General features: G+C 71.9%; 391 protein-coding genes, 9 tRNA genes and 2 pseudogenes (2 of these 402 running past the window's edge). 182 read left to right on the top strand and 220 right to left on the bottom strand.

Going from position 1 to position 458,031, the window contains the following annotated elements; all coding sequences use genetic code 11:
• From ACF06X_RS03075 to ACF06X_RS03060, 4 genes are all read left to right on the top strand, one after another.
• Positions 1–118, top strand: the 3' end of a protein-coding gene (locus tag ACF06X_RS03075) for an HNH endonuclease family protein (RefSeq protein WP_392285413.1). The gene continues 551 nt to the left of window position 1, outside the view; only the last 118 of its 669 coding nucleotides appear in the window; its start codon lies off the left edge, out of view; the stop codon is at positions 116–118.
• A gap of 90 nt (positions 119–208) precedes the next feature.
• On the top strand, positions 209–1,903 hold the full coding sequence (locus ACF06X_RS03070; protein ID WP_392285412.1) for an alkaline phosphatase D family protein: 1,695 nt from the start codon (positions 209–211) through the stop codon (positions 1,901–1,903).
• A gap of 158 nt (positions 1,904–2,061) precedes the next feature.
• The gene (locus ACF06X_RS03065) at positions 2,062–2,535 is read left to right on the top strand and encodes a DoxX family protein (protein WP_392285953.1); all 474 of its coding nucleotides are present in this window, start codon (positions 2,062–2,064) and stop codon (positions 2,533–2,535) included.
• 118 nt (positions 2,536–2,653) lie between these two features.
• Entirely contained in the window at positions 2,654–3,277 is a 624-nt protein-coding gene (locus ACF06X_RS03060) for a DedA family protein (protein WP_392285952.1), read from the top strand.
• Here ACF06X_RS03060 and ACF06X_RS03055 read toward each other — a convergent pair.
• Positions 3,246–3,527, bottom strand: a complete 282-nt coding sequence (locus ACF06X_RS03055; RefSeq protein WP_392285411.1) for a DUF2277 domain-containing protein — start codon at positions 3,525–3,527, stop codon at positions 3,246–3,248. The two genes, ACF06X_RS03060 and ACF06X_RS03055, sit on opposite strands and share 32 nt — an antisense overlap.
• A gap of 31 nt (positions 3,528–3,558) precedes the next feature.
• On the bottom strand, positions 3,559–3,783 hold the full coding sequence (locus tag ACF06X_RS03050) for a hypothetical protein (protein ID WP_392285410.1): 225 nt from the start codon (positions 3,781–3,783) through the stop codon (positions 3,559–3,561).
• A 188-nt stretch (positions 3,784–3,971) separates the two neighbouring features.
• Between ACF06X_RS03050 and ACF06X_RS03045 the strand changes: the two genes are divergently transcribed.
• Together ACF06X_RS03045 and ACF06X_RS03040 are read left to right on the top strand one after the other, a co-directional pair.
• Positions 3,972–4,730, top strand: a complete 759-nt coding sequence (locus ACF06X_RS03045; RefSeq protein ID WP_392285409.1) for a GntR family transcriptional regulator — start codon at positions 3,972–3,974, stop codon at positions 4,728–4,730.
• Between the two features lie 109 nt (positions 4,731–4,839).
• Entirely contained in the window at positions 4,840–5,349 is a 510-nt protein-coding gene (locus ACF06X_RS03040) for a hypothetical protein (RefSeq protein WP_392285408.1), read from the top strand.
• Positions 5,350–5,806: 457 nt separating this feature from the next.
• On the opposite strand, the gene ACF06X_RS03035 is transcribed toward ACF06X_RS03040, so the two are convergent.
• Positions 5,807–6,871 (bottom strand): HNH endonuclease, encoded by a 1,065-nt coding sequence (locus ACF06X_RS03035; protein WP_392285407.1) that lies wholly within the window; start codon positions 6,869–6,871, stop codon positions 5,807–5,809.
• Between the two features lie 507 nt (positions 6,872–7,378).
• On the opposite strand from ACF06X_RS03035, the pseudogene ACF06X_RS03030 reads away from it, so the two are divergent.
• From ACF06X_RS03030 to ACF06X_RS03020, 3 genes and pseudogenes are all read left to right on the top strand, one after another.
• Positions 7,379–7,566: pseudogene (locus tag ACF06X_RS03030) on the top strand (oxidoreductase); the annotation flags it as partial.
• A gap of 931 nt (positions 7,567–8,497) precedes the next feature.
• A complete protein-coding gene (locus ACF06X_RS03025) occupies positions 8,498–8,743 on the top strand; it encodes a hypothetical protein (RefSeq protein ID WP_392285406.1) in 246 nt (81 codons plus the stop codon).
• Positions 8,744–8,988: 245 nt separating this feature from the next.
• Positions 8,989–9,282, top strand: a pseudogene (locus ACF06X_RS03020) (tyrosine-type recombinase/integrase); the annotation flags it as partial.
• Between the two features lie 72 nt (positions 9,283–9,354).
• On the opposite strand, the gene ACF06X_RS03015 reads toward ACF06X_RS03020, so the two are convergent.
• Positions 9,355–9,429 (bottom strand) — tRNA-Val (locus tag ACF06X_RS03015).
• A gap of 156 nt (positions 9,430–9,585) precedes the next feature.
• Between ACF06X_RS03015 and ACF06X_RS03010 the strand changes: the two genes are divergently transcribed.
• From ACF06X_RS03010 to ACF06X_RS03000, 3 genes are all read left to right on the top strand, one after another.
• Positions 9,586–10,362: a DUF4097 family beta strand repeat-containing protein gene (locus tag ACF06X_RS03010; protein ID WP_392285405.1), complete on the top strand. Its 777-nt coding sequence runs from the start codon at positions 9,586–9,588 to the stop codon at positions 10,360–10,362.
• A 109-nt stretch (positions 10,363–10,471) separates the two neighbouring features.
• Positions 10,472–11,797 (top strand): hypothetical protein, encoded by a 1,326-nt coding sequence (locus tag ACF06X_RS03005; RefSeq protein WP_392285404.1) that lies wholly within the window; start codon positions 10,472–10,474, stop codon positions 11,795–11,797.
• 10 nt (positions 11,798–11,807) lie between these two features.
• Entirely contained in the window at positions 11,808–12,041 is a 234-nt protein-coding gene (locus ACF06X_RS03000) for a zinc ribbon domain-containing protein (protein ID WP_392285403.1), read from the top strand.
• A 36-nt stretch (positions 12,042–12,077) separates the two neighbouring features.
• Here ACF06X_RS03000 and ACF06X_RS02995 read toward each other — a convergent pair whose 3' ends face one another.
• The 3 genes from ACF06X_RS02995 to ACF06X_RS02985 are packed head-to-tail and all read right to left on the bottom strand — an operon-like array spanning position 12,078 to position 16,860.
• Positions 12,078–13,028 (bottom strand): HAD family hydrolase, encoded by a 951-nt coding sequence (locus tag ACF06X_RS02995; protein WP_392285951.1) that lies wholly within the window; start codon positions 13,026–13,028, stop codon positions 12,078–12,080.
• A 14-nt stretch (positions 13,029–13,042) separates the two neighbouring features.
• Positions 13,043–15,604 carry a phosphoribosyltransferase gene (locus tag ACF06X_RS02990; protein WP_392285402.1) on the bottom strand — a complete coding sequence of 854 codons (2,562 nt, stop codon included), beginning with the start codon at positions 15,602–15,604 and terminating at the stop codon, positions 13,043–13,045.
• Between the two features lie 23 nt (positions 15,605–15,627).
• Positions 15,628–16,860, bottom strand: a complete 1,233-nt coding sequence (locus tag ACF06X_RS02985) for an HpcH/HpaI aldolase/citrate lyase family protein (RefSeq protein WP_392285401.1) — start codon at positions 16,858–16,860, stop codon at positions 15,628–15,630.
• A gap of 213 nt (positions 16,861–17,073) precedes the next feature.
• Between ACF06X_RS02985 and ACF06X_RS02980 the strand changes: the two genes are divergently transcribed.
• The gene (locus tag ACF06X_RS02980; RefSeq protein ID WP_392285400.1) at positions 17,074–17,913 is read left to right on the top strand and encodes a TerD family protein; all 840 of its coding nucleotides are present in this window, start codon (positions 17,074–17,076) and stop codon (positions 17,911–17,913) included.
• Between the two features lie 69 nt (positions 17,914–17,982).
• On the opposite strand, the gene ACF06X_RS02975 is transcribed toward ACF06X_RS02980, so the two are convergent.
• The 6 genes from ACF06X_RS02975 to ACF06X_RS02950 all read right to left on the bottom strand — a co-directional run bounded on the left by ACF06X_RS02975 (position 17,983) and on the right by ACF06X_RS02950 (position 22,493).
• Entirely contained in the window at positions 17,983–18,720 is a 738-nt protein-coding gene (locus ACF06X_RS02975; RefSeq protein ID WP_392285399.1) for a Tellurium resistance, read from the bottom strand.
• A gap of 120 nt (positions 18,721–18,840) precedes the next feature.
• Positions 18,841–19,983 carry a DUF475 domain-containing protein gene (locus ACF06X_RS02970; RefSeq protein ID WP_392285398.1) on the bottom strand — a complete coding sequence of 381 codons (1,143 nt, stop codon included), beginning with the start codon at positions 19,981–19,983 and terminating at the stop codon, positions 18,841–18,843.
• Between the two features lie 29 nt (positions 19,984–20,012).
• Positions 20,013–20,588, bottom strand: coding sequence for a TerD family protein (locus ACF06X_RS02965; protein ID WP_392285397.1), 576 nt, complete (start codon positions 20,586–20,588; stop codon positions 20,013–20,015).
• A 163-nt stretch (positions 20,589–20,751) separates the two neighbouring features.
• Entirely contained in the window at positions 20,752–21,327 is a 576-nt protein-coding gene (locus ACF06X_RS02960; protein WP_158986948.1) for a TerD family protein, read from the bottom strand.
• A gap of 126 nt (positions 21,328–21,453) precedes the next feature.
• A complete protein-coding gene (locus ACF06X_RS02955; protein ID WP_392285396.1) occupies positions 21,454–21,912 on the bottom strand; it encodes a peroxiredoxin in 459 nt (152 codons plus the stop codon).
• Positions 21,913–22,070: 158 nt separating this feature from the next.
• Positions 22,071–22,493, bottom strand: a complete 423-nt coding sequence (locus tag ACF06X_RS02950; RefSeq protein ID WP_392285395.1) for a DUF3052 domain-containing protein — start codon at positions 22,491–22,493, stop codon at positions 22,071–22,073.
• A gap of 410 nt (positions 22,494–22,903) precedes the next feature.
• Here ACF06X_RS02950 and aceE point away from each other — a divergent pair, with 410 nt between their 5' ends.
• Together aceE and ACF06X_RS02940 are read left to right on the top strand one after the other, a co-directional pair.
• Complete coding sequence (gene aceE / locus ACF06X_RS02945) at positions 22,904–25,636, top strand: pyruvate dehydrogenase (acetyl-transferring), homodimeric type (RefSeq protein ID WP_392285394.1); 2,733 nt, start codon at positions 22,904–22,906, stop codon at positions 25,634–25,636.
• A gap of 80 nt (positions 25,637–25,716) precedes the next feature.
• Complete coding sequence (locus ACF06X_RS02940; protein WP_392285393.1) at positions 25,717–26,490, top strand: potassium channel family protein; 774 nt, start codon at positions 25,717–25,719, stop codon at positions 26,488–26,490.
• Here the strand turns inward: ACF06X_RS02940 and ACF06X_RS02935 are convergent.
• Together ACF06X_RS02935 and ACF06X_RS02930 are read right to left on the bottom strand one after the other, a co-directional pair.
• Entirely contained in the window at positions 26,471–26,866 is a 396-nt protein-coding gene (locus ACF06X_RS02935; protein ID WP_392285392.1) for a peptidase inhibitor family I36 protein, read from the bottom strand. The two genes, ACF06X_RS02940 and ACF06X_RS02935, sit on opposite strands and share 20 nt — an antisense overlap.
• A 186-nt stretch (positions 26,867–27,052) precedes the next feature.
• A complete protein-coding gene (locus ACF06X_RS02930; RefSeq protein WP_392285950.1) occupies positions 27,053–28,657 on the bottom strand; it encodes an MFS transporter in 1,605 nt (534 codons plus the stop codon).
• A gap of 154 nt (positions 28,658–28,811) precedes the next feature.
• Between ACF06X_RS02930 and ACF06X_RS02925 the strand changes: the two genes are divergently transcribed.
• The 7 genes from ACF06X_RS02925 (at position 28,812) to ACF06X_RS02895 (ending at position 36,783) form a co-directional block, all read left to right on the top strand.
• Complete coding sequence (locus ACF06X_RS02925; RefSeq protein ID WP_392285391.1) at positions 28,812–29,441, top strand: TetR/AcrR family transcriptional regulator; 630 nt, start codon at positions 28,812–28,814, stop codon at positions 29,439–29,441.
• A 140-nt stretch (positions 29,442–29,581) separates the two neighbouring features.
• Positions 29,582–30,793 (top strand): alpha/beta hydrolase, encoded by a 1,212-nt coding sequence (locus tag ACF06X_RS02920; protein WP_392285390.1) that lies wholly within the window; start codon positions 29,582–29,584, stop codon positions 30,791–30,793.
• 74 nt (positions 30,794–30,867) lie between these two features.
• On the top strand, positions 30,868–31,719 hold the full coding sequence (locus tag ACF06X_RS02915) for a DUF4429 domain-containing protein (RefSeq protein ID WP_392285389.1): 852 nt from the start codon (positions 30,868–30,870) through the stop codon (positions 31,717–31,719).
• Positions 31,720–31,819: 100 nt separating this feature from the next.
• Entirely contained in the window at positions 31,820–33,154 is a 1,335-nt protein-coding gene (locus tag ACF06X_RS02910; protein WP_392285388.1) for a sensor histidine kinase, read from the top strand.
• Entirely contained in the window at positions 33,151–33,837 is a 687-nt protein-coding gene (locus ACF06X_RS02905; protein ID WP_392285387.1) for a response regulator, read from the top strand. The genes ACF06X_RS02910 and ACF06X_RS02905 overlap by 4 nt, the downstream gene beginning before the upstream one ends.
• Before the next feature lie 763 nt (positions 33,838–34,600).
• Positions 34,601–35,581, top strand: a complete 981-nt coding sequence (locus ACF06X_RS02900; RefSeq protein ID WP_392285386.1) for an alpha/beta hydrolase — start codon at positions 34,601–34,603, stop codon at positions 35,579–35,581.
• Positions 35,578–36,783, top strand: a complete 1,206-nt coding sequence (locus ACF06X_RS02895; protein ID WP_392285385.1) for an acyltransferase — start codon at positions 35,578–35,580, stop codon at positions 36,781–36,783. The genes ACF06X_RS02900 and ACF06X_RS02895 overlap by 4 nt, the downstream gene beginning before the upstream one ends.
• A gap of 44 nt (positions 36,784–36,827) precedes the next feature.
• Here the strand turns inward: ACF06X_RS02895 and ACF06X_RS02890 are convergent, their stop codons facing one another.
• Both ACF06X_RS02890 and ACF06X_RS02885 read right to left on the bottom strand, forming a co-directional pair.
• Positions 36,828–37,841 carry an aldo/keto reductase gene (locus tag ACF06X_RS02890; RefSeq protein ID WP_392285384.1) on the bottom strand — a complete coding sequence of 338 codons (1,014 nt, stop codon included), beginning with the start codon at positions 37,839–37,841 and terminating at the stop codon, positions 36,828–36,830.
• A complete protein-coding gene (locus ACF06X_RS02885; RefSeq protein WP_392285383.1) occupies positions 37,838–38,248 on the bottom strand; it encodes a MerR family transcriptional regulator in 411 nt (136 codons plus the stop codon). The genes ACF06X_RS02890 and ACF06X_RS02885 overlap by 4 nt, the downstream gene beginning before the upstream one ends.
• 52 nt (positions 38,249–38,300) lie before the next feature.
• Here ACF06X_RS02885 and ACF06X_RS02880 point away from each other — a divergent pair, with 52 nt between their 5' ends.
• A complete protein-coding gene (locus tag ACF06X_RS02880) occupies positions 38,301–39,134 on the top strand; it encodes a serine hydrolase domain-containing protein (protein WP_392285382.1) in 834 nt (277 codons plus the stop codon).
• A gap of 14 nt (positions 39,135–39,148) precedes the next feature.
• Here the strand turns inward: ACF06X_RS02880 and ACF06X_RS02875 are convergent, their stop codons facing one another.
• The 5 genes from ACF06X_RS02875 to ACF06X_RS02855 all read right to left on the bottom strand — a co-directional run bounded on the left by ACF06X_RS02875 (position 39,149) and on the right by ACF06X_RS02855 (position 44,858).
• Positions 39,149–39,763: a hypothetical protein gene (locus tag ACF06X_RS02875; protein ID WP_392285381.1), complete on the bottom strand. Its 615-nt coding sequence runs from the start codon at positions 39,761–39,763 to the stop codon at positions 39,149–39,151.
• Positions 39,760–41,280, bottom strand: coding sequence for an ATP-binding protein (locus ACF06X_RS02870; RefSeq protein ID WP_392285380.1), 1,521 nt, complete (start codon positions 41,278–41,280; stop codon positions 39,760–39,762). The genes ACF06X_RS02875 and ACF06X_RS02870 overlap by 4 nt, the downstream gene beginning before the upstream one ends.
• Positions 41,277–41,960 carry a response regulator gene (locus ACF06X_RS02865; RefSeq protein WP_392285379.1) on the bottom strand — a complete coding sequence of 228 codons (684 nt, stop codon included), beginning with the start codon at positions 41,958–41,960 and terminating at the stop codon, positions 41,277–41,279. The genes ACF06X_RS02870 and ACF06X_RS02865 overlap by 4 nt, the downstream gene beginning before the upstream one ends.
• A 79-nt stretch (positions 41,961–42,039) precedes the next feature.
• A complete protein-coding gene (murJ, locus tag ACF06X_RS02860; RefSeq protein WP_392285378.1) occupies positions 42,040–43,689 on the bottom strand; it encodes a murein biosynthesis integral membrane protein MurJ in 1,650 nt (549 codons plus the stop codon).
• Complete coding sequence (locus ACF06X_RS02855) at positions 43,686–44,858, bottom strand: lipid II:glycine glycyltransferase FemX (protein ID WP_392285377.1); 1,173 nt, start codon at positions 44,856–44,858, stop codon at positions 43,686–43,688. Before ACF06X_RS02855 ends, murJ begins: the two co-directional genes overlap by 4 nt.
• Positions 44,859–45,074: 216 nt before the next feature.
• Between ACF06X_RS02855 and ACF06X_RS02850 the strand changes: the two genes are divergently transcribed.
• The gene (locus tag ACF06X_RS02850; protein ID WP_392285376.1) at positions 45,075–46,247 is read left to right on the top strand and encodes an Ig-like domain-containing protein; all 1,173 of its coding nucleotides are present in this window, start codon (positions 45,075–45,077) and stop codon (positions 46,245–46,247) included.
• A gap of 27 nt (positions 46,248–46,274) precedes the next feature.
• Here ACF06X_RS02850 and ACF06X_RS02845 read toward each other — a convergent pair whose 3' ends face one another.
• Positions 46,275–46,934, bottom strand: a complete 660-nt coding sequence (locus tag ACF06X_RS02845) for a pirin family protein (RefSeq protein WP_392285949.1) — start codon at positions 46,932–46,934, stop codon at positions 46,275–46,277.
• A 95-nt stretch (positions 46,935–47,029) separates the two neighbouring features.
• Between ACF06X_RS02845 and fasR the strand changes: the two genes are divergently transcribed.
• The 5 genes from fasR to fabF all read left to right on the top strand — a co-directional run bounded on the left by fasR (position 47,030) and on the right by fabF (position 51,915).
• Entirely contained in the window at positions 47,030–48,211 is a 1,182-nt protein-coding gene (gene fasR / locus ACF06X_RS02840) for a fatty acid biosynthesis transcriptional regulator FasR (RefSeq protein WP_392285375.1), read from the top strand.
• An 89-nt stretch (positions 48,212–48,300) separates the two neighbouring features.
• Positions 48,301–49,221, top strand: coding sequence for an ACP S-malonyltransferase (locus tag ACF06X_RS02835; RefSeq protein ID WP_392285374.1), 921 nt, complete (start codon positions 48,301–48,303; stop codon positions 49,219–49,221).
• 14 nt (positions 49,222–49,235) lie between these two features.
• Positions 49,236–50,267: a ketoacyl-ACP synthase III gene (locus ACF06X_RS02830; protein WP_392285373.1), complete on the top strand. Its 1,032-nt coding sequence runs from the start codon at positions 49,236–49,238 to the stop codon at positions 50,265–50,267.
• 57 nt (positions 50,268–50,324) lie between these two features.
• Positions 50,325–50,573 (top strand): acyl carrier protein, encoded by a 249-nt coding sequence (locus ACF06X_RS02825; protein WP_392285372.1) that lies wholly within the window; start codon positions 50,325–50,327, stop codon positions 50,571–50,573.
• A 79-nt stretch (positions 50,574–50,652) separates the two neighbouring features.
• Positions 50,653–51,915, top strand: a complete 1,263-nt coding sequence (gene fabF, locus ACF06X_RS02820; RefSeq protein ID WP_392285371.1) for a beta-ketoacyl-ACP synthase II — start codon at positions 50,653–50,655, stop codon at positions 51,913–51,915.
• 68 nt (positions 51,916–51,983) lie between these two features.
• Here the strand turns inward: fabF and ACF06X_RS02815 are convergent, their stop codons facing one another.
• The gene (locus ACF06X_RS02815; RefSeq protein ID WP_392285370.1) at positions 51,984–52,478 is read right to left on the bottom strand and encodes a DUF3145 domain-containing protein; all 495 of its coding nucleotides are present in this window, start codon (positions 52,476–52,478) and stop codon (positions 51,984–51,986) included.
• A 271-nt stretch (positions 52,479–52,749) separates the two neighbouring features.
• Between ACF06X_RS02815 and ACF06X_RS02810 the strand changes: the two genes are divergently transcribed.
• Entirely contained in the window at positions 52,750–53,649 is a 900-nt protein-coding gene (locus ACF06X_RS02810) for an SGNH/GDSL hydrolase family protein (RefSeq protein WP_392285369.1), read from the top strand.
• Between the two features lie 11 nt (positions 53,650–53,660).
• Positions 53,661–54,590, top strand: coding sequence for an aldose epimerase family protein (locus tag ACF06X_RS02805; RefSeq protein WP_392285368.1), 930 nt, complete (start codon positions 53,661–53,663; stop codon positions 54,588–54,590).
• Between the two features lie 86 nt (positions 54,591–54,676).
• On the opposite strand, the gene ACF06X_RS02800 is transcribed toward ACF06X_RS02805, so the two are convergent.
• A complete protein-coding gene (locus ACF06X_RS02800) occupies positions 54,677–57,202 on the bottom strand; it encodes a beta-glucosidase (RefSeq protein ID WP_392285367.1) in 2,526 nt (841 codons plus the stop codon).
• 114 nt (positions 57,203–57,316) lie between these two features.
• Between ACF06X_RS02800 and ACF06X_RS02795 the strand changes: the two genes are divergently transcribed.
• The 3 genes from ACF06X_RS02795 (at position 57,317) to ACF06X_RS02785 (ending at position 60,029) form a co-directional block, all read left to right on the top strand.
• Positions 57,317–57,907 carry a TetR/AcrR family transcriptional regulator gene (locus tag ACF06X_RS02795; RefSeq protein ID WP_392285366.1) on the top strand — a complete coding sequence of 197 codons (591 nt, stop codon included), beginning with the start codon at positions 57,317–57,319 and terminating at the stop codon, positions 57,905–57,907.
• A gap of 63 nt (positions 57,908–57,970) precedes the next feature.
• Positions 57,971–59,272, top strand: a complete 1,302-nt coding sequence (locus ACF06X_RS02790; RefSeq protein ID WP_392285365.1) for a pyroglutamyl peptidase — start codon at positions 57,971–57,973, stop codon at positions 59,270–59,272.
• A gap of 40 nt (positions 59,273–59,312) precedes the next feature.
• On the top strand, positions 59,313–60,029 hold the full coding sequence (locus tag ACF06X_RS02785; protein WP_392285364.1) for a carbon-nitrogen hydrolase family protein: 717 nt from the start codon (positions 59,313–59,315) through the stop codon (positions 60,027–60,029).
• A gap of 81 nt (positions 60,030–60,110) precedes the next feature.
• Here the strand turns inward: ACF06X_RS02785 and ACF06X_RS02780 are convergent, their stop codons facing one another.
• Both ACF06X_RS02780 and ACF06X_RS02775 read right to left on the bottom strand, forming a co-directional pair.
• Positions 60,111–60,941, bottom strand: a complete 831-nt coding sequence (locus tag ACF06X_RS02780) for a pectate lyase (RefSeq protein WP_392285363.1) — start codon at positions 60,939–60,941, stop codon at positions 60,111–60,113.
• Positions 60,942–61,029: 88 nt separating this feature from the next.
• On the bottom strand, positions 61,030–61,872 hold the full coding sequence (locus ACF06X_RS02775; protein ID WP_392285362.1) for an EI24 domain-containing protein: 843 nt from the start codon (positions 61,870–61,872) through the stop codon (positions 61,030–61,032).
• A gap of 110 nt (positions 61,873–61,982) precedes the next feature.
• Between ACF06X_RS02775 and ACF06X_RS02770 the strand changes: the two genes are divergently transcribed.
• Positions 61,983–64,532 carry a M14 family zinc carboxypeptidase gene (locus tag ACF06X_RS02770; RefSeq protein ID WP_392285361.1) on the top strand — a complete coding sequence of 850 codons (2,550 nt, stop codon included), beginning with the start codon at positions 61,983–61,985 and terminating at the stop codon, positions 64,530–64,532.
• 70 nt (positions 64,533–64,602) lie between these two features.
• Here ACF06X_RS02770 and ACF06X_RS02765 read toward each other — a convergent pair whose 3' ends face one another.
• Positions 64,603–65,025: an organic hydroperoxide resistance protein gene (locus ACF06X_RS02765; protein ID WP_392285360.1), complete on the bottom strand. Its 423-nt coding sequence runs from the start codon at positions 65,023–65,025 to the stop codon at positions 64,603–64,605.
• A gap of 62 nt (positions 65,026–65,087) precedes the next feature.
• Entirely contained in the window at positions 65,088–66,107 is a 1,020-nt protein-coding gene (locus ACF06X_RS02760; protein WP_392285359.1) for an NADP-dependent oxidoreductase, read from the bottom strand.
• A gap of 92 nt (positions 66,108–66,199) precedes the next feature.
• Here ACF06X_RS02760 and ACF06X_RS02755 point away from each other — a divergent pair, with 92 nt between their 5' ends.
• A complete protein-coding gene (locus ACF06X_RS02755) occupies positions 66,200–66,634 on the top strand; it encodes a MarR family winged helix-turn-helix transcriptional regulator (RefSeq protein WP_392285358.1) in 435 nt (144 codons plus the stop codon).
• Between the two features lie 52 nt (positions 66,635–66,686).
• Here ACF06X_RS02755 and ACF06X_RS02750 read toward each other — a convergent pair whose 3' ends face one another.
• The gene (locus tag ACF06X_RS02750) at positions 66,687–67,508 is read right to left on the bottom strand and encodes a hypothetical protein (RefSeq protein WP_392285357.1); all 822 of its coding nucleotides are present in this window, start codon (positions 67,506–67,508) and stop codon (positions 66,687–66,689) included.
• A gap of 122 nt (positions 67,509–67,630) precedes the next feature.
• Between ACF06X_RS02750 and ACF06X_RS02745 the strand changes: the two genes are divergently transcribed.
• The 6 genes from ACF06X_RS02745 (at position 67,631) to ACF06X_RS02720 (ending at position 75,509) form a co-directional block, all read left to right on the top strand.
• Positions 67,631–68,233, top strand: a complete 603-nt coding sequence (locus ACF06X_RS02745) for a hypothetical protein (protein WP_392285356.1) — start codon at positions 67,631–67,633, stop codon at positions 68,231–68,233.
• A 266-nt stretch (positions 68,234–68,499) separates the two neighbouring features.
• Positions 68,500–69,594 (top strand): rod shape-determining protein, encoded by a 1,095-nt coding sequence (locus tag ACF06X_RS02740; protein WP_392285355.1) that lies wholly within the window; start codon positions 68,500–68,502, stop codon positions 69,592–69,594.
• A 36-nt stretch (positions 69,595–69,630) separates the two neighbouring features.
• Complete coding sequence (locus ACF06X_RS02735; RefSeq protein ID WP_392285354.1) at positions 69,631–71,211, top strand: GAF domain-containing protein; 1,581 nt, start codon at positions 69,631–69,633, stop codon at positions 71,209–71,211.
• A gap of 113 nt (positions 71,212–71,324) precedes the next feature.
• Entirely contained in the window at positions 71,325–72,536 is a 1,212-nt protein-coding gene (locus tag ACF06X_RS02730; RefSeq protein WP_392285353.1) for a nitrate/nitrite transporter, read from the top strand.
• Between the two features lie 107 nt (positions 72,537–72,643).
• Positions 72,644–74,131, top strand: coding sequence for an acyl-CoA synthetase (locus ACF06X_RS02725; protein WP_392285352.1), 1,488 nt, complete (start codon positions 72,644–72,646; stop codon positions 74,129–74,131).
• Positions 74,124–75,509: a carboxyl transferase domain-containing protein gene (locus ACF06X_RS02720; RefSeq protein ID WP_392285351.1), complete on the top strand. Its 1,386-nt coding sequence runs from the start codon at positions 74,124–74,126 to the stop codon at positions 75,507–75,509. The genes ACF06X_RS02725 and ACF06X_RS02720 overlap by 8 nt, the downstream gene beginning before the upstream one ends.
• A 37-nt stretch (positions 75,510–75,546) precedes the next feature.
• Here ACF06X_RS02720 and ACF06X_RS02715 read toward each other — a convergent pair whose 3' ends face one another.
• The 3 genes from ACF06X_RS02715 to ACF06X_RS02705 form a co-directional block, all read right to left on the bottom strand.
• The gene (locus ACF06X_RS02715) at positions 75,547–76,806 is read right to left on the bottom strand and encodes an MFS transporter (protein ID WP_392285350.1); all 1,260 of its coding nucleotides are present in this window, start codon (positions 76,804–76,806) and stop codon (positions 75,547–75,549) included.
• Positions 76,803–77,249 (bottom strand): GNAT family N-acetyltransferase, encoded by a 447-nt coding sequence (locus ACF06X_RS02710; RefSeq protein WP_392285349.1) that lies wholly within the window; start codon positions 77,247–77,249, stop codon positions 76,803–76,805. The genes ACF06X_RS02715 and ACF06X_RS02710 overlap by 4 nt, the downstream gene beginning before the upstream one ends.
• Positions 77,250–77,320: 71 nt before the next feature.
• Positions 77,321–80,662, bottom strand: coding sequence for a BTAD domain-containing putative transcriptional regulator (locus tag ACF06X_RS02705; protein ID WP_392285348.1), 3,342 nt, complete (start codon positions 80,660–80,662; stop codon positions 77,321–77,323).
• Between the two features lie 152 nt (positions 80,663–80,814).
• Here ACF06X_RS02705 and ACF06X_RS02700 point away from each other — a divergent pair, with 152 nt between their 5' ends.
• The 3 genes from ACF06X_RS02700 to ACF06X_RS02690 all read left to right on the top strand — a co-directional run bounded on the left by ACF06X_RS02700 (position 80,815) and on the right by ACF06X_RS02690 (position 83,763).
• Complete coding sequence (locus ACF06X_RS02700; protein WP_392285347.1) at positions 80,815–81,585, top strand: SDR family oxidoreductase; 771 nt, start codon at positions 80,815–80,817, stop codon at positions 81,583–81,585.
• A 12-nt stretch (positions 81,586–81,597) separates the two neighbouring features.
• The gene (locus ACF06X_RS02695) at positions 81,598–82,203 is read left to right on the top strand and encodes an NAD(P)H oxidoreductase (protein ID WP_392285346.1); all 606 of its coding nucleotides are present in this window, start codon (positions 81,598–81,600) and stop codon (positions 82,201–82,203) included.
• Between the two features lie 159 nt (positions 82,204–82,362).
• Positions 82,363–83,763: an MFS transporter gene (locus tag ACF06X_RS02690; protein ID WP_392285948.1), complete on the top strand. Its 1,401-nt coding sequence runs from the start codon at positions 82,363–82,365 to the stop codon at positions 83,761–83,763.
• An 18-nt stretch (positions 83,764–83,781) separates the two neighbouring features.
• Here ACF06X_RS02690 and ACF06X_RS02685 read toward each other — a convergent pair whose 3' ends face one another.
• Positions 83,782–84,264 (bottom strand): MarR family winged helix-turn-helix transcriptional regulator, encoded by a 483-nt coding sequence (locus ACF06X_RS02685; protein ID WP_392285345.1) that lies wholly within the window; start codon positions 84,262–84,264, stop codon positions 83,782–83,784.
• A gap of 104 nt (positions 84,265–84,368) precedes the next feature.
• Here ACF06X_RS02685 and ACF06X_RS02680 point away from each other — a divergent pair, with 104 nt between their 5' ends.
• Complete coding sequence (locus ACF06X_RS02680) at positions 84,369–84,785, top strand: organic hydroperoxide resistance protein (protein WP_392285344.1); 417 nt, start codon at positions 84,369–84,371, stop codon at positions 84,783–84,785.
• Between the two features lie 126 nt (positions 84,786–84,911).
• Here ACF06X_RS02680 and ACF06X_RS02675 read toward each other — a convergent pair.
• The 3 genes from ACF06X_RS02675 to ACF06X_RS02665 all read right to left on the bottom strand — a co-directional run bounded on the left by ACF06X_RS02675 (position 84,912) and on the right by ACF06X_RS02665 (position 85,301).
• Positions 84,912–84,985 (bottom strand) — tRNA-Ile (locus tag ACF06X_RS02675).
• A gap of 165 nt (positions 84,986–85,150) precedes the next feature.
• Positions 85,151–85,223, bottom strand: a tRNA-Asn gene (locus ACF06X_RS02670).
• Positions 85,224–85,228: 5 nt separating this feature from the next.
• A tRNA-Asn gene (locus ACF06X_RS02665) sits at positions 85,229–85,301 on the bottom strand.
• A gap of 170 nt (positions 85,302–85,471) precedes the next feature.
• On the opposite strand from ACF06X_RS02665, the gene ACF06X_RS02660 reads away from it, so the two are divergent.
• The 4 genes from ACF06X_RS02660 (at position 85,472) to ACF06X_RS02645 (ending at position 91,078) form a co-directional block, all read left to right on the top strand.
• Complete coding sequence (locus ACF06X_RS02660) at positions 85,472–85,774, top strand: YtxH domain-containing protein (RefSeq protein ID WP_392285343.1); 303 nt, start codon at positions 85,472–85,474, stop codon at positions 85,772–85,774.
• A gap of 148 nt (positions 85,775–85,922) precedes the next feature.
• Positions 85,923–87,362: an FGGY family carbohydrate kinase gene (locus tag ACF06X_RS02655; protein ID WP_392285342.1), complete on the top strand. Its 1,440-nt coding sequence runs from the start codon at positions 85,923–85,925 to the stop codon at positions 87,360–87,362.
• A gap of 54 nt (positions 87,363–87,416) precedes the next feature.
• Complete coding sequence (locus ACF06X_RS02650; protein WP_392285341.1) at positions 87,417–89,150, top strand: ABC transporter ATP-binding protein; 1,734 nt, start codon at positions 87,417–87,419, stop codon at positions 89,148–89,150.
• On the top strand, positions 89,150–91,078 hold the full coding sequence (locus ACF06X_RS02645; protein WP_392285340.1) for an ABC transporter ATP-binding protein: 1,929 nt from the start codon (positions 89,150–89,152) through the stop codon (positions 91,076–91,078). The genes ACF06X_RS02650 and ACF06X_RS02645 overlap by 1 nt, the downstream gene beginning before the upstream one ends.
• On the opposite strand, the gene ACF06X_RS02640 is transcribed toward ACF06X_RS02645, so the two are convergent.
• The 6 genes from ACF06X_RS02640 to ACF06X_RS02615 all read right to left on the bottom strand — a co-directional run bounded on the left by ACF06X_RS02640 (position 91,075) and on the right by ACF06X_RS02615 (position 98,812).
• The gene (locus tag ACF06X_RS02640; RefSeq protein WP_392285947.1) at positions 91,075–92,235 is read right to left on the bottom strand and encodes an RNA polymerase sigma factor; all 1,161 of its coding nucleotides are present in this window, start codon (positions 92,233–92,235) and stop codon (positions 91,075–91,077) included. The two genes, ACF06X_RS02645 and ACF06X_RS02640, sit on opposite strands and share 4 nt — an antisense overlap.
• Before the next feature lie 109 nt (positions 92,236–92,344).
• Positions 92,345–94,240 carry a DNA primase gene (gene dnaG, locus ACF06X_RS02635; protein WP_392285339.1) on the bottom strand — a complete coding sequence of 632 codons (1,896 nt, stop codon included), beginning with the start codon at positions 94,238–94,240 and terminating at the stop codon, positions 92,345–92,347.
• A gap of 29 nt (positions 94,241–94,269) precedes the next feature.
• Positions 94,270–95,529, bottom strand: a complete 1,260-nt coding sequence (locus tag ACF06X_RS02630; protein WP_392285338.1) for an NAD(P)/FAD-dependent oxidoreductase — start codon at positions 95,527–95,529, stop codon at positions 94,270–94,272.
• A 151-nt stretch (positions 95,530–95,680) separates the two neighbouring features.
• Positions 95,681–96,976, bottom strand: coding sequence for a deoxyguanosinetriphosphate triphosphohydrolase (locus ACF06X_RS02625; RefSeq protein WP_392285337.1), 1,296 nt, complete (start codon positions 96,974–96,976; stop codon positions 95,681–95,683).
• A 37-nt stretch (positions 96,977–97,013) separates the two neighbouring features.
• Positions 97,014–97,808 (bottom strand): sirohydrochlorin chelatase, encoded by a 795-nt coding sequence (locus ACF06X_RS02620; protein ID WP_392285946.1) that lies wholly within the window; start codon positions 97,806–97,808, stop codon positions 97,014–97,016.
• 281 nt (positions 97,809–98,089) lie between these two features.
• Positions 98,090–98,812, bottom strand: coding sequence for a hypothetical protein (locus ACF06X_RS02615; protein WP_392285336.1), 723 nt, complete (start codon positions 98,810–98,812; stop codon positions 98,090–98,092).
• 78 nt (positions 98,813–98,890) lie between these two features.
• On the opposite strand from ACF06X_RS02615, the gene ACF06X_RS02610 reads away from it, so the two are divergent.
• From ACF06X_RS02610 to ACF06X_RS02600, 3 genes are all read left to right on the top strand, one after another.
• Entirely contained in the window at positions 98,891–99,607 is a 717-nt protein-coding gene (locus tag ACF06X_RS02610) for an aquaporin (RefSeq protein WP_392285335.1), read from the top strand.
• A gap of 31 nt (positions 99,608–99,638) precedes the next feature.
• Positions 99,639–100,367 (top strand): vancomycin high temperature exclusion protein, encoded by a 729-nt coding sequence (locus tag ACF06X_RS02605; RefSeq protein ID WP_392285334.1) that lies wholly within the window; start codon positions 99,639–99,641, stop codon positions 100,365–100,367.
• Between the two features lie 132 nt (positions 100,368–100,499).
• On the top strand, positions 100,500–102,602 hold the full coding sequence (locus ACF06X_RS02600; RefSeq protein WP_392285333.1) for a molybdopterin oxidoreductase family protein: 2,103 nt from the start codon (positions 100,500–100,502) through the stop codon (positions 102,600–102,602).
• Here the strand turns inward: ACF06X_RS02600 and ACF06X_RS02595 are convergent.
• From ACF06X_RS02595 to ACF06X_RS02575, 5 genes are read right to left on the bottom strand one after another with little or no spacing between them, the layout of a single operon-like run.
• A complete protein-coding gene (locus ACF06X_RS02595; RefSeq protein WP_392285332.1) occupies positions 102,553–102,993 on the bottom strand; it encodes a gamma-glutamylcyclotransferase family protein in 441 nt (146 codons plus the stop codon). The two genes, ACF06X_RS02600 and ACF06X_RS02595, sit on opposite strands and share 50 nt — an antisense overlap.
• Complete coding sequence (cutA, locus tag ACF06X_RS02590; RefSeq protein ID WP_392285331.1) at positions 102,990–103,322, bottom strand: divalent-cation tolerance protein CutA; 333 nt, start codon at positions 103,320–103,322, stop codon at positions 102,990–102,992. Before cutA ends, ACF06X_RS02595 begins: the two co-directional genes overlap by 4 nt.
• 14 nt (positions 103,323–103,336) lie before the next feature.
• On the bottom strand, positions 103,337–105,298 hold the full coding sequence (locus ACF06X_RS02585) for an ABC transporter ATP-binding protein (protein WP_392285330.1): 1,962 nt from the start codon (positions 105,296–105,298) through the stop codon (positions 103,337–103,339).
• Entirely contained in the window at positions 105,295–107,034 is a 1,740-nt protein-coding gene (locus ACF06X_RS02580; protein WP_392285329.1) for an ABC transporter ATP-binding protein, read from the bottom strand. The genes ACF06X_RS02585 and ACF06X_RS02580 overlap by 4 nt, the downstream gene beginning before the upstream one ends.
• A 12-nt stretch (positions 107,035–107,046) precedes the next feature.
• A complete protein-coding gene (locus ACF06X_RS02575; RefSeq protein WP_392285328.1) occupies positions 107,047–107,703 on the bottom strand; it encodes an NADPH-dependent FMN reductase in 657 nt (218 codons plus the stop codon).
• Positions 107,704–107,770: 67 nt separating this feature from the next.
• Here ACF06X_RS02575 and ACF06X_RS02570 point away from each other — a divergent pair, with 67 nt between their 5' ends.
• The 5 genes from ACF06X_RS02570 to ACF06X_RS02550 all read left to right on the top strand — a co-directional run bounded on the left by ACF06X_RS02570 (position 107,771) and on the right by ACF06X_RS02550 (position 112,308).
• Entirely contained in the window at positions 107,771–108,586 is an 816-nt protein-coding gene (locus ACF06X_RS02570) for an aminotransferase class IV (protein ID WP_392285327.1), read from the top strand.
• A 126-nt stretch (positions 108,587–108,712) separates the two neighbouring features.
• Entirely contained in the window at positions 108,713–110,419 is a 1,707-nt protein-coding gene (locus tag ACF06X_RS02565; RefSeq protein ID WP_392285326.1) for a right-handed parallel beta-helix repeat-containing protein, read from the top strand.
• A complete protein-coding gene (locus ACF06X_RS02560) occupies positions 110,416–110,835 on the top strand; it encodes a hypothetical protein (RefSeq protein WP_392285325.1) in 420 nt (139 codons plus the stop codon). The genes ACF06X_RS02565 and ACF06X_RS02560 overlap by 4 nt, the downstream gene beginning before the upstream one ends.
• A 267-nt stretch (positions 110,836–111,102) precedes the next feature.
• Positions 111,103–111,609 carry a hypothetical protein gene (locus ACF06X_RS02555; RefSeq protein WP_392285324.1) on the top strand — a complete coding sequence of 169 codons (507 nt, stop codon included), beginning with the start codon at positions 111,103–111,105 and terminating at the stop codon, positions 111,607–111,609.
• A gap of 81 nt (positions 111,610–111,690) precedes the next feature.
• Positions 111,691–112,308: a class F sortase gene (locus ACF06X_RS02550; protein ID WP_392285323.1), complete on the top strand. Its 618-nt coding sequence runs from the start codon at positions 111,691–111,693 to the stop codon at positions 112,306–112,308.
• 13 nt (positions 112,309–112,321) lie between these two features.
• On the opposite strand, the gene ACF06X_RS02545 is transcribed toward ACF06X_RS02550, so the two are convergent.
• Complete coding sequence (locus tag ACF06X_RS02545) at positions 112,322–113,104, bottom strand: sulfite exporter TauE/SafE family protein (RefSeq protein WP_392285322.1); 783 nt, start codon at positions 113,102–113,104, stop codon at positions 112,322–112,324.
• Between the two features lie 244 nt (positions 113,105–113,348).
• Between ACF06X_RS02545 and ACF06X_RS02540 the strand changes: the two genes are divergently transcribed.
• The 6 genes from ACF06X_RS02540 (at position 113,349) to ACF06X_RS02515 (ending at position 120,587) form a co-directional block, all read left to right on the top strand.
• Entirely contained in the window at positions 113,349–114,572 is a 1,224-nt protein-coding gene (locus ACF06X_RS02540; RefSeq protein ID WP_392285321.1) for an NAD(P)/FAD-dependent oxidoreductase, read from the top strand.
• A 1-nt stretch (position 114,573) separates the two neighbouring features.
• Positions 114,574–117,114 carry a nitrite reductase large subunit NirB gene (nirB, locus tag ACF06X_RS02535; RefSeq protein WP_392285320.1) on the top strand — a complete coding sequence of 847 codons (2,541 nt, stop codon included), beginning with the start codon at positions 114,574–114,576 and terminating at the stop codon, positions 117,112–117,114.
• 4 nt (positions 117,115–117,118) lie between these two features.
• A complete protein-coding gene (gene nirD, locus ACF06X_RS02530) occupies positions 117,119–117,445 on the top strand; it encodes a nitrite reductase small subunit NirD (protein WP_392285319.1) in 327 nt (108 codons plus the stop codon).
• A 55-nt stretch (positions 117,446–117,500) separates the two neighbouring features.
• Positions 117,501–118,085 (top strand): TetR/AcrR family transcriptional regulator, encoded by a 585-nt coding sequence (locus ACF06X_RS02525; RefSeq protein ID WP_392285318.1) that lies wholly within the window; start codon positions 117,501–117,503, stop codon positions 118,083–118,085.
• 437 nt (positions 118,086–118,522) lie between these two features.
• Positions 118,523–119,794, top strand: coding sequence for an MFS transporter (locus ACF06X_RS02520; RefSeq protein ID WP_392285317.1), 1,272 nt, complete (start codon positions 118,523–118,525; stop codon positions 119,792–119,794).
• Between the two features lie 31 nt (positions 119,795–119,825).
• Positions 119,826–120,587, top strand: a complete 762-nt coding sequence (locus tag ACF06X_RS02515; protein WP_392285316.1) for an SDR family NAD(P)-dependent oxidoreductase — start codon at positions 119,826–119,828, stop codon at positions 120,585–120,587.
• A gap of 15 nt (positions 120,588–120,602) precedes the next feature.
• On the opposite strand, the gene ACF06X_RS02510 is transcribed toward ACF06X_RS02515, so the two are convergent.
• Positions 120,603–121,013 (bottom strand): VOC family protein, encoded by a 411-nt coding sequence (locus ACF06X_RS02510; RefSeq protein ID WP_392285315.1) that lies wholly within the window; start codon positions 121,011–121,013, stop codon positions 120,603–120,605.
• 140 nt (positions 121,014–121,153) lie between these two features.
• Between ACF06X_RS02510 and ACF06X_RS02505 the strand changes: the two genes are divergently transcribed.
• Positions 121,154–121,723, top strand: coding sequence for a hypothetical protein (locus tag ACF06X_RS02505; protein WP_392285314.1), 570 nt, complete (start codon positions 121,154–121,156; stop codon positions 121,721–121,723).
• 196 nt (positions 121,724–121,919) lie between these two features.
• Positions 121,920–123,080, top strand: coding sequence for a PhoX family protein (locus tag ACF06X_RS02500; RefSeq protein ID WP_392285313.1), 1,161 nt, complete (start codon positions 121,920–121,922; stop codon positions 123,078–123,080).
• On the opposite strand, the gene ACF06X_RS02495 is transcribed toward ACF06X_RS02500, so the two are convergent.
• The 3 genes from ACF06X_RS02495 to dusB all read right to left on the bottom strand — a co-directional run bounded on the left by ACF06X_RS02495 (position 123,050) and on the right by dusB (position 128,971).
• Entirely contained in the window at positions 123,050–124,099 is a 1,050-nt protein-coding gene (locus tag ACF06X_RS02495; protein ID WP_392285312.1) for an ArsR/SmtB family transcription factor, read from the bottom strand. The two genes, ACF06X_RS02500 and ACF06X_RS02495, sit on opposite strands and share 31 nt — an antisense overlap.
• 574 nt (positions 124,100–124,673) lie before the next feature.
• Entirely contained in the window at positions 124,674–127,385 is a 2,712-nt protein-coding gene (ppdK, locus tag ACF06X_RS02490; RefSeq protein ID WP_392285311.1) for a pyruvate, phosphate dikinase, read from the bottom strand.
• Between the two features lie 449 nt (positions 127,386–127,834).
• Entirely contained in the window at positions 127,835–128,971 is a 1,137-nt protein-coding gene (gene dusB, locus ACF06X_RS02485) for a tRNA dihydrouridine synthase DusB (protein WP_392285310.1), read from the bottom strand.
• 52 nt (positions 128,972–129,023) lie between these two features.
• Here dusB and ACF06X_RS02480 point away from each other — a divergent pair, with 52 nt between their 5' ends.
• A complete protein-coding gene (locus ACF06X_RS02480; RefSeq protein ID WP_392285309.1) occupies positions 129,024–130,451 on the top strand; it encodes an MFS transporter in 1,428 nt (475 codons plus the stop codon).
• 140 nt (positions 130,452–130,591) lie between these two features.
• Here ACF06X_RS02480 and ACF06X_RS02475 read toward each other — a convergent pair whose 3' ends face one another.
• A complete protein-coding gene (locus ACF06X_RS02475) occupies positions 130,592–130,828 on the bottom strand; it encodes a DUF6243 family protein (protein ID WP_392285308.1) in 237 nt (78 codons plus the stop codon).
• Positions 130,829–131,081: 253 nt separating this feature from the next.
• On the opposite strand from ACF06X_RS02475, the gene ACF06X_RS02470 reads away from it, so the two are divergent.
• Together ACF06X_RS02470 and ACF06X_RS02465 are read left to right on the top strand one after the other, a co-directional pair.
• Complete coding sequence (locus ACF06X_RS02470) at positions 131,082–132,107, top strand: aldo/keto reductase (RefSeq protein WP_392285307.1); 1,026 nt, start codon at positions 131,082–131,084, stop codon at positions 132,105–132,107.
• A 60-nt stretch (positions 132,108–132,167) separates the two neighbouring features.
• On the top strand, positions 132,168–132,752 hold the full coding sequence (locus ACF06X_RS02465) for a TetR family transcriptional regulator (RefSeq protein ID WP_392285306.1): 585 nt from the start codon (positions 132,168–132,170) through the stop codon (positions 132,750–132,752).
• A gap of 88 nt (positions 132,753–132,840) precedes the next feature.
• Here the strand turns inward: ACF06X_RS02465 and ACF06X_RS02460 are convergent, their stop codons facing one another.
• Positions 132,841–134,223: a glycine--tRNA ligase gene (locus ACF06X_RS02460; protein ID WP_392285305.1), complete on the bottom strand. Its 1,383-nt coding sequence runs from the start codon at positions 134,221–134,223 to the stop codon at positions 132,841–132,843.
• Between the two features lie 164 nt (positions 134,224–134,387).
• Between ACF06X_RS02460 and ACF06X_RS02455 the strand changes: the two genes are divergently transcribed.
• From ACF06X_RS02455 to ACF06X_RS02440, 4 genes are read left to right on the top strand one after another with little or no spacing between them, the layout of a single operon-like run.
• The gene (locus ACF06X_RS02455; protein WP_392285304.1) at positions 134,388–135,443 is read left to right on the top strand and encodes a metal ABC transporter substrate-binding protein; all 1,056 of its coding nucleotides are present in this window, start codon (positions 134,388–134,390) and stop codon (positions 135,441–135,443) included.
• Between the two features lie 23 nt (positions 135,444–135,466).
• Positions 135,467–136,228, top strand: a complete 762-nt coding sequence (locus tag ACF06X_RS02450) for a metal ABC transporter ATP-binding protein (protein WP_392285303.1) — start codon at positions 135,467–135,469, stop codon at positions 136,226–136,228.
• A gap of 16 nt (positions 136,229–136,244) precedes the next feature.
• Positions 136,245–137,135 (top strand): metal ABC transporter permease, encoded by an 891-nt coding sequence (locus ACF06X_RS02445; RefSeq protein ID WP_392285302.1) that lies wholly within the window; start codon positions 136,245–136,247, stop codon positions 137,133–137,135.
• 44 nt (positions 137,136–137,179) lie between these two features.
• Positions 137,180–137,590: a Fur family transcriptional regulator gene (locus tag ACF06X_RS02440; RefSeq protein WP_392285301.1), complete on the top strand. Its 411-nt coding sequence runs from the start codon at positions 137,180–137,182 to the stop codon at positions 137,588–137,590.
• A 77-nt stretch (positions 137,591–137,667) separates the two neighbouring features.
• Here ACF06X_RS02440 and ACF06X_RS02435 read toward each other — a convergent pair whose 3' ends face one another.
• From ACF06X_RS02435 to ACF06X_RS02415, 5 genes are all read right to left on the bottom strand, one after another.
• Entirely contained in the window at positions 137,668–138,195 is a 528-nt protein-coding gene (locus ACF06X_RS02435; protein WP_392285300.1) for a YcxB family protein, read from the bottom strand.
• A gap of 20 nt (positions 138,196–138,215) precedes the next feature.
• Positions 138,216–139,040, bottom strand: a complete 825-nt coding sequence (locus ACF06X_RS02430) for an isoprenyl transferase (protein ID WP_392285945.1) — start codon at positions 139,038–139,040, stop codon at positions 138,216–138,218.
• A 19-nt stretch (positions 139,041–139,059) separates the two neighbouring features.
• Positions 139,060–139,809, bottom strand: a complete 750-nt coding sequence (recO, locus tag ACF06X_RS02425; protein ID WP_392285299.1) for a DNA repair protein RecO — start codon at positions 139,807–139,809, stop codon at positions 139,060–139,062.
• Positions 139,810–139,906: 97 nt separating this feature from the next.
• Entirely contained in the window at positions 139,907–140,125 is a 219-nt protein-coding gene (locus tag ACF06X_RS02420) for a hypothetical protein (RefSeq protein WP_392285298.1), read from the bottom strand.
• 339 nt (positions 140,126–140,464) lie between these two features.
• Positions 140,465–141,025 carry a DUF3592 domain-containing protein gene (locus ACF06X_RS02415; RefSeq protein ID WP_392285297.1) on the bottom strand — a complete coding sequence of 187 codons (561 nt, stop codon included), beginning with the start codon at positions 141,023–141,025 and terminating at the stop codon, positions 140,465–140,467.
• On the opposite strand from ACF06X_RS02415, the gene ACF06X_RS02410 reads away from it, so the two are divergent.
• From ACF06X_RS02410 to ACF06X_RS02390, 5 genes are all read left to right on the top strand, one after another.
• Positions 141,006–141,851 carry a hypothetical protein gene (locus ACF06X_RS02410; protein WP_392285296.1) on the top strand — a complete coding sequence of 282 codons (846 nt, stop codon included), beginning with the start codon at positions 141,006–141,008 and terminating at the stop codon, positions 141,849–141,851. The two genes, ACF06X_RS02415 and ACF06X_RS02410, sit on opposite strands and share 20 nt — an antisense overlap.
• A gap of 11 nt (positions 141,852–141,862) precedes the next feature.
• A complete protein-coding gene (locus tag ACF06X_RS02405; RefSeq protein WP_392285295.1) occupies positions 141,863–142,690 on the top strand; it encodes a DUF3592 domain-containing protein in 828 nt (275 codons plus the stop codon).
• 143 nt (positions 142,691–142,833) lie between these two features.
• Positions 142,834–144,210 carry an FAD-dependent oxidoreductase gene (locus tag ACF06X_RS02400; protein WP_392285294.1) on the top strand — a complete coding sequence of 459 codons (1,377 nt, stop codon included), beginning with the start codon at positions 142,834–142,836 and terminating at the stop codon, positions 144,208–144,210.
• 127 nt (positions 144,211–144,337) lie between these two features.
• Positions 144,338–146,107, top strand: coding sequence for a LuxR C-terminal-related transcriptional regulator (locus ACF06X_RS02395; RefSeq protein ID WP_392285293.1), 1,770 nt, complete (start codon positions 144,338–144,340; stop codon positions 146,105–146,107).
• A gap of 116 nt (positions 146,108–146,223) precedes the next feature.
• Positions 146,224–147,606, top strand: coding sequence for an FAD-binding oxidoreductase (locus ACF06X_RS02390; protein ID WP_392285292.1), 1,383 nt, complete (start codon positions 146,224–146,226; stop codon positions 147,604–147,606).
• A 63-nt stretch (positions 147,607–147,669) separates the two neighbouring features.
• Here ACF06X_RS02390 and ACF06X_RS02385 read toward each other — a convergent pair whose 3' ends face one another.
• Positions 147,670–148,329, bottom strand: a complete 660-nt coding sequence (locus ACF06X_RS02385; protein WP_392285291.1) for a TerB family tellurite resistance protein — start codon at positions 148,327–148,329, stop codon at positions 147,670–147,672.
• A 357-nt stretch (positions 148,330–148,686) separates the two neighbouring features.
• Positions 148,687–150,444: a 2-isopropylmalate synthase gene (leuA, locus tag ACF06X_RS02380; RefSeq protein ID WP_392285290.1), complete on the bottom strand. Its 1,758-nt coding sequence runs from the start codon at positions 150,442–150,444 to the stop codon at positions 148,687–148,689.
• A gap of 293 nt (positions 150,445–150,737) precedes the next feature.
• On the opposite strand from leuA, the gene ACF06X_RS02375 reads away from it, so the two are divergent.
• From ACF06X_RS02375 to ACF06X_RS02365, 3 genes are read left to right on the top strand one after another with little or no spacing between them, the layout of a single operon-like run.
• Positions 150,738–151,808: a M4 family metallopeptidase gene (locus tag ACF06X_RS02375; protein ID WP_392285289.1), complete on the top strand. Its 1,071-nt coding sequence runs from the start codon at positions 150,738–150,740 to the stop codon at positions 151,806–151,808.
• Between the two features lie 12 nt (positions 151,809–151,820).
• Positions 151,821–152,084 carry a protealysin inhibitor emfourin gene (locus tag ACF06X_RS02370; protein WP_392285288.1) on the top strand — a complete coding sequence of 88 codons (264 nt, stop codon included), beginning with the start codon at positions 151,821–151,823 and terminating at the stop codon, positions 152,082–152,084.
• Positions 152,085–152,124: 40 nt separating this feature from the next.
• Positions 152,125–154,044, top strand: a complete 1,920-nt coding sequence (locus ACF06X_RS02365; protein WP_392285287.1) for an exo-alpha-sialidase — start codon at positions 152,125–152,127, stop codon at positions 154,042–154,044.
• Between the two features lie 47 nt (positions 154,045–154,091).
• On the opposite strand, the gene era is transcribed toward ACF06X_RS02365, so the two are convergent.
• The 5 genes from era to ACF06X_RS02340 form a co-directional block, all read right to left on the bottom strand.
• Positions 154,092–155,033, bottom strand: a complete 942-nt coding sequence (era, locus tag ACF06X_RS02360; RefSeq protein WP_392285286.1) for a GTPase Era — start codon at positions 155,031–155,033, stop codon at positions 154,092–154,094.
• 30 nt (positions 155,034–155,063) lie between these two features.
• Complete coding sequence (locus ACF06X_RS02355; RefSeq protein ID WP_392285285.1) at positions 155,064–155,216, bottom strand: hypothetical protein; 153 nt, start codon at positions 155,214–155,216, stop codon at positions 155,064–155,066.
• Between the two features lie 180 nt (positions 155,217–155,396).
• Positions 155,397–155,759, bottom strand: coding sequence for a cytidine deaminase (locus ACF06X_RS02350; protein ID WP_392285284.1), 363 nt, complete (start codon positions 155,757–155,759; stop codon positions 155,397–155,399).
• Positions 155,760–155,786: 27 nt separating this feature from the next.
• Positions 155,787–156,509, bottom strand: coding sequence for a hypothetical protein (locus ACF06X_RS02345; protein WP_392285283.1), 723 nt, complete (start codon positions 156,507–156,509; stop codon positions 155,787–155,789).
• 120 nt (positions 156,510–156,629) lie between these two features.
• On the bottom strand, positions 156,630–157,517 hold the full coding sequence (locus tag ACF06X_RS02340) for a helix-turn-helix transcriptional regulator (RefSeq protein ID WP_392285282.1): 888 nt from the start codon (positions 157,515–157,517) through the stop codon (positions 156,630–156,632).
• A gap of 91 nt (positions 157,518–157,608) precedes the next feature.
• Between ACF06X_RS02340 and ACF06X_RS02335 the strand changes: the two genes are divergently transcribed.
• Entirely contained in the window at positions 157,609–159,018 is a 1,410-nt protein-coding gene (locus ACF06X_RS02335) for an MFS transporter (RefSeq protein ID WP_392285281.1), read from the top strand.
• 53 nt (positions 159,019–159,071) lie between these two features.
• Here the strand turns inward: ACF06X_RS02335 and ACF06X_RS02330 are convergent, their stop codons facing one another.
• The 5 genes from ACF06X_RS02330 to ACF06X_RS02310 all read right to left on the bottom strand — a co-directional run bounded on the left by ACF06X_RS02330 (position 159,072) and on the right by ACF06X_RS02310 (position 163,585).
• The gene (locus ACF06X_RS02330) at positions 159,072–159,425 is read right to left on the bottom strand and encodes an MmcQ/YjbR family DNA-binding protein (protein ID WP_392285280.1); all 354 of its coding nucleotides are present in this window, start codon (positions 159,423–159,425) and stop codon (positions 159,072–159,074) included.
• A complete protein-coding gene (locus ACF06X_RS02325; protein WP_392285279.1) occupies positions 159,422–160,708 on the bottom strand; it encodes a hemolysin family protein in 1,287 nt (428 codons plus the stop codon). Before ACF06X_RS02325 ends, ACF06X_RS02330 begins: the two co-directional genes overlap by 4 nt.
• Before the next feature lie 34 nt (positions 160,709–160,742).
• Positions 160,743–161,246 carry an rRNA maturation RNase YbeY gene (ybeY, locus tag ACF06X_RS02320; protein WP_392285278.1) on the bottom strand — a complete coding sequence of 168 codons (504 nt, stop codon included), beginning with the start codon at positions 161,244–161,246 and terminating at the stop codon, positions 160,743–160,745.
• Between the two features lie 12 nt (positions 161,247–161,258).
• Positions 161,259–162,281, bottom strand: coding sequence for a PhoH family protein (locus ACF06X_RS02315; RefSeq protein ID WP_392285277.1), 1,023 nt, complete (start codon positions 162,279–162,281; stop codon positions 161,259–161,261).
• A 191-nt stretch (positions 162,282–162,472) separates the two neighbouring features.
• Entirely contained in the window at positions 162,473–163,585 is a 1,113-nt protein-coding gene (locus ACF06X_RS02310) for a PfkB family carbohydrate kinase (RefSeq protein WP_392285276.1), read from the bottom strand.
• A gap of 263 nt (positions 163,586–163,848) precedes the next feature.
• Between ACF06X_RS02310 and ACF06X_RS02305 the strand changes: the two genes are divergently transcribed.
• Positions 163,849–165,186, top strand: a complete 1,338-nt coding sequence (locus ACF06X_RS02305; RefSeq protein ID WP_392285275.1) for an MFS transporter — start codon at positions 163,849–163,851, stop codon at positions 165,184–165,186.
• 27 nt (positions 165,187–165,213) lie between these two features.
• Here the strand turns inward: ACF06X_RS02305 and ACF06X_RS02300 are convergent, their stop codons facing one another.
• The 10 genes from ACF06X_RS02300 to hrcA form a co-directional block, all read right to left on the bottom strand.
• Positions 165,214–166,218 carry an adenosine deaminase gene (locus ACF06X_RS02300; protein WP_392285274.1) on the bottom strand — a complete coding sequence of 335 codons (1,005 nt, stop codon included), beginning with the start codon at positions 166,216–166,218 and terminating at the stop codon, positions 165,214–165,216.
• Between the two features lie 11 nt (positions 166,219–166,229).
• A complete protein-coding gene (locus ACF06X_RS02295) occupies positions 166,230–167,132 on the bottom strand; it encodes a ribonuclease Z (protein ID WP_392285273.1) in 903 nt (300 codons plus the stop codon).
• 47 nt (positions 167,133–167,179) lie between these two features.
• Positions 167,180–167,539 carry a histidine triad nucleotide-binding protein gene (locus ACF06X_RS02290; RefSeq protein WP_158987180.1) on the bottom strand — a complete coding sequence of 120 codons (360 nt, stop codon included), beginning with the start codon at positions 167,537–167,539 and terminating at the stop codon, positions 167,180–167,182.
• Positions 167,540–167,581: 42 nt separating this feature from the next.
• Positions 167,582–168,691: a tetratricopeptide repeat protein gene (locus tag ACF06X_RS02285; RefSeq protein WP_392285272.1), complete on the bottom strand. Its 1,110-nt coding sequence runs from the start codon at positions 168,689–168,691 to the stop codon at positions 167,582–167,584.
• Positions 168,691–169,755 (bottom strand): tetratricopeptide repeat protein, encoded by a 1,065-nt coding sequence (locus ACF06X_RS02280; RefSeq protein ID WP_392285271.1) that lies wholly within the window; start codon positions 169,753–169,755, stop codon positions 168,691–168,693. Before ACF06X_RS02280 ends, ACF06X_RS02285 begins: the two co-directional genes overlap by 1 nt.
• Positions 169,752–171,041, bottom strand: coding sequence for an ATP-binding protein (locus ACF06X_RS02275; RefSeq protein WP_392285270.1), 1,290 nt, complete (start codon positions 171,039–171,041; stop codon positions 169,752–169,754). The genes ACF06X_RS02280 and ACF06X_RS02275 overlap by 4 nt, the downstream gene beginning before the upstream one ends.
• 59 nt (positions 171,042–171,100) lie before the next feature.
• Positions 171,101–171,844, bottom strand: a complete 744-nt coding sequence (locus tag ACF06X_RS02270; RefSeq protein WP_392285269.1) for a 16S rRNA (uracil(1498)-N(3))-methyltransferase — start codon at positions 171,842–171,844, stop codon at positions 171,101–171,103.
• Entirely contained in the window at positions 171,841–172,917 is a 1,077-nt protein-coding gene (locus ACF06X_RS02265; RefSeq protein WP_392285268.1) for a nitronate monooxygenase, read from the bottom strand. Before ACF06X_RS02265 ends, ACF06X_RS02270 begins: the two co-directional genes overlap by 4 nt.
• A gap of 135 nt (positions 172,918–173,052) precedes the next feature.
• Complete coding sequence (dnaJ, locus tag ACF06X_RS02260; RefSeq protein ID WP_392285267.1) at positions 173,053–174,192, bottom strand: molecular chaperone DnaJ; 1,140 nt, start codon at positions 174,190–174,192, stop codon at positions 173,053–173,055.
• Positions 174,193–175,212, bottom strand: coding sequence for a heat-inducible transcriptional repressor HrcA (gene hrcA, locus ACF06X_RS02255; RefSeq protein ID WP_158987194.1), 1,020 nt, complete (start codon positions 175,210–175,212; stop codon positions 174,193–174,195).
• 163 nt (positions 175,213–175,375) lie between these two features.
• Between hrcA and ACF06X_RS02250 the strand changes: the two genes are divergently transcribed.
• Together ACF06X_RS02250 and ACF06X_RS02245 are read left to right on the top strand one after the other, a co-directional pair.
• Positions 175,376–176,113: an MBL fold metallo-hydrolase gene (locus ACF06X_RS02250; protein ID WP_392285266.1), complete on the top strand. Its 738-nt coding sequence runs from the start codon at positions 175,376–175,378 to the stop codon at positions 176,111–176,113.
• 10 nt (positions 176,114–176,123) lie between these two features.
• Positions 176,124–176,927, top strand: coding sequence for a DUF3097 domain-containing protein (locus ACF06X_RS02245; protein ID WP_392285265.1), 804 nt, complete (start codon positions 176,124–176,126; stop codon positions 176,925–176,927).
• A 389-nt stretch (positions 176,928–177,316) separates the two neighbouring features.
• Here ACF06X_RS02245 and hemW read toward each other — a convergent pair whose 3' ends face one another.
• The 3 genes from hemW to lepA form a co-directional block, all read right to left on the bottom strand.
• Positions 177,317–178,549, bottom strand: coding sequence for a radical SAM family heme chaperone HemW (hemW, locus tag ACF06X_RS02240; RefSeq protein ID WP_392285264.1), 1,233 nt, complete (start codon positions 178,547–178,549; stop codon positions 177,317–177,319).
• A 163-nt stretch (positions 178,550–178,712) separates the two neighbouring features.
• On the bottom strand, positions 178,713–180,587 hold the full coding sequence (locus ACF06X_RS02235; protein WP_392285263.1) for an AMP-dependent synthetase/ligase: 1,875 nt from the start codon (positions 180,585–180,587) through the stop codon (positions 178,713–178,715).
• Positions 180,588–180,802: 215 nt separating this feature from the next.
• Positions 180,803–182,674: a translation elongation factor 4 gene (gene lepA, locus ACF06X_RS02230; protein WP_392285262.1), complete on the bottom strand. Its 1,872-nt coding sequence runs from the start codon at positions 182,672–182,674 to the stop codon at positions 180,803–180,805.
• Positions 182,675–182,891: 217 nt separating this feature from the next.
• Between lepA and rpsT the strand changes: the two genes are divergently transcribed.
• Positions 182,892–183,158, top strand: coding sequence for a 30S ribosomal protein S20 (rpsT, locus tag ACF06X_RS02225; protein ID WP_392285261.1), 267 nt, complete (start codon positions 182,892–182,894; stop codon positions 183,156–183,158).
• A 198-nt stretch (positions 183,159–183,356) separates the two neighbouring features.
• Here the strand turns inward: rpsT and holA are convergent, their stop codons facing one another.
• Positions 183,357–184,343 (bottom strand): DNA polymerase III subunit delta, encoded by a 987-nt coding sequence (holA, locus tag ACF06X_RS02220; RefSeq protein WP_392285944.1) that lies wholly within the window; start codon positions 184,341–184,343, stop codon positions 183,357–183,359.
• A gap of 54 nt (positions 184,344–184,397) precedes the next feature.
• Between holA and ACF06X_RS02215 the strand changes: the two genes are divergently transcribed.
• Positions 184,398–184,643 carry a hypothetical protein gene (locus tag ACF06X_RS02215; RefSeq protein ID WP_392285943.1) on the top strand — a complete coding sequence of 82 codons (246 nt, stop codon included), beginning with the start codon at positions 184,398–184,400 and terminating at the stop codon, positions 184,641–184,643.
• Between the two features lie 50 nt (positions 184,644–184,693).
• Here the strand turns inward: ACF06X_RS02215 and ACF06X_RS02210 are convergent, their stop codons facing one another.
• From ACF06X_RS02210 to leuS, 5 genes are all read right to left on the bottom strand, one after another.
• Positions 184,694–187,240 carry a ComEC/Rec2 family competence protein gene (locus ACF06X_RS02210; RefSeq protein ID WP_392285260.1) on the bottom strand — a complete coding sequence of 849 codons (2,547 nt, stop codon included), beginning with the start codon at positions 187,238–187,240 and terminating at the stop codon, positions 184,694–184,696.
• Positions 187,237–188,286 (bottom strand): helix-hairpin-helix domain-containing protein, encoded by a 1,050-nt coding sequence (locus ACF06X_RS02205; protein WP_392285259.1) that lies wholly within the window; start codon positions 188,284–188,286, stop codon positions 187,237–187,239. Before ACF06X_RS02205 ends, ACF06X_RS02210 begins: the two co-directional genes overlap by 4 nt.
• A 135-nt stretch (positions 188,287–188,421) precedes the next feature.
• Positions 188,422–189,267: a DegV family protein gene (locus tag ACF06X_RS02200; RefSeq protein ID WP_392285258.1), complete on the bottom strand. Its 846-nt coding sequence runs from the start codon at positions 189,265–189,267 to the stop codon at positions 188,422–188,424.
• Positions 189,268–189,447: 180 nt separating this feature from the next.
• Positions 189,448–190,173, bottom strand: coding sequence for a hypothetical protein (locus ACF06X_RS02195; protein ID WP_392285257.1), 726 nt, complete (start codon positions 190,171–190,173; stop codon positions 189,448–189,450).
• Positions 190,174–190,310: 137 nt separating this feature from the next.
• The gene (leuS, locus tag ACF06X_RS02190; protein WP_392285256.1) at positions 190,311–193,175 is read right to left on the bottom strand and encodes a leucine--tRNA ligase; all 2,865 of its coding nucleotides are present in this window, start codon (positions 193,173–193,175) and stop codon (positions 190,311–190,313) included.
• A 479-nt stretch (positions 193,176–193,654) separates the two neighbouring features.
• Here leuS and ACF06X_RS02185 point away from each other — a divergent pair, with 479 nt between their 5' ends.
• Both ACF06X_RS02185 and ACF06X_RS02180 read left to right on the top strand, forming a co-directional pair.
• Entirely contained in the window at positions 193,655–194,806 is a 1,152-nt protein-coding gene (locus ACF06X_RS02185) for a hypothetical protein (RefSeq protein WP_392285255.1), read from the top strand.
• Positions 194,803–196,380, top strand: coding sequence for an NADH-ubiquinone oxidoreductase-F iron-sulfur binding region domain-containing protein (locus ACF06X_RS02180; RefSeq protein ID WP_392285254.1), 1,578 nt, complete (start codon positions 194,803–194,805; stop codon positions 196,378–196,380). Before ACF06X_RS02185 ends, ACF06X_RS02180 begins: the two co-directional genes overlap by 4 nt.
• An 87-nt stretch (positions 196,381–196,467) precedes the next feature.
• Here ACF06X_RS02180 and ACF06X_RS02175 read toward each other — a convergent pair.
• Positions 196,468–196,540, bottom strand: a tRNA-Ala gene (locus ACF06X_RS02175).
• A 119-nt stretch (positions 196,541–196,659) separates the two neighbouring features.
• Between ACF06X_RS02175 and ACF06X_RS02170 the strand changes: the two genes are divergently transcribed.
• Entirely contained in the window at positions 196,660–197,895 is a 1,236-nt protein-coding gene (locus tag ACF06X_RS02170) for a glycosyltransferase 87 family protein (RefSeq protein ID WP_392285253.1), read from the top strand.
• Here ACF06X_RS02170 and ACF06X_RS02165 read toward each other — a convergent pair.
• From ACF06X_RS02165 to ACF06X_RS02130, 8 genes are all read right to left on the bottom strand, one after another.
• Positions 197,874–198,107 (bottom strand): hypothetical protein, encoded by a 234-nt coding sequence (locus ACF06X_RS02165; protein ID WP_137989347.1) that lies wholly within the window; start codon positions 198,105–198,107, stop codon positions 197,874–197,876. The genes ACF06X_RS02170 and ACF06X_RS02165 overlap by 22 nt on opposite strands.
• Before the next feature lie 3 nt (positions 198,108–198,110).
• Positions 198,111–198,314 carry a hypothetical protein gene (locus tag ACF06X_RS02160; RefSeq protein ID WP_392285252.1) on the bottom strand — a complete coding sequence of 68 codons (204 nt, stop codon included), beginning with the start codon at positions 198,312–198,314 and terminating at the stop codon, positions 198,111–198,113.
• A gap of 153 nt (positions 198,315–198,467) precedes the next feature.
• Positions 198,468–198,540: transfer RNA gene (locus ACF06X_RS02155), tRNA-Ala, on the bottom strand.
• An 85-nt stretch (positions 198,541–198,625) separates the two neighbouring features.
• The gene (locus tag ACF06X_RS02150; protein ID WP_392285942.1) at positions 198,626–199,279 is read right to left on the bottom strand and encodes a histidine phosphatase family protein; all 654 of its coding nucleotides are present in this window, start codon (positions 199,277–199,279) and stop codon (positions 198,626–198,628) included.
• Positions 199,276–199,713 carry a ribosome silencing factor gene (gene rsfS / locus ACF06X_RS02145; RefSeq protein WP_392285251.1) on the bottom strand — a complete coding sequence of 146 codons (438 nt, stop codon included), beginning with the start codon at positions 199,711–199,713 and terminating at the stop codon, positions 199,276–199,278. Before rsfS ends, ACF06X_RS02150 begins: the two co-directional genes overlap by 4 nt.
• Positions 199,714–199,793: 80 nt before the next feature.
• Positions 199,794–201,503 carry an LCP family protein gene (locus tag ACF06X_RS02140; protein WP_392285250.1) on the bottom strand — a complete coding sequence of 570 codons (1,710 nt, stop codon included), beginning with the start codon at positions 201,501–201,503 and terminating at the stop codon, positions 199,794–199,796.
• A 19-nt stretch (positions 201,504–201,522) separates the two neighbouring features.
• Positions 201,523–202,143, bottom strand: coding sequence for a nicotinate-nucleotide adenylyltransferase (gene nadD / locus ACF06X_RS02135; protein ID WP_392285249.1), 621 nt, complete (start codon positions 202,141–202,143; stop codon positions 201,523–201,525).
• A gap of 52 nt (positions 202,144–202,195) precedes the next feature.
• Positions 202,196–202,357 (bottom strand): hypothetical protein, encoded by a 162-nt coding sequence (locus ACF06X_RS02130; protein WP_392285248.1) that lies wholly within the window; start codon positions 202,355–202,357, stop codon positions 202,196–202,198.
• Between the two features lie 222 nt (positions 202,358–202,579).
• Here ACF06X_RS02130 and ACF06X_RS02125 point away from each other — a divergent pair, with 222 nt between their 5' ends.
• Positions 202,580–203,737, top strand: coding sequence for a M48 family metallopeptidase (locus tag ACF06X_RS02125; protein WP_392285247.1), 1,158 nt, complete (start codon positions 202,580–202,582; stop codon positions 203,735–203,737).
• On the opposite strand, the gene ACF06X_RS02120 is transcribed toward ACF06X_RS02125, so the two are convergent.
• The 6 genes from ACF06X_RS02120 to ACF06X_RS02095 all read right to left on the bottom strand — a co-directional run bounded on the left by ACF06X_RS02120 (position 203,722) and on the right by ACF06X_RS02095 (position 209,460).
• On the bottom strand, positions 203,722–204,807 hold the full coding sequence (locus ACF06X_RS02120) for a hypothetical protein (RefSeq protein ID WP_392285246.1): 1,086 nt from the start codon (positions 204,805–204,807) through the stop codon (positions 203,722–203,724). The genes ACF06X_RS02125 and ACF06X_RS02120 overlap by 16 nt on opposite strands.
• Before the next feature lie 96 nt (positions 204,808–204,903).
• The gene (locus ACF06X_RS02115) at positions 204,904–205,509 is read right to left on the bottom strand and encodes a hypothetical protein (RefSeq protein WP_392285245.1); all 606 of its coding nucleotides are present in this window, start codon (positions 205,507–205,509) and stop codon (positions 204,904–204,906) included.
• A gap of 125 nt (positions 205,510–205,634) precedes the next feature.
• Positions 205,635–206,918 carry a glutamate-5-semialdehyde dehydrogenase gene (locus tag ACF06X_RS02110; protein WP_392285244.1) on the bottom strand — a complete coding sequence of 428 codons (1,284 nt, stop codon included), beginning with the start codon at positions 206,916–206,918 and terminating at the stop codon, positions 205,635–205,637.
• Between the two features lie 158 nt (positions 206,919–207,076).
• On the bottom strand, positions 207,077–207,550 hold the full coding sequence (locus ACF06X_RS02105; RefSeq protein ID WP_392285243.1) for a hypothetical protein: 474 nt from the start codon (positions 207,548–207,550) through the stop codon (positions 207,077–207,079).
• Positions 207,551–207,789: 239 nt separating this feature from the next.
• Positions 207,790–208,917: a glutamate 5-kinase gene (gene proB, locus ACF06X_RS02100; protein ID WP_392285242.1), complete on the bottom strand. Its 1,128-nt coding sequence runs from the start codon at positions 208,915–208,917 to the stop codon at positions 207,790–207,792.
• Between the two features lie 60 nt (positions 208,918–208,977).
• Positions 208,978–209,460, bottom strand: a complete 483-nt coding sequence (locus ACF06X_RS02095) for a GtrA family protein (protein ID WP_392285241.1) — start codon at positions 209,458–209,460, stop codon at positions 208,978–208,980.
• 362 nt (positions 209,461–209,822) lie between these two features.
• Between ACF06X_RS02095 and ACF06X_RS02090 the strand changes: the two genes are divergently transcribed.
• The gene (locus tag ACF06X_RS02090) at positions 209,823–212,675 is read left to right on the top strand and encodes a CDP-glycerol glycerophosphotransferase family protein (protein ID WP_392285240.1); all 2,853 of its coding nucleotides are present in this window, start codon (positions 209,823–209,825) and stop codon (positions 212,673–212,675) included.
• On the top strand, positions 212,675–213,877 hold the full coding sequence (locus ACF06X_RS02085) for a glycosyltransferase family 4 protein (RefSeq protein ID WP_392285239.1): 1,203 nt from the start codon (positions 212,675–212,677) through the stop codon (positions 213,875–213,877). Before ACF06X_RS02090 ends, ACF06X_RS02085 begins: the two co-directional genes overlap by 1 nt.
• Before the next feature lie 104 nt (positions 213,878–213,981).
• Here ACF06X_RS02085 and galE read toward each other — a convergent pair whose 3' ends face one another.
• From galE to ACF06X_RS01990, 19 genes are all read right to left on the bottom strand, one after another.
• Positions 213,982–214,968 carry a UDP-glucose 4-epimerase GalE gene (gene galE, locus ACF06X_RS02080; RefSeq protein ID WP_392285238.1) on the bottom strand — a complete coding sequence of 329 codons (987 nt, stop codon included), beginning with the start codon at positions 214,966–214,968 and terminating at the stop codon, positions 213,982–213,984.
• A gap of 8 nt (positions 214,969–214,976) precedes the next feature.
• On the bottom strand, positions 214,977–216,671 hold the full coding sequence (locus tag ACF06X_RS02075) for a glycosyltransferase family 2 protein (protein WP_392285237.1): 1,695 nt from the start codon (positions 216,669–216,671) through the stop codon (positions 214,977–214,979).
• Positions 216,672–216,812: 141 nt separating this feature from the next.
• On the bottom strand, positions 216,813–218,252 hold the full coding sequence (gene obgE / locus ACF06X_RS02070; RefSeq protein WP_392285236.1) for a GTPase ObgE: 1,440 nt from the start codon (positions 218,250–218,252) through the stop codon (positions 216,813–216,815).
• 111 nt (positions 218,253–218,363) lie between these two features.
• Positions 218,364–218,618, bottom strand: a complete 255-nt coding sequence (gene rpmA / locus ACF06X_RS02065) for a 50S ribosomal protein L27 (protein ID WP_030961848.1) — start codon at positions 218,616–218,618, stop codon at positions 218,364–218,366.
• Between the two features lie 14 nt (positions 218,619–218,632).
• Entirely contained in the window at positions 218,633–218,953 is a 321-nt protein-coding gene (rplU, locus tag ACF06X_RS02060) for a 50S ribosomal protein L21 (RefSeq protein ID WP_114036861.1), read from the bottom strand.
• A 255-nt stretch (positions 218,954–219,208) separates the two neighbouring features.
• Positions 219,209–223,045, bottom strand: coding sequence for a ribonuclease E/G (locus ACF06X_RS02055; RefSeq protein ID WP_392285235.1), 3,837 nt, complete (start codon positions 223,043–223,045; stop codon positions 219,209–219,211).
• A gap of 234 nt (positions 223,046–223,279) precedes the next feature.
• Positions 223,280–224,083, bottom strand: coding sequence for a TIGR03936 family radical SAM-associated protein (locus ACF06X_RS02050; protein ID WP_392285234.1), 804 nt, complete (start codon positions 224,081–224,083; stop codon positions 223,280–223,282).
• Positions 224,084–224,206: 123 nt separating this feature from the next.
• Complete coding sequence (locus tag ACF06X_RS02045; protein WP_392285941.1) at positions 224,207–225,280, bottom strand: hypothetical protein; 1,074 nt, start codon at positions 225,278–225,280, stop codon at positions 224,207–224,209.
• 118 nt (positions 225,281–225,398) lie between these two features.
• On the bottom strand, positions 225,399–227,327 hold the full coding sequence (locus tag ACF06X_RS02040; RefSeq protein ID WP_392285233.1) for a TIGR03960 family B12-binding radical SAM protein: 1,929 nt from the start codon (positions 227,325–227,327) through the stop codon (positions 225,399–225,401).
• 51 nt (positions 227,328–227,378) lie between these two features.
• On the bottom strand, positions 227,379–228,911 hold the full coding sequence (locus tag ACF06X_RS02035) for a CHAD domain-containing protein (protein ID WP_392285232.1): 1,533 nt from the start codon (positions 228,909–228,911) through the stop codon (positions 227,379–227,381).
• 40 nt (positions 228,912–228,951) lie between these two features.
• Positions 228,952–230,151 carry a rod shape-determining protein RodA gene (gene rodA / locus ACF06X_RS02030; RefSeq protein ID WP_392285231.1) on the bottom strand — a complete coding sequence of 400 codons (1,200 nt, stop codon included), beginning with the start codon at positions 230,149–230,151 and terminating at the stop codon, positions 228,952–228,954.
• Between the two features lie 4 nt (positions 230,152–230,155).
• A complete protein-coding gene (gene mrdA / locus ACF06X_RS02025) occupies positions 230,156–232,348 on the bottom strand; it encodes a penicillin-binding protein 2 (RefSeq protein WP_392285230.1) in 2,193 nt (730 codons plus the stop codon).
• A 19-nt stretch (positions 232,349–232,367) separates the two neighbouring features.
• Positions 232,368–233,030: a rod shape-determining protein MreD gene (gene mreD, locus ACF06X_RS02020; RefSeq protein WP_392285229.1), complete on the bottom strand. Its 663-nt coding sequence runs from the start codon at positions 233,028–233,030 to the stop codon at positions 232,368–232,370.
• A 3-nt stretch (positions 233,031–233,033) separates the two neighbouring features.
• Positions 233,034–234,086, bottom strand: a complete 1,053-nt coding sequence (gene mreC / locus ACF06X_RS02015; RefSeq protein WP_392285228.1) for a rod shape-determining protein MreC — start codon at positions 234,084–234,086, stop codon at positions 233,034–233,036.
• A gap of 130 nt (positions 234,087–234,216) precedes the next feature.
• Positions 234,217–235,236 (bottom strand): rod shape-determining protein, encoded by a 1,020-nt coding sequence (locus ACF06X_RS02010; RefSeq protein WP_093876113.1) that lies wholly within the window; start codon positions 235,234–235,236, stop codon positions 234,217–234,219.
• Between the two features lie 283 nt (positions 235,237–235,519).
• Entirely contained in the window at positions 235,520–235,933 is a 414-nt protein-coding gene (ndk, locus tag ACF06X_RS02005) for a nucleoside-diphosphate kinase (protein WP_392285227.1), read from the bottom strand.
• A 197-nt stretch (positions 235,934–236,130) separates the two neighbouring features.
• Entirely contained in the window at positions 236,131–236,493 is a 363-nt protein-coding gene (locus tag ACF06X_RS02000; protein ID WP_392285226.1) for a DUF4233 domain-containing protein, read from the bottom strand.
• 4 nt (positions 236,494–236,497) lie between these two features.
• On the bottom strand, positions 236,498–237,997 hold the full coding sequence (locus ACF06X_RS01995) for a bifunctional folylpolyglutamate synthase/dihydrofolate synthase (RefSeq protein ID WP_392285225.1): 1,500 nt from the start codon (positions 237,995–237,997) through the stop codon (positions 236,498–236,500).
• 192 nt (positions 237,998–238,189) lie between these two features.
• The gene (locus tag ACF06X_RS01990; RefSeq protein ID WP_392285224.1) at positions 238,190–240,811 is read right to left on the bottom strand and encodes a valine--tRNA ligase; all 2,622 of its coding nucleotides are present in this window, start codon (positions 240,809–240,811) and stop codon (positions 238,190–238,192) included.
• A gap of 139 nt (positions 240,812–240,950) precedes the next feature.
• On the opposite strand from ACF06X_RS01990, the gene ACF06X_RS01985 reads away from it, so the two are divergent.
• On the top strand, positions 240,951–241,916 hold the full coding sequence (locus ACF06X_RS01985) for a hypothetical protein (RefSeq protein WP_392285223.1): 966 nt from the start codon (positions 240,951–240,953) through the stop codon (positions 241,914–241,916).
• An 83-nt stretch (positions 241,917–241,999) separates the two neighbouring features.
• On the opposite strand, the gene clpX is transcribed toward ACF06X_RS01985, so the two are convergent.
• From clpX to ACF06X_RS01960, 5 genes are all read right to left on the bottom strand, one after another.
• Positions 242,000–243,283, bottom strand: a complete 1,284-nt coding sequence (gene clpX / locus ACF06X_RS01980; protein ID WP_158987286.1) for an ATP-dependent Clp protease ATP-binding subunit ClpX — start codon at positions 243,281–243,283, stop codon at positions 242,000–242,002.
• Between the two features lie 176 nt (positions 243,284–243,459).
• Positions 243,460–244,146 (bottom strand): ATP-dependent Clp protease proteolytic subunit, encoded by a 687-nt coding sequence (locus tag ACF06X_RS01975; RefSeq protein WP_392285222.1) that lies wholly within the window; start codon positions 244,144–244,146, stop codon positions 243,460–243,462.
• A gap of 50 nt (positions 244,147–244,196) precedes the next feature.
• A complete protein-coding gene (locus ACF06X_RS01970; RefSeq protein WP_392285940.1) occupies positions 244,197–244,802 on the bottom strand; it encodes an ATP-dependent Clp protease proteolytic subunit in 606 nt (201 codons plus the stop codon).
• Between the two features lie 285 nt (positions 244,803–245,087).
• Positions 245,088–246,473: a trigger factor gene (gene tig / locus ACF06X_RS01965; RefSeq protein ID WP_392285221.1), complete on the bottom strand. Its 1,386-nt coding sequence runs from the start codon at positions 246,471–246,473 to the stop codon at positions 245,088–245,090.
• Between the two features lie 165 nt (positions 246,474–246,638).
• Positions 246,639–246,715: transfer RNA gene (locus tag ACF06X_RS01960), tRNA-Pro, on the bottom strand.
• Positions 246,716–246,847: 132 nt separating this feature from the next.
• On the opposite strand from ACF06X_RS01960, the gene ACF06X_RS01955 reads away from it, so the two are divergent.
• A tRNA-Gly gene (locus ACF06X_RS01955) sits at positions 246,848–246,921 on the top strand.
• 65 nt (positions 246,922–246,986) lie between these two features.
• Here the strand turns inward: ACF06X_RS01955 and ACF06X_RS01950 are convergent.
• From ACF06X_RS01950 to ACF06X_RS01930, 5 genes are read right to left on the bottom strand one after another with little or no spacing between them, the layout of a single operon-like run.
• Positions 246,987–247,994, bottom strand: coding sequence for a tyrosine-type recombinase/integrase (locus tag ACF06X_RS01950; protein ID WP_392285220.1), 1,008 nt, complete (start codon positions 247,992–247,994; stop codon positions 246,987–246,989).
• Positions 247,995–248,001: 7 nt separating this feature from the next.
• Entirely contained in the window at positions 248,002–248,133 is a 132-nt protein-coding gene (locus ACF06X_RS01945; RefSeq protein WP_392285219.1) for a hypothetical protein, read from the bottom strand.
• Positions 248,133–248,333 (bottom strand): excisionase family DNA-binding protein, encoded by a 201-nt coding sequence (locus ACF06X_RS01940; RefSeq protein WP_392285218.1) that lies wholly within the window; start codon positions 248,331–248,333, stop codon positions 248,133–248,135. Before ACF06X_RS01940 ends, ACF06X_RS01945 begins: the two co-directional genes overlap by 1 nt.
• A gap of 2 nt (positions 248,334–248,335) precedes the next feature.
• Positions 248,336–249,757, bottom strand: coding sequence for a replication initiator protein RepSA (gene repSA / locus ACF06X_RS01935; protein ID WP_392285217.1), 1,422 nt, complete (start codon positions 249,755–249,757; stop codon positions 248,336–248,338).
• The gene (locus ACF06X_RS01930) at positions 249,754–249,960 is read right to left on the bottom strand and encodes a hypothetical protein (protein ID WP_392285216.1); all 207 of its coding nucleotides are present in this window, start codon (positions 249,958–249,960) and stop codon (positions 249,754–249,756) included. The genes repSA and ACF06X_RS01930 overlap by 4 nt, the downstream gene beginning before the upstream one ends.
• Positions 249,961–250,340: 380 nt before the next feature.
• Here ACF06X_RS01930 and ACF06X_RS01925 point away from each other — a divergent pair, with 380 nt between their 5' ends.
• Positions 250,341–251,114: a GntR family transcriptional regulator gene (locus ACF06X_RS01925; protein ID WP_392285215.1), complete on the top strand. Its 774-nt coding sequence runs from the start codon at positions 250,341–250,343 to the stop codon at positions 251,112–251,114.
• 13 nt (positions 251,115–251,127) lie between these two features.
• Positions 251,128–251,640, top strand: coding sequence for a GNAT family N-acetyltransferase (locus ACF06X_RS01920; RefSeq protein WP_392285214.1), 513 nt, complete (start codon positions 251,128–251,130; stop codon positions 251,638–251,640).
• Positions 251,641–252,035: 395 nt separating this feature from the next.
• On the opposite strand, the gene ACF06X_RS01915 is transcribed toward ACF06X_RS01920, so the two are convergent.
• Positions 252,036–252,431, bottom strand: a complete 396-nt coding sequence (locus tag ACF06X_RS01915; RefSeq protein WP_392285213.1) for a DUF6188 family protein — start codon at positions 252,429–252,431, stop codon at positions 252,036–252,038.
• Between the two features lie 299 nt (positions 252,432–252,730).
• On the bottom strand, positions 252,731–252,925 hold the full coding sequence (locus ACF06X_RS01910; RefSeq protein ID WP_361848085.1) for a hypothetical protein: 195 nt from the start codon (positions 252,923–252,925) through the stop codon (positions 252,731–252,733).
• A gap of 341 nt (positions 252,926–253,266) precedes the next feature.
• Here ACF06X_RS01910 and ACF06X_RS01905 point away from each other — a divergent pair, with 341 nt between their 5' ends.
• Positions 253,267–254,391 carry an acyltransferase family protein gene (locus ACF06X_RS01905; RefSeq protein WP_392285212.1) on the top strand — a complete coding sequence of 375 codons (1,125 nt, stop codon included), beginning with the start codon at positions 253,267–253,269 and terminating at the stop codon, positions 254,389–254,391.
• A 63-nt stretch (positions 254,392–254,454) separates the two neighbouring features.
• Here the strand turns inward: ACF06X_RS01905 and ACF06X_RS01900 are convergent, their stop codons facing one another.
• Positions 254,455–255,600: a PP2C family protein-serine/threonine phosphatase gene (locus ACF06X_RS01900; protein WP_392285211.1), complete on the bottom strand. Its 1,146-nt coding sequence runs from the start codon at positions 255,598–255,600 to the stop codon at positions 254,455–254,457.
• Positions 255,601–255,707: 107 nt separating this feature from the next.
• On the opposite strand from ACF06X_RS01900, the gene ACF06X_RS01895 reads away from it, so the two are divergent.
• The gene (locus tag ACF06X_RS01895; protein ID WP_392285210.1) at positions 255,708–256,937 is read left to right on the top strand and encodes a GNAT family N-acetyltransferase; all 1,230 of its coding nucleotides are present in this window, start codon (positions 255,708–255,710) and stop codon (positions 256,935–256,937) included.
• A 251-nt stretch (positions 256,938–257,188) separates the two neighbouring features.
• On the opposite strand, the gene ACF06X_RS01890 is transcribed toward ACF06X_RS01895, so the two are convergent.
• Positions 257,189–258,013: an Fpg/Nei family DNA glycosylase gene (locus tag ACF06X_RS01890; protein ID WP_392285209.1), complete on the bottom strand. Its 825-nt coding sequence runs from the start codon at positions 258,011–258,013 to the stop codon at positions 257,189–257,191.
• Positions 258,013–258,507, bottom strand: coding sequence for a ribose-5-phosphate isomerase (locus ACF06X_RS01885; protein WP_383178414.1), 495 nt, complete (start codon positions 258,505–258,507; stop codon positions 258,013–258,015). The genes ACF06X_RS01890 and ACF06X_RS01885 overlap by 1 nt, the downstream gene beginning before the upstream one ends.
• A gap of 184 nt (positions 258,508–258,691) precedes the next feature.
• Between ACF06X_RS01885 and ACF06X_RS01880 the strand changes: the two genes are divergently transcribed.
• Positions 258,692–260,146 carry an amino acid permease gene (locus ACF06X_RS01880; protein WP_392285208.1) on the top strand — a complete coding sequence of 485 codons (1,455 nt, stop codon included), beginning with the start codon at positions 258,692–258,694 and terminating at the stop codon, positions 260,144–260,146.
• A 33-nt stretch (positions 260,147–260,179) separates the two neighbouring features.
• Here the strand turns inward: ACF06X_RS01880 and ACF06X_RS01875 are convergent, their stop codons facing one another.
• Positions 260,180–260,773, bottom strand: coding sequence for a biotin transporter BioY (locus tag ACF06X_RS01875; RefSeq protein WP_392285207.1), 594 nt, complete (start codon positions 260,771–260,773; stop codon positions 260,180–260,182).
• A 266-nt stretch (positions 260,774–261,039) separates the two neighbouring features.
• On the opposite strand from ACF06X_RS01875, the gene ACF06X_RS01870 reads away from it, so the two are divergent.
• The 3 genes from ACF06X_RS01870 to ACF06X_RS01860 all read left to right on the top strand — a co-directional run bounded on the left by ACF06X_RS01870 (position 261,040) and on the right by ACF06X_RS01860 (position 264,778).
• Positions 261,040–262,434, top strand: coding sequence for an amino acid permease (locus ACF06X_RS01870; protein ID WP_392285206.1), 1,395 nt, complete (start codon positions 261,040–261,042; stop codon positions 262,432–262,434).
• A 115-nt stretch (positions 262,435–262,549) separates the two neighbouring features.
• Positions 262,550–263,971 (top strand): amino acid permease, encoded by a 1,422-nt coding sequence (locus ACF06X_RS01865; RefSeq protein WP_392285205.1) that lies wholly within the window; start codon positions 262,550–262,552, stop codon positions 263,969–263,971.
• 162 nt (positions 263,972–264,133) lie between these two features.
• Positions 264,134–264,778 carry a superoxide dismutase gene (locus ACF06X_RS01860; protein ID WP_392285204.1) on the top strand — a complete coding sequence of 215 codons (645 nt, stop codon included), beginning with the start codon at positions 264,134–264,136 and terminating at the stop codon, positions 264,776–264,778.
• 140 nt (positions 264,779–264,918) lie between these two features.
• Here the strand turns inward: ACF06X_RS01860 and ACF06X_RS01855 are convergent, their stop codons facing one another.
• On the bottom strand, positions 264,919–265,554 hold the full coding sequence (locus ACF06X_RS01855; protein WP_392285203.1) for a DsbA family protein: 636 nt from the start codon (positions 265,552–265,554) through the stop codon (positions 264,919–264,921).
• A gap of 136 nt (positions 265,555–265,690) precedes the next feature.
• Between ACF06X_RS01855 and pepN (ACF06X_RS01850) the strand changes: the two genes are divergently transcribed.
• A complete protein-coding gene (gene pepN / locus ACF06X_RS01850; RefSeq protein ID WP_392285202.1) occupies positions 265,691–268,255 on the top strand; it encodes an aminopeptidase N in 2,565 nt (854 codons plus the stop codon).
• 198 nt (positions 268,256–268,453) lie between these two features.
• Complete coding sequence (locus tag ACF06X_RS01845; protein WP_392285201.1) at positions 268,454–269,308, top strand: hypothetical protein; 855 nt, start codon at positions 268,454–268,456, stop codon at positions 269,306–269,308.
• Between the two features lie 8 nt (positions 269,309–269,316).
• Here ACF06X_RS01845 and ACF06X_RS01840 read toward each other — a convergent pair whose 3' ends face one another.
• From ACF06X_RS01840 to ACF06X_RS01820, 5 genes are all read right to left on the bottom strand, one after another.
• On the bottom strand, positions 269,317–270,558 hold the full coding sequence (locus ACF06X_RS01840; RefSeq protein WP_392285200.1) for a serine hydrolase domain-containing protein: 1,242 nt from the start codon (positions 270,556–270,558) through the stop codon (positions 269,317–269,319).
• A gap of 92 nt (positions 270,559–270,650) precedes the next feature.
• Entirely contained in the window at positions 270,651–271,118 is a 468-nt protein-coding gene (locus ACF06X_RS01835; RefSeq protein ID WP_392285199.1) for an NUDIX hydrolase, read from the bottom strand.
• Positions 271,119–271,139: 21 nt separating this feature from the next.
• Positions 271,140–271,616: an HPP family protein gene (locus tag ACF06X_RS01830; RefSeq protein ID WP_392285198.1), complete on the bottom strand. Its 477-nt coding sequence runs from the start codon at positions 271,614–271,616 to the stop codon at positions 271,140–271,142.
• Positions 271,613–272,500: a pyridoxamine 5'-phosphate oxidase family protein gene (locus ACF06X_RS01825; RefSeq protein WP_392285197.1), complete on the bottom strand. Its 888-nt coding sequence runs from the start codon at positions 272,498–272,500 to the stop codon at positions 271,613–271,615. The genes ACF06X_RS01830 and ACF06X_RS01825 overlap by 4 nt, the downstream gene beginning before the upstream one ends.
• A 133-nt stretch (positions 272,501–272,633) precedes the next feature.
• Positions 272,634–273,089, bottom strand: coding sequence for a VOC family protein (locus ACF06X_RS01820; protein ID WP_392285196.1), 456 nt, complete (start codon positions 273,087–273,089; stop codon positions 272,634–272,636).
• A gap of 132 nt (positions 273,090–273,221) precedes the next feature.
• Here ACF06X_RS01820 and ACF06X_RS01815 point away from each other — a divergent pair, with 132 nt between their 5' ends.
• The 4 genes from ACF06X_RS01815 (at position 273,222) to pepN (ACF06X_RS01800) (ending at position 281,253) form a co-directional block, all read left to right on the top strand.
• Positions 273,222–273,764, top strand: coding sequence for a CGNR zinc finger domain-containing protein (locus ACF06X_RS01815; RefSeq protein WP_392285195.1), 543 nt, complete (start codon positions 273,222–273,224; stop codon positions 273,762–273,764).
• A 198-nt stretch (positions 273,765–273,962) separates the two neighbouring features.
• Positions 273,963–277,283 (top strand): S8 family serine peptidase, encoded by a 3,321-nt coding sequence (locus ACF06X_RS01810; RefSeq protein ID WP_392285194.1) that lies wholly within the window; start codon positions 273,963–273,965, stop codon positions 277,281–277,283.
• 213 nt (positions 277,284–277,496) lie between these two features.
• Positions 277,497–278,513: an aspartate-semialdehyde dehydrogenase gene (locus ACF06X_RS01805; protein WP_392285193.1), complete on the top strand. Its 1,017-nt coding sequence runs from the start codon at positions 277,497–277,499 to the stop codon at positions 278,511–278,513.
• A 163-nt stretch (positions 278,514–278,676) separates the two neighbouring features.
• On the top strand, positions 278,677–281,253 hold the full coding sequence (gene pepN, locus ACF06X_RS01800) for an aminopeptidase N (RefSeq protein WP_392285192.1): 2,577 nt from the start codon (positions 278,677–278,679) through the stop codon (positions 281,251–281,253).
• A gap of 189 nt (positions 281,254–281,442) precedes the next feature.
• Here pepN (ACF06X_RS01800) and alc read toward each other — a convergent pair whose 3' ends face one another.
• The 4 genes from alc to ACF06X_RS01780 all read right to left on the bottom strand — a co-directional run bounded on the left by alc (position 281,443) and on the right by ACF06X_RS01780 (position 285,529).
• Entirely contained in the window at positions 281,443–282,582 is a 1,140-nt protein-coding gene (gene alc / locus ACF06X_RS01795; protein WP_392285191.1) for an allantoicase, read from the bottom strand.
• Between the two features lie 68 nt (positions 282,583–282,650).
• Positions 282,651–283,562, bottom strand: a complete 912-nt coding sequence (locus ACF06X_RS01790; RefSeq protein ID WP_392285190.1) for a LysR family transcriptional regulator — start codon at positions 283,560–283,562, stop codon at positions 282,651–282,653.
• A gap of 22 nt (positions 283,563–283,584) precedes the next feature.
• The gene (locus ACF06X_RS01785; protein WP_392285189.1) at positions 283,585–284,526 is read right to left on the bottom strand and encodes a DMT family transporter; all 942 of its coding nucleotides are present in this window, start codon (positions 284,524–284,526) and stop codon (positions 283,585–283,587) included.
• Positions 284,527–284,551: 25 nt separating this feature from the next.
• A complete protein-coding gene (locus tag ACF06X_RS01780; protein WP_392285188.1) occupies positions 284,552–285,529 on the bottom strand; it encodes an EamA family transporter in 978 nt (325 codons plus the stop codon).
• 213 nt (positions 285,530–285,742) lie between these two features.
• Here ACF06X_RS01780 and ACF06X_RS01775 point away from each other — a divergent pair, with 213 nt between their 5' ends.
• Positions 285,743–286,252 carry a MarR family winged helix-turn-helix transcriptional regulator gene (locus ACF06X_RS01775; protein ID WP_392285187.1) on the top strand — a complete coding sequence of 170 codons (510 nt, stop codon included), beginning with the start codon at positions 285,743–285,745 and terminating at the stop codon, positions 286,250–286,252.
• Between the two features lie 122 nt (positions 286,253–286,374).
• Here ACF06X_RS01775 and ACF06X_RS01770 read toward each other — a convergent pair whose 3' ends face one another.
• Genes ACF06X_RS01770 through ACF06X_RS01760 form a run of 3 tightly spaced genes read right to left on the bottom strand, consistent with a single transcriptional unit; the run spans position 286,375 to position 288,956 of the window.
• Positions 286,375–286,605: a hypothetical protein gene (locus ACF06X_RS01770; RefSeq protein WP_392285186.1), complete on the bottom strand. Its 231-nt coding sequence runs from the start codon at positions 286,603–286,605 to the stop codon at positions 286,375–286,377.
• Positions 286,606–286,625: 20 nt separating this feature from the next.
• Positions 286,626–288,713 carry a 4-alpha-glucanotransferase gene (malQ, locus tag ACF06X_RS01765; RefSeq protein ID WP_392285185.1) on the bottom strand — a complete coding sequence of 696 codons (2,088 nt, stop codon included), beginning with the start codon at positions 288,711–288,713 and terminating at the stop codon, positions 286,626–286,628.
• 48 nt (positions 288,714–288,761) lie between these two features.
• Complete coding sequence (locus ACF06X_RS01760; RefSeq protein ID WP_392285184.1) at positions 288,762–288,956, bottom strand: hypothetical protein; 195 nt, start codon at positions 288,954–288,956, stop codon at positions 288,762–288,764.
• Between the two features lie 229 nt (positions 288,957–289,185).
• Between ACF06X_RS01760 and ACF06X_RS01755 the strand changes: the two genes are divergently transcribed.
• Positions 289,186–292,251 (top strand): beta-N-acetylglucosaminidase domain-containing protein, encoded by a 3,066-nt coding sequence (locus tag ACF06X_RS01755; protein WP_392285183.1) that lies wholly within the window; start codon positions 289,186–289,188, stop codon positions 292,249–292,251.
• Between the two features lie 371 nt (positions 292,252–292,622).
• Here the strand turns inward: ACF06X_RS01755 and ACF06X_RS01750 are convergent, their stop codons facing one another.
• Positions 292,623–293,186 carry an HNH endonuclease gene (locus tag ACF06X_RS01750; RefSeq protein WP_392285182.1) on the bottom strand — a complete coding sequence of 188 codons (564 nt, stop codon included), beginning with the start codon at positions 293,184–293,186 and terminating at the stop codon, positions 292,623–292,625.
• A 265-nt stretch (positions 293,187–293,451) separates the two neighbouring features.
• Between ACF06X_RS01750 and ACF06X_RS01745 the strand changes: the two genes are divergently transcribed.
• The 14 genes from ACF06X_RS01745 to ACF06X_RS01680 all read left to right on the top strand — a co-directional run bounded on the left by ACF06X_RS01745 (position 293,452) and on the right by ACF06X_RS01680 (position 312,517).
• Positions 293,452–294,519 carry a mechanosensitive ion channel family protein gene (locus ACF06X_RS01745; protein ID WP_392285181.1) on the top strand — a complete coding sequence of 356 codons (1,068 nt, stop codon included), beginning with the start codon at positions 293,452–293,454 and terminating at the stop codon, positions 294,517–294,519.
• 203 nt (positions 294,520–294,722) lie between these two features.
• Positions 294,723–295,949, top strand: a complete 1,227-nt coding sequence (locus tag ACF06X_RS01740; protein ID WP_392285180.1) for an ROK family protein — start codon at positions 294,723–294,725, stop codon at positions 295,947–295,949.
• A 66-nt stretch (positions 295,950–296,015) separates the two neighbouring features.
• Positions 296,016–297,359 carry an ABC transporter substrate-binding protein gene (locus ACF06X_RS01735; RefSeq protein WP_392285179.1) on the top strand — a complete coding sequence of 448 codons (1,344 nt, stop codon included), beginning with the start codon at positions 296,016–296,018 and terminating at the stop codon, positions 297,357–297,359.
• Positions 297,360–297,364: 5 nt separating this feature from the next.
• Positions 297,365–298,306: a carbohydrate ABC transporter permease gene (locus ACF06X_RS01730; RefSeq protein WP_392285178.1), complete on the top strand. Its 942-nt coding sequence runs from the start codon at positions 297,365–297,367 to the stop codon at positions 298,304–298,306.
• Positions 298,307–298,309: 3 nt separating this feature from the next.
• Entirely contained in the window at positions 298,310–299,221 is a 912-nt protein-coding gene (locus tag ACF06X_RS01725) for a carbohydrate ABC transporter permease (RefSeq protein ID WP_392285177.1), read from the top strand.
• Positions 299,222–299,230: 9 nt separating this feature from the next.
• Positions 299,231–300,496: a 6-phospho-beta-glucosidase gene (locus tag ACF06X_RS01720; protein WP_392285176.1), complete on the top strand. Its 1,266-nt coding sequence runs from the start codon at positions 299,231–299,233 to the stop codon at positions 300,494–300,496.
• Positions 300,493–301,464, top strand: a complete 972-nt coding sequence (locus tag ACF06X_RS01715) for an N-acetylglucosamine kinase (protein ID WP_392285939.1) — start codon at positions 300,493–300,495, stop codon at positions 301,462–301,464. Before ACF06X_RS01720 ends, ACF06X_RS01715 begins: the two co-directional genes overlap by 4 nt.
• Before the next feature lie 249 nt (positions 301,465–301,713).
• Positions 301,714–303,132, top strand: coding sequence for a hypothetical protein (locus ACF06X_RS01710; RefSeq protein WP_392285175.1), 1,419 nt, complete (start codon positions 301,714–301,716; stop codon positions 303,130–303,132).
• 152 nt (positions 303,133–303,284) lie between these two features.
• On the top strand, positions 303,285–304,241 hold the full coding sequence (locus ACF06X_RS01705; protein WP_392285938.1) for a glutamate ABC transporter substrate-binding protein: 957 nt from the start codon (positions 303,285–303,287) through the stop codon (positions 304,239–304,241).
• Positions 304,242–304,256: 15 nt separating this feature from the next.
• Positions 304,257–305,555 (top strand): hypothetical protein, encoded by a 1,299-nt coding sequence (locus tag ACF06X_RS01700; RefSeq protein WP_392285174.1) that lies wholly within the window; start codon positions 304,257–304,259, stop codon positions 305,553–305,555.
• 59 nt (positions 305,556–305,614) lie between these two features.
• Complete coding sequence (locus ACF06X_RS01695) at positions 305,615–308,251, top strand: tetratricopeptide repeat protein (RefSeq protein WP_392285937.1); 2,637 nt, start codon at positions 305,615–305,617, stop codon at positions 308,249–308,251.
• A gap of 2 nt (positions 308,252–308,253) precedes the next feature.
• Entirely contained in the window at positions 308,254–309,780 is a 1,527-nt protein-coding gene (locus ACF06X_RS01690) for a protein phosphatase 2C domain-containing protein (protein WP_392285173.1), read from the top strand.
• 104 nt (positions 309,781–309,884) lie between these two features.
• Positions 309,885–311,246, top strand: a complete 1,362-nt coding sequence (locus ACF06X_RS01685) for a VWA domain-containing protein (RefSeq protein ID WP_392285172.1) — start codon at positions 309,885–309,887, stop codon at positions 311,244–311,246.
• Between the two features lie 44 nt (positions 311,247–311,290).
• Positions 311,291–312,517 carry an FHA domain-containing protein gene (locus ACF06X_RS01680; protein WP_392285171.1) on the top strand — a complete coding sequence of 409 codons (1,227 nt, stop codon included), beginning with the start codon at positions 311,291–311,293 and terminating at the stop codon, positions 312,515–312,517.
• 26 nt (positions 312,518–312,543) lie between these two features.
• On the opposite strand, the gene ACF06X_RS01675 is transcribed toward ACF06X_RS01680, so the two are convergent.
• Positions 312,544–313,518: a methyltransferase domain-containing protein gene (locus tag ACF06X_RS01675; RefSeq protein ID WP_392285170.1), complete on the bottom strand. Its 975-nt coding sequence runs from the start codon at positions 313,516–313,518 to the stop codon at positions 312,544–312,546.
• A 146-nt stretch (positions 313,519–313,664) separates the two neighbouring features.
• On the opposite strand from ACF06X_RS01675, the gene ACF06X_RS01670 reads away from it, so the two are divergent.
• From ACF06X_RS01670 to ACF06X_RS01650, 5 genes are all read left to right on the top strand, one after another.
• Positions 313,665–314,069 carry a globin gene (locus tag ACF06X_RS01670; RefSeq protein ID WP_392285169.1) on the top strand — a complete coding sequence of 135 codons (405 nt, stop codon included), beginning with the start codon at positions 313,665–313,667 and terminating at the stop codon, positions 314,067–314,069.
• Between the two features lie 193 nt (positions 314,070–314,262).
• Positions 314,263–317,742: an FtsX-like permease family protein gene (locus ACF06X_RS01665; protein WP_392285168.1), complete on the top strand. Its 3,480-nt coding sequence runs from the start codon at positions 314,263–314,265 to the stop codon at positions 317,740–317,742.
• Between the two features lie 146 nt (positions 317,743–317,888).
• On the top strand, positions 317,889–320,678 hold the full coding sequence (locus tag ACF06X_RS01660) for an ABC transporter permease (protein ID WP_392285167.1): 2,790 nt from the start codon (positions 317,889–317,891) through the stop codon (positions 320,676–320,678).
• A complete protein-coding gene (locus ACF06X_RS01655) occupies positions 320,675–321,682 on the top strand; it encodes an ABC transporter ATP-binding protein (protein WP_392285166.1) in 1,008 nt (335 codons plus the stop codon). Before ACF06X_RS01660 ends, ACF06X_RS01655 begins: the two co-directional genes overlap by 4 nt.
• A gap of 61 nt (positions 321,683–321,743) precedes the next feature.
• Positions 321,744–322,403 (top strand): hypothetical protein, encoded by a 660-nt coding sequence (locus ACF06X_RS01650; RefSeq protein ID WP_392285165.1) that lies wholly within the window; start codon positions 321,744–321,746, stop codon positions 322,401–322,403.
• Here the strand turns inward: ACF06X_RS01650 and ACF06X_RS01645 are convergent.
• The 7 genes from ACF06X_RS01645 to ACF06X_RS01615 form a co-directional block, all read right to left on the bottom strand.
• The gene (locus tag ACF06X_RS01645) at positions 322,381–323,043 is read right to left on the bottom strand and encodes a hypothetical protein (RefSeq protein ID WP_392285164.1); all 663 of its coding nucleotides are present in this window, start codon (positions 323,041–323,043) and stop codon (positions 322,381–322,383) included. The two genes, ACF06X_RS01650 and ACF06X_RS01645, sit on opposite strands and share 23 nt — an antisense overlap.
• Positions 323,040–323,462, bottom strand: a complete 423-nt coding sequence (locus ACF06X_RS01640; RefSeq protein WP_392285163.1) for an acyl-CoA thioesterase — start codon at positions 323,460–323,462, stop codon at positions 323,040–323,042. Before ACF06X_RS01640 ends, ACF06X_RS01645 begins: the two co-directional genes overlap by 4 nt.
• A gap of 2 nt (positions 323,463–323,464) precedes the next feature.
• The gene (gene ettA, locus ACF06X_RS01635) at positions 323,465–325,129 is read right to left on the bottom strand and encodes an energy-dependent translational throttle protein EttA (RefSeq protein WP_392285162.1); all 1,665 of its coding nucleotides are present in this window, start codon (positions 325,127–325,129) and stop codon (positions 323,465–323,467) included.
• Between the two features lie 181 nt (positions 325,130–325,310).
• The gene (locus tag ACF06X_RS01630; RefSeq protein ID WP_392285161.1) at positions 325,311–326,732 is read right to left on the bottom strand and encodes a Cys-Gln thioester bond-forming surface protein; all 1,422 of its coding nucleotides are present in this window, start codon (positions 326,730–326,732) and stop codon (positions 325,311–325,313) included.
• A gap of 285 nt (positions 326,733–327,017) precedes the next feature.
• Positions 327,018–327,569 (bottom strand): single-stranded DNA-binding protein, encoded by a 552-nt coding sequence (locus ACF06X_RS01625; RefSeq protein WP_392285160.1) that lies wholly within the window; start codon positions 327,567–327,569, stop codon positions 327,018–327,020.
• A gap of 172 nt (positions 327,570–327,741) precedes the next feature.
• On the bottom strand, positions 327,742–329,409 hold the full coding sequence (locus ACF06X_RS01620; protein ID WP_392285936.1) for a GTPase: 1,668 nt from the start codon (positions 329,407–329,409) through the stop codon (positions 327,742–327,744).
• 204 nt (positions 329,410–329,613) lie between these two features.
• The gene (locus ACF06X_RS01615) at positions 329,614–331,272 is read right to left on the bottom strand and encodes a dynamin family protein (RefSeq protein ID WP_392285159.1); all 1,659 of its coding nucleotides are present in this window, start codon (positions 331,270–331,272) and stop codon (positions 329,614–329,616) included.
• 303 nt (positions 331,273–331,575) lie between these two features.
• On the opposite strand from ACF06X_RS01615, the gene ACF06X_RS01610 reads away from it, so the two are divergent.
• Positions 331,576–331,648, top strand: a tRNA-Arg gene (locus ACF06X_RS01610).
• Positions 331,649–331,728: 80 nt separating this feature from the next.
• Here ACF06X_RS01610 and ACF06X_RS01605 read toward each other — a convergent pair.
• Positions 331,729–332,964, bottom strand: coding sequence for a pyridoxal phosphate-dependent aminotransferase (locus tag ACF06X_RS01605; RefSeq protein WP_392285158.1), 1,236 nt, complete (start codon positions 332,962–332,964; stop codon positions 331,729–331,731).
• A gap of 265 nt (positions 332,965–333,229) precedes the next feature.
• On the opposite strand from ACF06X_RS01605, the gene ACF06X_RS01600 reads away from it, so the two are divergent.
• Positions 333,230–333,541 (top strand): ArsR/SmtB family transcription factor, encoded by a 312-nt coding sequence (locus ACF06X_RS01600; protein WP_392285157.1) that lies wholly within the window; start codon positions 333,230–333,232, stop codon positions 333,539–333,541.
• 137 nt (positions 333,542–333,678) lie between these two features.
• Here the strand turns inward: ACF06X_RS01600 and ACF06X_RS01595 are convergent, their stop codons facing one another.
• Entirely contained in the window at positions 333,679–334,779 is a 1,101-nt protein-coding gene (locus ACF06X_RS01595) for a permease (RefSeq protein ID WP_392285156.1), read from the bottom strand.
• A 95-nt stretch (positions 334,780–334,874) separates the two neighbouring features.
• Between ACF06X_RS01595 and ACF06X_RS01590 the strand changes: the two genes are divergently transcribed.
• From ACF06X_RS01590 to ACF06X_RS01580, 3 genes are all read left to right on the top strand, one after another.
• Positions 334,875–335,222, top strand: a complete 348-nt coding sequence (locus ACF06X_RS01590) for a metalloregulator ArsR/SmtB family transcription factor (protein ID WP_392285155.1) — start codon at positions 334,875–334,877, stop codon at positions 335,220–335,222.
• A gap of 337 nt (positions 335,223–335,559) precedes the next feature.
• Entirely contained in the window at positions 335,560–335,817 is a 258-nt protein-coding gene (locus tag ACF06X_RS01585; RefSeq protein ID WP_392285154.1) for a hypothetical protein, read from the top strand.
• Positions 335,818–336,022: 205 nt separating this feature from the next.
• A complete protein-coding gene (locus ACF06X_RS01580; RefSeq protein WP_392285153.1) occupies positions 336,023–337,393 on the top strand; it encodes a GNAT family N-acetyltransferase in 1,371 nt (456 codons plus the stop codon).
• 107 nt (positions 337,394–337,500) lie between these two features.
• Here the strand turns inward: ACF06X_RS01580 and ACF06X_RS01575 are convergent, their stop codons facing one another.
• A complete protein-coding gene (locus tag ACF06X_RS01575) occupies positions 337,501–338,490 on the bottom strand; it encodes a LuxR C-terminal-related transcriptional regulator (protein ID WP_392285152.1) in 990 nt (329 codons plus the stop codon).
• Positions 338,491–338,909: 419 nt separating this feature from the next.
• On the opposite strand from ACF06X_RS01575, the gene aroA reads away from it, so the two are divergent.
• Genes aroA through ACF06X_RS01555 form a run of 4 tightly spaced genes read left to right on the top strand, consistent with a single transcriptional unit; the run spans position 338,910 to position 342,866 of the window.
• Positions 338,910–340,220 carry a 3-phosphoshikimate 1-carboxyvinyltransferase gene (gene aroA / locus ACF06X_RS01570; RefSeq protein ID WP_392285151.1) on the top strand — a complete coding sequence of 437 codons (1,311 nt, stop codon included), beginning with the start codon at positions 338,910–338,912 and terminating at the stop codon, positions 340,218–340,220.
• Positions 340,217–341,791 (top strand): 2,3-bisphosphoglycerate-independent phosphoglycerate mutase, encoded by a 1,575-nt coding sequence (gpmI, locus tag ACF06X_RS01565; protein ID WP_392285150.1) that lies wholly within the window; start codon positions 340,217–340,219, stop codon positions 341,789–341,791. Before aroA ends, gpmI begins: the two co-directional genes overlap by 4 nt.
• Positions 341,788–342,138, top strand: coding sequence for a hypothetical protein (locus ACF06X_RS01560; protein WP_392285149.1), 351 nt, complete (start codon positions 341,788–341,790; stop codon positions 342,136–342,138). Before gpmI ends, ACF06X_RS01560 begins: the two co-directional genes overlap by 4 nt.
• Positions 342,135–342,866: a hypothetical protein gene (locus ACF06X_RS01555; RefSeq protein WP_392285148.1), complete on the top strand. Its 732-nt coding sequence runs from the start codon at positions 342,135–342,137 to the stop codon at positions 342,864–342,866. Before ACF06X_RS01560 ends, ACF06X_RS01555 begins: the two co-directional genes overlap by 4 nt.
• Before the next feature lie 78 nt (positions 342,867–342,944).
• On the opposite strand, the gene ACF06X_RS01550 is transcribed toward ACF06X_RS01555, so the two are convergent.
• The 9 genes from ACF06X_RS01550 to ACF06X_RS01510 all read right to left on the bottom strand — a co-directional run bounded on the left by ACF06X_RS01550 (position 342,945) and on the right by ACF06X_RS01510 (position 351,258).
• Positions 342,945–343,541, bottom strand: coding sequence for a hypothetical protein (locus ACF06X_RS01550; protein ID WP_392285147.1), 597 nt, complete (start codon positions 343,539–343,541; stop codon positions 342,945–342,947).
• Between the two features lie 737 nt (positions 343,542–344,278).
• Positions 344,279–344,911, bottom strand: coding sequence for a DUF305 domain-containing protein (locus ACF06X_RS01545; protein WP_392285146.1), 633 nt, complete (start codon positions 344,909–344,911; stop codon positions 344,279–344,281).
• Positions 344,912–345,033: 122 nt separating this feature from the next.
• Positions 345,034–345,522, bottom strand: a complete 489-nt coding sequence (locus ACF06X_RS01540; RefSeq protein ID WP_392285145.1) for a DUF6153 family protein — start codon at positions 345,520–345,522, stop codon at positions 345,034–345,036.
• A gap of 103 nt (positions 345,523–345,625) precedes the next feature.
• Positions 345,626–346,315, bottom strand: a complete 690-nt coding sequence (locus ACF06X_RS01535; RefSeq protein ID WP_392285144.1) for an ATP-binding cassette domain-containing protein — start codon at positions 346,313–346,315, stop codon at positions 345,626–345,628.
• Positions 346,303–348,030, bottom strand: a complete 1,728-nt coding sequence (gene pstC, locus ACF06X_RS01530; RefSeq protein ID WP_392285143.1) for a phosphate ABC transporter permease subunit PstC — start codon at positions 348,028–348,030, stop codon at positions 346,303–346,305. The genes ACF06X_RS01535 and pstC overlap by 13 nt, the downstream gene beginning before the upstream one ends.
• Positions 348,031–348,137: 107 nt before the next feature.
• The gene (locus tag ACF06X_RS01525; protein WP_392285142.1) at positions 348,138–349,049 is read right to left on the bottom strand and encodes a phosphate ABC transporter substrate-binding protein; all 912 of its coding nucleotides are present in this window, start codon (positions 349,047–349,049) and stop codon (positions 348,138–348,140) included.
• Between the two features lie 254 nt (positions 349,050–349,303).
• Positions 349,304–349,681, bottom strand: coding sequence for an ArsR/SmtB family transcription factor (locus ACF06X_RS01520; RefSeq protein ID WP_392285141.1), 378 nt, complete (start codon positions 349,679–349,681; stop codon positions 349,304–349,306).
• A 132-nt stretch (positions 349,682–349,813) separates the two neighbouring features.
• The gene (gene trxB / locus ACF06X_RS01515) at positions 349,814–350,776 is read right to left on the bottom strand and encodes a thioredoxin-disulfide reductase (protein ID WP_392285935.1); all 963 of its coding nucleotides are present in this window, start codon (positions 350,774–350,776) and stop codon (positions 349,814–349,816) included.
• Positions 350,777–350,844: 68 nt separating this feature from the next.
• Positions 350,845–351,258: an arsenate reductase ArsC gene (locus tag ACF06X_RS01510; protein WP_392285140.1), complete on the bottom strand. Its 414-nt coding sequence runs from the start codon at positions 351,256–351,258 to the stop codon at positions 350,845–350,847.
• Between the two features lie 96 nt (positions 351,259–351,354).
• Between ACF06X_RS01510 and ACF06X_RS01505 the strand changes: the two genes are divergently transcribed.
• The 6 genes from ACF06X_RS01505 (at position 351,355) to ACF06X_RS01480 (ending at position 360,412) form a co-directional block, all read left to right on the top strand.
• Complete coding sequence (locus tag ACF06X_RS01505; RefSeq protein ID WP_392285139.1) at positions 351,355–351,663, top strand: ArsR/SmtB family transcription factor; 309 nt, start codon at positions 351,355–351,357, stop codon at positions 351,661–351,663.
• Positions 351,660–352,745 carry an ACR3 family arsenite efflux transporter gene (gene arsB / locus ACF06X_RS01500; protein WP_392285138.1) on the top strand — a complete coding sequence of 362 codons (1,086 nt, stop codon included), beginning with the start codon at positions 351,660–351,662 and terminating at the stop codon, positions 352,743–352,745. The genes ACF06X_RS01505 and arsB overlap by 4 nt, the downstream gene beginning before the upstream one ends.
• Positions 352,742–353,803, top strand: coding sequence for an ArsO family NAD(P)H-dependent flavin-containing monooxygenase (locus ACF06X_RS01495; protein WP_392285137.1), 1,062 nt, complete (start codon positions 352,742–352,744; stop codon positions 353,801–353,803). The genes arsB and ACF06X_RS01495 overlap by 4 nt, the downstream gene beginning before the upstream one ends.
• Positions 353,804–353,951: 148 nt before the next feature.
• Entirely contained in the window at positions 353,952–356,528 is a 2,577-nt protein-coding gene (locus ACF06X_RS01490; protein ID WP_392285136.1) for a molybdopterin-dependent oxidoreductase, read from the top strand.
• A gap of 117 nt (positions 356,529–356,645) precedes the next feature.
• A complete protein-coding gene (locus tag ACF06X_RS01485) occupies positions 356,646–357,131 on the top strand; it encodes a hypothetical protein (RefSeq protein WP_392285135.1) in 486 nt (161 codons plus the stop codon).
• A gap of 116 nt (positions 357,132–357,247) precedes the next feature.
• Entirely contained in the window at positions 357,248–360,412 is a 3,165-nt protein-coding gene (locus tag ACF06X_RS01480) for an NACHT domain-containing protein (protein WP_392285134.1), read from the top strand.
• A 34-nt stretch (positions 360,413–360,446) separates the two neighbouring features.
• Here the strand turns inward: ACF06X_RS01480 and crcB are convergent, their stop codons facing one another.
• Genes crcB through ACF06X_RS01460 form a run of 4 tightly spaced genes read right to left on the bottom strand, consistent with a single transcriptional unit; the run spans position 360,447 to position 362,317 of the window.
• On the bottom strand, positions 360,447–360,800 hold the full coding sequence (gene crcB / locus ACF06X_RS01475) for a fluoride efflux transporter CrcB (protein WP_392285133.1): 354 nt from the start codon (positions 360,798–360,800) through the stop codon (positions 360,447–360,449).
• Positions 360,797–361,144, bottom strand: a complete 348-nt coding sequence (locus ACF06X_RS01470) for a DUF190 domain-containing protein (RefSeq protein ID WP_392285132.1) — start codon at positions 361,142–361,144, stop codon at positions 360,797–360,799. Before ACF06X_RS01470 ends, crcB begins: the two co-directional genes overlap by 4 nt.
• Entirely contained in the window at positions 361,141–361,551 is a 411-nt protein-coding gene (locus ACF06X_RS01465) for a CrcB family protein (RefSeq protein WP_392285131.1), read from the bottom strand. Before ACF06X_RS01465 ends, ACF06X_RS01470 begins: the two co-directional genes overlap by 4 nt.
• Positions 361,552–361,600: 49 nt before the next feature.
• A complete protein-coding gene (locus ACF06X_RS01460) occupies positions 361,601–362,317 on the bottom strand; it encodes a DsbA family protein (RefSeq protein WP_392285130.1) in 717 nt (238 codons plus the stop codon).
• 153 nt (positions 362,318–362,470) lie between these two features.
• Between ACF06X_RS01460 and ACF06X_RS01455 the strand changes: the two genes are divergently transcribed.
• Positions 362,471–363,607 carry an LLM class flavin-dependent oxidoreductase gene (locus ACF06X_RS01455; RefSeq protein ID WP_392285129.1) on the top strand — a complete coding sequence of 379 codons (1,137 nt, stop codon included), beginning with the start codon at positions 362,471–362,473 and terminating at the stop codon, positions 363,605–363,607.
• Between the two features lie 506 nt (positions 363,608–364,113).
• Complete coding sequence (locus tag ACF06X_RS01450; protein ID WP_392285128.1) at positions 364,114–365,256, top strand: IS701 family transposase; 1,143 nt, start codon at positions 364,114–364,116, stop codon at positions 365,254–365,256.
• Between the two features lie 73 nt (positions 365,257–365,329).
• Here the strand turns inward: ACF06X_RS01450 and ACF06X_RS01445 are convergent, their stop codons facing one another.
• On the bottom strand, positions 365,330–367,285 hold the full coding sequence (locus ACF06X_RS01445; protein ID WP_392285127.1) for a helix-turn-helix domain-containing protein: 1,956 nt from the start codon (positions 367,283–367,285) through the stop codon (positions 365,330–365,332).
• 292 nt (positions 367,286–367,577) lie between these two features.
• The gene (locus tag ACF06X_RS01440; protein WP_392285126.1) at positions 367,578–368,582 is read right to left on the bottom strand and encodes an NADPH:quinone reductase; all 1,005 of its coding nucleotides are present in this window, start codon (positions 368,580–368,582) and stop codon (positions 367,578–367,580) included.
• Positions 368,583–368,879: 297 nt separating this feature from the next.
• Between ACF06X_RS01440 and ACF06X_RS01435 the strand changes: the two genes are divergently transcribed.
• The 7 genes from ACF06X_RS01435 to ACF06X_RS01405 all read left to right on the top strand — a co-directional run bounded on the left by ACF06X_RS01435 (position 368,880) and on the right by ACF06X_RS01405 (position 380,407).
• Complete coding sequence (locus tag ACF06X_RS01435) at positions 368,880–370,469, top strand: class I adenylate-forming enzyme family protein (protein WP_392285125.1); 1,590 nt, start codon at positions 368,880–368,882, stop codon at positions 370,467–370,469.
• A gap of 119 nt (positions 370,470–370,588) precedes the next feature.
• On the top strand, positions 370,589–372,616 hold the full coding sequence (locus ACF06X_RS01430) for an FAD/NAD(P)-binding protein (protein ID WP_392285934.1): 2,028 nt from the start codon (positions 370,589–370,591) through the stop codon (positions 372,614–372,616).
• Complete coding sequence (locus ACF06X_RS01425) at positions 372,613–374,217, top strand: lyase family protein (protein ID WP_392285124.1); 1,605 nt, start codon at positions 372,613–372,615, stop codon at positions 374,215–374,217. Before ACF06X_RS01430 ends, ACF06X_RS01425 begins: the two co-directional genes overlap by 4 nt.
• Before the next feature lie 116 nt (positions 374,218–374,333).
• Complete coding sequence (locus ACF06X_RS01420) at positions 374,334–375,695, top strand: nitrate/nitrite transporter (RefSeq protein ID WP_392285933.1); 1,362 nt, start codon at positions 374,334–374,336, stop codon at positions 375,693–375,695.
• Between the two features lie 16 nt (positions 375,696–375,711).
• Positions 375,712–377,874 (top strand): molybdopterin oxidoreductase family protein, encoded by a 2,163-nt coding sequence (locus ACF06X_RS01415; protein ID WP_392285932.1) that lies wholly within the window; start codon positions 375,712–375,714, stop codon positions 377,872–377,874.
• Complete coding sequence (locus tag ACF06X_RS01410; protein ID WP_392285123.1) at positions 377,871–379,286, top strand: FAD-dependent oxidoreductase; 1,416 nt, start codon at positions 377,871–377,873, stop codon at positions 379,284–379,286. Before ACF06X_RS01415 ends, ACF06X_RS01410 begins: the two co-directional genes overlap by 4 nt.
• Positions 379,283–380,407: an NAD(P)/FAD-dependent oxidoreductase gene (locus tag ACF06X_RS01405; RefSeq protein ID WP_392285122.1), complete on the top strand. Its 1,125-nt coding sequence runs from the start codon at positions 379,283–379,285 to the stop codon at positions 380,405–380,407. The genes ACF06X_RS01410 and ACF06X_RS01405 overlap by 4 nt, the downstream gene beginning before the upstream one ends.
• 86 nt (positions 380,408–380,493) lie before the next feature.
• Here the strand turns inward: ACF06X_RS01405 and ACF06X_RS01400 are convergent, their stop codons facing one another.
• The 6 genes from ACF06X_RS01400 to ACF06X_RS01375 all read right to left on the bottom strand — a co-directional run bounded on the left by ACF06X_RS01400 (position 380,494) and on the right by ACF06X_RS01375 (position 387,857).
• Positions 380,494–382,413, bottom strand: a complete 1,920-nt coding sequence (locus ACF06X_RS01400) for an anthranilate synthase family protein (protein WP_392285931.1) — start codon at positions 382,411–382,413, stop codon at positions 380,494–380,496.
• Between the two features lie 167 nt (positions 382,414–382,580).
• Positions 382,581–383,204: an isochorismatase family protein gene (locus ACF06X_RS01395; protein ID WP_392285121.1), complete on the bottom strand. Its 624-nt coding sequence runs from the start codon at positions 383,202–383,204 to the stop codon at positions 382,581–382,583.
• Positions 383,205–383,256: 52 nt separating this feature from the next.
• Entirely contained in the window at positions 383,257–384,027 is a 771-nt protein-coding gene (locus tag ACF06X_RS01390; protein WP_392285120.1) for a 2,3-dihydro-2,3-dihydroxybenzoate dehydrogenase, read from the bottom strand.
• A gap of 42 nt (positions 384,028–384,069) precedes the next feature.
• Complete coding sequence (locus ACF06X_RS01385) at positions 384,070–385,242, bottom strand: 3-deoxy-7-phosphoheptulonate synthase (protein WP_392285119.1); 1,173 nt, start codon at positions 385,240–385,242, stop codon at positions 384,070–384,072.
• A gap of 372 nt (positions 385,243–385,614) precedes the next feature.
• Positions 385,615–387,054, bottom strand: a complete 1,440-nt coding sequence (locus ACF06X_RS01380; RefSeq protein WP_392285118.1) for a multicopper oxidase family protein — start codon at positions 387,052–387,054, stop codon at positions 385,615–385,617.
• A 260-nt stretch (positions 387,055–387,314) separates the two neighbouring features.
• A complete protein-coding gene (locus ACF06X_RS01375; protein WP_392285117.1) occupies positions 387,315–387,857 on the bottom strand; it encodes an SRPBCC family protein in 543 nt (180 codons plus the stop codon).
• 260 nt (positions 387,858–388,117) lie between these two features.
• On the opposite strand from ACF06X_RS01375, the gene ACF06X_RS01370 reads away from it, so the two are divergent.
• The 5 genes from ACF06X_RS01370 to wrbA all read left to right on the top strand — a co-directional run bounded on the left by ACF06X_RS01370 (position 388,118) and on the right by wrbA (position 394,443).
• Positions 388,118–389,851 carry a carboxylesterase/lipase family protein gene (locus ACF06X_RS01370; protein ID WP_392285116.1) on the top strand — a complete coding sequence of 578 codons (1,734 nt, stop codon included), beginning with the start codon at positions 388,118–388,120 and terminating at the stop codon, positions 389,849–389,851.
• Between the two features lie 44 nt (positions 389,852–389,895).
• Positions 389,896–391,752, top strand: coding sequence for an asparagine synthase (glutamine-hydrolyzing) (asnB, locus tag ACF06X_RS01365; protein WP_392285115.1), 1,857 nt, complete (start codon positions 389,896–389,898; stop codon positions 391,750–391,752).
• Positions 391,753–391,927: 175 nt separating this feature from the next.
• Positions 391,928–392,797, top strand: coding sequence for an MIP/aquaporin family protein (locus ACF06X_RS01360; RefSeq protein WP_392285114.1), 870 nt, complete (start codon positions 391,928–391,930; stop codon positions 392,795–392,797).
• 49 nt (positions 392,798–392,846) lie between these two features.
• Positions 392,847–393,707: an arylamine N-acetyltransferase gene (locus ACF06X_RS01355; protein WP_392285113.1), complete on the top strand. Its 861-nt coding sequence runs from the start codon at positions 392,847–392,849 to the stop codon at positions 393,705–393,707.
• A gap of 118 nt (positions 393,708–393,825) precedes the next feature.
• Positions 393,826–394,443, top strand: a complete 618-nt coding sequence (gene wrbA / locus ACF06X_RS01350; protein WP_392285112.1) for an NAD(P)H:quinone oxidoreductase — start codon at positions 393,826–393,828, stop codon at positions 394,441–394,443.
• A 93-nt stretch (positions 394,444–394,536) separates the two neighbouring features.
• Here wrbA and ACF06X_RS01345 read toward each other — a convergent pair whose 3' ends face one another.
• The 4 genes from ACF06X_RS01345 to ACF06X_RS01330 all read right to left on the bottom strand — a co-directional run bounded on the left by ACF06X_RS01345 (position 394,537) and on the right by ACF06X_RS01330 (position 398,149).
• Positions 394,537–395,400, bottom strand: coding sequence for a BTAD domain-containing putative transcriptional regulator (locus tag ACF06X_RS01345; RefSeq protein ID WP_392285111.1), 864 nt, complete (start codon positions 395,398–395,400; stop codon positions 394,537–394,539).
• Between the two features lie 332 nt (positions 395,401–395,732).
• A complete protein-coding gene (locus ACF06X_RS01340) occupies positions 395,733–396,383 on the bottom strand; it encodes a ScbR family autoregulator-binding transcription factor (protein WP_392285110.1) in 651 nt (216 codons plus the stop codon).
• 158 nt (positions 396,384–396,541) lie between these two features.
• A complete protein-coding gene (locus ACF06X_RS01335) occupies positions 396,542–397,312 on the bottom strand; it encodes a glucose 1-dehydrogenase (RefSeq protein ID WP_392285109.1) in 771 nt (256 codons plus the stop codon).
• 141 nt (positions 397,313–397,453) lie between these two features.
• The gene (locus ACF06X_RS01330; RefSeq protein ID WP_392285108.1) at positions 397,454–398,149 is read right to left on the bottom strand and encodes an HAD family phosphatase; all 696 of its coding nucleotides are present in this window, start codon (positions 398,147–398,149) and stop codon (positions 397,454–397,456) included.
• A 365-nt stretch (positions 398,150–398,514) separates the two neighbouring features.
• Between ACF06X_RS01330 and ACF06X_RS01325 the strand changes: the two genes are divergently transcribed.
• Entirely contained in the window at positions 398,515–399,474 is a 960-nt protein-coding gene (locus tag ACF06X_RS01325; protein WP_392285107.1) for a ScbA/BarX family gamma-butyrolactone biosynthesis protein, read from the top strand.
• Positions 399,475–399,504: 30 nt separating this feature from the next.
• On the opposite strand, the gene ACF06X_RS01320 is transcribed toward ACF06X_RS01325, so the two are convergent.
• Positions 399,505–399,972 (bottom strand): DUF1772 domain-containing protein, encoded by a 468-nt coding sequence (locus ACF06X_RS01320; protein ID WP_392285106.1) that lies wholly within the window; start codon positions 399,970–399,972, stop codon positions 399,505–399,507.
• 191 nt (positions 399,973–400,163) lie between these two features.
• Between ACF06X_RS01320 and ACF06X_RS01315 the strand changes: the two genes are divergently transcribed.
• Positions 400,164–400,877 (top strand): DNA-binding response regulator, encoded by a 714-nt coding sequence (locus tag ACF06X_RS01315; protein ID WP_392285105.1) that lies wholly within the window; start codon positions 400,164–400,166, stop codon positions 400,875–400,877.
• 133 nt (positions 400,878–401,010) lie between these two features.
• On the opposite strand, the gene ACF06X_RS01310 is transcribed toward ACF06X_RS01315, so the two are convergent.
• Positions 401,011–401,877: an ABC transporter permease gene (locus ACF06X_RS01310; RefSeq protein ID WP_392285104.1), complete on the bottom strand. Its 867-nt coding sequence runs from the start codon at positions 401,875–401,877 to the stop codon at positions 401,011–401,013.
• Positions 401,874–404,552 (bottom strand): alpha/beta fold hydrolase, encoded by a 2,679-nt coding sequence (locus tag ACF06X_RS01305; RefSeq protein ID WP_392285103.1) that lies wholly within the window; start codon positions 404,550–404,552, stop codon positions 401,874–401,876. The genes ACF06X_RS01310 and ACF06X_RS01305 overlap by 4 nt, the downstream gene beginning before the upstream one ends.
• 133 nt (positions 404,553–404,685) lie before the next feature.
• Between ACF06X_RS01305 and ACF06X_RS01300 the strand changes: the two genes are divergently transcribed.
• Positions 404,686–405,111 (top strand): GNAT family N-acetyltransferase, encoded by a 426-nt coding sequence (locus ACF06X_RS01300; RefSeq protein WP_392285102.1) that lies wholly within the window; start codon positions 404,686–404,688, stop codon positions 405,109–405,111.
• 111 nt (positions 405,112–405,222) lie between these two features.
• Entirely contained in the window at positions 405,223–406,401 is a 1,179-nt protein-coding gene (locus tag ACF06X_RS01295; protein ID WP_392285101.1) for a S8 family peptidase, read from the top strand.
• A gap of 5 nt (positions 406,402–406,406) precedes the next feature.
• Here the strand turns inward: ACF06X_RS01295 and ACF06X_RS01290 are convergent, their stop codons facing one another.
• Both ACF06X_RS01290 and ACF06X_RS01285 read right to left on the bottom strand, forming a co-directional pair.
• Positions 406,407–407,042, bottom strand: coding sequence for a DUF4291 domain-containing protein (locus ACF06X_RS01290; protein ID WP_392285930.1), 636 nt, complete (start codon positions 407,040–407,042; stop codon positions 406,407–406,409).
• Positions 406,940–408,205, bottom strand: a complete 1,266-nt coding sequence (locus tag ACF06X_RS01285) for an MFS transporter (protein ID WP_392285100.1) — start codon at positions 408,203–408,205, stop codon at positions 406,940–406,942. Before ACF06X_RS01285 ends, ACF06X_RS01290 begins: the two co-directional genes overlap by 103 nt.
• 63 nt (positions 408,206–408,268) lie before the next feature.
• Between ACF06X_RS01285 and ACF06X_RS01280 the strand changes: the two genes are divergently transcribed.
• Positions 408,269–408,661, top strand: a complete 393-nt coding sequence (locus ACF06X_RS01280; protein WP_392285099.1) for a MerR family transcriptional regulator — start codon at positions 408,269–408,271, stop codon at positions 408,659–408,661.
• Positions 408,662–408,778: 117 nt separating this feature from the next.
• Here ACF06X_RS01280 and mmsA read toward each other — a convergent pair whose 3' ends face one another.
• From mmsA to iolC, 5 genes are all read right to left on the bottom strand, one after another.
• On the bottom strand, positions 408,779–410,281 hold the full coding sequence (mmsA, locus tag ACF06X_RS01275) for a CoA-acylating methylmalonate-semialdehyde dehydrogenase (protein WP_392285098.1): 1,503 nt from the start codon (positions 410,279–410,281) through the stop codon (positions 408,779–408,781).
• A 22-nt stretch (positions 410,282–410,303) separates the two neighbouring features.
• On the bottom strand, positions 410,304–412,178 hold the full coding sequence (gene iolD, locus ACF06X_RS01270; protein WP_392285097.1) for a 3D-(3,5/4)-trihydroxycyclohexane-1,2-dione acylhydrolase (decyclizing): 1,875 nt from the start codon (positions 412,176–412,178) through the stop codon (positions 410,304–410,306).
• Positions 412,175–412,987, bottom strand: coding sequence for a 5-deoxy-glucuronate isomerase (iolB, locus tag ACF06X_RS01265; protein ID WP_392285096.1), 813 nt, complete (start codon positions 412,985–412,987; stop codon positions 412,175–412,177). The genes iolD and iolB overlap by 4 nt, the downstream gene beginning before the upstream one ends.
• Positions 412,988–413,007: 20 nt before the next feature.
• Complete coding sequence (locus tag ACF06X_RS01260) at positions 413,008–413,898, bottom strand: deoxyribose-phosphate aldolase (RefSeq protein WP_392285929.1); 891 nt, start codon at positions 413,896–413,898, stop codon at positions 413,008–413,010.
• Between the two features lie 299 nt (positions 413,899–414,197).
• Positions 414,198–415,187, bottom strand: a complete 990-nt coding sequence (gene iolC / locus ACF06X_RS01255) for a 5-dehydro-2-deoxygluconokinase (RefSeq protein WP_392285095.1) — start codon at positions 415,185–415,187, stop codon at positions 414,198–414,200.
• Positions 415,188–415,323: 136 nt separating this feature from the next.
• Between iolC and ACF06X_RS01250 the strand changes: the two genes are divergently transcribed.
• Together ACF06X_RS01250 and ACF06X_RS01245 are read left to right on the top strand one after the other, a co-directional pair.
• Positions 415,324–416,232, top strand: coding sequence for a sugar phosphate isomerase/epimerase family protein (locus ACF06X_RS01250; protein WP_392285094.1), 909 nt, complete (start codon positions 415,324–415,326; stop codon positions 416,230–416,232).
• 241 nt (positions 416,233–416,473) lie between these two features.
• Positions 416,474–416,671, top strand: a complete 198-nt coding sequence (locus ACF06X_RS01245) for a MarR family transcriptional regulator (protein ID WP_351658649.1) — start codon at positions 416,474–416,476, stop codon at positions 416,669–416,671.
• Between the two features lie 111 nt (positions 416,672–416,782).
• Here the strand turns inward: ACF06X_RS01245 and ACF06X_RS01240 are convergent, their stop codons facing one another.
• Both ACF06X_RS01240 and ACF06X_RS01235 read right to left on the bottom strand, forming a co-directional pair.
• Positions 416,783–417,838: a zinc-dependent alcohol dehydrogenase family protein gene (locus ACF06X_RS01240; RefSeq protein ID WP_392285093.1), complete on the bottom strand. Its 1,056-nt coding sequence runs from the start codon at positions 417,836–417,838 to the stop codon at positions 416,783–416,785.
• A 72-nt stretch (positions 417,839–417,910) separates the two neighbouring features.
• Positions 417,911–419,155 (bottom strand): cation:proton antiporter, encoded by a 1,245-nt coding sequence (locus ACF06X_RS01235; protein WP_392285092.1) that lies wholly within the window; start codon positions 419,153–419,155, stop codon positions 417,911–417,913.
• Positions 419,156–419,295: 140 nt separating this feature from the next.
• Between ACF06X_RS01235 and ACF06X_RS01230 the strand changes: the two genes are divergently transcribed.
• Both ACF06X_RS01230 and ACF06X_RS01225 read left to right on the top strand, forming a co-directional pair.
• Positions 419,296–419,607: a heavy-metal-associated domain-containing protein gene (locus ACF06X_RS01230; protein ID WP_392285091.1), complete on the top strand. Its 312-nt coding sequence runs from the start codon at positions 419,296–419,298 to the stop codon at positions 419,605–419,607.
• Between the two features lie 78 nt (positions 419,608–419,685).
• Positions 419,686–422,073, top strand: coding sequence for a heavy metal translocating P-type ATPase (locus ACF06X_RS01225; protein WP_392285090.1), 2,388 nt, complete (start codon positions 419,686–419,688; stop codon positions 422,071–422,073).
• 409 nt (positions 422,074–422,482) lie between these two features.
• Here ACF06X_RS01225 and ACF06X_RS01220 read toward each other — a convergent pair whose 3' ends face one another.
• Both ACF06X_RS01220 and ACF06X_RS01215 read right to left on the bottom strand, forming a co-directional pair.
• The gene (locus tag ACF06X_RS01220) at positions 422,483–423,772 is read right to left on the bottom strand and encodes a citrate synthase (RefSeq protein ID WP_392285089.1); all 1,290 of its coding nucleotides are present in this window, start codon (positions 423,770–423,772) and stop codon (positions 422,483–422,485) included.
• Positions 423,773–423,951: 179 nt separating this feature from the next.
• Positions 423,952–426,180: an ATP-dependent RecD-like DNA helicase gene (locus ACF06X_RS01215; RefSeq protein ID WP_392285088.1), complete on the bottom strand. Its 2,229-nt coding sequence runs from the start codon at positions 426,178–426,180 to the stop codon at positions 423,952–423,954.
• 123 nt (positions 426,181–426,303) lie between these two features.
• Here ACF06X_RS01215 and ACF06X_RS01210 point away from each other — a divergent pair, with 123 nt between their 5' ends.
• A complete protein-coding gene (locus ACF06X_RS01210) occupies positions 426,304–426,768 on the top strand; it encodes a DUF937 domain-containing protein (protein WP_392285087.1) in 465 nt (154 codons plus the stop codon).
• Between the two features lie 137 nt (positions 426,769–426,905).
• Here the strand turns inward: ACF06X_RS01210 and ACF06X_RS01205 are convergent, their stop codons facing one another.
• The 3 genes from ACF06X_RS01205 to ACF06X_RS01195 are packed head-to-tail and all read right to left on the bottom strand — an operon-like array spanning position 426,906 to position 430,011.
• Complete coding sequence (locus ACF06X_RS01205; RefSeq protein ID WP_392285086.1) at positions 426,906–427,712, bottom strand: sugar phosphate isomerase/epimerase family protein; 807 nt, start codon at positions 427,710–427,712, stop codon at positions 426,906–426,908.
• Positions 427,709–428,863, bottom strand: coding sequence for a dihydrodipicolinate synthase family protein (locus ACF06X_RS01200; protein WP_392285085.1), 1,155 nt, complete (start codon positions 428,861–428,863; stop codon positions 427,709–427,711). Before ACF06X_RS01200 ends, ACF06X_RS01205 begins: the two co-directional genes overlap by 4 nt.
• On the bottom strand, positions 428,860–430,011 hold the full coding sequence (locus ACF06X_RS01195) for a Gfo/Idh/MocA family protein (protein WP_392285084.1): 1,152 nt from the start codon (positions 430,009–430,011) through the stop codon (positions 428,860–428,862). Before ACF06X_RS01195 ends, ACF06X_RS01200 begins: the two co-directional genes overlap by 4 nt.
• 128 nt (positions 430,012–430,139) lie before the next feature.
• On the opposite strand from ACF06X_RS01195, the gene ACF06X_RS01190 reads away from it, so the two are divergent.
• The gene (locus tag ACF06X_RS01190) at positions 430,140–431,195 is read left to right on the top strand and encodes a LacI family DNA-binding transcriptional regulator (protein WP_392285083.1); all 1,056 of its coding nucleotides are present in this window, start codon (positions 430,140–430,142) and stop codon (positions 431,193–431,195) included.
• A gap of 148 nt (positions 431,196–431,343) precedes the next feature.
• Here ACF06X_RS01190 and ACF06X_RS01185 read toward each other — a convergent pair whose 3' ends face one another.
• Complete coding sequence (locus ACF06X_RS01185; protein WP_392285082.1) at positions 431,344–432,300, bottom strand: EamA family transporter; 957 nt, start codon at positions 432,298–432,300, stop codon at positions 431,344–431,346.
• A 119-nt stretch (positions 432,301–432,419) separates the two neighbouring features.
• Here ACF06X_RS01185 and ACF06X_RS01180 point away from each other — a divergent pair, with 119 nt between their 5' ends.
• Both ACF06X_RS01180 and ACF06X_RS01175 read left to right on the top strand, forming a co-directional pair.
• Positions 432,420–433,331, top strand: a complete 912-nt coding sequence (locus ACF06X_RS01180) for a LysR substrate-binding domain-containing protein (RefSeq protein WP_392285081.1) — start codon at positions 432,420–432,422, stop codon at positions 433,329–433,331.
• Positions 433,332–433,492: 161 nt separating this feature from the next.
• Entirely contained in the window at positions 433,493–435,328 is a 1,836-nt protein-coding gene (locus ACF06X_RS01175) for a glycoside hydrolase family 3 protein (RefSeq protein WP_392285080.1), read from the top strand.
• Between the two features lie 47 nt (positions 435,329–435,375).
• Here the strand turns inward: ACF06X_RS01175 and ACF06X_RS01170 are convergent, their stop codons facing one another.
• From ACF06X_RS01170 to speB, 5 genes are all read right to left on the bottom strand, one after another.
• Positions 435,376–436,842: an aminopeptidase gene (locus ACF06X_RS01170; protein WP_392285079.1), complete on the bottom strand. Its 1,467-nt coding sequence runs from the start codon at positions 436,840–436,842 to the stop codon at positions 435,376–435,378.
• Between the two features lie 98 nt (positions 436,843–436,940).
• Positions 436,941–437,351, bottom strand: a complete 411-nt coding sequence (locus tag ACF06X_RS01165) for a hypothetical protein (RefSeq protein ID WP_392285078.1) — start codon at positions 437,349–437,351, stop codon at positions 436,941–436,943.
• Between the two features lie 76 nt (positions 437,352–437,427).
• Entirely contained in the window at positions 437,428–441,270 is a 3,843-nt protein-coding gene (locus ACF06X_RS01160; RefSeq protein ID WP_392285077.1) for an ABC transporter ATP-binding protein, read from the bottom strand.
• 98 nt (positions 441,271–441,368) lie between these two features.
• The gene (locus ACF06X_RS01155; RefSeq protein WP_392285076.1) at positions 441,369–443,051 is read right to left on the bottom strand and encodes a thiamine pyrophosphate-binding protein; all 1,683 of its coding nucleotides are present in this window, start codon (positions 443,049–443,051) and stop codon (positions 441,369–441,371) included.
• Positions 443,052–443,515: 464 nt separating this feature from the next.
• Positions 443,516–444,511 carry an agmatinase gene (gene speB / locus ACF06X_RS01150; RefSeq protein WP_392285075.1) on the bottom strand — a complete coding sequence of 332 codons (996 nt, stop codon included), beginning with the start codon at positions 444,509–444,511 and terminating at the stop codon, positions 443,516–443,518.
• Positions 444,512–444,730: 219 nt separating this feature from the next.
• On the opposite strand from speB, the gene ACF06X_RS01145 reads away from it, so the two are divergent.
• On the top strand, positions 444,731–446,188 hold the full coding sequence (locus tag ACF06X_RS01145) for a PucR family transcriptional regulator ligand-binding domain-containing protein (protein WP_392285074.1): 1,458 nt from the start codon (positions 444,731–444,733) through the stop codon (positions 446,186–446,188).
• A gap of 25 nt (positions 446,189–446,213) precedes the next feature.
• Here the strand turns inward: ACF06X_RS01145 and ACF06X_RS01140 are convergent, their stop codons facing one another.
• The gene (locus ACF06X_RS01140; protein WP_392285073.1) at positions 446,214–446,519 is read right to left on the bottom strand and encodes a hypothetical protein; all 306 of its coding nucleotides are present in this window, start codon (positions 446,517–446,519) and stop codon (positions 446,214–446,216) included.
• Positions 446,516–446,713, bottom strand: a complete 198-nt coding sequence (locus tag ACF06X_RS01135; RefSeq protein ID WP_392285072.1) for a hypothetical protein — start codon at positions 446,711–446,713, stop codon at positions 446,516–446,518. The genes ACF06X_RS01140 and ACF06X_RS01135 overlap by 4 nt, the downstream gene beginning before the upstream one ends.
• Positions 446,714–446,838: 125 nt before the next feature.
• Between ACF06X_RS01135 and ACF06X_RS01130 the strand changes: the two genes are divergently transcribed.
• The 3 genes from ACF06X_RS01130 (at position 446,839) to ACF06X_RS01120 (ending at position 448,388) form a co-directional block, all read left to right on the top strand.
• Positions 446,839–447,633 carry a helix-turn-helix domain-containing protein gene (locus ACF06X_RS01130; RefSeq protein ID WP_392285071.1) on the top strand — a complete coding sequence of 265 codons (795 nt, stop codon included), beginning with the start codon at positions 446,839–446,841 and terminating at the stop codon, positions 447,631–447,633.
• Positions 447,626–447,838 carry a DUF397 domain-containing protein gene (locus tag ACF06X_RS01125; protein ID WP_392285070.1) on the top strand — a complete coding sequence of 71 codons (213 nt, stop codon included), beginning with the start codon at positions 447,626–447,628 and terminating at the stop codon, positions 447,836–447,838. Before ACF06X_RS01130 ends, ACF06X_RS01125 begins: the two co-directional genes overlap by 8 nt.
• Positions 447,839–447,914: 76 nt before the next feature.
• Positions 447,915–448,388, top strand: coding sequence for a hypothetical protein (locus ACF06X_RS01120; RefSeq protein WP_392285069.1), 474 nt, complete (start codon positions 447,915–447,917; stop codon positions 448,386–448,388).
• Between the two features lie 12 nt (positions 448,389–448,400).
• Here the strand turns inward: ACF06X_RS01120 and ACF06X_RS01115 are convergent, their stop codons facing one another.
• Positions 448,401–449,009 carry a hypothetical protein gene (locus tag ACF06X_RS01115; protein WP_392285068.1) on the bottom strand — a complete coding sequence of 203 codons (609 nt, stop codon included), beginning with the start codon at positions 449,007–449,009 and terminating at the stop codon, positions 448,401–448,403.
• Between the two features lie 165 nt (positions 449,010–449,174).
• On the opposite strand from ACF06X_RS01115, the gene ACF06X_RS01110 reads away from it, so the two are divergent.
• From ACF06X_RS01110 to tesB, 3 genes are all read left to right on the top strand, one after another.
• Positions 449,175–450,365 (top strand): helix-turn-helix domain-containing protein, encoded by a 1,191-nt coding sequence (locus tag ACF06X_RS01110; RefSeq protein WP_392285067.1) that lies wholly within the window; start codon positions 449,175–449,177, stop codon positions 450,363–450,365.
• Between the two features lie 166 nt (positions 450,366–450,531).
• Positions 450,532–451,689 (top strand): acyl-CoA dehydrogenase family protein, encoded by a 1,158-nt coding sequence (locus ACF06X_RS01105; RefSeq protein ID WP_392285066.1) that lies wholly within the window; start codon positions 450,532–450,534, stop codon positions 451,687–451,689.
• A 5-nt stretch (positions 451,690–451,694) separates the two neighbouring features.
• The gene (tesB, locus tag ACF06X_RS01100; RefSeq protein WP_392285065.1) at positions 451,695–452,558 is read left to right on the top strand and encodes an acyl-CoA thioesterase II; all 864 of its coding nucleotides are present in this window, start codon (positions 451,695–451,697) and stop codon (positions 452,556–452,558) included.
• A gap of 3 nt (positions 452,559–452,561) precedes the next feature.
• Here tesB and ACF06X_RS01095 read toward each other — a convergent pair whose 3' ends face one another.
• From ACF06X_RS01095 to ACF06X_RS01085, 3 genes are all read right to left on the bottom strand, one after another.
• Entirely contained in the window at positions 452,562–453,338 is a 777-nt protein-coding gene (locus tag ACF06X_RS01095) for a phosphatase (RefSeq protein ID WP_392285064.1), read from the bottom strand.
• Positions 453,339–453,443: 105 nt separating this feature from the next.
• Positions 453,444–453,662, bottom strand: coding sequence for a hypothetical protein (locus tag ACF06X_RS01090; protein ID WP_392285063.1), 219 nt, complete (start codon positions 453,660–453,662; stop codon positions 453,444–453,446).
• 94 nt (positions 453,663–453,756) lie between these two features.
• Positions 453,757–454,368: a TetR/AcrR family transcriptional regulator gene (locus ACF06X_RS01085; RefSeq protein ID WP_392285062.1), complete on the bottom strand. Its 612-nt coding sequence runs from the start codon at positions 454,366–454,368 to the stop codon at positions 453,757–453,759.
• An 86-nt stretch (positions 454,369–454,454) separates the two neighbouring features.
• Between ACF06X_RS01085 and ACF06X_RS01080 the strand changes: the two genes are divergently transcribed.
• The 3 genes in view from ACF06X_RS01080 to ACF06X_RS01070 are tightly spaced (at most 8 nt apart) and all read left to right on the top strand, a layout consistent with a single transcriptional unit that may run on beyond the window.
• Complete coding sequence (locus ACF06X_RS01080; protein WP_392285061.1) at positions 454,455–456,062, top strand: carboxyl transferase domain-containing protein; 1,608 nt, start codon at positions 454,455–454,457, stop codon at positions 456,060–456,062.
• 7 nt (positions 456,063–456,069) lie between these two features.
• Complete coding sequence (locus tag ACF06X_RS01075; RefSeq protein ID WP_392285060.1) at positions 456,070–458,013, top strand: acetyl/propionyl/methylcrotonyl-CoA carboxylase subunit alpha; 1,944 nt, start codon at positions 456,070–456,072, stop codon at positions 458,011–458,013.
• A gap of 8 nt (positions 458,014–458,021) precedes the next feature.
• Positions 458,022–458,031 carry the 5' end (the start) of a hydroxymethylglutaryl-CoA lyase gene (locus tag ACF06X_RS01070; protein ID WP_392285928.1) on the top strand. It continues 917 nt past the right edge of the window, so the window shows 10 of its 927 coding nt (coding positions 1–10); it begins with the start codon at positions 458,022–458,024; its stop codon lies beyond the right edge, outside the window.

Here is a 458,031-nt window from a genome sequence, read left to right as displayed (position 1 = left end):
GCGCACCGCGTACCGCTGCACGTACGCCCGGGCGTGGGTGCACGTGAAGTACTACTGGGGCCTGAGCGTCGACTCCGCCGAGAAGAGCGCGCTCCAGTCGGTCCTGAACGCCTGCTGACACCGGCGTACGACACCGGAACCCCTCCTCGCTCCCTCCCGTGCGGACCTCGTACCGTACGGCGGGTCGGGACGACGGAGGGGGAGCGCGATGGCGGCCGGACTCAGACTGGGACCACTGCTGCGGTACGTCGACGGGGTGCGCGGCGACACCGCGACGGTGTGGGTCGAGGCCGACCGCCCGTGCACCGCTGAAGTGCGGTGCGAGAACGGCGCCGGCGGCCGGACCCGTACGTTCCAGGTCGCCGGTCACCACTACGCGCTGATCCCGGTGACGGGTCTGACCCCCGGCACGTCGACCCCGTACGAGATACGGCTCGACGGCCGGGCGGTCTGGCCGCCGCCGGACTCCCGCTTCCCGCCCAGCGCCATCCGCACCCCGGCGCCGAACAGCGTCATCACGCTCGCCTTCGGCTCCTGCCGCTGGGCGGCGAAGCCGGCGACCGGCCGGGACCCGGTCGGCCCCGACGCGCTCGACACCCTGGCGACGCACCTGGCCGCCCGCGCGGAGCGCGAACGCCCGGACGTCCTGCTGCTGTTGGGCGACCAGGTGTACGCGGACGAGACCACGACCGCCACCCGGCGCTGGCTCGCCGCCCGCCGGGATCCACGCGACCCGCCGGGTGCGGAGGTCGGGGACTACGAGGAGTACACCCGGCTGTACGACGAGTCCTGGCAGGACCCGGAGGTCCGCTGGCTGCTCTCCACCGTGCCCAGCTGCATGATCTTCGACGACCACGACGTCATCGACGACTGGAACACCAGCGCCGCCTGGCTGGCGCGGATGCGCGCCACGCACTGGTGGAGCGAGCGGGTGCTGAGCGGACTGATGTCGTACTGGGTGTACCAGCACCTCGGCAATCTCTCCCCCGCGGAGCTGGCGGCCGACCCGTTGTACGCGAAGGTGTGCGCCGCGCCCGACGGTACGGAGGCGCTGCGCCGGTTCGTGGCGGAGGCGGACGCCGACCCAACCTCTGTGCGCTGGAGTTACCGCAGGGACTTCGGCCGGACCCGGCTGCTGATGGTCGACACCCGGGCGGCGCGCGTGCTGCGGGAGGACGGGCGGGCGATGCTGGACGACGCCGAGGCGGCCTGGGTGCGCGCGCAGGCGCTGGCGGACGGCCCGGGCGCGTACGACCATCTTCTCGTGGGCAGTTCGCTCCCCTGGCTGCTGCCGCCGTTGATCCACGACGCGGAGCGCTGGAACGCGTCGCTGTGCCGGGGTGAGCGGGGCGGCCCGGACGGGCGCTGGGCACGGTTCGCGGAGGATCTGCGGCAGCGGGCGGATCTGGAGCACTGGGCGGCGTTCCCGTCGTCGTTCGACGCCCTGACCCGGCTGCTCGCGGAGGCGGGCAGCGGCCCGCAGGCGCCGGCGACGGTGTGCGTCCTGTCCGGGGACGTACACCACGCGTACGTGGCCGAACCGGAGTGGCCCGCGCCCGGCGAGGGCGGCGCCCTGGACCCCGGCGTCGCCCCCGAGGCGCGCGTCGTCCAACTGACCTGTTCCCCGCTCCACAACGCGGTCCCGGCGTCGATACGGCTCGGCTTCCGCTTCGGCTGGAGCCGGGCGGGCCGCGCGCTGGGCCGGGCCCTTGCCCGCCACGGCCGGGTGGGCCGGTCGTCGGTCGCCTGGCGCAGGACGGGCGGGCCGTGGTTCGGAAACCAGCTGATGACGCTGACTTTCGACAGCCGCCGGGCGCGCCTGAGGCTCTATCAGGCGCGCGCGGGCGGGCGGTTGGTGACGGTCGACGAGCGGGCGCTCGACGGTGGCGGCGCCGGCTCGTGACGCTCGCCACAGAGCCGCAGAGAACCGAATGTTGAACTTGTTGAACTTGCAAGTATTGATGAGGGGCGCCTAACCTGACGGCCTCATCGGTTCAGTCCCCCATGTTCCGTTTCCCCCGGGAGCGGACACGCCCGAAGGGTCCCGTCCCCATGAACAACCTGGCGAACCGCCTCACCCAGGCCCAGCCGTACGCACTCGGCCTGTTCCGCATCGTGGTCGGCCTGCTCTTCGCCTGCCACGGCGCCGCCTCGCTCTTCGGCGTCCTCGGCGGCGCGATGGGCGGCGGCACCGTGCCCGCCGGTACCTGGCCGGGCTGGTACGCGGCCGTGATCCAGCTCGTCGCGGGCGCCCTGGTGCTGGCCGGCCTGGGGACCCGTACCGCCGCCTTCATAGCCTCGGGCTCGATGGCGTACGCGTACTTCAAGGTCCACCAGCCCGAGGCGCTCTTCCCGCTGCAGAACAACGGAGAGGGCGCGGCGCTCTTCTGCTGGGCGTTCCTGCTGCTCGTCTTCACCGGCCCGGGCGCACTGGCGCTCGACCGCCTGTTCGGCGCGCGCGGCGCGGAGACGGGCGAGCGCAAGGGTGAGCGCGCGGACCGGCGCGAGGACCAGCACGCGGCGGTCGCGGCGTAAGACCGATCGGCGGCCGATCAGCCAGGGGGCCGGACCCGCGAGAGCGGCTTTCCGGCCCCTCCCCGCTCCCCCACCCCGCCCCCGCGTACGCTCTAGCGCTGTGAACGTGCTCGACAGCATGGGGTCACTGAGGTCACTGACCGCGGGCCCGTGGATCTACGCGGCGGTGGCGACGTCGGTACTTCTCGACGTCTTCCTGCCGGTGCTGCCGAGCGGGGTCCTGGTGATCACGGCCGCGACCGCGGCGGCGACCGCCACGGCGGCCTCCCCTGACGTGCCCTCCGTCCTCCCCCTCCTGCTGTGCGCGGCCACAGCCTCCGTCCTCGGCGACTTCGTGGCGTACCGCCTGGCCTGGCGCGGCGGGGCCCGGCTGGACCGGGCGATCGCCCGCTCGCGCCGCCTCACGCTGGCGCAGGAACGTCTCGGCGCGGCGCTGGCGCGCGGCGGTGGCCTCCTCGTGGTGATCGCGCGCTTCGCGCCCGCGGGCCGGTCGGTGGTCTCGCTCGGCGCGGGCGCGGCCCGGCGCCGGATCGCGGAGTTCCTGCCGTGGTCGGCGCTGGCGGGCGTGGCGTGGGCGAGCTACAGCGTGGCGCTGGGCTGGTTCGGCGGGCTGTGGCTCGGGGCGACCTGGTTCGGCGCGGGGGTGTCGATCCTCGCGCTCTTCCTGGCGGGCGCCCTGGCGGCCTACGTCCTGCGGCGCCCGGCCACCGCTACGGCTGTGGCTGCGGCTCCGGCCTCCTGACGTGCGGCGGCGCCGGGTCCGCGACCCGCGCGCGGTGGCCGCCTCCGCGTACTTCGAGGCCGTCCAGGAGCCGTGCGGTCGCGGCCGCTATCTCGTCCACGGCCCGGTCGAACACCTCGCGGTTGTGCGCGGCGGGGTGATGGAAGCCGGAGACCTTGCGGACGTACTGCAGGGCGGCGGCGCGGATGTCGTCCTCGGTGGCCTCTTCGGGCAGGACGGGCGGTCGGAGGGTCTTGATGCTGCGGCACATGCTCCCAGTGTGACGCGCACCACTGACAACGTCAGGTCCCCAGGCTCCGCCTGCTCCGCGCGTTGATCTCGGCGGCCCGCGCCCGCAGCTCCCTCAGGGGCGTGGCCGGCTGTACGTTCCCGGGCTCGGCCTCCCACGCGTGACCGCCGTCGACCGACCGGATGAGGCACCGGCCGGCGACGCTGTCCACGAAGAAGCCGACCCGCCCGGTGGCGGTGTCGCGTACGAGGTCACCGACCTCGGGCAGTGGCTGCACGAATCCCTCCGTCCCGGAATCCCGGTTCGAGACACACCCAGACAAGCCGGGAGACCCCTCCCTGTCAACGTATCTCTAGAGATGTCCCCCGATGGACGGATCGACCGCACACGTCGGCGCACACACGTGCACCACCTCGAAGAAGTGCGCCGTAGGGTGTCCCGCAAAACGAAGGGAGTGGTCCCCCCATGACTGACCAGGACAGCGGTCGTCGGCCCAAGTACCAGCGCATCGCCGACGAGTTGAGAACCGCCATCCAGTCAGGCGCCTTCGCCCCCGGCGACCGGCTCCCCGGCGAGAACGATCTCATGACGACCTACGACGTGGCCCGGATGACGGCCCGCCACGCCCTGTCCGTCCTGCGCAACGAGGGCCTGGCCGAGGCCCGTAAGGGCGCCGGTGTCTTCGTCCGCTCGTTCCGCCCGCTGCGCCGTCGCGGCATCCCGAGGCTCGCGCAGGGCCACTGGGGGACGGGCCGCTCCGTGTGGTCGGCGGACATCGAGGACCGGGCGCTCGTGGTGGACCAGATCGAGGTGGGCGAGGCGGCGGCGAGCGCCCGGGTCGCCGAGGCGCTGGGGCTGCCGCCGGACTCCCCCGTCTGCGTCCGCAGCCGCCGTTTCGTCCTGGACGACAAGCCGGTCCTGCTCTCCCTCTCGTACCTTCCCGCCGCCCTCGCCCAAGGCACACCGATCGCGACACCGGACACGGGCCCGGGCGGCACCTACGCCCGCCTGACCGAACTCGGCCACGAGCCCGTCCGCTTCCGCGAGGAGATCCGCTGCCGCATGCCGACAGCGGCCGAATCGACCCGCCTGTCCCTCGAATTCGGCACCCCGGTCATCCTGATCACCCGCACGGCCTTCACGACCGACGGCGTCGCCGTGGAACTCAACGAGATGACCCTGGACTCCGCCGCCTACGTCCTGGAATACGACTTCGACGCGTGACGGCGAAGCCTCCATCCATCGGGTGAAATCGCCCCGAAGCGGAACGGGATCCCGCATTCGGATGCTCGGATGGGCACCAGGTTTCGCCGTCCCGGGGAAGGGCTCATGCATGACCTTGCAGGAATCGGAAACGAACGATTCCCCGGAGACGGTGGATCTGGGCGAGGCGCGCTTCGTACGGGATCCGTTCGACGCCTACCGGCAGTTGCGTGAGCGGGGCACCATGGCGCGCGGAGTCGTCCCGGGCGTCGATCCTACGTGGGTGGCGACGGGCTACGACGACGTGCGGATGGTGATGAGCGACGCTCGGTTCGTCATCGACGCGGCCACCGTTCCCAGAACGCCGGTGGCGCACCGCACGGAGCAGACCTGGCAGGCCCGGGGCATGTTCTCCGGGTACGAGAAGTACCTGCGGGCAGGACTGTTCGACAGCGACGGGCGGGACCACCGCAGGCTCGGGGGCTGGTGTCCCGGGCGTTCTCCGCGCGCCGGATCGCCCAGCTGCGGCCAAGAATCGAAGCGATCGCCGAGAAACTGCTCGACCGCCTGCCCGGCCGCCTCCAGAACGGCTCCCTCGATCTGGCCGAGCATTTCGCGCGCCCCCTGCCGACCACCGTGATCTGCGAACTGATCGCCGTCCCCGAGGGGGGGCGCGACCGCTGGCGACAGCGCAGCACGGTACTGGCGGCGACAGGATGACCACCGTCGAAATGGTCGCGATGATCGTCAACCTGGTCGTCGCGGGCCATGTCACCACCGTCAACCTGATCGCCAACGGCACGGCCGCCCTGCTGACCCACCCCCGCCCAACTGTCGCGGCTGCGGGCCGAGCCGGACCTGATGCCGGACACGGTCGACGAACTGATGCGCTGGTGCGGCCCGGTGGTACGCGCCCTCTCCCGGTACGCCACCGAGGACGTCGAGGTCGGCGACACCCCCGTGAGCAAAGGCGACGCGGTGCTCCCCATTGAGTTCGCTCGGAGGCGGCTGAGCACCGCAGCGGGCCCGGTTGCGGCTGCCGTCCACAGTCATCCGGGACTGCCGCTGTGCGCCGACGTTGATGTCAGCAGTGGATGTCAGATCTGGGGGTTCGGCATCTGCTCGTCAGCAGCCCTGCGAGGTCGTGCCAGGGCTTCCGCTGCTCGCCTGTCAGCTGCGTGCTTTCGCTCTATGGAGGCCCGCAACTCCCCAGGAGTCGGCCATGGCGCGGCCCGGTGGATCATGCGGTGACAGTTGGCGCATATGAGGGCGAGATCGCTGAGCTTGGTCCGGCCCTCGCCCGCTTCGTGCAGCGGCACGACATGATGGCACTCGATGTACCCAGCACCTCGGTCGCCGTAGACCTGCTCGAAGTCGAACCCACACGCTTCGCAGGCCAGCCGCCCGCCGCGCTGGAGCACGGAAGCGATTTTCTTCTTGCGCAGGCTCTTGTTCCGCTCCCGAGCCTGGTGCCGGCGCAAAAGGAGCCGGCCCTCGGGGGCGCTGTAGTCATCCTCTTCCTCGACCTCTGAGGACAGGTCCTGGAATTCGCCGGTGGTGAGGCCGCGTCGGATGCGCTGGGCTACCGCCGCCATCTCAGCTGGCCGGGCAAGGAAGTCCTTCATGACTTCGAAGTCGAGCGCGTTGCCATTCGTGGGCTTCCCTGGGTAGTCCGGGTGCCGGCACGTGATGTCAACCGTTTTGCGAGCTACGCCGTTGGGGTTCCGGAACAGCTCGTTTCGCTGCTCTACAGGATGGATCGGCATGGCCTGTAGCAGTGCGGACAGCTCAATCACGCGCGGGTCGTCGAACTCCAGTCGCTTCCAACCATTGGCCATCGCCAGGTCGCAGGCCAGGATGATCTCGTCTCGCGTCCAGTCGGGGCTCCGAGTCGCACGGATCAAGAACCCCTGCTGGGCGAGCCACCTCGCAGCGTGCGATCTACCTCCACTCAACTCATCCGGCCTCAGAGCCCGGCCTTGACCGAACTTGTGGGCCACGCCAGCGATGGCCTTCGAGTCGTATGTCCGGTCCTCATGAATGAGGAGGTACCCGGTCGCTGGCTTGTACCCGTACTTGGACAGGAACCGGTCACGCCCTAACTCGTCGTACTCCGCTATGGCTTTGAGGACGTCCTGTGGGCTGATCGCACCTTTGCGCATGGCGGAAGAGTAAGGGTCGCCACTGACAGCCCGTTAGATGCCCTCCCTCCTCAGCCCATCATCCTCCCCAGCCCCCATCCCGTCTGCCGTCGACCCACACGTCGGTGGAGCGGACACGGGTCCTGACGTCCAGGTGGAGCGTGCCACTGTACGAACGACCTGGACGCCAGGACTCGCGTCTGCTCGGCTCTGCCTGGGTCGACGGCAGACGGGATGGGAGCCCCCACGGCCACCACGACTCAAAGCCCGCAGACGCCCGCGGCCCCTCTCCATCCCGGAGCCTGAGCGCCCCCGCCGGAGGCATCTCTCCGACCCGCGCGTAGAACAGCAGCCCTGACCACGAGGGGCTTCCTCGTCCATCAGCCCGAGCCGTCAGGCCGCGGGCGACCGGGCCGCGCCGGGCGAAGACAGAGGCGCGGGCCGAGCCGTAGGGCCGCGCGCTGCCGCGCCGTGCGCGGCGGTGCGTGCCTTGATGAAGTAGAGAAACCTTCACCGCACCTTCTCTGCGGTACGGCGACACCGCTCACCGCCGCCGACGTCGCTCCGCGGGTCGTGATGGAGCTCCTCGAACACAGTCCGATCGCCGTGACGATGAACGTCTACACCCACTCGTCCACGACACGCAGCGCGAAGCCGTGAGCCACACGGACCGGCTACTCAAGAGGCGTCCCGGTGTGATCGGCCGTCCCCGTTGACGGCAGAGGTAGATGTCAAAGGCCCCCCGCCGAGATCGACGAGGGGCCTCCGCACTGGTGGGCGCGGACGGCTTCGAACCGCCGACGTCTGCTTTGTAAGCCTGGCGCCCGCAGCTGAACCGTCCTCGCTGGTCACCAGCCATCTCGGCACTGGGCCTGTCAACGCAGCATCTACACCGTTGCGAACCTCGGTTGACCGTGGCTGACCACTTGATCTGGCACGGATCTGGCGCGGTCGCCTTCTGATCGGTAGCTCTAACCGAGTCAGGCGCCTGCGGTCATACGGGTCACCATGGGACCCATGGCGGACCATATCGGCCGTGGTCGGTTGCGGTGGTTGCTGTACTTCGCTGCTGTACAGCTCACGGCCCGGTGGGTCGGCTCATCGCGTTGGCGGTCTATCCGCGAAGAGCCACCACTAACGTCGCGTCAGCTGGGGATGTCACCTGCCATCCGCCGCTCCCGGAGATAGCGAACCGCGTGCGCAGCGGCATCGATCAGCATGAAGAGCAGAACGGCGGCGTAGAGAATTCGCCGCCAGCCTGGTCCATCCGAGAAAGCGGCTTCTCCCCCGCACCATAGGGCTACGAACAGCCACCCTGCGCGGGCTCGCCAGCTGCGCCGCCGCTTCTCGACCACCGACAGGCCACCTCTCCTGGAGCATCTGGAATCCTGGGACTGCCACCCATCCGACCATGCCTAGCCGGGCGCCTTGCCCTGGGGCCTTAGTTTCGAAGACGCCGTATGCGGATGGCGGCTGAGCTGCACCGTCACTGACCCGCGCGGCAGTGGTGCCGTGACTGTCACTCGCCGTGGTTTCCCCCTTGCCCCCGACTGATCGGGCACGCAAGGGGCACACGACCTGGCATCAGGCTGGGGTGGGGGCGTGCGGCCGACGGGTAGGAGGCAGACTGCTGCTATGTGGGTACCAATGGCAGTGACGGTACTGCTCGTCGTGCTCGCGTCGGCCTCTGCGATTGCGCAAGCTCGCAAGGGCCGGTGGTGGACCGCCGTCGCGGTCTTTCTGCCTTCCCTCGGTGTGGTGGCGCTGCTTGGTGGCTTGGAATGGGAGAGCACGGCGCTCTTCTGGCTGGCGGCCCTGTTCGTGGTGGCTGGCTTCGGCGCGGAGGGCATGGCCCACTGGAGGTCTCGAACGCCCGGGGAGCAAGTGGGCTAGCGAGCGGAGGGCGACGCATCGAGGTCGGTGGAGCGGCTTTGGGCGGGAGCTGCCATGGGGCGAGAGATCGGGGGCCCGTAAGCTTCTCGCGACTCGGGCAGTCTCTGGACCTGCCCGCTAAAGCCCGATGTGGGCCCCCGATCTTCGAGCTCGCCCCATGGTGGCTGCCTAAAGCCGTGGAGCCGACCGGGCCCAGCCACCCCGGGCTACCGTCCACTGCATCAGGTGTGCTCGCTCTAGCCGCGCGGCCGGCGGAGCCGGGGCACGGAGCGGGGCGCAGACAGGATCGCAGGCCCGGGCGACGGGCCGCGCGCGGAGCGAGCCGCCTTGATGAAGTAGAGAAACCTTCACCGCACCTTTCCTGCGGTACGGCGACACTGCTCACCGCCGCCGGCGTCCCGCCCCGTGTCGTGATGGAGATCCTCGGGCACAGCCAGATCGCCGTGACGATGAACGTCTACACCCACGTCGTCCAGGACACCCAGCGCGAGGCTGTGAGCCACATAGACCGGCTGCTCAGGAGCCGTCCTCGGGCGTGACCAACCGTCCCCGTTGATGTCCGAAGTAGATGTCAAAGGCCCCCAGCCATGATCGACTGGGGGCCTTTGTGCTGGTGGGCGCGGACGGTTTCGAACCGCCGACATCTGCTTTGTAAGAGCAGCGCTCTACCCCTGAGCTACGCACCCGTGGAATGAGGCAACAGCGTACATGGCCCATGGGTGTGTCCCGCAAACCGGTGGTTCCGGGGGTTAGCCCCACCCCCGGGGCGGTGGGTCGCCGGATCGTGGGTGGGGGGAGGGGGGTCGTAGCTTGGGGGGAATGTCAGCGGTTCGCCTGGGGGAATGATCGTCATGGGTAGTCGTCGTCGCATGCGCGCGCTCCTCGCCTTCGGCGGGGCCGTCGTCGTCGCGCTCGGGGTCGGTGGGTGTGGGGGTGCGGACGTCGAGGGGGCGCCTGTGGAGGAGAAGGCCTTCGCCTTCTCCGGGGACGTGCTCACGATCGACGCCCACGACTCCGAGCTGGAGATCGTGCCCGCCGACATCCAGGACGTGCGGGTCGCCCGGCAGGTCGACGGGTGGGTGTTCATGGGGGAGGGGCCCGACGCCGTCTGGGGGCTGGAGGGTGGGCGGCTCACGTTGCGGGTGGAGTGCGACGCCGTGGCGAGCGACTGCGACTCCGTGCATCGGATCCAGGTGCCCCGCGGGGTCGCCGTCACCGTGGAGGACGACAACGGGAAGGTGACGGCCGACGGCTTCGACACCGCCCTGACGATACGGTCCGACAACGGCGCCGTCGTCGTCCGTAACGCCTCCGGCCCCCTCGATCTGACCAGCGAGAACGGCGAGGTCGTCGTGGCGGGCGGCACCACGTCCGGCCAGGTCGTCGCGCGTGCCGACAACGGGGCCGTACGGCTCTCGCTGAGCGCCGTGCCGCGCCGGGTGGAGGCCGTCAGCGACAACGGGGAGATCGACATCGCCCTGCCCAGAGCCTCGTACGACATCGACGGACGCAGCGACAACGGCGAGGTCCGCATCGACGTGCCGACCCTGAAGGGCAGCGCCCATGTCGTGACCGCGCGGAGCGACAACGGGGAAGTCGTCGTCCGCAACGCGAACTAAAGGGCCGGTGTGTTCGTCTCTACCTGGTGGGAGAATGAACCGACCGGGCAGCGCGGCGATCACAGCACGGGAGAGGGACGTGGCGGCGACTCACGCAGGAGGCACGTCCATGCTGCGGCTCGCGCTCGCGCTTCCGCTCCTCGGCCTCGCTCTCGCCCCCGCCGCCTTCGCCGGCGGCGGTACGCGACGCTGGTTCGGCGGCCGTGGGGAGAGTCAGCGGGCCGAGGCCCAGGCCGCGAAGGACGACGCCGCCGCCGCGTTCTACGAACTCGACACCGCGCAGCGCGATCTGCGCCTCTCCATCGAGACGATCACGGCCGTCGACGACTCGCCCGGTGCCCGCCGCGCCATCGACGGTTTCGCGGCCCTCGGACGGCGGATCGACGAGGTCAGCCACGCCTACATCACCGCCGTCGACGCGCACGATCTCGACCGGGACGAGCTGGACGGGGCCACGGCCGGCCGGGCCCGGGCCGAGCTGACACGCGCCAAGGACGAGCTCGTACGGGTCAAGGGGGAGCTGGACCGGTTCACCGAGGGGCTCGGGCCGCTGCTCGACAAGGCCGAGACACAGCTCGCCCGGCTCGGCCCCGCCGCCGAGCGTGCGCGACAGGCGCTCCGGAACGCGAGCACCGCTCTCGACACGGTGCGCGGGTCCGGTCTGAGAGCGGATGATCTCGCCGCGCGTCTCGCCGCCCTCGGGCCCGAGCTCACCAAGCTCAACGAAGGCGCCGGCCGCCACGGCGTCACCGAGACCCTGCAGCGCGCCGACCGGATCCTGCGCGACGCCGAGGCCGTCCGCGTCGAGGCCGAGCGGCTGCCCGAGCGCGCCGCCGAGATCGACAAGCGGCTGGTCACCCTCCGTACCCGCGCCGAGGCGCTCACCACCCGGGCCGGGGCGGTCCAGCCCGTCCTCTCCGAACTCCGGCGTCGCTTCTCCGCCGCCTGCTGGCAGGACCTTCAGCACGTTCCCGAGCAGGCCGCCGACAGCGTCCACCAGGCCGAGGAGAGGCTCCGTGAGGCCGCCAAGGCACGCGCCGAGCAGCGCTGGCCGGACGCCACCAGCCTCCTCACCACCGCGCGCGCCCTGCTCAACGCCACCGACGAGGCCGTCTCCGCCGCCGGCGACCGGCTCCGCCGTCTCGACGCCGTCGCCAAGGACCCGCGCCACGAGACCGACCGCGCGCGGTTCGCCATCCGCGACGCCCAGCGCCTCGCCATGGCCGGCCGCACCACCCCCGACCCGCGTCACGCCCGTCCCCTCGACGACGCGGTCGTACGGCTCGACCGGGCGATCGCCGCGCTCGACAGCGAGCGCCACCCCGACTACTGGCACTTCCTCGTCGAGCTGGAGGCCATCCGCGCCACCGCCGCCCACGTCGTCGAGGAGATCAGGGAAGAGCGGGGCGGGGGCAAGGCCCGCGCCGCCCGCTAGCCTGGTGGGCATGCCTCGCTACGAATACCGCTGCCGGACCTGCGGCGACACGTTCGAACTCAACCGTCCCATGGCCGAGTCGTCCGCCCCGGCCGCCTGCCCCGAGGGGCACGACGACACCGTCAAGCTGCTCTCGGCCGTCGCCGTCGGCGGTACGGCGGCCCCCACCGCCGCCCCGCGAGGCGGCGGCGGAGGCGGTGGAGGCGGTGGGGGTGGCTGCTGCGGGGGTGGCTGCTGCGGCTGAACCGAACCCGAGCCTGAGCCCGAGCGGTGCTCGGGCTCAGGCCGGGTCCGGGGACGGCACCGGGGCCGGGGCCGCATCCAGAACCGGGGCCGCGGCCTGTGCCGGGGCCGCATCCAGAACCGGGGCCGCGGCCTGCGCCGGGGCCGCATCCAGAACCGGGGCCGCGGCCTGTGGCGGTACCGACGCGCGATGCTCCCGTACCGAAACCAGGAAACGGCGCAGGATCTCCTCCCCCGCCGCCACACCACGCTCGGCCAGCACGTCCAGGTGCGGGGCCGTCCACTCCGTGTCGGCCAGTTCGCCGTGGCCCGGCCGCCAGGCGCGGTCGGCGGCGAGGAGGAGGTCCGCGTCGAGGAGCGAGTCCCCGGCCGCCAGCGTCAGGCCGGCGCCGCAACGCCGGGCGACCTCGCGCATCGCCGCGCTCTTCGTGAGCGGCTTCGGCACGGCGTACACCTTCCGGCCCTGAAGCGAGACCGTCCAGCCCCGGTCCTCCGCCCACTCGCCGAACCGCTTGAGCCACTCCTCCGGCAGCCGCTCGCGCTCGACGACCAGGTACGCGAAGAGGTCCTCGGCCACCCGGTGCTTGCGCACCCAGGACAGGTCGGTGGTGGCGGTGAAGTAGGCACGGATCTCCGCGAGCGGCGCGCACTCGTCGGCGAGCCGGCGGACCACGCTCTCGTGCCAGTCCTGGTCGCTGACGCCGTCGACGAGCAGGTGCCCGCCGTTGGCGCAGATGGCGTACTGCGGTTCCCGGCCCGGGAGTTGGACGCGCTGGTACTGCTTGCGGGTACGGGTCGTGGTCGGCACGAAGACGGCCTCGGCGGCCAGCTCCTCCAGGAGCGCGGCCGCGTCCTCCGTCAGGTAGGAGAGCGGTTTGCTCTCGTGCACCTCGACGCTGAGCAGCCGGGGCGCCTGCGCGTCGGGCATGCCGAGCGCGAGGGCGGCGGAGGAGTAGATGAGCGTACGGTCGAGGTCGCTCGCGACCATCACGGTGGTGGTGCTCACTGGGAGATCACCGCCTTCCCGTCGGCGCCCGTGGCGCCGCGTGTGTACTGCGGGTGGATCAGGCCGACGCAGGTGTACGGGAGTTCGTCGACCTCCTCGACGGGCACCCCGCGCTGTTCGGCGAGGAGGCGTACGTGGGCGAGGTCGGCGCCCGCGCCCCGCTGGGCGAGGATCTTCCAGGGTACGCGCCGCAGCAGGACCCGGGTCGTCTCGCCGACGCCCGGCTTGACCAGGTTGACGTCGTGGATGCCGTACTCCTCGCTGATCCGCTCGACGGCCGCCCAGCCCTCCCAGGTGGGGGTGCGGTCGGTGGCGAGGAGCTCCTTGACCTCGGTGTCGACGGCCGTCCCGACCTCGTCGAAGCGGGCGGCGACGGCGTCGAGGAAGGCGCCCGACACGTCCGAACCGGCCAGCTCGCGGTAGAACTTGCCGCCGTGGAAGTCGTCGGGTCCGACGAGGTCGGCCCGCAGGACCGTACGCGATATCAGGCCGGACACCGTGGAGTTGAGGCAGGCGGACGGGATGAGGAAATCCTCGCGGGTGCCGTAGGTGCGCACGCACGAGCCGGGGTCGGCGAGGACCGCGATCTCCGGGTCGAAGCCGGTGATGCCCTCCTTCGCCTCGAACTCCGTGAGCGCGTCGGCGAGTTCGCGGGTGATGGCGCCCTTGCCGGTCCAGCCGTCGACGAAGACGACGTCGGCCGGGTCGTGGTGTGCCGCGAGCCAGCGCAGCGCGTTGGCGTCGATGCCGCGGCCGCGCACGATGGAGACGGCGTAGTGGGGCAGGTCGAGTCCGTGGCGGGCCTGCGCCCAGCGGCGCATCAGGACGCCGACGGGCGTGCCGGCCCGGGCGAGGGAGACGAGCACGGGCGTGCCGCTCCCCCGGCCCGACTTCTCGGCGAGGACGGTCTCGGTGACGACGCCGACGGCGCGGGCGATCCGGGCGGCGGAGGTCTCCAGGGCCGCGTGGAAGAGCTCCTGGTACCGGTCGCTGGGCTGGTACTCGACCGGCAGCGACTCCGCGTAGTGGGCGCCGCCGCTCTGGATGGCCTCCTCGCGCTCCTCGGTCGGGGCCTCCAGCTCGACGTCCGAGAGGTCCTGGAGCAACCAGCCGACCTCGTCGGGCGCGTACGAGGAGAAGGCGGGGCCGCGGAGGGGCTCGGGCAGCATGGAGCTCCTTTCGGGAGCTTCGGTGGCGGGAGCGGGGAGGTGGCTGGTGGGAGTGGCACTCGGGACGGAGTCCAGGGCCGGAGTCCGCCCGGAGCCCAGGGCCCGGCTCGGGGTGGAGTCCGGGACCGAGCCGGGTATGTAGCTCGGGACGACGGCCAGGACCACGTGCGGGACGTGTGCCGCGAGCTGGGCCAGCAGGCCGTCGGGGGCGTGCAGTGCGGGGGTGTCGGCGGCCGAGTCGACGACGGCGACGACCGCGTCGAAGCCGGCCCCGGCGACGTTGTAGGCGTACCGCTCCCCGGGCCCGTCGGCGGGCGTGTCGTGCGCGGGGAAGACGATCCTGGTGCGTATGGCGTAGCCGGGGTCGTCGACGGCGAGGACGGGCGAGCGGGTGGTGGTGGAGTACGAGACGTCCAGGCCGGCCAGCTCCAGCTCGGTGCCGAGCCGCAGCGGCGCGTACATCAGCTCCTCGAAGCCGAGGACGAGGACGCGCGGCCCCGCGGGGCGCAGCGCCTCGGCGAGCCGCGCCGCCATGTCCGGCAGGGCGGCCTCCAGGCGGGCACGGTGCTCGGGCGTGAAGCCGTGGCGCCCGCCGTCCGGAACGCCCTCGGGCCAGTCCAGGGCGACGCGTACGGGCTCACCGAGCGGCGCCCGGGGCGCGGGCACGGCGGGCCCGGCGGGGGCCGCCGCCGCCTCGTAGCGGGCCACCAGCTCCTGGCCCTTGCGCAGGACGCCGTCCGGGAGGGCGACCGTGCCGGCCGCCAGGGTCAGCAGGTCGACCCGGGCGCCGATCTCGGCCGCGAAGGCGGTGAGCCGGTCACGGTCGTCGGGGGTGCGCATGTCGACCAGGGCGACGATGACGTACCGGCTGCGCGGGTACCGCTCGTGCAGGTCGCGGATGGTGTTGAGGACGGTGTTCCCGGTGGAGAACTCGTCGTCGACCAGGACCAGCGGCCCCTCACCGGCCAGCAGCTTCGGGTCCTCCGGGAGCAGCAGGTGCGAGGTGGCGTGCGAGTGCGACTCCTCGAAGCCGCCGGCGGGGGCGACGCCCGCCACGGGCCGGCGCGTGGAGTGCAGGTAGGGCGCGAGGCCCACGCCGTCCGCGACGCTGTGGCCGAGGCCGGTCGCCGTCTCCGCGTACCCGAGGACGACGGCACGGGCGGCCTCCTCGTCGCCGAGCAGCCGCCGTACCCGTACACCCAGGTCGTACCCCGCGCCGCGGACCACCGACGGGCGCTGCGGCACGTGCTTGCCCAGCACGTTGGAGACCAGCAGATGCGCCCGCCTCGGATTGCGGCGCAGTGCGAGGCCCAGCAGGCCCGGAAGCCGCTCGTCGCCGTTCAGTTCGACGCCGAGCCGCTCAGCGACCCACGTTCCCGACCACACCACGTTCCGATTCACCTTCCGTCAGCTCAGCCGGCCAGTCCGGCGGTGAGCAGGTCCACGAAACCGACGTCCTCCTTGGCGACGCCGAAGACCTCCGCACGCAGCAGGGTCCGTTCGGCCCACGCGCGGTGCGGCTTCACTTCGTTCATCTTGTTCGTGTACGTGGAGCGCAGCACGCCGCCGCCGCCCCGTTCCGGACGCAGGATGTCCTGGGCGTCGCTGTACTCCTCGTGGCTGACCACGGAGAGGGCGTGCACCGGCACCACATGGGTGGGGTGGATGCAGGTCTTGCCGAGGAGGCCATTGGCCCGGTCGAGTTCGATCTCGCGCAGCAGCCCGTCGAGGTCGTGCTCGATGAGTGCGGTACGCAGGTCCTCCGCGCGGCCCTCCAGGAAGGGGCTGCGGCGCAGCTGTGGCTTGAACATGCGCTCGCCGAGCCGGAAGTACTCCCAGACCGGTCCGGTGATGGTGAACCCGGTGCCGTCGGAGCGGCCGAGGACGTTGACGACGTCCGCGATGACATGGGCGACGAGCTGGACGTCGTAGGCCGTCATGTCGGGCGAGCGGCGCAGTCCGTAGGCGGAGCAGAAGTCGGTGACGCCGAGTCGCAGGGCGAGGACCCGGTCGCGGTACTTGTCCACGGTCGTGGCGATGCCGGCGAGGGTCTCGGCGCGGGTCTCCAGGTGGAGCAGCTCGGGCGACTCGAGGACGGGCATGGCGAAGAGCCGCCGCCCGCAGGTCTTCTCGGCGGCGGTGAGCGCCTCCAGGAAGGCGTGTCCGCGCCGCTCGGTGAACTTCGGCAGGACGAAGCCGGAGAGGAGGTGGACGGTGTCGCCGAGGCGCGCGACCAGATCGGTGATCTGGTGGGGCTCCCGGACCCGGATGAAGAGCAGGGGTACGTCCAGGGGCGCGTCCCGGGGCACGTCCAGGGGCGCATCCGCACCGGCCTCCGCGCCCACGCCCACGTCCCCGCCCGTGCCCGCCGCCAGGGCGGCGAACTGGCGGACGAGGTTGGCCTCGGCGGCCTCCACGTCGGCGTCGGCGATGGAATCCTCCAGGCAGAGCACCATGGAGACGACCCCGCGTGCGGCCTGTTTGCGCACGTCGTCGGCGAGCCTCGGCCGGGTGGCCGGGCTGTAGAGCGTGGCCCCGAGGGCCACGGCGAGCGTGCTCGCCGGGGAGTCGGACGTGAACTCGGCCGGCTCCTGGTGGAACAGCCCGGCCCGCGAAGCGGACGGGATGTGCCCGAAATGACGCATGTAACTCCCCCGACTGCCTCTGTGGGCTCTGACGACACGTGGCCGGTAATAGTACGTAGGTGCGGGTGTCCTTAGTTCCCTGGTCGCATGAAATCCAGGTAACTCGTCCGTATCTGTCTCATGCCTCGCGGATCGCCCTCCCGGGGGCCTTCCGCGCCGCCACGCGGATCGGTACGGCCCCCGCGTTGTCCAGGCGTCCGCGGGGAAGGCAGGATGACGGTCATGACGCACGCGATGCTGAAGGGCTCCAACGTCCCTCTCGACACCGCGGCCGTACGGGCCGTGCTCCGCTGGACCCCGGGCCCCGGGGTCCCCGACGTGGACGCCTCCGCGCTGCTGCTCGGCGTCGACGGGCGCGTGCGCTCCGACGAGGACTTCGTCTTCTACAACCAGCCGCGCCATCCTTCGGGGCTGGTGCGGCGGCTGCCGAAGAAGCGGGTGGCGGAGGGTCTCACCGACACGGTCGAGGCCGATCTGGGCGGGCTCGACCCGTCGGTCGACCAGGTGGTGATCGCGGCCTCCTCGGACGGCGACACCTTCCGGTCCGTCTCCGACCTGCGGATTCTGCTGTACGACGCGACGGCGCCGGACCGGGAACCGCTGGCGCTCTTCGACGTCACGGCGGAGACCGGCGAGGAGACGGCGATCATCTGCGGCGAGCTGTACCGGCGCGGGGACACCTGGAAGTTCCGCGCGGTCGGCCAGGGCTATCCGACCGGGCTCGTCGGTCTCGCCACCGACTTCGGCATCTCGGTGGACGAGGGCACGGAGGAGGACACAGAGGCGGGCGCGGACGCGAGCGCGAGCGCGAGCCCTGAGGAGCGCCGTGCCCCGGAGCCGGATCCGGACGCGACGGTCGTCCACCACACGCCCGTGGGCGTACCGCCGCAGCCGACCGCTCCCCCGGCGCCCGTACCGGCCTACGGCTATCCGCAGCCGGCCGTGTCCGCGCAGCCGGCGTACGGCTATCCGCAGCCGGCCGCGGCCGCCGCGCCCGCGCCGGACCCGAACTTCCGGATGCCGCCGATGGGCCCGCAGTTCGTCCGTCCCTAACGACTCCCGCGACGCCGCCCGCGACGGGGCCCGCGCCGGCGCCCGTAACGGCGCCTCCGTGGCCACGCCTCAGGCCTTCGTCTTGTAGCCGCGCCCCCATTGCAGGCCCCAGCCGTAGAGCCGGTCCAGTTCCGCCTGGAAGCCGTACACGAACTTCACCTCCCGGCGGACGACGAGCTCGTCCTTGACGTTCTCGACGGTCAGCACCGCGCAGGAGCGGGCCTGTGGGGCGCGCTCGTCCAGCTCGATCTCGATCCTGGGCCCGTTGCTCGGGTAGAGCGTCACCTTGGCGTGGGTGCGGTCGAAGGCCGGCGTCTGGTCGTAGATGTAGACGAAGAACAGCAGGCGCTTGATCGCGTCGCGGTGGTCGAGATTGACGAAGATCGTCTCACCGGACGATCCGCCGAACCGGTCGTCGCCGCTCAGATTCACGTACGGCGGCGAGTTCAGGGATCCGAAGAAGCCGCCGAGCGGCTGGATCACGCCCTTGCTGCCGTCCGCCAGCTCGTACATGCAGCCGAGGTCGAGGTCGACGTTGACCACGCCCTGGGTGTGCGCCTGGACGACCTCGGGCTTGAAGAGCTTCGAGGGGTGGCGCAGCAGACTCCCGCTCTGCCGGGAGCGGCCCTCGATGTCCGAGGTCCGCATCCGCCAGGAGAGGTTGACCCGAAGATTGCCGGTGGCCGCGCCCTGTTTGGTGAGCGAGACCGACGGGCGCCGGCGGGTCAGTTCGATCGAATTGCTCGCGGCGCTGCCCGAGTCGAACTGCGCCGTCCTGCCAGGAAAGAGGCCGTCCCAGAAGGCCATGCGTCCCCACCCCCCACTCGACATCACGACTTACGCGACGACATACGCGACGGCATACGCCGCGGGGCGGCCGGGTGCACCGGCCGCCCCGCAGTGAAGCGTTCCTCATTGCCGGGGCTGTCACACCCCGGACGACACCTCGTTCTTGTCCGAGGCGTCAGCTTTTCCCTCGGCCGCCGCGAGAGCCTTGTTGCGGCGCACGGAGGACAGGAAGGACGCGGCGATCAGGAGCACCCCGACGCCGCCGGTGATGAGCTCGCTGATCTCGTGCTGGATGGTGATGAGCAGGATGACGGCGAGCGCGCCGATCGCGTAGTGCGCGCCGTGCTCCAGGTAGACGTACTCGTCAAGGGTGCCCTGGCGGACCAGGTAGACCGTGAGCGAACGGACGTACATCGCGCCGATGCCGAGGCCGAGCGCCATCCAGAAGATGTGGTTGGTGATGGCGAAGGCGCCGATGACTCCGTCGAAGGAGAACGAGGCGTCGAGGACTTCCAGGTACAGGAAGAGGAAGAACGCCGCCTTGCCGGCGAGGCCGACCGCGGAGACCTCCTTGCCCTGCTTCCTGGCCTTCTCCTCCTCCTCGTGCTCGCGCTCCTCCTCTTCCTCCAGCTTGTTCTCGAAGTAGCCGGAGAGGCCGCCGACGACCAGGTAGGTGATCAGACCGGCGACACCGGAGAGCAGCACGGTGGCCGACTTGTCGGCGTAGCCGGTGCTGGTGTGCGCATGGGTGGCGAAGGTCATCGCGGTGAGGAGCAGGACGATCAGGGCGATGCAGACCGACAGCATGTCGACCTTGCCGAGCTTGGCCAGCGGGCGCTCCAGCCAGCGGAGCCACTTGATCTCCCGCTCCTCGAAGATGAAGTCGAGGAAGATCATCAGCAGGAACATACCGCCGAAGGCGGCGATCGCCGCGTGCGCGTCGGTGACCAGGGCCTCGTACCGCTGAGGCTGGTCCATGGCGAGCTGGACGGCCTCGATGGGACCGACCTTCGCGCTGATGGCGACGATGACGACGGGGAAGACCAGCCGCATGCCGAAGACCGCGATGAGAATGCCGATCGTGAGGAAGATCTTCTGCCAGAAGGCATTCATCTTCTTCAGGATGCCGGCGTTGACCACCGCGTTGTCGAAGGACAGGGAGATCTCGAGGATCGACAGGATCAGTACGACCCCGAACGCCTCCCACCCCCACTGCCAAGCGGCGAAAGCGAGGCCGGCCGCCGTGACGGCGAACGACCACCCGAAGGTTTTCAGAACCACTGTCTACCCCATCGTTTTATGTACCGGCTTTACGAAACGTTGACCCCGAAGTCTAGGGCGATGCCCCGAAGGCCGGACGCGTACCCCTGTCCTACGGCCCGGAACTTCCATTCACCGCCGTAGCGGTAGAGCTCGCCGAAGATCATCGCGGTCTCGGTGGAGGCGTCCTCGGAGAGGTCGTAGCGGGCGAGCTCCTGGCCGTCCGCCTGGTTCACCACGCGGATGAACGCGTTGCTGACCTGGCCGAAAGTCTGTCCTCGGTTGTCGGCCTCGTGGATCGAGACCGGGAAGACGATCTTGTCGCAGTGGGCGGGGACCTGGGTGAGGTCCACGATGAGCGACTCGTCGTCGCCGTCACCCTCGCCGGTGAGGTTGTCGCCGGTGTGCTCGACGGAGCCCTCGGGGCTGGTGAGGTTGTTGTAGAAGACGAAGAACTCGTCCCCGAGCACCCGTCCCGACTGGCACAGCAGGGCGCTGGCGTCGAGGTCGAAGGGCGCTCCCGTGGTGGAGCGCGCGTCCCAGCCGAGGCCGACCAGCACCTTGGTGAGATTGGGTGCGGCCTTGGAGAGGGAGACATTGCCTCCCTTGGCGAGCGTGACGCCCATGATGTGGTTCCTCCCCGGTGAGTACCGCTGATGCTGCTGGTGCTGCTTGTGCTGCTGCTGGTGCTCGTGGTGCTGCTGTGGTGCCGCTGATGAGGCACGTCCGGCGCCGCACGGAGAGTGCGGCGCCGGACGGGTCGGTGTCGTGCGGTGTGGTGCGGACGACTCAGACGTTGACGCCGAAGTCGGCCGCGATGCCGCGCAGGCCCGAGGCGTACCCCTGGCCGACCGCGCGGAACTTCCACTCGTCGCCGTTGCGGTACAGCTCGCCGAAGACCATGGCGGTCTCGGTCGAGGCGTCCTCGGAGAGGTCGTAACGGGCGATCTCGGCTCCGCCGGCCTGGTTCACGACGCGGATGAACGCGTTGCGGACCTGGCCGAAGGACTGCTGGCGGTTCTCGGCGTCGTAGATCGACACCGGGAAGACGATCTTGGCGACATCGGCGGGCACCGTGGCCAGGCTGACCTTGACCTGCTCGTCGTCACCCTCGCCCTCGCCGGTGAGGTTGTCACCGGTGTGCTCGACCGAGCCGTCGGCGCTCTTCAGGTTGTTGAAGAACACGAAGTCCTGGTCGTTGCGGACCTTGCCCTCCGCGCTGACCAGAATGGCGCTGGCGTCGAGGTCGAAGTCCGTCCCGGTGGTGGTGCGGACGTCCCAGCCCAGACCGACGGTGACGGCGGTCAGGCCAGGGGCCTCCTTGGTCAGCGAGACGTTGCCGCCCTTGCTGAGGCTGACTCCCACGAGTCCCTCCATGTGGTTTCCAGGGGCAGCGCCCCCGTCGTGCGTTGGCATCGGATCAACGACTGGATCCTAGTGACGGGTTCCCGGCCAGGACAGACGATTCACCCCGATGTCCGGAGGGCGTGTCTAGAGGGTGTCGAGCGCCTTGAGGTAGTCGTCGAGGTCGCGGGCGTCCGGCAGGGCGTTGACGACGCTCCAGCGGACCACGCCCTCCTTGTCGATGATGAAGGTGCCGCGGACCGCGCAGCCCTTCTCCTCGTCGAAGACGCCGTAGGCGCGCGAGGCCTCGCCGTGCTTCCAGAAGTCGGAGAGCAGCGGGTACTCCAGGCCCTCCTGCTCGGCGAAGACGCGCAGGGTGTGGATGGAGTCGTTGGAGACGGCGAGGAGCTGGGTGTCGTCGTTGACGAACTTCGGCAGGTTGTCGCGCAGCTCGCACAGCTCGCCGGTGCAGACGCCGGTGAACGCGAAGGGGTAGAAGAGCAGCACGACGTTCTTCTCCCCCCGGTAGTCGGAGAGCTTCACGGTGCGGCCGTGGTTGTCCTTGAGCTCGAACTCCGGGGCCTTGGTGCCGACCTCGATCGCCATGCGTACGCGTCCCTTCCGCTGGACCTTGTGGCCTGGGTGACCCGGTCGACCGCCATTGGGCCGAACAGGTGAAGGGCCAGCTTAGGACGCGGCCGCGGGGGCCCACGCACAGAGCCCCCGCCGACCGAGGTCGGCGGGGGCTCCTGCTGCTTGGGGGATCAGCGCTTGGGGGCGACGAGCCGGGTACCCGACCAGTCCTTTGCCACGCTGATGCTCTTGGTCTGGGAGAAGCCGGCGGTCTGCGCGGCATCGCTGATGTCGCTCGGCTCGACGTAGCCGTCCCGGCCCGTCTTGGGCGTCAGCAACCAAAGGTTTCCGCCGTTGTCCAGCAGGCCGATGGCATCGACCAGGGAGTCCGTCAGGTCCCCGTCCTCGTCGCGGAACCAGAGCACCACGGCGTCGGCGACGTCGTCGTATTCCTCGTCCACGAGATCCGACCCGATGATGGACTCGATGCCTTCGCGGAGATCGAAGTCGACGTCGTCGTCGTAACCGATCTCCTGGACCACCTGTCCGGGCTCGAACCCCAGCCTCGCTGCCGGGTTGGTCCGCTCCTCCGCGTGGTCCGCGGTCGCGCTCACGGCTTGCCTCCTGATCATGTAATGGAAAATGCTTCGGCCACGCGCGTACGCGCGGCGCTGGCCGTAGTCCACACGTGCTGGGCGGATCGCGCAAGTACCGGGCCGTCGAGACCGCCGAAACGGTGACGTTTGGGGCCGTCTCGCCGCAACTTCCGAGCCGCATCCACTCCGCTCCGTGAGGACGGGCACACGCTTCGTACCGCTTTGTGGTCTTCCGCGGTTTCAGTCTGCCGAACGTGCGGACGGAACGCATGTGCGGGTTGAGCGTAAGGTTGCGATTTGACCCAACCGGGCACCCCGTGGGGGTTACCCCTCGGTAGAGATGACGTTTGACACCGACGGGGTACACGATGGACGTCCCGGCCTCCTGTGGGCTCCATCGAAGCTCCACCGAACAGCGAAGGAACAGCGTGGCTTCCGGATCCGATCGCAACCCGATCATCATTGGCGGCCTTCCCAGCCAGGTCCCGGACTTCGATCCGGAGGAGACCCAGGAATGGCTCGACTCCCTCGACGCCGCCGTCGACGAGCGAGGCCGTGAGCGGGCCCGCTATCTCATGCTCCGCCTGATCGAGCGGGCCCGCGAGAAGCGCGTGGCCGTGCCCGAGATGCGCAGCACGGACTACGTCAACACCATCGCGACCAAGGACGAGCCGTTCTTCCCCGGCAACGAGGAGATCGAGCGCAAGGTCCTGAACGCGACCCGCTGGAACGCCGCCGTGATGGTCTCGCGCGCGCAGCGCCCCGGTATCGGGGTCGGCGGCCACATCGCCACCTTCGCCTCCTCCGCCTCGCTGTACGACGTCGGCTTCAACCATTTCTTCCGGGGCAAGGACGAGGGCGACGGCGGCGACCAGATCTTCTTCCAGGGCCACGCCTCCCCCGGCATCTACGCCCGCGCCTACCTGCTGGACCGGCTGAACGAGACGCAGCTCGACGCCTTCCGCCAGGAGAAGTCGAAGTACCCGAACGGACTGTCGTCGTACCCCCATCCGCGGCTGATGCCGGACTTCTGGGAGTTCCCGACCGTCTCGATGGGTCTCGGCCCGCTCGGCGCGATCTACCAGGCCCGGATGAACCGCTACATGGAGGCGCGCGGAATCGCCGACACCTCCAAGTCCCACGTCTGGGCGTTCCTCGGCGACGGCGAGATGGACGAGCCGGAGTCGCTCGGCCAGCTGTCCATCGCCGCCCGCGAGGGCCTGGACAACCTGACCTTCGTGGTCAACTGCAACCTGCAGCGGCTCGACGGTCCGGTGCGCGGCAACGGCAAGATCATCCAGGAGCTGGAGTCGCAGTTCCGGGGCGCCGGCTGGAACGTCATCAAGCTGGTCTGGGACCGCTCCTGGGACCCGCTGCTCGCGCAGGACCGCGACGGCATCCTGGTCAACAAGCTGAACACGACGCCGGACGGGCAGTTCCAGACGTACGCGACGGAGAGCGGCGCCTACATCCGCGAGCACTTCTTCGGCGACGACCACCGGCTGCGCGCGATGGTCGAGAACATGACCGACGAGCAGATCCTCCACCTGGGCCGCGGCGGTCACGACCACAAGAAGGTCTACGCGGCCTTCGCGGCGGCCAAGGCCCACAAGGGCCAGCCGACCGTGGTGCTCGCGCAGACGGTCAAGGGCTGGACCCTCGGCCCGAACTTCGAGGGCCGCAACGCGACCCACCAGATGAAGAAGCTGACGGTCGACGACCTGAAGCGCTTCCGCGACCGGCTGCACATCCCGATCACGGACAAGCAGCTGGACGAGGGCTACCCGCCGTACTACCACCCGGGTCGCGACTCGGAGGAGATCCAGTACATGCACGATCGCCGCAAGGCGCTGGGCGGGTACGTGCCGACCCGTGTCGTGCGGGCGAAGCCGCTGGTCCTCCCGGAGGAGAAGACCTACGCGGCGGCCAAGAAGGGTTCGGGCCAGCAGTCGATCGCCACGACGATGGCGTTCGTCCGCATCCTCAAGGACCTCATGCGGGACAAGGAGATCGGCAAGCGCTTCGTGCTGATCGCCCCCGACGAGTACCGCACCTTCGGCATGGACGCGTTCTTCCCGAGCGCCAAGATCTACAACCCGCTGGGCCAGCAGTACGAAGCCGTGGACCGCGAGCTGCTGCTCGCGTACAAGGAGTCCCCGACCGGCCAGATGCTGCACGACGGCATCTCGGAGGCGGGCTGCACCGCCTCGCTGATCGCCGCCGGTTCGGCGTACGCGACGCACGGCGAGCCGCTCATCCCGGTCTACGTCTTCTACTCGATGTTCGGTTTCCAGCGGACCGGCGACCAGTTCTGGCAGATGGCCGACCAGCTCGCGCGCGGCTTCGTGCTCGGCGCCACCGCCGGCCGTACGACGCTGACCGGTGAGGGCCTCCAGCACGCGGACGGCCACTCGCAGCTGCTCGCCTCGACGAACCCCGGCTGTGTCGCCTACGACCCGGCCTTCGGCTTCGAGATCGCGCACATCGTCCAGGACGGCCTGAGGCGGATGTACGGCCCCGACGCCGAGGACGTCTTCTACTACCTGACCGTCTACAACGAGCCGATCCAGCACCCGGCGGAGCCCGCGGACGTGGACGTCGAGGGCATCCTCAAGGGCATCTACCGCTTCAAGTCCGGTGAGGCGGGCGCCATCCCGGCGCAGATCATGGCGTCGGGCGTCGCGGTGCCGTGGGCGGTCGAGGCGCAGCGGATCCTCGCCGAGGAGTGGAACGTCCGCGCCGACGTCTGGTCGGCGACGTCCTGGAACGAGCTGCGCCGTGAGGCCGTCGAGGTCGACCGGCACAATCTGCTCCACCCGGACGAGGAGCAGCGCGTCCCGTACGTGACGCGGAAACTCTCCGCCGGGGAGGGCCCGTTCGTGGCGGTCTCCGACTGGATGCGCTCGGTTCCGGACCAGATCTCCCGCTGGGTGCCGGGCGCCTACACCTCGCTGGGCGCGGACGGCTTCGGCTTCGCGGACACCCGTGGTGCGGCCCGCCGTTACTTCCACATCGACGCCCAGTCGATCGTCCTGGCCGTCCTCACCGAGCTGGCTCGTGACGGCAAGGTCGACCGGTCGGCCCTGAAGCAGGCCGTGGACCGCTACCAGCTGCTCGACGTGACGGCGGCGGACCCGGGCGCCGCGGGCGGCGACGCGTAACACCGTCCGGCATTCGTGCTGGTGAGGGGCGGTGGGACCGGTGGTCCCGCCGCCCTTCGGCGTTGCCTACGATGCCTGTCATGAAGGAACGCACCCCGCAGCTGCGCTGGGAAGCGCGCACCCAGACACCGCTGCTGGGGCTCGCCGTCCTCTTTGGCCTCGCCTACGCCGTGCCGATCGTCGCGCCCGACGCGGACCCCTGGGTGCACCGGCTGTGCACCCATGTCGAGTGGCTGGTGTGGGGCGCGTTCGCCCTCGACTACGCCGTACGGCTGGTCCTCGCGCCCGCCAGATGGCTCTTCGTGCGCAGCCATCCGCTGGACCTGCTGGCGGTGCTGCTGCCGCTGGTCCAGCCGCTGCGGCTGCTCCGGCTCGTCTCCACCCTCCTTCTCGTGGGCCGGCGGGCCCGGATGGCCCCGCAGATCACGCTCACCACCTATGTGGCGGGCGCGGTGGTCGGGCTGATGATGTTCGGCTCGCTCGCCGTGCTGCACGTGGAACGGAACGCGCCGGACGGGAACATCAAGACGCTCGGTGACGCCGTGTGGTGGTCGTTCACCACGATGACGACCGTGGGGTACGGCGACCACGCCCCGACCACGGGACTCGGCCGCGTCCTCGCGGTAGGGCTGATGCTCTCGGGGATCGCGCTGCTCGGTGTGGTCACCGCCAACATCGCCGCCTGGTTCATCTCCCGCTTCGACCGGGACGACGCGGTGGAGCGCCGGCAGACGGAGCTCCTCGAAGCGCTGACGCGCGAGGTGAAGGAGCTCCGCGCGGAGGTGGCTCGGCTCTCACCGCCCGCCGCGGCCGTGCCCGAGCAGGGCGGCTCCGCTACCTCTCCCAGATCTTGAAGGCTCTGACCTGATACGGCGTCTGGGGCGTCCAGGTCCCCCGGCCCGGGTAGGTCTCGAACTCCCCGGTCTCCGCGCACTCGGCCGACTGGTAGGCGGTCACCGGCCGCCCGGTCCGGTTGGCGAGCGCCTGGGCCGCGACACCGGCCGGGAGCCTGACGCAGCTCTCGACGTCCGTGTCGGCCAGTTCGTACCGCTGCGCCTTGCCCTTGAAGTCGGACTTGGGCCAGAGGCAGAGCTGCCCGGGCGCGCAGGCACCGAGCGTGGGCGCCGGGGCCGCGGCGCCGGCGGTCGCCGGCAGGGCGGTGAGCGCGGTGGTGAGCAGGGTGAGCAGGGTGGCCGCCAGGGCGGCCGGGAGAACGGTCTTCGTACGCATGTCGGTGAACCCCCGTTTTTCGTCACTCTCTGTAATCAGAACTCTGGAGGAGCGACGACCCGGTTGGGAAGAGGTCACGAGCCGGTTCACCCGGATAGGTGACAGCCCCGCCGGACGGGTCCGGCGGGGCTGTCGGCAACGCCTGTTGACGCATTGACGCTTGACGCGTCAGATGTGGGCGCCGCGTCAGATGTGGGCGCCGCCCGCGCCCGCCTCCGCGTTCTCGCCGCGCTTGGTGAGCACGGCGACCCCGGCCGCGACGGCCGCGACGACACCGGCGACGGTGAAGGCGAGGCCCATGCCGTCCAGGAAGGTGTCGTGGATGACCCCGCCGATCCGGTCGAGCATGTCCGGCGTCATGCCGGGCGCCTTGGCCAGCTCCTGCGGGACCATGCCGAACTCGGCGGCCTGCTCCAGGCCCGGAGCGGGCTCGCCCGGGACTCCGGCGGCCTTCCAGTTCGCCGCGAAGTCGCCGGAGACCTTGGCGGACATGACCGCGCCGAGCACGGCCGTACCGAGCGCGCCGCCGACCTGCATCGCGGCCTGCTGCAGACCGCCCGCGACGCCGGAGAGCTCCAGCGGGGCGTTGCCCACGATGACCTCGGTGGCGCCGACCATGACCGGGGCGAGACCCAGGCCGAGGAGGCCGAACCAGAGGGACATGGCGAAGGTGCCGGTCCCCTCGGAGAGGGTGATCATGCCGAACATCGCGGCCGCGGTGCACAGCATGCCGCCGACGAGCGGGATGCGCGGGCCGAACCTGGTGATGAGCGCGCCGGCCAGCGGCGAGGAGACGATCATCATCGCGGTCAGCGGCAGCAGGTGCAGTCCGGCGTCGATCGGGCCGAGGCCCTGGACGCCCTGGAGGTAGAAGGTCACGAAGAACAGGCCGCCCATGAAGGCGAAGGCCATGAGGACCATCAGGACCACACCGGCCGAGAGCGGCACGGAGCGGAACATGGCCATCGGGATGAGCGGCTCCTTGACCTTGGTCTCCCAGAAGGCGAAGAGCCCGAACAGCAGCGTCGCGCCGAGCAGGCAGCCCCACGTGTTGCCGCTCGCCCAGCCCCAGTCCGCGCCCGCCTGGATGATCCCCCAGATGAGCGATCCCATCGCGCCGGAGAGCAGCAGGATGCCGAGCACGTCGAAGGAGCGCGGGGCGTTCTCGGCGCGGTGGTCCCTGAGGATCACCAGGCCGAAGACGAGCGCGACGACACCGACCGGCACGTTGATGAAGAAGACGGACTGCCAGCTGACGTGCTCGACGAGGAAGCCGCCGAGGATCGGGCCGCCGGCCGTCGAGGCGCCGATGACCATGCCCCAGATGCCGATGGCCATGTTCAGCTTCTCGGCGGGGAAGGTCGCGCGCAGCAGGCCGAGCGCGGCCGGCATCAGCAAGGCGCCGAAGAGGCCCTGCAGGACGCGGAAGCCGATCACGTAGGCGATCGAGTCGGACAGGCCGATCGCGCCGGACGCGGCGGCGAAGCCGGCGATGCCTATGAGGAAGGTCTGACGGTGGCCGAAGCGGTCACCGAGCTTGCCGGCCGTGATGAGGGCGACCGCGAGGGCCAGGAGATAACCGTTGGTGATCCACTGCAGCTGATCGAGGGTCGCGCCGAGGTCGTGCTGGATCGCCGGGTTGGCGATGGCGACGATCGTGCCGTCGAGCGCGACCATCATCACGCCGACAGCCACGGCGAACAGAGTCAACCAGGGGTGGCCGCGCAGTCCCTTCGCCGGGGCCGGCGTGGGATTCTGGGCACCCCCGTGACCCTGCGGGGCCTTTTCCATGGTGGTCTGACTAGTCATGCGAAAGAGGCTAATGTCAGCGACTGACAATTGACAAAGCGTTTCACTCGCCGGTAACTGTCACGTAGCTCACAGGTACCCTGAAGGCCACCGAACGTGAGAAGCCGTGAGAAAGAGGCGGAAAGAGGGCCATGCGGTGACGGTTTCCGGACTGCGGGAACGGAAGAAACAGCGCACCCGCGACGCGCTGCTGCGGGTGGCTCTCGAGCTCTTCACGACGCAGGGGTACGAGCGGACGACCGTCGACGAGATCGCCGACGCGGTCGAGGTCTCCCAGCGCACCTTCTTCCGGTACTTCTCCTCCAAGGAGGAGACCGCCTTCGCCGTCCAGCAGATGGTGGAGGAGCGCTTCGTCCGCGCGCTGGCCGAGCGCCCCGCCGAGGAGGGCCCGCTCGACGCGATGCGCAACGCCGTTCTCGCCTCCTGGGACACCATCGGCGAGGCGATCATGGAGGTCGTGCCCGTCGAGCTGTACCTGCGGACCTTCCAGATGATCGAGTCGACGCCGGCGCTGCTCGCCGTCCATCTGCGCCGCTCGACCGAGATGGAGGAGGCCATCGCCCGGCTGATCGCCGAGCGCGAGGGCCTGGATGTGGACGAGGACCCGCGCCCCCGGATCGCGGTGGCGGCGTTCAGCGGGGTGATGCGGGTGACCGGCCAGCTCTGGGGCCGGGGCACCGACCCGACGCTGGAGGCCATCCGCGAACTGACCGAGCGCTACCTGGACCACCTGCGGCCGGCCCTCGAACCGGACTGGCGGAACTGACGACTCCGTCAGCCCGCATGCGCCTGTCGGCGCGAGGCGTACGCCCGCGCGTACGGAGCGTCACCGCGCTCCGCCATCCGGCGTGATCCACCTCACTCGGCCGCGCGGAGGCCCGCCCCCGTCTCCTAGGGTGGCGCGCAGTGACTTCCTTCGACTCCTCCCCCACCCTCTCCGCCTGGCGCATACTGCTCGCGCTGGCCGTGGCCTTCGTCCTCCTCGCCACCACCGGATGGACCACGATCCGGGATCACCGCGGGCCGGAGGAGCCCCGAGCGGTCGCGCTCACCTCCTGGGCCCACGGCAGGATCGGCGGCCGGGCGCTGCCGGACCCGGCCTCCCCCGCCCGTACGATCGCCGCGTTCTTCGCCTCCATCGGGCCGAAACGGGGCGCCTTCCTCGCCGACGCGCACCCCTTCGTCGTGGGCAATCTCGACGGCGCCCCGGTCACCCTGCGCTACCGCGCCAACCGGCTGTCCCTCGCTCGCGCCCTCGCCGCCGAGCGGGGCAGGGTCGAGGACCCCCGGCTGAGCGCCACCGGCCGGCACGAGGCCCTGCGCCGGGTGCACCGCTTCACGTCGCTGATGCGGGCCGGCCGGCAGATCCTCGCCTTCGACCCCAGCGGTCCGGGGCGAACCGCCGAGGTGCTCGGCGATCTGGACCGGGCCCGGCGGGTCTCGGTGATCGTGCCCGGCGTCGACACCAACCTGCTCACCTTCCAGAAGACCCACCGCAAGTACTCCGCCCCCGCCGGAATGGCCGAATCGCTCTACGCCGCCGAGCGCCGGGCCGCACCCGGCTCCCCCACCGCCGTCATCGCCTGGGCCGACTACACCGCCCCCGTGGGCGTCGGCATCGACGCCGCCATGGGACGCCTCGCCTCCGCCGGCGCGGTACGGCTCGTCGGCATGACCGCCGCACTGCCGGGCACCTCGCGCGTCAGCCTCTTCTGCCACAGCTACGGCTCGGTGCTGTGCGGGGTCGCCGCGCCCCGCCTGCCCGCCCGGGTGACGGACGTGGCCGTGGCCGGAAGCCCCGGCATGCGGGTGGAGAGCGCGGCCGAACTGTCGACCCGGGCCCGGGTGTGGGCGATGCGGGACGCCGACGACTGGATCCAGGACGTGCCGAACCTGGCGGTCGGCGGGGTCGGGCACGGGGCGGACCCGGTGACGCCGGAGTTCGGGGCGCGGCTCCTCTCGGCGGCCGGAGCCACCGGCCACACCGGCTATTTCGAGCCGGGCACCGACAGCCTCCACAACTTCGCCGCGATAGGCATTGGTTCGTACCACAGCCTCACCTGCGCGAGCGCCGACAGCGCTTGCCGCAGGGGAATCTCCGGCGCGGAAGGCCTCTGACGCGCGTAGAGCCCCGCATCCCGGACCACCACGCAGGGGCGACGCGCGGGCGCTCGCCACATACGATGAGGCACATGGGTGATGTGCTGGCCGGAATTCATGCCACCTGGGAGTTCGAGAGCGACGCCGTCGTCATCCGCTTCGAACGGGGGATCCGCACACCGAAGCTCTTCCAGACGCTGCGCGAACGGCGCGTCCCGCACGAGGCGTTGGCGTCGGTGACGCTCACGCCGGGCAAGCGGGGCACCGTCGTGCTGCACGCGGTGCCGAGACCGGGCGCCGATCCCCTGATGGAGGCGGCCGCGGGGCAGCTGAAAGAAGGGTGCGACCCGTACCGGCTGGTGCTTCCGGCCGAGCGGGAGACGCTGGCGGAGTACTACGGGGACGAACTGCGGCCGCTGCTCACGGCGGGCCCGGAACCGGCGGACGCCTTCCTGGTGGCCGCGCCGGAAGGGCCGCAGTCCTTCAAGGCGTACGACGGGAAGGCGAGCTTCGACGGGAGGTCGGAGGTCACCTTCCACTGGTCCTGGTCGGGTGCGTCCTCGGAGAAGTGGAAGGCGGGCGACCAGACCTTCTCGGTACGGGAGCTCAGCGGGGTCGAGTGGCGCTCGCCGGACGTCTTCGACGGGTACCTGCGGCTGCTGCCCCGGTCCGGCGAGCCGCGGTCGGCCCAGGTGGACCGCGACCCGGCGGCCGTCGTCTTCGGTCTCGGCTACGGCCCGGTCCACCAGTCCCTGCCGTTCGCCGCTTCCGTCCTCGCGGCGATCCGCGGGGCGGCCCGGACGGCGGGGGCCCTGGAGACGGAACGGCGTGATCCGGTGGGCGTGGCGGAGCGGATCCGGTACCTGGGGGAGCTGCACCGGGCGGGTCTGGTGACGGACGAGGAGTTCACGGTGAAGAAGGCGGAGCTGCTCGCGGAGCTGTGAGGGGGCGGGGGCGCGCCGGTGTCATACCTCGGTATCGGTCGGCGTCCGGCTCTCCGGTATGACGCCCTCCGGCGGGGAGGCTGCCTAACCTGAGCAGGCCATGACTACCGACACCCCCGCCCCCGCCCCCGGCCCCGGCCCCGAAGCCCCTTCCCGCGTCGCGCGCGTCCTCGCCCCCGCGCGGGACCTGGCCCAGGCCTTCGGGGTCGCCCTCGCGACGCCGACGCGGCCGGGTGCCCCCCTGCTCGCCCATGCGCGCAAGCGGTGGCTGCGGCTGCTGCCGTACGGCGTCGCCCTCGCCTTCGTCGCCTCGCTGCTGCCCGTCACCATCACGGTGCTCGTCCACGACTACCAGGTCAACGGCGCCCTCGCCGGTGCCCTCGCCACCGCCCAGACCGCGCCGCTGCTGCTCGCCGTGACCCGCCCCCTCCAGGCGTGGTGGATCATCGGGACCGCCGATGTCGTCGGTGCGCTGGTCATGCTCGCTTCCGACGGCCTCGACGGCCTCGACGGGCGTTCCTGGCCGTGGACGCCGATGGTCGTGGTCGGCTACCTCGCCCTGATGCTCGCGCTGGGGCTGCGCGAGTCGCGCCGGGCGCTGCTCGGCGTGTGGCTGGTGACCGGCGCCGCCGGATTCGCGTTCGAGCTGGTCTCGCGGAAGCACAGCGACAGCGTGCACATCCTGCTCTTCGTCCTCAGCGGGGTCGTCCTGCTCATCACGGCCACGCTCCGCGAGCGCGGCGACGCCGAGCGCCGGACCGCCGAGGAGCGGGCGCGCGCGACGCTCCTGGAGGAACGGGCGCGGATCGCGCGCGAGCTGCACGACGTGGTGGCCCACCACATGTCCGTGATCACCGTGCAGGCCGACTCGGCGCCGTACCGGATTCCCGGGCTCCCGGAGGCGGCCCGGGAGGAGTTCACCTCGATCGCCGCGAGCGCGCGGGAGTCCCTCGCCGAGATGCGGCGGCTGCTGGTGGTGCTGCGCAGCGAGGACGCGGAGGGCGAACGGGCCCCGCAGCCCGGCCTGGACCGGGTGCAGCAGCTGATCGAGGCGACGGTACGGGCGGGGGTGCCGGCCGAGCTGTCGTTCTCGGCCGACCTGGCCGCCCGGCTCGGGGACGTACCGCAGGCGGTGGACCTGTCGGCGTACCGGATCGTGCAGGAGGCGCTGGCGAACGTGGTGCGGCACGCGCCGGGCGCGGAGACCCGGGTGTCGGTGACCTCGGACGACGACTGGCTGACGGTGCTCGTCGTCAACGGGCCCGTGCCGGCGCGGACTTCGCCCCTGGAAGGGGGTACGGGGACCGGGCACGGGCTTGTCGGCATGCGGGAACGCGTACGGTTGACCGGCGGCACGCTGGACACCGGTCCGCTGCCGGACGGCGGCTTCCGGGTGGCCGCGCGCCTCCCGCTGACCTCGAAGGGCACCCTGTGACCATCCGCGTGATCATCGTCGACGACCAGGCCATGGTACGGGCGGGTTTCGCCGCGCTGCTGTCGGCGCAGGCCGACATCGACGTGGTGGGCGAGGCGCCGGACGGGAAGCGGGGCGTGGAGGTGGCCCGGGCGAACCATCCGGACGTGGTCCTCATGGACGTACGGATGCCGGAGATGGACGGGCTGGCGGCGGCGCGGGAGATCCTGTCGCCGCCGGCGGGTGTCGTCCACCGTCCGAAGGTGCTGATGCTGACCACCTTCGACGTGGACGACTACGTGTACGAGGCGCTGCGCGCGGGCGCGTCGGGCTTCCTGCTGAAGGACGCGCCGCCGGCGGACCTGATCGCGGCGGTACGGGTGGTCGCGGCCGGCGAGGCGCTGCTGGCGCCGTCGGTGACGCGCCGTCTGATCGCCGACTTCGCGGCGTCGCGGCCGGCGCCGCGGGCGGACCGGGCGGCGCTGCGGCTGGGCGGTCTGACGCCGCGCGAGACGGAGGTCCTGGAGCTGATCGCGCGGGGGTTGTCGAACCAGGAGATCGCGGATCGGCTGGTGCTGGCGGAGCAGACGGTGAAGACGCATATCGGGCGGGTGCTGGCCAAGTTGGATCTGCGGGACAGGGCGCAGGCGGTGATCTTCGCGTACGAGTCGGGGCTGGTGGCGCCGGGGGACGGGCGCCACTGAGGGGGACCGCTGCGCGGGCGTTTCCCCCACCCCGCCCCTCCCCGAAACTCTGACGAGACCGGGGGCTCCGCCCCCGTACCCCCGCCCCCGGCGGCTCCGCGCCGGGCCGCGAGGCGGGAGCCCTCGCCCCCGACACCCCGAGGCGGGGCCCGACCTCGACGCCCCGGGCGACGGCCGGTCCCGGCCCCGACGCCCCCCGGGGGCGAGGGGCGGGCTTCCCCCAAAACTCCGCCACCCCCCGGGGGGCGGGCTTGCCCCAACTGCGCCGCCCCCGGGCGATGACGGGTCTCCGGCCCCGACGCCCCGGACGACGGGCGTTCCCCCTGCTCGGACGCGTCCCCGGGTGAGGGGCGGGTTTTCCCCCAACTCCGCCGCCCCCGGGTGATGGCGGGTCTCCGGCCCCGACGCCCCCGGCGACGGGCGGACTTCCCCAGCTCCGACGCGTCCCCAGGGCGGGGGGCCACGGCCATCGCCCCCGAGCGACGGGCGGGCTCCCCCGGCTCCGACGCGTCCCCGGGGCGGGGCTGGGGCTTCGCCTGGCCCCGACGCCCCCCAGGGGAAAGCCGGTGAGGCCTTCTCCGGCCCCGGCGTCCCGCTCCGGGGGAAAGCCCCACCCTCTCCCGGGGGTCCCTCCCCCCTCCCGGCCCTACTGCGGTATGAGGCCGGAGTTGGCTCCCCGGTGTGACGTGTCGGCAGGCGTCTTCTTTCTACCTTCCTCTCGCCAGGACGAGAGACACCGAGAGGGAAGAGGGAGGGCCGCCATATGCGCCGCTACGCAAGGACGTTGGTCGCCGCCGCGCTCGCCACCACCGTGGTCGCGGGGACGGCGGGGTGGGCGTCCGGGAGGGCTCAGCAGGCTGTGAGTGGGGCGCCGGTCGGGGTCGAGGGGTGGCGGGCGGAGGGGTTGCCCGAGCCGGAGGGTATGAGCGCCGACGAAGTGGCCGCGTTCTTCGGGGGCTTGAGCCCCGCCCGGCAGCGGGAGCTCGTGCGCGAACACCCCTCCGTCGTCGGCAACCTGGACGGCGCGCCCCTTCACCTCCGGTTCGAGGCCAACGCCAAGGCCGCGGGGCCGCGGTACGCCGGGCAGCGGGTGCTCGCGTACGATCCGCGCGGCCGGGGGCAGATCGCCCTCGTCCGGGGGGACCTGGCGCGGGCCCGGCACATCGCCGTCGTCGTGCCAGGGTCCGACATCGACGCCGGCAACAGCAAGCCGCTCACGGACATGGCGGACGCCCTGCGCCGCGCGGCCGGCGACTCCACCGCCGTCATCGCCTGGGCCGGCTACACCACCCCCGTCGGCGTCGGGCTCGACGCCGCCACCGGCGACCTCGCCGAGGTCGGGGCCGAGCGGCTGACCCGGCTGACCGACGGCCTCGCGGCCGTCGGCGCCCCCGCCCCCTCCCTCTTCTGCCACAGCTACGGCTCCGTCGTCTGCGGCCTCGCCGCGCACGCCCTCCAGGCGAAGGACCTCGTCGTCTTCGGCTCCCCCGGCATGCGCGCCGGGAACGTCGCCGAGCTGAACACCTCCGCCCGGGTCTGGGCCGCCAAGGATCCCTCCGACTGGATCGACCGGATCCCGAACGTCGAGTTCGCGGGGCTCGGGCACGGCGAGGACCCCACCGGGCCCGGCTTCGGGGCCCGCCGCGTGCCGGCCGGCGACGCCCGTGGCCACGACGGCTACTTCGGTGCCGGCACCCAGTCCCTCCGTACCTTCGCCGCCATCGCCCGCGGTGACGTCCGATGAGCACGATGACGAAGGTCGTCGCGACGATCGAGGCGCGCACGCCCGCCCACCGCGACCGCGCCGTCGACGGGCTGCGCGCCCTCGCCCTGCTCGCCGTGCCGACCGGGCACTGGCTCCTCGGCGGGTTCACGCTCTCCTCCGACGGGGCCCTCCACAACGCCAGCCCGCTCTCGGCCTTCGCCGGGCTCGCCCCGGTCAGCTGGATCCTGCAGATGCTGGGGATCTTCTTCCTGGTCGGCGGTTACGCCTCCGTCCTGTCGTACCGGAGGCGGAGGGGCTCCACCGGCGCGTGGCTCAAGGGGAGGCTCGCCCGGCTCGGCCGGCCGGTGCTCGGGGTCACCGCCGTGTGGGCCGCGCTGCTGCCCCTGCTCCACTACGGCTTCGGCGTGCCGGGCGACACCCTGCGGACGGCGTCCACCCTCGTCGTCCAGCCGCTCTGGTTCGTCGGCGTCTATACGGTCGTGACCGCCCTGACCCCGCTCTGCGTCCGCGCCGCCCGCCGGGCCGGCGCGTGGGCGGCCGCCCCGCTGCTCGGTTCGGTCGCCGTCGTCGACTTCCTGCGCTACGGACCGTACGCCGAGGCCATGCCCTCCTGGCTGGGCGTCCTCACCATCCTGCCCGGCTGGCTCTTCGCCTATCAGCTCGGTGTCTCCTGGGGCGAGGGCCGGGTCACCAGGCGGCACGCCTGGGCTCTGCTGCTCGGCGGCGCGGCCCTCTTCGCCGCCCTGCTGCTCTTCTTCGGCTACCCCACGTCGATGGTCGGCGTGCCCGGCGAGGCGCGCACCAACTCCCACCCGCCGTCGCTCCTCGTGCTGGCCCTCGCCGCCGCCCAGAGCGGTCTGGCGATCCTGCTGCGCGACCGGCTGGGCCGGCTGCTGAAGCGGCCCGCGCTGTGGGCGCCGGTCGTGGTCGTCAACCTGTCCGCGATGACGATCCTGTGCTGGCACCAGACGGCGATGCTCGCCGCCGCCATCCCGGCGTCGTACGCGGGTGAGGTCCCGGGGCTCGTCGGGGCGCCGGACACGGTGGGCTGGATTCTCGCCCGGCTCGCCTGGATGCCGCTCTTCGCCGGGCTGCTGGTGCTGATCGGGCGGTACGCGCGCGGTTTCGAGTCCCCGTGGGCGCGCACCGGCCCGGCCCCACGGGCGGCGGCGGGGCTGCTCGCGGCGGGCTTCGCGGTCTTCGCGCTCGGCCTGGCGTGAGCGGCCCGCGCCCCTCGGTGCCCGCCGCCGACGGACCTCTCCCCTCAGCCCTCCCGGGCCGCCGAGGTGAAGGTCATGTCCGGGTAGCGGTCGCCCGCCACCTCCGCGGCGATCGGCTCCAGCTCCGCCAGTTCCGCGTCGGTCAGGGTGATCCGGGTGGCCGCCGCGTTCTCCTCCAGGCGGCTCCGCTTCCGGGTGCCGGGGATGGGGACGACGGTCAGGCCGTGCACGGAGGACCGCTGCTGCACCCAGGCGAGGGCGATCTGCGCCGCCGTCGCCCCGTGGGCGGCCGCGATCTTGTGGACGGGGGCGAGGAGGGCCGCGTTCCGCTCCGCGTTCTCGCCGCTGAAGCGCGGTTGAAACCGGCGGAAGTCGCTGCCCGAGAGGTCCTTCGAGGCGTCCGCGAACGCACCGGTGAGGAAGCCCCGGCCCAGCGGCGAGTACGGCACGAACGTCACGCCGAGCTCGGCCGCGGCGGCGACCGCGCTGCGCTCCACGTCGCGGGAGAAGAGCGACCACTCCGACTGCAGGGCCGCGATCGGGTGGACGGCGTGCGCCTCGCGCAGCTCGGCGCCGGTCACCTCGCTCAGGCCGAGCTGCTTGACCTTGCCCTCCCGTACGAGTTCGGCCATCGCGCCGACGGACTCGGCGAGCGGGACCGCCGGGTCGCGCCGGTGCATGTAGTAGAGGTCGATGGTGTCGACGCCGAGGCGGCGCAGGCTGGCCTCGGCCGCCTTCCGGATGTACGCGGGGTCGTTGCGGATGCCCCGGTGGTGCGGGTCGTCGGGCCGCCGTTCGATGGCGAACTTGGTGGCCAGGGTGATCTCGTCGCGGTGGGCGGCGACGAACGGGGCGAGGAACTCCTCGTTGGCGCCCTGGCCGTAGGTGTCGGCCGTGTCGATCAGCGTGACGCCGGCCTCCAGGGCCGCGTCGAGGGTGTCGCGGGCGGCCGCCTCGTCCGTGTCGCCGTAGAACTCGCTGATGCCCATGGCGCCGAAGCCCTGGACGCCGATCTCCGGACCGTCCGTGCCCAGACGTACCGTCGCGATCCTGCTCATCGGGTCGTACCTCCGCATTGCTCTCCGTAGTGGCTGATCTTGATGTCGAGCACCGCGAGGGTGTCCTGGAGCTCGGCGATCCTGGACAGCACGTCCCGCCGGGTGGTCTCCAGGAGTTCGCGGCGCTCGGCCGACGTGTGCTCGCCCTCCCGCACCAGCTCCGCGTACCGCACCATCGCGGCCACCGGCATCCCGGTCAGCCGGAGCTTGCCGACGAAGGCCAGCCAGTGCAGGTCGCGTTCGCTGAAGCGGCGCTGCCCGGTGTGCGACCGGTCCACGTGCGGCATCAGCCCGATCCGCTCGTACCAGCGCAGGGTGTGCGCCGAGAGGCCGGTCAGTGCGGCCACCTCGCTGATCGTGTAACGGTCCTTCCCCTCGGGGCGGGTCGTGCTTTCGATCACGCTCATGACCCCCACGCTAGAACCTTCGAGTGCACTCGAAGCAAGTAGGCTCGGCTGCATGCAGAGCCTGGCGATGATCGAGAACTGGCCCGTCCCCACCGCGGCCGCCGCCGTCGTGCGCGCGGACGGCACCCTGGCCGGGTCCCACGGCCCCACCGGGCAGCGGTTCCCGCTCGCCTCGGTCACCAAGCCGCTGGCGGCGTACGCCGTCCTCGTCGCGTACGAGGAGGGGGCGATCGACCTCGACGAGCCCGCCGGGCCGGAGGGCGCGACCGTCCGCCACCTGCTGGCCCACACCTCGGGCCTCGCCTTCGACGAGCCGCGGGTGACGGCCGCGCCCGGCACCCGCCGGATCTACTCCAACACCGGGTTCGAGGTGCTCGGCGACCATGTCGCCAAGGCGACGGACATCCCCTTCGCCGACTATCTGCGCCAGGCGGTCCTGGAGCCGCTGGGGATGGTGTCGACGACGCTTGAGGGCTCGCCCGCCAAGGACGCCGTCTCGACCGTCGACGACCTGGCGCGGTTCGCGGCGGAGGTGCAGGCGCCCCGGCTGCTCGACGCGCGCACGGTGCTCGACGCGATGACGGTGGCGTACCCCGGTCTGACCGGCATCCTGCCGGGCTACGGACATCAGCGGCCCAACGACTGGGGGCTCGGCTTCGAGATCCGGGACGGTAAGTCGCCGCACTGGACGGGGGGCTCGTCCTCGCCTCGGACGTTCGGGCACTTCGGGCAGTCCGGCACCTTCCTGTGGATCGACCCGGACGCCCGCGCCGCGTGCGTGGCGCTGACCGACCGGCCCTTCGGGGCCTGGGCGGTGGAGGCGTGGCCGCCGTTCACGGACGCGGTCCTCGCGGAGCTGCGGGCGGCGGGCTCCGGCACCCTCTGAAGGCGCCTGGCCCGCTACTCGCAGCGGGCCGCCGGGAGTTCGCCGTCGGGGCCGCCCAGGACGACCTCCGGTGGGGCGGTGGGGTTCTCGGCGTACGCGATCGTGCAGACGAGCTGCTGAACGGCGAGCGGATCCAGGTTGCGGACGGGCATCGAGGTCGTGATCCAGGTCTTGCCGCCCTTGGTGGCCTGCTTGAGGATCGTGACCGGGGACCGTCCGGTGTCGGGCAGCCGGGAGCCGAGACCGGCGTCCCGTTCGGCGTCGGTCGGCCCGATGGTCAGGACGACGAGCGCCTTGCCGGCCCCCGTACGGGCCTCTCCCAGGGCCGCCTCGGAGCCCGAGCCGCCGGGGTTCTCCGTTTCGATAGGTGTCCCCTGCCTCACCGTGCCGCTGCTGGGGCCGGTGTCCCAGTGCACCAGCGGGTCGCCCATCGACCGGGCGACCGGCCGCACCCTCCCGTCGCTGTCGACGAGGAAGAGCAGCATCCGCTGCCCGCCCGGCGGGATGACGGTGACGGTCGCACCGCCGCCGGCCTCGACCACGTCGGTCTGCTGGATGCCGCAGCCGGTGGCGGCGAGGAGCAGCGCTGCCGGGACGAGAGCCCCGCGCATCCGTCTCATGCGTCTCATGCCTCCTCCTCCCGTCCCGCCGTCACCGGCATCTCGACGACGAACACGGCGCCGCCCGAGGGGCCGTTCGTGGCGCGGACCGTGCCGCCGTGCAGCCGTACGTTCTCCAGGGTGATCGCGAGTCCGAGTCCGCTGCCGGCCGAGCGGGTACGGGCCTGATCGGCCTTGTAGAAGCGGTCGAAGACGTGCGGCAGCACGTCGGGGTCGATGCCCGGGCCCCGGTCGGCGACCTCGGTGACGAGCCAGGTTCTCGCGTCGTGCGCGCGGAACTCGGTGGAGAGCCGGACGGTGACCGGCGGGCGGCCGTGGCGCAGGGCGTTGCCGACGAGGTTGGCGATCACCACGTCGAAACGGCGCGGATCGAGCCGGGCGCGGATGCCGTGGGGCAGGTCGGTGACGATCTGCGCCGGGTCCGTCCACCGCCGGCTCAGCAGCGTTCGGCGGATGGTCTCGGCCACGTCCACCTCGTCGGTGTGGAGTTCGGCGGCGCGCGCGTCGAACCGGGATATCTCCATCAGGTCCTCGACGAGGACGGCGAGTTTGCCGGTCTCGGAGCTGATCAGCCGGACGGCCGCGGCGGTGTCGGGGTCGAGTCCGGCCGCGTCCTCGTCGAGGACCTCGGTGACGGCGAGCATGCCCGCGAGCGGGGTGCGCAGTTCGTGGGAGACGTCGGAGGCGAAACGGCGGGCGCGGGCCTCGGCCTGGCGCAGCTCGACGACGGAGCGTTCGAGCTCGGCGGCTGACTCGTTGAAGGTCTGGGCCAGCTCGGCGAGTTCGTCGCCGCCCTTCACCGGGATCCGGGTGTCGAGCCTGCCCTCGCCCATGCTGCGGGCGGCCCGCCGCAGGTCCCGTACGGGGCGCAGCACGCTGCGGGCGGCGAGCAGGGCGGGGATCAGCGCCACGGCGAGGGCGGGCAGGACGCCGTCGCGGGCGGCGGTGACCATGGCCCGGGTGTTGGCCTCCTCCACGTCCAGTTCCATCACGGCGTAGAGGACGAGGCCGGTGGGGCGGGTCCCGCCGCTCTCCTCGCCCGGTGTGAAGACGATCGGGAGGGCGACGGTGAGCCACGGCTTGCCGGCGCTGACGACCCGCTGGAAGGTGCCGTGCGGTGCGCTGAGGGCGGTCCGGCGCAGGGCGGGGGTGACCACGGTGGAGGTGGGGCTGGTGGTGGAGGAGACGCGGAGGGTGCCGTACTCGGCGAAGACCCGCCAGGGGCGCGGCTTTCCCTGGCGGGCGATCTGACGGACCGCGTCCTGGAGCACCTCGCGGTCGACGGGCAGCCCGACCTGGACGTTCTGGACCTGTTCCCGGAAGTGGGAGACGGCGATGTCCTGGGTCTGTTCGAGGATGGCGTTGCGAGCGGCCCGGTAGGTGAGCGCGGCGGTGGTGCCGCAGCCGGCGGCGGCGACGAGGAGGAAGGCGAGGACGAGGCGGGTGCGGAGCCCGAAGGCGCGGGGGCGGCGGCCTCGGGCCCGGGCCCGGGCACTGCGGGGCTCCTCGCTCGCGAAGGCTTTCACAGCGGTCCGAAGCGGTAGCCGAAGCCGCGCAGTGTCTGTATGTAGCGGGGTTCGCCCGGGGTGTCCTCGATCTTGTTCCGCAGGCGGCTGACGCAGGCGTCGACCAGCCGGGCGTCGCCGTGGAAGCTGTGCTCCCAGACGTGTTCGAGGAGCTGCTGGCGGCTGAAGACCTGCTCGGGGGCGGCCGTGAGGTGCAGGAGCAGTTTCAGCTCGGACGGCGCGAGGGCCAGGCGCTCGCCGTTCTTGGAGACGGCGAGTCCGGCCCGGTCGATGGCCAGTTCCCCGTGGAACTCGACCGCCGGCCGGCCGCCGCCGGGCTCCTCGATGCGGCGCAGCACGGCGCGGATGCGGGCCTCGATGACCTCGGTGCGGGCGGGTTTGACGATGTAGTCGTCGGCGCCGGCTTCCAGGCCGATGACGACGTCGAAGTCGTCGCCGCGGGCGGTGAGCATGATGATCGGCAGCTGGCTGGTCTCGCGGACCCGGCGGCAGACCTGGACGCCGTTCATGCCCGGCAGCATCAGGTCGAGGAGGAGCAGCTCGGGGCGGAACTCGTCGAGCGCGGCGAGGCCGGCCTCCCCGGTCGCGGCGGTCCGCACCTCGTGCCCGCGGCGCCGGAGCCCTAGCTCGACGCCTTCGCGGACGGAGGGGTCGTCTTCGATGAGGAGCACGCGTGGCATCTGTGGAGTATCCCAAGGTCGGAAGGGGACGGGACGGGCGGGACCGCGGGGTCCCGAGGGGGCCCGCACGGCAGCCGGGTCAGCCACCTCGTCGTATGAGGCGGCGGGCGCGGGCCGAGCCGGCCCCGAGCAGCGCCTGGACCTCCGTGAGGCGCAGCGGGCGGGCCAGGAGGGCGAAGACGGCGACGATCGCGAGCGCGCCCGCCAGGCCGGACGCGACCGGGCCCGCCGGGGTGGTCAGGTCCGCGGTGAGGAGCCCGAAGCCGGCGGCGGGTACGGCGGCGGTGAGGAGGCGTACGAGCGCGTCGGCGGCCCCGCCCGTACCGTCGGCGCAGGCGGCCCCGCCCGTACCTTCGGCGTTCTTCAGCCGTCGTCCCAGGACGTACGCCGTCAGGCCCCAGCCCGCCCACAGGGCCAGCGAGTAGCCCGCGGCCATGCCCGCGACCGCCCACTCGGGCGGCAGCAGCCGGTGGGCGAGGACGGCGCCCAGTGCGTTGAGGCCCGCGATGACCAGGTTCAGGAGGAAGGGGGTGCGGGTGTCGCGGAGCGCGTAGAAGGCGCGGGTGCAGACGTACTGGCCGGAGAGGGCGACGAGGCCGGGGGCGAGGGCCATCAGGATCCAGGCCATGGAGCGGACGGCGGAGCCGTCGGTGCGCCCGTACTGGTAGACCGTGCCGATCACCGGCACCGCGAGGGCGAAGAGGGCGCAGGCGGCCGGGACGACCGCCGCCGCGCTGGTGCGCTGGGCGTAGGCCACGTCGCGGCGCACCCCCGCGAGGTCGCCCTCGGCGGCCGCGCCGCTCATGCGGGGAAGCAGGGCGGTGACGAGGGCGACGGTGATGATGCCGTGCGGGACGGTCCACAGCTGGTAGGCGTTGTTGTACGCGCTGAGCCCGGCGCCCTCGGCGAGCTGGCCGGCCGCCGTCGCGACCTTGGTGGTCACCCAGTACGCCGCCTGGTTGGTGAGGACGAGGAGGACCAGCCAGCCCGCCGCGCGCAGGGGGGCGGTGAGGCCGCTGCCGCGCCAGTCGAAGCGGGGGCGCCAGCGGAAGCGGGCAGCCCTCAGGGAGGGCAGGAGGGCGAGGGCCTGGAGAGCGATGCCCGCGGTGGTGCCCCAACCGAGGAGCGCGGTCTCGCCGGGGGTGAGTTCGCCGCCGTCGGAGACGGCCAGGAAGAGGGCGAAGACGGCGACCACGACGACGTTGTTGAGGACCGGCGTCCACATCATCGCCCCGAACCTGCCCCGCGCGTTGAGAACCTGGCCGAGCAGGGTGAAGAGCCCGAGGAAGAGGATCTGCGGCAGGCAGGAGCGGGCGAAGGCGACGGTCATCGTGCGCTGCGAGCCGGTGTAGTCGGTGTACGCGTCGACGATCGCGGGCGCCGCGAGGACGGCGGCGGCGGTCAGGACGGTGAGGGCGAGCAGGCAGACGGTGAGGAGGCGGTCGGTGTAGGCCCGGCCTCCGTCCTCGTGTTCCCTGGCCGCCTTCACGAGCTCGGGCACGAAGACGGCGTTGAGCGCGCCGCCGAGCAGCAGCATGTAGACGATCGTGGGGACGGAGTTGCCGAGCGCGTACCCGTCGGCGACGAAACCCGTGCCGATGGCCGCCGCGACGATCGCGGAGCGTACGAAGCCGGTGGCGCGCGAGACCAGCGAGCCGGCGGCCATCAGCGCGCCGCTGCGCAGCACGGAGGCGGCCTTGGCGGGGGGCTCGGCGAGCGTCGCCGTCACCGGCGGGCCAGATACGCCTGGAAGGCGCGGTACAGCGCGTGGTTGGTCGTGCCCTGCAACGGAATCTCCCACTCCCCCAGTGTCTCGACGACCTGACCGCCGGTGCCGAGCTTCCAGCGCAGCAGCCCGTGGGCGCGGTCGTCCGGATCGAGGGTGGAGGGTACCCCGCGCAGGTCGTAGACGTCGGCCCCGAGTGCGTGCGCGTCGAGCATCATGCGCCACTGCAGGGCGTTGGAGGGGCGGACCTCGCGGCGGTGGTCGGCGGAGGCGCCGGTCTGGTACCAGACCCGCCGACCGACCGTGATCATGGTGTGGGCGGCGAGGATCTCGCCCTCGTGGCGGGCCAGGTAGAGCTTCATCCGGCCGGGGTGCTCGGCGTTGAGGACGGCGTACTGACGCTCGTAGTACGCGAGGGAGCGGCCGAGCCGGAAGCCGTCGCGCTCCTCGGTGACGCGCAGGAGCCGGTGGAACGCGGGCAGGTCGGCCGCCGAGCCGACGGTGATCTCGACGCCGGACTTGCGGGCCTTGCGGACGTTGCGGCGCCACTCCTGGTTGAGGCCGGTCCACAGGTCTTCGGAGCTGCGGCCGGTGAGGGGGATTTGGTAGACGAAGCGGGGCTGGGCGTCGGCGCCGTCCTCCGACTCACCGCCGCAGCGGCGCCAGCCGCGGGCTCTGAGCCGTTCGGCGACGGCGGTGCCGAGCGGGTCGACCTCGCTCGCCAGGACGTCGGCGAGGCGTCGGCCGGGGCCGGTGCTCGCCTTGAGGGTGGCGGCGCTCCAGCGGCGGAACGCGGGGCCGGGCCCGATGCGTACGGCGAAGGCGCCGGAGGCCCGCAGGTGCTTCAGGAGGGGGTCGAGCCAGCCGTCGAGGCGGGGGGCGGCCCAGTCGGCGACCGGTCCCTCGGGGAGGTAGGCGAAGCACTTGCGGGTGCCGGGGAAGGGGCGGAGCAGGACGAGGGCGACGCCGGTGAGCTCGCCGGACTCCGGGCCCCATCCGACGAGTTGGTGGTGCCATCCGTCCTTCACCCGGGCCCAGGCGGGGAGTTGGAGGAAGCTGGGCCCGTCCGGTCCGGTGGAGCGGGCGGCGAGGAAGGCGCGGTACGCCTCGGGGGTGACGGGTCCCAGCCGTAGCGCGGGGGCGGGTGCGGCCGTCACGAGCAGCGCTGACACAACGGAAGCCTCCTGGTTCCGCCCCGTTCGGTGGTGGGGCGCACAGCAGGCTCACAGCCGGTCGTGACCGGTCCGAGCGGGGAATGTGACCGGACCATGACCGTTTCTCCGCAGCCGTTGTCACAGAGCCGCCGGACCGGGTGCGAGGCCTCGGCGGCGGCCTAGAGTCCGGGACATCCCACCTTTTCTTCCTCTCCTGCTGCGGAGGTCTGTTCCGTGCTGCGCACCCGCATACCCCTGTTCCTGCTGACGGCCGTCTCGGCCCTGGCGCTCACCGCCTGCTCGGCCGGAACGGTGACCGAGGCCCCGCCCCGCTCGGCCGCCCCCGCCGAGGACCGCCCGGCGAAGGTGACCGTGGCCCCGCCGGCGGCCGGCCGGCCGGTGACCGTGACGGCGACGGACGGCACCCTCGCGGTGGTGAAGGTGGCCGACGCGGACGGCGGTGTGCTCGCGGGCCGTACCGCTGTCGGCGGGGCCTCGTGGGTCTCCGACCGCAAGGCCGCGCCGGGCACCTCGTACACGGTGGAGATCACCGCGCGCTCCGCCGGCGGGCGGGAGACGACCTCCCGGTCGAGCTTCTCGATCCCCGAGGCGGACCGGGTCAACAAGCTGACACTGGCGCCCGGCAAGAACACGACCGTGGGCATCGCCCAGCCGTTGTCGATCGTCTTCGACCGGCCGGTCACCCACAAGGCCGACGTGGAGCGGCAGTTGAAGGTCACCACCTCCAACGGCACCGAGGGCTCGTGGGGCTGGCTGAAGGACTGGTCGGGCAGGGACCGGGTGGACTGGCGGCCCCGCGCGTACTGGAAGCCGGGCACGAAGGTGACCCTCGACGCCACGCTCGACGGGACGGACTCGGGCGGCGGCTGGTTCACGCGCGACTACCGCAGCGGGTTCACCGTCGACGCCACGGCCCGGGTGGTCAAGGTCGACCTGGACCGCAAGCGGCTCACCGTCGAGCGGGACGGCCGCGCGGTGCGCACGATCCTCGTCTCCGGCGGCACCCCGGGCGGCGACAAGCGGTCGTGGCGCGGGACGGCGGTCCTGATGGCGAAGGAGGGCACGATCAACATGAACTCGGAGACGGTCGGCCTCGGCGACGCCTACGACAAGATGGTCGACCACTCGATGCGGCTCACGTGGTCGGGGATGTACGCGCACGCGGCGCCGTGGAACGCGCGGTACTTCGGCCGGGCGAACATGAGCTCCGGCTGCATCGGCATGAGCGCCGCGGACGCCGCCTCCTTCTACGCCTCGGTCCGGCCCGGCGACCCCTTCGAGATCACCGGCGCCGACACCAAGGGCACGGTGGCCCCGGGCAACGGCTACGGGGCGTGGAACGTCAGCTGGGAGCAGTGGCGCGCGAAGAGCGCGCTGGCGCGCTGAGGCACGCGCCCTTCGGTGGGGCGGCGGTCAGGCCGGCGCCCGCATCTCCCAGAGGAGGACCTCGGCGTCGGACGTGGCCAGGAGCGCGAGGTCCCTGGTGGCGGTGAGGCGGGCCGCGTCGCCGGGGGCGAGCTCCTCGCCGGCCAGCCGGACCGTGCCCCGCACCACGTGCGCGTACACGAAGTCGGCGTCCGGGACGGCGGTGCGCTCGCCGGGCTCCAGGCGCCGCACGTGCAGCATCGCCGCCGCCTCCGGGAGGGCGTACGGAGTGGAGTCGGCGATGCCGCGGACGATCTCGTACGAGGGCTCGCCGCCCGCCTCCAGGGGCGCGAGCCACATCTGGACGAAGACCAGCGGCACGTCGCCGTCGTTGCGCTCCTCGTGCCGTACGCCCGCCGCGGAGCTGAGCCGCTGGACGTCCCCGGGGCGGACGACGGTGGTGTGACCGGCCGTGTCGCGGTGGGTCAGCTCGCCCTCGACGACCCAGGTGACGATCTCGGTGTGGCTGTGCGGGTGCTCGGCGAACCCGGCGCCGGGAGCGAGCCGCTCCTCGTTGCAGGCGAGGACGGCGCCGAAGCGGAGGTTGCCCGGGTCGTAGTGGCGCCCGAAGGAGAACGCGTGCCGGGTCTCGATCCCGGCGTCGGGGTCGCCCCCCGGGTAGCGTTCCCCGGCCCGCTGAATGCTCATCACGGGCTCACCGTAACCGCCGGGGGCGTTGTCCCGGACCGGGGAAACGGCCCCGACCCCGCACTCGGCGGTCCCGATAAGGCAGTCTTGTCCCCGTGCCAGAACCCACGAACGCCGCTCATCCGCACTCCGCCACCCTGAAGCGCCTCGAACAGTCCTCCGGGCGGCTCGCCGCCAACGCCATTGCCCGCATGGACGAGACGCTGCCGTGGTACCGGGCGATGCCGCCCGAGAACCGGTCGTGGATCGGGCTGGTCGCGCAGGCGGGTATCGCGGCGTTCACCGAGTGGTTCCGGCACCCCGAGACGCCGCAGGCGATCTCCACCGACGTCTTCGGCACGGCCCCCCGCGAGCTGACCCGCGCCATCACGCTGCGTCAGACCGTGGAGATGGTCCGCACCACCATCGAGGTGATGGAGACCGCGATCGAGGAGGTCGCGGCGCCCGGGGACGAGTCCATCCTGCGCGAGGCCCTTCTCGTCTACGCCCGCGAGATCGCCTTCGCGACCGCCCAGGTCTACGCCCAGGCCGCGGAGGCCCGTGGTGCCTGGGACGCCCGCCTGGAGTCCCTCGTGGTGAACGCGGTCCTCTCCGGCGAGGCGGACGAGGGCGCCGTCTCCCGCGCCGCGGCCCTCGGCTGGAACTCCCCCGAGCACGTCTGCGTCGTCCTCGGCACCGCCCCCGACGGGGACAGCGAACTGACCGTCGAGGCGATCCGGCGGGCCGCCCGGCACGCCAAGCTCCAGGTCCTCACCGGCGTCCTCGGCGACCGGCTCGTCGTCATCGCCGGCGGCAGCGACAACCCGCTGCAGGTGGCCAAGGCCCTGATCGGGCCGTACGCCGCCGGGCCGGTGGTCGCGGGACCGATCGTCCCCGATCTGCTCGCGGCGACACGGTCCGCCCAGGCCGCGGCGGCGGGCCTCAAGGCGTGTTCGGCCTGGCAGGACGCCCCCCGGCCGGTTCTGGCGGACGATCTGCTGCCGGAGCGCGCCATCGCGTCCGACCCTTCGGCCCGCGAGCAGCTGGTGGAGGAGATCTACAGACCGCTGGAGGAAGCGGGGTCGGCGCTCCTCGAAACGCTGAGTGTCTATCTGGAGCAGGCGAGCAGCCTGGAGGGGGCCGCGCGGATGCTGTTCGTCCACCCGAACACCGTGCGCTACCGGCTTCGACGTGTGACCGACGTCACCGGCTGGTCACCCTCCGATGTCCGTTCCGCGTTCACGCTGCGGATCGCTCTCATCCTCGGACGCTTGGCCGACGGAGATCAGCAGTCCTAGACTTTTGTCGAACACCGACAATTCCCCCGACGGTTCTTCGTCCTTGTCCCCACGGGCGCTCGGAGCCGTCCCCAAGAGAGAGTGTGAGGGTGCTCGTACTCGTCGCTCCCGGCCAAGGCGCTCAGACGCCCGGCTTCCTGACTCCCTGGCTCGAACTTCCCGGCGCCGCCGACCGTGTGGCCGCCTGGTCCGAGGCCATCGGGCTCGACCTCGCCCACTACGGCACGAAGGCCGACGCGGACGAGATCCGCGACACCGCCGTGGCCCAGCCGCTGCTCGTGGCCGCCGGACTGCTGTCCGCCGCCGCGCTCGGCGAGGTGGCCCCCGGCGCCGTCGCGGGCCACAGCGTCGGTGAGATCACCGCCGCCGCGTTCGCCGGCGTCCTCGACGACACCGCCGCGCTGCGTCTCGTACGGACGCGTGGTCTGGCGATGGCCGAGGCCGCCGCCGTCACCGAGACCGGCATGTCCGCGCTGCTCGGCGGCGACCCCGAGGTGACCGTCCCGCACCTCGAGAAGCTCGGCCTGACCCCGGCCAACGTGAACGGCGCCGGCCAGATCGTGGCCGCCGGCACCCTCGAGCAGCTGGCCGCCCTGGAGGCGGACAAGCCCGAGGGCGTACGCCGGGTCGTCGCGCTCAAGGTGGCCGGCGCGTTCCACACGCACCACATGGCTCCCGCGGTGGCGAAGCTGGAGGCGGCGGCGAAGGAGCTGACCGTCGCCGACGCCACCGTGCGCTACGTGTCGAACAAGGACGGCCAGGTCGTCACCGAGGGCGCGGAGATCATCGCGCGTCTCGTCGGCCAGGTCGCCAACCCGGTCCGCTGGGACCTGTGCATGGAGACCTTCCAGGCGCTGGGCGCGACCGCGCTGATCGAGGTGTGCCCCGGCGGCACCCTGACCGGTCTCGCGAAGCGCGCTCTGCCGGGTGTCCGCACGGTCGCCCTGAAGACCCCCGACGACCTCGACGCGGCCCGCACGCTGATCGCCGACGTTTCAGCAGCCCGATAGGAGCCGAGAGAAGCATGTCGAAGATCAAGCCCAGCAAGGGCGCCCCGTACGCACGGATCATGGGTGTCGGCGGCTACCGCCCCACCCGTGTCGTGCCGAACGAGGTGATCCTCGAGAAGATCGACTCGTCCGACGAGTGGATCCGCTCGCGCTCCGGTATCGCCACCCGTCACTGGGCCTCGCCCGAGGAGACCGTGACCGCGATGTCGGTCGAGGCCTCGGGCAAGGCCCTCGCGGACGCGGGGATCGCCCCGGAGCAGATCGGCGCCGTGATCGTCTCCACGGTCTCGCACTTCAAGCAGACCCCGGCCGTCGCCACCGAGATCGCCGACAAGATCGGTGCCGGCAAGCCGGCCGCGTTCGACATCTCCGCCGGCTGCGCGGGCTTCGGCTACGGCCTGACGCTCGCCAAGGGCATGATCGTCGAGGGTTCGGCCGAGTACGTGCTCGTCATCGGGGTCGAGCGGCTGAGCGACCTGACGGACCTGGAGGACCGCGCGACGGCCTTCCTGTTCGGCGACGGCGCCGGCGCGGTCGTCGTCGGCCCCTCCGACGAGCCGCACATCGGCCCCTCGGTCTGGGGTTCGGAGGGCGACAAGTCCGAGACGATCAAGCAGACCGTCCCGTGGAACGAGTTCCATGTGGGCGATGTCTCGAAGCTGCCCCTCAACGAGCAGGGCGAGATCAAGTTTCCCGCCATCACGCAGGAGGGTCAGGCGGTCTTCCGCTGGGCCGTCTTCGAGATGGCGAAGGTCGCCCAGCAGGCGCTGGACGCCGCCGGCATCTCGGCGGACGACCTGGACGTCTTCATTCCGCACCAGGCGAACATGCGGATCATCGACTCGATGGTGAAGACTCTGAAGCTGCCGGAACACGTCACGGTCGCCCGTGACGTCGAGACCACCGGCAACACCTCGGCCGCCTCGATCCCGCTCGCGATGGAGCGGCTCCTGGCGACCGGGAAGGCGAAGAGCGGCGACACCGCGCTCGTCATCGGCTTCGGGGCGGGTCTCGTCTACGCCGCGACGGTCGTTACTCTCCCCTAGGCACACCGGATCTTCCGGAAGCCCTTTTACCAAAGCAATCGCAGAAGGAGCGCCAACATGGCCTTCACCCAGGAAGAGATCGTCAAGGGTCTCGCCGAGATCGTCAACGAGATCGCCGGCATTCCGGTCGAGGACGTCCAGCTGGACAAGTCCTTCACCGACGACCTGGACGTCGACTCGCTGTCCATGGTCGAGGTCGTCGTGGCCGCCGAGGAGCGCTTCGAGGTCAAGATCCCGGACGAGGACGTCAAGAACCTCAAGACGGTCGGCGACGCGACCGACTACATCCTGAAGCACCAGGACTGATCCGGTCCTTGGCTGTTCGGTCTGCCACCCGGCGGTGGCGCCGTAATTCGACCATCACACACGTGGAGAAAGAATTCCTGTGAACTCGACCAATCGCACCGTGGTCGTCACCGGTATCGGCGCAACCACACCGCTGGGTGGCGACTCCGCATCGACCTGGGAAGGTCTGATCGCGGGACGCTCCGGCGTCAAGCCCCTCGAGGGAGAACGATTCGCCGACCTGCCCGTCCAGATCGCCGCGCCCGCCGCGGTGGACCCGGGCGAGGTACTGCCCCGGCCGCTCGCCCGCAAGCTGGACCGCTCGGCGCAGTTCGCGCTGATCGCGGCCCGCGAGGCGTGGGCGGACGCGGGCTACGAGGCCCCGGCCGGTGAGGACGCGAAGATCGCGCCGGAGCGGCTCGGCGCCGTCATCGCCTCCGGCATCGGCGGCGTAACGACTCTGCTCGACCAGTACGACGTGCTGAAGGAGAAGGGCGTCCGCCGCGTCTCCCCGCACACCGTTCCGATGCTGATGCCGAACAGTCCCTCCGCCAACGTGGGTCTTGAGGTGAACGCCCAGGCCGGCGTGCACACCCCGGTCTCCGCGTGCGCGTCGGGCGCCGAGGCGATCGGTTACGCGGTCGAGATGATCCGTACCGGCCGGGCCGACGTGGTCGTGGCCGGTGGCACGGAGGCGGCGATCCACCCGCTGCCGATCGCGGCCTTCGCCAACATGATGGCGATGTCCAAGAACAACGACGAGCCGACGAAGGCCTCGCGGCCGTACGACACGGGCCGTGACGGCTTCGTGCTCGGTGAGGGCGCGGGTGTCGTGATCCTCGAGTCCGAGGAGCACGCGAAGGCGCGCGGCGCGCGGGTCTACTGCGAGGTGCTCGGCCAGGGCCTGTCGGCCGACAGCCACCACATCGCGCAGCCCGAGCCGACCGGGCGGGGCATCGCGACGGCGCTGCAGAACCTGCTCGACTCGACGGACCTCAAGCCGTCGGAGGTCGTCCACCTCAACGCGCACGCCACGTCGACGCCGCAGGGCGACGTCGCCGAGATCAAGGCGCTGCGCAAGGTCCTGGGCGACGACCTGGACCATGTCGCGGTCTCCGCGACGAAGTCGATGACGGGTCACCTGCTGGGTGGCGCGGGCGGCATCGAGACCGTGGCGACGGTCCTGGCGCTGCACCACCGTCTTGCCCCGCCGACGATCAACGTCGACGAGCTGGACCCGGAGGTCGACGCGAACATCGTCCGCGACGAGCCCCGCGAGCTCCCGGAGGGCACGATCGCCGCGATCAACAACTCGTTCGGCTTCGGCGGCCACAACGTGGTGCTGGCCTTCCGCACGATCTGACCCGCCGTCACCCGTAAGGCCCACCCCCCGAGGGGGGTGGGCCTTCGGCGCGTGTGCGTGAGGGAGGGTCAGACGACCTGGTGGAGCCAGCGGACGGGGGCGCCCTCGCCCGCGTACCGGAAGGGCTCCAGTTCGTCGTCCCAGGGCTTTCCGAGGAGCTTGGCGATCTCGCCCTCCAGGTCCGTCTCGCCGCGCACGGAGCGGGCCAGCGCGGCCCGCAGCCGGTCCTCGGGGATCAGGATGTCGCCGTGCATGCCGGTGACGGCGTGGAAGATGCCCAGCTCGGGGGTGGCGCTGTAGCGCTCGCCCTCGGCCGTCGGGCAGGGTTCCGCGGTGACCTCGAAACGGAGCATCTGCCATCCGCGCAGCGCCGAGGCGAGCTTGGAGGCGGTGCCGGTCTCCCCCTGCCAGGAGAACTCGGCTCTCCAGGTGCCGGGCGACGCCGGCTGGCGAATCCAGTCGAGCTGGACTCTCACACCGAGGACACCCGCGACCGCCCATTCGACGTGCGGGCACAGCGCGCGCGGCGCGGAATGAACGTACAGAACTCCACGTGTCGTCACCGGGACCTCCAGTGTGGGACGAGGTTCGCCTTTCCCAGCGGCCTCAGTAAACAGCATCGGGAGAAAAACTTCGCAAACCCCCGAAAAGGGGACAGCATGTGACGTGATGTAATTTACCGGAGCCGGTTGGCAAAGGTGCCTCTGGTTCGACGGGGGAAAAGCTACCGTGCCGCACCGCCCTTGGGGTGACGTACGGTCGGTCCGGGGGCGGGTGGACACCAAGCTTTCACTCGCCAGGACGCCGAACGGATGCCGGAGGAGGGCTCGGAGAATGCGCGGCCGACACCGTTTCCGTACCGCCGTCGCCGCCGTCGCGGCGGCCGCGGCGCTCGGCGTGGGCGCGCTCTCCGGCTGTGCCGCGCCGACGTCGCCGGAGGCCGTCGCGCCGACCGTCCGGGCCACGCCGCGCCCCGAGCCGCTCTGGGACCGCTCCCCCGCCTCCGTGGCCGCCGTCGGCGACTCCATCACCCGCGCCTTCGACGCCTGTGAGGTCCTGGCGGACTGCCCGGAGGCCTCCTGGGCGACCGGTACCGACGCCGGCGTCAACAGTCTCGCGCTGCGGCTCCTCGGCCCGGAGCGCGTGACGCGGCAGAGCTGGAACCTGGCGCGGACCGGCGCGCGGATGGCCGACCTGCCGGGGCAGATGGAGCGGGCCGCCGCGGTGAAGCCGGAGCTGGTCACGGTCATGATGGGCGCGAACGACGCCTGCCGGGCCAGTACGGCGCTGATGACCCCGGTCGAGGAGTTCCGCGCCTCCTTCGCGGCGGCCATGGCCCGGCTGCGGGCGACGGCGCCCAAGGCGCAGGTGTACGTGTCGAGCGTGCCGGACCTGCACCGGCTGTGGTCGCAGGGGCGGACGAGCCCGAGGGGCCTGGAGGTCTGGAAGCTGGGGATCTGCCCGTCCATGCTGGCCGACGCGCAGGACCTGGGCGTGGCGGCCGAGCGGCGCCGGACGCTGGTGCGGGACCGGGTGGTGGCGTACAACGCGGCCCTGAAGGAGGTCTGCGCGAAGGACGCGCGCTGCCGGTACGACGGCGGGGCGGTGTTCGGGTTCCGGTTCGACGGCGGGCAGCTCAGCCCGTGGGACTGGTTCCACCCGGGCAGGGACGGGCAGGCGCGGCTCGCGGAGATCGCGCACCGGCAGGTGACGGCGCCCGAGCCGCCCGCGTAGGGTTCCGGATCATGAGGATCACGGGTGAGCCCTTCGGTTCGGTCGACGGTACGGACGTACGGCGCTGGACGCTCGAACGGGGCGCGGTGCGGGTGCGGCTGTTGACGTACGGCGGGATCGTGCAGTCGGTCGCGACGCCGGACCGGGACGGCGTGCCGGGTGAGACGGTCCTCGGCTTCCCGGACCTGGTCGGCTATCTGAAGCGCCCGGAGCCGTACTTCGGCGCCCTGGTGGGGCGTTACGCGAACCGGATCGCGGGCGGCGTCTTCACCCTCGACGGCCGGACGCACCGGCTCGCCACCAACGGCGGCCCGCACAGCCTGCACGGCGGTGAGCGGGGCTTCGACAAGCGGGTGTGGGACGCCGAGGAGGTCGAGGGCGGGGTCCGGATGTCCCGGGTGAGCCCGGACGGCGAGGAGGGCTTCCCCGGCCGGCTGGAGGTCTCGGCCACGTACACCCTCGACGAGGACGGCGCGCTGCGGATCGCCTACCGGGCGGTCACGGACGCCCCGACGGTGGTGGCGCTGACGAACCACGCGTACTGGGACCTGGGCGGCGAGCACGAACTGCGCGTCACCGCCGGGTACTTCACCCCGAAGGACGGGACGGGGATCCCGACCGGCGCGATCGCCCCGGTGGGGGGCACCCGGCTCGACTTCCGTACGCTCCGGCCCGTCGGGGTCGGGATCGACGACAACTTCGTGCTCGACGCCGGCGCGCCGGACGCCGCCGAGCTGTACTCGCCGGTGACCGGGCGGGTGGTGACGGTGGAGACGAGCGAGCCGGGGCTCCAGGTGTACGCGGACGCGATGTTCTCCGGGATCGCGCTGGAGACCCAGCACTTCCCGGACTCGCCGAACCGGCCGGAGTTCCCCTCCACGGTGCTGCGTCCGGGCGAGCGGTACGCCTCGGAGACGGTCTACCGCTTCGGGACGCGCTGAGCCGGGACGACCTGGACGGCCGCCCGGAAGGGCTGGAGCCCCGGGGCGGGTGTCAGGTTCCGTCCCGGGGCCGCTCATGGGCGGGGTCAGACCTCCAGGACCGCCGTCAGGCGGGTGTCGTCGAGCGCGTGCGCGGCCCTGACCTCGTACGCGCCGGGGACGAAGGACCAGCCGTTCCGCTCCTCGTCCCAGATCTCGAAGGCGCGGCGGGGCAGCGGGATCTCGGCCTCGACGCTCTCGCCGGCCCCCGCCTCGACGCTCGCGAAGCCGGCCAGCCAGCGGGCCGGCCGCTCGACCGGGTCCGACGCCGGCGCCAGGTAGATCTGGACGACCTCACGGCCGGTGCGGGTGCCGGTGTTGGTGAGCCGGACGGTGGCCCGCTCGGGGGTCGCCTCCAGGGAGTCGTACGACCAGGTGGTGTAGCCGAGGCCGTGACCGAAGGCGTACGCGGGAACGGCGCCGGCCTTGTCCCAGGCGCGGTAGCCGATGAACACGCCCTCGTCGTAGTGGAGTTCGCCGTCGGTCGGGGTGACGTCGGTGACGGGCGCGTCGGCGAGGGCGACGGGCCAGGTGGTGGGCAGCCGGCCGCCCGGCTCCTCGGCGCCGGTCAGTACGTCGGCGAGCGCGGCGCCGCCCTCCTGGCCGGGGAACCAGCTGAGGAGGATCGCGGCGACGTCCTCGCGCCAGTCCATCTCGACCGGGGAGCCGGCGTTGACGACGACGACGGTGTTCGGGTTGGCGGCGGCCACGGCCCGTACCAGCTCGTCCTGGCGGCCTGGGAGCGCGAGGTCCTTGCGGTCGAAGCCCTCGGACTCGACGCGCTCGGTGGTGGCGACGACCACGACGGCGGTGTCGGCGGCGCGGGCCGCCTCGACGGCTTCGGCGATCAGTTCGTCCGGGTCACGGCGCGGACCGAGGTGGACGAAGGAGAACATGACGGCCGGCAGCGGGGTCGCGAACTCCTTGTCCAGCGGGTGGAGGAGGGACACCTCGACGGTCTCCCCCGCGGTGAGGGCGACCTTGGCGCGCTCGACGGGGGCGCCGAAGAACGCTTCGAAGGGGTCGGTCTCCGGGCCCATCGTCTGCACACCGTCGTAGACGGTCTCCCCGGCGACGGTGAGGGTGAAGGCGCCGAGGCCGCGGGTGCCGAAGGAGTGCTCGCCGCTCTCGCGCGGGGTGAACGTGCCGACGACCTCGACGGAGGCGAGGGCCTCGTGGGTGACGCCGGCCGGGAGGTCGTCGCCGATCCACTGGACCTGGCCGCCCGGCAGGTTGCCCTCGCCGAGCACGGCGCCCTCGGCGTCGCGGCAGACGGCGCGAAGGGTGAATCCCTGGCCGGCGGGGGCCAGTTCGTCGCTGGGGTCGGCGCCGACGGAGAAGGTCAGGGCGCCGTCGGGGAGGGCGGCGGTGAGGCCGTCGAGCGGAGAGACGGTGTGGGCCGGGAAGACCTGGGCGGAGCCGCCGCCGAGGACGCGGGCGTCGCGGGCGGCCGCGCCGATCAGGGCGACGGTCCGTCCGGCGGGGATCGGGAGGGCCGGGCTGCCGCCGCGTACCCCCTCGTTGCGGACGAGGACGAAGCCGCGGCGGGCGATCTCGCGGGCGAGGGCGTCGCCGTCGAGCGGGGCGGGGGGCTCGGTGACGGCCGGCGGGGCGCCGTCGAGGGCGCCGACGCGGGCGGCGAGCCGCAGCACGTTCCGTACCGCCGTGTCGACGGCCGTCTCCTCGACCTCGCCGGCGCGGACGGCGGCGGCGAGCGCCTCGCCGTAGACGGTGTGCGGGCCGGGCATGGCGACGTCGAGGCCGCCCTCGATGTCGCCGGTGGTGGAGCGGGCGGCCATCCAGTCCGAGACGTTGAAGCCGTCGAAGCCCCACTCGCCGCGCAGGACGTCGTTGACGAGCCGGCGGTGCTCGGTCATGGTCACGCCGTTGACCTGGTTGTAGGCGGTCATGATGCCCCAGGGGTGGGCGTTCTTGACGATGGCCTCGAAGGGGGCGAGGTAGAGCTCGCGCAGCGGGCGCGCGGCGATCTTGTTGTCGACGGTGAAGCGGTCGGTCTCGGCGTCGTTGGCGACGAAGTGCTTGACGGTCGTGCCGACGCCGCCGTCCTGGACGCCTTGGACATAGCCGGTGCCGATGACGCCGGTGAGGTACGGGTCCTCGCTGTAGGCCTCGAAGTGGCGGCCGCCGAGCGGCGTCCGGTGCAGGTTGACCGTGGGCGCGAGGAGGACGTGGACGCCCTTGCGGCGGGCCTCCTGGGCCAGGAGCCGGCCGGCGCGGCGGGCGAGGGCGGGGTCCCATGCGGCGGCGAGCGCGGTCGGCGACGGCAGGGCGACCGAGGGGTCGTCGGCGGTCCAGCGGACGCCCCGGACACCGATCGGGCCGTCGGACATGACCAGGGACTTCAGCCCGATCTCGGGCAGGGCCGGGAGCGACCACATGTCCTGGCCCGCGAGCAGCCGGGCCTTGGTGTCCAGGTCGAGCTTGGCGAGCGCCGCTTCGACGGCCTGTTCCCGGACGGTCTCCGCGCCGGCGTCCGCGCCGGTGTCCGCGCCGGTGTCCGCGCTGGTCTCTGCCACGGCCGTACCTCCTCGTTGACGTGCTGGTCGGGCCATGGTGCCCCGCTTACCTGTAGAGCGGTAGGTTACGTTATTCGTTCGTTACCGACTCATGCCGTACGGTCCTGTCCCGCAGGACTTTCGGGCACGACGGGAAAGGGGGCCACGGCGATGGCGCGGGCCAGGAGCGAGGAGCGGCGCGCGGACATCCTGCGCGCGGCCCTCGAAGTGATCGCCGAGCGCGGCTACCGCGGCGCGTCGCTCGGCGCCGTCGCGGAACGGGTCGGCCTGACACAGCAGGGCCTGCTGCACTACTTCCCGACGAAGGAGGCGCTGCTCGTCGCGGTCCTGGAGGAGCGCGACCGTTGGGACACGAGCGGGGGCCGCGGCCGGGAGGGCTGGCGCCTCGACCTGATCGACTCCCTCGTCGAGTACAACGCGATGCGGCCGGGGATCGTGCAGACCTTCTCGGCGCTCCTCGGCGAGAGCGTGACCGACGGCCACCCGGCGCGGGAGTTCTTCACCGAGCGGTACGCCCAGGTCCGCGCGGAGATGGCGAAGGTGCTGCGCCTGGAGTTCGGCGAGCGCCTGCCGGGCGGACTGACCCCGGAGCGGGCGGCGCCGCTGCTGACGGCGGTGATGGACGGACTGCAGTACCAGTGGCTCCTGGACCCGGAGGCGGTCGACATGCCGGCGGCGTTCCGGGACTTCGTCGCGCTGCTCACGGGCAGGGTGACGACGGAGGACCGCGGCGACAAGTGAGGGCGCCGTAGCGGGAGTCGCGGGTGGGGCGGGATACTCCCCGCACCCGACGGAAGGACCCTCGTGTCACGGATACGCCCCGCTTCACTGGGACTTGCCCTGGCCGCCACCGCCGCCCTCACCCTCGGCTCGCCTCCAGCCTCGGCCTCGTCCTCGTCCTCGGAGACCCGCGTGGGGACTCTCGCCGGCGTGGAGGAGGCGCGACTCGACCGGGCCGCGCCCCAGGAGATCCTGCGGCGCGGTGGATTCGACGCGGTGGCACCGGAGTTCGCCCGCGCGCTGCGGGCCACCGGCTCCTACCCGGAGGCCGAGCACGCCGTCGCGCGGCTGGGTGCCCGGCTCTGGCAACGGGCGGTCGACCGGGCGCAGGGCCGAGGCCCGGAGCGGGGCGACCTGAGCCGGGACGACGACCGGCCGCTGTACTGGGCGCGGCTCGCCATGACCCGTGAACTACGCCTCTGGCAGCCTCGGTTCGCGCTCGACGACGCCGCCAGGGCCCGGCTGCTCGACCGCCTGGAGCGCTCCTCGCGGGGCCAGGACTCGATCCGCCTCCCGGCAGGCAAGGGCGACAGGGGTAGCCACGGCGTCGAGGGCGGCAAGGGTTTCAAGCGGGTCCTCGTCACCGGCTTCGATCCGTTCACGCTCGACCGGGACGTACGGATCAGCAACCCGTCCGGCGCCGCCGCGCTGGCCCTCGACGGCACCTGGATCCGTACGGCCGACGGCGGCCTCGCCCGCGTCGAGGCGGCCGTCTTCCCCGTCCGCTGGCAGGACTTCGCCGACGGAACGGTCGAGCGGACGCTGCGCGACCAGCTGCCGAAGGCCGACCTCTTCACGACGGTCAGCCAGGGGCGGGTCGGCCGCTTCGACATCGAGCGCCACAACGGAGCCTGGCGGGGCGGCTTCCCCGACAACGAGAACGTCTCGCGTACGGAGACGGTGCCCGTCTCCGACCCGGCGACGCAGCCCCAGTGGACGGCGACCACCCTCCCGTACACCGCGATCGTGGCGGCCGGCACCGGTCCCTTCCCGGTGTACGACAACACGGCGGTGACCGAGGTCCCGGCCGGCGCGGCGACGCCCGTCACCCGGCCGGACGGGCCGACGCCCGGCTCGACGGCCCGCGCGGGCGGCGGCGGGAACTACCTCTCCAACGAGATCGCCTACCGCGCCACGCTGCTGCGCGACCGGCTCGGTCTGACGGGCCTGCCCGGCGGCCATGTCCACACGCCTGTGCTGCGGTTCGGCGCCGGGAACACGGATCCGGCGACGGGCACGGTCACCGATCCCGAGTTCGTCCGCAACCGGCTGGACATCATCGCGCAGGTGCGGTCGATCATCGAGGTGGCCGCCATCTCCTCCTGAAAGTGTTCCCCCGGCGCCGGGCGGTGGAGATGATGGCCGCATGATCGTCGCAGCGGCACAGTTCACTCCGGCTCCGGGGGACATCGACGCCAACGTCCGCACCATGGCGGACCTGATCCGGTCCGCGGGGGACGGGGGCGCGCGGCTCGTCGTCTTCCCCGAACTGTCCCTCACCGGGTACGAACCGACACGCGTCCAGGCCGATCCGGGCCTCCGCCTCACCGAGGACGACGCCCGGCTCGGGCCGCTCCGCGAGGCCTGCCGCGCGGTCTCGGCGGCCGCCGTCGTCAACGGGCCCGTGCTCACCGCCGCCGGCCGGCCCGGGATCACCTCGCTGGTCATCGGCCCGGACGGCACGCTCCTCGCCCGCTACGACAAGGCCAACCTGCACGGGATCGAGAACGACGTCTTCGCACCCGGCACGGCGGACGGCCGCTTCGAGCTGGACGGGGTGCGGTTCGCCCTGGCCACCTGTTACGACAACCGCTTCCCGGAGCTCGCGGAGCGGGCCGCCGCCGAGGGCTGCGCGGTCTATCTGGCGAGTTCGGTGCTCGATGTCGCCAACGACTCGTTCGAGAAGGTCTATCCGGTACGCGCCCGGGACAACGCGCTGTACGTGGTCCTCGCCAACGCCCTCGGGAGCAACGAGGCGGGCGTGTGCGAGGGGCACAGCGGCGCCTGGGGCCCGGACGGGGAGCGGATCGCCGACGCGGGGACGACGGACCCGGGCTTCGCCCTCGTCGACGTCGGACACTAGGGGGTGTCCGGCGGATCAGGGCCGGACACCCCCTAGGCCGGGGGCCCCGCCGGCCGCCGCCGGCGGGGACCCGAGGCACCGTCAGTCGTACGAGACGTCGGAGGCCGTGTAACGGCAGGTCACGCCGTCGGGGCCGGAGCCGGTCTGGGTGGGCTCCTTGCCCGTGTTGTTGCCGGTGAAGCGGACGCACGGCTTGATCTTCTTGTTGGCGTCGCCGTGGATGCGGATCCCCCGCAGTGCCGCGGTGTCGCCGTAGTTGGTGTTGACGCCGACGAGCGATCCGCCCGGCGCCGTCACGTCCACGTCGTTGACGATGATCGTGCGCTTGTACTGCTTCTTGCAGTTGCCGCAGGAGCGGACCAGCTTGCCGAACTCCGACACCTGGAACTTGGTCACGACCAGCTTGCCCGCGCCGTTGAACTGGAAGACCTTGTCCGAGGCCTTCCGCGCGCCGCCGCCGTACACCGAGTAGACCGCGGACGACGAGGTGCCCTTGAAGGTGGCGGCGTCCTCGCCGACGTCCTCCCACCAGACGTTCTGCAGGGTGCAGCTGCCCAGGCAGTGGATGCCGTCGGCGGCCGGCGAGCCGATGATCACGTTCTTGAGGACCGCGCCGTCCTTGAGGACGAAGAGCGGGTCCTGGTTCTCGTCCTGGCCGCCGGAGCCCAGCTCGCCGGTGCCGTAGAACCGCTTCATTCCGCCGTCGTAGGGGCCCGAGACCTCGATGGACGCGGGGACCGGCTTGCCGCCCTTCGCCTCGGGCCAGGCCGTCGCCGCGCCGGCCGGGGAGAGCAGGCCGCCGGCGACGAGGGCGGTGCCCGTGACGCCGAGGGCGGCCAGGCCACCGATCAGCGCCCGGCGACGGCCGACCCGTCGGCGGTGCCGTACGCGCTGTTCAGCTCGTGGAGTCATACCCGTCTTCCTTCTGTGGGGGAGATCTTGCGACTCCTGGTCGCCACCGGAAGGGGAAGGGTTGCCGCCGGACGGGAAAATCTTTCTCTCAGGCGCCTTGCTTGGCCCAGTTCACGCCGCCCTGCCCTGCGCCGCCCTGCCCTGCACCGCCCTGGCCTTCGCCGTCGCCGCCTTCGCCGTCCCGGTCTCCGCCCGCCTCGCCCGTCAGTTCTCGGGCCATCAGCGTGGCGCCCGCGACCGCGCCCGGCATGAGGAACACCGCGACGAACGGCACCAGGAACGACAGGGCCAACGGCACCCCGAAGCCGAGGGTCAGCATCCGCCGGCCGCGCAGCAGACGGAGGCGCTCCTTCAGTTCGACGCCTCGGCGCTGGAGGGCGACGGACGTCAGCTCCTGGGCGAGGAAGAAGCCGGAGACGCAGAAGCCGAGCACCGGCACGACCGTCTGGCCGATCACCGGGATGAAGCCGCAGGCGAAGAGCAGGACGCCGTAGAGCGCGACCCGGAGGAGGACCCGGAGGCTGTCGCGCGCCGAGATCCACAGCTCCCGCCAGAGCGGCAGACCCGACTCGGGGACGTCGCCGCCCTCCGTACGGTCGACCTGCTCGGAGAGCGACTCGTAGAACGGCTGGCCGACCAGGAGGGTCACCGCGGTGAAGGTGACGACCGCGAGGAAGAGCCCGAAGACGAAGACGAGGGCGGTGAAGAAGCCCCGGAGGATGCCCTGCCAGGGGGAGGTCCAGTCGTCGGCGAACGGGGTCGCCCAGGCGGTCAGGTCGTCGGCGCCGTAGCCGAGGCCGATGAGCGCCCCGACGTAGAGGACGAGGGTGACGAGGCCGGGCAGCAGCCCGAAGCCGAACCACCGGCTGTGCCGGCCCACCCACTTCTGACCCCGTACCAGATAACCGAAACCAGCCCCGAAATCGCGCATGAGGATCACCCTAACCGGGCGTCGCGCGAGGCCCTCTTGTTGTTCCCGGGTTGAGACGGTAGACCCCTCCGTACTGATCACGGCCGATCACCTACGGAGGTTGCGTACGTATGGCGAAACCCGGTCCCGTCCTCCTCACCGCCGCCTGCACCGCCCTCGGTGCCCTTCTGCTCACCTCCCTGCCCGCGAGCGCCGCTCCCCCGCCGGGGCCGCGCGATCCCCATCCCGTACGGGAAGGGGCCGGACGGGACGACACGGCGGCGCCGCGCGAGGCCGCCCCGGGCGCGGCCGGCGCGCGGGGCGGCCTCGTCACGACCGAGGCGGGTCCCCGGGGCGACGGCGGCTACCCGCGCCGTACGACGCTTGCCGTCCCGCCCGCCGACCCCGCCGACAAGTCGATCAAGCTCGGCCTCGCTCCGTACCACGCGCTCGCCCCGCGGCTCAACGCCCTGCAGAAGTTGGGCGACCGGGTGAGTGTCGAGGTGGCCGGGCGGTCGGCCGGCGGGCACGAGCTGTATCTGGTCACGGTCACCGCGCCGGAGAGCGCGCGGGAGGCCCGTGAGCAGGAGCGGATGCGGGAGCGGATCGAGAACGCGCCCGCCGCGGCCGCCAAGGACGCGCGGATCAAGGCCGCGTACAAGACGCCCGTCTTCATCAACAACAACATCCACGGCAACGAGTGGGAGGGCACGGACGCGGCCCTGGAGCTCATCGAGGAGCTGGCGACCGCCACCGACCGCAAGACGGCGGGGCTGCTCGCGACGACGCGGGTCTATCTCAACGTGACCGCCAACCCGGACGGCCGAATCGCCGGCACCCGCGCCAACGGCGACGGCTTCGACCTCAACCGGGACTTCATCACCGCCTCGCAGCCCGAGGCCCGGGCGATCCGGCGGATCGCCATCGACAAGCAGCCGGCGGTGATGCTGGACCTGCACGGGTACGTCAACGGAACGCTGATCGAGCCGACGACCCCGCCGCACGGCGAGAACTACGAGTACGACCTCTTCCTCAAGAACTCCTACGCCAACGCGCTCGGCATGGAGAAGGCGGTCAACGGCCTCGGCTACACGGAGGCGAAGGACGGCGTGCGGCCGGTGGTCATCCCCTTCCGCGACGAGGAGGAGGGCTGGGACGACTGGCCGCCGATCTTCACCCCGCAGTACATGCCGTTCCAGGGCGCGGTGGCCGCTCACACCATCGAGTTCCCGATGACCGTGAACAACCGGGCCTACGACACGCTGCCGGAGGCCGAGCTGCGCCGCCGGGCCGCGATCAACGTCGACATCGCGGGCGCGGCGATGCGGGCGACGCTCGACCACACCCTCGCCCACCGCGCGTCGCTGATCGCCGACCAGATAGAAACGTTTCGGCGGGGCGCTGCCGGCGAGGCGCAGCGGCCGGTGTCCGAGGAGACCGTGCCGGGGGTGCCGGGGATCGGTCCGGAGGACGTCTACACGACGACGTTTCCGCGGGGGTACGTCATTCCGGCGGGCCGCTCGCAGAGGTCGGCGGTGGCGGCGGCCCGGCTCGTGGACCATCTGGTCGCCAATGACGTACGGGTCGGGCGGGCGCGCGACGGCTCGTACGTGGTCGATCTGCGGCAGCCGAAGCGCGGGATGGCGAACGTGATCCTGGCGGAGGGCCGGGACATCAGCGCGGACGTGTCGACGATGTACGACATCTCGGGGTGGAGCCTCGGGCTGCTGTGGGGCGCGACGGTGAAGAAGGTGACCGCCGGCCCGCTGCCCGTCGCGGTGCGCACGGTCCATGCCGCCGCGCCGACCGGTTGGGTGGCCCCGCACGGGGACCTGCTGCTGCGGCTGGACGATCCGAAGGAGCTGGCGGCGGTCAACGCGCTGCTCGCCCAGGGGGTGAAGGTGCGGCGGACGGCCGACGGGGCGGCGCTCGTGCCCGGGTCCGCCCGGGCAGCGGCGCGGGTCCTCGCGGACCGGTTCGGCGTGGTGTTCCGGGCCGCGAAGGAGCGGGGGGCGGAGGCCCAGGGCACGGTGCCGCTGGGGCGGACGCGGGTGGTGGCCTCGGCGACGGCGGGAGAGGTGTTCGCGCTGCGCGAGATGGGCTTCGAGGTGGTTCCGGTGTCGACGGAGATCCTGAACGCGGGCTTCGACTGGTCGGACGCCGATGTGCTGTTCGTCTCGCGCGGCCTGGACCATGGGCGGCTCACCCCGGCCGCGCGGGAGGCGCTGCGGACCAGTGGCGCGGGTGTGGTCGGTGTCGGCGCGGTGGGCGCCGCGTTCAACGCGGCGGCGGGGCTGCTGCCGGTGACGGCCGTGGAGGGCAACGGGGACGCGAACGGGGTGGTCGCGGTCCGCAACGCGGGCGGCGCCCTCACCGGCGGCGCCCCGGCGCACACCTTCGTCTACTCCCCGCTGTGGTTCACGGACCTCGGGGCCGGGGTGCGGGTCGAGCAGGCGTACGGGACGGGCGCTCCGCTCGTCTCAGGGCACTGGCGGGCCACCGGGCCGGACGGCCGGGGCGGTCCGGCGGACGCGGCGGGCGAGGCGTCGGTGATCAGCGGTACGGCGGCCGGGGGCGCTCCGGTGGTCCTCTTCGGTACGGAGCCGCTCTTCCGTGACCACCCGAAGGGCGTGTTCGCGCAGGTCGGACGGGCTCTGCTGGCGGGGCAGCGGGCTCGGTAGCGGTCGCGGGCAGACAGAAGGCCGCACCCCGGTCGGTCGGGGTGCGGCCTTTGCCTAGCTTACGCGCAACTCAGACGGCGAGCTCGACCGTGATGTTGCCGCGGGTCGCCTTGGAGTACGGGCAGACCTGGTGGGCCTTCTCGATCAGGCTCTTGGCGGTCTCGACGTCCACGTTCGGGATGGTCGCCGAGATCCTGACGATGATGCCGAAGCCGTCGTCGTTCTTGCCTATGCCGACCTCGGCGGTGACCGTCGAGCCGGTGATGTCGGCCTTCTCGTTGCGGGCCACGACGCCCAGCGCGCCCTGGAAGCAGGCGCTGTAGCCGGCGGCGAAGAGCTGCTCGGGGTTGGTGCCGGCGCCGGAGCCGCCCATGGCCTTGGGCGGGTTGACGACGACATCGAGCTGACCGTCGTCGGTGGCGACACGGCCGTCCCGGCCGTTCTCGGCGGTGGCGACGGCGGTGTAGAGGACGTCGGACTGCTGAATGGACATCTGGTCTTCCTTCTGCTGGTTCGCCGCGACTCGCGCCCACGATCGCGACGGCTGAGGGAAGACTAGCCGGTCACCGAAACGATCATCTTTCCGGTGTTCTCCCCGCGGAGCAGGCCGAGGAAGGCCTCCACGCCGTTCTCTATGCCCTCGACGAAGGTCTCGCCGTACTTCAGCTCGCCCGAGCGCAGCCAGCCGCCGACCTCCTCGACGAAGCGCGGCTGCAGGTCGTAGTGGTCGCCGACGAGGACGCCCTGGAGGCGCAGCCGCTTGCCGATGATCATGGCCATGTTGCGCGGGCCGGGGACCGGCTCGGTGTCGTTGTACTGCGCGATCATGCCGCAGATGGTGGCGCGGCCGTGCACGTTGAGCGAGGAGATCGCGGCTTCGAGGTGGTCGCCGCCGACGTTGTCGAAGTAGACGTCGATGCCGTCGGGGGCGGCCTCGCGCAGCTGGTCGCGGACGGGACCGTTCTTGTAGTTGAAGGCGGCGTCGAAGCCGTACTCCTCGACGAGGAGCTTGACCTTGTCGTCGGAGCCGGCGGAGCCGATGACCCGGGAGGCGCCCTTGAGCTTCGCCATCTGGCCGACCTGGCTGCCCACCGCGCCGGCCGCGCCGGAGACGAAGACGGCGTCGCCCTCCTTGAAGGAGGCGACCTCGAACAGGCCGGCGTAGGCGGTCAGGCCCGTCATGCCGAGCACACCGAGGTAGGTGGAGAGGGGGGCCAGGTCGGGGTCGACCTTGGTGGCGTGCTGGGCCGGGACGTCGGCGTACTCGCGCCAGCCGAGGCCGTGCAGGACGTGGTCGCCGACGGCGAAGCCCTCCGCGTTCGACGCGACGACCTCACCGACGGCGCCGCCGTCCATGGGGTGGTCGAGCTTGAACGGGGGGATGTACGACTTCACGTCGTTCATCCGGCCGCGCATGTACGGATCCACGGAGAAGTGGAGGTTGCGCACCAGGATGCGGCCTTCGGCCGGCTCGGTGACGGCGGTCTCGCGGAGGGCGAAGTCCGCGGGGGTGGGCCAGCCGTGGGGGCGGGCGACGAGGTGCCATTCACGGCTGGACGCGGGAAGTACGGACATCTGCACAGCCTCCTGGAAAATTACTTCACTACCTGAAACAACCATGCCCCTGGATATTTCATGTTGTCAAGTATCTGGGTACGATGAACCCCATGGCCACCTCACGCACAGACCCCCTGACCCTCGAAGTCGTCGAGCTGATCGGCACGGTCGTGGCGCGGTACCACGAGGAGTACGAGCAGGCGGCCGCCCAGCACTCACTGACCGGCGCGCAGGCGCGGATCCTCGGCCTGCTCTGTCTGGAGCCGGTCCCGATGCGCAAGATCGCCCAGAAGCTCAAGTGCGAGCCGTCGAACGTCACGGGGATCGTCGACCGGCTCGAATCCCGCGGCCTCGTGGAGCGGCGCCCCGACCCGGCCGACCGGCGCGTCAAGCTGGCCGCCGCCACGCCGGAGGGACGGGACACCGCCCGCCGGCTGCGCGACTCGCTGGACTTCGCGCGGGAGCCGCTGGGTCAGCTCACGGAGGTCGAGCGCACCCTGCTGAGGGACCTGCTGAAGCGGATGCTGGGCGAGGACGTGCTGTAGAAGGCCGCGCGTGCTGTAGAGGACGCGCCCGGCGACCGCCGAGGGCGCGCGGCTACCAGCACCAGAAGAGGACGCAGGTGCTCTTGGTGGGCTCCGGGCTCTTCGTCGGCGGGGGCGGCGTCGCCGATCCGTCGCCGGGTGGCCCCGTCGGCGTGGTGCCCGGCTGCGAGGGGGTTTCGCTCGGCGTCGGACCGGTCTCCGAGGCCGAGGCCGAGGCCGACGGCGAGCCGGACGGCGTCGCCTCGCCCGAGGGTCCCGGCGCGCCGTCACCCGAGCCCTCGGAGTCACCGCCGTCCGATCCGCCCGATCCCGATCCACCCGAGCCGGACCCCGACCCGCCCGAGCCCGAGCCCGAGCCGTCGGAGTCCGCCCCCGCCACGCCGCGCGAGACGGTCGGACGCACCGAGGCCGGCCTGTCGACCGGGCTCGGCCCGTCCGACGGCGCCGAGGTCTCCGAGGGCACGGGCGGCAGCGAGGTCTCGACGACCTCCTCCTCCTGTACGGCGGTGGCGGCGCCGCCCTCGTCCGGGGGCGCCAGGGCCAGCTTCGCCATGCTCAGCGTTCCCGCCGCAAGGACCAGCCCGAGGGTGCCGACCAGCACGTTGCGGCCCCGGCGGCTGCGCCCACGCCGGCCCTTGCGCGACGCCGCCCGCCCGGACGCGGCGGGCCCCACGGCACCACGGCGCGCGGCACGACGGCCTCCCGGTGCGGTGCGCGGGGGCTCGACCAGGTCCAGTTCGTAGACGTGCTCGGCCGCCGCCCCGTACTCGGTCGTCTGGGGGGTTTCGTACCGCAGCTCCTCCACGGGGGTTCCGCACCCCGCACAGGCGAGGGCGCCGTTGAGATGCCGTCGGCACTGATGGCAGTAGTCCATGGCGCCCGCAGGCTACGTGTCCCCCGGACAACAGAGGTAGCCATGAAGGTGAGGATCCTGTGAGGAATCCCCAGGTCCACGGCGCGCCGTCGCGATTCTCCCGCTTCGGGCAGGATGGGCCCATGACCTCAGACGCGCCGACTGAGCCGACCGGGCCGACCGGGCCGACCGCGCCGTTCGGGCCGCGTGAGTTCCAGCTCGTGCTGCTGCGCCGGATGGCCGACCACCAGCCGGGCCTGGTCGAGGACGCCGTACGGGAGCTCGGCGCCACCCGGTCCGAGATGCGCGAGGCCAATCGGCGCTGGCAGGCGTGGGCGCATGCCCGCCGGGGCCCGGGCGAGCTGCGGCGGTACCGCTCGGTCCTCGGTGCGCCCGTGGCCCGCCGCACCGTGGCGGAGTTCGACTCCGAGATCCTCCAGTGGGACCTGCCGCTCTGGCCCGAGCTGCGCTGGGAGGTCATGATCGGCCCGCTCGGCCGCCGTACCCCGCCGAGCGTGTGGGGCGTCGGCCTCGTGCGTGCCCCCGGTCACCCCGCCCCCGAGCTGCGCACCGAGGCCGACCTGCGGCCCTGGAGCTGCACCCTCGCCGAGGTCGGCAACGCCTTCCCGCCGGCCCGCGTCCGCGACGGCAGCGCGCCCACCCGGCTGCGCCTCGACTTCACGCTGCCCGACGGGACACCGCGCGCCGCCGAGTTCACCTGGGGCCTGCTCCAGCGTCTCCTCTGACCTGACGTCCGACGTAGCGCCTGATCCGGCGTCGGCCGGTCCGCGCCCCCCGGGCGGCGCATCCCAGCGCGCGCCGCGCCCCGCGGAAACGCACGATGCGAACAGGTGCCCCGAGCACGCCGAGTACTCCCGTACCCCGATCACCCGATGACGGGGTACCCGAGCGCCCGCGTGCCCGAGGCCCCGCACACCCGCACACCCACGCACCCGTACGCCCGCACCACCTCGCTCCGTGCCAGCACCGCACGTACTCCGGAGGAACTGCCGTGACCGTCAGTCTTGAGCAGCTGCGCCGTTGCCATGTCGCCGTCGACCTGGGGGCCGCGCGGACCCGGGTCTTCGTCAAAGGCGCCGGACTCGTCGTCGACGAGCCCAGTGTCGCCGCCGTGAACACCCGTACCGGCGCGCTGATCGCCGTCGGCGCCCTCGCCGAGAAGATGACGGGCCGGACCCCCGACTACATCCGCGTCGTCCGACCGGTCTCCGGCGGCACCGTCGTCGACATCGAGATGGCGCAGCGGATGCTCCGTCACCTGCTCGGCGAGAAACTCCGCCGTCAGTTGCGCCGCAAGCCGCGGCTGCGCGCCGCCGCCTGCACCCCGCACGACAGCGACCCGCTCGCCCAGCGCGCCGCCGTCGAGACGCTCGTCGGGCTCGGCGCCCGGCGGGTCGAGCTGGTCGACACGCTGATCGCGGCGGCCGTGGGCTGCGGACTCCCGGTCGAACAGCCGACCGCGACCATGATCATGGTGTGCGGGGCGGCGACCACCCAGGTCGCGGTGCTCTCGCTGGGCTCGATCGTGACCGCCGAGCGCATCCCGGTCGGCGGCAACGCGATCGACCACGCCGTCATCCAGCACCTGCGCCACGAGCACGAGCTGATGCTGCCGAGCCAGTCCGTGCGCCCGCTGCAACTCGCCCTCCACGGCAACGGCCTGACCCTGGAGGGTCCGTCCTCCACGGAGATCCACGGCCGGGACGTGGCCACGGGCCTGGCCCGCTCGGTGACCGTCGACACCGCCGCCGTACGGAACGCGATCCACACCCCGCTGACGGCCGTGCTCGACGGGATCGGCAAGATCCTGCGCGAGTGCCCGCCCGACCTGGTGGCCGACCTCGCCGAGCGCGGCGTCATGATGGTCGGCGGCAGCGCGCTGCTGCCGGGGCTCGACCAGATGCTGCGCGAGGCCACCGGGATGCCCGTGCACATCGCCGAACGGCCGGACGTGTGCGCCATTCTCGGCCTCGGCGCGATGCTGGAGGGCAAGATCCAGCCGATGGTCCTCAACCCGCTGTCCGAATCCGAATCGGCGCGGTCCGAACCGGCGCGGTCCGAACCGGCGCGGTCCGAATCGGCATGAGTGCGGCACTGTTCCGTTCTGTACGAGAATGAGGTCATGTCGCTCTCCGACCGAGGCGTGACCGCTCCCCGGCTCCCGATGCTGCTGGAAGCGGTCCTGAGCGTCGGGAGCGAGCTCGAACTGCGGGCCACCCTCCAGCACATCGTGGACTCCGCGACCGAACTGACCGGTGCGCGCTACGGAGCGCTCGGGGTCGTCGACCCCGAGCGCCACCGGATCACCGAGCTCTTCACGGCCGGGATGACCGACGCCGAACGGCGGCGGATCCCCCGGCTGCCCGACGGGCGCACCGGGCTCATCGGCCTCCTGATCCAGGACCCGCGGCCGCTCCGGCTCGACGACCTGACGGCCGATCCGCGCTCCGGCGGCGTCCCCGAGGGCCACCCGCCGATGCGCTCCTTCCTCGGCGTCCCGATCCGCGTCCACACCGAGGTGTTCGGCAACCTCTACCTGACCGAGAAGCGCGGCGGACCCTTCACCGAGGCGGATCTGGCGCTGCTGCGGATCCTCGCCTCGCAGGCGGGGATCGCGATCGGCAACGCCCGGCTCTACGAGACCGCCCGCCAGCGCGAGCGCTGGATCGAGGGCGCGGCGGCGGTGACGACGGCCCTGCTCGCCGGAGAGCCGGCGGCGGACGCCCTGATGACGGTCGCCGAGCAGGCCCGGCTGCTCGCGGACGCCTCGGCCGGGGTCGTCCTGCAGCCCACCCCCGAGGGCGGCATGGAGATCGTCGCCGCCTCGACGGTGGACGACCCGGGCGACCTGGTCGGCACGTCGATCGCGCCGGGATCCCCCGTACTCACCCAACTTCTCGGCGGGGAGCCGGTCTTCGTGGAGGACTCGGCGACGGATCCGCGGATGACCACGCACGTACGGTCGCGGTTCGGCCCCTCGATGATGCTGCCGCTGCAGAGCGGCGGCCGCCTCATCGGCACGCTCGCCCTCCCCCGGCGGCGCGGCGGCCGCCCGTACACGGCGGTGGACCGGCTGCTCGCCTCGCAGTTCGCCTCCCAGGCGGCGCTGGCGCTGGTCCTCGCCGACGCGCAGCACGACCGGGAGCGGCTTGCGGTGTACGAGGACCGCGACCGGATCGCGCGCGACCTGCACGATCTCGTCGTGCAGCGGCTCTTCGCCACGGAGATGATGCTGGAGTCGACCCGGCGGAGAGCGGCAGCGGAGTCGCTGGATCCGGCCCAGCCGTCCGAGCCGTCCGAGCCGTCCGAGCCGTCCGAGCCTTCGGACGAGAGCGCGCTCCTGGCGCGGGCGGTGGACGAACTCGACTCCACCATCCAGGAGGTACGGACGACCATCTTCGCCCTCCAGCAGCCGCCCGCCGACGCGCCGGCCTCCTTTCGGGGGCGGGTGCTGCGGGAGACCGGCGGGGCCGCGGCCCTGCTCGGCTTCCAGCCCTCGGTCCACTTCTCCGGCGCCGTGGACACCCTGACCGAGGCCGCAGACGCCGAGCGGCTCCTCGCCGCCCTGCGCGGCGCGCTGGCGGCCGCCCACCGCCGGGCGGGCGTCACGGCCATCACGGTCGAGGTGTCGGCCGGCCAAGAGGGGCTCCGGCTGCGCGTGACGGACGACGCCGACCCGCCGACGACGGTCACCTGGCCGTAGGTCGTGCGTCACGCGCGGGAGGCCGCGCAGCACCTGTCGCAGCGAGCGGGAGGCCCCGCCCGTACGGCCCATTCCCGCGCGCCCCGCGGTCGGGTGCGATCTTGACTGGTGAGGTGGACACCGTCACGAAGCCCTCCCCCGCCGTCACACGGCCCTCCACCACGGCCTACCGGAACCTGGTCGTGGCGACCGTCGGGTTCACGCTCACCTTCTGGGCGTGGGCGCTGATCGCGCCACTCGCCGGCTGGTACGGGGACCGGCTGGCGCTCAGCTCCTTCCAGCAGTCGCTGCTCGTCGCCGTCCCGGTCCTGGTGGGCTCGGTGGGCCGGATCCCGGTCGGCGCGCTCACCGACCGCTACGGCGCGAAGCTGATGTTCCCGCTCGTCTCGGCGCTCACGATCGTGCCCGTGCTGCTGCTGGTCCCGGCGAAGAACTCGTACGTCGCCATGCTGGCCGTCGGCTTCCTCCTCGGCCTCGGCGGCACGACCTTCGCCATCGGCATCCCGCTGGTCAACTCCTGGTTCCCGCCCGCGAAGCGGGGCCTCGCGCTCGGCGTCTTCGGCATGGGCATGGGCGGGGTGGCGCTCTCCGGGTACTTCACCCCCCGCATCGCCGCGCACGGCGAGAACCTGCCGTTCTTCGTCGTGGCGATCACGCTCGCCGCCTACGCCGTTCTCGCCTTCCTCCTCATCAGCGACCGCCCCGACCGGCCGGTCCCCACGGCCTCGCTCGCCTCCCGCCTCGGCGGCGCCGGCCGGCTCCGGGTCACCTGGGAGCTGTCGGCGCTGTACGCGATCGGCTTCGGCGGCATCGTCGCGTTCGGCGTCTACCTGCCGACGTACCTGAAGACCTGGTACGCGCTCGACCCGACCGACGCTGGGACGAAGGCCGCCGGATTCGCCCTGGTCACGGTCGTCTTCCGGCCCATCGGCGGCTGGCTCTCCGACCGGGTCCACCCCGCCGTGATCACCGCCGCCGCGCTCGGCCTCGTCGCCCTGCTCGCCATCGTCCAGGCCTTCGACCCGCCGATGAACCCGGGCGGCACCGTCGCCCTGCTGTGCATGGCCGCCGGGCTCGGCACGGCCAGCGGCTCCGTCTTCGCGCTGGTCTCCCAGGTCACCCCGCAGCGACAGGTCGGCAGTGTCACCGGCATCGTCGGTGCGATGGGCGGGCTCGGCGGGTTCGTGCCGCCGCTGGTGATGGGCGCGATCTACAGCGCCAAGGACTCGTACTCGATCGGCTTCATGCTCCTGTCCGACCTGGCGCTCGCGGGCTGTGTGTACGCGTACGGGCGGATGCGGACGATCCGTCCCCAGGAGAGCTGAGGGAGGGCCGGGCGTGGCGTGAGAAAGGTCGCAGCACCGGGCGGGCGGCGCGCGAGGAGAATGCCCCTCGGCAGTATCGGCAGGAGTCGACGCGAGGAGGACGACCGTTGAGCACGCTCTTCCCGGCCCTGGTGGCCGGATCGGACCGCCCCGCACTGCGCTTCGGCGCCGATGCGCTGACGTACGGCGAACTGGCCTCGACCGCAGGGAACTTGGCCGCCCGGATCGAGGGCACGGGCGCGGGCCGGGTGGCGGTCTGGGCGACGCCGACCGCGCGGACGGCGGTCGCCGTGGTGGCGGCGCTGCTCGCCGGGGTGCCGGCCGTACCGCTCAACCCCCGTACCGGTGAGCGGGAGTTGGCGCACATCCTCACCGACAGCACGCCCGGCGTGGTGCTCGCGGGCCCGGACGACGAACTGCCCGCGGGGCTCACCGCCCTGCCCCGTATCGCGGTGGACGTGACCGCGCGGGGTGCGGCGGTGGACGGGGGCGCGCGGGGCACGGCGGCGGGCGGGAGCGCCGGAGCGGAGTCCCCGGGGCTGATCGTCTACACCTCCGGCACCACGGGGCCGCCCAAGGGCGTCGTCCTCTCGCGCCGGGCGATCGCCGCCTCGCTCGACGCCCTGGCGGACGCCTGGGCGTGGACGGCGGACGACGTCCTCGTCCACGCGCTGCCGCTCTTCCACGTCCACGGCCTGGTCCTGGGCGTCCTCGGCCCGCTGCGGCGGGGCGGCTCGGTGCGGCACCTCGGTGCGTTCTCGGTGGCGGGGGTGGCCCGGGAGCTGGGCGCGGGCGGCGGGACGATGCTGTTCGGCGTACCGACGATGTACCACCGGCTCGCCGACGCGCTGGCCGAGGACCCGGCGCTGGTGGCGGCGCTGGCCGGGGCGCGGCTCCTGGTCTCCGGCTCGGCGGCGCTGCCCGTCCACGACCACGAGCGGATCACGGCGGCGACGGGCCGGACGGTGATCGAGCGGTACGGCATGACGGAGACGCTCATGAACACGTCCGTCCGCGTCGGCTCCCCGCCCCGGCCCGGGTCCGTGGGACCGCCGCTGCCGGGCGTCGAGCTGCGCCTGGTGGACGAGGACGGGAGGCGGGTCGAGGCGTACGACGGGGAGAGCGTCGGCGAGATCCAGGTCAGGGGCCCGAACCTCTTCTCCGGGTATCTGAACCGGCCGGACGCGACGGCGGCGGCCTTCGACGGGGACTGGTTCCGGACCGGGGACATGGCTGTCCGGGAGGCGGACGGCGGTGTCCGGATCGTGGGCCGCAAGGCGACCGACCTCATCAAGAGCGGCGGCTACAAGATCGGCGCGGGCGAGATAGAGAACGCACTGCTCGACCACCCGGGGATACGGGAGGCGGCGGTGACGGGCGAGCCGGATCCGGATCTCGGGGAGCGGATCGTGGCCTGGGTGGTCCCGGCGGACGCGGCGGACCCGCCGGCGGCGGAGGAGCTGGCGGACCATGTCGCGAACCTCCTCGCCCCGCACAAGCGGCCGCGGGTGGTCCACTACCTGGCGGCGCTCCCCCGCAACGACATGGGAAAGCTGCTGAAGAAGGCGCTTCCGGGGGCGGCCCTCCATGGCTGAGCGGCTCACGGCGCGCGAGGTGATCGCGCTGGTGACGAACGACTTCACCCCCTTGCCGGTCCCGGGCGGCGGGGGCACCCACGCTCCGGAGGACATCGCCAGGGACCCCGACGGGCCGATCCGGTGGGCCGGTTATGGGGCCTCGCGGGCCAGGGCCGCCGAGGCGACCGGCGAGGAGGAGTCCGTGCTGCACGGCACGGCGACCATCGGGGGGCGCGCCGTCGCCCTGGTCGCCTTCGAGTTCGGCTTTCTGGGCGGCTCGCTCGGGCGGGCGGCCGGGGACCGGCTCGTCGCCGCGTACGGCGCGGCCCAGGAGCGGCGGATTCCGCTGGTGTCGCTGGTCGCGACCGGCGGCAGCCGGATGCAGGAGGGCATGGTCGCCCTGACCCAGCTCCAGCGCGTCGCGGCCGCGACGGTACGGCTCCGGGAATCCGGGGTCCCCCATGTCGCGGTGCTCCGCGACCCCTCCACGGGCGGCGGCTGGGCCACGGTCGGCGCCGGCGCGGACGTCGTGCTCGCCCTCCCCTCCGCGCAGGTCGCCTTCGCCGGCTCGCGGGTCCGCCCGCCGGACGCCGATCCGGCGGCGTACACGGCCGAGGACCAGTGGAAGCACGGCCACGTGGACGCGCTCGTCCGCCCGGAGGAGCTGCGCGCGGCGCTGTCGCGGTGGCTGCGCCTGCTGTCGGGCGGGAGGACCTCCACGGCACCGGCCTCCGCGTCCCCGCCGCCACCCCCGCCCCACGCTCTCGTCGACGTCGGGCCGCCCGGGACCGGATGGGCCGCCGTCAGCCGGGCCCGGGATCCGCGACGGCCGCGCTCCGGGGCCTATCTGGACGCGTACTTCGAGGAGCGGGCGGCCGTGCGCGGAGACCGGGCCGGCGGGGTGGACCCCGGGGTGGAGTGCGGGTTCGGGCTCCACGCCGGGCGAGTCATCGCGTACGCCGCACAGGACGGTTCCGCGACCCGGCCCGCCGGGTTCCGTACCGCGGCCCGGCTCGTACGGCTCGCGGACCGGCTCGGGATTCCCGTCCTGACCCTGATCGACACCCCCGGCGCCGCCAACGACGCCGAGGCGGAACGGTCCGGCGCCGGCCCGGCCATCGCGGACGCGTTCGCCGCCATCGCGGGGGCCCGCGTCCCGGTGACCTCGCTCCTGATCGGCGAGGGCGGCTCCGGCGGCGCGCTCGCCCTCGCCGCGCCCGGCAACACCTGGGCGGCGCCCGACGGTTACTTCTCCGTCATCGCGCCCGAGCTCGCCGCGGCGATCCTCAAGAGGCCGCCCGAGCAGGCCCCGGCCACCGCCGACCAGCTGCGGCTGCGCCCTCAGGACCTGGTCGAACTGGGTGTCGTCCGCGGGATCGTGACCCCCACGGCGTGAAGGGGTGGAGCAAGCAGGGGCTGGGACGGGGCCGGGCTCAGGCCGTCGGGTCGAGCGCGTCGTACCGGCGGAATCCCCGCCCGTACAGGGCGAGCAGGCCGATGGCGAGAACGCAGGCGATACCGCCGCCGGTGATCGCGACGGCCGGGGAGGTGAGGTCGGCGACCGATCCGGCGAGGAAGTCCCCGAGGCGCGGTCCGCCGGCGACGACCACGATGAAGACGCCCTGCAGCCGGCCGCGCATCTCGTCCGGGGCGGCGACCTGCATCAACGTGTTGCGGAAGATCATGGAGACGGTGTCGGAGTAGCCCGCGAGGGCGAGCAGCAGCAGCCCGAGCCAGAGCTCGCGGGTGAGCCCGAAGACCGCGATCGCGGTGCCCCAGCAGGCGACGGCGAGGAGGATCGCCTGCCCGTGGTGGCGGATACGCCCCTGCCAGCCGGAGAGCACCCCGCCGAGGAACGCACCGACCGCCGGGGCGGCGGCGAGCAGGCCGGCCGTGCGGGCGTCGCCGTCGTACCAGACCACGGCGACGACCGGGAACAGCGCGCGGGGGTGGGCGAGGATCATCGCGCAGAAGTCCGAGAAGAACGTCATACGGAGGTTGGGGCGGGTGGCGAGGAAGCGCAGCCCGTCGAGGACGGAGGCGCGCTTGGCGCCGGTCCGGTCGGGGAGCATCGAGGGCAGCCGCCACATGGCGTAGAGCGCGGCGAAGAAGGCGACGGCGTCGACGAGGTACGCGGTCTGGTAGCCGCCGATGCCGACGATGAGACCGCCGAGGCTGGGGCCGACGAGCATGCCGAAGGTCATCGTCATGGAGTTGAGCGCGTTCGCGGCCCGTAGCTGCTCCGGCGGCAGCAGCCGCGGGATCATCGAGCTGCGGGCGGGCGAGTTGAGCGCGGCGCAGACGGACTGCAGGGCCACGATCGCGTAGAGGAACCAGACGCGGTGGAAGCCGGCGAACGCGGCCGTGGCGAGCGCGGCGGACAGCACGGCGGACCCGGTGGCGCTGGCGAGCCCGAGCTTGCGGCGGTCGACGGTGTCGGCGACGGCGCCGCCGTACAGGCCGAAGACGATCAGCGGGACGAGCGAGAAGAGTCCGACGAGCCCGACGGAGAACGGCGAGCGGGTGATGTCGTACACCTGGAGCGAGATCGCGAGCGCGGTCATGCCCTGGCCGACCCACGAGACGGTGTTGCCGAACCAGAGACGGCGGTAGTGCGGGGAGGTCCTGAGCGGGGTGAGGTCCGCGAAGACCCGGCGGCTCTCCTGCCGGCTCCCCTCCTGAGTGGCGGTCACGAGACGTCGTACCGCAGTTCGGGGCGCTCCCAGTGGATCGACCCGGTGGGCGGGACGGTGCCGGTGCGGCGGGCGCCGGTGCGCAGGTAGAAGTCCTCGGCGGGCGGGTGGGCGACGACCCGCACGGAGCCGAGCCCGGCGGCGTGGGCCTGGCCCGCCATGTGTTCGATCAGCATCCGGCCGATGCCGAGTCCCTGCGCGTCGTCGGCGACGAAGGCGAGGTCGAGCTCGGCCTCGTCGAGGAGGAGGGCGTAGAACCCGAGGACGCGCTGCCGCTCGTCGACGGCGACGAAGACGGGGTGATGCTCGATGTACGTGCCTCCCACGACGTAGCCGTCGACCATGGCGGCGTAGTCGCCCCGATAGGCGGCCGATTTCCGGACGAGCCGGGTGAGCCGCTTGGAGTCGTCGGCGGTGGCACGCCGGATGGTGAGGGTGGACATGGGGCGAGTATAGGGACGCCAGGCATCCCGGCTCCTTACATTTCCGCTACGGCCGCCTCGGCCACGACCACCTACCCCGCGGCCGCCTCCGCCTCCGCCACGGCCGGCTCTCCTACGGCCGCCTCCGCCGCGGCCGCCTCGGCCACCACCGCTTCCGGCGTTGAAGCGGCGCCCTCGGTGAAGGCCGCCTCGAAGCCCTCCTCACCCAGCGCTTTTCGGGCCGACGCACTCGCTCGGTCCACGTCTCCCTGTTCGGCCGGAGGCAGCGGTGCCCCGGTCGAAGACCTGAGCCGGGCCGCCGCGCCCAGCAGGCGGGCCGCCGTATGCGCCCGGCCGGCCAGGGCGTGCGCGCCCGCCAGCCCCTCGAGGGCGAGGGCGATCGCCCGGGGGTCGCCGGTCGTCAGGGCCGTCGCGTACCCCTCCCCGTGCAGCGCCACCGCGGCCTCCGCGTCCCCGCGCAGCTCCGCCACGAAGCCGAGCTCCGCGAGGACCAGGGCGTTCGCACCGTCCAGTCCCACATTCCGGTGCCACTCCAGGACCTCCCGCATGTGCCCTTCCGCCTCGTCCAGGAGCCCCTCCTTCCGGGCGCCGAGGCCGAGGCCGAGGACCGCGTTGACCTCGCCCGCGCGGAAGCCGAGCCGGGCCGCCTCCTCGCGGGAGGCCTGGTGGTACGCCCGGGACCGCTCCAGGTCTCCCATGAGCAGCGCCGTCCGGCCGAGGCCGGACAGGAGGTCGGCCGCCTGCGTCGAGAGCCCGAACTCCCGCGCCGTCTCCAGCCCCTCCCGTTTCAGCGCCACCGCCCGCGCGTAGTCCCCGTGGATCTCGGCGACCGAGGCCAGCGGGTGCACGGACCACAGCCGCCCGCACGCGTCACCGGCACGCGCGAACAGCTCCGCTCCCGCCGCGCCGTCCGCCTCCGCGCCCGCCAGATCGCCCTTGAGGAGCCGCTGCACTGAGCGGTCGCACAGGGCCGCCGCCTCTCCCCACCGGTCGCCCAGCGCGCGGAACCCGTCGAGCGCGACGGCGATCAGCGCCTCGCCCTCCGACACGTCGCCGGTGCCGCACAGCGCGTGGGCGAGGAACCAGTGCGCCCAGGTCCTCCCGGCGGTGTCGTCCGGCGCGTACGCCTCCAGTGCCTCCTGGATCCGTCGCTTCCGGTCGGCCCCGTCGCCCGTCATCACGGCGATCCCGACGCTCCAGGCCCCGACTCGCGCCCGCCGCGCACCCTCGGCACCGGCACCGGCACCGGCGCAGGGGACGGCGAGCGCCGCCTCGACCGAGCGTCGCGCCTCGCCGAGCCGCCCGCGCAGGATCCAGTACCAGGCGAGCGCGTCGACGAGCCGGAGCGCGTACTCCCCCTCACCCGCCTCCAGCGCGCCGTCCAGGGCCCGCCGCAGATTGGCGTTCTCCCTGTCGAGCCGGTCCAGCCACTCACGCTGCCGTGCGCCTCGCAGCTCCGGTTCCGCCGACTCGGCGAGGCGCGTGTAGTACGCGAGGTGACGCGCCCGTACCGCCTCCGTCTCCGTATCCCCCGCCTCCCGCATCCGCTCCGCGCAGTACGCGGCGACGGATTCGAGCAGCCGGTATCGGGGACCGTCCGGGGTGTCCGTCACGGCCACGAGGGAGCGGTCCACGAGCCGTACGAGCAGGTCCAGCACGTCTTCGACGGCCACCTCTTCGAGGGCCACGTCTCCGACCGCTACGCCGTCACCCGCGCAGACCTCTTCGGCGGCCTCCAGGCCACACCCCTCGGCGTGGGCTGCGAGCCGGCGCAGGACGGTCCGCTCGGGTCCGGAGAGCAGCTCCCAGCTCCAGTCGATCACCGCCCGGAGGGTCTGCTGACGGGCGGGTGCGCCGCGCTGTCCCGCGGTGAGCAGCCGGAACCGGTCGTCGAGCCGTTCGAGCAGCCGGTGCACGCCGAGCGCTCGGACGCGGGTGGCGGCGAGTTCGAGGGCGAGCGGGATGCCGTCGAGCCGGCGGCAGATGCCCTCCACGGCCCCGGTGGTGGTCTCGTCGAGGACGAATCCGGGCGCGGTGGCGACCGCCCGGGCGGTGAAGAGCCGGACGGCGCCGTCGGAGGCGAGGGGTGGTACGGCCCAGAGGGTCTCCCCCGCGAGGGCCAGCGGCTCCTGGCTGGTGGTCAGGACGACGAGCCCGGGTGCGGTGCGCAGCAGGAGTTCGGTGAGGGCGGCCGCCTCGTCGATCACGTGCTCGCAGTTGTCGAGGACGAGGAGCAGCCGCTTGTCGCGCAGGACGTCGGCGAGGCGCTCGGCGGCGCCGAGGCGCCGTTCCCCCTCGGGCAGGACGCCCCAGAAGCCGTCGTCCCGGAGCCTCGTGGCCGCGGCGACGACCTCGGCCAGGTCGCCGCGGACGCCGGCGAGCTCGACGAACCACTCCCCGTCGGGGAAGGTCCCGCGCAACTGCCCCGCGGCCTCCACGGCGAGCCGCGTCTTGCCGACGCCGCCGGGCCCGGTGAGGGTGACGAGCCGCCGCGTACCGAGCAGCGCCCGCACCTCGCCGACCGCCTCCTCCCGCCCGACGATCCCGCTGAGCGGTACGGGCAGATTTCCGCGTACGTCACCGAGGACGCCGTCGCGCGCCGGCGCACCCCCGCCGACCGCACGGCCCTCACCCGATCCGGCGCTCAAGGTCGTACCCCGTCCCGCCAGTTCCTCGTCCTGGCGCAGGATCGCGCGTTGCAGGGCGGCGAGTTCGGGGCTGGGGTCCAGGCCGAGGTCTTCCGCGAGGCGGGTGCGCAGGTCTTCGTAACCGGCCAGGGCCTCGCTCTGGCGGCCCGAGCGGTAGAGCGCACGGAGCTGGACGGAGCGGAGGCGTTCACGCAGGGGGTACCGCTCCACCAACTCGGCCAGTTCGCCCACAAGTCGGGCGTGCTCGCCCGCCGCGAGGCGCGCCTCGGCGAGCTCCTCCTGGACGACGAGCCGCTCCTCCTCGAGGCGGTTCGCCGCGGCCCGGGTGAACGTCTCCTCGGCGAAGTCGGCGAACGCCGGCCCGCGCCACAGCTCCAGCGCCTCGGTCAGCAGCCCGGCCCGGACGCGCGGATCGGCCACGGCTCTGGCGCGCTCGGCGAGTGCGGTGAACCGCCGGGCGTCCAGGGCCCCTTCGGGTACGTCGAGCAGATAGCCGGGAGCCCGGGAGACGACGAGGTCGCGACCGCCGGGCTCGGCGTCCTCCAGTGCGCGGCGGAGCTGGGAGACCTTCGCCCGCAGGGCCCGCAGGGGGCTGCCGGGCGGCTCCTCGCCCCACAGGTCGTCGATGAGCCGGTGCGCGGCGACGGGCCGTCCGGCGTCGACGAGCAGCGAGGCGAGCAGGGCGCGGACCTTGAGCTCCGGGACCCGGACCTCCCGGCCGTCGTCGGTCCGTACGGCCGTCTCCCCCAGCACCCCGAATCGCATGCGGCCACCGTAACCCGGACCTCCAACTCCGCCTGCCGACACCCGAACCGGACCCGAACCCGACCCGAACCCGACCCGAGCCGGACCCGAACACCCACCCCCCAGAGTCGTCTCTGCCAGCAGGAAACGGACCGAGAAACAGGAGCAGGAACATGAGCAGCACCCGCACCCGCACCCACAACCTCACCGGCAAGACGGCCCTCGTCACCGGCGCGAGCCGCGGCATCGGCAGGGCGATCGCTCTCCGCCTCGCCGCCGACGGCGCCCGTGTCGCCGTCCACTACGCCACCAACGAGACGGCCGCGAAGGAGACGGTCGCCACGATCGAGGCGGCCGGCGGCGCCGCCTTCGCGATCCGGACCGAGCTGGGCGTCCCGGGCGACGCCGAAGCCCTGTGGCAGGCCTTCGACGCGCACGCCGACGGCGTCGACATCCTGGTCAACAACGCCGGAGTCGCGGGGCCCGGCACCATCCACGAGGTCGAGGAGGCCGACTACGACCGGGTCTTCGCGGTCAACGCCAAGGCCCCCTTCTTCATCGTCCAGCACGGCCTGCGGCGGCTGCGCGACGGAGGGCGGATCATCAACGTCTCCTCCGGCGTCACCAAGGTCGCCTTCCCCGGCATGACCTCGTACGCCGCCTCCAAGGGCGCGATCGAGGTACTGACCCTCACCCTCGCCCAGACCCTCGGCTCCCGGGGCATCACGGTCAACGCGGTGTCCCCCGGCACGATCGAGACCGACATCCACCCGTGGATGGCCGACCCCGCCGCCAAGGCGCACGCGGCCGGGTTCTCCGTCTTCGACCGGGTCGGGCAGCCGGCCGACGTCGCCGATGCCGTCGGATTCCTCGCCTCTCCGGACTCCCGCTGGGTGACCGGCCAGAACATCGACGTCAGCGGCGGCTCCGGCCTCGGTCTGTGAGGGAAGCGCACGATGACCGCACCGACCACGAAGCACACCCTCCTGGTCGTGGCCCACCCCCGCCGCGACTCCCTCACCGCCCAGGTCGCCGACCACCTCCACGGCCTGCTCAAGGAGGCGGGCGCCACCGTCGACGTACTGGATCTGTACACCGAGGAGTTCGACCCCCGGCTCACGCCGGCCGACGAGCCGGACTGGGAGGACCGCGAGAAGCGGTACTCCCCCGAGGTCCACGCCCACATGGAGCGGATCGCCGCGGCCGACGAGATCCTCCTCGTCTTCCCGGTGTGGTGGTACGCGCCACCGGCCGTCCTCAAGGGGTGGATCGACCGGGTCTGGAACTACGGCTTCGCCTACGGCCGCAGCCGCCCGCGCCTGGCCGGCAAGCGGATGCGCTGGATCGGCCTGGCGGGCGGCCCACGGCGGGCATTCGAGGAGTCCGGCCTCGCGGCGGCCATGGACCTCCAACTGCGGACCGGTATCTCCGAGTTCTGCGGCATCGAGGACGCGTCCGTCCTCCTTGTCCACGACACCGAGCTCTCGGGTGTCCCCCACGAGCTGCGCCCGGCGCGGGTGCGGCAGGTGCTCGCGGCGTCCGAGGAGGCGCTCCACTCATGACCACGCCCACGACCAAGACCACGACCACGACCTGACATCCGTACCCCCGCCCCTTCCTCTGCCCCTTCCCTCACCCCTTCCGCCGCCCCCGCGCCACCCGCGAGGGCGGGCGCCCGCCAGTGGCTCGGCCTGGCCGTGCTGCTGCTCCCCGTCACCCTGATGACGGCCGACCTCGGCGTGCTGTGGCTCGCCACCCCCTCCCTCGCCGCCGATCTGCGGCCCAGCAGCGCCCAGTTGCTCTGGATCACCGACATCTACGGCTTCCTCACCGCCTCCACCCTCGTCATCATGGGCACGCTCGGGGACCGCCTCGGTCGCCGCCGGCTCCTGATGGCGGGCTCGGCCGGCTTCCTGCTGGCCTCGCTGCTCGCCGCGTACGCCCCGAACGCCGGGACGCTGATCACGGCCCGCGCCCTGCTGGGGGTGGCCGGGGCGGCCGTGCTTCCCTCGACGCTCGCGTTGATCAGCCACATGTTCACGGACGCCCGTCAACGGGCCACGGCGATCGCGATGTGGGTGACCGCGCTCTCGGTCGGTCTGGCGATCGGGCCGATCGTCGGCGGGGTGCTGCTGGCCGCGTGGTGGTGGGGGTCGGTGTTCCTGATCGGCCTGCCCGTGATGCTGATCGCGCTCGTCACGGCACCGGTGCTGCTCCCGGAGTACCGGGATCCGCGCCCGGGCCGGCTGGACCTCATGAGCGTCGCTCTCTTCCTGCTGGCCGTGCTGCCGTTGGTGTACGGGGTGAAGTCGCTGGCCGCGCACGGCCCGACGGCGGAGGCGGCCGCCGCCTTCGTCCTGGGATCGGTGTTCACCGCGCTCTTCGTCCGCCGCCAGAACGCCCTGACGACGCCGCTGCTCGACCTCCGGCTCTTCCGGAACCGGACGTTCACGGGGGCGCTGCTCACTCTGTTGCTGGGAATGGCCGCGCTCAACGGGGTGGAGTACCTGATTCCGCAGTATCTGCAGGCGGTGGCGGGGCAGTCCCCGCTGGAGGCGGGGGTGTGGCTGCTGCCAGGGGCTGCCGGGCTGATCGCCGGCTCGCAGCTGACGCCGGCCCTGGCCCGCCGCGTGCGCCCGGCGTACGTCCTGGTCGGGGGTCTGCTGGTCTCCCTGACGGGTTACGCGGCGATCGCCCTGGCGTCCGGGGTGGTGGTGGCCTCGCTGGCCCTCGCGGTGATCATGTTCGGAGCGGCGCCGATCAGCGTCCTCGGCACGGCCATGGCGGTCGGCGCGGCCCCGCCGGAGAAGGCCGGCGCCGCGGCGGCGACCGGGCAGACCGCCTACGACCTGGGCCTGGCGCTGGGGATCGCGGTGACCGGAAGCGCGGCCGTGGCCGTCTACCGCTCGGGCATTCCGGCGGACGCCCCGGCGGCGGCCCGCGACAGCCTGGGCGCGGCGAGCGCGGTGGCCGACGAGAACCTGCTGGCCCTCGCCCGGGACTCCTTCACGACGGCGCTGCAGTCGGCATCGGCGCTGAGCGCGGTGTTCGCCCTGGTGACGGCGGCGCTGGTGCTGACGCTGCTGCGCGCCGTCCCCCGCATCGGGTCGGACAGTCCTTAGACGCAGCTGGTCAGGTCGTCAGCCGCAGCTGGTCAGGTCGTCCGGGTCGACGGTGTCGAGCCGGGCGGCCAGCTGGTTGAGCTGGGCGCGCAGGTGGCGGATCTCCTCCAGCGACATCCCGGTCGCGGCGGCGATCCGCCGGGGCACACCGAGCGCCTTCTCGCGCAGCGCGGCGCCGGCCTCGGTGACGCGCGCGGTGACGGACCGCTCGTCCTCGGCGCTGCGCCGCCGCTCGACGTATCCGGCCGCCTCCAGCCGCTTGAGCAGGGGCGACAGGGTTCCGGAGTCGAGGCGCAGGTGCTCGCCGATCCGCTTGACCGGGAGCTCGCCGTGCTCCCAGAGCACGAGCAGGACCAGGTATTGGGGATAGGTGAGCCCGAGCTCCTTGAGCGCGCCGCGGTAGACGCCGTTGAAGGCGCGGGTGGCGGCGTGCAGCGAGAAGCAGATCTGGTGGTCGAGCCGGAGGAAGTCCTCGTCCCGGGTCGTGTCGAGCGTCTCCATGGCCACCAGGTTACGCGAGGGCCATTCAGTTGTGCACAACTGAATTGTGCGATATCAATGTGGGAGCACTCCGCCGCATCGACCGAGGACAGGAAGAGCCACCCATGAACGCGATCTACACCGCCGTCGCCACCGCCAACGGCCGCGAGGGCCGCGCCGTCAGCTCCGACGGCCACATCGACCTCCCGCTCGCCCACCCCCAGGCCCTCGGCGGCAACGGCCAGGGCACCAACCCGGAGCAGCTCTTCGCCGCCGGCTACGCGGCCTGCTTCGCCAGCGCGATGGGCGTGGTGGCGCGCCAGGAGAAGATCGACGTCAAGGACGCCTCGATCACCGCCGAGGTGAGCATCGGCAAGGACGAGAAGGACGGCGGCTTCGGCCTCGCGGTCGTCATGCGCGCCGAGTTCCCCGACCACCTCCAGGGCGCCCCCGGCCGCGACCTCCTGGAGAAGACCCACGCCTTCTGCCCGTACTCCAAGGCCACCCGCGGCAACATCCAGGTCGAGCTCGCCATCGAGTAACCCGGGAAATCAGCCGTCCAGGCGACGGCGCGAAAATGCCCCCGGCGTGTCGTACGTGTCGTACGTCATGCCGGGGGCATTGTGGTCGCCACAGAGGTGGAAACGTTCCTGCGGTACGACCCCGAGTGGGGCGGGTGGGACTCGAACCCACGGCCGACGGATTATGAGTCCGCTGCTCTAACCGGCTGAGCTACCGCCCCTCACGGCGTGGCGCGTACATGTGTGCGCGCCGTCTGCCGCAGCATAGCCGCTCATACGATCTCCTGCTCCGGATGGTCGGCAACGCTCGACCATGTAGACCGCGCAGCGTGGCGCATGGTTCCCGGGCACAAGAAAAAGGACCCCGAAGGGTCCTCTTCCTCTCGCTCCCCCGGCTGGACTCGAACCAGCAACCCTCCGGTTAACAGCCGAATGCTCTGCCAATTGAGCTACAGGGGATCGCGCTCCCCCGACTGGACTCGAACCAGTAACCTGCCGGTTAACAGCCGGCTGCTCTGCCAATTGAGCTACAGGGGATTGCTGCGTTTGCACCGAACGTAGCCACCTCGGGTGTTCCGAGCGGGCGCTCGTTCGCTGCGACACATACATTAGCGCAAGCAGGGGGGTGCTCCGCCAATCGGTATGCCGTGGGCGCTCGTGGGCACCAGTGAGACATCAGGGAAGCTCCAGGGAAGGGTGGTGCCGCCGTGCGGTACAAGCTGACGTTCGTCGTGGGACTGGCCCTCGGTTACGTCATCGGCACACGGGCCGGACGCGAGCGCTACGAGCAGATGAAGAAGTCGGCGCGGGAACTCTCGCAGAACCCCGCCGTGCGCAACGCCGCCGAGTCGGCGGCGCAGACCGGGCGGCAGGTCGCCGGCAAGGCGCTGCACGCCGTGAGCGACAAGGTGGGTGACAGGCTGCCCGCCTCGGTCACCGACCGGATCCATGCCCTGCGCCACCACAACGGCCAGGTCACCGAGGACGACTGGGGCGTGAGCAACACCTGACCTCCCGCCCCGAGTCCCCGGGCCGCCGGCCACCGACCGGCTACGGGCCGGTGGCCGCGCGCCGGGGAGGGCCGACGCGCGTTCGAAAACGCGTCCCTTACCCCGCGCTCGCTCCCCCCACTCCCCCGCGTGCGGCAGAATCTTCCCCATGGGGATAGTCGCCGGTTTGGACAGCTCTGCCGATTTCACACGCATCGTCGTCTGCGACGCGGACACGGGCGCCGTACTGCGGCAGGGTTACGCCCCGCATCCCGGTGAGCCGAAGGCCACCGACGTCGACCCGCAGGCCTGGCTGCTCTCCCTCGGGGAGGCCGCCGGCGGGGGGCTGCTCGAGGGGGTGCAGGCCATCGGGGTCTCCGCTCAGCAGCACGGGCTCGTACCGCTCGACGCGCAGGGCACTCTCGTGCGCCCCGCGATGGTCGGGAACGACAAGCGGGCGCAGGTCGCCGCGGCGGATCTGATCGAGGCGTTCGGCGGGCGGCAGGCCTGGGCCGAGGCCGTCGGGTCCGTGCCGCAGGCCGGGCAGCCCGTCGCCAAGCTCCGCTGGCTCGCCCGCTCCGAGCCGGAGAACGCCCAGCGCGTCGCCATGCTCCTGCAGCCGCACGACTGGCTGGTCTGGCAGCTCCTCGGCCGCCCGGTGCGGCGCACCACCGACCGCGGCGCCGCGTCCGCGACCGGCTACTGGTCCGCGGGTGCGGGCGCCTACCGTCCCGACCTCGTCGAGCTGGCGCTCGGCCACCAGGCCGTGCTCCCCGAGGTCATCGGCCCCGCCGACGCCGCCGGGACCACCCCCGAGGGCCTGCTGATCTCCGCCGGTACGGGCGAGACGATGGCCGCCGCACTCGGCCTCGGCCTCGCGCCCGGCGACGCGGTCGTCTCCCTCGGCGCCTCCGGCTCCGTGATGGCCGTCCACCACGAGGCGCTCGCCGACCCCCGGGGTCTGATCACCTCCTTCGCCGACGCGACCGGCATGCACCTGCCCGTCGTGCACACCTCCAACGCCGTACGGGCGCTGCGCGGCACCGCCGAGATGCTCGGCGCGGAGAGCCTGGAGGAGCTGTCGGCGCTCGCCCTGAAGTCGACGCCCGGCGCCTCCGGTCTCGTCCTCCTGCCCTATCTGGAGGGCGAGCGCACCCCGCCGCTGCCGCACACCGCCGGCACCCTCAGCGGTCTGCGCCGCGAGTCGATGAAGCCCGAGCACCTCGCGCGGGCCGCCTTCGAGGGCATGCTCTGCGCGCTCACCGACGCCATGGACGTCCTGCGCGGGCGGGGCGTCGAGGTGCGGCGGATCTTCCTCCTCGGCGCGGCGGCCGGGCTGCCCGCCGTCCAGGCCATCGCGCCGACCGTCTTCGGCGCGCAGGTCGTCGTCCCCCAGCCGGCGGACTACGCGGCCGTCGGCGCCGCCCGGCAGGCCGCCTGGGCGCTCGGCGTGGCCCGGGGCACGCTGTCGCCGGCGGCTCCCCCGGCCTGGCAGGGCGCCGCGGCCCAGGTGTTCGAGCCCGGCGAGGAGCTGGCCGTGGGTCAGGCGGTGCGGCAGCAGTACGTCGCCACGCGGGAGCAGATCCACCCGGGCGCCTTCACCTCGTGAACACGCGCCAAAACGAGTCGTAACCTCGCAGGGGTGCGGGCGATAGTAGAGCCCGTGCTCATAAGACTCCTCCGAACCCACCTGGGACCGTACAAGAAGCCCATCGCCCTGCTGGTGCTGCTGCAGTTCCTGCAGACCTGCGCCTCCCTCTACCTGCCCACCCTGAACGCCGACATCATCGACAACGGTGTCGTGGACGGGGACACGGGTTACATCCTGCGGTTCGGTGCCCTGATGATCGCGGTCTCCGTGCTCCAGGTCGTCTGCAACATCGGCGCCGTCTACTACGGCGCGCGGACCGCGTCCGCCCTCGGGCGGGACGTCCGCGCCGCCGTCTTCGCGCGGGTGCAGTCCTTCTCGGCGCGTGAGGTCGGGCAGTTCGGCGCCCCGTCGCTGATCACCCGCACCACCAACGACGTCCAGCAGGTCCAGATGCTGGTCCTGATGGCGTTCACGCTGATGGTGTCCGCGCCCATCATGTGTGTCGGCGGCATCGTCATGGCCCTCGGGCAGGACGTGCCGCTGTCCGGAGTGCTGCTCGCCGTGGTGCCGGTGCTCGGCGTCTCGGTCTCGCTGATCGTGAAGAAGATGCGGCCGCTGTTCCGGACCATGCAGGAGCGGCTCGACACGGTCAACCGGGTGCTGCGCGAGCAGATCACCGGCAACCGGGTGATCCGGGCCTTCGTGAAGGACGCCTACGAACGCGAGCGGTTCAAGGTCGCGAACACCGAGCTGACCGACGTCTCGATGGCGACCGGCCGGCTGATGGCGCTGATGTTCCCGACCGTGATGACGGTCGTGAACATCTCCAGCATCGCGGTGGTCTGGTTCGGTGCGCACCGGATCGACGCCGGCGGGATGGAGATCGGCGCGCTCACCGCGTTCCTCGCCTATCTGATGCAGATCGTGATGGCGGTGATGATGGCCACCTTCATGTTCATGATGGTGCCGCGGGCCGAGGTGTGCGCCGAGCGCATCGAGGAGGTCCTGTCCACCGAGAGCAGTGTCGTGCCGCCGGCCGAGCCGGTGCGTGAGCTGCGGCGGCGTGGGCATCTGGAGGTCCGGAGCGCCGACTTCCGCTACCCGGGCGCCGAGGAGTCGGTGCTGCGGGAGATCGAGCTGGTCGCACGGCCCGGTGAGACCACGGCGATCATCGGCTCGACGGGCAGCGGCAAATCCACCCTGCTCGGTCTCGTCCCGCGGCTGTTCGACGTGACCGGCGGCGAGGTCCTCGTCGACGGGGTGGACGTACGGAGGCTCGACCCCGAGCTGATGGCCCGTACGGTCGGACTCGTTCCGCAGAAGCCGTACCTCTTCTCCGGCACGGTGGCGAGCAATCTGCGGTACGGAAAGCCCGACGCGACCGACGACGAGCTGTGGCACGCCCTGGAGGTCGCCCAGGCCGCCGACTTCGTGAAGAAGCTGGAGCACGGTCTGGACGCGCCGATCGCGCAGGGCGGCACCAACGTCTCGGGCGGGCAGCGCCAGCGGCTCGCCATCGCGCGGACGCTGGTGCAGCGGCCGGAGATCTATCTCTTCGACGACTCGTTCTCGGCGCTCGACTACCGGACGGACGCGTTGCTGAGAGAGGCGCTCAAGGAGGAGACGGCCGACGCGACCGTCGTGATCGTCGCCCAGCGGGTGTCGACCATCCGGGACGCCGACCGGATCGTGGTCCTCGACGAGGGCCGGGTCGTGGGGACCGGCCGCCACCACGAGCTGATGGCGGGCAATGAGACGTACCGGGAGATCGTGCTCTCCCAGCTGACCGAGGCGGAGGCAGCCTGATGGCCGGTCCTGGCGGACGAATGATGGCCGGCGGCGGCCCCGACCAGCGCTCCATGGACTTCAAGGGCTCGGGCAAACGGCTGCTGAAACAGCTGGCGCCCGAGCGGGGCGCGCTGTGGCTGATGCTGGTCGCCGGTGTGCTGAGCGTCGCGGGCGCGGTGGTCGGGCCGAAGATCCTCGGCAAGGCGACGGACCTGGTCTTCGCGGGTGTCGTCGGGCGGCAGATGGCCGAGGGCACGACGAAGGCGCAGACGATCGAGAGGCTGCGGCGCGAGGGCGAGGGCGGGATGGCGGACATGCTGTCCGGCGTCGACTTCACCCCCGGCCGTGGCATCGACTTCACGGCGGTCGGCGAGGTACTGCTGTGGGTGCTGATCATCTATGTGGCGGCCGGGCTCCTCATGCTGGTCTCCACCCGGATGTCGATCAAGGTGATCAACCGGACGGTCTACCGGATGCGCGAGGACGTCCAGGCGAAGCTGTCGCGGCTGCCGCTGTCGTACTTCGACAAGGCCAAGCGCGGTGAGGTCCTCAGCCGGGCGACCAACGACATCGACAACATCTCGCAGACCCTGCAGCAGTCGATGGGTCAGCTCATCAACTCGCTGCTCACCATCGTGGGCGTGCTGGCGATGATGTTCTGGATCTCGCCGCTGCTCGCGCTGGTGGCGCTGGTGACCGTGCCGGTGTCGGTGGTCGTGGCGACGAAGGTCGGCAAGCGGTCGCAGCCGCACTTCGTGCAGCAGTGGAGGTCCACGGGCAAGCTCAACGCCCATGTGGAGGAGATGTACACCGGCCACGCGCTGGTGAAGGTCTTCGGGCGGCAGGAGGAGTCGGCCGCCGACTTCCGCGAGCAGAACGACGCGCTGTATGAGGCGGGGTTCAGGGCCCAGTTCAACAGCGGGGTCATGCAGCCGGTGATGTTCTTCATCTCGAACATCAACTATGTGCTGGTCGCCGTGGTCGGCGGGCTGCGGGTGGCCTCGGGGACGCTGTCGATCGGCGACGTGCAGGCGTTCATCCAGTACTCCCGGCAGTTCTCGATGCCGCTGACGCAGGTCGCGTCGATGGCGAACCTGGTGCAGTCGGGCGTCGCCTCGGCCGAGCGGATCTTCGAGCTGCTCGACGCTGAGGAGCAGGAGCCGGACGCTCCGGAGAGCGAGCGGCCCTCGGAGTCGCTGGGGAAGGTGGCCCTGGAGGAGGTGGCGTTTCGGTACGAGGCGGAGAAGCCGCTGATCGAGGATCTGTCGCTGACGGTGGAGCCCGGCCAGACGGTCGCGATCGTCGGGCCGACCGGCGCCGGAAAGACGACCCTGGTCAACCTCCTCATGCGGTTCTACGAAGTCACCGGCGGCCGGATCTCCCTCGACGGCGTCGACGTCGCCAAGATGTCACGCGAGGACCTGCGCTCCGGGATCGGCATGGTCCTCCAGGACACCTGGCTCTTCGGCGGAACCATCGCCGAGAACATCGCCTACGGAGCGAGCGGAGAAGTCACCCGCGAGCAGATCGAGGAAGCCGCCAAGGCCGCCCACGCCGACCGGTTCATCCGCACCCTGCCCGACGGCTACGACACCGTCCTCGACGACGAAGGCTCCGGCGTCAGCGCCGGCGAGAAACAGCTCATCACCATCGCCCGCGCCTTCCTCTCCGACCCCGTCATCCTCGTCCTCGACGAAGCCACCAGCTCCGTCGACACCCGCACCGAAGTCCTCATCCAGAAAGCCATGGCCCGCCTCTCCCACGGCCGCACCTCCTTCGTCATCGCCCACCGCCTCTCCACCATCCGCGACGCCGACGTCATCCTCGTCATGGAGAACGGCCGAATCGTCGAACAGGGGACGCACGAGGAGCTGTTGGCGGCCGAGGGTGCGTATGCGCGGCTGTACGAGGCCCAGTTCGCGCAGGCGGTGGCCGAGGTCGACTAGTCGAGGTAGCCGCGCAGCTGGTCCGCGTAGGCGTGGTCCCGCAGCTTGTTGAGGGTCTTGGACTCGATCTGGCGGATGCGTTCGCGTGTCACGCCGAAGAGGCGTCCTATCTCCTCCAGGGTGCGGGGCCTGCCGTCGTCGAGGCCGTAGCGGAGCTGGACCACCTTGCGTTCGCGCTCGCCGAGGGTGGAGAGGACGGCCTCCAGGTGCTCGCGCAGCAGCAGGAACGCCGCCGACTCCATGGGGCTCGCGGCGTCGCCGTCCTCGATGAGGTCGCCGAGGGCGACCTCGTCCTCCTCGCCCACGGGGGCGTGCAGGGAGACCGGTTCCTGGGCGAGGCGCAGCACCTCGCTGACCCGTTCGGGCACCAGGTCGAGCTGGGCGGCGACCTCTTCGGGGGTGGGTTCGTAGCCGCGTTCCTGGAGCATCCGGCGCTGGACCCGGACGACCCGGTTGATCAGTTCGACGACATGGACCGGCACGCGGATGGTCCGGGCCTGGTCGGCGAGGGCCCGGGACATCGCCTGGCGGATCCACCAGGTCGCGTACGTCGAGAACTTGTAGCCGCGCGCGTAGTCGAACTTCTCCACGGCCCTGATCAGGCCCAGGTTGCCCTCCTGGACGAGGTCGAGCATGGTCAGGCCGCGCCCGACGTACCGCTTCGCGACGGAGACGACCAGGCGCAGATTGGCCTCGATGAGGCGGCGCTTGGCCATGCGGCCCATGACGACGATCCGGTCGAGGTCGACCGCCAGCTGGGAGTCCAGGTCGGTGGCGGAGGCGAGTCGTTCCTCGGCGAAGAGCCCGGCCTCGACCCGGCGGGCCAGCTCCACCTCCTCGGCGGCGGTGAGCAGCGGGATGCGGCCTATCTCCCGCAGGTACTGGCGGAAGAGGTCGGAGGAGGGGCCGCCGCTCCCGGGATCGGAGCGTCGCGGGACGGGCTCCGGTTCCGGCTCCTCGTCGACGAACTCGCCCGCCGGCACGGGCTCGACCGGCTCGGCCTCCGGCTCGGGCTCGGCCGGCTCCGGGCTCCCGGCGGCCGCTCCCGGTTCGCCGGGAGGTCGCGCCTCCGACTGGTGGGGGGCCGGGCGCTGCCCGGGCACGACGTCCGTCGGGGACAGGGTCTGGGACTGCACGGGGGCGACCTCCAGGGTGATCGCTGCCGGTGCTCCGGGGGCTCAGGCACCGCTCCCCAGTGTGGGGTACGACACATCACCGCCACGAGGGGCGTGCGGTGACTTTTTGAGTTCGGCGGGTCACCGAACGTCAGAGCGCCGCGGCCCCGTTGTTCCGGAGCGACTGGCCGTACTGCGTGAGCACCCACAGCTCGTTCTGCACGGCGGCGACCCGCTCGGGGTCTCCGTTGCCGCCGAGGCGGGCGAGGGTGCCCTGGACGTCGCGGATGCGGCGGTCGACGGCGCGCAGGCGGACCGTGACGAGCTGGTCGCCGGCGTAGGCCTCGTCGACCGTCTTGGCGAAGATCGTCTCCACGGCGAGCTCGGTGACGAGCGCGCGCACGGTGTCGTTGGGCGCGGCCTCGCGGACCGCGTCGAGGTAGTCGGGGGGCGCGCCGGTCGCGCCGCCCGCGTCCTGGATGCACTGGCGGACGGCGGCGTAGGGCGGGGCGGTGAACTCGTCGATGCCGTACGCGTCGAAGGCCGGGGAGACCAGTTCGGGCCGCTGGAGGGCGAGCTTGAGCAGCTCTCGCTCGGTGCGGTGGGCGGGGCTGCGCAGGTTGAGCGCGGGGCCGGCGGGGCCGGCGGGCGCCTGGGCGGGCGCGGCCGTCTGCCGGTTCGGGCCGGGGGCGGGCGCGGGGCCGCGGCCGCCGCGGTCGCGGGACCAGCGGGCGATCTGGGCGACGCGCCTGACGACGAACTGGGTGTCGAGGATGCCGAGCATGCCCGCGAGCTGGACGGCGACCTCGTGCTGCGAGGCGACGTTCTTGATCCGGGCGACGATCGGGGCGGCCTCGTCGAGGGCGGCGGCCCGGCCGGCCGGGGTCTCCAGGTCGTAGCGCTTCACGATCTGGCGCAGCGCGAACTCGAAGAGCGGGGTGCGCGGTTCGACCAGCTCGGCGACGGCCTGGTCGCCCTTGGCGAGCCTCAGCTCGCAGGGGTCCATGCCGTCGGGGGCGATGGCGATGTACGTCTCGGCGGCGAACTTCTGGTCGTCCTCGAAGGCGCGCAGGGCGGCCTTCTGGCCGGCGGAGTCGCCGTCGAAGGTGAAGATCACGCGGGCCGAGCCGTTGTCCATCAGGAGCCTGCGGAGGATCTTGATGTGGTCGCCGCCGAAGGCGGTGCCGCAGGTGGCGATGGCGGTGGTGACGCCGGCGAGGTGGCAGGCCATGACGTCGGTGTAGCCCTCGACGACGACGGCGCGGCTGACCTTGGCGATGTCCTTCTTCGCCAGGTCGATGCCGTACAGCACCTGGGACTTCTTGTAAATCGGCGTCTCGGGCGTGTTGAGGTACTTGGGTCCGTTGTCGTCGTCGCGGAGCTTGCGCGCGCCGAAGCCGACGACCTCGCCGCCGACGTCCCGGATCGGCCACATGAGCCGGCCGCGGAAGCGGTCGATGGGGCCGCGGCGGCCGTCCTGGGAGAGGCCGGAGAGGATCAGCTCCTTGTCGGAGAAGCCCTTGCCGCGCAGGAAGCGGGTGAGGTGGTCCCAGCCGGCCGGGGAGTAGCCGACGCCGAAGTGCTCGGCGGCGGCCTGGTCGAAGCCGCGCTCGGCGAGGAACTTCCGGCCGATCTCGGCCTCGGGGCTGCCGAGTTGTTCGATGTAGTACCGGGCGGCGGCCTGGTGGGCCTCGACCAGGCGGATCCGCTCGCCGCGCTGGTGGCCGGGGTTGTAGCCGCCCTCTTCGTACCGCAGGGTGATGCCCGCCTTGGCGGCGAGGCGCTCGACCGTCTCCGAGAAGGAGAGGTGGTCGATCTTCATCACGAAGGCGATGGTGTCCCCGCCCTCCTGGCAGCCGAAGCAGTGGAAGAGGCCCTTGCTGGGGCTGACCTGGAAGGAGGGGGACTTCTCGTCGTGGAAGGGGCACAGGCCCTTCAGGTTGCCGCCGCCGGCGTTGCGGAGCTGGAGGTACTCGGACACGACGGCGTCGATCGGGACCGCGTCCCGTACCGCCTTCACGTCGTCATCGTTGATCCTGCCTGCCACGCGTGAAGTCTACGGCGGCGGCGGGGTGGTCAGATCAGGTTCTCCAGGGGTACGGAGGGGTCCGCGAGGGCCTCCGGGTCCACCTGGGCACCGGATCGGATGAGCCGCTGGATGGGGTCTGTGACGTCCCACACATTCACGTTCATCCCGGCGAGGACCCTGCGGTCCTTCAGCCAGAAGGCGATGAACTCGCGCTTGCCGACGTCGCCGCGGGCCACCACCTGGTCGTACGAGCCGGGGGGCGCCCAGCCGGAGTACTCCATGCCCAGGTCGTACTGGTCGGAGAAGAAGTACGGGACGCGGTCGTAGGACACCGGCTGGCCGAGCATGGCGCGGGCGGCGGCCGGGCCGCCGTTGAGGGCGTTGGCCCAGTGCTCGACGCGGAGCCGGGTGTGCAGGAGCGGGTGGTGGGCGGCGGCGACGTCGCCGGCCGCGAAGATGTCCGGGTCCGAGGTGCGCAGCGACTCGTCGACGGCGACGCCGCCGCCGTGGGCGCGGTCGACCAGGGCGAGGCCCGCGGCCTCGGCGAGGGCGGTGCGCGGGGCGGCGCCGACGGCGGCGAGGACGGCGTGGGCGGGGTGCTCCTCGCCGTCGTCGGTGCGGACGGCGAGGACCATGCCGTCCTGGCCGATGATCTCGGTGAGCCGGACGCCGAAGTGGAAGCGGACGCCGTGCTCCGCGTGCAGGTCGGCGAAGAGCTGGCCGAGCTCGGGACCGAGGACGTGGTGGAGCGGGGTGGGCTCGGACTCGACGACGGTGACCTCGGCGCCGTAGCCGCGGGCCGCGGCGGCGACCTCCAGGCCGATCCAGCCGCCGCCGGCGATCACCAGGTGGCCGTTGTCGCGGCCGAGGGAGGCCAGGACCTGGCGCAGCCGGTCGGCGTGGGCGAGGCGCCGCAGGTGGTGGACGCCGGCGAGGCCGGTGCCGGGGATGTCGAGGCGTCGCGGCTCGGAACCGGTGGCGAGGAGGAGCCGGTCGTACCGGATGGTGGTGCCGTCGCCGAGGCGTACGGTGCGGGCCTCGCGCTCGACGGCGGTGACGGGCTGCCCGAGGTGGAGCTCGATGTCGTTCTGCGCGTACCAGGCGGGCTCGTGGACGAAGACGCTGTCGCGCTCCTCCTTGCCCGTGAGGTAGCCCTTGGACAGGGGTGGGCGTTCGTAGGGGTGGTCGCGCTCGTCACCGATGAGGATCACTCGGCCGTTGAACCCCTCGGCACGGAGCGTCTCCGCCGCCTTGGCCCCGGCCAGGCCCCCGCCGACGATGACGAAGGTCTGATCTGCGTCGACCACTTGATGCCTCCTCGTTGCGACCGCTTCTACGCTACGCCTCCGGGCGTTCGGCGAGCCGTACCGCCCCGGGCCCTCAGCCGAGCGTCCCGCACGGAGCGTGATGGCGGAAGGGGGCGACCGCGGGCCGGTGGTGTCTCGGGCCGGTGGTGTCTTACGGGCGGCGGGAGCACAGGCGGGTGTGGAGGGTGCGGGCGGAGGCGTCGGTGAGGGAGGCGATCTGGTCGATGATCACCCGCTTGCGGGACCGGTCGTCGCCGGCCGCGTCGAAGAGGGCGCGGAACTGCGGGTCGAGGCCCTCGGGGGCGCGGGCGGTGAGCGCCTCGGCGAGCTCCGCGAGAACGATGCGCTGGTCGGCGCGGAGGGCCTCCTGTTCGGCGCGCTGCATGACGTACCGGTCGGCGACGGCCTTGAGGACGGCGCATTCGTTGCGGGTCTCGCGGGGGACGACCAGTTCGGCGCCGTAGCGGGTGAGGCGGCCCGATCCGTACGCCTGGCGGGTGGCGCCCTCGGCGGCGAGGCAGAAGCGGCCGATCAGCTGGCTGGTGGCGTCCTTGAGCCGGGCCTGGGCGACGGCCGATCCGTCGTAGCCGTGCGGCCACCACTCCTGGTCGACGAGGCGGTCGAGTGCGTCGGCCAGCTCCTGCGGGTCGGTGTCCCGCGGTACGTACCGGCCGATGGCGACCGTCCAGATGTCGGCGCGCTCGGGCTCGGAGAAGAGCATGTTCGGGTCGATGTGTCCGGCGTGCAGGCCGTCCTCGAAGTCGTGCACGGAGTACGCCACGTCGTCGGACCAGTCCATGACCTGGGCCTCGAAGCACTTGCGGTGGGCGGGGGCGCCCTGGCGGACCCAGTCGAAGACGGGGAGGTCGTCCTCGTACACGCCGAACTTGGGCGAGTCGGGGTCCTCGGGGTGGCCGCCGCGCGGCCAGGGGTATTTGGTGGCGGCGTCGAGGGCGGCGCGGGTGAGGTTGAGGCCGACGCTGACGGGTTCGCCGGTGCCGGGGTCGGAGATGAAGCGCTTGGGTTCGATCCGGGCGAGCAGGCGCAGCGACTGGGCGTTGCCCTCGAAGCCGCCGCAGTCCTTGGCGAAGTCGTTGAGCGCCTGTTCGCCGTTGTGCCCGAAGGGCGGGTGGCCCATGTCGTGGGCGAGGCAGGCGGCCTCGACGAGGTCGGGGTCGCAGCCGAGCGCGGCGCCCAGTTCGCGGCCGACCTGGGCGCACTCCAGGGAGTGGGTGAGGCGGGTGCGGGGGCTGGCGTCCCAGGCGTAGCTGCGGGTTCCGGGGGTGACGACCTGGGTCTTCCCGGCGAGTCTGCGCAGGGCGCTGGAGTGCAGCACGCGCGCGCGATCGCGCTGGAAGGCGGTCCGTCCGGGCCGCTTGTCGGGCTCGGTGGCCCAGCGCTCGGTGGCGGTCTCGTCGTAGCCGGGGGTGTCCGTGATGCCTTCCATGCACCGAAGGTAACCGGCGGGACCGACAGGTACGCCTTCAGGCGGTGGCGAGTTCGCGGGGGTGGGCGGTGTGTGGGGTGGTGCGGGCGCGGTCGTAGCGGTGGAGGATCAGGCGGGCCAGGGCGGGGTGGGGGCCGAGGGGGGCCGCGGCGATCCAGGGGGCGTGGGCGGCGGTGCGGGTGGCGAAGAGGCCGGGGGCGGTGAAGCAGGAGGCGACGGCGATCCGGTGCCGGCCGCGGGCGGTGAGGGCGCGCAGGGCCTCGGGGACGGTGGGCGTGGCGGCGGAGGCGTACGCGGCGACGACGGGGACCCCGCCGAGCCGTTCGCCGAGGAGCGCGGCGGTGCGGCGGATGTCGGCGGTGGACTCGGGGTCGCGGGAGCCGGCGGCGGCGAGGACGACGGCGGCCGAGCGGGACGCGCTGTCGGCGGGGGTCCAGCCGGCCTCGGCGAGCCGGTCGGCCAGGGCCTCGACGAGCAGCGGGTGCGGGCCGAGGGGGGCGGCGATCCGGGTACGGAGGGCGGGCGCGGCAGCGGCGGCGGCAGCGGGCAGGTCGTGCTTGACGTGGTAGCCGCGGCCGAAGAGGAGGGGGACGAGCACGGCGTCCCGGCCGCCCTCCTCGGCGAGGCCGGCGAGGGTGTGGTCGAGGAGCGGGGCGTTGAGTTCGATGTGCGCGAGCCGGACGTCGAGGCCGGGCCGGAGCTCGCGGACCCGGTCGAGGAGGAGGGCGAGGGTGGCCCGCGCCCGGGGGTCGCGGCTGCCGTGGCCGACGGCTATGAGGGTGGGCGGACGCGTGGAGGGGCTCATGGGCGGGTCCATGGGCAGGAGGTTCATGGGCAGAAGGTTCATGGGCGGACGCGTGCACGGGCTCATGGGCGTGCTCAGGGTCGTCGGGCTCACGGGCGTGCTCATGGGCGGCCTGCGCGTTCTGTCGCGGTGGAGGAGAGTCAGCTGGGTGCCGAGCTGCGCCGTGATCCGGCCGAGCAGCTCGGCGGTGCTGTCGAACGTGCTGTCCGGCTCCGTCATGGACCGATCCTGACGGCCGCTCGTTGCCTCCCCGTTGCGCGGGGGTCACGAGTTTTTTCCGCGGGCTCACCGCCCCTCCCGGCCGGCTGTCAGGCGCCCGTGTCCAGCCAGACCCGCAGCGGCCCGATCTCAGCGAAGCCGGCGGCCCGGGCGGGGAGCAGGTCGTCGCCGGACTCGTAGCCGACGACGGGGCGGGTCGGGCCCACCAGGCTCAGGCAGCCGGCCCACGACTCCGCCGGGTCGGTGCCCTCGGCCGCGAAGAGGTTGGAGACACCGGTCACCGGGCCGCTGTGGCTCAGTACGGCTCCTGCGACGATCCGGCCGTCGTCTCCCCGCCCCGCGACGATCGTCGTGGTCGGATCCGCGAGCAGCTCGGCGCGGAACAGCGCGGCCTCGTCCGCGTCGCCGCCGCTCCAGGCGGTCGCCCAGGCCGCGAGCTCCGCCGCTGTGCGGACGGCCCGCCACCGCGTGTCCCGCGGCGGCCGTACGGGAGGTCCGGCCGGCCGGTGGATCCAGTGGGCCTCGAACAGGAGCTGGAAGCCCTCGGCCGCCAGGTCCAGGCGGGCGAAGCTGTCCTTGACCGAGGCTCCGGGGGCGCCCCGGTCGATTCCTCCGATGCCGTCGACGCCGTCGACGCCGTCGAGCACGTCCCGTACCGACGCGTCCTCGGTGAGCGTCACCGCGTCCGGGTAGTACAGCGGGGTTCGGACGGGGTTGGTCCAGGCGCGGGGGCCGAAGGTGCCGGGCCGGCCGTGGGCGCGGCACATGGCCTCGCACCAGTGGGCGTTGTCGAGGACGGCTTCGGTGATCATTCGCGGATCGTACGGGCGCGGCTGCTTCCCCCACCCCTCATTTTCAAACCTTCCGCACACCGGAATATATTTTCCACCATGAGAATGTCCCCGTCTCTCTCCCGGCGCCTCGTCGCCGAACTCTTCGGTACCGCCGCCCTGCTCACCGTCGTCGTCGGATCCGGCATCCAAGCAGCCGACCTCAGCCAGGACGTCGGCGTACGCCTGCTGGCCAACTCCCTCGCCTCGGCCATCGGACTCGGTCTGCTCATCGTCCTTTTCGGCCCCCTCTCCGGAGGCCATCTCAATCCGGTCGTCACCCTCGCCGACTGGTGGTCCCGAAGGGGCCGGGAAGGGGCTCCGGGGGTCCGCGAGGTCGCCCTCTACCTCGCCGCGCAGCTGGCCGGCGCCGTCGCCGGCGCCCTGCTCGCCGAGGCCATGTTCGGGCGGACGCCGGGCACCTGGTCGACCCAGATGCGCTCGGACACCCATCTCCTGCTCGGCGAGACCGTGGCCACCGCCGGGCTCGTCCTGCTCATCCAGGGCCTGCGGCACATCGGCCGCGCCTCGGCCACACCCGTCGCCGTGGCCGGATACATCGCGGCGGCGATCTGGTTCACCTCCTCGGGTTCCTTCGCCAACCCGGCGGCCACCGTGGGCCGCGCCTTCTCCGACTCCTTCACCGGGATCGCCCCGGGCTCCCTGCCCGGTTTCATCGCGGCGCAGCTGCTCGGCGCGCTGCTCGGCGTCGGCCTCGCCGCGCTTCTGTACGGTGCGGGCGAACCGGCCGGGCCCGTTCTGCGTCGAACGAGGTGACGGGGCAGGCAAGATCCACGGAGGTTCGTCCATGCGGCGCGTACGGGTTCACACGCGGGTTCGCATACCCGCCCGGCTGAAACGGGCGGGGCGGCCCCCGCTGCTCCCCCGCACCACCCGCGCCCGCCGCCGGACCGTCCAGGCCCTCATGCTCGGCGCCGTCCTCGCGCTCGCGCCGGCCACCTGGATGCACGCCGTCGCCGACAGCCGGCTGCGCACCACCGCCGACGTCCCCGCCCAGGACGTCGCCGTCGTCTTCGGCGCCGGCCTGTGGAACGGCCGCCCCACGCCGTACCTCGCGCACCGCCTCGACACCGCCGCCGAGCTCTACCGCTCCGGCAAGGTCAAGGTCGTCCTCGTCACCGGGGACAACAGCCGGATCGAGTACGACGAGCCCGACGCCATGCGCGGCTATCTGGCCGAGCGCGGGGTGCCGGACGGCCGGATCGTCAGCGACTACGCGGGCTTCGACACCTGGGACTCCTGCGTCCGCGCGAAGAAGATCTTCGGCGTCGACCGGGCCGTCCTCGTCACGCAGGACTTCCACATCAAGCGCGCGGTGGCGCTGTGCGGGGCGGCCGGGATCGAGTCGTACGGCGTCGGGGTCGTCGAACCCCACGACGCCACCTTCTACTACGGCGGTACGAGGGAGCTGTTCGCCGCGGGCAAGGCGGCCCTGGACGCGGCCCTGCGGCCCGATCCGCACTTCCTCGGCGAGCGCGAGAAGGGTGTGACGGAGGCGCTCGCCTCGGCGCGGTAGGGCGGCCGGCGCGGGCGCCGCCCCCGCGGCCCGGGGCCTCACCCGGCCGAGGCGGCTCGGCGGAGCACGATGCACCGTTTTCGTAATCGGGGGCGACCCCGCCCGTAACACGCGCGTCGCACGCTCTCGTACATGTCCGATGCTGTCGCCACCCCCACGCACTGCCCCTACTGCGCCCTCCAGTGCGGTATGTCGCTGAGCCCCGCGGCGGGCTCCGTCGAGGTGGTGGAACGCACCGACTTCCCCGTCAACCGGGGCGCGCTGTGCGGCAAGGGCCGCACCGCCCCCGCCGTGCTCTCCTCCCGGGTGAGGCTGACCGGGCCCCTGGTCCGTTGCCCTGACACAGGCGCCCTGAAGCCCGCCACCTGGGAGGAGGCTCTCGCCGCCGTCGCCGACGGGCTGCGCCGCACCCGCGCCGACCACGGACCCGATGCCGTGGGAGTCTTCGGCGGCGGCGGTCTCACCAACGAGAAGGCGTACACGCTGGGCAAGTTCGCCCGGCTCGTCCTCGCCACCTCGCAGATCGACTACAACGGCCGCTTCTGCATGTCCTCGGCGGCGGCCGGGCACACCAGGGCCTTCGGGCTCGACCGGGGACTCCCCTTCCCCCTGGAGGACATCCCGCGCACCGGCTGCGTGATCCTGGTCGGCTCCAACCTGGCCGAGACCATGCCGCCCGCGCTGCGCTACCTCACCGAGCTGAAGGAGAACGGCGGAAAGCTGATCGTCGTCGATCCGCGCCGCACCCGGACCGCCGAGCACGCCGATCTCCATCTCGCGCCCCGCCCCGGCACCGACCTCGCGCTCGCCCTCGGCCTGCTCCATCTGGTCGTCGCCGAGGGCCGGGTGGACGAGGAGTTCGTCCGCGAGCGTACGGAGGGGTGGGAGGCGGCCCGGGCCGGGGCGATGTCCCACTGGCCGGAGCTGGTCGAGCGGATCACCGGCGTGCCCGTGCCCCTGCTCAGGGACGCCATGCGGATGTTCTGCGACGCGGAGAGCGGGATGGTGCTCACCGCGCGCGGCCCCGAGCAGCAGTCGAAGGGGACCGACACCGTCGGCGCCTGGATCAACCTCTGCCTGGCGACGGGCCGGGCCGGACGGCCGTTCTCCGGTTACGGCTGCCTCACCGGGCAGGGCAACGGCCAGGGCGGCCGCGAACACGGCCAGAAGGCCGACCAGCTCCCCGGCTACCGCAAGCTCGACGACCCCGCCGCCCGCGCGCACGTCGCCAAAGTGTGGGGCGTGGCCCCCGAGTCGCTGCCGGGACCGGGGCGGAGCGCGTACGAACTCCTCGACGCCCTCGGCGGAGAGGTGAAGTCCCTGCTCCTGATGGGCTCCAACCCCGTCGTTTCGGCGCCGCGCGCCGCCCACATCGAGGAGCGGCTGCGCTCCCTGGACTTCCTGGCCGTCGCGGACGTGGTCCTCTCGGAGACCGCCGAACTGGCCGATGTGGTGCTGCCCGTCACCCAGTGGGCGGAGGAGACCGGGACCACGACCAATCTGGAGGGGCGCGTCCTGCTGCGGCAGCGGGCGATCACCCCGCCGGACGGGGTCCGCAGCGACCTGGAGGTGCTGCACGCGCTGGCCGGGCTGCTCGGCTGGGAGAAGGGCTTCCCCACCGACCCGGAGGAGGTCTTCGACGAGCTGCGCCGCGCCTCCGCCGGCGGCCCGGCGGACTACTCCGGCATCAGCTACCGGCGCATCCGGGAGGAGGACGGCGTCTTCTGGCCGTGCCCCGAACCCCCCGAGGGCGAAGCGCCGCACCCGGGCACGCCCCGGCTGTTCCTCGACCGCTTCGCCACCTCCGACGGGCGGGCGCGGTTCGTGCCCGTCCTGCACCGGCCCGCCGCCGAGGAGACGGACGCCGACTACCCGATCGTGCTGACGACCGGGCGCGTGGTCGCGCAGTACCAGTCCGGCGCCCAGACCCGACGGGTCGACGAGCTGAACGCTGCCGCGCCCGGCCCCTTCGTGGAGCTCCACCCGCGGCTCGCCTCCCGCCTCGGGGTGGCCGACGGGGAGCGCGTCGCGGTGGTCTCGCGACGCGGCCGGTCGGTGGCGCCCGCCCGGGTCACCACGGCCATCCGGCCGGACACGGTCTTCATGCCGTTCCACTGGCCGGGCGAGGGACGGGCGAACACGCTCACCAACCCCGCCCTCGACCCCGTGTCCCGCATGCCGGAGTTCAAGGTGTGCGCGGTGCGCCTGGAGACTGTGGAACAGCCTCCCGCCTGAGCCAGTCGCCGCCGGTGATCGGCGTACCGAGGGGAGTGCCGGGAGCGGCGAAGTAGACCCACGCCGGGACGCGGGCCCCGTCGGCGACCCGTACCACCTCGCGCTCGGCCCGCTCGTACAGGTTGAGCGGATGGCCGGGCCCGAAGTACTCCTCCAGCGCGTCCAGTACGGAGAGCAGTTCGCCGTACGCGCCGGGCGCGGGGGTCAGGAGATCGCCCACGATCTCGCCCTCGTGCTCGTCCGGAACGGCGTACGGGTAGCCGGGCCCTTCGTACAGCAGCGCGCCCGGGAGCCGGGCGGGCTCTTCCCGGGTGGTGCGGCCGAGGAGGAAGCGGTCGTGGTTGTACGCGCCGGGGCGGAGCGTTCCGTAGACGAAGAACGGCCGCATCATGGGACGGCCGTCTCGGTCTCGATCCACTCCAGGTAGGCGGCCGAGGCCCGGACGATCGTGGTGGCGACGATCTCCGGGGTCTCGTAGTCGTGGACGGCCAGCAGATGGGCTTCCAGGGCGTCGTAGCGGGTCTGCGTCGTCTTGAAGACGATCTGCCACTCCTCGCTGGTCTCGATCGCCCGCTGCCAGTGGTAGACCGAGGTGATCGGTCCCACGATCTGCGCGCAGGCGGCGAGGCGGGCCTCGACCGCCCCGCGCGCGAGCGCCTCGGCCTTCTCGGCGCTGTCGACGGTGGTGAGGACGGTGAGTGCGGTGGGTGCGACGGTCACGTCTCCCACCGTACTCACGCCTGCGCGAACTGGGCCTCGTACAGCCGGGCGTAGGCGCTGTCCGCCGCGAGCAGTTCGTCGTGGGTGCCTTGTTCGACGATTCGGCCGTTCTCCATGACGAGGATGACGTCGGCGTCGCGGATGGTGGAGAGGCGGTGGGCGATGACGAAGGAGGTGCGGCCGTGGGAGAGGCGGGCCATGGCTTTCTGGATGAGGACTTCGGTGCGGGTGTCGACGGAGCTGGTGGCTTCGTCGAGGACGAGGATGACGGGGTCGGAGAGGAAGGCGCGGGCGATGGTGATGAGCTGTTTCTCGCCGGCGCTGACGCCGGAGCCTTCGTCGTCGAGGACGGTGTCGTAGCCGTCGGGCAGGGTGCGGATGAACCGGTCGGCGTGGGCGGCCTTGGCGGCTTCCTCGATCTGCTCGCGGGTGACTTCTCCGCCGGCTCCGTAGGCGATGTTCTCGGCGATGGTTCCGCCGAAGAGCCAGGTGTCCTGGAGGACCATGCCGATTCCGGAGCGCAGGTCCTCGCGTGACATCTTGGCGACGTCGACGCCGTCGAGGGAGATCCGGCCGCCGGTGACTTCGTAGAACCGCATGAGGAGGTTGACCAGGGTCGTCTTTCCGGCGCCGGTCGGTCCGACGATCGCGACCGTCTGTCCGGGCTCCACCGTCAGCGACAGATCCTCGATCAACGGCTTCTCCGCCTCGTACCGGAACGCCACCTTCTCGAAGGACACGCGGCCGGTGCCGTGCTCCGCCGGGCGCCGGGGCTCGGCGGGCGCCGGTGACTCCTCCTCGGCGTCGAGGAGGTCGAAGACCCGCTCGGCGGAGGCGACCCCGGACTGCAGCAGGTTGGCCATGGCCGCGACCTGGGTGATCGGGCCGTTGAACTCGTACGAGTACTGGATGAACGCCTGCACGTCGCCGATCGACAGCGTGCCCGAGGCCACCCGCAGCCCGCCGACGACCGCGATCAGGACGTAGTTGACGTTGCCGACGAGGGTGAGGGCCGGCTGGATGAAGCCGGACATGAACTGGGCGCGGAAGCTCGCCGCGTACAGCTCCTCGCCCAGCTCGTCGAAGCGCGCCACCGCCTCCCCGCGGCGCCCGAAGGCGACGACCTCGGCATGGCCGCTGATCATCTCCTCGACGTGGCTGTTCAGCCGGCCGGTGACGGCCCACTGCCGCACGAACTGCGGCTGGGCCCGCTTGCCGATCCGGGCCGCGACGAGCACCGACACCGGCACGGTCGCGAGCGCGACCAGGGCCAGCAGCGGCGACACCCAGAACATCATCACCAGCACGCCCACGAGCGTGAGCAGCGCTCTGACCATCTGGCTGAAGGCCTGTTGGAGGGTCTGGGTGATGTTGTCGATGTCGTTGGTGGTGCGGCTGAGGATCTCGCCGCGCGGCTGCCTGTCGGTGTACGACAGGGGAAGCCGCGCCAGCTTGTGCTGGGCCTCGCGGCGCAGCCGGTGGCCGGTCCGCTGGACGACGGTCGTCGCGAGCCGCTGCTGCAGCCAGTTGAGCGCGGCGGAGCCGACGACCAGTGCGAGCGCGAGGGTCAGGGCCCGGCCGACCGCCGCGAAGTCGACACCGGCCGGGCTCGCGGCGCCGGTGATGACGAGGTCGGTGGCGCGGCCGAGGACGAGGGGGCTGAGGACGGCGAGCGAGACGCCTGCGGCCGCGGCGGCGAGGACGCCGATGAGCCGGGGGCGCTCGGGGGCCAGGGTGCGCAGCAGGCGCAGGCCGGAGGAGCGGAAGTTCAGGGAGCGTTCGAGGGAGGGCGTGGCGAGGCCGGGGCCGCGCTGGGGGGCGGCGGGGCCACGGCGCTCGGGCGCGGTGCGGGTGCCGGTCCCGGTGCCGGTGGGCGGGGGCGGGGAGCTCGCGGGCGCCTTCGCCGTGGTCGTCGTGGCCGTCGTGGCCGTCGTGGCCGTCGTGGTCGTCGTCGTGGCTGTCGTGGTCGTGCTCATGCGGCTTCCTCCTCGGTGAGCTGGGAGAGGACGATCTCCCGGTAGGTGGCGTTGTCCCGCATGAGTTCCTCGTGCGTTCCGCTGCCGACGGCCCGGCCCTGGTCGAGGACGACGATCCGGTCCGCGTCGCGGATGGTGGAGACGCGCTGAGCGACGATCACGACGGCCGCGTCGGCCGTCTCCTCCTTCAGCGCCGCTCTCAGGACCGCGTCCGTCCGGTAGTCGAGGGCGGAGAAGGAGTCGTCGAAGAGGTAGACCCGGGGGCGGGCGACGAGGACCCGCGCGATGGCGAGGCGCTGGCGCTGTCCGCCGGAGAGGTTGCCGCCGCCCTGCGCGACCGGCGCGTCCAGACCCTCCGGGAGCTTCCGTACGAAGTCGGCGGCCTGGGCGACCTCAAGGGCGTGCCACAGCTCGTCGTCGGTCGCGTCGGGCTTTCCGTACCGCAGATTGCTCGCCACCGTGCCGGAGAAGAGGTACGGCTTCTGCGGAACGAGTCCGACGGTACGGGCGAGCAGCGCCGGGTCCATGGCGCGGACGTCGACACCGCCCACGAGCACCTCGCCGCCGGTGGCGTCGAAGAGCCTGGGGACGAGACCGAGCAGGGTGGTCTTGCCGCTGCCGGTGGAGCCGATGACGGCCGTGGTGCGGCCGGGGCGGGCGCTGAGGCTCACCGCGCGCAGGACCGGTTCCTCGGCGCCGGGGTAGCTGAAGTCGGCGCCCCGGATGTCGAGCCGTCCCGCCTCGGCCGCGCGCAGCCGGCGGACCGGGGCGGTGGGCGGGGCGACGGTGGGCTCGGTGTCGAGGATTTCCCGGATGCGTTCGGCGCCGACCTCGGCCCGCGGCATGTGCATCATCAGGAAGAGAACCATCATCACCGACATCATGATCTGCAGCAGGTAGCCGAGGAACGCGATCAGCGAACCGGCCTGGAGGGCGCCGGACTCGATCCGGTGGGCGCCGAACCAGATGATGCCGACGGTCGCCAGCTCCCAGACGACCAGCACGATCGGGAACATCACGGCCTGGAGCCGGCCGACCCGCAGGCCGACCGTGCGCAGTTCGTCGTTGGCGGCGGCGAACCGCCGCTGCTCGTGGCGGTCGCGGACGAAGGCGCGGACGACCCGGACGCCGGTGATCTGCTCCCGCATCACCCGGTTGACCCGGTCGACGCGCTCCTGCATGCCGCGGAAGAGCGGGCGCATGCGCAGAACGACCGCGCCGACGGCCCCGGCCATCAGCGGGACGAAGAGCGTCAGGAGCAGGGCGAGGGGAACGTCCTGGTCGAGGGCCATGACGATGCCGCCCACGCACATGAGGGGCGCGGCGACGAGCATCGTCAGGATCAGGACGGCGAACGTCTGGACCTGCTGGACGTCGTTGGTGGTGCGGGTGATCAGGGAGGCGGTGCCGAAGCGGCTCATCTCGCGGGCGGAGAAGTCCTGGACGCGGCGGAAGACGGCGGAGCGCAGGTCACGGGCGACGCCCATGGCGATCTTGGCGCCGAAGTAGACGGCGGCCGCGGCCGCCGCGGCCTGGAGGAGGGTGACGGCGATCATCAGACCGCCGCCGGTCAGCACGAGGGCGGTGTCGCCGCGCAGAACGCCGTTGTCGATGACGTCGGCGTTGAGGGTGGGCAGGGCGAGGGAGGCGAGGGACTGGACGAGCTGGAGGGCGACGACAAGGGCCAGGGTCCGCCGGTAGGGCCGCAGCCGTCCGGCGACGAGTCCGAGGAGCATGGTCCGCTCCCCTCAAGCCGCGTACGGGCGGGTGGACTTGGCGTCGCGGAGGGTCCGTGCCCACCAGGCGATCTGGTCGAGCATCGTCTTGGCGGCGGCGTCGGGGCCGGTGGGGTCCTTGTGCCGTCCGTTCTCGTCGAAGTGGCCGTGCGCGTTGTGGAAGGAGACGGTGTCGCGGACGGTGACGGCGTGCATCTCGGCGTAGACCTGGCGCAGTTGCTCGACGGCGCGCAGTCCGCCGGACATCCCCCCGTACGAGACGAAGCCGACGGGCTTGGCCTGCCACTCGGTGTAGTGCCAGTCGATGAGGGACTTGAGGGCGGCGGGGAAGGAGTGGTTGTACTCGGGGGTGAGGACAACGAAGGCGTCGGCGGCGGCGAGGACCGGGGTGACCTTGGCGAGTTCGGCGCGGACGGCGGCGGAGGGCCGGTACGAGAGGGAGGTGGGGAGGTCGATCTCGGCGAGGTCGACCACGTCGACGGTGAAGTCGTCGCGCTCGGCGGTCCGGCCGAGGAACCAGTCGGCGATGACGGGGCCGAAGCGGCCTTCGCGGTTGCTGGCGACGACGACGGCGAGCTTGAGCGGCGTGGAGGCCGTGGAGGCCGTGGAGGCCGTGGAGTCTGGGGAGTTCGCGGAAGCCGTGGAGTTCATGGAGTTCGTGGTGTCCATGCCGGAGATCGTTCTACCTCAACCATGGTTGAGGTCAAGCGCCGATCTTCCGGCTTACGGTGAAGGCATGACGACACCTCCCGCGTACATCGAGATCGACGGCTCCCCGGCGGCCGACCCGGCCCTGCTGGAGAGCCTCATGACCGGCTACGGACACTTCACCGCCGCCCAGGTCCGCGACGGCCGGGTGCAGGGCCTCGGCCTGCACCTCGCCCGCCTCGACCGCGCCAATCGGGAGCTGTTCGGCGAAGGCCTCGACGGGGAGCACGTCCGGGCCCTGCTGCGGGGCGCCCTGGAGTCGGCGGGCCGACGGGACGCGGCGGCGCGGGTGTACGTCTACCCGGACGTCACGGGCGGCGCCGGGACGAGCGGGACGGCCCGGTCGACCCGGCCGATCCGGTCGACCCGGATCGCGGTGACCCTGCGGGAGCCGTACACGCACGTCCCGGTCCCGCAGCGGCTGAAGTCCGTGCCCTACTGGCGGCCCGCCGCCCACATCAAGCACCTGGGCGGCTTCGGTCAGACCTACTTCGGGGAGGCGGTCCGGCGCGAGGGCTTCGACGAGGCTCTGCTGACCTCCCCCGACGGCGAGATCGCCGAGGGCGCCGTCACGAACATCGCCTTCTGGGACGGCACTTCGCTGATCTGGCCGTCGGCCCCCTGTCTGCACGGCGTCACGATGGCCCTCCTCGAGTCCCGCCTGGAGTCGACGCGACGCCGGGTCACGCTGGCGGACCTGCCGGGGTTCCGGGCGGCCTTCGTGGCGAACTCCCGGGGGACCTCGCCGGTGGCCGGGATCGACAGGGTGGCGTTCGATGTGGACGAGAAGCTGATGGACCGGGTGTACGCGGCGCGGGACTCGGCGCCCTGGGAAGCGCTCTAGCCCCTGAGAACGAACGGACGAACGGCACGAACGGCCGAACGGCCGGCAACTCGCCGGGCGGGCGCCGCCGTTCGGCCGCTCCGGTAGCATCGGCGGCTCCTGACGAGCGGCATGGGGGTGCCCGGAATGGTCGCGAAGTACGTCGTCTCTCCGCACGGCGGCCGTCGCGCCCACCCCGACATCTCGTCCGCCCTCCGCGCCGCCGCCGCACGGGGCCGGGCCGCGCTGATCGAGATCGCGCCCGGCCGTTACGAGGAGACGCTCACCGTCCGGGGCGAGGTCCAGCTGGTGGCGGCCCAAGGCCCCGGCTCCGTGGTGGTGGGCCGGCCGCGCGGTGCCGTACTGGACGCCTTGGGGTCCGTCCGCGTCCACGGCCTCGTGCTGACCGGCCGCGACGCCGACGTCGTCGGCTGCCACGCCGGGACGCTCACGCTCGAACACACGGAGATCCGGGCACCGGGCGCGGTCGCCGTGCACGCGCGGCCGAACACCTCCGTCACCCTGCGGGACAGCGTGGTCCTGCACGGCCGGACGCTCTTCTCCGGCTCCGCCGGACTCGTCGAGCGGTGCCGGTTCACCGACGCCGCCGACAACGCGATCGCCGCGATCGAGGGCGCCCACGTCTCGGTCCAGGACAGCCGGATCGAGGGCAGCCGGATCCACGGTGTGCGCGTCAGCGACGCCCGCGCCGAGGTCACCGGCTGCGAGCTGACCGGCACCGGCAGCGCGGCCGTCATGGCGGACGCCCGGGCGGAGCTGACGGTGACCGGCTGCGTGATCACCGCCGTGCAGGCGGAGGGGATCATGTTCATCGAGCAGTCCCGGGGCTCGGTGACCGACACGCGCGTCACCGACGCGCGCCACGGGATCGGCGCGGCGACCGGCGCCGACCCGGTGGTGCGCGGCTGCGTCCTCACCGACTGCCACGACACCGGCATCAACGTCCAGACCTCTGCCAGGGGCCGGTTCGAGGACTGCCGGGTCGTCGGCGCGGGCAACGTCTCGGTCTTCTCCACCAAGGGCGGCGCACCGGAGGTCCACGGCGTCCACGTCTCCGGAGGCAACGTGGGGATCGCCGTCACGGACGGCGCCAGGGGCCGCTTCACCGGGATCGGGATCGAGGGCCTGACGGGCACCGCGCTGCGGGTCTACGACGAGTCCCGGGCCGTGTTCGAGCGCGTCCGGGTGGACCGCTGCCCGGCGGGCCTGGAGGTGCGGGGCAACGGAGGCACCACGGCCGAGCTCACCGGCGTGGAGTTCCAGGACTTCGACCTGACCGCGGTGACCGTCGTCGGCCAGGCGCGGGTCACGCTCAAGGACGTGACGGCACGGCGCGGGGTGGTGGGCTTCGGCGTCGGCGAGGAAGCCCAGCTGCTCGTGCGCGACAGCCACGTCACGGCGGTGAGCAGCGGTGGGGCCCTCGCCTTCGGCAGCGCGCGGCTCGTCGCGCGCAACCTCACCGTGACGGGCTCGGGCGCGTTGGGTCTGTACGGCAGGGACTCCGCCTACGTGGATGTGGCGGACAGCGAGTTCGCCGAGTGCGCGTCCGCGGGCGCCGGCTTCGACGACACGTGCGGCGGCCGCCTGGTGGACTGCGTCGTGAGCGGTACGGAGGGGGTGGCCGTCCGGGACAACGGGCTCGTCGACCTGGTCTCGCTGCGCACATCCCTGCCGGTCGTCCGGCAGAACACGAAACGGACCGAACTGCCACCGACGATCATCAACATCTTCAACGGCCCGGTCTTCAACGAGTCGGTCCACCATGTGCAACTGGCGTGGAACAACGACAACGTCGTCCAGCAGCAGTCCGAAGGGGACGGTTCACCCACATGAACGAGAACGAGAACGATCCGCGGAACGTGAACAACTACGACGGCCCGGTGTTCAACGCCGGTGTCTCCCATTCCCAGTTCGCCTGGAACAACGAGACGGTCACCCAGAACCAGCAGATCAACAGCTCGGTCGCACCGGGCTACGAGGCGCTCGCCGAGCGGGTCGCCGAGCTGCTGCGTCAGTTGCCGGAGGCCGGCCTCGCCGACCGGGACCGCGAGGACGCCGAGGCCGCGGCGGCGGAGGTCCTGGCGACGATCAGCCGGCCGGATCCCCCGGAGGAGGGCAGGCTCCGCCGCGCGCTCGCCATGCTCAGGGGAGCGCTGGCCCCGGTCGCGACGGGCGTGGCGGCCGGTACGACGGTGGGGGCGCAGGAGTGGGCCCTGCGGGCGATCGAGGGCCTGACGGGCGCGGTGTGACGGGCATGGTGTGACGGGCGTGGGGCGACGGGCACCCCAGGGGCCGGGCCGCCGCCGGGCGGGCGGCGCGCCGGGCTTCACCCGTTCGGCACGGAATGCCCGCCACTCCCAGGCAACCCCGCCTGACCTGCGTAAACAGGGATGACGCAAGGCGACACACCGCACCGTACGGCGTAATTCTGACCCTCCATCAGCAGGCGCCGGGCGCGCTCCGGCCATTACCTCGGTCCTAGGAAGACCGCTCGCGCGCCGCCTCGGAGGATCCCCATGCGCACCACTGCCCGCCTGCTCACCGGTACCGCGCTGGCGGTCGTCTCGATCGGCGCCTTCGGCGCGTCGGCGGCCCACGCCGGGAACTCCGAGGCGCTGGAGGTCTATCCGTCCACCGCGACGCCGGGCACCACCGTCACCGTCAACACACTGGCCTGCGGTTCGCGCGGCCACGGCGTCGGCGACGCCCAGTCCCTCGGCGCGGGCGAGTTCCGGCTGAACCCGAGCACGCACAAGGAGGTCGTGGTCGGCCAGTTCACCGTCCCGCAGCACGCCAGGCCCGGCACCTACGGCATCAGCGTCGCCTGCGACAACGGCAAGACCGCTCGTGGCGACCTGGTCGTCAAGCACAAGGGCCCGAGCGGCCATGTCCAGACCGGTGTCGGGGGCAGCGTCGGCCCCGACACCGCCCAGGTCACGGCGGGCGCGGCGGTGCTGGCCGCGGCTGCCGTCGGCGGTACCTGGCTCCTGCGTCGCCGGGCGAGCGGCGCGCAGGGCCGCTGAGGGGTACCGCACGTCCTGCCCCCGCCGCGCGCCCGCACAAGGCCCGGCGGGGGCAGGGCCATGAGCATGAGAAGGAGGACCGTGAGCAGCAGAGGCAAGGGCTGGGGCATAGCCGCCGCCGCGTGCGTCGGCCTCTGGCTCGTCCAGAACGGCTCGGAGAACGTGACGCCGCCGGTTCCGTCCGCCGCGCAGGCCTTCGCCGCCGGGCCGAACGCGCACACCGAGGCCGCGGCCGACCCGCTGCCGCCCTCGGCCCCGGTCCGGCTGCGCATCCCCGCGATCGACGTCGACACGCCGATGATGCGGCTCGGCCTCGGCCGGAACGACGCGCTCGACGTGCCGCCGCCGGGCAACCGCAACATCGCGGGCTGGTACAAGGACGGCACGACGCCCGGCGCCAAGGGCACCGCCATCGTCGCCGGCCATGTGGACAACGCCCAGGGCCCCGCCGTCTTCTACGCGCTCGGCGCGCTCAAGAAGGGCCACCGGATCGAGGTGGACCGCCAGGACGGCCGTACCGCCGTGTTCACCGTCGACGCCGTCGAGGTCTACGACAACGAGCGGTTCCCCGACGAGAAGGTGTACGGAGAGGCGGACCGGGCCGAGCTGCGGGTGATCACCTGCGGCGGCGGGTTCTCCGAGAAGACCGGCTACCGGGGCAACGTCGTCGCCTTCGGCCACCTCATCGGCGTGCGCTGACCGAGGCGGCCGGTCAGCTCCACTGGTCGAAGGCGAGCTTGGCGACCAGCGAGAAGACCACGAACAGCAGCACCCCGCGGACGAACTCGGCGCCCCTGCTCAGCGCCATCCGCGCCCCGATCATCCCGCCGGCCAGGTTGAACACCGCCATGACCACCGCCAGCTGCCAGAGCACGCTGCCCTGGTAGGCGAACATCGCGAGCGCGCCCGCGTTGGTGCAGACGTTGACGATCTTGGCGGTGGCGGAGGCCGTCACCAGGTCGAGGTGGAGTACGGCGGTCAGGGCGAGGACCAGGAAGGTCCCGGTGCCCGGCCCGAAGAGACCGTCGTAGAAGCCGATCCCCCCGCCGACCAGCACGATCGCGGCGACGACACGGGCCCGGGTCGCCGGGGCACGGTCCGCCTCCGCCCGGGTGCCGAAGGAGGGGCGCAGCATGACGAACGCGGCCACGCCGAGCAGCACGACCATGATCACGGGCCGCAGGACGTCGCTGCTGATCCCGGCGGCGAAGAAGGCACCGCCCATGGATCCGGCGAGGGCCGCGAGCCCGATCCGTACCGCCGTCTTCACGTGCACGGGCGCCTTGCGCACATAGGTGACGGCGGCGCCGGACGTCCCGACGATCGCGACGGCCTTGTTGGTGCCGAGGATCTGGGCGGCCGGCACCTGCGGGAGGCCGAGCAGCAGCGCGGGCAGCAGGAGCAGCCCTCCCCCGCCGACCACGGCGTCGATCCAGCCCGCGACGAGCGCGGCGGCGCAGAGCAGGAGGATCGTGGTCAGGGATATGTCGGGCATGATCGCGAGCCTAGGGAGGCGACGCTTGCGGCGTCCATCGATCCCCGGAGTCTTGAGCTACGTCTGAGCTTCCCGTCCGAGCGCGACGTCTGGCGTGACGTCTGAGCTCGGGGTGGCGGCGGTATACGCGGTATACGAGGACCGCGGGCCTCACAGTGCCTGCGAGCCGGATCTGAGGTCAGCGTTCCGTACGGGAAACAGACGGGATGCCGTCGGGTAACACCCGCAGCGCACTCTTCGAGACATGAGTACACGGATCGTGGTGGTCGGAGGCGGGACGGCGGGCGTCCGGCTCGCCCAGCGCCTGCCCGTCACCCTCCTCGGCGAAGAGCCGCACGCACCGTACAACAGGGTGCTGCTCGCGGACGTCCTCGCCGGGCGGTACGCGCCCGAGGTGATCGCGCTGCCGGCTCCCCAGGAGCCGGTGCGGCGCGGTGTGCGGGCGGTGCGCATCGACCGCGCCGCCCGGATCGTGGAGTGCGAGGACGGCACGGCGGTCGGCTACGACCGTCTGGTTCTGGCGACCGGCTCCAACCCGGTGCTGCCGCCGCTGCGCGGACTGCGCGGTTCGCGGCTGCCGGCCGGCGTCCACCCGTTCCGTACCCTCGACGACTGCCTGGAGCTGCGGGCGCTGGTCCGGCCCGGGGTCCGCGCGGTCGTCATCGGCGGCGGGCTGCTCGGGGTCTCCGCGGCCCGCGCGCTGGCCGAACTCGGCGCCGAGGTGGTGCTGACCCAGCAGGGCGAGCGCCTCATGGAGCGGCAGCTCGACGCACAGGCCTCGGCGCTGCTCCGTGAGCACGTGGAGTCCCTCGGCGTCGAGGTCCACACCGAGTGCCGGGTCAGCGGGCTGCGCCAGGAGGACGGGGTGGTGACGGCCGTCGAGCTGGCGGACGGTTTCGTGCTCGACGCCCAGGTCGTGGTCCTGGCCTGCGGGGTCCGGCCGCGCGTCGGCCTCGCCCGGGACGCCGGTCTCGACGTCCGCAAGGGGATCGTCGTCGACGACGAGCTGCGGACCTCCGATCCGTACATCCACGCCATCGGCGACTGCGCCGAGCACGACGGCCAGGTGTACGGGCTCGCGGGGCCGGCCCTGGAACAGGCCGACGCCCTGGCGACGGTCCTGACCGGCGCCGCCTCGGCGTACGCCCCGAAAACCGACGCCGCGGCCGACGACAGGGCCTACACCGGGACCCGGGCGCTCACGCGGCTCACTCTCGGTGGGCCCGTCTCGCTCGATCTCGCCTCCTTCGGCGACGCGACCGCCCAGCCGGGCGACGACGTCGTCCAGCTGACCGACGCCACCCGCCGCGCCTACCGCAAGGTCGTCGTCCGCGGCGACCGGCTGGTCGGCGGCGTGCTGCTCGGCGATCTCGCCGCGGTCGGGGCGCTCGCCCGGGCCTGGGAGGGCGACGAGGCCCTCCCGCACGCTCCCCTGCTTCACCTGCTCACCCATGACGGAGGCTCCTGAGATGTCGACCACGCCCACGCACACCCCCACCGTCGTCCTGGTCGGCCACGGAATGGTCGGCCAGCGCTTCCTGGAGGCGCTCGCGGACCGCGGCGTCACCGAGCGGGCGCGCGTCGTGGTGCTCTGCGAGGAGCCCCGCCCCGCCTACGACCGTGTCCAGCTGACCTCCTACTTCTCCGGCCGCACCCCCGACGACCTGTCGATGGTCGAGGACGGCTTCATGGCGAAGCACGGCATCGAGCTGTACGTCGGTGACCCGGCCGAGACGATCGACCGCGAGGCCCGCACGGTCACCGCCCGCTCCGGGCAGGTCTTCCCGTACGACACGCTGGTCCTGGCCACCGGCTCGTACCCCTTCGTGCCGCCGGTCCCCGGCAAGGACGCCCGCGGCTGTTTCGTCTACCGGACCATCGAGGACCTGCTGGCGATCGAGGAGTACGCGAAGACCGCGACGACCGGCGCGGTCGTCGGCGGCGGTCTGCTGGGCCTGGAGGCGGCCGGCGCGCTCAAGGGCCTCGGCCTGCGGACGCACGTCGTGGAGTTCGCGCCGCGGCTGATGCCCGTGCAGGTCGACGAGGGCGGTGGCGCGGCGCTGCTGCGCACGATCGAGCAGATGGGGCTGAGCGTCCACACCGGTACGGGCACGCAGGAGGTCCTCACCGAGGACGGCGCGGTGACCGGCATGCGCCTCTCGGACGGCTCCGAACTCCCCGTCGACATGGTGGTGTTCTCCGCCGGTGTACGGCCCCGGGACCAGCTGGCGCGCGACTGCGGTCTGACCGTCGGCGAGCGCGGCGGCATCGCGGTCGACGAGCAGTGCCGTACCTCCGACCCCGCCGTCTACGCCATCGGCGAGTGCGCGCTGGCCTCGGACGGCCGGGTGTACGGCCTGGTGGCGCCCGGCTACGAGATGGCGCAGACGGCGGCGGCGACGATCGCCGACGAGGCCGTGGACGGCTTCACCGGTGCCGACATGTCGACCAAGCTGAAGCTGCTCGGCGTAGACGTGGCCTCCTTCGGCGACGCACACGGCACGGCCGAGGGCTGCCTCGACGTCGTCTACTCGGACTCCCGCTCCGGTGTCTACAAGAAGCTCGTGGTCGACCGCGACGGCGTGCTGCTCGGCGGTGTGCTGGTCGGCGACGCCGACTCGTACGGCATGCTGCGGCCGCTCACCGGCTCCGTGCCGCCGGTCTCCCCCGAGCAGCTGGTGCTGCCGGCGGGCGCGGGCGCGCCGGTCGCGCTGGGCCCGTCCTCGCTGCCCGACGACGCGGTGATCTGCTCCTGCCACAACGTCACCAAGCACGCGATCAGCCAGTGCGCGACGCTGCCCGAGGTGAAGAAGTGCACCAAGGCGGGTACGGGCTGCGGCAGCTGCCTGAAGGTGATCGGCCAGCTGCTGCCGGCGGCCACCGACAAAGGGCTCTGCGGCTGCTTCTCGTACACCCGCAGCGAGCTCTACGAGATCACCCGCACTCTGCGGCTGACCTCCTTCGCCGAGCTGATCGACTCGCACGGGCGGCCGGAGGCGCGCGGCGGCGACGGCTGCGAGGTGTGCAAGCCGACGGTCGGCTCGATCCTGGCCAGCCTCGCGCCGACGATCGGAGTGGGCGGGTACATCCTGGACGGCGAGCAGGCCGCGCTGCAGGACACCAACGACCACCATCTCGCCAACCTCCAGCGCAACGGCTCGTACTCGGTCGTCCCGCGCATCCCGGGCGGTGAGATCACCCCGGAGAAGCTGATCGTGATCGGCGAGGTGGCCCGCGACTTCGGGCTCTACACCAAGATCACCGGTGGCCAGCGGATCGACATGTTCGGCGCCCGGGTCGAGCAGCTGCCGGCGATCTGGACGCGGCTCGTCGACGCGGGCTTCGAGTCGGGGCACGCGTACGGGAAGTCGCTGCGCACCGTGAAGTCCTGCGTGGGACAGACCTGGTGCCGCTACGGCGTCCAGGACTCGGTGAAGATGGCGATCCAGCTGGAGCTGCGCTACCGGGGCCTGCGCTCCCCGCACAAGCTCAAGTCGGCCGTCTCCGGCTGCGCGCGGGAGTGCGCGGAGGCGCAGTCGAAGGACTTCGGCGTCATCGCGACGGCCAGCGGCTGGAACCTGTACGTCGGCGGCAACGGCGGCGCGACCCCGCGCCACGCCGACCTGCTGGCCCAGGACCTGTCGGACGCCGAACTGGTGCGGCTGATCGACCGGTTCCTGATGTTCTACATCCGTACGGCCGACCGCCTGGAGCGCACCTCGACCTGGCTGGAGCGCCTGGAGGGCGGCCTTGAGCACCTCAAGGACGTGGTCGTGCACGACTCGCTGGGGCTCTGCGACGAGCTGGAGGCGCTGATGGCGGCGCACGTCGACGACTACCAGGACGAGTGGGCGCAGACCTTGGACGACCCCGACCGACTGCGCCGTTTCGTGTCGTTCGTGAACGCGCCGGACGCGCCGGACCCGTCGGTGAAGTTCGTGCCCGAGCGCGACCAGATCAAGCCGGACCTGACGGTCCTCACCATCGGAACCCGCCTGGAAAGGGTCTGAAGCCATGAAACTCGAACTGTCTCCGTCGCCCGACGCCTGGATGACGATCTGCGAGGAGTCCCGGCTGTCACCGGGCCGGGGCGTGGCGGCGCTGCTGCCGGACGGCCGGCAGGCGGCGCTGTTCAAGGACCGGTCGGGGCGCGCGTACGCGATCGAGAACCGGGATCCCTTCACCGGGGCGCAGGTGCTGTCCCGGGGTCTGCTCGGCTCGGCGGGCGGGCGGCCGTTCGTGGCCTCGCCGCTACTGAAGCAGCGCTTCGACCTGGAGACGGGCAAGTGCCTGGACGACGAGGAGGTCTCGGTGGCGGTGTTCCCGGTACGGACCGTGTGAGCAGTGTGAGCGAATGTTCTTGACCGTACGTTCCAGATAGCCATAAGGTCGGGGCGTGGCCAGGACCAAGGAATTCGATCCGGACGCCGCACTGCAGGCAGCGCTCGAGCTGTTCTGGAGGCGCGGCTACGAGGCGACGACGATGTCGGACCTCGTCGAGCACCTCGGGATCGGCCGCGCCAGCATCTACGCCACCTTCGGCAACAAGCACGAGCTGTACATGAAGGCGATGGACCGCTACAGCGGTGCGAACGGCCCCGTCCTGACCGCGGAACTCTCCGAACCGGACAGCGCCTTGGCGGCCGTACGGGCCGTGGTGCGCCGGTTCGCCGCCGAGGCGGCGTCGGACGAAGTCCGGCTGGCCGGGTGTTTCATCACGAACACGGCGGCCGAGCTGGGCCCGCACGACGACGCGGTCGCGCGGCGGGTGGACCTGAGCTGGGAGCAGGTCGAGACCCTGCTCCACTCGGCCCTCGCGCGGGCGCGCGCCCAGGGGGAGCTGCCGGCGGACCGCGATCCGCGGGCGCTGGCACGGATGCTGCTCGTGCTGCTGCAGGGGATCCGCGTGGTCGGCAAGGCGTCGAGCGACCCGACCAGGGTCCGCGACGCGGCGGAGCAGGCACTGACCCTGCTGGACTGAGAGCTGGACCGAGGGGTCGCGGCTGAAAGCAAGGGGCGCCATGCGGCGCCCTTTCTTTCGGCCCGCATATTGGAACGTACGGTCAAGAATGGGGGGCGACGATGTCGAGCAGACGACGCGGTACGTACGCGGGACCGGATGCCCGACCCGGGAACGGACCCGAGGCCCGGAGCGGGTCCGGAACGGGGCCGGGGGGCGGGCCTGATGACGGGCTCGGGCCCGGGCCCGGGACCGGGCCGGGAGGCGGGCCTGGTGACGGGCCCCGGCGCGGGCTCGGGACCGGGCCCGGGCCGGGGCTCGGACCCGGGCGGGGGACCGAGGCCGGCCCGGGGGGTGGGCCCTCCCTCGGCGCCGACGGCGCCGGAGGGCCGGGACGCCCGGGGTCCCTTCCCGCGGCCGCCGCCCGCCAGGGCTTCGCGCTGCTGGGGACCGTACAGATGACGCTCATCTTCACGCTCGCCTCGCTCGCCGTCCCCCTCCCCCGCATCGGCGCCGAGTTCGGCCTCGGCCGGGCGGACGTCATCCTGCTCAGCGCCGCCTACGGGCTGACCTTCGCCGGGCTGCTCCTCTTCGGCGGTCGGCTCGCCGACCGCTACGGCGGGCGCCGGACGCTCACCGCCGGTCTCCTGCTCTTCGGTGCCGCCTCCGTCCTCGCGCCGTTCGCCGGCGGGTACGAGACGCTGCTCGCCGCCCGCTTCGCACAGGGCTTCGGCGCGGCGCTCGTCGCGCCCGCCGCCATGGCGGTGCTGCGCGCCGTCTTCCCCGAACCGGCCGCCTACGGCAGGGCGATGGCGACCTGGGGCGGCCTCTCCGTCCTCGGCGCGACCGCGGGGAACCTGCTCTCCGGCGTCATCTCCGCCCTGCTCTCCTGGCGTTGGACCTTCGCCGTCCCGACGGCCGTCGCCGTCGTCGCCCTCCTGCTCGCGCCGCGCCTGCTCCCCGCCACCCCGCCGAGGCCCGGCCGCCGGCTCGACGTGCCCGGCGCGCTGCTCGCCACCGCCGGTGTCACACTGGCCAGTTACGGTCTCGTCCTCACCGACGCCCACCCGTGGGGCTCCGCCCCGGTCCTCGTACCGCTGCTGGCCGGGCTCGGTCTCCTCGCCGCCTTCGTGGCCGTCGAACAGCGCACCGGGGACCCGCTGCTGCCGCCGGACTTCCTGCGCGAGCGCCGCCGGAGCACCGGCCTCGCCGCGGTCGCGCTGACCGCCGCCGGGACGGCCACCGTCTTCGTCCTGCTCTCGCTCGCCCTCCAGCAGGAGCGCGGCTACTCGGCCCTGCTCACCTCGGCCGCCTTCGTCCCGTTCGCCGTCTCGCTGCTGACGGCCGGGCGCGCGGCGGGACCGCTGATCGGGCGGTACGGCGCCGGGCGCGTCACCGCGGCCGGACTCGCCACGGGCGCCGCCGGACTGGCCCTCCTCGCGGTGACCGGTCTCGACCCTTCCGTACCGTACGCCGCCGGTCTGCTGCCCGGCCTGCTCCTGCTGCCGGCCGGCGCCGCCGTCTCCTTCGCGGGGGCCGCGGTCCTGGCCACCGACGGCGTACCGCCGCACCGCTCGGGGCTCGCGGGCGGCGTCCTCAACACGGCGATGGAGCTGGGACCCACGGTCCTCTTCGCCGCCCTCCTCACGCTCGGCGGCGACGCCTCGTCGCTGGCCGCGACGGCCGTCGGCTTCGCCGCCCTGGCCGTGCTCACCACCCGCGTCAAGTAACCGAACCGTCTCTCAAGGAAGTTGGCACCTCATGTCCGCACGCTTCACGCACAAGACCGTCCTCGTCACCGGCGCCGGAAGCGGTCTCGGCCGGGCCATCGCGCTCGCCTTCGCCGCCGAGGGCGGGCGGGTGGTCGTCTCGGGCCGCGGCGCCGCCGCCCTCGACGAGACGGTGTCCCTGATCGAGGCCGCCGGCGGCACCGCCGCCGCCGTGGTCGCCGATGTGTCCCGCGCGGAGGACACCCGGCGGCTCGTCCGGCGCGCGGTCGAGCTCTTCGGCGGCCTCGACGTCGCCGTGAACAACGCCGGGGTGTTCCGTGGCGGCCACGCGGCGGCCGACTTCCCGCTGGAGGACTGGCAGACGCTCCTGGACATCAACGTCACGGGCGTCCTGCACTCCCTGCAGGCCGAGATCGCCCACATGCGGGCGCACGGCGGCGGCGCGATCGTCAACATCTCGTCCAACCTCGGGCCGCACGTCCGCATCCCCGGCGTCTTCGGCTACCAGGTCTCCAAGGCCGCCGTCTCCGCGATCACCCGGGCCGCCGCGCGGGACCACATCGCCGACGGCGTCCGGATCAACGCGGTCAGCCCCGGCGCCTCGGACTCGACGATGTCGCTGCTGCCCGGCGAGACCGAGGCCGAGCGGGAGGTGCGGATGAAGGAGCAGTCGCCGCTCGGCCGGATCTCGGCGGCCGCCGAGATCGCGGCGGCCGTGCTCTACCTCGCCTCGGACGACGCCGCCTCGGCCGTCGGTACGGACCTGGTGATCGACGGCGGCGTCTCGGCCTGACCGGTCATCGGGGGCTCAGCCCTGGACGGCGGAGGGGTCCATCCACATGACCTCCCAGTGGTGGCCGTCCGGGTCCGTGAAGGAGCGGCCGTACATGGTGCCGTAGTCCAGGGGCTCCTTCGCCGCCGAACCACCGGCGGCGAGGGCCCCGTCCGCCAGCTCGTCGACCTTCTCGCGGCTCTCGGCGCTCAGCGCGATCAGCACCTCGGTCGTCTTCGTCGCGTCGGCGATCTCCTTGCCCGGCTTGGTGAACTCCTTGAACTTCGCCTCGGTCAGCAGCATCGCGAAGATCGTGTCGCTGATGACCAGACACGCGGCGGTGTCGTCGGAGAACTGCGGGTTGAAGGAGTAGCCGAGCTTGCTCCAGAAGGTCTTCGAGGTCTCGAGGTCCTTCACGGGCAGGTTCACGAAGATCATCTGGGTCATGGTGGTCTCTCTCTTCCATCTCGTGCGTACCAGCCGTACCAGCGGTACCAGCCGTATCGGCGCTTACGAGAGTTAAGACGGGAGGCGGCCCGGAAACTCATCGCCGCGCCGGAACCTTTTTTCGAAGCTAGCGTCGAACCATGAGCTCCGCAGGCAAGAGGATCATCGAGAAGCTCTCGGACGAGGCGCTCGCCGACGCGACCGGCAAGGGCTGGGCCGACTGGTTCGCCCTGCTCGACGCGTGGGGTGCGACGGACCGCGGCCACACCGAGATCGCCCGGCACCTGGTCGAGGCCGAGGGCGTCAGCGGCTGGCACGCCCAGTCGATCACCGTCGGCTACGAGCAGGAGCGCGGCATGCGCCAGGTCGGCCAGTCCTCCGCCGGGGACTGGCAGGTGAGCGCGAGCAAGACGGTGAACGCCCCGGCCGACCGCTGCACGGCCGCCTTCACCGACGAGGAGCTGCGCCGCCGCTGGCTCCCGGAGGGAGAGCTGGAGGTACGCGCCCACCGGCCGGGGAAGTCGCTGACGGCGGACTGGGACGGCGGGACGAGCCGGATCGCGGTCTATCTGACACCGAAGGACGCGGGCAGGACCCAGGTCGGCCTCGGCCACACCAGACTCCCGGACGCGGACGCGGTCGCGGCGTACAAGGAGTTCTGGCGCGAGCGGCTCACCGCCCTCAAGACGCTGCTGGAGGCCGACGGCTGAAGGTCCCCGCGCGATCGAACCCCAGGGGCGGATCGACCCCCGGTGACAGGTCGAACCCCAGTGACATTCGGAACGACGCTTCCCCTTCATCGGCTGTTGCTGCACAGTCAACTCCGTACTTCTAGGTTCCGGAAGCGCGCGACCCCGCCGCCGACCGGTGCGGCGGGGCGGTCACCACCCCCCTCTGGAGTGAGACGTGGAGCGACGCAGTTTCCTGCGCGGAGCTGTCATCGGTACGTCGGCCGCCGCCTTCGGCGGCACCCTGATGCGCGGGGCCGCCTACGCGGCGCCCGCCCAGCCCGGCGCCGGCCCCTACGGGGCCCTCGGCGCGGCCGACGCCAACGGCATCCTGCTGCCGAGCGGATTCAGCAGCCGGGTCATCGCCCGGTCCGGCCAGAAGGTCGGCAGCACCTCGTACACCTGGCACAACGCCCCCGACGGCGGCGCCTGCTTCGCCGACGGCACCGGTTGGATCTACGTCTCCAACTCGGAGATCAACCCCGGCGGCGGCGCGAGCGCGGTGAAGTTCAGCTCGACGGGCGCCATCACCGGCGCGTACCGCATCCTCTCCAACACCCGCACCAACTGCGCGGGCGGCAAGACCCCGTGGAACACCTGGCTCTCCTGCGAGGAGGTCAGCCTCGGTTACGTCTACGAGACCGACCCGTACGGCGTGAACGCGGCCGTCCGCCGTGACGCCATGGGCAAGTTCAAGCACGAGGCCGCCGCCGCCGACCCCGTCCGCAAGGTGATCTACCTGACCGAGGACGAGTCCAACGGCTGCCTCTACCGGTTCATCCCCACCACCTGGGGCAACCTCTCCTCCGGCACGCTCCAGGTCCTGAAGGCCGGCACCGCCACCTCCGGCTCCTTCACCTGGGCCACCGTGCCGGACCCGGACGGCTCCCCGACGTACACCCGCGACCAGGTCTCGGGCGCCAAGCGGTTCAGCGGCGGCGAGGGCTGCCACTACGCCAACGACACCGTCTGGTTCACCACCAAGGGCGACAACCGCCTCTGGCAGCTCAACCTCCTCGACAACACCTACGAACTGGCCTACGACGACTCGCTCGTGACGAGCGGCACCGCCCCGCTGACGGGTGTCGACAACGTCACCGGCTCGTCCTCCGGCGACCTGTTCGTCGCCGAGGACGGCGGCAACATGGAGATCTGCGTCATCACGCCGGACGACGTCGTCGCGCCGTTCCTGCGGATCACCGGCCAGTCCAGCTCGGAGATCTGCGGACCGGCCTTCTCCCCCGACGGCCGCCGGCTGTACTTCTCCAGCCAGCGGGGCACGACCGGCAGCTCCTCGGGCGGCATCACCTACGAGGTGACGGGTCCGTTCCGCGCGTAGAGACGCTCCCTCGGGGCCCGCGCGGGCCCCGCGACCCCCGCGACCCCTTGGGCGCCGCCGAGCAGGGCGGCGCCCAAGGGCGTCAGTGTGTGCAGGACCGCGTTGCCGTGCCGCAGCGTGGCGACGAGTCCCGCCTCGCGCAGGACCCCCGCGTGCTGGCTGGCCGAGGCGAGCGACACCCCGGCCCTGCGGGCCAGTTCGCTGGTGGTGCCGCCGTCGCCGATGGCGTGCAGGACCGCCGAGCGGGTGTTGCCGACCAGCTTGGCGAGCGAGGACCCGCCCGGCTCGTGGACGGTCGGCGCCTCGCAGTGGGTGGTCGGGTAGACGAGGACCGGCGGCAGCGTGGGGTCGCGCAGGACGACCGGGGCGCCCCGGCAGAAGTACGAGGGCTGGAGCAGCAGCCCCCTGCCGTCCAGGTGGAGGTCGCGGTCGACGGGATAGTCGGCCTCCAGGACGGGGGCGCGCCAGCGCAGCATCGGCGGCAGGGAGGCGAGGAGTTCGTCCGCACCGCCGTCGAGCAGCGCCCGGCCGCGCAGCGCCCGCTCGGCCTCGACCCTGGCCCGGATGTGGGGCCAGTACGGCTCGATCGCGGCCCGGTGGTAGCTGCGCAGGGCGCCGAGGAGCCGGCTGAACGGTTCTGCACCGCCCTCGGCGAGCGCGCGCAGCGAGTGGGGCACGGTCCGGCCGCCGGGCCGGGCGGCGCCCAGCAGGGCCAGTTCCCTGCGGAGCCGGGCCAGCGGGGTCGCGCGGACCGCCTCAAGGCCGTCGTCGAGGCCCTGGAGCCCCTCGGCGGGGGTCAGGAAGTCCGGGAAATAGCCGCGGCTGGGGACCAGGGCGGCCAGCAGCCGGGTCTCACCGTTGAGCCGTGTGCGGGCTTCGGAGCGCCATTCTCCGTAGACGACCGACCCGCGCCGGTCCCTTAAGCGGTGAAAACTGAGAATCGTTTCCCACAGAACGTCCGGCCGGGCGGCCATCCGAACCCCGGCCAAGTCGTTTGCGGTGAAATGAATCCGCAGCATTGAACTCCCCACCTGTGCACTCGCAACCACCCCCCGCAATGAGTATGCACATCATCACAGCACGTTACCAGGGTGTTTCAGCCACACTTGAAAAGCATCGCGGGGAACCGGGCGGAACCGAAAAGCTGTGCGTGTCGGGCAGGAAACCTTCAGGACCGAGGTGACGTGGCGAAGACCGTGGGGGGCTTCGCGCGTCCGGCGGCGGTCGGCGAGGGTTGCGGCTCACTTGCCCGGCATGGGTAATGGGCGCGGTCACCGGGTGGGGATCCGGGGGCCGCGCCCGTCCCGTTCTTTGCTGGATGAATCGTGGAAAGTTCAATGCGGAAAGTTCAACGGCCAATAATTCGAGCGCCGGCCCGGCTGCCGTGATTGAACATGAACTCACATTTGAGCAACATCATGGGGCGGACGAAATACGACGGGGCGGACACCTCCGCACAAGGTGTCCGCCCCGTCTCTCTTGAGCCCGGATCCGCCGCCCGTCGGTGAGGGTTGGGCTGACCGACGGCGGATCCGGTGGTCTTTGCTACTGAACGCTGGTTCAGCGGCGCTCACCAGCGCCCCGAACTCCGGTTCAGCGGCTGTCGCTGCCGCTCGACTCGGCGGCCGCGCGGCCCGCCTCCAGGCGCGCCACCGGGATCCGGAACGGCGAGCAGGAGACGTAGTCGAGACCGACCTCGTGGAAGAAGTGCACCGACTCCGGGTCGCCGCCGTGCTCGCCGCAGACGCCGAGCTTGATGTCCGGGCGGGTGGCCCGGCCGGCCTCGACGGCGCTGCGGACCAGCGCGCCGACGCCGTCCTTGTCGATGGTCTCGAACGGCGAGACCCCGAAGATGCCCTTCTCCAGGTACGCGGTGAAGAAGGAGGCCTCCACGTCGTCCCGCGAGAAGCCCCACACCGTCTGGGTGAGGTCGTTGGTGCCGAAGGAGAAGAACTCGGCGGCCTCGGCGATCTGACCGGCGGTCACGGCGGCGCGCGGAAGCTCGATCATGGTGCCGAGCGCGAGCTTCAGCTCCACGCCGGTCTTCGCCTGGACCTCGGCGATGACCTGCTCGGCCTCGTCGCGGACGAGCTCCAGCTCCTGGACGGTGCCGACGAGCGGGATCATGATCTCGGCGCGCGGGTCGCCCTTGGCATCGATGCGCTGGGCGGCGGCCTCGGCGATCGCGCGGACCTGCATGGTGAACAGGCCGGGGATGACCAGGCCGAGACGCACACCGCGCAGACCCAGCATCGGGTTCTGCTCGTGCAGCCGGTGCACGGCCTGGAGCAGCCGCAGCTCGTTCTCGTGCGGCTCCTTGCGGGCCTCGGCGAGGGCGACGCGTACCGAAAGCTCGGTGATGTCGGGCAGGAACTCGTGCAGCGGCGGGTCGAGGAGCCGGACCGTGACGGGCAGGCCGTCCATGGCCTCGAAGAGCTCGACGAAGTCCTTCCGCTGCAGCGGGAGCAGGGCCGCCAGGGCCTCGTCGCGCTCCTCGTCGGTGTCGGCGAGGATCAGCTTCTCGACCATCTCGCGGCGCTCCCCGAGGAACATGTGCTCGGTGCGGCACAGGCCGATGCCCTGGGCGCCGAAGCGGCGGGCGCGCAGCGCGTCCTCGGCGTTGTCGGCGTTGGCGCGGACCCGCAGCCGGCGGACGCGGTCCGCGTAGGCCATGATCCGGTGGACGGCGCCGACCAGCTCGTCGGCGTCGTCGGCGCCGGCGTGCATCCGGCCCTCGAAGTACTCGACGACCGGGGACGGTACGACGGGTACCTCACCGAGGTACACCTTGCCGGTGGAGCCGTCGATGGAGACGACGTCGCCCTCCTCGACGACCTGGCCCGAGGCGGTGGTCATCCGGCGGCGCTTGGTGTCGACCTCGAGCTCCTCGGCGCCGCAGACACAGGTCTTGCCCATGCCGCGGGCGACGACGGCGGCGTGCGAGGTCTTGCCGCCGCGCGAGGTCAGGATGCCCTCGGAGGCGATCATGCCGTCCAGGTCGTCCGGGTTGGTCTCGCGGCGGATCAGGATGACCTTCTCGCCGGAGCGCGACCACTTGACGGCCGTGTAGGAGTCGAAGACGGCCTTGCCGACGGCCGCGCCCGGGGAGGCAGCGATGCCGCGCCCGATCTGCTCGACCTTGGCGCCCTCGTCGAACTTGGGGAACATCAGCTGGGCGAGCTGGGCGCCGTTGACGCGCTGGAGCGCCTCGGCCTCGTCGATCAGGCCCTGGTCCACGAGCTGGGTGGCGATGCGGAAGGCGGCACCGGCGGTGCGCTTGCCGACGCGGGTCTGCAGCATCCACAGCTGGCCGCGCTCGATGGTGAACTCGATGTCGCAGAGGTCCTTGTAGTGGACCTCCAGCGTCTCCATGATCTGCATCAGCTGGTCGTACGACGCCTTGTCGATCGACTCCAGCTCGGCGAGCGGCACGGTGTTGCGGATACCCGCCACGACGTCCTCGCCCTGCGCGTTCTGGAGGTAGTCGCCGTAGACGCCCTGGTGGCCGGAGGCGGGGTCGCGGGTGAAGGCGACGCCGGTGCCGGAGTCCGGGCCGAGGTTGCCGAAGACCATGGAGCAGACGTTGACCGCGGTGCCCAGGTCGTGCGGGATGCGCTCCTGGCGGCGGTAGAGCTTGGCGCGGTCGGTGTTCCAGGAGTTGAAGACCGCTTCGATGGCCAGATCCATCTGCTCGCGCGGGTCCTGCGGGAAGTCGCGGCCGGCCTGGGCCTTCACGATCTTCTTGAAGCCCTTGACGAGCTTCTTGAGGTCGGCGGCGTCGAGGTCGGTGTCGACGGTGACCTTCTTAGCGGCCTTGGCCTCTTCGAGGGCCTCCTCGAAGAGCTCGCCGTCGACGCCGAGGACGGTCTTGCCGAACATCTGGATGAGGCGGCGGTACGAGTCCCAGGCGAAGCGCTCGTCACCGGCCTGGGCGGCGAGACCGGCCACGGACTCGTCGGAGAGGCCGATGTTCAGCACCGTGTCCATCATGCCGGGCATGGAGAACTTGGCACCGGAGCGGACCGAGACGAGGAGCGGGTTGTCGGCCTGGCCGAGCTTCTTGCCCATCTTCTGCTCGAGCGCGTCGAGGTGCGCGGAGACCTCGTCGCGGAGCTCGACCGGCTCGGAGCCGCTCTCGAGGTAGACCTTGCACGCCTCGGTGGTGATCGTGAACCCGGGAGGAACCGGCAGGCCGAGGTTGGTCATCTCGGCCAGGTTCGCGCCCTTGCCACCGAGCAGGTCCTTCAGGTCCCTGTTGCCCTCGGTGAAGTCGTACACGAACTTCTGATCTTTGTTTTCCGACACGGGTCTCGACTCCTCGAGGCTCGGTGGCTGCCCTGACGGCGAGGAACATACCCAGATCGAAGGCTTCTGGGGAGGTACGCCTACCCGTCATCCGGGCTTAACCACCCGTCCGCCAGCAGATCGAAAGTAACTGACCAGTAGCTTCCGCTTTCAGGCCCCGAAGACGGCTTGACTCAAAGCTGGGGTTTAACGCTCACATGAGCACTCGGCGCGGCATCTGCGTTCAACTCTTGAACGCAAGAAGGGTGGCACCCAGTGCCACCCTTCCAGGAGTCCAACGCCTCGCAATATGCTCATCTGAGCGCCACCCTCATCAAGGGTGGCGAGGATCACGCCACAGAAACGGCTGGATTCCCACGATCCGGACCTGATCATCCATGGTCGCTCCAGCTGCGATCCCTCGTGGTCAGCCGTGGTCCGTCGTGGTCGGCAGCGTGGCCGGCGCCAGGTCAGCCGCCGGAAGTGTCCAGCTCCGCGTCCTCGCTGATGCCCGCGCAGTCGTACGGGTCCTTGAGCCAGCCGTCGGGCAGGACGACCCGGTTGTTGCCCGACGTACGGCCCCGCGGGCCGTCCGCGCCCACCGGCCACGGCTGGTCCAGGTCCAGCTCGCTCAATTGAGCGCTCAGCTCGCCCAGGGAGGAGGTGATCGCGAGCTTCTTCCGCATCTCGGAGCCGACCGAGAAGCCCTTCAGATACCAGGCGACGTGCTTGCGGAAGTCGATGACACCCCGGGACTCGTCGCCGAGCCACTCACCGAGCAGTCGCGCGTGCCGCACCATCGCGTCCGCGACCTCGCGCAGCGCCGGCTGGGCGTAGGCGCCCGTGCCCTCGAAGGCCGCCACCAGGTCGCCGAAGAGCCACGGCCGGCCCAGGCAGCCGCGCCCGACGACCACACCGTCGCAGCCCGTCTCCCGCATCATCCGCAGCGCGTCGTCCGCCGACCAGATGTCCCCGTTGCCCAGCACCGGGATCTCCGATACGTGCTCCTTGAGGCGCGCGATGGCGTCCCAGTCGGCCGTACCGCCGTAGTGCTGCGCGGCCGTCCGCCCGTGCAGGGCGATGGCCGTGACGCCTTCCTCGACGGCGATCCGCCCCGCGTCCAGGAACGTGATGTGATCGTCGTCGATGCCCTTGCGCATCTTCATGGTCACCGGCAGGTCGCCCGCGTTCGTCACGGCCTCGTGCAGGATCGCCCGCAGCAGCGGCCGCTTGTACGGGAGGGCCGAGCCGCCGCCCTTGCGCGTCACCTTGGGCACCGGGCAGCCGAAGTTCAGGTCGATGTGGTCCGCGAGGTCCTCGTCGACGATCATCCGCACGGCCTTGCCGACCGTCACCGGATCGACCCCGTACAGCTGGATCGACCGGGGCCGCTCGCTCTCGTCGAAGCGGATGAGCTGCATGGTCTTCTCATTGCGCTCGACCAGCGCCCTCGTCGTGATCATCTCGCTCACGAACAGACCCTTGCCGCCGCTGTACTCGCGGCAGAGGGTGCGGAAGGGGGCGTTGGTGATGCCGGCCATCGGCGCGAGCACCACGGGCGGCTGCACGATGTGCGGCCCGATGGCGAGAGGGGAGAACGCGGTCATTGCTCCATTGTCGCGCACGGCGAAGGTCATTAGTTAGCCGTACTATCCGCGTATGCCCGAGCTCACACACCGGCGGCGGCTTCTGATCCTCGGGATCTGCTGCATGAGCCTGCTGATCGTCAGCCTGGACAACACGGCGCTCAACGTGGCGCTGCCGTCGATGCAGCGCGAGCTGCGCGGGGGCGTCACCGGCATGCAGTGGACCATCGACGCGTACACCCTGGTCCTCGCCTCGCTGCTGATGCTCGCGGGCTCCACCGCCGACCGGATCGGCCGCCGGAAGGTCTTCCTGACCGGCCTCGTCGTCTTCGCCCTCGGTTCGCTGCTCTGCTCCCTCGCTCCCAGTCAGGAGGCCCTGATCGGCTTCCGGGCGGTCCAGGCGGTGGGCGGCTCGATGCTGAACCCGGTCGCCATGTCGATCATCACCAACACCTTCACCGCGCCGGCCGCCCGCGCCCGCGCGATCGGCGTATGGGGCGGTGTCGTCGGGGTCTCCATGGCTGCGGGTCCGGTGGTGGGCGGGGTGCTGGTGGAGTCGGTCGGATGGCGGGCGATCTTCTGGGTGAACCTTCCGGTGGCACTCGCCGCGCTCCTGCTGACCCTCCGCTACGTCCCCGAGTCCCGCGCTCCCCGCGCCCGGCGCCTCGATCCGGTGGGGCAGCTGCTCGTCATGGCGCTCCTCGGCTCGCTCACGTACGCGATCATCGAGTCCAGCCCGCTCTTCGCCGGGATCGCGGCGGCGGCGCTCACCGGACTGCTCCTGTACGAGCCGAGGCGCCGCGAGCCCCTGATCGACCTGCGCTTCTTCCGGAGCGCTCCGTTCAGCGGCGCGACCCTCGTCGCGATCTGCGCGTTCTCCGCGCTCGGCGGCTTCCTCTTCCTGAACACGCTGTACCTCCAGGACGTCCGCGGACTCTCCGCGCTGCAGGCGGGGCTCCACATGCTCCCGATGGCGGCGATGACGCTCGTCTTCGCCCCGCTCTCCGGACGGCTCGTGGGGGCGCGCGGGCCGCGTCCGTCGCTGCTGATCGCGGGGACGGCCATGGCGGCGGGCGCGCTGCTCTTCGCGGCCTTCGAGGCGGAGACGAGCACTCCGCTGCTCTTCACCGGGTACGTGGTGTTCGGCCTCGGCTTCGGCATGGTGAACGCGCCGATCACCGACACCGCCGTGGCCGGCATGCCCCGCGCCCAGGCGGGCGTGGCGGCGGCCATCGCCTCCACCAGCCGGCAGATCGGCCAGACGCTCGGCGTCGCGGTGGTGGGGGCCGTCCTTGCGGCGGGGGTGAGCTCGGTCTCCCACATCGACGGCTTCGTGGAGGCGAGCAGGCCGGGGTACTGGATCATCACCGGCTGCGGCCTCTGCGTCCTGCTGGTCGGGGCCCTGACGAGCGGCGCGTGGGCACGCGGCACGGCGGAGCGGACGGCGCGACGGCTGGAGGCGGAGGGCGTCACGCCGGCGGGGAGCAGCGTGGCTTCCTAGGGGCGGGGGCGGCGCGGGGGCGGGGGGCGCGGGCGCGGGTTCCTGGAGGACCGGCTCCCGGACGAGCGGCTCCTGTCCAGCGACGCGAAAGGCCCGGGTCACGGACGTGACCCGGGCCCGGCGCACATGTGCCGCGGTGGCTACTCCTGGCCGCCCGCGGGGACCTCGGCGGCGTCGGCGGTCCGGTCGGTCTCGGCGCCTTCGGCGCTCTCCGTGCCGGCCGCGCGCTCGCGCATCTTCCTCAGCAGCTCCTGCTTCTGGTCGAGGCCGGCCTTACGGTCGGCGTTGCTGCTCTGAACGGCGCCCTGCTGGTCGGCGCGGGACAGCTTCTTGCGCTGTCCGCCGACGCCGAGAAGGTTGTTGCGGCCCTTGGCCATGGGGTTCTCCCATCAGTGAGAAATGCGGTGGTCAGTCGGCTGGCGCTGCGCGGGCGGCGAACCCGCGGCGCTCTCACTCGTAGATCTGGAAGAACGAAGACATGGGGCAGACGCTACCTCGCTCCGGACCCTCCTTCACACCATTTTGGGCGCCCCCCCGAACGAGTGAATGACAAAGATTGAGATCTGTCAGCCGTCATGCCATGGTTGTCATGTGTCACCGACCTTTCCGCGTCCTTCCGAGGAGACAGCCATGACCTCCGTCCCCACCCGCTCCCTCGGCGCCACCGGCCCGCTGGTCTCCGCCCTCGGCCTCGGCTGCATGGGCATGTCCGCGCTGTACGGCGAGAGCGACCGCGCCGAGTCGGTCGCGACCATTCACGCGGCGCTCGACGCCGGCGTCACGCTCCTCGACACCGGTGACTTCTACGGAATGGGGCACAACGAACTGCTGATCAACGAGGCGCTGCGCACGGCCCCCGCCGCCGCCCGTGAGCAGGCCCTGACCAGCGTGAAGTTCGGCGCCCTGCGCACGGTCGAGGGCGGCTTCACCGGCTATGACGGACGGCCGGCCGCGGTGAAGAACTTCGCGGCGTACTCCCTCCAGCGCCTCGGCGCGGACCACATCGACATCTACCGGATCGCCCGGGTCGACCCCGACGTGCCGATCGAGGAGACCGTCGGCGCGATCGCCGAGCTCGTGGAGGCCGGACACGTCCGCCACATCGGCCTCTCCGAGGTGGGGGCGGACACCCTGCGCCGGGCGGCGGCGGTCGCTCCGATCGCCGACCTGCAGATCGAGTACTCCCTCATATCCCGGGGCATCGAGGAGAAGATCCTGCCGGCCGCCCGCGAGCTGGGCATCGGCGTCACGGCGTACGGAGTGCTGTCCCGCGGCCTGATCAGCGGCCACTTCACCCGGGACCGCGAGCTCGCGCCGGGCGACTTCCGGGGGATGAGCCCGCGCTTCCAGGGCGACAACCTCCACCGGAACCTGGACCTGGTGGACCGGCTGCGGGCCGTCGCCGACGCCAAGGGCGCGTCGGTCGCGCAGATCGCCATCGCCTGGGTGCTCGGCCAAGGCTCCCGGCACGGCGTGGACATCGTCCCGCTGGTCGGCGCCCGGCGCCGGGACCGGCTCACCGAGGCGCTCGGCGCCCTGGACGTGACGCTGGACGCGGCCGACCTCGCCGCGATCGAGCAGGCCGTTCCGGTGGGCGCGGCGGCCGGCGAGCGGTACCCGGCGGCGCAGATGGCCCACCTGGACAGCGAGCACTGACCCGCCCGCCCACCGCCCATCCGTCGCTACCGCCGTGCGGCTGACAGGTACTGTCATCCCATGCCCCCCGAGACCCTGACCGCAGAGCGCATCCTCGAAGCCACCGAAGAGGTGCTGCGACGCTACGGTCCGGCGAAGGCGACGGTCGTGGACGTGGCCCGGGTGCTCGGCGTCAGCCACGGCAGCGTCTACCGCCACTTCCGTACGAAAGCGGCGCTGCGCGAGGCGGTCACCCACCGGTGGCTGACCCGCGCCGAGGTCGCCCTCGCCGAGCTGGTCGCGACGTCGGACCGGCCTGCGGCGGAGCGGCTGCACGCCTGGTTCGCCGGCCTCTTCGAGGCCAAGCGGCACAAGGCGGGCGACGACCCCGAGCTCTTCGCCACGTACGGCGTGTTGATCGACGAGAGCAGCGGCGTGGTGGAGCAGCACATCGACGTGCTGATCGGTCAGGTCCGCGCGATCGTCGAAGAGGGCGTCCGAGGCGGCGAGTTCACCGCCCCCGATCCAGGCGTCACGGCCCGTGCCCTCTTCGACGCGACCTGCCGCTTCCACGACCCGGCCTACGCGCCCGAGTGGCGACTGCCCACGATCCAGGCGGAGTTCGACGCGGTGATGGACCTCCTGCTCCGCGGCCTGCGCGCGTAGGCCCACGCAGCCCCGCAGCCCACGACGACGCGAAAGCCCCCGGCTCCTCCACGGGGCCGGGGGCTTTCGCGTACGAGCGGTCGGACCGTCAGCAGCCGAGCAGGCGGCTGCCCAGGTAGCCCTGGATCTGGTCGAGGGAGACGCGCTCCTGCTTCATGGTGTCGCGCTCGCGCACGGTCACCGCGTTGTCGTCCAGGGTGTCGAAGTCGACGGTGACGCAGAACGGCGTACCGATCTCGTCCTGGCGGCGGTAGCGGCGGCCGATGGCGCCGGCGTCGTCGAACTCGATGTTCCAGTTCTGCCGCAGGTCGGCCGCGAGGCCCTTGGCCTTCGGCGACAGCTGCGGGTTGCGGGAGAGCGGCAGGACGGCGACCTTGACCGGCGCGATGCGCGGGTCGAGGCGCATGACGGTGCGCTTCTCCATGACGCCCTTGGCGTTGGGGGCCTCGTCCTCGTTGTACGCGTCGAGGAGGAAGGCCAGCATCGTGCGGCCGACACCGGCGGCCGGCTCGATGACGTAGGGGGTCCAGCGCTCCTGCGTCTCCTGGTCGAAGTAGTGCAGCTCGTTGCCGGAGGCCTTGGAGTGCGCCTTCAGGTCGTAGTCGGTGCGGTTGGCGACACCCTCGAGCTCGCCCCACTCGCTGCCGCCGAACTGGAAGCGGTACTCGATGTCGGCGGTGCGCTTGGAGTAGTGGGAGAGCTTCTCCTGCGGGTGCTCGAACCAGCGCATGTTCTCCTCACGCATGCCCAGGCCGGTGTACCAGTTCCAGCGCTGCTCCATCCAGTACTCGTGCCACTTCTCGTCCTCGCCCGGCTTGACGAAGAACTCCATCTCCATCTGCTCGAACTCGCGGGTGCGGAAGATGAAGTTGCCCGGAGTGATCTCGTTCCGGAAGGACTTGCCCATCTGCGCGATGCCGAACGGCGGCTTCTTGCGCGAGGTCTGCAGGACCTGGCCGAAGTTGGTGAAGATGCCCTGCGCGGTCTCGGGACGCAGGTAGGCGACGGAGCCGGAGTCCTGGGTCGGGCCGAGGTGGGTGGAGAGCAGACCCGAGAACTGCTTGGGCTCGGTGAAGGTGCCCTTGTTGCCACAGTTGGGGCAGTTGAGGTCGGTGAGGCCGTTCTCGGGGAGACGGCCGTGCTTCTCCTCGTACGCCTCCTCCAGGTGGTCCGCGCGGTAGCGCTTGTGGCAGGAGGTGCACTCGGTCAGCGGGTCGGTGAAGGTCGCGACGTGACCGGAGGCCTCCCAGACCTCGGTGGCCAGGATCACCGACGAGTCGATACCGACGACGTCCTCGCGCGAGGTGACCATGTAACGCCACCACTGACGCTTGATGTTCTCCTTGAGTTCGACACCCAGCGGTCCGTAGTCCCAGGCGGCCTTCTGGCCGCCGTAGATCTCACTGCACGGGTAGACGAAGCCACGGCGCTTGCTCAGGCTGACGATGGTGTCGATCTTGTCGGCGGCCACGGTGCTCTCTTCATTACGACGACGAAGTGCGAATGCTTCAGATTACCGGCGCGCGCACCCCCCGTATCAAATCGGTCCGGCCTCGCGCGGGGCCGGACCGACGTGGCCGGTACCACAAGTAGGACAATTGACAATCGTTTCCAGTTTTGTTGAAAATGAGTGTCATGAACGTACGCCGTCTGATACCCACCGCCGCCATCGCCGGAGCCGTCTCCCTCGGGCTCGTCACCCTGTCCGCCTGCTCCGGGACCTCGGGCGCCGCGGACAACGAGGCCGCGGGCAAGGAGAGCGGCGGCAAGCTGGCCGTGGTGGCGTCGTTCTACCCCATGCAGTACCTGGCCGAGCAGATAGGCGGCGAGCACGTCGCCGTCAGCACGCTCACCAAGCCGGGCGTCGAGCCGCACGACCTGGAGCTGAAGCCGCGGCAGATCGGCGAGCTCGGCGAGGCCGACTACATCCTCTACCTCAAGGGCATCCAGCCCGCCGTCGACGAGGCGATCAAGCAGGCCGGCGTCAAGAACACGGTCGACGCCGCCACCCTCACGAAGCTCGAGGAGCACGGCACCGGCGCCGGCCACGACCACGCGGGCGAGACCGCCGAGGAGCACGCCGCCCACGAGGGCGAAGCTCACGCCGACGAACACGCCGGCGAGCACGCGAACGAACCCGCCGGCGAGCACGGCCACGAGTCCGAGGCCGGTGCCGACCCGCACATCTGGCTCGACCCGGTGAAGTACGCCGAGGTCGCCAAGGGTGTCGGCGCCTCGCTGGAGAAGGCCGACCCGGCCCACGCCGCCGACTACAAGAAGAACACCGCCGCCCTGGTGAAGAAGCTCGGCGACCTGGACACCGCCTTCAAGACCGGCCTGAAGAACACCACCACCAAGACCTTCATCACCACCCACTCCGCCTTCGGCTACCTCGCCGAGCGCTACGGCCTGGACCAGGAGGGCATCTCCGGCATGGACCCCGAGTCCGAGCCGAGCCCCGCCCGGATCAAGGAACTCCAGGACATCGCGAAGAAGGACAAGGTCTCCACCGTCTTCTTCGAGACCCTCGCCAGCGACAAGACCGCGAAGACCCTCGCCACGGACACCGGCCTCAAGACCGACGTCCTGGACCCCCTGGAGGGAATCACGGACCGCAGCAAGGGCGATGACTACATCGAGGTCATGCGGTCCAACCTCGCCGCGCTGCAGAAGGCCCTCGGCGCGAAGTGAAGCGAGCACAGCAGGAGGCACCCGTGAGCGCGCCCGTCATATCCGTCCGCGGAGCCACAGCGGCGCTGGGCTCGCGGCCCGTCCTGCGCGGGGTCGACCTCACCGTGAACCGCGGTGAGGTCGTCGCCCTGCTCGGCGCCAACGGCTCCGGCAAGTCGACCGCCGTCCGCGCCGTCATCGGCCAGGTCCCGCTCACCGACGGCACCATCGAGCTGTTCGGCACGGAGCAGAAGCGGTTCCGCGACTGGGCCCGGGTCGGTTACGTACCGCAGCGCACCACCGCCGCCAGCGGCGTCCCCGCCACCATCCGCGAGGTCGTCTCCTCCGGCCGGCTCTCCCGCCGGAAGCTCGGATTCCTCACCAAGGCCGACAAGGCCGCCGTCGGGCGGGCGATCGAGCTGGTCGGCCTCACCGACCGCGCCAAGGACTCGGTGAGCGCCCTCTCCGGCGGCCAGCACCAGCGCGTCCTGATCGCCCGCGCGCTCGCCGCCGAGCCCGAGCTGCTGATCATGGACGAGCCGATGGCCGGCGTCGACCTCGCCAGCCAGGAGATCCTCGCCGACACCCTGCGCGAGCAGGTCGCCGGCGGTACGAGCGTCCTGCTGGTCCTGCACGAGCTGGGCCCCCTGGAGCCGCTGATCGACCGGGCCGTGGTGCTCCGCGACGGCTGCGTCGTCCACGACGGCCCGCCGCCGAAGGCCGTCGGCCAGCATGCCCTGCCCGGCCATGACCACGTACATCCGCACGCGGCCGACGAGCCGCTCCGCACGGGACTGCTGACCTGAGGAAGCTGATCTGATCATGGAATTCCTCGAACCCGCCTTCATGCAGCGGTCGCTCCTCGCGGCCGTCCTCGTCGGCATCACCGCCCCCGCCGTCGGCATCTACCTCGTCCAGCGCCGCCAGGCCCTGATGGGCGACGGCATCGGCCATGTCGCCATGACCGGTGTCGGCCTCGGCTTCCTGCTGAACTCCAGCCCGGTGTGGATGGCCACCCTGGTCGCCGTCGCCGGCGCCGTCCTCATGGAGCTGATCCGGGCCTACGGCAAGACGCGCGGCGACATCGCGCTCGCACTGCTCTTCTACGGAGGCATGGCGGGCGGCGTCATGCTGATGAGCATCGCCGACGGCTCCAACGCGAACCTGCTGTCCTACCTCTTCGGTTCGCTGTCGACCGTCTCCGACGCGGACGTCACCGCCATCGCCGTGCTCGCCACCTTCGTGGTCCTCGTCACGGTCGGCCTGCGCCGCCAGCTGTTCGCGGTCAGCCAGGACGAGGAGTTCGCCCGCGTCACCGGCCTCCCGGTCCGCGCCCTGAACCTGCTCATCGCCGTCACGGCCGCCGTGACCGTCACGGTCGCCATGCGCGTCGTCGGCCTGCTCCTCGTCAGCGCGCTGATGGTGGTGCCCGTGGCCGCCGCCCAGCAGCTCTCCAAGTCGTTCCGTACGACGTTCGTGCTCGCGGTCGTGATCGGCGTCGGTGTGACGCTGTCCGGCACGATCACGACGTACTACCAGGACGTGCCGCCCGGCGCGACGATCGTGCTCCTCGCCATCGGCGTCTTCATCGCCCTGACCCTCCTCGCCACACCGCTGGCGAGACGCCGGGCCAGGGCCGCGGAGGCCGCGTCGGCGGAGTGCGACATGGCCGTTCCCGGCACCCGTCGGCCCACGGACGACGTCACGGTCTAGCGGCCTGGCAGAATGGCGGGGCAACGAGACTCAAGGAGGCCCCTGTGGCGACGGCAGGACCCCCCGTACGCGGCCGATCGACCAAGCAGCGGGCCGCTGTGTCCGCCGCACTGAACGAGGTGGACGAGTTCCGCAGCGCCCAGGAGCTGCACGACATGCTCAAGCACCGCGGCGACTCGGTCGGCCTCACCACGGTCTACCGCACGCTCCAGTCCCTCGCGGACGCGGGCGAGGTCGACGCGCTGCGCACCAGCGACGGCGAGACCGTCTACCGCCGCTGTTCGACGGGCGATCACCACCACCACCTGGTCTGCCGTGTCTGCGGCAAGGCGGTCGAGGTGGAGGGCCCGGCGGTGGAGCAGTGGGCGGAGACCATCGCGGCGGAGCACGGATTCGTGAACGTCGCGCACACGGTCGAGATCTTCGGCACCTGCGCGGAGTGCGCCACCCGCTAGTCCATACGGAAGTCGATACGGAAGGGCCCGCACCGTTCTCGGTGCGGGCCCTTTCCTGTCTGCGTAACGTACGACCGTCAGAGCCGCGTGGTGTGCCGGTCCAGGATCCCCCGCAGCCGGTCGACGTCGGCCGGGGCGGCCAGGCCGTGCTTCGGCAGGTAGGCGAAGCCGGCGCCGCCCGTCTTCTTGGCGGTCAGCAGCACGAAGAGCCGGGGCGTCTCCACGTACCGGGGCAGCATCGGCCACCGGATCATCATCTCGGTGTCCCGGGAGGTCCAGCGGCCCCCGTCGGCGTCGACGACGGCTCGGGCCTCTCCCTGGGAGCGGACCAGCAGGAAGACGCTGCGGGCGGTCGCCCAGGGCGTCAGCTCGGCGGCGGCCACGGCCACGAGGCCGAGGAAGGCCATCACCACCGCCGTCCCCGGCTCCGGCGTCGGAGGCAGCAGGGCCAGGCCGGCGACCGCGAGGGCCAGGAAGCAGGCGCCGCGCGCCGTCCACCGCAGCAGGCGCCACCAGAGAGTGGCGCGCAGGCTCACCCGTACCGCCTCGTGCACGTCGTCGAACACCGGCGCGTAGACCAGCTCGAGCCGCTCGCGCGTCTCCATCGATTCCCCCCCGATCCCGGTCATGCCTTGTCGAGGACGGCCATGTCGGCCGGGTCCACGCCCCCGAAGCGGCGGTCGCGGGAGGCGTACTCGACGCAGGCGCGCCACAGGTCGCGACGGTCGAAGTCGGGCCACAGCACGTCCTGGAAGACCATCTCGGCGTAGCTGCTCTGCCAGATCAGGTAGTTCGAGGTGCGCTGTTCGCCGCTGGGGCGCAGGAAGAGGTCGACGTCCGGCATGTCCGGGTAGTACAGGTACTTCTGGAAGGTCTTCTCGTTGACCTTCGACGGGTCCAGCTTCCCCGCCGCCACGTCCTCCGCGAGCTTTTTGGCGGCGTCGGCGACCTCGGCCCGGCCGCCGTAGTTCACGCAGAAGTAGAGCGTCATGGCGTCGTTGTCGACGGTCTGCTCCTGGGCGACCTGGAGCTCCTGGACGACCGACTTCCACATCTTGGGCATGCGGCCGACCCAGCGGATCCGGATGCCCAGCTCGTTCATCTCGTCGCGCCGGCGCCGGATCACGTCCCGGTTGAAGTTCATGAGGAAGCGCACCTCCTCGGGCGACCGCTTCCAGTTCTCGGTGGAGAAGGCGTAGAGGGAGAGGTTCTTGACGCCCATCTCCAGGCAGCCCTTGAGCACGTCGAGGACGACGCCCTCGCCGACCTTGTGGCCCTCGGTGCGCGGCAGGCCGCGCTCCTTGGCCCAGCGGCCGTTGCCGTCCATCACGCAGGCCACGTGGTTCGGCACCAGCTCGGCCGGGAGTTTCGGCGGGCGGGCGCCGGAGGGGTGCGGCTCGGGAAGCTTGTACTCCCGGCGCTGCCGCCCCAGGATTCCGCGTCGTGCGATGGCCATGGCGATGGATCTCCTAGCTCTTCTCTACGTACCGCAGGGAGCGCAGGCCGCGCTCCAGGTGCCAGTGCAGATAGGCGGACACCAGCCCGCTGCCCTCCCTGACGTGACGCGGCTCGCACGCGTCCGCCGTCGCCCAGTCGCCGGTCAGCAGCGCGCTGAGCAGGCCGATGGCCTCCGGAGAGGGTACGACGCTCCCCGGCACCCGGCAGTCGCCGCATATGACTCCGCCGGCCGCGACGGAGAAGAACCGGTTGGGCCCGTGGATGCCGCACTTCGCGCAGTCCTCGAAGCTGGGCGCGTACCCGTTCACGGCGAGGGAGCGCAGGAGGAAGGCGTCCAGGATGAGATGGGGGGCGTGCTCGGCGTTGGCGAGGGTGCGCAGGCCTCCGACGAGGAGCAGATACTGCTGTACGGCCGGCTCGCCCTCGTTGTCCGTGAACCGCTCCGCCGTCTCCAGCATCGCCGTCCCGGCGGTGTACCGGGCGTAGTCCGTGACGATCCCGCTCCCGTACGCCGCGATGGTCTCGCTCTGGGTGCAGAGCGGCAGCCCGCGCCCGACGAGATCGCTGCCCCGGGCGAAGAACTGCACGTCGACATGGGAGAAGGGTTCGAGCCTGGCCCCGAACTTCGACTTCGTCCGCCGCACGCCGCGCGCCACGGCGCGTACGCGCCCGTGACCGCGGGTGAGCAGCGTGATGATGCGGTCCGCTTCACCCAGCTTCTGGGTGCGCAGCACGATGCCGTCGTCGCGGAACAGACTCATGGCCCCATTCTCCCGTACGCCGGGGCCTCCCCGGTCCGGGACCGGCGTCCCCCTTCGTCCGTCCGCCCCCGGCCCCGCCGGACCGGACCGCCGCCCTTCAGGGCACCTCGCCCCGGCTCCGGGCGTTCGCGTGGGCCGTCGCCGCACTCACCCGCTCGGAGACCGTCGCCGCCCGGACGCCCTCCGGCTCGCAGTCCCACTCCCGCCCGCCGCCGAGCGGCCTGAGCTGGAGGTACGGGCCCTCGTGCCCCATGACGGTCCCGACCCGTCCGGTACGGATCTCGACGACGTACGACCCGATGGGCAGCTTCGTCATTCCCTGCCACCTTCCCCCGATACGACGGCGACGACGGCGGTCGGCCGGCGCGCCGTTTCCACGGTGCAGCGTCCCCATTCGACGAGCGGCCGGCACGGTTGCCTTCACCGGTCGCTCTTGTTGTTCCTTCACCAACTCATCCCTCTCCGAATCCATTTCCCGTTTACCGCCTCCAGGGTGGTACGGGATCCGTAGACTCGGCAGATGCGCAGGCCCTACAACTGGGTTGTAGATTTGGGGAGTTAACCGCCGAGCGGGTGTTCGTTTCCGGCGGATGTATCGGTCGGTTCGAACAGGGAATCCGAAATCCGCAGCGCTGAATGTGGCGCAGCGCGGGGGTCAGGAGGGGCTGACGATCAGCCCCACCGTCGCCATCACGCCCGCCACGAAGGACAGCAGCGCAAGCCGCTTCGCACCCCGCACGGAGCCCTGGCGGAACCTGCGCTCCTTGCGGACCGTCGCCTTCGTTCCCATGTGCACGCGCTTGGTGTTCCGCGGGTCGTAGACCAGCGGGTACAGGTCGCCGACCACGTGCGCGGGACCCATCGACACGCCCGTCTGGTGCCGGGCGTTCTGGCCGTCCGGAGTCTCGAACTCGTAAATCACGCGCCCGGTGCCCTGCGTGTTGATCGGCGTCAGGCTCACCAGGCGCGCCTGGACCTCGATACCGGATTCGTTCAGCTCCGTCATCTTCTTCAGTTCGTCCCGCTCGCCGGCGATCAGCATCAGGCCGAAGATGAAGACCGGCACGGACGCGATGATGAAACAAACGAGCACTGCAGTCACCAAGTTCACAGGCGGACCGTACGGCACCACAGGACCCGACCGGAACCCCCACTCCCCTTTCACCAGCGGGACTTCGCACCCTACGATCACGCGCATGTCGATCACTTCGCCCATACCCGTCCTCCGGGGCGACAAGGGCACCGAACTCCGCCGCGACGGCGATGAGCTGTCGTTGCGTCGCCCGGACGACGTGGTGCGTATCCCGCTCGCGGCGATCGCGCGCGTCCGCGCCGAAAGGCGTGACCTCGCCGTCGAGTTGACCGCCCCGGCGGGGGCCGAGCCGACCGTGTACCGGATCAAGGACGTGAGCGCGGCCGCCGCCACCGTCTTCGCCGACGCCGTGAACGCCGCACTGCCGGAACGCGCGGAAGGGGAGGAGACGGTGGACGGTTCCACGCTCGTCGTCACCCGGAGTCTGACGTCCGGCGACGAGGACGAAGGCGAGGAGGAGGAAGCGCGAGGGTGGGCCACCGGCGCCGTGCGGACGGCCTACGCCGTGGCCGTCGTGGTCGCGGCCCTCGCCGTGGTCGTCGGGGTGCTCGACAAGAACTGGGGCCGCGGAATCGCGACGCTGCTGCTCGGGGAGCTCGGTGTGGGAGCCACGTTCCTCGCCTGCACGGGTCTGGGGTCGGTGTGGGAGGAGTGGTACCTGCCCCGCTACGGCATCACCGTGGACGGGCAGCAGGTCTACCGGAACGGCACGACCACCAACGCGTACATGGACACGAACGGCGTGACCCGTTACGTCTCCGGCTCTTCCAAGGACGGGACCGTACCCCGGGTCGCCTACCACCCACGGAAGCCGCAGATCGCGGTCGTCTGCAACGGGAGGAGCGGTATGGGAGTGGGGGGCCTGATCGTGTTCCTGTTCTTCGCCGGCATCGCGGCACTCATCGACTACGGGACGGTGCTCCTCGCACTCCCCGCGTTCGGCGGGTGACGGGCATGTCGATGACTTCCCCAATCCCCCTCCTCCGCGGCAACGGGGACACCGAGCTCCGCGCCGAGGACGACGAGCTGTTCCTGACCGACCCGGACCGGGAACTGCGCATCCCCTTCGCGGCGATCGCACGGGTCCGGGCCGAGAGGCGGGCCGTCGCCGTCGAGCTGACGGCCCCGGCCGGCGTCGAGCCGACCGTGTACCAGGTCAAGGACGTGAGCGGGGCCGCCGCCACCGTGTTCGCCGACGCCGTGAACGGCGCGCTGCCCGCACGCTCCGCCGGGGAGGAGGCGGTCGACGGCTCCACGCTCGTCACCATCCGCAGCCTGAAGACTCCCGAAGCGGACGACGAGGACGACGAGGACACGGTGTTGATCCTCTTCAAGCGGGCGGCGATCGCCGCCGGTCTCGTACTCGTCGCCCTCTCCGTGACCGTCGGGGTCGTCGGAGGGGAGGTGGGCCGCGCCCTCGGGACGCTGGCCCTCGGCGCCCTCGCCACGGCGGTCGCCTTCTTCGCCTTCGCGGCGATGTGGCTGGCGTGGGACAACTGGTACCTGCCCCGCTACGGCATCACGGTCAACGCGAAATGGGTCTCCCTCGACGGCAGGAACACGCACGCGTACACGGACATCAACGGCAGGACCCGCGCCATCTATGCCAAGCGCACCGGCGAGACCGTCCGTGTCTCCTATCACCCCCGGAACCCCAAGCGCTCGACCGTCCACCAAGGGTGGTCCGACGCGTTCTGGGCCGTGTTCTTCGGCCTGGGCGCCGTCGCCATCGCCGCCGCCCTCGGCTACGGAACGGTGCTCCTCGTGCTCCCCGCCTTCGGCGGCTAGGTCCCGCTTCTCTTTGGGATCCCATAAGCCCGCCTTATGAGGTCATAGACCGGGGGCGGGTACCGGCCCGCGCAAGACGTTATTTAGGGTGACCTAAGTGACGACAGTCATCGTCGTCACGTCGCTTGCGAAGGGAACCTGACATGCCCCGCCCTCTCCGGGTCGCGATCGTCGGCGCCGGCCCCGCCGGAATCTATGCCGCTGACGCGCTGCTGAAGTCCGAGGCCGCCGCCGAGCCGGGCGTGTCGATCGACCTCTTCGAGCGGATGCCGGCCCCCTTCGGTCTCATCCGTTACGGCGTCGCTCCCGACCACCCCCGCATCAAGGGCATCATCACCGCCCTCCACCAGGTGCTCGACAAGCCGCAGGTCCGCCTCTTCGGCAACGTCGAGTACGGCACCGACGTCCACCTCGACGACCTGCGCGCCTTCTACGACGCCGTCGTCTTCTCGACCGGCGCCATGGCCGACCGCGAGCTCCGCATCCCCGGCGTCGAGCTCGACGGGTCCTACGGCGCCGCCGACTTCGCCTCCTGGTACGACGGTCACCCCGACGTGCCGCGCACCTGGCCGCTGCACGCCGAGAAGGTCGCCGTCCTCGGTGTCGGCAACGTGGCCCTCGACATCGCGCGGATCCTCGCCAAGACCGCGGAGGAGCTGCTGCCGACCGAGATCCCGCCGAACGTCTACGACGGCCTCAAGGCGAACAAGGCCCTGGAGATCCACGTCTTCGGCCGTCGCGGCCCGGCGCAGGCCAAGTTCAGCCCCATGGAGCTGCGCGAGCTGGACCACTCGCCGAACATCGAGGTCATCGTCAACCCCGAGGACATCGACTACGACGAGGGTTCGATCGCCGAGCGGCGCAAGAACAAGCAGACCGACATGGTCGCCAAGACCCTGGAGAACTGGGCGATCCGCGACGTCGGCGACCGCCCGCACAAGCTCTTCCTGCACTTCTTCGAGTCGCCGGCCGAGATCCTCGGCGAGGACGGCAAGGTCGTCGGCCTGCGCACCGAGCGCACCGAGCTCGACGGCACCGGCAACGTCAAGGGCACCGGCCGGACCACCGACTGGGACGTCCAGGCCGTCTACCGGGCCGTCGGCTACCTCTCCGACGAGCTGCCCAAGCTGCCCTGGGACACCGCCTCCGGCACCGTCCCGGACGCCGGCGGCCGCGTGATCGAGGAGAGCGGCGAGCACCTGGCGTCCACGTACGTCACCGGCTGGATCCGGCGCGGCCCGGTCGGCCTCATCGGCCACACCAAGGGCGACGCCAACGAGACCGTCGCCAACCTCCTCGACGACTTCGCCCACGGGCGGCTGCTCACGCCGGAGACCCCGGAGGCCGAGGCGGTCGTCTCCTTCCTGGAGGAGAAGGGCGTCACGTACACGACGTGGGAGGGCTGGTACGCCCTGGACGCCGCCGAGAAGGCGCTGGGCGAGCCGCAGGGCCGCGAGCGCGTGAAGATCGTCGAGCGGGACGACATGCTGAAGGCCAGCAACGCCGTCACCCCGAAGTAGTACCCGGCAGCACCCGCCGGGCCCAGGCCCGGCTCGTACGCCACGATGACGGGAGTACGGGCGCGGTGAGGCGGCCGCTCCTATCCTGGAAGAGCCTGCGAAGGGCCCGGAAGGGAAGTGAGCGGCCATGGCCGTTCCCGTCGATCAGGCGGCCGGCACCGTCCCGACCGCTTCCACCGCCTCCGTAGTAGAGCGGGCGCGGGAGGCGGCGGCCAGGGAGTCGTGGGCCGAGGCGTACGTCCTGCTGTACGAGGCCGACCGGCACCCCTCCGCCGCCCTGGCCCCGGACGACCTGGACCTCCTCGCCGACGCCTCCTGGTGGGCGGGGCACGTGGACGAATCGGTGGCCGCCCGGCTGCGGGCGCACGCCGGGTACGTGGCGGCGGACGATCACCGGGGGGCGGGGCACGCGGCGTGGTGGCTGCACTTCGAGTACCGCTGCCTGGGCCGGCCGGCGGCCGCGGCGGGCTGGCTGCGGCGGGCCCGCCACCACCTGGAGCAGGCACCGCCGGACTGCCCCGAGCAGTGCTACCTCGCCTGGACGGACGCCGAGGAGGCCCAGGAGCACCGCGACCCGGGCGCGGCGCTCGCGGCGGCGCGGCGCATGGACGACCTCGCGGGCCGCTCGGGCAGCCCCGACCTGATCGCCCTGAGCCGCCAGGCCCACGCGGCCGTCCTGCTGGCGAACGGCCGCAGGAGAGAGGGGTTTTCGCTCCTCGACGACGCGATGTGCTCGGTCATGGCGGGCGAGTTGAGCGGCATGTTCACCGGCTGGCTGTACTGCCTGGCCCTCACCCAGTGCATGGAGGCGGCGGACTTCGGCCGCGCGGTGGAATGGACCCACGCGGCGATGACCTGGTGCGAACCCCCGTGGCCCCCGACGCCCCCGACGCCCCGGACCCTCGCCGGCCCGGACGACGCCCGTCGCCCGGACGGGCGGCCTGTGCCGCTGACCGACAATCCGTTCCGGGGGCTGTGCCGGATCCACCACGTCGAGGTGCTCGACCTGCTCGGGGCGTGGACGCTCGCCGAGGCCGAGGCCGGGCGGGTCTGCGCGGAGGTCATGGTCGACAGCCTGGAGGCCGCCGCCGAGGCGCACTACGCGGCCGGGGAGATCCGGCGGCGCCAGGGTCGGCTCGACGAGGCCGCCGTCTCGTACGCGCACGCCCACGAGCTGGGCCGGATCCCCCAGCCGGGGCTCGCGCTGCTCAGGCTCGCCCAGGGCAAGGCCGACGCCGCCGTGACCGGCCTGAGGCTCGCGCTGGCCTGCCAGAGCGACCCGCGCCACGACCTCATCGGCCGGGCCCGGCTCCTCGCCGCGCAGATGGAGGTGGCGCTCGCCGTCGGCGACGTCGACGGCGCGGCCACCGCCGTGGCCGGGCTGGCGGCGCTCGCCCCGGACACCCCGCTCCTCGGCGCGATGGCCGACAGCGCCCGTGGCGCCCTCGCGCTCGCCCGGCGGGAGCCGGCGCAGCGTTCGCTGCGCCGGGCCCTGGGGGCCTGGCTGGAGCTGCGCATCCCGTACGAAGCCGCACAGGTACGGATGCTGCTGGCCGCCGCCGACCGGGCGGCGGGTGACGAGGAGGCCGCCCGGCTGGAGCTCGCGGCGGCCCGGGCGACGTTCGAACGCCTCGGCGCCGCCCCGGACGCGCGCCGCGCGGCGGCCCTGCTGGCGGGGCGGCCGGGGCCGCGCGGGGCGCTGCCCGGCGGTCTCACGAGCCGGGAGGCCGAGGTGCTGCGGCTGGTCGCGGCGGGCAGCACCAACAAGGACATCGCCCGGACCCTGGTGATCAGCGAACACACGGTCGCCCGGCACCTGAACAACATCTTCGCCAAGCTGCACGTCACCTCCCGCGCCGCCGCCACGGCCTACGCCTACGCCCACGACCTGACCTAGGGGGAGGCCCCGCGCCGGACCGGCCCGCATGGGCTGATCCGCCCATCTCCGCCCCGCCCCCCACATGGGTGGTTCGGGCGATGCCCGCGCCCCGCCGCCACGCCTACAACGGGTCCATGAACACCACCGCTCTCCCCACCGAACTCTCCCTCGACCTCCTGCGCGGCGCCGTCCGTGGTGAGGTCGTCGTCCCCGGCGACCCCGCCTACGAGGAGGCCCGACGGGTCTACAACGCCCTCCACGACCGCCGTCCGGCCGTCGTCGTGCGGGCCGCGGACGCCGGGGACGTGATCGCCGGCGTCCTCTTCGCCCGGGACAACGAACTGCCGCTCGCCGTCCGCGGCGGCAGCCACGCCGTCGCCGGGTACGGCACGGTCGACGACGGCCTCGTCGTCGACCTGTCCCGGATGCGCGGGGTCCGGGTGGACCCCGCGGCCCGTACCGCCCGCGCCGAGGGCGGCTGCACCTGGGGCGACTTCAACCACGCCACCCACGCCTTCGGCCTCGCCACCACCGGCGGGGTCATCTCCACGACCGGCGTCGGCGGCCTGACCCTCGGCGGCGGTATGGGCCACCTCTCCCGCCGCTACGGCCTGAGCTGCGACAACCTCCTCTCGGCCGATGTCGTCACCGCCGAGGGCACCCTCGTCACCTGCGACGCCGAGCGGCACCCCGACCTCTTCTGGGCGCTGCGCGGCGGCGGTGGCAACTTCGGTGTCGTCACGTCGTTCGAGTTCCGGCTGCACCCGGTCTCGGACGTCCTCGGCGGGATCATGATCTTCCCGCTCGACGGGGAGGTGCCACGCCGCTGGCGCGAACTGAACGCCGAGGCGCCGGAGGAGCTGAACACCCTCCTCGTGACGATGCTCGGACCGCAGCTGCCGTTCCTGCCGGAGCGCTGGCAGGGCCGTCCCGTCTGCGGGGTCGCGGTCTGCTTCACCGGCCCCGCCGAGGAGGACGAGAAGGTCCGCGCCCGCCTCGCCGCGCTCGGGCCGGTCATCGGCGAGGCCGTCGACCGGATGCCGTACCCGGTGATCAACACCCTCTTCGACGAGGACCTGCCGCCGGGCCTGTACCACTACTGGAAGGGGAACTTCAGCCGTGAACTGACGGACGGCGCCATCGACGTCCACATGGCTTTCGGCGAGACGATCCCCTCGATGCAGTCCGACACCGCGATCTTCCCGATCGACGGGGCCTGCCACCGGGTCGGGGCCGAGGACACCGCGTTCGCCTACCGCGACGCCGCCTTCTCCACCGCCTTCGGCGCCAGCTACACCGACCCCGCCGACACGGAGCGGAACATCGCCTGGACCCGGGCGTACGACCACGCGCTGCGTCCGCACACCCAGGAAGCCGGCTACATCAACTTCATGGACACCGACGACCAGGACCGGGTACGGGCCAACTACCGGCAGAACTACGACCGGTTGCGCGCGGTCAAGCGCCGCTACGACCCCGACAACCTCTTCCGCCTCAACCACAACATCGCGCCGTAGGAGACGCCGTCGAGGACCGCGCGGAGGGCTCCCGTACCTCTCAGATCAGACGTACCCCTCGGATCAGAGCAGCGTCCGCGCGGAGGCGAGCAGCCGGGCGGTGTCGTCGGCGCACAGCGCCAGCGCGTTGCCCACGGTGCACAGCACCTCCCGCTCCGCCGGGCTGTACGCCCCGTCCGCGAGGGCGATCCGCGCTCCCTGGAGCAGGATCGACTCCCGCCCGGAGGGGGACAGGTGCGGAGTGAGGGGCTCCAGCGCCTCGTGGAGCTCGATGGCGAGAGCGGCGCCCCCGCTGCCCACCTCCGGCAGGAAGCGGCCGGTGTCGGCCGCGAGCGCCTCGACGAGGTCGGTCAGCTGGACGCCGGTGCACTCGTCGAACCCGGCGGCGCGGACCGCCGAGACCGCGGTGTCCACCGCCGTACGGGAGGAGGTGCCGCCGGCCGCGAGGACGGCCAGGGCGACGGTGTGGACGGCGTCGCGGAGCATCGCGGAGAAGCGGCTCGTCGTCGGATGGTCGAGGACCTCGGTGCCGAAGCGCGTGTGGCAGGCGGCGCATTCGACGATCGGCCCGGCCTGGCCTCGGGGCAGCACCGGCACCCCCAGGACGGCGAACCGCCGACGGCCCGTACGGCGCCGGTAGTTGCGGTCCCCGCCGCACTCCTCGCAGAAGAACTCGCCGTCCCCGACGGTGTTCCAAGAAGTACGAATGCCGCAGACGCCCATTTTTCGACTACGTGACTCTCGGGCAGACCGCACGCCGCACCTCCCTTGACGACCCGGCAGCGTTGCCGATGTGGGCGTGATGTTAACCACATCTGTGATGTGGCGTCAGCACCTTGTCGCCAGATCGACGACGACTTGGCCGAGACACGCCTCAGGCCCGGTACGCCTCCGGGAGGCGTACCGAGCCCGAAAGACGCGGTCAGCGCGCCGGGAGGGGCCGGTCCCGCGGCCGCGAGGGGGGTACGAGACCCGTCCGCGGCCGACCAGAACCGTCGCGGCGGCGAGGTCACCCTCAGGGGTGGCGGTGCCCCGCGCCCCGGACGGGACGCGGGGCACCGCCAGGCCCACCGCCGGTGGTCAGCGCGAGGCGCGGTTGACGGCGGAGATGACCGCCTTCAGCGAGGCGCGGGTGGTGTTGGCGTCGATGCCGACGCCCCACAGGACCTTGCCGTCGATGGCGCACTCGATGTACGAGGCGGCCTGCGCGGAGGCGCCCTCGCTCATCGTGTGCTCCTGGTAGTCCAGCAGGCGGGCGTCCACGCCGATCGTCTGCAGGGCGGCGAAGAAGGCCGAGATCGGACCGTTGCCGGATCCGGTCAGCACGGTGTCGACGCCGTCCACGACCGCCTCGACGGTCAGGGTGTCGGTGCCGTCCGTGTCGGACGTCGTCTGGCCCGAGCGCAGCTGGACGCGGCCCCAGGCGTTGTCCGGGTTCGGCAGGTACTCGTCCTGGAAGACCGACCAGATCGCGGCCGGGGTGACCTCGCCGCCCTCGGTGTCCGTCTTCTGCTGGATGATCTTCGAGAACTCGATCTGCATCCGGCGCGGCAGGTCCAGCTTGTGGTCGTTCTTCAGGACGTACGCGATACCGCCCTTGCCGGACTGCGAGTTGACCCGGATGACGGCCTCGTAGGAGCGGCCGACGTCCTTCGGGTCGATGGGCAGGTACGGCACGGCCCACTCGATCTCGTCGACGGTCTTGCCGGCGGCGGCCGCGTCGGCCTCCATCGCGTCGAAGCCCTTCTTGATGGCGTCCTGGTGGGAGCCGGAGAAGGCGGTGTAGACCAGGTCGCCCGCGTAGGGGTGGCGCGGGTGGACCTCCATCTGGTTGCAGTACTCGGAGGTGCGGCGGATCTCGTCGATCTGCGAGAAGTCGATCTGCGGGTCCACGCCCTGCGAGAACAGGTTCATGCCCAGCGTCACCAGGTCGACGTTTCCGGTTCGCTCGCCCTGGCCGAACAGACATCCCTCGATACGGTCGGCGCCGGCCATGATGGCCAGCTCGGCCGCCGCGACCGCCGTGCCGCGGTCGTTGTGCGGGTGGACGGACAGGCAGATGTACGGGCGGCGGGTCAGGTTCCGGGACATCCACTCGAACCGGTCCGCGTGGGTGGACGGCGTCGAACGCTCCACGGTGGCGGGCAGGTTCAGGATGATCTCGCGGCCCTCTTCGGGCTGCCAGACGTCACAGACCGCCTCGCAGACCTCCAGGGCGAAGTCCAGCTCGGTGTCGGTGAAGATCTCCGGGCTGTACTGGTAGCCGAAGATCGTCTCGTCGCCCAGCAGCTTGTCCGCGTACTCCATGACCAGGCGGGTGCCGTCGACGGCGATCTGCTTGATCTGCTCCTTCGAGCCGCGGAAGACGACCCGGCGGAAGGTGGGCGCGGTGGCGTTGTAGAGGTGGACGGTGGCGCGCTTGGCGCCGACCAGGGACTCCACGGTCCGCTCGATCAGGTCCTCGCGGGCCTGGGTCAGTACGGAGATGGTGACGTCGTCCGGGATCGCGCCCTCTTCGATGATGGAGCGCACGAAGGCGAAGTCGGTCTCGCCGGAGGAGGGGAAGCCGACCTCGATCTCCTTGTAGCCCATGCGCACCAGCAGGTCGAACATCTCGCGCTTGCGGGCGGGGGACATCGGGTCGATCAGGGCCTGGTTGCCGTCGCGCAGGTCGGTCGACAGCCAGCGCGGAGCCTTGGTGATGCGCTGCTCGGGCCAGGTGCGATCGGGGATGTGCACGGCCTCGTACCGGCCGTACTTGTGGATCGGCATCCCGGACGGCTTCTGCATGTGGGTGGCGTTGGTGATGGGCGTGGGGCGACCAACAGGCTGGGACATTGCGTAGGGCTCCTCGGGTCCAGCGGGAGGGACGGCCGACTGTCGAACGCAACACCAGGTCCCGCGGGGAGGGGGTCGGCCTACGACTACAGGCCCTCGCCGCGGCAGCTAAGGAGAAGCAGCCCGAAACGCATGATGTGCCGCAGCCTAGCTCAGGTCGGCGGAGGCCGGACGTCCTGTTTCAGTATGCGGGACGGTCGGGGTGACAATCGGAAAAGGTGACGAATCACTCCATTTCGCGGATCATCGTCGCACGTAGTGACAGTGACGTGACGGGCTGCCACATTGCTGGCATGACCTCCTCCGCGGATCGCCGCTCCCCCGCCCCCGTCTTCTGCACGATCGTGCCGCCGCACCTGCTGGAGCGGCTGGCCCGGTCCGGGAACCCGGCGATCGCCGAGACCGCCCGCCGCACCCTGGTCGCCGACGCCGCCCAGCGGACCGCGCGCCGCCTCGCCGCGCCCACCGTCGCCCCCGCGCCGGCCCCGGACGAGGCCGCCAAGCCCCGGCGCACGGTGTACGACGCCGAGCACGGCACCGCCCTGCCGGGCGTCGCGGTGCGGGAAGAGGGCGCGGAGCCGACGGGGGACGCGACCGTCAACCGCGCGTACGCCGGACTCGGCGCCACCTTCGACCTCTTCCTGAAGGCCTACGGCCGGAACTCGATGGACGGCGCCGGGATGAAGCTGCTCGCGACCGTCCACTACGACCGGAACTACGCGAACGCCTTCTGGAACGGCGAGCAGATGGTGTTCGGCGACGGCGACGACGAGATCTTCCTCGACTTCACCGTGCCGGTGGACGTGATCGGCCACGAGCTGACCCACGGCTTCACGCAGTTCACCGCCAATCTGGAGTACTACAGCCAGTCCGGGGCGCTCAACGAGTCGGTCTCGGACGTCTTCGGCTCGCTGGTGAAGCAGTACACGCTCGGACAGAGCGCCGCCGACGCCGACTGGCTGATCGGCGAGGGTCTGCTCCACGAGAACGTCCAGGGCGTGGCGCTGCGCTCGATGAAGGCGCCGGGCACGGCGTACGACGACGACGTCCTGGGCAAGGACCCGCAGCCGGGGCACATGGACGACTACGTCCGTACCAGCAGCGACAACGGCGGGGTGCACATCAACTCCGGCATTCCCAATCACGCCTTCTACCTGGCGGCGACCGAGCTGGGCGGCAACGCCTGGGAGCGGGCCGGCCAGATCTGGTACGACGTGATGACCGGCGGCACGCTGATGCCCGAGACCCGGTTCACCGAGTTCGCGCGGGCGACGGCGAAGGCGGCGAAGGCGCGGTACGGAGACGGGGCGGAGATCCAGGCAGTGCTGAAGGCCTGGACGGCCGTGGGCGTACCGACGGACTGATAGACAGAGCGCATGCGTATTCGAGTGCGGCGTACCGGCGGCTTCGCGGGCATCGAGCGGACGGCCGAGGTGGACACCTCGGCCGTGCCGGACGCGGTGGAGTGGCACACCCTGGCCGCCGCGGTCCTCAGAGACGGTGGGGACGACGGCCCGGGGGTGCCGGACGGGTTCTCGTACGAGATCACGATCGACGGCGACACGGTCCGCTGCGGGGATCCCCACCTGACGCAGGTGCAGCGGGCCCTGATCCGGAAGGCCCTGAAGGAGGGGGCGTAAGCGGATCTGGATTTCCGACAGTTGTGCGAACATCCAGGTCATGATTCATGATCACTCTCGCTCCAGACCGCGCGTGTGGCTCGGCGTGTGGGCGCTGGCCCTTCTGGCCGCCGTCGCGCTCGTTCCCTCGGCCGCGCCACCCGCGTCGGCGTCGATGGCGGCGGCCTCGACCCCGGCAAACGTCACGACCCCCTTCGCCGTGGGCACCGAGGGCTACACCTGTTTCCGCATCCCCTCACTCGTCACCACGAAGTCCGGTGCGCTGCTCGCGTTCGCCGAAGGCCGCGTCAGCGGCTGCGCGGACGGCGGCCACAACGACATCGTCATGAAGAAGTCCCTCGACGGCGGTCAGAACTGGGGGCCGCTGGTCAAGGTCGTCGGCGCGAACGACGAGCTCTCCAACGGCAACGCCGTGCCGGTCGTGGACGCTGTGACCGGCCGCGTCTCCCTCATGTACGCCGCGGGCACGCCCGAGACGCCCGATGCCGAACGCGGCCCGCGCACCGTGCACGTCGTCAACAGCATGGACGAGGGAAAGACCTGGACGGGAGGCGCGGCGATCCCGGGGCTCAGGAAGGATCACTGGCGGTGGGTCGCGCCGGGACCCGGCCACGGCATCCAGCTCAGCCGGGGGGAGCACCACGGCCGGCTCGTCATCACCGGGGACCACGACGGCTCCAAGGCCGACAATCTCTTCGGCGCCCAGCTGTACTACAGCGACGACGGCGGACTGACCTGGCACATGGGCGCCGTCTACGAGACGACCGGCCCGGTGACCGGGCAGCGCATACCGCAGTACCCGCGGGAGCCCGCCGTCGTCGAGCGGACCGACGGCTCGCTCTACGTCAACGCGCGCAACTCGGCCGCGTGCGGATACAACGAGCGCCGTCTGGCGGCCACGTCGACGGACGGCGGCCAGACCTTCACGGCCGACGGCTTCAAGCCGGTGGCCGGTCTCGACACACCCCCGGTCTACGGTTCGCTGCTGCGCCTGACCGCCACCGACATGGGGGACGCGTCCGACCGGATCCTGTTCTCCGCCCCCGCGCGCTCCGGCGGCTCGGCCCTGGACCGTCAGGACCTCACCATCCGCTCCATGAGCAAGGAGCTCGACGGCACCTGGTCGGCCACCGGCATGCTGGCCGTGCCCGGCATGGCGGGCTACTCCGACATGAGCCTGATGGCGCCGAAGAAGGTCGGCATGGTCTACGAGACGGCCACCCACACCTCGCACGGCAATGTCCGGTTCACCTCCTTCACGGAGGAGCAGCTGGTCGCGGGGGCGACCGTCCCTCGGGGGCTTCGCACCGCTGACGGGGCCGGCACCTACCGGGACGACCCCCTGATCGACGGCAGCCCTGTCCCCACCACGCGTTACACCGGCAAGGCGCTCGCCTTCGACGGCGTCGACGACCACGTCCGGACGACGAGCTGCTCGTCGGATCTGGCCATCGGCGCCTCCGACTTCACCGTCACCGCGTGGTTCCGCTACAGCGCGACCAGCGGCAGCCACCCGATCCTGTGGGCGTACGACCAGGGGGCGGAGAAGCCACAGTTCTGGCTGCGCGCGGAGCCCGGCTCGAACCGGATCCGGGCGCTCGTGGACACCGGCTCCGCGGTCGCGGGCGCGGCCCAGGTGCAGACGTCCGGCGCCTACAACGACGGCGTGTGGCACCTCGCCGTCCTCACCCGGGCCGGCAACGAGCTGAGGCTCTCGGTGGACGGCGTCACCACGACGTCGCCCACCGCGGCGGGAGGTCACATCGACGCCGGCGGCTTCCCCACGCTCCACATCGGCGCGAGGTCCGACGGTCTCGAACACTTCCGGGGCGACCTCGACGAAGTCCGGTTCTTCGCGAAGGCCCTGACCGCCGAGGAGGCGGTGAACGCGGGCAACAGCGCGCCGGACGTGGCGCCCGAGGCCGAGCGCCTCCGGCTCGGCTTCACCTCCCTCTGGTGACGAGAAGCCGAACCGGCTAGAAACCGAGCCGGCGGGAAGTGAGCCGGCTAGAAGCCGAGCTTCCGCAGCTGCTTGGGATCCCGCTGCCAGTCCTTCGCGACCTTCACGTGCAGGTCGAGGAAGACCGGGGTCCCGAGCAGCGCCTCGATGTGCTTGCGCGACTTCATCCCGACCTCCTTCAGACGGCTGCCCTTCGGGCCGATGATGATGCCCTTCTGGGAGGGGCGCTCGATGTAGACGTTCGCGTGGATGTCGAGCAGCGGCTTGTCCGCCGGGCGGTTCTCGCGGGGGATCATCTCCTCGACCACCACGGCGATCGAGTGCGGCAGCTCGTCCCGTACGCCTTCCAGCGCCGCCTCGCGGATCAGCTCGGCGACCATGACCAGCTCCGGCTCGTCGGTGAGATCGCCCTCCGGGTAGAGCGGCGGGGACTCCGGCAGGAGCGGGATCAGCAGATCGGCGACGAGCTGGACCTGCTGGCCTGCGACGGCCGAGACCGGGACGATCTCCTGCCACTCGAAGCCCAGCTCCTTGCCGAGCTGGTCGATGGCGATGAGCTGCTCGGCGAGGGTCTTCGAGTCGACCAGGTCCGTCTTGGTGACGATCGCGACCTTCGGGGTCTTCTTGATCCCGGCCAGCTCCTTGGCGATGAAGCGGTCGCCGGGGCCGAGCTTCTGGTCGGCGGGCAGGCAGAAGCCGATGACGTCGACCTCGGCCCACGTCGTGCGCACGATGTCGTTGAGACGCTCGCCGAGGAGGGTGCGCGGCTTGTGGAGGCCCGGCGTGTCCACGAGGATCAGCTGGGCGTCCGGGCGGTGCACGATGCCGCGGACGGTGTGCCGGGTGGTCTGGGGCCGGTTGGAGGTGATCGCCACCTTCTGGCCGACCAGAGCGTTCGTGAGGGTGGACTTGCCCGCGTTGGGGCGGCCGACGAAGCAGGCGAAGCCGGCCCGGTGGACGGCTTCGGAATCTTGGTTACGAGCGCTCATGGGGGCCATTCTCCCCGATGCCGGGCCGCCTCACGTACCCAGTGCCCGCCGACGCCGTACCCGGAGGCCCACGAGAGCCACCACTCCCCCGGTCAGCACCACCGCGGCGGCGAGCCAGGGCAGCGCGAGGAAGGACACCCGCCCGGACTCCCGTACGTCCTTCGCCGTCGCCGTGAGGGTCACGCCACCCCAGTCGAACTGCGGCGATCCGGTCCACCGCTCGGTGAGCCGGATCTTCTGGCGGGGCAGCAGCTCGGAGGGACCGTCGCCAGGTCGCGGGCGAGCAGCTTCACAAGCGCGCAAAGAGGGCCCGGCGGGATGCCGGGCCCTCTTCGGGCGTTCGGTGGACCTGGGGGAACGGCCCTAGCCGGCGGTGACCGCCGCGCGGAGCTGTCCGTCGGGCCCGGCGAGCAGGACCGGGGTCTCGGGCCCGCCGAGATCCCGTACCGCCGCGCGGTCCGCGTCCGAAGCGGCGTCGGCGGTCGAGACGACGGCCGCGGCCTCCAGCGACTGGGCGCCGCTGGCCACGGCCATCGCGACGGCGGTCTGGAGCGCGCTCAGCTTGAGCGACTCCAGCTCCACGGTCCCGGCCACGTAGGTCCGGCCGGTCTCGTCACGTACCGCCGCGCCCTCGGGCACACCGTTGCGGGCGCGGGCGCTGCGCGCCAGCGTGATGATCTTGAGGTCCTCGGCGCCGAGGTCGCCGTGGTCGGGCTTGAGTGTCATGCCCCGAGCATAGGTCGGGGCGCGGGATCAGCTCTGCGCGCCCTTGACGAACTTGTCGGCGGCGAGCTTGGCGAGGGCGTCGAAGTCCTTGTGGCCGGAGGCGTTCGGCGGCACGTGGGAGACACGGAGCACGCCCGTGCCCTGCCGGGCGACGAGGAGGTTCGACTCGACGGTCATGGCCATGTCGGCGATCTTCATCTTCAGCCGGAACGCGCGCGACTCCTCCCCGGCCTCCGGGCCGGTGATCTTCTCGGCCGTGACGGTCATCTTCATGCCCTGGAGTTCGGCGGCGAACCCCTTGCAGGTGTCCACGGAGGTGCTCAGCGCCTTGAAGAAGTCCGTGGCACCGGCGGCCGGGAAGGTGAAGACCTGGCTGTCGATCCCGGTCGTGTCGCTGGTGCGCTCGAAGCTGCCGGACGGGCCCATCGTCGCCCCGGTGATGGTGTCGGCCATGAAGCCGGCGAGCGGCTGGCACTCCGGCTTGTCGGCCTTCGCCTGGATCTGGTCCGGGTCGGCCGAGCCCTTCTTCCAGCCGGTGGGCAGGTCCTTGAGGGTCAGGGTCGCGGCCGTCATCTGCTCGGCCGTCAGCGGGGCGGCGGCGGCCGGTGCGGCGGAGGTGGAGTCGGCGGCCGGCTTGTCGGCCGCCTTCTTCGTGTCGTCCTTGGCGTCGCCGCCACCGCACGCGGCGGTCAGGGAGAGGGCGGAGACGGCGAGGGCCGCGGCCAGGCCGTGGCGTATGCGAGCGCGCATGGTGATGGGTCCTTGAGTGGTGCGAGGGTGAGCGGAACTGCCGTACGCCATCGCGGTGTACGGACGCCGTGGAGGATATACGGCGCCTGTGACAATCCTGTGCGCCCCGGACGGCCTTGCTCAGCCCGCCAGGGGGAACATCGCCCCGCGCCGTCCCTCCGGGGAAACCAGCCATTCCAGCTTCGCCGCCGTGTCCGCCACGGGCAGCGGGGTGTGCATGACGATCGTCAGGTCCGGGCGTGCGGGCACCCGCAACTGCGTGGACTCCACGTGCAGGACGCCGACGAGCGGGTGCTCGATCTCCTTGCGGATCTGGCCGCCCGGCGAGATGTCCCGCCGCTCCCACAGCTCGGCGAACTCCTCGCTCGCCGCCTTCACCTCCTCCACCACCGCGCGGAAGCCCTCGTCGTCGGGGCACTCCGAGCAGGCGGCGCGGAACTGCGCGACGACCTGCGGCGCGAGCCGCTTCCAGTCGGTCGACCGGGAGCGGTAGATCGGGTCGGTGAAGAACGAGACGAGGCAGTTCTGCGAGATCTCGGGCCGCATGCCGAGGACGACGGACGCCGACTCGTTGTACATGATCGTGTTCCAGTACACGTCCATGATGTGGGCGGGGAACGGCATCCACGCGTCGATCAGCCGCCGCAGGCCCGCGCACATGCCCCGCGCCGCCGGATCGACCTCGGGCGCGGGCGGGTTGAGTCCGGCGAGGACGTACAGGTGGCGGCGCTCGATCGCGCTCAGCCGCAGCACGCGCGCCACCGAGTCCAGCACCTGCGGGGAGACCGTGATGTCGCGGCCCTGCTCCAGCCACTGGTACCAGGAGACGCCCACGCCCGCGAGGACGGCGACCTCCTCACGGCGCAGACCGGGCGTACGCCGGCGGGCGCCGCCGTCGGGAAGGCCGGCCTCGACGGGGGTCACCCGGGCCCGACGACTCATCAGGAACTCGCGCAGTTCGGCGAGTCGGTGCCTCTTGGCGGCGTCGCTCTCGACCGCAGTGGCCACGTGCTTCCTCCCCCTGAGCAGCCTGGTGGTGCGACCAACAGGATAAGTTCCCGCTCCCCACGGATGTTCCCGCGAGCCGAGGGTGGTCGCCATGGCAACCGACACCTACACCGACACCCCGACCACGACTCCTGTGGGAGCCCCCACCCCGTCGCTCACCGGCCGGGCCCGGCTCATCCTCTTCGTGCTGTGCGCGGCCCAGTTCATGGTGGCGCTCGACTTCTCCGTCCTGAACGTCGCCCTGCCGGTCCTCGGCGCCGACCTCGGTCTCGGACAGTCTGCGCTGCAGTGGGCCGTGACGGCCTTCGCGCTGCCCTCCGGCGGGTTCCTGCTGCTCTTCGGGCGTACCGGCGACCTCTACGGGCGCAAGAAGCTGTTCCTGGCGGGTCTCGCCCTCTTCGGCGCGGCCTCGCTCCTCGCCACCTTCGCCTGGGACCCGGCGTCGTTCCTGATCGCACGGGCCCTCCAGGGTCTGGGGGCGGCGGCGATCGTGCCGACCGGCATGTCCCTGCTGACCACCACCTTCCCCGAGGGCCCGCAGCGGGACCGCGCGCTCGGCGTCTCCGGCACCGTGCTGTCCCTGGGCTTCACGATCGGGATGGTGCTCGGCGGCGTCATGACGGACATCCTGGGCTGGCGCTCGACGATGGGGCTGCTCGCCCTGTTCACGCTGATCCTGCTGCCCCTGGCACCGGGTCTGCTGCCCGAATCGCGCACGCCCGAGCGGCCGCGGCTCGACCTGCCCGGAGCGGTCACCGTCACCGGCGCCCTGCTCGCCCTGATCTACTCCCTGTCGACCGCTGCCGAGCACGGCTTCGGCGGCGCGGACGTGCGGGTGACCCTCGTCCTGGGCGTGCTGCTCCTGGCGGCGTTCGTGGTCGTCGAGTCCCGGCACGACGCCCCGCTGGTCAGCCTGCCGATGCTGCGCCGCAGGACGGTCGCCTTCGGCAACCTCGGCGGTCTGGTGACCTTCTCGATGATGTCGACGGTCATTTTCGTCCTGACGCTCTACCTCCAGGAGACGCTGGGGCTCTCGGCGTTCGCGACCGGTCTCGTCTTCGGCGTGCAGGGGCTGCTCTCGATCCTGGTCGGTTCGGTGGCGGCGAAGGTGATCGGCCGGATCGGCGCGGGCCGCACGCTGGTGTTCTCGCTGCTGGGCCAGGGCCTCTTCGTGGCGCTGCTGCTCGGCATCGGCTCGGACTCGGGGGCGCTCCTCGCGACCGTCGGCGTCTCGCTGGCGAGCATGTGCCACCTCGGCGCGATCATCTCGTACGGGCTCATCGTCACCTCCGGTGTCCCGAACGAGGAGCAGGGGCTCGCGACCGGTCTCGTGACGACGACCCAGCAGGTCGGCATCACCGTCGGCATCCCGCTGCTCGGCGTCCTGGCGACCACGGGCGGCGATCTCTACGACGGTGTCCGCACGGTCCTCGCCGTGAACGCGGCCATCGTGGTGGCCACGGGCCTGCTCGTGGCGCTGGGCCTGCGGAAGCGAGCCTGAGCCGAGCGGGCCTGAGGCGAGCAGGCCTGAGCCGCGCCGCGCAGCCGTGTGGACTACGAGCGGTCCAGGCGGAGCCGTACCGCCTTCGGGAGGCCGGCGACCACCAGGTCGTAGGAGTCCTCGATGAGCTCCCGGACCATCCGGTCCGGGAGCCCGCCGACCGTCACGGTGTTCCAGTGGCGCTTGTTCATGTGGTAGCCGGGGGCGACGGCCGGGTACTCCTCGCGGAGCCGTTCCGCCTCCTCCGGTTCGCACTTGAGGTTGATCCTCAGCGGCTCGGCGTCCAGCGCCGAGAGCGCGAACATCTTCCCGGCGACCTTGAAGACCGAGGCCTCCGGGCCGAACGGGAACTCCTCCGTCGCGTCGTTGAGGTCCAGGCAGAACGCGCGCAGCTGGTCGGGGGTCATTCCGGCTTCCCCTCCGGCTCCACGAGCACCGTGACGATCTTGTTCCGCCGGCCCGCCGGGGACTCGGCGGTCAGCCGCAGCGAACGCCCGTCCGGCAGCTCCACGACCGCCTTCGCGCCGGCGATCGGCACCCGGCCGAGCGCCTTGGCGAGCAGCCCGCCGACCGTCTCCACGTCCTCGTCGTCGTACTCGTCGGGGCCGAAGCCGTACAGCTCGCCGAGGTCTCCGATGTCGAGGCGGGCGGTGACGCGGTAGCGGCCGTCGCCCAGCTCCTGGACCGGCGGGATCTCGCGGTCGTACTCGTCGGTGATCTCGCCGACGATCTCCTCCAGGATGTCCTCGATGGTGACGATCCCGGCCGTGCCGCCGTACTCGTCGATGACGACGGCGACGTGGTTGCGCTCCTGCTGCATCTCCCGCAGCAGGTCGCCCGCGTTCTTGGTGTCCGGCACGAAGGCGGCCGGCCGCATCGCCGTCGACACCAGGTCCGCCTCCGCGTCGCGGTTGATGTGCGTCTTGCGGACCAGGTCCTTCAGATAGACGATGCCGACGATGTCGTCCTCGTTCTCGCCGGTGACCGGGATCCGCGAGAAGCCGGAGCGCAGTGCCAGGGTGAGCGCCTGCCGGATCGTCTTGTACCGCTCGATGCAGACCAGGTCGGTGCGGGGCACCATCACCTCGCGTACGAGCGTGTCGCCGAGCTCGAAGACGGAGTGCACCATCCGGCGCTCGTCGTCCTCGATCAGCTGCTCCTGCTCGGCGAGGTCGACCATGGCCCGCAGCTCGGCCTCGGAGGCGAAGGGGCCCTTGCGGAAGCCCTTGCCGGGGGTGAGCGCGTTGCCGATGAGGATGAGCAGCTGCGGGACGGGCCCCATGATCCGGGCCAGCGGCAGCAGGACGTACGCGGCGGCGGTGGCCGTGTTGAGCGGGTGCTGGCGGCCGATGGTGCGCGGCGAGACGCCCACGGCGACGTAGCTGACGAGCACCATCACGCCGATGGCGACGAGCAGCGCCTCCCAGGTCGCGGAGAACTCCTCCAGGCACACATAGGTGACGAGGACCCCGGCCGCCATCTCGCAGGCGACGCGGACGAGGAGTGCCACGTTGAGGTAGCGGGTGGGGTCGGAGGCGACCAGGGCGAGCTTGTCGGCGCCGCGCCGCCCGGCCCGCAGGGCCTCGGCGGCGCGGAAGCTGGTGACGCGGGCGACGCCGGCCTCGGCGCAGGCGGCGAGCCAGGCGACGACGATCAGGGCGACCGCGCCGAAGATCAGCGATGCGTTCATCGGGTTCGTCGGGTCCGTCGTGTTCGTCGGGGGCTCAGGAGACGGTGGGCGCCGGGGAGGGGCCGGTCAGGCCCTTCTCCGCGCGCCAGCCGTCGACGATGGCGGCCTGGAGGCCGAACATCTCCACCTTCTCGTCCGGCTCCTCGTGGTCGTAGCCGAGCAGGTGCAGCACTCCGTGGACGGTGAGGAGCTGGAGCTCCTCGTCCATGGAGTGCTGCGTCGGCGCGTCCTTGCCCTGCTGGGCGGCGACCTCGGGGCAGAGCACGATGTCGCCGAGGAGCCCCTGCGGGGGCTCCGCCGTCTCGTCGTCCTTCGACGGCGGACGCAGCTCGTCCATCGGGAAGGACATGACGTCCGTGGGGCCCGGAAGGTCCATCCACTGCATGTGGAGCTGCTCCATCGCCTCCGCGTCGACGACGATCACGGAGAGCTCGGAGAGCGGGTGGATGCGCATCCGCGCGAGGGCGTAGCGGGCGATGTCGAGGATCGCCTGCTCGTCGACCTCGGTTCCGGACTCGTTGTTGACGTCGATCGACATGGTGCTCTGTTACTACTTCCCGTTGCGGCTGTCGTACTGCTCGTACGCGTCGACGATACGGCCGACGAGCTTGTGCCGTACGACGTCGTGGGACGTGAGGCGCGAGAAGTGCACGTCGTCGACGCCTTCCAGGATGTCCTGGACCTGGCGAAGACCGCTCTTCGTGCCGCCGGGAAGGTCGACCTGGGTGATGTCGCCGGTGATGACGATCTTCGAGTCGAAGCCGAGCCTCGTCAGGAACATCTTCATCTGCTCCGGGCTGGTGTTCTGCGCCTCGTCGAGGATGATGAACGCGTCGTTGAGCGTCCGGCCTCGCATGTACGCCAGCGGCGCGACCTCGATCGTGCCCGAGGCCATGAGCTTCGGGATCGAGTCGGGGTCGAGCATGTCGTGCAGCGCGTCGTAGAGCGGCCGCAGGTAGGGGTCGATCTTCTCGTAGAGCGTGCCGGGCAGGAAGCCGAGCCGCTCGCCCGCCTCGACGGCCGGCCGGGTCAGGATGATCCGCGTGACCTGCTTGGACTGCAGGGCCTGGACCGCCTTGGCCATGGCCAGGTACGTCTTGCCGGTGCCGGCGGGGCCGATGCCGAAGACGACGGTGTGCTTGTCGATCGCGTCGACGTACCGCTTCTGGTTGAGGGTCTTGGGGCGGATGGTGCGGCCGCGGCTGGAGAGGATGTTCTGGGTGAGCACCTCGGCCGGGGTCTCCTGGCCTGCCTCCGCCGTGCCCGTCTCGCTCGCTCTGAGCATGACGATCGAGCGTTCCACTGCGTCCTCCGTCATCGGCTGTCCGGTGCGGAGCACCAGCATCATCTCGTCGAACAGGCGCTGGATCAGCGCGACTTCCGCGGCGTCCCCCACCGCGCTGACCTGATTGCCCCGGACATGGATGTCGGTCTTCGGGAACGCGTTCTCGATCACGCGCAGAAGGGCGTCACCAGAGCCGAGAACGGTCACCATCGGGTGCTTCGCGGGGACGGTGAAGTGGGCGCGGGTCTCGCCCGGTGCGCCATTGGGGGCTGTGGGTGTCTGAGTCATGGGCCGGCACTGTGGCCTGCACATACCTCCCGTTGCAGGGTTCTCGCTGCTCGACAACCTCTCGGACACCAAGCCTACGACTTGTCACTGACAAGGCCGAAGCCTTTTACCGCGCGAGGTCCGGGCCGCTTGCCGTGTGAGTGCCGCGCGAGGTCCGGGCCGGGGGCTCGGCCGGGGGCTCGGGCGCGTGCTCAGGCCGAGCGGCGGAAGCCGATGGTGGGGACCGCCCGGCGCAGGGGCCACGGGCGCGTGGCGGCGGGCAGCAGCGCCTCCAGGAAGGCGTAGCGGGCGCGCAGGGCCTCCGGGTCCTGGCAGGCGTGCCCCTGGACGTGCTGCCACCAGGCGGCGACCTCGCCCCAGCCGGGGGCGGAGAGCGAGCCGCCGAACTCCTGGACCGACAGCGCGGCGGTCAGGCCGGCGAAGGCGAGCCGGTCGGCGAGCGGCCAGTCGGCGAGCGTTCCGGTGACGAAGCCGGCGACGAAGACGTCACCGGCGCCGGTGGGGTCGAGCGCGGAGACCTGGATGGCCGGGACCTCGGCGGTCTCGCCGGTGGCGCCGTCGACCGCGTAGGCGCCCTCCGCACCGAGGGTGACCACGGCGTAACGGACCCGGTCGGCGAGCGCGTGGGCGGCGGCCTTCGGGCTGTCGGTACGGGTGTAGCGCATGGCCTCCTGGGCGTTGGGCAGGAACGCCTCGCAGTGCTCCAGGTCGGTGAGGCCGCCCAGGTCCCAGCCGCCGGTCTCGTCCCAGCCGACGTCGGCGAAGACCTTGGCGCCGCCCCGGGCGGCCTGCGCGACCCACTCCTCGGCGCGGCCGGGCACCAGCGAGGCCACGGCGGCGCGCGCGTGCGGCGGGTAGGCGGGCAGGGCGCCGTCCAGCGGCGGGGCCTCGTGGCCGTGCGAGACCATCGTGCGCTCGTCCTCGTACGCCATGGAGACGGTGACCGGGGAGTGCCAGCCGGGGACGGTGCGGGAGAGCGAGAGGTCGATGCCCTCGCCCTGCTCCAGGGCGTCCCAGCAGTACTCGCCGTAGTGGTCGTCGCCGAAGGCGGCGGCGAGCGAGGTGCGCAGGCCCAGGCGGGCGAGGGCGGTGGCCATGTTGGCGACGCCGCCGGGGCTGGAGCCCATGCCCCTGGCCCAGGACTCGGTGCCCCGGACGGGGGCGCTGTCGAGGCCGGTGAAGATGATGTCGAGGAAGACCGTGCCGGTGAGGAAGACGTCGCACTCGGGGTCGGTGGGCTCGCGCAGGCGCACCAACGGGTCGACCCCGGCGTCGTGTTGCTGCTCTCCCCTTGCTGTGGTCACGGAGGCCTCCCCGAACGTGGTGCGGATCAGCCCAGTGTGCCCGATGAGGGTGGCGTGACGGGGGTGACGCAGCGAAGAGAGCGGCGCCCCCTACCCACCCCATCAACCTCCAAACCACCTTGTGACTCAGATCACAAGAGGAATGGAGCGATTCCACCCTCTCCGGGCTTCTCCGGGCCGCCGGTCGCTTGATACACATGGTGCCGCGATCCCGTGCAACACCGGGCGCTCCACCCCCTTTTCCTCTGTTCCCTGGAACGCCCATGTCGTCGCGCCCGCGTGCTCTGGGGCCCCTTGTCGCCCTGTTCACGGCCGGTTATCTCGCCCCGTACCTGCTCCCGACCGTCGTCGGCCGGCTCTCGGGCGGACTCGGACTCACCCCCGCCCAGGCCGGCCTGGTCGGCTCGGTCCTCCTGCTCGCCTCCGCGTCGGCCGGCTTCGCGCTGGCCGCGCGCGTGGAACGGCTCGGCCCGCGGCGGGCGGCGAGGGTCGGTCTGCTCGCGATGGGCGTCGGATACGGCTCGGCGGCGCTCACCGCGAGCGTCCCGCTGGTGGTCGGCGGCGCGGTCGTCGGCGGTCTCGGCTCCGGTACGGCGCTCGCGGTGGCCGCGGCGGGGATCGCGGCGCAGCCCGATCCGCACCGGGCCTCGACGCTCGGTCTGCTCTCGGTCTCGGCGACGGCGGGCGCGCTCTATCTGACGCTCCCCCACCTCGGCGGCGGCCACGCGCTGCCCTTCGCGTCGATCGCGCTGACGGCAGCGCTGGTGTGGCCGCTGACGGCCGGCCTCCCGGGGCCGGCCGGCGACCGGACGCCTGCCCGGGCCGCGGCTCGCGGCGGGCTCGGCGGCCCGCTCCCGCACCGGCGTTCCGGCGCGGTGCTCGCCGCCGCGATCCTGCTCTGGTCCCTGGCGCAGAACGCCCTGTGGGGCGTCAGCGGCCGGATCGGCGTCACGCAGGCGGGCCTCGGCGAGGTCACCGTCGGCGCGGTCTTCGCGGTGGCGCTCGGCGCGGGTCTCGCGGGGGTCCTGGGCGCCGGTGTGCTCGGTTCGCGGCTGGGCCGCGCGGTGCCGGTCGGGGCGGGCACGGTGGTCATCGCCCTCTGCGTCCTGGTCAGTTCGGGCGCCGAGAGCCTGGCGGCCTTCGCGACCGGTGAGATCCTGTGGAACGTCTTCTACCCGGTCGTCCTGTCCTACCTGCTGGGCCTGGCCGCCTCCCTGGACCCGCGCGGCCGCTGGGCGGTGCTGGTCGGCTCGGCGTCCTCGCTGGGCGTGGCCTGCGGCCCGGTCACCGGCAGCGTGCTGTCCGCGCAGGCCGGCTACCCGGGCATGGGCCTGATCCTGTGCGCCCTGCTCCTGCTGGTCGCGGCCCCGATGACGGCGGTCGCCCTGCACACCTCGGGCCGCCCCCTGGTCCCGGGCTCCGTCCGCCGCCGCGGCGGCGCCCCGGCGGCGGTCCTCGCGGGCACGACGACCGCGGCCACCGGCCTGGTCCCGCAGATGGGCGCCCCGGAACAGCAGGTCACCCCCGTCCGCGTCCCCACCCGCCGCCGCCCCACGGCCCAGCGCTCCTACCGCCTGGCCCGCCCCGGCGACCGGGGGTAGGTGCCGAGGGCGCCACGCCGCCCGCGGCTACTCCGCGTCGAAGTCGTACGCCTCGACCTCGGCCAGGTACCGCGCCCGCCGTTCCTCGTCGTCGTCGAGGAAGGACGCCTCGAAGGAGTTGCGGGCCAGGGTCCGCATCTGCTCGCGGTCGAGGCCCAGCGCGTTGCGTACCGCGTCGAAGGTGTCGCCCACGTAGCCGCCGAAGTAGGCCGGGTCGTCGGAGTTGACGGTCGCCATCAGGCCCGCCGCCAGCATCGAGGCCAGCGGGTGGTCCTCCAGGACGTCGATCGCCCGGAGCCGTACGTTCGACAGCGGGCAGAGCGTCAGCGGCACCCGCTCCCGTACCAGCCGCTCCACCAGCTCCGGGTCCTCCACACAGCGCAGGCCGTGGTCGATCCGCTCCACGCCGAGGACGTCGAGGGCCTCCCGGATGTAGGCCGGCGGGCCTTCCTCGCCCGCGTGGGCGACCTTGCGCAGGCCGAGCGCCTCCGCCGCCGCGTACACCTCGCGGAACTTCGACGGCGGATGGCCCACCTCCGCCGAGTCCAGGCCGACGCCCGTGATCCGGTGCAGATACGGCTTCGCCGCCTCCAGGGTCGCCATCGCCGACTCGGCCGGCTCGTCGCGCAGGAAGCACATGATCAGCCGGGTGGAGACGCCGTGCCGCTCCTCGGCCCCGTCCAGCGCACGGGCCAGACCCTCGATCACCGTGCCGATCGGCACCCCGCGCGCCGTGTGGGCCTGCGGGTCGAAGAAGATCTCGGCGTGCCGTACCCCCTGGGCCGCGGCCCGTGCCAGATACGCGTCGGCCAGCTCGGTGAAGTCGTCCGCCGTGTGCAGGACGGCCATCAGCCCGTAGTAGAGGTCCAGGAAGGACTGCAGATCGCTGAAGAGGTACGCCTCGCGCAGCTCCTCGGTGTCCGCGTACGGCAGGGTGACGCCGTTGCGGGCGGCCAGCGCGAACGCCAGCTCGGGTTCGAGGGTGCCCTCGATGTGCAGGTGGAGTTCGGCCTTGGGGAGGGGGAGGGACATGGGTGTTTCGTCTATCTCTTGGGGAGGGGGACCCTCATCAGATCCTGGGCGATGCTCAGTTCGCCGTCGAACCCGGCCGCCCGTGCCTGGCGTTCGAACTCGGCGGGATCGCTGTACCGCTGCGAGAAGTGGGTGAGGACGAGATGCCGTACGCCCGCGTCCCGCGCGACCGTGGCGGCCTGACCGGCCGTCAGATGGCCGTGGTCGGTGGCGAGCCGGACGTCCTCGTCGAGGAAGGTCGACTCGATGACGAGCATGTCGGCGCCCTCGGCGAGCACCCGCACCCCGTCGCAGAGCCGGGTGTCCATGACGAAGGCGAAGCGCTGCCCGCGCCGGACCTCGCTGACCTCGTCCAGGGTCACGCCGTTCAGCACGCCCTCGCGCTGGATGCGGCCCACGTCCGGTCCCTTGATGCCGTGCGCGGCGAGCCGCTCGGGAAGTATGCGGCGCCCGTCGGGCTCGGTGAGGCGGTAGCCGTACGACTCGACGGGGTGGGAGAGCCGGTACGCGTCGAGGGTGTACGTGTCGGTGACGGCGAGGGGGCCGTCGGCGGCGACCGGGGTCTCGATGAGCTTCACCGTCTCGCGGTAGGCGGTCGCGTACCGCAGCCGCTCGAAGAAGCGCTGCCCGCTCGCCGGGTAGTGGGCGGTGACCGGGTGCGGCACCTGGTCGAGGTTGATCCGCTGGATCACGCCCGCGAGCCCGAGGGAGTGGTCGCCGTGGAAGTGCGTGACGCAGATCCGGTCGAGGTCATGGGCGGCGACCCCGGCCCGCAGCATCTGGCGCTGGGTGCCCTCGCCGGGGTCGAAGAGGATGCCCTGCCCGTCCCAGCGCAGCAGATAGCCGTTGTGGTTGCGGTGCCGGGTCGGCACCTGGCTCGCGGTGCCGAGGACGACCAGTTCACGTACGGACAAGGCAGGCCTTCACTTCAATGGGTTGTTCGACGGGGTACGTCGACGGGCTATCCGGGCGGCCAGTTGAGGCCGCGGCCGCCGAGGACGTGCGCGTGGGCGTGGAAGACGGTCTGGCCGGCCCCGGTCCCGGTGTTGAAGACGATCCGGAAGCCGCTGTCGACGACCTTCTCCTGTGCGGCGATCTCGCCCGCCTCGCGCAGCACGTCGGCGGCCACGGTGGGCGCGGCGGCGGCGAGCGAGGCCGCGTCCGGGTAGTGCAGGCGCGGGATGACGAGGACGTGTGTGGGTGCCTGCGGGTTGATGTCCCGGAAGGCGACGGTGGTCTCCGTCTCGCGCACGATCGTCGCCGGAACCTCCCCGTCCGCGATCTTGCAGAACAGGCAGTCGCTCTGCGGCTCTCCGGCCATGGTCCGGGCCTCCTCGCCTCTGTCGATCAGTACGCACGCATGCTATCGGCCGCGCTCGGAAGCGGGCGCGCGGCGCCTGAGGGCCGCGCGGCTCGCCCAGTAGGTGATCACCACACCCCAGAACAGCGGATAGACGAGCGCGCCGATGACGGAGGCGTCCACCGTCCACAGCGCCATCGCGACCACCGAGTGCAGACCGAGCAGCCCGACCGCGACACCCATCGCGATCACCGGCCGGCAGCCCCGCGCGACCAGGAGCAGGGGGCGGCGCAGCCGGGGCGGCACGCGCCGGGTCAGCCACAGCGCCCAGGCGCCCCAGCCGCCGAGGACCACCGCGACGCCGATCAGGTACGGGACGAGGGCGTCGCCGCCGCTCGCTCCGGTGCGCAGCGGCGCCGAGCCGAGGGAGGCGCCCATGAAACCGAGCAGGGCCACCCAGCGGGCGCCCGCGACGGTCCCCCAGGCCATGGTCTCCAGGTTGTAGCGGGCCTGCCGGTCGTTCGTGTCGAGGGCGGCGGACTCGACGAAGCCGGCGGCGGCCTTCGTCCACGCCCCGCGCCGGAACCAGCGGCGCCGCAGTCGCAGCAGGGAGAGGTTGTTGTGCGCCTCGCTGCTCTGCGGGTCGAGGCGCAGCGCCGTCTCGTAGGCCTGCTCGGCGACTCGGTGGTCGCCGGCGCGGTGGGCGGTGAGCCCCACCAGGAAGTGCGCGTCGCTCTCGCCGGGGGCGAGAGCGACGGCGCGGCGGGCCGCTTCGTACGCCTCGCGCTGCCGCTCCTTGCGGCTGGAGCGGTCGAGGACGGTGCCGAGGGCGTAGTGGCTGCCCCAGTAGTTCGGGGCGAGCTCGACGGAGTACCGGGCGGACAGCTCCGCCTCCTCGTACTCCTTCAGCGCGAGCAGGATGTGGGTGCGCATCAGCCAGCCGGGGAGGGAGTCCGGTTCGGCGAGCAGGGCCATTTCGATGGAGTCGAAGGCCTCCTGCTCCCGGCCCAGGCGGTGCTGGCAGCGGGCCAGGAGCACCAGGGCGGTGGCGTCGAGCGGGTCGGTCGCCAGGTGCTGGGCGGCGAGGGCGGCGGCCTGTTCGTACCGTCCGACGTCGAAGAGGGCGTCGGCCCGCTCCAGGGTGGGGCCTGTGGGGTCTCCTGGGCGGCTCATCAGACCTTGTCCCGGTCGTGCGTGATGCTGAGCAGGTTCGGGACGAGTCCCAGCCAGAACAGGACCTGGGGAAGGGTGCGGTCGGTCCACGGCACGACGACGATCAGCAGCGCGCAGAGCGTGGCGAGGGTGGCCTGGCCGAGGACCACCCGGGGCCAGAACAGCCGCCGCACGAGGGCGCGTACGGTCAGCCGGGCACCGGTGCGCATCCGCAGATAGCGGCGCCAGGCGCCGAAGCCCCACACCGCCGCCATCAGGCACAGGGCCCAGAGCCGGGTGCCGAGGTGGATCGGGAGCTCTTTCGGGTCCTCGCCGTCGGTCGGGAAGAGGTCGGCGGTGACGGCGGCCATGGCGAGGCAGAGCAGCGCGAGCCACCGGGTGCCGCGCAGCATCCGGTAGACGGCCTTGTCGAGGTCGTTGCGCAGGGACGGCGAATCGGGGGCGGCGGCGAGGCCGCCCGCGTACAGGTCGGCGGCCCGGGCGGCGGACGTGCCGGGCTTGCGGGCCTCCCGCCCGGTGACCTCGGCGACGGCGAGCTTGTCGGTCGGGTCGATGCGCAGGAGCTGCTGGACGGACTCCCGTACCAGGTCGAAGCGCTCGTTGAACGCGGCGACCTTGTACATGGTGTGCCACGTGTCGACCACGTCGGGACCGAGTCGTACCGCCTCCATGGCCTCCTGGAGCGCCTCCTCCTTCGTGCCTGTGAAGATCAGCATCTCGGCGCGCTGGGTGCGCGGCCCCCAGCGGTGCGGCGCGAGGCGGATCGCCTCGCGCTGGGCGTGGTCGGCCTCCGGCAGCCGCCGCAGCCTGCGCAGAGCGAATCCGCGCATGAAGAACCCGTCGGCGAGCTCGGGTTCGAGCTTCAGTGCTTCGTCGGCGGCGTCGAGCGCCTCCTCGTACCGCTTGAGACCGCAGAGGCACCGGGCGCGCGTGGCCCACGCCTGGTGGTCGTCGGGTGCCTCGGCGAGCCGCCGGTCGACCAGGGCCAGGCCCTCCTCGTACCGCTCCATGCCGTACAGCGCTTCGGCCTGTTCGACCCGCGAGTGCACGGGGGTTCCGCTCACAGCTTGCGCTTCTTCTTCAGATAGGCGACCAGGTCGTCGTACATCCCGCCGTCGTTGGCGAACATCGCCACGTTGCGGGCGGAGGCGAACCAGGACTCGCTGGAGGGCTTGATCTGCTTCGCCGCGCCCAGCAGGTCCTTCATGTTGATCATGCGTACGGTGCCGGTGCGGGCGGACTCCAGGAGCGCCGACTCGGCGGCGGTCTCGCAGAGATGGGCGAGGTCGGCGCCGGAGAAGTCCTCGGTGACCTTCACGAGCTTGCCCAGGTCGACGGATTCGATGGGGCGCTCGCGCAGGTGGTAGCGGAGGATCGCCTCGCGGGCCGGGGCGTCGGGCGGCAGCACGAGCAGGGTGCGGTCGAGCCGGCCGGGGCGGCGCAGCGCGAGGTCGACGTCCCAGGGGACGTTGGTGGCGGCGAGCACGAAGACGCCTTCGTTCTCTGCGCCGTTGATGCCGTCGAGCTCGGTGAGGAGCTGGTTGACGACGTTGCGCAGACCGCTGTGGTGGGTACGGGAGCGCTTGGCGCCGAGCGCGTCCAGCTCGTCGAGGAAGACGACGCAGGGGGCCTGCCGGCGGGCGGTCTCGAAGATGTCGTGGACGTTCTTCTCCGAGGTGCCGATGTACATGTCGAGGACGTCGGAGAGCGAGATCGACATGAAGCTCGCGCCGAGCTCGCCCGCGACGGCGCGGGCGATGAAGGTCTTGCCGCAGCCGGGCGGGCCGTAGAGGAGCAGGCCGCCGCGGAGCGACTTGCCGTACAGCTTGCGCAGTTCGGGGTTGCGCATGGGGGCGAGGAACGCGGCCTCCAGGCGCTCCTTGACCTCCTGCATGCCGCCGACGTCGGCGAGGCGTACGGAGCCGGGGGCGTCGACGTCCCAGGCGGACGCGTCCCCGGGGTCGCCGCTCCCGTCGGCGGTGAGCGGTTCCTCGGTCCCGCCCTCGACGAACCGGGGCCCGACGAGGTCCCCGACCTCCTGCTCGGCGGCGGCCCAGTCGAAGCGGGGGGTGCCGGGGGTCTCCGGGGCGGGGGCCTCCGGGGGCTCGGGGGCGGGCGCCTCGGGGGTCTCCTTCGGTGCCGCGGGGGCGCCCATCGCGCGGGCCATCAGGGCGCGGGCGGCGGCGTCGCCCGGCGCGTGCTGGAGCGCGACGGCCGCCTCGGTGACGGCCTCGTCGCCGAGGCCCTCGGCGAGGAGCAGTTCGGCGAAGTGCAGCCGCAGGGGCACGTCTTCGGGCGCGGCGGCGACCGCGGCGCGCAGACTACGGATCAGGGGAGACTCGTCGGACATACGAGCAGCCTAGGGAGACCCCTCGGTGGCCGGCCCACCGGGTTGCCGTGGGACAGCCCCTAGGACCAGCGGCCCGTGCGGCCGAGGAGGAGGGCGGTCGCCGCCGTGCCCGCCGTGGAGGTGCGGAGCACGCTGTGGCCCAGGCGGTACGGCTTCGCGCCCGCGGCCTCGAAGGCCGCCAACTCCTCCGGCGACACTCCCCCCTCGGGTCCGACGACCAGCACGATCTCGCCCGCCGTCGGAAGCGCGGCGTCCGCGAGCGCGCCGCTGGGGTGGGCGCGGTCCTCGTGCAGGACGGCCGCGAAGTCGGCGCCGGTGAGGAGCGCGGCCACCTGCTTGGTGGTCATCGCGTCGGCGACCTCGGGGAAACGGGTGCGGCGGGACTGCTTGCCCGCCTCGCGCGCCGTCGCCCGCCACTTGGCGAGCGCCTTGAGGCCACGGTCGCCCTTCCACTGGGTGATGCAGCGGGACGCGGCCCACGGCACGATCGCGTCGACGCCGGTCTCCGTCATGATCTCGACGGCGAGTTCGCCCCGGTCGCCCTTGGGCAGCGCCTGGACGACGGTGATACGGGGTGTGGGCTCAGGGTCCTCGTGGACCGCCGTGACGTCGACGGTCAGCTGGTCCTTGCCCTCGGCCGCGCTCACCACGCACTCCGCCCAGGCGCCCCGCCCGTCGGTCAGGACGAGCTCCTCCCCGGCGCGCAGCCGCTTCACGGAGACGGCGTGGCGGCCCTCGGGACCGTCGAGGAGGAAGCCGCCGGGGCCGGGGACGGCGTCGACGACGAAGACGGGTGCGGTCATGTGGTGCTCCTGTGGGCCTGCGCGGAGAGGGCGGTGCCGAGTTCGGCGGCCAGCACCTCGACCAGTTGCCCCGCCGGGAGTTCGCGGGCCAGCCGGTGGCCCTGCCCGGCCCACAGGGCCATGCCCTGCGCGTCGCCCGCGGTGGCGGCGGCCTTGCGCAGCGGGGTGGTGAGGTGGTGGATCTCGGGATAGGCGGCGGGGGCGTACGGCCCGTGCTCGCGCATGAAGCGGTTGACGAGACCCCGGGCCGGCCGGCCGGAGAAGGCCCGGGTGAGTTCGGTGCGTACGAAGAGCGGGTTGGTCATCGCCTGCTTGTGCAGGGGGTGCGCGCCCGACTCGGGGCAGACGAGGAAGGCGGTGCCGAGCTGGGCCGCGTCGGCACCGGCGGCCAGGACGGCGGCGATCTGCGCGCCGCGCATGAGCCCGCCGGTCGCGACGATCGGCAGCTGGACGGCCTCGCGGACCTGGGTGACGAGGGTCAGGAGCCCGGTCCCGGCGAGGGCGGCGTCCGGGTCGTCGCGGTGGGTGCCCTGGTGTCCGCCGGCCTCGACGCCCTGCACGCAGACGGCGTCGGCCCCGGCCCACTGGGCGGCCTGGGCCTCCTCGACGGAGGTGACGGTGACGATCGTGTACGTACCGGCGCGGCCGAACGCGTGGAAGGTGTCGCGGCCGGGGCAGCCGAAGGTGAAGGAGACGACGGGGACGGGGTCCTCCAGGAGGATCGCCAGCTTGGCGTCGTACGCGTCGTCGCGTCCGCTGTCCGGGTCGCCGAGCGCCGTCTCGTACCAGGTGGCCTCACCGGCGAGCTGGTGCCGGTAGACCTCGACGGCGGCGGGGTCGGCGGGCTGTCCGCTCTGCGGCATGAAGAGGTTGACGCCGAAGGGCTGCCCGGTGAGCCCGCGCACCTGCTTGATCTCCTGGTACAGACCTCCGGCGGTCTTGTACCCGCCGGCCAGGAACCCGAGCCCGCCGGCCTCGCACACGGCTCCGACGAGTTCCGGACACGACGCGCCGCCCGCCATGGGGGCCTGCACGATCGGATACCGGGAGAGATCGTTCAGCGCGGTGGACATGCAGGCATCGTGCCATGCCCCCGCCGCGCGGCCGAATCCACGCTTCCGCCTCCGGCAGGGGGTACGCGAAAGGGGCCGCGAGCCGCACCCGCGCGACTCGCGGCCCCTTCCTGAGGCCGTACGTCCCCATGGGACCTAGCGGCCGTTGAACGCGTCCTTCAGCCGCGAGAACAGGCCCTGCTGGCCGGGCTGGAACTGGCCGGTCGGCCGCTCCTCGCCGCGCAGCTTCGCCAGCTCGCGGATCAGCCGCTCCTGCTCCGGGTCCAGCTTCGACGGGGTCATGACCTCGACGTGCACGATCAGGTCGCCCCGCCCGCCGCCGCGCAGGTGCGTGACTCCGCGCCCGTGCAGCGGGATCGACTGGCCGGACTGCGTGCCCGGACGGATGTCGACCTCCTCCATGCCGTCGAGCGTCTGCAGCGGCACCTTCGTGCCGAGCGCGCCCGCTGTCATCGGGATGGTGACCGTGCAGTGCAGATCGTCGCCGCGCCGCTGGAAGACCTCGTGCGGCACCTCGTGGATCTCGACGTACAGGTCGCCGGCCGGGCCGCCACCGGGGCCGACCTCGCCCTCGCCGGCGAGCTGGATGCGGGTGCCGTTGTCGACGCCGGCCGGGATCTTGACCGTGAGCGTGCGACGCGAGCGGACCCGGCCGTCGCCCGCGCACTCCGGGCACGGGGTCGGGACGACGGTCCCGAAGCCCTGGCACTGGGGGCAGGGGCGGGAGGTCATGACCTGGCCGAGGAAGGACCGCGTCACCTGCGAGACCTCACCGCGGCCGCGGCACATGTCACAGGTCTGCGCGGAGGTGCCGGGCGCGGCGCCCTCGCCAGAACAGGTCGTACAGACGACCGCCGTGTCGACCTGGATGTCCTTCGTCGTGCCGAAGGCGGCCTCGTCGAGGGTGATCTCCAGCCGGATCATGGCGTCCTGGCCCCGGCGGGTGCGCGAGCGCGGCCCGCGCTGGGACGCCGTACCGAAGAAGGCGTCCATGATGTCCGAGAAGTTCCCGAAGCCGCCCTGGCCGAAGCCGCCGGCTCCGCCACCACCGCCGGACGCGGACAGCGGGTCGCCACCGAGGTCGTAGACCTGCTTCTTCTGCGGGTCCGACAACACCTCGTAGGCGGCGTTGATCTCCTTGAACCGCTCCTGCGTCTTCGGATCGGGATTGACATCCGGGTGCAGCTCGCGGGCGAGCCGCCGGAATGCCTTCTTGATCTCGTCCTGGGACGCGTCGCGGCGCACGCCGAGTACGGCGTAGTAGTCCGTGGCCACTTACGACTCCGCCAGGATCTGTCCGACGTAACGTGCCACTGCGCGTACCGCTCCCATCGTTCCGGGGTAGTCCATGCGGGTCGGTCCGACCACGCCGAGTTTGGCGACTGCCTCGTCGCCCGAACCGTAGCCGACCGCGACGACGGACGTGGAGGTGAGCCCTTCGTGGGCGTTCTCGTGCCCGATCCGTACGGTCATGCCCGAGTCCTTGGCCTCGCCGAGCAGCTTGAGGAGCACGACCTGCTCCTCCAGTGCTTCCAGCACCGGCCTGATCGTGAGGGGGAAGTCGTGGCCGAAGCGGGTGAGATTGGCGGTACCGCCGATCATCAGCCGCTCCTCGTGCTCCTCCACCAGCGTTTCGAGCAGGGTCGCGAGCACCGTCGACACCGTGCCGCGGTCCTCCGTCTCCTCGAAGGACTCCGGCAGATCCTGCACCAACTGCGGCACGTCCGCGAAACGGCGGCCGACGACCCGGCTGTTGAGCCGGGCCCGCAGGTCCGCCAGCGAGGCCTCACCGAACGGCGCCGGGCAGTCGATCATCCGCTGCTCGACGCGGCCGGTGTCCGTGATCAGCACAAGCATCAGCCGGGCCGGGGCCAGCGAGAGCAGCTCCACGTGCCGGACCGTCGAGCGGGTCAGCGACGGGTACTGGACGACGGCGACCTGCCGGGTCAGTTGCGCGAGCAGCCGGACCGTACGCCCGACGACGTCGTCGAGGTCGACCGCGCCGTCGAGGAAGTTGTGGATCGCGCGCCGCTCGGGCGTCGACAGCGGCTTGACGCCGGCGAGCTTGTCGACGAAGAGGCGGTAGCCCTTGTCCGTCGGGATGCGTCCGGCGCTGGTGTGGGGCTGGGCGATGTAGCCCTCGTCCTCCAGGACGGCCATGTCGTTGCGCACGGTGGCGGGCGAGACGCCGAGCCGGTGGCGCTCGGTGAGCGCCTTGGAGCCGACGGGCTCCTCCGTCCCGACATAGTCCTGGACGATGGCGCGCAGCACCTCGAGCCTGCGTTCGCTGAGCATGCCGCACACCTCCAGCTGTCGTTCCGGATGCTCCATGTTTGGCACTCGCCCTGTCCGAGTGCCAGGAATCCCCCGGCCAGTGTACGGCGGCGGGCATCGCTCCTGGCAAGGAGGCCACATCGCGGTCACGTCACATCCGCGCCAGAGCGGCTAGCGTCGCTTTATGAGTGTCGGTTGGGAAGAGTTCGGCTGGGAGCCGCTCGCGGACGGCGTGGGGCGGCGGCGGCTGCCCGGATGGGACGCCACGGTGGGCCTGGTGCTCGGCGAGAAGGCGGTGCTGCTGTACGACACCGGCTCCACGCTCCGTGAGGGCGCGGAGCTGCGGTCGCAGGTCGAGGCGCTGACCGGCGGCCGGGGAGTGACGCACATCGCACTGAGTCATCCGCATTTCGACCATGTGCTGGGCACGGCGGCCTTCGCGGGGGCGGAGGTGTACGGAGCGGTGGGCGTGGACGACGTCATGCGCCAGAGGGGCGGGGAACGGCTGCGCTCGTCCGCGGTACGGCACGGTGTCGACCCGGCGGAGGCGGGAGAGGCGGTCGAGGCGCTGGTGACACCGCGGCACATGGTGTCGGGCGAGTGGACGCTGGACCTGGGCGGGCGGATGGTGCTCCTGGCGAACGTCGGCCCGGGCCACACGGCCCACGACCTGGTGCTGTGCGTGCCGGGCTCGGCGCCGGGCTCCCGGGAGGTCGTCTTCTGCGGCGACCTGGTCGAGGAGTCGGGCGAACCGCAGGCCGGTTCGGACGCGATCCCCTCGCGCTGGCCGGCGGCGATCGACCGGCTGCTGGCTCTCGGCGGTGAGGACGCGGTGTACGTGCCGGGGCACGGGGCGGTGGTGGACGCCACGTTCGTGCGGAGACAGCGCGATGAGCTGGCACGGCGCTTCGGAGTGTCATAACGTCGCGCGAATGCGCAGCTACAACCCGGACCTGACGCCCCCTTGGAAGCGCTCCGCGCCCGTGCCGGAGGTGCCGGCCGAGGCCGACCTCGTCGTCGAGGAGGTCTCGACGGGCTTCTGCGGGGCGGTGATCCGCTGCGAGGCGGGCACCGTGACCCTGGAGGACCGCTTCGGCAAGCACCGGGTCTTCCCGATGGAGCCGCGCGGCTTCCTCCTGGAGGGCCGCGTCGTGACCCTGGTCCGGCCCTCGACGGGGGCACCGGCCCGCCCCACCCGTACGGCCTCCGGTTCGATCGCGGTCCCGGGGGCGCGGGCGCGGGTGGCGCGGGCGGGCCGGATCTACGTGGAGGGCCGCCACGACGCGGAGCTCGTCGAGCGGGTCTGGGGCGACGACCTGCGGATCGAGGGCGTCGTGGTCGAGTACCTGGGCGGCATCGACGACCTCCCGGCGATCGTCGCCGACTTCGCCCCGGCACCGGACGCCCGCCTGGGCGTCCTGGTGGACCACTGGGTGGACGGCTCGAAGGAGTCTCGAATCGCGTCCCGGGTCTCGTCCCCGGACGTCCTGATCGTGGGCCACCCGTACATCGACGTGTGGGAGGCGGTGAAGCCGTCGTCGGTGGGCATCCCGGAGTGGCCGGTGATCCCTCGGGGCCAGGACTGGAAGACGGGCGTCTGCCAGGCCCTGGGCTGGCCCCCCGACCCACCGGCGGCCTGGCAGCACATCCTCTCCAGGGTCCACTCCTACAAGGACCTCCGCCCCGAACTCCTCGCCCGCGTAGAAGAACTGATCGACTTCGTGACGTCCCCGTAGCCCCCGTGCCCCCTACGGAGGTCTCCCCCCACCCCACCCCTTCCCGAAACCCTGCCGGGGGCTGGGGGGCGGAGACGTGTGGGGGGATGCCCCCACACCCCCCGGGGGGCGGCAGCTCCGCGCCGCCGGGATCCCACCCGTTGTGGGCACTGTTCCCCCGGGCCGGAACGGTGCCGCGGCCAACCCGGGCCGGGCCGCGCCTCAGGTGCCGCCCTCGCCGTCGGCGAGGAGGGTCGACCTGTGCCAACTCCTCCCGCTGCGCGACCCCACCCGTTGTGGGCAACTGTTCCGCTGGGGCGGAACGGGTGGGCACAACCCACGGGAGCGGCGCCTTTTCAGGCCCCTCGCACGAGGGCGGTGCCGTTTCAGCCCCCGCACCGGAGCGGGGTCTAGTCCACCAGGTCCCGCACCACCGCGTCGGCGAGCAGCCGACCCCGCAGGGTCAGGACCGCGCGCCCCGACTCGTACGCGACCCGCTCCAGGAGCCCGTCCTCCAGCGCCTTGCGGGAGGCGGCCAGCCCGGCCGGCCGCAGGAGCCCGAGCTCGACGCCCTCCCGCAGCCGCAGCTCCAGCAGCACCCGCTCGACCCGCCGGTCCTCCTCCGACAGCACCTCGCGCCCCGCCCCCGGCGACCGCCCCTCCCCCAGGGCCGCCGCGTACGCCCCCGGGTGCTTCACGTTCCACCACCGCACGCCGCCCACGTGGCTGTGCGCGCCCGGGCCGGCGCCCCACCAGTCGGCCCCGCGCCAGTACAGCTCGTTGTGGAGGCAGCGCCCGGCCTCCGTCGTGGCCCAGTTCGACACCTCGTACCACTCGAAGCCGGCCTCCGCGAAGACCGAGTCCGCTATCAGATACCGGTCCGCGTGGACGTCGTCGTCCGTCATGGGGACCTCGCCCCGGCGTATCCGCCGCGCCAGCTGCGTCCCCTCCTCCACGATCAGCGCGTACGCGCTGACGTGGTCAGGGCCCGCGCCGATGGCCGCGTCGAGCGACGCCCGCCAGTCGTCGTCGGACTCCCCCGGCGTGCCGTAGATCAGGTCCAGGTTCACGTGGTCGAAGCCCGCCGCCCGCGCCTCCGCGACGCACGCCTCGGGCCGGCCGGGCGTGTGCGTGCGGTCCAGGACCTTCAGGACGTGCTGCCGGGCGCTCTGCATCCCGAAGGAGATCCGGTTGAACCCGCCCTCCCGCAGCTCCGCCAGATACGCCGGGTCGACCGACTCCGGATTCGCCTCCGTCGTCACCTCCGCGTCGTCCGCGAGCCCGAACTCGTCCCGGATCGCCCCCAGCATCCGTACGAGGTCCTTGGCGGCGAGCAGCGTCGGGGTGCCGCCGCCCACGAAGACGGTCCGGACCGGTCTCGGGTCGTCGCCGAGGACCTTCCGGGCGAGCCGGATCTCCTCGGTGACCTGTCCCGCGTAGTTGTCCCGGGAGGCGAGCACGCCGCCGGCACCGCGCAGCTCGCTCGCGGTGTAGGTGTTGAAGTCGCAGTAGCCGCAGCGCGTCGCGCAGTACGGCACGTGCAGATAGAACCCGAGGGGCCGCTCGGCCGCCCCTTCCAGGGCGTGCGCGGGCAGCGCCCCGGTCTCGGGCATGGGCTCACCATCGGGCAGTACGGAAGGCATGAGCCCATTGTCCCGTACTGCCCGAGGTGAACGGCCGGCCTGTGGACAACCCGGCGAACCCGGCACCGGAGCCCCTGTGGACAACCCGGACCCGGCACCGGACCCGGCACCGGACCCGGCACCCGACCCGGCGCCTGACCCGCCCGGCGGCGGCCCGAGGCGGCTACGCCTCCCGCGCCCCCTCGTACATCTCCTCGATCAGGTGCTTGTACGTCCGCTCCACGACGGGCCGCTTCATCTTCAGCGACGGCGTCAGCTCGCCGTGCTCGACATCGAGGTCGCGCGGGAGCAGCCGGAACTTCTTGATCGTCTGCCAGCGCTGGAGGCCCTCGTTGAGGCGGTCGACGTAGCCCTGGACCATCTCCTGGGTCTGCGGGGCGGCGACGACCTCCGCGTACGACTTGCCCGCGAGGTCGTGCTCGGCGGCCCAGCCGAGGATGGCGGGCTCGTCGAGGGCGATGAGCGCGGTGCAGTAGTTCCGGTCGGCGCCGAGGACCACGATGTTGGAGACGAAGGGGCAGACGGCCTTGAAGCGGCCCTCCACCTCCGTCGGCGCGATGTACTTGCCGCCCGAGGTCTTGAACAGGTCCTTCTTGCGGTCGGTGATCCGCAGGTAGCCGTCGGCCGAGAGCTCACCGATGTCGCCGGTGTGGAACCAGCCGTCCGGCTCCAGGACCTCGGCGGTCTTCTCCGGCAGCCCGTGGTAGCCCTCCATGACGCCGGGGCCGCGGAGCAGGATCTCGCCGTCGTCCGCGATCCGGACCTCGCAGCCGGGCAGCGGCTTGCCGACCGTTCCGGTGCGGTAGGCCTCCCCCGGGTTGACGAAGGAGGCCGCGCTGGTCTCCGTCAGGCCGTAGCCCTCCAGGATGTGGATGCCCGCGCCGGAGAAGAAGAAGCCGATCTCGGGCGCCAGGGCGACGGAGCCGGAGACGGCGGCGCGCAGCCGCCCGCCGAACGCCTCACGGAGCTTCTTGTAGACCAGCGCGTCGGCGACCTTGTGCTTCATGGTGAGGCCGAAGGGCGCGGAGGCGGTGCCGGTGCGACGGAAGTTGTCCTGGGTGACCTTGGCGTACTCGCGGGCGACGCCGGCCGCCCACTGGAAGATCTTGTACTTCGCGGGGCCGCCCTCGCGGGCCTTGGCGGCGACTCCGTTGTAGACCTTCTCGAAGATGCGCGGGACGGCCGCCATGTAGGTGGGCTGGACGACCGGCAGGTTCACGATGATCTTGTCGATGCGGCCGTCGACGGCGGTGACGTGCCCGACCTCGATCTGCCCGGAGGTCAGCACCTTGCCGAAGACGTGCGCGAGCGGCAGCCACAGGTACTGCACGTCGTCCTTGGTCACCAGGCCGGTGGCGGCGATGGCCTTGGCCATGTACGACCAGTTGTCGTGCGGGAGGCGGACGCCCTTGGGGCGGCCGGTGGTGCCGGAGGTGTAGATGAGGGTGGCGAGCTGGGTGGGGGTGATCGCCGCGACGCGTTCCTTGACGGCCTCGGGGTGCTTCTCCAGGTACGCCTTTCCGCGCGCCTCCAGGTCCGCGAGGCTGATCACCCATTCGTCGGTCTCCACCCCGGTGGGGTCGATGACGACGACGTGGTGGAGGCCCGGCAGGTCGCCGCGGCGTTCGCGGGCCTTGGCGACCTGGCCCGCGTCCTCCGCGATCAGGACCTTGGACTCGGAGTCGGAGAGGATGAACGCCGACTCCTCGGCGTTGGTCTGCGGGTAGACCGTGGTGGTCGCGGCGCCCGCGCACATGACGCCGAGGTCGGCGAGGATCCACTCCACGCGGGTGGAGGAGGCCAAGGCGACCCGCTCCTCGGGCTGGACGCCGAGGTCGACCAGGCCGGCCGCGATGGCGTAGACCCGGTCGGCGGCCTGTGCCCAGCTGAGCGACCTCCACTCGTCCGGGCCCTGGCCGGAAGCGGCCGGGACGGGGTAGCGATAGGCCTCCGCGTCGGGAGTCCGCGCCACGCGCTCAAGGAAGAGGGTCGCCACCGAGGGCGGCCGGTTCTCGATCAGGGTCTGTGTGTCGCTCACGACGTCCTCCGGGCGGCGGCGTTGCCTGCTGGTGGTGCGATCTGGCGGTGCGTTTCTAACCGGCGAGTAACCTTCGAGCCGGGATCAGAGTAGATGGCCGAAGACCGACGCGTAAGGCCCTGTGGTGCGACGCTTCATACCCGGTTCATAACGAACGGGCCCGCGCACTCTCCGTGCGCGGGCCCGTTCGGTGTATCTGTCAGCTAAATGGCCGATTACTTCTTGCTCTTGCCGCCGGCCGAGTCGTCGCTCGACAGCACGGCGATGAAGGCCTCCTGGGGGACCTCCACGGAGCCGACCATCTTCATCCGCTTCTTGCCTTCCTTCTGCTTCTCCAGCAGCTTCCGCTTACGGGAGATGTCACCGCCGTAGCACTTGGCGAGGACGTCCTTGCGGATGGCGCGGATGGTCTCGCGGGCGATGACCCGGGAGCCGATCGCGGCCTGGATCGGCACCTCGAAGGCCTGCCGCGGGATCAGCTCGCGCAGCTTGGCGACGAGCCGCACACCGTAGGCGTACGCCGCGTCCTTGTGGGTGACGGCGGAGAACGCGTCGACCTTGTCGCCGTGCAGCAGGATGTCGACCTTGACCAGGCTGGAGGCCTGCTCGCCGGTGGGCTCGTAGTCGAGGGAGGCGTAACCCCGCGTCTTCGACTTCAGCTGGTCGAAGAAGTCGAAGACGATCTCGGCCAGCGGGAGGGTGTAGCGGATCTCGACCCGGTCCTCGGAGAGGTAGTCCATGCCGAGGAGGGTGCCGCGACGGGTCTGGCAGAGCTCCATGATCGCGCCGATGAACTCGCTGGGGGCGAGGATCGTGGCGCGCACGACGGGCTCGTACACGTCGCTGATCTTGCCCTCGGGGAACTCGCTCGGGTTGGTGACCGTGTGCTCGCTGCCGTCCTCCATGACCACGCGGTAGACCACGTTGGGGGCGGTGGCGATCAGGTCGAGACCGAACTCGCGCTCCAGGCGCTCCCGGATCACGTCCAGGTGGAGCAGGCCGAGGAAGCCGACGCGGAAGCCGAAGCCGAGGGCGGCGGAGGTCTCCGGCTCGTAGACCAGCGCGGCGTCGTTCAGCTGCAGCTTGTCGAGGGCCTCGCGGAGATCCGGGTACTCCGAGCCGTCCAGCGGGTAGAGGCCGGAGAACACCATCGGCTTGGGGTCCTTGTACCCGCCGAGGGCCTCCGTGGCGCCCTTGTGCAGGGAGGTGATCGTGTCACCGACCTTGGACTGACGGACGTCCTTCACGCCGGTGATGATGTAGCCGACCTCGCCGACGCCGATCCCGTCCGCCGGCGTCATCTCGGGGGACGAGACGCCGATCTCGAGGAGCTCGTGGGTGGCGCCGGTCGACATCATCTTGATGCGCTCGCGCTTGTTGAGCTGTCCGTCGACGACTCGTACGTACGTGACGACACCGCGGTACGAGTCGTAGACCGAGTCGAAGATCATCGCGCGGGCGGGGGCGTCGGCGACACCGACGGGGGCTGGCACCCGCTCCACGACGCGGTCGAGCAGCGCCTCGACACCGAGACCCGTCTTGGCGGAGACCTTGAGCACGTCCTCCGGCTGGCAGCCGATGAGGTTGGCGAGCTCCTCGGAGAACTTCTCCGGCTGGGCGGCCGGCAGGTCGATCTTGTTCAGTACGGGAACGATGGTGAGGTCGTTCTCCATCGCCAGGTACAGGTTCGCGAGGGTCTGCGCCTCGATGCCCTGGGCCGCGTCGACGAGGAGGATCGTGCCCTCACAGGCCGCCAGGGACCGCGAGACCTCGTACGTGAAGTCGACGTGCCCGGGGGTGTCGATCATGTTCAGGATGTGGGTCCTGCCCTGACCCGCGCCCTCGGTGGGCGCCCAGGGAAGACGGACCGCCTGGGACTTGATGGTGATGCCGCGCTCGCGCTCGATGTCCATGCGGTCGAGGTACTGGGCGCGCATCTGCCGTTGGTCGACGACACCGGTCAGCTGGAGCATCCGGTCGGCGAGGGTCGACTTGCCGTGGTCGATGTGCGCGATGATGCAGAAATTGCGGATCAGCGCCGGGTCGGTACGGCTCGGCTCGGGCACGTGGGTAGGAGTCGCGGGCACGCAGGGTCTCGTCTCGGGGCGATGTCGGATCGATACGTAGGCTCCATGGTCCCACGACTGCGGTGCTGCGCTCGGTTTGGGCGGCCCGGAGGGTGCCTGATACCGTGGACAGCTGTGTCTCGTGTGCCCTCTCAGCTTCGGGACACATCTGATAGATCACCGATTGCCCTCCACGCCCCCTCGGTGTGGTGGGACCCCCAGAAAAGGGCTCTTTTTCGTGGCGAACATCAAGTCCCAGATCAAGCGGAACAAGACGAACGAGAAGGCGCGCCTGCGCAACAAGGCCGTCAAGTCCTCGCTCAAGACCGCGATCCGCAAGGCCCGCGAGGCCGTCGCCGCGGGTGACGTCGAGAAGGCCGTCGTGGCTTCTCGCGCCGCCTCCCGCGCGCTCGACAAGGCTGTCTCGAAGGGTGTCATCCACAAGAACGCCGCCGCCAACAAGAAGTCGGCGCTGGCCACCAAGGTTGCCTCCCTGCAGGGCTGAGCTCTGATGTGACGCCGGACGGGACCCAGCGGGCCCTCTCTCCCGCTCCCAACCGGCACCCCGGACTCGCACGCGATACGCGTTCGCCACGCGTGTGCGAGCCCACCAAGCTTCACGCCGAAGGCCCCGCCACTCTCCTTCCCCAGGAGAGGGCGGGGCCTTCGCGCGTGCTCACGACCGCCTCGGCGGGCGGGCGTCCTACCGGCGCAGGCGGGCGGCTCGTGCCACCGCGACGACTGCCTTCTCCAGGGCGTACTCGGGGTCGTCGCCGCCGCCCTTGACGCCCGCGTCCGCCTCGGCCACCGCGCGCAGCGCCAGGGAGACGCCGTCCGGCGTCCAGCCGCGCATCTGCTGCCGGACCCGGTCGATCTTCCACGGCGGCATCCCCAGCTCGCGCGCCAGATCCGCGGGCCTGCCGCCGCGCGCCGACGACAGCTTGCCGATCGCGCGGACGCCCTGCGCCAGCGCGCTGGTGATCAGGACCGGCGGGACTCCCGTCGACAGCGACCAGCGCAGCGCCTCCAGGGCCTCCGCCGCCCGCCCCTCCACCGCGCGGTCCGCGACGTTGAAGGACGACGCCTCCGCACGGCCCGTGTAGTACCGCCCGACGATCGCCTCGTCGATCGTCCCCTCCACGTCGGCCGTCAGCTGCGAGACCGCCGAGGCCAGCTCCCGCAGGTCGCTGCCGATCGAGTCGACGAGCGCCTGGCAGGCCTCGGGCGTGGCCGACCGGCCGAGGGCCCGGAACTCCTGCCGTACGAACGTCAGGCGCTCCGCCGGCTTCGTCGTCTTCGGGCAGGCCACCTCCCGCGCCCCCGCCTTGCGTGCCGCGTCGAGCAGCCCCTTGCCCTTGGCGCCGCCCGCGTGGAGCAGCACGAGCGTGATCTCCTCGATCGGCGAGGCGAGGTACGCCTTGACGTCCTTGATCGTGTCCGCGGACAGGTCCTGCGCGTTCCGCACGACCAGGACCTTGCGCTCGGCGAAGAGCGACGGACTCGTCAGCTCGGCGAGCGTCCCGGGCTGGAGCTGCTCGGGGTTGAGGTCACGTACGTCCGTGTCGGCGTCGGCGGCCCGGGCGGCCGCCACCACCTCCTGGACGGCGCGGTCGAGGAGCAGGTCCTCCTGGCCCACGGCGAGCGTGACGGGGGCGAGGAGGTCGTCGGGCGAAGTCTTTCTGGTGGCCATCGCGTCCCAGCATCCCACGGGCCACCGACACTCCCGCCCGTACCGGAGAATGGCCTGGTGAGCGAACGACACGTACTCGTACTGCCGGACCGCGACGCCGCCGAGGAGGTCGCCGAGGAGCTGCCCGCCCGCTTCGGCGTCGCCGAGGAGCCGCAGCTCGTCAGGGACGCCCTGGCGGGTGAGGACGACGCGGAGGACGCCCAGTGGCTGGTCGTCGTGGAGGACCCGGACGGCCGGCTGGACTCGGCGGCGCTCGACGCGCTCGCCGCGGAGTACGAGGGCTGGCTGGAAGCACCGTAAGAGCTCCATGCCGCCCGTAAGAGCTCCATGCCGCTCCCGCCGGGCAGCGGTCAGCCACCTCCTCTTGGTACGGCCAGCAGATCCCGGCCCGACCCCGTCACCGCGATCGCACCGTCCCGGTCCGTCCGGAGCACCCGCGCTCCCCCGGCCCGCAGGACCTCGACGGTCCGGGGCGACGGGTGTCCGTACGGGTTGTCCCGTCCGGTCGACACCAGCGCCAGCCGGGGCCGGACCGCCCGTATCAGTCCGGGGTCCTGGTGCGCCGAACCGTGGTGGGCCACCTTGAGCACATCCACCGGCGCCAGCCCCGGGTACGCCCGCAACAGCCCTTGCTGGGACGGCGGTTCGAGGTCCCCCAGCAGGAGCAGGCTCACGCCTCCCCTCGTCCGTACGAGCAGGGTGACGCTCGCGTCGTTCGGCTCCGACTCCTCGGGCGCCACCGCCCCCGGGGCCGCCCGTGGCCAGAGCACCCGCCACTCCAGCGGGCCGAGGCGCCGCTGTTCGCCAGGTCCGGCCCGTACGACGGGGACGCCCGCCGCCGCGGCCGTCCGCCGCACGAACGCCGCCTGTCCTGGCGGCTCTTCGAGCCCCGTCGTCTGGATGGCCCCGACCGACCGCCCGCGCAGGACCCCGGGCAGTCCGGCGACGTGGTCCGCGTGGAAGTGGGTGAGCACCAGCAGCGGGACCCGACGGATCCCGAGGTCGCGCAGGCACGTGTCCACCAGCGCCGGATCGGGCCCTGCGTCCACGACCACGGCGGTGTCCCCGCCCGCCGCGAGCACGGTCGCGTCCCCCTGCCCCACCTGGCACATCGCGTACGTCCACCCCGGCGGCGGCCACCCGGTGACCCACCGGATCAGCGGGGGCGGCCGCACCACCGCGAGCAGCAGCAGGACGACGCAGCCGAGAGCGGCTTTTCGCCGGTAGGGCAGCTTCCAGGCCGCCAACGCCACGAGCCCGAAGAGGCCTGCCAGCAGCAGTCCTCCCCACCAGCCGCCCGGCCAGGCCACCTCCGCGCCCGGCAGCGCCGCACCGGTGCGCGCCACGCCGGCGATCCAGCCGGCGGGCCACCCCGCCACCTCCGCGACCGCCTCGGCGGCGGGCAGCCAGACCGGCGCGAGCGCGAGCGCGGCGAACCCGAGGATCGTCGCCGGGGCGACGGCCGCCTCGGCGAGGAGGTTGCAGGGGATCGCGACCAGGCTCACCCGGGCGGCGAAGACCGCCACCACGGGCGCGCACACCGCCTGCGCCGCGAGGGCCGCGGCCAGCGCCTCGGCGATCCTGCCCGGCACCCGTCGCCGCCGCATGGCCTCGCTCCAGCGCGGCGCGATCGTGAGCAGCGCCCCGGTGGCCAGGACCGAGAGCAGGAAGCCGTAACTCCGCGCCAGCCAGGGGTCGTAGAGCACCAGCGTCAGCACCGCCGCGGCGAGCGCGGGGATCAGCGAGCGGCGCCGGCCGGTGCCGATGGCGAGCAGAGCGACCAGGCCGCAGGCCGCCGCCCGCAGCACACTCGGATCCGGTCGGCAGACGATGACGAAGGCGAGCGTCAGCCCGCCCCCGACGAGAGCGGTGGACCGCAACGGAATCCCGAGGCGGGGAGCGAGCCCGCCACGCTCCGCCCGCATCGCGGCGCCGGGCCGGCCGACGAGAAGCAGCAGGACGACGGTGAGGTTCGAACCCGACACCGCCAGAAGGTGGGTGAGATCCGTGGCCTCGAAGGCGTCGCTCAGCTCCGGCTCGATCCGGGAGGTGTCCCCCACGACCAGTCCGGGCAGCAGCGCCCGGGCGTCCGGCTCGAGCCCCTCGGTCGCCCGCCGCAGCCCGGCCCGGAGGTCCCCCGCCGTGCGCTGCACCGCGCTCGGCGGCCCGGTGATCCGTGGCGGCCCCGCCCCGTCGACCCGCAGTACCGCCGCGACCCGGTCCCCCTCTCGCAGTGGGGGCGACAGCCGCGCCTCCACCCGCAGTCGGGTCGACGGCAGCAATCTCAGCCACTCCCGTCGGCTCTCCCCCGCCGGAACGATCAGCAGGACCGGCGTTCTCGTCCTGTGCACCGACCCGTCGGACGCCTCCACCCTGGTCGTCTCGCCCTGCAGAACCACGGCGACCGGGGCCGACCTGTTGCCCTGGACCCGGGGCCGGGTGAGCCGCGGATCCGAGGTGACCGTCACCTCGGCACCCACCCGGGCGTACTCGTTCGCCAGGCCCGGCACCGGCCCGCGGGCGAGGTCCGCCGCGTGCAGTCCGCCGGACGCGGCACCGGCCGCGGCGCAGAGCAGCACCGCCGCTCCCGCGGTGGCCCCGAGCCTCCGCCCGGCCCCCCGGTCACCGGCGGGCCGTCCCAGCCCCTCCGGAGCCCCACCCCGCGTATGTCCGCGCGACCGGGACCAGCGCATCGCGGGCAGGACCAGCAGCGCGGCCGCCCCGGCCGAGCAGGCGAGCACTCCGGCGACCGTCCACCACCCGGTGGCTCCCACGGCGAGGGCCGCCGCTCCCCAGGCCGCCAACGCCGGTGGCACCAGCCGCAGATCGGTCGGTCCCTCCTCGTACCGGTCGAGGGGAGCGCCGTACCTGTCGAGGGAAGCGCCGTCCCGGTTCATGGCCGCACCAGGGGCGCGAGGTCCGCGAACCGTCGTTCTCCGATGCCGTTGACCTCGCGCAGCTCGGCGACGGTCCGGAACCCGCCGTGCTCCGTGCGGTGGTCGACGATGTGCTGGGCGAGCACCGGTCCGACGCCCGGAAGGGTGTCGAGCTGCTCGACGGTCGCCGCGTTGAGGCTCAGTGGAGCCGCCCTCCCACCGCCCGCGGACCCGACGCCACCGCCTCCGCCCGCGCCCGCGCCCAGACCGGGTGCGGTCGACAGGGGCAGCCCGACCACCACCTGTTCCCCGTCCATCAGAACGCGGGCCCGATTGAGGCCGGTCACGTCCGTGCCCGGCCGGACACCGCCCGCGGCCCGCAGGGCGTCCGCGACCCTCGAACCGGCCGGTAGGGTCAGCACCCCCGGCCGTCGCACCTTGCCGCTCACATCCACCACGACTTCCGGTGGCGCCCCGGCCGTCGGCTCCGTCGCTCCACCGAAGCCCCCGGGCGGTGCGGAGGACACCGGGGACGCGGGCGAGGTGGGGCCGATCTCCGGCGGCGCCGCGCGCACGATCTCGGGCGCTCTGACCACCTCCGGCCGCCCGGTCCAGAAATACCGACCGGCGAAGCCGGCGGCCACGACCAGGACAACGGCCAGCGCCGCCAGTGTCCTCGGTTCCAGACCGCACCTCGACTGCGCCCATACCGGAAGCCGATCGCGCACCGCGAGCCTCAGCCGTTCCCACCGCCCGGGGGCGGCGCTCTGAGCCCGGTGCCCGTCCGATGCCGCGACATCCGGTTCGCTCCATTCCACCGGCGGTCCGGGCGAGGCCGGGGCCTCGGCCTCGCGAGGTGGAAACAACGCGTCTGCTCGGCGCCGCGCCGAGGTCCCGGCCGTGACGGACGCGTGCCTCACCCGCGCCCGCCGCCGGGCCCGCGCCGGAGGCGATCCGCGCCCGCCCGAGCGGGTGCGGCCGTCCGATCCGGGCGCCCGGCCGGGGCCGCTGGTCGCCGGGGCCGTCGTCGTTGCGATACGTCCTGCTACATGTGTGCGAAGAGCCATGGACAGGACGGTAGGCACATCCGGCGGAACGTGCTGAAGCGCGTCAAATTCTGTGGAACAACCGCAAGTTGTGGAAAACCACGTCACCCGTGAGGGGGATGGACGAGCAGAGATCGACCTTCCGGACTTCGCCCCTCAGCGGGGCGAGACGACGACGGCCAGAAGGCCTGGGCCCGTGTGCGCTCCGATCACCGCTCCGACCTCACTGACCCGCAGTTCCCCGATGCCCGGGAGGCGATCACGGAGCCGGTCGGCCAGCACGGCCGCCCGTTCGGGCGCGGAGAGGTGGTGCACTGCCACGTCCACCGTGCCGGAGCCGGCCCGCTCCACCGCGATCTCCTCGAGGCGGGCGATCGCCTTCGACGCCGTCCGTACCTTCTCGCGCAGTTCGATCCGCCCTCCGTCCAGTTCGAGGAGTGGCTTCACCGCGAGCGCGGAGCCGAGCAGCGCCTGCGCGGCTCCGATACGGCCTCCCCTGCGGAGATAGTCCAGCGTGTCGACGTAGAAGAAGGCGGAGGTCCCGGCGGCCCGCTTCTCGGCCGCGGCGACCGCTTCGTCGATGGAGCCGCCGGCGTCCACGACCTCGGCCGCCGTCAGTGCGCAGAAGCCCAGCGCCATCCCCACCATCCGGGTGTCGACCACCCGGACGGGCACGGGTGCGTCCTTGGCCGCCAGGACGGCGGCGTCGTACGTACCGGAGAACTCGGCGGAGAGATGGAGGGAGATGACGCCCCGCGCTCCTGCCTCGGCGGCCGCGCGGTACGTCGCCGCGAAGACCTCGGGACTCGGTCGCGAGGTGGTCACCGGCCGTCGCTTCTGGAGCGCCTGGGCGAGTGTGCGGGCGGAGACCTCGGTCCCCTCCTCAAGGGCCCTGTCGCCGATGACGACGGTCAGCGGGACCGCGGTGATGCCGTGCCGCTCCATCGTCTGGGGCGGCAGGTAGGCCGTGGAATCGGTGACGATCGCGACATGCCGGGACATGAGCGGGAGGTTACCCGTCGCGGCCACCCCGCGGCAGCCCGGCCCCCTCACGAGCGACCGCGTCACCCGCACGCCACCGCGCCGGGACCGCCCCGCCACCCGGGCGCCACCGCGGCGCGACCGCCCCGACGCCCGCCCGCCGCCACGGCGGTCGCAGCGCCATCCGCCGTCGTGACGGTCTCAGTTGGTGGTCTCCGGCCGCGCGGACTTCTCCCACGGGTAGGCCGTCAGGCGCGGGTCGCGTGCCGTGATCGCCGGCGGCTGCTGCTCCTCGGCCGACGCCTGCTTCCGGTCCGGCGCCGGCGCCGCCCCGTCCGACTCGGGCCACGAGAAGTCGTCCGACGCGGGGTTCTGCTCAGGCGCCGACCAGTGACGCAGCGCGCCCGCCTCCAGGTCGATCTGGGCGCTCAGCGAGGAGAGGTCGTCCTCCGCGAACTTCCGCGCCCGGTCCCTGGCCGCCCACCGCAGCGAGTCGGCCGAGTGCGTGATCCGCTCCGTACGCTCCCGCAGTTCGGGGAGGTGTGCGGCCACCCTCGACCGGTCCGGATCGCGCTCCATGCGCTTGAGGTCCTCGTCCAGCTCCTGCCCATGGGCGCTCAGCCGGCGGAACAGATCGAGCGTCTCCTTCAGCGAGGCGTCCTCGGCGACACCCGCCTGCAGGGCGTCCTGGGTCGCGCGCATCGAGGTGCGCAGCGAGAGCCGCAGCTGGGCCAGCTGGCCGGAGACGCCGCCCTGTCGGTAGCTCTTCGCGCGCAGCGTGGTGTCCTCGACCGTGCGCCGGGCCTGCGTGATCGTGCGGTCGACCCCGCGCTTGGCGGCCTTGACCGCCTTCACGGCCGCGTACACCCCCAACGCCACGAAGGCGAAGAAGAGCAGCGCCATGATCAGAATCGCGGCTTCTCCCATGAGTGCCCCTCCGGCGTGGTCGAGTCCTCGGCTTTCGAGTCCCTCGGTTGTCGTTCCTCCACGGTAAACGGAACGGGCGGGCCGAGGGTTCCATCGGAACCCCCAACCTGCCCGTAGGGGAAACCCCTCATGCCTCGCTAGGCGACGATGTTGACCAGCTTCGGCGCGCGCACGATCACCTTGCGGATCGTCGCGCCGCCCAGCGCCGCGACGACGTTCGCGTCACCCAGTGCCAGCGCCTCCAGCTCCGCGTCCGTGATGGACGGCGAGACCTCCAGACGCGCCTTGACCTTGCCCTTGATCTGCACGACGCAGGTCACGGTCTCGTCCACGACGTACGCCGGGTCGGCGACGGGGAAGTCCTGGTGGACGACCGAGTCGGTGTGGCCCAGCTTGCGCCACAGCTCCTCGGCGATGTGCGGGGCGAGCGGGGCCACCAGCAGAACGAGCTGCTCGGCGACGGACCGCGACACCGCACCGCCCGACTTCGTCAGGTGGTTGTTCAGCTCCGTGACCTTGGCGATGGCGGTGTTGAAGCGCATCGCGGCCATGTCCTGCGAGACGCCGTCGATCGCCTTGTGCAGGGCGCGCAGGGTGTCCTCGTCGGGCGCGTCGTCGACGACGGTGACCTCGCCGGTCGACTCGTCGACGATGTTGCGCCACAGGCGCTGCAGCAGCCGGTACTGCCCGACCACCGCGCGCGTGTCCCAGGGGCGGGAGACGTCCAGCGGGCCCATCGCCATCTCGTACAGGCGCAGGGTGTCGGCACCGTACTCGCCGCAGATCTCGTCGGGGGTGACCGCGTTCTTCAGGGACTTGCCCATCTTGCCCAGGACGCGGCTGACCTTCTCGCCCTGGTACCAGAAGCCGCCGTCGCGCTCCTCGACCTCGGCGGCCGGCACGGCGATCCCGCGCGCGTCCCGGTAGACGAAGGCCTGGATCATGCCCTGGTTGTACAGCTTGTGGAACGGCTCGGCCGAGGAGACGTGTCCCAGGTCGAACAGGACCTTGGACCAGAACCGCGCGTACAGCAAGTGCAGTACGGCGTGCTCGGCGCCGCCGACGTACAGGTCGACGCCGCCGTGCGGCTGTCCCTCGCGCGGACCCATCCAGTACTGCTCGACGACCGGGTCGACCAGCTTCTGGTCGTTGTGCGGGTCCAGGTAGCGGAGCTCGTACCAGCAGGAACCGGCCCAGTTGGGCATGGTGTTGGTCTCGCGGCGGTACTTCTTCGGTCCGTCGCCCAGGTCGAGGGTGACGTTGACCCAGTCCTCGTTGCGGGACAGCGGCGTCTCGGGCTGGGTGTCGGCGTCGTCCGGGTCGAAGGTCCGCGGCGAGTAGTCGTCGACCTCCGGCAGCTCCAGCGGCAGCATGGACTCGGGCAGCGCGTGCGCCACGCCGTCCTCGTCGTAGACGATCGGGAAGGGCTCGCCCCAGTACCGCTGGCGGCTGAACAGCCAGTCCCGCAGCCGGAAGTTGACGGTTCCCTCGCCGATGCCGCGCTCGGCCAGCCAGGCGGTGATCCGCTCCTTGGCCTCGACGACGCCCAGGCCGTCCAGGCTCACGTCCGCGTTCGAGGAGTTGACCAGTTTCGCCTCGTACGAGGAGAAGGCGTCGTCCCACGTCGACGGGTCGGTGCCGCGGTCGTCCGAGGGCTCCACGACGCAGCGCATCGGCAGCTCGAAGGCGCGCGCGAAGGCGAAGTCACGGCTGTCGTGCGCCGGGACGGCCATGATGGCGCCGGTGCCGTAGCCCATCAGGACGTAGTCGGCGATGAAGACCGGGACCTGGTCGCCGCTGACCGGGTTGGTCGCGTACGCGCCGGTGAAGACACCGGTCTTGTCCTTGGCCTCGGCCTGGCGCTCGACGTCGGACTTGGACGCGGCCTGCTTGCGGTAGGCGTCGACGGCCTCGGCCGGGGTGGCGTGCCCGCCGGTCCACACGTCGTGGGTGCCCTCGGGCCAGGCGGCCGGGACGATCTTCTCGACGAGGTCGTGCTCGGGGGCCAGGACCATGTAGGTGGCGCCGAAGAGCGTGTCCTGGCGGGTGGTGAAGACGGTGATAGCGCCGGCGTCGCCGACCTGGAAGTCGACACGGGCGCCCTCGGAGCGGCCGATCCAGTTGCGCTGCTGCAGCTTGATGGCCTCGGGCCAGTCCAGCGCGTCCAGGTCGTCCAGCAGGCGGTCCGCGTAGGCGGTGATGCGCATGTTCCACTGGCGCAGCTTGGCCTTGAAGACCGGGAAGTTGCCGCGCTCGGACCGGCCGTCGGAGGTGACCTCCTCGTTGGCCAGGACGGTGCCCAGGCCGGGGCACCAGTTGACGGGCGCGTCGGAGGCGTACGCCAGGCGGTAGTCGCCCAGGACGTCCGAGCGCTCGGCGGCGGTCAGCTCGCTCCACGCGCGCGTGCCGGGAATCTCACGGGTGCCGTTCTCGAACTGCTCGATCAGCTCGGCGATCGGGCGGGCCTTCTTGGCCTCGTCGTCGTACCAGGAGTTGAAGATCTGCAGGAAGATCCACTGGGTCCACTTGTAGTACTCCGGGTCGATCGTCGCGAACGACCGGCGCTTGTCGTGGCCCAGGCCCAGCCGGCGCAGCTGGACCTTCATGTTCTCCATGTTGGCCTCGGTGGAGACGCGCGGGTGCGTGCCCGTCTGCACGGCGTACTGCTCGGCCGGCAGGCCGAAGGCGTCGAAGCCCAGGGTGTGCAGCACGTTGTGGCCGGTCATGCGCTGGTGGCGGGCGAAGACGTCCGTGGCGATGTAGCCCAGCGGGTGGCCGACGTGCAGGCCCGCACCAGAGGGGTACGGGAACATGTCCATGATGAACTTCTTGGGACGGGCGACGATCTCCGGATCGCCCGCCAGGTCACCGGTGGGGTTCGGCGCCTCGTAGGTTCCCTCGGCGTCCCAGAAATCCTGCCAGCGTGCCTCGATGTCGGCGGCCATGGCCGCCGTATAACGATGCGGGGCCGCCGTCTCGGCAGCCGAATTCATCTCGCTCATGATCCTTGAAGCTCCATCGATCGTCTCTGCCCACTGCCACGGAATGCCACGAAATGAAAAATCCCCTCGCACAGGAGGGGACGCCGCGCCGATTCCGTCCGGATCTTTCATCCGACGGGACTGATCAGCGCGGCTCGCTAAGCAGAAGGCGTACGGCACGCATGGCGTCAGGGTACCGCAGGGCCCGAGCGGGACGCACCGGCGTTCCACCGGTCGGCGCGAGAGCGCCCGAGGCGCCCGGGTTACTCCGCGTATCGCCCCTATCCAGGGCAACCCCAGAGTCAGTTCCGCTTCACGCCCCCCGTAAACGAGCAAACCACCTACCGCCTGGTATGGAGCCACTTAGCATGCGGCAACGGGACCGCTTATCCGCACCATTCGGAGTCGCACCCATGAACCCTCATCGCAAGGTCCGCTCTTCTCCCCTCCTGCGAACCGGCATGAGCCGGCCGGTTCGAGGCGGGCTTTCGGTCGCGGCAGTGGTGGTCATTCCGCTGCTCGCCGTCGGCGGCGGCGACAGCTTCCGCGCCGCGCTCGACTTCATCACGGGCGTCCTTTCCCTGGTCTCCCTGACCGCCTCGGTCGCCTGGGGCCTGACGGCCACCGACCGCCTTCTCCTCTCCCCGCGTCACCGGCTGCTCGCCCAGGGCGTCCACCGGGCCACCGCCGTCGCGTCGCTCGGTTTCCTGCTGCTGCACGGCACCGTCAAGGTCTCCCTCGGCCGTGTCGAGCCGATCGGGGCGCTGGTCCCCTTCGGCCTCGGCTTCACGGGCACCGCGGCCCTCATCGGCTTCGGCTCGCTCGCCGGGCTCCTGATGGTCGTCGCGGCGGCGACCGGCGCGCTGCGCAGCACGCTGGCCGGCCGGAGCCGGTTCGCCGCGCGCTGGCGGCCGCTGCACATGCTGGCGTACCCGGCCTGGTGCTTCGCCCTGATCCACGGCCTGTACGCGGGCAGGCCCGCCGCCACCTGGGTCGTCGTCCTCTACTGCCTGGCGCTGGCGGCGGTCGCCGCCGCGGTCTCGCTCCGATTGCTCCCCGCCCCGACCCAGCGCGCGCTGGCCGAGCGGTTCGCCGGGTTCCTCGCCTCGCTGGAGGGCCGGACGCGCGTCCCGACTCCGGACAGCGAGCGCCCCGACCCGGGAGAGCGGCCCGAGCGGCCGGAGCGGCCCCGGCAGGCAGGTCTCGCGCAGGACGAGGGCAGCCTCGACGCCCCGACGGTCTCCGCCGAGTGGCTGGACCGCCCGGGGGCCCGTCCCTCGCCGACCGCACCGGCCCCCATGGCCGCCGCTCCCCCGCTGCCCCAGCAGCGGCTCTACGCGTCGCCCCCGCCGCCCCCTCCCTTCCCTCCCGCCCCGTCCGCCGCGCCGACCTTCTCCACCAGGCCCGGTTTCTCCGCCGCCTACCGCGCCGTGTCCCGCGCCGCCCCGGCCCCCGGCACGACCACTTCCCGCCGTCCCGACAGTGACATCCCGTTCGCCGAACGCGTCCCCCTGACCGAGGAGCTCCCCGTCGTCCCCGACCCCTCTCCCCGTCCCGGCTACTGGCCCACTCCCTCACCCACCATGCCGACGTACGCCAGCCCGCCCCCCGCGGGTGAGCCATGGACCACACCCGCAGGAGACCGCCCGTGAACGCACCGCTCCCGGACGTCCCCGAGGTCCGCGTGGTCGGTCTGCCACAGCTCACCCAGGGCTTCGATCTGGTCGAGCGCCTCGGCCTCGCCATGCACCTCAAGGTGCACGGGCCCCTGGAACCGATGAGCGGCGAGCGGCTCGCCCAGCTCGCCGACGAGATATCCCTGCACGGGCGCGGTGGCGCCGGTTTTCCGTTCGGCCGCAAGCTCAGAGCCGTCGGCCAGGCGGCGATCCGCCGCGGGATACGTCCCGTCGTGGTGGTCAACGGCAGCGAGGGCGAGCCCGCCTGCCGCAAGGACACCGTGCTGCTCAACCGCGCTCCGCACCTGGTTCTGGACGGGGCCCTGCTGGCGGCGGAGGCGCTCGGCGCCCGGACGCTGATCGTGGCCGTGACCCGTAACTCCACGGAGATCTCCATCCGGTCGGCGCTCGCCGAGCGCGGCCTGTCCGACCGCCGTGGACAGGCGCTACGCGCGCGTGTCGTCCGTACCCCCGAGCGGATGGTCTCCGGAGAGGCGTCCGCGGTGATCCGCGCGGCCGGCGGTGGACCCGCTCTGCCGGCCGGCCGGCGCGAACGCGCGGCGGAGTCGGGAGTGGGCGGCGCGCCGACGCTGCTGTCCAACGCGGAGACGTTCGCACAGCTCGCCGTGGCCGCCCGGATCGGCCCGCACCGCTATGGCCACTCCGGACTGGACTCCGAGCCCGGCACGGTCCTGCTGACGCTCTCGGGGACCGTCGCCCGCCCCATGGTGATCGAGGTCCCGACGGGTGTCCCGCTGCGGTACGTGCTCCAGCTCGCCGGTGCCCCTCCGGTGCCCCAGGGGGTGCTCACGGGCGGCTACCACGGCAACTGGATCGACTCGGCGGCCGTCCACGACGCCGTCGTCTCGCGCGCCTCCCTGGCGGCCGTCGGCGGGTCGCTCGGAGCCGGGGCGATACTGCCCATCGGTCCCGAGACGTGCCCGCTCGGTGAGTCGCTTCGGGTCGCGAGCTGGCTGGCGGCGGAGACGGCCGGCCAGTGCGGCCCGTGTCGGCTGGGCCTCCCGGCGGCGGCCGGTGGCCTGTCGGACGTGCTGAACGGTGGCGGTCCGGCGGCGCTGGCGGCGCTGCGGGAGGTGACCCAGGCGGTGAAGGGCCGGGGCGCGTGCAAGCATCCGGACGGTTCGGCCCGCTTCTTCGCCTCGACTCTCTCGGCCTTCACGGACGATCTGGCCGCTCATGTCCTCGACGGTGGTTGCGGGCGGCCGACCAGAGGGGTCCTGCCGCTGCCCGCGCCCGGCTACCAGGACGCGGAGGAGTCGATTCCGAGCGGCGAGAAGCTGGCCATCGACTGGACGCTCTGCCAGGGGCACGGGCTCTGCGCGGACATCGTGCCGGAGCTGATCAGACTGGGCCCGGACGGCTACCCGGCGCTCGCCGACGCCTCCGTGCCGATGCATCTGCGCGGGCGGGCGCAGCGGGCCGTGCGCCGCTGTCCCGCGCTGGCGCTCCGGATCGAGCAGCCGCCTCTGGAGCGTCCGGCACTTCCGCCCGGCACGGGCCGTAAGGCGCTGGACACCGGCAGGGGTTGATCACCCTTCCCGGCCCCCTCCGCCCGCCTCGTGGCCCGGAAACGAAGAAGCGGACCATCGATTCGGATGGTCCGCTTCTTCGTTCTGTGGAGCTAAGGAGAATTGAACTCCTGACCTCCTGCATGCCATGCAGGCGCTCTACCAACTGAGCTATAGCCCCTTGCTGTCCGCCCCGTTCGGGTTTCCCCCGCGGCGACAGACAGAACATTAACCGGCTCCCCGGGGGATCACCAAATCGTTTCCAGGGCGCCCTGAGGCCGCCGGGTAAGGTCCCCCTCTGTGACCGTGTCCGTGCTCGCCCGAACCCGCGCCCGCCAGTGGCCCCTCGCCACCGCCGCGGCGACCTGTCTCCTGTCGTTCATAGCCTTCTGGGTGGCGCAACGCCTCGCCCACGTGAACATGCTCGACGTGATGGTCTACCGGGCCGCGGGGGAGACGGTCCGCGCGGGCGGCGACCTCTACGCGATGCGCGCCACCTCGGCGAACCTCGGCATGACGTATCCGCCCTTCGCGGGGCTGCTGTTCGCCCCTCTGACGCTCGTCGGCGTCCCGTTGATGCGGACGCTGGCGACCGCCGGGAACCTCCTCCTCGTGGTCGCGCTCGTCCAGCTCTCCCTGCAGCTGGTCCGCCCGTCCCTGTCCCGTACACAGCTGTGGCGCACCACCCTCTGGGTGGCGGCGATCGTCGTCTGGTGCGAGCCGGTGTGGACGACTCTGCGGTACGGGCAGATCAATCTGCTCATCGCGGTGGCGGTGCTGTGGGACTTCACCCGTCGCGAGGGGAACCGCTGGGCGGGCGTCGGTATCGGACTGGCCACTGCGGTGAAGCTCACACCGGGACTCTTCGTCGTCCTTCTTCTTGCCGCCGGTCTGCTCCTGTGGCGCCGGGACGGGGGCTGGAACCAGTGGCTCCGCACGGCCGTCACCGCGACCGCGGTGTTCCTGGGCGCGACGGTGGCCGGTGCGCTGATCCTGCCGCACGACTCCAGGCGCTTCTGGACCGAGACGCTCTTCGAGACCGGCCGGGTCGGCTTCGCCGAGGAGACCGCCAACCAGTCGCTGCGCGGGGTGCTGGCCAGGCTGATGCACACCGACGACCCGGGCATGTGGTGGGCGGTGACGGCGGCCGTCCTCGGCGGCGCGGCGATGGTGCTCGCGGTACGGGCAGCGCTGCGCGGGGACAGGGCGCTGTCCGTGATCGTGTGCGCCCTCACGGCCCTGATGATCAGCCCGATCTCCTGGTCGCACCACTGGGTGTGGTGCGTACCGCTGCTCGTCCTGCTCGTGGACCGCCGGGACCGCGTGAAGCCCGGCTGGGCGGTGGCCGCCGTGGCGCTGGCCTTCGCCTCGTTCGCGCTGTGGTGGGTCCCGCACGACCCGGGGCGGCCCGAACTCGACCAGAACGCCGGTCAGATGCTGCTCTCGGCCGTCTATCCGCTGACGGCGACGGCGCTGTTCCTCGGATACGCCGGACGCGCCCTGACCCGCGGGCCTCAGGCCGTGGCGAAGGAGTAGAACCGCTTGAGGGTGCAGTGCTCGTCGAGGAGCCGGCCGTAGATCGGCTCCCCCTCGAGCTCTCGGTACGTCTCGATGGGGTCGCCTTTTATGATCAGCGCCCGCGCGCACTCCTCGCACCAGTACTGGTACTCGGTGTTGACCGGGTCCATGTCCCGGACAATGGGCGTACCGCTGCCGCACCAGTCGCACTTCCGCCTGTGTGCACCCATCACTCAGCTCCAGCTGTGGCCGCAGGACGTGCACACATAGGACACCCCGCCGTTGTCGCCGAGCACTTGGGCGACATGGGGGGAACCGCAGGAGGGACAGTCGAGACGGGCTCCCGCCCCCTCGACCGGGGTGAGGTGGTCGGCGGGCGTGGCGACGGCATCGGCCTCGGCCTCGGTATCGGCATCCTCGGCACGGCTCACGGCCATCGCACACTCCCTCCCGTCCGGACCCTCGTCCCCCTCCGGCCGTCCGATTCTGCCATGGCCCCGCAAGGGGGTCAGCGGGCTCGGCGCACCAGGCGGGGAAGGGGTGACAAACGACGAATCCCGCCCCCTGGTGGGGACGGGATTCGGTGACTGTGGAGCTAAGGAGAATTGAACTCCTGACCTCCTGCATGCCATGCAGGCGCTCTACCAACTGAGCTATAGCCCCTCGTGTTCTTCGCGCTCCGCGCTGCGAACAAGAAGAACTTTAGCCTGCGAGCTGCCGGAAAGTGAAATCCGGGCCGTCGGGCGGCTCAGTCGTCGTCGCCGAGGACCGGTTCGGGCAGCGTGCCGGCGTTGTGCTCGAGCAGCCGCCAGCCGCGGGCGCCCTCGCCGAGGACGGACCAGCAGCAGTTGGAGAGCCCGCCCAGGCCCTCCCAGTGACGCGCCTCCAGGCCGAGCAGCCGGCCGATGGTGGTGCGGATCGTGCCGCCGTGGCTCACCACGACGAGCGTGCCGTCGGTCGGCAGCTTCTCGGCGTGCTCCAGGACCACCGGGGCGGCCCGGTCGGCCACCTCGGTCTCCAGCTCGCCGCCGCCCCGGCGCACGGGCTCGCCGCGCTTCCAGGCGGCGTACTGCTCGCCGTACCGGCCGACGATCTCCTCGTGCGTCAGCCCCTGCCACTCCCCCGCGTACGTCTCACGCAGAGCGGAGTCGTACGCGACGGTGTGGCCGGTCAGCGCGGCGAGCTCGCCGGCGGTGGCCGCCGCCCGCTTCAGGTCGGAGGCGATGATCGCGTCCGGCCTGAGCGAGGCGAGCAGCCGGGCGGACCGGCGCGCCTGGGCGAGGCCGGTCTCGGTCAGCTCGATGTCCGTGGACCCCTGGAAGCGGCGCTCCAGGTTCCAGGCCGTCTGGCCGTGGCGCCACAGGACGATACGGCGGCCGCTGCCGCCCGTGGTGGCGCTCAGCTCAGCTCACCGTCCGCCCCGTCGGCGCCGGTCAGCGCGGCGTGCTCGGCGGCCTTGCCGCGGGTCTTCAGGGCGTCCTCGGGGAGCGGAAGCTCGGGGCAGTCCTTCCACAGCCGCTCCAGGGCGTAGAAGACCCGCTCCTCGCTGTGCTGGACGTGGACGACGATGTCGACGTAGTCCAGGAGGATCCAGCGGGCGTCCCGGTCGCCCTCGCGGCGCACCGGCTTGGCGCCGAGCTCCTTGTTGAGCCGCTCCTCGATCTCGTCGACGATCGACTTGACCTGGCGGTCGTTGGGTGCGGAGGCGAGCAGGAAGGCGTCGGTGATCGACAGCACATCACTGACGTCGTACGCGATGATGTCGTGCGCGAGCCGGTCGGCCGCCGCCTGGGCGGCGGCGTTGACGAGCTCGATGGAGCGATCCGTGGCGGTCACAAGCAGGCTTTCGTCGGCGGTCAGAGACACATCAAGGGTCTCACGTACCGCCGACGCTCCCGCAAACCTTTACGACGAGGTCATTCCCCGGCCCCGGGGATCTTGTAATCCTGGCCCAGAATCACCGTGACGTCGGCGTTTCCGGCGGCCTTGCCCTTCTTGACCGCGCCGTCGGGCAGGCCGAGGGTCTTGGCCACCTCGGCCGCGGTCGCCTTCTGGGCGTCCTCGCCGTAGACGACCTGCGAGGTCTCCTCGGTATCGGCCTTGGCGCCGCCCACGAAGGCGTAGCCTCCGTTGACCAGGACGATCCGGGCCGCCTCCGTCGCGTCCCTGCCGGTGGCGTCCCGGACCGAGACGCGGACCGCCTCGCCCTGCTCGGGGGCGCTGACCTTTCCGCCGAGGATGTCCTTGACCACACTGTCGGCGGCGCTCTCGCTCAGCGAGCCGTCCGGCTCCACGGGGAGCATCGCCGTCTTGTAGTCGCCGCCCTTGGCGTGCTCGGCGAGCCGGGCGAGGGAGGCGCCGAGGTCCTTCTCGGGCAGGGAGGGGTCCATGATCTGGACGAGCGTCGCGATCGTCTCCGTGGCGGCCTTGGGGTCGTCGGGCATCTTCCGCAGCACGCCGTAGAGGACCTGGCCGAAGCGCTGGAGCTGCTTGGCCTCGGCCTCGCCGGGCGCGCGGTAGGTGGCGTAGGCGACGGCCGCGCGACCGTTGAGCGTCTGGTTCTCACCCTTGGTGACGAGCGGCGCCTCGCCCTTCTTGGCGGCCGGCACCTCGATGTCGGTGGTGATGTCGATGTTGCTGACGAGCTCGACCAGGTTCTCCAGGTAGGGCGTGTCCAGCCGCCAGGTACCGGTGATCTTCGTGCCGAGGAGGTTTCCGATGCCCTCGCGGGTGCCGCCGGAGCCGTCGTCCTCGACGGACTTGGCGAGCGTGGTCGCGGAGCCCTCGTCGTTGGCGACGGTGAGCGCGTCGGGGAGCAGGACGGTGGTGCCCTGCTTGGTCGTGGTGTTGTCCACCAGCAGGGCGGTGGAGGTTCCGCCGCCCTTGGTGTCGTGGAGGTGGACGACGATCGTGTCGCGCTTCTGGGGACCGGTCGCGGTGTTCCGCTGCTGTTCGTCCCCGCCCGTGCCGGGGAGCTTGCCGGCGGACCAGAGATAGCCGACGCCGCCGACCGCGGCGAGGGCGAGGACCACGATCAGGGCGATGACCCGGTTACGGCCGCGGCGCCTGGCCTCCTCGCGCCGCTCGGAGCGGCTCTCGGTGAACTTCAGCCAGTCGATGACGTCTTCGGAGTCCTCGTCGGGCTCCTCGATGAACGAGAACTGCTCGGTGCGGTAGTCCCGCGCGTCACCGTCACCGTCATGGTCACGGTCACGCTCACGGTCAGCTGCGTCGTCGTCCCGGGTGTCCGGGGCCGGGCGCTGGCCCGGAACCCCGGCCGGTGCCGCCACCGGGGCGGGAGCGGATTCGCCGCGCACGGCCCACTGCTGACCGGTGTGCTGCCGGCCGGTGTGCTGCCCGGTGTCGTAGGGCGTGTAGCCGTAGCCCTGCTGTTGCTGCTGTTGCTGCTGTTGCTGCTGGTACGGGTCGTACGGCTGCTGCTGGGGCTGCTGCTGGATCGGCTGGCCGTAGGCGTCGTAGCCGTAGCCCTGCTGCTGGGCGTACGGGTCGTAGGGCTGCTGCGCCTGGGGCGGGACCTGCTGGTACACCGGCTGCCCGTACTCGTCGTAGCCGATGATCTGCGGCTGCGGGTAGTACGGGTCGTACGGGTTCTGCTGATCGTTCACCGGTGCCCCTCTCCGAGGCTCACTCGCCGCGGTACAACTGGCGCTTGTCGATGTAGCGCACCACGCCGTCCGGCACCAAATACCAGACCGGGTCGCCCTGCGCGACCCTCATCCGGCAGTCGGTGGAGGAGATCGCGAGCGCGGGGACCTCGACCAGCGAGACCCCGCCCTTGGGCAGACCGTCGTCCGTGAGGTCGTGGCCCGGCCGGGTGACGCCGATGAAGTGGGCGAGCGAGAAGAGCTCCTCGGCGTCGCGCCACGTGAGGATCTGCGACAGCGCGTCGGCCCCGGTGATGAAGAAGAGGTCCGAGTCGCTGTTGAGGGAGCGCAGGTCCCGCAGGGTGTCGATGGTGTACGTGGGTCCGCCGCGGTCGATCTCGATGCGGCTGACCGAGAACTGCGGGTTGGACGCGGTGGCGATGACCGTCATCAGATAGCGGTCCTCGGCCGCGGAGACGGCCTTGTGGCTCTTCTGCCAGGGCTGCCCGGTCGGCACGAACACCACCTCGTCGAGGTGGAACAGGGCGGCCACCTCACTGGCGGCCACCAGGTGTCCGTGGTGGATCGGGTCGAAGGTCCCGCCCATCACGCCGAGTCGGCGCTTGCCGCGACTGCCAGTAGGCACTTCCTGCTCTCCCATGCGTGCAGAGCCTACTGGCACGGCGGCGAACGCCTGAGCGGTGGTCGCCGGCTCAGCGGTCGCGGTTGAAGCGGGTGGTGATCCACAGCAGCAGGAGCAGCGCACCGAGCGCGCCGAAACCGGTGAGGTAGGGGTTGAGGCTGTCGTGGTTGCCGCCGTGCTCGGCGCCCTGGGCGAGCGAGACCAGGTTGGCGGCGGTGCTGTGGAGGCTCATCTTCGGCAGGACCTATCGATCGGGGAGCGGAGACTTCGCCCACATCGTATGCGGGGCGTCCGGGCACGCTCACGCCGACTCAGTCGTTGGCGTTGATGTTCCACGCTGCCCGAGTTGTCCACAGGCGGAGTTGTCCACAGGCTCCGGCGCGTGTGGGCCCCAGCACCTAGGCTGGGACGGGTCAGGGGGACGAGCAAGGTCTCGTACGAACAGGGGGCATCCATGACCGAGCAGACCGACAACGGAAACGGGAACGTGCCGAGCAGGCAGCGCAAGCGCTTCCCGGACATCTCCTCGCGGGCCTACGAACACCCGGCCGATCGCTCGGCCCTCGTCGCGCTGCGCAAGCTGACCGGCTTCGACACGGTCTTCAAGGCGCTCAGCGGGCTGCTGCCCGAGCGCAGTCTCCGACTGCTCTTCCTCTCCGATTCCGTCCGGGTGAGCGACGCCCAGTTCTCGCACCTCAACGACATGCTGAGGGACGCGTGTTACATCCTGGACCTGGAGAAGGTCCCGCCGATGTACGTCACGCAGGACCCGAAGCCGAACGCGATGTGCATCGGCCTGGACGAGCCGATCATCGTGGTCACCACCGGCCTCGTGGAGCTGCTCGACGAGGAGGAGATGCGGGCGGTCGTCGGCCATGAGGTGGGCCACGCCCTCTCCGGTCACTCCGTGTACCGCACGATCCTGCTGTTCCTCACGGGCCTGGCGCTGAAGGTGGCCTGGATCCCCCTGGGGAACATGGCGATCATGGCGATCGTGACGGCGCTGCGGGAGTGGTTCCGCAAGTCGGAGCTCTCCGCCGACCGGGCGGGGCTGCTGGTGGGGCAGGACCTGCAGGCCTCGATGCGGGGTCTGATGAAGATCGCCGGCGGCAACCATCTGCACGAGATGAACGTGGACGCGTTCCTCGCCCAGGCCGACGAGTACGAGAAGGGCGGCGACCTGCGGGACTCCGTCCTCAAGATCCTCAATGTGCTACCGCGCTCGCACCCCTTCACCACCGTCCGGGCGGCCGAGCTGAAGAAGTGGTCCGAGACCCGCGACTACCAGCGGATCATGGACGGGCACTACCCGCGCCGCTCGGAGGACAAGGACGCCTCGGTGACCGACTCCTTCCGTGAGTCGGCGGGGCACTACGCCGACTCCGTGCGCACCAGCAGGGATCCGCTGATGAAGCTGGTCGGTGACATAGCCGGTGGTGCGGGAGACCTCGCGGGCGACCTGGGCGGGAAGCTGCGCAGCCGGTTCGGCGGCGGGGCCTCAAGGAGCGACGGGACCACCGGTGGTACGGGTGGGGCGACCGGCGGTACGGCGGGCGACGACAGCACGGGCGAGAGCGGGAGCGACGGCCGGGGCGGTCAGAGCGAGGGCTGAGCGCTCGGGTCGAGAGCTCCGCAGAGCGGGGAGGCGGCGGGTCGGCCCGTGGCGTACGGGTCGGTGACCGCGGGTTCCCCGGTGTCGGCGCCGGAGGCCCGCTCGCCCGCCAGGAGCGGGCGCAGGGAGCCGCTGGTGTCGTCGCCGCAGGCCTGGGGACCGGCCTGGACGACGCTGGTCAGCAGTTCGGCGCGGTGCATCCGCAGATCCTCCCGGTCGAAGCGGAAGTGGATCTCGCGGTGGACGGTGAAGAGCGAGGCCTGGCCCACCGGGCCGGCGCCTGAGGTGGCGGGGCGCACGGCGTAGGTGAACGTGTGGTCCGCGGTCACCTCCAGCATGTCGGTGGACGTCTCCGCGAAGCGGAGCGTGCCCTGGACGCGGGGCGCGGGCTCGGCCGGGGCCACCTCGGCCGGGTCGAACCGCACCAGCCAGCCGGAGACCGCGTGCAGTCCGTCGTCGAGCGGCGACTCGACACTCCGGTCGAACTGCTCCAGCTGGTCCGGGTCGATCAGCAGCCGGACGGGACGGTCCGTCGCTCCCGTCAGGACGTCGGGCTCCAGGGACGAGGTCACCAGGTAGTCCTTCGCGATGGTCAGGGCGGCGATGACCTGGCTCTCGGAGAAATGGGTGGTGCGTCCGGTGTGCGGGAGGTTGATGCCGGAGGCGCCCTCGCGGTACTCGGCGGCCGGGCTGCGGGCGAAGAGCTGGTCGGGCTCGCCGCCCGGCACCGGGCCCTTGGGGGCCAGCGGGACCATCGTGACGCGCAGGGGTTCGGCACGCTGGTCGACGGGGGGCTGGTAGGGGTTGCGGACGCCGAGATAGATGGCCGTTCCGAAGGCGAGGAGGATCAGCAGCACGAGCAGGACGGCCTGGCCGGAGCCGCTTCTGTGCTCGCGGACGGCGAGGGAGCGCACGGCCTGGGAGGGCTCTCCCATCCGCTCCTCGGCGGAGAACTCCTGGAGCCGGGCAGCGCGGACGAACGACTCGTCGAAGACGACGGATCGGTACTCGTCGTCACCACCGCCGGGGTCGGGGGCCGTCCCCTCAGGCGGGTCGCCACGCCCTGCCATACCTTCAGGGTAGGTCGGACGAAGCCCTGGTAAACGCCCAGGTACACGACAAGTTCCGATGATTTCCGACCTGTCACCCCACTGCGCGCACTCGGCTCAGGGGGTGCGGGGAGCGGGGGTGACCGACGGTGTGGAGTAGGGGGCGGGGGCGGAGGGGGCGACGGCCGCGGGAGGGACGGCTCGCGGCTTGTCGATGCCCGTCGTGGCGGGCGCGGGCACCTTGTCCTGACGGTTGGCGGAGGCGCCGCGGTAGACCGCGGTGAAGGCGAGGGCGACCATCCCGACGCCCATCACCAGGGCGAGCACCCAGGCGACCGGCCGGTGCCAGCGGGCGCTGCCCCGGTAGGGGCGCAGGGCCCCTCCGTGGGGGCCGTACGGGCCCGAGTCGTCGTCGGGGTCGTCCGGGTCGTAGCCGTCGCCGTAGGGGCCGCCGAAGGGGTCCGCGGGGTCGTAGCCGTCCTCGTGGAGCTCGTCCTCGCCCGGTCCGCCGCCGGCGCGTGCCCTGGCGGCCTCCGCCTCGGCGCGCGCCTGCGCCGCCGCGAGGAGGCGCTCCACGGCGGTCGGCTCGTGAACCTGGGCAGCGCGGACGAAGTCCTCGTCGAAGACCACGGTGGCGAAGTCCTCGTCCGCGCCCCCGCGGTCGTCAGAGTTCTCGGGGTCTCCGCCGTCCGGAAACGGCCTGTCCCCCACGTCGTCCGGCACGCTTGTCAGAGTAGACCGGGGAGGGGGATTTGGGCAGGGAGAGTGCGAAGCATCCCGGCCCGTCCGGTCGCTCGTCAGGCCCCCGTCCGGCGTCGCGGGGCGGCGCCGAACGGGGGAACCGGCGGCTATCGGATGTGGCCGTCGCCGGTGACGATGTACTTCGTCGAGGTCAGCTCCGGCAGGCCCATCGGCCCGCGGGCGTGCAGCTTCTGCGTCGAGATGCCGATCTCGGCGCCGAAGCCGAACTGACCGCCGTCGGTGAACCGGGTGGACGCGTTGACGGCGACCGTCGTGGAGTCGACCAGCTGGGTGAAGCGGCGGGCGGCGGCCTGCGAGGTGGTGACGATCGCCTCGGTGTGGCCGGAGGACCAGAGCCGGATGTGGGAGACGGCCGCGTCGAGCGAGTCGACGACGGCGGCGGCGATGTCGTAGGAGAGGTACTCGGTCTCCCAGTCCTCCGTGGTCGCGGGGACGACGGTGGCCTTGGAGCCCTCGGCGTGGGCGAGGACCCGCTCGTCGGCGTGGACCGTGACACCGGCGTCGGCGAGGGCGGCCAGGGCGCGGGGCAGGAAGACGTCCGCGATGTCCTGGTGGACCAGCAGGGTCTCGGCGGCGTTGCAGACGCTGGGCCGCTGGGCCTTGGAGTTGATCAGGACGTCGACGGCCATGTCGAGGTCGGCCTGGGCGTCCACGTAGACGTGGCAGTTGCCGGTGCCGGTCTCGATGACGGGGACGGTCGACTCCTCGACGACGGTACGGATCAGGGAGGCGCCGCCCCGCGGGATGAGGACGTCCACCAGGCCACGGGCGCGCATCAGCTCCCGTACCGAGTCGCGGGACTCGCCGGGGACCAGCTGGATCGCGTCGGCGGGCAGGCCGGCCCCGCCGACGGCGTCGCGCAGGACCTTCACCAGGGCGGTGTTGGAGGCGTACGCGGAGGACGAGCCGCGCAGCAGGACGGCGTTGCCGGACTTCAGGCAGAGGGCGGCCGCGTCGACGGTGACGTTGGGGCGGGCCTCGTAGATGATGCCGACGACGCCGAGCGGGACGCGGACCTGGCGCAGGTCGATGCCGTTGGGCAGGGTCGAGCCGCGGACCACCTCGCCGACCGGGTCGGGCAGCGCGGCCACGTCACGGACGTCGGCGGCGATGGCCCGCACGCGCTCCGGGGTGAGGGTCAGCCGGTCGACGATGGACTCGCTGGTCCCGGCCTCGCGGGCCCGGGCGACGTCCTCGGCGTTGGCCTCGACGATCTCGGCGGTCCGGACCTCGAGCGCGTCCGCGATCGCCAGCAGGGCGTCGTCCTTCGCCGCGCGCGGAAGTGGCGCGATTTCGGCGGCGGCGGAGCGGGCCCGGTAGGCGGCCTGCGCGACCGGGGAGAGGTTGTCGAGCGGCGTGAGCGAGGTCATGTCCGCAGGGTACTGGCACCACTGCGGACATCCCTCACGTATCCCCTGCGCATCCCGCACTCCGAGACATCTCGCGCCCCGCCGTCCCACAGTGCGAGACAGCCGCGCGCTCGCGCCGGGCGGGGGCAGCTCCCCGGGAACCCGCCCCAGCGCCCGGCTCAGTAGGGGTGGACCCCCACCGGGGCGGCCGGCGGAGGGCCGTACCCCTCGGCGATGCGCTGGTGGTAGGTCTCGCGGTCGATGACCTCCAGGCCGACGATCTCCCACGGGGGCAGCCTGGCACTCTGCCGGTGCTCGCCCCACAGCCGCAGCGCGACGGCCGCGGCGTCGTGCAGGTCACGGGCCTCTTCCCAGTAGCGGATCTCCGCGTGATCATTGGCGTAGCGACTGGTCAGCAGGAAGGGATGGTCGTGGGCCAGCTGCTCGAGCCCTCGCCTGACCTCCTTCAACGGGGCCTCGGCCCCCGAGACGCTCAGGGTGATGTGCCAGAGCTTGGACACCACCCGCTCCTCGCCACGTGCCTCACGTGTCTCGGTGTCCTGTCCCTCGTCGAAGTCGGCTCCGGCCTCGACACTGGTCAGGGCGCGTTCGGCAGTCCCGCGGGGCAGTGCCCCTGGGCGCGCTCGTCTCACCGGCGGCCTCCTGTTTGATGCGTGTGGTGCTGTACCCCGCCTTGTCTTGCCCCCGAGACAAAGTTGACCAGTCCGAGGCGGCACGTGGGGCGGTTTTGGGGAAGGTCTCTACCGGATGGCCGGACTTTCGGCCGTTTCCTCGCCGGATCACCACGGAATCCCAAGCGGGCGAGGCCCTCAGGGCCGACCGACCGCGATCCCGACCGCGATCCCGACCGCGACCGCGACCGCGACCGCGCTCAGGGACCGACGACGACCAGATCGTCCCGGTGGACGACCTCCCGCTCGTACTCAGGGCCGAGCTCCTTGGCCAGCTCGGGTGTGGAGCGGCCGAGCATCCGGGGGATCTCCTTGGCGTCGAAGTTGACCAGACCGCGGGCGACGGCCCGGCCCTCCGTGTCGCGCAGCTCGACCGGGTCGCCGGCCACGAACTCCCCCTCCACGGCGGCGATCCCGGCCGCGAGCAGCGACTTCTTCCCCTCCACGACGGCCCGTACGGCACCGTCGTCCAGGGTCAGGGAGCCCTGCGGGGTGGAGGCGTGGGCGAGCCAGAGCAGCCGGTCGGCGGAGCGGCGGCCGGTGCGGTGGAAGTACGTACCGGTGTCGCGGCCGGCCAGGGCGTCGGCGGCGCGGCTGGCGGAGGTCAGGACCACGGGGATGCCGGCGGCCGCGGCGATGCGGGCGGCCTCGACCTTGGTGACCATGCCGCCGGTGCCCACGCCCGCCTTGCCGGCCGATCCGATCTCGACGTGCGCGATGTCCTCGGGACCGGTGACCTCGGCGATCCGCGAGGTGCCCGGCTTGGACGGGTCCCCGTCGTAGAGCCCGTCGACGTCCGAGAGCAGGACCAGCAGATCGGCGCGGACGAGATGGGCCACGAGAGCGGCGAGCCGGTCGTTGTCGCCGAAGCGGATCTCGTCCGTGGCAACGGTGTCGTTCTCGTTGACGACCGGCAGGGCGCCCATGGCGAGCAGCTGGTCGAGGGTCCGGTAGGCGTTGCGGTAGTGGGCCCGGCGGCTGGTGTCATCGGTGGTCAGCAGCACCTGCCCGACGCGGACGCCGTACCGCGCGAAGGAGGCGGTGTAGCGGGCGACGAGGAGCCCCTGGCCGACGCTGGCGGCGGCCTGCTGCCGGGCCAGGTCCTTGGGCCGGCGGGTGAGGCCGAGCGGGGCGAGTCCGGCGGCGATGGCGCCGGAGGAGACCAGGACGATCTCCTTCTCGCCACCGCTGCGGACCTTGGCGAGGACGTCGACGAGGGCGTCGACCCGGTCGGCGTCCAGGCCGCCGGACGCGGTGGTCAGGGAGGAGGAGCCGACTTTGACGACGATCCTGCGCGCTTCGGTCACGTACTGCCTTGCCTCGGTCACCTGCGTCGTCCCCACTCGCCTCTGCCCACTGTCCGGCTACCCCCGCACACCTTCCGAGGATTACTCGACCTCGCAATCTACGCGAGCCGCCACCGCCGTCGCTTGATCATTCCGTTCCGTGGACGACGTCCCCGCCGCGCCGGAGGTCAGGATCCGCTGCGCGAGCAGATAGGTGAACGGGATGGCCACGACGGCCGCGACCAGGGGCGCGACCCGGTCGTCCATCCCGGCCCAGGTCACCAGGGCGTACAGGCCGACGCTCTGCACCAGATAGTTGGTGACGTTGGTGAGCGGGAAGAGGGCGAACTTCTTCCAGGTCGGCCGTGTGCGGTAGGTGAAGTAGGTGTTCAGGAAGAACGAGCCGACCATGCTCAGCAGGAAGGCGAGGGAGTACGCCGCGAAGTACGGCATCCAGGGGTGCAGCAGCAGGTAACAGCCGAAGAAGGTCCCGGTGTTGACGCCACCCACCACCACGAAGCGCCCGATCCGCCCGATCCTCCCCGCACGCGTCGGACCGCCCGCACGCTCCGCACCGCCCGTCATCGGACCGCCCCGTCGACCCGCGCGACCGTCGTGAGCAGAAACACAGCGGGCCCGTACGGACACGGCCGTACGCCGCCGCACCCCTCCCAACACCCCGTGTCCCCTCCGTGGTCCGCTTCCATCGCACCCCGCCTCTCTCTCGCCGTCTCTCGCCGTTATGCGCGCATATAGAGTGATGCGCCCTATGTGCGGGCGCTTCGGTCCGCGTCGGAGCCGGACAGGTCGCCCTCTAAAATCGTCGGATCCGATCGAGGGAAGTCAGCTCTACGGGCCCGGACGCCTCCCGGACCATCAGTCCATCGAGAAGTGAACGCGAGGTACCTTTGAGGCAGCCTGCAGCAAGACAAGTGGATCGAGGTGCCGTGCCTGACGTCTCAGTGATCGTCATCGCCTACAACGACGCAGAGCGTCTCCCGACGGCCGTGCGATCGGTGTTGGACCAGACACTGCAGAGCGTCGAAGTCGTGATCGTCGACGACTGCAGCAAGGACCGCACCTTCGAGGTGGCCCAGGAACTGGCGGCCGCGCACCCCGGACAGGTCCGTGCGTACCAACTGCCCGAGAACAGTGGTGCGGGCGGTGAACCCCGCAACGTCGGCATCGGCCACGCGCGGGGCCGTTACGTCATGTTCCTCGACAGTGACGACGTGCTGGAGCTCAACGCCTGCCGGAACATGGTGTCGGCGGCCGAGGAGACCGGGGCCGACATGGTCTCGGGTCTCTGTGTGCGCCTCTTCAAGGACAGCCGCAACGAGAAGCGCAACGAGTGGTACAACTGGCTCTACTCGACGACGCGCACGCTCGACTCGGTCACCGAGCTGCCCGACCTCTTCGTGTGGGACACGCTCTCCACGAACAAGTGCTACCGCCGCGACTTCCTCGTCGACAACAACCTCCGCTTCCCGAAGGGGATGTTCTACGAGGACCTGATGTTCATCGCCGAGGCCTACCTCGCCGCGAAGAAGATCACGCTCATCCCGAACCAGGTCTACTTCTGGCACGTCTACGAGCAGGCCAAGGTCAAGTCGGTCACCAACAGCCGGCACGAGATGCGCAACTACGAGCACCGGCTGGAGATCCACCGCCGGATCGACGCGCTCCTCGACCAGCACGGCCTGGAGGAGCTCCGGCGCGCCAAGGACGTCAAGTTCCTCAAGCACGACCTGGTCCTCCATCTGCGTGACCTTCCGTTCCGCGACGAGGCCTACCGCCGGGAGTTCGCCGAGCTGTCCCGCCCGTACCTCCAGGGTCTCGACCGCGAGGCGTACGCGCAGGTCCCCGCGATCCAGGCGATCTGCGCCTACCTGCTGGAGAAGAGCGACTGGGACAACCTGCTCCCGGCCGTGGACACCCTGATCCACCGCGACAAGGTCTCCTCGCCGCTCGCCGAGCGCGACGGCCGCGTCTTCTGGTGCGCCGAGCACCTCGACGACGAGTTCGGCCGCAGCGTGCTCGACGTCACGGACCTCGGCTACCACGAGAAGCCGATCAACAAGCTGTTCCTGCGCAACGAACTCACCGAGTACGCGGAGTCGGACGGGACGGCGCGCCTCGCCGGGCGGATCACCAACCCGCTGGGCATCATCGAGCCGGGTGCCACCCTCAAGGCGGAGCTGGAGTTCCGGGCCCGCCGCCGCAGCCTGCAGACCTTCGTCTTCCCCGTCACGACGCTGCGCCACGAAGGCGACAGCCTCCACTGGGAGACCGATGCCGACATCAGCTCGCGGCTTCGCCCGCTGGGCATCATCGACTCGATCTGGGACGTCCGGCTCAACCTCCAGGTGAACGGCGTGCGCACGCACACCCGCCTCACCGTCGGCGAGAGCGAGATCGGCAGCGGCGCGCTCCCGGTCAAGCCGCGGCTGACCCGGCTCGTCGCCGACCACGTGGAGCCGCATCCGACGGCCAAGGGACACCTCGCCTTCCGCCTCGTCTCCAAGAGGAGCGACAGCGAGCGGATCGAGGAGTTCATCCAGCGCAACGTCCAGGGACGCCCCGGACGGATCGCCAAGTCCGGCTACCGCAAGGCGAAGGCGCTGCGCCAGACCCTGACCTCCGCCGAGACGAAGCTGCGGCTGTACCACGAGGTGTACAGCCGGCTGCCTGTCAAGAAGCGGACGGTCGTCTTCGAGAGCCAGCTGGGCAAGCAGTACAGCGACAGCCCTCGCGCGATCTACGAGGAGATGCGCAGGCAGGGCCTGGACTTCGAGGCGGTCTGGTCGTACGCCGGAAGCCCGGCCGACTTCCCCAAGGACGCGCAGCTGGTGCGCCGTTGGTCTCTGCCGTACCTCAAGGCCCTGGCCCGCGCCGAGTTCTGGGTGGACAACCAGAGCTATCCGCTGCGGCTGGTCAAGCGGCCCGAGACGACGTACATCCAGACCTGGCACGGCTCCGCGCTGAAGAAGATGGGCTTCGACCAGCCCAGCCTCAAGGCGAAGACGCGCCAGGAGCAGGCGGAACAGCAGAAGCACCTCGACCGTTTCGACCACTTCCTGGTGCGTTCGGAGCACGACGTGCGGACCCTGGCGAAGGCCTTCCGGCTCCAGGACCGGACGCTGCTCCGCACCGGCTACCCCCGTAACGACGTCCTGGTCCAGGCCAGGCAGCGTGAGGAGGAGCGGGGCGGCGCGCGTGAGCGCGGACCGCTCGCCGAGCAGCTGGGCATCCCGGCCGACAAGACCGTGCTGCTGTACGCGCCGACGTTCCGCGCGTCGTCGGGCAAGGCCCGCCAGTTCGCGCTGCCCTTCGACGTGGAGCGCTTCGCCGAGGAGTTCGGCGACCAGTACGTCCTGCTGGTGCGCGCGCACTACTTCAATCACGTGGTGCTGCCGCCCACCGTGAAGGGCAAGGTCATCGACGTCTCGGCGCAGCACGACGTGATGCCGCTGATGGAGCTCGCCGACGCGCTGATCACGGACTACTCCTCCGTGATGTTCGACTACGCGCTCCTCGACCGGCCGATGCTGTTCTTCACGTACGACTACGAGGCCTACGTCCACGAGGACCGCGGCACGTACTTCGACCTGCTCGAGCACGCCCCGGGGCCGGTGTTCCGCACGGAGGACGAGTTCCGCGACGCCCTGCGGAACCTCGACGCGGAGGGCCGGGAGTACGCCGACGCCCGTAAGCGCTTCGTCGCCGAGTTCGGCGAGTACGACCAGGGGAACGCCGCGCGGACCATCGTCGATCAGTTCTTCTCCCGATGGAGCCGTTGATGACCAAGTCGATGAAGTCGGTGAACACGTCAGTGACCGAGCAGCAGGACACCGGTCCCCGGGACATCTTCCTGGTCTCCAACAGCGTCGACGAGCTCGGTGGCATCACCAGTTGGTCGCACCAGATGGCCCGGCTCTTCAGCGACCGCGGGCACGCGGTTCACGTGGTGGGCATCGTCCCCGCCGCCGAAGGCCGCCGTGCCGACCTCGGTGACGACCTGCCGTACAAGACCACCACGCTGTACGACACCCACCCGCCGTCCTTGAAGCCCCTGCGGGGCATCAAGGGCAAGCTCGACATCGTCGAGCGGCGGCGCAGGGCCGCGCGTGAGGCGGGGATGCGCGAGCAGGCCGCGAAGCTGACCGCGCTCTTCCGCACCGCCCGGCCCGGGTCCGTCCTCATCGTGACCCAGGTCTGGGCCATGGAGTGGGTCGCGCTGGCCGACACGGCGGGGCTGCGCGTGATCGGCATGAGCCACGAGTCCTTCGAGACCTGCCGCAAGTCGTCCCGCTTCCAGCGGGTCAAGCGGTTCTACAAGGACGTCGACCGGATGCTGGTCCTGACCCGTGAGGACGCGGACCTCTGGATCCGGCAGCGCGTCGACAACGTCGGCGCCATGCCCAACCCGCTCCCGTTCTTCCCTGAGGAGCCGTCGACGCGCTCCGCCAAGTGCGTCGTCAGCATCGGGCGGCTGCACGAGGAGAAGGGTGTCGATCTGCTCCTCGACGCCTGGGCCGAGGTCGCCGCGCGCCACCCCGAGTGGATCCTGCGCGTCTACGGCTCCGGTGAGGAGGAGGAGGCGCTCAAGAAGCAGTGCGCCCAGCTGGGGCTCACCTCGTCGGTGGAGTGGATGGGCCGTACCAGCGACGTGCCCGGCGCGCTGCGGGAGAGCTCGCTGTTCGCCCTGTCGTCGCGAGGCGAGGGCTTCCCGCTCGCGCTGATGGAGGCCATGGCCACAGGCGTGCCCTGTGTGGCCTTCGATGTCGCTCCCGGTGTCCGCGAGATCATCACGGACGGCGAGAACGGGCTCATCGTGCCTCCCGGGAACACGGGCGAGTTCGCCAACAAGCTCGACCGGCTGATGTCGGACAAGGAGCTGCGCGACAGCATGGGTACGCGGGCCCGTGCCGACATCCAGCGCTACTCGACGGACGAGATCGTGGCCCGCTGGGAGAACCTGTTCACGCTGCTCGACCGGTAGGCGGACGGATGCGCGCGTAACGGAACGCGCGCAGAGCGGAAAAGCGGAAAAGGGAGGGCCGGCCGAGATCATCGGCCGGCCCTCCCTCGTGTCCGGGGGACCCGTCAGGCGGTCACCGCGCGGCGGGCGACCCAGCCGTCCCAGGCCGAGCTGATCATGGCGCGGACGTCGTGGCGGGCCTGCCAGCCCAGCTCCGACTCGATACGGTCCGCGGCGGCGACGACCCGGGCCGGGTCCCCGGGGCGGCGTGGGGTGACCACCGGTGCGACGTCGTGGCCGGTGACCTCGTTGATCAGGTCGATCATCTCGCGGACGGAGACGCCCTCGCCGCGGCCGATGTTGACCGTCAGATCGCGGGGCTCACCGGCGGCCGCCCACTGCGCGAGCTTGCGCGCCGCGACGAGGTGCGCGTCGGCGAGGTCCTCGACGTGGATGTAGTCGCGCACGCACGTCCCGTCGGGGGTGGCGTAGTCGTCGCCGAAGATGCGCGGCGACTCGCCGGCGTCCAGCCGCTCGAAGACCATCGGGACCAGGTTGAACACGCCCGTGTCGGCCAGCTCGGGGGTCGCGGCGCCGGCCACGTTGAAGTAGCGCAGGCAGGCCGTGGAGATGCCGTGGGCCTTGCCCGCGGCGCGGACCAGCCACTCGCCGGTCAGCTTGGTCTCACCGTAGGGGCTCATCGGGACGCACGGGGTCTCCTCGGTGACGAGGTCGACGTCCGGCATGCCGTAGACGGCCGCGGAGGAGGAGAAGAGGAAGTTGCGCACGCCGGCGGCGGCCACCGCCTCCAGCAGGACGGTCAGGCCCTGCACGTTCTCGCGGTAGTAGCGCAGGGGCTGCTCGACGGACTCACCGACCTGCTTCTTCGCGGCCAGGTGGACCACACCCGTCACGCCGTGCTCGGCGATGGTCCGGTCGAGCAGTTCGCGGTCGAGGGTGGAACCGACCACCAGGGGCACGCCGTCCGGCACCCGCTCCGCGTATCCCGTGGACAGGTCGTCGAGTACGACGGCCCGCTCGCCGGCCTGCGTCATGGCGCGGACCACATGAGAGCCGATGTATCCGGCACCACCGGTGATCAGAAAAGTCATAGCGCCCCTTATCCCTTTCGCTGAGAACCGCGGGAGATCCGACGGAACCTGGCTCCGACCGTCCGGAGCCCGTCACGAGCCCCCGGAGCGAGCCGTACCGCGAGTGAACCGTTCGCGGTGGTGTACTGCTGCATCAGCAGTACACCGTACCGGCCGCTGAGCACGACCGAGCGCCGCTGCCCGCCGCCGACCGGACGGGGGGCGGTCGCGAGGGGCTCGCCTTCGGCACACTCCACGCGGACCCGCAGGTCCCAGGTCTGCAGGCCACGGCGCCCCCGCCTGCGGCCCAGGCGGGCCAGTGCGGTCAGCCCCACGGGGAGGCGGGCGGTCCAGGCCCCGTTCTCCTCGCGGAGCTCGGCGACCCGGCTCACGGCGGGCGTGTCGTCGCCACGGGGAAGGAACTGGACCTCCACCGAGCGGGGGCCGGCGGGGCCGAGGCGTCCGTACAGCTCGTGCAGGGTGAGCCGCAGTTCGCCGGTGATTCCGGGGCGCAGCTCGGCGTCCACGACCACCGGCAGTTCGGCGGGCGGGAGTGTCTCCATGCCGTCCAGCTCGATGTCCGGCTGCTCCGCGGACCAGACGGGGACGCCCCCGGCCCGTGCGTACGGAGGGAGGAGGCGCGCCGGTTCGCTCGCGAGCGCGGCCAGCCGGTCCAGGTCGCGCGGTTCCTCCGTGGCGAGGAGGAAGCGGGCCATCCAGCGCGCCGAGGGGGTGGCGGCGGCGATCTCGCTCTCTTCGAAGCCGGAGAGGTGGTCGCGTGTGAGCTCCCACCACGCCTTCCGGTACGCGGCGGAGCGCAGCCGCACCTCGCGGGCGTACAGCCGCAGGTCGTGTTCGAGGAACTTGGTGCGGCAGGCGGCCGCCAGTTCCGGACGACCGGCCTCGTCGAAGGCGGCGACGGCCTTCTGGTGGGCGGCGATGCGGGCCTGCCAGTTGTCGACCCCGTCACGGTCGAGGGAGATCGACAGCCGGTCGGCGGCGCGGCGCACATGCCAGACGTACACGGTGTCGGGGATCACGGCGATGCGCGGCGAGGCGGCCAGCACGCGCGCGGTGAAGAGGAAGTCCTCGTAGACGAAGCGTCCGTCCGGGAAGCGGATGCCATGCTCGGCCAGGAAGGAGCGGTCGTAGATCTTGTTCACGCAGAGCGTGTCGTGCACGAGTGCGGCGCGGTCGGACGCGGTGTCGACGACGGCCGGCTCGCGGTAGAGCCGGGGCTGCCAGCGCACGTCGCGGCCCTCGGGCAGCTCGCGCCGGACGCACACGCCGACGGCGACGGGCGTGCGATGGGTCTCGGCCGCCGTGACCAGGGCGCGCGCTGCGCCCTCGGGGAGGACGTCGTCGCTGTCGAGGAACATCACGTACGGAGCGGTGGCGGCCTGGATGCCGTCGTTGCGCGGGGTGCCGCAGCCGCCGCTGTTCTCGGTGCGGTGGACGATCCGCAGCCGGGGGTGCTGTCGGGCCAGCTCGTCCAGGACCCGCGCGGTGCCGTCGCCGGAGGCGTCGTTCACCGCGATCACCTCCGCGACCACGGGGCCCTGGTCCAGTGCGGACCTGATCGCGTCACCGACCAACACCTCGTCGTTGTAGGCGATCACGACGACGCAGAGCTTTCCCTCGACGGAGGGCTCTCCCTCGACGGAGGGCTTTCCCTCGACGGAGGGAGCGGCCTGCGGGCGGGGCTGCGGAAGGGCGGTACTCACATCCAGATCCTAAGGGAGCGGCCGACCGCGCCGGTCGGCCGCTGGGGTCGGCCGCGGGAGTCACGGCACCGGGGGGCCGCGTCACGTCGCGGACGGCTGTGCCGGACCGTCGTACGGCGGTCCGGCACAGTCTCCCGTCGGCTAGAACGGGTTGAAGTCGTCGAACTCGCGCTGGGCGTCGTCCCGCTCCGCGTCCTTGTCCCGGCGGCGCTGCGCCGCGGGACGCGGGGCTTCGAGGCGGTGGTCCTCGCCTCGGCGGCCGAGCATCTCGGCGCCGGCCATCATCGTGGGCTCCCAGTCGAAGACGACCGCGTTCTCCTCGGAGCCGATCGCGACGCCGTCGCCCGCGCGGGCGCCCGCCTTCATCAGCGCGTCCTCGACACCGAGACGGTTGAGGCGGTCGGCCAGGTAGCCGACGGCCTCGTCGTTGTTGAAGTCGGTCTGGCGAACCCAACGCTCCGGCTTCTCGCCGCGCACGCGGTACAGGTCCTCGGACTCCTCGTAGGTGACCGTGAAGCCGGCGTCGTCGACCGCCTTCGGGCGGATGACGATCCGCGTCGCCTCCTCCTTCGGCTTGGCCGCGCGCGCCTTCGACACGATCTCGGCGAGGGCGAAGGAGAGCTCCTTCAGACCCGTACGGGCCACGGCCGACGCTTCGAAGACCTGGTAGCCGCGGGCCTCCAGGTCCGGGCGGATCATGTCCGCGAGGTCCTGGCCGTCCGGGATGTCGATCTTGTTGAGGACGACGATGCGGGGGCGGTCGTCGAGGCCGCCGTACTGCTTCAGCTCCTCCTCGATCACGTCGAGGTCGGAGATCGGGTCACGGTCGGACTCCAGGGTCGCCGTGTCGAGGACGTGCACGAGGACCGTGCAGCGCTCGACGTGGCGCAGGAACTCCAGGCCCAGACCGCGGCCCTGGCTCGCGCCCGGGATGAGGCCCGGCACGTCGGCGATCGTGTAGACGGTCGAGCCGGCGGTGACGACGCCCAGGTTCGGGACGAGCGTGGTGAACGGATAGTCCGCGATCTTCGGCTTGGCGGCCGACAGGACGGAGATGAGCGAGGACTTGCCGGCGCTCGGGTAGCCGACGAGCGCCACGTCGGCGACGGTCTTCAGCTCCAGGACGATGTCGCCCGTGTCGCCGGGCTCGCCGAGGAGGGCGAAGCCGGGCGCCTTGCGGCGCGCCGAGGCCAGGGCCGCGTTGCCGAGGCCGCCGCGGCCGCCCTGGGCGGCGACGTACGTGGTGCCCTCGCCGACGAGGTCCGCGAGGACGTTGCCCTGCTTGTCGAGGACGACGGTGCCGTCGGGCACGGTCAGGACGAGGTCCTGGCCGTCCTTGCCGGAGCGGTTGCCGCCCTCGCCGGGCTTGCCGTTGGTCGCCTTGCGGTGGGGCGAGTGGTGGTATTCGAGGAGCGTGGTGACCGACTGGTCGACGACCAGGATCACATCGCCGCCACGGCCGCCGTTGCCACCGTCCGGGCCGCCGAGCGGCTTGAACTTCTCCCGGTGAACGGAGGCGCAGCCGTGGCCTCCGTTACCCGCGGCGACGTGCAGCTCGACGCGGTCCACGAAGGTGGTCATGGGTGTGCCTCCAGAGAGTTACTTCGTACGGAATGTCTATCTAGTAACACGCGAAAGGCGGACCCGCTTCCCACTACGGGAAGTGAGGTCCGCCTCCGCGAAAAGAACCGATCAGGCGACCGGAACGATGTTCACGACCTTGCGGCCACGGTGGGTGCCGAACTGCACCGCACCGGCGTTCAGGGCGAACAGCGTGTCGTCGCCGCCACGGCCGACGCCCGCGCCCGGGTGGAAGTGGGTGCCACGCTGGCGGACCAGGATCTCACCGGCGTTGACGACCTGACCGCCGAAGCGCTTCACGCCGAGCCGCTGAGCATTGGAGTCGCGACCGTTCCGAGTGGACGATGCGCCCTTCTTGTGTGCCATCTCTCCTCAGTCCCTTACTTCGCAGCCGTGGGGATGCCGGTGACCTTGATCGCCGTGTACTGCTGGCGGTGGCCCTGGCGACGGCGGTAGCCGGTCTTGTTCTTGTAGCGAAGGATGTCGATCTTCGCGCCCTTGTGGTGGTCCACGACCTCGGCCGTGACCTTGATACCGGCCAGGACCCACGGGTCGCTGGTCACGGCGTCGCCGTCGACAACGAGCAGGGTCGAGAGCTCGACCGTGTCGCCAACCTTGGCAGTGGAAATCTTGTCAACCTCAACGATGTCGCCGACAGCAACCTTGTGCTGGCGACCACCGCTGCGCACGATGGCGTACACGCGGATCTCTCTCTCACTCGGGAACGGACCCCTGATGCCAGCCGCTCACACGGGCCGGGGCCCGCGATGATCCGGAAATGGACGAGCGGCCTCTCCCGGGGACCGGGAGGAGGGTGCTCAGGGGAGCGGCGCGCCATACGACACGCCGACGGTCAAGGTTACGGGCCGGTGCCTCAAGGGGTCAAATTCGGTGACTTCGACCCCGCGAGGCCGGGTGGGACGCCCTCCGAGGAGGACGTCCCACCGCGGTCCGCGTCAGTCCTGCGCGGGGGCGGCCGTCTTCTTGGCGGCGGCCTTCTTCGTGGTCGTCTTCTTCGCCGCGGTCTTCTTCACGGCCGCCGTCTTCTTGGTGGCGGCCTTCTTCGCGGTGGCCTTCTTGGCGGTCTTGCGGGCCGCCTTCTTGGCCGGGGCGGCGGCCTCGGTCTCGACGCCGGCCTCGGCGCCCGTCTCGGCACCGGCCTCCGCCTCCGGGGCGGGGGGCTCGGCGGCGACCGGGGTGTCGACCACCACGACGGCGGCCTCCTCGGCGCCGGCCGGGGATCCGGCGGGAGCGGTGACCTTACGGACCACACGGCGACGGGCCTTCGGCGGGGCGGCCACGGGGGCCTCCTCGACGACCGGCGTCTCCACGACGGGCTCCGGCTCGACGACCGGCTCCGGCGCCAGGGCCGGGACGGCCTCGACGACCGGCTCCGGCGTGGGCGCCGGGGCCGGCGAACCGGCGGGCGCGGTCGCCTTACGGGTGGCACGGCGGCGGGCACGAGGCGCCGGGGCGGCCTCGGGGGCCTCCTCGACGACCGGCGTCTCCACGACGGGCTCCGGCTCGACGACCGGCTCGGGCGCGGCCTCCACGACCGGCTCGGGCTCGACGACCGGCGGACCGGCCGGCGCGGACACCTTGCGGGTGGCACGGCGGCGGCCACGACCGCGCGTGGCGGCGGCCTCGGCCTCGGCGGCGCTGCTGTACAGCTCCTCGTCCGGGCGGAAGGGCTCCTCCACGGCGATCGGGGCGGCGACCTCCGCGGCCAGCTCGGCCTCGGTCTCGGTCTCGAGGGCCTCGGCCTCGGTCTCCACCGCCTCGACGTGCTCGTGCTCGTGCTCCGCACCGCCGCGGCCGCGCTTCTTCGCGCGCTTGCCGCCACCGCCGCCACCGGGGGCGGTCGGCTGCTCCATGTGCACGATCACGCCACGCCCGTTGCAGTGGACGCAGGTCTCGGAGAAGGACTCCAAGAGGCCCTGGCCGACCCGCTTACGGGTCATCTGGACCAGGCCCAGCGAGGTGACCTCGGCCACCTGGTGCTTGGTCCGGTCACGGCCCAGGCACTCCAGGAGGCGGCGCAGCACCAGGTCGCGGTTGGACTCCAGGACCATGTCGATGAAGTCGATGACGACGATGCCGCCCAGGTCGCGCAGGCGCAGCTGGCGCACGATCTCCTCGGCCGCTTCGAGGTTGTTCCTCGTCACGGTCTCCTCGAGGTTGCCGCCCTGGCCGGTGAACTTGCCGGTGTTGACGTCGACGACGATCATCGCCTCGGTCTTGTCGATCACCAGCGAGCCACCGCTCGGCAGCCAGACCTTGCGGTCCAGCGCCTTCATGAGCTGCTCGTCGATGCGGTACGTCGCGAAGACGTCGACCTCGCTCGTCCACTTGGACAGGCGGTCGGTCAGGTCCGGGGCGACGTGGTTCACATACCCGTGGATGGTCTCCCACGCGTCGTCGCCGCTGACGATGACCTTGGTGAAGTCCTCGTTGAAGATGTCGCGGACGACCCGGACGGTCATGTCCGGCTCACCGTAGAGAAGGGCGGGCGCGTTGGAGCCGCCGCCGTTCTTCGCCTTCTTCTGGATCTCCTCCCACTGCGCCTGCAGACGCTCGACGTCACGGCGCAGCTCGTCCTCGCTCGCGCCCTCGGCGGCGGTGCGCACGATGACGCCCGCGTCCTCGGGGACGATCTTCTTGAGGATGGTCTTCAGGCGCGCGCGCTCGGTGTCCGGGAGCTTGCGGCTGATGCCGGTCATCGAGCCCTCGGGGACGTACACGAGGTAGCGGCCCGGCAGGGAGACCTGGCTGGTGAGGCGCGCGCCCTTGTGGCCGATCGGGTCCTTCGTCACCTGGACGAGGACCGACTGGCCCGACTTGAGCGCGGTCTCGATGCGGCGCGGCCCGTTGGCCATGCCGAGCGCCTCGAAGTTGACCTCACCGGCGTACAGGACGGCGTTGCGGCCCTTGCCGATGTCGACGAAGGCGGCCTCCATGGACGGCAGGACGTTCTGGACCTTGCCCAGGTAGACGTTGCCGACGTACGAGGTGGCCTGCTCCTTGTTGACGTAGTGCTCGACGAGCACGTTGTCCTCGAGGACGCCGATCTGGGTGCGCTCGCCGTTCTGGCGGACGACCATCACGCGCTCGACGGCCTCGCGGCGGGCCAGGAACTCGGCCTCGGTGATGATCGGGACGCGGCGGCGGCCCTGCTCGCGGCCCTCGCGGCGCCGCTGCTTCTTGGCCTCCAGGCGGGTCGAGCCCTTGATGGACTGGACCTCGTCCGCGCCCGTGCCGGGCTCGGCCTTCTCGCGGGCCGGGCGGGGCTCGCGGACCTTGACGACCGTACGGACGCCGTCGTCCTCGCCGCCCTCGGCCTCGGCGCCGTTGTCACCGCTGCGGCGGCGACGACGGCGACGGCGTCGCGAGCTGCTGGTGCCGGCGGCGGACGGGGTGCCGCCCTCGTACTCGTCGGACTCCTCGGCCTCTTCCTCGGCCTCCTCGTCCTCGGCGCGGGTCTCCTCCGCCTCCTCGGACTCCTCGGCCTCGTCCGCCTCGGCGAGCTCACCGCGGCGACGGCGACGGCCACCGCGGCGGCGACGGCGGGACGGACGGTCCTCGTACTCGTCGGTCTCCTCGGCTTCGGCCTCGGGCTCCTCGGCCTCCACCTCGGGCTCGTCGGCCACGGTGGTGGGCAGCGGCTCGACGACGACCGTCTCGGCGGCCGCGGGCTCGGCGTGCTCGACCGGCTCGCCACGACGGCGACGACGGCGACGACCCGCGGGCTCGGGACGCTCGACGGCCGGGGCGGCCTCGGCGACCGGCTCGGCGGTCTCGACCGTCTCTTCCTCGTCGAGCTCAGCGGCCTCGGCGGCAGCGGCGGCGGCCGCGGTCTCCGGGGTCTGGAACATCGGCTCGGTGAAGACCGGGGCCTGGAAGACGGCGACGGCGGGACGCGCGGCTCGGCGGCCGCGGGGCGTCTCCTCGGCCTTCGGGGCGACGACCGGCTCGGAGGTGAACTGCGGCGAGGCGGCGCGGCGGCGGGTACGGCCACGGGTGGCGGCCTTCTCCGCGGCGGCGACCTCGGGCTCCGCCTGTTCGGTGGTCATCTGGGCGACCGTCTCCTGCGGCAGGCTCTCGCCGGCCTCGACGGCCTCGCCGGCCGACGGGGCGACGGGCTCCGGAGAGGTGGCCTTACGGGTGGCACGGCGACGGGTGCGAGCGGGCGCCGGCTCCTCGGCCGGAACCTCGACGGCCGGGGCGGCCTCGACGGGCGCCTCCTCGGCGGGCGTCTCCTCGGCGGCCGGGACCTCGGCAACCGGCTCCGGGGCGGTGGCCTTGCGCGTGGCACGGCGACGGGTGCGAGCGGGCGCCGGCTCCTCGGCCGGAACCTCGACGGCGGGGGCCGCCTCGGCGGCGGGGGCCTCGGCGGTCTCGGCGACCGGTTCCGGGGTGGTGGCCTTACGGGTGGCACGGCGACGCGTACGGGCGGGCGCCGGCTCCTCGACGGCCGGGGCGGCCTCGACGGGCGCCGCCTCGGCGGGCGTCTCCTCGGCGGCGGGGGCCTCGACGGCCTCGGCGACCGGCTCCGGGGTGGTGGCCTTACGGGTGGCACGGCGGCGGGTGCGGGGCGCCGGAGCGGCCTCCGCCTCGACGACCGGAGGGGCCTCGGCCACCGGCGTCTCCACGACGACCTCGGCCGCGGCCTCGGTGGTGCCCGCCGTCACCGGCGGACCGGCCGGCCGGGACGCCGCGCGGCGCCTGCGGCGCGGCGGCAGCTTGTCACCGGGTGCGGTGCTGTTCTCGGTGTTTTCTTCGTGCTGTTCGAGCATGCGGGCGGTTCTCCCGTCACGCCCCCGGGCGCCGCGCCTTGTTCCGGTCCGGCGGCACGATCGCGCGAGATGCGCGGTGCCGCCGTCCGGGGCGCGGGCGCCGCACGGGAGCTGATGTCTGGCTCGCCGGTTCCGTATGCGTGGTGCGTACGGCCTGGCGAAAGTCTCCTGGTCAGTGCGCTGCCCGACCCAGGTGGCTCCCGAGTACCAGGGCTGCGCTACGACGACCGCTCCCTACGCGGTATCGGTACCCGGCGCCGTCGCTGAGGCGGTCGCGGCGGCCGTGGGTGAAGCGGCCGTGACTGCCTCGCGGTCGGGCGCGAGCGGGTCGGTCACCGTGCCGGACTCCTCGTCGAAGAGCCCCTGCGCCAGCCTGGTCACCGCTGCGGGGACCGGCGGCGCCAGGTCGGCCACAGCTCGGAGACCGGACAGGACGTCGTCGGGTCGCACGGCAGGTGTCACGTGCCGAACAACCAGCCGCAGTATCGCACAGGCATTGTCCAGCGGCCTATCAACCTGGGGATGGCCCGGGGGGTCGGCCTGTGGACGCTCGGCGACGAGGCCGGCGACGGCGGAGCGGGCGTCGAAGGTGCGGATGCCGTTCTTGGTCTTGCGTTGTACTTCCACGGTGTCGGCCGCGAGGAAGGCCTCGACGGCCTTCTCCGCGTCCTCGAGGGTGACGCCGTCGAGCCGCAGCTCCCACACGGAGGCGGTGAGCCGGTCGGCGAGTCCGGAGGTCCGGGCCTCGACGGCGTCGATGATGTCGAGGCCGGCGGGGAGCGACTCGTCGAGCAGCACCCGCAGGGTCTCCGGGTCCCGCGCCTCGGTGAGGGCGATCTCCAGGAACTCGGCCTCGGAGCCCGTACCCGTCGGGGCGGCGTTGGCGTACGACACCTTGGGGTGCGGGGTGAAGCCGGCCGAGTACGCCATGGGCACCTCGGCGCGGCGCAGCGCACGCTCGAACGCGCGCTGGAAGTCACGATGGCTGGTGAACCGGAGGCGGCCGCGCTTGGTGTAGCGCAGTCGGATGCGCTGCACCGCCGGTGCGGGCGGCGGGCCTTCGGGCTGTCGCTTGCCCAGTGGTTCTTCTCCTCGGTGCGGAGCGGACGCGGTCGCGCGCCGCCCTCGAAATACGGGTGGCCCCTGGGGGTCCCGACCGGCTCACCCCCGCTTTCGCAGGGAGATCTCGGGTGCGGGCGCCGCGCCGGAGGCGCTTGTTGTACTACCCAGAGTACGCGTAGAGGCCACCACCGGTTCCCCAGGCTCGGTCGGGCGGGCTCCGCCGACCAGCGCGTGCCACGCGTCCCGCCGGGCCTGGCGCACGGTCGCGCGGGCCGAGGCGAGCGCGGCGCGTGCGACACGCCCGGCCTGGAGGGCCGCCCCGCGGGCCGGGGCCCAGAGGGTGTCCCGGACCCAGTGCCCGACCGGCAGGGCGACCCGCCTGTAGAACCAGGCCGCCGGGCGCCCCAGCAGGTTCCGGACGAGCCACTTGAGGGCGCGGCCGACGGCGCGGGAGATGTGGCCGGCGATCCGCCAGCAGACCTGGAGGGCGTCGACGAGCTCATGCCCGGCCGGCGCGAGGATCCGGTGCCAGAGCCAGGTGAGCGGGACCACGAGGCCGTAGCGGACGAGCGGCACGAGCAGGTACCGCCAGAGCGCGACCCACGGCCACACGAGGAGGGCCTTGGCCAGCCACCCGAGTGCGCGGCCGAGCCCGGTGAAGAGCCAGGTCAGCGCGTGTCCGAGCGGGGTGAGGACCCGGGTGTACAGCCAGTCGGCGGGCAGGACGAAGCCGTACCGGGCGACGGGCAGGAGCAGGTACCGCCACAGTCCGGTGAGGAGCACGCCGAGGCCGTGGCCCGTGCGCGTGAGGATCCACGCGAGGCCCTGGCCCAACGGGGTGAGCACCGTCCGGTACAGCCACGCCGCCGGGATCGCGATGCCGTACCGGAGCAGCGGCGCCACCACGTACCGCCACAGGGCCACCCACGGCCAGACGAACAGGGCCTTGGCCAGCCAGGTGAGCGGGACGGCCACCGCGTACCGGAACAGCCAGGCCAGCGCGCGGCCGAGGGGGCGGAGCACCGCCCGGTCGACGGCCCGCGCGCAGACGACGAGGACGTCCCAGACCATCCGGACGGGTACGACGATCACCAGCACCACGATCCGGACGGGGATCCTGACGAACGCCGTGAGGCAGCCCTCGGGCTCGGGGCGGGGCTGCGGCTTCTCCATGCTCATGCCCGAAATGACGCGACGGCCCGGCGGAGGGTTTCCCCTCGCGCCGGGCCGTCGTCGAAGTGTGACGTGATCGGACCCGAACGGCCTAGCCTGAACGGCCTATCCGCACGCCCTACTTCACGACCGTCAGCGGAAGCAGCTTCTTGCCCGTGGGGCCGACCTGGATCTCGGTCTGCATCGCGGGGCACACACCGCAGTCGAAGCACGGCGTCCAGCGGCAGTCCTCGACCTCGGTCTCGTCGAGCGCGTCCTGCCAGTCCTCCCAGAGCCAGTCCTTGTCGAGACCGGAGTCCAGGTGGTCCCAGGGCAGGACCTCCTCATAGGTGCGCTCGCGCGTCGTGTACCAGTCGACGTCGACTCCCATGTCCGGGAGGGTCTTCTCGGCGCACGCCATCCAGCGGTCGTACGAGAAGTACTCGCGCCAGCCGTCGAAGCGGCCGCCGTCCTCGTACACCGCGCGGATGACCGCGCCGACGCGCCGGTCGCCGCGCGAGAGGAGGCCCTCGACGATGCCGGGCTTGCCGTCGTGGTAGCGGAAGCCGATGGAGCGGCCGTACTTCTTGTCGCCGCGGATCTTGTCCCGGAGCTTCTCCAGGCGGGCGTCGGTCTCCTCGGCGGAGAGCTGCGGGGCCCACTGGAAGGGGGTGTGCGGCTTGGGCACGAAGCCGCCGATCGACACCGTGCAGCGGATGTCGTTCTGGCCGGAGACCTTGCGGCCCTCGGCGATGACCTTGACCGCCATGTCGCCGATCTGGAGGACGTCCTCGTCCGTCTCGGTCGGCAGGCCGCACATGAAGTACAGCTTCACCTGGCGCCAGCCGTTGCCGTACGCCGTGGAGACGGTCCGGATCAGGTCCTCCTCCGAGACCATCTTGTTGATGACCTTGCGCATGCGCTCGGAGCCGCCCTCGGGGGCGAAGGTGAGACCTGAGCGACGGCCGTTCCTCGTCAGCTCGTTGGCGAGGTCCACGTTGAAGGCGTCGACGCGGGTCGAGGGGAGGGACAGACCGATCTTGTCCTCCTCGTACCGGTCGGCGAGCCCCTTCGCGATGTCACCGATCTCGGTGTGGTCGGCGGAGGACAGCGAGAGGAGGCCGACCTCCTCGAAGCCGGTCGCCTTGAGACCCTTCTCGACCATCTCGCCGATGCCGGTGATGCTTCGCTCCCGCACGGGGCGCGTGATCATGCCGGCCTGGCAGAAACGGCAGCCGCGGGTGCAGCCGCGGAAGATCTCGACGGACATCCGCTCGTGGACGGTCTCGGCGAGCGGGACCAGCGGCTGCTTGGGGTAGGGCCACTCGTCGAGGTCCATGACGGTGTGCTTGGACACGCGCCACGGCACGCCGGAGCGGTTCGGTACGACACGGGCGATCCGGCCGTCGGGCAGGTACTCGACGTCGTAGAAGCCGGGGATGTAGACCGAGCCGGTCTTCGCCAGCCGGAGGAGGACCTCCTCGCGGCCGCCCGGGCGGCCCTCGGCCTTCCAGGTCCGGATGATCTCGGTCATGTCGAGGACGGCCTGCTCGCCGTCGCCGATGATCGCCGCGTCGATGAAGTCCGCGATCGGCTCGGGGTTGAAGGCGGCGTGGCCGCCGGCGAGCACGATCGGGTGGTCGACGGTCCGGTCCTTCGACTCCAGCGGGATGCCCGCCAGGTCGAGGGCGGTGAGCATGTTGGTGTAGCCCAGCTCGGTGGAGAAGCTGAGCCCGAAGACGTCGAAGGCGCCGACGGGGCGGTGGCTGTCCACGGTGAACTGCGGGACGCCGTGCTCGCGCATCAGCTCTTCGAGGTCAGGCCAGACGCTGTACGTGCGCTCGGCGAGGACGCCCTCGCGCTCGTTCAGCACCTCGTAGAGGATCATGACTCCCTGGTTGGGCAGCCCGACCTCGTACGCGTCCGGGTACATGAGTGCCCAGCGGACGTCGGCGGACTCCCACGGCTTGACCGTGGAGTTCAGCTCTCCGCCGACATACTGGATCGGCTTCTGCACGTGCGGGAGCAGAGCTTCGAGCTGCGGGAAGACAGACTCGGCAGCAGACATCTCGAACCTTCGTGAGCTGGCAGGGGGCGACTCTCAAGCGTACCCCGGTGCTCAGCGGGCCAGTGCCGCCCGTGGTTTCGGGGCCGAGGCCCGCTTCCAGGCGTCCGGGAACGCCCGCTCCCCGGCCGCTCCGGCCGCTTCCTCCCGGCCGTGGAGGAGGCCCCAGGTGAACGCCGTCTCCCCCGCCGCGTGCGCCTGGATCGCGAGGGTCCGCAGGGCCTCGCGGGCGACGACGCTGTCCTGGTGGTCGCCGAGGACGCTCTGGAGGGCCTTCATCCTCCTGGCGAAGCGCTTGGCGGGCTTGCCGAGGGTGGGGGTGGCGGCGTCGGCGGCGTAGCGGGCCCGCTTGGCGGCCTTGCGGGCCTGGTGCATGGCGAGGTCGCGGTCGTGTCCCGCGGGCAGGGCGAGGGCCCGCTCGACGCGGGCGGCGAGGCGGTCGTAGTCCTTGAGCACGGCCCGGGCGAGGACGGGTGCGGGGGCCTTGCGGGCGTCCTTGCGCAGGGGCGGGTCGGCGAGGAGCGCGTCGAGGGTCTTCAGCAGCATGAGATAGCGGTCGGAGTCCAGGGCGGCGAGCGCGGTGCGCCGGGCGTCGACGCCCCGGGAGACGTCCCAGATCCGCAGCCGGGCGTGGACGGGGCCGAGGAGGAGGGTCGGGGGCAGCTCGTCGAGGCGGCCGCGCAGGCGGGCGAGGAGGACCTCCTGGTCGCGGGCGACGCCCAGTTCGCCGGCGAGCCACTTGAGCTCCTCGCCGACGGGGTCGGTGACCTTCCGGTCGAGGACCTTGCGGTACGTCTTGAAGGCGCTGCGGAGCCTGCGCGTGGCGACGCGCATCTTGTGGACCGAGTCGGGCAGGTCGCGCCGGACGGCGGGGTCGAACGCGACGATCGCGTCGATCTGCTCGCGTACGTACGCGAGGACGCGGGCGCCCGCCGTGTCGTCGTCCTCGGCGGCCTGCTCCGGCCGAGCGGGAGCGGCCTCCTTCGGTGTCGTCTCCGCCACCGCCCGGGCCAGCTTGGAGGGCGAGGACGAGGGGCGGATCCCCGCCTTCCTCAGGCGCTTCTCGACGGTGTCGAGGAGCGCGGGGTCGGCGCCGTCCGCCAGTTCGACCTCGATCTCCTTCCAGGAGGCCGTGGCGCCGCCTCCCTCCCCCAGGCGCTCGGCGTGGACCGTGTCCACCGACAGCTCGGCGAGCAGGGTGCCGTCGCCGTCGACGAGGTGGCGGACGTCCCGGGCGGAGCGGAGCCGGACGACGGGGACGACCGGCTCGTCGTGGACCCGGGAACGCAGGAGCCCCGCCAGGGAACGCGGGAGCGTGTCCGAGAGCGGGGCCCTGATCTCGTCGCGGATCCCGGTGGCGACGGGGAACTTGAGGTGCCAGCCGGCGTCCTCGCCTCCGGTGCGGCGGCGCAGCGTGAGCGAGTCGGCGGCCAGCCGGAGGCCGGGCGTGTCGTAGTAGACGGCGTCGAGTTCGGCGACGCCCCGGTCCAGGACCTCACAGACCCCGCGGACCCGGGTGAGGTCCGGGAGCTCCGTCTCGTCGCCGGCTTCGTACTTCCGCTCGATCTCGCGCTTCGTCTCCGCCATCATTCGAATCTAGTTGCCCCCGGGGGGCCGGTCCATGCCGTCACGCCGTCATCGGCCGCTGCGCCCTGATGGACTGGAGGAGTCCGATCGCCACCCATACGGCGAACATCGAGGAGCCTCCGTAGGAGACGAACGGCAGGGGAAGGCCCGCGACCGGCATGATCCCGAGCGCCATGCCGATGTTCTCGAAGGACTGGAAGGCGAACCAGGCGATGATGCCGGCCGCGACGATCGTGCCGTACAGCTCCGTCGTCTCGCGGGCGATCCGGCAGGCTCGCCACAGGATCACGCCGAGCAGCACGATGATCAGTCCGCCGCCGAGGAAGCCGAGCTCCTCGCCCGCGACGCTGAAGATGAAGTCGGTCTGCTGTTCGGGCACGAACTGGCCGCTGGTCTGGTGGCCGTTGAAGAGTCCCGCGCCGTACAGGCCGCCGGATCCGATGGCGATGCGCGCCTGGTTGGTGTTGTAGCCGACGCCGGCCGGGTCGAGTTCGGGGTTGGCGAAGGCGGCGAAGCGGTTGATCTGGTACTCGTCGAGGACGCCGAGCGCGGCGACGAGGACGGCGCCGGTGATCCCGGCGCCGATGAGGCCGAGGACCCAGCGGTTGGAGGCGCCGGAGGCGAGGAGCACGCCGAGCACGATCACCGCCATGACCATCACCGAGCCGAGGTCCGGCATCAGCATGACGATGCCCATCGGGAGCGCGGCGAGGAGGAGCGCCTTGGCGACGGTGCCGTGGTCGGGATGGATCTGGTCACCGGCGTCGACCCGGGCGGCCAGCAGCACCGCCATGATCAGGATGATCGTGATCTTGACGAACTCGCTGGGCTGGAGCGAGAAGCCGCCGCCGAGCTGGATCCACGCGTGGGCGCCGTTGATGGTGGCGCCGAGCGGAGTGAGGACGGCGAGGATCAGCAGGATCGAGATGCCGTACAGGACCGGCACGGCGCCGCGCAGGGTGCGGTGGCCGAGCCAGACCGTGCCGATCATCAGGACGACGCCGATGCCGGTGTTGAGGGAGTGCCGGAACAGGAAGGCGTACGGGTCGCCGCCGTTGAGCTCCGTGCGGTTGCGGGTCGCGGACCACACGAGGAGCGACCCGAGGAAGGACAGGGCGAGCGCGGAGAGCAGGATCGGCCAGTCGAGCCGGCGCAGCACCGAGTCGCGGGCGGTGAGCTTGGCGAGCGGCCCGCGCTCGGGGGCGTACCGGGAGACGGAGAAGCCGTGCGGTGCGGTCATCGGGTCAGTCCCTCCAGACGGGAGGCGGTCCCGCGAGTGGCTCCTGCCCGCCCTCCCTCTTCTTGTTCGGGTCGACCAGCTGCGACTTCGGGTCGTACGGCTTGATCTCGGGCGCGTCGATGGTCCCGTCGGGCTGGATCTTCGGCAGCGCCTGCTGCGGCTTGGGCAACAGGGCCCGCTTGAGGTCCTGGTTGCCCTCGTCGTCGAGGCCGTAGAGCGCGTCGTAGATGTTGCGCACGGCGGGGCCCGAGGCGCCGGAGCCCGTACCACCCTGAGAGATCGTCATGACGATCGTGTAGTCGTCGGTGTAGGTCGCGAACCAGGAGGTGGTCTGCTTGCCGTAGACCTGGGCGGTACCGGTCTTGGCCCGCATCGGGATCTTGTCCTGCGGCCAGCCGCCGAACCGCCAGGCGGCGGTGCCGCCGGGCTCGACGACGGAGCGCAGGCCCTTGTCGAGGTCGCTGATGGTCTGGGCGTCGACCGGCAGCCTGCCGTGGGCCTTGGGCTTGATCTCCTGGATCCGCTTGCCGTCGGGGCTGATCACGGCCTTGCCGATGGTGGGGTTGTAGAGGGTGCCGCCGTTGCTGATGGCGGCGTAGGCGGTGGCCAGCTGGATCGGCGTGATGAGCACGTCGCCCTGCCCGATGGCGAAGTTGATGCTGTCGAAGGCCTTCAGCTGGTTGCCTTCGAGGCAGCTCTCGTACGCGATCTGCTCGACGTACGTGCCGCCCTTCTTGCCCTGCTTGCACCAGGAGTCCTTGTTGGCCTCCCAGAAGCTCTGCTTCCACTGGCGGTCCGGGATGCGGCCGGTGACCTCGTTCGGCAGGTCGATGCCGGTCTCGGAGCCGAAGCCGTAGTCGCGGGCGGTCCGGTAGAACCAGTCGTGGGCGTCCTTCTTGGGCTTTATTCCGCCGTCACGCTGCCACTCCTGGTGGCCGAGACGGTAGAAGACGGTGTTGCAGGAGAACTTGAGGGCGTCCCCGAGGGTGATGGGACCGTGGCCCTTGGACTCGAAGTTCGCGAAGCTGCGGTTGCCCATGCTGTAGGAGCTGCTGCAGTTGTACCGGTCGTTGAAGGGGTAGCCGGCCCGCACGGCCGCGCTCGCCGACACCACCTTGAAGACCGAGCCGGCGGGTGCCTGGCCCTGGATGGCGCGGTTGAGCAGCGGGTAGTTGGATTTCTTGTCGGTGAGCCGGGCGTAGTCCTTGGCGGAGATGCCGCCGATCCAGGCGTTCGGGTCGTAGTCCGGCTGGGAGGCCATCGCGACGACCCGGCCGGTCTTGGACTCCATGACGACGACGGCGCCCGCGTCGGCCTCGTACGGGCGACCGGTGATCTTGTCGGTCTCCTTCCGTACGGTCTCCATCGCCGCGTGGAGTTCGTACTCGGCGACGGCCTGCACCCGGGCGTCGATGCTGGTCACGACATTGGAGCCGGGCACGCCCGGGTCCGACTCGGTCTGGCCCATCACCCGGCCGAGTTTGTCGACCTCGTAGGAGGTGACGCCCGCCTTGCCGCGCAACTGCTTGTCGTAGGTGCGCTCCAGGCCCGAGCGGCCGACCTGGTCGGAGCGCAGGTGCGGCGAGTCGGTGTCCTTGGCCTTCTGGATCTCCTCGTCGGTGACGGGCGAGAGGTAGCCGAGGACCTGCGAGGTGCGGGCCTTGCCGGGCGCGGGGTAGCGGCGTACGGCAGTGGGTTCGGCGGTGATGCCGGGGAAGTCCTCGGAGCTCTCCCGGATCCGCAGCGCCTGCTGCGTGGTGGCCTTGTTGGTGACCGGGATCGGCTGGTAGGGCGAGCCGTTCCAGCAGGGCTGCGGGGTCTGGGAGTCGCAGAGCCGGACCTTGTCCATGACCTCCTTGGGCTTCATGCCCAGGACGCCGGCCAGACGGGTGAGGACGGCCTTGCCGTCGTCCTTCATCTTCATCAGGTCGGTGCGGGACGCGGAGACCACGAGGCGGGTCTCGTTGTCGGCGAGGGGGACGCCGCGGGCGTCGAGAATCGACCCGCGGACGGCGGGCTGGACGACCCGCTGGACGTGGTTGCTCCTCGCCTCGTCGGTGTACTCCTTGCCGTTGCGGATCTGGAGGTACCAGAGGCGTCCGCCGAGGGTGAGGAGGAGGGAGAAGACGAGAACCTGGATGACGACGAGCCGGACCTGGACCCTGGGAGTCCGTCCGGTCTCCGGGATGTTGCTCATACTGCCGGTGCCCCCTCGGTCACAGTCGCTTGACTCCCTTGATACGTCCGGCGCGTGAGGCTCTGCTACGGGCGGCCTTGACGAGCAGGCCACCGCGCTGGGTGCCGATCCGCAGGCCCGTGCCGGAGGCGAGCCAGCCGGAGGCCACGTCGGTGCTCTGCGAGGTGTCGGCGAGCGGGTCGTTCTCCGCGCGCCGGGCCAGGGCCATGATCAGCGGCACGGTGAAGGGCGCGAGGAGCAGGTCGTAGACGGCCGCGGTGAACAGCAGGAAGCCGAGGCCGACATGGCGGGCGGCGGTGTCCCCGACCAGGGCGCCCACTCCCGCGTACAGCAGGGTGGTGCCGATGGCGGCGGCCACGACCACGGCCATCGGGCCGCTGGCGGACTTGAGCCGGCCGTTCTCGGGGCGGGCGAGCCCGGCGAGGTAGCCGATGACGCACAGCACCAGGGCGTAGCGGCCGGCGGCGTGGTCGGCTGGCGGGGCGAGGTCGGCGAGGAGCCCGGCCCCGAAGCCGATGAGGCAGCCGCTGACGGGGCCGTACACGAGGGCGAGGCCGAGGACGGTCAGCAGGACGAGGTCGGGTACGGCTCCGGGGAGCTGGAGGCGGGCGAGGACTGAGACCTGGATGACGAGGGCGACCACGACGAGCGTGGCCGAGAGGAGGATCCGGTTGAACTTCACGCGTCAGTCCCCCTGCTCGTTCTCGGGCTTCTGCCCCTGCTCCGGCTGCTGCCCGGGCTCCTGCTGCTCTCCGGGCCGCTGTTGCTGTCCCGGCTGCTGCTGTCCCGGCTGCTCGCCCGCCTGCTGCTCCCCCGTCTGCGGCTGCCCCTCCGGTGGGGGCGGCGTGACCGTGACGGTGACGGTCGGCGCCGGCTTGGGCTTGGGCGGCAGGACCATGTCGCGCGGGTCCGTGCGCGGGGCCTGGACGACGATGCCGACGATGTCGAGCTTGGTGAAGGCGACGTACGGGCGGACGTAGACGTTACGGGTCAGGCCGCCGCCCGACGGGTCCACCCGGATGACCTCGCCGACCGGCACTCCGGGCACGAACGGCTTGTCGGCCTGCGAGCCGAAGGTGACGAGCCGGTCGCCGGCCTTCACCTTCGCCTTGCCGTTGAGGAGCTGGACGAGGAGCGGACCGTTGCCCTGGCCGGTGGCGAAGCCCAGCTCGTTCGTCTTCTCCATGCGGGTGCCGACGGTGAAGTCGGGGTCGCTGGCGAGCAGGACGGTCGCGGTGGAGGGGCCGACGGTGGTGACCCGGCCGACCAGGCCGGAGCCGTTGAGCACGGTCATGTCCCGCCGGATGCCGTCGTCGGCGCCGGCGTCGATGGTGACGGTCCAGGAGAAGCCCTGGGCCGCTCCTATGGCGATGACCTCGGCGGCCTTGATGCCGTACTGCCCGGCGCCGGCCGTCTTGAGCAGGGTGTCGAGCTCGTGGAGCCGGCTGCGGTTGCGGTCGTCGCTGCCCAGCTTGGCCTTGAGGACGGCGTTCTCGCGTTCCAGGGCGGCGACACGGGTGTGTCGCTCGCCGGAGTCGCGGACCGCTCCTATGGCGTTGCCGACGGGGTCGACGGCCGCCGCGACGCCGTTCTCGACCGGTCCGAAGACGGCGGCGGCGGCCTGCCGCGCGCCGTCGACCGGTGACTCCTCGCCGCCGCGGATGTCCACCGTGATCAGTGCGAACGCGATGGCGATCAGCAGCACCAGGAGCAGCCGGCTCTCTCGTGTGTCCCTCACGTGCGGCGGCCGTGCCTTTCCTCTGGGTTCGGTTGTTCCGTGCCGTTGTCAGCGTGCCTTGCCGATGCTGTCCGGTCGGCGCCGTTCCCCGGGCCCGCGGGCCCGGGGAACGGGGCGAGTCCTACCGGTCCTACCGGCGGGGCTGGGCGTCCAGCACCTGCTGGAGCGCCTCGAACTCCTCCACGCACTTGCCGGAGCCGAGCGCCACCGAGTCCAGCGGGTCCTCGGCGATGTGGATCGGCATCCCGGTCTCGCGGCGCAGCCGCTCGTCCAGGCCGCGCAGCAGGGCGCCTCCACCCGTGAGAACGATGCCGCGGTCCATCACGTCACCGGAGAGCTCCGGCGGGCACTTGTCGAGCGTCGTCTTGACGGCGTCGACGATCGCGTTGACCGGCTCCTCGATGGCCTTGCGGACCTCGGCCGCGGAGATGACCACGGTCTTGGGCAGACCGGAGACCAGGTCACGGCCGCGGATCTCGGTGTGCTCGTCCTTGTCGAGGTCGTACGCCGAGCCGATCGTGATCTTGATCTGTTCGGCGGTGCGCTCACCGAGGAGGAGCGAGTACTCCTTCTTGATGTGCTGGATGATCGCGTTGTCCAGCTCGTCGCCGGCCACCCGGATCGACTGTGCCGTGACGATTCCGCCGAGCGAGATCACGGCGACCTCGGTGGTGCCGCCACCGATGTCGACGACCATGTTGCCGGTCGCCTCGTGGACGGGGAGGCCCGCGCCGATGGCGGCGGCCATCGGCTCCTCGATGATGTGCACCTGGCGGGCGCCGGCCTGGGTGGAGGCCTCGATGACGGCGCGGCGCTCGACGCCGGTGATGCCGGAGGGCACACAGACGACGACCCGGGGGCGAGCCAGGTAGCGACGCTTGTGGATCTTGAGGATGAAGTAGCGGAGCATACGCTCGGTGATCTCGAAGTCGGCGATCACGCCGTCCTTCAGGGGCCGGACGGCGACGATGTTGCCGGGCGTCCGGCCGATCATCTTCTTCGCCTCGGCTCCGACCGCCAGGATGCCGCCGGTGTTGGTGTTGATCGCGACGACGGACGGCTCGTTCAGAACGATGCCTCGGCCCCTGACGTACACCAGCGTGTTGGCGGTCCCGAGGTCGACAGCCATGTCACGGCCGATGAACGACATTGAGTTCCCCTTGTTTCCCATGAGGATGCGTCGGTGCCTTCCCAATTGGAGCTTGACGGCTTCTCAGGTAGGCGAGGTGGTGGTGCGGCGGGTGCTGCGGCGTGGAGTTTTCCATCGTAGTGCCGCCCGCACGGATACCGCGCGGTGGTCCACCTCTGTATAGGTGACGGTAGGACGCTGCGATGCGTTCCCGGCCCAGCTGTTCATATGCCCGGGGGCGACCGAAATTCCTTCGGTCGCCCCAGGTTGTTGCGGTGTATGGCTGACACCGGGTCAGCCTCGGTCACACCAGACCGGGGAAGAAAATCTTCATTTCCCGAATGGCGGACTCCTCGGAGTCCGAGGCGTGGATGAGGTTCTCCCGGACGATGGTGCCGTAGTCCCCGCGGATGGAGCCGGGGGCGGCGGCGATCGGGTCGGTCGGGCCCGCGAGGGTGCGCAGGCCCTCGATGACCCGCTCGCCCTCGACGACCAGGGCGACGACCGGGCCGGACTGCATGAAGCCCATCAGCGGCTCGTAGAAGGGCTTGCCCTTGTGCTCGCCGTAGTGCTGCTCCAGCGTGTCCTGGCTCAGCTCGCGCAGTTCGAGCGCGGAGATGGTCCAACCGGCCTTGCGCTCGATACGGCCGATGATCTCGCCGATCAGGCCACGGCGGACGGCGTCGGGCTTGAGCAGGACGAGCGTGCGCTGGCTCACGGTGGAGACTCCTTACGAATGCGGTGTGCGGGACTCAGAGGCTACAGGGCCCGCACCGCCGCCGATTACGCAGCGTCAGGCCGTACGGAGACCCGGGGGCGGGCGCTCTCGGCGGCGGGCCGAAGGACCGGAGGACCGGAGGGCGGTGGGACCGGAGGACCGGAGGGCGGTGGGGCCGGGCGGGGGGGCCGAACGCGTTACGGCGTCGCGTCCGCCGCCGCCTGGCTCTCCGCCTGCGCGGCCCACCGGGCCTTCGCCTCGTCGATGATCCGTCCGTAGTGCACCGAGGCCCACCACAGCGCCGCGAAGAGCGCGCCCAGGAAGAACATCATCGGCACCACGAAGCCGCTCGCGATCAGGGCGACCTGCAGCGCCCAGCCGAGCTGGACGCCGCCCGGGCGGGTCAGCATCCCGCAGAGCAGCACGGACAGCAGCATCGCGATGCCGCAGACCGTCCAGACGGTGGTGGTCGACAGCGTGTCGTCCTTCATGGCGACGAGACCGGCGAAGCCGATCACGAAGAACTCGCCGATGAGGGTGGAGGCACAGAGCGTACGCATTGATTCAGCGCCTTCCGAGCAGCAGCCGGGCGTCCCCGACCGTGAAGATCGAACCGGTCACCAGCACACCCGCGCCGGCGTACTCGCCCTCTTCCTCCGCGAGCGTGATCGCCGCCTCGATGGCGTCGTCCAGGCGCGGCTCGACGACCACCCGGTCCTCGCCGAAGACCTCCACGGCGACCGCCGCGAGCGCGTCGACATCGGTCGCGCGAGGGCTGGAGTTCGCCGTGACGACGATCTCCGCGAAGATCGGCTCGAAGGCTTCGAGCAGGCCCTTGGCGTCCTTGTCGGCGCTGGTGCTCACCACGCCGATCAGCCGGGAGAACCCGAAGGCCTCGCTGACGCCCTCGGCCGTGGCCCGCGCGCCCGCCGGGTTGTGCGCCGCGTCCAGGATCACCGTCGGGGAACTGCGCACGACCTCCAGGCGGCCCGGCGTGGCCACCGAGGCGAAGGCACGGCGGACCGTGTCGATGTCCAGGGTGCGGGCGTGCTCGGCGCCGATCCCGAAGAACGCCTCGACCGCCGCGAGCGCGACCGCCGCGTTGTGCGCCTGATGGGCGCCGTACAGCGGCAGGAAGATGTCGTCGTACTCGCCGCCGAGGCCGCGCAGGGTCAGCAGCTGGCCGCCGACCGCGACCTCGCGGCTGACGATGCCGAACTCCATGCCCTCGCGGGCCACCGTCGCGTCGACCCCGACGGCCTTCTTCAGCAGGACCTGCGCCGCGTCCACCGGCTGCTGGGCCAGGATCACCGTCGCGCCCTGCTTGATGATCCCGGCCTTCTCCCCGGCGATCGCGCCGGGCGTGTCGCCGAGCCGGTCGGTGTGGTCGAGGTCGATCGGGGTGACGACGGCGACCGAGCCGTCGATGACGTTGGTGGCGTCCCAGGTGCCGCCCATGCCGACCTCGACGACCGCCACGTCCACCGGCGCGTCGGCGAAGGCCGCGTACGCCATGGCGGTCATGACCTCGAAGAAGGAGAGCCGGAACTCCTCGCGCGCGTCGACCAGCTCGATGTACGGCTTGATGTCCTGGTACGTCTCGATGAACCGCTCGGCGGAGATCGGGGCGCCGTCCAGGCTGATCCGCTCGGTGATCGTCTGCACGTGCGGCGAGGTGTACCGGCCGGTGCGCAGCTCGAACGCCGAGAGCAGCGCCTCGATCATCCGGGCCGTGGACGTCTTGCCGTTCGTGCCGGTGATGTGGATCGAGGGGTATGCGCGCTGCGGCTCGCCGAGGACGTCCATCAGGGCGGCGATCCGCTTGACGGACGGCTCCAGCTTGGTCTCGCCCCAGCGGGTCGACAGCTCGGTCTCGACCTCGCGCAGCGCCTTGTCCACCTCCGGGTCGGAGGGCCGGGCGGGCACGGGGTCACCCTGGGGCGGACCGGCCTGCGCGCGCAGCGTGCGGCTGCCGGCCTCGATCACCGCCAGGTCGGGGTCACGGTCGGTCTCGGCATCGACGATGTCGTCGAACGGGTCGAACTCGTCGCGGGGCTCACTCACGGTCCCAGTCTACGGAGGCCCACCGACAGGCCCGCGGACCCACCCCTTTCCGGACTTTCGCCCCACCACCGCGGGGGCAGGGGCCGCGGCCGGGGCTGGCGTCCGGGCCGCCGCCGGGGCCGGTGCCCGGGCCGGGGCCCGGACGTACGCGAGGGGCCCGGGACCGTCCGGTCCCGGGCCCCTCACCCGTACTCACGCCTGCGGCAGTCGCTCCAGCTGTGCCTGGATGCGGGCGATGTCCTCGTCCGCCTTGGCGAGCCGGGTACGGATCTTCTCGACCACGTTGTCCGGCGCCTTCGCCAGGAACGCTTCGTTGCCGAGCTTCCCGTTCGCCTGCGCCTTCTCCTTCTCCGCCGCCGCGAGGTCCTTGGCCAGCCGCTTGCGCTCCGCCGCCACGTCGATCGTGCCAGACAGGTCGAGCGCGACGGTGGCGCCGGCGACCGGCAGGGAGGCGGTGGCCGAGAAGCCCTCGCCCTCCGGCTGGAGACGCAGCAGCTGGCGGATGGCCGCCTCGTGCGGGGCGAGCGCGGTGCCGGTCAGGTCAAGGCGGGCCGGAACCTTCTGACCGGGCTGGAGACCCTGGTCCGAGCGGAACCGGCGGACCTCGGTGACGACCCGCTGGACCAGCTCGATCTCCTTCTCGGCGGCCTCGTCGCGGAAGCCCGAGTCGACCGGCCAGTCCGCGATGACGACGGACTCCTTGCCGGTGAGCGTGGTCCAGAGCGTCTCGGTGACGAACGGGACGATCGGGTGCAGCAGGCGCAGCATGACGTCCAGAACCTCGCCGAGGACCCGGCCGGAGACCCTGGCCTGCTCGCCGCCCGCGAAGAACGTGGTCTTCGACAGCTCGACGTACCAGTCGAAGACCTCGTCCCACGCGAAGTGGTAGAGGGCGTCGGCGAGCTTCGCGAACTGGTAGTCGTCGTAGTACGCGTCGACCTCGGCGACCGTCTTGTTGAGACGGGAGAGGATCCACCGGTCCGTGGCGGACATCTGCGACGGGTCCGGCAGCGGGCCCTCGACCGTCGCGCCGTTCATCAGCGCGAAGCGGGTCGCGTTCCAGATCTTGTTGGCGAAGTTACGGGACGCCTTGACCCAGTCCTCGCCGATCGGGACGTCGACACCCGGGTTGGCGCCGTTGGCCAGGGTGAAGCGGACGGCGTCGGAGCCGTACTCGTCCATCCAGTCCAGCGGGTTGACCGCGTTGCCGAAGGACTTCGACATCTTCTTGCCGAACTGGTCGCGGACCATGCCGTGCAGGGCGATGGTGTGGAACGGCGGGGTGCCGTCCATCGCGTACAGGCCGAACATCATCATCCGGGCGACCCAGAAGAAGAGGATGTCGTAGCCGGTGACCAGGACGGAGTTCGGGTAGAACTTCGCGAGGCTGTCCGTCTGCTCCGGCCAGCCGAGCGTGGAGAACGGCCACAGGCCGGAGGAGAACCAGGTGTCCAGGACGTCGGTGTCCTGGTGCCAGCCCTCGCCCGTCGGCGGCTGCTCGTCCGGTCCGACGCAGACGACCTCGCCGTTCGGGCCGTACCAGACCGGGATGCGGTGGCCCCACCACAGCTGGCGCGAGATGCACCAGTCGTGCAGGTTGTCGACCCAGTCGAAGTACCGCTTCTCCATCTCCTGCGGGTGGATCTTGACCCGGCCGTCGCGGACCGCGTCACCGGCGGCCTGGGCGAGCGGACCGACCTTGACCCACCACTGCATCGACAGGCGCGGCTCGATGGTGGTCTTGCAGCGCGAGCAGTGGCCGACGGAGTGGACGTACGGACGCTTCTCGGCGACGATCCGGCCCTCGGCGCGCAGCGCGGCGACGATGGCGGAGCGGGCCTCAAGGCGGTCCAGGCCCTGGAAGGGGCCGTGGGCGGTGATGACCGCGCGCTCGTCCATGATCGCGAGGTTGGGCAGGTTGTGGCGTTGGCCGATCTCGAAGTCGTTCGGGTCGTGCGCCGGGGTCACCTTGACGGCGCCCGTGCCGAACTCGGGGTCGACGTGCTCGTCGGCGACGACCGGGATGCGGCGGCCGGTGAGCGGCAGCTCGATCTCGGTGCCGACGAGGTGGCGGTACCGCTCGTCGTCCGGGTGGACGGCGACGGCCGTGTCACCGAGCATCGTCTCGGCGCGGGTCGTGGCGACGACGATCTCCGTGTCCCCTGAGCCGTACCGGATCGAGACGAGCTCGCCGTCGTCGTCCTGGTACTCGACCTCGATGTCCGAGATCGCCGTGAGACAGCGGGGGCACCAGTTGATGATCCGCTCGGCGCGGTAGATCAGCTCGTCGTCGTAGAGCTTCTTGAAGAGGGTCTTGACCGCCTGGGAGAGGCCCTCGTCCATGGTGAAGCGCTCACGGGACCAGGCGACGCCGTCGCCCAGGCGCTTCATCTGGCCGGAGATCTGGCCTCCGGACTCGGCCTTCCACTGCCAGACCCGCTCGACGAACGCCTCGCGGCCGAGGTCGTGGCGGGACTTGCCCTCCTTGGCGAGCTCGCGCTCGACGACGTTCTGGGTCGCGATACCGGCGTGGTCCATGCCCGGCTGCCACAGCGTTTCGTAGCCCTGCATGCGCTTGCGGCGGGTGAGGGCGTCGATCAGCGTGTGCTCGAAGGCGTGGCCCAGGTGGAGCGAACCGGTGACGTTCGGCGGCGGGATGACGATGGTGTACGGCGGCTTGTCGCTCTTCTCGTCCGCCTCGAAGTAACCGCGCTCTACCCAGCGCTCGTACAGCTTCCCCTCTACTTCGGCCGGCGCGTACTGGGTCGGCAGTTCGGGGTTGGCTGCTGGCTGCTGCTGAGTGTTCTCGGTCACGGGGTCAGTTTAGGGGTGCGGCGGGGTGGTCCTGAAACTCGATTGTTCGGTAACGGTGTGCCCCCCGCCGCCCCGGCACGGCGGCGGTTCCGACAGGATGTTCGCTACGCATAAACATCCTGTGAGGGGAACCCTGTCCATGAGCTACAACCAGCCGGGCCCGTACGGCGGTCAGCCCCAGCAGCCCGGGCCGTACGGTCAGCCGGGCCAGCCTGGTCCTTACGGGCAGCAGCCCGGTCCTTACGGCCAGCAGCCGCAGGCGCCCCAGCCCGGTTACGGCTACCCGCAGCAGGCGCCCCAGGGTGTGCCGCCGCAGCAGCCGCCGTACGGCTACCCTCAGCAGCCGCAGCAGCCGGGCCCGTACGGACAGCAGCCTCCGTACGGCGCCCCGCAGGGCCCCGGTGGCTACCCGCCGCCCCCGCCGGCCCCCAAGAAGTCGAAGACCGGCCTGATCATCGGCGGCGCGGTCGTGGCGCTCGCGCTGATCGCCGGCGGCGCGTGGTACTTCACCGCCGGTGGCGGCGGTTCGTCCGTCGCCGACGACGGCCCGCACAAGCTGATCACCCCGGAGACGGTGCTCGGTGAGTACCAGAAGAAGCCCGGCACGGACGGCGCGGGTGACAAGGACTCCCTCAAGGAGGCCAAGCAGAACGGCGTCAAGAACGCCACCAACGTCAGCGCTGCTTACCAGGTGACCGACAAGGCCAACCCGCTCGGCAACAAGCTGATCTCCTTCAGCGGCCTCTACGGCGAGATCGACGACCCGGAGAAGGTGGTCGACAACGTCTTCGCCAGCATCAAGGCGGAGGCCGAGAAGGACAAGGGCAAGGCCGACGAGCCGCAACTGGTCGGCAGCCCGCAGGAGTACAAGCCGACCGAGCTCGACGGCGCGGTCCTCAAGTGCCAGCAGGCGAAGACGGAGGCCGACGCGGCCAACTCCACACCGGCGTTCACCATGACGGTCTGCGTGTGGGCCGACCACAGCACGGTGGGCTTCGTGACGCCGATGGACATGGCCTCCATGGCCGCGGGCAAGGCCGGCAGCATGGAGGACGCCGCCGCCATCACCGCGAAGTTCCGCAAGGAGGTCCGCGTCAAGGCCTGAGCGCCGGACCGGACATGACAGGAGGGGGTCCCGCCGTCCGGCGGGACCCCCTCCTGTCGTTCTCTCGCAACTACACCGACCGACTACGCCGACTTCTCGTGCCGTCCGTCGTTCTTCACGATCCGCGGCACCAGCGTCGGGTTGACGTTGTTGCGCACGACGTCCGCCGTGATGACCACGCGGGCCACGTCCTTGCGGGACGGGACCTCGTACATCACCGACATCAGGACCTCTTCCATGATGGCCCGCAGGCCACGCGCGCCCGTGCCGCGCAGGATCGCCTGGTCGGCGATGGCCTCCAGGGCCGGGCGGTCGAAGTCCAGCTCCACACCGTCGAGTTCGAAGAGGCGCTGGTACTGCTTGACCAGGGCGTTGCGCGGCTCGACGAGGATCTTGAGCAGGGCCTCGCGGTCGAGGTTGTGGACCGAGGTGATGACCGGCAGACGGCCGATGAACTCCGGGATCATCCCGAACTTCACCAGGTCCTCCGGCATGACCTCCTGGAACTGGTCGCTCGCCTCGATCTCGCGCTTGGAGCGGATCGTCGCCCCGAAGCCGATGCCCTTCGCACCCGCCCGCGACTCGATGATCTTCTCCAGGCCGGCGAAGGCGCCGCCCACGATGAAGAGCACGTTCGTCGTGTCGATCTGGATGAACTCCTGGTGCGGGTGCTTCCGTCCGCCCTGCGGCGGCACCGAGGCGGTAGTGCCCTCCAGGATCTTCAGCAGGGCCTGCTGCACGCCCTCGCCGGACACATCACGGGTGATCGACGGGTTTTCGCTCTTACGGGCGACCTTGTCGATCTCGTCGATGTAGATGATCCCGGTCTCGGCCTTCTTGACGTCGTAGTCGGCCGCCTGGATCAGCTTGAGCAGGATGTTCTCGACGTCCTCGCCGACATAGCCGGCCTCCGTCAGCGCCGTCGCGTCGGCGATGGCGAACGGGACGTTGAGCATCCGGGCCAGGGTCTGCGCGAGCAGCGTCTTGCCGGACCCCGTGGGGCCGAGCAGAAGGATGTTGGACTTCGCCAGTTCGATGGCGTCGTCCCGGCCCGCGCCGCCGCCGTTCTCGCCGGCCTGGACGCGCTTGTAGTGGTTGTACACCGCGACCGAGAGGGCCTTCTTCGCGGGCTCCTGCCCGACGACGTACCCCTCGAGGAACTCGTAGATCTCGCGGGGCTTCGGGAGTTCCTCCCACCGCACCTCGCTCGTCTCGGCGAGCTCCTCCTCGATGATCTCGTTGCAGAGGTCGATGCACTCATCGCAGATGTACACACCGGGTCCTGCGATGAGCTTCTTCACCTGCTTCTGGCTCTTTCCGCAGAACGAGCACTTGAGCAGGTCGCCGCCATCACCGATGCGTGCCACGAGGTGCTTCCCCTTCGCCTGGGAGCGCTTGGTTCAGCGACTCCTGGTGCCTCATATTCGACGGTACCTTGCCGGGCCCCCCGTTCGGGCCCCCCTTGGCACGGTTCACATGAACGGGAACGCGCCACGGCGCCATGATTCCCCTCCTGTTCCCCGTGCCAGGGGAAGGTCGAGCGTCAGGCTGCCGCGGCGGCCGTGCTCTTGCGGGTCGAGACGATCTGGTCGACGAGACCGTACGCCAGGGCGTCCTCGGCGGTCAGGATCTTGTCGCGCTCGATGTCGTCGCGGATCTTCTCGATCGGCGTCGAGGAGTGCTTGGCCAGCATCTCTTCCAGCTGGGTGCGCATCCGCAGGATCTCGTTGGCCGCGATCTCCAGGTCGGAGAGCTGCTCGCGACCGGTGCCGCCCGAGGGCTGGTGGATCAGCACGCGGGCGTTCGGCAGCGCCATCCGCTTGCCGGGCGTACCGGCGGCGAGCAGCACGGCCGCGGCGGAGGCCGCCTGGCCCATGCAGACCGTCTGGATGTCCGGCTTCACGAACTGCATCGTGTCGTAGATGGCGGTCAGCGCGGTGAAGGAGCCACCGGGGCTGTTGATGTAGATCGAGATGTCGCGGTCCGGGTCCATCGACTCCAGGCACAGCAGCTGGGCCATGACGTCGTTGGCGGAGGCGTCGTCGATCTGCACGCCGAGGAAGATCACGCGCTCCTCGAAGAGCTTGGCGTACGGGTCGTACTCGCGCACACCCTGCGAGGTGCGCTCGACGAAGCGCGGGACGACGTACCGGTTGTCCACCTGGGGGCCGGTGTAGAGGCCGCTCGCGGAGAAGTTCGGGGGCATCGAGTTCATGGGGTTGTTCACCATCCTGGTGGCGTTCAGCGGGCTTGGCTTCGGTGCGGTAGGGCCTCGGGCGCTCAGGCGCCCGTGCCGCCGCCGCCCGGAACGCCCGAAGCGGCAGAGATGATCTCGTCGATGAGGCCGTACTCCTTGGCCTCCTCCGCGGTGAACCAGCGGTCGCGGTCGCCGTCGCGGATGATCGTCTCGACGGTCTGGCCGGAATGCAGTGCGGTGATCTCGGCCATGCGCCTCTTCGTACGGAGGAGGTACTCGGCCTGGATCTTGATGTCCGAGGCCGTACCGCCGATGCCGGCGGAGCCCTGGTGCATCAGGATGTCGGTGTTCGGCAGCGCGAAGCGCTTGCCGTTGGCGCCGCCGGTGAGCAGGAACTGGCCCATGGAGGCCGCCATGCCCATACCGATGGTGACGACGTCGTTGGGGATGTACTGCATGGTGTCGTAGATGGCCATGCCGGCCGTCACGGAGCCACCGGGGCTGTTGATGTACAGGTAGATGTCCTTGTCCGGGTCGGCGGCAAGGAGCAGCATCTGCGCGGTGATCTTGTTGGCGATCTCGTCGTCGACCTGCTGGCCGAGGAAGATGATGCGCTCGCCGAGCAGCCGGTTGTAGACATGGTCGCCGAGGCCGCCACCGATGGACGGCTCACCCGCGGCGTAAGGCATCAGATTCGTCACGTATCCACCTGCTCGTCTCTGACGGCACCGGCCGTCTCAGCGTCTCTCGTACTGGGGACGGGGTACGACCCTGCCCTCGTATTCATGGACCCTAACGCGCAGGTAGGACAACACCATCCCGCTTCCCGAACTGTTCGCTGGGAGCGCAAGGTAGTTGGGGCGTGACGGGGTCCGCGCGCGTTACGTCCATGGGTATTCGTCGAAGGGCATACGGCCACGGGCCCGGGCGCACCGCAGTGCGACCGGGCCCGTGGACCGGGTTCAGCGCGAGGCTCAGGCCTCGTTCTTCTCCTCGGCGTCGCCGGTGACGGCCTCGACCGCCTCGGCGGCGGCCTCGACCTCGTCCTCGTCGTCCTCGAGGTCGACGGTCTCACCGTTGGTGTCGACGACCTTGGCGGCCTCGACGACGACCGCGAGGGCCTTGCCGCGGGCGACCTCGCCGACGAGCATCGGCACCTGGCCACCCTCGACGACGGCCTGGGCGAACTGGTCGGGGCTCATGCCGGAGGAGGCGGCGCGGCGCATGAGGTGCTCGGTGAGCTCCTCCTGGCTGACGTTGAGCTTCTCCTTGTTGACGAGCTCATCGAGGATGAACTGCGTCTTGATGCCCTTCTCGGCCTGCTCCTTGGTCTCCGCCAGGAACTCTTCCTCGGTCTTGCCCTGGATCTCCAGGTACTTCTCGAGGGTCAGGCCCATCTGGCCGAGCTGGTGGTGCTCCAGGTTGTGCTTGCGGGTGTTGATCTCGTCCTCGAGGAGCTTCTCGGGGATCGGGACCTCCGCCAGCTTCAGCAGCTCGTCGAGGACGCGCTCCTGGGCCTGGGTGGCCTGGTCGAACTGCTTCATGTTCTCGAGGCGCTTGCGGCTGTCGGCCTTGAGCTCGTCGAGGGTGTCGAACTCCGACGCGAGCTGCGCGAAGTCGTCGTCCAGCTCGGGGAGCTCACGGGCGGCGACGGCGGTGACCTTGACGGTGACCTCGGCGTCCTTGCCCTCGGCGGAGCCGCCCTTCAGCTGCGAGGTGAAGGTGGCCTCGCCGCCGGCCTCGAGGCCGGTCACGGCCTCGTCGATGCCGTCGAGGAGCTCGCCGGAACCGATGGTGTACGAGACGCCCTGGGCGACACCGTCGGGCAGGACCTCGCCGTCGACCTTGGCCTCGAGGTCGATGGTGACGACGTCACCCTCGGCGGCGGGGCGCTCGACCGGGTTGGTGGAGGCGAAGCGCTCGCGCAGCTGCTCGACGGACTTCTCGACGTCCTCGTCGGTGACCTCGACCGCGTCGACGGTGACCTCGATGCCGGAGTAGTCCGGGATCTCGATCGTCGGGCGGATGTCGACCTCGGCGGTGAAGGCCAGCAGCTCGCCGTCCTTCAGCTCGGTGATGTCGACCTCGGGCTGACCCAGCGGGTTGACCTCGGCCTCGTTCACGGCCTCGGTGTAGAACTTCGGGAGCGCGTCGTTGACGGCCTCCTCCAGCACCGCACCACGGCCGAACCGCTGGTCGATCACACGAGCCGGGATCTTGCCCTTGCGGAAGCCCTTGACCGTGACCTGCTGGTTGATCTTCTTGTACGCCGCGTCGAGGCTGTCCTTGAGCTCCTCGAAGGGCACCTCGACAGTGAGCCGAACCCGGGTCGGGTTCAGGGTCTCCACGGCGCTCTTCACGGTTCGGTCTCCTTGGTGGCTGATTCTTGGATTCTGCCGATGCCGCTTGGGGCGGTTCCGGCCGATCGGCCCCGGTCAGAGAGACACACGGGCACGCAGCTTGCATAGTAACCGCATGCGGGACGCCGCCTACAACGCGATCTTGTTCTGCGTCCGTCGACGAAGTGGTCGGGGTGGCGGGATTTGAACCCACGGCCTTCCGCTCCCAAAGCGGACGCGCTACCAAGCTGCGCCACACCCCGTCGGTGCGACACGTAGGGTACATGCACGGAGACAGTGCGACGCCCCCGTTTCCGAGGGGCGTGCGGGGACCGCCCATGACCCGCTACGATGCTGTCCGTGCCGCGGCCCACGTGACCTGCGGCGCGACCTGTGCGGGCGTAGCTCAATGGTAGAGCCCTAGTCTTCCAAACTAGCTACGCGGGTTCGATTCCCGTCGCCCGCTCCACATGGCTCAGGGCCAGGTCAGAGGATCATCCTCCAGCCTGGCCCTGATGCGTTTCCGATCTTCTTTCAGTCCTGCGTGCCCGCTGCGTGCCCGTTCCGCTTGGGATCTTGCTTCCGGGCCTGCTCGACGACAGCGCTCACGGCCTGGCCGATCAGCCGCTCTCGCTCGGCCGTCGCGTGCTGATAGATCAGCGCGGCACGGGCGGTGCTGTGGCCCATTCTCGTCATCAGCTCTCGCGTGCTCGCGCCGGTCGCGGCGGCGAGGGTGTTGCCGGTATGGCGAAGATCATGGAAGTGCAGGCCCTTGATGCCGACTTCCTCGCACGCCTTGCGCCAGAGTTTGCCGAAGTGGTTGCGACGGGGCGTCGCCTTCTTGGCACCGACGAAGACCCGGCCGTCGGCGCCCTGCTCGGCGTACACGGCAAGGTGGTTGCTCAGATCGGTGTGGATGACAGCCGGGATGGCCACGGTGCGCTTACCGGCCGCGCTCTTCGGTTCCTTCACCAGCCGCCGCCCGCTGTGGAGTTCGGCCACGTTCCGGCGGACTCGCAGGGTGCCCGCGTCAAGGTCGATGTCCCGGCGCGAGAGTCCGATGAGTTCGCCCCAGCGGAGGCCCGTGAAGGCCGCCAGGAGGACGAGAGCCCGGTATCGGGGCTGGATGGCGCCAGCGAGGGCGTACACCTCCTGAATGGTCGCGGTGGGCCGCTCAGGGGTGGGGGCTGTGCTAGCGCCCTTGACCCGGCAGGGGTTCCGCCGAATCAACCGGTCCTCCACGGCGGTCATGAGCACGGCCCGCATGAGCGCGTACGACTTGGCCACCGAGGAAGCGCCGGCGCCCGCGTCGAGGCGAGCGACCCGCCAGGCTCGCACCGAGGCCGGGCTGATGTCGGCCAGGGCGACGTTCCCGAACGTCGGCTCAAGGTGATTCCGGAGAAGCGACCGGTACAGGTCAGCCGTCGAGGCACTGATGCCCCGTTCCTTGATCCAGGTGGCTGCGTAGGAACCGAAGGGCACCTTCGCGGCATCCGGGTCGGTCCAGTCCCCCGCGCGCAGCTCAGCCTGTCGCTCAGCCAACCAGTCGTCAGCCTCCCGGCTTCGTACGGAAGGTGTGCGGCGCCGGTCGGTCGATGCCGTCAGGAGCCGGATAGCGAGCCTGGTAGCGCCCCGAGGGCAGCTTGCGAACGCGGCCGAAGGACCGCTTCTTGCCCGCCATCAGGCCACGCTCCTCAGACGCCGTGCGGTCGGCTCGATGGTGTTGGCCGCGACGCAGGCCGAAACGGCGCTTTCGGGGATGCGGACGTGTCGGCCGACCTTCACGAAGGTGATGCGACGCTCCTCGATGAGCCGCCGGGGGAACCGGACGGTGGTTCCGAGGAGTTCGGCGACTTGGTCAACGCTCAGCAGTCGGTCCATGGTCACCACTCCCCCGTGATGTCGGTGGCTTCGAGTCCTGCGAGTTCTTCGCGTGCGGTGTCGCGGTTGGTCTTGATGTCGCGGGCGATGGACTGGGCGAGCCAGGACTCACCCGGGGTGTGGCCATGCCCGGCGTAGGTCCAGTGAGCGATCACTAGCGTGGAGCCCTCCGCGTCGTCGGGGTCGGGCAGGCCGCGTTCGCGTCGTTCCTGGTTGGCGCGGTAGTCGGCGCGGGTCTGACGCAGGGCCCCGAGGGTGGTCGAGTAGGCCCGGGACTTGGTGGAGAAGTGACCGCGGAAGCCGAGCATGTGCGACCAGCGGGCCAGCAGCCGGTCCGGATAGTCGGCATCGAGGTCCCAGCAGGCTTCAATCAGGCGCCGGGTATGCGCGGGCAGGTCGAAGCGGGCCAGCTCTCCGAGTTCGCCGATGCGGCGGTCGACGGTGCCGGTCGTCTCGGCGGCCTTGGTGGCGTACTTGGCGACGTAGGCGGCGACGGCCTGTTCGGTCAGCTCCTCATGGCCGAGAGCCCCGATCGGCTGGACATCGACCTGCGTGCCCCAGGTGAGCGTTCGGGAAGGCTGGGCACCAGCCGCAGGCACAGTGACAGCGACACGAGCGGCAGCCGCGCGGATCGAGTCGTCCAGGAGCTCCACCGATGCCCAGGACGGAGGAGCCATGTCGGGCCCGCCCGGACCATCGAGACGGACCACGGCGTGAAAGTGGATCGCTCCGCGCTTCTGGAACTCGGCGACCTTCCCGAAGGACACCCGGCAGGAGTCGGCGAGGGCGCGCTGGGAGAGTCCGGCGCGGGCTGCGATCTCGCGGCGCAGGTAGATCGTGAACCGCTGCCACAACTGGCCCGCGTGGTTGTTCCACAGCACCGCACCCGCGTAGTCGTACCGAGCGGGATCGAGCGCCGTACCGAGGGCCGGATCATTCTCGTCATGCGCGGCGGCGCAGCGGCAGCGACCGGAAGCCGGGCGGTTGTGCACCGGCCCGAACGACGGGGCGGTCAGCGTCGCGAAGACCCGGGGATGGTCCCGGACTGTGGCGGGAACATTCTTCCGCTCGTCGCCGGTGATCCCGGCCCGGATCAGGTGGTACGTGTCCCCCGCGTACGTCCAGGCGCACGACGGGCAGCGCGAGGCCCGCCGGTTGCCGCAGGCGACCCGTAACCGGCCACCGGGCTCATCAGCGGTCGAGTACGAGTAGAGGACGTCCCCGGTGCGGCGGTCGCGGGTGACGGTGGTCCCGGTCAGGTGGATCGGATCGGAGCAGCCGCCTGTCCGCCGGATCTGTTCCTGCCAGCGGTCGAAGCCCGGGGTGGAGGCGACCCGTAGAAGGTCGGCGAGGGTCAGTGGGTCGGTGCCCACAGCCGCCGCCACATCAGCGACAGCGGCCGGGGCGACGGGGAGCCGGGTCACGCGGCCACCGCCACCGGCTGGGCGGTCTCGAAGATCGGCTGGTCCGAGCGCTCCATCGCGGCGGCGCTAACGCCCGGGACAGGGCCGAGCGTGACCAGCGTTGCCGTGCGCATTGCCAGGTGGAACCGCTTCTCCACGGGGAAGCGGGCGACGTGAGCGGCGGTGTGGCCCGGCTTGGCCTCGTCGTCCACCCACAGACGCATGTACCCACTGGCGCATGCGGCCGACCGGTACAGATCCTCCAGCCCCAGCCGGGCGGCCCCTGGACGATCCAGTCACACAGCTTCTGGTCATCCGCCCTGCGGTAGCGGTACGAGGTCGGCATGTCCGAGGCGTAGAGCGCGACGGCTCGTTCCATGTTCGACAGGTCCCGGACCGAGACCGGCGCGGACTCCATGACCATGAGCGTTGCGGGCATGATGGAAGCTCCCTTCACGGGGAGCCGGGGCGGTGACTTGCTTGGCGGTAGGGCGCCGCCCCGGCGCGGCTAACTGGCTTGAGCCAGCTACTGGCTTAAGCCAGTTGAGCATAGGCAATTGCCTGCGTCAAGGCGCTGGCTTAAGCCAGTTGCTATGCTCGTTCTATGACGACGCCCGGAGCCTCATCGCAGCAGCCAGCAAGCAGGCGGATCGCGGAGGATCTGCGCATGGACATCGAGAGCGGACAGCTCTCCCCCGGAGACAAGCTCCCCTCCGAACGCGCCCTCGCCGAGCAGTACGGCGCAGCGCGGAACACCGCCCGCGAGGCTATTCGGATCCTCGCGGAACAGGGACTGGTGACCGCCCGGCAAGGCCGAGGGGTCTTCGTTCGCGAGCCTCAGCGGCTCTTCCGGTTCGGCAGTGACCGCTACTCACTCAAGAACCGCGAGACGGGACTCACGCCCTTCCGGCTCGAAGCGAAGCGGCAGGGCAAGGAAGCGCGCATCGAAGTCGTGAGCATTGAGCGAGAGACCCCGCCGCGCGATGTTGCCGAGCGGCTCAAAGTGCCGGCGGACGAGCCGAGCGTGGTGCACCGGGAGAACCACTACTTCGCCGACGACGAGCCCGTCCAGATCGTGTCGACGTTCCTGCGCTGGGACGAGGCGCAGGGGACGCTCCTGATGCAGCCGAAGACCGGCAAGCACGGGATCTACGGCCGACTCGAAGAGCTGGGGCACGTGATGACCCGTGTTCGAGACGAGATCAGCACCCGTATGCCGACGCCGGAGGAGGCGGCCGTTCTCGATCTCCTCCCGGGGGTACCGGTGCTTGAGGTTCTCCACACCAGCCTGGATCAGGACGGTGTGCCGTTCGAGGTGTCCCGGTACGTGCACCGAGGAGATCAGACCGGCTTGCTGTACGAACTGACCGTCGAGTAACCGAGGAGCCCACATGGGAAGCGCTGTCGTTCGCCCCTTCGAGGAAGCCGACCTTTCTGGCGCTGCATCAGCGCTTGTCGAGGTGCACGCCACGGACGGATATCCCGTCGAAGGTGTGGCCGACCCGGAGGGCTGGGTGCGGTCGGCGAACGTACTGGCTTCGTGGGTTGCCGACATGAGCGGAAAGATCGTCGGGCATGTGTCGCTCATGCGACCGCAGGGTGAGGACGCGGTATCCCTGTGGGTCGAGCAGAGCGGGGACGACGAGGAACACGTAGCAGTGCTGGCCCGGCTCTTCGTACTCCAGGAGGCTCGGAAGCACGCCGTCGGCGAGAAGCTCATGCGGGCCGCGATGGAGTACGCACAGGACCGAGGCATCCGCCTTGTGCTCGATGTCATGACCAAGGACACCGCCGCCATCCGCCTATACGAGCGACTGGGATGGTTCAAGATCGGCGAGGCTTCGCACTCGTACGGCGAGGGCCAGCAGATCGAGGCCATCTGCTTCGCCGCTCCCAGCGCGTAATCACGAGGGGCCTGTTACAGGTTTCTCTACCTCATCAAGGCGGCTCGCTCCGCTCGCCGCGCGCGGCCCCGGCTCCAACGCCGGGGCCCGACGCTCCTGTCTCCGCCCCGCTCCGTGCCCCGGCTCCGCCGGCCGCGCGGCTAGAGCGAGCACACCTGATGCAGTGGACGGTAGCCCGCGGTGGCTGGGCCCGGTCGGCTCCACGGCTTTAGGCAGCCACCATGGGGCGAGCCTCGAAGATCGGGGGCCCACATCGGGCTATTGCGGGCAGGTCCAGAGACTGCCCGAGTCGCGGGAAGCTTACGGGCCCCCGATCTCTCGCCCCATGGCAGCTCCCGCCCAAAGCCGCTCCACCGACCTCTGAGGGTCAGCCGCGCCACCCATGCTGGCGTCAGTCAGCGCAGCCAGTCGTCCTCGCCCCCAGGACCCACCATGATCGGGTCGATTCCGTGTCCGGTCAGATGCCACGACTCGTACTGTGGGTCCGGGCCGACCCAGAGCCCGGCGCCATCCTGGAAGTCGACGACCAATGCGCCACGGTCACGCACGTCGACCGAAGTGACCGACTGTCCGTAAAGCGCCAGGACAGGTGCGAGGCTCACTCCTGTGCCGGGGTCCAGCTCATGCCACTCGCCTGCAGCGTCCCGGAGCAGGAACGGCGTCTCCACTACCAGCTCAGCATCCAGCCGGTATCCCTCGTCCGGATCGAGGGCACACAGGCTCAGCCGCACCTGCTGATCAAATGACATGCGCTCCACCCGTGAGCCGATCAAGGCCACTGGAACCTTCACGCCGCCTCCCACATCCATGGCAAGCCGACAACCCAACGGCTCGACATCGTAGGTGCAGTCACGTTCCCCACGCCGTGCCCCCTGCGTGCCCGATCAGCAGGATACGAGCGGGGAACCACGGGGTAGAGCGGACAGCCGACGGCTCCCCCGCAGGTCACGGCCTCGCAGCTCAGCGGACATCCGCATACGGCGTCTTCCAAACTAGCTACGCGGGTTCGATTCCCGTCGCCCGCTCCAGCCGCCTCCGGCCCGGCCCCTTCCGAGGGACCGGGCCGGAGGCGTTCGACGATCCGCGCTCCTCAGAACTTGATGGAGCTGACGGTCTGCGTTATCGAGTCGAGGAAGCGCTGGATGTCGTCGGCCATGCCGGTCGAGGCGAGGAAGAAGCCGAAGAGCACCGCGACGACGGCCGGGCCGCCCTTGAGGTTTCCGCCGCGGATCAGCACCACCAGGATGATTGCCAACAGCAACACCACAGACAGTGAAATGGCCACAACTGATCACACCCTCGGTCGGTCCCACGTTGCCCACCGGGGGCTCACGTCGCACCGCACCCCCCGCTGCATCCATCGTGCCATCAACCCCCTTGCCCATGCTGGGTCGTGACGAACCGTCGTGGACAAGATCACGCCTGGTGGACGGGGTCCTCCCGGTGCTCGGCCGGGAGGGGAAGCCGAAGAGAGAGATAGAGCACACCCGTACAACCAAGGGCTCTTTGCCCTGATTAGTCGTACATCAGTACCGGGTCAGGGCGCTTTTCCGTCACTCTGTACCGCTTATGTCCCTTATGCGCGAAAGGGTTTGGCCACAGGATCCCCACAGTTAAGGTCCTCGGATGTCCTCCGCTACGCAGCACAGCGCCAGGGCTCCGCTTCCCGAGGGCAAGGGTGCGGGGCCGGTCCCGACGACGCAGGGTCAGGGCGACGCGGCTCCCCGCAGGTCCACCCTTCGCGATCCCTACTTCGACAACGCGAAGTACCTCGCGATCCTGCTGGTCGTCCTGGGGCATGTCTGGCCGACGGTCATCGAAGGCAGCCGGGCCACCCGGGGCATGTACATGTTCGTCTACACGTTCCACATGCCGGTCTTCATCCTCATATCCGGCTACCTCTCCCGCAGCTATACGGGGCGGCCCGACCAGCTGAAACGTCTCCTCACCGGCGTCGCCGTGCCGTACGTCGTCTTCGAGGTGGCGTACACGCTGTTCACCCGGTGGGGGACCGACAGCCACCGGCCCTTCAGCCTGCTGCACCCGACATACCTCATGTGGTTCCTGATAGCCCTGTTCGTCTGGCGTCTGACCACTCCTTTCTGGCGCGTCGTGCGGTGGCCGGTGGCGACCTCCCTCGCGATCGCCGGGCTCGCCTCGATCACGCCCGCCATCGGCGGCGCCCTGGACCTGACCCGCGTGCTCCAGCTCCTGCCGTACTTCGTGATGGGGCTCTGCATGAAGCCGGAGTACTTCGCCTTCCTGCGGCGGCGGCCGGTGCGGATCGCTTCCGTGGCGGTGTTCGCCGTATCGGTCCCGCTCTTCTACTGGCTGGCCCCCACCTTCTTCCTGAACTGGTTCTACCGCTCCAGGAGCGTGCAGGAGATGGGCGTCGGAGTGGGCCGCGGTCTGTTCCTGATCGGGCTCCTCTTCCTCTGCACGCTCGTGCTGACGGCGGCGTTCCTCTCCCTGGTCCCCGGAAGCCGGCGCTGGTTCACCGTGCTCGGTGCGGGCACCATCTGCGGCTATGTGCTGCACGGCTTCCTGATCCGGGGCGCCACCTACCTCGGGGTCTTCGAGCACTACCCGTGGCTCAGCACCCCGGTGGGCCGGGTGGCCGTGAGCCTCACCGCCCTCGCCGCGATCACGCTGCTGTGCACTCCGCCGGTGCGCCGGCTGCTGAAGTGGGTGACGGAGCCCGAGATGGCCTGGGCGTTCCGCAAGGAGACGGCGACGGCCGGGCGGGTCTGACCACGAGGACGAGCGAGGCCTGGGCCCGCGTTCGGACCGGCGATCGCCGGCCGGGACGCGGGCTCAGGCCTTTCGGCTGATCAGGAGGAGGGCGCGGTCGTCGTTGACGTCCTTCGCGCAGGCTTCGATCAGGTGCCAGGCCGCGCCCTCGAAGCCCGAGGCGACGTAGCGGTCGGCCTCGCCGGTCAGGCGGTCGATGCCCTCGGCGATGTCCCGGTCCGCGGACTCGACGAGGCCGTCGGTGAAGAGCATCAGCACGTCTCCGGGGAGCAGGGAGCCCTTGACTGGGTGGAATTCCGCGCCGTCGTAGACGCCGAGGAGCGGGCCCTCGCCGCTCTTCTCCTCCCAGCGGCCGCTGCCCGCGTGGAGCTGGAGTGCGGGCAGGTGGCCGGCGGAGAGCAGTTCGTAGTCGCCCGACTCCAGGTCGAGGACGAGGTGGATGGAGGTGGCGAAGCCCTCGTCCCAGTCCTGGCGGAGGAGATAGCCGTTGGCGGCCGGCAGGAAGGCGTGCGGGGGCAGCGAGCCGAGGAGGCCGCCGAAGGCCCCGGAGAGCAGCAGGGCGCGCGAGCCCGCGTCCATGCCCTTGCCGGAGACGTCCGTGAGCAGGACCTCCAGCGTCCGGCCGCCGTTCGTACGGGCCGCGACGACGAAGTCGCCGGAGAAGGACTGGCCGCCGGCCGGGCGCAGTGCCATCTCGCGGTGCCAGCCCTGCGGAAGCCGGGGCAGGGCGCTCTGGACCCGGATGCGTTCGCGCAGGTCGAAGAGCATGGTTCCGCCGCGCCGCCAGGGCACGCCGACCCGGGCCCGGAACTGGGCGATGAGCAGTCCGAAGAGTCCGCAGGCCGCGACCACCAGGACCGTTCCGGGCGTGACGTGGGCCGGGCCCTGCGTGTACGGGCCGAGGACGACGGACTCGACGATCAGGGCGCCGGCGGCCGTCGCGTACAGACCGAGCAGGCTCGCGGGGCGCAGCAGCAGCCCGCCGGCCACGATCGGCAGGACGAGCGCGACGGGCGAGCACCACACGGGATTGGTGAGTGTTCCCCAGGTGATCGCGGGGATGGTGAGGAGCAGACCGGCGAAGGCGACCCAGTCGGAGCCCTCGCCCCGGAAGTAGTCGACACCGGATCTGCGCAGCGCGACGCGGGCCCGGTGTGCGCTCTTGCGCATCCGGGCCGTGTACGAGGCGACACCCGCGCGATCTCCCATTGGGCTGGACCCTATCCATCCGGTCGGACCTCGTGCAGGGGGACCCCTGAGACATTGCGCCGGAAATCGGGTCGCGTCGGTCCGGCGGGCGCTGATATCGATGGCATATGACGATGGAACTTCGGGTGCTCGACCCGGCGGAGTGGGACGACTGGTACGGGACGCTGGAGCTCGCTTTCGGCGGTGTTCCGGAGTCCCCCGAGGAGGCGAAGCTCTGGCGGGAGCTGACGGAGTACGACCGTTCGATCGGTGTATGGGACGGCGAGCGGTGCGTCGGTACGGCCGGCGCGTTCACGTTCCGGCTGTCCGTGCCGGGTGGGGAGATCGTGCCGGCGGCGGGCGTCACGATGGTGAGCGTGGCCGCGACGCACCGGCGGCGCGGGATCCTCACCTCGATGATGCGGCGTCAGCTGGACGACGTGCGGGCGGGGGGTGAGCCGCTGGCCGTTCTGACGGCCTCGGAGCCGGAGATCTACGGACGGTTCGGCTACGGCATCGGGGCGTACGCGACGCGGGCGGTGATCGACACGACCCGGGTGCGGCTCTCGGTGCCGGACGGCACGGACGACGTGGTGCTGCGGCAGGTCGATCCGGCGAAGGCCACGGCGGAGCGCGAGGCGGTCTACGCGCGCCGGGTCCCGGCCCGGCCGGGCATGCCGGTCCGGCAGCCGGGGTGGGAGCGGTTGCCGCTGCTCGATCCGGAGGCGGGGAGGGACGGGGCGTCGCCCCGGCAGTGCGTGCTGGCGGAGCGGGACGGGGAGGTCGTCGGGTACGCGCTGTACGCGGTCAAGCCGGAGTGGTCGTACACCGGGGCGGAGGGCAGCGTGCTGCTGAAGGACCTGGAGGCGCTGGACCCGGTGACGGAGGCGGCGCTGTGGCGGTTCCTCTGCTCCATCGACCTGACCTCGTCCGTCCGGATCCACAGCAGGCCGGTGGACGACGGATGGCAGCACCTGGTGAGCGACATCCGGCGCTGCGCGCCGACCCAGCGGGACGGGCTGCATGTGCGTCTGGTGGACGTGGGCGCGGCCCTTGAGGCGCGGAGGTATCAGGCGCCGGTGGACGTGGTGTTCGAGGTGGCGGACGCGTTCTGTCCGTGGAACGAGGGGCGTTGGCGACTGACGGGGGACGCGGAGGGGGCGGTTTGTACCCGTACGGATGAGGCGGCGGATCTGGCTCTGTCGGTACGGGAGTTGGGGGCGGCGTACCTCGGGGGAACCTCGCTGGTCTCCCTGGCCGCGGCGGGACGGGTGCGGGAACTCCGGGCCGGTGCCTTGGTGGCGGCGTCCGTGGCGCTCGGGTCACCGGTCGCGCCGTGGTTGCCGCACGGGTTCTAGGGGGTGTCTTGCCGATCAGGCCGGATCAGCGAGCGGGGTCTGGTGCATGGGGCGTCCCCAGGCCCGCCAGGGCCGAGGGGACGGATCGCAAGGCGGAGGAGGGAGACAACGCGGTGGGGGCACCTCCCGTGCCCGAAGGGCTACGGGGGAGTTGGCGACCGACGACAACGCGGCGAGGCGCGGTGCCAGGGCACGCGAGCCCGGCATGATCGGCAAGACACCCCCTAGGGGAGTGTCTTGCCGAGGCGGGTTCAGGTCCGCTGGCAGGCCGGGCACCAGAAGAGGTTGCGGGCCGCGAGGTCGGCGGTGCGGATCTCGGTGGTGCAGATGTGGCAGGGCTGGTGGGCCCGGCGGTAGACGTAGACCTCGCCGCCGTGGTCGTCGACGCGCGGGGGGCGGCCCATCGCCTCGGGGGTGTGCTCGGGGCGGACCGTGTCGATGCGGTTGAGGCGGACGCCCTCGCGCATCAGGGCGGTCAGGTCCGTCCAGATCGCCTGCCACTCCCCCGCCGTCAGGTCCCTGCCCGGGCGGTATGGGTCGATGCCGTGGCGGAAGAGGACCTCGGCGCGGTAGACGTTGCCGACGCCCGCGACGACCTTCTGGTCCATGAGCAGGGCCGCGATCGTCGTACGGGACTTCGATATCCGGCGCCAGGCCTTGTCGGCTCCGTCGGCGTGGTCGGCGTCCCGGAGCGGGTCGGGGCCGAGGCGGTCGTGGATCGCCCGCTTCTCGGCGTCCGTGATGAGGGCGCACGTGGTGGGGCCGCGCAGGTCGACGTACGACTCGGGGTTCGCCAGGCGCAGCCGGACGGTGTCGGTGGGCGGGGGCGCCGGGGCGTCGCCGAAGTTCACCTTGCCGAAGAGGCCCAGGTGGATGTGGACCCACTCCCCGCCGAGGCCGCCGAAGCCGAGGAAGAGGTGTTTGCCGTGGGCCTCGGTGGTCTCCAGGACCGTGCCGTCCAGCAGGGCCGCCGAGTCCGCGAACTTGCCCTGCGGGCTGGAGGCACGCACAGGCCGGCCGCCGAACCGTTCCCGGTGGTCGGCGGCCAGACGGTGGATCGTGTGCCCCTCGGGCATCAGGCGGTCGGCTCCTGCGGGTGGTGGGCCGGGATCGGGGGGAGCTCGCCGGTCGTCTCGTAGGCCGAGAGCATGTCGATCCGGCGGGTGTGACGCTCGTCACCGGAGTACGGAGTGCTCAGGAAGATCTCGACGAACTTCGTCGCCTCCTCCTGGGTGTGCATCCGGCCGCCGATGGAGACCACGTTGGCGTTGTTGTGCTCGCGGCCGAGGGCGGCGGTCTGCTCGCTCCAGGCGAGGGCCGCGCGCACCCCCTTCACCTTGTTCGCGGCGATCTGCTCGCCGTTGCCCGAGCCGCCGATGACGATGCCCAGGCTGTCGGGGTCCGCGGCCGTCTTCTCGGCGGCACGCAGGCAGAACGGCGGGTAGTCGTCCAGGGCGTCGTAGATGTGGGGACCGCAGTCGACGGGCTCGTGGCCATGGGCCTTCAGCCACTCGACGAGGTGGTTCTTGAGTTCGAAGCCGGCATGGTCGGAGCCGAGGTACACGCGCATGGTTCCGAGTGTGGCACGACGGGAGCGGGGTATCGGTCAGCGGGGTCGGGACCTTCGTCCGTGCCGGTGGGGGCCTTTCGCCCTTGCGCAACGATCCGGAATCAGGGCTTCCGAAGGACCGGGCACACGGTGTTCAATGCTCGGGCTCGCGATCCGAGCACTCCCCAGACCTAAGGAAGCGTTCATGACCACGCAACCGACCCTTGCGAAGGAAGGCGGCACCACCGGAAACCCCGGTGAATCCCAGCCCTCCGACGGACTCAAGGCCGGTCTCAAGAACCGCCACCTCTCGATGATCGCCATCGGTGGTGTCATCGGTGCCGGCTTGTTCGTCGGCTCCGGTTCCGGCATCGCCGCCGCCGGCCCCGCCATCCTTCTCTCGTACGCGCTCGTCGGCACGATGGTCGTGTTCGTGATGCGGATGCTCGGCGAGATGGCGGCCGCCCGGCCGTCGTCCGGCTCCTTCTCCGCCTACGCGGACCAGGCCCTGGGCCGCTGGGCCGGTTTCACCATCGGCTGGCTGTACTGGTTCTTCTGGGTCGTCGTGCTCGCCGTCGAGGCGACCGCCGGCGCGGTGATCCTGGAGTCCTGGATCCCGGCCGTCCCGCAGTGGGCCTGGGCGCTCATCGTGATGGTGGTGCTGACCGCGACCAACCTCGCCTCCGTCTCCTCGTACGGGGAGTTCGAGTTCTGGTTCGCCGGGATCAAGGTCGTCGCCATCGCCGCCTTCGTCGTCGTCGGCCTCCTCGCCGTCTTCGGGCTGCTGCCGGGTTCCGACAACCCGGGCGCGGGCTTCGCGCACCTCACCGACGCCGGGGGCTTCCTCCCCCTGGGCGCCGGCGCGATCCTCACCGGTGTGCTGATGGTCGTCTTCTCCTTCATGGGCAGCGAGATCGTCACCCTCGCCGCCGGCGAGTCGGAGGACCCGCAGAAGGCCGTCACCAAGGCGACCAACAGCGTGATCTGGCGGATCGGCGTCTTCTACCTCGGCTCGATCTTCGTCGTCCTCACGCTCCTGCCGTGGAACGACAAGTCGATCGTCGAGAAGGGCTCGTACGTCGCCGCGCTCGACTCCATCGGCATCCCGCACGCCGGTCAGGTCATGAACGTCATCGTGCTCACCGCGGTGCTCTCGTGCCTGAACTCGGGCCTCTACACCGCCTCCCGCATGGCCTTCTCGCTCGGCCGGCGCGGCGACGCGCCCGCGTCGTTCGCCCGCGTGAACGCGCGCGGTGTGCCGACGGCCGCGATCCTCGGCTCGGTGGTCTTCGGCTTCGTCGCGGTCTTCTTCAACTACAAGTGGCCCGACACCGTCTTCGCCTTCCTGCTCAACTCCTCGGGTGCCGTGGCGCTCTTCGTCTGGCTGGTCATCTGTGTGACGCAGCTGCGGATGCGCGGCATCATCCTGCGCGAGACGCCCGAGAAGCTGATCGTGCGGATGTGGCTCTTCCCGTACCTGACCTGGGCGACGATCGCGATGATCGTCTTCGTCCTCGGCTACATGCTCTACGACGGCGGCAGCGCGCGGGAGCAGGTCGTGCTGTCCCTGCTGGTGGCGGCGCTGGTGCTGGTGGTCGCGCTGGTCAAGGAGCGGTTCGCGAAGGCCACGCGCGACGAGCAAGCGGTGATCGACCACTGATCGGCCGCTGATCGGCCGCTGATCGGCCGCTGATCAGCCCTTCCGGCCGATGAGCTTCCAGGCGGTCGGCAGCATGCCCATCGCGAGCGCGGCCTTGAGCGCGTCGCCGATCAGGAACGGGGTCAGGCCGGCCGCGACGGCCTGGGGCAGCGACATGCCGGTGGCGAGGGCGAGATACGGCACGCCCACCGCGTAGATGATCAGGGAGCCGAGCGCCATCGTGCCCGCCGTGCGGAGCACGGAGCGGTCGGCTCCCCGGCGCGCGAGGGCGCCGACGACGGTGGCGGCGAGCAGCATGCCGAGGATGTAGCCGAAGGAGGGCATCGCGTAGCCGGAGGTGGCCTGAGCGAACCAGGGCATGCCCGCCACGCCGACGAGGGTGTAGAGGGCGAGGGAGAGGAAGCCGCGGCGGGCGCCGAGCGCCGTGCCGACGAGCAGGGCCGCGAAGGTCTGGCCCGAGACCGGGACCGGGGAGCCGGGGACCGGGACGGCGATCTGCGCGGCGATGCCGGTGAGCGCGGCGCCGCCGACGACGAGCGCGATCTCGCGAGCCCGGCTCGCGGGGACGAGGTCGGCGAGAACCGTTCCCGGGCGGAGGGAACGGACGGGGGCGGCAGCGATGCTCATCGGTACTCCGCGGGGGTGACGGGTGAGGGACAGGTTGACCGTAGTCGAGGAGTGAACGCTCGATCACCATCAGCCGCCCACAAAGCGGGGGTTGGGCACTTCGTCGGGATCGGACAAAGAACGGGCGCCAATCCTCTCGACGCGTGAGACTCGTCACTTGGCACTGTCGCCATGAGGTCCCTTTTGCGTCAGGAGGCGGTCACCGGAGAGACTGTGGGGTCTCCATAAATCCCTTTGCGAATCCAGCGAGAGCACGAGCCCTTCCCATGCACGACGCGCCGCCCGCCACCTCGGCTCCCCTCGCTCCCGAACCGGAGCCGCTCTCCCACGGTCTGAAGCAGCGTCACCTGACGATGCTGGGCCTGGGCGGGGTGATCGGCGCCGGACTCTTCGTCGGCTCGGGCGCGGGCATCGCGGTCGCGGGACCGGGCATCGTCCTGTCGTACCTGATCGCGGGCGCGCTCGCGATGCTGGTCATGCGGATGCTCGGCGAGATGTCGGCGGCGATGCCGGCCTCGGGCGCGTTCTCGGTCCACGCGGAGCGGGCGCTCGGCCGCTGGGCGGGTTTCTCGGTGGGGTGGCTGTACTGGTTCCTGCTGGTCGTCGTCCTCGCGGTGGAGGCGACGGGCGCGGCGCGGATCGCGCACGGCTGGGTCCCGGGGGTGCCGCAGTGGGGCTGGGTACTGATCTTCATGATCGTGTTCACCGCCACCAACCTGGCGGCGGTGAAGAACTTCGGCGAGTTCGAGTTCTGGTTCGCCGCGCTCAAGGTCGGCGCGATCGTGCTGTTCCTGATCCTGGGGGCGCTGGCGGTCGTCGGCTGGCTTCCCGACACGGACCCGGTGGGGATGACGAACCTGACCGGGCAGGGTGGCTTCCTGCCGGCCGGCTGGGAGGGCGTGATCTCCGGTGTCCTCGCCGTCGTCTTCGCCTTCGGCGGCCTCGAGGTCGTGACGATCGCGGCGGCCGAGTCCGACGACCCGGCGCGCAACGTGGCGCGCGCGGTGCGCAGCGCGGTCTGGCGGATCCTCTTCTTCTACGTCGGTTCGATGCTGGTCGTCGTGACCCTGCTGCCCTGGACCTCGATGGAGCCTGGCCAGTCCCCGTACGTGGCCGTCCTGGACTCCCTCGGGGTGCCGTCGGCCGGTCAGATCATGAACATCGTGGTCTTCGTGGCGCTGCTCTCGGCCCTCAACGCGAACCTGTACGGCTCCTCGCGGATGGTCTTCTCGCTCGCGGAGCGCGGGGAGGCGCCGAAGGGGCTGCTGCGGGTCTCGGGCGGCGGAGTGCCGCGCCGGGCCGTACTCGCCTCGGTGGCCTTCGGCTTCGTGTCGGTGCTGCTCAATCTGAAGTGGCCGGATTCGGTCTTCCTCTACATGCTCAACGCGGTCGGCGCCGTCCTGCTCTTCGTCTGGGGCCTGATCGCGGTCTCGCAGCTGAAGCTGCGCCGCCGGATCGAGCGCGAGGCGCCCGAGACGCTGACGCTGAAGATGTGGGGCTTCCCCTGGCTGACGTGGGCGGCGCTTGCCGCCATGGGGGCGGTGCTGGTCCTGATGCTGACCGACGAGGGGGCGCGGCCGCAGGTGTTGTGGTCGGCGGCGGCGACCGGGGCGGTCCTCCTCGTGGCGTGGGTGCGAGAATTGCGCACGAAGCGGAGGTAGTCCTTCACCTTGTGTGAACCTGGTGCCCGTATAGCGGACATCTGTTCCCTGTAAGCGGTGCGCCCGCCCAGACTGTGGCGCGTTCCCCCGTCTGAGCCAATGAACAGGGCGGCCCATGTCCCGGACCACCGCGCCCGCGCCCGTCGACCGCAAGGACGACGCGGCGACTTCCTCGCACGGCCTCTCGCACGGCCTCAAGCAGCGCCATCTCTCGATGATCGCCCTCGGTGGCGTCATCGGCGCCGGCCTCTTCGTCGGCTCCGGAGCCGGCATCGCCGCCGCCGGCCCCTCGATCGTGGTCGCGTACGCCCTATCCGGGCTCCTCGTCATGCTCGTGATGCGCATGCTCGGCGAGATGTCGGCGGCGAACCCGGCCTCCGGCTCCTTCTCCGTCCACGCCGAGCGGGCCATCGGCCCATGGGCCGGCTTCACCGCGGGCTGGTCCTTCTGGTTCCTGCTCTGCGTGGCCGTCGGCCTGGAGGGCATCGGCGCGGCCAAGATCATGACCGGCTGGTTCCCCGGCACCCCGGAGTGGGCCTGGGTGGCCCTCTTCATGGTGGTGTTCTGCGGGACCAACCTGGCGGCCGTGAAGAACTTCGGTGAGTTCGAGTTCTGGTTCGCCGCCCTGAAGGTCGGCGCGATCGTCCTCTTCCTGGGCATCGGCGTGCTCGCCATCGTCGGCGTCCTGCCCGGCACCGACTCCCCCGGCGCCGCCAACCTCACCGGCGACGGCGGGTTCTTCCCCCACGGCTCCGAGGGGCTGATCGTCGGGTTGCTCGCCTCCGTCTTCGCGTACGGCGGTCTGGAGACGGTCACGATCGCCGCGGCCGAGTCCGAGCACCCCGTCAAGGGGGTCGCCACGGCGGTCCGTACGGCGATGTGGCGCATCGCGCTCTTCTACATCGGCTCGATGGCGGTCATCGTCACGCTCGTCCCGTGGGACGACAAGGCGGTCGTCGAGAAGGGCCCGTACGTCGCCACCCTGGACCACCTGGGCATCCCCGCCGCCGGCCAGATCATGAACGTGGTCGTGCTTGTCGCCCTGCTCTCGGCCATGAACGCCAACATCTACGGCGCCTCCCGGATGGCCTGCTCGCTGGTCGCCCGCGAGCAGGGACCGAAGGCGCTGGGCCGGACGTTCGGCGGCGTGCCGCGCACGGCGGTGCTGGTCTCCTCGGTCTTCGGCTTCGTCTGCGTGCTGCTCAGCTACTGGCGGCCCGAGGACGTCTTCATCTGGCTCCTGAACACCATCGGCGCGATCATCCTCGTCGTCTGGTTCTTCATCGCCGTCTCCCAGCTGGTGCTGCGCCGCAGGACCGAGCGCGAGGCGCCCGAGAAGCTGGTCGTGAAGATGTGGGCGTACCCGGTGCTGACCTGGGTGGCGCTGGCCGGCATGGCGGCGATCTTCTTCCTGATGGCCCGCGAGGAGGGCACCCGGGTGCAGCTGTACGCGACGGGCGGCCTCACGGTCGTGCTGGCCGTGATCGGCTTCGCCCTCCAGAAGGTGCGCCAGGGGCGGGCGTCGCAGGACGCCTGACCCGCACGTACGACGAGAGCCCCCGGACCGGTCGGTCCGGGGGCTCTCGCGTTCTCCGGCACGAGACCTAGGGCCAAGGGCTGATCGATTCGGGGCACTGCTGCTGCTACCCTGCACCTGCATATAGGTTGCAATAAGCACCAGCAGCGAGAGGCTCGGCACATGGCGATCTACACCCTTCCGGAACTGCCGTACGACTACGCGGCGCTGGAGCCGGTGATCAACCCGCAGATCATCGAGCTGCACCACGACAAGCACCACGCCGCCTACGTCAAGGGCGCGAACGACACCCTGGAGCAGTTGGAAGAGGCGCGCGACAAGGAGCAGTGGGGCGCGATCAACGGCCTGGAGAAGAACCTGGCCTTCCACCTCTCCGGCCACATCCTGCACTCCATCTACTGGAACAACATGGACAGCCCGAAGGACGGCGGCGGCGGCGAGCCGCTGGCGGCCGACGGCGTCGGTGAGCTCGCCGACGCGATCACCGAGTCCTTCGGCTCGTTCGCCAAGTTCAAGTCCCAGCTGACCAAGGCCTCGGCGACCACCCAGGGTTCCGGCTGGGGCGTCCTCGCGTACGAGCCGATCAGCGGCCGGCTGATCGTCGAGCAGGTCTACGACCACCAGGGCAACGTCGGCCAGGGCTCGATCCCGGTCCTCGTCTTCGACGCCTGGGAGCACGCCTTCTACCTGCAGTACAAGAACCAGAAGGTGGACTTCATCGAGGCCATGTGGCAGGTCGTCAACTGGCAGGACGTGAACAAGCGCTACCAGGCCGCCAAGAGCTCCGTCCCGCTGATCTCCATCTGACCCTTCTCCGCCAGTACCCCTCAGTCGTCCTGCTCGTGATCGTCTTCTCAACCTTCACCGGGCGGGCGGAAGGAGAACCCCCGTGATTGGGGGCACCCCCAGAGGCAGCTCTGGGGGAGAGTCACGGGGGTTCTCCTGTACTACTCGAAGCTCGGCGCCGCCGTCCGCGTGCGCTTGATCTCGTAGAAGCCGGGCGTCGACGCCACGAGCAGCGTGCCGTCCCACAGCCGGGCCGCCGCCTCGCCGCGCGGGGTCGGGGTGACCACGGGACCGAAGAAGGCGACATGGTCGCCGTCCGCGCCCGGGACGGAGATGACCGGCGTGCCCACGTCCTGGCCGACCTTCTCGATGCCCTCCTTGTGGGAGGCGCGCAGCTCGGTGTCGTACGTGTCCTTCTCGGCGTAGTCGGCCAGCTCGGCCGGCAGGCCGACGTCCGCGAGGGCGGCGGAGATCGCCTCGCGGGTGGGGCCCTCGCCGTTGTTGTGGAAGCGGGTGCCGAGCGCCGTGTAGAGCTTGCCGACCACGTCGTCACCGTGCAGCTGCTGGGCCGCGACCACCACGCGGACCGGGCCCCAGGCCTGCGTCTCCAGCATCTCGCGGTACTCGGCCGGGACCTCGTCCAGCTTGTCCTCGTTGAGGACCGCCAGGCTCATCACCTTCCAGCGCACGTCGACCGGGCGCACCTTCTCCACCTCCAGCATCCAGCGGGAGGTCATCCAGGCCCAGGGGCACAGCGGGTCGAACCAGAAGTCGGCGGTGGTCCTGCTCTCGGACATCTCACTCCTCAGGGACGGATCTCTACGCGCCGAAGGGACCAACACCACCGGTCGGCGGCGGCATTCCCCGAGTGCCGCGTGTCAGCCCCACATGGGAGGATCGGTGCTGTTTCTGACGCGCCACGAAGGAGTGACCGTGCCCGGTGAGAACCTGTCCCGCGACGAGGCCCGCGAGCGGGCCGAGCTGCTGTCCGTCGACGGATACGAGGTGGCCCTCGATCTGCGCTCGGCGGTCGGCGAGTCCGGTGAGGGGGCGCGGACGTTCCGCTCGGTGACGACGATCCGCTTCCGGCGTACGGGGACGGGCTCGGCGACCTTCGTGGACCTGGTGGCCCCCGCCGTGACCTCGGTGGAGCTGAACGGGCGGTCGCTGGACCCGGCCGCCGTCTTCGACGGCTCGCGGATCGCGCTCGACGGCCTCGCCGACGACAACGTGCTGGTGGTGGACGCTCAGTGCGCCTACAGCCGGACCGGTGAGGGCATGCACCGCTTCGTCGACCCGGAGGACGGTGAGGTCTACCTCTACACGCAGTACGAGCCGGCCGACGCCCGCCGGGTGTACGCGAACTTCGAGCAGCCCGACCTCAAGGCGCCCTACCGCTTCGCGGTGACGGCGCCGGAGGGCTGGACGGTCTGGTCGAACGGGGTGGGCGAGCGCGGCGAGGACGGGGTGTGGCGCTTCGCGGAGACGGCGCCCATCTCCACGTACATCACCTGTGTCGTCGCGGGGCCGTACCACTACGTCACGGACACCTACAAGCGGACCCTCCAGGACGGGACCCAGCTGGAGATCCCGCTCGGCGCGATGTGCCGCAAGGGGCTCGCGAAGCACTTCGACGCGGACGACGTCTTCCTCGTCACCAAGCAGGGCTTCGACTTCTTCCACGACAACTTCGACTTTCCGTACCCCTTCGGGAAGTACGACCAGGCCTTCGTCCCCGAGTACAACCTCGGCGCGATGGAGAACCCGGGCATGGTGACCTTCCGCGAGGAGTACATCTACCGGGGCAAGGTCACCCAGGCCGCGTACGAGCGGCGGGCCAACGTCATCCTGCACGAGATGGCGCACATGTGGTTCGGCGACCTGGTCACGATGGTGTGGTGGGACGACCTGTGGCTGAAGGAGTCCTTCGCCGACTTCATGGGTTCGTTCTCCCTCGCGGAGGCGACGCGGTTCGCCAACAGCTGGGTGACCTTCGCCAACAACCGCAAGTCGTGGGCCTACCGGGCCGATCAGCTGCCGTCCACGCACCCGATCACGGCCGACATCCGTGACCTGGAGGACGCCAAGCTGAACTTCGACGGCATCACGTACGCCAAGGGCGCCTCGGTGCTGAAGCAGCTGGTGGCGTACGCGGGGCGGGACGCGTTCCTGGAGGGCGCCCGCCGCTACTTCAAGCGCCACGCCTACGGCAACACCCGCCTCGGCGATCTGCTGTCCGTCCTGGAGGAGACCTCCGGGCGCGACATGAAGGCCTGGTCGCGGTCCTGGCTGCAGACCTCCGGCGTGAACGCGCTGACACCGGTGGTGACGTACGGCGGTGAGGGCCGGATCACCGAACTGGCCGTCCTCCAGGACGGCGAGGAGCTGCGTCCGCACCGGGTGAGGGTGGGGCTGTACCGACGGACCGAGGCCGGAGCGCTGGAGCGCTACAGCGTCGAGGAGTTGGACGTCGACGGGCCCCGGACCGTGGCCGCGTACACGGCCGGCGCCGAGGCTCCGGACCTCGTCCTCGTCAACGACGACGACCTGACCTACTGCAAGATCCGCTTCGACGAGGGATCGCTGGCCACGCTGCGCGCCCACCTCGGCGACATCACCGACCCGCTGGCCCGCGCGCTGTGCTGGTCGGCGCTGTGGAACCTCACGCGGGACGGTCTGATGCCGGCCCGGGACTTCGTCTCCGTCGCGCTGCGGTTCGCGGGCCAGGAGACGGAGATCGGCGTGCTGCAGATGGTGCACACCTGGGCGAGGTCGGCGGTCACGCACTACGCGGCGGCCGAGTGGCGCCAGGAGGGCGGCCGGCTGCTCGCCGAGGGCGGGCTGCGCGAGCTGCGCCTCGCGGAGCCGGGCAGCGAGCACCAGCTGACCTGGGCGCGCTTCTTCGCCTCCGTGGCCTCCTCCGACGCCGACCTCCAGCTTCTGGAGGGGCTCCTCGCGGGCACGGCCGCGATCGACGGGCTCGACGTCGACCAGGAGCTGCGCTGGTCGTTCCTGGAGCCGCTGGCCGCGCACGGCCGCGCGGACGAGACCAGGATCGACGAGGAGCTGGCCCGCGACGACACGGCGACCGGCAAGCGCCACCAGGTCCGCTGCCTGGCGGCCCGCCCGTCGGCCGCCGTCAAGGCGCAGGCCTGGGCGCAGGTCGTGGAGTCGGACGCGCTGTCGAACGCGCTGGTGGAGGCGACGATCGCGGGCTTCGCCCAGCCCTCCCAGCGCGAGTTGATCGCGCCGTACACGGAGAAGTACTTCGCGGCGATCGAACGGGTGTGGGCCGAGCGCTCGATCCAGATCGGGATGGACGTCGTACGCGGACTCTTCCCGGGGCTGCAGGACGACGAGCGGACGCTCGCGGCGACGGACGCGTGGCTCGCGGCGCACGAGGACGCGGCGCCGGCGCTGCGCCGTCTCGTGCTGGAGGCGCGGGACGACCTGGCGAGGGCCCTGCGCGGGCAGGCGTGCGACCGTCTCGCGGCGTAGCGGACGGACCGGCTGTCGGCCCCGGTGGTGAGCGGTGCTCGCCGCCGGGGCCGATCGCGTGTGTGCCGGGATTCGGGGGCGGGACAAGGGGGCATGATCGGCACTCGAACGCGCGTACTTTAGGACGAGCTTGTCCCGGAATGTCGACGGCCCTGTAACAGCGGTTAGCGGAGGCCCGGGCGGCGGAAGACCCCCGGCATGAACCACAACACCCCCATCTCCCCCCGCCCCCTCCCCCGTTCCGGCGAAGACCGGCTGCACGAGGCGCTCCACTACGTCCGGCGCCGCGGCACCGTCCCCGCCCAGGGCCCCGAGGCGATGATCACCGGTCTCGCCGCACTCGCCCTTCACCGCTTCTCCTCGGCTCCCCCGCTGCCCGCCCTCGGCCGGATCGACGTCCTGGTGCCCCGCACCCGCCGCCTGCGCTCCACCGGCGGCGTCCGGGTGGTCCGCGCCCAGGACCTCCCCGAGCCGCTGGAGATCGCCGGCGTGCCGGTCGCCCCGGTCGCGCGGGCGCTCGCCGACGCGCTCTCCGGCCTGGACGACGCGGGGGTGGTACGGCGCCTGCTCACCGAGGCCGTCCGCGCGGGCCACTGCGAACCCGGCACGGTGGTACGGGAGTTGAACCGGGGCCGGCTCCTGAACCAGCCCCACGTGGTGGACGCGGTCGACGCGCTGCTCGCCGAGGGCCGGTCGATCGCCGAGGAGCGGCTCTACGAGATGGTGCGGGAGTTCGCGCTCCCGGACCCGCTGTGGAACGTGGACCTGCGGCTGCCGGGCGGCCCGCACCTCGGCGGACTCGACGCCTACTGGCCGGACCAGGCGGTGGCCGTGGAGCTGGACACCCGGGCGCCGAGACAGGACGACGACGCACTGTGGTCGGAGTACACCCGTAAGCGAGAGCACCTGGAGCGGCTCGGCATCACGGTCGTCCACATCACCCCGCGTAAACTGCGCGAGGCGATGGAGCAGCAGGCCACCGTGGTCCGTACGGCGCTGATGGCCGCGACGGACCGGCAGCCGGCCGCCTATGTCGTCGTCCTGCCCCGGTAGTGGCGGCGCTACGGCAGCGGGGCCGCCGGCGGCTGCTGCGCCGGCTCGGGTGCCGACTTGGGTGCCGGCTTCGGTATCGTGCCGCAGAACTCGGCCTCCAGGACGGCCTGGCTGTCGCCCGTCCAGTCGGCGTTGAAGTTCAGGGCGAGCGAGTGCTCACCGTTCCGGGTGGCGACGGCTTCCGAGGTGGAGCCGTGGATGCCTCCGCCGTGGCCCCAGACCTCCTTGCCGCAGCTCAGCTTCTGCCGCATCAGCCCGAGGCCGTACCCCATGCCCGGCAGCTCGGGGCTGACGGTCACGGTGTCCGTCATCTCCCGCAGCTCGGCCTCGGGGAGCAGCCTGCCCTTGAGCAGGGCGCGGTAGAAGGTCTGCAGGTCGTTGGAGTCGGAGATCATCTCGCCCGCCGCGTACGCGAGACTCGGGTTCAGCTCGCTGACGTCGTGGACCGTCGTCGCGTCCGGGTCCATCGAGAGCTTCGAGTACGCCAGTGAACTCGGCTTCGGCATCGTCACGGTGGTGCCGGGCACGGTCGTGGCGCGCAGCTTGAGCGGCTTGATGATCCGGCGCTGCACCTCCTTGCCGTACGGGCGGCCGGTCGCCTTCTCGATCACCATGCCCGCCAGGACGTAGTTGGTGTTGGAGTAGTTCCAGTTCGTCCCGGGGGCGAAGTCCGGCTTGTGGGCCATCGCGATCGCGACGATCTGCTCGGGGGTCCAGGTGTCGTAGCGGTGCTTGAGGAACCCCGGGCCGAAGACCTTCTCCTGGAATCCCGGGTCGGAGGTGAAGCTGTAGACGCCGCTCGTGTGGTTGAGGAGCTGGCGGACGGTCATCTCACGGCCGTCGTGGCCGTTGCCGCGGACCACGCCCGGCAGCCACTTCTCGACGGAGTCGTCGAGGTCGAGGCGGCCCTCGGCCTGGAGCTGGAGGAGGACGGTGGCGACGAAGGTCTTGGTGATGGAGCCGACCCGGTAGCGGTCCTGGCCGCCTCGCTCACCGGCCGTCCCGGTCCAGCCGGACCGGCCGGAGCGGGCCTGGGCGACGGCCCCGGGCACGCCGTCCGCGACGGCGGCGTCGAGGGCCTGCTGGGTGGCGCGGTGGTCGGGCTTCACGGGCGCCGCGAGGGCGGGGGTCGCGAGGGCGGTGGCGGTCAGGCCGGCCACGACGGTGGCGGCGAGGACGGTACGGACGGTGCGGGCGGTGCGTGTCGTACGGACGGTGTGTGTCGTACGGACGGTGTGTGCGGCTGACATGTGCGGGCTCCCCTGGTGTGCGTACTGCGGTCACGGGAGGGGACCCTGGGCCCTGCGGGAGGGTTGAGGACCACGCTGAGGTTGAGCGGTTTTCAGCCGTTCGCCGGATCGGCGAGGCGGGAGCGTCCGACCGGGGGCCGTTCGCGCCACAGATCGAGGCCGATGTCGACGAGTGCGACGCGGGCGAGGTCGGGGACGGCGGCGAGGGGGTGCCAGGCGGCCAGGTCCGTGGAGCCGCCGGTCTCGTTGCGCAGGGAGCCGCCGGTGATCCGGGCCTCGTAGAGGATCCGCAGGCCCTGGAAGTCACCGGGTCCGGCCAGTCGGCGCAGCCAGCCTCTGCGGATGGAGTCGATGCCGAGCAGCGCCGTGGGCTCGCAGACGTACCCGGTCTCCTCCTCGACCTCCCGGACGACGGTGTCGACCGGCTCCTCGCCGTGGTCCATGCCGCCGCCCGGCAGAGTCCACCGTTTGGTTCCGGCGCTGTCCACCCAGCGGGCGAGCAGTATCTCTCCGTCCCGTACGCACACGGCGTAGGCCGCCACCCTCAACTCCTGCTTCATGGAACGAGGTTAGCGGCGAGGTCAGAGCCAGTACGCGGGATACGTCCGGCCGGTGGCCCGGGCGCCCGCGAGGCCGACGGCGACGAGCAGGACGGAGGCGAGGGCGAGCAGGGCGAGGAACGACCAGAACGGCGGATTCTGGAGGGTGACGATCACGGCGGTCGCGGCGGCGGGCGAGTGCGGGGTGCGCGCGAGCATCATGACGCCGAGCGCGAGGCCGCCGGCGAGGGCGGCGGCCCAGAGGCCGGGTCCGGTGAACGGCAGTACGGCGAAACCGGTGAGCGCGGAGAGCAGTTGGCCGCCGACCACGGAGCGGGGCTGGGAGAGCGGCAGGTCGGGCGCCCCGGCGACCAGCGCCATGCTGGCCGCGAGGGGCGGGATGAGCAGGGGCTGGTGGAGCACGGTGCCGACGGCGACGAGGGTGAGGAGCGCGGCGACGCTGACGGCGGTGGCCAGGGCGACCGCACGGGGGTGGGGTCGGGCGGGGGCGGTCGTCATACGGGGTCCTGGGAGAGGGGCGGATTGGCGGGGGAGTAGAGGGGGCTCGACCAGCGCAGGGGGCTGGCGTTCGGCGTCTCGACGCTCCGCTCGATACGGAAGCGGGTGGTGCGGTCGCTCGCCTCCGGTCCGTACGCGATGTGAGCGCGGCCGGTGAGCTGGAGCGTCGTACCGGAGCTCCAGTCCAGGAAGAGAAGGCCGGCGCGGCCGTCGGACTCCAGGTTGCCGAGGGTCAGGAACATCGAGTTGCCGGGGTAGTCGCGCCAGCTCAGCTCTGTCGGCGAGTCGACGCGGACGAAGCCGGGGTTGCCGCCCCGGTGGCTCGCGTCCGCGCCGTCCGGGGCGACGGTGGCGATGAAGAAGGTGTCGGCGGCGCGGACGAACCGTTCCTGGTCGGGGGTGAGCGCGGTGCCGTGGTGCGGGGCGCCGGGTGGGGTGGTTGGGGTGGTTGGGGTGGTTGGGTCGGGGGCGTACAGCTCGCGCTTCTGCAGGTACTTCGGGCAGTTGGAGAAGACCTGTTCCGCCTCGACGGTGAAGCCGCGGGCGCTGGGGCGGCCGATGCCGTTGAGCCGCATGCGGCGGCGGGTGCGGGGGTCGAGGGCGATCGTTCCCACGGGCGATCCGGCCGGGGCGGGGAGGGACGCCGCCACGGAGATCGCGCGCGGGCCCGTCGCCCGGACGAACCCGGGGGCGCCGGTCAGGAGCGTGCTCCAGACGCGGCCGTCGGCGTCGGCCGCCCCGAGCACCAGCATGGGCTGGAGTTCGAGGAAGGCGGCGGCGACGGGGCGGAGGGTGGGGGTGATGGAGGGGGCGATGTGGTCTGCGAGGGCGCGGACGCCGGCTCTTTCCTGGAGGGCGAGGGAGCCGGGATTGTAGGGGTTCACGGGCTTCTCCGAGGGTGCGGGCTCGTCGGGGCGGGGGTCGGGGCGAGGGCCCTTGGCGCGGGCGGCGCGTTCGTGGGGTGTGCCCACCCGTTCCGCCCCAGCGGAACGTATGCCCACACCGGGGTGGGGAGCCTTAGAAGAAGCCGCAGGTGGGGGCCGATTCCACGGGAGCCTCCGAGGCATCTGGTGCCTCCGGGGTGTAGATCTCCAGGCGGGTGCCGTCCGGGTCGTGGAAGAAGATGCCGGCGGAGGCGGAGCCCTCGCGGTGGGCGACCACGCCCTCGTACGCGAAGGAGACGTCCCGGGCCTTGAGCGCGGCTTCCGCGGCCCTGACCCGCTCGATCGACTCGGCCTCGAAGGCCAGGTGGTGGAGGCCGGCGCGGCCGGAGTCGTAACCCGCCTCCGCCTGCTGCCAGAGGGTGAGGACGAGCTGTCCACCCTGGCCCAGGAGGGCGTAGCGCCGGCCCTCCTCCTTGCCCTCGGCGATCAGGTCGAAGCCGAGGACGTCTCCGTAGAACGTGAGCGAGCGCTCCAGGTCCGTGACGTTGAGGCCGATGTGGCCGGTGCGCAGCGTGCCGATCGCCGTCATGGCGTTTCCCCTCTCGCGGCGGTCCACCCCGAGCGGGGCTAACCAGTTAACTGGACTTTAGAGGTTAGGGATCGAGAGCGTCAACCCGTCACGTACTCTTGAGTGGTTAGACCACGGCAAAGGGGCCCCGCGATGACCGTCACCGACCCTCGTCCGCTCACCGGCGAGCCCGTCTCCCTGGACCTGCTCAACACCCGGTGGATGAAGGACGGCGTCCGTCAGGACCTGCTCACCGACACCGAGGGCCTGACCGTCTGGCTCACCGCCAACGGGCTCGAGGGCCGTTTCGTCGCGGACGCGACCACCCTGCGCCACACCCTCGCCGCCCGGGACGCGCTGCTCGCGCTCGCCGACCGCCCCGGCGATCCCGACGCCGTCACCCGCGTCGACGCCGTCCTCGGCCACGGCCGCATCCGGCCCACCCTCACCGTCGGGGGTCCCGGCGAGGAGCCGGAGTTCGAGGAGGTCGCCTGGGGGCCCGGCTGGACCGCCGCCCGCGACTACCTCACCCTTCTGCGCACCGCCCCCGACCGGATCCGGGCCTGCGCCCACGACGCGTGCATCCTGCACTTCTTCGACACCTCGCGGAACGGCACGCGACGGTGGTGCTCGATGACGACCTGCGGCAACCGGGCCAAGGCCTCACGGCATTACGCCCGTACAAAAGACAACTAACTGGCGGCGGAGGCGAGTCGACTCGTCCCGATCCGTCCCGTTACGCTCCCTGTGGCGCATCGTGCGCGGTGGCGAATGTACGCCATGGCCGTAACCCGTTCCCTGGCAACTCTCCACAAACCCCTGTCTCTTGCGAAAGGCTGAGCGGTCATCCGGTACCGAAATCCGGACCCTCTCTTTTCACAAACAGGGATGTAAATGACCACCCCCGAATCTCAGAGCTCCATACCCGGACGCTCGACCCCCGGGCACAGACGCGCGGCACGCATCGCCGCCGCCGCCGGGCTTGTGACCGCGCTCATCGCGGCCGGTGCTGCTCCGGTCCTGGCCGCCGACGATCCGGCGACCACCACTCCCCCGGTGAAGTCCGCCGACCCCGCCGACAAGCTCGGCGCGACCGACGCCCAGCGCCTGTCCGAGGCCGAGGCGACCGGCGAGAAGAACGTCACCATCCTCGTCGCCACCGCCCCCGGCTCCACCGAGCAGGTCGCCGGCCAGCTCGACGCCGTCCAGGGCGCCTCGGTCGGCAAGCGGGACGACAAGCTCGGCTATGTCCGCGCCACGATCCCGACCGGCAAGGCGGACGCCGCCATCAAGGCGGCGACCAAGCTCTCCTCCGTCCAGTCGATCGACCTCCAGGCCGAGATCAAGCTGGACGACCCGATCCCGGACGCGGGCGTCGCCGGCGCCGTCGAGGGCACGACCGTCACCACGACGTACCCGGCCCCCGGCCAGAACACCCCGGCGAAGAACCCGTACAACCCGTCGCACGAGACGGGCGCGGTCGAGTTCGTCCAGGACCACCCCAAGGCCGACGGCCGCGGCGTGACCATCGGCGTCCTCGACTCCGGTGTCGACCTCGGCCACCCGGCCCTGCAGAAGACCACCACCGGCGAGCGCAAGATCGTCGACTGGGTCACCGCCACCGACCCGCTGACCGAGGGCGACGCCACCTGGCGCGCCCAGATCACCCCGGTCACCGGCCCGGTCTTCACCGCGGCCACGCAGAGCTGGAAGGCGCCCGAGGGCTCCTACCAGTGGAGCCGCTTCAGCGAGTCGATCACCGCGGGCGGTGACCCGGCCGGTGACATCAACCGCGACGGCGACACCACCGACGTCTTCGGGATGCTGTACGACCCGGCCGCCGGCACCGTCCGCGTGGACACCGACCAGAACAACGACTTCACCGACAACACGCCGATGAAGCCGTACAAGGACGGGTACCAGATCGGCTGGTTCGGTACCGACAACCCGGCCACCGAGGTCGTCGAGAAGACCCCGTTCGTCGTCGAGATCCGCAAGGACGTCGCGATGGACCCGCTCGGCGGCAGCTGGGTGGGCCAGAAGCGCGACTTCGTCAACGTCGGTCTCGTCGAGTCCTCGCACGGCACGCACGTCGCCGGCATCACCGCCGCGCACAGCCTCTTCGGCGGCAGGATGAACGGCGCGGCGCCCGGCGCGAAGATCGTCTCCTCGCGCGCGTGCACCTGGACCGGCGGCTGCACCAACACCGCCCTGACCGAGGGCATGACGGACCTCGTCGTCAACCGCGGCGTCGACATCGTCAACATGTCGATCGGCGGCCTGCCCGCGCAGAACGACGGCGACAACGTCCGCGCCCGCCTCTACACCCGTCTGATCGACCAGTACGGCGTCCAGCTGGTCATCTCGGCCGGCAACTCCGGCCCGGGCATCAACACCATCGGCGACCCCGGCCTGGCCGACAAGGTCGTCTCGGTCGGCGCGGCCATCTCCAAGTCGACCTGGGCCGCCAACTACGGCTCGGCCGTCGAGAAGCCGTACGCGATGTTCCCCTTCTCCTCGCGCGGCCCGCGTGAGGACGGCGGCTTCACCCCGACCATCACCGGTCCGGGCTCGGCCGTGAACACCATCCCGACCTGGCAGGCGGGCTCGGGCGTGCCCGAGGCCGGCTACAAGCTGCCCGCCGGTTACGGGATGCTCAACGGCACCTCGATGTCCTCCCCGCAGGTCGCGGGCGCGAGCGCGCTGCTGCTCTCCGCCGCGAAGCAGAAGGGCCTGGAGCTCTCCCCGCTCACCCTGCGGACCGCGCTCACCTCGACCGCCAACCGGATCTCCGGTGTCGCGGCGCACGAGCAGGGCTCCGGTCTGATCGACATCAACGACGCCTGGGACTCGATCAAGGACGGCGCCACGGCGCACGACTACAAGGTCGAGGCCCCGGTCGACACCGTGATCTTCCCGGCCCCGCACACCGGCACCGGTGTGTACGACCGTGAGGGCGGCCTCAAGGTCGGCCAGAAGAAGGTCTACGACGTCACCGTCACGCGCACGAGCGGCCCGAACCGGACCATCGAGCACGAGCTGGACCTGAAGTACAACGACGGCACCTTCAAGATCCTCGGCGACGACGAGATCGACCTGCCGCTGAACAAGCCGGTCACCGTCAAGATCCAGGCCCGGCCCACCACGGCCGGTGTGCACAGCGTCATCCTGGAGGCCGACGACGAGCGCACCGAGGGCGTCGACAAGCAGATCCTGTCGACCGTCGTCGTCGCGAACGACCTGGTCGCGCCCGGTTACGGCTTCTCCGCTTCGGGCTCGGTGCAGCGCAACAGCCACAAGTCGTACTTCGTGACCGTGCCGGAGGGCGCCAAGACCCTGGAGGTCGCCATCGGCGGTCTCAAGGAGAAGAGCCAGACCCGGTTCATCGCGATCCACCCGTACGGCGTGGCCATCGAGTCCACCGCGTCCACCGCGTGCTACCCGCACTACAACCCGGCGAACACCTGCCGTCCGGACCTGCGTTCGTACGCCAACCCGACGCCGGGCGTCTGGGAGATCGAGGTCGAGTCGCGTCGTACCTCGCCCGACCTGGACAACCCGTACAAGCTGGACGTCTCGGTGCTCGGCGCCGACTTCGACCCGGCCGTGCAGACCGTCGCCGAGGCGAAGGTCGGCACCCCGGCCGCCGTCGAGTGGAAGGTCACCAACAAGTTCGCCGCGATCGACGGCAGGCTGAAGGGTGGCTCCCTGGGCTCGGCCAAGGTCGAGACGCCGACCATCCAGCACCACGAGCAGCAGACGAAGACCGTCACCATCGGTGAGGGTGTGGAGCGGCTGGACGTGGCCATCGGCAACACCTCCGACAAGGCCGCCGACCTCGACCTGACCGTTCTCCTGAACGGCAAGCAGGTCGGCCAGGCGGCGGACGGCGACTCGGAGGAGGCCGTCTCGCTGGTCAAGCCGGCCGCCGGTACCTACACGATCGTGATCGACGGCTATTCGGTGCAGGCCGCGGGCGGCACGACCTACGACTACAAGGACGTGTACTTCTCGTCCGCGCTCGGCAGCGTGCGGGTCGACGCCACCAAGCCGGTGCCGCTGGCCAACGGCGCGAGCGCCCAGGTCAGCGCCGAGGTGCTGGTCTCCGGTGCCGCGCCCGAGGGCCGGCAGTTCTTCGGCGAGGTCCAGCTGCTGAACGCGCGCGGTACGGTCGCGGGCTCCGGCAGTGTCGTGATCGGCAAGGTCACACCGTAAGGGCGAGGTCACACCGTGGAAGCACGGTGAAACCCCGCTGAGCGGGTAGGAGGGCGGGCGCCGGAACCGGCGCCCGCCCTTCGTGTGTCGTGACACACGTCCCGCACACGTCCGCCCACGTCCCGACCCTTGGACAATGGATTGGACAAGGCGCCCCGTGACATACGCATCATGGTCTGGCAGCACCCTGCACATACGTACGGAGGAGTCCCCGTGAAGGTCGGAATCGTCGGAGCCACCGGTCAGGTCGGCACAGTCATGCGCAGCATTCTGGCCGAGCGCAACTTCCCGGTCGACGAGCTGCGGCTCTTCGCCTCCGCCCGCTCCGCCGGCACGGTCGTCGACGGGATCACGGTCGAGGACGCCTCCACCGCCGACTACACCGGTCTGGACATCGTGCTCTTCTCGGCCGGTGGCGCCACCTCCAAGGCGCTCGCCGAGAAGGTCGCCTCCCAGGGCGCCGTCGTGATCGACAACTCCTCCGCGTGGCGCCGTGACCCCGAGGTGCCGCTGGTGGTCTCCGAGGTCAACCCGCACGCGATCAAGGACCGCCCCAAGGGGATCATCGCGAACCCGAACTGCACCACGATGGCCGCGATGCCGGTCCTCAAGCCGCTCCACCAGGAGGCCGGCCTGACCGCGATCGTCGCCACCACCTATCAGGCCGTGTCCGGCTCCGGTGTGGCGGGCGTCGCCGAGCTGCGCACCCAGGCGTGCGCGGTGGCCGAGAAGGCCGACCAGCTGGCCTTCGACGGCGAGGCCGTCGAGTTCCCCGAGCCGGGCGTCTACAAGCGTCCGATCGCCTTCAACGTCGTCCCGCTGGCCGGCTCGATCGTCGACGACGGCTCCTTCGAGACCGACGAGGAGCAGAAGCTCCGCAACGAGTCCCGCAAGATCCTGGAGATCCCCGGCCTGAAGGTCTCCGGCACCTGCGTGCGCGTCCCGGTCTTCTCCGGCCACTCGCTCCAGGTGAACGCCCGCTTCGACCGTCCGATCAGCGTGGAGCGCGCCTACGAGCTGCTGAAGGACGCCGAGGGCGTCGAGCTCTCCGAGATCCCGACGCCGCTCCAGGCGGCCGGCAAGGACGCCTCCTACGTGGGCCGCATCCGCGTGGACGAGACGGTGGAGAACGGTCTCGCGCTGTTCCTCTCCAACGACAACCTGCGCAAGGGCGCGGCGCTGAACGCGGTGCAGATCGCCGAGCTGGTGGCGGCGGAGCTACAGGGCTGACGCCGGCGGCCGCGTGACGAGACGAAGGGGCGGTACCGGTCCGGTACCGCCCCTTCGTCGTGCCCGCTCCTCGGCGGCGGCGGACCGCGGAAATGCGCCGTGCGCCGCTGAGGCGCGCCGTGGAAGGATGAGCCAAACGTCACGAAACCGAGGAGTTGACCGGGTGCCTGGCACAAACCTGACCCGTGAAGAGGCGCAGCAGCGGGCGAAGCTGCTGACCGTGGACGCGTACGAGGTCGAACTGGACCTCTCCGGTGCGCAGGAGGGCGGCATCTACCGGTCCGTCACCACCGTCCGCTTCGATTCCGCCAAGGCCGGTGCGGAGACCTTCATCGACCTCGTCGCCCCCGCCGTGCACGAGGCCGTGCTCAACGGGCACGCGCTGGACGTGGCCGCCGTCTTCCGGGACTCGCGGATCGCGCTCAAGCACCTGCGCCAGGGTCCGAACGAGCTGAGGGTCGTCGCCGACTGCGCGTACACCAACACCGGCGAGGGCCTGCACCGGTTCGTCGACCCGGTCGACGACCAGGCCTATCTCTACACGCAGTTCGAGGTGCCGGACGCCCGTCGGGTCTTCGCCTCCTTCGAGCAGCCGGACCTGAAGGCGACCTTCCAGTTCACCGTGAAGGCGCCGAGCGGCTGGACGGTGATCTCCAACTCGCCGACGCCGGAGCCCAAGGACGACGTGTGGGTGTTCGAGCCGACCCCGCGCATCTCGACGTACATCACCGCGCTGATCGCGGGCCCCTACCACTCGGTGCACTCCTCCTACGAGAAGGACGGCCAGTCCGTCCCGCTCGGCATCTACTGCCGTCCCTCGCTGGCCGAGTTCCTCGACGCGGACCACATCTTCGACGTCACGCGCCAGGGCTTCGACTGGTTCCAGGAGAAGTTCGCGTACGACTACCCCTTCGCCAAGTACGACCAGCTGTTCGTCCCCGAGTTCAACGCGGGCGCGATGGAGAACGCGGGCGCGGTGACCATCCGCGACCAGTACGTCTTCCGCTCGAAGGTGACGGACGCGGCGTACGAGCGCCGGGCCGAGACCATCCTGCACGAGCTGGCGCACATGTGGTTCGGCGACCTGGTCACCATGGAGTGGTGGAACGACCTGTGGCTGAACGAGTCGTTCGCGACGTTCACCTCGGTCGCCTGCCAGGCCTCCGTGGCGGGCACCCGCTGGCCGCACGCCTGGACCACCTTCGCGAACGCGGAGAAGACCTGGGCCTACCGTCAGGACCAGCTGCCGTCCACGCACCCGATCATGGCCGAGATCAACGATCTCGAGGACGTGCTGGTCAACTTCGACGGCATCACCTACGCCAAGGGCGCCAGCGTGCTGAAGCAGCTGGTCGCGTACGTCGGCCAGGAGCAGTTCTTCAAGGGCGTGCAGGCGTACTTCAAGGCGCACGCCTTCGGGAACACGCGCCTGTCGGACCTGCTCGGCGCGCTGGAGGAGACCTCCGGCCGTGACCTGAAGGCCTGGTCGAAGGCGTGGCTGGAGACGGCCGGCATCAACATCCTGCGCCCGGAGATCGAGACGGACGCCTCCGGCGCGATCACCTCGTTCGCGGTCAGGCAGGAGGCGCCCGCGCTGCCCGTCGGCGCCAAGGGCGAGTCGATCCTGCGCCCGCACCGGATCGCGATCGGCTTCTACGACCTGGACGAGGCCGGCAAGCTGGTCCGTACGGAGCGGGTCGAGCTGGACGTCACCGCCACCGGGCTGACCTCGGTGCCGCAGCTGGAGGGCAAGGCCCGCCCGGCGGTCGTGCTGCTCAACGACGACGACCTGTCGTACGCCAAGGTCCGGCTCGACGAGGTGTCGCTGAAGAACGTCACCGAGCACCTCGGCGACTTCACCGAGTCGCTGCCGCGCGCGCTGTGCTGGTCCGCCGCCTGGGACATGACCCGCGACGGCGAGCTGGCCACCCGGGACTACCTGGAGCTGGTGCTCTCCGGCATCGGCAAGGAGTCCGACATCGGCGTGGTGCAGTCGCTGCAGGGCCAGGTGAAGGCAGCGCTCGACCTGTACGCGGCGCCCGAGTGGCGCGAGACGGGTCTGACCCGGTGGACGGACGCGACGCTGGCGCACCTGCGGTCGGCCGAGCCGGGCAGCGACCACCAGCTGGCGTGGGCGCGGGCGTTCGCCGCGACCGCGCGGACCCCGCAGCAGCTGGACCTGCTCGCGGCGCTCCTGGAGGGCCGTGAGTCGATCGAGGGCCTGGCCGTCGACACCGAGCTGCGCTGGGCGTTCGTGCAGCGCCTCGCGGCGACCGGTGTCTACGACGAGCCGGAGATCGCGGGCGAGCTGGAGCGGGACCGTACCGCCGCGGGCGAGCGTCACGCGGCCACCGCGCGGGCCGCGCGTCCGACGGAGGCCGCGAAGGCGGAGGCGTGGGCGTCGGTCGTGGAGTCCGACAAGCTGACGAACGCCGTGCAGGCGGCGGTGATCGGCGGCTTCGTCCAGACCGACCAGCGCGAGCTGCTCGCTCCGTACACGGAGAAGTACTTCGCGTCGATCAAGGGCATCGCGGAGACCCGCAGCCACGAGATCGTCCAGCAGATCGTGGTCGGGCTCTACCCGACGATCCAGGTCTCGCAGGAGACGCTGGACGCCACGGACGCCTGGATCGCGGAGAACGAGCCGGCGCCGGCGCTGCGGCGCATGGTGACCGAGTGCCGCGCGGGCGTGGAGCGCGCCCTGAAGGCCCGGGCGGCGGACGCGGCCGCGACCGCCTGACCGGGACACGCATGACCGCGTGACCGCGGGAACGCGTGACCGCGGGACCGCGCGCGAACGCGGGACCGCTTGAACGGCGAAGGGGCACCCTCCCCCGTGGGGTGCCCCTTCGTCGTGTGTGAGGTCCGCCCGGCGGGCGGGCGTCGGCGCGCGGCCGCTCCGCCGGGCGGAAGCTGTGCGTCGGACGGGTCAGCCGCCGAGCGCCTCGTAGCGGGCGCGCAGGTCGGCCGCGCCCTGCTCCGTCAGCGTGCCGTGCAGCCGCATCCGGGCCACGCCGCCGTCGGGGAAGGCGTCGAGGCGGACGTGGGTGACGACGGCCTGGGCGGGGAGCTTGAAGCGGTGGAGGGTGTCGGGCTGGAGCCTGGTCCGGGGGATGATCTCGAACCACTCACCCGTCTCGCCGTTGCGGCCCTGCAGGGCGATCCAGCCGGCCGAGTTGCCCTTGAGGTAGGCGGTGTCGATCTCGACGGCGCGCACGGCGCCCTGGGCGGCGAGCCGGAAGCGGACCCAGTCGTTGGTGCCGCGGACCCGGCGGCGGCGGTTCTCCCAGCCGTCGTCCATCTTGCGGGAGGTGCCGGGCAGGATGATCTGGGTCGGCGAGGAGTAGAACTTGTCCGACGCGTCCTCGTACACCCCTCCGTTGAGTACGGAGACGAGGTCGAGGGTCCCGAGCAGCTCCAGCCATTCGGGGTCGGGCACGACCTCGCCGTGGACGCGGAGGCGGGCGATGCCGCCGTCGGGGTGCTGGCAGAGCCGGATGTGGGTCCAGCGACGCTCCGACGTGATCTCGAAGCCGTTGGCGGCGTGGCCGCGGACGGGGGTGGGCGGGACGAGCTCCTCCCACTTCACGTCGTCGGCGAGGAGCTGCTCGGGGCTGGGCGATCCCTCCACGGCGGCGGCCTGGACGGAGACCCGCTGCGGGTAGTTGCCACGGAAGTGGGCGGTGTCGACGACGATCCCGCGGATGACGCCGGGGGCACCGAGGCGGACGATCGCCCAGTCGTGGTCCTCGGGGGCGGGGAAGACGTTCTCGGCGTCGGCACCCCGGCGACGGCGGGTCTCCCAGCCGTCCATGATCTTGCCCTTGTGGCCGAAGTGCTCCGGGTCGAAGACCGCCCGCTCGCGGACGAGGAGGTTCTCGCGCTCGGCGAAGAACTCGTCGTTGGCGGCCACGACACCGGCGCCGAGACGGCGGTCGGCCAGGTCGACCAGCTCGGTGAAGGGGAAGTCACCGGTGCGGTAGTCGGCGTACGGGTCACCCCCGCCGTACGGGGCGGCGTCGTTGGCGTGCGGGTCCTGGGCCTGTTCCGTGCTCGTCTCGAAGGTCATGCCCCGACTTTCCCGCGTCCGGAGCTCTCGGGTCCATCGAATGTTTTCGATGAACCTTTTCAGTTCTACTAAATGGTCTCGCGGGCTGCGGCGGCCTGTCGGAGCGCCGCGAGGACCCGGGCCACGGCGGGCCCCTCCTCCGCGCCGCGCCGGACCGCCGCGACGACGTGGCGGCGCGGCTGGTCGGCGGAGAGGACCCGCATGACCACGCCTGTGCGGCGTTCGGCGGAGGCCATCCTGGGCACCAGGGCGACGCCCATCCCGGCCTCGACCATGGCGAGGATCGCGGTCCAGCCGGAGGCGCTGTGGGCCTGCTCGGGGACGAACCCGGCGGCCTCGCAGGCGGCGGTGGTGATCTCGGACCACGGGCCGGAGCCGCCGAAGATCCAGGGCTCGGCGGAGAGGTCGGCGAGCCGCAGGCCGGGCGCGTCGGCGAGCGGATGGCCGGTGGGCAGGGCGACATCGAGCGGGTCGGCGAGCAGCGGGACACGGCTGAACTTGGGGTCGCGTACGGAGGGGGCGTGGGCGGCGAGCGAGAGCGCCAGGTCGACCTCGCCGGCGGTGAGCAGTTCGTACGCCTTCGCGGCCTCGGCCTCGCGGACCCGGACGTCGAGTCCGGGGTGGGCGGTGCGCAGCTGCTGCACGGCGGGGACGACGAGGGCGGGCACGGCGGTCGAGAAGGCCGCCACGCGCACCTGGCCCGCCTCGCCGCGCAGATAACCGTCGAGCTCGGCGTCGGCGCGTTCCAGCTGGGCGAAGACCACTTCGGCGTGGCGCAGCACGAGGTGCGCGGCGTCGGTGAGCCGGACCCGGCGGCCCTGCGCCTCCAGGAGTTGGACGCCGAGCTGCTTGGCGAGGTTGGTGAGCTGCTGGGAGACGGCCGAGGGGGTCATGAGCAGGGCCTCCGCGGTCGCGGTGACGGTGCCGCGGTCGCGGAGGGTACGGAGGATCTGGAGTTTCTTGATGTCCCACTCGGTCATGGGGCGCAACCTACCGGGGCGGTCACCGGCCGCGCGCCGAGGCGAGGGCGACCCCGCCGAGGATGAGGACCATGCAGGCGCCGCCGAGGAGGCCGGGTTCCTCGCCGAGGAGGGCGAAGGAGAGCAGGGCCACGCAGACCGGCTGGAGGTAGTAGACGACTCCGGCGCGGGCGGCGCCGATCAGGGTGATGGCCTTGTTCCAGGCGAAGAAGGCGACGGCGGAGGAGAGGACGCCGACGTAGACGAGGGGTCCGACGGTGGCGGTGGAGGGCTCGAAGCCGCCCTGGAGGGCGAGGCTGAGCCCGTACGCCGGGAGCAGCATCAGGGCGCCGAGGACGAAGGTGGTGAAGAGGAAGACGACTCCGCCGAGTTCGGCCGGGCGGCGCTTGAGCAGGGCGCTGTACGAGGCGAAGCTGACGGCCGCCGCCAGCATCCACAGGTCGCCGGCGGCGAGGGAGGTGGGCAGCGCCCCCTTGCCGACCAGGAGCAGCACCCCGGCGCAGGCGATCAGCATCCCGGTCACGCGCCGGGCGCCGAGCCGGGCGCCGCCGAGGCGGGCGAAGAGCGCCATGAGGACCGGGGAGGCGGCCATGATCATGCCCATGTTGCCGGCGGAGGTGGTGAGTCCGGCCTGGTTGACCAGGGTGTTGTAGACGGTCACGCCGAGGAGAGCGGCGAGGGTGGCGAAGCCGAGGTGGCGGCGGACGAGTCGCCGCTGCCGCCAGGTCTCGCGGGCCGCGAAGGGGGCGACGGCGAGGAGGGCGACGATCCAGCGCCAGAACGCCGCCTGGACGGGCGGGACGGAGTCGTGCAGGGCGCGGGCGGCGACGAAGCTTCCGGACCAGACGACCGTGGCGAGGAGCGCGAGGAGAACGCCGAGGCCGGCTCCCCGCGCGAGGTTCTTCGCGGTGGCCGGCTCGTCGGTCGTGCTCGGTTCGGTGCGGACGCGGTCCAGGAGTGCCACGGTGGTCCTTTCGGTTGCGGTGGCCCTACCGTCGCACCACCGGACCCTCAAGGTCCATCGAAAGTTCTTGAGCGTTCTTTTCAGTTGAGCTGAAAGATACGAGCGGCTTCACGGCAGGGGTGCGGGGGGTGCGCGGGGCGCGGGGGGCGCGGGGGCCGCCCAGCTGGCCGAAGAGCGTCGCCCCGAACGCCACCGCCATGCCCACCAGCTGCACCGGGCCCAGCGCCTGACCGAGCGCCGCCCAGCCGATGACGGCCGCGGTGAGCGGGGACAGCGGGCCGAGGAGGGTCACCGAGGAGGCGCTGAGCCGCTCGATCCCGCGGAACCAGAGGAAGTAGGAGACCGCGGTGTTGCCGAAGGCGAGGTAGGCGTAGCCGAGCAGGCTGGTGGAGTCGAGGGCCGGCGGGGCGCCCTCGATCAGGAAGGCGATCGGCAGGATCATGAGGCCGCCCGCGGTGAGCTGCCAGCCGGTCATCGCCAGCGCGCCGACCCCTTCGGGCCGCCCCCAGCGTTTGGTGAAGACGGTACCGGCGGACATCGACAGGGCGGAGAGCAGCCCGGCGACCACACCGACGAGGTCCAGCGCGGCTCCGGCCTTCAGGACCACCAGACTGACGCCGAAGGCGGCCGCGATGGCGGTGAGCAGGGAGCGCGAGGTGGGCCGGTCGCCGAGGAAGAGGGCGGCCAGGCCGACGACGAAGAGCGGGCCCACGGAGGCGACGACGGCGGCGACGCCGCCGGGCAGGCGGTAGGCGGCGAGGAAGAGCAGGGGGAAGAAGGCGCCGATGTTGAGGCCGCCGAGGACCGCCGACTTCCACCACCAGGTGCCCCGCGGCAACTTGCGGGTGACGGCGAGGAGCAGGAGCCCGGCGGGCAGGGCACGCATCAGGCCGGTGAAGAGCGGCCGGTCGGGCGGCAGGAACTCGGTCGTGACGAGGTAGGTGGAGCCCCAGGAGATCGGGGCGAGCGCGGTGAGTGCGACGACGGCGGCCTTACGGGACATGACGGGTCCCCCCTGTTTTTCGCGTGGCGCGGCTTGCTTGGCTGTAAGTAGCTTAGCTCTAAGCTACTTATCCGCAAGTGGGTTTCCATTAAGTGGGTTACGACTGACTGGCTTAACCGTGAGTGGCTTACTCTGGACCGACGTACCGACGTACCGACGTACCGCCGCACCGCCGTACCGCCGTCGAGGCGACCGACCGAGGAGACCGCCGCCATGGAGCGCACCGAAGCCCCCGCTCACGACGCCGTCGACGCCATCACCGACCAGTGGGCGGCCGTCCGCCCCGACCTGGACACGCTCCCGATGGCCGTCTTCGGACGGATCTACCGCCTCGCGAACGCCATGCGCGGCCGCGTGGACAAGGCGTACGCGCCGTACGGCATGGCGCTCGGGGAGTTCGACGTGCTCGCGACGCTGCGGCGCTCGGGTGAGCCGTACACGCTCTCGCCGCGCGAGCTCACCGCGACCCTGATGATCACCACCGGCGGGATGACGGGCCGTCTGGACAAGCTGGAGAAGGCCGGGCTGCTCAGCCGCAGCCCCGACCCGAACGACCGGCGCGGGCTGCGGGTGACGCTCAGCGAACGCGGGCGCGAGCTGGTGGACCAGGCCGTCGCGGCCGGTCTCGCGGAGCAGCGCGAGGCGCTGGAATCAGCGCTCGCCCCCGAGGAGCGGGAGCAGTTGGCCGCCCTGCTGCGCAAGCTGCTCGCCACCACCGTCTAGGCGTCTGGTCGCTCAGGGTCCGGCGCCCGCGCATGCGAGGGCGCCGTACGGTACTCGCGTACCCGTACGGCGCCGTCGAAGAGATTCAGCCGAGGCTGGTGCTCAGACCTGCTGGAAGCCGCTCAGACCTGCTTCTTGGACTTGTCGAGCACCATCACCAGACCGGCGATGACCAGGAACAGCACGATCGGCGCGGCCACGTACAGGCCGAGGGTCTCCACGACACTCAGCTTGGGGGCCGGGTCGTCACCGTCGTCGCGGGTGAGCGCGAGCGCGGGGGACGACATGAGCAGCATCATCAGCGTCGTACCGGCCGCGACAGCACCGGCGCGCAGGGCGTTCTTCTTGTCCACGGTGCAAACGTAGCGAACTCCTAAACCGCCCGCGCGTCCGGGGGTGCCGTACGGGACTCGAAGACGCTCAGCAGTCGGTGCAGGCGCGGCGAGGTGGCCAGCTCCTCCAGGGAGAGCGGCTGCCCGTCCGGGCCGGCCACCGGCAGCCGCCAGTTCGGGTACTGGTCCCAGGTCCCCGGCAGATTCTGCGGGCGCCGGTCCCCTACCGTGTCCGGCAGCCACACCCCGACCATCGTGGCCGGGGTGCGCAGCAGGAAGCGGTGGACGGCCCTGATCTCGGCCTCCTCGTCCCCCGGGCCCTCCGGCAGCAGTCCGAGGCGCTCGAGGTACCCCAGCCACTCCCGCACCTCGGCCGCGTCCCGGCCCTGCTCGCGCTCCAGGTCGCCGGTGAGCAGCCCGAGCCGGTGGCGCAGGGCGACGTGGTCGCCGCTGAGGCGGGCCGCCGTGGAGGGGAGGTCGTGGGTGGTGGCGGTGGCCACGCAGTCGGTGCGCCACTCCTCCGGGATCAGCGGCCGTCCGCCGCCCGCCCAGTCCCGCTCGAACCAGAGGACCGACGTGCCGAGCACCCCGCGCCTCGCCAACCGCTCCCGCACGCCCGGCTCGACGGTGCCGAGGTCCTCGCCGATGACCACGGCGCCCGCCCGGTGGGCCTCCAGGGCGAGGACGGCGAGCATGGCCTCGGAGTCGTAGCGGACGTACGTCCCCTCGGTGGGCTCGCACCCCTCGGGCACCCACCAGAGGCGGAACAGGCCCATCACATGGTCGATCCGCAGCGCGCCCGCGTGGCGCAGCAGCTCCCTGAGGAGGCCGCGGTACGGCGCGTAGCCCGAGGCCGCGAGCGCGTCCGGGCGCCACGGCGGCAGGCCCCAGTCCTGGCCGCGGGCGTTGAAGGCGTCGGGCGGGGCGCCGACCGACATGCCCGCGGCGAAGGCGTCCTGCTGGGCCCAGGCGTCGGAGCCGTCCGGATGGACGCCGACCGCCAGGTCGTGGACGATCCCGACGGCCATCCCGGCGGCCCGCGCCGCCTCGCCGGCCGCGGCCAGCTGCCGGTCCGTCAGCCAGGCCAGCCGGCAGTGGAAGTCGACCCGGGCGGTCAGCTCCTCGTCGGCGCGGACGGCCTCCGCCGCGGAACGGGGGTCGCGCAGCTCCTCGGGCCAGGACCGCCAGTGGTGCCCGTGGCGCTCGGCGAGGGCGCGGTAGGTGGCGTGGTCCTCCAGGGCGCGGCCGCGCTCGGCGAGGAAGTCGCGGTACTCGGCCCGTCTGCCGGGCCCGAGCTCCACGGTCCGTACGAGCTCCAGGGCGCGCCGCTTGACGTCCCACACCGCGTCCCGGTCGATCAGGGCGCCCTTGCGCAGCACCCGTTCGCGCAGCTCCTTGGCGTCGGCGAGGACGGACTCCAGCTCGTCGCGGTACTCGGGGCCCACGAAGCCGTACTCGGGGATGTCCTCGATCCGCAGATGGACGGGGTCCGGGAAGCGGCGCGAGGACGGGCGGTACGGGGAGGGGTCGGTGGGCGCCCCGGGCACGGCCGCGTGCAGCGGGTTGACCTGGATGAACCCGGCGCCGTGCGTCCGCCCCGCCCAGACGGCGAGTTCGCGCAGGTCACCGAGGTCGCCCATGCCCCAGGAGCGGGCGGAGAGCACGGAGTAGAGCTGGACGAGCAGCCCGAAGCTCCGTCCCTCGGGCCGGGGCACGCGCGCGGGGGCGACGATGAGGGTGCTCCGGCCGCCCCGGCCCTCGGGGGCGAGGGCGTCGACCTGGTGGACGCCGAGCGGGAGCCGCTCCCAGTCGGTGTGCTCCCAGTCCGTCTCCTCAAGCACCTCGCCGGACTCGGTCGTGACGCGGAGCCGGGTGCCGGGCGGCAGGCCCTCCGGCGGGCCCATCGGGCCGTCCTGCCAGCACACCAGGGTGGGCGGCAGCACGCGCTCGCGGTCGTCGCGCAGCGCCGCTTCGAGCGAGGCGGCGACCGCCTCCGGCGTGGACGCGTCGACGTCCAGGACGCCGAGCACGGCGACGACCGTGGCGTCGGGCACCTGGACGGTGACGCCCTCGGAGGGTTCGTACGAGGTGGCGACGCCATGGAGGGCGGCGAGGCGGGCCAGGGTCACTTCACACTCCGAGGGCTCCGGGGCCGGGAGGAGCGGCCCGAGGGGGAGTCAGACTCCGGGGGACTCGGTGCCGCCCGCCGTGCCGGGGGCGGTGGGTTCGCTGGTGAGAGGGGCCGCGTAGGTCATGGGCGGCTCGCTGGTGAGGGGCGTGGCGTCGGCGAGCGGGGGTTCGCTGGTCAGCGGTCCCGGGATCAGGACCGGTATCTGTTTGGAGTGAGCGGCGTGGGGGGTGGTCACGGACATGAGGGGCTCCCGTTTCGTCTCGTCTCGGATTCGTCTCGAAAGGTGGGACCAGAGAGACAACGACTGAAGCCCTACCCAGCGCACCCCGTTTTACCGGCCGAAGTTGGTGGAGGAGTGCCACCTCGCCGAAAGGCCGCCGGGCAAAGCAGACACATCGACCACCGGCGTTGACACCTCGGGCGGGCGGGTGGTGGGCTCGTAACCCCCTCGTGACAAAAAGGAGTCCCCCGTGCACCTCGGGCGCAGGAAGCGGACCGCGTCGGCCGTGGCCGCCGCGGTGATCGGCGGTCTCCTGGGCGCCGGCCTCCCCGGCCTCGCCCATGCCGCGCCGGTCTCGCCGGTGACCACCCCCGACGAGCAGCGGGCCGTGCCCTCCGTGTGGCCTCGCCCACAGTCCCTCACGCCCACGGGCTCCCCGGTGCCGCTCGGTGACGAGGTGACGCTCCTCACGGACGCCGACGCCGATCCGTACGCCGTCGCCGCGCTGCGCGAGGTGCTGCGCGCGGCGGGCGTACGGACCGTCCACACGTCCCTGCCGGGCGCCGGGACCGTCGTCCGCGCGGCCGGGCCCCGCGGCTCGGACTCCGAGGACTCGGGGGCGCAGGATGCCCTGCGGGCGCTGCGCGTGCCGGAACGGGCCGATCTCCCGCGAGGCGGCTACCGTCTCGCGACCGGCCGGTTCGAGGGCCGGGACACGGTCGTCCTGGACGGGGTCGGCGAGGACGGCCTCTTCCACGCCGTCCAGACGCTGCGTCAGCTCACGGGCGGGCGGGGCGGGCAGGGAGGCGACGGAGGCCGCGTCCCCGGTGTCCGGATCCGCGACTGGCCCGGCACCGCCGTGCGCGGCCTGACCGAGGGCTTCTACGGCCATCCCTGGACCCGGGAACAGCGGCTGGCCCAGCTCGACTTCATGGGCCGCACCAAGCAGAATCGCTACCTCTACGCGCCCGGTGACGACCCGTACCGCCAGACGCAGTGGCGCGATCCCTACCCGGCCGAGCAGCGCGCCGCCTTCCGCGAGCTCGCGGAGCGGGCGCGTGCCAACCATGTGACGCTCGCCTGGGCGGTGGCGCCCGCCCAGTCGATGTGTCTGGCCTCGGACGACGACGTGAAGGCGCTCATCCGCAAGGTGGACGCGATGTGGGCGCTGGGCGTGCGCTCCTTCCAGCTGCAGTTCCAGGACGTCAGCTACACCGAGTGGCACTGCTCGAAGGACGCGGACACGTTCGGGCGCGGGCCGGAGGCGGCCGCCACCGCCCACGCGCGCGTGGCGAGCGCCGTGGCCCGGCATCTGGCCGAGCGGTACCCGGACGCGCAACCCCTGTCCCTGATGCCGACGGAGTACTACCAGGACGGCGCGACGGAGTACCGCACCGCGCTCGCCGAACGGCTCGACGACCGGGTGCAGGTGGCCTGGACGGGCGTCGGCGTCGTTCCCCGCACGATCACCGGGCGTGAACTGGCCGGCGCCCGCGACGCGCTGCGCCGTCCGCTGGTCACCATGGACAACTACCCGGTCAACGACTACGCCGAGGACCGGCTCTTCCTCGGCCCCTCCATGGGCCGCGAGCCGGCCGTGGCGGCCGGTTCGGCGGCGTTCCTCGCCAACGCCATGGAGCAGGCCGCCGTCTCCCGCATCCCGCTCTTCACGGCGGCGGACTACGCCTGGAACCCGAAGGGTTACCGGCCCCAGGAGTCCTGGCGGGCCGCCGTCGACGAGCTGGCGGGTCCCGATCCGGCGGCCCGCGAGGCGCTGCGCGCCCTAGCCGGCAACGACGCGTCCTCGATCCTGGACCCGGCGGGCGAGTCGGCGTATCTCAAGCCGCTGACGGCCGCGTTCTGGAACAGCCGCACCGCCTCGGACCAGGGCGCCCGGGAGAAGGCGGCGCGCGAGCTGCGGGCCGCGTTCACCGTGATGCGGGAGGCGCCCGGGCGGCTGGCGGCGACGGCGGACGGCACGCTCGACGACGAGGTACGGCCCTGGCTGGAGCAGCTGTCGCGGTACGGCCTCGCGGGCGAGACGGCGGTCGACATGCTGCTCGCCCAGGCGCGCGGCGACGGCGCGGCGGCCTGGCGGGCCCATCTGCGGCTCGAACCGCTGCGGGAGGCGCTGAAGGCGAGCGAGGTGACCGTCGGCAAGGGCGTCCTCGATCCCTTCCTCACGCGCGCGGTGGCGGAGTCGGCGGCCTGGACGGGCGCCGACCGGGGCCGCCGGCAGCCGGTGGACCGCGCCGAGGACTCGTACACGCTCCGGCTCGACCGCTCCCGTCCGGTGGAGACGGTGACCGTGATGACGGAGCCGGGCGCGGGTGGCGCTGGCGGCGCGGGTGGGGCCGGCGGCGCGGACCCGCACGCGCGCGTGGAGGCGTACGTCCCCGGTGAGGGGTGGCGCTCGCTGGGGCCGCTGTCGGCCTCCGGCTGGACGCAGACGGACGCGAAGGGGCTGCGCGCGGAGGCGGTCCGGGTCGTGTGGAGCGGTACGGCCCCCGAGGTGCGGTCCCTGGTGCCGTGGTTCGCGGACGAGCCGCGGGCCGAGCTGGAGCTGGCCCGCGGCGAGACGGACGCCGAGATCGGCGGCCCGGCGCGGCGGGTGGACGTCCGGCTGACGGGGCGGCGCGCGGGCGAGGTGCGCGGGCCGCTGACGGCGCGGGCACCGAAGGGCGTCACCGTGCGGCTGCCGAAGGAGGTCCTGGTGCCGCGCGGCACGCGGACGACGGTGCCGCTCGAGGTGTCGGTCGCGCCGGACGTGGCGGCCGGTTCGTACCGGGTGCCGGTCTCCTTCGCTGGCGAGGAGCGGGTGCTCACGGTCCGCGCCTTCCCCCTCACGGCGGGCCCGGACCTCGCCCGGACGGCGACGGCCTCCTCCTCCGGCGACGAGACCCCCGACTTCCCGGCCGCCTCGGCCGTGGACGGCGACCCGACGACCCGCTGGTCCTCGCCGGCGGAGGACGGCGCCTGGTGGCAGCTGGAGCTCCCGCGACCGGCCCGGATAGGTCAGGTGGTCCTCCACTGGCAGGACGCGTACGCCTCCCGCTACCGCGTCCAGGTCTCCGCCGACGGCCGGACCTGGCGCACGGCGGCGACCGTCGCCGACGGCCGCGGCGGCCGCGAGTCGGTCCGCATGGACGCGGCGGACACCCGCTTCCTGCGGGTGCAGGGCGACAGGCGGGCGACGGAGTACGGCTACTCCCTCTGGTCCGTGGAGACGTACGCGGTCGCCCCACCCCCGAAGCCGGCGACCCCACCGCCCCCGCCCGGGCAGCAGCCCAAGGGCGAGAGCCGACCGGAGGAGTAGCGGAAGGGGCCCCTCCGAACCGGCCGGGGACCAGGCTGTGCGCTCCGAACCGGTCAGGGACCGGGCTGCGCCCTGGGAACCGGTCAGGGACCAGGCTTTGCCCTCCGCACCGGCCGGGAACCAGGCTGCGCCCTCGGAACCGGTCAGGGACCAGGCTTTGCCCTCCGCACCGGCCGGGGGCCCGCCGGAGGCCAGGCCCGTGAAAGCCGGGGCAGGCCCGTGGGGCCACGGCCCGCCCGTGGGCCAGGGCCGGCGCCCCGGAGCCCCCTCCCCGGAGGCCCCTCCCCGGAGGCCCCCCCGGGGCCCCGCCCCGGGCGGCCCCGGGCCGGAGCCCGCGACCGCCCCCCGGCCCCCTACCACGACGGCCCGGATCAGCCCGTCTTCACGGCCCCCGTGGGGGCCGGGGAGACGGCGTCGATCCGGGCCATCACGTCGTCCGCGCCGTACGGCTGGAGGTAGGGCAGCCAGCGCGGGTCGCGGTGGCCGGTTCCGATGATCCGCCAGGCCAGGCCGCTCGGCGGGGCGGGTTGGTGGCGCAGCCGCCAGCCCAGTTCCCGCAGGTGCCGGTCGGCCTTGACGTGGTTGCAGCGGCGGCAGGCCGCCACGACGTTCTCCCAGGCGTGCGTACCCCCGCGGCTGCGCGGAACGACGTGGTCGACGCTGGTTGCGACGCCACCGCAGTACATGCAGCGTCCGCCGTCGCGGGCGAAGAGCGCTCTGCGGGTCAGAGGAACGGGCCCCCGGTAGGGGACCCGTACGAACCGCTTCAGCCGCACCACGCTGGGCGCGGCGATGACGCGGGTCTCGCTGTGCAGGAAGGCGCCGGACTCCTCGAGGCAGAGTGCCTTGTTCTCGAGGACGAGGACGAGCGCGCGGCGGAGCGGTACGACGCCGAGGGGCTCGTACGACGCGTTGAGGACCAGGACATGCGGCACGGATGGCCTCCTAATACGCCGGCGGCGCGTGGCTCGCGCCGGGACGAACTGCTCTCAGTCTCTCCTCATGCCAGGTCGGAGCGCTACCACGTGCCGGTAACGGGCTGGAAGTGTTCTCGACCACACGGAAACCGTCTCCCGGTTCTTCCCCGGGTGAGGTCGGTCTCTCCCTCGAACAGGACAACGGAGTACATCGGATGCCCCGTTAGTGTGGATGGTCCGTGTACGTGGAGGGTCCGCGTACGCCACGCCCGGAGGTTCCCACGTGTCCTGGTCCGCCTTGCCGACCGCCGACGATCCGCAGCCCGTCCCCGTCACCCTGGACGAGGCCGCGGAGAAGGCGACGAACGCCGCGGGCTGGGTGGAGGAGAACTGGTCCACCTGGCTGAACACCGGTCTGAAGATCCTGCTCATCCTGGTCGTCGCGCTGCTGCTGCGGATGGCCATACGCCGTGCCCTGACGAAGCTGATCGAGCGGATGAACCGCTCCGCGCAGGCGGTGGAGGGCACTGCGCTCGGCGGTCTGCTGGTCAACGCCGAGCGACGGCGGCAGCGCTCCGAGGCGATCGGCTCGGTGCTGCGGTCGGTCGCGTCCTTCGTGATCCTGGGCACGGCCGGGCTGATGATCCTGGGTGCCTTCAAGATCGATCTCGCGCCGTTGCTCGCCTCCGCCGGTGTCGCGGGTGTGGCGATCGGCTTCGGCGCCCGGAATCTGGTCACCGACTTCCTCTCCGGTGTCTTCATGATCCTTGAGGACCAGTACGGCGTCGGTGACTCGGTCGACGCGGGGGTGGCCTCGGGCGAGGTGATCGAGGTCGGTCTGCGGGTGACGAAGCTGCGCGGCGACAACGGAGAGATCTGGTACGTCCGCAACGGCGAGATCAAGCGGATCGGGAACCTCAGCCAGGGCTGGGCGACGGCGGCGGTCGACGTCACGGTGCGACCGACGGAGGACCTGGACCGGATCAACGAGATCATCGCCGAGGTCTCGGACGAGATCTCCAAGGTGGAGCCCTGGAACGAGCGCCTGTGGGGCCCGGTGGAGATCCTCGGCCTGAACGAGGTGCTGCTCGACTCCATGACGATCCGCGTCTCGGCCAAGACGATGCCCGGCAAGGCCCTGGGCGTCGAGCGCGAGCTGCGGTGGCGGATCAAGCGCGCCCTGGACGCGGCGGGCATCCGTATCGTCGGCGGCGTCCCGGCCCAGCCGGAGGAGTCCGCGGCGGACCCGACGGCCGGCATGGCGGCTCCCTCGGCGTTCTCCTCGGCGACCTCCCCGCAGTCGGCGGCGGCCACCCCGATCCCGCCGTCGCAGCCGAACCTCTCGAAGTAGCCGCCCGCCGCACGCGGACCCGTTCCGACGCCCCCGCAGGTAACGCTTTGGTTGCCTGCGGGGGCGTTCCGCGTCCGGGGGTATTGACGGCCCGGTGAAGGCCGCCTTACGGTCCTCCCACCCAATAGGAAACTTTCCTAACAGTGCAGTGGTCCTCCACAGTGAACTGAAGCGTGGGAAGACGAAGGGCAGGTGCGTCCGTCATGGCCGGTACGACTCCCGGTACGACTCCGGGGACTCCCGGCACGCCGCGGGTGCTGCGCGCGATGAACGACCGCGCCGCCCTCGATCTGCTCCTGGAGCACGGCCCCCTGTCCCGCACCCGGATCGGCAAGCTCACCGGCTTGTCCAAGCCGACCGCCTCCCAGCTGCTCGCCCGGCTCGAAGCGGCCGGGCTCGTCGTCGCCACCGGCACCACGGCGGGACGGCCGGGACCCAGCGCCCAGCTGTACGCGGTCAACGCCCGGGCCGCCTTCGCCGCCGGTCTCGATGTGACCCCGCACCGGATCCGCGCCGCCGTCGCCGACATCACCGGCCAGGTCGTCGGCGCGTTCGAGCTCCCGACCCCCGGGCGCGCCGCGGAAGGCGTCGTACGGCAGGTCACCACCGCCCTCGACGGCGCCGCCAAGGACGCCGGGATCACCCCGGCCGACGTGCACCGGCTCGTCATCGGCACCCCCGGCGCCTTCGACCCGGCGACCGGCCGGCTGCGGTACGCCTCCCACCTGCCCGGCTGGCACTCCCCCACGCTCCTGGCGGAGCTGGCGGCGGTGCTCCCGATGCCCTTCGAGTACGAGAACGACGTCAACCTCGTCGCCGTCGCCGAGCAGCGCCGGGGCGCGGCCCGCGGCCACCAGGACTTCGTCCTGCTGTGGAACGAGGAGGGCCTCGGCGCCGCCCTCGTCCTGGGCGGCCGGCTCCACCGCGGCTTCACCGGCGGCGCCGGCGAGGTCGGCTTCCTGCCCGTGCCCGGCACCCCGCTCGTACGGCAGGTCACCAAGGCCAACTCCGGCGGCTTCCAGGAGCTCGCCGGCGTCCAGGCCGTGCCCCGGATCGCCCGGGCACTCAGGATCGAGACCGCCGAGCAGCCCTACGTACCGACCGCTTCCCGGCTGCTCGCCCACGCCGCCGCGCACCACGGCGACGACCCGCGGTACGCGGCGCTCCTGGACCGGTACGCCGAGCGCCTCGCGACCGGTCTCGCCTCCCTCGTCGCCGTACTCGACCCCGAGCTCCTCGTCCTGTCCGGCGAGGTGATCGTCGCCGGCGGGGAGCCCCTGCGCGAGCGGGTCCAGTCCGAGCTGGCCGAACTCGCCGCCTCCCGTCCCCGGCTCGTCCTCGGGGACGTGTCCGAGCACCCCGTGCTGCGCGGAGCCCTGGAAAGCGCCCTCGCCGCCACCCGTGACGAGGTCTTCGACACGTCCCGGTAGGACCACCCGTAGCCCCAGCAGTCACCCGCCCCTCCATAGCCCCCTCCGCCACAGGGAGACTTCGCCATGCCCGTACGCCCGCGCAGAGCCGCCGTCGCGCTCGCCGCCACCGCCTCCATAGCGCTCCTCGCCTCGGCCTGTACCGGCTCCGTCGACAACGGCGCGAGCGACGATCCGAACGCGAAGACCACGATCACCTTCTGGCACGGCTGGTCAGCGCCCGCCGAGGTCAAGGCGATCCAGGACAACGTCGCCCGCTTCGAGAAGGCCCACCCGAACATCAAGGTCAAGGTCGTCGGCAACATCAACGACGACAAGCTGAGCCAGGCGCTGCGCGCGGGCGGTTCGAACGGTCCCGACGTGGCCGCCTCCTTCACCACGTCCAACGTCGGCAAGTTCTGCCACTCCGGCGCGCTGGCGGACCTGAAGCCCTTCCTGGAGAAGGACAATGTGGACCTGGACAAGACGTTCTCGAAGGTCCTCCAGGACTACACCCAGTTCGAGGGCAAGCGCTGCTCGCTGCCCCTGCTCTCCGACGCGTACGGGCTCTACTACAACAAGGACGCCTTCAGGGCGGCCGGCCTCGACCCCGACGCCCCGCCGAAGACGTGGTCGCAGTTCCGCGAGGTCGCGAAGAAGCTGACGAAGCCCAAGGGCGACTCGTACGAGCAGCTCGGCTTCATGCCGAACTACCTCGGCTACGAGACCGTCCCCTCCCACTACATGTCGCAGTGGGACCACAGGTACTTCGACGAGAACGGCAAGTCGCTCCTCGCCAGGGACCCGGGCTTCGCCGAGATGCTGACCTACCAGAAGTCGCTGGTCGACAGCCTGGGCGGCTTCGCCAAGCTGGACAGGTACCGCACCACCTTCGGTGACGAGTGGGGCGCCAAGCACCCCTTCCACACCGGCCAGGTCGCCATGCAGCTGGACGGCGAGTGGCGGCTGAACTTCATCGAGGACGCCAAGGTCGACTTCGAGGTCGGCGTCGCGCCGCTCCCGGTCGCCGACGACGAGGTCGCCGAGTACGGCAAGGGCTACCTCTCCGGCACGATCATCGGCCTCGCACCGCAGAGCAGGAAGCAGAACGCGGCCTGGCAGCTGATCAAGTACATGACCATGGACACCGACGCGGTGGTGGAGTTCGCCAACGCCATCGGCAACGTCCCCTCCACCCTCGAAGCCCTGAAGTCGCCGAAGCTGAAGGCCGACGAGCACTTCAAGGTCTTCCTGGACATCGCCCAGCACCCCGAGTCCTCCACCTCCGACGGCGCGGTGAACGGCTCCACGTACCAGGACACCTTCCAGGACTTCGCCCAGAAGTACGAGAAGGGCCAGGTCAAGGACCTGAAGAAGGGCCTTGAGGAGACGGCGGCCCAGATCGACCGCGACATCGCCCAGGCGAAGTAGCCCGCATGACCACGCACACGCTCCGCTCGAAGCGCCGCCGGTCGGCGCTTCGCACGGCGGCCTACATGTCGCCCTGGCTGATCGGCTTCAGCGTCTTCTTCGCGTACCCGCTCGTCTCGACCGTCTACTTCTCGCTGATGAAGTACGACGGCCTCAACCCGCCGACCTGGCGGGGCCTGGACAACTGGACGTACGTCTTCTCCGACCTGCCGAAGTTCTGGCCGGCGATGCAGAACACCCTCTGGCTCGCGGTCGTCATGGTCGCCTGCCGGGTGGTGTTCGGTCTCGGCACCGGCCTGCTCATCACCAAGATCAAGCTGGGCGCCGGAGTCTTCCGTACCCTCTTCTACCTGCCGTACCTGGCGCCGCCGGTGGCCGCGACGCTGGCCTTCGTCTTCCTGCTCAACCCGGGCACGGGACCGGTCAACTCGCTCCTGGAGGCCGTCGGCATCCCCGCCCCCTCCTGGTTCAACGACGCCGCCTGGGCCAAGCCGGCGCTGACCGTCCTCGCGGTGTGGGGCGTCGGGGACCTCATGGTCATCTTCATGGCCGCGCTGCTCGACGTACCCAAGGAGCAGTACGAGGCGGCGGAGCTGGACGGGGCCTCGGCCTGGCAACGCTTCCGCTACGTCACCCTGCCGAACATCTCGCCGATCGTGCTCTTCGCGGTCGTCACCGGCATCATCGGCGCGATGCAGTACTACACCCAGCCGATCGTGGCCGCGAAGGTCGCGTCCGGTGTGATGGGCGGCTCCGGCCAGACCTTCGAGCCCGGTTATCCGGACGACTCGACACTGACGCTGCCGCAGCTGGTCTACAACCTCGGCTTCGGCCGCTTCGACTACGGCGCGGCCTGCGTCGTGGCCCTCGTCCTCTTCGCCCTCTCCATGGCCTGCACCGCGCTCCTGATGCGCAGGCGCGGCGGCCTGATCGGCTCGGGTGACTGAACCATGACCACCACCGTCTCCACCCTCGACGCCACCCCCGACGCCACCCCCGGCCGCCGTGCGGTGAGCCCCGCCGAGAAGCGGGCCCGCCGCAGGTCGCTGCTGCACTGGATCGCCGTGCACTCGCTCGGGATCGCCACGGCCCTCTTCTTCGTCCTGCCGTTCGTCTTCGTCTTCCTGACGTCCCTGATGAGCGACCAGCAGGCGCTGACCCGGGACCTCACCCCGAACACCTGGCACTGGGACAACTACGTCAAGGTCTTCGAGACCCCGGGCTTCCTCACCTGGTGGCGGAACTCCCTGCTCTACGCGGGTCTCGGCACCGCGCTCGTGGTCGTGTCCTCGGTCCCCGTGGCGTACGCCCTGGCGAAGTTCCGCTTCCGCGGGAGGCATCTGTCGCTGCTGCTCGTCATCTCGATGATGATGCTGCCGCCCCAGGTCGTCATCATCCCGATGTACCTGTTCTGGGCCAAGCAGATGGACCTCTCCGGCACGCTGTGGCCGCTGATCGTCCCGATGGCGTTCGGTGACGCCTTCGCCGTCTTCCTGCTGCGCCAGTTCCTGCTGACCATCCCGAACGAGTACATCGAGGCCGCGAGGATCGACGGCTGCGGCGAACTGCGCACCCTCCTCAAGGTCGTGCTCCCGATGGCGAAGCCCGGCATCGCCGCAGTGGCCCTGTTCCAGTTCTTCTATTGCTGGAACGACTACTTCGGGCCGCAGATCTACGCCTCCGAGAACCCCGGCGCCTGGACCCTCAGTTACGGCCTGGAGTCGTTCAAGGGAGCGCACCACACCGACTGGAACCTGACCATGGCCGCGACCGTACTGGTCATGGCCCCTGTGATCCTCGTGTTCTTCTTCGCCCAGAAGGCGTTCGTCGAGGGAGTCACACTGACCGGAGTGAAGGGCTAGCTGACCGATATGAAGCTCGCTGTCGTGGGGGGCGGGTCCACCTACACCCCCGAACTGATCGACGGATTCGCGCGGTTGCGCGACACCCTGCCCCTCACCGAACTCGTCCTCGTCGACCCGGCCGCCGACCGGCTCGACCTGGTCGGCGGGCTCGCCCGGCGGATCTTCGCCAAGCAGGGTCACGACGGGAGGATCGTCACCACCTCCGACCTCGACGCCGGGGTCGAGGGCGCCGACGCGGTCCTGCTGCAGCTGCGGGTCGGCGGGCAGGCCGCGCGCGAGAAGGACGAGAGCTGGCCGCTGGAGTGCGGCTGCGTCGGGCAGGAGACGACCGGCGCCGGCGGCCTCGCCAAGGCGCTGCGGACCGTTCCCGTGGTCCTGGACATCGCCGAACGGGCCCGGCGTGCCAACCCGGACGCCTGGATCATCGACTTCACCAACCCCGTCGGCATCGTGACCCGCGCGCTGCTCCAGGCCGGCCACAAGGCCGTCGGCCTGTGCAACGTGGCCATCGGCTTCCAGCGGAAGTTCGCCGGGCTCCTCGGCGTGGCACCGGCCGACGTCCACCTCGACCACGTCGGGCTCAACCACCTGACCTGGGAGACGGCCGTCCGCCTCGGCGGGCCCGAGGGCGAGAACGTGCTGCCCCGGCTGCTCGCCGAGCACGGCGACGCCATCGCCGACGACCTGCGCATGGAGCGGGCGATCGTGGACCGGCTCGGCGTCGTCCCCTCGTACTACCTGCGCTACTTCTACGCGCACGACGAGGTCGTACGGGAGCTCGGCACCAAGCCCTCGCGGGCGGCCGAGGTCGCCGCCATGGAGAAGGAACTCCTCGAGATGTACGGAGACCCGGCGCTCGACGAGAAGCCGGCACTGCTGGGCAAGCGGGGCGGCGCCTTCTACTCGGAGGCCGCCGTGGACCTGGCCGCCTCCCTGCTGGGCGCCGGGGGGTCGCCGTACCAGGTGGTGAACGCGTACAACAACGGGACGCTGCCCTTCCTCCCGGACGACGCCGTGATCGAGGTGCAGGCGGCGGTGGGTCCGCAGGGCGCCGCGCCGCTGCCGGTGGCCCCGGTCGACCCGCTGTACGCCGGGCTGATCGCGAACGTGACCGCCTACGAGGACCTGGCCCTGGAGGCCGCGCTGCGCGGGGGCCGCGACCGGGTGTTCAAGGCGCTGCTCGCCCACCCGCTGGTCGGGCAGTACGCGTACGCCGAGGGGCTCACGGACCGGCTGATCGCGCACAACCGGGAGCACCTCGCGTGGGCCTGAACCTGAACGGCGCCCTCCTCGCGGTCGACGCCGGGAACAGCAAGACCGACGTCGTGGTCGTCGGCGTGGACGGAAGCCTCCTCGGCGCGGCGCGCGGCGGCGGGTTCCAACCACCGGTGGTCGGTGTGGAGGCGGCGCTCGACGCGCTCGCGGAGACGGTGCGGCGGGCGGCGGCGGAGGCGGGGGTGCCGTTGGCGTTCGCACACGTCTCCGCCTGCCTGGCCAACGCGGATCTCCCGGTGGAGGAGGCGCGGTTGACCGCCGCCCTGGAGGCGAGGGGCTGGAGCCGCTCGGTCCAGGTCCACAACGACACCTTCGCCATCCTGCGCGCCGGGGTCGACGAGCCGCGCGGTGTCGCGGTCGTGTGCGGCGCCGGGATCAACTGCGTCGGCATGCTGCCCGACGGGCGGACCGCTCGCTTCCCGGCGATCGGGAAGATCTCCGGCGACTGGGGTGGCGGGGGCGGACTGGCCGAGGAGGCGCTGTGGTTCGCCGCGCGGGCGGAGGACGGGCGGGGCGAGCCGACCGAGCTCGCCCGCGCGCTGCCCGCGCACTTCGGTCTGGAGACGATGTACGCGCTGATCGAGGCGCTGCACCTGGGGCGGATCCCCTTCGGGCGGCGGCACGAGCTGACGCCCGTGCTGTTCGCGGTCGCGGCGGCCGGCGACCCGGTCGCGCGGGCGCTGGTGGACCGGCAGGCGGAGGAGGTCGTCGCGCTGGCGACGGTCGCGCTCGGGCGGCTCGGGCTGCTCGACGAGGAGGCGCCGGTGCTGCTGGGCGGCAGCGTGCTCGCCGCCCGTCACGCCGGCCTGGACGCGCGGATCGCGGAGCTGCTGGCCCTGAAGGCGCCGAAGGCCGTGGTCGGCGTCGTCACCTCGCCGCCGGTCCTCGGCGCGGCGCTGCTCGCCCTCGACGAGGTGGCGGCGGGCCCGGAGGCGGCGGCCCGGCTGCGCGCCCACTACGCCTGACGGGCCCCATGGGGTCGGGAACGACGGGGAGTTCCAAGGGGCGTTTCCCGGTGCGGGACGCCCCGTTCACCCGTACGTGGTGGAACCGATTCCGGCCGGGCGGCGTATACAAAGTAGGGGTTCGCCTGCGGGGGTTGTGGGGTCATGGGGCACGATAGGCGCAAGATCGCGTCAATCCTGGTGTGCGGGTGGGGCCCCTGAGGTCATACTGCCCTCCGGGCAGTCGTCATCGACCGAGGGGGAGGTCACGTGACATACCCGCCGAACGCGCCCGCGTCGGCGCAGGGCACCGCGCCCGCGCGTGCGGGCACCGGCGTGCCCGCGCAGCCGTCGGTGGCGCCCGCCGCGGCACCGCCCGCCGGGCCCGGCACCTGGGCCGAGGTCCGCGAGCGGCTGCGCCGCGCCGCCACGACCGAACCGGGCCGGCTCCAGATCCTCGGCGCCGTACTCGCCCTGCTGGTCGTCGCGTTCGGCACGGTCACCGCCTTCGAGGTCGCCGACCGGGCCTCCTCGGCCGACGACGTGGTGAGCCGCAGCCAGCCCCTGAGCGCCGACGCCGCCGCCATCTACCGCTCGCTCGCCGACGCCGACACCGCCGCAGCCAGCGCCTTCCTGGCCGGCGCGCAGGAGCCCGCCGACGTCCAGAAGCGGTACGCCGACGACATCGCCACCGCCTCCCGGCTCCTGGTCAAGGCAGCGGCCGGCACGGAGGGTTCGGCCGAGGCCAGCCGCGAGATCACCACGCTGAACGAGCAACTGCCCCGCTACACCGGACTGATCGAGCGGGCCCGGGCCGCCAACCGCCAGGGGCTGCCGCTCGGCGGCGCCTATCTGCGGTACGCGAACCGGACGATGACCACGGAGCTGCTCCCGGCCGCCGAGCGGCTCTACGAAGCGGAGACCGCGCGGCTGAGCCAGGACGACCAGGACGCCCGCGACTGGCCGTTCCTCTCCCTCGCCCTCGGGATACTCGCCCTGGCCGCCCTGGTCTGGGCGCAGCGCCGCGACCGCGCCCGGACGAACCGGGTGTTCAACCAGGGGCTCGTCGCCGCCACGGCCGCCTCCGTGGTCGTCCTGCTCTGGCTCCTCGCCGCCCACGGCGTCGCGCGCGCAGGGCTCGAAGAGGCCCGGGAGCACGGACAGGACTCCCTGCGGGTGCTCACCACCGCCCGGATCAGCTCTCTCAAGGCGCGGGCCAACGAGAACCTGACGCTGGTCGCCCGGGGCGCGGTCCTCACCGACGACGGCAAGAACGACAAGTACGAGACGGACTACGCCACCAGCATGGACGGGCTGATCGACGCGCTCGCCGAGGCCAGGGAGCTGGCCGACGACGACGCCGGTCGCGACCCGCTGGCCGTGGCGGCGGAGCGCACCGCGCAGTGGCAGGAGCGTCACAGGGACGCCCGGGCCAAGGACGACGCGGGCGACTTCGAGGGGGCGCGGCTGCGGGTCGTCGGCCCGAAGGACACCACGGGCCAGTCCTTCGACCAGGTCGACGCGGCCCTGAAGCGGGCGCTGGACCATGAGCAGTCGGAGTTCACCCGCGCCGCCGAGGGCGGCCGGGGCGCGCTGACCGCGCTGCCGCTGGGCGCGGCCGCGCTCGGGGTGCTGGGTGCGGCGGGCGCCGTTCTGGGCATCAACCGCAGGCTGTCGGAGTACCGGTGAGAGGGGGCGGGATGCGAAGCGGCGTCGACGGCGCGGGGATGCACGGCCGCCGTCCGGACGGCCCGGCCGGGCACGGCGGACGTCTCCTCGGCGCAGGCCTCCTCGGCCGCCGGCCGCTGGGGCGGTTGCGCGGCTGGGGCGGGGTCGCGGCGATGGCCGTGGCCTGTGGGCTGACGGCCTCGCTGACCCTGCTGCCGCTCGCCCACGGCGGGCGGGACGACTCCGGCCCGCCGCGGGTGACCGGCCCCGGCGTCGGCACCGGTGTGCAGGTCAAGGCGGACAGCTGCGAGGACCCGGAGGCCTCGCTGCGGCCTTCGGTCGCCGACGGGCCCTCGATCGACGCGATCAAGGCGCGCGGCAAGCTGATCGTCGGGGTCGACCAGAACAGCTTCCGGTGGGGCTACCGCAACCCGGACAAGCGTGTTCTCGAGGGCTTCGACATCGATCTGGCGAAGGCGATCGCCAAGGACATCCTCGGCAGCGAGGACGACATCATCTTCCGGGCCGTCCCGACCAACCAGCGGATCGCGGCCCTGGAGAGCGGCAAGGTCGACCTCGTCGTACGGACGATGACGATCAACTGCAAGCGGATCCAGCAGGTCGCCTTCTCCACCGCCTACTTCCAGGTGGGCCAGCAGGTCCTCGCCCCCAAGGCTTCCACGATCACCGGGTACGACTCGTCCCTGAAGGGGAAGCGGGTCTGCACGGCCGACAGCTCCACGGCCTACGAGGCCCTGGAGAAGAACTCCTTCGGCGCCGTCTTCAAGGACGCGCACGAGGGCACCAAGGACGACAAGGACCTGCTCACCGTCCCCAACCAGCTGGACTGCCTGGCCCGGCTCCAGCTGGGCGAGGTCGACGCCGTCGTCACGGACAACGCGCTGGCGGCCGGCCAGGCCGCCCAGGATCCGGCGGTCGAGCTGAAGGGCGAGCCGTTCACCACCGAGTACTACGGTGTCGCGGCCAAGCTCGGCAACGACGACCTGGTCCGCCGGGTCAACCAGGTCCTCGTCCAGTACCGGCAGGGCGCCTGGACGAAGGCGTACGACAAGTGGCTGAAGGCGGACCTGCCCGGGATATCCGGGCCACCCGCACCGAAGTACAAGTAGAGCGAGAGGTGATCGATGGGCGTCACGGGACCCCCCGGGCCGGTGATGGACCGGGACGAGGTGGACCGTGCGCTGGCGCGGCTCGGCGCGGAGCACAAGGCGATCGAGGACTCGCTCCTCGCACTCCAGGACCACGCGGGCCGCAGGCTGCTCGAAGGGGCCGAGCTGACCGGGACGACCCGGGAGCGCTGGCTGGTCACCGAGTCCACGATCACGCGGCTCTGGACGTACTTCGACGCGTACACCGACGCCTTGAACGACGCCCGTGAGCTGCGGGCGCGCCGGCGCTGGTCGAGCCGCGAGGACCTGGTGGAGCTGACCGAGCGGCTGCGCGGCGAGAGCGTGCAGATCGCGGGCGGCGCCCGGCAGCCGGACGCGTCGGTCACCGGGCCCGCCGTGCTCACCGAACGGTTCACGCTGGAGCGGCTGGTGAGCCGGATGAACGAGCTGTACGCGTCCTCGCTCGACGTGGTCGTGACCGCCGACGCCGTCTGGTCCGCGCTGCCCGCCCGGATAGATCTGCTCGCCGCGGAGCTGGGGCGGACCCGTTCGCTCGCGCACTCCGTCGGCGTACGCCCCGGGGAGCACCCGGCCGGCGACGAACTGGAGACGATCACGGCCGAGCTGACCGCCCTGCGCACCGAGGTCATCAGCGATCCGCTGGCCTTCTGGCAGCCGGCGACGGGCAGTTCGGCGCCCGGCGGCGGACGGCCCGACACCACGCGCTACGACCGGGCGGCCCGCGCCCTGGAGGACATCCGGCGGGAGATCGAGGCCGTCCTCGCGGTCCGCAAGGACTCCGAGGAGCGGCTGCTGCGCGTTCGGGACGTGCTCTCCCGGGCCGACCGGACGCTCGCCGAGGCGCGGGTGGCGCGCGGCGAGGTCCTCGCCAAGATCGCCGCCTCCGAGGTGCCGGCCGTGAGCGGCCCGCCGACCGCGCTGCAGGAGCGGCTCGCGACGGCGGCCGAGCACCGCAGGCACGCCCGGTGGCACCGGCTCTCCCCGCTCCTGGAGTCCCTGGAGCGGGAGGCCGAGGACGAACTGATGCGGGCGCGCGAGTCCTTGACCGCAGTCACCGCGCCGCTGGCGGTCCGCGCCGAGCTGCGCGGCCGGCTCGACGCGTACAAGGCGAAGGTGGCCCGGCTCGGCGCGGCGGAGGACCCGCTGCTGATCGAGCGGTACGACACGGCGCGCCGGATGCTGTGGAGCGCGCCGTGCGACCTGAGGGTCGCCGAGCAGGCGGTGCTGCGCTACCAGCAGGCCGCGGCGGAGGTCCTGTCGGGGCCCAGAGATGCCAGGGGGAGTCAGTGGTGAGCGGGGAGGCAGTGGTGAGCACCTGTCAGCGTCCGTCGTGCGAGGGGTCGTACGAGGACATGGGCGGCGGCGAGCTGTACTGCGACACCTGCGGGCTCGCCCCGGTGGTCGCGCCCGGCGGCCTGCTCGCGTCCACGCCGACCGGGATGGCCGTGCCGGGCAAGGCGGGTGCGGGCTCCAGCTCCTCCCGGTCCGGTTCGCGCGCCTCGTCCCGGTCCAGTTCGCGCTCCTCGCGCTCCTCGACGTCGCGTCGTTCGGTCTCCGGCCGCCTGTCGCGTTCGCTGTCGGGCGGCAGCACCGGCCGTTCGGTCTCCGTGCGCAGCTCCGGCTCCTCGACCGCGCAGTCCGGGCGGAACCGGCTGGGCGCGGGTCTGGTGACGATCCCGGAGGTGCCGCGTCCCGACCCGCGCGCGGCGGTGATGGAGAACCCGGAGGTCCCCGAGCGGAAGCGATTCTGCTCGCGTTCGGACTGCGGGGCTCCGGTGGGCCGTGCCCGGGGCGACCGGCCGGGCCGCACGGAGGGTTTCTGCACCAAGTGCGGGCATCCGTACTCCTTCGTGCCGAAGCTGCGCGGCGGGGACATCGTGCACGGGCAGTACGAAGTCGCCGGGTGTCTCGCGCACGGCGGTCTCGGCTGGATCTATCTCGCCGTCGACCGGGCGGTCTCGGACCGGTGGGTGGTCCTCAAGGGCCTCCTCGACACCGGCGACCAGGACGCGATGGCCGCGGCGATCTCCGAGCGCCGCTTCCTCGCCGAGATCGAGCACTCCAACATCGTCCGGATCTACAACTTCGTCGAGCACCTCGACCAGCGCACCGGCTCCCTCGACGGCTACATCGTCATGGAGTACGTCGGCGGCAAGTCGCTCAAGGAGATCGCCAACGACCGCCGCACGCCGGACGGCCGGCGCGATCCGCTGCCGGTGGAACAGGCCTGCGCGTACGGGATCGAGGCCCTGGAGGCGCTCGGGCACCTGCACAGCAGGAACCTGCTGTACTGCGACTTCAAGGTCGACAACGCGATCCAGACCGAGGACCAGCTCAAGCTCATCGACATGGGTGCGGTCCGGCGGATGGACGACGACGAGTCCGCGATCTACGGGACGGTCGGCTACCAGGCGCCGGAGGTGGCCGAGGTCGGCCCCTCGGTGGCGAGCGACCTCTACACGGTGGCGCGCACGCTGGCCGTCCTGACCTTCGACTTCCAGGGCTACACGAACGTCTTCGTCGACTCGCTGCCCGACCCGGAGCACATCGAGGTCTTCCGGACGTACGAGTCGTTCTACCGTCTCCTGGTCCGCGCGACGGACCCGGACCCGGCCCGCCGGTTCGCCTCCGCGCAGGAGATGGCGGACCAGTTGACGGGCGTCCTGCGCGAGGTCGTCGCCCTCCAGTCGGGCCGCCCGCGCCCGGCGCTGTCCACCCTGTTCGGCACGGAAGTGCGCGTGACGGACACGGAGTTGTTCGCGGAACAGACCGAGGACGTCTCCCTGCTCGGCGCCCGCCGCCCGAGCGGCGGCCGGAAGCGGGGCGGCCGAGCCGCTGTGCCCGGTGCCTTGCCCGGGGCCTTGCCTGGAACCGTGCCGGGGGGCGCTGTGCCGGGGGGCGCTGTGCCGGGGGGCGCTGTGCCGGTGGCCGGTACCGGAGCCGCTGTGCCCGGAGCCGTGCCGGGGGCTGGGCCCGGAGGCGTGCCGGGGGCTGGGCCCGGAGGCGTGCCGGGGGCTGGGCCCGCCGTCCCTGCGGCTGGAGCCCTGCCCGGAGCGGGAGCTTTCCTCAAGCCGCTCGACGGGCGGGCCGCCGCGCTCGCGCTGCCCGTACCGCGGGTGGACCCGGGCGACCCGAACGCCGGTTTCCTCGCCGGCCTGATGGCCTCCGCACCCGCCGAGCTGATCAGCGCCCTGCGCTCCGCGCCCGCGCCCTCCGTGGAACTGCGGCTGCGTGAGCTGCGGGCCCGCCTGGAGATGGGCGACCTGGGCGCCGCGGCGGGCGCGCTCGCCACGCTGGAGGAGCAGTACCCCGAGGACTGGCGGGTCGTCTGGTACCGGGGCGTCAGCTCCCTGGTCACCGGCGACCACGAGAACGCCGCGCTCTCCTTCGACGCGATCTACGACGCCTTCCCGGGCGAGCCCGCGCCCAAGCTGGCCCTCGGCATCTGCGCCGAGGTGCTCGGCCAGCTGGACAACGCCGCCGAGTACTACCGCCTGGTGTGGGCGACCGACCCGAGCTACGTCAGCGCCGCGTTCGGGCTCGCCCGGGTGCGGCTCGCGGCCGGCGACCGCACCGGAGCCGTACGGACCCTGGAGTCCGTACCGGAGGCGTCCATCCACTACACCGCGGCCCGGGTCGCCGCCGTACGGGCGCGGCTGCGGCGGCGAGCGGCGCACGAGCCGCTCGGCGAGGACCTCACGGCGGCCGCGGCCCAGGTATCCGCGCTCCAGGGCTTCGGTCTGGACCCGGTGCGCCGGGAGCGGTTGTCGACGGAGGTCCTCGGCACGGCGCTCGACTGGGTACTCTCCGGAAGTCCCGGAGCGGGGCCCGGCGGCACGCTGCTGCTCGGCAGTGAACTGGACGAGCGCGGACTGCGCTTCGGCCTCGAACGCTCGTACCGGGTGCTCGCCCGGCTCGCTCAGCGGGGCGAGGAGAGGATCGAACTGGTGGAGCGGGCCAACCGTTTCCGCCCCCGGACGTGGGTGTGAGTATGTCCCAGATGCCCCAGCACGACCTCTCCGCCTGCCCGGGCTGCGCGGAACCGCTGGAGACGGGTGACCGCTTCTGTGGCGCGTGCGGATACGACCTGTCGGCCGTACCGGCGGCGGCGCCGGAGCCCGACCGTCCGACCGTGGCGATCGGTACGCCGGTGAGCTGGCCCGAACCGCCGTCGCGCGAGCCGGGCGCGCTCTCCACGTCGACCCAGCACCCGGGCGACCTCCCCGGCACGGACTCGGGCGGCCACGACCTCCCGACGACACCCCCGTACGCCGCCCCCGGCACCCCGCCGCAAGCGCACGAGGCGCATGCCGCGCAGGCGCAGGTGCCCCAGGTGCCCGAGATGCCTGTGGCGCCGCCCGCGCGGGACCTGCCGACGATTCCGGTCCGCACGGACGGGCCGCACGCCGCGGCGACCTCCGGCGACGGACTCGCGGCCCTCGCCGCGGGGACCGCCCCCGCGCCCGCCCCCACCGCCGACGGGGACTTCGCGCTCGCCGCACCCGACCCCCGGGCCGCCGCCGCGCAACCCGCACCCCCACCCGCACCCGCACAGCCGCCGGCCGACCCGCGGACCGCCACGCCGCCCGCCGGGACGAAGCTGTGCGTCGCCTGCCGGGCCGGGCACGTGGACCCCGACGGCTACTGCGAGAACTGCGGGCACGCGCAGCCCCGCGAGCGCGACCACATGGAGCAGGAGCTCTCCACCGTCGCCGCCGTCAGCGACCGCGGCCTGCGCCACCACCGCAACGAGGACGCCTTCGCCGTCTCCGCCACCGCGCTGCCCGACGGCTCCCCCGCCACCCTGGCGATCGTCTGCGACGGCGTCTCCTCGGCGACCCGCCCCGACGAGGCCTCCGCCGCCGCCGCGCACGCGGCCAACCAGTCGCTGCTCGCCGCCCTCCCCCGGGGCACCCACCCGCAGCAGGCCATGCACGAGGCGATCGTCGCGGCGGCCGAGGCGGTCAACGCGCTCGCCGAGGAGCCCGGTCAGGGCGCCATGGAGCACGATCCGCACAGGCACCAGAACGCCCCGGCCTGCACCATCGTCGGCGCGGTCGTCGCCGACGGCCTGCTGATCGTCGGCTGGGTCGGCGACAGCCGGGCGTACTGGGTGCCGGACGACCGCACGTCCCCGCCCGCCCGCCTCACCCAGGACGACTCCTGGGCGGCCCAGATGGTGGCGGCGGGGCTTATGAACGAGGCCGAGGCGTACGCGGACGAGCGCGCCCACGCCATCACCGGCTGGCTCGGCGCCGACGCGTACGAACTGGAGCCGCACACCTCCGCGTTCAAGCCCGACCGCCCCGGTGTGGTCGTGGTCTGCACCGACGGACTCTGGAACTACGCGGAGGCCGCCGACGACATGGCCCGGGTCGTGCCGTCGGACGCCACGGGGCGCCTGTTGCACGGCGCCCAGGTGCTGGTCGGCCACGCCCTGGACGGCGGGGGCCACGACAACGTAACGGTGGCGCTGCTGCCGTTCACCCTCGCGCCGCAAGGGGCAGGATCGGCCTGACCGGCCGCCGACCCCGCCCCCGTCCCGTACGCGCTGTCCCGTACACGCCGTCCCGTACACGCCGTCCCGTACACGCCGTTGTTGTTGTCGAGGAGCCGAATCAGATGGCGAACTTCTCCAAGTCGAACGTGCCGCAGTTCTCGGTGGACGTGTACCAGAACGAGTACCTGCCGGAGGGCGGCCGTGAGGTCAGCGCCATCGTCACGGTCACCTCGACCGGCGGCGGCACCACCGGCGGCGCGGCGCTCACGGAGCCCGGCCACGGCCACGGGCACGGGACCGGGACCGGCGGCAGCGACGCCGCCGTGGTGATCATGGTCGACTGCTCCGGCTCGATGGAGTACCCGCCGACCAAGATGCGGGGCGCCCGGGAGGCCACGGCGGCGGCCATCGACGCCCTGCGCGACGGCACCTCCTTCGCCGTGGTCGCCGGTACGCACGTGGCCGCCGAGGTCTTCCCCGGCAACGGCCGGCTCGCCGTCGCCGGCCCCGCGACCCGCGGCCAGGCCAAGGACGCGCTGCGCCGGCTGACCGCGGGCGGCGGTACGGCGATCGGCACCTGGCTGCGGCTCGCCGACCGGCTCCTCGGCTCCGCCGAGGTGTCGATCCGGCACGGCATCCTGCTCACCGACGGCCGCAACGAGCACGAGTCGCCCGAGGACCTGCGGGCCGCGCTGGACGCCTGCGCGGGCCGTTTCACCTGTGACGCGCGCGGTGTCGGTACGGACTGGGAGGTCAAGGAGGTCACCGGCATCGCCTCCGCGCTGCTCGGCACGGCGGACATCGTGGCCGATCCGACGGGCCTGGCCGCGGACTTCACCACGATGATGGAGAACGCCATGGGCAAGGAGGTGGCGGATGTCGCGCTGCGCCTGTGGACGCCGGTCGGGGTCGAGATCGTCTTCGTGAAGCAGGTGGCGCCGACGGTGGAGGACCTGACCGGGCGCCGCACCGAGGCGGGCCCGCGCGCCGGGGACTATCCGACCGGCTCGTGGGGCGATGAGTCCCGCGACTACCACGTCTGCGTCCGGGTCCCGCAGGCCGGGATCGGCCAGGAGATGCTCGCCGCCCGGGTCTCGCTGATCGTCCCGGACCCGGCGGGAAGCGCCCCGACCACGCTCGGCCAGGGCTTGGTGCGGGCGGTGTGGACGGACGACATGGCGATGTCCACCTCGATCAATCCGCAGGTCGCCCACTACACCGGCCAGGCCGAACTGGCCCAGGTCATCCAGCAGGGACTGGACGCCCGCAAGGCCGGTGACCACGACGGAGCGACCGCCAAACTGGGCCGCGCGGTGCAGCTGGCGGCGGCCTCCGGCAACGCGGACACCGCGAAACTGCTTTCGAAGGTGGTGGACGTCGTCGACGCGGCGACGGGTACTGTGCGGTTGAAGGCGAAGGTCGCGGACGCGGACGAGATGACTCTCGAGACCCGCTCCACCAAGACCGTTCGCGTCAAGAAGTAGCCCGCCGGCCAGGGAGCCGGACGACGAGAGGGGGAAGCACCGACATGCCGACCTGCCCGAACGGACACCAGTCGGTCTCCGACGACTGGTGCGAGGTCTGCGGCCATCGCATGGCCGGGGCGGGTGCGCCGGCGGGTGCCGTACCGCCGCCTCCGCCTCCGCCGCCGCCCGCGTACGGATATCCCGGCCCGGCCGGGTCCGGCCCCGCCCCCGGCGGCTACGACCCGAACGCGACCTCCCAGGCGGAGCTCTGCCCGCAGTGCCGCACCCCGCGCGAGGCCATGGCCCCGTTCTGCGAGGAGTGCCGCTGGAACTTCCGGACGAACACGGCGACCTCGTACGCGCCGGTGGCCCCGCCGTCCGCGCAGCAGAGCCCGCCGCCCGGGCTCAACCTGCCGCCGGGGTTCCAGTCGCCCCCGCCGCCCCCGCCACAGCAGCCGCAGCAGCCGCAGCAGCAGCCGGATCCGTACGAGTACCAGGCCTCGCGGCCCTCGCAGATGAACCGGCCGGCGGAGCCGCTGTCCGCCGACCCCACGCACCACCAGGCGCCGCCGCAGCGCCCGCCGACGCAGCAGGGACCGCCGCCTCAGCAGGCGCAGGGGTTCCCGCAGGGGCCGCCGCCTCCGCCGCCCTCGTTCCTCCAGGGCCCGCCGCAGGCACCGCCACAGCAGCAGCACCAGCAGCAGCCCCAGCAGCATCAGCCGCAGGCGCCCGCCCGCGCGGACGACGACTGGATGCTGCCGCCGCCTTCGCAGCCCCAGCCCCAGCCCCAGCGCCCGCAAGCTCCGCAGGCGCCACAGCAGCAGCCCCAGCAGCAGCAGTACCAGCCGCCGCAGCAGCAACAGCCCCAGCAGCCGCAGGCGCCCATGGGCTGGTCGGCCTTCATCGGCCCGGACCGCGAGTACTTCCTCGCGATGATGCAGCGCAGCGGTCCCGAGGCGACGGGTCTGAACCTGCCCGCGTACTCCCCCGAGCAGCACCTGCCGCTCCAGGGCAACCAGGTCAGCATCGGCCGCCGCCGGCACTCCACCGGCGAGTCGCCCGACATCGATCTGTCCGTGCCGCCGGAGGACCCGGGCGTCTCGCACCAGCACGCCGTGCTGGTGCAGCAGCCGGACGGGTCGTGGGCGGTGGTGGACCAGAACTCCACCAACGGCACCACGATCAACGGCGCCGAGGAGCCGATCCAGCCGTACGTGCCCGTTGCCCTGCAGGACGGCGACCGGGTGCACGTCGGCGCGTGGACGACGATCACGATCCGTCGCGGATAGCGGACACCGCACAACAGATCGGCGGTTCAGCCGCTCGGCAGTGGCCAGGCGTACGGCCCCTCGGGGTCGTCCAGCCAGGCCCACTGCCGCCCGTCGCTCACCGTCACCCCGAAGCGCTCACGCTCCGGCCGCCCCTCGCGCTGCCAGAGCGCGAGCGCTTCGCGCGCGTCCAGGCTCTCCGCGGCCAGCGTGAACAGGAACCTGAACCGGTCGTCCTCGTACGCCGGCCGGGGCAGCCCCATCGGCCGTGGGCGCGGGAAGTGGGCGTTACCGCCGCGCAGGGCGACGAAGTACGCCGGGGTGGGCAGGAACCGCCCCTCCGCGTGGCCCGCGTCGCGCACCCGCAGCCGCACGAGCCCGGTGGACAGCGGAGTCAGGACGAGGGCGTCGCGGCGGCACTGGGCGAGCCAGGCGTACGGGATCGACGGCAGGGTGCAGGTGGCGATGATCCGGTCGAAGGGCGCGCGCTCCGGGCAGCCGCGGGCACCGTCGCCGGTGATCACGGTGGGCTTGTACCCGGCGGCGGCGAGATGGGCACGGGCGGACTCGGTGATCTCCTCGTCCAGATCGACGGTGGTGACGTGCTCGGCGCCGAGCCGATGGCTGAGCAGAGCGGCGTTGTAACCGGTGCCGGCGCCGATCTCCAGGACGTCCTGGCCGTCCCGTACGTCCAGCGCCTCCAGCATCTCGGCCATGAGGGACGGCTGGCTGGAGGAGGAGACCAGCTCCCCGTCCCGTACGCGGGTGGCCAGCGGCTCGTCCCGGTAGACCCCGCGCAGCCAGCGGGCGCGGCGGGCGGGGTCGGAGTGGCCGGACCAGAGCCGTTCGTAGCCGCCGACCCCGGAGACGTAGAAGTAGGGGACGAAGAGGTGGCGGGGCACCTCGGAGAAGGCCGCGTGCCAGGCCGGGTCGCGCAGCGCGCCGTCCGCCTCGATCTGCCGCACGAGGTCCTGGCGCGCCCGCGCGGCCTCCTCGGCGAAGTCGTCCACGTGTCCGCCCATGCCTCCACTCTCCTGCGCGGCGGTGAGGGAGGCGAGTGGTCCCGGGCGTCCGAGTTCTCGGTGCCGGGGTCTCGGGGTCGGCGGGTTTCCGGGCCTGTGGTCCTAGACCTCCGGTCCTCGGCCGGGTCATCTGAGACGATGGAACGGTGAACGAGATTCCGCGCGGCACGCTTCAGGAGCAGACCTTCTACGAGCAGGTGGGTGGCGAGGAGACCTTCCGGCGGCTCGTCCGCCGCTTCTACCAGGGAGTCGCGGAGGACCCCCTGCTGCGCCCGATGTACCCCGAGGAGGACCTCGGCCCGGCGGAGGAGCGTCTTGTGCTCTTCCTGATGCAGTACTGGGGCGGCCCCCGCACCTACAGCGACCACCGCGGCCACCCCCGCCTGCGCATGCGCCACGCGCCGTTCACCGTCGACAAGGCCGCCCACGACGCCTGGCTGCGCCATATGCGGGACGCCGTGGACGAGCTGGCCCTCGCTCCCGAGCACGAGCGCGAGCTGTGGAACTACCTGACGTACGCGGCGGCGTCGATGGTGAACACCGCGGAGTAGCGCACTCCGGAGTAGCCCACGCCGGAGTAACGCATTCCGGAGTAACGCATTCCGGAGTAACGCATTCCGGAGCCGTGGTCCCGGATAACGGTCACGATCCAGTCAAGGCCCCCTGCAAGCGGTTTCCAGGGCCTGTGCCCTCTGAAAGCATCCGACGAACGTTCGGTGGGCGCTTGGTGGTTCTGGGGGATGGGTGACGGGGTTCGTACTTCTGCGTGTCAGGGCACACCGGCTGCTGCTGGCCGCGGCGCTGCTCGCCGTCCTGCTGACGACCTCCGTGCTCGCCGCCCTCGCCGCCTTCTCCGGCTCCATCGGTGACGCGGCGCTGCGGGGCACCCTGCGGGGCCGTGCCGCGCCCGCCGCCGCGCTGGTGGTCGGCGCGCAGGTCCCGGTGGAGCGGCGGGAGAGCGCCGACGCCGCCGCCCGGGAGGGCGCGCGGCAGGCCTTCGACGGCCTGCCGGTGAGCGTGCGGAAGCTGGAGCGCTCGGGTCCGTACGCGCTGCCACGCGGTCTTCAGGACCCGGCCGCGCGCCTCGGGGAGCCCGACCTCACCCATGTCGCCGCGCTCGACCGCTCGCGTCTCGCCCTCGTCGAGGGCGCCTGGCCGACAGCGCGCGCGGCCGGCGCCGGGACCAGCACCCCCGCCCCCGCCCCCGCCTCCTCCCCAGCCGCCACCGCCACCGCGAAGACCGTCGAGGTCGCCGTACCGGAAGAGGCCGCCAAGCGGCTGCGCGTCCGGCCGGGGACCGTCCTCGATCTGACCGACCGGGCCGGCGGGAAGCCGGTGCGGGCGCGGATCACCGGCGTCTACCGGCCCGCCGACCTCGCCGACCCGTACTGGCAGCTCGACCCGGCCGGCGGGCGCGGGGTGCGGACCGTCGTCTTCACGACGTACGGTCCGCTCCTCGCCGACCCGGCCGTCCTCGGCTCCGGGCAGGTGACCTCGGGCGATACCTCCTGGCTGGCCACCGCCGACTTCACCGGCGTCACCATCGACCGGATGGACGCCCTGCGCGCCTCGGCGACACGGGTGCCGCGGGAGCTCGCCGCCGACACCGCCGCCTTCGGCTCCCTGGCGAGCGCGCGGACCGCGCTGCCGACGGTCCTGGAGCAGACCGAACGCGCCCTGCTCGTCTCCCGGTCCACGCTGATGATCGTGGCCGTGCAGCTGGTGCTGCTCGCCGCGTACGCCCTGCTGCTCGTCGCCCGGCTGCTCAGCTCCGAACGGTCGGGGGAGACCGAACTGCTGCGGGCCCGTGGCGGTTCGCGGCGCCGGATCGCCTCCCTCGCCGCCGTCGAGGCGCTGCTGCTGGCGCTGCCCGCGGCCGTGCTCGCGCCGCTGCTCGCCGGACCGCTGACCCGGCTGCTCGCCGACCGGTCCTCGCTGCGCTCGCTCGGCGTACGGCTCGACGACATCCCGCTCGGCCGGGTCTGGCTGGTCGCGGGGCTCGTCGCCGTGTGCTGCGCGGCCGCCGTCGTGGCCCCGGCGCTGAGCACGGGTGACGGCGGCGCCGTGACCCTGCGGAAGGGGCGGACGGGCGCGCTGCCCGCGCCGGTCAGGGCCGGCGCGGACGTCGGTCTCCTCGTCCTCGCCGCCGTCGCGTACTGGCAACTCGACCGGCAGACCGGGGCGTCGGGGGGCGGGGGCGGCGGCGCGGGCGGCGGCAGCGCGGACGGCGGCGGCGGAGGCGGAGGTGCGCTCAGCGGGGACCGCGCGGGCGACCTCGGCATCGACCCCCTCCTCGTGGCCGCCCCCGCGCTCGCCCTGCTCGCCGGCACCGTACTGACGCTGCGGCTGCTGCCGCCCACGGCCCGGCTCGCCGAGCGGCGTGCCGCCGGCGGGCGCGGGCTGCCGGCCGCGCTCGCGGGCTGGCAGTTCAGCCGTCGGCCGCTGCGCGGGGCCGGTCCGGTGCTGCTGCTGGTTCTCGCGGTCGCCATGGGCATGCTCGCCGTGGGACAGAGCGCCTCCTGGAGCCGTTCGCAGGAGGACCAGGCCGACTTCCGTACGGGAACGGCGGTACGGGTCCTCACCGGCGGCTCGGCCGACCCGGCCCAGGCCGGCCGGTACACCGCTCTGCCCGGCGTCCGCTCGGCGTCCCCCGCGCACCGCGGCACGATGGACCTCGCCGACAACCGGACCGCGACCGTCCTCGCCCTGGACACCCGCCACGCCGCCGACGGCTTCCTCCTCCGCGAGGACCTCGCCGACCGCCCGGGCCCGTCGCTGCTGACGTCCCTCGCGCCCACGCCCGCGCCCGCGTCCGCTCCGCCACCAGGCATCCCGCTGCCCTCCGGAAGCGCGGGCGTGGGACTCGACCTGCGGCGCACGGCGCCGGCCGGCACGCCGACGGCCCAGGTGACGGTCGTACTGGAGGACCGGTACGGCATTCCGTACCGCCAACTCCTCGGGCCACTCCCCTCGGACGGGAAGCCGCACCGGCTCAGCCTCCGCCTCCGGGGCGGCGGTGCCTCGGACGGGCCGCTCAGCCTGACCGGTGTCGAGCTCGACGGCCAGCTCCACGAGACCGGCGAAGGCGGGCGGCAGACTTTCACCGTCGACCGGCTCGTCTCCCTCCGCCAGGACGGCACGGAGCGACCGATCGACAGTGGGCGCGCCTTCGCCGCCTGGACGACCGGCTACCAGCGGACCACGCACGGCGAGCGGCTCGACGCCGTCCCGCTGACCGGTCGCTCCACCCCCACGACGCCGTACACCGTCGGCTTCTCGGCCGGCACGGTGCCCCCGGGGGCGGCGGCGGAGGGCTACGGTCTGCGGGTCACCGCCCCACGCCCCGCCCCGCCCGTGACCCTGCGCGGGGTGGCGACCGACGCGTTCCTCGCGGCGGCCGGGGCGAAGAAGGGCGACCGCGTCGAGGCCTCGTTCGGCGGGCTCGAGGTCCCCGTGACGATCGTGGATACCGTCCGCGAGCTGCCCACCACCGGGCCCACCACCGGGTCCGGCGCACATGCCGTGTCCGCGACCACCCCCGTCGCCGCGCCCGACGACGGGGGCGGGCGCGGCGACGGAGGCGCCCTCCTGGTCGACCTGCGCGCGGTCAACCAGTTCCTCCTATCCCATCCCTCCGACAGCGGCGGGACCCTGGCGCCCACCGAGTGGTGGCTCACCACCGCGCCCGGGAGCGCCGACGACGTCGCACGGACGCTGCGGGCCAGGCCGGACGCCGACCCGGCGCAGGTGCTCGTCCGGGACGAGGCCGCCGCCGAACTGCTCGGGGACCCGCTCGGCGCGGGCCCCAACGCCGCGTTGATGGCGGTGGCGGCCGCCGCGGCGGCGCTCGCGGCGGTCGGCTTCGCGGTCAGCGCGGCCGGCTCCACGCGGGAACGGTCCGCCGAGTTCGGGGTGTTGCGGGCGCTCGGCGCGCCGCGCCGCCAGCTGGCCCGGCTGATCGCCGCCGAGCAGGGCCTGCTGGTCGGCATCGGTCTGCTGGTCGGCGTGGCGCTCGGCGCCGTGTTGACCCGGGCCGTCGTGCCGCTGGTCGTCCTGACCGGTCAGGCGGCCCGGCCCGTCCCTCGCGTCCTGGTCGAACTCCCGCCCGGGCACGTCGCCCTGCTGCTCGCCGGGGTGGCCGCGCTGCCGCTGCTGATCGTGGCCGTGATCGCGCTCCGCCGCACCGACCCGGCCGTGACGCTGCGCCACCAGGGGGACCACTGATGCGCGGACCGCTGAAGCGACCCCTGCGTACACCGGCGAACCCACCGACGAAGGCGACAGAAGAACCACCGGCGAACCCGCCGAAGAACCAGCCGAAGAAGGCGACAGGAAAACCACCGGCGAACCCACCGAGGAAGGCGACCGCCATGCCCGCCAAGCCCGTCCGCGCCGTGGCTCCCTGGGTCCGGACCCGGCTGCGGACCGCGCCGGGGGCGGCCTGGGCCTTCGCGCTCCTCGTACTGGTCACCGCGTTCCTCGGCGCCGCGCTCCCCCGGGCCGTCGACGTGTACGAGACGGAGGGCCTGCGGCACGACCTCGCCACCGCCCCGCCCCGCTTCACCGTCCTCGACATCACCACCCCTCCCCCGCCGCCCAGCCTCGCCCGGGAGGCCCGCGAGGCCGGCATGGGACCCGAGCGGCTGGCGAGGGACCGGGCGGCGCTGGAGAAGCTGCTGCCGGATCCGCTGCGCGTCGACCAGCAGGAGTCGGTGCACGGCGTACGGACCACCCAGCGGGTCATCGGGCTCGACCCGTGGCTGCCCCAGCCGTCCAAGCTGCCGCCGGAGTTCACCCTGGCCGCACCGTCCGGGCTCGCCGAGCACGCGACGGTACGGGAGGGGCGGCTGCCCGTGAAGGCCGACACGGTCAAGGGGACCAGCGAGGCCGCCGTCACCGCCGAGACGGCGAAGTCGCTGCGGCTGAAGGTCGGTTCGGTGGTGCACGTACCGGCCCGGTTCTCCTCGACGCCCCTCGCCGTGAGCATCACCGGCATCGTCGAACCGGTGCGCCCGCAGGGCGGCTACTGGTCCGTCGAACCGCTGCTGCGCACCCCCGCGTACACGCTGAAACCCAGCGGCGACGGCACGCGGTTCTACTGGCAGGCCGCGCTGCTGCTCGCGCCCGCCGGCGGCCCGGTGCTCCTGTCGGGCACCGGCGACCCGGAGCTGTACTGGCAGCTCGCCCCCGCCACCGGCCATCTCACCGCGCCGGACGAGCCCCGGCTGAGCACGGCGGTCGCCTCGCTCTCCAGCGGCCCCGACCTCGTGAAGGTCCGCGAGGCGATCGGCCCGTCCGGCGCGGTCTCCACCGGCCTCGACGCACTCGCGGGCGCCTACCGCTCCCTGCGCGCGGCCATCGCGCCGGTCGTCGCCGTCGCCGCCTTCGGCATCGGCGCGGTCGCCGCCGTCGTGCTCGCGATGACCGGCGGCCTGTTCGCCGCGCGGCGCGCCGCCGAACTGGCGCTGTTGCGGTCCCGCGGCGGCTCGCTCGCCGGCATCGGCGTCCGGCTGCTCGGCGAGACGAGCGTCCTGGCGCTGCCGGCGGCCGGCCTGGGTCTGCTGCTCGCGACCCTCGCGCTGCCCGGCGCCCGCTTGCTGCCCGCCCTGCTGGGGGCGGGAGCGGTCGCGCTCCTCGCCGTATCGGTGCTGCCGCTGCGCGCGCTGTTCCTGCACCGCGGGCCGCTCACGCACGGCGGGCGCGAGGACGTCGTCGGCGCCCGCCCCTCCAAGGGCCGTACGGTCGCCGAACTCACCCAGCTCGCCCTGGCCGTCGGCGCGGTCGTCGCACTGCGCCGGCGGGGCACGACCGATGGCGGGGACCACCTGGTCAGCGCGGCGCCGGTGCTGGTGGCGCTGATCGCCGCGCTGGTTCTCGTACGGCTGTATCCGCTGCCGCTGCGGTGGGCGGCCCGGCCGGCCCGCAGGCTGCGCGGCGCGGTCGGCCATCTGGCGCTCGCCCGGGCCGGGCGGTCCTCGGCGACCGGCACGCTGCCGCTGCTCGCCCTCCTGGTGGCGCTGACGACGGCCGCGTTCGGCGGCTCGGTGCTCGCCGGGGTCGCCGACGCGCGCGACCGGGCGGCGCTCCTGGAGATCGGCGCGGACGCGCGGGTCGTGGGGAACGCCGAGGGGTCGCCGCTGCCGGCCGGCCTGGCACGGGCGGTGAGCGGGACGGCGGGGGTACGGGACGTGACCACGTTCCAGGTCGAGTACGGGACCCCGCTGCCGGTCGGCACGGGCCGTGCGCCGGAGCGGCGCACCGTGCCGCTGATCGGGGTGGAGCCGGAGTCGTACGAGCGGATCGCCCGCCGCACCGGCTTCGGCCCCTTCCCCGCCACGCTCCTGAAGTCCACCGGAACGGGAACGGGCGGCCGGATCGACCCGGACCGGGTCCTTCCGGCCATCGCCTCGCCCCGGGTCGCGGCGCGGCTGGGCACCGAGCCGCAGGCGGTCGTGGCGGCGGCAGGCACCTTCAAGGTACGGATCGTGGCGGTCCGCGCCGCCACCCCCGCGCTCCCCGGCTCCGACTTCCTGCTGGTCAACGGCGCGGACCTGACCGACCGGGCGGACACCGCGCTGCTGGCCTCGGGCCCGTCGCTGGACGGGGGCGCGCTGCGGAGGGCGGTGGCGGCGACGGCCCCGGACTTCTCGGTGGCGCTGCGCACCGAACGGCGCGCCGCGTACGTGGACTCGCCGATGCAGTCGGGCGCCGAGCGGATCTACCTGGCCGCGATCGGCGCGGGCGCCGGCTACGCGGTGCTCGCCGTCCTCCTGTCGCTCCTCCAGACCTCGCCGGAACGGGCCACGCTGCTCGCCCGGCTGCGGACGATGGGCCTGACCCGGCGGCAGGGGCGGCGGCTCCTCGGCCTTGAGGCGATGCCGCAGGCGCTGCTCGCCGCGGTCGGCGGGACCCTCGTCGGCTGGGCGACGATCCTGCTGCTGGCGCCGGGCGTGGATCTGGTCCGGCTGGCCCTGCCGGCGACGCCGGGGACGCCGGGGCTCGACGCACTCGGCGGCGCGCCGCTGCGGGCCGATCCGTGGTCGCTGGGGCTGCCGGCCGTGGGCGTGGTGGCCCTGGCGGGGGCGGCGGCGGCCGTTCAGGCGTGGTGGTCGGGGCGCAGGGGCTCGATCAAGGAACTCAGGGCAGGAGACGCACGATGACGACGACCGACACCTCTGAGGCCGCTGAGGCCTCTGGGACCCCCCACTCCGCCCACTCCGCTCAGACGTCCCTCGGTGAGCTGGAGCGGCGGGCGGCGGCGCGGCGTGACCGGCCCTCGTACGGCCACGACGCCTTGATCGCCTGCGACCGGCTGGTACGGATCTTCACCACGGACGGGGTGGAGGTCCAGGCGCTCCAGGGCCTCGATCTGCTGGTGGCGCAGGGCGAGTTGATGGCCCTGGTCGGGGCGTCGGGCAGCGGCAAGTCGACGCTGATGAACATCCTGGCGGGCCTCGACGTGCCGACGGCGGGCGCGGCGAAGGTGGCGGGCCGCGACCTGCTGGCCATGGACGCGAAGGCGCGGCTGCGGTACCGGCGGGACGTGGTGGGCTTCGTCTGGCAGCAGACGGCGCGGAACCTCCTGCCGTACCTGACGGCCGCCCAGAATGTGGCCCTGCCCATGCAGTTGCGGGGCGGCCGGACGGGCCGTGCGAAGAAGGCGGCGCGGGCGGAGGAGCTGCTGACGATGCTGGACGTCGCGGACTGCCGGGACCGGCGGCCGCACCAGATGTCCGGCGGTCAGCAGCAGCGGGTCGCGATCGCGGTCGCGCTGGCCAACAACCCGTCGGTGCTGCTGGCGGACGAGCCGACCGGCGAACTGGACTCGGCGACGGGCGAGCAGGTCTTCGCGGCCTTCCGCCGGGCCAACGAGGAGCTGGGCACGACGATCGTGATCGTCACCCACGACCAGGCGGTGGCCTCCGAGGTCCGCCGCACGGTCGCCATCCGGGACGGCCGCACATCCTCGGAGGTCCTGCGCCGCACGGAGGTCGACGAGGAGGGGCAGGAGTCCCTGGTGGCCCGCGAGTACGCGATGCTGGACCGGGCGGGCCGGCTGCAGCTCCCGGCGGAGTACACCGAGGCGCTGGGGATGGAGCACCGCGTGATGCTGGAACTGGAGCAGGACCACATCGGGGTGTGGCCGGACGACAAGGAGCGCTGAGGCGCGGCGACCAGGAACCTGGCGGGGGGCGAGGGCGTCCTTCCTGGCAGGGGGTGTGTCCATGTCATCACGGTCACCGTCACAACCGTCAGGGTCGTCCGAGTCGCTGTCGCAGTCGCCGTCCCAGCCGCCTTCGCAGGGCTCGGCGGGGCGGCTGGTCGCGGCCGTCCCGGGGGGCGCCGCGGCGCTGCTGTACGCCTGGGCGGCCTGGTGTTTCGGAGGGCCTTCGTCGCCGTCCACCACGGTCGCGGTCTCGGTCGGCGGAGCCCTGGTCCTGGGCGCGGGCGTGACGTACTTCCTGCTGGTCGACGGCAACACCGGATTCTTCGGGGCGCTCGCCCTGATCGGTGGGCTTCTGCTGACGGTGGCCGTGGCGGACCAGGCCGCCTCCCGCGGGGAGACCGCCACCTGTGTGGTGACGAAGATCCGGGAGGAGCTCCGGAAGTCGGTCGGCGAGGGCGGGGCGGAGAAGACGCTGTATCACCACACGTTGCGCTGTCCCGGCGGCTATCCGTCGTCTCTCGGGGCGGAGGACCGGCGGGTCGCGCCCGAGGGCGGGGAGGTGCGGGTCGCCTACGACGCGGAGCGCCGGGTGGCCCCGGCGGTGGAGGGTTCCAGTTCGCCGTGGCGGCCGGCGCTGCTGGCTCTGCCCCTCCTGGCGCTGGCCACGGCGGGCGCGGCGCGCGGGCGGCGGACGGTCAGCGAGGAGCGCCCGGCGTGACCGTCAGGGACATCGGGGCCGTACGCAGGGCGATCGATCCGTACGGGGTGCGGAGCCGGAGCCAGGGGCCCGAGGCGAACAGGGCCACGGGGATGTCGTACGGGGGCAGGAAGCCGAGGGACTGGGCCGCGTGGACGGCCCGGAGCGGAAGGTCCGTACCGGCGACCGTGCGCGACCAGATCTCGCGGCCGAGCCGGTCCCGCTCCGCGCGCGTGCGCCGCTCCTGCGGCAACTCCTCGTCGCGGGAGCGGAATTCGGCGACCGCCGCGGCGACCGCGCCCCGCAGCTCCCGCGCGCCGGGCACTCCCTCGACCGGCTCCCAGCCGCCCCGCGGCGGCAGCACGCCGGCCCAGGGCGGGCCGGTGACGGTGTCGGGGACGACGGCCTTGCCGGCCGACTCCTCGATGCCCTCCAGGAGCTCGCCGGCCGACACCGTGACGTCCAGCCGTACGTCGTCGACCAGCCGCGCCGTACGGACGGCCAGCACCTCGAACGACGGGGGCCGCCCGAACACGGCGAGCGCGCCGCCTCCCGCCTGCAGGCGGACGGCGGCGGCCCGGTCGTAGTGGATCAGCCGGGTCAGGAAGGCGGCGAGGTCCGCCGCCTCCCTGGCGTCGGCGAAGTGCAGCGGCGCGATCATGCGGCTGACGTCATCCCGTCGTCGACGTACTCCTGGAGGAAGGCCCGCTCCTCGGCGCTGATCCGCCGCGGGCGCTGTGCCTCCATGTCGAAGGGCACGACGATCGTCGAGGCCCGTACGTACGTGACGTCCGGGTCCTTGATCTCGTACGCGATCGTCAGCGACGCCGCGCCTATCTTCGTGACCCACGACTCGATGGTGACCGGCTCGTGCCGGTGCACCAGCGGCCGTACGTAGTCGATCTCGTGCCGGGCCACGACGGACCCGCCCGAGAACGACGGCGAGCCGTTTCCCGGCGCCAGCCGGAACATGAAGTCGATCCGCGCCTCCTCCAGATAGCGGAGGAAGACGACGTTGTTGACGTGCCCGAAGGCGTCCATGTCCGACCAGCGCAGGGGACAGCGGTAGATGTGGCGCACGCTCAGCCTCGGGTCAGCTTCTTGTACGTGGCGCGGTGCGGACGGGCCGCGTCCGGGCCGAGCCGCTCGATCTTGTTCTTCTCGTAGGACTCGAAGTTGCCCTCGAACCAGTACCACTTCGAGTCGCCCTCGTACGCCAGGATGTGCGTGGCCACCCGGTCCAGGAACCAACGGTCGTGGGAGATGACCACGGCCGCGCCGGGGAACTCGAGGAGCGCGTTCTCCAGCGAGGACAGCGTCTCGACGTCGAGGTCGTTGGTGGGCTCGTCGAGGAGCAGCAGGTTGCCGCCCTCCTTGAGCGTGAGCGCCAGGTTCAGGCGGTTGCGCTCACCACCGGAGAGGACACCGGCGGGCTTCTGCTGGTCCGGCCCCTTGAAGCCGAAGGCGCTGACGTACGCGCGCGACGGCATCTCGACCTGGCCGACGTTGATGTAGTCCAGCTCGTCCGAGACGACGGCCCAGAGCGTCTTCTTGGGGTCGATGTTGGCGCGGGTCTGGTCGACGTAGCTGATCTTGACGGTTTCGCCGATCTTGACCGAACCCGAGTCCGGGGCCTCAAGACCCTGGATCATCTTGAACAGCGTGGTCTTGCCGGCACCGTTCGGGCCGATGATGCCGACGATGCCGTTACGGGGCAGGGTGAAGGACAGGTCGTCGACGAGGACCTTGTCGCCGAACGCCTTGGAGAGGTTGTTGACCTCGACGACGACGGAACCCAGACGCGGGCCCGGCGGGATCTGGATCTCCTCGAAGTCCAGCTTCCGCATCTTGTCGGCCTCGGCCGCCATCTCCTCGTAACGGGCGAGGCGCGCCTTGGACTTCGTCTGACGGCCCTTGGCGTTGGAGCGGACCCACTCCAGCTCTTCCTTGAGGCGCTTGGCGCGCTTCTCGTCCTTGCGGCCCTCGACCTTGAGACGGGTGGCCTTCTTCTCCAGGTACGTGGAGTAGTTGCCCTCGTAGGGGATCGCGCGGCCGCGGTCGAGCTCGAGGATCCACTCGGCGACGTTGTTCAGGAAGTACCGGTCGTGCGTGACGGCGACGACAGCGCCCGTGTACTTCGAGAGGTGCTGCTCCAGCCAGTTCACCGACTCGGCGTCGAGGTGGTTGGTGGGCTCGTCGAGGAGGAGCAGGTCCGGGGCCTCGATCAGCAGCTTGCAGAGCGCGACGCGGCGCTTCTCGCCACCGGAGAGGTTGGTGACCGGCCAGTCGCCGGGCGGGCAGCCCAGCGCGTCCATGGCCTGCTCCAGCTGCGCGTCGAGGTCCCAGGCGTTGGCGTGGTCCAGGTCCTCCTGAAGCTTGCCCATCTCGTCCATCAGCGCGTCCGAGTAGTCGGTCGCCATGAGCTCGGCGACCTCGTTGAAGCGCTTGAGCTTGCCCATGATCTCGGCCGCGCCGTCCTGGACGTTCTCCAGAACCGTCTTGGCCTCGTCCAGCTTCGGCTCCTGCATGAGGATGCCGACGCTGTAGCCGGGCGACAGGAAGGCGTCACCGTTGGACGGCTGCTCGAGGCCGGCCATGATCTTGAGGACGGTGGACTTACCGGCACCGTTCGGGCCGACCACACCGATCTTCGCACCGGGCAGGAAGCTCAGCGTCACGTCATCGAGGATGACCTTGTCGCCGTGCGCCTTGCGCGTCTTGCGCATCGTGTAGATGTACTCAGCCAAGAGAAACCGTCCGGCAAAGAGTGAGTGGGCAGATACACCCCATCTTGCCTGACGTCCACCCCGCGACGGAAACCCGTACTTCCCCGGGAACGGCGGCGACCCCGGTACGCGGGGACGCGTACCGGGGTCGTCGTGACAGTGGGTCACCCCATGTCACTCGCCGTTCATTATCTGATCTGTGTTACTGGCCGGCCGCCTTCTTCTTGCGGAGGAGGAAGACCGCGCCGCCGCCGAGGGCCACGAGAGCCAGGGCGATGCCGGCGATCATCGGGGTGGCGTTGGAGCTGCCGGTCTCGGCGAGGTCGCCGCCGCCCGTGGTGGAGCCGGTCGTGGAGCCGGTGGTGGAGCCGCCCGCGGTGGCCGCGGGGGCCGTGGTGGACGGGGAGGGCCCGGTCGACGGGGTCTCCGACGGGAGCGGGCCCGGGGTGGCCGTCTTGCAGTCGAGGACGCCCTTGAAGGTCTTCTCGAAGCCGTTCGGGCCGGTGATCGTGAAGTCGTACGCCTCGTCCTCGGCGAGCGGGACCGTCACGGTCTTGGACTCACCGGCGGCGATCGTGTACTTCATGCCCTTGAGCTCGAAGGCGAAGTCCTCGTCACCCTCGTTGGAGGCCGTGATGTCCAGGCCGCCCTTGGCGCAGTTCTTCTCCGCCGTGACGGCCGGGATCGCGCCCTTCTTGGCCCAGCTCGCCGACGCCTTGGCGTTGACCGTGGAAGTGCTGGTGCCGGCCAGGATCAGGGTCTGGCTCTTGACCTTGGTGGCGACGAAGGCGCGGCCGATCGGCACGGTGGTGTCGGCCTGGACGGTCAGCTCGGCGGAACCGTCGGCGGCGCCGGCCGGAACGTCGAAGTAGACCTGGCCGCCGTTGGCGACGTTGGTGACGACCTTGCCGTCCTTGTCGACCAGCTTGACGCCCTCGGGGGCGCCCGGGGCGAGCGAGACGGCGGCCGAGGCGGCGTTCGTGTTCACCGTGACCGGGCCGAGGCGCTCGCCGGACTTACCGGCGACGGAGGACGGGGAGAGGCTGAGGGAGGCCTTCGGCTCCTCCAGGTTCACCGCCTTCTCCTCGAGGTACTTGGTGAGGGCCTGGGCGTCCTCGTCGACCGGCATCGCGTCCGCGTCGTCCGAGAAGTGCCAGATCGCGGCCTGGGTGGCGGCGGCGGCGGTCTTCTCGGTGAGGTTCTTCGCGCCGGCCTTCTTGGCGAGGGCGGCGAGGTCGTTCACCTGCGGGTAGGAGTTCTGCAGGATCCAGCGGATCTTGCCGGCGTCCTCGTTGTTGTGCAGGGAGGACTGGTCCCAGCCGACCTCCTTGTACTCCTGGCCCTTCAAGGCCTCGGTGTAGAGGTCGATGCAGTAGGTCTGGAGCGTGCCGCCGGGCGTGACCTGCATCTCGAACAGGCCGGCGGCGTACTCGCCCTTGCCCTTGATCTTGACCGTGTCGAAGACGGTGAGCTTGCCCAGCGTGGCGGTCGCGCCGCCCGTGCCCTGCAGACCTTCGTCGGCCGCCGCGGGACCCGCGATGGCTATGGCACCCGCTGCGACGAGGCCAGAGACCACGGTCGCGGCGGCAAGGCGGGCAGCGCCGCGCCTCCGAACAGAAAACATGAATTTCCCCTCCGGGCGAGCTGCTCCGTGTCTTTGGTCAGGACACGTGGGGGGAGCGCTTCGCCAGCAGTCTCACTGACCCAGTTGACTCACGTGACTCGAGTCGCGCGAGTGACTCGCACCGACTCAAGTTCCCCATGAGTACGCGGGAATCCTAGGGATGGGGAAGCACCGAGTGCCCCTTCATACGGTCTGATAACCATTCCGACTCGAAATCGTTATCCCTGGCGCCCGTTTCGGGGAGAAGAGTCGGCCGCGGTATCGACAAATCCCCACAACTCCAGGTCAGAGCACGGGCTCCAGGACCTGCACCGTCTCCGTCACCCCGCCCGGCGTGAGGGAGGACGCGGGCCCGGAATCCTCCGGCCTCGCTGCCGGATCGGTGTCCCACGGGTCGCGGTTCGGGCCCGCGGCGCCGTTCTCCTGGCGTTCCGTCACCCGAGGCTCCCCCTTCACCACCCGCCGGAAAGCCGCCGTCCCGCGGGTGAGGTCGTGTCCCACCGCCAGCGCGTCGATGTCCACGAACGTCTTGCGCAGCCCCTGCCCCTGCCCCTGCCCCTGCCCCTGTCCCTCGCGCTCCTCCTCGCGCACCTTCAACCGGCCGTGCACCACCAGGGGTTCGCCGACCGAGACCGAGGCCGCGAGGTTGGCCCCGAGCGCCCGCCAGGCGAACACCGTGTAGAAACTGGTGTGTCCGTCGACCCAGGTACCGCGCTCCCGGTCCCAGCGGCGCGCCGTCACCGCGAACCGGAACCTGGCCACCCCGCCCGTCGCCGTGTCCCGGTACTCGACGCTCGTCGCGACATTCCCCACCAGCGTCACCATCGTGTCGTTCATGACTCTCCCCCCTTGCCCGGACCCTTGCCCGGACCCTTGCCCGGACGGCCCTTCGGCCTTCGCTCGACTCCATGCTGGACCGGGCCGCCGAAACGCGCCGACGGCTGTGGACAACCGGCCGCTTGGGGAAAACCTCGTCACCCGAACGAGTGCGGCAGAGAGCCCCGAGCCCTCACCTCATCCGCGCGCCCCGCCTCGTACCGCCCCACCGCACACCGCCACCGCCGCCGCCCAGCCGCGTGACCCGCGCGCCCGAGCGGGTCCCGGACACCGTCACGTACTGCTCGCGCACCTCGCGGTACCGCATCAGCTCCGCCGAGATCGGATCGAGCACCCGCGCCCGGCCGCAGGCGGCCGCCGCCTCCCGCAGCCTGCGCTCCGCCTCCTGTCCGTACCGTCGCGCCGGCCCCTTCACCGCGGCCGCGCAGGCCCACTCCACCAGCGGGCCGCCCACGATGCCGCCGATCATGATCAGGACCGGCGGCAGCAGCCCCGGCTCGACCACGCCGACGATCTGGCCGACCAGCCACAGCGCGCCGAAGAACTGCAGGAGCGTCATCAGGACCTGCGCGAGGACGGCGGCCGGCCACCAGGCGGGCCGCGGCGGCCGGGCGGCCGGGTCCCCCATGGTCAGCGTCAGCTCGTCGAGCGCCTCGGGCAGCCCCTCGGCCCCGCGCGCCGCCGCCTCGCGCACCGCCTGCGCCCACGGGGCCGGAAGCCCGCGCGAGGCGTCGTCGGCGACGAGCCGTACCGCCTGCTCCACCCGCTGCCGGGCGGTCAGTTCGTCCTCGGCCGGAGCCTGCAGGCGCGGGTCGGTGGAGCCGTGCTCGCGGATCCGCTCGTACCAGCGGTAGAGGCGTAGCCAGGGGGTGCCGCAGGCGCGGATGGCGCCCCGGCGCCAGACGCGTTCGGCGGCCTCGCCGGCCGCCGTGGCGCCCACGGCGACCGCGAGCCGGGCCGCGAAGGCCTCCCTCGCCCGCTCGCCGAGGCCGGTCTGGCCGTCGGCGACGTACACCGGGCGGAGCCGGGCCGCCGCCGCGTCGACGTCGGCCGACAGCCGGAGCGCGGGCGCGGTCCGCTCCTGGACGAACCGGCCGAGCAGTTCGCGCAGTTCGCCGACGCCCTCGCCGGTGAGGGCGGAGAGGGCCAGGACCGTGGCGCCGGGTTCGCCGTGTTCGCCCAGGGCCACGCCGTCCTCGTCGAGGAGCCGGCGCAGATCGTCCAGGACGAGATCGGCGGCCTCGGCGCCCAGCCGGTCGATCTGGTTGAGGACGACGAAGGTGACCTCGGCGTGGCCGGCCAGCGGCCGCAGATAGCGCTCGTGGAGCGCGGCGTCGGCGTACTTCTCGGGGTCCACGACCCAGATCACGGCGTCGACGAGGGCGAGGATCCGGTCGACCTGGTCGCGGTGGGCGGTGACGGCCGAGTCGTGGTCGGGCAGGTCGATCAGGACGAGTCCCTGCAGGTCCTCGTCGGCCGCGCCGCCCGCCAGCGGCCGGCGGCGCAGCCGGCCGGGGATGGCGAGGCGGTCGAGGAGTCCGGCGGAGCCCTCGGACCAGCTGAGCGCGATGGGGGCGGAGGTGGTGGGGCGGCGCAGGCCGGTCTCGGAGATGGGGACGCCGGCGAGGGCGTTGAAGAGGGTCGACTTGCCGCTGCCGGTGGCGCCGGCGATGGCGACGACGGTGTGACGGGCGGAGAGCCGCTGGCGGGCGGCGGCCTCGTCGAGTACGCGCCCGGCCTCGGCGAGCGTCTCGCTCTCGACGCGCGTACGGGAGAGGCCGACGAGCTCGTGGAGCGCGTCGAGGCGGTAGCGCAGGGAGCCGCCGTACTGCCCGCCCAGGGCGGGGAGGCCGTCCTCCTCCGCGGTCGTCGTGCCCGCCCGGGCGGAGGAAGGTCCGCCCTGACCCTCCTGGCCGTCCTGAGGCTTTCCGCCCGCCCGGTCGGCGGCTCTGCGCGCGATCAGGCCGTCGTCCCAGCGCCCGTTCGCCGAGTCGTTCGCGCCCGGCTCCGTCACCTGGCTGCTCGTGCTGCTGCTCACCGGTCCTCACTTCTCCTTCTGCAGTACGGAGAGCGCGGCGATCAGCTCCGCCTGCGGCTCGGGGGTCACGTCGAGGGCGTCGAGGGGGGCGAGGCAGCGGTCGCGCTCGCCGTGCAGGACGTCGTCGAGGTACGTCAGGAGAAGGTCGCCTCCCTTGTCGCGCAGGCGGAGGGCGCTCTGGGCGCCGAGGAGTTCGGCGAGCCGTTCGCCGGCGCTGCGGGTGCGGCGGCCGCCGAGGAGGGCGGCTGCGAGCAGGGCGGCGACGGTCTCGGGCTCGGGGGCGGCGGTGCGGGCGGGCGCGATGCGGTCGCTGCCGCGTACCTCGTCCTCGGCCAGTTCTTCGAGGACGCGCCGCCAGCGCCGTACCGCCAGTTCGATCCGTTCGTTCGCCTCCGGGTCGGGGCCTCCCCGCGCGGCGAGGAGGGCCGCGGCGGCGGGTTCGCGGCGCCAGGAGTCCCGTACCCGCTCGTCGGCGGCCGCGGCCGCGCACTGCAGGAGGGCGGCGAGGGATTCGACGAGGGCGTCGAGGAGTTCGCCGGCGGTGCTGTCGCGGGGGTAGCCGCGCCAGCGGGTACGGGCGTCACCGGCGAGCACGGCCCCGCGGCCCAGCTGCTGCCGGACGCGCTCGCCCTGCTCCTCGTACGCCGCCTCGACCGCGCCGCCGAGCCGGACGGCGGCGGCGTACTGGGCGGCGACCGCCGCGGCGAGCTCGGGCATCCGGGTGTCGAGGGAGTCGATGACGCCGGTCGCGGTGCGGCCGACGGCCTGCTGGCGGGCGGCGGGGTCCAGGGCGCGGTGGGCGAGCCAGGCGCGCAGCGCGGCGACGGCGGTGTCGGGCAGCAGCCCGCTGCCGCCGCCGGCCGACTCGGGCAGCTCGGGGATGGTGAACCGGGGCACGTCCCCGAGCCCGGCCTTGTGGAGCAGGGCCTCGTACTGGCGGGAGACCTCGCCGATGACCTGGTGGGGGACGCGGTCGAGGACGGTGACGAGGGTGACGTCGTACTCCTTGGCGGTACGGAGCAGGTGCCACGGGATGGCGTCGGCGTACCGCGAGGCGGTCGTGACCATGACCCAGATGTCGGCGGCGCACATCAACTCGGCGGCGAGCAGACGGTTCTCGACGACGAGGGAGTCGATGTCGGGGGCGTCGAGCAGGGCGAGTCCGGGGGCGAGGGCGGTGGAGGTCTCGACGCGGAGCGCGTTGTCCTCGGGGGGCTCGTCGGCGTGGTCGTCGTCCTGGCGGCCCTGGTCGTTCTGGTGTTCCTGGTGGCTCTGGTAGTCCTGGTAGTCCCGGTGGGGCAGCCAGATCCGGGTGAGCTGGGGCAGGACGCGCATACCGGCGAACCAGTGGTGGTCGTCGGGGTGGCAGACGAGCACGGGCGTCCGCGTGGTGGGCCGAAGGACCCCGGCCTCGCTGACACGCCGTCCCACAAGAGAGTTGACCAGCGTGGACTTCCCTGCTCCGGTGGATCCGCCGACGACGGCGAGGAGCGGGGCGTCGGGGTCCTTGAGCCGGGGGACCAGGTAGTCGTCGAGCTGGGCGAGCAGCTCGGATCGGGCCTGACGGGCGCGTGAGGCGCCTGGGAGGGGGAGGGGTAGACGCACGGCGGCGACACAGTCGCGCAGGGCGGAGAGTGCGTCGATGAGCTGAGGCCGTTCGTCCAAGGTCACCACATGCGAAGAATGCCCAATTTTGGAGCCTTTTTGAAGCGTATAGGGGTCCTGCGCGCCGACAGAACGACTGATGACGCGAGCCTCAGGCATAACGAGTGCACAACACCCGGGCCAAGTGGCGCGAAAAGCGCTGCGGGAATCGCACCTGCCTGCGATTATCGTTCCGCTTCACCGAACCTCCACATCGTGCCACGCAGGTGAAGCAGCCAGGCCAAGGCATTCAGAGCCCTATCCTTGACCCGGCAAGGCCACACCCCTCCCACAGAGGGTTCCAGGCCACCAGGCCACCACCCGGCCCCCGTAGCTCAGTGGATAGAGCAGGTGCCTTCTAAGCACTTGGCCGCAGGTTCGAGTCCTGCCGGGGGCGCACAGATGAAGACCCTCCTTCGGGAGGGTCTTTTTGCTGGTCAGGGGCGGTTTCTGGTCGGTGGCGGCGCCTCATGGCGGTCACGGCCCCGGGACGGTCAGGTCGGTCACGAAGTGGGAGAGGCGGTCGAGGGCGACGGCCAGGCGGTCCGGGGGGACCGTGTAGGAGATGCGGACGTGGTCGGGGGCCGCGAAGTCGGTGCCGGGGACTACGGCGACGTCGGCTCGGGCGAGGAGGAGCTCCGCGAAGTCCGCGGCCGATCCGATGGTGCGGTCGCCCGCCGTGAGCCCGTACGTACCGGACACGTCCGCGAAGACGAAGAACGCGCCCCGGGCGTCGCCGTCCACGCGCACGCCGGGCACCTTGTCGAGCCTCTGGAGGACCGCCTGGCGGCGTTCGTCCAGGGCCGTTCTGCGGCGGCTCAGTTCCTCGTCCAGGTCGGCGGTGAGCGCCCCGAGGGCCGCGCGCTGCGACACGGACGACGGTGCCGAGGCGGTGTGGCTCTGGACGGCGGCGACGGCCTTCGCCACGTGGGCGGGGGCGGCGATCCAGCCGATGCGCCAGCCCGTCATGGCGAACGTCTTGGACATGCCGCCGATGGTGAGCGTACGGGCGGCCACGTCGGGCCCCAGGGACGCGACGCTGGTGAAGCTGGTTCCGTACACCCAGTGGTCGCAGATCTCGTCGCTGATGACGGTCAGGTCGTGCTCCGCGGCCACGGCCGCGAGGGCGGCCAGCTCGTCGTGCGTGTAGACCACTCCGGAGGGGTTCGCGGGGCTGTTCAGCAGCAGTACACGGGTGTTCGGGGTGATGGCGCGGCGGACCAGCTCCGGCGTGATCTTCAGGCCGGAGCCGGGCGTCGGGCGCACCTCGACCGGTACGCCGCCGACGAGCGTCACCATGTGCGGGTAGCTCACCCAGTACGGAGCGGGGACGAGCACCTCGTCGCCCGGTTCCAGCAGCACGGTGAAGGCATGGTGCAGCGCCTGTTTGGCGCCGGCGGTGATCACCACGTCGCCGGATTCGTACCGGGTGTGGTGCCGGTTCAGGTAGGCGGCGACGGCCGTGCGGAGTGCGGGGATTCCGGCGGCCGGCGTGTACTTGGTGAAGTCCTCGGCGATCGCCGCGAGCGCGGCCCGGGCGGCCGGCTCGACCGTGGGGAAGGCGGGTTCTCCACTGGTGAGGTTGATGACGTCCACCCCGTCCGCGATGAGCTGCTTGGCGCGTGCGTCCAAGGCCGCCGTCGCGGACGGCGGGAGGTGGGAGGCCCGGCCGGCGAGGCGGATCGCGGTGGTCGTGGAGGTCGTGGAGGTCATGGGTCCTTCTCGTGGTGGGTAGTGCCCGTCGTCGGTGTCGGTGTCGATGTCGGTGCGGACGAACGGGGGTGCTCCTGGCGGGTGTTCGCAGCAGGGGACGCAGGGGCAGTCGGAAAGTCTCGCCGATTCATCGATGATCGTCAATGCGTTTCGTCCGGAGACCGTCCCCTATGGACGGACGGCGGTCCGACCCGTCAGATTGATACGCATGATCGAGCAGCAGCCATCCGCGCCGGCGTGCGGCCCCGAGTCGTGTCGACCCTCCATGACCCCCGAGCGCGCGCTGGATCTGGCGGGAATGTTCAAGGCGCTCGCCGACCCCGTACGCCTGCGCATCGCGAGCATCGTGGCGTGCTGCCCCACCGGGGAGTTGTGCGTGGGCGACATAGCGGCCGAGTTCGACGTCACGGGACCGACCGTGAGTCACCACCTGAAGAAGCTGCGGGAGGCGGGGGTACTGGCGAGTGAGCGCCGCGCCAACGAGATCTACTACCGGATCGCTCCGGAGCGCCTGGGGGCCGCCTTCGGAGAGATGGCCTCACTGGGCATCGTGGACGCCGGCGCGGTGTCGTCCTGACCGACCGGCGCCCGCATCGGCCGGCAGGCGCGCCCCCATACGAGTACGACTGCGGCCCGCCCGGTTCCACCCGGGCGGGCCGTTGCCGTCAGTGAGCCGTCGGGCTCAAGCAGTGGGCGCCTCGGCGCCGTTGCGCGTCAGAGCCAGAGCGGGGCGAGCCAGCCGAGGACCATGGCGCCGGTGAGCAGGTAGGTGACGACGAGGAAGACGATCTTCTTGCGGGCGATGATGAACATTCCGCTGATGGCGCCGATGCTCGTGCCGGCACCGGTGACGAGGAAGGCGAGCGCCGCGCCGGGGCCCATGCCGCCCTGCATGAGGGTGGCGACGAGCGGCAGCGAACCGTCGGAGTTGAGGTAGACCGGGATGCCGATGAGGGCGGCCAGCGGAACGGCCAGGAACGAACCCTCGCCGAGGTAGTCGGTGAGGAAGCTGGTCGGGATGGTCTCGATGAGGAGGTAGCCGAGGCCGGCGAAGGCGAAGAAGAAGAGGGCCAGGCGACGGGCGTTCTTCCAGAGGGTCGCGCCGAACTCGTCCAGCTTCAGCTTGCTCGTCAGGCTCACCTCGGGCTCCGGCGCGACCGGCTTGACCTCGACCCGCTCCAGCAGTGCCACACGGGCCAGGCCGCCACCGCCGGCGGGTACGCCCGCTCCTCCGCCGCGCCGGTCCTCCGCGTCGTCAGTGCCGCAGCAACCGCCCGTCTCCGCCTCGGGGGCCTGCTTCTCGTCCGCCGGGCCGCAGCAGGACACCTCCTCGGCGTCGACGATCCGGGCCTGCCCTTCCAGCCAGCGGGTCTTCTCGATCATGTGCGTGATGCCGCCTGCGATGAGGCCGAGAACGATGGACGCCACGAAGAAGGTGGTCGCGAAGTTGAATCCGAAGAGGCCCGTCGACAGGACGTACTCCTCGGGGCTCGTCAGCGGCGAAGCGACCATGAAAGCCACAACTGGGGCCCACGGGACGCGGGAGACGAGGGCTCCCAGGACGACGGCCGTCGTGCCGCAGGAACAGAACGGCGTCACGACGGAGAGGGTGACGGCGCCGACGATGGCCACCGAGGCCCGCTTCCGCAGCCAGGAGGAGAGCCGGTCCGCCCCCACGTACGTGGTGATCATCGAGGCGACGACCACGCTGATCAGCAGGAAGGGCCAGTTGTGCGCGAACGTGTTCCACACGTCCACGGCGACGCGTCCGAGGACGTCCACGACGGAGTCGATCACGGCGGTTCTCCAACTCATTGACGGCTGTCGATGCGTTGGAGCATGCCGGAACGCATCGATGAGTGTCAATGAGTTCTGGGAACAATCCATCGACGGCCGTCGTTACGTCGGTCATGAGCACCCCAGTCATCCAGCTGTGCTGTCCCCCCGTCCTGACGGGTCCGTTGTCCCAGGCGGACGCCGAGCAGCTGGCCGCCGCGCTGAAGGTCATCGCGGACCCCGCGCGCCTCCGCCTCCTCGGCCTCATCAAGAGCCGGCCGGGCGGCGAGGCCTGCACGTGTCATCTCGTGGAACCGCTCGGGCTGTCCCAGCCGACCGTCTCCCACCACATGAAGGTGCTCTACGACGCGGGGTTCCTCGAGCGCGAGAAGCGCGGCCGGCAGACCTGGTACCGCCTCGCGCCCGGCAGCCTGGGCATCCTGCGCGACGCGCTCGACCCCAACGTCCCGCTGGCCGTCTAGCCCCCCCCTTCTTCTCCAGGCCGCCCTCACCGGACCGACCGTGTACCGACACGGACGGGTGAGGGCGGCCTCTTCGTGCCTCTGAGGCATGTGCGTGCCGCGCGCAGTTGATGCCAGCCGGAAGCTCTTCCACCGCATCCCCGTCGCGAGCAGACTCTTATTCAACAGAGCGGCACACCGCCGCAGGCAAAGCCGAAAGAACGAATTCCACGGCTGACCGAATTACTCACCGACACGCTGTTCCGACTGGGAGACAACCATGTCTGTTTCGCGCCGAATCGCTTCCGCTGCCGCCGCTTTCGCTTTCGGAATCGCCGCCGTCGCCACCGCTGACGCGGTGTCCACGACCGGTCTCCTCCAGAGCGTTCAGAGCGTGCAGAGCGGTGGCGGCGACGGTGCGGGCTGGGACAGCGTGCGGGCCGAGGGCGGCGACGGTGCCGGCTGGGACGCCGCGCCCACCGGTGAGGGTGACGGTGCGGGCTGGGACTCCGTTCTCGCCGACGGCGGCAACGGGGCCGGCTGGGACGTGGCTCCGGCCGAGTCGGGCGACGGCGCGGGCTGGGACTCCGCCGACACCGCCCCGGCGCTCTCCTGACCCTGGTCCCGCGCTCTCCCGACCGCGCGTTCTCATCCTCCGTACAGCCCGCAGGATTTCGCCTGAAGGCGTGAATCACCCTTCGTCTTCCCTCCGGAATACGTCCCTCACCACTTCCCCGGGCGCAGCGCCATCAACGCGTGCCTCACCAAGGGTCACCCCCGGCCCGAATTCCACCGTCCCGAATTATCGCTGAGGAGCGGAAATGGCAACCCAGTCCCCGACATGCTGCGGTCCGACGCCGGAAACGAGCGACGTCGCTCCCGCCACCACGGCCGAGGAGTCCGACAGCTGCTGCGGCAGCGACGTGTCGGTCGGTACGGGCCTCGCCTTCGCCGACGCCGCCGCACAGTTCGGCGGCCACGAGGGGACCTGGCCCTATCTGCACCCGGCGTGGCTCCGGGCGACCGAGACCGCCCTTCCCGAGGCGAAGCCCTGGCACTCCGTCGCCCGCCGAGGCGACGACGCCGTCCTGCTTCCCGGCTTCGTCTTCGACGCGCCGTCGATCGTCGACGCCGACCCCCGCACCTACCTGGGCTGGAAGCCGGCCAGCGGCGAGAGCGCCTGCTGCTCGGTCTCCTCCTGCTGCGACGCCACCACCGACGTCGAGGCGATAGGCGAGGACAAGTTCTTCCCGTCCCTGGTTCTCGGCTCGCCGATCGGCTACCGCAGCGAGGCCGTCGCCACCACCGACGACCCGCTGCTGCTCGCGGACCTGCTCGACGAGGCCGTCCCGGCCGCCCGTGCCGCCGGGATCCGCAGCATCGTCGCGCCCTGGGTCGCCGATCTCCCCGCCAACGAGAGCCTGCTGGTGGCCCTCCAGGCGCACGGCGCCACCGTCTCGTACTGGGGAGAGGAGAACGTCCTCACCCTGGAACACGGCAGTTACGACGCCCACTTCGCCGCCCTGAAGCCCAAGAAGCGGCGCAAGCTCCAGGAGGACCACGCCAAGGCGCTGGCCAGTGGCGTCGAGGTGATCCGCAAGGACGGCGCCGATCTGCTGCCGCACGTGGACCGGATCGCCGAGCTGACCGGCCTCAACCGCCAGAAGTACGACGGCAGTGAGGGCCCCGAGCAGATCAGGGCCCTCCTGCTCGCGATGATCGAAGGCGGGGCGGACGTCCGCGCCTACCTCGGCCACAAGGACGACGAGATCGTGGCGTCCATGGTCACCTTCCGCCAGGGCAGGCGGCTGTTCATCAAGTGGGCCGGCTTCGACTACGACGCCATCGGGGAGCGCAGCGGCCTCTACTTCGAGCTGACCTTCGACCGCCCGCTGCGGGACGCGTACGAGGAGAAGCTCGAAGCCCTCGAGTCTGGCCCCGGCGCCGACCAGGCCAAGCGCCTGCGGGGCTGCCTGCCCCGCGCCGTCCACACCGCCCTGCTCGTCACGGACCCGAAGGTGGCGCCCAAGGCGGCGGAGCTGCAGAGCGCGTTCGGCGCGGCACGGCGGGAGGCGCTGGGGGCGGAGACGGCCGACACGTCGGTCGCGGGCAAGCTGCTGTCCGTCTTCCGCGCCGGCCCCAAGCTGGAGCCGATCAAGCCCGTACAGCCCGAGGGCGGTTGCTGCGGCTGACCGGCCCGCCGACGACGAGGAGCCCGTGGGGCCGGACACACCAGGTGTCCGGCCCCACGGGCCTGTCCGTACGACATCGGTCGTCAGTCCAGCCAGTCCCGCTCTCGTCAGTCCAACCAACCCCGCTGCGCCGCGCGCGCCCCGGCCTCGAAGCGGCTGCGCGCCTCCAGCCGGCTCATGAGGTCGGACATGGTGCGTCGTACGGTGCGCAGCCCGATGCCCAGCTTGCGGGCGGCGATCTCGTCGGTGTTCCCCTGGAAGAGCAGCCGCAGGAGTTCCGCCTCCTGCGGGGTCAGTCCCGCCTCGTTCCTCTCCCGGTCGCGGTCCGTCCCGAACGGGCCGGCCGAGTCCCAGATGTGCTCGAAGAGCGCCGCGAGCGCGGTGATGACCCCGGGCCCGCGCAGCAACGCGGCGCCCTTCTTGGTGTTCTCGGGGTCCACGGGCAGCAGAGCGACCTCACGGTCGAACATCACCATCCGGATGGGCAGCGTCGGGGACGTACGGACCTCGCCTCCCCGCTCGTGGAGCCACTGCGCGTAGTTCAGCGTCGCCTGGTCGTTGCGGACGCTGTCCATGTAGAGCGTGAGGACGCGCACGCCGCGGTCCATCAGGTCCTGGTCCAGCGGCTTGCTGGCCTCCAGACTCGACGCCGATTGAGCGCCTCCCGGCATGAAGGACAGACACTCGCGCTCACAGCGGTGCGCGAGCTCCTCCAGGCGTCCCTGTATCGAGTCGATACCCAGCAGGTACTCCACGTCGTGGCGTTCCCGATGGGACCCGTCGGCGTACTCCTCGACCATGCGCATGACAGCCGCTTGGCCTTCGGCGAGCTGCTGTTGCTGCCGCAGAAGCGCACTCTCCCGCTCCTGGAGCAGGAGGCGCAGCCCCACCTCCGGGCTCACCGCCCGCACGCTTCCCGGGTCCTGCAACGAGCTGCGCAGCAGGCGGAGTTGAGCCAGCCGGTCGAGCGACTCCTTCACCTCGCCCTCCGAGTAGCGCAGCTCGGTGGCGATCTCCGCGGCCCCCCAGTCATGCCGGCGGAGCATCAGTCGGTAGACCGACTCCGTTCTCTCGTCGATCCCCAACACCTCAAGCACGAGGCCCCCCTGTCTCACCATTCGAGATTATTGGTTCCCGTATGAGTAGCGTTCGATATTCGCAGTTCAGAGGGGCGAGCGGCAAGGGCTTACCGGTACGCGTGCGCGTTGGCAGTTTGCTGCCCGCTCAGGGGGGCCAGGCAGGCTCGTGCCACGCACAGGTCATGCCACCCGATGTGCCTTCCCTCGCCGAACAGCGCCTCGGAGACTGGTGATTGCCCGGCGGACCGCCGGATACAGCTTCCCGGGCCGGCCTCTTGTCCCACCATTCCTTGATTTCAGATTTCACCGTTCGGAGCCGGGGGACAGCCATGCCTGCCGCACTTCGGCGGGGGATCGCTTCCGCCGCGTGGCCGGCAGCTCATCGTCGCCGCCGCCATCGACGGACGTCTCGTACCCGCCCTCCAGGAGGACCATCCATGACCGCGTTCCAGGACCCCAGGCTCTCCGCCGAGCAGCTCACCGTCGAGACGCTCGCCACCGTGGACGCCGACGTCGCCGTCCTCGGCTCGAAGAGCTACACCAACCGGGCGATCGCCATCGCCTCGCTCGCCGACGAGCCCACCGAGATCCGCGGCGCCCTGATCTCCGACGACACCGTCTACTTCGCCGAGGCCGTGGCCCGGTTCGGCCACGTCACCACGGAGATCGACCACGCCGCGAACGTCATCCGCGTCACGCCGACCGGCAGGCCCATGAAGGCCCCGGCGGAAGAGATCTACGTCGGAGCCGCCGGCACCCCGCTGCGCTTCCTGATCTCCCTCGCCGGACTCGCCGAAGGCACCACCACCATCACCGGCACGGCCCGCATGCAGGAACGCCCCATGGGCGACCTGCTGTCCGCGCTCGGTCCCCTGGGTGTGGAAGCGGTCGCCGTGCGCGGCAACGGCTCGCCGCCGATCCGCGTCACCGGCGGCACGTTCCGGGGCGGCTCCACCCGGATCAGTGGTGCGGTCAGCAGCCAGTTCACCTCCAGTCTGCTGATCAGCTCGGTCAAGGCCGAGCAGGACACCGAGATCAACCTCGTCGACGACCTGGTCTCCAAGCCGTACGTCGAGATGACCCTCGCCTCCCTCGCCGCCGCCGGCGTCCGCGTCGAGCGGGACGGTTACCACCGCTTCACCGTCCCCGCCGGCCAGTCGTTCACCGGCGGCCGGGTGACCGTCGAACCCGACGCCTCGGGCATGTCCTACGTCCTGGCCGCCGCCGCGGTCCTCGGCGGCCGGGTCACCGTGCCCGGCATCGGACGCGGCTCCCACCAGGGCGACGTGGGTCTGGTCGACGTCCTGGTCCGCATGGGGGCGTACGCCGAGGTCACCGACGACTCCATCACCCTCAAGGGCGGCCCGCTGCGCGGCATCGACGTCGACATGGAGGCCATGCCCGACGTCGTCCCGACGCTCGCCGTCGTCGCCGCGTTCGCCGAGGGACCGACGCGCATCACCAACATCGCCAGCCTGCGCGTCAAGGAGTGCGACCGCATCGCGGCCGTCACGACCGAGCTGCGGAAGATGGGCATCCAGGTCGACGAGTACGACGACGCCATGATCGTCCACGGAGGCACCCCGCACGGCGCGGTCATCGACACCTACGACGACCACCGCATCGCGATGTGCTTCGCCGTCGCCGGCCTGCGCACCGAGGGCGTCGTCATCAACGACCCGGGCTGCGTCGCCAAGTCCTTCCCCACCTTCTGGAAGGTCATCGACTCGCTGCGGGAGAACCGGTGACCGTCCCCTCCGCCCCCGGGGTGCTGCTGGTACTGGACGGCTGGGGCCACGCCCCGGCCTCCCCCGCCAACGCCATCACCCTCGCGCACACGCCCACGCTCGACGCGCTGGCCGCCAAGCACCCGACGACGTACGTCGAGGCGTCGGGCGAGGCGGTCGGCCTCCTCCCGGGCACGGTCGGAAACTCCGAGATCGGCCACATGGTCATCGGCGCCGGCCGACCGCTCGCCTACGACAGCCTCCTCGTCCAGCACGCCATCGACGCGGGCGCACTGCGCCGGCACCAGCCGCTCACCGACACGCTGCGACGCCTCGCGGACGAGGACCGGGCCCTGCATCTGATCGGGCTCGCCTCGGACGGCCAGATCCACGCCCACGTCGAGCACCTCGGGGAACTGCTGGCCATCGCGGCGACGCACCGCGTACCGAGGGTCTGGATCCACGCGATCACGGACGGCCGGGACGTCGCCGACGGAACAGCACCCGACTACCTGCGCCGGATCGAGGAGATCGCCGCCGAGGCCGGGACGGGCCGTATCGCCACCGTCTCCGGCCGCGGGTACGCCCTCGACAAGAGCGGTGACCTCGGCCTGACCCGCCCCGTGACGGAGGCCATCGCCGACGGCGGCGGCCGCCGGGCGGAGAGCGCCGCCGTCGCCGCCGCCCGGGCGCCGCGCGGTGACGTGTGGGTCGAGCCCACCGTCGTCGAGCGCACCGTCGTCGAGCCCACCGTCGTCGCGGACGGGGCGGTCGCGGACCGGGCGGTGGCGGACCGGGCCGTGGCGGACGGTGACGCGATCCTGTTCACCAACTTCCGCAGTGACCGCATCCAGCAGCTGGCCGATCACCTCCTCGACCACCTGGCGGCCACCGGTCGCACGGTCAGTGCCCTGAGTCTCGCGGTCTACGACACGCGCACCCCGATCCCGGCCCTCGTCCAGCGCGCGGACGCCTCCGGCGGCCTCGCCGACGAACTCGAGCGGCACGGCCTTCGCTCCGTACGCATCGCGGAGCAGGAGAAGTTCGAGCACGTCACGTACTACGTCAACGGACGCGACGAGCGCCGCCGGCCCACCGAGGAGCACGTCAAAGTCATCGGTGACGGCCCGCCGGACTACACCGCGCGCCCGGAGATGAACCTCGACAAGGTCACGGACGCCGTCGTCGCGGCGGCGGCCCGCGAGGACGTCGCCCTCGTCATCGCCAACCTGGCGAACATCGACGTCGTCGGCCACACCGGCGACGCCGAAGCGACCGTGCGGGCGACGGAGTTCACCGACCACGCCGTCGACCGGATCCGCGTCGCCGCCCAGGCGGCCGGACGCTGGCTGCTGCTGGTCGGCGACCACGGCAACGCCGAACTCATGGCCAGGCCGGGACCGGACGGCGGCCCGCGCCCGTACGGCGGCCACACCACCAATCCGGTGCCCCTCGTCGTCGTCCCCGCCCCCGGCGCCGTCCTGCCGGAGGAACTGCCCGCCGGCGGCACCCTCGCCGACGTCGCCCCCACCGTCCTCACCTTGCTGGGCCGCCCGTCCGGTCCCGCCATGACCGGGAGGTCCCTGGTATGAGCACATCCCCGTCGTCCGCGACGCTGCCGGAACTGCCGGTGGCCGACGTCCGCTTCGCCGACGCGCTCGCGCCGGAGGCCCGGATCCGTCAGGCCGACCTGGGGCCCGGTCTGTGGGCCATCGAGCGCACCGGCCCGAGCACGCAGGTGCTCTACGTCCACAACCCCACCGACCGGCCGCAGTCCTTCCACCCGGCCGTCGTCTTCGGCGAGGAGGCCACACCGGTGTTCCTGTCGGGCGAGATCACCACCGCGGGCGAGGAGGGGGCGGGCCTGATCGTCCGGCTCGCCGCAAAGGGCGACGTCTGGCTCGCCCGTACGGACAGCACCCACGAGGAGACCGCATGACCGCCATCGAGCAGGCCCGCCCCAGGGTCGCCCTGGTCGGCAACCGCAACGACCATTCCCCCGCCCACCCGCGGCTCGAGGCGTTCGGTCCGCACCTGGACGTCGAACTGGAGTGGATCGCCAGCCAGAACGTCACCAGCGCCGCCGACCTGGCCGGCTACGACGGGATCTGGGTCATCCCCGGATCACCGTACGTCTCCAAGGACGGCGTCCTTACGGCCATCAGGCACGCCCGCGAGACCGGCGTCCCGTACCTGGGCACCTGCGGCGGCTTCCAGCACGCGCTGATCGAGTACATGCGCAACGTGCTGGGCGTCGCCGGCGCGGACGACGTGCAGTACGACCCCGAGACGCCCACGCCGGTGATCATTCCGCTGGTCTGCTGCCTCAAGGGCCAGCAGGCGTCCCTCCACCTCGGCGACGGGACGCGGCTGTCCGGTGTCTACTCGGGGGCGGAGCAGACCACGGAGACGTTCCACTGTCAGTACGGCCTCAACCCGGACTTCGCCGACACCATCGAGCGCAGCGACCTGGTCATCAGCGGCTGGGACTCGGAGGGCGCGCCGCGCGCGGTGGAACTGGCCGACCACCCCTTCTTCATCGGCACGCTCTTCCAGCCCGAGTTGTCCTCGGAGCCCGGGGCGATCCACCCCCTCATCGAGGCGTACACGGACGCCGTCCTGCTCCACGCCGGCGTCGAGCAGCGCGAGCTCGCCCGCACCTGGTGACACCCCTTTCACACCCTTTCGCGGATGCCGGGCACGGCCACCTTCGGCCGTGCCCGGCGTCGGCGAGCCGGCGCGGCCTCAGTGCTGGTGTCCGTCGTCGTGCCCCGGCTGACTGTGTCCGCCTCCGGACTCCGCCATGGCGGGGGCGATGTGGCGAAGTCCCAGGAAGGTCAGGGCGGTCACGACGAGAATCGCCAGGCCCATGAGGCCGAAGATGCGCCGCCAGGGCCTCTTGGCCTCCTTCAGGAAGAAGGCGACGAAGGACAGGACGATGCCCAGCGGTATCAGCACGGCACAGCGTTCCGGGAGGTCCGCGAAGTGCTGCATACCGCCGCTGAGCATGCCGAGGCCGAACGAGAGCATCGTCGAGGTGCCGAGCACGCGCAGGATGCGTGACAGGGGCTGCCTCTCGGTCGCGAGGACGATGTCGTTGAGGACGGTCGCGAGCAGGAAGACCAGGACGCCGGACGCGGCGATCATCGAGTAGCGGGCGGGGGCCATGGGGTGGTGGACGACGGCGCCGCTGATGAGGCCGGCTCCCACGTAGTAGCCGATGTAGCCGAGGTAGCGCCACGGCAGGGAGGCGCCTTCCCGTGTGCGGGCGGAGCGGCGTCGGCTACGGGTCGGCGGGGTCGGGGGCGGGGGTGTCGTGGCGAGAGTGGGCGAGGAGGACAAAGCGGATCCTTCGAGGAAAGTTCGGTGAGGCCTGGGGCTCCCCACGGCACGGGCCGGCTGCCAGGACGCATCGCACGGCATGGCGGAGCCGCCGCTGGTGCACTGGCGGAGACGGCTCAGTGGTGGGGTGAGGTGGTGTGGTGGTGTGCCCGACAGGTCGTCGACCGGTCGTCGACGGGTCGGGCGGCGTGGCGGCCTAGATCCGTAGAACCGCTGAGTCCGGCGAGTGGGCAGGTGCCCGGAGGGCCGTGACAGGTCGAGCGACGCCGGACGCATACGCGTACGGAGGCCGGCGAACGGCCTGGGTCTCGCAGGGGTCGGGCAGCGCAGCGCCCTCGTGGGGCTGGCCGGACACACACTGGTGAGCCGCGTGATCGGGCTCCGGAGCATCCTCGTGGCCGGGGTGCCCCTGGCCGGAGTGCGGGTCGGGCACCTCGTGGCTGTGCCCGGCGGGATCCGGGTCCGAGACGTTCGGGGCCACCGCGGTGATCGGCCCTCCGAGATGGGCGTGGCCCGCGGCGCTCTCCGCGCTGACACCGTGGGTGTACGTCAGGGTGAGCAGCAGCGCGGTCAGCACCCACGTTCGCCACGGGCCCGCCGCACGAGAGCGGGACCGCGGCGCGCTACGGGTCGCCCGGGCCATCACCATGCCGGGGAGCATAGCGGCACAAGGGTGGAGGGGTGAGGGGTGTGCCGGGCCGCGCGTGCGCGGCGGCACACCCCTCCGCCGGGGTGGGTCAGCTCTTGCCGAGCAGGTCCTTCATCTTGGTGATCTCGGCGGTCTGCGAAGTGATGATGGCGTCCGCCATCTCCTTGGCGTCAGGGAAGGCGCCGCCGGTCTTCTCCGTCTCGGCCATGGCCACGGCACCCTCGTGGTGCTTGATCATGAGCTCCATGAAGGCGGTGTCGAACGCCTTGCCCGAGGAGTTCTTCAGCTTGTCCATCTCCTCGGGCGTCATCATCCCGGCCATGCCGTGGGCGGAGTGGTCCGTGGCGTCTTCGGCGGGAACCTGCTCGCCCCAGGCGGTCAGCCACCCGGACAGGGTCTTGATCTCCGGGTCCTGCGCCTTCTTGATCTCCTCCGCCAGCTTCTTCACCTCGGCCGACTCCGCGCGGGAGGGGGCGAGGTCGGCCATCTCCACCGCCTGGCGGTGGTGGGGGATCATCCCCTTGGCGAACGCGACGTCGGCCGCGTTGTGCTGCCCCTGCGCGGCCGGGGCCGAGGCACTCGGCGACTTCGAGGCGTGGCCGTCGTGCCCGGCCGGGCTGTCGCCGTTCGAGCCGCAGGCGGCGAGGACGAGGGCGGCCGTACCGGCGGCCGCGACGGCGGCGCCGCGGCGGACGAGGGAACGGTGTCGGTGGGTGTTCATGGTGGTGCGACTCCTTGATGCGCCGCCCGAGCGGGCGGGCGCCGATGCGGAATGAGGATGTGCCGGAGCGCGGCATCCTTCGCCGGCGAATGCCGGGGCAAGGAAGTGCCGTGCGGGCGGTCCTATATCCGCAGGAGTTGCAGCTCAGCGAGGTCGGGCGGCGCCCGCCCGCTCTCCGGGGCCCCCGCGGCGCCGCCGGACGGCGCCACAGGTACGGGTCCGGCGTCGAGGGCCGCGGCCGGGACGGGGGGCGCGTACGGAGCGCCGACACCCGCCGCCGCGCACGTGGTGTCCGCGTGATCCGCGTGGCCCGTACCGCCGTCGGTGTGCGAGCAGTCGCCCGTCCTCTGCGGGGCGGCTTCTTCGTGGGCCGTCGCCATGACGTGGCCACCGGCAGCCGCCGTCGCCGTCGCTGTCGCCGTCGCCATGACGTGGCCACCCGCAGCCGCCGTCGCCTGCACCTTCGCTGTCGCCGTCGCCGCCGCCTTCGCGGGAGCCGGGCCCGGCCCCAGGCCGTGCATCGCCAGCACACCGGCCAGCACCGCCAGCACCAGCAGCACGAAGCCGCGCCCGGCCGGGCGGCGGCTCGACGGCTGCGTCGTGCTGGTCACGCGGTCATCGTACGATCCGGCCCCGCGCGCCGTTTCCGCCCGGGGCCGTCAGGCATCGCCGACGCATCGGTCCACACCGTCCGACGTCCACGCACTCGTGTGCTCAGCGGGCCGGCGCGGTGAGGGCCAGGATGTCCGGGTGCTCCAGATGGACCGTGCGGTCGCAGAGTCGTTCGACCTGGGCCGGGTCGTGGGAGACGAGGAGGACGGTGCGGTTGCCGCGGAGGGAGGCCACCGACTCCTCGACCGTGTCCCGGCTCCGCTCGTCCAGGGCGCTGGTGGGTTCGTCCAGCAGGAGGGCGGCCGGCTCCAGGGCCAGGGCGCGGGCGAGGCAGAGCCGTTGGCGCTGTCCGGCGGAGAGCGTCTGGGCCGGCGTGTCGAGGCGGTTGCGGACCTCGTTCCACAGGCCGGCCTCCTTCAGGGCCTGTTCCACACGGTCCCGCAGGTCCTCCCGGGACGCGCGCACGAGGTGCCGGAGGCCGAAGAGGGCGTTGTCCAGGATGCTTCCGCCGAAGACCACGGGCGTCTGCGGCACCAGGACGACCGTGCTCCTCAGGCCGGAGTCGCCCCTGCCGTAGCGGATGGGGCGTCCCAGCACCTCCAGGTGGCCGTCCCGGGTGAGACCGTGGGGCAGCAGGTCGACCAGGGCGCGCAGCACCGTGGACTTGCCGGCGCCGGAGGGGCCGCACAGGCCGGTGGTCGATCCTCCTGCCAGGTCGAAGGTGACCGGGCCCACCAGCGTCTTCTTGCCGTCGAGGACCCGCAGGTCGCGGACGGATATCACGTGGTCCATCGTGCTCCTTCGAAGCGGTTGCGCAGGGCCACCGCCAGGCTGAGAAGTGCTGCGGTGATGACGACCAGGACGAGCGCGCTGCCCCATGCCTGGGAGACCGCCTCCGGGGCGCCCGAGTCCTGGGAGAGGGTGAAGATGTGCGTGGGCAGCGCCTGCACCGGGGAGTCGACGATCCCTGTCGGCACGGCGGGCGCCCCGAAGAACACCGTGGCGGTGAAGATCAGCGGCGCCGTCTCGCCCGCCGCCCGGGCCAGGCCGAGCAGCAGACCGGTGAGGGTCGCGGGCCAGGTGTAGGGGATGACCACGGAGCGGATGTACTGCGCGCGGGAGAGGCCGAGCGCCAGGGCGCTCTCGGTGAGTTCGCCCGGCATGCTCCGGATGCGTCCCGCCGTGGTCAGGGCGATGACCGGTACGACCACGGGAACCAGGACGATCGCCCCGGCCAGCCAGGACCTGCCCCATCCCATGGCGGTGCAGAAGAGTACGTATCCGGCGAGGCCCAGCAGGATGGTCGGTGTTCCGCCGACGACCACGGTCAGGGTCTCCAGGACCCGTGCCGTCTTCGCCGAGGCGCGGGTGCCGATGACGACACCCGCCCCGTAACCCAGGGGCAGAGCGATCAGGGCCGTGGTGGCCAGCAGGAGGAGTGTGCCGATGATCTGCTCGCTCACTCCGCCGCCGGCCGCTCCGGCGGCGGAGGAGAACCAGAAGGCCGGGTTGAGCGCGGCGCCGCCTCGCGTCACGAGGACGGCGAGCATCCCGAGGAGAAGAGCTCCCGGCAGCAGCAGCGCGCTCAGCCGAAGCAGCGTCGCGACCCGGTCACGCGCCCTGCGCATCCGGGGCGCGGCCCGGTGGACGCGCACGCCGCCCTTCACGGCACGGGCCGAGGTTCCGCGGGTGCCCCAGACCGTGGCCGCGGCCACCAGGGCGAGCAGGATGATGCCCAGACCGCACAGCGCGGCGAAGTGGGGACCGGAGGTTCCGGCGAGCATCGGTTCGGGGCCGGCCAGTTTGGTGGTCAGGGTCTGACCGGGGCGCAGCAGGGAGGAGAAGAAGTCTCCGACCGAGTCGGGAAGCCGTCCGTCGGCCCGTCCCACGACGAGGAAGACAGCGATCGCCTCGCCGAGGCCCCGGGCCAGGCCGAGCAGGACACCGGCGCGCATACCCGATCGGGCCCGGGGCAGGACAGCCGACTTGACGACCTCACGGCGGGTCAGGCCGAGGGCGTAGGCGGCTTCCCGGTAGCGGTCGGGCACGGCGGCCAGGGCGTCCACGCTGACCGCCACGATCGTCGGCATGATCATCACGGCGAGGACGAGGCCGGCGGCGAGCAGGCTGTCGCCGCCGGGTACGTCGCCGAGGCCCGCGACGAACGGCCGGATCACCATGATGCCGATGAGGCCGTAGACGATGGAGGGGACGGCCGCCAGCAGTTCGATGCTCAGCCGCAGGTGCCGGGCCAGTCGGGGCGGCAGGTACTCCGACAGCGCGATGGCCGCGGCCCAGCCGACCGGAACGGCCAGCGCCAGCGCGAGGACGCAGACGACGACCGAACCGTAGATCATGGCCAACGCGCCGAAGGCGCCGTTCACGGAACTCCACGTCGGGTCGCCGATCAGCGTGAGCCAGTCGACGTCACCGCTCGCGATCCCTGTGGCGAGGTATCCGATCAGTACGAGAAGGGTGAGGACCACCGAGAACGTCCCGGTGTACACCCATCCCCAGACCCATCTCCCGCGCCTCGGGCGGCCGCCCGAGGCGGGCGGCCGCGGCGCGGTGGGCCCGGGCGCCTCCGGAGGGCGCTCCAAGGTGAGGCTCACGGTCACAGCCCCATCTGCTCGCGGGTCAGGTAGCCGTGTGCGGGCAGCAGCTTCTGGCCTTCCGGCGAGAGGATGTAGTCGATGAACGTCTTGGCGGTGCCCTGCGGCTCACCGTCGGTGATCATGAACAGCGGCCGTGTCATCGGGTACGTGTTGGAGGCCACGTTCTCCGGAGTCGGGGCGATGCCGTCGAGCTTCACGGCTACCAGCTCCTGGTGGCCCGCGATGAAGCCGGTCGACAGCGGGGCGATGGAACCGGGGGTGGACTTCAGCTTGTTACGGGTCTCGAGGTTGCCGCCGACGACGGCGTAGTTGCCGGACTGCGGGGGCGGCGGGGGCTCCTCGTCGCCGTAGACGTACTTGTCGAGCACCTCACGCGTGCCGCGCCCGGGCTCCTTGTCGTAGACGAAGACCTTCATGTCGGGGCCGCCGACCTCGGACCAATTGGTGATCTTCCCCTCGAAGAGCCCCTTCAGCTGCTCCTTGGTGAGGCTGTCGACACCGCCGTCGGCCACCTCCTTGGTGACGATGATGCCGACCGCGTCCGCGCCGATCTGCGTCGGGACGAAGTCCGTGTCCGGGTGGGCCTTCCGGTCCTTGTCGGAGAGGGGCTTCGAACTCAGCGCCACCTCGATCTGGCCCGCGCTGAGCTGGGAGATACCGCCGGCCGAACCGCCCTGGGTGGCCACGGTGATGTTCAGGTTCCGGGCTTTGAGGGCCTCGGCGGCGTCCGACGCGACCGGGGCGACGGTGGTCGATCCGCTGGCCTGCAGGGCGCCCGAGTCGGCGCTGGCGGCGCCGGCGCAGCCCGAGAGGAGGGCGGCGAGGAGCAGGGCGGCGGAGGCGGCGGCGTAACCCCGCTGCCTCCTCCTGCCGGCGAGGAGGGAGGTCGCCTTGGGTGATGAGATGCTCATGACAGACGTGACAGACATGGCGGTGCCTTTGCTGGTGGACGGCAGATTGACCAAGGGTGGAGGGCAGGTGAACCGCCCTGACGGTGATGCAGTCTGGTCACCAGGAGGGGCGGCGGAGAAGGACTTCCGGGTGGCAGCAACTGTGTGCGGCACCCACCTGCCTCGCATGCCGTTTCAGCGGGGAGCGAGTCCGGGGTCCGAGTCCGAGTCCGAGTCCGGGTCGGGATCCGGGTCGGAGTCCGGGTCGGCGGGCGCTACGCCCGTTCGAAGAGCAGGGAGTTGAGCAGCGCGGCGCGGTCTCTGTGGACCGAGTACCAGATCCACGTGCCGCGCTTCCGCTTCGTCACCAGACCGGCGTCCGAGAGCACCTTCAGGTGGTAGCTGATCGTCGGCTGCTGCCGTGCGAGCGGGGCGGTCAGATCGCAGACACACGCTTCGCCGTCAGGAGCGGCCAGGAGCATGCTGAGCATCTGCAGCCGGGTCGGATCCGCGACGGCCTTCAATATCCTGGCCAGCGCCTCCGCCTCGCCCCTCGGCATCGGCTCCACGCCCAGGGGCGGCCCGCAGTCGGCGTCGTCCCTGTCCACGAAGGGAAGCGCCGACCGGGCTCCGGGAGGAAGTGCGGAAGACATGGGTCCACCCTAGAAAATCCCTGGTGGACAGGGGAAATGACAATCGGCCAAAGCCGCTGTCTCCACCGCCTGTTCGCCTGCCGTTCAGATTCCGTTCAGCGAGGCGGGGCGGTGGAGGGGCGGTGGGGCGGGCTACGCCGTACGGGCGTCGGCGAGGGCGGCGAGGTAGCGCTCGGCGTCCAGGGCCGCGGCGCAGCCCGTGCCGGCCGCCGTGATCGCCTGGCGGTAGGTGTGGTCGACGACATCGCCGGCGGCGAAGACGCCGGCCACGTTCGTACGGGTGGAGGGGGCGTCGACCTTGAGGTAGCCGTCGTCGTCGAGGTCGAGCTGGCCCTTGACGAGGTCGGTGCGCGGGTCGTGGCCGATGGCGACGAACAGGCCGGTGGCGGGGAGTTCGGACACGGCGCCGGTGACGGTGTCGCGGAGGCTGAGTCCGGCGAGCTTGCCGTCCTGCTCGCGGATCCCGGCGACCTCGCTGTTCCAGGCGAAGGTGATCTTCGGGTCGGCGAAGGCGCGCTCCTGCATGGCCTTGGAGGCGCGCAGGGTGTCTCGACGGTGGACGATGGTGACCGACTTGGCGAAGCGGGAGAGGAAGGTCGCCTCCTCCATCGCGGTGTCGCCGCCGCCGACCACGACGATGTCGTGGTCGCGGAAGAAGAAGCCGTCGCAGGTCGCGCAGTACGAGACGCCTCGGCCGGACAGTTCGTCCTCGTGCTCCAGGCCGAGCTTGCGGTGCTGCGAACCGGTCGCCACGATCACGGCCTTGGCGCGGTGGACCGTGCCGGCGGTGTCGGTGACCGTCTTGACGTCGTCGCTGAAGTCGACGGCGACGATGTCGTCGGGGATCAGCTCGGCGCCGAAGCGCTCCGCCTGGGCGCGCATGTTGTCCATCAGGTCCGGGCCCATGATGCCGTCGCGGAAGCCCGGGAAGTTCTCCACCTCGGTGGTCTGGATCAGTGCGCCGCCGGCGGTCACCGACCCTTCGAAGACCAGTGGCTTCAGCGACGCCCGCGCCGTGTAGAGAGCGGCCGTGTAGCCGGCCGGGCCGGAGCCGATGACGATGACGTCGCGGATCTCGTCCGCGCCCTCGTTCACAGACTCGTTCACGGCGGCCTCGCCCACGGCCTCGTTCACGGACTCGTCCACGGCCTCGTTCTCGGTGGTCACTTCGCAGCCTCCGGGGCGATCTCTTCGATGAGTGTCCGGACGAGCTTCTCGATCTCGTCGCGGATGGGGCGGACGGCCGCGACACCCTGGCCGGCCGGGTCTTCCAGCTTCCAGTCCAGGTAGCGCTTGCCGGGGAAGACGGGGCAGGTGTCGCCGCAGCCCATGGTGATGCAGACGTCCGACGCCCTCACCGCGTCCACGGTCAGGATCTTGGGTGTCTCGGCGGACATGTCGATGCCGACCTCGCGCATCGCCTCGACGGCCGCCGGGTTCACGGAGTCGGCGGGAGCGGATCCCGCCGAGCGGACCTCGACGCGGTCTCCGGCCAGGTGGGCCAGCCACGCGGCGGCCATCTGGGACCGGCCGGCGTTGTGGACACAGACGAACAGCACAGAGGGCTTGTCGGACATCGAGGTCTCGCTTGCTTCGATTCGAGGTCGGATTCGGACCCGATGGGCATCAGCATCCGGTGGTGTCAGCCACCACTGATGTGAGAGTATCAGTCCATGATGACGTCAGTCGACACTGAACTGATCCGGGTACTGGCCGACCCGCTGAGGCTCCAGATCGTGACCCTGCTCGCCCGCGAGACGCTGTGCACCACCCACCTCGTCGAGGAGACCGGCGCACGGCAGACCAACCTCTCCAACCACCTGAGAGTGCTGCGCGAGGCCGGGGTCGTGGAGACCGAGCCCTGCGGCCGCTTCACCTACTACAAGCTGCGCCCGGACGTCATCGCGCAGCTTGCCGACCAGTTCGCCGCGCTGGCCGCCACCGCGCGCACCGCCGCAGAGAACAAGAGGGCCTGTCCGTGACCCACACCGAAACACCCGCGACGACCACCCAGGAAGCATCGGTCGTCGCGAAGCTTTCGACGCTCGACCGTTTCCTCGCCGTCTGGATCCTCATCGCCATGGGCCTCGGGCTCGGACTCGGGCGACTGATCCCGGGCCTGAACGACGCCCTGGCGAAGATCGAGATCGGCGGCATCTCGCTCCCCATCGCGGTCGGCCTGCTGGTCATGATGTACCCGGTCCTCGCGAAGGTCCGTTACGACAGGCTCGACGCCGTCACCGGCGACCGGAGGCTCATGCTCTCCTCGCTGGTCGTGAACTGGGTCCTCGGCCCCGCCGTGATGTTCGCCCTCGCGTGGATCTTCCTCCCGGACCTGCCCGAGTACCGCACCGGCCTCATCATCGTCGGCCTCGCCCGCTGCATCGCCATGGTCATCATCTGGAACGACCTCGCCTGCGGCGACCGCGAAGCGGCGGCCGTCCTGGTCGCCCTGAACTCCGTCTTCCAGGTCATCGCCTTCGGCCTGCTCGGCTGGCTCTACCTCGACCTGCTCCCCGGCTGGCTCGGCCTCGGCGAGGGCGAGACCCTCGACATCTCCATGTGGAAGATCGCCCTCAACGTCGTCATCTTCCTCGGCGTACCCCTGGTGGCCGGCTTCCTGACCCGCCGCGTCGGCGAGCAGAAGCTCGGCCGTGAGACGTACGAGGCGAAGTTCCTGCCGAAGATCGGCCCCTGGGCGCTCTACGGCCTGCTGTTCACGATCGTCATCCTCTTCGCCCTCCAGGGAAAGACGATCACCTCGCAGCCGCTGGACGTCGCGCGCATCGCCCTGCCGCTGCTCGTCTACTTCGCGGTCATGTGGTTCGGCACCTTCGTGCTCGGCAAGGCGATCGGCCTGAACTACGAGCGCACGACGACGCTCGCGTTCACGGCCGCCGGCAACAACTTCGAGCTCGCGATCGCGGTCGCCATCGCCACCTTCGGCGTCACGTCCGGGCAGGCGCTCTCCGGCGTCGTCGGCCCGCTCATCGAGGTCCCGGTCCTGGTCGCCCTCGTCTACGTGTCGCTGGCCTGGCGGCGGAAGTTCGCCACCGCCTCATGAGACCCGACACGGACGTGGTGGTGATCGGCGGCGGCCAGGCCGGGCTCGCCGCCGGTTACCACCTGCGCCGCCTCGGCGTGGACTTCGTCATCCTCGACGCGCGGTCCACGCCGGGCGGCGCCTGGCGGCACACCTGGGACTCGCTGCACCTGTTCTCCCCGGCCGCGTACTCGTCCCTGCCCGGTCGCCTCATGCCCCCGCAGCCCGGCAAGACGTATCCCGACGCCGCCCACGTCGTCTCGTACCTGACGGAGTACGAGCAGCGCTACGAACTGCCGATCCGGCGCCCCGTCCGCGTCGAAGGCGTCCACCGCCACGGACCGCTGCTGCGCGTGAGCACCGACGCCGGCACCTGGCACGCCCGCGCCGTCGTCAGCGCCACGGGCACCTGGTGGCGGCCGTTCCTGCCCGCGGTGCCCGGGCGTGACCGCTTCACCGGCCCGCAGCCGCACACCGTCGCGTACCGCCGGCCGGAGGACTTCGCCGGGCTGCGCGTGATCGTCGTCGGCGGCGGGAACTCCGGCGCCCAGATCGCCGCCGACCTCGCCCACGACTCCGACCTCACCTGGGTCACCCAGCGCCCCGCCCGCTTCCTCGCCGACGACATCGACGGCCGGGCGCTCTTCGACGCCGCCACCGCCCGCCGCCGCGCGCTCGACGAGGGCCGCACCGACACCGGCGGAGTCGCCTCCCTCGGCGACATCGTCGCCGTACCGCCCGTACGCAAGGCGCGCGACGCCGGACTGCTCAAAGCCCAGCCGATGTTCAGCCGCCTCACCGCGACGGGTGTCGAATGGGCCGACGGTACGCGGGCGGACGCGGACGCGATCATCTGGTGCACCGGCTTCCGCCCCGCCCTCTCCCACCTCGCGCCCCTCGGCCTGCGCGGGCCCCGTGGCCGCATCCCCACCACCGGCACCCGGGCTACGGACGAACCACGCCTCCACCTGCTCGGCTACGGCGACTGGACCGGCCCCGCCTCCGCCACGCTCATCGGCGTCGGCCGCCCGGCCCGCGACGCCGCTCGCGAGATCGCCGCCCTGCTGAAGGAGACGTAGGCCCGGGTAAGGGAGACATAGGCCCGGGCAGGACGGTGCCACGCCCGGTTCATGCCTCCGGCCCGGGCTTCCGCCCTGCCTCCCGCGCTGACCAGAATCCTTGGCAGCCGCCCAGCGCGAGTGCGGGCAGAGACAGGGGAGTGGTCACGTGAGCAGGGTCGAACGAGGCGTTTCCCGGCGTGGCTTCGTCCACTCGGCCGTCATCGGCGGTGTGGGCGTGGGGCTGCCGGTCCTGGGCACGGCCCCGGCCTCCGCCGCCTCCGCCGGGGGCGCGCCCGCCACCTCCTCCGCCGCCGCCGAGGCCGCGCCCGCCGCCTCCGTCCCCACCGCCGGGACCGCGCCCTCCACCCCGTCGCCCCACGACTTCACGGAACAGTCCGCCGCGCTCAGCCCGGACCGGACCGTCCACACCGCCTGCCAGTTCTGCAACTCCAACTGCCGGCTCGCGGTGGACCTCAAGGCCGGCCGGGTCATCGGGGTCCGCGGCGAGACCGCGGACCCGGTCCAGTCCGGCGGCCTGTGCGTCAAGGCGGAGATGATGCCCGAGCTGGTCTACAACGACCAGCGTCTGACCACCCCGCTCCGACGCGTCTCGGGCAGGAAGGGCTCCCCGGACTCCCGCTTCGAACCGATCAGTTGGGACGAGGCTCTGGAGACGATCGCCCGTAAGTTTCTCGCGCTGCGGGACGCCGGCCAGGCCCACACCATCGCCAACCGCACCACCGGTCGCATGTTGCGCGGCAGCGGTTCCCTCGTCGCCCGCGTCTTCGCCCTGCTGGGCAGCCCCAACAACACCGACGTCGGTCCGGTGTGCAACGACGCCGGCGCGGGCGCCCTCGCCGCGACCTTCGGTCTCGGCAACTTCACCAACGGCTACGGCATCGACGGCGCCACCGGCCAGGAGGACCTCGGCTCCGCCCGCTACCTGCTCCTGCTCGGCACCAACCAGGCCGAGACCCACCCGGTGACGTACGAGCACATCCTGCGCGAGCGGGAGAAGACGGGCGCCAAGCTCACCGTCGTCGATCCGCGGCTCACGCCCACCGGGGCGCAGGCGGACCGGTGGGTCGCACCGAAGCCGCACACCGACTACGCCCTCGTCCTCGGCATGCTCCACCACATCGTCACCACGGGCCGCCACGACCAGGAGTTCGTCGACCGCTGGGTGCTCGGCTTCGACGAACTGCGCGACCATCTGATCCGGCACCGCTACACCGCCGAGTGGGCGTCCGACGTGACCGGTGTCCCGGCGAAGACGATCACCGCCATCGCGGAGGAGTACGCCGCCGCCAAGCCCGCCGCGATCTACTGCAACGCCGGCATCTCCCACCAGTTGGGCGCCTTCGACACCTACCGCGCCCTGACGTTCCTCGCCGCGGTGACCGGCAACATCGGTGTGCCGGGCGGCGGATGCAACTTCATGCACAACACCTGGCCGGGCGATCTGCACCTCCCGCCGCTGGAGGCGGAGGTACCCGACCGGCGCCAGGCGCTTCCGGTCGGACCCGACTACTTCGCCGAGTCGATCCTCACCGGCCGCCCGTACCGCCTGCGGGCGATCGTCAGCCAGGGCAATCCGCTGGTCTCGTCGGCCAACACCCACCGCGTACGCGAGGCCTTCGAGAAGCTCGAGTTCTTCGTCTACACCGGTCTGTTCATGGAGGAGCCCGCCTACTACGCCGACATCATCCTGCCCGTCTGCAGCGGACTGGAGATGGAGGGCGTCTACATGCGCCGGGACGACCGTGCGATCCGATGGCAGGACCAGGTCGTGCCGCGCGTCGGTGAAGCGCGCACGGACCCGGAGATCTGGATCGGGCTCGCCCATGCGCTGGCCCGCCTCGACACCGAGCGGCCGGCCTCCGACTGGCGGGAGGCCTTCCCGGAGGAGTGGCTCGACTACCGGGCCCTGTGGGCGGAGTTCGTGCGGCACACCCCGGGCATGGGCGGCATGACCGAGGAGCGGATGCGGCGCCGTGCCGAGCCCCTGCGCTGGCCCTGCCCGAGCACGGACCATCCCGGGGTCAGCACCCTCTATCTGGACCACCCGTCCTGGTACGAGGCGGCCGAGGCCCTGGACGCGGACAACAAGGGCAAACGGTTCCTCACCCCGTCCGGCAAGGTCGAGATCTACACCCGGGAGCTCCAGAACAGACTGGCACCGACCGGCCACGGCGCCCTGCCGGTCTTCTACACGCACCCCGAGGTCACCGGAGACCACCCGACGGTGCGCCTCAAGTCCGGCTTCGTCACCAGCCCGGTGAACCCGCAGGCGGTCACGCACCCCGCGTCGATCGGCCCGCGTCGCGGCCGGGCGCCGCACGCGGCCTACCCCCTGATGGGGATGACCGGGCGCCCGAGCGTCGTCCACTTCGCCGAGATCACCCACTGGACCCGTACCGGCAAGCAGTTGAACGGTGTCCGGCTGATCCAGATCCACCCCCGCACCGCCCGCGCGAGCGGCATCGCGGACGGAGACGCCGTACGCGTGGAGAGCCCACGCGGATCGGTGACGGGCACCGCCCTGCTGTGGGACGGCATCCGGGAGGACACGATCTTCGTGCCGAACACCTTCGGCCCTGCCCAGCAGGTGGGAGACGTCTTCGGCGCCCCGCGCTACGAACCGGCGAACGTCCTCCCGGACGACGGCCACTACGACAACCTCTCCGGACAGCAGGCGTTCAAGTGCTTCGCCTGCCGGGTGGTGAAGGACAGCCGCGGCTGAGCGGTCGGCCCGCGGTCACCTCGGCGAGCGGCAACGGGCGGCAACGGGCGGGCGTGAGCGGCGAGTTACGCGATACGGTACGGGCCGGGGCTGCCGGGTCCGGGGAGGCGTACGGGGATGTTGGAGCAGGCGTTGGTCGCGCTCGCGAGTGCGGGTGGGGCCGCTGTGGTGCAGGCGGCCGGGACGGATGCGTGGGCCGGGCTGCGGCAGGCGGTGGCGCGGTGGTTCGGGCGAGGGGACGAGCAGGTTCAGCGGGCCGAGCTGGAGCGGCTGGACCGTACCGCCGCGGAGCTCGCGGCCGCGCGGGAGGACGGCGAGGCGGCCGCCGAGGAAGCGCGCGCCCGGCTCGACGCGGTGTGGCGGTTCCTCATCCAGGACCTGCTGGAGCGGCTGCCGGACGAGGAACGGGACAGCGCGGCCGAGGCGATGCGCGAGCTGCTGCGGCGGCACGCGCCGCCCGGTGGCGTCGCGGCGGGCACGGGCGGGATCGCGGTGCGGGGCGACATGCGGATCCAGGCCGACCGGGGATCGGTCGCGGCCGGCGTCGTGAACGGGGATGTGAACCTCTCCGCCCCTCCAGCGCCGGATCCGACCCAGGGCTGAACGGACCGGCACCGGCTGACACAGGCCCACAGCGCACCGCCCGTGGCGACGGCGACGACGGTGACGGCGACGACGGCCCCTCCCAGGGCCGCACCGTCCGTGCCGACCACGGCAGTGTGGCCTTCGACCGCGCCGAGCAGGTGCATTTCCACGTCCCACCGGCGGCGGACGGGGACTCCCCCGACCTGGTGGTCCACGCGTACCGGACCGGCGACATCATCTATCAGCAGGCCGGCCCGCCGCGTTCGGAGCGGGCCGCGCCCGCGCTCGCCGTCCTCATGGGTGTCGTGCTCGCCGCCATCCTGGCCTGGGACGGCGCGCAGCTGGGCTCTCAGGCCGTGGACCGGTGGGCCGCCGCGGCCTGTCTCGTCCTGGGCGCCGTGGGCGGCGTCGTCCTCCGGCGGGGTCGCGCCCCGCGCCGGACCCACGACCGGCCCCCGTCCGCCGGAGCGCTGCGCAAGTCGGCCTCGTCGCTGGCCCGTGCCCTCGCCGAGCAGTACGCGCGGGAGGAGGCCGCTGCCCGCGTGCACGACCCCGGTCCGCTGCCGGTGCGCTGGACAGCGGCTCCGCGCGGCATCGGCGACCATGCCGCGAACCTCGCGGACGCCGGGTGGCCGGCGCCCCGGCTCGACGGCTCCTTCTCCGACGTCGTCCGGCTGTACGAGGGTCTGCCGCACGGCCGCCTCGTGGTCCTCGGGGACGCGGGTGCCGGAAAGTCGGTACTCGTCCTCCACCTGGCCGCGGGTCTGCTGGCACGGCGCGGGGAAGGCGATCCGGTGCCCGTCGTGTTCCCGATCTCGTCCTGGGACCCCCGGGAGGGGACGCCGCTGTGGTGGTGGGCGGCCGGACGGCTGGCCCAGACGCACGCCGGGATCCTGGCCGGGGAAGGCTCCGGCGCCTCGGCCGCCCGCAACACCGCTCACCGCCTCATCACGTCCGGCCGCGTCCTGCCCATCCTGGACGGCTTCGACGAACTCCCCGCCGCCACCCGGGCGCAGGCCCTCACCCAGCTGTCCAGGAGCCTGCTGCCCGACGGCCGTTTCGTCCTCACCAGCCGCACCGCCGAGTTCACCGCCGCGGTGAACACCGCCGGAGTGCGGCTGCCCAAGACGGCGGCCGTCCAGCTCCAGCCGCTGGACCTGGCCGACCTGCGCGCCTACCTGCCGCGCACCAGCCGTGAGCGGGACGACTCCACCACGAAGTGGGACCAGGTCCTCGACCGGCTCGCCACCCCGCACGCGCCGCCCGACTCCCCGGCGCGGCGTCTGCGCGAGGTCCTGCGCACCCCTCTCATGGTCTCCCTCGCCCGGGCCGTCTACAGCGACACCACCGCCCGCCCCGAAGGCCTCCTCGAGCGGCGCGATCTCGCCACCCGGGACGCGGTGGAGCGGCATCTGCTGAGCGCCTTCGTCGACGCCGCCTACCAGCCGGACCCGGCGGCGGTTCCGGGCCGTCGCGAGCGTTGGACGTCCGCTCGCGCCCGCCGGTACCTGGCCCGGCTCGCCCGCGGCCCAGGGCAGGACATCGCCTGGTGGCGCCTCGACGAGCAGGTGCCGTGGATGTTCCGTACCGTGGTCGTCTCCCTCCCCCTGGGGCTGCTCCTCGCGGCGGCGGTCGCCGCCACCGCCCTGCCGGCGCCGGGAGAGCCGGCCGTCCCCGAACTCGGCCTCCGAGCGGGTTTTCTGGCACTGGTCGCGGCCGTGTGCGCCGGGGCGCTCGACTGGATCGCCGAGCACGGAAGCCGTGCCGATCGCCCGCAGCGCCTGCGCTCACCTCACCACGACGTGCTCGACGCCCTGCGATATCAGCCGGTGGAAGCCGTACTCTCCGTACTGCTGCCGGTGGGTGCGCTCGCCGTCTGGATCCGGGCCGTCGCGTCCGGCAACGGCGTCGCCATCCTCTTCGCCTCCTTCCTGCTGCCCGTCCCTCTCCTGGCGGTCTCACGCGCACTCACCGGCGTCCGCGCGGACGCCGACCTCCGGGCGGGCGACCCGGTCACCCTGCTGCGCCAGGACCGCCGTACGGCACTGGTCCTCGCACCGCTCTCCTTTCCCCTCACGCGGGCCATGCTCTCCGCGCAGCGGGTCCTCCCCGTCCCGGTCGTCACCACCCTCCTGTTCTGGGGTTTCGGGCGCGGAGAGGACGCCGTCACCCCTTGGCGCTGGGCGGTCGTGTGCGGCGCGCTGGCGCTGTGGTGGTGTCTGTGGAGCTGCGCCGTGTCGGCGTGGGGCCGGTACACGGTGGCGCGCTGGTGGCTCGCCTCGACGGGACGCCTTCCCCTGCGGCTCACCGGGTTCCTCGCGGACGCGCACCGCCGCGGTGTGCTGCGGCAGACCGGCGGCGTCTACCGCTTCCGGCACATCGAACTGCGGCGCAGCCTCGCGGCGGAGGCCGATCCGCAAGACGCACGGCAGACGCGGGACCCGCGGACCGCGCAGGACGCGGGAGGACGTACGGGCCGGGCCGGGCGGCTGGTCGCAGGAGCACTGGCCGCGTCGGCGGGCCTGACCGCCGTGGTCCTCCTGGCCGGCTCGATCTTCACGGCCCCCGGTGCGATGGGACCGCTCCGTACCCTCGCCCCGGCCTGCGCGCTGCTCCCTCTGTCGTCGGTACGTCCGCTGATGGAGCACCCGGCGGTGGGCGACGGCGGGCGGCCGCCCATCGACATCTTCTCCGACGCCCGGGGCTTCCTCGATGACGGCTTCAGCGCGCCGAGACGCGCCGACGACCGCCGTGCCCGTGCGCGCAGCTCCTGCGTGATGACGGAGCGGTCCGCGCTGCGGCCCGACACGGAGGTCACGTTGACCGTGGCCCTCGCCGCCGGAGCGGGGATGGTCAAGGGCGCCCAGCGGGCGCAGGACGAGGTGGAGTATCCGGGGCCGTCCGGCACCCGGGTGCGGCGTTCGGGCGACGACTGGTTCTTCGCCGCCGGTACGGAATGGGCCTCGTCCCCCGACCCGCGGTCGCTCCGCGCCGATCAGGACGTCCCCGTCGGCTGGGCCCGCGGCCGCGTCGGCAACGCGCTGGTCGCCGTGGACGTGGCGCTGGAGTTCGGCACCGAACGGCAGGCGTGGCAGGCCGCGGAGACGCTCGTACGAGAGGTCCTCGACCGCATCCGTCGCACCTACGGTCTCGCCGCCGGGCCGGTCCCCCGGGGGGCACCCCTCACGCGCGTCCCGGACAGCCGGATCTCCGACGACTCGCGCTTCGGGGCCTTCGACAGGGAACGCACGGGCGGGCTCGCCGGCGCGTCTGGAAGGAGGGCCCAGTCGGCCGGCTAGCCGGCTTCCGCGTCAGCCTCCGACCAACGGGAAGTCAGAAGAGGCGGGACGCCTCGACTCCCAGCCATACGGCTCCGAGGCCGGCCGCCAGGCTGCCCGCCACGTTGGCCGCCGCGTAGGCCCTCGCCCCGGCCTCGTACAGCTTCGACGTCTCGTAGGAGAAGGTGGAGTACGTCGTCAGCGCGCCGCACAGGCCGGTGCCGAGCAGGAGGTGTGCCTGGGCGGAGGCGACTCCGGTCAGCAGGCCGAGGGTGAGACAGCCGGCCACGTTCACCGTGAACGTGCCCCAGGGGAAGACGGAGTCGTGCCTGGCCTGGACGGCGCGGTCGGTGAGGTACCGCAGCGGTGCGCCGATCGCCGCGCCGGCGAGGACGAGCAGCCAGTTCAAGCCTGCCGCTCCCGGCCGGCGTATCTGATGACCTCGCAGTCGTCGAGGATCACCAGACCCTCGGTCACCAGCGCGTCGAGCTGCGGCAGGAACTCCCGGATCCGCTCCTCCGTGTCCACGACCACGATCGCGATCGGCAGGTCCTCGCTCAGCGAGAGCAGCCGTGAGGTGTGGATGAGGGAGGAGGCGCCGAATCCCTCGACGCCGCGGAAGACGGAGGCCCCGGCGAGCCCCGCCTCGTGCGCCCGGTGGACGATCTCGGAGTACAGCGGCCGGTGGTGCCAGATGTCACTCTCCCCGACGAGGATCGTCACCCGCAGGGCCCTGCCCGCCAGTCTGGTCATCGCGTTCTCCGTCTCCGAGCGGCGCGGGTCGCCGCGCTCGCGCCCCAGACCGCGGCCAGTGCCGCCGCCGGCGTCACCCCCATGTATGCCACGCCGCGGGCCGTCTCACCGGCGCTCAACAGGCTCTGCGTGTCGAGGGCGTACGTCGAGAAGGTGGTGAAGCCGCCGAGGACGCCGGTGCCGAGGAAGGGGCGTACGAGCGGGTGCGGCGCGGCGGCGACCTCGGTGACCAGGACCATCAGGACGCCGATGGCGGCGCAGCCGGACACGTTCACGAGGAGGACGGTCCAGGGGAAGGCGCCGGTGGGGGTGGGCCAGGCCAGGGACGCGCCGTAGCGGGCGGCCGCGCCGAGGGCGCCGCCCGCGGCGACGGCCCCGATCACCGGCGTCTGACCGCGAAGACTCACCCGGCAAGGTTAGTGCGCGGGGGCGTGCGGCCCCGGCCTGCGGCCGGCGTCAGGAGGTCAGCGTGTCCAGGAGGTCCGTCGCCCAGCCCGCGTCGTAGCGGTCGAGCCGCGGGAAGCCGCCGTTGTAGAGGTCTCCGGTGAAGACGTAGGTCGCGCCCGGGTTGTGTTCCGCGTATCCGCCGGGGGCGAAGAAGTGCGGGCTGCCCTGGATCCGCGGGCCCTGCGCCTCGTGCCACTGCTCGTACACCTCGCGCCGCCCCGCGCCCCGCGCGAGCGCCGCCTCCAGCGCCCCGGCGTCGACGTCGGGACAGCTCTCGGCGATGTCGAGGATGACGGAGTGGATCGCTATGCAGCGGTGCTCCGTGTAGAAGGCGCGCCGCAGTCCGGCGTCGAGCTGGTCGGAGCCGCGCAGCCCGCCGACCTCGGGCGCCTTGGCGGCCTGGACGGCTTCGAGGGCGGGCAGGACGCTCGACGGGTACTCCCAGGCGGGGGCGTCCCACAGGCGCCAGCCCAGTTCGGGGCGGTGCGCGCCGAGCATGACGATCTCGGCGTCGACGATGTGCTTGGGCGTGGGCTGCCGGTTGAACAGCTCCAGCGGGAAGGCCCGGTGGTCGATCAGGACCTCCTGGCCGCGCTCGGCGGCGGTGGCCCGCAGGGTGTGCAGGGCGAGCGAGGCCCAGGGGCAGCCGATGTCCGACCAGGCGGTGACGACGGGCGCGGGCGCTGTCTCTTCTCGTGCGGGTACGGGTGCGGGTGCGGGTGTCATGGGGTGAGCGTGGGCGTCCGGGAGCGGCGCGTCCAGCCCGCGCGGCAGACTTCGTCACCACGGCGAAGGCTTTCCGGATAAGTTTCCGTTTCTACTCCGGGTCGTGCACTATGGGGAGGACGGACATCCTGGGGCGGCTTGGAGTGTTGTGTCATGCAGTTCGGAATCTTCACCGTCGGGGACAGGACCACCGATCCCACCGACGGCACCACGCCGGGCGAGTACGAGCGGATCAAGGCGATGGTCACCATCGCCCGTAAGGCGGAGGAGGTCGGGCTCGACGTCTTCGCGACCGGCGAGCACCACAACCCGCCGTTCGTCCCGTCCTCGCCCACCACGCTCCTCGGGCACATCGCGGCCCGGACCGAGCGGCTCATCCTCTCCACGTCCACGACGCTGATCACCACCAACGACCCGGTGAAGATCGCCGAGGACTACGCGATGCTCCAGCATCTCGCCGACGGCCGGGTGGACCTGATGATGGGCCGGGGCAACACCGGCCCTGTCTACCCGTGGTTCGGGCAGGACATCCGCCAGGGCATCCCGCTCGCGATCGAGAACTACGCACTCCTGCACAGGCTGTGGCGGGAGGACGTGGTGAACTGGGAGGGCCGCTTCCGCACGGCGCTCCAGGGGTTCACCTCGACACCGCGTCCACTGGACGGCGTGCCGCCGTTCGTCTGGCACGGCTCGATCCGCTCCCCCGAGATCGCCGAGCAGGCCGCGTACTACGGCGACGGATTCTTCGCCAACCACATCTTCTGGCCGAAGGAGCACACGGCGAAGATGGTCGGCCTCTACCGCCGGCGGTACGCGCACTACGGCCACGGCACGCCCGAGCAGGCCATCGTCGGCCTCGGCGGTCATGTCTTCATGCGCAAGAACTCCCAGGACGCGGTACGGGAGTTCCGGCCGTACTTCGACAACGCGCCGGTCTATGGACATGGCCCGTCCCTGGAGGAGTACACGCGCGAGACGCCGCTCACCGTCGGCTCCCCGCAGGAGGTGATCGAACGGACGATGTCCTTCCGGGAGTACGTCGGCGACTACCAGCGGCAGTTGTTCCTGGTGGACAGCGGCGGCCTGCCGCTGAAGACGGTCCTGGAGCAGCTCGATCTGCTCGGCGAGGAGGTCGTCCCCGTGCTGCGCAAGGAGATGGAGAGCCTGCGGCCGGCCGGGGTTCCGGCGGGTCCGACGCACGCGGCTCGGGTGGCGCTGCGTGACGCGGAAGTGGAAGCGGGCGCGGAAGAGGGCGCGGAAGCGGAAGGCGCGGGGCGCTCCGCCACGTAAGCGAGGCGAACGAGGCGAACGAGACGAGCGAGGCGGCACGGGCGCGGTCCCTGGCCTGGGGCATTAACCGGGGGCCGGCCCGTGCCGCCTCGTCCTGCGATGGTCGGGCCGCCCCGCACCTCGGTCAAAGAGGGGCGGCCGAGTCTGTCAGATCACTGACGCGGGGTGTGAACTCCCGGCGGCGGCTCGGTGGCCTGTTCCCTGCCCCTGGTGGTCCGGCCACACCTCACCCCCCGTCCGGCCTGTGCCCGGCCCCCCGGACGGCGCTCCCCGAGGCACCGACGGTGGTCCGGCCACCATCGGGCGGCCCAGACGGGTGCCGGGTACACCTCGTGCGGGGGGCTCCGGGACGAGACGGTGGAGGGGCAGCTGGAGGGAGCTGCAAAACCGTAGGCAGGAGTGTCGTGAGTCCATCCGTCGCAACCACACGCAGGACCGTTCTCGATCCGCTGGGATTCCCGCACCGCACCGGACACGGACCGCTTTCCGCGCCGTACCGGAACGCGGTGGCCGACGATGTCTACGACGAGCTCTGTGCCACGCTCTTCTCGGGGTTTCCCCGGCGCGATCAGCGTCTGAAGGCGGAGCAGTATCTCCGGGGGCTGCTGACCGCACAGGGCCGCAAGTCCATTCGTAACATCGCCGCGCAGATCGGCGGGGCGGCCGCCGAGCAGAGTCTGCACCACTTCATCTCCAGCTCGACCTGGGACTGGCGGCCCATGCGGGCCGCGCTCGCCAGGTTCCTGGAGCAGAACAGCTGCCCGCAGGCGTGGGTGGTCCGGTCGATGCCGATACCGAAGGCCGGCGAGCATTCGGTGGGCGTGGACCGGCGCTTCGACCCCGAGCGGGGTCAGGTCTTCCGTGGCCAGCAGGCCTTCGGGGTGTGGTTCGCCGCCGAGGAGCTGAGCGTGCCGGTCAACTGGCGGCTGTTCCTGCCCGATCCGTGGGTGAAGGACCGGACGCGGCGCGACCGGGCGGAGGTGCCGGAGGGGGCGGGCGAGGAGACGCTGGAGGAGTGCGCGGTGGCGGCCGCGCTCGACACCGCGCGCTGGCAGGACGTCACCCGCAAGCCGCTGCTGCTCGACATCCGCGGCGGGGCGGGGCGGGCGGCGCTGAACCGGCTGGCCGGGGCGGGGGTTCCCGTCGTGGCGCGGATCGGCGCGACCTGCCGGCTGGCGGTCGCGGACCGGGCGCTGCCCGGCTTCGGCGCCGGGCCGCTGCCCGCGCAGCAGATCCTGGAGTCGCTCAAGGGCCTGCGCAGACCCGTGGGTTGGCTGGACACGGCGGCCGGCGCGCGGACGTCGCGCACGTCGCTGGCGACGGTGGTACGGGTCGCGCTGCCGGCCCCCGCCGGGGAACGGATGCGTCCGCTGCTGCTGCTCGGCGAGTGGGACGACCCCCGGCGGCCCCCCGCCCGGCTGTGGATCACCGACCTGACCGGGTCGACGGTCGGCTCCCTGCTGCGCCTGACGAAGCTCGCCCGGCGGGTGGAGCGCGACTTCACCCAGGTCGGAGAGGGCGCGGGCCTACGGGACTTCGTGGGCCGCTCCTTCCGCGGCTGGCACCGCCACATCACCCTCGCCTCGGCCGCCCACGCGGCGACCGTCCTGGCGACGGACTGGGACGCGGCCTACGGCTCGACGGGCTGAACGGGCCCGCGGCGGCCGGCGCCGGAGCCCTGCTGCCCGCGCCCCCCGGCGACGGGCCGGCCGCCCCCGCCGCTCACCCCGGGGGCGGCGAGGGGCGGGTGGGGTCGGTGGTGCGTTGGCGGGAGAGGATGGTGCGGGTGCGTTGGAGGCGGAGGGCCAGTTGGACCTCCAGGACCTGGCCCGGTTTCTGCCACTCCGCGCCGAGGAGTTCGCCGATCCGTTCCAGGCGGCGCGAGACCGTGTTGGGGTGGACGTGCAACTCCTCCGCCGCGTTCGTCGGGCTGCCGCCCGAGGCGAAGTACGCCTCCAGGGTGCGGGTCAGATCGGTGAACCGCTCCGCGTCGTAGTCCAGTACGGGACCGATCGCCGACTCGATGAAGCCGTCCACGTCGTGGTCGTCCGAGAGCAGCAGCCCCAGGAACCCCAGGTCCTCCACGGAGGCCGCCGAGCCGGCGCCGCCGAGCGCGCTCATCGCGTCCAGGCAGCGCATGGCCTCCAGATACATCCGCCCCGCGCTGTCCGGGCCGCAGCCCGGGCCCGCCGCGCCGACCGACACCGGGTGGCCGAGCAGCGGCGCGAGCTCACCGGAGACCGCCTTCGCCGCGGCCGAGGCGTCGAGCCCGGGCAGCAGCAGGACGATGCAGCCGCCCTGCACGGTCTTCAGGCCGGACATCCGGTACACGTACGAGGACGCCCACACCACCGCCCGCCCCTGCTCCCCGCCCTCCGGCCGGGCCACCACCAGGACGTGCGGCTTGCCCAGGTCGATGCCGAGGCGCCGGGCCCGCTGCACGATCTGCTGCGGGGCGTGCTGCGGGTCGGCGAGCAGGTCGTCGAGGAGCTCGTCGCGGACGGGCCCCTCGGCGACGGCCGTGGAGCGCTGCATCAGCAGCAGGAAGGCGACGGACTGGGCGGCCAGTTCGAGCAGCCGCTCGTCCTCGCCGGTCAGCCCGGTCGCGGGGCGGATCACCAGGACGCCCAGGTCCTCGGAGCCGGCGATGACCGGCGCCACCCACGTGTTGTCGCCGGTCACGACCGGCCGGCGGCCGGCGTGCGCGTCCAGCGAGGCCTTCGCCACGGCCTCCTCGTCGAGGCCCGTGATCTCCCCGCCGGAGGCGAGGCTGCGCCCCCCGGGGTCGCGGATCATGACGGTCCCGTCGAGCGCGTCACCCGCCGCCTTGGCCACGTTGCACAGGTCCCCGCCCGCCAGCACGAGGTTCATGATCCGGCTGTGGGCCTCGCTGACGTGCCGCATCCGGGTGAGGCTGGAGCGGGCCCGTGAGCTGTCCAGCTCCAGTTCGGTCACCTCCGCCCGGGTCTGGTCCAGAAGCCCGGCCTTCTCGATGGCGACCGCCGCCAGGTCGGCCAGCGAGGACATCAGCCCGATCTCGTCGGGCGTGTAGTGGCGGACCCTGCGGTCGGCCCCGTACAGCGCGCCGACGGTCGAGTCGCCGCTGCGCAGGGGGACGGCCATGATGGCGTGCAGCCCCTCGGCCCGCACGACCTCGTCGACCGCCCGCGCGTGCGGGAAACGGTCGTCCTCCAGGTAGTCGGCGGTCCAGGCCGGCTCGCCGTGGGTGTGTGCCTCGCCTCCGAGGCCGTGCCCGTCGAGGAGCCGCAGACCGTTGGTCAGTCCGGTGTGGGAGCCCTCGGTGGTGTGGACGACGGAGGAGCCGTCGGTGCCGCGCAGGCTGACGTACGCCATGTCGAAGTCGAGCAGCCGTTTGGCGCGGCGGGTGATGACCCGCAGCAGGCTGTCGAGGTCGTACGGGAAGGTCAGGTCCCGTGCGGTGTCGACGAGGGCGGCGAGTCCGGCCTCGCGCTGCTCGCGGCGGTCGAAGGAGGAGCTGATGTCGGCGGCGAGCTGAACGGCCCGTTCGAGCCGCGCCAGTTCGCCCGGCGACGCGCCCGCCCCTCGCGCCTCCCTGAGCAGTGCTTCGTAGCGGCCCGGTGGGGCCTGTTGAGCGAGCAGCTCGAGGACCGCGAGCGCGTCGGTGCCCCCGCCTCCGTCCGCGCCGTGCTGGGACATTGCCTCAACCCCCGTTGTTGAGAGAAACCGGGCGCCGCTGAGGGAGCCCGTACCGCTGGCCGAAACTAATTCGGCCCCCGAGAGAGGGTCAACGGTGACCTCGGCCACTTCGTTCCCGGCCGGTGGCCGGGGCGTGACGGGGTGCCAAGATCACCACAGAATGGCGTGAACGGTGTCGCGGGGCCACCTTGCCGGAGCCGCCGAACGCCCGGTCGCGTCGGAAGGCGCCTCGACAGGGAGCCGATGGCTCGTCAGAGAGCCATCGTCACGGGTGGAATCGCGGGCAGAGGCGTCAGAACGTCGTCGGCGCGGCGTCCGAGGCCGTCGTGCGCAGGACGATCCGGCTGCCGTGGGGGCCGTGCGTCTCGATGCGGCGGTGGACCTCGGCGGCCTCGCTCAGCGGGCGGACCTCGACCTCGCGCGGGTACAGCAGCCCGGCGGCGAGCAGTCGGTTGACGGTCTGGGCGGCCTCGGCCAGTTCGGCGGTCGAGGCGTGGGAGATGACGAATCCGGCGATCGTGCCGTCCTTCATGTAGAGCTGCCCGGCCGGCAGGACGGGGCGGGTGCGGGCGCCCGCGAGGAGCACGATCCGGCCGCGCCGGGCCAGCACGTCCACGCTGTGGGCGAGGTCGTTGGTGCCCGAGGCGTCCAGATAGGCGTCGACGCCGTCCGGTGCCGCCTTCCCGATCAGCTCGTGCACCTCGGGGTCGGTGTAGTCGAAGACCTCGGCGGCGCCCAGCGAGGAGACGTACGAGGCGTCCCGCTGCCGGGCCGTGGCGATGACCCGGGCCCCGGCGCGGGCGGCGAGGACGACCATGGCGCTGCCGACGTTGCCGGCCGCGCCCGCGACCACCACCGTCTCGCCGGCCCGTACCCGGCCGTGGGTGAAGAGCCCGAGGTACGCGGTGGCCGCCGGGTGGACGACGGCCACCGCGGTCTCGGGGTCGACGCCCGGCGGGAGCGGGTAGAGCCGGTCGGACGCGACGACGGCCTGTTCGGCGGCGGCGCCCTGACGCCCCTCGTGGCCCAGGCTGTTGCTCCACACCAGGTCGCCCACCGCGAAGCCGTGGACGCCCGCTCCGGTCCGCGCGACGCGGCCGACGAGATCCCGCCCGATCACGAAAGGAAAAGGCAGCGGCGTGCGGAACATACCGGAACGGACGAACGTGTCGACCGGATTGACCGTCGTGGCCAGGACGTCGACAAGAACGTCCGTGGGCCCCGGGCGCGGTGCGTCCAGTTCTCCGTATCGAATCGCGTCCGGCGGTCCGAGCTGTTCGATGTAGGCAGCGCGCATGCACGGGATACTGACAGGCCGGACGCGTTCTTTCGCCCGTGCGCCGCATGGTGTGTCAACTCGACCGCGAGCACGGGGGATTACCGGTCACACGGCTCACGCACCGGACTTGACGGACCCTGAATCACATCGTTGACCACCCCTTGAAGGCTCAGCAGTATCCCGTTCCGAGAACGGCGAAATAACGCCCATTCTCGCCCGCCCTTCATCACCCCGCGCGTTTTCGCGGGAGCGGCTCGAATTCGCCTTGCCGATCACTGTCGATCTCGGCATTTCTACCGACGAAAGCCTGGGGACATGCTGCTGCAGCGCATTGGAAACCGTGGAATCCGGCTGGGTACGCTGTTCGAGCGAGCGGCGTCCCGGCACCCGGCGAACGTGGTGATCCTCGATCACGACCTCGACATCGCGCCCGGGACCGGACGGCGCACGACGGTCGCGGAACTCGCCGACCTGATCGACGACTTCGCCTCCCGGCTGTGGGCGGCGAAGGTGCGCCCCGGCGAGCGGGTCGTCGTCTACAAGTCCGACGGCTTCGACATCACGCTGCTGTCCTGTGCCATCGCCCGCATCGGGGCCGTACCGGTGCTGCTCTCCCCGAAGCTGGACGGCGCGACCGCCGCGGAGCTGGTGCGCCGCACGGAACGGCCCTTCCTCCTCACGGACGCGGCGAAGCTGGAGAAGGAGCTGCCGGCCGAGGTCTTCGACCTGGCCGGAACCGTACTGCTGGCCTCCGGCAGCCATGAGCGCGCCACGGAGCTGGCCGGCCTGGCGGGCGTGGCACGCGTCCCCGCGGTGACCATGCCGCCCGAGCACCCGACGCTGATCACCCACACCTCGGGCACGACGGGCACCCCGAAGCTGGCCGTGCACACCGGCCGTACGCTTCAGGCCCGTTACCGGCCGCAGGTCTCCGCGATCGCGCCGCTGATCCGGGGCCGCGAGACCATCGCCATGCACGTGTCGTTCGTGCACTCGCGGCTCTTCACCGCGCTCGCGATCTCCCTCTTCCGCGGCTTCCCGATGATCGTGCTCGCCGACCCGGACCCCAAGCGGGCCGCGGACCTGTTCGCCCGGTTCAGGCCCGGCATTCTGGAGGCCCACCCCAACTCCTTCATGGAGTGGGAGGAGTTGGCCGACGACCCGCGCGGCCCGCTGTCGAACGTCAAGCTGTTCTCGTCCACCTTCGACGCGATCCACCCGCGGACCGTGCACACGCTGCTGCGCGCGACGAAGCGGCGGGCGCCGCTCTTCGGCCAGCTGTACGGGCAGAGCGAGGTCGGCCCGGCGGTGGTGCGCGCCTTCACCCGGCGCCGCTCGCTGGAGGACGACGGGCGCTGCGTCGGCCGCCCCTTCCCCGGCATGACGGACGTCCGGGTGGTGAGCCGGGACGGCAGGGATCCCTCGCCGGAGAACCCGGGCTACATCGAGGTGCGCAGCGACGGCCGGATCGTCACCTACCTCGGTGAGCGGGAGCGGTACGACCAGCAGGTGTCGGCCGACGGCTGGTGGCGAATGGGCGACGTCGGCTACCGCACCAGGTGGGGCTGTGTGCACCTGCTCGACCGGGAGGTCGACCTGATCGAGGGCTTCGGCTCCACGCTCGCCGCCGAGGACACCCTCTTCGGGAAGCTGGCGGAGCTGGCCGAGGTCATCATCATCCCCGGCCCGGACGGCCGGGCCGTCCCGGTGGTCTGCACGAAGGACGACCGCCCGCTGGACCCGGCGGCGTGGAAGACGGCGACGGCGACGCTGCCGCCGATGGCGGAGCCGGTGCAGTGGCGGCTCGGCGAGCTGCCGCAGACCGCCACCACCAAGATCAAGCGGCTTGAGCTGGCCCGGCTGCTCGCCGCCGGCCCGACGCCCACGAGCGGGGAGCAGGCGTGACCGACGACCACACACGAGCAGGCATGACCCACGACCGGCGAGCCGGCATGACCGACGACCGGCGAGCCGGCCTGGACGACCACACACGCGCGGGTGACAGCGACCACCGGGGAGCCGACATGAGCGACACGCACGCCGAGGTCTGCATCGTCGGCGCCGGGCCGCGCGGCCTGTCCGTCCTGGAGCGGATCTGCGCCAACGAGCGCCTCACGCCGACCCACCGGACCCTCACCGTGCATGTCGTCGACCCGGCCGCGCCGGGCCCGGGCGCGGTGTGGCGGACCGAGCAGTCGCGGCACCTGCTGATGAACACGGTCGCCTCGCAGGTGACCATGTACACCGACGACAGCGCCCGGATCGAGGGGCCGATCGAGCCCGGTCCCAGCCTGTACGCGTGGGCCCAGGAACTCCTGGCGCTGACGGACGCGGGCGGGTCCGCCGACGTGTACGACGCCGGGACGCTGGAGGAGGCGCGCCGGCTCGGCCCCGACTCGTACCCCTCGCGCGCCTTCTACGGCCGCTATCTGCACGACTGCTTCCGCCGGGTCGTGGCCCGCGCGCCGGGCCACGTCACGGTCCGCGTGCACCGCTCGCGGGCGGTGGCGATGGCCGACACCCACGGGGTGCCCGGCGGCCCGCAGGGGGTCCGTCTGGAGGACGGCACCCGGCTCAACCACCTCGACGGGGTGGTGCTCGCCCAGGGTCACGTGCCGGCCCGGCTGACGTCCCGTGAGGCGCGTACGGCGAGCCTGTCCCGCATCCACAATCTCCGCTACATCACCCCGGCCAACCCGGCGGACCTGGACCTGAGCGGCATCGAGCCGGGGCAGCACGTGCTGCTGCGCGGCCTCGGGCTCAACTTCTTCGACCACATGGCGCTGTTCACGGCCGGCCGGGGCGGCGTCTTCGAGCGGCGCGACGGACGGCTGGTGTACCGCGCCTCGGGGCGGGAGCCGAAGCTCTTCGCGTCCTCGCGGCGCGGGGTGCCGTACCACGCGCGCGGCGACAACCAGAAGGGCGCCTACGGGCGTCACCTGCCGCGCCTGCTGACCCCGGAGTTCATCGCCCGGCTGCGGGCCCGCTCCGTCGACGGCGAGCGGGTGAACTTCGCGCAGGACCTGTGGCCGCTGATCTCCCGGGAGGTGGAGAGCGTCTACTACGGCACGCTCCTCGACTCCCTGGGGCGCGGCGACGAGCGCGAGGAGTTCACCGCCCGGTACCTGGCGACGGGCGAGGAGTCCGACCGTACGGAGCTGGTGGCCTCGTACGGGATCGAGGAGCCGCGCCGCTGGGACTGGGAGAAGCTCTCCAGGCCGTACGGGGAGCGGGAGTTCACGAGCAGGGACGACTTCCGGGCGTGGCTGCTGCGCCATCTGGAGCGGGATGTGGCGGAGGCGCGGGCCGGCAATGTGCGGGGTCCGCTCAAGGCCGCTCTCGACGTGCTGCGGGACCTGCGCAACGAGGTCCGGCTCGCCGTCGACCACGGCGGCCTGGAGGGCAATTCGCACCGGGACGACCTGGAGGGGTGGTACACCCCGCTCAACGGCTTCCTGTCGATCGGCCCGCCGGCCTCCCGCATCGAGGAGATGATCGCGCTGATCGAGGCGGGTGTCCTGGAGGTCACCGGGCCCGGCACGCAGATCCGCCTCGACGCGGCGGCGCCGTCGTTCGTCGCCGCGTCGGAGTCCGTGCCGGGGCCGCCGGTACGGGCGTCGGTGCTGATCGAGGCGCGGCTGCCGGAGCCGGACCTGCGGCGCACCGAGGACCCGCTGATGCTGCACCTCCTGAACACCGACCAGGCGACGCCGTACCGGATCGCCGGTTCCTGCGGGACGAGTTACGAGACCGGGGGCCTGGCCGTCACCGAGCGGCCGTACCGGGTGGTGGACGGCCGAGGCCGACCGCACCCGCGCCGGTTCGCGTACGGCGTGCCCACCGAGTCGGTGCACTGGGTGACCGCGGCCGGGATCAGGCCGGGCGTCGACTCGGTGACGCTGGGCGACTCGGACGCGATCGCGCGGGCCCTGTGCGCGCTGCCGCCGACGGCCCAGGTGCCGGCCGGAGTGCGGCCGGTGACGGAGGGCGCGGCGGAGGCGGGGAGCTCGATGGAGGGCTCCGGTGCGCGGTTCGCCGGGGTGATCGTGTGACGCGCCCGTGGGAGGACGCGGGGCTCCTGTCGCCCGTACGGGCCGGGACACCGGTGGAGGCGGCGGTCGGCGACCGGGCCTGGCTGCAGGCCATGCTGGACGCCGAGGCCGCCCTGGTCCGGGCCCAGGCGCGGCTCGGCACGGTCCCGGAGGCGGCGGCCCGAGCCGTCTCCAACGCGGCGCGTGCGGAGCGCCTGGACCTGCGCGCCCTGGCCCTCGCGGCTCGCGAGACCGCGAACCCGGTGGTCGGCCTGGTGCAGGCGCTGACCCGGGTGGTGGCGGCGGAGGACCCGGCGGCCGCGGAGTACGTCCACCGGGGGTCGACGAGCCAGGACATCTTCGACACCGGCGCGATGCTCGTCGCGGACCGGGCGCTGCGGCTGATCCGCGCGGACCTGTCCCGTACGGCGGTCGCGCTGGCCGGACTCGCGGAGCGCCACCGCGACACCCTGATCGCCGGCCGCACCCTGACCCTCCACGCAGTCCCGACCACCTTCGGCCTCAAGACCGCCGGCTGGCGCGCGCTGCTCCTGGACGCGGACGACCGCCTCGCCCGCGTCCAGGAGACCCTCCCGGTCTCCCTGGGCGGCGCGGCGGGAACCCTCGCGGGCTACGTCGAGTACGCGCGCCTGGCGGCGGGGGCGGGGGGCGCTGAGGGGGCGGGCGGCCGTGGCGGTGTCCCGTCGGCCGGCGAGGCGCCGGGGGCGTCCACTCCCGGCGGACCCGGCCGGGACGCGCCGGGCGGCGACGCTCTCGCGGTCGGCCGTGCCGGTGCCACGGCGGCCGACGAGGCGCCGGGGGCGTCCGCTCCCGGCGGGCCGGACCACGACGCGCCGGGCGCCGATCGGGCGTTCGACGTGGCCGGGTACAGCGAGCGGCTGCTCGAGGTCTTCGCCGAGGAGGCCGGGTTGCGGGGAGCGGCGCCGCTGCCCTGGCACGCTCTGCGCGCGCCCGTCGCCGATCTCGCGTTCGCGCTCGCGTTCGCGGCCGGGGCGCTCGGGAAGATCGCCGTCGACGTGCAGTCGCTCGCGCGGACCGAGGTCGGGGAGGTCGCCGAGCCCTCGGGCGGGTCCGGGCGCGGGGCGTCGTCGGCGATGCCGCACAAGCGGAACCCGGTCCTCGCGACCCTGATCCGGTCCGCCGCCCTCCAGGTGCCCGCCCTCGCGGGCGCCTTGGGGCAGTGTCTGGTGACCGAGGACGAGCGCTCGGGCGGCGTGTGGCACGCCGAGTGGCAGCTGCTGCGCGAGTGCCTGCGGCTGACCGGCGGCGCCGCGCACACCGCCGTCGAGCTGGCCGAAGGCCTTCAGGTGCGGGCGGAGCGGATGCGGGAGAACCTGGCGCTCACCGGCAGCCAGGTCGTCTCCGAGCGGATCGCGGCCGTGCTCGCGCCCCGGCTCGGGAAGGCCGCCGCGAAGGAGCTCCTTACGTGGGCGTCGGTGACGGCGGACCGCGACGGCCGCCCGCTCCCCGACGTCCTCGCCGAGGCCCCGGAGCTCGCCGGGGTCATGGACGCCGCCGAGGTGGCCTCCCTCTGCGACCCGGCCGCCTACACGGGCGCGGCCGGCCCGCTGGTGGACCGGGCGTTGAAGGGCACGCCGTGAGCGTGACGGACCGGGACGGGCACGAGCACGGGCACGAGCACGAGCACGAGGACGGGCACAGGCACGGCGACGGACGCGAGAACCAGCCCGGACGCCGTCGCCGGCGCGGGCGGTGGATCGAGGCGTGGGACCCGGAGGACGTCCGGTTCTGGGAGGGCGGGGGCAAGCGCATCGCACGGCGCAACCTCGCGCTCTCCGTCGCCTCCGAGCACATCGGCTTCTCCGTCTGGTCCATGTGGTCGGTGCTCGTCCTGTTCATGTCGCCCCGCATCGGGCTACCCTTCACGCCCGGCGAGAAGTTCCTGCTCGTCGTCACTCCGACGCTGGTGGGAGCGGTGCTGAGACTCCCGTACAGCCACGCGGTCACGCGGTTCGGCGGCCGGAACTGGACGGTCTTCGCCACCGCCGTGCTGCTCGTCCCCGCCGGCGGCGCGGCGTACTTCACGCAGCGGCCCGGCACGCCCCTGTGGGTCTTCCTCGTCATCGGCGCGCTCGGCGGGGTCGGCGGCGGCAACTTCGCCTCGTCGATGACGAACATCACCGCCTTCTTCCCGCAGCGCCACCAGGGCTGGGCCCTCGGGCTCAACGCGGGCGGCGGCAATCTCGGGGTGGCCGTCGTGCAGCTCCTCGGACTCCTTGTGATCGCCACGGCCGGCGACACGCACCCCTCCTACGTCGCCGCGTGCTACCTGCCGCTGATCGTCGCCGTCTCGCTCCTGGCGGCGCTGCGGATGGACAACCTGGCGCCGGTACGCGGCGAGAAGGGCGCCCGGCGCGGCGCCCAGCGCGAGGCCCTGGGCGTCGCGCACACCTGGTGGATCTCGCTGCTCTACATCGGCACGTTCGGCTCGTTCATCGGGTACGGGTTCGCCTTCGGCCTGGTCCTCCAGACCCAGTTCGGCTCCACACCGCTCCAGGCCGCCTCGTACACGTTCCTCGGCCCGCTCCTCGGTTCGCTCGCCCGCCCCTTCGGCGGGCGGCTCGCGGACCGGTGGGGCGGGGCGCGGGTCACCGCGTGGACGTTCGTGGGGATGGCGGCGGGGACGGTGGGGCTGCTGCTCGCCTCGCGGGACGGCTCGTTCGCCCTGTTCGTGGCCGGTTTCACGGTGCTGTTCCTGCTCACCGGTATCGGCAACGGCTCCACGTACAAGATGATCCCGGCCGTCTTCGCCGAGCGGGCCGGCCGCGAGGTCACCGCGGGCGGGGACGCGACCCTGGCCTTCGCCCGCGCGCGCCGCCTCTCGGGCGCCGTGATCGGCATCGCCGGCGCCGTGGGCGCGCTCGGCGGGGTCGCGGTGAACCTCGCCTTCCGGGCGGCGTACGGTTCCGAGGGCGGCAGCGGCACGCCCGCCTTCCTGGCGTTCCTCGGCTTCTACGCGCTGTGTGTGGCGGTGACCTGGACGGTGTATCTGCGACCGGTACGGACGGGGCGGCAGCCGGAGCCGCGGGCGGTACGGCGTGGGGTCACCCGTGTCTGAGCCCTTGCCCGAGTTCATGTCCGAGCCTCTGCCCGAGCCCCTGCCTGTGTCCGGATCCGGGTCCGGGGCCGGGTCCGCCGGTCCGCCCCGTACCGTCCACACCCACTGCCCCTACTGCGCGCTGCAATGCGGCACGCGGCTCGGCCACGCCCTCGGCGAGGTCACCGTCACCCCCTCCGCGTTCCCCGTCAACCAGGGCGGCCTGTGCCAGAAGGGGTGGACCGCGCCCGAGGTCCTTTCGGCGGCCGACCGGCTGCGCGCGCCCCTGGTGCGCGGGGCGGACGGCAGGCTCGCCCCCGTCGGCTGGGACGCCGCCCTGGACCTGGTGGCCGGGCGGTTGCGGGAGATCCGGCGCGCGCACGGACCGGACGCGGTCGGGGTGTTCGGCGGCGGCGGGCTGACCAACGAGAAGGCGTACCTCCTCGGCAAGTTCGCCCGGCTCGCGCTGCGGACCAGCCGGATCGACTACAACGGCCGCTTCTGCATGTCCTCGGCAGCCGCCGCCTCCAACGCCGCCTTCGGCGTCGACCGTGGCCTGCCCTTCCCGGTGACGGACCTGGGCCGGGCGGACGTGGTTCTGCTGGCCGGGGCGAACCCGGCCGAGACGATGCCGCCGCTGATGCGGCACCTGGACCGGGCCGCGCTGATCGTGCTGGACCCGCGCCGCACCCCGACCGCCGAGCGTGCGGCGCTGCATCTGCGGCCCGCGCCGGGCACCGATCTCGCGCTGGCGCTGGGCCTGTTGCAGCTGACGGTGCTCGACGGGCGGCTCGACCACGCCTTCGTACGGGAGCGCACGAACGGCTTCGAGGCGGCCTGGCAGCGGGCGCTGCCCTGGACGCCGGAGCGGACCGAGCGGGTGACGGGGGTGCCGGTCGCGGCCCAGCGGGAGGCGGTGCGGCTGCTCGCCGACGCGCGCCGGGCGTACGTCCTGACGGGGCGCGGTGCCGAACAGCACAGCAAGGGCGCCGACACGGTCTCCGCGTTCGTGAACCTGGCGCTCGCGCTCGGGCTCCCCGGCCGGGACGGCAGCGGTTACGGCTGCCTCACCGGTCAGGGGAACGGCCAGGGCGGGCGCGAACTGGGGCAGAAGGCCGACCAGCTGCCCGGCTACCGGATGATCGACGACCCGGCGGCCCGCGAGCATGTCGCCGGGGTGTGGGGTGTGGAGGCGGCCGCGCTGCCGGGCGCCGGGCCGAGCGCGTACGAGCTGCTCGACTCGCTGGGGACGCCCCGCGGCCCGCGCGCGCTCCTGGTCTTCGGCTCGAACCCGGTCGTCTCCGCGCCGAACGCGGGCCATGTCACCGAGCGTCTCGCGGCGCTCGATCTGCTCGTCGTGGCGGACTTCGTGCCCTCGGAGACGGCCCGGATGGCGGACGTGGTCCTTCCGGTCGCCCAATGGGCGGAGGAGGAGGGCACGTTGACGAGCCTGGAGGGCCGGGTGCTGCGCCGGCGGGCGCTGCTCGCCCCGCCGCCGGGGGTGCGCGGCGATCTGGAGGTGCTGCGCGGGCTGGCCGTACGGCTCGGTGAACCGGCCGAGCGGTATCCCGTCGAGCCCCGGGAGGTCTTCGAGGAGCTGCGGCGGGCCACGGCGGGCGGCCGGGCGGACTACTCCGGGGTGAGCTACGAGCGCCTCGACGCGGGTGAGGCGCTGCACTGGCCGTGCCCGGCGGTGCCGGCGGGGCCGGCGCACCCGGGGACGCCGAGGCTCTTCCTCGACGGCTTCGCGCACCCGGACGGTCGGGCCCGTTTCGTACCGGTCGAGCATCGTGACGCGGCGGAACTCCCGGGCGGGGCACTTCCCTTGTACGCGACGACGGGCCGGGTCCTGGCCCACTACCAGTCCGGCGCCCAGACCCGTAGGGTGCCCGGTCTGACGGCGGTGGAGCCGGAGCCGTTCGTGGAGATCCACCCCGACGCGGCCCGGCGGGCCGGTGTCACGGCGGGCGGGCTCGCCCGGGTGGTGTCGGCGCGAGGAGCGGTGGTGGCGCGGGTGCGTCTGGTGGAGAGCCTGCGGACGGACACGGTGTTCCTGCCGTTCCACTTCCCGGGCGACGGGCGGGCGAACCTGCTGACGAGCGGGGCGCTCGACCCGCGCAGCGGGATGCCGGAGTTCAAGGTGAGTGCGGTACGGGTCGAACCGGTGGACGCGGTCCCCGGCGGGGCGGTGGGTGTGTGAAGCGGATCCTCGTCGTCGGCAACGGCCTGGCCGCGCACCGGCTGACCGCGCGCCTGGCCGCCCTCGGCCACGAAGGACCGGTGACCGTCCTGGGCGCCGAGCCGCACCCCGCGTACCAGCGCACGCTGCTGGGCTCGGTGCTCGGCGGGGGCGTGCCGGCGAGCGCGCTGACGCTGTCGGCGCCGCCGCCCGAGGTCGAGGTGCGGACGGGCGTCCGGGTCGTCGCGATCGACCGGCCGCGCCGGATGGTGCGGTGCGCGGACGGGACGCGGTACGGCTACGACACGCTGGTCCTGGCGACCGGGGCGCGGCCGACCGGTGACGTGCACACCCTGGCCGACGCCGCCCGGCCGGTGCGGGGGCGGGTGGCCGTGGTGGGCGGAGGCGTCCTCGGCGTGGAGACGGCGACGGCGCTGCGACGGCGCGGGCACCGGGTGGTCCTGGCGCACGGCGGCCCGTACCCGATGCACCGCCATCTGGACGAGGTGGCGGGCCAGTTGGTGGCGGCCCGCCTGGAGTCCTGGGGCATCGAGCTGCGCATGGGCGCGTACGTCCCGGCGTCGGACGGGTCGGGCGCGTCCGGTACGTCCGGCGCGGCGGGCACGTCCGGCACGTCCGGCACGTCCGGCACGGCGGGCACGTCCGGTACGTCCGGCACGCTCGGCACATCCGGCGCACTCGGAGCGCTCGGCGCCGACACGGTCCTGCGGTGCACCGGCACCGTGCCGGAGACGGCGGCGGCCCGCGAGGCGGGCCTGGCGGTGCGGCACGCGTCGGGGAGCATCGTGGTGGACGACCGTCTCCGGACGAGCGATCCCGCGATCCGGGCGATCGGCGCCTGCGCGGGCGCGCCGGACCTGGCGGGCGCCCTGGCGCAGGCGGAGACCCTGGCCACGCTCCTCACGGGCGGCGACGCCCGGTACGCACCGGTGCCGCAGGTCCTGCGCCCGAGGGTCCCGGGCCTGGACATCGCCTCGCTCGGCGCGTCGGTGCCGTCGGGCGGGTCCGACGAGGTGGTGACCTTCTCCGACCCGGCGCGCGGCCGGTACGCCAGGCTCGAGATCCGGGACGACCGAATATCCCGGGCCGTGCTCGTCGGCCTCCCCGAAGGCATAGCGGCCGTGACCCAGCTGAGCGACACGGGACGGCCCGTGCCCGGGGACCGGCTCGCCCTGCTCCTCGGGGGCCGGACGAAGGCTCCCGGGGACGACCCGGCGGCGATGGCCGACGAAGCCGTCCTCTGCCACTGCAACAACGTCAGCAAGGGGACGGTCGTGCGGGCCTGGCAGGACGGCGCCCGGGAGCTCGCGGCCCTGGCCGCGACGACCCGCGCGACCACCGGTTGCGGCGGCTGCACGGCGGCGATCCGCGCGGTGTGCGCGTCGCTCCCGATCCCGGAGGAGGTCGCATGAGCCCCGGTCGGCGGACGCTCGTCGTCGTCGGATACGGGCCCGTCGGGCACCGGCTGGTCGCCGAGGTACGGGCCTTGGACCGGACCGACAGTTGGCGGATCGTCGTGCTCGGCGAGGAGCCGCGGGGCGCGTACGACCGGATCGCGCTCTCCTCCCTCGTCTCCGGCCGTACGCCGGCCGACCTCGCGCTGCCCGCCCCCGGCTCCCTCGTCGACGTGCGGCTCTCCACGACGGTGACCGGGATCGACCGGGACCGGCGGACCGTGCGGTGCGCCGACGGGACACGGCACGCGTACGACGCCCTGGTCCTGGCCACCGGCTCGCGGCCGTTCGTGCCGCCCGTCCCGGGGCACGACCTGCCGCACTGCCTCACGTACCGCACGGTCGAGGACATCGAGGCGCTCCGGGCCGCCGCCCGCCCCGGCGCGCCGGGCGTCGTCGTCGGCGGCGGGCTGCTCGGTCTGGAGGCCGCCGACGCGCTGCGGCGGCTCGGTATGCGTCCCCATGTGGTCGAGGCGGCCCCCCGTCTGATGCCGCTTCAGGTGGACACGGGCGGCGGCCGGCTCCTCGCCTCGCTGGTGCGGGGGCTCGGCGTCGAGGTGCACTGCGGGGCGACGACCGTCTCCGTCGACGCGGACCGGGTCCGGCTCGCGGACGGTACGGAGATCGAGGCCGGGCTCGTCGTCTTCTCCGCGGGGATACGGCCCCGGGACGAACTGGCGGCGGACGCGGGCCTGGCGACCGGTGAGCGGGGCGGGTTCCTCGTCGACGACGGCCTGCGCACGGACGACGGGCGGATCTGGGCGGTCGGCGAGTGCGCGGCCGTCGAGGGCCGCTGCCACGGTCTGCTCGCCCCCGGTTACCGTATGGCCGCCGCCGTGGCCCGGAGCCTCATGGGCCTCGCCCCCACCCCGTTCGGCGACACCGGGCAGCCTACCCGGCTGAAGCTGCTCGGCATCGACGTCTCCGGGTTCGGTGACATCCACGCCCGCACGGAGGGGGCGATCGAGTTCAGCGAGGCCGACCGGGCGGGCGGCCGCTACCGCAAGCTGGTCCTGGGCGCGGACGGCCACACGCTGCTCGGCCGCGTGGAGGTCGGCACGGCTCCCGCCGGTTCCTGAACGGGCCGCGGAAGGGGCCGAGGACGCGCGGTCCCCGGCCCCCTCGCGACTCAGCGGGCGACGAACGGCCTCCTGGACCGTACCGGTCATGCGACGGGCACGCCCTCGGCCGACGCGCCCTCCGCCGGCACGTCCTCGGCCGGGGCGCTCTTCAGCAGGCCGCCGAGGAGGGACGCGACGATCCGCGGCCCGCTCTGGGTGAGCACGGACTCGGCGTGGAACTGCATCGACGCGAAGTGCGGTCCGCGCAGGGCGTGCACCTCGCCGGTCTCCGGGTCGCGGCTGACCTCGACGGTGCCGAGCTCCGGGTGGTGGAGGCGGTCGCTGTCGCTTCGGGCCGCGAAGGTGTTGTAGAAGCCGACCCGTTCGCGGCTGCCGAAGAGGTCGATCTCCTTCTGCACGCCCTGGTTGGGCACGTCGCGGCGGGCGAGTTCCAGGCCGAGGCGCAGGCTGAGGACCTGGTGGCTGAGGCAGACCGCGAGGAACGGCCGGCGCTCGCGCAGCAGTGTGGAGACCGCCTCCCGCAGGTGCGCGATCTTGGGGTGTCCCGCCTCGCGGGGGTCGCCAGGACCTGGGCCCATGATGACGAGGTCGTAGCCCTCGAGGGCGTAATCCTCGTCGAAGCGGCGGACCGTCACCTCCGGCCCCATGGCGCGTACCTGCTGTCCGATCATCGAGGTGAAGGTGTCCTCGGCGTCGACGATGAGGACGCGCTGTCCGGCGAGGACGGGGTCGGGTACCGGCCGGCCTCGGCCGGACTCCTCCGCGAGCCAGAAGTCGGCGATGGTGGCGTTGCGCCGCTCCAGCGCCTCCCGGACGCGCGGGTGGGCGCGGAAGCGGGCGGCGCCGTGGTCCTGGAGGGCGGAGAGCAGCCCGGCGGCCTTGGCGCGGGTCTCGGCGACCTCCGACTCCGGGTCGGAGTGGCGTACCAGCGTGGCGCCGACTCCGATCCCGACCCGGCCGGCGGCGTCGATCTCGGCGGTACGGATGAGGATGGCCGAGTCCATGGCCCGGCCTCCGAGGGCGTCGCGGCCGATGAGGGCGGCGATCCCGCTGTAGTAACGGCGGCCGTGGGGTTCGTACTTTGCGATGACGCGGGCCGCGCTCTCCAGCGGCGAACCGGTCACGGTCGGGGCGAACAGCGTCTCGCGCAGGATCTCGCGCGGGTCGCGGTCGGTCTGGCCCTCGATGAAGTACTCGGTGTGGGCGAGCCGGGCCATCTCCTTGAGGTAGGGGCCGACGACCCGGCCGCCGTCCTCGCAGATCCGGGCCATCATCTTCAGCTCCTCGTCGACGACCATGTACAGCTCGTCGGCCTCCTTGCGGTCGGCGAGGAAGTCGAGGACGCCGTGGAGGGTGGGGCCGGAGGCGGGGTAGCGGTAGGTGCCGCTGATCGGGTTCATCACGGCGGTGCCGTCGGCGAGGCTGACGTGCCGCTCGGGGGACGCGCCGACGAAGGTGCGCTCCCCGGTGTGGATGACGAAGGTCCAGTACGCGCCCGTCTCGCGCTCCAGGAGCCGCTTGAAGAAGGTCAGCGCGCTGCCGGGTCCGTAGTCGGTGATCTCGGCCGTGAAGGAGCGGCGGATGACGAAGTTGGCGCCCTCGCCGGTGCCGATCTCGTCGGCGACGATCCGGCGCACGATCTCGGCGTAGGCGGTGTCGTCGACGTCGAAGCGGCCCTCGGCGAGGGTGATCGGGACGTCGGGGATCGCGGCCAGGACGGTGTCGAGGGGGACGGTGGTCTGCTCGGTGACGCTCATCGCGATGAGCGGGGCGCCGTCGTCGGTACGGTCGAAGCCGCGCTCGCCGATCTGGCGGTACGGGACGACGGCGAGGACCTCGTGCCGGCTGGCGGTGCCCGGGTCCTCGCGCAGCGGGAGGTCGGCGAGGGTCGCGGGCAGCGAGATGTCGCCGGTCAGCAGGTCGAGGGCGCCGGGCCCGGTGGTCTCGGGCCGGTGCAGCACGGCGAAGGCGGGCGGGTTCGGGCCGAGGATACGGCTCAGCAGGTCCTGGGGCTCAGCCTGGGCCTGGGACTGCGGCTCACCCTGCGTCTGCGCCTGGGCCTGGGACTGCGGCTCACCCCGGGCGGGAGCCTCGGCCTGGGACTGCGGCTCACCCCGGGCGGGAGCCTCGGGCTCGGGCTCGGGGGCCGTGCGCCGGGCGGGGAACGCGGTCACCCCAGCACCTCCTTGGCGGTGGTGACGACGGCGCAGCGCTTGGCGGCGTAGTCGACGGCCGACCAGTGCTCGGCCTCGGTGAAGTCGCCGAGGGCGTCGGCGACGAGGAAGGTCTCGATGTCGTTCGTGAACGCCTCGACCGCGCTGGCGAGGACGCCGACGTGGGCGTACACCCCGCAGATGATCAGCTGGTCGCGGCCGTGGAACCGCATCCGCTCCAGCAGGTCGGTCTTGAAGAAGGCGCTGTAGCGCCACTTGGTGAGCAGCCAGTCCCCGGAGGCGGGGGCGAGTGGCTCCACGACCTCCCGGTCGGCGGGGTCGACGCGCATGCCCGGACCCCAGAAGTCGGCGAGCAGACCGCGCTGCTCGGGCGTCATGCCGCCGGGCTGCGCGGTGTACGCCACCGGGATGCCGCGGTCGGCGCAACGGTCGCGGAGCAGGGCGGCATTGGCGATGATCTCCTCGCGCAGCGGCGTGGGGAAGGGCGCCAGGAAGTAGCGCTGCATGTCGTGGACGAGCAGGACCGCTCGGTCCGGGTCCACGGACCAGTGCGGGGTGGCGGGCGGCAGCGCGCCGGCCGTCGGCAACGGATAGGCCTCGATGGGCGGTATCCCGGCCATGACGTCCTCTCGGGTACGGAAGGGGATGAGGGGTTCCGGTGCGGGGCGGGCGCTACGCGCCGAGCGAGGCGCCGCCGTCGACCGTGAGGTCGTGCAGGGTGATGTGGGAGGCCTGGTCGGACAGGAGGAAGACGACGGCGTCGGCGATGTCGGTGGGCAGCGCCAGCTTCTTCAGCGGGATGCCGACGCGGAACGCCTCGGGGCGGCCCTCGATGGTCCCCTTGGGACCGGACTCGTCGTGCCACATCGAGGACAGCATCGGGGTGTCCGTGGAGCCGGGGGCGACCAGGTTGCAGCGGATGCCGTACCGCGCGACCTCGAGCCCCAGCGACTTGGTGAAGAGGGAGGCGGCGGCCTTGGAGGCGGCGTACGCGGCCATCTCGCTGCGCGGGGTGTTGGCGGCGTTGGAGGCGACGGTGACGAGGGCTCCGGAGCCGCGCGGGATCATCCGGTCGACGACGGCGCGGGAGACCTGGAAGACGCCGGTGGCGTTGACGGCGAAGGTGGCCGCCCAGTCCTCGTCGGTGAAGGTGCGGACGGGGCCGAGGCGCAGGACGCCGGCCGCGTTGACGAGGTGGTCGATCGGGCCGAGGCGGCGCTCGACCTCGTCGACGAGGGCGGTGACCTGAGCGCTGTCGGTGACGTCGGCGGGGAACGCCTCGACGGGCAGGCCCTCGGCGGCGAACGCGGCCACCCGCTGCTTGAGCGTGACCTCGTCGCGGTCGACGGCGGCGACGGTGGCACCGCGATCGGCGAGCGCGCGGACCACGGCGGCGCCGATCCCGCCCGCGGCGCCGGTGACGAGGGCGATCTTGTCCTGCATGACGGTTCCTCCCTGGAAGCGTGTGGGGCCGGGCGGACGGGGTCAGGCGCGCCAGGCCGAGATGACCGTGACGGCCTGGCCGGGGTTGAGCCGCGGGTCGCAGAGGCTGGTGTAGTGCTCGCCGCAGCGGCCGGCCCACTGCTCGCCGAGCACGCACTCGGTGACGTCGTCGGGGGTGGTCTCCAGGTGCACGCCGCCCGCGATGCCGCCGGAGGAGCGCACGGCGAGCTGGAACTCGGAGATCTCCCGCTCGACGGTCGTCGTGTAGCGGGTCTTGAGGCCGCCGGGCGCGGCCACGGTGTTGCCGTGCATGGGGTCCGTCAGCCAGATGACCGGGTGGCCGGCGGCGCGGACGGCCTCGACGAGCGGCGGCAGCTTCCGGGCGACCTTCTCGGCGCCCATGCGGGCGATGAGGGTGAGCCGGCCGGGCTCGCGGGCCGGGTCGAGGAGCTCGCAGAGGGTGAGCAGCTCCTCGGGGGTCATGCCGGGGCCGACCTTGCAGGCGACCGGGTTGACGACCTCGGCGAGGAGGGCGACGTGGGCGCCGTCGGTCTGGCGGGTGCGTTCGCCGATCCACGGGAAGTGGGTGGAGGCGAGCAGCAGCCGGCCCTCGTCGTCGCGGCGCAGCATCGGCACCTCGTAGTCGAGGAGCAGGGCCTCGTGGCTGGTCCAGACGGGCGGGTCGATGACCGGGCGGCCGACGGGCTTGCGCCAGCCGAGGTGGCCCATGATGTCGTTGGCGGCCATGTAGCCGGTGAGCAGGCGCAGCGGGTCGGGGCGGCGGGACTCCGGGTCGGGCTCGGGTCCGTTGACCATGTGGCCCCGGTAGACGGGGAGTTCGAGCTCGCCGACCTTCTCGGTGTCGTTCGAACGGGGCTTGCCGAACTGGCCGGCTATGCGGCCCACGCGGATCACCGGCTTGTGGGTGATCATCTTCATGGCGCCGGCGAGCAGGTCGAGGACGGCGGCCTTGCGGGCGACGTGCTGGGCCGTGGACTCGTCGGGGTCCTCGGAGCAGTCGCCGGACTGGACGACGACGGCCTCGCCCGCGGCCACCCTGGCGAGCAGGGTGCGCAGGGTGTGCACGTCCTGGGGGCTGACCAGGGCGGGGCGGACGCTCAGTTCCTCCCGTACGCGTTCCACCTGGGAGGCGTCTTCCCACACGGGCTGTTGCAGAGCCGGCCTTTGCCGGATGTCGAGCAGAGTGTTGTCCACAGGGGGTCTCTCTCCTAAGACGACAGGACGACGTGCGGCGGCATTCTTCGTGGCAGAGATCCACTCGGCGGGAAGAGCGGGGAAGAGCGGGGGAAGAGCGGGCGGACGACGGGCCGGCCGGCGGATCACCGAACCGGCGTCGGAGGCGTCCCAGGCATCCGACGTTCCAAGGCGTCCGAGGCGTCCGCGGCGTCCGCGGCGTCCGAGGCGTCCGAGGCGTCCGAGGTGTCCGAGGTGTCCGACGTGTCGTCGGCAGGGCCGGCCGGCCCGGAATTCGTTCGAATCATCCGCCGTGTGCGGCGGCCCGGCCAATGACGCGGGCCGCACTCCGTCAAGTGGGCGGAGAATCCATCAGGTCGGTTCGGTTTCCGTTCACACGACTTCCATCTGGGCCATCATTCCCATCGCCGCGTGGTCGAGCATGTGACAGTGGTAGAGATATTTCCCCCGATAGCTGTCGAATGTCGCCTGGAACTTCACCGTCTCGCCGGGCATGACGCGGATCGTGTCCTTGAGTCCTGCCTCGGCCGGGCCGGGCGGATTTCCGTTCCGCTCCAATACGCGGAACTGCACCAGGTGAATATGGAAGTTGTGCGGGATGGCCTGATTGCTGTTGGTGACCGTCCAGATTTCCGAGCCGCCCCAGGGGACGGTGTTGTCGATGCGATGGTGGTCGTAGACCTTTCCGTCCATATAGCCCTGCGGATGCGGCCGCCCGTCCTCGTCCATGCTCATGACGACGGTCCGCCGGCCCGTGACGGCGGGCAGCGCGGGGAGGGTGCGCAGGGTGGCGGGCACGGAGCTGGAATCGGTGGCGGTCTTCACCACGTCGAAGCGGAGCACCTTGCCGGTCAGTTCGGCCGGTCCCGGACCCTCGGTGTTCTCCAGAACCAGCTGGGTGCCGACCGGGTAGCGGGAGAAGTCGATGACGACCTCGGCGCGTTCACCGGGCGAGAGGGAGACGGTGTCGGTGGAGAAGGGTTTCTCCAGCAGACCGCCGTCGGACCCGATCTGCGTGAACGGCGAGCCGTCCTGCAGACGCAGGGTGAAGAACCGCAGATTGGTGGAGTTGAGCAGCCGGAAGCGGTACTTCCGGGCGGCCACCTGGAGGTAGGGCCAGGCCTTGCCGTTGGCGAGGATGGTGGAGCGGCCCATGAAGTCGTCCATGGCGTAGACGAGTTGCCCGGCCGCGTCGAGGTTCGCCTCGCGGAGCATGATCGGCACGTCGTACGAGCCGGAGGGCAGCGGGAGCGCCTTCTCCTGGGCGTCGGTGAGCAGGTAGAACGCGGACAGGCCGCGGTAGACGTGCTCGGACTCCATGTGGTGGGCGTGGTCGTGCAGCCAGAGCGGGGCGTGTGCCTGCTGGTTGGGATAGTGGTACGTACGGACGCCGCCGGGGGCGATCGTGGCCATCGGGTCGCCGTCGTGCTGGGGGGCGACGTGCCCGCCGTGCAGGTGGATCGAGGCCGGCATGTCCAGCTTGTTGTACTGGTTGACGACGACCGGGCGGCCGGAGGTGGCCCGGATGAGGCCCGGGAAGCCGCCGTTGAAGGTGAAGACCTCGGTGAGCTTGCCGGGCACGATCTCCTTGGTGTTCCTGCGTATCGAGATGTTGTAGGTGTCCACGCCGTTGGCGGTGGAGCTGGGCGCGATGACCTGGGGAAGCGGCATCGCCTGGGTGAAGAACGCGACGGCGGTCGCGTCGGCCGCGGAGGCCGACGCCGCGCCGAGCAGCGGGGTCAGGGCCGCACCGGTGGCCACCGTGCCGCCTGTCGCCAGGGCGGCACCGATGAACCGTCGTCTGGAAAGCATGGGGATTCCCCTCGTCATGGGCGCACCCTGTGCGCGCCCCGATCTCCGTGCTGTCGGTGTGGGGGGAGTTCGTGGGGGGAGCTTGCGGGGGCCACCGCCGCCGGTCACGCGGCGGGGCTCGTGGGGCTCGGCCCCTGGGTCGCGGGGCTCATGGAGCCTCGCCCGCCGGTCACGCGGCGGGGCCGGGCATGCGCGGGGCCGGCCCCGAGAGGGGGCCGGCCCGGCGCTGCGTCGTTCCTGGTGCGGTGCGGGAGGTGGCGTCAGTCCTTCTCGACGACGACCTTGATCTTGCCGAGGGTCTCGGTGATGTCCCGGGTCATCTTCTCCGTCCAGTCGGCGATGAACTTCCGCTTGTCGGCCTCGTCCATGTCCTTGGTGATCTGGTGGATTCCGGGCGAGGCGTATCCCATACGGAACGTCTGGGAAAGCGTGGCACCGTCCTCCGCGGGCTCGATCAGGAAGGACCAGGTGAGCTCCTGCGGTTCACCGGTCTTCGAGTGGATCTTCCAGCGGAACGCGCGGCCGGGGGTGGTCTCCACGACTTCCGACTTCGTGTGCCAGATTCCGCGGATGAGCGGGGCCCAGGACACGACGTCGTCGCTGCGGAAGTTCTCTCCCTCGAAGATGGAGCCGACCTGTCCGGGCTCTCCGGACAGCCACGTGCCGTCCTGGAGTTCCGAGCTCCACTCGGAATGCCGTTTCATGTCGCTGACGATCGAGTAGATCTTGTCGGCGGAGGCCGCGATGTGAATCTCGGCGCCCAGCTCGAAAAGGGGGCGGGAGTCCAGAATCGACGTTGTCATGCCTGGATCGTGCCGATCCCACGCTGCTGTGCTCAAAGGTTCGGGTGTGAATCCGTCAGGTCACCGTGACACCGCTTCCACCGGACCGGCCGAGGATGCCGAAGTGACCTGACTGAGTACGCCGAAGCGCATTGGCCGAGGCCAGGAGCGTACGGCACCCTCACACCGTCGTCACTCTTCGACGTGCCGTCTTTCGCCATTCGCATACCCGGGGAGTTTTGTTTATGGACCGGTCGGGAGTTGGACATGAGCCGCCACATATGCCACGGAGACGTACGGTCGTCGCGGCCGCCGCAGCGGTGGCGACCGCGGTGACCGTGCCCGGCGCGGCGGCGGCCGGCACCGGGTCCGCCCGGGGGGCGGCCACGTCCCCCGAGGAGACCACCGGTGTCGTCACCCGCGTCGGCGGCGGCCTGATCAGGGGCGAGCGGACCGGCGGCCTGTCCGTCTTCCGCGGGGTGCCCTACGCCGCTCCCCCGGTCGGCGCGCTGCGCTACCGCTCGCCGCGCCCGGTCACCCCGTGGAGCGGGGTGCGGGACGCGACCGCGTTCGCGCCCGTCTCGTACCAGTCGTATCTGCCGGGCTCCAGCGAGGACAGCCTGTACGCGAACGTCTGGACGCCGGACACCGGCGGCTCCCGGCCCGTCGTCGTCTACATCCACGGCGGCGGCTGGTTCCTGGGCGCCGGCAGCGAGCCGGACTTCGACGGCGCGCGCCCCGCCGCACACGGCGACATGGTCGTCGTCACCTTCAACTACCGTCTCGGCGCGCTGGGCTGGGGTCTGCACGAGGACCTGCTCGACGAGCGCACCGGCGGGTACTCCAACTGGGGCCTGCAGGACCAGGTGGCGCTGCTGCACTGGGTGCGCCGCAACGCGGCGGCCTTCGGCGGCGATCCGGCGAACATCACCCTCGTCGGCACCTCGGCCGGCGGCTCCTCGACCTGGCAGCTCGGGCTCCTCCCCGAGCTGCGCGGGACCGTGCGGCGGATCGTCCCGATCAGCGTCAAGCACGTGTGGGAGCCCGCCAGTTCGATGAGCCGGGAGGACTCCCACCGGGTCTTCGAACTGGTCGCCCGCAAGCTCGGCACCACCGTCCGGGGCCTGCGGACCGTCCCGGCGGACCGGCTGAAGGAGACCTGGGAGAAGATCTTCTCGGGCAGCCCCACCGACCGCGAGGTCACCACCTGGCGGGAGTACCAGGGCCCGGTCGTCGACGACCGCTGGATGCTCGGCCACGACTTCGAGCTGCCCACCCCGGACCTTCCCACCCTGACGATCTACGGCCGGACCGAGGGCACCTTCTTCACCACGGGCCCCGGCTACCCCTTCCCCGGCCCCCACCCCACCGACGACGAGAGCCTGCGCACCGCCGTCCGGGCGGTGCTCCACAAGGGCGCGGTCCATGTCGCCGACACCGAGGTGGACGCGGCGATCTCCGCGTACCGCCGGGCCGCCGCCATCGACGGGCTGCCGCAGGACCCGGTGTCGATCTGGGGCGCGATATGGGGCGACAGCCTCTTCCGCTACCAGATCACCCGGCTCGCCGAACGGCAGGCGCGGGAGCGGCCCGGGGTGCCGAGCTATCTGATGGAGTTCGCGCACCCGGTCGCCCCGCCGCTGACCGGCACCCCGCACGAGGCCACCTCCAAGTTCCTCTTCGGCACCTACGGCTCCGCCGTCAACGCCCCGCACTACGGCGACGGCCCCCTGGAGCGGCTGGTCTCGGACACCTTCATCGACCTGATCGCCTCCTTCGCGCGCGGCGGGGCACCGAGCAGCCCGAACGCGCCGACGGTTCCCCGGTTCTCACCGGACCGGCCCTCCACGCTGATCCTCGGTGGGGAGCGGGTTGCCGAGATCGGCGAGCGCTCGGCGCTGCGCCAGCTCGCGTACTGGGACACCGCCGGCTGGGTGCCGGCCCCGAAGCCGACGACGGCCCCGGCCCGGCTCTCGGCCGAGGCCCGGAAGCCCGCGCCCGCCCCCCGCGCCTGACTCCGTACACCCCGCTGATCATTCGAGAAAGGACCTGAGGCGCCATGTGCGGACTCACCGGCTGGGTCGCCTACGACCGTGACCTGACGCTCGGCGGCGACACCGCCGATGCCATGACCCGGACCCTGGAGTGCCGGGGCCCGGACGACGGCGGCATCTGGCTCACCCGCCACGCCGCCCTCGGCCACCGCCGGCTCTCCATCATCGACCTGGAGAACGGCCGGCAGCCCATGCACGCCGTCCCCGGCGACGACGGGCAGCCCGTCCTCGTCTACACCGGTGAGGTCTACAACTTCCGCGAGCTGAAGGCGGAACTCGCCGAGCTCGGCCACACCTTCCGTACCGCCTCCGACACCGAGGTGGTGCTGCATGCCTACCTGGAGTGGGGCGAGGAGTTCGCCGAGCGGCTCAACGGCATGTACGCGCTCGCCATCTGGGACCCGCGCACCGAGGAACTCCTCCTGGTCCGCGACCGGATGGGCGTCAAGCCGCTCTACTACTACCCCACCGCCGACGGCGTCCTCTTCGGCTCCGAGCCGAAGTCGATCCTCGCCCACCCGGAGGCGGAGGCCGTCGTCGACGCCGAGGGTCTCGCGGAGATCTTCGCCATCATCAACACCCCAGGCCACGCCGTCTTCAAGGGCATGCGGGAGGTGGTCCCCGGCACGTCCGTCCGCTTCTCGCGCGCGGGCACGGAGACCCGGACGTACTGGACACTCCAGGCGCGCCCTCACACCGACGACCTCGACACCACCATCGCCACCGTCCGCGAACTCCTCGAGGACATCGTCGAGCGGCAGCTCATCGCCGATGTGAAGGTCGGCACGCTGCTCTCCGGCGGCCTCGACTCCAGCGCCGTGACCGCGCTCGCCGCCAAGGTGCTGCGCGAGCAGGGCTCCGACGAGCGGATCACCGCCTTCTCGGTCGACTTCAAGGACCACGGCGAGACCTTCCGCGACAACGGCATCTGGATGGACCCGGACACCCCCTACGCCGTCGACGTGGCGAAGCACTCCGGCGCCGAGCACGTCATCGTGGAGCTGGACAACACGGACATCCTCGACGAGGACGTCCGGGCCGCCGTGCTGCGCGCCCAGGACCTGCCGGTCTCCACCGGGGACATGGAGCACTCGCTGTACCACCTGTGCAAGGCGCTCAAGGAGCGCGTCACGGTGGCGCTCTCGGGCGAGGCGGCCGACGAGATCTTCGGCGGCTACAACTGGTTCTTCGACGAGGAGGCCGTGAACGGGGACACCTTCCCCTGGTACGACGCCTGGCGGCGGCTCGGCGGCCTGGACACGATCAAGGAGATCGGGCTCTGGGACCGGCTCTCCCTGGAGGAGTACGTCAAGCGGCGCTACGCCGAGTCCCTGGAGGCGGTGCCGCGCCTGGCCGGCGACTCCCCGCACGAGGAGCGGATGAAGGAGCTGACCTGGCTCAACATCACGCACTGGGAGAAGTTCCTGCTGGACCGCAAGGACCGGATCTCGATGTCCACCAGCCTGGAGGTCCGCGTCCCGTTCACCGACCACCGGCTCGTCGAGTACGTCTACAACGTGCCGTGGGAGATGAAGAACTTCGACGGCCGGGAGAAGAGCCTGCTGCGCGCGGCCTCCGCGCACGTGCTGCCCCAGTCGGTGCTCGACCGCAAGAAGAGCCCGTACCCCTCCACGCAGGACGTCGAGTACGTCACCGCGCTGCGCGCCAAGGTCGAGGAGCTGCTCGCCGAGGACGCGCCGGTGCTGCGGCTCGTCCCGCGCGAGGGGATCCAGAAGCTCCTCGACAAGCCGCTGGAGGAGTACGCGGCGCTCGGCGGGCTCTGGGGGACCCGGGCGGTGATGGAGCGGCTGGTGGAGTTCAACGCCTGGGCGCTCGCGTACGAGGTGCGCATCGAGCTCTGACCTGCGTGTTCGCCCCACTGCGGCGTCGTGCGCGGCCTTCGGGCCGTGCGCGGCGCCGCGGACGCATGTGTACGACCCGTCCCACCGGCACCGCCCGCGCCACCCGCACGACCCGTACGGACCGCGCCACCCGCACCGCCTGTTCCAACCGCATCACAGCTGGGAGCTGGTCACCATGACCCACAGCAGTCGTCACCGCGCCGCACGCCGGCCGACGTACCTCTCGCCGCGCGCCCGCACCGTCGTCCTGGAGTTCCTGATAACGGCCGGGATCCTCTTCCTGATCGTCACCACCTCCCGCTGGCTCTTCGCTCCGGACGCGCCGCTCGGATCGGTCCTGAAGGGGCGGGCGGCGTTCGTCGCGCTCGGGATCTTCTTCGGCGTCGTGAACACGGTGATCATCCATTACTCGATGTCCCGCAAGACGGCGGGGCACATGAACCCCTCGGTGAGCATCGGGCTGTGGCTGCTGCGGGTCTTCCCCGGTCGGGACGTACTGCCGTTCTGCCTGGCGCAGATGACCGGGGCCGTGGCCGGCGTGGGGCTTGCCCGGCTGGTGTGGGGCGCGTCCGTGGGGCTGCCCCAGGTCGGCTGGGCGGCGGTGGCGCCGCAGCCCGGCTGGGGGTTCTGGGGTGTGCTGGTCGCCGAGACGGTGGGGCAGCTGATCTGTATGACGCTGGTGGCCGCCCTGCTGCTCAGGCCGCGCTGGGAGTGGCTGATCCCGGGCGTGGTCGGGCTGTGCATCAGCGGTTTCATCATGATCCTCGGCCCGGTCTCGGGCGGATCGGTCAACCCGGCGCGGCAGTTCGGGCCGGCGCTGTGGGCGGGGAACTTCGGCTTTCTCGCGGCGTATCTGATCGGTCCGGTCCTCGGCGCGGCGCTCGCGGCCGCCCTCGCGGCGGCCCTGAGGGCGCCGACCCCACCCGTATCGCTGGACCCCTCCGAACCGCCTGCGGCGGAGGAGGCGACGGGCCGCCAGGGGACGGTCTGCCCGGACACCATCCCTCCCGAACTGCTGCGGGACGACGACCCGCACCGCATCTGACCGAGCAACAGCACGCATCAGAACCAGAGCCGCGATTCAAGGAGATCTCATGCTGGGAACGTACGGCCTGCCCGTGACGGTCGAGACCGATCCGGAGTGGCAGAGCGACCGCCTCGACCTCGACGCCTATCTGGCCCGGATCGGCTTCACCGGCCCGCGCACCCCCACCGCGGACACCCTCCACCGCGTGGTGCGCGGCCACATGTCCACGATCACCTTCGAGAACGTCGACATCGCGCTGGGGCGTCGGGTCTCGCTCGATCTGGACCGGATCCAGGAGAAGTTGGTACGGGCGGGGCGCGGCGGCTACTGCTACGAGAACAACCTGCTGCTCGCCGCCGCCCTGGACAGGCTCGGCTTCCCCGTGACCCGCCTGCTCTCCCGCATCCGGCAGGGCGAGAGCCGCCGCCGCTTCCGTACGCACACGGTCCTGCTGGTCCGGGCCGACGACCGGGTGTGGCTGGCCGACGCCGGGTACGGCTACAGCGGGCTGATGGAGGCGCTGCCGCTGGAGGACGGCGCGACCTCGGCGGTCGCCGACTGGACCTGGCGCCTGGTGGCGCAGGGCCCCGACTGGGTGGTGGAGATCCCGGACGGGGACGGCGGCTGGTTCAGCATGTACTCCTTCCGTCAGGAGCCGCAGTTCCGGGTCGACTTCGAGGCGGCGCACTACCTCTCCTCCACCCGCCCGGGCTCACCGTTCGTCGGTCAGCTCGTCGCGCAGAAGGAGACGGAGAAGGAGCGCCGGCTGCTGCGGGACAAGTCACTGGAGATCCAGTACGCGGACGGGCGCGTCGAGCGGCGCGAGCTGAGCGCGGCGGAGACGGTGTGCGCGCTCGACGAGCTGTTCGGAATCGAACTGAACGACGAGGACGAGCGGGCCCTGCTGCGGTTCTTCGCCGGAAAGTGACATCCGGGGGCCGGACTTGACGGACTTTCCCCGGGCCCGTGGAGCGCCGCCCTCCCGTTCGGAGAAGGTCGCGGCGGACCCAATTCCCCGTATTCCCATGCCAAGGAGCAGGTCTCTCATGACCAACGTCGCTGTCATCTACTACTCGTCGACCGGCAATGTGCACGCGCTGGCGACCGCCGCCGCGACCGCCGCGGAGAAGGCCGGTGCGGAGGTGCGGCTGCGGAAGGTGGCGGAGCTGGCCCCGCAGTCGGTGATCGACACGAAGGCGGAGTGGGCCGAGCACGTCCAGGCCACCCGTGACATCGAGATCGCCACGCCGGAGGACCTGGAGTGGGCCGATGTCGTGCTGATCGGGACGCCGACCCGCTTCGGCCTGCCGGCCGCGCAGATCAAGCAGTTCATCGACACCACCGGTGGCCTGTGGGCGCAGGGCAAGCTCGTCAACAAGGTCGCCTCGGCGTTCACCTCGACCGCGAGCGCCCACGGCGGCCAGGAGTCGACGCTGCTCGCGCTGAACAACACCTTCTACCACTGGGGTGCCATCATCGTGACGCCCGGCTACGCGGACCCGGTCCAGTTCGCCCCGGCGAACGGCAACCCGTACGGCACCAGCAGCGTCTCGGCCAACGAGGCGAACAACGTGGCCGGTGAGAACCTCGCCGCGATCGAGTTCCAGACCCGCCGCGCCGTCGAGATCGCCACGGCGCTGAAGAAGGGCCTCGCCGCCGTCTGACGGCCGCGACACGAGAGGAGGGGCGGGACGCTTCGGGCGTCCCGCCCCTCCTCTTTCGCCGTTCTGTCTCGTGGGTCTCCCGGGTCTCCCGGGTCAGACCGCCGATCCGGCCGGTACGAGTCGGGTCCTGGCGGAGGTCTGGCGGCCGAACGCGGGGCGGGCCACGTCCCGTACGGTCAGGATCGAGCGCTGGAGCCGGCGAAGGCGCGCGGAGGGCTCCATGCCCGTCTCCTTCTTCAGACCATTGCGCAGCCGTTGATAGACCTCCAGGGCCTCGTCCTGCCGGCCGCAGCGCAGCAGCGCGACCATGAACTGGCCGTGCAGGGGCTCGTTGGTGCGGTACTGGGCGACGAGTTCGGCGAGGTCGGAGATCATCTCGAAGTGGCGGCCGAGCCGCAGCTGGGCCTCGACCCACTGGTCGAGGGCGCTCAGCCGGGAGGCCTCCAGGCGCTCGATCTCCGTGCGCAGGTGGGGGCCGGCCGCGACGCCCGCGTAGGGGTCGCCGTGCCAGAGGGCGAGCGCCTCCTGGAGGCGGCGCGCCGCGCGCTGCAGGTCCCCGGCCTCCATGGCGCGGTAGCCGGCTCCGGCGGCCCGCTCGAACTGCCACGCGTCGTTGGAGCCGCCGCCGGTGTCGAGCCGGTAGCCGCCGGGGAGCGAGACGAGCACGGCCTCCGCGGTGTGGCGTTCCAGCCAGGCGGCGCCCGGATCCGGGGGCCCGGCGCCGCGCAGCGCCGTGGTGATCAGGGCGCGTAGATCGAGGATATGGGACTGGAGTTCGACTCGGGCGCCGCGTGGCGCTCCGGACGGCCACAGCTCCTCCATCAGGACGGTCAGGGGCACCACTTGGTCCGCATGGGCCGCGAGCAGCGCGAGCAGTTGCCGCGGCGCCGCGGCCGTCGGCGTGATCGACACCCCGTTCTCGCGTACCGACAGTCCCCCCAGGATGCGGACGTCCACTTTGCCCCCTCAGTGTCTGTGCGCGGCATGGCCTTGGACGATTAGAAAAGAGACCGCGGGGCATGTCAATAAGAAACCGCAAGGTACGGAATCTCCTGGCACAAGAGCCGGGAAATATGCCCGACTTGAGATGATCTGCCGTCATCAACGTTCCGTGAACGGCACAGAGAAGCGTACCCGCGGATCCAGGATCTGGACTCGCGGGTACGCTTTGTCAGGTCGATTTCAGACGAAGCGGGGGCGGCGCGTTCACGCCCTCCACATAAAACCGTCCCGCAGGTTTGGTTTTGAGCTCCATGTCGGCCCGGGGAGAGACTTTCGACGGGCCCCTGTCAGCCGGCGGCCGCCTCCGCCGCCTCCAGAGCCCTGGCGCCCCGTCCGGGCTCCATGTCGAGCATCGCGAGCACGGCGGGCACGGCGATGCTGGGCAGGACGTGGCGGTAGAGCGCCGAGGCCCACCGGTCCATCTCGGACCGGTTGTTGCCGAGCGCCTGGGTCATCAGGTTCAGGCCGGCGTAGGCGCCGACGACGAGCGGGGCCACCTCCTGCGGGTTGGCGTGCGGCAGCAGTTCGCCGCACTCCTTCGCCTCGTTGAGCACCCGCAGGTTGAGTTCGGTCCACTCCCGGTAGGGGCCGCTGCGGTTGAGCTCGTGGCCGCCCTGGTCCAGGGTGAGCCGCACGCTGCCGCGCAGCAGCCCGTCGTGGGTCAGCCGGTGCGCGAACACCATGCCGATGTCCACGAACTCCTGCATCTTGGAGATCTGGGGCATCGGCGTCGGGGCGGTCGAGACCTGCGCGTCGATCACCGCGTGCGCGAGGTCCTCCTTGGAGTCGAAGTGGAAGTAGAGCGCGCCCTTGGTGACTTGGGCCAGCTGGAGGATGTCGGTGAGTTTCGCGGCCTCGTAACCACGCTCGTCGAAGACGGTCGCGGCCGCTTCCAAGATCGCCTGGCGCGTCCGAATCGCGCGATCCTGCTTCGCCATTGGGGGTCACGTCCCTCTCATAGCCCGATGCCCCACGGGGCTCTCGCGCTCGCTCCGTGCTCGCTCGCACTTCACGGTCGAAAACAGCAAGTATGGACGGATACGTGCAGTGCACACAAGACATCGCACGCAGGCCGTTCGGCCGGGCGTCATCCGGTTCACACCATCGTGAAGCCGCCGTCCACCGGCATGATCGCACCGGTGACGAACGACGCTCGGTCACTGCAGAGCCAGGCCGCGGCCTCGGCGATCTCCTCGGGCTCGGCGGTGCGCGGCTGAGGCGTGGCGGCGTGCAGCGCCTCCTCCATCCCGGGCACGGCGGCGAACCACTCGGTCACCACCTCGGTCCTGGTGGTGCCCGGCGCCACGGCGTTGACGCGGATGCCCCGGGCCGCGTACTCGGCGGCGGCGGCCCTGGTCAGTCCGATGACGGCGTGCTTGGCGGCGACGTACGGGGCGGCGACCGGAGTGGCGATCAGCCCGCCGACGCTGCTGGTGTTGACGATGGCGCCGCCGCCGGTCGGCAGCATCGCGGCGATCTCGTCGCGCAGGCAGTTCCAGACACCGCGGACGTTGACGTCCATGATGCGGTCGTAGAGCTCGTCGTCCATCTCGTGCAGGGGCTCGCGGCCCGCGCCCCACCCGGCGTTGTTGAACGCCAGGTCGAGCCGTCCGTACGACTCCACGGCATGCGCCACGGCTGCGGCGGTGTCCGCGCGGCGGGTCATGTCCGCCACCACGTACTCGGCCTGCGCGCCCTGCTCCCGCAGGTCGGCCACCAGGGCCTTCAGCTTGTCCTCGCGGCGGGCGGTGAGAACCACCCGGGCGCCTTCGCGGGCGAAGACCCGGGCGGCCGCCGCCCCGATTCCGCTGCTGGCGCCGGTGATCAGGGCGACCTTGTCGGTCAGCAGGCGGTGGTCGGCATTCATGGGACGGTCGTCTCCCTAGGCGGTCGGATGGATGACACCTGATCGTGAGGCGTCGATGTCGTCGGACTGGCCGGACTCGTCGGTCTGGCCGGACTCGTCGGTCTCATCGGGCTCGGCCGGCTCGGCTGGCTCTTCGTGGTCTCAGCCGTTCCAGACGCGGCCGGCCGCGGCCTCGGCGTCGAGGGTGCGCAGCAGGGGCTCGTCGATCTCGTCGAGCGACGTCACCAGGTGGCGGACGCCCGCTCGTCGCATCAGCTCGCCCTGGAAGCCGTGCGCGAAGTCGCTCGGGTGGCCGATGAAGGGGACGCCGAGCTCCTTGGCGGCTTCGGCGACGCGTGCGACGTCGTCGATGAACAGGGCCTGGTCGTGACGGAGTCCGAAAACCTCCGTGGTGATCTCGTGCAGACCGGGGCGGAAGTCGTTGGTGCAGACGTAGCCCGGGCCGTCGAAGAGGTGGGCCAGCTCCCCCAGGTGCCGGTCGAAGTGGCGCTTGTCGAGGCCGCCGTAGCAGACCGTCGTGAGCCCGAGCCCGCGCAGCCGGTGCAGCAGTTCGGCGGCACCGTCAAGCAGCCGCAACGGGTGCTCGGCCAGCTGGGCTTCACGCTCTTCGAAGTAGGCGGCCAGCACAGCGTCGGGACTTCCGTCGAGTCCGGCGGCGGCGCCGAGGGCCTTGGCCGCGACGAGCTGGGGCTGGGAGAAGATCGCCCGCTCCACCTCGGCGTCGTAACGCCCACCCCGGCTGGTGATGAACCGGTGGATCGCCGGACTGAACGTGTCGTTCAGCAGCACGCCGTCGATGTTGACGGCGGCGAGGGATATCTGGCGCAGGTGTTCCACGGAGTCTCCAAGGGGCAGCCGGTCGGCGAGCCGGGGCACATCGGGTCGAATCGCGTGAAGGGTGACGCGTCCGCCCGAACCGGCGTCTCGGGTGCCCGAGAAACAAACCTGGAGGTACAGATTTCCGGCAGCTGGAAGATACCCGAAGCCACCCCCGTCGTGAACCCTGGGGTCTCACGAGTCGGACATCTTCCGTTCTGACAGGCGTGGTTGACCGAGACGCGCGACCGATCGGGCGCCACCCCGCCCCCTGCCGACCTGACAGAACCGTACGGAGCGACTTGCGAAACCAACCCACGGGTTCGTAATTTCCGCCCTGCCCCGCCGCCCGAATCTCCTTAGCAGGCCCCTAATCGAGGGATCTCATGCTGCAGACGCCCGCTCCGACCGACATCGCGGCCACCGATGCCCGCGTCCGGCTCACCACGACGGCTCCGCGTGAGTACGTCCACCGGGCCGCGCTCGCCGAGGTCTTCCTGGCCGCCGACTGGTCCCGTACGGACGAGGCTCACTTCACGCTCAACGCCCAGTGGCCGCGGGGCCACTCCTTCTTCGGCCCGGTCGGCGGAACGCACTACGACCCGATGCTGACCGCCGAAACGATCCGCCAGGTGGGGGCGCTGCTCGCCCACGCCGGCTTCGACGTGCCCTTGGGCCATCAGTTCCTCATGTGGGAGCTCAACTACCGCGTACTCCCCGCGCGGTTGCCCGTCGGCGACGCGCCGGCCGAGCTGCGCCTCGACGTCACCTGCTCCGACATCCGCCGCCGCGCCGGCCGGCTGGCGGGGCTGCGCTACGAGGTCGTGCTCAGCGAGAACGGCCGGGCGGTCGCCTCCGGTGACGCCCGGTACACCTGCACCAGCCCCGAGGTCTACCGCAGGCTGCGCGCCGACCGCCTCGCCGAGCCTCCGGCCGCCCCGGCACCGCCCACCGCACCCGTGGTGCCGGGCCGCGTCGGGCGGCGCGACGACTTCGACGTGGTGCTCACCCCCACCGAGCGGGACGACCGCTGGCGGCTGCGGGTCGACACCCGCCACCCGATCCTCTTCGACCACCCCGGCGACCACATACCGGGGATGGTCCTGCTGGAGGCGGCCCGCCAGGCCGTGCACACCCTCGCACCGGAGGGCCGGGCGGTCCTGCCGGTGGCGATGGACGCGACCTTCCACCGGTACGCCGAGTTCGACAGCCCCTGCTGGATCGAGATGGAGTCGGCCGTCGGCTACCCCGGCAGCGCCGAGCGGCTGATCCGGGTCACGGGCCGGCAGGACGCGGAGATCCTCTTCACCTCGATCACGAGCGTGGCGGACCTGCCCGCCGTATAGCTCTCTTCAAGTCGGTGACGTCAGTTCAGCTCACGTCAGGGTGGCGGCGATCAGCAGCCCGAAGGCGGCGGTGATCAGCACCGTACGGACCAGGTGGAAGCCGTTCCACCGATTCTCGAAGGCCGCCCGGACGGCGGCCGGGGGCTCCCCCGTGGCCTCCGAGGCGGCCAGCGCGTTGTTGAGCGGAATGTTGCCGCCCACGGTGACCAGGTGGTTGAGGACCGCGCAGACGAGACCGGCCAGAACCAGCCACTTCTGGGTGTCGCCGCGCCCCTCGACCGGCACGAAGTACGCGGCGAGGGGGAAGGCCACGACCCCCAGGAACACCACGAGGAACAACGCCCTGGGCACGTACTCGTTGATCCGCCGCATCGCGTCCACGAACGCGGCGTCGTCGAGCCGGGCGAGCGCGGGCATGATCCCGGTCAGGAAGATCAGCATGAAGCCGGCGTAGAGACCGGTGGAACCGACGGCGAGCGCGAGCAGCAGGGTGGCCATGGGCTCATGATGGCGGGCCGTGGGCCGTGCGCGCACGGGTTGTGGATCAACCGCTGTACGGATCGATCCCCCATTCCGGCACACGCGACCCGCGTGGCATGGACTCGCCATCCTTCTCAACAGGGGTTGTCACCGTGTGGAGTCACGTGCGTACATGGAGTGGCACACCGATCGGGCGGGGGTGGTCAGCGGTGGCAGAGACTGCGGGCTCCGTGATGCTCGCCCGATCGGCGATGAACCGCGCCGTGGCCGAGGCGCAGCGACCGCCTGGGCGGCCGGTGCGTGGCACGCGCCGTATCAGCGCGGCGCTGGCCGGGCTCGCGGCCTCGACCCGGCATGAGTTGCTGACCTTCGACGATCCGGCCGCCTCCGCGGGCCGGGCGATCCCCGAGCCGTTCCTGGAGCTGGCGGAAGCGTGTATGCGGGCCGCGGTGGAAAGGGCCCCGGAGGTCAGACGGATCGTGCCGCGCCACGCCCTCCCTCACGTGGCGGACGCGGTCCGCGAGCCGGGCCGGGCCCGCCTCGCGGAGTCGATCCCGTTCAAGATGATCCTCGTCGACCGCATGGTGGCGGCGGTCCCGCTCGATCTGGAGCTGCTCTACAACGGGCTGTTGCTCATCCGCGACCAGGTCGTCGTCCAGGCCCTGGTCCGGGCGCACCACACGAGCTGGGACGCGGCCGAGGAGCTGACCGGCGCCGCCGCCCCGCCGCCGCGTGAACTCCCCGCGCAGCTGCGGCCCGTGCTCGAAGCGCTCCTCGCCGGGCTGACGGACGAGACCGCCGCCGCCCGTCTCGGCATGTCGAGCCGCACCTACAGCCGGCGGGTCGGCGAGCTGATGCACGCCCTCGGCACGACGAGCCGCTTCCGCGCGGGTGCGGAAGCGGCTCGAAGGGGCTGGCTGTGAGGCCGGGCACTGCCACGGGCCACCGGGACGCCGGGCCACCGGGCTACGGGACCACGAACCACGAACCACGGACCACGGACCACGGACCACGTGGCCACCAAGGCATGCGCCACGGGCCACCGGTGCACGGGCGCTACGAAACGATGTCCTTGCGGGCGAAGCCCCGGAAGGCGAGCGCGAACAGGATCAGCGCGTACGTCACCGAGACCGCCGCGCCCCTGGCCATCCCGCCCCACTCCAGCTGCGGCTGGAGGGCGTCCGCCCAGGCGAACTGCCAGTGCGCGGGCAGGAAGTCGCGCCAGGAGCCGAGCGCCGTGACGGCGTCCAGGACGTTGCCGATGATCGTCAGGCCGACCGCCCCTCCGACGGCGCCCAGCGGGGCGTCGGTCCGGGTGGAGAGCCAGAAGGCCAGTCCGGCGGTGACCAGTTGGGAGACGAAGATGAAGGCGACGGCGAGCGCGAGCCGGGGCACGGTCTCGGCGGCGGGCAGGGCTCCGCCGGTGGGCAGTTTCAGCGGCCCCCAGCCGTAGGCGACCGCGCCCGCCGCGAGCGCCACCAGCGGCAGCAGCACCATGGCGGCCGCGCTGAAGCCGAGCGCCACGGCCAGCTTGGACCACAGCAGCCGGGCCCGGGGCACGGGCGCGGCAAGCAGATAGCGCAGCGAGGACCAGCTCGCCTCGGAGGCCACGGTGTCCCCGCAGAAGAGAGCCACCGGCACCACGAGGAGGAACCCGGCCGAGACGAAGAGACAGGTCGCGGCGAAGTTCGCCGCCGACGCGGTCGCCGTGTCCATCAACGTGATCCGGCCGTTTCGGTCGCCGTCCGGGCCGCCACCGATGGCGAAGGCGACGATCAGGACGAAGGGCAGCGCCGCGAGCACCGCGCCCATGACCAGGGTGCGGCGCCGCTTGAGCTGCCGCAGCGCCTCGACGCGCAGCGGCAGGGTGTGCCGTGCCCGGTAGCCGGGGGCGCTGTCCCTCAGTTCCGCGGTCGCGCTCATGCGGATCCTCCTCCGATCAGGGTGAGGAACGCGTCCTCCAGGCGCCGGTGCGGGCCCACACCGGTCACGGGTACGTCCAGGCGGACGAGTTCGCCGATGAGAGCGGTCGCGTCGGCGCCGTCGAGGCGGACCAGGAGTCCGCCCTCGGTCCGCTGCGCCGAGCCGATCCCCGGCAGTGCGCCGATCTTCTCGACGAGCGGGTCGGGGACGCTCTCCCCGAGCGTGACCAGCAGGGCGTCGCCCGCGCCCGTGATCTCGGCGACCGGTCCGGCCTGGACCAGCTGTCCGCGGTCCATGACGACGAGGTGGGTGCAGGACTGTTCGACCTCCGAGAGGAGGTGGCTGGAGACGATGACGGTCCGGCCCCCGGCGGCGTACCGGATCATCACGTCCCGCATCTCGCGGATCTGTGGCGGGTCGAGGCCGTTGGTCGGTTCGTCGAGGATGAGCAGGTCCGGGAGGCCGAGCATGGCCTGGGCGATGGCGAGCCGCTGCCGCATGCCCTGGGAGTACGTCCGGACCGCGCGGGCGAGCGCGTCGCCGAGGCCGGCGATCGCGAGCGCTTCCTCGATGTGGGCGTCCTCGGCCGGGCGGCCGGTGGCCTTCCAGTACAGCTCCAGGTTGTCCCGCCCGGAGAGGTGCGGCAGGAAGCCCGCGCCCTCGACGAAGGCGCCGACCCGGGAGAGGACCGGGGCGCCGGGACGGACGGCCTGCCCGAAGACCCGGATCTCCCCGCCGTCGGGGGTGATCAGGCCCATGAGCATGCGCAGGGTGGTGGTCTTCCCGGCCCCGTTGGGTCCGAGCAGACCGAGGACCTGGCCCTGTTCGACCCGGAAGGAGAGGTCCCGTACGGCATATCGGTCCGAGGACGCGGCGTACTTCTTCGTCAGTCCGGTGATCTGCAAGGGTACGGCGGCGAGTGCCGGGTCCGGGGCGGGCGCGGCGGCCCGGCGGCGCGCCGTGAGCAGCAGCGCGGCGGCGACGAGGGCGCCCGTGAGGGGCAGTCCCCACACCCACCAGGGCATGGCGGCGGCCTGGGTGGTGACGGCGGGCGCGGTCGGCACGGCGAGTCCGCTCTCGACGGCGACGGTGTAGGCGGCGGGTGCCACCGGGGAGGCGTAACCGAGGTCGGTGGCGGAGAGCACGAGCCGTAGCCGGTGTCCGGCCTCGACCTCGTGGTCGATCGCGGGCAGGGTCAGTTCGACGGACTTCCCGGCCTTGGCGCCCTCGATCCGGACGGGGGCGACGAGCTGGGCGGGCAGCACCTGCTGCCGTCCGTCGGGCCCGACGTCGTACACCTTGGCGAAGAGGACGGCGGAGCCGTCGGGGCTGTCGGAGGTCACCTTGACGCGGACGGTCGGCGAGCCGGTGATCCGGAGCGGTTCGGCCTGCGGCGCGGCCTCGAACGCGGCGTACTGGCCGGGGAAGTCGAGGGAGAGGCCGACGCCGAGGGAGGAGAGCTGGGAGAGTCCGCCGCCGACGCCGGGGACGGCGGAGATGGCGGGCGGGTTGGCCCCGGCGGGGTTGGCGAAGGACTGGGGGCGGGCGGGGCCAAGGGCGAGGGTGCGCCGGTCCTCGCCGGCGAGGCCGGGGTAGCGGTCGGCGCTCGCGCCGCGCAGCTGCGCCTGCCCGTCGGTGGAGTCCACTCCCCCGGCGCGGCTGACCCGGAACGCGGGCCCGGTGTCGACGCCCTCGTCCCGCTTGAGGTGGCGGTCGAACCAGTCGCCGATACGTGCCTCGACCCGGTCGGTCTCCCGGTTGCCGCCGTCGTGGCCGCCCGCGATCCAGTCGACGGCGACGGGCGCGCCGCCGGCGCCGATGGTCCGCGCCATGGCGTCGGCGTGCGCGAGCGGGAAGAGGGAGTCGGTCTGCCCCTGCACGATGAGGGTCGGGACCTTGACGCGGTCGCCGACGGCGGAGGGGCTGCGGGCTTCGAGGAGGGTACGGGCGGCGGCGTCGGGCTTTCCGGTGACGGCGACGCGCTGGTAGAGGGTGCAGAGTTCGGCGGTGAAGCGCCCGCACCCGTCGGCCTTCCCCGGCTCGATGCCTGCGGGGGCGCCTGCGGGGGCGCCTGCGGGGACGCCTGCGGAGAAGAAGATGCCGGCCCAGAGCTTCTTGAAGACGCCTTCGGGGAACAGCGCGTCGGCGAGGTTCCAGTAGGTGATCTGCGGGGCGATCGCGTCGACGCGGCTGTCGTGACCGGCGGCGAGCAGGGCGGCGGCGCCGCCGTAGGAGGCCCCGGTGACGCCGACGCGCGGGTCGCCGTCCTTGTCGAGCTGGACCTCGGGGCGCTTCGCGAGCCAGTCGATCAGCTTCTGTACGTCCTTCCCCTCGTGGTCGGGGTCGTTGAGTCCGATCTGCCCGGTGGAGGCGCCGAATCCGCGCGCGGACCAGGTCAGCACGGCGTATCCGTCGCGGGCGAGTCTCTCGGCCTGGGCCCGGACGTCGTCCTTGGAGCCGCCGAAGCCGTGCCCGAGGAGGACGGCGGGCCGGCGGCCGCCGCCGCCGTCGGTGAAGTAGGAGGTGTCGATCCGCGCCCCGGGCATGTCGAGCACCTGGTCCGCGCGGTGCACGGGCGGCGGTTCGTCCGTGGCGACGGCGGTCCAGGTGCCGGCGCCCGCGAGCACGGCGAGGGCGGCGGTGACCGCGGCCCACCGGGGAAGTCGGAATGGCATGCTCCCGAGCCTAGGCGCCCGAGCTGTGGACCACGGCTGCCCAGGGACGGAGGTCCCGCACCTCCCGCAGGCGTACGCGGTACGTTCCCGTACACCAGACGCGGTACATGCGTCCCGAACCGGAGGGACCGGGATGGAGATCAGGCGGGCGACGACGGTGGCGGAGTTGCTGGCGGCGGAGCGTCTCTACGACAACCCGCCGCGGGCCGCGTGGGCGGAGAGGTTTCTGGCGGCGCCGGGCCATCTGATGCTGATCGCGTACGCGGAGGACGGCTTCCCCGCGGGTCTGGTCTCCGGGATCGAGATGCTCCACCCCGACAAGGGCGTGGAGATGTGCCTGTACGAGCTGTCGGTGGACGAGGCGTACCGACGGCGGGGCGTCGGGCGGGCGTTGACCGAGGCTCTGATGGCCGAGGCGCGGGCGCGCGGATGCTACGACGTGTGGGTCGGGGTGGACACGGACAACGGGCCGGCCCTCGCGACGTACCGGTCGGCGGGAGCGCGCGACGAGGGTGTGTTCACCATGCTGACGTGGGAGTTCGACGTGAAGGACCGGTGAGGGGACCTGACGGCCTCTTGTACGTCACATGTCAACGCGGGACCCTTTGGCGCACCACGCACTCGTACTTGCCGGTAACCCGGACAACGAAAGGTTCAGGTGCCCCACCACATGACCCGAATATCCCGCCGCGTCGGAGCGCTCGTCCCCATCCTCGCGCTCGCCGCCGGCCTGCAGTTCGCCGTCTCCCCCACCGCCCAGGGCGCCCCCGTCGGTGACCTCCGGCTCGCCCCCGACTCGCTCGCCATCGCGAACAGCTGGATCGTCGTCCTCAAGGACGGCTCGACGCACGCCACCGACCTCGGTGTCACCCCCGGACACGTGTACCGCACGGCGCTCAAGGGCTTCTCGGCCACGATGTCCCAGGCGAAGGCCGCCTCGCTGGCCGCCGACCCCCGGGTGGCGTACGTCGAGCAGAACGCGACCGTCCGCGTCGCCGAGACCCAGCCCGGCGCGACCTGGGGCCTGGACCGGGTCGACCAGCGGGACCTGCCGCTGTCGACGACGTACACGTACAACAGGACGGCCTCCAACGTCACCGCTTACATCATCGACACCGGCATCCGCACCTCCCACAGCGACTTCGGCGGCCGGGCCACGGTCGGCACGGACACGGTCGGCGACGGCCAGAACGGCCAGGACTGCCAGGGCCACGGCACGCATGTGGCGGGCACGGTCGGCGGCGCGAAGTACGGCGTCGCCAAGGCCGCGAAGCTGGTGGCGGTACGGGTCCTGAACTGCACCGGGTCCGGTACCACCGCCGGGGTCATCGCCGGCGTGGACTGGGTGACGGCCAACGCGGCCAAGCCGGCCGTGGCCAACATGAGCCTGGGCGGCGGCGCGAACACCTCGCTGGACGACGCGGTGAAGCGCTCCATCGCGTCCGGCGTCAGCTACGCGGTCGCGGCGGGCAACGGCAACATCCTGGGCTGGCCCGCGAACGCGTGCAACTACTCCCCGGCACGCGTCCCGGCGGCGATCACGGTCGGCGCGACCGACTCGGCCGACAAGCGGGCGTCGTTCTCCAACTACGGCACGTGCGTGGACCTCTTCGCCCCGGGCGTCTCCATCACCTCGGCGTGGAAGGACAACGACACGGCGACGAAGACCATCTCGGGCACGTCGATGGCGGCCCCGCACACGGCGGGCGTGGCCGCGCTCTACCTGTCGGCGAACCCGACGGCGACCCCGGCGCAGGTCCGCGACGCCCTGGTGAACAACGCCACGAACGGCAAGGTCCAGGACCCGAGGACGGGCTCCCCGAACAAGCTCCTGTACTCGATCTTCTAGCCCCGTCAGGCCACCAGCTGCCCGAGGAGCCCCGCACCAGCCGGGTACGCCCGCTCCTCGGGCAGCTTCGCCCGCGCCTCCTCGATCCGCCCCTGCCGTACGAGCCCATGGACCTCATGCGCGAGCGGAGTGACGTCCCTGATCCCGACGATCCACTCGTCCGCGTACCGCCGGGACGCCTCCCCCGCGAGCCCGAGCTGAAGCGACCGGTACGGCAGCGCACCGAGCCGCAGATCCCGCTCGGGATCCCACTGCACCCGCGCCGGCGCCTGCCGCAACTCCCGCTTCCAGGCGGCCTGGTCGGCATGGAAGCCGCGCACGTAGTGCGAGAGGCAGGCGTTCCGCAGCGCCCATTCGAAGCCCTCACGGCTGATCTCGACCGCGAGAACCGTCTGCTGCCCCTCCTTCAGCCCCCACCCGCAGCGGTACATCATCCACAGGAACGACGGCTTGACCCACGTCATCCGCCCCCGCCTCCAAGCCCCCGGAAACAGACATGCCCCCAGCCTGCGTCGCCGGCCCGCTGTGGGCCACTTTTTTACGGGGCGGCTCGGTGGTCCCCCACGGTCGCGGGGGAGCGCGCGTAGAGCTTCGATGCGACGGTGCCGGCGGGGACGATGAGGATCATCAGTGCACCGCAGCCGACGAGGATGGCGGGGGCGCTGGTCCGGTCGAGGAGGAAGCCTCCGAGCGCCGCTCCAAGGGGCGAGGCCGTCAGGAGTACGGCGCTCCGTGCGGCCAGAACCGTGGTGAGCGACTCGGCGGGCGCGCGGTCCTGGATCAGGGTGAAGGACAGTGCGGAGTAGGGGCCGTAGACGAGTCCGGCGAAGGCGAAGCCGATCAGGGACGGGAGGGCTGTGTGCGTGATGGCGAAGGGGAGCATCCCGATGCCGTGACCCGCGATGATGCCGAGCATGGCCGGCCACAGGGGAAGCTGTCGGGCCGCGCCCAACGCGAGAGCGCCGATGACGGCTCCGATCCCGAAGGCGGCCCAATAGGCACCGAGCAGCGCCGCGTCGGCATCAAGGTTCTCGGAGACGAACAGGGGAAGGGCGACTTCGACGGGGCCGAAGGCGAGGTTGAACACCCAGGTGACGACGAGCAGGCCGAGGAGTTCCGGCTGACGCCGCAGAATGCTCAGCCCCTGCCGTGTGCCGCCGGCCACCGCCCCGGACTCCGGTGACCGGGGCAGGGTGATGCGGCCGGCCTGGAAGGCGAGCACGGCGAACGTGGCAGCGTCCAAGCCGATGATCCATACCGGGGACACCACTCCCACGAGCAGGCCCGCGAGAGCCGGGCCCGCGATCATCGCGCTCCACAGACTGGTGCTGAGCACACTGTTGGCCGCCAGACGCTGGTCGTCGGGAAGCAGAGGAGCGAACAGGGCATGCTTGCCGGCCTTGCCCCAGGCGTGGAGCAGTGAGGAGGCACTCAGGAGACCGACGTACACGGCCGGTGTGAGCACTCCCGCCACGTGCGCGAGCGGTACCGCGCCCAGGAGCACGGCCCGTAGCGTGGAGTCGGTGACCAGGAGCCGCTGCGCGGGAAGCCTCCGCATCCATCGGCCCAGGACCAGTGCGCCCAGGGCGCCGGGCAGGACGTAGGCGGCGACAGCGATGCCGGCCAGCGCGCCTTGGCCGCCCTCGGGCCCCAGAGCGAGCGCGAGCCACACGACGGCGACGACGGTCATGCCGTCGCCCAGGTCGGACAACGCGAAGACGGGCATCAGCCGCCGAAAGGTGCGGTCGGCGAACAGAGAGCGGTAGGGGCCGGGCAGCCGGCGCCCCGGTGCTGCTGAGAACATGCGGACCACAGTCGTCCTTCAAGCACGCTTGAAGTCAAGGACGGATCGGGGAGAGGGGCGGGCATGCGATATCTGCCCATCGGTGAGATCGCGGACCAAGCCCGCGTGCGCGCTTCAGCGCTGCGCTACTGGGAGGAGCGCGGTCTCCTGCCCGGCGCGCGCCGCGAAGGCGGACGCCGCATGTGGCCCGCGACCACCGTCCGCCGGGTCGCCTTGATCAAGATGGCGCAGCGAGCCGGGTTCACCCTCACCGAGATCACGCACCTGCTGGCCGGCGCCACCACACCGTCCGCCACCCGCCAGTGGCGGGACATGGCCACGCGCAAGTTGCCCGAACTCGACCGACACATCGCACAGACCCAGGCCCTGCGGCAGGCGGTCGCGGACTGCTTGGAATGCGGCTGCATGAACTTCGATCAATGCGTACTGCTCGACACCACCGACGCGGCACCCTGACCGACAGGCGCTCACGACGGCCTTGCACCCTTGCACCCTTGCCCCCTTGCACCCGCCGCGCAGCATGAACCCCCGGCCGGTGAGGGTGGCCGGGGGTCAACCGCATGCGGGGCTGCGTCAGTGGTTGCGGGGGAAGCCCAGGTCCACGCCCGCCGGGGAGTCCGACGGGTCCGGCCAGCGGGTGGTGACGACCTTGCCGCGGGTGTAGAAGTGGACGCCGTCGTTGCCGTAGATGTGGTGGTCGCCGAAGAGCGAGTCCTTCCAGCCGCCGAAGGAGTGGTAGCCGACCGGGACCGGGATCGGCACGTTCACGCCGACCATGCCCGCCTCGATCTCCATCTGGAAGCGGCGGGCCGCGCCGCCGTCGCGGGTGAAGATCGCGGTGCCGTTGCCGAACGGCGAGGCGTTGATGAGGGCGACACCCTCGTCGTACGTCTCCGTGCGCAGCACGCACAGGACCGGGCCGAAGATCTCGTCCTGGTACGCCTTCGCCGAGGTCGGCACCCGGTCCAGGAGGGAGAGGCCGATCCAGTGGCCGTTCTCGTAGCCGTCGACCGTGTAGTCCGTGCCGTCGAGGACGACCTCGCAGCCCTCGGCCGCCGCGCCCTTCACGTACGAGGCGACCTTGTCGCGGTGGGCGGCCGTGATCAGCGGGCCCATCTCGGAGGTCGGGTCGTCGCCGGGGCCGATCTTGATCTTCTCGGCGCGCTCGCGGATCTTCTCCACCAGCTCGTCCGCGATGGAGCCGACCGCGACGACCGCCGAGATCGCCATGCAGCGCTCGCCGGCCGAGCCGTACGCCGCCGAGACCGCCGCGTCCGCCGCCGCGTCCAGGTCCGCGTCCGGCAGCACCAGCATGTGGTTCTTGGCCCCGCCGAGCGCCTGGACACGCTTGCCGTTGGCGGAGGCGGTGGCGTGGATGTGGCGGGCGATCGGGGTCGAGCCGACGAAGGAGATCGCCGAGACGTCGGGGTGCTCCAGGAGCCGGTCGACGGCCACCTTGTCACCGTGCAGGACGTTGAAGACGCCGTCCGGCAGCCCGGCCTCGGCGAGCAGCTCGGCGATCTTCAGCGAGGCGGAGGGGTCCTTCTCGCTCGGCTTGAGAATGAAGGTGTTGCCGCACGCGATGGCGATCGGGAACATCCACATCGGCACCATGGCCGGGAAGTTGAACGGCGTGATGCCGGCGACGACGCCGACCGGCTGGCGGATCGCGGCCACGTCCACCCGGTTCGACACCTGGGTGGACAGCTCGCCCTTCAGCTGGGTGGTGATGCCGCAGGCCAGGTCGACGATCTCCAGACCGCGGGCGACCTCGCCCAGCGCGTCCGAGTGGACCTTGCCGTGCTCGGCGGTGATCAGTTCGGCGATCGCGTCGCGGTTGGCGTCGAGCAGCGCGCGGAACTTGAACAGGATCGTGGTGCGCTGCGCCAGCGACGCCGTGCCCCACGTCTCGTACGCGGTCTTCGCGGCGGCGACGGCCGCGTCGACCTCCTCCACCGAGGCGAGGGCCACCCGCGTGGTCACGGCACCGGTGGCCGGGTCGGTGACCGGGCCCCAGTTGCCCGACGTGCCCTCGACGGTCTTGCCACCGATCCAGTGGTTGACGGTCTTCGTCATGACGACATGCTCCTTCTGGCTGTTACAGGTGGCGGCGTCGGGCGGTGACGTGCCGGTCGTACTCCTCCCGGGCCTTGACCGCCGACGAGCGGGTCGAGGTCTCGGCCACGGGCACATCCCACCACGCCTGGGCCGGGGGCGCGCCCGACACTGTGTCTGCCGTTTCGGTCTCCACGTAGACACATGTGGGAACGGTCGACGAGCGGGCGTCCGCGAGGGCTTCTCGCAGGTCACGTACGGTACGGGCGGTCAGGACCCGCATCCCGAGGGAGGCCGCGTTGGCGGCCAGGTCGACGGGGAGCGGCGCTCCGGTGAAGGTGCCGTCGGGGGCGCGGTGGCGGTAGGCGGTGCCGTACCGCTCACCGCCGACCGTCTCGGAGAGCCCTCCGATGGAGGCGTACCCGTGGTTCTGCAGGATCACCACCTTGATCGGCAGCCCCTCCTGGACGGCGGTGACGATTTCGGTGGGGTTCATCAGATACGTACCGTCGCCGACGAGCGCCCAGACCGGCCGCCCCGGCGCGGCGAGCGCGACCCCGATCGCGGCCGGGATCTCGTATCCCATGCAGGAGTAGCCGTACTCGACGTGGTACTGGTCCGAGGACCGGGTCCGCCAGAGCTTGTGGAGGTCGCCGGGGAGCGATCCGGCCGCGTTGATCAGGATGTCGCTCGCGTCGACCAGAGTGTCGAGTACGCCGAGCACCTGGGGCTGGGTGGGGCGGGCGTCCTCGTCGGGCGCGGCGTAGGCGGCGTCGGTCCGCTCCTGCCAGTCGGCCTTGGACCGCGACCAGGAGAAGCCGCGTTCCGCGCCGTATCCGTCGGCGGCGTACCCGTCGAGCGCCTCCGTCAGCGCGGTGAGGCCCTCCCGGGCGTCGGCGACGAGCGGCAGCGCGCCCAGTTTGTGGGCGTCGAAACCGGCGATGTTCAGGTTCACGAACCGGACGCCCTCGGGGAAGAGGGTGCCGGAGGCGGTGGTGAAGTCGGTGTAGCGGGTGCCGACGCCGATCACGAGATCGCTGGTGGCGGCGAGCGCGTCGGCGGTGGCCGTGCCCGTGTGGCCGATGCCTCCGACGTCGCAGGAGTGGTCGTACGGCAGGACTCCCTTGCCGGCCTGCGTGGACGCGACGGGGATACGGGCCCGCTCGGCGAGCGTGCGGAGCGCGTCCTCGGCGCCGCTGTACCTCACCCCGCCGCCCGCGACGATCAGCGGGCGGGCGGCGGCCCTCACCGCCCGTACCGCCGCGTCCAGTTCGGCCGTGTCGGGCCGCGGCCTGCGCACCCGCCAGACCCGCTCGCGGAAGAACTCGTCCGGCCATTCGTACGCCTGCGCCTGCGTGTCCTGCGGCAGGGCGAGCGTGACCGCCCCGGTCTCGACGGGGTCGGTGAGGACCCGCATCGCCGCGAGCGCGGCGGGGATCAGCGCCTCGGGGCGGGTGATCCGGTCGAAGTACCGGGAGACCGGCCGCAGGCAGTCGTTGACGGACACCTCACCCGCGTACGGAACCTCCAGCTGCTGGAGCACCGGGTCGGCGGGCCGGGTCGCGAAGGTGTCGCCGGGCAGGAGCAGCACGGGCAGGTGGTTGATCGTGGCGAGGGCGGCGCCGGTGACCAGATTGGTCGCGCCCGGGCCGATGGAGGTGGTGACGGCGTGCGCGGAGAGCCGGTTCGACTGGCGCGCGTAACCGACGGCCGCGTGGACCATGGCCTGTTCGTTGCGCCCCTGGTGGTACGGCATCTCGTCGGCGTACTCGACGAGCGCCTGGCCGATCCCGGCGACGTTGCCGTGGCCGAAGATGCCCCAGGTCGCGCCGATCAACCGGCGGCGGGCTCCGTCGCGTTCGGTGTACTGGGCGGCGAGGAACCGCACCAGCGCCTGGGCGACCGTCAGCCGGGTCATCGGTAGACCTCCGTGTGGTCGGGGTGGAAGCAGATCTTCCACTCGCGCTCCGGTCCTGGCCCCGCCATCACGTTCAGGTAGTACATGGCGTGGCCCGGCTGGGCGATCGAGGGACCGTGCCAGCCGTCGGGCACGAGGACGGCGTCACCGGTGCGGACCTCCGCGAGGAGATCGGCGCCGCCGGGGCGGGAGGGCGAGATCCGCTGGTAGCCGAGGCCGGCGTCCTGGATCTCGTAGTAGTAGATCTCCTCCAGTTCCGACTCCACGCCCGGGCGGTGCTCGTCGTGCTTGTGGGGCGGGTAGGAGGACCAGTTGCCGCCGGGGGTGATCACCTCGACGGCGATCAGCCGGTCGCAGTCGAAGACGTCGGCGGCGGCGAAGTTGCGCACCTGCCGGGCCTGGTCGCCGCTGCCGCGGGCCTCGACGGGTACCTCCGGCGCGGGGCCGTAGCGAGCGGGGAGTCGTCGCTCGCACTTCGCTCCTGCCAAAGCGAAGCGGCCTCCCGCACCGGAGGCGATCTGGGCCCGGGCGTCGCGGGGCACGTACGCGAAGTCGGTCACTCCGCCGAACGCGCTCTCGCGGCCCAGGAGTTGGAACGAAATCGCTTCGCCGTCGATCTGAACCGTACAGCCGCCGGTGAGCGGAAGCACGATCCATTCGGTGTCCCCGGAGTCCAGGATGTGGGTGTCGCCCGGGCGGAGTTCGAGGACGCGCAGGGCCGAGTGCCTCAAGGCGGCCCGGTCGGGGTCGACATGGAGGGCGTACGGCCCGTGGGAGGCGGTCCCAACGGGCAGGTGCAGGGAGTTCATGGTCGGTGACTTACCCCTTCTTACAGCAGACCCGCCGCCGTATCGACGGCTCCGGCCACATCCCCGTCGGGCGGATAGAGCAGGGAGCGTCCGACGACCAGGCCCCGGACGGTGGGCAGGCGCAGCGCGCCGCGCCATTTCTCGTACGCCAGGTCCTGCGCGGCCGGGCCGGTGCCCGGGTCTCCGCCGAGGAGGACGGCGGGCAGTGTGGTGGTCGCCAGGACGCGGGCCATGTCGTCGGGGTGCTCCGTGACCGGGACCTTGAGCCAGGTGTAGGCGGAGGTGCCGCCGAGACCGGAGGCGACGGCGAGGGAGGTGATGACGGCTTCGGCGGAGAGGTCGTTGTGGAGATGGCCTTCGGCGTCGCGGCGGCAGTGGAAGGGCTCGACGAAGAGGGGCAGCCGCAGGCCCGCCATCTCGTCGACGGCGCGGGCGGCGGAGTGGAGGGTGGCGAGGGAGCCGGGGTCGTCGGGGTCGATCCGCAGCAGGAGTTTGCCGGCGTCGAAGCCGAGCCGGGCGAGGTCCTGGGGGCGGTGGCCGGTGAAGCGGTCGTCGAGCTCGAACGCGGCCCCGGCGAGTCCGCCGCGGTTCAGGGAGCCGACGGCGAGGCGGTCGTCGAGGGCGCCGAGGAGGAGCAGGTCGTCGAGGATGTCGGCGGAGGCGAGGACTCCGTCGACGCCGGGCCGGGACAGCGCCAGGCAGAGCCGGCCGAGCAGGTCGGCGCGGTTGGCCATGGCGTACGGCCGGTCGCCGACCCCGAGCGCCCCGCGGGCGGGATGGTCGGCGGCGATGATCAGGAGCCGGTCGCGCTCCCGGAACAGCGGCCGGGTCCGTCGCCTCGCGGCGGCTTCGGCGACGGCCTCGGGGTGGTGCGCGCGAATCCGTACGAGCCGTTCGACGTCGATGGGGATGTCGGTGGGGATGGGGCTGTCGGTGGGCTTCGTGCGGCGGGGGTGCCGTGGCCCGGCCTGGGCGCCGGACCGCAGGTGCGGTCGAGGCGCCGCGGCTCGGGTGTACGGGACGGGGGGCGGCGCGGCTTCCGGCGGCCGCGCGGCCCCGGTGTCCCCGGTATCCGGGGAGGAGGAGCCCGCCGCCGCCAGGTCCTCGTCGGGGACGAAGTCGTCGGTGACGTCGGTCGTGTCGTCGTGGGGCGTGTCGTCGTGGGTCGTGTCGTCGTGGGTCGTGTCGTCGTGGGTCGTGTCGTCGTCGGTCATGGGGTGCGCTCCGGGATCGAGCCGGTGCCTTGGGCGAGGGCCAGGTCGATCTCGTCCGCGTACGGCATCGCGGGCGAGCAGGCGAGGCGGCCGGCGACGATGGCACCGGCGGCGTTCGCGGCGCGGATCGTACGGTCCAGGTCCCACCCGGCGAGCAGCCCGTGGCACAGCGCCCCGCCGAACGCGTCGCCGGCGCCGAGGCCGTTGACCACCTCCACGGGCAGCGGCTCCGCCTCCGCGCTCTCGCCGTCGGCGCTCAACGCGAGCACACCCTTGGGGCCCTGTTTGACGACCGCGAGCCGGACCCCGCCGGCGAGCAGCGCGCGGGCGGCGGCGTACGGCTCCCGCTCGCCGGTGGCGATCTCGCACTCGTCGAGGTTGCCGACGGCGACCGTGGCGTGGGCCAGGGCGGCCCGGTAGAGCGGAGGGGCCTCGCCGGGGTCGGCCCAGAGCATGGGGCGCCAGTCCAGGTCGAGGACGGTGAGGCCCTCGCGGCCGCGCTCCCGCAGCGCCCCGAGCGTCGACGTCCGGCTGGGCTCGGCGCTCAGCCCCGTCCCCGTCACCCAGAACGCGCGCGCCGCGCGGATCGCCGCCAGGTCCAGCTCGTGCGGATGGATCTCCAGGTCGGGGGCGCGGGGCTGCCGGTAGAAGTAGAGGGGGAAGTCGTCGGGCGGGAAGATCTCGCAGAAGGTGACGGGGGTCGGGTACTCCTCGACGGCGGAGACCCACCGGTCGTCGACGCCGAACGCCCGCAGCTCCTGGTGCAGATAGGCGCCGAAGGGGTCGGCGCCGGTGCGGGTGACGACGGCCGTACGGCGGCCGAGCCGCGCCGCCGCCACGGCCACGTTCGAGGGGGAACCGCCCAGGAACTTCCCGAAGCTCTCGACCCGGGGCAGGGCCACCCCGACCTGGAGCGGGTACAGATCCACGCCGATGCGCCCCATCGTGATCAGGTCGTACGGCTCCGTCCCCGGCTCCGTCTCCATGCACGTCACCTCTCGCCCGGCTCGCGTCGGCCCCGGACCCAGGTCTATCCGTCCGTCCCGAACCCTGTCAACGCTATGTCCTTACATTCGGACGAGCGTCTTGACGCGTCGATCCGGGCCCGGCCAAGGTGGCCGCATGACGAAGCCGTCGCCTCTGTCCCGTATCCGTATCGGCTCCGCCCCGGACTCCTGGGGAGTCTGGTTCGCCGACGATCCCCGGCAGGTCCCCTGGCAGCGCTTCCTCGACGAGGTCGCCGGGGCCGGCTACGAGTGGATCGAGCTCGGACCGTACGGCTATCTGCCCACCGATCCGGCCGTCCTGGCCGAGGAGACCGGCCGGCGCGGCCTGAAGGTCTCCGCCGGGACCGTCTTCACCGGGCTGCACCACGGCCCGGCGGTGTGGGAGAAGACCTGGGCCCATGTCGCCGACAACGCCGCCCTGGCCCAGGCCATGGGGGCGGAGCACCTGGTCGTCATCCCCTCCTTCTGGCGGGACGACAAGACCGGCGCGGTCCTGGAGGACCGCACCCTCACCGCCGAACAGTGGCGCGATCTCACCGGTCTGACCGAGCGCCTGGGCCGTGAGGTGCGCGAGCGCTACGGGCTGCGGATCGTCGTCCACCCGCACGCGGACACACATGTCGACAGCGAGGAGAACGTCGCCCGCTTCCTGGACGCCACCGATCCGGAGCTGGTCTCCCTCTGCCTGGACACCGGGCACTACGCCTACTGCGGCGGCGACAGCGTCAAGCTGATCGAGACCTACGGCGAGCGGATCGGCTATCTCCACCTCAAGCAGGTCGACCCCGAGATCCTGGCCGGGGTCGTCGCCGACGAGGTGCCGTTCGGTCCCGCCGTCGCACGGGGCGTGATGTGCGAACCGCCCTCCGGTGTCCCCGCCCTGGAACCGGTCCTGGCGGCGGCTCAGGCCTTGGGTGTGGAGCTGTTCGCCATCGTCGAGCAGGACATGTACCCGTGCGCCCCGGACCGGCCGTACCCGATCGCGGTCCGCACCCGCCGCTTCCTCCGCTCCTGCGGGGCCTAGGCGTCTCGACGTACTGTCACACCGGGGGGATCGTGCGTCACTTACGTCACATCCGTCCCCCTGTCGTCACACATGTCTCCATTACGCGGGCTTTCTGTCACAGCCGATCGACAGCCGCTCTCCTGTCGTCACTGAGCGTCGTTCAACGGGCACAGGCTCAGTGATCGCCAGCGCTCGTCCCCGCAGCTCCCCCGAACGGCACCCCCGCCGCCGCTGCGAGGCGCGCAGGGAGGTGCCCCACATGACGGACAGAAGGCTCTGGTCGTACAAGGACATTGCCGCCCACATCAAGGTGCAGCCGGACACGGTCCGCTCCTACCGGAAGCACGGTCTCCTTCCGGCGCCCGACCACGTCGAGTCGGGCAAGCCCTACTGGTACGCGGACACGATCCGCGCCTGGGTGGCCAACCGGCCGGGCAACCGGAGCCGCCGGGACTGACCTCCCCGCCGGCCCCAAGCCCCCCAGCCACCCAGCCCCCCGGGCCCCGCGTCTCCCCCTGGCGCGGGGCCCTCCGTGTGCCCGAGGGGCGGCCGGCGGCGGCCGAAAGCTTCAGGCCCAGGGGTGAATGACCGTCACGCCCGATCCGGGCGTCGACCCCATCGCCGCCAGCGCGGCCGGGGCCGCCGCCAGCGGGATGGTGGAGGTGACGAGCCGGTCGGGGCGCAGGCTGCCGGCGCGGACCATCTCCATCATCGGACCGTAGGCGTGGGCGGCCATGCCGTGGCTGCCGAGGATCTCCAGTTCCAGGCCGATCACCCGGGCCATCGGCACGACGGGGTCACCGGCGGCCGTCGGCAGCAGTCCGACCTGGACGTGCCGTCCCCTGCTCCGCAGGCTCTCCACGGAGGCGGCGCAGGTGAGCGGGGACCCCAGGGCGTCGATCGAGAGGTGGGCTCCGCCGCCGGTCAACTCCCGCACGGCGCCCGCCGTCCCGCCCGGCGTCCCGGCCAGGACGGAGGCGTCGACGCACGCCGCCGCCCCGAAGGCCCTGGCCAGCTCCAGGGCGCGCGGCGCCACGTCGACGGCGACCACACGCGCCCCGCAGGCCGCCGCGATCATCACGGCCGAGAGTCCGACGCCCCCGCACCCGTGCACCGCCACCCACTCGCCCGCCGCCACCCGCCCCTGGGCGACGACCGCCCGGAACGCGGTCGCGAACCGGCAGCCGAGCCCGGCCGCCGTGGCGTACGACAACTCGTCCGGCACCGCCACCAGGTTCACGTCCGCGTGCTCCAGGGCCACGTACTCGGCGAAGGACCCCCAGTGGGTGAAGCCGGGCTGGGTCTGCCGCTCGCACACCTGCTGGTCGCCGGCCGCGCAGGACGGACAGCTTCCGCAGGCGCAGACGAACGGCACCGTGACCCGGTCGCCGGTCTTCCACCGGCCCACGTCCGCGCCCACCGCCTCCACCACACCGGCCAGTTCGTGCCCGGGCACGTGCGGCAGCGCGATGTCGGGGTCGTGTCCCATCCAGCCGTGCCAGTCGCTGCGGCAGAGCCCGGTCGCCTCGACCCGGACGACCACGCCGTGGGCGGAGGGGGTGGGGTCCGGGACCTCCCGTATCTCCGCGTCCTGTCCGTACCGCTCGAACACCACCGCTTTCATGCCCCGCCCTCCACCGCCGTACCTCTGTCCGGCCTTCGAACCTAACTCCCGACCGGCTCCTTGTCCCGGTCGTCACCACGACTCCGAGCCCGTGACCGGCTCCGTGGGCAGCGTCTTCCCACGCCCGCGCCCGCCCGTGCCCGTACCGGCGCTCCTTCCCTCCCGCACCTTCAGCGCCATGAGCGGGAAGGCGAGGACGGAGAGCATCCCGGCGCCCACGAGCGCCGCCGCCTCGCCCGCCGTCAGCGCCTTGTCGTCGACCCCCATCGTGGCGATCGCGACGACGAGCGGCAGGGCCGTGGAGCCGTAGAGCACCAGCGCGCCCCGGTCCCGGCGCCCGAGGTCGCGCGGGGCCAGGAACCAGATCGGCCCGCCGCGCACCACCAGGAACAGCGCCAGGAAGAGGGGCAGGAGCAGCAGCGTACGACCGCCGTCGAGCAGCGAGGCCAGATCGAACTCGATCCCCGTGACCACGAAGAAGACCGGCACCAGGAAGCCGAAACCGACCGCCTCCACCTTCTCCAGGATCGCCGGCCCGGACTCCGGCGCGGCGCCCGTCAGGACCAGCCGGGTGATCAGGCCGGCCGCGAAGGCGCCGAGCAGCATGTCGAGACCGAGGGCCTGCGAGGCGCCCAGCATCACGGCGAGCAGCAGGAAGACGAAGCGGACGGCGAACTGGCCGCTGCTGTGCAGCGTCTTGGCCACGATGCGCGAGAACCACGGCGGGCGCGGCCGCAGCGCCCAGAGGACCGCCCCGGCCGTCAGCACCGCGAAGACCGCGAGCAGCGCCGCCGACCGTCCGGGGCCGCGCCCGCTCAGCAGCAGCGCCATCGCGATGATCGGACCGAACTCCCCCACCGCGCCGAAGGCCATCACCACGGACCCGAACCGGCCGCGCAGCTCGCCCGCGTCCCGCAGCACGGGCAGCACGGTGCCGAGGGCGGTGCTGGTCAGGGCGGTGCCGAGGTAGACGCCGGTGCCGAAGTCTCCGCTCGCCAGCAGCACGCCGATCCCGAGCCCGGCCGCCAGCGCCGCCACCCACGCCCACACCGAGCGCCTGAGGGTGTCCCCCCGGACCTTGCCGAACTCGATCTCGTACCCGGCGAGGAAGATCAGCATGGCCAGGCCCAGCTCCGAGAGGCCGTCGATCAGTTCGTCCGGGTGCGCCCAGCCGAGGACGTCGGGGCCGATGAGGATGCCGAGCAGAATCTCGAAGATGACGAGGGGTACGGGGAGCCGGCGCCCCGTCCCGTAGGCCAGCAGCGGCGCCAGGACGGCGATCGACATGATCAGAATCAGAGTCCCCGATTGCGACATATCGGGTGTTTATCAGCAAAGGGAGCTGAGATGCTGGACGCGGCGCGGCCGGGGCCCCAGTGGAATTCATACCCCCTAGGGGTATAGTCTGTGCTTCAGTACGAACCTGAACCAGCACCACCCTCGAAGAGGAGACCGTCATGAGCGCCGAGACGAAGACCGAACTCCCCCAGGTCACCGGCAGCTGCTGCTCGTCGACCGGCTCGTGCCAGGACAGCGCGGCCGAGGCCCAGGCGGACGGCGTCACCACCGTCTACCAGGTCAAGGGCATGACCTGCGGACACTGCGAGGGCGCGGTCACCAGCGAGATCTCCGAGATCGCGGGCGTCTCCTCCGTCAAGGCCGTGGCGGCCACCGGCCAGGTCACCGTGGTCTCCCAGGCCCCGCTCGACGAGGCCGCGGTCCGCGCCGCCGTCGACGAGGCCGGTTACGAACTGGTCGGCCAGATCTGAGCCTGCCTCCGGCATACCCGGCAGGGCCGTACCGTTACGACGGTACGGCCCTGCTCTCTTTTGGAACCGGAACCGCACATGACCTCCTCCAGCTCCACCGCCACCCCGGCGCCCGTCCTCACCACCGAGCTGACCATCGGCGGGATGACCTGCGCCTCCTGCGCGGCCCGCGTCGAGAAGAAGCTCAACCGGATGGACGGCGTCACGGCGACCGTCAACTACGCGACGGAGAAGGCGCGGATCGAGCACGCGGCCGAAGTGGGGATCGACGACCTGATCGCGACGGTCGTCAAGACCGGCTACACCGCCGAGAAGCCCCCGCCACCGGAACCCGAGCCGCTTCCGGCGCCTCCCGAGCCCCAGCCCGAGCCGGAGCCGCAAGGGGAACACGAGCGCGAGCAGGACCACGAGCCGCCGGCCCCGGAGCCGACCCGAGAACCGGCCCCGGAGCCGACACGGCAACCGTCCGAGCGGGATCCGAAGCTCGACTCCCTACGTCAGCGCCTGACCGTCTCCGCCGTCCTCTCCGCCCCCGTCGTCCTCCTCGCGATGGTCCCCGCCCTCCAGTTCGACGCCTGGCAGTGGCTCTCGCTCACCCTCGCCGCCCCCGTCGTGATCTGGGGCGGACTGCCCTTCCACCGCGCCGCCTGGGCCAATCTCCGGCACGGGGCGGCCACCATGGACACCCTCGTCTCGATCGGCACTCTGGCCGCCTTCGGCTGGTCGCTGTGGGCCCTGTTCCTCGGCAGCGCCGGCATGCCCGGCATGCGCCACGGCTTCGATCTCACCGCCGGCCGCACCGACGGCGCCTCCACGATCTACCTGGAGGTGGCGGCCGGTGTCGTCACCTTCATCCTCCTCGGCCGCTACCTGGAGGCCCGCGCCAAGCGGAAGGCCGGCTCCGCGCTGCGCGCGCTGATGGAGCTGGGCGCCAAGGACGTGGCGGTGCTACGGGGAGGGGCGGAGGTACGGATCCCGGTGGCCGCGCTGCGGACCGGCGACCTCTTCGTCGTACGGCCCGGCGAGAAGATCGCCACCGACGGCACCGTCACCGACGGGGTCTCCGCCGTCGACGCCGCCCTGCTCACCGGCGAGTCGCTACCGGTCGACGTGACGGCCGGGGACGCCGTGACGGGCGGCTGCGTCAACACCTCCGGACGTCTCGTCGTCCGCGCCACCCGGGTCGGCGCGGACACCCAGCTCGCGCGGATGGCGAAGCTGGTCGAGGACGCGCAGAACGGCAAGGCGCGGGTCCAGCGCCTCGCCGACCGGATCTCCGCCGTCTTCGTACCCGTGGTGCTGCTCATCGCCCTCGGCACCCTGGTGACCTGGCTGCTCGTGACGGACGACGCGACGGCCGCGTTCACCGCCGCCGTCGCCGTACTGATCATCGCCTGTCCCTGCGCCCTCGGCCTCGCCACTCCGACCGCCCTCATGGTCGGCACGGGCCGCGGCGCGCAGCTCGGCATCCTGATCAAGGGCCCGGAGGTCCTGGAGTCCACCCGCCGCGTCGACACCGTCGTCCTCGACAAGACGGGCACGGTCACCACCGGCCGGATGGCGCTACGGAAGGTGTACGCGTACGAGGGTGAGGACGAGGCCGAGCTGCTGCGGCTTGCCGGTGCCCTGGAGCACGCCTCCGAGCATCCGGTGGCCCAGGCGGTCGCGGCCGGCGCCGCCGAGCGGCTCGGGCTGCCGGTGGCGGAGCTCCCCGTGCCGACGTCCTTCGAGAGCGTGCCGGGCCTCGGCGTGCGCGGCTCGGTCGACGGCCACCGGGTCCTGGTCGGCCGCCCGGCGCTGCTCAAGGCCGAAGGGATCCAGACGGAGGGGATCGAGGCGGAGGGGAACGAGGCGGAGGGGAACGCGGCTGAGCCGGGGGCCGTGTTCGTCGCCTGGGACGGGCGGGTCCGCGGGTTCCTGACGGTCGCCGACGCGGTCAAGGAGACCAGCGCCGAGGCGGTCGCCCGGCTGCGGGCCCTCGGCCTGACACCGGTCCTGCTGACCGGCGACGGGCGGGCCGTGGCCGAGACGGTGGCGGCCGAGGTCGGCATCGACGCGGACCGGGTCTTCGCCGAGGTGCTGCCGCAGGAGAAGGTCGACGTGGTGAGGCGGCTGCAGGCGGAGGGCCGGACGGTCGCGATGGTCGGCGACGGCGTGAACGACGCGGCCGCGCTCGCCACCGCCGATCTGGGCCTGGCCATGGGCACCGGCACGGACGCCGCCATCGAGGCGGGCGATCTGACCCTGGTGCGCGGGGACCTTCGGGTCGCGGCGGACGCCATCCGGCTCTCCCGCCGGACGCTGGCGACGATCAAGGGCAACCTCGGCTGGGCCTTCGGCTACAACCTCGCCGCTCTTCCGCTCGCCGCCGCGGGACTCCTCAACCCGATGATCGCGGGCCTGGCCATGGCCTTTTCGTCCGTTTTCGTCGTGACCAACAGCCTGCGGCTTCGGCGATTCACCTGAATTCACCTACACGTGACGCACAAGACCTTCACAAAGAGACCTAGATCACAGATATTTGGGGGTAACCATTCGGGCCGTTCGCGAGTCTAAGTGGGCGATGCCAAGAACGTCTTGGGGGACGTTCATGGGATGTCTTGGGGGACGTCCCAGGCAAGCGTTGGCCGGGGCACGTGCACCGGGGAGCTTTGAGCGGCCCTCCCGTACGTACGTACCCCGGCAGACCGCGTAGCCCACTGAGCTTCTGCTGACACGGCAGACGCCCGGCCCGGATCCCGTGGGGGGAATCCGCACCGGGGATATGGGAAGCGCCCCGCTCGCCGACCCGTGGGGGGATCGGAAGCGGGGCGCTTTTCTTTGGCTCAGCGTCGGTGCGGCGAGCCGCAGCGGCTCCTCAGCGGCCGGCGGCTGCTCAGCGGCTCTCGACCGGGACGAAGTCGCGCAGGACCTCGCCGGTGTAGATCTGGCGCGGGCGGCCGATGCGGGAACCCGGCTCCTTGATCATCTCGTGCCACTGGGCGATCCAGCCCGGGAGGCGGCCGAGCGCGAAGAGCACGGTGAACATCTCGGTCGGGAAGCCCATCGCGCGGTAGATCAGACCCGTGTAGAAGTCCACGTTCGGGTAGAGGTTGCGCGAGACGAAGTAGTCGTCGGAGAGCGCGTGCTCCTCCAGCTTGAGCGCGATGTCCAGCAGCTCGTCGGACTTGCCGAGGGCGGAGAGGACGTCGTGCGCGGCGGCCTTGATGATCTTGGCGCGCGGGTCGAAGGACTTGTACACCCGGTGGCCGAAGCCCATCAGGCGGACGCCGTCCTCCTTGTTCTTCACCTTGTTGATGAAGGAGTCGACGTCGCCGCCGTTGGCCTTGATGCCTTCCAGCATCTCCAGGACCGACTGGTTGGCGCCACCGTGCAGGGGGCCCCACAGGGCCGAGATGCCGGCGGAGATCGAGGCGAACATGTTCGCCTGCGAGGAGCCGACCAGGCGCACGGTGGAGGTCGAACAGTTCTGCTCGTGGTCCGCGTGCAGGATCAGCAGCTTGTCGAGCGCGGAGACCACGACCGGGTCGAGCTCGTACTCCTGCGCCGGGACCGAGAAGGTCATGCGCAGGAAGTTCTCGACGTACCCGAGGTCGTTGCGCGGGTAGACGAAGGGGTGACCGATCGACTTCTTGTAGGCGTACGCCGCGATCGTCGGCAGCTTGGCGAGCAGCCGGATCGTGGAGAGGTGACGCTGCGTCTCGTCGAACGGGTTGTGGCTGTCCTGGTAGAACGTGGACAGCGCGGAGACCACCGAGGAGAGCATCGCCATCGGGTGGGCGTCACGCGGGAAGCCGTCGAAGAAGCGCTTGACGTCCTCGTGCAGCAGCGTGTGCTGGGTGATCTCGTTCTTGAAGGTGGAGAGCTCGTCGACCTTCGGAAGCTCACCGTTGATCAGCAGGTACGCCACCTCGAGGAAGGTGGACCGCTCGGCCAGCTGCTCGATGGGGTAACCGCGGTACCGCAGAATGCCCTGCTCGCCGTCCAGGTAGGTGATGGCGGATTTATAGGCGGCGGTGTTGCCGTATCCGCTGTCCAGGGTGACCAGACCGGTCTGGGCTCGGAGCTTCCCGATGTCGAAGCCCTTGTCGCCGACGGTGCTCTCGACCACCGGGTAGGTGTATTCACCGTCCGCGTACCGCAGTACTACAGAGTTGTCGCTCACGTCATCCCTCACCGACGTAGTGCCTCTTCTTCGAGGTGCCCTGACTGTCTCTACCATCCCCCATTTGGCTCAGGAGAGTGCACTCGGGGTCGACCATTGGGCCATTTGGCGGCACTCAGTGCCGCCAACCTGCTCATCTTGCCCCCTTCGCCCCGCTTCCGGAAGTCCGGGGTGGTCTTTCACACGCCCGAGTGCCCGCCGAGTCCCGCGAGCCGATGGGCCAGCGAGGTGAACCGTCTGCCCGCCGAGACCGTACGGACCGCCTGGGCGATCGCCTTGCGGGAGCCGACCAGGACCACCAGCTTCCGGGCCCGGGTGACGGCCGTGTAGAGCAGGTTCCGCTGGAGCATCATCCAGGCGCTGTTGGTGACGGGGATCACGACCGCCGGGTACTCACTGCCCTGCGAGCGGTGGATGGTCACCGCGTAGGCGTGGGCCAGTTCGTCCAGCTCGTCGAAGTCGTACGGCACCTCCTCGTCCTCGTCGGTCCGTACGGTCAGCCGCTGTTCGACGGTGTCCAGCGAGGTCACGACGCCGACCGTGCCGTTGAAGACGCCGTTGGCGCCCTTCTCGTAGTTGTTCCTGATCTGGGTCACCTTGTCGCCGACACGGAAGACGCGGCCGCCGAACCGCTTCTCCGGGACGTCGGGGCGGGCGGGGGTGACGGCCTGCTGAAGGAGCCCGTTGAGCGCGCCGGCGCCCGCCGGACCCCGGTGCATGGGGGCCAGGACCTGGACGTCCCGGCGTGGATCGAGGCCGAACTTGGCGGGAATCCGCCGCGCCGCGACCTCGACGGTGACCCGGGCCGCGTCCTCCGTCTCGTCCTCCGCGAAGAGGAAGAAGTCCGGCAGACCGGTGGTCACGGGCGCGAGGCCCGCGTTGATCCGGTGGGCGTTGGTGACCACCCCCGACTGCTGCGCCTGCCGGAAGATCCGGGTCAGCCGGACGGCCGGCACCGGGCTGTCCGGGGCCAGCAGGTCGCCGAGCACCTCCCCCGCCCCGACCGAGGGCAGCTGGTCCACGTCCCCGACCAGGAGCAGGTGGGCACCCGGTGCCACGGCCTTCACCAGCTTGTTGGCGAGCAGCAGATCGAGCATGGAGGCCTCGTCCACGACGACCAGGTCGGCCTCCAGGGGCCGGTCCCGGTCGTACGCCGCGTCCCCGCCCGGCTTGAGCTCCAGGAGACGGTGCACGGTGGACGCCTCGGCGCCCGTCAGCTCCGCCAGCCGCTTCGCGGCCCGGCCGGTGGGCGCGGCGAGCACCACCTTGGCCTTCTTGGCCCGGGCCAGCTCCACGATCGAGCGGACCGTGAACGACTTCCCGCAGCCCGGCCCGCCGGTCAGCACGGCGACCTTGCGGGTCAGCGCGAGCCGCACGGCCTCCTCCTGCTCGGGTGCGAGCGTCGCCCCGGTCCGGTCGGCGAGCCAGGCGAGGGCCTTGTCCCAGGCGACGTCCCGGAAGGCCGGCATCCGGTCCTCGTCCGTACGCAGGAGACGGGTGAGCTGAGCGGCCAGAGAGAGCTCGGCGCGGTGGAACGGGACCAGATAGACGGCCGTCACCGGCTGCCCCTCGGGGCCGGGGACACGCTCCCGTACGACGCCCTCGGGGTCCTCCGCGAGCGCGGCGAGGCACTCGATGACCAGGCCCGTGTCGACCTGGAGGAGCTTGACCGCGTCGGCGATCAGCCGCTCCTCGGGCAGGTAGCAGTGCCCCTGGTCGGTGGACTGCGAGAGCGCGTACTGGAGCCCGGCCTTGACCCGGTCGGGGCTGTCGTGCGGGATGCCGACGGCCTGGGCGATCTTGTCGGCGGTGAGGAAGCCGATGCCCCAGACGTCGGCGGCGAGGCGGTAGGGCTGGTTCCGCACGACGGAGATCGAGGCGTCGCCGTACTTCTTGTAGATCCGCACGGCGATGGAGGTGGAGACGCCGACGCCCTGGAGGAAGACCATCACCTCCTTGATCGCCTTCTGCTCCTCCCAGGCCGCCCCGATCAGCCGCGTCCGCTTCGGCCCGAGCCCGGGGACCTCGACGAGCCGCTTCGGCTCCCGCTCGATGACGTCGAGGGTGTCGGTGCCGAAGTGCTCGACGATCCGCTCGGCGATCCTGGGGCCGATGCCCTTGATGAGGCCGGAGCCGAGGTAGCGGCGGATGCCCTGGATGGTGGCGGGCAGGACGGTGGTGTAGTTCTCGACGGTGAACTGCTTTCCGTACTGCGGGTGGGATCCCCAACGCCCCTCCATCCGCAGCGACTCCCCGGGCTGCGCCCCGAGCAACGATCCGACGACGGTGAGCAGTTCCCCGCCACCCCGCCCGGTGTCGACCCGGGCCACGGTGTAGCCGGTCTCCTCGTTGGCATACGTGATCCGCTCGAGAACACCTTCGACGACTGCCTGACCCTGGTTGGACATGCACCGAAGGTAGCGAAGGGGTCGGACACGGTGCGGGGCCTGTGGATAACGTCGCGGGGCTCGGGCGCGAAGCCGGTTCGCCTCGACGTGCCGGGGCACGTGCGGGACCGTAGCGTTTCCGGCATGAGTGACGAGAGTTCCTTCCAGCAGGACGTACTGCGTGAACTCGGCGACGACCGGCTTCAGGAGATCGCCGAGGTGCTCGGGACGGACGCGGCCGGGGCCCAGGACGTCGTCGGAAGCTCGGTGGCCGCGCTGTCCGGTGAGTTGCGGCAGGCGGCGGCCGAGCCCGCGAGCGCCGACGAGGTGCGCCAGGCCGTCGACGAGGTGACGACGTTCGAGCCTCCCCTCCAGGGCGTGGCGGCGTTCGGAGGTCTGGTGGGCGGTGGGCTCATGGCCGGAGTCCTCCGGAAGCTGGCGAGGCCGGCGGCGGACGCCGTCGCGAGGAAGACGGGGCTGCCGTCGGCGACGGTGAGCCGGGCGGTGGAGATGCTGGTGCCGGCGGTCCTGGCGGTGCTCACCAGGCGGGCGACCACCAAGAACGGCGGCGGTCTCGGGGACGTACTGGGCGGAGGCCCGAAGAGGTAGGACGGTCCGGGGCACCCGCACACGTGCCCCGGCCCCTCTCCGACCTCACTGCCCAAGGCACCCCGCACACGTGCCCCGGCCCGTTGCCCGCCTCCCGGCCCAAGGCGCCCGCACAAGCGCCCTGGGCAGGAGCCCCCTCACACCGTCAGATAGCGCGCCACCGTCTCCTCCAGGACCTCCACCCCCTCCCTCGCCCACAGTTCGTCGTTGAAGAGCTCCACCTCGATCGACCCCGTGTACCCCGCCGCGTCCACCAGGTCGCACCAGGCCCGCAGGTCGATCGCGCCGTCGCCCAGCTGGCCCCGGCCGTTGAGGACTCCGGCCGGGAGGGGGGTGGTCCAGTCGGCGAGTTGGAAGCTGTGGATGCGGCCTGCCGCGCCCGCGCGGGACACCGCTGCCGGGGCGCGGTCGTCCCACCAGATGTGGTATGTGTCGACGACCACGCCGACCTGCGAGGACGGGAAGCGCTCCGCGATCTCCAGGGCCTGGTCGAGGGTGGAGACCGCGCAGCGGTCCGAGGCGTACATCGGGTGCAAGGGCTCGATCGCCAGCCGTACGCCCCGCTCGGCCGCGTACGGCGCGAGTTCGGCGATCGAGTCGGTGATGCGGGCGCGGGCCGCCGCCAGGTCGCGGCTGCCCGGGGCGAGGCCGCCGGAGACCAGGACGAGGGTGTCGGTGCCGAGGGCCGCCGCCTCGTCGATCGCGGCGCGGTTGTCGTCCAGGGAGGACGCCGTGGTGAAGAAGCCGCCCCGGCACAGGGTGGTGACGGTGAGGCCGGCGTCGCGGACCAGCTTGGCCGTGGCCTCGATCCCGTACTCCTGGACCGGTTCGCGCCACAGGCCGATGGCCGGGACGCCGAGCCGTACGCACTGCTCCACCAGCTCCGGCAGGGAGAGCTGCTTCACCGTCATCTGGTTGATGCTGAAACGGGAGAGAGGGTTCACCGGGGGACTCCGTACACCGTGAGCAGGGACCTCATCCGGGACTCGGCGAGCTCCGGGTCGGGGAACAGGTCCAGCCCGTCGGCCAGTTCGTACGCCCGCGCCAGGTGCGGCAGCGAACGCGCCGACTGCAGGCCGCCGACCATCGCGAAGTGATCCTGGTGGCCGGCCAGCCAGGCGAGCAGGACGACACCCGTCTTGTAGAAGCGCGTCGGGGGCTGGAAGAGGTGGCGGGACAGCTCCACCGTCGGGTCGAGGATCTCCCGGAAGCCCTTGACGTCACCCGTGTCCAGGGTCCGGACCGCCTGGGCCGCCAGCGGGCCCAGCGGGTCGAAGATGCCGAGCAGGGCGTGGCTGAACCCCTGGTCGTCCCCGGCGATCAGCTCCGGATAGTTGAAGTCGTCGCCCGTGTAGCAGCGCACGCCCTCGGGGAGGCGGCGGCGCAGGTCGATCTCGCGCTGGGCGTCGAGGAGCGAGACCTTGATGCCGTCGACCTTGTCGGGGTGGGCCGCGATCACGTCGAGGAAGACGGAGGTGGCCGCGTCCAGGTCCGTGGAGCCCCAGTAGCCCTCAAGGGCCGGGTCGAACATCGGGCCGAGCCAGTGCAGGATCACCGGCTCGGACGCCTGGCGCAGCAGATGCGCGTACGTGTCGAGATAGTCGTCGGGGCTCTCGGCGGCGGCCGCGAGGGCGCGGGACGCCATGAGGATGGCCTGGGAGCCGGTCCCCTCGACGAGGGCGAGCTGCTCCTCGTACGCCTCACGGACCCTCACCAGGGAAGCAGGCCCCGAGAGCTGGTCGGTGCCGACGCCGCAGGCGATGCGGCCGCCGACGGCCTTGGCCTCGGCCGCCGAGCGGCGGATCAGTTCGGCCGCTCCGTCCCAGTCCAGGCCCATTCCGCGCTGCGCGGTGTCCATGGCCTCGGCGACCCCGAGGCCGTGCGACCAGAGGTGGCGGCGGAAGGCGAGGGTCGCGTCCCAGTCCACGGCGGCGGGCGAGTCGGGGGTGGTGTCGGCGTACGGGTCGGCGACGACGTGGGCGGCGGAGAAGACCGTACGGGAGGTGAGAGCGGTGCTCTCGGAGGGCTCAGGGGCCGGTGCGGGGCGCGGGGTGTACTCCCGTACCCCTCCCCCGGCGTTCGGCAGGCGGATCACAGCGCGATCTCCGGAACCTCCAGGCGGCGACCCTCGGCCGAGGAGCGCAGCCCCAGCTCGGCCAGCTGCACACCGCGCGCGCCCGCGAGCAGGTCCCAGTGGTACGGCTCGTCGAGGACGACGTGCCGGAGGAAGAGCTCCCACTGCGCCTTGAAGCCGTTGTCGAACTCGGCGTTGTCCGGCACCTCCTGCCACTGGTCGCGGAAGGACTCGGCGACCGGGATGTCCGGGTTCCAGACGGGCTTGGGGGTCGCCGAGCGGTGCTGGACGCGGCAGCCGCGCAGCCCGGCGACGGCGGAGCCGTGGGTGCCGTCGACCTGGAACTCGACCAGCTCGTCGCGGTGGACGCGGACCGCCCAGGAGGAGTTGATCTGGGCGACGATCCCGCCCTCCAGCTGGAAGATGCCGTACGCGGCGTCGTCGGCGGTGGCGCCGTACGGCTTGCCGTGCTCGTCCCAGCGCTGCGGGATGTGGGTGGCGACCTGGGCGGTGACGCCGGTGACCCGGCCGAAGAGCTCGTGGAGGACGTACTCCCAGTGCGGGAACATGTCGACGACGATGCCGCCGCCGTCCTCGGCGCGGTAGTTCCAGCTGGGGCGCTGGGCGTCCTGCCAGTCGCCCTCGAAGACCCAGTAGCCGAACTCGCCGCGCACGGAAAGGATCTGGCCGAAGAAGCCGCCGTCGATGAGGCGCTTCAGCTTCAGCAGCCCCGGCAGGAAGATCTTGTCCTGGACGACGCCGTGCTTGATGCCGGCGGCCTCGGCGAGGCGGGCGAGTTCCAGGGCGCCTTCGAGGTCGGTGGCGGTGGGCTTCTCGGTGTAGACGTGCTTGCCGGCGGCGATGGCCTTCTTGATCGCCTCGACGCGGGCGGAGGTGACCTGGGCGTCGAAGTAGAGGTCGATCGTCTCGTCGGCGAGGACGGCGTCGAGGTCGGTGGACCACTCGGTGAGGCCGTGGCGCTCGGCGAGGGCGCGCAGGGCGTGCTCGCGGCGGCCGACGAGGACCGGCTCGGGCCAGAGGGTCTCGCCGTTGCCGAGGTCGAGGCCGCCCTGGTCGCGCAGGGCGAGGATCGAGCGGACGAGGTGCTGGCGGTATCCCATCCGTCCGGTGACGCCGTTCATGGCGATGCGGACTGTCCTGCGTGTCACGAAGTTCCCTCCATGGGCGATGCGCGCCTCTGACAGGGATGACAGAAAGCGCTTTCTACTGGGAATGACGCTAGCCTGCCGACAACACCCCGGACAAGGGGGCGGCCCGACTCACCCGGAGGTACGCGATGACAGTCACGCTGGCGGATGTGGCCGCGCGGGCCCGGGTCTCCCCGGCGACGGTCTCGCGCGTCCTGAACGGCAACTACCCCGTCGCCGCGACCACGCGGGAGCGGGTGCTGCGGGCGGTCGACGAGCTGGACTATGTACTGAACGGGCCCGCGAGCTCGCTCGCCGCGGCCACCTCCGACCTGGTCGGCATCCTCGTCAACGACATCGCCGACCCCTTCTTCGGGATCATGGCGGGCGCGGCGCAGAGCGCGATAGGCGAGGGCGCGTCGGGGCGGGCGGGCGGCGAGAAACTGGCCGTGGTCTGCAACACGGGCGGCTCGCCCGAACGCGAGCTGACGTATCTCACGCTGCTGCAGCGCCAGCGGGCGGCCGCGGTGATCCTCACCGGCGGTTCGCTGGAGGACGAGGAGCACATGGCGGCGGTCGCGGCCAAGCTCACGAAGCTGGCGGACGCGGGCACGCGGGTCGTGCTGTGCGGACGGCCTCCGGTGCCGGGGGACGCGAGCGTCGCGGCGCTCACCTTCGACAACCGGTCGGGGGCGCGGCGGCTCACCGAGCACCTGCTCGCGCTCGGGCACCGGCGGATCGGTTACGCGGCGGGTCCTGCGGACCGGACGACGACCCGGCACCGGCTGGAGGGGCACCGGGAGGCGATGGCCGCGGCGGGTCTGGCCGAGGGCCAGGAGAATCTGACGGTGCACGGCGCGTACGACCGGGGGGCGGGGTACGACGCGACGCTGGAGCTGCTGCGCAGGGAGCCGTCGCTGACGGCGATCGTGGCGGCGAACGACACGGTCGCGCTCGGCGCGTGCGCGGCGCTGCGGGACCGGGGGCTGAGCATTCCGGGGGACGTGTCGGTGGCGGGCTTCGACGACCTGCCGTTCTCGGTCGACGCGGTGCCCGCCCTGACGACGGTACGCCTCCCGCTCCACGAGGCGGGCGCCCGCGCGGGCCGCCTGGCGATGTCGACGGAGGAGGCCCCGCCAGGGCGCGTGACGACGATCCCGGCGGAACTGATGGTGCGGGACTCGACGGCGCCCCCGCGCGCCTGACGCCCTTTCCGGGGGGACATCACGCGGGTCGCGCCGGGACCTCCTGGCCCCCGACCCGGGCTGAAGCCAGAGTTCCGAGTGTGGGCCGGGGGCCGGATGTCTCGGAGGCCAGGGGAGGCCGCTCAGCGGCACCGCCGCCGGGGTGGGTTCACGGTCGACCGGGACCAAGTCCAGGAACGTGGACGGGCTCCTTCTCACGGGGCGCGTGGACGTCGGGACCCGCACGATACGACGCACGCCTCCCGCCCCCGCCCCCGATCGGCAGCGACGTCAGTGCCACGCCGCCGACCAGCAGCGCCGCCGCGCACCAGCGCAGGGGGGTGACGGTCTCGTCCAGGATCAGGGCCGCCGAGGACATTCCGAAGACCGGTACCAGGAGGGAGAAGGGGGCGACCGACGAGGCCGGATAGCGGCGCAGCAGCAGGCCCCAGGCGCCGAAGCCGAAGACGGTCGTGATCCAGGCGACGTAGACGATGACGCCCACGCCGGTCCAGTCGAGCCCCCGGAGCGCCGCCAGGTCCCGCTCCGGCCCCTCCAGGGCGAACGACAGGGCGAGCAGCGGCAGTACGGGGACGGCGCTGACCCACACCATGAAGTTGAGGGCGTCGGGCGGGGAGGCCTTGCGGGTCAGGACGTTGGAGACGCCCCAGCAGGCCGCCGCCGCCACGCAGAGCACGAAGCCGGCGAGCGGGCCGGAGGCGCCTTCGTCGACCGCCGCGACGGCGATGCCGGCGAGCGCCACCGCCATGCCGGCGGTCTTCACCCTCCCGGGCCGTTCCCCGAGCGCGACGAAGGCGAACAGGGCCGTGAAGACGGCCTGGATCTGCAGGATCAGGGAGGAGAGCCCGGCCGGTGCGCCCAGGTCCATGCCGGTGAAGAGCAGGCCGAACTTGGCGACGCCGAGGACGAGACCGACGGCCACGATCCACTTCCAGGCCACCGTGGGACGGCCGACGAGGAAGACGGCGGGGAGGGCGGCGGCGAGGAAGCGGAGGGCGGAGAAGAGCAGGGGCGGGAAGTGGTCGAGGCCGATCTCGATCACGACGAAGTTGACCCCCCAGACCGCGGCGACGAGCGCGGCGAGGGCGATGTGGGCGGGGCGCATGCGAGCGAGCATCTCGCCCGCGAACCGTGTAGCACCAGCGCGGATTTCTTCATGATGGGATGAAGCAACGCTTCATCCATCCCATCCCCTCCCATCCCATCCTTTCTGAGGAGTGCGCCGTGCTCGATCTCGGACGCCTGCGGGCCCTCCACGCCGTCGCCGTCCACGGCACGGTGGCCGCGGCGGCCGCCGCCCTCGGCTACACCCCGTCCGCCGTCTCCCAGCAGATCGCCAAGCTGGAGCGGGAGACCCGCACGACGCTGCTCGAACGCCGGGGACGCGGGGTCCGGCTCACCGACGAGGCCCATCAACTCGCCGCGACGGCAGAGAAGTTGCTGTCCATCGTCGAGGAGGCGGAGGTACGACTCGAGGAGCGGCGCGGGCTGCCGGCCGGGCGCCTGGCGATCGGCTGCTTCGCGAGCGCGGCGCGCGGACTCATGCCCCGGGTGCTCGCCGAACTGGCCCGGCGTCACCCCTCCCTCGACGCCCGGCTCACCGAAGTGGACCCGCACGTCTCGAACGAGCTGGTCTCGCGCGGCGTGATCGATCTGGCCGTCGCGCACGACTGGGACATCGCACCGATGGCGACCCCGCCGGGCGTGGAACAGGCCGTCATCGGCGACGACCTGTGCGACATCCTCGTCCCGCGCGACCACCCGCTCTCCGGACGGGCGTCGGTACGGCGGGAGGAGCTGGCGGACGAGCGGTGGATCTCCCAGCCGCCGGGCACGGTGTGCCACGACTGGCTGATACGGACCCTGCGGGCGACCGGGTACGAGCCGCACATCGTCCATCAGGCGGAGGAGAACCCCACGCAGGTCGCCCTGGTCGCGGCCGGTCTCGGCATCGCGCTCGTGCCACGCCTGGGCCGTGGGGCGCTGCCTCCCGAGGTGACGCCGGTCCGTCTGGACCCGGTGCCGATGCGCCGGCTGCGCGCCCTGTGGCGTACGGGAGCGGCCCGGCGGCCCTCGATCACGGAGACCGTCCGCACGCTTCAGGAGCTGTGGCCCTCGGTGGCGGCGGCGAGCTGACAGCCCGTCCGCCGTCTCCCGGCGCGACGCGGATCCTGCCAGATGCTTGACCTGGCAGTTACTTTCGGGCTATCCGTGGCACCTTGGAAGTTTCCTTCAACCCTTCCTTCAACCCTTCCTTCAACCTTTCCTTCAACCTTGCACGGCCGGAAGGAGCATCAGTGCACCACCGCGCCACCTCCCGACGCACCCTCCTCACCGTCACCGCCGCCGCAGCCGCGGCGGCCGTCACCGGCGTCCACACCCCCGCTCGCGCCCTCGGCGAGGACGACACCACGCCCGCGGCCCGCGACGAGAAGCTCCGGCGGCTCATCGCCGGCATGTCCCTGGAAGAGAAGGTCGGCCAGCTCTTCGTCATGCGGGTGTACGGCCACTCCGCCACCGCCCCCGACCAGGCCGACATCGACGCCAACCTCAAGGAGATCGGCGTCCGCACCGCCGCCGAGCTCGTCGAGCGCTACCACGTCGGCGGGATCATCTACTTCTCCTGGGCGCACAACACCCGCGACCCGCGGCAGATCGCCGAGCTCTCCAACGGCATCCAGCGGGCCGGCCTTGCCCAGCCGACCCCGCTCCCCCTGCTCATCTCCACCGACCAGGAGCACGGCATCGTCTGCCGGGTCGGCAAGCCCGCCACCCTGGTCCCCGGCGCCATGGCGCTCGGCGCGGGCGGCTCGCACGCCGACACCCGTAAGGCCGCGCAGATCGCGGGCATCGAACTGGCCGCCGTCGGCATCCGGCAGAACTACGCGCCGGTCGCCGACGTCAACGTCAACCCCGCCAACCCGGTCATCGGCGTCCGCTCCTTCGGCTCCGACCCGCAGGCCGTCGCCGCCCTGGTCGCGGCCCAGGTCAAGGGCTACCAGGGGGCGGGGGTCGCCGCCACGTCCAAGCACTTCCCCGGGCACGGCGACACCGCCGTCGACAGCCACTACGGCCTGCCGACCATCACCCACACCCGCGCGCAGTGGGCCGAACTGGACGCTCCGCCGTTCCGGTCGGCCATCGCCGCCGGCATCGACTCGATCATGACCGCGCACATCGTCGTCCCCGCGCTCGACCCGAGCGAGGATCCGGCGACCCTCTCCCACCCCATCCTGACCGGCATCCTGCGCGAGCAACTCGGTTACGACGGTGTGGTGGTGACCGACTCGCTCGGCATGGAGGGGGTGCGGACGAAGTACGGCGACGAGCGCGTGCCCGTCCTCGCGCTCAAGGCCGGCGTCGACCAGCTGCTCAACCCGCCGAAGCTCGACGTCGCCTGGAAGGCCGTGCTCAGGGCGGTCGCGGACGGCGAACTCACCGAGGCCCGGCTCGACGAATCGATCCTGCGGATCCTGCGCCTCAAGACGAAGCTGGGGCTCTTCAAGGAGCCGTACGTGAGCGCCTCCGGCGTGAACCGTACGGTCGGCGGCGCCGCGCACCTGGCCCACGCCGACCGGATCGCCGAGGCGACCACGACGCTGCTCCTCAACGAGGGCGGGCTGCTGCCCCTGTCCCGCCGCAGCCACGGTGACGTCCTCGTCGTGGGCGCCGACCCCGCCTCGCCCTCCGGCACGACGGGGCCGCCGACCACGACCCTCGCGACGGCCTTCACCGAACTGGGCTTCACCGCCACGGCCTTGTCCACCGGGATCACCCCGACGGCGGCGAAGATCGAGCAGGCGGTGGCCGCCGCGGCCGGCAAGGACGTCGTCGTCGTCGGCACCTACAACGTCTCGGCGACCAGCCCGCAGCGCACGCTCGTGGCGCGGCTGGTGGCGACCGGGGTGCCCGTCGTCACGATCGCGATCCGCAACCCGTACGACATCGCCCAGCTGAGCGGGCAGCGGGCGACCGTCGCCGCGTACTCCTGGACCGACGTCGAACTCCGGGCGGCGGTCCGGGTGATCGCGGGCGCGGCGCGGCCCAAGGGCCGGCTGCCGGTCCCCGTACAGCGGGCGGACGATCCGGCGCGGGTGCTGTACCCCGTCGGTCACGGCCTGTCGTACGCCTGAAAGCCGGGAGCGGGGAGGGGCGGTGCCCCCTCCCCGCTCCCGTCGGGTCACGGACGGACGCCGTGCTCCCGCTTCAGCTCGTCGTCGGCCGCCTTGTCGAGGCGGGCGTCGAAGCGGGCCAGCGGCTGCGCGGCCGCCGCCGTCGGGGCGTCGACCCCGGCCCAGGCGAGGATGCGGGCCGTGGCCTTGGCGCGCTCGGTCTCGACGAGACCCGCGACGTTGGCGCCGTGGTTGGCGCCGGGGGCCGTGTAGACGTAGCTGTCACGGGCGCCCTTGCCGAGGCGGAACGGTTCGGCGCCCCACGGGTCGTTGCCGCCGTACACGAAGAGCATCTGGTGCGCGTTCTTGCGGACCCAGTCGTCGACGTCCCGCATGACCCACGGCTTGAACGTCGTCGGGATCTCGCGCGGCACGAAGTTCCGGGCGGGCTGGTAGCCGTACCGGGACAGGCCGTCGAGGTGCGGCTGCCTGATGCTGGGCGAGCCGAGTTCGGTCGCCGCCTGGTAGTAGTACGGGGTGTACGGCTCCAGGCCCTGGTCGGTGTAGAACGACCAGCCGGAGTAGGCGTCGATGGTCTCGTAGACCTCGTCGTCGCTGGCGGTCCTCGCGTCCGGGACGGAGCCGCAGACGTCCTCGCCGTAGTACTGCCAGAAGCCCCAGACGAAGTCGAGGACGACGGCCTCGTAGGCCTTGTCGAGGGAGCCGACCGTGTTGAAGGTGGCGCCCTCGGCGTCGGCCCACTCCTTGTACTTCTTCTGCAGCGGCTCGCGGCGGATCAGGGCCTCGCGCTGGAGCGCGTTGAGCCGGTCGCGGCACTCCTTGGTCCCGACGGTCTCGAAGAACCGGTCGTAGGCCGAGTCCTCCCGGTTGACCACGTCGTTGGGGGCCACGTACGCGACGACGCCGTCCATGTCGTTCGGGTAGAAGCGCTCGTAGTACGTCGCCGTCATGCCGCCCTTGGAGGCTCCGGTGGAGAGCCACTTCTGGCCGTAGACCTTCTTGAGGGCGGTGAAGATGCGGTGCTGGTCGCTGGCGGCCTGCCAGATGTCCAGCTTGCTCCAGTCGGCGGGCTGCGGCCGGGACGGCGTGAAGAACCGGTACTCCATGGAGACCTGGTTGCCGTCGATGATCCGGGTGGGCTCACGGCGGCTGGGGTTGGTGCTCAGTCCGTAGCCGCTGGTGTGGAAGACGGTCGGACGGTCGGTGTCCTTGTGGAGGACGGAGAGCCGCTGCTTGAACGTGCCCGCCCAGGGGCGGCGGTGGTCGACCGGCTGGGTGTACTCCAGGAGGAAGAAGCGGTAGCCGGCGTACGGCTTCTCCTCGATCAGGCTCATCCCGGGGATCGCCAGGATGCGGTCCTTGATGTCGGTGCTGTCTGCGGTGGCGGACGTACGGTCGACCGACGTACCGCCGAACGTGCCGGTGGCCGGCTCCGCGGCGGTGGCCGCGCCGGACGCACCGACGGTGCTTATGAGCACCGTGAGCGACGCCAGCCATCTCAGCGACTTGCGCATTGACCCTCCCCTTGATTCACAACGGTGTCGCGAACCTAGCGGGGCAACGTGCGTGCCGCCAGACCTGCTTGGGCCTTACCTCCGGGATTTCCTCCGCATCAGCACAGGATCCAGCCGGTCGAGCCGCTGCGGCCGGCGACGGTGCCCGTGGCGCGGACGCAGCGGTTGAGGGCGTGGACGGTGACCGGGCCCGCCTGGCGGGTGAAGCGGCCGGAGTCGACGGCGGGCCGGCCGCCGCGGGGCTGGAGGGAGACGGACATCTGCCGCCGGGCGCCGGGGTTCTTGGCGACGGTGACGGCGCAGACGTACTGGCGGCTCTTGTAGAGGCGCAGTTCTCCGGTGGCGAAGGCGAGCGTCTTGGTGGGGCGGCCGGCGCAGAGGGAGGCGGCGTCGGCGCCGGCGACGCCGGGACCCGCGAGGGTCAGGGCGCCGACGGCGAGCACCATCGTGAGCAGGTGCGCGAGCAGCCGCCCGGAGCCCGCGCCCGCCTGTTTCGTCCCGTCGACCATCTGGTTCCCCTCCCGCCTCGGTGCCGTACATGCGTACGACGCACGGGAGGCGCGAGCGGTTGCCTTCACCGTCGGCTCAGAGGGCCTTCGCCGGCTCCTCCTCGCCGATGAACGTCCGCCACAGCCGGGCGTACCGCCCGTCCAGAGCGAGGAGTTCGTCGTGGGTGCCGTCCTCCGCCACCCGGCCGTCGGCCATGACGACCACCCGGTCCGCGCGGGCGGCCGTGGTGAGGCGGTGGGCGACGACCAGCGTCGTACGGCGGCCCGCGAGGCGGTCGGTGGCCTGGTTGACCTGGGCCTCGGTGGCCAGGTCGAGGGCGGCGGTCGCCTCGTCGAGGAGCAGGATGTCCGGGTCGACGAGTTCGGCGCGGGCCAGGGCGATCAGCTGGCGCTGACCGGCGGAGAGGTTGCGGCCGCGCTCGGCGACCTCGTGGAGGTAGCCGCCGTCCAGGGTCGCGATCATGTCGTGCGCGCCGACCGCGCGGGCCGCCGCCTCGACCTCGGCGTCGGTCGCGTCCGGCCGGCCGTAGGCGATGGCGTCGCGGACCGTCCCGGCGAAGAGGTACGCCTCCTGGGGCACGACCCCGAGGCGGTGGCGGTACGCGGTGAGGTCCAGGTCCCGCAGGTCGGTGCCGTCCACCGTGACCCGGCCGCTCGTCGGGTCGTAGAACCGCGCGACCAGCTTGACCAGGGTGGACTTCCCGGCGCCGGTCTCGCCGACGAAGGCGACGGTCTGTCCGGCCGGGATGCGCAGGTCGATGCCGGTGAGGGCCGCCTCGCCGCTCCCGGTCCCGTCTCCGCTCCCGGTTCCGCCCGCGCTCCCGGTCACGTCCGCACTCCCGGTCGCATCCGCGCTCCCGGTTCCGGCCGCGTCGACCCTTCCGTATCCGAAGGACACGTCCTCGAAGGCGATCTCGCCGCGCAGCGACGGCACGTCGAGGGGCTTGTCGGCCTCGGCCGTCGAGATCGGCTCGTCGAGGAGCTCCTGCATCCGCTTGAGCGAGACGGCGGCCTGCTGGTAGCCGTCGAAGACCTGCGAGAGCTGCTGCACGGGTGCGAAGAAGAGGTCGATGTAGAGGAGGTAGGCGACGAGCGCGCCCGTGGTCAGGGTGCCGGCCTCGATGCGCTGCGCACCGACGATCATGACGGCCGCGGCGGCGACGGAGGACAGCAGGGTGACGAAGGGGAAGTAGATCGAGATCAGCCACTGGCCGCGGACGCGGGCCTCGCGGTACTCCTCGCTGCGCGCCGCGAACCGGGCCGCGCTCGCGCGCTCGCGGCGGAAGGCCTGGACGATGCGGAGCCCGGAGACCGACTCCTGGAGGTCGCCGTTGACGACGCTGATCCGTTCACGGGCCAGCTCGTACGCCTTCACGCTGGAGCGGCGGAAGAAGTACGTGGCGACGGCGAGGACGGGGAGGGTCGCGAAGACGACCAGGGCGAGCTGGAGGTCGAGCACGAGCAGCGCGACCATGATCCCGAAGAAGGTCACGACGGAGACGAAGGCGGTGACCAGGCCCGTCTGGAGGAAGGTGGACAGGGCGTCCACGTCCGTCGTCATCCGGGTCATGATCCGGCCGGTCAGCTCGCGCTCGTAGTAGTCGAGGCCGAGCCGCTGGAGCTGGGCGAAGATCTTCAGGCGGAGCGCGTAGAGGACCCGCTCGCCGGTGCGGCCGGTCATCCGGATCTCGGCGGTCTGCGCGATCCACTGCACGAGGACGGTGGCCAGGGCGAGGGCGGAGGCGGCCCAGACGGCGCCGATGGCGAGCTGGTTGACGCCCTCGTCGATGCCGTGGCGGATCAGGACGGGCAGCAGCAGGCCCATGCCGGTGTCGACGGCGACCAGGCCGAGGCTGATGAGCAGCGGGACGCCGAAGCCGCGCAGCAGGCGGCGCAGTCCTCCCCGGTTTCCTCCGGCGCGGGAGGCCGCGTCCCGGTCGTCGTCGGGGGCGACGGCGCGGGCCTCGTCGATGTCGGGGGTGTCGGTGGCGGGCGGGAGCGCCTCGACGGCGGCGAGGAGTTCGGGGGTGGCCCCGGGCGCCTGGGACTCCTCGGCGGTCTCCTCCCGTACCCACAGGGTGGGGGTGATGCCGCGCTCGGCGTCGAACTCGGCGTCGAGTTCGGCGCGCAGGGTGCGGTCCTCGGGGAGTTCCGTCGCCACGGTGTGTCCGGGCGAGACGCCGCCGAGTTCGTCGGGGTCGGTGAGCAGCTGCCGGTAGAGCGGGGAGCGCCGCTCCAGCTCCTCGTGGGTGCCGATGTCGGAGAGCCGGCCGTCGTCGAGGACCGCGATCCGGTCGGCGAGGTTGAGGGTGGAGCGGCGGTGGGCGATGAGGAGGGTGGTGCGGCCGGCCATCACGGAGGCGAGGGCCTCGTGGATCTCGTGCTCGACGCGGGCGTCCACGGCGGAGGTGGCGTCGTCCAGGAGGAGGAGCCGGGGGTCGGTGAGGATGGCGCGGGCGAGCGCGATGCGCTGGCGCTGGCCGCCGGAGAGGGTGAGGCCGTGCTCGCCGACCTTGGTGTCGTACCCCTCGGGCAGGTCGGTGATGAAACGGTCCGCCTGGGCGGCGCGCGCGGCGGTCTCGATCTGCTCCTGGGTCGCCTCCGGGTGGCCGTACGCGATGTTGGCTCGGACGGTGTCGGAGAAGAGGAAGCTGTCCTCCGGGACGAGCCCGATGGCGGCGCGCAGGGAGTCCAGGGTCAGCTCGCGGACGTCGTGGCCGCCGACGAGGACGGCGCCGTGGGTGACGTCGTAGAAGCGCGGCAGGAGGAGCGAGACGGTGGACTTGCCGCTGCCGGAGGCGCCGACGACGGCGACGGTCTCGCCGGAGCGGATCTCCAGGGAGAAGCCGTCGAGGACCGGGCGGCCGTCCTCGTACGCGAAGCTCACGTCGTCGAACTCGACGGTGGCCTCGGCGTCGGCGGGCAGCTCCTTCGTGCCGTCCTTGATCACGGGCTCGGTGTCGATGAGCTCCAGGACGCGGTCGACGCCGGCGCGGGCCTGCTGGCCGACGGTGAGGACCATGGCGAGCATCCGGACCGGGCCGACGAGCGAGGCGAGGTAGGCGGAGAAGGCGACGAAGGTGCCCAGCGTGATCTGGCCGCGGGTGGCGAGCCAGCCGCCGAGGGCGAGGACGGCGACCTGGCCGAGGGCGGGGACGGCCTGGAGGGCGGGGGTGTAGCGGGAGTTGAGCCGGATGGTGCGCAGCCGCCCGGCGAAGAGCCTGCGGCTGGCCTCGCGGATCTTCCCGGTCTCCTGGTCCTCCTGCCCGAAGCCCTTGACGACCCGCACGCCGGTCACGGCCCCGTCGACGACACCGGCGACGGTGCCGGCCTGCTGCTGGGCGTACCAGGTGGCGGGGTGGAGGCGGGTGCGGCTGCGCTTGGCGATGAACCACAGGGCGGGGGCGACGGCGAGGGCGACGAGGGTGAGGGGGATCGACAGCCAGGCCATGACGGCGAGCGAGATCAGGAAGAGCAGGACGTTCCCGATGGTCATCGGGAGCATGAAGAGCAGGCCCTGGATGAGCTGAAGGTCGCTGGTCGCCCGTCCGACGACCTGCCCGGTGGACAGCTCGTCCTGCCGCCGGCCGTCGAGCCGGGTGATGGTGCCGTACATCTCGGTACGGAGGTCGTGCTGGACGTCGAGGGCGAGACGTCCGCCGTAGAACCGGCGGATGTAGGTCAGGACGTAGACGACGACGGCGGCGGCGATGAGGAGGCCGGTCCAGACGGCGAGGGACCGGGTCCGGGCGGTGACGACGTCGTCGATGATCACCTTGGTGATGAGCGGGACGAGGGCGAGCACGGCCATGCCGGCGAGCGAGGACCCGAGCGCGAGCACGACGTTCTTCTTGTACCGCCACGCGTAACCGGCCAGCCTGCGGGCCCAGCCCTCTTGCTTCGGATCCGCCGCCGCCACGTGGTGCCTCCCGTTCGTCCTGCTCTACCGGAAGGCCCAACGCGGCTGAGGTGCGATTTCATCCCGCCGCAATGAAGTGGGGACTTTGGTCCTAGGCCCTAGAGGTGGGTCGGTTCGAACATGCGCAGGAGGGCCGGGAGGACGACGACCGAGGGGCCGGGGGTGGAGAGGGCCTTCGCCAGGTCGGCCGTCAGGGACTCCGGGGTCGTGCGGACGGCCGGGACGCCGAAGGATTCGGCCAGGGCGACGAAGTCGGGGCGGGCGAGTTCGGTGGCCGTGGCCTCGCCGAAGGCGTCCGTCATGTACTCGCGCAGGATGCCGTAGCCGCCGTCGTCGACGATCAGCCAGGTGACGTCGGATCCGTACTGCTTCGCCGTCGCCAGCTCGGCGATCGAGTACATCGCGCCGCCGTCGCCGGAGACCGCGAGGACCGGCCGCGTCGGGTCGGCCGCCGCCGCGCCGAGGGCGGCGGGGAAGCCGTAGCCGAGGCCGCCGGCGCCCTGGGCGGAGTGCATGGTGTTCGGGTGGCGGGGGTCGAAGGCAGACCAGGCCCAGTAGGCGAGGATCGTCATGTCCCAGAAGCTGGGGGACGTGTCCGGCAGGGCCTCGCGGACCGAGGCGACGATCCGCTGCTCCAGGCCCAGGTCCTGGGCCGCGATCCGCTCGCGGACCTTCGTCAGGACCGCCGCGACCCGCTCGGGGGCCGTCGGGTCCTCCCGTACCGCCACCGTTTCGAGCAGCGCGGACAGCGCCAGGCGGGCGTCGGCGTGGATGCCGAGGGCCGGGTGGTTGGACTCCAGTTTGCCGGCGTCGGCCTCGATCTGGATCACCCGGCCGCGCGGGGCGAAGGTGTGGTAGTTCGAGGACAGCTCGCCGAGGCCGGAGCCGACGACGAGGAGGACGTCGGCGTCCTCCAGGAAGTCGGTGGTGTGCCGGTCCTCCAGCCAGGACTGGAGCGAGAGCGGGTGCTCCCAGGGGAAGGCGCCCTTGCCGCCGAAGGTCGTCACGACCGGGGCCTGGATCCGCTCGGCGAGCGCGCGGAGCTTGCCCGAGGCGTCGGAGCGGACGACGCCGCCGCCCGCGATGATCGCGGGCCGCTCGGCGTTCGCGAGGAGGTGCGCCGCGACGGCGGTCAGCTCGGGGCGCGGGACGACCTCCTCCGGGGTCGCGTCCATCGCCGTGACGACGGGGAGCGTCGTCTCGGCCAGGAGCACGTCCTGCGGGATCTCGACCCAGACCGGCCCGTGCGGGGCGGTCAGCGCCGACTCCCAGGCGGCGGCGAGGGCGGACGGGATCTGGGAGTGCGTACGGACGGTGTGGACGGACTTCACGATGTCCCGGAACGACGCCTGCTGGTCGCGGAGTTCGTGCAGATAGCCGTGGCGCCCGCCGCCGAGCCCGGCCACCGGGACCTGGCTGCCGATCGCGAGGACGGGGGCGGAGGCGGCGGCCGCCTCCTGGAGCGCGGCGAGGGACATCAGGGCGCCGGGGCCGGTGGAGAGGAGCAGCGGGGCCGCCTCGCCGGTGATCCGGCCGTACGCGTCGGCGGCGAAGCCCGCGTTGTTCTCGACGCGCAGCCCGACGTACGTGAGGGAGGACCGGCGCAGCGCGTCGAACATACCGAGCGCGTGCTGCCCGGGCAGGCCGAAGACGGTGGTCGCGCCGAGCCCGGAGAGGGTCTCGACGACGAGGTCGCCACCGTTGCGCCCGGCGGGCGGATTGAGGGCGGCCTCGATCTGCGCGGCGGTCGGCCGCAGCACCAGGTCGTGGTCGTGCGTCATGGGGGTCCCCCTCGCGAGTGGCGTGTTCTGTCGGTACGGCCCGGCGGTCGAATGGTGCCCCATCCGGCATGGTGACCCGGCGGCGGGTGGCGCCCACCGGGTCCTGCGGGTCGGCGGCGGGCGGCCACCCCTTCCTCTGCGGCCTGGAGGCGAGTGCGGCCACCTGGCCCTGCGGGCCGGACGGTGCTGCCACCCACCCGGCCCGCCGGCGGGTGGCGACCACCCCGTCCTGCGGCGGGACGGTGGGTATCACCGGGCCGCTGAAGCCCTCGGCGGCGAGTGGGAGGCCCAACCGACCCTGCGGGCCGGCGCCCGGCGCCCAGCGGCGGGCGCCCGGCGGCGGGCTCCCGGCCCAGCGGTCCGAGCAGCGCGCGAGCACGCTCGCCGGGCCGGCCGGGCCGGGTCGGCGACCGTCGGCCGCCCGGTCGGCGGGCGCGGCCGCCGACCGGGCACGCGGCGGGGGCCTACTTCGCGGCCTGCTCCGCGCCCGCGGCGCGGTTCGCCGCGATCTGGCGGGACATGATCGTCGTCAGCTCGTACGCCGTGTGGGAGGCGGCGACGGCGGTGATCTCGGCGTGGTCGTAGGCCGGGGCGACCTCCACCACGTCGGCCGAGACCAGGTTGCAGGAGGACAGGCCGCGCAGGATCTCCAGGAGCTCGCGGGAGGTCATGCCGCCCGCCTCCGGGGTGCCGGTGCCGGGCGCGTGGGCCGGGTCGAGGCAGTCGATGTCGATGGAGATGTAGAGCGGGCGGTTCCCGATGCGCTGGCGCAGCTGGTCGGCGACCTCGTCGGCGCCGCGGCGGTAGATGTCGGCCGAGGTGACGATGCCGAAGCCCATCTTCTCGTCGTCGGTGAGGTCCTGCTTGCCGTAGAGCGGGCCGCGGGTTCCGACGTGGGAGAGCGCCTCGGTGTCGAGGATGCCCTCCTCGACGGCCCGGCGGAACGGGGTGCCGTGCGTGTACTCGGCGCCGAAGTACGTGTCCCACGTGTCGAGGTGCGCGTCGAAGTGGAGCAGCGCGACCGGCCCGTGCTTCTTGGCGACGGAGCGCAGCAGCGGCAGCGCGATGGTGTGGTCGCCACCGAGGGTCATCATCCGCGCGCCGGTACCGAGCAGCTCGTCGGCCGCGGCCTCGACGGTCTCGACGGCCTCGTTGATGTTGAACGGGTTGGCGGCCAGGTCACCGGCGTCGGCGACCTGCGCGAGGGCGAACGGCGAGGCGTCCTGCGCCGGGTTGTACGGGCGGAGCAGGCGGGACGCCTCGCGGATCGCGTTGCCGCCGAAGCGGGCGCCGGGGCGGTAGGAGACACCGCTGTCGAAGGGGACGCCGACCACGGCGACGTCGGCGGTGCCGACCTCGTCGAGTCGCGGCAGGCGGGCGAACGTCGCGGGACCGGCGTACCGCGGGATGCGGGACGAGTCGGTCGGGCCGCGGAAGGCGCTCTGGTCGCTGCTGCTCATGGTCGGGTCCTCCTGGGTGCTTCGAGTGGGGTGTCCGGACGGGTCGCTTCCGGTACTTCGGCGGCCTGTCGTCCGGCGGAGTGTCCAGTGACTGATTCGCGGGGACATCCGCCCGTACCCACGCCACTGGATGGCACGACAGTAGGTGGCCCGAAGGGGACACTGAAGGGTACGTTTCATCCACTGTTCATGCTCAAATTGTACGAAGGATCCATGCTCATGCCCGCGCGGGAACCCACGTCCGCCCCAGCGGCCCCTCCCGCCCCGCCGGTCTCGTTGGCGGCGCTGCTCGGGCGGCGCGATCTCGGGCTGCGGCTGCTCGCCGGGTCGGAGGACGCCTCCGTGCACTGGGTGCACACCTCCGAGATGGCCGACCCCTATCCGTACCTGCTCGGCGGCGAGCTGCTGATGACGGCGGGCGTGCAGCTCAGCGACCCGGCGCACTACGTCGAGCGGGTGGTGGAGGCGGGGGCGGCGGCGCTCGGTTTCGGTGTCACGCCGGTGTACGACACGGTGCCGGCGGCGCTCGTCGAGGCCTGCGAGCGGTTCGGGCTGCCGCTGCTCGAAGTCCCGCCGCACACGCCGTTCACGGCGGTGGCGCGGGCGGTCTGGCGGCTGATGGCCGAGGCCCGCCACCAGGAGCTGCGCCGGGTGACCGAGGCCCAGCAGTCACTGGCGACGGCGGCCGCCCGGCCGGACCCCGTACCGGCGGTGCTCGGTGCGCTGGCGTCCCGGCTCGGTGGGCGGGCGGCGCTGTTCGCGGCGGACGGGACGGAGTACGCGGCGGCGGGGCGGGCGGTCCCGCCGGAGGCGTCCCGCGCACTGCGGGACCTGGCCGGAGTGGTGGGCCCGCGCCCGGGCGGACCGGCCTCGGCGAGCGGCGACGGCGGCGGGCTGCGGCTCGCCGCGTACGCGCTCGGCGGCGGCGAGGGTCTCGCGCTCGGGGTGGCGGCCGAGCGGCGGGAGAGCGCCGACCACACGATCGCCGGGGTGGCGGTCGTCCTGCTGTCGCTGCTGACCGCCCCGCACCGGGGCGCCGACGTCTCGGCGCGGGACGCGGCCCTGGTCCGGCTCCTGCTCGGCACACCCCCGGCCGAGGCGGCGCCCGCGCTCGACCCCGGCCCCTGGACGGTGGTCCACGCCCGAGGCGGCGACGGCACCCCGCTGGCCGCGTCGGCCCTGGCCACGGCCCTGGGCACTCCCCTCGTCGACGCGCCGGCCGAGGGAGGGGGAGCGGGAGCGGGAGCGGTACGGCTCCTGCTGCCGGCCGGTCGGGAGGCCGAACCCCAGCCGGGCTGGACCCTCGGCGCCAGCGCCCCCGTCGAGGCCCGCGACCTCGCCGCCGCCGACGCCCAGGCCGCCCGGGCGCTACGCCGGGCCGAGGCGACCCGCGCCCCCCTGGCCCGCCACCGCCCCGCCGGGTTCGGCGGCCTCATGGACCCGGAGGAGGCGGCCGCGTACGCCCGCACGCTCCTCGCGCCCCTCTCCGAGCCGCTGACCGAGACCCTGCGCGCCTGGCTCTCCCTGCACGGCAACTGGGACCGGACGGCGGTGGCCCTGGACATCCACCGCAACACCGTCCGCCAGCGCATCGCCCGCTGCGCCGCGCTCCTGGACAGGGACCTGGACGACGCGGACGTACGGATGGAGCTGTGGTTCGCCCTCGGCGCTCTGTGAGCCGAAGTCCGTCCGCGGCTTCCCTCTACACGACGTCGCCGGCGGCCACGGCCAACCGCGCGCCCCGGCTCCGTGCGACACGGTGCACCTCGCGCAGGGACTCGGCCAGACGGGCGACGACATAGCGGAGCTGCTCGGGGGTCGCCGAGCGGTCACTCAGCAGGTCCTCGACATGGCCGAGGAGATCGGCGGCCATGCCAAGCTGCACGCTCTCGACGTTGTCGGCGACGCGGGAGACGTAACCTTCGCCGTCACCGATCAGATAACAGGGCTTCCCCTCGGCGCCGGTCCAGGGCAGCAGACGGGCGGATTCCGTGGTGGGCCGGATCACGCCGCGACCTCCCTTCCATGGATGACGCGGGGGCCGATGTCGATGCCGTGCACGGCGAGCCAGAGGGCACGACGGCGGCGTCGCCGACTCCGCGCCTCGTCCTGACGGCGCGCATGGCGTCCGCTCGGCGGAGGCCATGCGCGCCGCAGCAGCCGCAGCAGCGGGTCGATCATCCGGGCGATACGGTGCAACACGTCGTCAGCTCCCGCGTAGTTGATGAACTGCGCTCTGTAGTGATTCCCTCACAGCGTGAGACCAGCAGGGCTACCCTGACCAGGGGGTTCGGTGTGACGGAGCGTTTGTCACAAGGGAGTTGACGATGACCAACGTCTACGGCGAGTGGCTGAAGGCCCAACGCGAGGCCGTCGGCCTCACCCAACAGGAGCTGGCGGACCGCACGATCATGACCCGCTCGCACATCGCCCACATCGAGGCGGGGCGCCGAGTTCCCTCGCAGGAGGACGCCCGCAGACTGGACAGGGCGCTGGGCACTGGGAATGTGCTGCAGAGTTTCCTGCCGCAGGACGACGACACGATCGCCGACTACTTCGAGCCCGCACGTCAACTCGAACAACAGGCCGCGATGATCAGGGAGTTCGCCTCCGCCTTCGTGCCCGGCATCCTCCAGACGCCGAGGTACGCGAGCGCGGTTCTGGGCACGACCTTCCCTCCCAGGAGTGACGAAGAACGTGACAGGCACGTTGTCACACGGATCGAGCGATCCAAGGTCCTAGCAGATCCCGTGATGCCCGTAGTGTGGGCGCTGCTGGACGAAATGGTGCTGCGACGACCGGTCGGCGGCCGAGAGGTCATGGTTGAGCAGATCACGCACATCATCCAACTGGTGGAGAGCAGGCGTGTACGCGTGTATATCCTCCCCGCGAGCCTCGGCATCCATCCGCTCATGCAGGGCATGCTGACGCTGATGTGGTTCGAGGACCAGCCACCGGCCGCGTACAGCGAAGGCGTCTCAGTCGGCAAGCTGCACGACTCCCCGTCCGTGGTCCAGCGACTACAGGGCGCCTACGATCTGGCGCTGGGCGACGCACTGCCCTCCCAAGAGTCACTGGCCCTCATGCGGGCGATCGCGAAGGAACACGGAAACCATGAGTGAGCACACCATCTCGAACGCCTCCACGTTGAGCGGCTGGCGCAAGTCGTCGTACAGCGGGAACGAGTCTGGAAGTTGCGTCGAGGTTCTGCACGGCTACACGTCCGGCGTTCCGGTTCGCGACTCGAAGAAGCCTCACGGTCCCGCTCTCGTCTTCGCGGCGGCCGGCTGGGCCGCGTTCATCGCGGGCCTCAAGGCCGGGCAGTAGACCTCCGCCCCCTTTGACCGGTGCGATGCCCACCCGTAGCGTTTGAGCGAAGCCAGAACTGCCTGCGGGGCCACTCATGAGCACCAACCCAGACACGCGGAAGTCGGCGCGGTCCGCCCTCGGCATCGTCGCGGCCATCGCCTGCCTCCTCTCCGTACCCCTGACCGCCTGCGGATCGGGCGCCCCGGAGCCCGCGCGGCAGAACAGCCCCGGCGCTCCCGTCTCGCTCGTCGTCGATGCCCGCGCCGTGGGCGAGAGCCTGGAGAGCCAGGCCGCAGCTCAGCAAGCGGCGGCGCAGAAGGCGGCGAAGGCCAAGGCGACCATGGAGAAGAGCCGAGGTCTCTGCACCACCGACCCCGCCGACCGGTCGAACTGTCGAAATCCGGGCGGCAGGATCGACCCCAAGGGCGGGGACCTGGATGGAGACGGCGTGTTCGAGGACCACGAACCCGTCGGGCCCGGCTACCGGGATCCCCGGGCGTACGACGGGGGCAGGACGTCGGGCGAGACGCAGTGCGAGTGGCTTCGTTCGCAGGGGATTACCTGCTGAGCAGACGGCCTCTCAGGGCCAGAGCTTGTTCACGGCGGTCTTCGTCGTGGTGCGGAAGGCGGTCAGCGGGGCGTCCTCGAAGTCGCCCATCTGACCCCAGCGGACGAGGGTGACGGTGCGGCCGTCGCGGCCGACGGAGAAGAGGTGGATGTCGGTGCTGCCGATCTGCGGGTCGGCGGTGTCCAGGCTGTAGACCCAGGCGCCCTCCTCGACGGCCAGCTTGCCGTGGTAGGCGCTGACGGCGTGCAGGCCCGGGTTCTGCTGCTCCAGCAGGGGGCCGCAGCCGGCGAGGGCCTTGCGAAGGGTGTCGACCAGCTTCACGGCGTCGGCCTCGGTGCGGGCGACGGTGGTGATCTGGACGCCGTTGGTGTCGAGCTCGGTGGTGAACTCGCGGTAGCGGGTGTTCTGCGCCGGGATCTTGTACGGGGCGCAGAGGGCGCCGCCGTTCTCCGGGATGCCGGTGAAGACCTGGGTCGCGGTCCACGGCGTCGACGACGGCGGCATCTGGGAGGCGGCGAGGAAGGCGGGCTGGGCAGCGGCCTGCGCCGGGGCCGTGGCGAGGGCCGCGAGGCCCAGGGCGGCAGCGGCGGCGGTGGCGAGTGCGGTACGGAGCTTGTTCATGGTGGTGGATCCCCCGTCGGGTCGTTCGGTCAGTGCTTCCATCAGCGTCGGGCCCCCGCCCGCCCCGGGCAACGGCGACGCGCCCACCCTCCGTCCCGGAACCATTCCACCCCCGCTGACGTGCAAGGACGTGAAGGGGTGGGACGCAGGGTCGAGGGGGATGGAATGCCGAAGGACGCCGCCGTCGAGGAGTTCGCGCGGCTCGTGCGCGCGCTGAAGGCGCGGGACGGGCGCAGTTACGAGGCGCTGGGCCGGCGCCTGAGCGTCAGCGCGTCCACCCTCCACCGCTACTGCTCGGGCGCGACCGTCCCGGAGGAGTTCGCCGTGGTCGACCGCCTCGCCCTGCTGTGCGGGGCGGACGAGGAGGAGCGGCGCGCCCTGGAGGTGGCCTGGAGCCGCGCGGACCGCACCCGTCGCCCTCCGGTGCCGGAGCCCGGCACGGAGCCCGAGTCCGGCCCGGAACCGGAACCGGAACCGGAACGGCAGCCGGCGCCGACGCCGGAGCCCGAGCCGGCCCCCGAGCCTGCGTCCGATCCCGAGCCCGACCCCGATCCCGAGCTCGAACCCGTGCACGCGCGCGTGCCGGGCCTCCCGTCCGAGCGGCGGAGGCGCCGGTGGGGGTGGGTGGGCCTGGTCGGCGGGACGCTGGCGGTCGTCGGGGCGGTGACGCTCGGAGCCGTACTCCTGCCTGGGAAGACCCGGGAGCGGGCCGCCGAACCACCGGCGCCGCTGACGTGGACGGTCGCCTCGCACATCTGGAAGAACGGGTGCGGGCACACCTACCTCGTGGAGCGGACGGCCCCTCCCCCGCCGGAGTCGGCCGACGCGCGGAGCTGGGCGGCGGCGCAGGGGGCCGTGGACGGCGGGGAGACGCTGGTGCGGGTGTCGGTGCAGGGGAAGGGCGCGGCGGCGGTGGTGCTCCAGGCGCTGCACGTGCGGGTGGTGGAGCGGGGCGCGCCGCTGCCGTGGACCGCGTACCGGATGGGCGGCGGGTGCGGCGGGGCGGTGACGCCGCGCCGTTTCGAGGTGGACCTGGACCGGCCGCGGCCGGTGGCGCGGGCGCTGGACGGGTACGACGCCTCCGGGGAGGAGGGCCGGACGCTCCCGGCGGTCTCCTTCCCGTACGCGGTCAGCGCCGCCGAGCCGGAGGAGCTGCTGGTCTCGGCGGGGGCGGCGGGGTGCGACTGCCGCTGGTACCTGGAGCTGGAGTGGAGCTCGGAGGGGCGCCGGGGCACGGTCCGGATCGGGGACGAGGACGGCGCACCCTTCCGGACGAGCGGTCTGCGGGGCCGCCCGGTGTGGGAGTACGACCCCGTCGGCCTCCGCTGGGTCCGCGGCGAGGTGCCCGAGGCTTGAGCGGACGTGAGCGGACGTGATGTGGGCAACCATGGGGCCCCGAGATCTGGACAGCGGCGCGAACCGATGGGTAACTTGACTGAGCAAGCGCTTAGGCATAGTGCGTGTGCGTCAGGTACTTGCGTCAGGTAGTCAGGACCAGGACAGGACTCCAAGGAGGCGGCTCGTGCGCCGTACGGTATTCAACGAGGACCACGAGGCGTTCCGGGAGACCATCCGCGCCTTCATCGAGGCCGAGGTCGTCCCGGTCTACGACGAGTGGTTCGCCGCGGGCCAGGCGCCGCGCGACTTCTACTACAAGCTCGGCGAGCTGGGCGTCTTCGGCATCAACGTCCCCGAGGAGTTCGGCGGCGCGGGCCTGGACACGCACAAGTTCGAGGCCGTCCTCTACGAGGAGACGTCCCGCGCGGGCGTGAACTTCGGCGGTTCCGGCGTGCATGTGCTGCTCGCCCTGCCGTACATCAAGATGCTCGCCACCGACGAGCAGAAGAAGCGCTACCTCCCGAAGTTCGTCTCCGGTGAGGAGATGTGGGCGCTGGCGATGACCGAGCCGGGCACCGGCTCCGACGTCGCGGGCATGAAGACCACCGCCAAGCTCTCCGAGGACGGCACGCACTACGTCCTCAACGGCGCCAAGACCTTCATCACCGGCGGTGTGCACGCCGACCGGGTGATCGTCTGCGCCCGCACCTCCGCGCCGACGGCCGAGGACCGCCGCTCCGGCATCTCCCTCTTCGCCGTGGACACCAAGTCCGAGGGCTACTCCATCGGCCGCAAGCTGGACAAGCTCGGCCTGCGCACCTCCGACACCGCCGAGCTGGCGTTCGTCGACGTGAAGGTGCCGGTCGAGGACCTGCTCGGCGAGGAGAACAAGGGCTTCTACTACCTCGGCCACAACCTCGCCTCCGAGCGCTGGGGCATCGCCTTCGGCGCCTACGCGCAGGCCAAGGCCGCCGTCCGCTTCGCCCAGCAGTACGTGCAGGAGCGCACCGTCTTCGGCAAGCCGGTCGCCCACTTCCAGAACACCAAGTTCGAGCTGGCCGCCTGCCAGGCCGAGGTCGACGCCGCCGAGGCCGTCGCCGACCGCGCCCTGGAGGCCCTGGACGCGGGCGAGCTGACGCCGGCCGAGGCCGCCAGCGCGAAGCTCTTCTGCACCGAGGTCGCCCACCGGGTCATCGACCGCTGCCTCCAGCTGCACGGCGGCTACGGCTACATGAACGAGTACCCGATCGCCCGCCTGTACGCCGACAACCGCGTGAACCGCATCTACGGCGGCACCAGCGAGATCATGAAGACGATCATCGCGAAGTCGATGGGCCTGTAGTCCAGGTGACCGACGCGCTCGACGAACTGCTCGATCTGCTCGACCTGGAGCAGATCGAGCAGGACTTCTTCCGGGGCGTGTCCCGCTCGGCCCTGGTCCCCCGCGTCTTCGGCGGCCAGGTTGCCGCCCAGGCGCTGGTGGCGGCCGGGCGGACCGTCCCCGAGGACCGGCTCGCGCACTCCCTGCACGCGTACTTCCTGCGTGCGGGGGATCCGGGCGCGCCGATCGTGTACCAGGTCGACCGGATCCGGGACGGCCGCTCCTTCACGACCCGGCGGGTCGTCGCCGTCCAGCACGGCCAGCCGATCTTTCACCTCTCCGCGTCCTTCCAGACGTACGAGGAGGGGCTGGAGCACCAGGACGACATGCCGGCCGCGCCGGATCCGGAGACGCTGCCGACGGCCGCCGAGATGCTGCCCCGGCACCTTCCGGAGGGTGTGGCCCGGCGGCTGATCGAGGCGCGGGCGGCGGTGGATCTGCGGTACGCGGACGTGCCGCCGTGGGGCAGCGTCGGGGAGCCCCGCGAGGCGCGCTCGCAGGTGTGGTTCCGTACGAACGGCAAGCTGGCCGACGATCCCCTGCTGCACGTCTGCCTGGCGACGTACGTCTCCGACATGACGCTGCTCGACTCGGTGCTCCTCGCCCACGGGCGGGGCGGCTGGGCGGTCGGGGACGTGGTCGGGGCGTCCCTGGACCACGCGATGTGGTTCCACCGGCCGTTCCGCGCCGACGAATGGCTGCTGTACGACCAGGAGTCCCCGTCCGCCTCGGGCGGCCGGGGCCTGGGCCAGGCCCGCATCTACACGCGGGACGGGAAGCTGGCGATCTCCGTCATCCAGGAGGGCGTCGTCCGCGTCCCGCGGCGCTGATCGTCAGTCGGTCAGGCCCGCCGCGTCGAGGACGTAGGCCGTCAGCGGCTCGTAGGAGCGGGGGTCGATGACGTGGTCGTCGAGGGGGATCGTGACCTGCATCGTGCCCTCCGCCTCGCCGATGAAGAGGGCCGGGTCGTTGCAGTCCGCGTAGCCCATCGAGTCGATTCCCCGCTGGCCCGCCCGGCCCGCCCAGCCGTGGTCCGCCACCACCAGGTCCGGGCGGCCGGCCTCGCCCAGCGCGTCCAGGATCGCGTTCATGGGCTCCGGCGAGTGCGTGTGCCAGAGGCTCGCGCCCCGTTCGAAGACGGCCACGTCCGCGAACTGCACGACGTACCCCTCGTCGGCGATGAGCCCGCCCGGGATCCGTACGATCTCGCACCCCGCCGCCCGCAGCCCGGCGGCCACGCGGCTGTGGGCGTCGATCAGCGCGCCGGGGTGGCCGGTCGCGAAGAGCACGCGCTCCTTGCCGGCGGCGGCCTTGCGCAGGCGTGCGGCCATCCGGTCGAGGGCGTCGACGGTCAGTTCGGGGTCGATGGTGTCCTGTCCGGACCGGTGGGCGGGGTCGTCGTTCACGCCGCACCGCTCGGCCATCACGGCGAGCACGTCCTGCTCGTCCGTCCAGCGGTCGCCGAGTTCCAGACCCAGCCAGTAGTGCCGGTCGCCGTTGGCGAGCCTGCGGTAGTGGGAGAGGTTGTTGTCGCGCGGGGTGGCGACGTCGCCCGCGATCCGGGTGCGGACGAGGTGCTCGACGAGGGCGGGGCGGCTGAGTATCGGCATGGTGCTCATTGTGCCGTCCCATGCCGCCGGGGTCCGTCCGTCTCGCACACCGGACGGTCGGCGGCGCCGCCTCACACGCCCTCACAAGCCCCTCAGCCACGCCCCTCACAAGCGCCATTTGTACTTGCCGCCGCCGACCCATCTCACTTGCGCGGGGTCATCGAGATCGACGTGATTCCAGCCGGCCTGACGCGCCAGCCTGATCACGTCCATCATGTCGTGGGCGACGCCCAGTGTTTCCCCGCCGGACTGGACCGGACGGAACGGTGGATCGCCGGGCACGACCCCCAGGACGACGACCGGCCTCCGTACGTCCTCACTCATGCCTCCAGCATGAGCCCGCGGCCGGACGCACGCACGTGCTCCGGCCCCGTCCCGTAAGACCCCGTCAGCCCCCGTCCGACCCCGTCAGACCCCGTCACACCCCGTCGGCCGCCGCCGCGAAGGCGCCCCGGGCGAGGCGGTGGAGGAGGTCGGCCATCGCGGTGCGGCCCGGGAGGGAGCCCGCGGGGGCGAGGTGCGGGGTCGAGTTCAGCAGGCCGAAGACCGCGTGGACGGCGGCTCGCGCGTCCGACTCGGCGAGGGCGGGATAGGTCTCCCGTACGGTCTCCACCCACAGCTCGACGTACTGCCGCTGCAGCTGGCGTACCAGCTTCCGGTCACTCTCCCGGAGGCGGTCCAGCTCGCGGTCGTGGAGGGTGATGAGCGGACGGTCGTCGAGCGCGAAGTCGATGTGGCCCTCGATGAGCGAGTCGAGCAGCGCCTCGGGCGGGGCCGAGTCCCGTTCACGCTCCCTCGCGCAGCGCTTGCCGCCGGTCAGCAGCCGCTCGCTGATCCCGACGAGGAGCTCCGCGAGCATCGCGTCCTTCCCGGGGAAGTGTCGGTAGAGACCCGGTCCGCTGATCCCGACCGCCGCTCCTATCTCGTCGACGCCCACCCCGTGGAACCCGCGCTCGGCGAAGAGGCGGGCGGCCTCCTTGAGGATCTGCTCGCGTCGCGTGGGGGTGTCGGCCCTGGCGGTGGTGGTCATGGAGACGATTCTAGACAATGCGGTTAGCGGTCGTTAACCTGACGACATACGTTAACGCTCATTAACCGAGCAAGGGAGCTCAGTCGATGCAGCAGGCACCTGTGCTGACGAGCGCGGCAGATCCCGCGTCGCCGGCCTGGCAGGCCAACGAGGCGGCCCACCACGAGCTGGTCGGGACCCTCCGGGCCAAGCTCGCCGCGGCCGCGCTCGGCGGCGGCGAGAAGGCCCGCGCCCGGCACACCGCGCGCGGCAAGCTGCTGCCCCGGGACCGTGTGGACACCCTCCTCGACCCGGGGTCGCCCTTCCTGGAGCTGGCCCCGCTGGCGGCGAACGGGATGTACGGCGACCAGGCACCGGCCGCCGGAGTCATCGCCGGCATCGGCCGGGTCTCCGGCCGCGAGTGCGTGATCGTCGCCAACGACGCGACCGTCAAGGGCGGCACGTACTACCCGATGACCGTGAAGAAGCACCTGCGGGCGCAGGAGGTGGCGCTGGAGAATCGTCTCCCCTGCCTCTACCTCGTCGACTCGGGCGGCGCCTTCCTGCCCCTGCAGGACGAGGTCTTCCCGGACCGCGACCACTTCGGCCGGATCTTCTACAACCAGGCCCGGATGTCCGGCGCCCGCATCCCGCAGATCGCGGCCGTCCTCGGCTCCTGCACCGCCGGCGGCGCGTACGTCCCGGCCATGAGCGACGAGGCCGTGATCGTACGGAACCAGGGAACGATCTTCCTGGGCGGGCCGCCGCTGGTGAAGGCCGCGACCGGTGAGGTCGTCACGGCCGAGGAGCTGGGCGGCGGCGAGGTGCACTCCCGTACGTCCGGAGTCACAGACCATCTCGCCGAGGACGACGCCCACGCCCTGCGCATCGTCCGCAACATCGTCTCCACGCTCCCCGAGCGCGGCCCGCTCCCCTGGTCGGTCGAGCCGGTCGAGGAGCCGAAGGTGGACCCGGCGGGTCTTTACGGCGCGGTGCCGGTCGACTCCCGCACGCCGTACGACGTCCGCGAGGTCATCGCCCGGATCACCGACGCCTCCCGCTTCCAGGAGTTCAAGGCGGAGTACGGCCAGACGCTCGTCACCGGCTTCGCCCGGATCCACGGACACCCGGTCGGGATCGTCGCCAACAACGGCATCCTCTTCTCCGAGTCCGCCCAGAAGGGCGCGCACTTCATCGAGCTGTGCGACCAGCGCGGCATCCCGCTGCTCTTCCTGCAGAACATCTCCGGCTTCATGGTCGGCCGCGACTACGAAGCGGGCGGCATCGCCAAGCACGGCGCCAAGATGGTGACGGCCGTGGCCTGCACGCGCGTGCCGAAGCTGACGGTGGTCGTCGGCGGCTCGTACGGCGCGGGCAACTACTCGATGTGCGGCCGGGCCTACTCCCCCCGCTTCCTGTGGATGTGGCCCAACGCCAAGATCTCGGTGATGGGCGGCGAGCAGGCCGCGTCCGTGCTCGCGACGGTCAAGCGCGACCAGCTCGGGGACGACTGGAGCGCGGAGGACGAGGAAGAGTTCAAGGCCCCGATCCGCGCGCAGTACGAGACCCAGGGCAACGCCTACTACGCGACCGCCCGGCTGTGGGACGACGGGGTCATCGACCCCCTGGACACCCGACAGGTGGTGGGTCTCGCGCTCACCGCCTGCGCCAACGCCCCGATCGGCGACCCCGCCTTCGGCGTCTTCCGGATGTGAGTGACAGATGACCATGTTCGACACCGTCCTCGTCGCCAACCGCGGCGAGATCGCCGTCCGCGTCATCCGTACGCTGCGCGCGCTCGGCGTCCGCTCGGTCGCCGTCTTCAGCGACGCGGACGCGGACGCCCGTCATGTACGGGAGGCCGACACGGCGGTACGGCTCGGCCCCGCGCCCGCCTCCGAGTCCTACCTCTCCGTGGAGCGGCTCATCGAGGCCGCCCGGCAGACCGGCGCCCAGGCCGTCCACCCGGGATACGGCTTCCTCGCCGAGAACGCCGCCTTCGCGCGGGCGTGCGCGGAGGCGGGTCTCGTCTTCATCGGGCCCCCGGCCTCGGCGATCTCGCTGATGGGCGACAAGATCCGGGCGAAGGAGACCGTGCAGGCGGCGGGCGTCCCGGTCGTGCCGGGCGCCGCCGACCCCGACCTTGAGGCCGCGGCCCGCGAGCTCGGCGCGCCCGTGCTGCTGAAGCCCTCGGCGGGCGGCGGCGGCAAGGGCATGCGCCTGGTGCGCGACCTGTCGGCACTGGAGGAGGAGATCGCGGCGGCGCGGCGCGAGGCGCGGTCCTCCTTCGGCGACGACACGCTGCTGGTGGAGCGGTGGATCGACCGGCCGCGCCACATCGAGATCCAGGTGCTCGCGGACTCCCACGGGAACGTGATCCACCTCGGCGAGCGCGAGTGCTCGCTCCAGCGACGCCACCAGAAGATCATCGAGGAGGCGCCGAGCGTCCTGCTGACGCCGGAGATCCGCGAGCGGATGGGCGCGGCGGCGGTGGAGGCGGCCCGCTCCTGCGGCTATGTCGGCGCGGGCACGGTGGAGTTCATCGTCCCGGGCGTCGACCCGTCCTCGTACTACTTCATGGAGATGAACACCCGCCTCCAGGTGGAGCACCCGGTGACCGAGCTGATCACCGGCGTCGACCTGGTCGAGTGGCAGCTGCGGGTGGCGGCGGGCGAGCCGCTGTCCTTCGGGCAGGCGGACGTCCGTCTCGACGGCTGGGCGATCGAGGCCCGGATCTGCGCGGAGGACCCTTCCCGCGGCTTCCTGCCGTCCGGCGGCACGGTCCTGTCGCTGCGCGAGCCGCAGGGCGACGGCGTCCGCACGGACTCCGGCCTGAGCGAGGGCACGGAGGTCGGCAGCCTGTACGACCCGATGCTCTCCAAGGTCATCGTGCACGCGAAGGACCGGTCCACGGCGCTGCGCAAGCTGCGCGCGGCCCTCGCGGACACGGTCACCCTCGGCGTACCGACCAACGCGGGCTTCCTGCGCCGTCTGCTGGCCCACCCGTCGGTGGTCGCGGGCGACCTGGACACCGGTCTGGTGGAGCGCGAGGCGGAGAGCCTGGTCCCCAAGTCCGTACCGGACGAGGTCTACGCGGCGGCCGCGGCGGTCCGCCTCGCGGGCCTGGCCCCCACGCCCCGGAACGGCTGGACCGACCCCTTCTCCGTGCCGAGCGGCTGGCGTCTGGGCGGCGAACCGGCACCGCTCCTCTTCCCGCTGCGGGTGTCGGGGCTCGACCCCGTCACGGTGCCCGCGCCCGCCGGCGCGACCGTCACGGACACATCGGTCACCGACACGTCGGTCACCGTCACGGTCGACGGCGTCAGCCACCGCTTCCACCGGGCCGGCGCCTGGCTCGGCCGTGACGGGGACTCCTGGCACGTCCAGGACCACGACCCCGTCGCCACCGCCCTCAGCGGCGCCGCGCACTCCGGTGCCGACGCGCTCGCCGCCCCCATGCCCGGGACCGTCACCGTCGTGAAGGTCGGGGTCGGGGACGAGGTGGAGGCCGGCCAGAGTCTGCTCGTCGTCGAGGCGATGAAGATGGAGCACGTCATCTCCGCCCCGCACGCCGGCACCGTCACCGAGCTGGACGTCACGCCCGGCGCCACCGTCGCCATGGACCAGGTCCTCGCCGTGGTGACCCCGAGGGAGGAGGACAAGTGAACCTGCCCATGACCGTGC

It is taken from the genome of Streptomyces sp. NPDC015346, assembly GCF_043078785.1.
GTDB lineage: Bacteria > Actinomycetota > Actinomycetes > Streptomycetales > Streptomycetaceae > Streptomyces.
Note: the sequence above shows the minus strand (reverse complement) of the source record. Positions and strands in the feature narration are given on the sequence as shown.

What these genes read in the sequence shown, in the direction of transcription:
- ACF06X_RS01845 (WP_392285201.1), top strand. Translation starts at nt 268,454, where the DNA reads ATGAACCACAACACCCCCATCTCCCCCCGCCCCCTCCCCCGTTCCGGC.
- ACF06X_RS01855 (WP_392285203.1), bottom strand. Translation starts at nt 265,554, where the DNA reads ATGTCCGAGAGCAGGACCACCGCCGACTTCTGGTTCGACCCGCTGTGC.
- ACF06X_RS02160 (WP_392285252.1), bottom strand. Translation starts at nt 198,314, where the DNA reads ATGGCCGTGAGCCGTGCCGAGGATGCCGATACCGAGGCCGAGGCCGAT.
- ACF06X_RS01285 (WP_392285100.1), bottom strand. Translation starts at nt 408,205, where the DNA reads ATGTTCTCAGCAGCACCGGGGCGCCGGCTGCCCGGCCCCTACCGCTCT.
- ACF06X_RS02395 (WP_392285293.1), top strand. Translation starts at nt 144,338, where the DNA reads ATGGCCGTTCCCGTCGATCAGGCGGCCGGCACCGTCCCGACCGCTTCC.
- ACF06X_RS01730 (WP_392285178.1), top strand. Translation starts at nt 297,365, where the DNA reads ATGACCACGCACACGCTCCGCTCGAAGCGCCGCCGGTCGGCGCTTCGC.
- ACF06X_RS01590 (WP_392285155.1), top strand. Translation starts at nt 334,875, where the DNA reads ATGAGCACCCCAGTCATCCAGCTGTGCTGTCCCCCCGTCCTGACGGGT.
- ACF06X_RS01115 (WP_392285068.1), bottom strand. Translation starts at nt 449,009, where the DNA reads ATGAACAAGCTCCGTACCGCACTCGCCACCGCCGCCGCTGCCGCCCTG.
- ACF06X_RS01700 (WP_392285174.1), top strand. Translation starts at nt 304,257, where the DNA reads ATGGGCGTCACGGGACCCCCCGGGCCGGTGATGGACCGGGACGAGGTG.
- ACF06X_RS02985 (WP_392285401.1), bottom strand. Translation starts at nt 16,860, where the DNA reads ATGCGTCATTTCGGGCACATCCCGTCCGCTTCGCGGGCCGGGCTGTTC.
- ACF06X_RS02695 (WP_392285346.1), top strand. Translation starts at nt 81,598, where the DNA reads ATGACCGCACCGACCACGAAGCACACCCTCCTGGTCGTGGCCCACCCC.
- ACF06X_RS01580 (WP_392285153.1), top strand. Translation starts at nt 336,023, where the DNA reads ATGGCAACCCAGTCCCCGACATGCTGCGGTCCGACGCCGGAAACGAGC.
- ACF06X_RS01975 (WP_392285222.1), bottom strand. Translation starts at nt 244,146, where the DNA reads ATGGTGAACAACCCCATGAACTCGATGCCCCCGAACTTCTCCGCGAGC.
- ACF06X_RS02095 (WP_392285241.1), bottom strand. Translation starts at nt 209,460, where the DNA reads ATGACGGGCGGTGCGGAGCGTGCGGGCGGTCCGACGCGTGCGGGGAGG.
- ACF06X_RS01780 (WP_392285188.1), bottom strand. Translation starts at nt 285,529, where the DNA reads ATGTCCCGTAAGGCCGCCGTCGTCGCACTCACCGCGCTCGCCCCGATC.
- ACF06X_RS01185 (WP_392285082.1), bottom strand. Translation starts at nt 432,300, where the DNA reads ATGCGCCCCGCCCACATCGCCCTCGCCGCGCTCGTCGCCGCGGTCTGG.
- ACF06X_RS01445 (WP_392285127.1), bottom strand. Translation starts at nt 367,285, where the DNA reads ATGTCCCAGCACGGCGCGGACGGAGGCGGGGGCACCGACGCGCTCGCG.
- wrbA (WP_392285112.1), top strand. Translation starts at nt 393,826, where the DNA reads ATGACCAACGTCGCTGTCATCTACTACTCGTCGACCGGCAATGTGCAC.
- ACF06X_RS02420 (WP_392285298.1), bottom strand. Translation starts at nt 140,125, where the DNA reads ATGACGAAGCTGCCCATCGGGTCGTACGTCGTCGAGATCCGTACCGGA.
- ACF06X_RS02335 (WP_392285281.1), top strand. Translation starts at nt 157,609, where the DNA reads ATGGCAACCGACACCTACACCGACACCCCGACCACGACTCCTGTGGGA.
- ACF06X_RS02475 (WP_392285308.1), bottom strand. Translation starts at nt 130,828, where the DNA reads ATGGCCAAGGGCCGCAACAACCTTCTCGGCGTCGGCGGACAGCGCAAG.
- ACF06X_RS02010 (WP_093876113.1), bottom strand. Translation starts at nt 235,236, where the DNA reads ATGTCGTTCATCGGCCGTGACATGGCTGTCGACCTCGGGACCGCCAAC.
- ACF06X_RS02865 (WP_392285379.1), bottom strand. Translation starts at nt 41,960, where the DNA reads ATGCCACGCGTGCTCCTCATCGAAGACGACCCCTCCGTCCGCGAAGGC.
- ACF06X_RS01600 (WP_392285157.1), top strand. Translation starts at nt 333,230, where the DNA reads ATGACCCCCGAGCGCGCGCTGGATCTGGCGGGAATGTTCAAGGCGCTC.
- ACF06X_RS01075 (WP_392285060.1), top strand. Translation starts at nt 456,070, where the DNA reads ATGACCATGTTCGACACCGTCCTCGTCGCCAACCGCGGCGAGATCGCC.
- ACF06X_RS02940 (WP_392285393.1), top strand. Translation starts at nt 25,717, where the DNA reads ATGAAGGAACGCACCCCGCAGCTGCGCTGGGAAGCGCGCACCCAGACA.
- ACF06X_RS01210 (WP_392285087.1), top strand. Translation starts at nt 426,304, where the DNA reads ATGAGTGACGAGAGTTCCTTCCAGCAGGACGTACTGCGTGAACTCGGC.
- speB (WP_392285075.1), bottom strand. Translation starts at nt 444,511, where the DNA reads ATGAGCAGCAGCGACCAGAGCGCCTTCCGCGGCCCGACCGACTCGTCC.
- ACF06X_RS02910 (WP_392285388.1), top strand. Translation starts at nt 31,820, where the DNA reads ATGACTACCGACACCCCCGCCCCCGCCCCCGGCCCCGGCCCCGAAGCC.
- ACF06X_RS01375 (WP_392285117.1), bottom strand. Translation starts at nt 387,857, where the DNA reads ATGACAACGTCGATTCTGGACTCCCGCCCCCTTTTCGAGCTGGGCGCC.
- ACF06X_RS01605 (WP_392285158.1), bottom strand. Translation starts at nt 332,964, where the DNA reads ATGACCTCCACGACCTCCACGACCACCGCGATCCGCCTCGCCGGCCGG.
- ACF06X_RS02775 (WP_392285362.1), bottom strand. Translation starts at nt 61,872, where the DNA reads ATGCGCGATTTCGGGGCTGGTTTCGGTTATCTGGTACGGGGTCAGAAG.
- ACF06X_RS02915 (WP_392285389.1), top strand. Translation starts at nt 30,868, where the DNA reads ATGGGTGATGTGCTGGCCGGAATTCATGCCACCTGGGAGTTCGAGAGC.
- ACF06X_RS02685 (WP_392285345.1), bottom strand. Translation starts at nt 84,264, where the DNA reads ATGGAGACGCTCGACACGACCCGGGACGAGGACTTCCTCCGGCTCGAC.
- ACF06X_RS02480 (WP_392285309.1), top strand. Translation starts at nt 129,024, where the DNA reads ATGCCCGAGCTCACACACCGGCGGCGGCTTCTGATCCTCGGGATCTGC.
- ACF06X_RS02745 (WP_392285356.1), top strand. Translation starts at nt 67,631, where the DNA reads ATGACCTCAGACGCGCCGACTGAGCCGACCGGGCCGACCGGGCCGACC.
- ACF06X_RS01555 (WP_392285148.1), top strand. Translation starts at nt 342,135, where the DNA reads ATGACCGCCATCGAGCAGGCCCGCCCCAGGGTCGCCCTGGTCGGCAAC.
- ACF06X_RS01280 (WP_392285099.1), top strand. Translation starts at nt 408,269, where the DNA reads ATGCGATATCTGCCCATCGGTGAGATCGCGGACCAAGCCCGCGTGCGC.
- ACF06X_RS01560 (WP_392285149.1), top strand. Translation starts at nt 341,788, where the DNA reads ATGAGCACATCCCCGTCGTCCGCGACGCTGCCGGAACTGCCGGTGGCC.
- hrcA (WP_158987194.1), bottom strand. Translation starts at nt 175,212, where the DNA reads ATGCTCAGCGAACGCAGGCTCGAGGTGCTGCGCGCCATCGTCCAGGAC.
- ACF06X_RS01335 (WP_392285109.1), bottom strand. Translation starts at nt 397,312, where the DNA reads ATGAATGCCGACCACCGCCTGCTGACCGACAAGGTCGCCCTGATCACC.
- ACF06X_RS01095 (WP_392285064.1), bottom strand. Translation starts at nt 453,338, where the DNA reads ATGCCGATACTCAGCCGCCCCGCCCTCGTCGAGCACCTCGTCCGCACC.
- leuA (WP_392285290.1), bottom strand. Translation starts at nt 150,444, where the DNA reads ATGTCCCAGCCTGTTGGTCGCCCCACGCCCATCACCAACGCCACCCAC.
- ACF06X_RS01340 (WP_392285110.1), bottom strand. Translation starts at nt 396,383, where the DNA reads ATGGCGAAGCAGGATCGCGCGATTCGGACGCGCCAGGCGATCTTGGAA.
- ACF06X_RS01895 (WP_392285210.1), top strand. Translation starts at nt 255,708, where the DNA reads ATGACGATGGAACTTCGGGTGCTCGACCCGGCGGAGTGGGACGACTGG.
- ACF06X_RS01295 (WP_392285101.1), top strand. Translation starts at nt 405,223, where the DNA reads ATGACCCGAATATCCCGCCGCGTCGGAGCGCTCGTCCCCATCCTCGCG.
- ACF06X_RS01775 (WP_392285187.1), top strand. Translation starts at nt 285,743, where the DNA reads ATGGAGCGCACCGAAGCCCCCGCTCACGACGCCGTCGACGCCATCACC.
- ACF06X_RS02595 (WP_392285332.1), bottom strand. Translation starts at nt 102,993, where the DNA reads ATGATGCGGCCGTTCTTCGTCTACGGAACGCTCCGCCCCGGCGCGTAC.
- ACF06X_RS02975 (WP_392285399.1), bottom strand. Translation starts at nt 18,720, where the DNA reads ATGGCCTTCTGGGACGGCCTCTTTCCTGGCAGGACGGCGCAGTTCGAC.
- ACF06X_RS02600 (WP_392285333.1), top strand. Translation starts at nt 100,500, where the DNA reads ATGTCCGATGCTGTCGCCACCCCCACGCACTGCCCCTACTGCGCCCTC.
- ACF06X_RS01870 (WP_392285206.1), top strand. Translation starts at nt 261,040, where the DNA reads ATGCACGACGCGCCGCCCGCCACCTCGGCTCCCCTCGCTCCCGAACCG.
- ACF06X_RS02965 (WP_392285397.1), bottom strand. Translation starts at nt 20,588, where the DNA reads ATGGGCGTCACGCTCGCCAAGGGAGGCAATGTCTCCCTCTCCAAGGCC.
- nadD (WP_392285249.1), bottom strand. Translation starts at nt 202,143, where the DNA reads ATGGGAGAGCAGGAAGTGCCTACTGGCAGTCGCGGCAAGCGCCGACTC.
- ACF06X_RS01920 (WP_392285214.1), top strand. Translation starts at nt 251,128, where the DNA reads ATGGGAAGCGCTGTCGTTCGCCCCTTCGAGGAAGCCGACCTTTCTGGC.
- ACF06X_RS02455 (WP_392285304.1), top strand. Translation starts at nt 134,388, where the DNA reads ATGAACGTACGCCGTCTGATACCCACCGCCGCCATCGCCGGAGCCGTC.
- ACF06X_RS01525 (WP_392285142.1), bottom strand. Translation starts at nt 349,049, where the DNA reads ATGAGCATCTCATCACCCAAGGCGACCTCCCTCCTCGCCGGCAGGAGG.
- ACF06X_RS01865 (WP_392285205.1), top strand. Translation starts at nt 262,550, where the DNA reads ATGTCCCGGACCACCGCGCCCGCGCCCGTCGACCGCAAGGACGACGCG.
- aroA (WP_392285151.1), top strand. Translation starts at nt 338,910, where the DNA reads ATGACCGCGTTCCAGGACCCCAGGCTCTCCGCCGAGCAGCTCACCGTC.
- alc (WP_392285191.1), bottom strand. Translation starts at nt 282,582, where the DNA reads ATGACCTTCGAGACGAGCACGGAACAGGCCCAGGACCCGCACGCCAAC.
- ACF06X_RS02205 (WP_392285259.1), bottom strand. Translation starts at nt 188,286, where the DNA reads ATGGCTCTTCGCACACATGTAGCAGGACGTATCGCAACGACGACGGCC.
- nirD (WP_392285319.1), top strand. Translation starts at nt 117,119, where the DNA reads ATGAAACTCGAACTGTCTCCGTCGCCCGACGCCTGGATGACGATCTGC.
- ACF06X_RS01985 (WP_392285223.1), top strand. Translation starts at nt 240,951, where the DNA reads ATGAGCTACAACCAGCCGGGCCCGTACGGCGGTCAGCCCCAGCAGCCC.
- ACF06X_RS02165 (WP_137989347.1), bottom strand. Translation starts at nt 198,107, where the DNA reads ATGGGTGCACACAGGCGGAAGTGCGACTGGTGCGGCAGCGGTACGCCC.
- ACF06X_RS01110 (WP_392285067.1), top strand. Translation starts at nt 449,175, where the DNA reads ATGCCGAAGGACGCCGCCGTCGAGGAGTTCGCGCGGCTCGTGCGCGCG.
- ACF06X_RS01740 (WP_392285180.1), top strand. Translation starts at nt 294,723, where the DNA reads ATGGCCGGTACGACTCCCGGTACGACTCCGGGGACTCCCGGCACGCCG.
- ACF06X_RS02825 (WP_392285372.1), top strand. Translation starts at nt 50,325, where the DNA reads ATGGCCTTCACCCAGGAAGAGATCGTCAAGGGTCTCGCCGAGATCGTC.
- ACF06X_RS02495 (WP_392285312.1), bottom strand. Translation starts at nt 124,099, where the DNA reads ATGCTGCGGATTCATTTCACCGCAAACGACTTGGCCGGGGTTCGGATG.
- ACF06X_RS01130 (WP_392285071.1), top strand. Translation starts at nt 446,839, where the DNA reads ATGACCAACGTCTACGGCGAGTGGCTGAAGGCCCAACGCGAGGCCGTC.
- ACF06X_RS02565 (WP_392285326.1), top strand. Translation starts at nt 108,713, where the DNA reads ATGGTCGCGAAGTACGTCGTCTCTCCGCACGGCGGCCGTCGCGCCCAC.
- ACF06X_RS01675 (WP_392285170.1), bottom strand. Translation starts at nt 313,518, where the DNA reads ATGGGCGGACACGTGGACGACTTCGCCGAGGAGGCCGCGCGGGCGCGC.
- ACF06X_RS01165 (WP_392285078.1), bottom strand. Translation starts at nt 437,351, where the DNA reads ATGGTCGACGGGACGAAACAGGCGGGCGCGGGCTCCGGGCGGCTGCTC.
- ACF06X_RS01735 (WP_392285179.1), top strand. Translation starts at nt 296,016, where the DNA reads ATGCCCGTACGCCCGCGCAGAGCCGCCGTCGCGCTCGCCGCCACCGCC.
- ACF06X_RS01215 (WP_392285088.1), bottom strand. Translation starts at nt 426,180, where the DNA reads ATGTCCAACCAGGGTCAGGCAGTCGTCGAAGGTGTTCTCGAGCGGATC.
- ACF06X_RS02000 (WP_392285226.1), bottom strand. Translation starts at nt 236,493, where the DNA reads ATGCGTACGCTCTGTGCCTCCACCCTCATCGGCGAGTTCTTCGTGATC.
- hemW (WP_392285264.1), bottom strand. Translation starts at nt 178,549, where the DNA reads ATGCCTTCCGTACTGCCCGATGGTGAGCCCATGCCCGAGACCGGGGCG.
- ACF06X_RS01250 (WP_392285094.1), top strand. Translation starts at nt 415,324, where the DNA reads ATGACGAAGCCGTCGCCTCTGTCCCGTATCCGTATCGGCTCCGCCCCG.
- ACF06X_RS02110 (WP_392285244.1), bottom strand. Translation starts at nt 206,918, where the DNA reads ATGACCTCGCTCACGCCGCTCGACAACCTCTCCCCGGTCGCGCAGGCC.
- ACF06X_RS02780 (WP_392285363.1), bottom strand. Translation starts at nt 60,941, where the DNA reads ATGACTCCACGAGCTGAACAGCGCGTACGGCACCGCCGACGGGTCGGC.
- mmsA (WP_392285098.1), bottom strand. Translation starts at nt 410,281, where the DNA reads ATGACGAAGACCGTCAACCACTGGATCGGTGGCAAGACCGTCGAGGGC.
- ACF06X_RS01120 (WP_392285069.1), top strand. Translation starts at nt 447,915, where the DNA reads ATGAGCACCAACCCAGACACGCGGAAGTCGGCGCGGTCCGCCCTCGGC.
- ACF06X_RS01830 (WP_392285198.1), bottom strand. Translation starts at nt 271,616, where the DNA reads ATGACGACCGCCCCCGCCCGACCCCACCCCCGTGCGGTCGCCCTGGCC.
- ACF06X_RS02345 (WP_392285283.1), bottom strand. Translation starts at nt 156,509, where the DNA reads ATGCGCGCTCGCATACGCCACGGCCTGGCCGCGGCCCTCGCCGTCTCC.
- ACF06X_RS01875 (WP_392285207.1), bottom strand. Translation starts at nt 260,773, where the DNA reads ATGAGCATCGCTGCCGCCCCCGTCCGTTCCCTCCGCCCGGGAACGGTT.
- iolC (WP_392285095.1), bottom strand. Translation starts at nt 415,187, where the DNA reads ATGGAGACGGAGCCGGGGACGGAGCCGTACGACCTGATCACGATGGGG.
- ACF06X_RS01790 (WP_392285190.1), bottom strand. Translation starts at nt 283,562, where the DNA reads ATGACCGAGTGGGACATCAAGAAACTCCAGATCCTCCGTACCCTCCGC.
- asnB (WP_392285115.1), top strand. Translation starts at nt 389,896, where the DNA reads ATGTGCGGACTCACCGGCTGGGTCGCCTACGACCGTGACCTGACGCTC.
- ACF06X_RS02290 (WP_158987180.1), bottom strand. Translation starts at nt 167,539, where the DNA reads ATGGCCGGAGAGCCGCAGAGCGACTGCCTGTTCTGCAAGATCGCGGAC.
- ACF06X_RS02445 (WP_392285302.1), top strand. Translation starts at nt 136,245, where the DNA reads ATGGAATTCCTCGAACCCGCCTTCATGCAGCGGTCGCTCCTCGCGGCC.
- ACF06X_RS01380 (WP_392285118.1), bottom strand. Translation starts at nt 387,054, where the DNA reads ATGCTTTCCAGACGACGGTTCATCGGTGCCGCCCTGGCGACAGGCGGC.
- ACF06X_RS01720 (WP_392285176.1), top strand. Translation starts at nt 299,231, where the DNA reads ATGAAGCTCGCTGTCGTGGGGGGCGGGTCCACCTACACCCCCGAACTG.
- ACF06X_RS02980 (WP_392285400.1), top strand. Translation starts at nt 17,074, where the DNA reads ATGACGGTCATGACGCACGCGATGCTGAAGGGCTCCAACGTCCCTCTC.
- ACF06X_RS02645 (WP_392285340.1), top strand. Translation starts at nt 89,150, where the DNA reads ATGGCCGGTCCTGGCGGACGAATGATGGCCGGCGGCGGCCCCGACCAG.
- ACF06X_RS01725 (WP_392285177.1), top strand. Translation starts at nt 298,310, where the DNA reads ATGACCACCACCGTCTCCACCCTCGACGCCACCCCCGACGCCACCCCC.
- ACF06X_RS01415 (WP_392285932.1), top strand. Translation starts at nt 375,712, where the DNA reads ATGTCCGAGCCTCTGCCCGAGCCCCTGCCTGTGTCCGGATCCGGGTCC.
- ACF06X_RS01860 (WP_392285204.1), top strand. Translation starts at nt 264,134, where the DNA reads ATGGCGATCTACACCCTTCCGGAACTGCCGTACGACTACGCGGCGCTG.
- ACF06X_RS02555 (WP_392285324.1), top strand. Translation starts at nt 111,103, where the DNA reads ATGCGCACCACTGCCCGCCTGCTCACCGGTACCGCGCTGGCGGTCGTC.
- ACF06X_RS02605 (WP_392285334.1), top strand. Translation starts at nt 99,639, where the DNA reads ATGCGGCGCGTACGGGTTCACACGCGGGTTCGCATACCCGCCCGGCTG.
- ybeY (WP_392285278.1), bottom strand. Translation starts at nt 161,246, where the DNA reads ATGTCGATCGACGTCAACAACGAGTCCGGAACCGAGGTCGACGAGCAG.
- ACF06X_RS02315 (WP_392285277.1), bottom strand. Translation starts at nt 162,281, where the DNA reads ATGACTCAGACACCCACAGCCCCCAATGGCGCACCGGGCGAGACCCGC.
- rpmA (WP_030961848.1), bottom strand. Translation starts at nt 218,618, where the DNA reads ATGGCACACAAGAAGGGCGCATCGTCCACTCGGAACGGTCGCGACTCC.
- ACF06X_RS01355 (WP_392285113.1), top strand. Translation starts at nt 392,847, where the DNA reads ATGCTGGGAACGTACGGCCTGCCCGTGACGGTCGAGACCGATCCGGAG.
- ACF06X_RS01240 (WP_392285093.1), bottom strand. Translation starts at nt 417,838, where the DNA reads ATGAAAGCGGTGGTGTTCGAGCGGTACGGACAGGACGCGGAGATACGG.
- obgE (WP_392285236.1), bottom strand. Translation starts at nt 218,252, where the DNA reads ATGACCACCTTCGTGGACCGCGTCGAGCTGCACGTCGCCGCGGGTAAC.
- dusB (WP_392285310.1), bottom strand. Translation starts at nt 128,971, where the DNA reads ATGACCGCGTTCTCCCCTCTCGCCATCGGGCCGCACATCGTGCAGCCG.
- ACF06X_RS02570 (WP_392285327.1), top strand. Translation starts at nt 107,771, where the DNA reads ATGACGACACCTCCCGCGTACATCGAGATCGACGGCTCCCCGGCGGCC.
- ACF06X_RS01435 (WP_392285125.1), top strand. Translation starts at nt 368,880, where the DNA reads ATGCTGCTGCAGCGCATTGGAAACCGTGGAATCCGGCTGGGTACGCTG.
- ACF06X_RS02805 (WP_392285368.1), top strand. Translation starts at nt 53,661, where the DNA reads ATGAGGATCACGGGTGAGCCCTTCGGTTCGGTCGACGGTACGGACGTA.
- ACF06X_RS02520 (WP_392285317.1), top strand. Translation starts at nt 118,523, where the DNA reads ATGACGCTCATCTTCACGCTCGCCTCGCTCGCCGTCCCCCTCCCCCGC.
- ACF06X_RS02245 (WP_392285265.1), top strand. Translation starts at nt 176,124, where the DNA reads ATGCGCAGCTACAACCCGGACCTGACGCCCCCTTGGAAGCGCTCCGCG.
- ACF06X_RS01685 (WP_392285172.1), top strand. Translation starts at nt 309,885, where the DNA reads ATGGCGAACTTCTCCAAGTCGAACGTGCCGCAGTTCTCGGTGGACGTG.
- ACF06X_RS01390 (WP_392285120.1), bottom strand. Translation starts at nt 384,027, where the DNA reads ATGCAGGACAAGATCGCCCTCGTCACCGGCGCCGCGGGCGGGATCGGC.
- ACF06X_RS02275 (WP_392285270.1), bottom strand. Translation starts at nt 171,041, where the DNA reads ATGTCCGACGAGTCTCCCCTGATCCGTAGTCTGCGCGCCGCGGTCGCC.
- ACF06X_RS01970 (WP_392285940.1), bottom strand. Translation starts at nt 244,802, where the DNA reads ATGCCTTACGCCGCGGGTGAGCCGTCCATCGGTGGCGGCCTCGGCGAC.
- ACF06X_RS01190 (WP_392285083.1), top strand. Translation starts at nt 430,140, where the DNA reads ATGACAGTCACGCTGGCGGATGTGGCCGCGCGGGCCCGGGTCTCCCCG.
- ACF06X_RS02410 (WP_392285296.1), top strand. Translation starts at nt 141,006, where the DNA reads ATGTCGATCACTTCGCCCATACCCGTCCTCCGGGGCGACAAGGGCACC.
- ACF06X_RS02265 (WP_392285268.1), bottom strand. Translation starts at nt 172,917, where the DNA reads ATGTCCACCGCGCTGAACGATCTCTCCCGGTATCCGATCGTGCAGGCC.
- mrdA (WP_392285230.1), bottom strand. Translation starts at nt 232,348, where the DNA reads ATGAGCAACATCCCGGAGACCGGACGGACTCCCAGGGTCCAGGTCCGG.
- ACF06X_RS01900 (WP_392285211.1), bottom strand. Translation starts at nt 255,600, where the DNA reads ATGGGAGATCGCGCGGGTGTCGCCTCGTACACGGCCCGGATGCGCAAG.
- ACF06X_RS02125 (WP_392285247.1), top strand. Translation starts at nt 202,580, where the DNA reads ATGACCGAGCAGACCGACAACGGAAACGGGAACGTGCCGAGCAGGCAG.
- ACF06X_RS02930 (WP_392285950.1), bottom strand. Translation starts at nt 28,657, where the DNA reads ATGGAAAAGGCCCCGCAGGGTCACGGGGGTGCCCAGAATCCCACGCCG.
- ACF06X_RS01840 (WP_392285200.1), bottom strand. Translation starts at nt 270,558, where the DNA reads ATGTCAGCCGCACACACCGTCCGTACGACACACACCGTCCGTACGACA.
- ACF06X_RS01225 (WP_392285090.1), top strand. Translation starts at nt 419,686, where the DNA reads ATGACCTCCTCCAGCTCCACCGCCACCCCGGCGCCCGTCCTCACCACC.
- ACF06X_RS02250 (WP_392285266.1), top strand. Translation starts at nt 175,376, where the DNA reads ATGAGTGTCGGTTGGGAAGAGTTCGGCTGGGAGCCGCTCGCGGACGGC.
- nirB (WP_392285320.1), top strand. Translation starts at nt 114,574, where the DNA reads ATGTCGACCACGCCCACGCACACCCCCACCGTCGTCCTGGTCGGCCAC.
- rodA (WP_392285231.1), bottom strand. Translation starts at nt 230,151, where the DNA reads ATGACCGCACCGCACGGCTTCTCCGTCTCCCGGTACGCCCCCGAGCGC.
- ACF06X_RS01695 (WP_392285937.1), top strand. Translation starts at nt 305,615, where the DNA reads ATGGGCGGCGGCGAGCTGTACTGCGACACCTGCGGGCTCGCCCCGGTG.
- ACF06X_RS02995 (WP_392285951.1), bottom strand. Translation starts at nt 13,028, where the DNA reads ATGGTCGCGAGCGACCTCGACCGTACGCTCATCTACTCCTCCGCCGCC.
- ACF06X_RS03035 (WP_392285407.1), bottom strand. Translation starts at nt 6,871, where the DNA reads ATGCGCAAAGGTGCGATCAGCCCACAGGACGTCCTCAAAGCCATAGCG.
- ACF06X_RS02300 (WP_392285274.1), bottom strand. Translation starts at nt 166,218, where the DNA reads ATGTCCCTCCCCCTCCCCAAGGCCGAACTCCACCTGCACATCGAGGGC.
- ACF06X_RS02365 (WP_392285287.1), top strand. Translation starts at nt 152,125, where the DNA reads ATGATTCATGATCACTCTCGCTCCAGACCGCGCGTGTGGCTCGGCGTG.
- ACF06X_RS02055 (WP_392285235.1), bottom strand. Translation starts at nt 223,045, where the DNA reads ATGCTCGAACAGCACGAAGAAAACACCGAGAACAGCACCGCACCCGGT.
- ACF06X_RS01945 (WP_392285219.1), bottom strand. Translation starts at nt 248,133, where the DNA reads ATGGCGGGCAAGAAGCGGTCCTTCGGCCGCGTTCGCAAGCTGCCCTCG.
- ACF06X_RS02620 (WP_392285946.1), bottom strand. Translation starts at nt 97,808, where the DNA reads ATGAACCTCCTGCCCATGGACCCGCCCATGAGCCCCTCCACGCGTCCG.
- ACF06X_RS01155 (WP_392285076.1), bottom strand. Translation starts at nt 443,051, where the DNA reads ATGACGCACGACCACGACCTGGTGCTGCGGCCGACCGCCGCGCAGATC.
- era (WP_392285286.1), bottom strand. Translation starts at nt 155,033, where the DNA reads ATGAGCGCTCGTAACCAAGATTCCGAAGCCGTCCACCGGGCCGGCTTC.
- ACF06X_RS02800 (WP_392285367.1), bottom strand. Translation starts at nt 57,202, where the DNA reads ATGGCCCGACCAGCACGTCAACGAGGAGGTACGGCCGTGGCAGAGACC.
- ACF06X_RS02560 (WP_392285325.1), top strand. Translation starts at nt 110,416, where the DNA reads ATGAACGAGAACGAGAACGATCCGCGGAACGTGAACAACTACGACGGC.
- ACF06X_RS01940 (WP_392285218.1), bottom strand. Translation starts at nt 248,333, where the DNA reads ATGGACCGACTGCTGAGCGTTGACCAAGTCGCCGAACTCCTCGGAACC.
- ACF06X_RS01535 (WP_392285144.1), bottom strand. Translation starts at nt 346,315, where the DNA reads ATGGACCACGTGATATCCGTCCGCGACCTGCGGGTCCTCGACGGCAAG.
- ACF06X_RS01885 (WP_383178414.1), bottom strand. Translation starts at nt 258,507, where the DNA reads ATGCGCGTGTACCTCGGCTCCGACCATGCCGGCTTCGAACTCAAGAAC.
- ACF06X_RS01430 (WP_392285934.1), top strand. Translation starts at nt 370,589, where the DNA reads ATGAGCGACACGCACGCCGAGGTCTGCATCGTCGGCGCCGGGCCGCGC.
- ACF06X_RS01890 (WP_392285209.1), bottom strand. Translation starts at nt 258,013, where the DNA reads ATGCCCGAGGGGCACACGATCCACCGTCTGGCCGCCGACCACCGGGAA.
- iolB (WP_392285096.1), bottom strand. Translation starts at nt 412,987, where the DNA reads ATGAACTCCCTGCACCTGCCCGTTGGGACCGCCTCCCACGGGCCGTAC.
- ACF06X_RS01455 (WP_392285129.1), top strand. Translation starts at nt 362,471, where the DNA reads ATGCAGTTCGGAATCTTCACCGTCGGGGACAGGACCACCGATCCCACC.
- ACF06X_RS01690 (WP_392285173.1), top strand. Translation starts at nt 308,254, where the DNA reads ATGTCCCAGATGCCCCAGCACGACCTCTCCGCCTGCCCGGGCTGCGCG.
- ACF06X_RS02515 (WP_392285316.1), top strand. Translation starts at nt 119,826, where the DNA reads ATGTCCGCACGCTTCACGCACAAGACCGTCCTCGTCACCGGCGCCGGA.
- ACF06X_RS02770 (WP_392285361.1), top strand. Translation starts at nt 61,983, where the DNA reads ATGGCGAAACCCGGTCCCGTCCTCCTCACCGCCGCCTGCACCGCCCTC.
- leuS (WP_392285256.1), bottom strand. Translation starts at nt 193,175, where the DNA reads ATGAGCGAGATGAATTCGGCTGCCGAGACGGCGGCCCCGCATCGTTAT.
- ACF06X_RS02405 (WP_392285295.1), top strand. Translation starts at nt 141,863, where the DNA reads ATGACTTCCCCAATCCCCCTCCTCCGCGGCAACGGGGACACCGAGCTC.
- ACF06X_RS02845 (WP_392285949.1), bottom strand. Translation starts at nt 46,934, where the DNA reads ATGAGCATTCAGCGGGCCGGGGAACGCTACCCGGGGGGCGACCCCGAC.
- ACF06X_RS03025 (WP_392285406.1), top strand. Translation starts at nt 8,498, where the DNA reads ATGGCAGTGACGGTACTGCTCGTCGTGCTCGCGTCGGCCTCTGCGATT.
- ACF06X_RS01545 (WP_392285146.1), bottom strand. Translation starts at nt 344,911, where the DNA reads ATGAACACCCACCGACACCGTTCCCTCGTCCGCCGCGGCGCCGCCGTC.
- ACF06X_RS02785 (WP_392285364.1), top strand. Translation starts at nt 59,313, where the DNA reads ATGATCGTCGCAGCGGCACAGTTCACTCCGGCTCCGGGGGACATCGAC.
- recO (WP_392285299.1), bottom strand. Translation starts at nt 139,809, where the DNA reads ATGAGTCTGTTCCGCGACGACGGCATCGTGCTGCGCACCCAGAAGCTG.
- ACF06X_RS01300 (WP_392285102.1), top strand. Translation starts at nt 404,686, where the DNA reads ATGGAGATCAGGCGGGCGACGACGGTGGCGGAGTTGCTGGCGGCGGAG.
- ACF06X_RS01320 (WP_392285106.1), bottom strand. Translation starts at nt 399,972, where the DNA reads ATGGCCACCCTGCTGCTCGCGCTCGCCGTCGGTTCCACCGGTCTCTAC.
- ACF06X_RS02390 (WP_392285292.1), top strand. Translation starts at nt 146,224, where the DNA reads ATGAACACCACCGCTCTCCCCACCGAACTCTCCCTCGACCTCCTGCGC.
- ACF06X_RS02655 (WP_392285342.1), top strand. Translation starts at nt 85,923, where the DNA reads ATGGGGATAGTCGCCGGTTTGGACAGCTCTGCCGATTTCACACGCATC.
- ACF06X_RS02370 (WP_392285288.1), top strand. Translation starts at nt 151,821, where the DNA reads ATGCGTATTCGAGTGCGGCGTACCGGCGGCTTCGCGGGCATCGAGCGG.
- ACF06X_RS02400 (WP_392285294.1), top strand. Translation starts at nt 142,834, where the DNA reads ATGCCCCGCCCTCTCCGGGTCGCGATCGTCGGCGCCGGCCCCGCCGGA.
- ACF06X_RS01645 (WP_392285164.1), bottom strand. Translation starts at nt 323,043, where the DNA reads ATGATCGCGCCGCTGCACTTCGCCGACGCCAGGGAGGCGGCGGACCTC.
- ACF06X_RS01440 (WP_392285126.1), bottom strand. Translation starts at nt 368,582, where the DNA reads ATGCGCGCTGCCTACATCGAACAGCTCGGACCGCCGGACGCGATTCGA.
- ACF06X_RS01520 (WP_392285141.1), bottom strand. Translation starts at nt 349,681, where the DNA reads ATGTCTTCCGCACTTCCTCCCGGAGCCCGGTCGGCGCTTCCCTTCGTG.
- ACF06X_RS01325 (WP_392285107.1), top strand. Translation starts at nt 398,515, where the DNA reads ATGCTGCAGACGCCCGCTCCGACCGACATCGCGGCCACCGATGCCCGC.
- ACF06X_RS02935 (WP_392285392.1), bottom strand. Translation starts at nt 26,866, where the DNA reads ATGCGTACGAAGACCGTTCTCCCGGCCGCCCTGGCGGCCACCCTGCTC.
- ACF06X_RS01235 (WP_392285092.1), bottom strand. Translation starts at nt 419,155, where the DNA reads ATGTCGCAATCGGGGACTCTGATTCTGATCATGTCGATCGCCGTCCTG.
- ACF06X_RS01395 (WP_392285121.1), bottom strand. Translation starts at nt 383,204, where the DNA reads ATGGCCGGGATACCGCCCATCGAGGCCTATCCGTTGCCGACGGCCGGC.
- ACF06X_RS02375 (WP_392285289.1), top strand. Translation starts at nt 150,738, where the DNA reads ATGACCTCCTCCGCGGATCGCCGCTCCCCCGCCCCCGTCTTCTGCACG.
- ACF06X_RS01925 (WP_392285215.1), top strand. Translation starts at nt 250,341, where the DNA reads ATGACGACGCCCGGAGCCTCATCGCAGCAGCCAGCAAGCAGGCGGATC.
- ACF06X_RS02435 (WP_392285300.1), bottom strand. Translation starts at nt 138,195, where the DNA reads ATGGAGACGCGCGAGCGGCTCGAGCTGGTCTACGCGCCGGTGTTCGAC.
- ACF06X_RS01510 (WP_392285140.1), bottom strand. Translation starts at nt 351,258, where the DNA reads ATGTCCGACAAGCCCTCTGTGCTGTTCGTCTGTGTCCACAACGCCGGC.
- ACF06X_RS01905 (WP_392285212.1), top strand. Translation starts at nt 253,267, where the DNA reads ATGTCCTCCGCTACGCAGCACAGCGCCAGGGCTCCGCTTCCCGAGGGC.
- ACF06X_RS01405 (WP_392285122.1), top strand. Translation starts at nt 379,283, where the DNA reads ATGAGCCCCGGTCGGCGGACGCTCGTCGTCGTCGGATACGGGCCCGTC.
- ACF06X_RS01145 (WP_392285074.1), top strand. Translation starts at nt 444,731, where the DNA reads ATGCCCGCGCGGGAACCCACGTCCGCCCCAGCGGCCCCTCCCGCCCCG.
- ACF06X_RS02305 (WP_392285275.1), top strand. Translation starts at nt 163,849, where the DNA reads ATGTCGTCGCGCCCGCGTGCTCTGGGGCCCCTTGTCGCCCTGTTCACG.
- ACF06X_RS02900 (WP_392285386.1), top strand. Translation starts at nt 34,601, where the DNA reads ATGCGCCGCTACGCAAGGACGTTGGTCGCCGCCGCGCTCGCCACCACC.
- ACF06X_RS02885 (WP_392285383.1), bottom strand. Translation starts at nt 38,248, where the DNA reads ATGAGCGTGATCGAAAGCACGACCCGCCCCGAGGGGAAGGACCGTTAC.
- ACF06X_RS02690 (WP_392285948.1), top strand. Translation starts at nt 82,363, where the DNA reads ATGACGGCCGACCTCGGCGTGCTGTGGCTCGCCACCCCCTCCCTCGCC.
- ACF06X_RS01655 (WP_392285166.1), top strand. Translation starts at nt 320,675, where the DNA reads ATGACGACGACCGACACCTCTGAGGCCGCTGAGGCCTCTGGGACCCCC.
- ACF06X_RS02880 (WP_392285382.1), top strand. Translation starts at nt 38,301, where the DNA reads ATGCAGAGCCTGGCGATGATCGAGAACTGGCCCGTCCCCACCGCGGCC.
- ACF06X_RS02875 (WP_392285381.1), bottom strand. Translation starts at nt 39,763, where the DNA reads ATGAGACGCATGAGACGGATGCGCGGGGCTCTCGTCCCGGCAGCGCTG.
- iolD (WP_392285097.1), bottom strand. Translation starts at nt 412,178, where the DNA reads ATGACCCGGCTGACGGTCGCCCAGGCGCTGGTGCGGTTCCTCGCCGCC.
- ACF06X_RS02580 (WP_392285329.1), bottom strand. Translation starts at nt 107,034, where the DNA reads ATGCTCCTCGGACTCGTCGCCGGACGGCTGCGGCCCTACCGGCGGACC.
- ACF06X_RS01125 (WP_392285070.1), top strand. Translation starts at nt 447,626, where the DNA reads ATGAGTGAGCACACCATCTCGAACGCCTCCACGTTGAGCGGCTGGCGC.
- ACF06X_RS01090 (WP_392285063.1), bottom strand. Translation starts at nt 453,662, where the DNA reads ATGAGTGAGGACGTACGGAGGCCGGTCGTCGTCCTGGGGGTCGTGCCC.
- ACF06X_RS02735 (WP_392285354.1), top strand. Translation starts at nt 69,631, where the DNA reads ATGTCGCTCTCCGACCGAGGCGTGACCGCTCCCCGGCTCCCGATGCTG.
- ACF06X_RS02085 (WP_392285239.1), top strand. Translation starts at nt 212,675, where the DNA reads ATGACCAAGTCGATGAAGTCGGTGAACACGTCAGTGACCGAGCAGCAG.
- holA (WP_392285944.1), bottom strand. Translation starts at nt 184,343, where the DNA reads ATGGCCACCAGAAAGACTTCGCCCGACGACCTCCTCGCCCCCGTCACG.
- ACF06X_RS01485 (WP_392285135.1), top strand. Translation starts at nt 356,646, where the DNA reads ATGTTGGAGCAGGCGTTGGTCGCGCTCGCGAGTGCGGGTGGGGCCGCT.
- ACF06X_RS02040 (WP_392285233.1), bottom strand. Translation starts at nt 227,327, where the DNA reads ATGTCTGCTGCCGAGTCTGTCTTCCCGCAGCTCGAAGCTCTGCTCCCG.
- ACF06X_RS02720 (WP_392285351.1), top strand. Translation starts at nt 74,124, where the DNA reads ATGGCTGAGCGGCTCACGGCGCGCGAGGTGATCGCGCTGGTGACGAAC.
- ACF06X_RS01650 (WP_392285165.1), top strand. Translation starts at nt 321,744, where the DNA reads ATGTCATCACGGTCACCGTCACAACCGTCAGGGTCGTCCGAGTCGCTG.
- ACF06X_RS01660 (WP_392285167.1), top strand. Translation starts at nt 317,889, where the DNA reads ATGCCCGCCAAGCCCGTCCGCGCCGTGGCTCCCTGGGTCCGGACCCGG.
- ACF06X_RS02545 (WP_392285322.1), bottom strand. Translation starts at nt 113,104, where the DNA reads ATGCCCGACATATCCCTGACCACGATCCTCCTGCTCTGCGCCGCCGCG.
- ACF06X_RS02585 (WP_392285330.1), bottom strand. Translation starts at nt 105,298, where the DNA reads ATGAGCACGACCACGACAGCCACGACGACGACCACGACGGCCACGACG.
- ACF06X_RS03055 (WP_392285411.1), bottom strand. Translation starts at nt 3,527, where the DNA reads ATGTGCCGCAGCATCAAGACCCTCCGACCGCCCGTCCTGCCCGAAGAG.
- ACF06X_RS02510 (WP_392285315.1), bottom strand. Translation starts at nt 121,013, where the DNA reads ATGACCCAGATGATCTTCGTGAACCTGCCCGTGAAGGACCTCGAGACC.
- galE (WP_392285238.1), bottom strand. Translation starts at nt 214,968, where the DNA reads ATGACTTTTCTGATCACCGGTGGTGCCGGATACATCGGCTCTCATGTG.
- ACF06X_RS03060 (WP_392285952.1), top strand. Translation starts at nt 2,654, where the DNA reads ATGGGGTCACTGAGGTCACTGACCGCGGGCCCGTGGATCTACGCGGCG.
- ACF06X_RS03070 (WP_392285412.1), top strand. Translation starts at nt 209, where the DNA reads ATGGCGGCCGGACTCAGACTGGGACCACTGCTGCGGTACGTCGACGGG.
- ACF06X_RS02895 (WP_392285385.1), top strand. Translation starts at nt 35,578, where the DNA reads ATGAGCACGATGACGAAGGTCGTCGCGACGATCGAGGCGCGCACGCCC.
- ACF06X_RS01835 (WP_392285199.1), bottom strand. Translation starts at nt 271,118, where the DNA reads ATGAAGCAGGAGTTGAGGGTGGCGGCCTACGCCGTGTGCGTACGGGAC.
- ACF06X_RS02830 (WP_392285373.1), top strand. Translation starts at nt 49,236, where the DNA reads ATGTCGAAGATCAAGCCCAGCAAGGGCGCCCCGTACGCACGGATCATG.
- ACF06X_RS02610 (WP_392285335.1), top strand. Translation starts at nt 98,891, where the DNA reads ATGAGAATGTCCCCGTCTCTCTCCCGGCGCCTCGTCGCCGAACTCTTC.
- ACF06X_RS01705 (WP_392285938.1), top strand. Translation starts at nt 303,285, where the DNA reads ATGGCCGTGGCCTGTGGGCTGACGGCCTCGCTGACCCTGCTGCCGCTC.
- ACF06X_RS03010 (WP_392285405.1), top strand. Translation starts at nt 9,586, where the DNA reads ATGATCGTCATGGGTAGTCGTCGTCGCATGCGCGCGCTCCTCGCCTTC.
- ACF06X_RS02505 (WP_392285314.1), top strand. Translation starts at nt 121,154, where the DNA reads ATGAGCTCCGCAGGCAAGAGGATCATCGAGAAGCTCTCGGACGAGGCG.
- ACF06X_RS02755 (WP_392285358.1), top strand. Translation starts at nt 66,200, where the DNA reads ATGGCCACCTCACGCACAGACCCCCTGACCCTCGAAGTCGTCGAGCTG.
- ACF06X_RS02130 (WP_392285248.1), bottom strand. Translation starts at nt 202,357, where the DNA reads ATGAGCCTCCACAGCACCGCCGCCAACCTGGTCTCGCTCGCCCAGGGC.
- ACF06X_RS02120 (WP_392285246.1), bottom strand. Translation starts at nt 204,807, where the DNA reads ATGGCAGGGCGTGGCGACCCGCCTGAGGGGACGGCCCCCGACCCCGGC.
- ACF06X_RS02705 (WP_392285348.1), bottom strand. Translation starts at nt 80,662, where the DNA reads ATGCGATTCGGGGTGCTGGGGGAGACGGCCGTACGGACCGACGACGGC.
- ACF06X_RS01245 (WP_351658649.1), top strand. Translation starts at nt 416,474, where the DNA reads ATGACGGACAGAAGGCTCTGGTCGTACAAGGACATTGCCGCCCACATC.
- ACF06X_RS02575 (WP_392285328.1), bottom strand. Translation starts at nt 107,703, where the DNA reads ATGGACACCACGAACTCCATGAACTCCACGGCTTCCGCGAACTCCCCA.
- ACF06X_RS02350 (WP_392285284.1), bottom strand. Translation starts at nt 155,759, where the DNA reads ATGACACTCAAGCCCGACCACGGCGACCTCGGCGCCGAGGACCTCAAG.
- ACF06X_RS01505 (WP_392285139.1), top strand. Translation starts at nt 351,355, where the DNA reads ATGATGACGTCAGTCGACACTGAACTGATCCGGGTACTGGCCGACCCG.
- ACF06X_RS02765 (WP_392285360.1), bottom strand. Translation starts at nt 65,025, where the DNA reads ATGTCCATTCAGCAGTCCGACGTCCTCTACACCGCCGTCGCCACCGCC.
- ACF06X_RS01360 (WP_392285114.1), top strand. Translation starts at nt 391,928, where the DNA reads ATGACCCACAGCAGTCGTCACCGCGCCGCACGCCGGCCGACGTACCTC.
- ACF06X_RS03005 (WP_392285404.1), top strand. Translation starts at nt 10,472, where the DNA reads ATGCTGCGGCTCGCGCTCGCGCTTCCGCTCCTCGGCCTCGCTCTCGCC.
- ACF06X_RS02760 (WP_392285359.1), bottom strand. Translation starts at nt 66,107, where the DNA reads ATGTCCGTACTTCCCGCGTCCAGCCGTGAATGGCACCTCGTCGCCCGC.
- ACF06X_RS01625 (WP_392285160.1), bottom strand. Translation starts at nt 327,569, where the DNA reads ATGAACGACACGATGGTGACGCTGGTGGGGAATGTCGCGACGAGCGTC.
- ACF06X_RS01495 (WP_392285137.1), top strand. Translation starts at nt 352,742, where the DNA reads ATGAGACCCGACACGGACGTGGTGGTGATCGGCGGCGGCCAGGCCGGG.
- ACF06X_RS01080 (WP_392285061.1), top strand. Translation starts at nt 454,455, where the DNA reads ATGCAGCAGGCACCTGTGCTGACGAGCGCGGCAGATCCCGCGTCGCCG.
- ACF06X_RS01820 (WP_392285196.1), bottom strand. Translation starts at nt 273,089, where the DNA reads ATGACGGCGATCGGCACGCTGCGCACCGGCCACATCGGCCTCAACGTC.
- ACF06X_RS02210 (WP_392285260.1), bottom strand. Translation starts at nt 187,240, where the DNA reads ATGAACCGGGACGGCGCTTCCCTCGACAGGTACGGCGCTCCCCTCGAC.
- ACF06X_RS02270 (WP_392285269.1), bottom strand. Translation starts at nt 171,844, where the DNA reads ATGACCGCACCCGTCTTCGTCGTCGACGCCGTCCCCGGCCCCGGCGGC.
- ACF06X_RS01370 (WP_392285116.1), top strand. Translation starts at nt 388,118, where the DNA reads ATGCCACGGAGACGTACGGTCGTCGCGGCCGCCGCAGCGGTGGCGACC.
- ACF06X_RS03000 (WP_392285403.1), top strand. Translation starts at nt 11,808, where the DNA reads ATGCCTCGCTACGAATACCGCTGCCGGACCTGCGGCGACACGTTCGAA.
- ACF06X_RS01930 (WP_392285216.1), bottom strand. Translation starts at nt 249,960, where the DNA reads ATGCGTCTGTGGGTGGACGACGAGGCCAAGCCGGGCCACACCGCCGCT.
- ACF06X_RS02465 (WP_392285306.1), top strand. Translation starts at nt 132,168, where the DNA reads ATGCCCCCCGAGACCCTGACCGCAGAGCGCATCCTCGAAGCCACCGAA.
- ACF06X_RS02710 (WP_392285349.1), bottom strand. Translation starts at nt 77,249, where the DNA reads ATGTCCACCCTCACCATCCGGCGTGCCACCGCCGACGACTCCAAGCGG.
- ACF06X_RS01460 (WP_392285130.1), bottom strand. Translation starts at nt 362,317, where the DNA reads ATGACACCCGCACCCGCACCCGTACCCGCACGAGAAGAGACAGCGCCC.
- ACF06X_RS01085 (WP_392285062.1), bottom strand. Translation starts at nt 454,368, where the DNA reads ATGACCACCACCGCCAGGGCCGACACCCCCACGCGACGCGAGCAGATC.
- ACF06X_RS01230 (WP_392285091.1), top strand. Translation starts at nt 419,296, where the DNA reads ATGAGCGCCGAGACGAAGACCGAACTCCCCCAGGTCACCGGCAGCTGC.
- ACF06X_RS02285 (WP_392285272.1), bottom strand. Translation starts at nt 168,691, where the DNA reads ATGAGCCGCCCAGGAGACCCCACAGGCCCCACCCTGGAGCGGGCCGAC.
- ACF06X_RS02955 (WP_392285396.1), bottom strand. Translation starts at nt 21,912, where the DNA reads ATGGCGATCGAGGTCGGCACCAAGGCCCCGGAGTTCGAGCTCAAGGAC.
- ACF06X_RS01880 (WP_392285208.1), top strand. Translation starts at nt 258,692, where the DNA reads ATGACCACGCAACCGACCCTTGCGAAGGAAGGCGGCACCACCGGAAAC.
- ACF06X_RS02470 (WP_392285307.1), top strand. Translation starts at nt 131,082, where the DNA reads ATGACCTCCGTCCCCACCCGCTCCCTCGGCGCCACCGGCCCGCTGGTC.
- ACF06X_RS02810 (WP_392285369.1), top strand. Translation starts at nt 52,750, where the DNA reads ATGCGCGGCCGACACCGTTTCCGTACCGCCGTCGCCGCCGTCGCGGCG.
- ACF06X_RS01815 (WP_392285195.1), top strand. Translation starts at nt 273,222, where the DNA reads ATGACCGTCACCGACCCTCGTCCGCTCACCGGCGAGCCCGTCTCCCTG.
- ACF06X_RS01470 (WP_392285132.1), bottom strand. Translation starts at nt 361,144, where the DNA reads ATGACCAGACTGGCGGGCAGGGCCCTGCGGGTGACGATCCTCGTCGGG.
- ACF06X_RS01170 (WP_392285079.1), bottom strand. Translation starts at nt 436,842, where the DNA reads ATGCGCAAGTCGCTGAGATGGCTGGCGTCGCTCACGGTGCTCATAAGC.
- ACF06X_RS02325 (WP_392285279.1), bottom strand. Translation starts at nt 160,708, where the DNA reads ATGAACGCATCGCTGATCTTCGGCGCGGTCGCCCTGATCGTCGTCGCC.
- ACF06X_RS02680 (WP_392285344.1), top strand. Translation starts at nt 84,369, where the DNA reads ATGAACGCGATCTACACCGCCGTCGCCACCGCCAACGGCCGCGAGGGC.
- ACF06X_RS02330 (WP_392285280.1), bottom strand. Translation starts at nt 159,425, where the DNA reads ATGACCCCCGACCAGCTGCGCGCGTTCTGCCTGGACCTCAACGACGCG.
- ACF06X_RS02415 (WP_392285297.1), bottom strand. Translation starts at nt 141,025, where the DNA reads ATGGGCGAAGTGATCGACATGCGCGTGATCGTAGGGTGCGAAGTCCCG.
- ACF06X_RS02625 (WP_392285337.1), bottom strand. Translation starts at nt 96,976, where the DNA reads ATGGAAGGCATCACGGACACCCCCGGCTACGACGAGACCGCCACCGAG.
- ACF06X_RS01310 (WP_392285104.1), bottom strand. Translation starts at nt 401,877, where the DNA reads ATGAGCGCGACCGCGGAACTGAGGGACAGCGCCCCCGGCTACCGGGCA.
- ACF06X_RS02795 (WP_392285366.1), top strand. Translation starts at nt 57,317, where the DNA reads ATGGCGCGGGCCAGGAGCGAGGAGCGGCGCGCGGACATCCTGCGCGCG.
- ACF06X_RS02540 (WP_392285321.1), top strand. Translation starts at nt 113,349, where the DNA reads ATGAGTACACGGATCGTGGTGGTCGGAGGCGGGACGGCGGGCGTCCGG.
- ACF06X_RS02890 (WP_392285384.1), bottom strand. Translation starts at nt 37,841, where the DNA reads ATGAGCAGGATCGCGACGGTACGTCTGGGCACGGACGGTCCGGAGATC.
- ACF06X_RS03045 (WP_392285409.1), top strand. Translation starts at nt 3,972, where the DNA reads ATGACTGACCAGGACAGCGGTCGTCGGCCCAAGTACCAGCGCATCGCC.
- ACF06X_RS02200 (WP_392285258.1), bottom strand. Translation starts at nt 189,267, where the DNA reads ATGTCCCGGCATGTCGCGATCGTCACCGATTCCACGGCCTACCTGCCG.
- ACF06X_RS01680 (WP_392285171.1), top strand. Translation starts at nt 311,291, where the DNA reads ATGCCGACCTGCCCGAACGGACACCAGTCGGTCTCCGACGACTGGTGC.
- ACF06X_RS02035 (WP_392285232.1), bottom strand. Translation starts at nt 228,911, where the DNA reads ATGGCGGAGACGAAGCGCGAGATCGAGCGGAAGTACGAAGCCGGCGAC.
- ACF06X_RS01595 (WP_392285156.1), bottom strand. Translation starts at nt 334,779, where the DNA reads ATGAGTTGGAGAACCGCCGTGATCGACTCCGTCGTGGACGTCCTCGGA.
- ACF06X_RS02750 (WP_392285357.1), bottom strand. Translation starts at nt 67,508, where the DNA reads ATGGACTACTGCCATCAGTGCCGACGGCATCTCAACGGCGCCCTCGCC.
- ACF06X_RS02195 (WP_392285257.1), bottom strand. Translation starts at nt 190,173, where the DNA reads ATGGGAGAAGCCGCGATTCTGATCATGGCGCTGCTCTTCTTCGCCTTC.
- ACF06X_RS01630 (WP_392285161.1), bottom strand. Translation starts at nt 326,732, where the DNA reads ATGTTTTCTGTTCGGAGGCGCGGCGCTGCCCGCCTTGCCGCCGCGACC.
- ACF06X_RS02045 (WP_392285941.1), bottom strand. Translation starts at nt 225,280, where the DNA reads ATGGAGAAGCCGCAGCCCCGCCCCGAGCCCGAGGGCTGCCTCACGGCG.
- ACF06X_RS01760 (WP_392285184.1), bottom strand. Translation starts at nt 288,956, where the DNA reads ATGTCCGTGACCACCCCCCACGCCGCTCACTCCAAACAGATACCGGTC.
- ACF06X_RS02615 (WP_392285336.1), bottom strand. Translation starts at nt 98,812, where the DNA reads ATGATCACCGAAGCCGTCCTCGACAACGCCCACTGGTGCGAGGCCATG.
- ACF06X_RS02385 (WP_392285291.1), bottom strand. Translation starts at nt 148,329, where the DNA reads ATGGGCGTCTGCGGCATTCGTACTTCTTGGAACACCGTCGGGGACGGC.
- ACF06X_RS02700 (WP_392285347.1), top strand. Translation starts at nt 80,815, where the DNA reads ATGAGCAGCACCCGCACCCGCACCCACAACCTCACCGGCAAGACGGCC.
- ACF06X_RS01305 (WP_392285103.1), bottom strand. Translation starts at nt 404,552, where the DNA reads ATGCCATTCCGACTTCCCCGGTGGGCCGCGGTCACCGCCGCCCTCGCC.
- ACF06X_RS03040 (WP_392285408.1), top strand. Translation starts at nt 4,840, where the DNA reads ATGACCTTGCAGGAATCGGAAACGAACGATTCCCCGGAGACGGTGGAT.
- ACF06X_RS01810 (WP_392285194.1), top strand. Translation starts at nt 273,963, where the DNA reads ATGACCACCCCCGAATCTCAGAGCTCCATACCCGGACGCTCGACCCCC.